This is a genomic window from Bacteroidia bacterium (genome assembly GCA_033391075.1).
Taxonomy (GTDB): domain Bacteria; phylum Bacteroidota; class Bacteroidia; order J057; family J057; genus JAWPMV01.
In genome coordinates, this window is the sequence record JAWPMV010000001.1 from 1,843,733 (window position 1) to 2,305,105 (window position 461,373).

The 461,373-nt window shown below is 41.7% G+C and carries 418 protein-coding genes and 1 tRNA gene (2 of these 419 only partly in view); 191 read left to right on the plus strand and 228 right to left on the minus strand.

Translation table 11 applies throughout. The features are described 5' to 3' along the window. On the minus strand, positions 1-570 hold the 5' portion of the coding sequence (locus R8P61_07355; protein ID MDW3646860.1) for a TetR family transcriptional regulator C-terminal domain-containing protein. 12 nt of this gene lie to the left of the window's left edge; only the first 570 of its 582 coding nucleotides appear in the window; it begins with the start codon at positions 568-570; its stop codon lies beyond the left edge, outside the window. A gap of 316 nt (positions 571-886) precedes the next feature. Here R8P61_07355 and R8P61_07360 point away from each other — a divergent pair, with 316 nt between their 5' ends. Then, entirely contained in the window at positions 887-2,140 is a 1,254-nt protein-coding gene (locus tag R8P61_07360; GenBank protein ID MDW3646861.1) for a hypothetical protein, read from the plus strand. A gap of 1 nt (position 2,141) precedes the next feature. On the opposite strand, the gene R8P61_07365 is transcribed toward R8P61_07360, so the two are convergent. Further along, the gene (locus R8P61_07365) at positions 2,142-2,654 is read right to left on the minus strand and encodes a hypothetical protein (GenBank protein MDW3646862.1); all 513 of its coding nucleotides are present in this window, start codon (positions 2,652-2,654) and stop codon (positions 2,142-2,144) included. Between the two features lie 256 nt (positions 2,655-2,910). Here R8P61_07365 and R8P61_07370 point away from each other — a divergent pair, with 256 nt between their 5' ends. Continuing rightward, positions 2,911-6,474, plus strand: a complete 3,564-nt coding sequence (locus R8P61_07370) for a CotH kinase family protein (GenBank protein MDW3646863.1) — start codon at positions 2,911-2,913, stop codon at positions 6,472-6,474. 10 nt (positions 6,475-6,484) lie between these two features. Here the strand turns inward: R8P61_07370 and R8P61_07375 are convergent, their stop codons facing one another. From R8P61_07375 to R8P61_07415, 9 genes are all read right to left on the minus strand, one after another. Continuing rightward, positions 6,485-7,012: a hypothetical protein gene (locus R8P61_07375; protein MDW3646864.1), complete on the minus strand. Its 528-nt coding sequence runs from the start codon at positions 7,010-7,012 to the stop codon at positions 6,485-6,487. Positions 7,013-7,014: 2 nt separating this feature from the next. Continuing rightward, the gene (locus R8P61_07380; GenBank protein MDW3646865.1) at positions 7,015-7,575 is read right to left on the minus strand and encodes an AAA family ATPase; all 561 of its coding nucleotides are present in this window, start codon (positions 7,573-7,575) and stop codon (positions 7,015-7,017) included. Positions 7,576-7,586: 11 nt separating this feature from the next. Next, positions 7,587-8,192 carry a peroxidase-related enzyme gene (locus R8P61_07385; protein ID MDW3646866.1) on the minus strand — a complete coding sequence of 202 codons (606 nt, stop codon included), beginning with the start codon at positions 8,190-8,192 and terminating at the stop codon, positions 7,587-7,589. Positions 8,193-8,259: 67 nt separating this feature from the next. Beyond that, positions 8,260-9,729, minus strand: coding sequence for a hypothetical protein (locus R8P61_07390; protein MDW3646867.1), 1,470 nt, complete (start codon positions 9,727-9,729; stop codon positions 8,260-8,262). A 99-nt stretch (positions 9,730-9,828) separates the two neighbouring features. Beyond that, a complete protein-coding gene (locus R8P61_07395; protein MDW3646868.1) occupies positions 9,829-10,503 on the minus strand; it encodes a hypothetical protein in 675 nt (224 codons plus the stop codon). A gap of 188 nt (positions 10,504-10,691) precedes the next feature. Beyond that, complete coding sequence (locus R8P61_07400; GenBank protein MDW3646869.1) at positions 10,692-11,657, minus strand: NAD(P)-dependent oxidoreductase; 966 nt, start codon at positions 11,655-11,657, stop codon at positions 10,692-10,694. A gap of 84 nt (positions 11,658-11,741) precedes the next feature. Then, positions 11,742-12,710 (minus strand): L-threonylcarbamoyladenylate synthase, encoded by a 969-nt coding sequence (locus R8P61_07405; GenBank protein ID MDW3646870.1) that lies wholly within the window; start codon positions 12,708-12,710, stop codon positions 11,742-11,744. A gap of 6 nt (positions 12,711-12,716) precedes the next feature. Continuing rightward, positions 12,717-13,388 (minus strand): ribose-5-phosphate isomerase RpiA, encoded by a 672-nt coding sequence (rpiA, locus tag R8P61_07410; GenBank protein MDW3646871.1) that lies wholly within the window; start codon positions 13,386-13,388, stop codon positions 12,717-12,719. A 125-nt stretch (positions 13,389-13,513) separates the two neighbouring features. Next, on the minus strand, positions 13,514-14,830 hold the full coding sequence (locus R8P61_07415; protein ID MDW3646872.1) for a deoxyribodipyrimidine photo-lyase: 1,317 nt from the start codon (positions 14,828-14,830) through the stop codon (positions 13,514-13,516). 102 nt (positions 14,831-14,932) lie between these two features. On the opposite strand from R8P61_07415, the gene R8P61_07420 reads away from it, so the two are divergent. Both R8P61_07420 and R8P61_07425 read left to right on the plus strand, forming a co-directional pair. Then, the gene (locus tag R8P61_07420) at positions 14,933-15,484 is read left to right on the plus strand and encodes a UbiX family flavin prenyltransferase (protein ID MDW3646873.1); all 552 of its coding nucleotides are present in this window, start codon (positions 14,933-14,935) and stop codon (positions 15,482-15,484) included. A gap of 358 nt (positions 15,485-15,842) precedes the next feature. Then, a complete protein-coding gene (locus R8P61_07425; protein ID MDW3646874.1) occupies positions 15,843-16,169 on the plus strand; it encodes a DUF3467 domain-containing protein in 327 nt (108 codons plus the stop codon). Positions 16,170-16,175: 6 nt separating this feature from the next. On the opposite strand, the gene R8P61_07430 is transcribed toward R8P61_07425, so the two are convergent. Beyond that, on the minus strand, positions 16,176-17,348 hold the full coding sequence (locus R8P61_07430) for a tetratricopeptide repeat protein (GenBank protein ID MDW3646875.1): 1,173 nt from the start codon (positions 17,346-17,348) through the stop codon (positions 16,176-16,178). A gap of 170 nt (positions 17,349-17,518) precedes the next feature. Between R8P61_07430 and R8P61_07435 the strand changes: the two genes are divergently transcribed. Both R8P61_07435 and R8P61_07440 read left to right on the plus strand, forming a co-directional pair. Next, on the plus strand, positions 17,519-19,852 hold the full coding sequence (locus R8P61_07435; GenBank protein ID MDW3646876.1) for a T9SS type A sorting domain-containing protein: 2,334 nt from the start codon (positions 17,519-17,521) through the stop codon (positions 19,850-19,852). A 596-nt stretch (positions 19,853-20,448) separates the two neighbouring features. Further along, on the plus strand, positions 20,449-20,643 hold the full coding sequence (locus R8P61_07440; GenBank protein ID MDW3646877.1) for a hypothetical protein: 195 nt from the start codon (positions 20,449-20,451) through the stop codon (positions 20,641-20,643). A gap of 172 nt (positions 20,644-20,815) precedes the next feature. On the opposite strand, the gene R8P61_07445 is transcribed toward R8P61_07440, so the two are convergent. Next, the gene (locus R8P61_07445; GenBank protein MDW3646878.1) at positions 20,816-21,130 is read right to left on the minus strand and encodes a YbjQ family protein; all 315 of its coding nucleotides are present in this window, start codon (positions 21,128-21,130) and stop codon (positions 20,816-20,818) included. Positions 21,131-21,317: 187 nt separating this feature from the next. Here R8P61_07445 and R8P61_07450 point away from each other — a divergent pair, with 187 nt between their 5' ends. Then, on the plus strand, positions 21,318-21,785 hold the full coding sequence (locus R8P61_07450) for a hypothetical protein (protein MDW3646879.1): 468 nt from the start codon (positions 21,318-21,320) through the stop codon (positions 21,783-21,785). A 99-nt stretch (positions 21,786-21,884) separates the two neighbouring features. On the opposite strand, the gene R8P61_07455 is transcribed toward R8P61_07450, so the two are convergent. The 7 genes from R8P61_07455 to R8P61_07485 all read right to left on the minus strand — a co-directional run bounded on the left by R8P61_07455 (position 21,885) and on the right by R8P61_07485 (position 29,008). After that, on the minus strand, positions 21,885-22,940 hold the full coding sequence (locus R8P61_07455) for a nucleoid-associated protein (GenBank protein ID MDW3646880.1): 1,056 nt from the start codon (positions 22,938-22,940) through the stop codon (positions 21,885-21,887). A gap of 100 nt (positions 22,941-23,040) precedes the next feature. After that, complete coding sequence (locus R8P61_07460; protein MDW3646881.1) at positions 23,041-23,772, minus strand: hypothetical protein; 732 nt, start codon at positions 23,770-23,772, stop codon at positions 23,041-23,043. 30 nt (positions 23,773-23,802) lie between these two features. Continuing rightward, the gene (locus R8P61_07465; protein ID MDW3646882.1) at positions 23,803-24,531 is read right to left on the minus strand and encodes a hypothetical protein; all 729 of its coding nucleotides are present in this window, start codon (positions 24,529-24,531) and stop codon (positions 23,803-23,805) included. Between the two features lie 27 nt (positions 24,532-24,558). Then, positions 24,559-25,287 (minus strand): hypothetical protein, encoded by a 729-nt coding sequence (locus R8P61_07470; protein ID MDW3646883.1) that lies wholly within the window; start codon positions 25,285-25,287, stop codon positions 24,559-24,561. A 19-nt stretch (positions 25,288-25,306) separates the two neighbouring features. Continuing rightward, the gene (locus tag R8P61_07475; GenBank protein ID MDW3646884.1) at positions 25,307-26,839 is read right to left on the minus strand and encodes an NAD(P)H-hydrate dehydratase; all 1,533 of its coding nucleotides are present in this window, start codon (positions 26,837-26,839) and stop codon (positions 25,307-25,309) included. A gap of 18 nt (positions 26,840-26,857) precedes the next feature. Next, positions 26,858-28,258, minus strand: a complete 1,401-nt coding sequence (locus R8P61_07480) for a TlpA disulfide reductase family protein (GenBank protein MDW3646885.1) — start codon at positions 28,256-28,258, stop codon at positions 26,858-26,860. A gap of 54 nt (positions 28,259-28,312) precedes the next feature. After that, the gene (locus R8P61_07485) at positions 28,313-29,008 is read right to left on the minus strand and encodes an NUDIX domain-containing protein (GenBank protein ID MDW3646886.1); all 696 of its coding nucleotides are present in this window, start codon (positions 29,006-29,008) and stop codon (positions 28,313-28,315) included. A 305-nt stretch (positions 29,009-29,313) separates the two neighbouring features. On the opposite strand from R8P61_07485, the gene xylA reads away from it, so the two are divergent. Together xylA and R8P61_07495 are read left to right on the plus strand one after the other, a co-directional pair. Next, complete coding sequence (gene xylA / locus R8P61_07490; protein ID MDW3646887.1) at positions 29,314-30,669, plus strand: xylose isomerase; 1,356 nt, start codon at positions 29,314-29,316, stop codon at positions 30,667-30,669. A 202-nt stretch (positions 30,670-30,871) separates the two neighbouring features. Continuing rightward, complete coding sequence (locus R8P61_07495; GenBank protein MDW3646888.1) at positions 30,872-33,049, plus strand: CocE/NonD family hydrolase; 2,178 nt, start codon at positions 30,872-30,874, stop codon at positions 33,047-33,049. Between the two features lies 1 nt (position 33,050). On the opposite strand, the gene R8P61_07500 is transcribed toward R8P61_07495, so the two are convergent. Then, complete coding sequence (locus R8P61_07500) at positions 33,051-33,677, minus strand: deoxynucleoside kinase (GenBank protein ID MDW3646889.1); 627 nt, start codon at positions 33,675-33,677, stop codon at positions 33,051-33,053. 179 nt (positions 33,678-33,856) lie between these two features. On the opposite strand from R8P61_07500, the gene R8P61_07505 reads away from it, so the two are divergent. Both R8P61_07505 and R8P61_07510 read left to right on the plus strand, forming a co-directional pair. Next, positions 33,857-35,194: a dihydroorotase gene (locus tag R8P61_07505; GenBank protein MDW3646890.1), complete on the plus strand. Its 1,338-nt coding sequence runs from the start codon at positions 33,857-33,859 to the stop codon at positions 35,192-35,194. Positions 35,195-35,266: 72 nt separating this feature from the next. Beyond that, the gene (locus R8P61_07510; GenBank protein ID MDW3646891.1) at positions 35,267-35,926 is read left to right on the plus strand and encodes a hypothetical protein; all 660 of its coding nucleotides are present in this window, start codon (positions 35,267-35,269) and stop codon (positions 35,924-35,926) included. A 124-nt stretch (positions 35,927-36,050) separates the two neighbouring features. Here the strand turns inward: R8P61_07510 and R8P61_07515 are convergent, their stop codons facing one another. The 6 genes from R8P61_07515 to rpmG all read right to left on the minus strand — a co-directional run bounded on the left by R8P61_07515 (position 36,051) and on the right by rpmG (position 43,247). Continuing rightward, entirely contained in the window at positions 36,051-36,842 is a 792-nt protein-coding gene (locus tag R8P61_07515) for a FecR family protein (GenBank protein ID MDW3646892.1), read from the minus strand. A gap of 130 nt (positions 36,843-36,972) precedes the next feature. Further along, positions 36,973-38,259: a DUF5723 family protein gene (locus tag R8P61_07520; GenBank protein ID MDW3646893.1), complete on the minus strand. Its 1,287-nt coding sequence runs from the start codon at positions 38,257-38,259 to the stop codon at positions 36,973-36,975. 6 nt (positions 38,260-38,265) lie between these two features. After that, entirely contained in the window at positions 38,266-40,383 is a 2,118-nt protein-coding gene (locus R8P61_07525; protein ID MDW3646894.1) for a hypothetical protein, read from the minus strand. A 45-nt stretch (positions 40,384-40,428) separates the two neighbouring features. After that, positions 40,429-42,714 carry a choice-of-anchor Q domain-containing protein gene (locus R8P61_07530; GenBank protein ID MDW3646895.1) on the minus strand — a complete coding sequence of 762 codons (2,286 nt, stop codon included), beginning with the start codon at positions 42,712-42,714 and terminating at the stop codon, positions 40,429-40,431. A 150-nt stretch (positions 42,715-42,864) separates the two neighbouring features. Then, positions 42,865-43,026: a DUF4295 domain-containing protein gene (locus R8P61_07535; GenBank protein ID MDW3646896.1), complete on the minus strand. Its 162-nt coding sequence runs from the start codon at positions 43,024-43,026 to the stop codon at positions 42,865-42,867. A gap of 35 nt (positions 43,027-43,061) precedes the next feature. Continuing rightward, on the minus strand, positions 43,062-43,247 hold the full coding sequence (rpmG, locus tag R8P61_07540; GenBank protein ID MDW3646897.1) for a 50S ribosomal protein L33: 186 nt from the start codon (positions 43,245-43,247) through the stop codon (positions 43,062-43,064). A gap of 241 nt (positions 43,248-43,488) precedes the next feature. Here rpmG and R8P61_07545 point away from each other — a divergent pair, with 241 nt between their 5' ends. Together R8P61_07545 and R8P61_07550 are read left to right on the plus strand one after the other, a co-directional pair. Then, the gene (locus R8P61_07545) at positions 43,489-44,055 is read left to right on the plus strand and encodes a hypothetical protein (GenBank protein MDW3646898.1); all 567 of its coding nucleotides are present in this window, start codon (positions 43,489-43,491) and stop codon (positions 44,053-44,055) included. 112 nt (positions 44,056-44,167) lie between these two features. Further along, entirely contained in the window at positions 44,168-44,659 is a 492-nt protein-coding gene (locus R8P61_07550) for a hypothetical protein (GenBank protein ID MDW3646899.1), read from the plus strand. On the opposite strand, the gene R8P61_07555 is transcribed toward R8P61_07550, so the two are convergent. Next, complete coding sequence (locus R8P61_07555; protein MDW3646900.1) at positions 44,656-45,159, minus strand: DUF6702 family protein; 504 nt, start codon at positions 45,157-45,159, stop codon at positions 44,656-44,658. The two genes, R8P61_07550 and R8P61_07555, sit on opposite strands and share 4 nt — an antisense overlap. A gap of 83 nt (positions 45,160-45,242) precedes the next feature. Between R8P61_07555 and R8P61_07560 the strand changes: the two genes are divergently transcribed. The 18 genes from R8P61_07560 to R8P61_07645 all read left to right on the plus strand — a co-directional run bounded on the left by R8P61_07560 (position 45,243) and on the right by R8P61_07645 (position 62,184). Beyond that, the gene (locus tag R8P61_07560) at positions 45,243-47,156 is read left to right on the plus strand and encodes an ATP-dependent DNA helicase RecQ (GenBank protein MDW3646901.1); all 1,914 of its coding nucleotides are present in this window, start codon (positions 45,243-45,245) and stop codon (positions 47,154-47,156) included. 214 nt (positions 47,157-47,370) lie between these two features. Beyond that, positions 47,371-47,790 (plus strand): YciI family protein, encoded by a 420-nt coding sequence (locus tag R8P61_07565; protein ID MDW3646902.1) that lies wholly within the window; start codon positions 47,371-47,373, stop codon positions 47,788-47,790. 66 nt (positions 47,791-47,856) lie between these two features. Next, the gene (locus tag R8P61_07570; GenBank protein MDW3646903.1) at positions 47,857-50,445 is read left to right on the plus strand and encodes a M14 family metallopeptidase; all 2,589 of its coding nucleotides are present in this window, start codon (positions 47,857-47,859) and stop codon (positions 50,443-50,445) included. Positions 50,446-50,590: 145 nt separating this feature from the next. Beyond that, positions 50,591-51,388 carry an alpha/beta fold hydrolase gene (locus tag R8P61_07575; protein MDW3646904.1) on the plus strand — a complete coding sequence of 266 codons (798 nt, stop codon included), beginning with the start codon at positions 50,591-50,593 and terminating at the stop codon, positions 51,386-51,388. A gap of 153 nt (positions 51,389-51,541) precedes the next feature. After that, positions 51,542-52,381 carry a M20/M25/M40 family metallo-hydrolase gene (locus R8P61_07580; protein ID MDW3646905.1) on the plus strand — a complete coding sequence of 280 codons (840 nt, stop codon included), beginning with the start codon at positions 51,542-51,544 and terminating at the stop codon, positions 52,379-52,381. Positions 52,382-52,411: 30 nt separating this feature from the next. Next, positions 52,412-53,143: a DNA alkylation repair protein gene (locus R8P61_07585; protein ID MDW3646906.1), complete on the plus strand. Its 732-nt coding sequence runs from the start codon at positions 52,412-52,414 to the stop codon at positions 53,141-53,143. Then, entirely contained in the window at positions 53,121-54,026 is a 906-nt protein-coding gene (locus tag R8P61_07590; protein MDW3646907.1) for a radical SAM protein, read from the plus strand. The genes R8P61_07585 and R8P61_07590 overlap by 23 nt, the downstream gene beginning before the upstream one ends. Next, entirely contained in the window at positions 54,023-54,892 is an 870-nt protein-coding gene (locus R8P61_07595) for an alpha/beta hydrolase (protein ID MDW3646908.1), read from the plus strand. The genes R8P61_07590 and R8P61_07595 overlap by 4 nt, the downstream gene beginning before the upstream one ends. Beyond that, entirely contained in the window at positions 54,889-55,305 is a 417-nt protein-coding gene (locus R8P61_07600; protein ID MDW3646909.1) for a VOC family protein, read from the plus strand. The genes R8P61_07595 and R8P61_07600 overlap by 4 nt, the downstream gene beginning before the upstream one ends. A gap of 3 nt (positions 55,306-55,308) precedes the next feature. Next, on the plus strand, positions 55,309-55,767 hold the full coding sequence (locus R8P61_07605) for a GNAT family N-acetyltransferase (GenBank protein MDW3646910.1): 459 nt from the start codon (positions 55,309-55,311) through the stop codon (positions 55,765-55,767). A gap of 59 nt (positions 55,768-55,826) precedes the next feature. After that, on the plus strand, positions 55,827-56,867 hold the full coding sequence (locus R8P61_07610) for a proline iminopeptidase-family hydrolase (GenBank protein MDW3646911.1): 1,041 nt from the start codon (positions 55,827-55,829) through the stop codon (positions 56,865-56,867). An 89-nt stretch (positions 56,868-56,956) separates the two neighbouring features. Further along, the gene (locus R8P61_07615) at positions 56,957-58,171 is read left to right on the plus strand and encodes a saccharopine dehydrogenase NADP-binding domain-containing protein (protein MDW3646912.1); all 1,215 of its coding nucleotides are present in this window, start codon (positions 56,957-56,959) and stop codon (positions 58,169-58,171) included. Positions 58,172-58,332: 161 nt separating this feature from the next. Next, a complete protein-coding gene (locus tag R8P61_07620; protein ID MDW3646913.1) occupies positions 58,333-58,770 on the plus strand; it encodes a hypothetical protein in 438 nt (145 codons plus the stop codon). Positions 58,771-58,836: 66 nt separating this feature from the next. Continuing rightward, on the plus strand, positions 58,837-59,325 hold the full coding sequence (locus R8P61_07625) for a hypothetical protein (GenBank protein ID MDW3646914.1): 489 nt from the start codon (positions 58,837-58,839) through the stop codon (positions 59,323-59,325). Between the two features lie 10 nt (positions 59,326-59,335). After that, the gene (locus R8P61_07630; GenBank protein ID MDW3646915.1) at positions 59,336-60,262 is read left to right on the plus strand and encodes a sugar phosphate isomerase/epimerase; all 927 of its coding nucleotides are present in this window, start codon (positions 59,336-59,338) and stop codon (positions 60,260-60,262) included. A gap of 6 nt (positions 60,263-60,268) precedes the next feature. After that, complete coding sequence (locus tag R8P61_07635; GenBank protein MDW3646916.1) at positions 60,269-60,685, plus strand: GNAT family N-acetyltransferase; 417 nt, start codon at positions 60,269-60,271, stop codon at positions 60,683-60,685. Next, on the plus strand, positions 60,682-61,617 hold the full coding sequence (locus tag R8P61_07640; protein ID MDW3646917.1) for a hypothetical protein: 936 nt from the start codon (positions 60,682-60,684) through the stop codon (positions 61,615-61,617). The genes R8P61_07635 and R8P61_07640 overlap by 4 nt, the downstream gene beginning before the upstream one ends. Further along, positions 61,618-62,184 carry a nucleotidyltransferase family protein gene (locus R8P61_07645; GenBank protein ID MDW3646918.1) on the plus strand — a complete coding sequence of 189 codons (567 nt, stop codon included), beginning with the start codon at positions 61,618-61,620 and terminating at the stop codon, positions 62,182-62,184. Here the strand turns inward: R8P61_07645 and R8P61_07650 are convergent. Further along, entirely contained in the window at positions 62,181-63,326 is a 1,146-nt protein-coding gene (locus R8P61_07650; GenBank protein ID MDW3646919.1) for a DUF2652 domain-containing protein, read from the minus strand. The genes R8P61_07645 and R8P61_07650 overlap by 4 nt on opposite strands. Positions 63,327-63,471: 145 nt before the next feature. Next, a complete protein-coding gene (locus R8P61_07655; protein ID MDW3646920.1) occupies positions 63,472-64,173 on the minus strand; it encodes a hypothetical protein in 702 nt (233 codons plus the stop codon). Positions 64,174-64,310: 137 nt separating this feature from the next. Here R8P61_07655 and R8P61_07660 point away from each other — a divergent pair, with 137 nt between their 5' ends. After that, positions 64,311-65,825: a serine hydrolase domain-containing protein gene (locus R8P61_07660; protein MDW3646921.1), complete on the plus strand. Its 1,515-nt coding sequence runs from the start codon at positions 64,311-64,313 to the stop codon at positions 65,823-65,825. Positions 65,826-66,042: 217 nt separating this feature from the next. Next, the gene (locus R8P61_07665) at positions 66,043-66,876 is read left to right on the plus strand and encodes an endonuclease/exonuclease/phosphatase family protein (GenBank protein MDW3646922.1); all 834 of its coding nucleotides are present in this window, start codon (positions 66,043-66,045) and stop codon (positions 66,874-66,876) included. A gap of 45 nt (positions 66,877-66,921) precedes the next feature. Here the strand turns inward: R8P61_07665 and R8P61_07670 are convergent, their stop codons facing one another. Both R8P61_07670 and R8P61_07675 read right to left on the minus strand, forming a co-directional pair. Beyond that, positions 66,922-67,137 carry a helix-turn-helix transcriptional regulator gene (locus R8P61_07670; GenBank protein MDW3646923.1) on the minus strand — a complete coding sequence of 72 codons (216 nt, stop codon included), beginning with the start codon at positions 67,135-67,137 and terminating at the stop codon, positions 66,922-66,924. Positions 67,138-67,139: 2 nt separating this feature from the next. Next, positions 67,140-67,775, minus strand: a complete 636-nt coding sequence (locus tag R8P61_07675; GenBank protein ID MDW3646924.1) for a DUF2975 domain-containing protein — start codon at positions 67,773-67,775, stop codon at positions 67,140-67,142. Between the two features lie 188 nt (positions 67,776-67,963). Between R8P61_07675 and R8P61_07680 the strand changes: the two genes are divergently transcribed. The 13 genes from R8P61_07680 to R8P61_07740 all read left to right on the plus strand — a co-directional run bounded on the left by R8P61_07680 (position 67,964) and on the right by R8P61_07740 (position 75,538). Then, the gene (locus R8P61_07680) at positions 67,964-68,491 is read left to right on the plus strand and encodes a GNAT family N-acetyltransferase (GenBank protein ID MDW3646925.1); all 528 of its coding nucleotides are present in this window, start codon (positions 67,964-67,966) and stop codon (positions 68,489-68,491) included. 72 nt (positions 68,492-68,563) lie between these two features. Further along, positions 68,564-68,752: a hypothetical protein gene (locus tag R8P61_07685; protein MDW3646926.1), complete on the plus strand. Its 189-nt coding sequence runs from the start codon at positions 68,564-68,566 to the stop codon at positions 68,750-68,752. A gap of 42 nt (positions 68,753-68,794) precedes the next feature. Then, positions 68,795-69,250, plus strand: coding sequence for a peptide-methionine (R)-S-oxide reductase MsrB (gene msrB / locus R8P61_07690; GenBank protein ID MDW3646927.1), 456 nt, complete (start codon positions 68,795-68,797; stop codon positions 69,248-69,250). A 130-nt stretch (positions 69,251-69,380) separates the two neighbouring features. After that, positions 69,381-70,286, plus strand: coding sequence for a homocysteine S-methyltransferase (mmuM, locus tag R8P61_07695; GenBank protein MDW3646928.1), 906 nt, complete (start codon positions 69,381-69,383; stop codon positions 70,284-70,286). A 47-nt stretch (positions 70,287-70,333) separates the two neighbouring features. Then, a complete protein-coding gene (locus R8P61_07700) occupies positions 70,334-70,840 on the plus strand; it encodes an O-acetyl-ADP-ribose deacetylase (GenBank protein ID MDW3646929.1) in 507 nt (168 codons plus the stop codon). After that, positions 70,837-71,676, plus strand: a complete 840-nt coding sequence (locus R8P61_07705) for an alpha/beta fold hydrolase (protein ID MDW3646930.1) — start codon at positions 70,837-70,839, stop codon at positions 71,674-71,676. The genes R8P61_07700 and R8P61_07705 overlap by 4 nt, the downstream gene beginning before the upstream one ends. Before the next feature lies 1 nt (position 71,677). Then, a complete protein-coding gene (locus R8P61_07710; GenBank protein ID MDW3646931.1) occupies positions 71,678-72,202 on the plus strand; it encodes a DNA topology modulation protein in 525 nt (174 codons plus the stop codon). Positions 72,203-72,215: 13 nt separating this feature from the next. Further along, the gene (locus R8P61_07715; GenBank protein MDW3646932.1) at positions 72,216-72,536 is read left to right on the plus strand and encodes an MmcQ/YjbR family DNA-binding protein; all 321 of its coding nucleotides are present in this window, start codon (positions 72,216-72,218) and stop codon (positions 72,534-72,536) included. Between the two features lie 68 nt (positions 72,537-72,604). Continuing rightward, positions 72,605-73,024 (plus strand): SRPBCC family protein, encoded by a 420-nt coding sequence (locus tag R8P61_07720; GenBank protein MDW3646933.1) that lies wholly within the window; start codon positions 72,605-72,607, stop codon positions 73,022-73,024. Between the two features lie 53 nt (positions 73,025-73,077). Next, positions 73,078-73,950: an RNA polymerase sigma factor gene (locus R8P61_07725; GenBank protein MDW3646934.1), complete on the plus strand. Its 873-nt coding sequence runs from the start codon at positions 73,078-73,080 to the stop codon at positions 73,948-73,950. Positions 73,951-73,980: 30 nt separating this feature from the next. Next, positions 73,981-74,442 (plus strand): nuclear transport factor 2 family protein, encoded by a 462-nt coding sequence (locus tag R8P61_07730; GenBank protein ID MDW3646935.1) that lies wholly within the window; start codon positions 73,981-73,983, stop codon positions 74,440-74,442. Between the two features lie 24 nt (positions 74,443-74,466). Continuing rightward, positions 74,467-74,967 (plus strand): DUF6265 family protein, encoded by a 501-nt coding sequence (locus R8P61_07735; GenBank protein MDW3646936.1) that lies wholly within the window; start codon positions 74,467-74,469, stop codon positions 74,965-74,967. A 136-nt stretch (positions 74,968-75,103) separates the two neighbouring features. Continuing rightward, positions 75,104-75,538, plus strand: coding sequence for an SRPBCC family protein (locus R8P61_07740; GenBank protein MDW3646937.1), 435 nt, complete (start codon positions 75,104-75,106; stop codon positions 75,536-75,538). A gap of 58 nt (positions 75,539-75,596) precedes the next feature. On the opposite strand, the gene R8P61_07745 is transcribed toward R8P61_07740, so the two are convergent. The 4 genes from R8P61_07745 to R8P61_07760 form a co-directional block, all read right to left on the minus strand. Beyond that, entirely contained in the window at positions 75,597-76,454 is an 858-nt protein-coding gene (locus tag R8P61_07745) for a PIG-L deacetylase family protein (protein MDW3646938.1), read from the minus strand. Between the two features lie 182 nt (positions 76,455-76,636). Beyond that, positions 76,637-77,107 (minus strand): YHS domain-containing (seleno)protein, encoded by a 471-nt coding sequence (locus tag R8P61_07750; GenBank protein ID MDW3646939.1) that lies wholly within the window; start codon positions 77,105-77,107, stop codon positions 76,637-76,639. A 21-nt stretch (positions 77,108-77,128) separates the two neighbouring features. Next, complete coding sequence (locus tag R8P61_07755) at positions 77,129-77,476, minus strand: hypothetical protein (GenBank protein ID MDW3646940.1); 348 nt, start codon at positions 77,474-77,476, stop codon at positions 77,129-77,131. Between the two features lie 83 nt (positions 77,477-77,559). Beyond that, positions 77,560-78,603, minus strand: a complete 1,044-nt coding sequence (locus R8P61_07760) for an AraC family transcriptional regulator (protein ID MDW3646941.1) — start codon at positions 78,601-78,603, stop codon at positions 77,560-77,562. Positions 78,604-78,731: 128 nt separating this feature from the next. Between R8P61_07760 and R8P61_07765 the strand changes: the two genes are divergently transcribed. The 13 genes from R8P61_07765 to R8P61_07825 all read left to right on the plus strand — a co-directional run bounded on the left by R8P61_07765 (position 78,732) and on the right by R8P61_07825 (position 92,175). Further along, positions 78,732-79,253, plus strand: coding sequence for a TlpA disulfide reductase family protein (locus R8P61_07765; GenBank protein ID MDW3646942.1), 522 nt, complete (start codon positions 78,732-78,734; stop codon positions 79,251-79,253). 163 nt (positions 79,254-79,416) lie between these two features. Next, positions 79,417-80,901, plus strand: a complete 1,485-nt coding sequence (locus R8P61_07770) for a serine hydrolase domain-containing protein (GenBank protein MDW3646943.1) — start codon at positions 79,417-79,419, stop codon at positions 80,899-80,901. A gap of 114 nt (positions 80,902-81,015) precedes the next feature. Next, positions 81,016-81,717: a class I SAM-dependent methyltransferase gene (locus R8P61_07775; GenBank protein ID MDW3646944.1), complete on the plus strand. Its 702-nt coding sequence runs from the start codon at positions 81,016-81,018 to the stop codon at positions 81,715-81,717. 65 nt (positions 81,718-81,782) lie between these two features. Next, entirely contained in the window at positions 81,783-83,441 is a 1,659-nt protein-coding gene (locus R8P61_07780; protein MDW3646945.1) for a serine hydrolase, read from the plus strand. A 356-nt stretch (positions 83,442-83,797) separates the two neighbouring features. Further along, on the plus strand, positions 83,798-84,844 hold the full coding sequence (locus tag R8P61_07785) for a YCF48-related protein (protein MDW3646946.1): 1,047 nt from the start codon (positions 83,798-83,800) through the stop codon (positions 84,842-84,844). 37 nt (positions 84,845-84,881) lie between these two features. Then, complete coding sequence (locus R8P61_07790; GenBank protein MDW3646947.1) at positions 84,882-85,619, plus strand: sulfotransferase domain-containing protein; 738 nt, start codon at positions 84,882-84,884, stop codon at positions 85,617-85,619. A gap of 10 nt (positions 85,620-85,629) precedes the next feature. Then, a complete protein-coding gene (locus R8P61_07795; protein ID MDW3646948.1) occupies positions 85,630-86,127 on the plus strand; it encodes a hypothetical protein in 498 nt (165 codons plus the stop codon). A gap of 8 nt (positions 86,128-86,135) precedes the next feature. Next, on the plus strand, positions 86,136-86,741 hold the full coding sequence (locus R8P61_07800; protein ID MDW3646949.1) for a class I SAM-dependent methyltransferase: 606 nt from the start codon (positions 86,136-86,138) through the stop codon (positions 86,739-86,741). A gap of 154 nt (positions 86,742-86,895) precedes the next feature. Next, positions 86,896-87,453, plus strand: a complete 558-nt coding sequence (locus R8P61_07805) for a 3'-5' exonuclease (GenBank protein MDW3646950.1) — start codon at positions 86,896-86,898, stop codon at positions 87,451-87,453. Positions 87,454-87,545: 92 nt separating this feature from the next. Beyond that, positions 87,546-90,671 (plus strand): histidine kinase, encoded by a 3,126-nt coding sequence (locus R8P61_07810; GenBank protein MDW3646951.1) that lies wholly within the window; start codon positions 87,546-87,548, stop codon positions 90,669-90,671. A 63-nt stretch (positions 90,672-90,734) separates the two neighbouring features. Next, positions 90,735-91,178, plus strand: a complete 444-nt coding sequence (locus R8P61_07815; GenBank protein ID MDW3646952.1) for a MarR family transcriptional regulator — start codon at positions 90,735-90,737, stop codon at positions 91,176-91,178. Between the two features lie 45 nt (positions 91,179-91,223). Further along, positions 91,224-91,721, plus strand: coding sequence for a DOMON domain-containing protein (locus R8P61_07820; protein ID MDW3646953.1), 498 nt, complete (start codon positions 91,224-91,226; stop codon positions 91,719-91,721). Positions 91,722-91,737: 16 nt separating this feature from the next. Continuing rightward, positions 91,738-92,175, plus strand: coding sequence for a nuclear transport factor 2 family protein (locus tag R8P61_07825; protein MDW3646954.1), 438 nt, complete (start codon positions 91,738-91,740; stop codon positions 92,173-92,175). A 66-nt stretch (positions 92,176-92,241) separates the two neighbouring features. Here R8P61_07825 and R8P61_07830 read toward each other — a convergent pair whose 3' ends face one another. Then, on the minus strand, positions 92,242-92,982 hold the full coding sequence (locus R8P61_07830; protein ID MDW3646955.1) for a hypothetical protein: 741 nt from the start codon (positions 92,980-92,982) through the stop codon (positions 92,242-92,244). Positions 92,983-93,211: 229 nt separating this feature from the next. On the opposite strand from R8P61_07830, the gene R8P61_07835 reads away from it, so the two are divergent. The 5 genes from R8P61_07835 to R8P61_07855 are packed head-to-tail and all read left to right on the plus strand — an operon-like array spanning position 93,212 to position 98,544. After that, positions 93,212-94,048 (plus strand): SDR family NAD(P)-dependent oxidoreductase, encoded by an 837-nt coding sequence (locus tag R8P61_07835; protein ID MDW3646956.1) that lies wholly within the window; start codon positions 93,212-93,214, stop codon positions 94,046-94,048. 50 nt (positions 94,049-94,098) lie between these two features. Continuing rightward, the gene (locus R8P61_07840) at positions 94,099-96,126 is read left to right on the plus strand and encodes a S9 family peptidase (protein ID MDW3646957.1); all 2,028 of its coding nucleotides are present in this window, start codon (positions 94,099-94,101) and stop codon (positions 96,124-96,126) included. 9 nt (positions 96,127-96,135) lie between these two features. Continuing rightward, positions 96,136-96,567, plus strand: coding sequence for a GNAT family N-acetyltransferase (locus R8P61_07845; protein MDW3646958.1), 432 nt, complete (start codon positions 96,136-96,138; stop codon positions 96,565-96,567). Positions 96,568-96,599: 32 nt separating this feature from the next. Next, positions 96,600-97,427: an alpha/beta hydrolase gene (locus tag R8P61_07850; GenBank protein MDW3646959.1), complete on the plus strand. Its 828-nt coding sequence runs from the start codon at positions 96,600-96,602 to the stop codon at positions 97,425-97,427. A 4-nt stretch (positions 97,428-97,431) separates the two neighbouring features. After that, positions 97,432-98,544, plus strand: a complete 1,113-nt coding sequence (locus R8P61_07855) for an aminotransferase class I/II-fold pyridoxal phosphate-dependent enzyme (GenBank protein ID MDW3646960.1) — start codon at positions 97,432-97,434, stop codon at positions 98,542-98,544. 165 nt (positions 98,545-98,709) lie between these two features. Here the strand turns inward: R8P61_07855 and R8P61_07860 are convergent, their stop codons facing one another. Continuing rightward, entirely contained in the window at positions 98,710-99,495 is a 786-nt protein-coding gene (locus R8P61_07860) for a sterol desaturase family protein (protein MDW3646961.1), read from the minus strand. A gap of 122 nt (positions 99,496-99,617) precedes the next feature. Next, complete coding sequence (locus R8P61_07865) at positions 99,618-100,763, minus strand: helix-turn-helix domain-containing protein (GenBank protein MDW3646962.1); 1,146 nt, start codon at positions 100,761-100,763, stop codon at positions 99,618-99,620. 167 nt (positions 100,764-100,930) lie between these two features. On the opposite strand from R8P61_07865, the gene R8P61_07870 reads away from it, so the two are divergent. From R8P61_07870 to R8P61_07920, 11 genes are all read left to right on the plus strand, one after another. Next, positions 100,931-101,524 (plus strand): DUF2867 domain-containing protein, encoded by a 594-nt coding sequence (locus R8P61_07870; protein MDW3646963.1) that lies wholly within the window; start codon positions 100,931-100,933, stop codon positions 101,522-101,524. Positions 101,525-101,658: 134 nt separating this feature from the next. Next, complete coding sequence (locus tag R8P61_07875; protein ID MDW3646964.1) at positions 101,659-103,647, plus strand: amidohydrolase family protein; 1,989 nt, start codon at positions 101,659-101,661, stop codon at positions 103,645-103,647. A gap of 4 nt (positions 103,648-103,651) precedes the next feature. After that, the gene (locus tag R8P61_07880) at positions 103,652-104,044 is read left to right on the plus strand and encodes a VOC family protein (GenBank protein ID MDW3646965.1); all 393 of its coding nucleotides are present in this window, start codon (positions 103,652-103,654) and stop codon (positions 104,042-104,044) included. Between the two features lie 201 nt (positions 104,045-104,245). Next, the gene (locus R8P61_07885) at positions 104,246-104,728 is read left to right on the plus strand and encodes a hypothetical protein (GenBank protein MDW3646966.1); all 483 of its coding nucleotides are present in this window, start codon (positions 104,246-104,248) and stop codon (positions 104,726-104,728) included. Between the two features lie 16 nt (positions 104,729-104,744). Further along, on the plus strand, positions 104,745-105,404 hold the full coding sequence (locus R8P61_07890; protein MDW3646967.1) for a VOC family protein: 660 nt from the start codon (positions 104,745-104,747) through the stop codon (positions 105,402-105,404). A 460-nt stretch (positions 105,405-105,864) separates the two neighbouring features. Then, complete coding sequence (locus tag R8P61_07895; protein ID MDW3646968.1) at positions 105,865-108,912, plus strand: TonB-dependent receptor; 3,048 nt, start codon at positions 105,865-105,867, stop codon at positions 108,910-108,912. 30 nt (positions 108,913-108,942) lie between these two features. Beyond that, complete coding sequence (locus R8P61_07900; GenBank protein ID MDW3646969.1) at positions 108,943-110,343, plus strand: RagB/SusD family nutrient uptake outer membrane protein; 1,401 nt, start codon at positions 108,943-108,945, stop codon at positions 110,341-110,343. A gap of 82 nt (positions 110,344-110,425) precedes the next feature. After that, positions 110,426-111,562 (plus strand): T9SS type A sorting domain-containing protein, encoded by a 1,137-nt coding sequence (locus R8P61_07905; GenBank protein ID MDW3646970.1) that lies wholly within the window; start codon positions 110,426-110,428, stop codon positions 111,560-111,562. A 2-nt stretch (positions 111,563-111,564) separates the two neighbouring features. Beyond that, positions 111,565-112,239: an alpha/beta hydrolase gene (locus R8P61_07910; GenBank protein ID MDW3646971.1), complete on the plus strand. Its 675-nt coding sequence runs from the start codon at positions 111,565-111,567 to the stop codon at positions 112,237-112,239. A 49-nt stretch (positions 112,240-112,288) separates the two neighbouring features. Further along, positions 112,289-113,776, plus strand: coding sequence for an amidohydrolase family protein (locus tag R8P61_07915; GenBank protein MDW3646972.1), 1,488 nt, complete (start codon positions 112,289-112,291; stop codon positions 113,774-113,776). A 3-nt stretch (positions 113,777-113,779) separates the two neighbouring features. Further along, a complete protein-coding gene (locus R8P61_07920; protein MDW3646973.1) occupies positions 113,780-114,208 on the plus strand; it encodes a GNAT family N-acetyltransferase in 429 nt (142 codons plus the stop codon). Positions 114,209-114,214: 6 nt separating this feature from the next. Here R8P61_07920 and R8P61_07925 read toward each other — a convergent pair whose 3' ends face one another. Next, on the minus strand, positions 114,215-115,081 hold the full coding sequence (locus tag R8P61_07925) for an AraC family transcriptional regulator (GenBank protein ID MDW3646974.1): 867 nt from the start codon (positions 115,079-115,081) through the stop codon (positions 114,215-114,217). Between the two features lie 132 nt (positions 115,082-115,213). On the opposite strand from R8P61_07925, the gene R8P61_07930 reads away from it, so the two are divergent. The 3 genes from R8P61_07930 (at position 115,214) to R8P61_07940 (ending at position 118,506) form a co-directional block, all read left to right on the plus strand. Beyond that, positions 115,214-116,140 (plus strand): dihydrodipicolinate synthase family protein, encoded by a 927-nt coding sequence (locus R8P61_07930; GenBank protein ID MDW3646975.1) that lies wholly within the window; start codon positions 115,214-115,216, stop codon positions 116,138-116,140. A 12-nt stretch (positions 116,141-116,152) separates the two neighbouring features. Then, positions 116,153-117,154 carry a 4-hydroxyproline epimerase gene (locus R8P61_07935; GenBank protein MDW3646976.1) on the plus strand — a complete coding sequence of 334 codons (1,002 nt, stop codon included), beginning with the start codon at positions 116,153-116,155 and terminating at the stop codon, positions 117,152-117,154. A 107-nt stretch (positions 117,155-117,261) separates the two neighbouring features. Next, complete coding sequence (locus R8P61_07940) at positions 117,262-118,506, plus strand: FAD-dependent oxidoreductase (GenBank protein ID MDW3646977.1); 1,245 nt, start codon at positions 117,262-117,264, stop codon at positions 118,504-118,506. On the opposite strand, the gene R8P61_07945 is transcribed toward R8P61_07940, so the two are convergent. Then, positions 118,503-119,342, minus strand: coding sequence for a methylated-DNA--[protein]-cysteine S-methyltransferase (locus tag R8P61_07945; GenBank protein MDW3646978.1), 840 nt, complete (start codon positions 119,340-119,342; stop codon positions 118,503-118,505). The genes R8P61_07940 and R8P61_07945 overlap by 4 nt on opposite strands. Positions 119,343-119,555: 213 nt before the next feature. On the opposite strand from R8P61_07945, the gene R8P61_07950 reads away from it, so the two are divergent. From R8P61_07950 to R8P61_07965, 4 genes are all read left to right on the plus strand, one after another. Then, positions 119,556-121,307 carry an amidohydrolase gene (locus R8P61_07950; protein ID MDW3646979.1) on the plus strand — a complete coding sequence of 584 codons (1,752 nt, stop codon included), beginning with the start codon at positions 119,556-119,558 and terminating at the stop codon, positions 121,305-121,307. A gap of 45 nt (positions 121,308-121,352) precedes the next feature. Beyond that, positions 121,353-121,886, plus strand: coding sequence for a hypothetical protein (locus R8P61_07955; protein MDW3646980.1), 534 nt, complete (start codon positions 121,353-121,355; stop codon positions 121,884-121,886). 76 nt (positions 121,887-121,962) lie between these two features. Then, positions 121,963-122,475 (plus strand): hypothetical protein, encoded by a 513-nt coding sequence (locus tag R8P61_07960; GenBank protein ID MDW3646981.1) that lies wholly within the window; start codon positions 121,963-121,965, stop codon positions 122,473-122,475. A gap of 20 nt (positions 122,476-122,495) precedes the next feature. Continuing rightward, positions 122,496-124,481, plus strand: coding sequence for a S9 family peptidase (locus tag R8P61_07965; GenBank protein ID MDW3646982.1), 1,986 nt, complete (start codon positions 122,496-122,498; stop codon positions 124,479-124,481). A gap of 71 nt (positions 124,482-124,552) precedes the next feature. On the opposite strand, the gene R8P61_07970 is transcribed toward R8P61_07965, so the two are convergent. The 4 genes from R8P61_07970 to R8P61_07985 all read right to left on the minus strand — a co-directional run bounded on the left by R8P61_07970 (position 124,553) and on the right by R8P61_07985 (position 129,464). Continuing rightward, positions 124,553-126,304, minus strand: coding sequence for a thiol-activated cytolysin family protein (locus R8P61_07970; protein ID MDW3646983.1), 1,752 nt, complete (start codon positions 126,302-126,304; stop codon positions 124,553-124,555). 203 nt (positions 126,305-126,507) lie between these two features. After that, positions 126,508-127,749, minus strand: a complete 1,242-nt coding sequence (locus tag R8P61_07975; GenBank protein MDW3646984.1) for a DUF6569 family protein — start codon at positions 127,747-127,749, stop codon at positions 126,508-126,510. Between the two features lie 100 nt (positions 127,750-127,849). Further along, positions 127,850-128,908 carry an ATP-grasp domain-containing protein gene (locus R8P61_07980; protein MDW3646985.1) on the minus strand — a complete coding sequence of 353 codons (1,059 nt, stop codon included), beginning with the start codon at positions 128,906-128,908 and terminating at the stop codon, positions 127,850-127,852. Beyond that, the gene (locus R8P61_07985) at positions 128,901-129,464 is read right to left on the minus strand and encodes a hypothetical protein (protein MDW3646986.1); all 564 of its coding nucleotides are present in this window, start codon (positions 129,462-129,464) and stop codon (positions 128,901-128,903) included. The genes R8P61_07980 and R8P61_07985 overlap by 8 nt, the downstream gene beginning before the upstream one ends. A gap of 143 nt (positions 129,465-129,607) precedes the next feature. On the opposite strand from R8P61_07985, the gene R8P61_07990 reads away from it, so the two are divergent. Beyond that, complete coding sequence (locus tag R8P61_07990) at positions 129,608-131,056, plus strand: amidohydrolase (GenBank protein ID MDW3646987.1); 1,449 nt, start codon at positions 129,608-129,610, stop codon at positions 131,054-131,056. A gap of 120 nt (positions 131,057-131,176) precedes the next feature. On the opposite strand, the gene R8P61_07995 is transcribed toward R8P61_07990, so the two are convergent. The 3 genes from R8P61_07995 to R8P61_08005 form a co-directional block, all read right to left on the minus strand. After that, positions 131,177-132,013: a cyanophycinase gene (locus R8P61_07995; protein ID MDW3646988.1), complete on the minus strand. Its 837-nt coding sequence runs from the start codon at positions 132,011-132,013 to the stop codon at positions 131,177-131,179. Between the two features lie 10 nt (positions 132,014-132,023). Next, positions 132,024-134,810 carry a DNA polymerase I gene (gene polA / locus R8P61_08000; GenBank protein ID MDW3646989.1) on the minus strand — a complete coding sequence of 929 codons (2,787 nt, stop codon included), beginning with the start codon at positions 134,808-134,810 and terminating at the stop codon, positions 132,024-132,026. 101 nt (positions 134,811-134,911) lie between these two features. Beyond that, entirely contained in the window at positions 134,912-136,081 is a 1,170-nt protein-coding gene (locus R8P61_08005) for a cyclic nucleotide-binding domain-containing protein (GenBank protein ID MDW3646990.1), read from the minus strand. A gap of 179 nt (positions 136,082-136,260) precedes the next feature. On the opposite strand from R8P61_08005, the gene R8P61_08010 reads away from it, so the two are divergent. From R8P61_08010 to R8P61_08035, 6 genes are all read left to right on the plus strand, one after another. Then, complete coding sequence (locus tag R8P61_08010) at positions 136,261-136,917, plus strand: histidine phosphatase family protein (GenBank protein MDW3646991.1); 657 nt, start codon at positions 136,261-136,263, stop codon at positions 136,915-136,917. Continuing rightward, positions 136,910-137,836, plus strand: coding sequence for a carbon-nitrogen hydrolase family protein (locus tag R8P61_08015; GenBank protein MDW3646992.1), 927 nt, complete (start codon positions 136,910-136,912; stop codon positions 137,834-137,836). The genes R8P61_08010 and R8P61_08015 overlap by 8 nt, the downstream gene beginning before the upstream one ends. Further along, entirely contained in the window at positions 137,829-138,371 is a 543-nt protein-coding gene (locus tag R8P61_08020) for a putative metal-dependent hydrolase (protein MDW3646993.1), read from the plus strand. The genes R8P61_08015 and R8P61_08020 overlap by 8 nt, the downstream gene beginning before the upstream one ends. A 9-nt stretch (positions 138,372-138,380) precedes the next feature. Beyond that, the gene (locus R8P61_08025; GenBank protein MDW3646994.1) at positions 138,381-138,758 is read left to right on the plus strand and encodes a VOC family protein; all 378 of its coding nucleotides are present in this window, start codon (positions 138,381-138,383) and stop codon (positions 138,756-138,758) included. A gap of 225 nt (positions 138,759-138,983) precedes the next feature. After that, entirely contained in the window at positions 138,984-140,051 is a 1,068-nt protein-coding gene (gene dinB, locus R8P61_08030; GenBank protein MDW3646995.1) for a DNA polymerase IV, read from the plus strand. Between the two features lie 122 nt (positions 140,052-140,173). Next, on the plus strand, positions 140,174-140,665 hold the full coding sequence (locus R8P61_08035) for a hypothetical protein (GenBank protein MDW3646996.1): 492 nt from the start codon (positions 140,174-140,176) through the stop codon (positions 140,663-140,665). Between the two features lie 63 nt (positions 140,666-140,728). On the opposite strand, the gene galK is transcribed toward R8P61_08035, so the two are convergent. From galK to uvrA, 6 genes are all read right to left on the minus strand, one after another. Beyond that, a complete protein-coding gene (gene galK, locus R8P61_08040) occupies positions 140,729-141,892 on the minus strand; it encodes a galactokinase (protein MDW3646997.1) in 1,164 nt (387 codons plus the stop codon). A 10-nt stretch (positions 141,893-141,902) separates the two neighbouring features. After that, positions 141,903-142,904: an ion channel gene (locus tag R8P61_08045; protein ID MDW3646998.1), complete on the minus strand. Its 1,002-nt coding sequence runs from the start codon at positions 142,902-142,904 to the stop codon at positions 141,903-141,905. A 137-nt stretch (positions 142,905-143,041) separates the two neighbouring features. Further along, positions 143,042-146,131, minus strand: a complete 3,090-nt coding sequence (locus R8P61_08050) for an ATP-binding protein (protein ID MDW3646999.1) — start codon at positions 146,129-146,131, stop codon at positions 143,042-143,044. Positions 146,132-146,208: 77 nt separating this feature from the next. Beyond that, positions 146,209-147,627 (minus strand): AAA family ATPase, encoded by a 1,419-nt coding sequence (locus R8P61_08055; GenBank protein ID MDW3647000.1) that lies wholly within the window; start codon positions 147,625-147,627, stop codon positions 146,209-146,211. 109 nt (positions 147,628-147,736) lie between these two features. Continuing rightward, positions 147,737-148,051: a hypothetical protein gene (locus R8P61_08060; protein MDW3647001.1), complete on the minus strand. Its 315-nt coding sequence runs from the start codon at positions 148,049-148,051 to the stop codon at positions 147,737-147,739. A gap of 258 nt (positions 148,052-148,309) precedes the next feature. Beyond that, the gene (gene uvrA, locus R8P61_08065; GenBank protein ID MDW3647002.1) at positions 148,310-151,069 is read right to left on the minus strand and encodes an excinuclease ABC subunit UvrA; all 2,760 of its coding nucleotides are present in this window, start codon (positions 151,067-151,069) and stop codon (positions 148,310-148,312) included. A 152-nt stretch (positions 151,070-151,221) separates the two neighbouring features. Between uvrA and R8P61_08070 the strand changes: the two genes are divergently transcribed. Continuing rightward, positions 151,222-151,833 (plus strand): sigma-70 family RNA polymerase sigma factor, encoded by a 612-nt coding sequence (locus tag R8P61_08070; GenBank protein MDW3647003.1) that lies wholly within the window; start codon positions 151,222-151,224, stop codon positions 151,831-151,833. Then, a complete protein-coding gene (locus R8P61_08075) occupies positions 151,811-152,323 on the plus strand; it encodes a hypothetical protein (protein ID MDW3647004.1) in 513 nt (170 codons plus the stop codon). The genes R8P61_08070 and R8P61_08075 overlap by 23 nt, the downstream gene beginning before the upstream one ends. Positions 152,324-152,337: 14 nt before the next feature. On the opposite strand, the gene R8P61_08080 is transcribed toward R8P61_08075, so the two are convergent. Continuing rightward, positions 152,338-152,988: a glycerol-3-phosphate acyltransferase gene (locus R8P61_08080; GenBank protein MDW3647005.1), complete on the minus strand. Its 651-nt coding sequence runs from the start codon at positions 152,986-152,988 to the stop codon at positions 152,338-152,340. Positions 152,989-153,033: 45 nt separating this feature from the next. Further along, a complete protein-coding gene (nuoD, locus tag R8P61_08085; GenBank protein MDW3647006.1) occupies positions 153,034-154,338 on the minus strand; it encodes an NADH dehydrogenase (quinone) subunit D in 1,305 nt (434 codons plus the stop codon). 441 nt (positions 154,339-154,779) lie between these two features. Here nuoD and nusB point away from each other — a divergent pair, with 441 nt between their 5' ends. From nusB to coaE, 5 genes are all read left to right on the plus strand, one after another. Further along, on the plus strand, positions 154,780-155,298 hold the full coding sequence (gene nusB / locus R8P61_08090) for a transcription antitermination factor NusB (GenBank protein MDW3647007.1): 519 nt from the start codon (positions 154,780-154,782) through the stop codon (positions 155,296-155,298). 107 nt (positions 155,299-155,405) lie between these two features. Next, on the plus strand, positions 155,406-155,972 hold the full coding sequence (locus tag R8P61_08095) for a DUF1573 domain-containing protein (GenBank protein ID MDW3647008.1): 567 nt from the start codon (positions 155,406-155,408) through the stop codon (positions 155,970-155,972). Between the two features lie 21 nt (positions 155,973-155,993). Then, positions 155,994-156,329: a preprotein translocase subunit YajC gene (gene yajC / locus R8P61_08100; protein MDW3647009.1), complete on the plus strand. Its 336-nt coding sequence runs from the start codon at positions 155,994-155,996 to the stop codon at positions 156,327-156,329. Positions 156,330-156,338: 9 nt separating this feature from the next. Further along, positions 156,339-157,328, plus strand: a complete 990-nt coding sequence (locus tag R8P61_08105; GenBank protein MDW3647010.1) for a YbbR-like domain-containing protein — start codon at positions 156,339-156,341, stop codon at positions 157,326-157,328. Further along, the gene (gene coaE / locus R8P61_08110; protein ID MDW3647011.1) at positions 157,325-157,924 is read left to right on the plus strand and encodes a dephospho-CoA kinase; all 600 of its coding nucleotides are present in this window, start codon (positions 157,325-157,327) and stop codon (positions 157,922-157,924) included. Before R8P61_08105 ends, coaE begins: the two co-directional genes overlap by 4 nt. Position 157,925: 1 nt before the next feature. Here the strand turns inward: coaE and R8P61_08115 are convergent, their stop codons facing one another. Both R8P61_08115 and R8P61_08120 read right to left on the minus strand, forming a co-directional pair. After that, the gene (locus R8P61_08115) at positions 157,926-159,167 is read right to left on the minus strand and encodes a hypothetical protein (protein MDW3647012.1); all 1,242 of its coding nucleotides are present in this window, start codon (positions 159,165-159,167) and stop codon (positions 157,926-157,928) included. A 327-nt stretch (positions 159,168-159,494) separates the two neighbouring features. Next, positions 159,495-160,745: an outer membrane protein transport protein gene (locus tag R8P61_08120; GenBank protein ID MDW3647013.1), complete on the minus strand. Its 1,251-nt coding sequence runs from the start codon at positions 160,743-160,745 to the stop codon at positions 159,495-159,497. A gap of 57 nt (positions 160,746-160,802) precedes the next feature. Here R8P61_08120 and R8P61_08125 point away from each other — a divergent pair, with 57 nt between their 5' ends. Beyond that, positions 160,803-161,582 carry a glycosyltransferase family 2 protein gene (locus R8P61_08125; protein ID MDW3647014.1) on the plus strand — a complete coding sequence of 260 codons (780 nt, stop codon included), beginning with the start codon at positions 160,803-160,805 and terminating at the stop codon, positions 161,580-161,582. Between the two features lie 49 nt (positions 161,583-161,631). After that, positions 161,632-163,302: a DUF3352 domain-containing protein gene (locus R8P61_08130; protein ID MDW3647015.1), complete on the plus strand. Its 1,671-nt coding sequence runs from the start codon at positions 161,632-161,634 to the stop codon at positions 163,300-163,302. A 65-nt stretch (positions 163,303-163,367) separates the two neighbouring features. On the opposite strand, the gene R8P61_08135 is transcribed toward R8P61_08130, so the two are convergent. The 4 genes from R8P61_08135 to rnhA all read right to left on the minus strand — a co-directional run bounded on the left by R8P61_08135 (position 163,368) and on the right by rnhA (position 168,287). Next, positions 163,368-163,895, minus strand: a complete 528-nt coding sequence (locus R8P61_08135; GenBank protein ID MDW3647016.1) for a hypothetical protein — start codon at positions 163,893-163,895, stop codon at positions 163,368-163,370. A gap of 140 nt (positions 163,896-164,035) precedes the next feature. Further along, positions 164,036-165,253, minus strand: a complete 1,218-nt coding sequence (locus R8P61_08140; GenBank protein ID MDW3647017.1) for a peptidoglycan DD-metalloendopeptidase family protein — start codon at positions 165,251-165,253, stop codon at positions 164,036-164,038. A gap of 122 nt (positions 165,254-165,375) precedes the next feature. Further along, positions 165,376-167,772 carry a choice-of-anchor B family protein gene (locus tag R8P61_08145; protein MDW3647018.1) on the minus strand — a complete coding sequence of 799 codons (2,397 nt, stop codon included), beginning with the start codon at positions 167,770-167,772 and terminating at the stop codon, positions 165,376-165,378. 56 nt (positions 167,773-167,828) lie between these two features. Beyond that, complete coding sequence (gene rnhA, locus R8P61_08150) at positions 167,829-168,287, minus strand: ribonuclease HI (protein ID MDW3647019.1); 459 nt, start codon at positions 168,285-168,287, stop codon at positions 167,829-167,831. A gap of 83 nt (positions 168,288-168,370) precedes the next feature. Between rnhA and R8P61_08155 the strand changes: the two genes are divergently transcribed. The 9 genes from R8P61_08155 (at position 168,371) to nhaD (ending at position 183,671) form a co-directional block, all read left to right on the plus strand. Continuing rightward, positions 168,371-169,294, plus strand: coding sequence for a septal ring lytic transglycosylase RlpA family protein (locus R8P61_08155; protein ID MDW3647020.1), 924 nt, complete (start codon positions 168,371-168,373; stop codon positions 169,292-169,294). Positions 169,295-169,317: 23 nt separating this feature from the next. Beyond that, a complete protein-coding gene (locus R8P61_08160; GenBank protein MDW3647021.1) occupies positions 169,318-170,886 on the plus strand; it encodes a hypothetical protein in 1,569 nt (522 codons plus the stop codon). 143 nt (positions 170,887-171,029) lie between these two features. Continuing rightward, on the plus strand, positions 171,030-172,829 hold the full coding sequence (locus R8P61_08165) for a CHAT domain-containing protein (GenBank protein MDW3647022.1): 1,800 nt from the start codon (positions 171,030-171,032) through the stop codon (positions 172,827-172,829). After that, positions 172,826-173,881, plus strand: coding sequence for an ATP-binding protein (locus tag R8P61_08170; protein MDW3647023.1), 1,056 nt, complete (start codon positions 172,826-172,828; stop codon positions 173,879-173,881). Before R8P61_08165 ends, R8P61_08170 begins: the two co-directional genes overlap by 4 nt. Continuing rightward, a complete protein-coding gene (locus R8P61_08175; protein ID MDW3647024.1) occupies positions 173,881-175,758 on the plus strand; it encodes a hypothetical protein in 1,878 nt (625 codons plus the stop codon). Before R8P61_08170 ends, R8P61_08175 begins: the two co-directional genes overlap by 1 nt. Before the next feature lie 2 nt (positions 175,759-175,760). Beyond that, a complete protein-coding gene (locus R8P61_08180) occupies positions 175,761-176,864 on the plus strand; it encodes a hypothetical protein (protein MDW3647025.1) in 1,104 nt (367 codons plus the stop codon). Between the two features lie 307 nt (positions 176,865-177,171). Continuing rightward, positions 177,172-178,074, plus strand: a complete 903-nt coding sequence (locus R8P61_08185; protein MDW3647026.1) for a hypothetical protein — start codon at positions 177,172-177,174, stop codon at positions 178,072-178,074. 118 nt (positions 178,075-178,192) lie between these two features. Further along, positions 178,193-182,188 carry a T9SS type A sorting domain-containing protein gene (locus R8P61_08190; GenBank protein ID MDW3647027.1) on the plus strand — a complete coding sequence of 1,332 codons (3,996 nt, stop codon included), beginning with the start codon at positions 178,193-178,195 and terminating at the stop codon, positions 182,186-182,188. A 112-nt stretch (positions 182,189-182,300) separates the two neighbouring features. Then, positions 182,301-183,671: a sodium:proton antiporter NhaD gene (gene nhaD / locus R8P61_08195; GenBank protein ID MDW3647028.1), complete on the plus strand. Its 1,371-nt coding sequence runs from the start codon at positions 182,301-182,303 to the stop codon at positions 183,669-183,671. 113 nt (positions 183,672-183,784) lie between these two features. Here nhaD and R8P61_08200 read toward each other — a convergent pair whose 3' ends face one another. From R8P61_08200 to R8P61_08215, 4 genes are all read right to left on the minus strand, one after another. After that, positions 183,785-185,221, minus strand: coding sequence for an alkaline phosphatase D family protein (locus R8P61_08200; protein ID MDW3647029.1), 1,437 nt, complete (start codon positions 185,219-185,221; stop codon positions 183,785-183,787). Between the two features lie 175 nt (positions 185,222-185,396). Beyond that, a complete protein-coding gene (gene eat, locus R8P61_08205) occupies positions 185,397-186,734 on the minus strand; it encodes an ethanolamine permease (protein ID MDW3647030.1) in 1,338 nt (445 codons plus the stop codon). A gap of 153 nt (positions 186,735-186,887) precedes the next feature. Next, on the minus strand, positions 186,888-187,427 hold the full coding sequence (locus R8P61_08210) for a GNAT family N-acetyltransferase (GenBank protein ID MDW3647031.1): 540 nt from the start codon (positions 187,425-187,427) through the stop codon (positions 186,888-186,890). Between the two features lie 3 nt (positions 187,428-187,430). Next, positions 187,431-189,200: a proline--tRNA ligase gene (locus R8P61_08215; protein MDW3647032.1), complete on the minus strand. Its 1,770-nt coding sequence runs from the start codon at positions 189,198-189,200 to the stop codon at positions 187,431-187,433. Positions 189,201-189,388: 188 nt separating this feature from the next. Between R8P61_08215 and R8P61_08220 the strand changes: the two genes are divergently transcribed. After that, positions 189,389-189,472 (plus strand) — tRNA-Leu (locus tag R8P61_08220). Between the two features lie 37 nt (positions 189,473-189,509). On the opposite strand, the gene R8P61_08225 is transcribed toward R8P61_08220, so the two are convergent. Both R8P61_08225 and R8P61_08230 read right to left on the minus strand, forming a co-directional pair. Continuing rightward, positions 189,510-190,508, minus strand: coding sequence for a formyltransferase family protein (locus R8P61_08225; GenBank protein MDW3647033.1), 999 nt, complete (start codon positions 190,506-190,508; stop codon positions 189,510-189,512). Beyond that, positions 190,495-191,211, minus strand: a complete 717-nt coding sequence (locus tag R8P61_08230) for a hypothetical protein (GenBank protein ID MDW3647034.1) — start codon at positions 191,209-191,211, stop codon at positions 190,495-190,497. The genes R8P61_08225 and R8P61_08230 overlap by 14 nt, the downstream gene beginning before the upstream one ends. Before the next feature lie 487 nt (positions 191,212-191,698). Between R8P61_08230 and R8P61_08235 the strand changes: the two genes are divergently transcribed. From R8P61_08235 to R8P61_08265, 7 genes are all read left to right on the plus strand, one after another. Further along, complete coding sequence (locus R8P61_08235; protein MDW3647035.1) at positions 191,699-192,742, plus strand: DUF2235 domain-containing protein; 1,044 nt, start codon at positions 191,699-191,701, stop codon at positions 192,740-192,742. A 191-nt stretch (positions 192,743-192,933) separates the two neighbouring features. Next, the gene (locus tag R8P61_08240; GenBank protein MDW3647036.1) at positions 192,934-194,136 is read left to right on the plus strand and encodes an acetyl-CoA C-acetyltransferase; all 1,203 of its coding nucleotides are present in this window, start codon (positions 192,934-192,936) and stop codon (positions 194,134-194,136) included. A gap of 24 nt (positions 194,137-194,160) precedes the next feature. Continuing rightward, on the plus strand, positions 194,161-196,311 hold the full coding sequence (locus R8P61_08245; protein ID MDW3647037.1) for a 3-hydroxyacyl-CoA dehydrogenase NAD-binding domain-containing protein: 2,151 nt from the start codon (positions 194,161-194,163) through the stop codon (positions 196,309-196,311). 97 nt (positions 196,312-196,408) lie between these two features. Further along, a complete protein-coding gene (locus R8P61_08250) occupies positions 196,409-197,299 on the plus strand; it encodes a MoxR family ATPase (GenBank protein MDW3647038.1) in 891 nt (296 codons plus the stop codon). Positions 197,300-197,390: 91 nt separating this feature from the next. After that, positions 197,391-198,722, plus strand: coding sequence for a hypothetical protein (locus R8P61_08255; protein MDW3647039.1), 1,332 nt, complete (start codon positions 197,391-197,393; stop codon positions 198,720-198,722). 8 nt (positions 198,723-198,730) lie between these two features. Beyond that, entirely contained in the window at positions 198,731-199,156 is a 426-nt protein-coding gene (locus R8P61_08260) for a thioesterase family protein (GenBank protein ID MDW3647040.1), read from the plus strand. 5 nt (positions 199,157-199,161) lie between these two features. Further along, positions 199,162-199,782, plus strand: coding sequence for a DsbA family oxidoreductase (locus R8P61_08265; protein MDW3647041.1), 621 nt, complete (start codon positions 199,162-199,164; stop codon positions 199,780-199,782). Here R8P61_08265 and R8P61_08270 read toward each other — a convergent pair whose 3' ends face one another. The 30 genes from R8P61_08270 to R8P61_08415 all read right to left on the minus strand — a co-directional run bounded on the left by R8P61_08270 (position 199,783) and on the right by R8P61_08415 (position 235,898). Continuing rightward, the gene (locus tag R8P61_08270; protein ID MDW3647042.1) at positions 199,783-200,505 is read right to left on the minus strand and encodes a hypothetical protein; all 723 of its coding nucleotides are present in this window, start codon (positions 200,503-200,505) and stop codon (positions 199,783-199,785) included. Between the two features lie 270 nt (positions 200,506-200,775). Next, positions 200,776-202,020: a transglycosylase SLT domain-containing protein gene (locus tag R8P61_08275; protein MDW3647043.1), complete on the minus strand. Its 1,245-nt coding sequence runs from the start codon at positions 202,018-202,020 to the stop codon at positions 200,776-200,778. A 168-nt stretch (positions 202,021-202,188) separates the two neighbouring features. Then, positions 202,189-203,142, minus strand: coding sequence for a transglycosylase SLT domain-containing protein (locus R8P61_08280; GenBank protein ID MDW3647044.1), 954 nt, complete (start codon positions 203,140-203,142; stop codon positions 202,189-202,191). A gap of 199 nt (positions 203,143-203,341) precedes the next feature. Then, entirely contained in the window at positions 203,342-204,385 is a 1,044-nt protein-coding gene (galE, locus tag R8P61_08285) for a UDP-glucose 4-epimerase GalE (protein ID MDW3647045.1), read from the minus strand. Positions 204,386-204,464: 79 nt separating this feature from the next. Continuing rightward, positions 204,465-205,220, minus strand: coding sequence for a glycosyltransferase family 2 protein (locus R8P61_08290; protein MDW3647046.1), 756 nt, complete (start codon positions 205,218-205,220; stop codon positions 204,465-204,467). A 3-nt stretch (positions 205,221-205,223) separates the two neighbouring features. After that, positions 205,224-208,007: a LamG-like jellyroll fold domain-containing protein gene (locus tag R8P61_08295; protein ID MDW3647047.1), complete on the minus strand. Its 2,784-nt coding sequence runs from the start codon at positions 208,005-208,007 to the stop codon at positions 205,224-205,226. Next, positions 207,991-209,859, minus strand: a complete 1,869-nt coding sequence (gene asnB, locus R8P61_08300; GenBank protein ID MDW3647048.1) for an asparagine synthase (glutamine-hydrolyzing) — start codon at positions 209,857-209,859, stop codon at positions 207,991-207,993. The genes R8P61_08295 and asnB overlap by 17 nt, the downstream gene beginning before the upstream one ends. Positions 209,860-209,868: 9 nt before the next feature. After that, positions 209,869-210,936 (minus strand): glycosyltransferase family 4 protein, encoded by a 1,068-nt coding sequence (locus tag R8P61_08305; GenBank protein MDW3647049.1) that lies wholly within the window; start codon positions 210,934-210,936, stop codon positions 209,869-209,871. After that, complete coding sequence (locus R8P61_08310) at positions 210,929-211,522, minus strand: WcaF family extracellular polysaccharide biosynthesis acetyltransferase (protein ID MDW3647050.1); 594 nt, start codon at positions 211,520-211,522, stop codon at positions 210,929-210,931. Before R8P61_08310 ends, R8P61_08305 begins: the two co-directional genes overlap by 8 nt. Beyond that, positions 211,515-212,669 (minus strand): glycosyltransferase, encoded by a 1,155-nt coding sequence (locus R8P61_08315; GenBank protein MDW3647051.1) that lies wholly within the window; start codon positions 212,667-212,669, stop codon positions 211,515-211,517. The genes R8P61_08310 and R8P61_08315 overlap by 8 nt, the downstream gene beginning before the upstream one ends. Next, positions 212,666-213,952, minus strand: coding sequence for an O-antigen ligase family protein (locus tag R8P61_08320; GenBank protein ID MDW3647052.1), 1,287 nt, complete (start codon positions 213,950-213,952; stop codon positions 212,666-212,668). Before R8P61_08320 ends, R8P61_08315 begins: the two co-directional genes overlap by 4 nt. A gap of 50 nt (positions 213,953-214,002) precedes the next feature. Then, entirely contained in the window at positions 214,003-214,722 is a 720-nt protein-coding gene (locus R8P61_08325) for a glycosyltransferase family 2 protein (protein MDW3647053.1), read from the minus strand. Between the two features lie 16 nt (positions 214,723-214,738). Then, entirely contained in the window at positions 214,739-215,902 is a 1,164-nt protein-coding gene (locus tag R8P61_08330; GenBank protein MDW3647054.1) for a glycosyltransferase family 4 protein, read from the minus strand. Continuing rightward, a complete protein-coding gene (locus tag R8P61_08335; protein ID MDW3647055.1) occupies positions 215,899-217,089 on the minus strand; it encodes a glycosyltransferase in 1,191 nt (396 codons plus the stop codon). The genes R8P61_08330 and R8P61_08335 overlap by 4 nt, the downstream gene beginning before the upstream one ends. 4 nt (positions 217,090-217,093) lie before the next feature. Next, positions 217,094-218,167 (minus strand): polysaccharide deacetylase family protein, encoded by a 1,074-nt coding sequence (locus R8P61_08340; protein MDW3647056.1) that lies wholly within the window; start codon positions 218,165-218,167, stop codon positions 217,094-217,096. Continuing rightward, positions 218,164-219,213 carry a Gfo/Idh/MocA family oxidoreductase gene (locus R8P61_08345; GenBank protein ID MDW3647057.1) on the minus strand — a complete coding sequence of 350 codons (1,050 nt, stop codon included), beginning with the start codon at positions 219,211-219,213 and terminating at the stop codon, positions 218,164-218,166. The genes R8P61_08340 and R8P61_08345 overlap by 4 nt, the downstream gene beginning before the upstream one ends. 5 nt (positions 219,214-219,218) lie before the next feature. Then, complete coding sequence (locus tag R8P61_08350; GenBank protein MDW3647058.1) at positions 219,219-220,364, minus strand: N-acetyl sugar amidotransferase; 1,146 nt, start codon at positions 220,362-220,364, stop codon at positions 219,219-219,221. A gap of 131 nt (positions 220,365-220,495) precedes the next feature. Then, a complete protein-coding gene (locus R8P61_08355) occupies positions 220,496-221,263 on the minus strand; it encodes an AglZ/HisF2 family acetamidino modification protein (protein MDW3647059.1) in 768 nt (255 codons plus the stop codon). After that, on the minus strand, positions 221,263-221,880 hold the full coding sequence (gene hisH, locus R8P61_08360; protein ID MDW3647060.1) for an imidazole glycerol phosphate synthase subunit HisH: 618 nt from the start codon (positions 221,878-221,880) through the stop codon (positions 221,263-221,265). The genes R8P61_08355 and hisH overlap by 1 nt, the downstream gene beginning before the upstream one ends. A gap of 6 nt (positions 221,881-221,886) precedes the next feature. Next, positions 221,887-223,356, minus strand: coding sequence for a polysaccharide biosynthesis C-terminal domain-containing protein (locus R8P61_08365; GenBank protein MDW3647061.1), 1,470 nt, complete (start codon positions 223,354-223,356; stop codon positions 221,887-221,889). A 26-nt stretch (positions 223,357-223,382) separates the two neighbouring features. Further along, positions 223,383-224,537, minus strand: a complete 1,155-nt coding sequence (locus R8P61_08370; protein ID MDW3647062.1) for a LegC family aminotransferase — start codon at positions 224,535-224,537, stop codon at positions 223,383-223,385. Then, complete coding sequence (locus R8P61_08375; protein ID MDW3647063.1) at positions 224,518-225,504, minus strand: NAD-dependent 4,6-dehydratase LegB; 987 nt, start codon at positions 225,502-225,504, stop codon at positions 224,518-224,520. Before R8P61_08375 ends, R8P61_08370 begins: the two co-directional genes overlap by 20 nt. Before the next feature lie 56 nt (positions 225,505-225,560). After that, on the minus strand, positions 225,561-226,610 hold the full coding sequence (locus R8P61_08380) for a nucleotidyltransferase family protein (protein ID MDW3647064.1): 1,050 nt from the start codon (positions 226,608-226,610) through the stop codon (positions 225,561-225,563). Continuing rightward, complete coding sequence (locus R8P61_08385) at positions 226,607-227,227, minus strand: acetyltransferase (protein MDW3647065.1); 621 nt, start codon at positions 227,225-227,227, stop codon at positions 226,607-226,609. The genes R8P61_08380 and R8P61_08385 overlap by 4 nt, the downstream gene beginning before the upstream one ends. Before the next feature lie 23 nt (positions 227,228-227,250). After that, positions 227,251-228,267 (minus strand): N-acetylneuraminate synthase, encoded by a 1,017-nt coding sequence (gene neuB, locus R8P61_08390; protein ID MDW3647066.1) that lies wholly within the window; start codon positions 228,265-228,267, stop codon positions 227,251-227,253. 32 nt (positions 228,268-228,299) lie between these two features. Then, the gene (locus R8P61_08395) at positions 228,300-231,308 is read right to left on the minus strand and encodes a T9SS type A sorting domain-containing protein (GenBank protein MDW3647067.1); all 3,009 of its coding nucleotides are present in this window, start codon (positions 231,306-231,308) and stop codon (positions 228,300-228,302) included. Between the two features lie 94 nt (positions 231,309-231,402). Beyond that, on the minus strand, positions 231,403-231,942 hold the full coding sequence (locus tag R8P61_08400) for an ArsR family transcriptional regulator (protein MDW3647068.1): 540 nt from the start codon (positions 231,940-231,942) through the stop codon (positions 231,403-231,405). Positions 231,943-232,013: 71 nt separating this feature from the next. Beyond that, positions 232,014-233,483 carry a pyridoxal-dependent decarboxylase gene (locus R8P61_08405; GenBank protein ID MDW3647069.1) on the minus strand — a complete coding sequence of 490 codons (1,470 nt, stop codon included), beginning with the start codon at positions 233,481-233,483 and terminating at the stop codon, positions 232,014-232,016. A 25-nt stretch (positions 233,484-233,508) separates the two neighbouring features. Then, complete coding sequence (locus R8P61_08410) at positions 233,509-234,792, minus strand: sterol desaturase family protein (GenBank protein MDW3647070.1); 1,284 nt, start codon at positions 234,790-234,792, stop codon at positions 233,509-233,511. Positions 234,793-234,827: 35 nt separating this feature from the next. Continuing rightward, positions 234,828-235,898, minus strand: a complete 1,071-nt coding sequence (locus R8P61_08415; GenBank protein ID MDW3647071.1) for a Gfo/Idh/MocA family oxidoreductase — start codon at positions 235,896-235,898, stop codon at positions 234,828-234,830. Between the two features lie 75 nt (positions 235,899-235,973). Here R8P61_08415 and R8P61_08420 point away from each other — a divergent pair, with 75 nt between their 5' ends. Both R8P61_08420 and R8P61_08425 read left to right on the plus strand, forming a co-directional pair. Beyond that, complete coding sequence (locus R8P61_08420) at positions 235,974-236,705, plus strand: DUF1080 domain-containing protein (protein ID MDW3647072.1); 732 nt, start codon at positions 235,974-235,976, stop codon at positions 236,703-236,705. 94 nt (positions 236,706-236,799) lie between these two features. Beyond that, positions 236,800-238,821 (plus strand): S9 family peptidase, encoded by a 2,022-nt coding sequence (locus tag R8P61_08425; GenBank protein MDW3647073.1) that lies wholly within the window; start codon positions 236,800-236,802, stop codon positions 238,819-238,821. Positions 238,822-238,855: 34 nt separating this feature from the next. Here R8P61_08425 and R8P61_08430 read toward each other — a convergent pair whose 3' ends face one another. Continuing rightward, positions 238,856-240,355 (minus strand): M20/M25/M40 family metallo-hydrolase, encoded by a 1,500-nt coding sequence (locus R8P61_08430; protein MDW3647074.1) that lies wholly within the window; start codon positions 240,353-240,355, stop codon positions 238,856-238,858. A 96-nt stretch (positions 240,356-240,451) separates the two neighbouring features. On the opposite strand from R8P61_08430, the gene R8P61_08435 reads away from it, so the two are divergent. The 7 genes from R8P61_08435 to R8P61_08465 all read left to right on the plus strand — a co-directional run bounded on the left by R8P61_08435 (position 240,452) and on the right by R8P61_08465 (position 249,730). Then, a complete protein-coding gene (locus tag R8P61_08435; GenBank protein MDW3647075.1) occupies positions 240,452-242,521 on the plus strand; it encodes a penicillin acylase family protein in 2,070 nt (689 codons plus the stop codon). A 128-nt stretch (positions 242,522-242,649) separates the two neighbouring features. Next, complete coding sequence (locus R8P61_08440; protein MDW3647076.1) at positions 242,650-243,117, plus strand: hypothetical protein; 468 nt, start codon at positions 242,650-242,652, stop codon at positions 243,115-243,117. 66 nt (positions 243,118-243,183) lie between these two features. Next, positions 243,184-244,089, plus strand: a complete 906-nt coding sequence (locus R8P61_08445; protein MDW3647077.1) for a carbon-nitrogen hydrolase family protein — start codon at positions 243,184-243,186, stop codon at positions 244,087-244,089. Positions 244,090-244,203: 114 nt separating this feature from the next. Continuing rightward, positions 244,204-245,130, plus strand: a complete 927-nt coding sequence (locus R8P61_08450; protein ID MDW3647078.1) for a fasciclin domain-containing protein — start codon at positions 244,204-244,206, stop codon at positions 245,128-245,130. A 13-nt stretch (positions 245,131-245,143) separates the two neighbouring features. Beyond that, positions 245,144-246,067, plus strand: coding sequence for a fasciclin domain-containing protein (locus R8P61_08455; GenBank protein ID MDW3647079.1), 924 nt, complete (start codon positions 245,144-245,146; stop codon positions 246,065-246,067). Between the two features lie 315 nt (positions 246,068-246,382). After that, complete coding sequence (locus R8P61_08460; GenBank protein ID MDW3647080.1) at positions 246,383-248,779, plus strand: gliding motility-associated C-terminal domain-containing protein; 2,397 nt, start codon at positions 246,383-246,385, stop codon at positions 248,777-248,779. Positions 248,780-248,800: 21 nt separating this feature from the next. Further along, positions 248,801-249,730, plus strand: coding sequence for a type IX secretion system membrane protein PorP/SprF (locus R8P61_08465; GenBank protein MDW3647081.1), 930 nt, complete (start codon positions 248,801-248,803; stop codon positions 249,728-249,730). Between the two features lie 2 nt (positions 249,731-249,732). Here R8P61_08465 and cysM read toward each other — a convergent pair whose 3' ends face one another. From cysM to R8P61_08495, 6 genes are all read right to left on the minus strand, one after another. Further along, positions 249,733-250,614 (minus strand): cysteine synthase CysM, encoded by an 882-nt coding sequence (cysM, locus tag R8P61_08470; GenBank protein MDW3647082.1) that lies wholly within the window; start codon positions 250,612-250,614, stop codon positions 249,733-249,735. A 1-nt stretch (position 250,615) separates the two neighbouring features. Then, a complete protein-coding gene (gene epsC, locus R8P61_08475; GenBank protein ID MDW3647083.1) occupies positions 250,616-251,437 on the minus strand; it encodes a serine O-acetyltransferase EpsC in 822 nt (273 codons plus the stop codon). Positions 251,438-251,529: 92 nt separating this feature from the next. Continuing rightward, positions 251,530-253,143 carry a patatin-like phospholipase family protein gene (locus R8P61_08480; GenBank protein MDW3647084.1) on the minus strand — a complete coding sequence of 538 codons (1,614 nt, stop codon included), beginning with the start codon at positions 253,141-253,143 and terminating at the stop codon, positions 251,530-251,532. Between the two features lie 43 nt (positions 253,144-253,186). Further along, positions 253,187-253,648 (minus strand): hypothetical protein, encoded by a 462-nt coding sequence (locus tag R8P61_08485; GenBank protein ID MDW3647085.1) that lies wholly within the window; start codon positions 253,646-253,648, stop codon positions 253,187-253,189. A 6-nt stretch (positions 253,649-253,654) separates the two neighbouring features. Next, positions 253,655-254,386, minus strand: a complete 732-nt coding sequence (locus R8P61_08490; protein MDW3647086.1) for a hypothetical protein — start codon at positions 254,384-254,386, stop codon at positions 253,655-253,657. A 21-nt stretch (positions 254,387-254,407) separates the two neighbouring features. Then, positions 254,408-255,046, minus strand: a complete 639-nt coding sequence (locus tag R8P61_08495; protein MDW3647087.1) for a DUF4291 domain-containing protein — start codon at positions 255,044-255,046, stop codon at positions 254,408-254,410. A gap of 124 nt (positions 255,047-255,170) precedes the next feature. On the opposite strand from R8P61_08495, the gene R8P61_08500 reads away from it, so the two are divergent. Further along, on the plus strand, positions 255,171-256,514 hold the full coding sequence (locus R8P61_08500) for a CotH kinase family protein (GenBank protein ID MDW3647088.1): 1,344 nt from the start codon (positions 255,171-255,173) through the stop codon (positions 256,512-256,514). On the opposite strand, the gene R8P61_08505 is transcribed toward R8P61_08500, so the two are convergent. The 9 genes from R8P61_08505 to R8P61_08545 all read right to left on the minus strand — a co-directional run bounded on the left by R8P61_08505 (position 256,515) and on the right by R8P61_08545 (position 264,531). After that, positions 256,515-257,414 carry a leucine-rich repeat domain-containing protein gene (locus R8P61_08505; protein MDW3647089.1) on the minus strand — a complete coding sequence of 300 codons (900 nt, stop codon included), beginning with the start codon at positions 257,412-257,414 and terminating at the stop codon, positions 256,515-256,517. A gap of 20 nt (positions 257,415-257,434) precedes the next feature. Further along, positions 257,435-258,121, minus strand: a complete 687-nt coding sequence (locus R8P61_08510; protein ID MDW3647090.1) for a VOC family protein — start codon at positions 258,119-258,121, stop codon at positions 257,435-257,437. Continuing rightward, the gene (locus tag R8P61_08515; GenBank protein ID MDW3647091.1) at positions 258,094-258,450 is read right to left on the minus strand and encodes a TIGR04076 family protein; all 357 of its coding nucleotides are present in this window, start codon (positions 258,448-258,450) and stop codon (positions 258,094-258,096) included. Before R8P61_08515 ends, R8P61_08510 begins: the two co-directional genes overlap by 28 nt. Before the next feature lie 6 nt (positions 258,451-258,456). Then, positions 258,457-259,860, minus strand: a complete 1,404-nt coding sequence (locus tag R8P61_08520; protein ID MDW3647092.1) for a Na+/H+ antiporter NhaC family protein — start codon at positions 259,858-259,860, stop codon at positions 258,457-258,459. A gap of 1 nt (position 259,861) precedes the next feature. Further along, on the minus strand, positions 259,862-260,905 hold the full coding sequence (locus tag R8P61_08525; GenBank protein MDW3647093.1) for an aldo/keto reductase: 1,044 nt from the start codon (positions 260,903-260,905) through the stop codon (positions 259,862-259,864). Positions 260,906-260,972: 67 nt separating this feature from the next. Continuing rightward, positions 260,973-261,623 carry a hypothetical protein gene (locus R8P61_08530; protein ID MDW3647094.1) on the minus strand — a complete coding sequence of 217 codons (651 nt, stop codon included), beginning with the start codon at positions 261,621-261,623 and terminating at the stop codon, positions 260,973-260,975. Positions 261,624-261,693: 70 nt separating this feature from the next. Further along, positions 261,694-262,155 (minus strand): hypothetical protein, encoded by a 462-nt coding sequence (locus tag R8P61_08535; protein ID MDW3647095.1) that lies wholly within the window; start codon positions 262,153-262,155, stop codon positions 261,694-261,696. 140 nt (positions 262,156-262,295) lie between these two features. Further along, positions 262,296-262,988: an HAD family hydrolase gene (locus R8P61_08540; GenBank protein ID MDW3647096.1), complete on the minus strand. Its 693-nt coding sequence runs from the start codon at positions 262,986-262,988 to the stop codon at positions 262,296-262,298. A gap of 175 nt (positions 262,989-263,163) precedes the next feature. Further along, entirely contained in the window at positions 263,164-264,531 is a 1,368-nt protein-coding gene (locus R8P61_08545; protein ID MDW3647097.1) for an SMP-30/gluconolactonase/LRE family protein, read from the minus strand. A 197-nt stretch (positions 264,532-264,728) separates the two neighbouring features. On the opposite strand from R8P61_08545, the gene R8P61_08550 reads away from it, so the two are divergent. Continuing rightward, entirely contained in the window at positions 264,729-265,010 is a 282-nt protein-coding gene (locus tag R8P61_08550; protein MDW3647098.1) for a hypothetical protein, read from the plus strand. Positions 265,011-265,223: 213 nt separating this feature from the next. Here R8P61_08550 and R8P61_08555 read toward each other — a convergent pair whose 3' ends face one another. Together R8P61_08555 and R8P61_08560 are read right to left on the minus strand one after the other, a co-directional pair. Beyond that, positions 265,224-266,279 carry a methylated-DNA--[protein]-cysteine S-methyltransferase gene (locus R8P61_08555; GenBank protein MDW3647099.1) on the minus strand — a complete coding sequence of 352 codons (1,056 nt, stop codon included), beginning with the start codon at positions 266,277-266,279 and terminating at the stop codon, positions 265,224-265,226. 89 nt (positions 266,280-266,368) lie between these two features. Continuing rightward, entirely contained in the window at positions 266,369-267,115 is a 747-nt protein-coding gene (locus R8P61_08560) for a class I SAM-dependent methyltransferase (protein ID MDW3647100.1), read from the minus strand. Positions 267,116-267,269: 154 nt separating this feature from the next. Here R8P61_08560 and R8P61_08565 point away from each other — a divergent pair, with 154 nt between their 5' ends. Continuing rightward, on the plus strand, positions 267,270-267,857 hold the full coding sequence (locus tag R8P61_08565; protein ID MDW3647101.1) for a hypothetical protein: 588 nt from the start codon (positions 267,270-267,272) through the stop codon (positions 267,855-267,857). On the opposite strand, the gene R8P61_08570 is transcribed toward R8P61_08565, so the two are convergent. From R8P61_08570 to R8P61_08835, 54 genes are all read right to left on the minus strand, one after another. Then, a complete protein-coding gene (locus R8P61_08570; protein ID MDW3647102.1) occupies positions 267,854-269,053 on the minus strand; it encodes a DUF3500 domain-containing protein in 1,200 nt (399 codons plus the stop codon). The two genes, R8P61_08565 and R8P61_08570, sit on opposite strands and share 4 nt — an antisense overlap. A gap of 17 nt (positions 269,054-269,070) precedes the next feature. After that, complete coding sequence (locus tag R8P61_08575; protein MDW3647103.1) at positions 269,071-269,412, minus strand: DUF6122 family protein; 342 nt, start codon at positions 269,410-269,412, stop codon at positions 269,071-269,073. Between the two features lie 35 nt (positions 269,413-269,447). After that, entirely contained in the window at positions 269,448-270,341 is an 894-nt protein-coding gene (locus R8P61_08580) for a hypothetical protein (GenBank protein ID MDW3647104.1), read from the minus strand. A gap of 163 nt (positions 270,342-270,504) precedes the next feature. Beyond that, positions 270,505-270,981, minus strand: coding sequence for a nuclear transport factor 2 family protein (locus R8P61_08585; GenBank protein MDW3647105.1), 477 nt, complete (start codon positions 270,979-270,981; stop codon positions 270,505-270,507). 72 nt (positions 270,982-271,053) lie between these two features. Beyond that, positions 271,054-271,449, minus strand: a complete 396-nt coding sequence (locus R8P61_08590; protein MDW3647106.1) for a DUF5367 family protein — start codon at positions 271,447-271,449, stop codon at positions 271,054-271,056. 78 nt (positions 271,450-271,527) lie between these two features. Further along, complete coding sequence (locus R8P61_08595) at positions 271,528-272,085, minus strand: TetR/AcrR family transcriptional regulator (protein MDW3647107.1); 558 nt, start codon at positions 272,083-272,085, stop codon at positions 271,528-271,530. Between the two features lie 366 nt (positions 272,086-272,451). After that, positions 272,452-272,811 carry a nuclear transport factor 2 family protein gene (locus R8P61_08600; protein ID MDW3647108.1) on the minus strand — a complete coding sequence of 120 codons (360 nt, stop codon included), beginning with the start codon at positions 272,809-272,811 and terminating at the stop codon, positions 272,452-272,454. Between the two features lie 10 nt (positions 272,812-272,821). Next, positions 272,822-273,406, minus strand: a complete 585-nt coding sequence (locus R8P61_08605) for a hypothetical protein (protein ID MDW3647109.1) — start codon at positions 273,404-273,406, stop codon at positions 272,822-272,824. A gap of 13 nt (positions 273,407-273,419) precedes the next feature. Beyond that, positions 273,420-273,917, minus strand: a complete 498-nt coding sequence (locus R8P61_08610) for a GNAT family N-acetyltransferase (GenBank protein MDW3647110.1) — start codon at positions 273,915-273,917, stop codon at positions 273,420-273,422. A 31-nt stretch (positions 273,918-273,948) separates the two neighbouring features. Then, positions 273,949-274,737 carry a DUF2059 domain-containing protein gene (locus R8P61_08615; GenBank protein MDW3647111.1) on the minus strand — a complete coding sequence of 263 codons (789 nt, stop codon included), beginning with the start codon at positions 274,735-274,737 and terminating at the stop codon, positions 273,949-273,951. 144 nt (positions 274,738-274,881) lie between these two features. Then, positions 274,882-275,337: an SRPBCC domain-containing protein gene (locus R8P61_08620; protein ID MDW3647112.1), complete on the minus strand. Its 456-nt coding sequence runs from the start codon at positions 275,335-275,337 to the stop codon at positions 274,882-274,884. Then, positions 275,330-275,659 (minus strand): metalloregulator ArsR/SmtB family transcription factor, encoded by a 330-nt coding sequence (locus R8P61_08625; protein MDW3647113.1) that lies wholly within the window; start codon positions 275,657-275,659, stop codon positions 275,330-275,332. Before R8P61_08625 ends, R8P61_08620 begins: the two co-directional genes overlap by 8 nt. Positions 275,660-275,764: 105 nt before the next feature. Further along, positions 275,765-278,191: a TonB-dependent receptor gene (locus R8P61_08630; GenBank protein ID MDW3647114.1), complete on the minus strand. Its 2,427-nt coding sequence runs from the start codon at positions 278,189-278,191 to the stop codon at positions 275,765-275,767. A gap of 33 nt (positions 278,192-278,224) precedes the next feature. After that, positions 278,225-279,193 (minus strand): cyclase family protein, encoded by a 969-nt coding sequence (locus tag R8P61_08635; protein MDW3647115.1) that lies wholly within the window; start codon positions 279,191-279,193, stop codon positions 278,225-278,227. 63 nt (positions 279,194-279,256) lie between these two features. Then, positions 279,257-280,918 carry an amidohydrolase gene (locus R8P61_08640; protein MDW3647116.1) on the minus strand — a complete coding sequence of 554 codons (1,662 nt, stop codon included), beginning with the start codon at positions 280,916-280,918 and terminating at the stop codon, positions 279,257-279,259. A gap of 63 nt (positions 280,919-280,981) precedes the next feature. Then, positions 280,982-281,521, minus strand: a complete 540-nt coding sequence (locus R8P61_08645) for a GNAT family N-acetyltransferase (GenBank protein MDW3647117.1) — start codon at positions 281,519-281,521, stop codon at positions 280,982-280,984. Next, a complete protein-coding gene (locus R8P61_08650; protein MDW3647118.1) occupies positions 281,496-282,083 on the minus strand; it encodes a cysteine hydrolase family protein in 588 nt (195 codons plus the stop codon). The genes R8P61_08645 and R8P61_08650 overlap by 26 nt, the downstream gene beginning before the upstream one ends. A 205-nt stretch (positions 282,084-282,288) precedes the next feature. After that, entirely contained in the window at positions 282,289-283,533 is a 1,245-nt protein-coding gene (locus tag R8P61_08655) for a hypothetical protein (GenBank protein MDW3647119.1), read from the minus strand. An 81-nt stretch (positions 283,534-283,614) separates the two neighbouring features. Continuing rightward, complete coding sequence (locus R8P61_08660) at positions 283,615-284,829, minus strand: serine hydrolase domain-containing protein (GenBank protein ID MDW3647120.1); 1,215 nt, start codon at positions 284,827-284,829, stop codon at positions 283,615-283,617. A 93-nt stretch (positions 284,830-284,922) separates the two neighbouring features. After that, positions 284,923-286,689 carry an arylsulfatase gene (locus R8P61_08665; GenBank protein MDW3647121.1) on the minus strand — a complete coding sequence of 589 codons (1,767 nt, stop codon included), beginning with the start codon at positions 286,687-286,689 and terminating at the stop codon, positions 284,923-284,925. A 281-nt stretch (positions 286,690-286,970) separates the two neighbouring features. Further along, positions 286,971-287,945, minus strand: coding sequence for a hypothetical protein (locus R8P61_08670; protein ID MDW3647122.1), 975 nt, complete (start codon positions 287,943-287,945; stop codon positions 286,971-286,973). A 103-nt stretch (positions 287,946-288,048) separates the two neighbouring features. Continuing rightward, complete coding sequence (locus R8P61_08675) at positions 288,049-288,609, minus strand: DUF4870 domain-containing protein (GenBank protein ID MDW3647123.1); 561 nt, start codon at positions 288,607-288,609, stop codon at positions 288,049-288,051. Between the two features lie 38 nt (positions 288,610-288,647). Next, complete coding sequence (locus R8P61_08680) at positions 288,648-289,556, minus strand: alpha/beta hydrolase (GenBank protein ID MDW3647124.1); 909 nt, start codon at positions 289,554-289,556, stop codon at positions 288,648-288,650. Between the two features lie 292 nt (positions 289,557-289,848). Beyond that, entirely contained in the window at positions 289,849-290,724 is an 876-nt protein-coding gene (locus R8P61_08685; protein MDW3647125.1) for an SDR family oxidoreductase, read from the minus strand. 133 nt (positions 290,725-290,857) lie between these two features. Beyond that, positions 290,858-291,769 carry an AraC family transcriptional regulator gene (locus R8P61_08690; GenBank protein MDW3647126.1) on the minus strand — a complete coding sequence of 304 codons (912 nt, stop codon included), beginning with the start codon at positions 291,767-291,769 and terminating at the stop codon, positions 290,858-290,860. Positions 291,770-292,067: 298 nt separating this feature from the next. Continuing rightward, positions 292,068-292,937: a DUF5694 domain-containing protein gene (locus tag R8P61_08695; GenBank protein MDW3647127.1), complete on the minus strand. Its 870-nt coding sequence runs from the start codon at positions 292,935-292,937 to the stop codon at positions 292,068-292,070. 69 nt (positions 292,938-293,006) lie between these two features. Beyond that, positions 293,007-294,437: a S41 family peptidase gene (locus tag R8P61_08700; protein MDW3647128.1), complete on the minus strand. Its 1,431-nt coding sequence runs from the start codon at positions 294,435-294,437 to the stop codon at positions 293,007-293,009. Between the two features lie 223 nt (positions 294,438-294,660). Beyond that, entirely contained in the window at positions 294,661-295,623 is a 963-nt protein-coding gene (locus R8P61_08705) for an amidohydrolase family protein (GenBank protein ID MDW3647129.1), read from the minus strand. Between the two features lie 126 nt (positions 295,624-295,749). Further along, positions 295,750-296,583 (minus strand): alpha/beta hydrolase, encoded by an 834-nt coding sequence (locus R8P61_08710; GenBank protein MDW3647130.1) that lies wholly within the window; start codon positions 296,581-296,583, stop codon positions 295,750-295,752. Between the two features lie 123 nt (positions 296,584-296,706). Further along, entirely contained in the window at positions 296,707-297,117 is a 411-nt protein-coding gene (locus R8P61_08715; GenBank protein ID MDW3647131.1) for a nucleoside 2-deoxyribosyltransferase, read from the minus strand. After that, positions 297,110-297,649 carry an RDD family protein gene (locus tag R8P61_08720; protein ID MDW3647132.1) on the minus strand — a complete coding sequence of 180 codons (540 nt, stop codon included), beginning with the start codon at positions 297,647-297,649 and terminating at the stop codon, positions 297,110-297,112. The genes R8P61_08715 and R8P61_08720 overlap by 8 nt, the downstream gene beginning before the upstream one ends. A gap of 4 nt (positions 297,650-297,653) precedes the next feature. Beyond that, positions 297,654-298,430 carry a prolyl oligopeptidase family serine peptidase gene (locus R8P61_08725; protein MDW3647133.1) on the minus strand — a complete coding sequence of 259 codons (777 nt, stop codon included), beginning with the start codon at positions 298,428-298,430 and terminating at the stop codon, positions 297,654-297,656. Between the two features lie 200 nt (positions 298,431-298,630). Next, entirely contained in the window at positions 298,631-299,041 is a 411-nt protein-coding gene (locus tag R8P61_08730; GenBank protein MDW3647134.1) for a hypothetical protein, read from the minus strand. Positions 299,042-299,104: 63 nt separating this feature from the next. Continuing rightward, positions 299,105-300,301: a hypothetical protein gene (locus R8P61_08735; GenBank protein ID MDW3647135.1), complete on the minus strand. Its 1,197-nt coding sequence runs from the start codon at positions 300,299-300,301 to the stop codon at positions 299,105-299,107. Between the two features lie 282 nt (positions 300,302-300,583). Beyond that, the gene (locus R8P61_08740; protein ID MDW3647136.1) at positions 300,584-301,381 is read right to left on the minus strand and encodes a hypothetical protein; all 798 of its coding nucleotides are present in this window, start codon (positions 301,379-301,381) and stop codon (positions 300,584-300,586) included. Between the two features lie 35 nt (positions 301,382-301,416). Further along, positions 301,417-301,866, minus strand: a complete 450-nt coding sequence (locus R8P61_08745; protein MDW3647137.1) for a hypothetical protein — start codon at positions 301,864-301,866, stop codon at positions 301,417-301,419. Between the two features lie 14 nt (positions 301,867-301,880). Continuing rightward, positions 301,881-302,939 (minus strand): hypothetical protein, encoded by a 1,059-nt coding sequence (locus R8P61_08750; GenBank protein ID MDW3647138.1) that lies wholly within the window; start codon positions 302,937-302,939, stop codon positions 301,881-301,883. Positions 302,940-302,971: 32 nt separating this feature from the next. Then, positions 302,972-303,880, minus strand: coding sequence for an NAD(P)/FAD-dependent oxidoreductase (locus tag R8P61_08755; GenBank protein ID MDW3647139.1), 909 nt, complete (start codon positions 303,878-303,880; stop codon positions 302,972-302,974). Between the two features lie 312 nt (positions 303,881-304,192). Further along, positions 304,193-305,620 carry a DASS family sodium-coupled anion symporter gene (locus R8P61_08760; protein ID MDW3647140.1) on the minus strand — a complete coding sequence of 476 codons (1,428 nt, stop codon included), beginning with the start codon at positions 305,618-305,620 and terminating at the stop codon, positions 304,193-304,195. A 22-nt stretch (positions 305,621-305,642) separates the two neighbouring features. After that, positions 305,643-306,128, minus strand: a complete 486-nt coding sequence (locus tag R8P61_08765) for a hypothetical protein (protein MDW3647141.1) — start codon at positions 306,126-306,128, stop codon at positions 305,643-305,645. A 77-nt stretch (positions 306,129-306,205) separates the two neighbouring features. Next, positions 306,206-306,607, minus strand: coding sequence for an OsmC family protein (locus tag R8P61_08770; GenBank protein ID MDW3647142.1), 402 nt, complete (start codon positions 306,605-306,607; stop codon positions 306,206-306,208). Positions 306,608-306,795: 188 nt separating this feature from the next. Continuing rightward, positions 306,796-308,889 (minus strand): DUF2306 domain-containing protein, encoded by a 2,094-nt coding sequence (locus R8P61_08775; GenBank protein MDW3647143.1) that lies wholly within the window; start codon positions 308,887-308,889, stop codon positions 306,796-306,798. Positions 308,890-309,032: 143 nt separating this feature from the next. Next, a complete protein-coding gene (locus tag R8P61_08780) occupies positions 309,033-309,779 on the minus strand; it encodes a LytTR family DNA-binding domain-containing protein (protein MDW3647144.1) in 747 nt (248 codons plus the stop codon). A gap of 178 nt (positions 309,780-309,957) precedes the next feature. Continuing rightward, a complete protein-coding gene (locus R8P61_08785) occupies positions 309,958-310,875 on the minus strand; it encodes an ADP-ribosylglycohydrolase family protein (protein MDW3647145.1) in 918 nt (305 codons plus the stop codon). A gap of 5 nt (positions 310,876-310,880) precedes the next feature. Beyond that, positions 310,881-311,507, minus strand: a complete 627-nt coding sequence (locus tag R8P61_08790; protein ID MDW3647146.1) for a M23 family metallopeptidase — start codon at positions 311,505-311,507, stop codon at positions 310,881-310,883. A gap of 167 nt (positions 311,508-311,674) precedes the next feature. Then, the gene (locus R8P61_08795) at positions 311,675-313,138 is read right to left on the minus strand and encodes a CotH kinase family protein (protein ID MDW3647147.1); all 1,464 of its coding nucleotides are present in this window, start codon (positions 313,136-313,138) and stop codon (positions 311,675-311,677) included. A gap of 121 nt (positions 313,139-313,259) precedes the next feature. After that, a complete protein-coding gene (locus tag R8P61_08800) occupies positions 313,260-313,898 on the minus strand; it encodes a YdeI/OmpD-associated family protein (GenBank protein ID MDW3647148.1) in 639 nt (212 codons plus the stop codon). Between the two features lie 42 nt (positions 313,899-313,940). After that, positions 313,941-314,852, minus strand: coding sequence for a DUF2911 domain-containing protein (locus tag R8P61_08805; GenBank protein MDW3647149.1), 912 nt, complete (start codon positions 314,850-314,852; stop codon positions 313,941-313,943). Between the two features lie 265 nt (positions 314,853-315,117). Further along, the gene (locus tag R8P61_08810; GenBank protein MDW3647150.1) at positions 315,118-315,519 is read right to left on the minus strand and encodes a hypothetical protein; all 402 of its coding nucleotides are present in this window, start codon (positions 315,517-315,519) and stop codon (positions 315,118-315,120) included. Between the two features lie 103 nt (positions 315,520-315,622). Beyond that, positions 315,623-316,465 (minus strand): AraC family transcriptional regulator, encoded by an 843-nt coding sequence (locus R8P61_08815; protein MDW3647151.1) that lies wholly within the window; start codon positions 316,463-316,465, stop codon positions 315,623-315,625. Positions 316,466-316,577: 112 nt separating this feature from the next. Next, a complete protein-coding gene (locus R8P61_08820) occupies positions 316,578-317,399 on the minus strand; it encodes a carbohydrate-binding family 9-like protein (protein MDW3647152.1) in 822 nt (273 codons plus the stop codon). Between the two features lie 66 nt (positions 317,400-317,465). Further along, a complete protein-coding gene (locus tag R8P61_08825; protein ID MDW3647153.1) occupies positions 317,466-317,813 on the minus strand; it encodes an HIT family protein in 348 nt (115 codons plus the stop codon). Between the two features lie 38 nt (positions 317,814-317,851). Beyond that, positions 317,852-318,394, minus strand: a complete 543-nt coding sequence (locus tag R8P61_08830; protein ID MDW3647154.1) for a dihydrofolate reductase family protein — start codon at positions 318,392-318,394, stop codon at positions 317,852-317,854. Positions 318,395-318,536: 142 nt separating this feature from the next. Next, complete coding sequence (locus R8P61_08835) at positions 318,537-319,352, minus strand: hypothetical protein (GenBank protein MDW3647155.1); 816 nt, start codon at positions 319,350-319,352, stop codon at positions 318,537-318,539. A 251-nt stretch (positions 319,353-319,603) separates the two neighbouring features. Here R8P61_08835 and R8P61_08840 point away from each other — a divergent pair, with 251 nt between their 5' ends. Beyond that, positions 319,604-320,368, plus strand: coding sequence for an SDR family NAD(P)-dependent oxidoreductase (locus R8P61_08840; GenBank protein ID MDW3647156.1), 765 nt, complete (start codon positions 319,604-319,606; stop codon positions 320,366-320,368). A gap of 82 nt (positions 320,369-320,450) precedes the next feature. Here R8P61_08840 and R8P61_08845 read toward each other — a convergent pair whose 3' ends face one another. The 3 genes from R8P61_08845 to R8P61_08855 all read right to left on the minus strand — a co-directional run bounded on the left by R8P61_08845 (position 320,451) and on the right by R8P61_08855 (position 324,382). Beyond that, on the minus strand, positions 320,451-321,017 hold the full coding sequence (locus R8P61_08845) for a hypothetical protein (GenBank protein ID MDW3647157.1): 567 nt from the start codon (positions 321,015-321,017) through the stop codon (positions 320,451-320,453). Positions 321,018-321,303: 286 nt separating this feature from the next. Next, complete coding sequence (locus R8P61_08850) at positions 321,304-322,923, minus strand: MBOAT family O-acyltransferase (GenBank protein MDW3647158.1); 1,620 nt, start codon at positions 322,921-322,923, stop codon at positions 321,304-321,306. Further along, on the minus strand, positions 322,892-324,382 hold the full coding sequence (locus R8P61_08855) for a LysM peptidoglycan-binding domain-containing protein (GenBank protein MDW3647159.1): 1,491 nt from the start codon (positions 324,380-324,382) through the stop codon (positions 322,892-322,894). The genes R8P61_08850 and R8P61_08855 overlap by 32 nt, the downstream gene beginning before the upstream one ends. Before the next feature lie 138 nt (positions 324,383-324,520). On the opposite strand from R8P61_08855, the gene R8P61_08860 reads away from it, so the two are divergent. The 3 genes from R8P61_08860 (at position 324,521) to R8P61_08870 (ending at position 327,946) form a co-directional block, all read left to right on the plus strand. Continuing rightward, the gene (locus R8P61_08860; protein ID MDW3647160.1) at positions 324,521-325,549 is read left to right on the plus strand and encodes a hypothetical protein; all 1,029 of its coding nucleotides are present in this window, start codon (positions 324,521-324,523) and stop codon (positions 325,547-325,549) included. Positions 325,550-325,876: 327 nt separating this feature from the next. Next, a complete protein-coding gene (locus tag R8P61_08865; protein MDW3647161.1) occupies positions 325,877-326,905 on the plus strand; it encodes a hypothetical protein in 1,029 nt (342 codons plus the stop codon). Between the two features lie 9 nt (positions 326,906-326,914). Further along, entirely contained in the window at positions 326,915-327,946 is a 1,032-nt protein-coding gene (locus tag R8P61_08870) for a T9SS type A sorting domain-containing protein (GenBank protein ID MDW3647162.1), read from the plus strand. A gap of 66 nt (positions 327,947-328,012) precedes the next feature. Here R8P61_08870 and R8P61_08875 read toward each other — a convergent pair whose 3' ends face one another. The 5 genes from R8P61_08875 to R8P61_08895 form a co-directional block, all read right to left on the minus strand. Beyond that, on the minus strand, positions 328,013-329,311 hold the full coding sequence (locus tag R8P61_08875; protein MDW3647163.1) for a pyruvate dehydrogenase complex dihydrolipoamide acetyltransferase: 1,299 nt from the start codon (positions 329,309-329,311) through the stop codon (positions 328,013-328,015). Between the two features lie 104 nt (positions 329,312-329,415). Next, positions 329,416-330,900 (minus strand): hypothetical protein, encoded by a 1,485-nt coding sequence (locus R8P61_08880; GenBank protein MDW3647164.1) that lies wholly within the window; start codon positions 330,898-330,900, stop codon positions 329,416-329,418. Continuing rightward, on the minus strand, positions 330,890-331,450 hold the full coding sequence (locus tag R8P61_08885) for an RNA polymerase sigma factor (protein MDW3647165.1): 561 nt from the start codon (positions 331,448-331,450) through the stop codon (positions 330,890-330,892). The genes R8P61_08880 and R8P61_08885 overlap by 11 nt, the downstream gene beginning before the upstream one ends. A gap of 155 nt (positions 331,451-331,605) precedes the next feature. Continuing rightward, positions 331,606-331,773 (minus strand): hypothetical protein, encoded by a 168-nt coding sequence (locus R8P61_08890; protein ID MDW3647166.1) that lies wholly within the window; start codon positions 331,771-331,773, stop codon positions 331,606-331,608. Positions 331,774-331,960: 187 nt separating this feature from the next. Beyond that, entirely contained in the window at positions 331,961-332,905 is a 945-nt protein-coding gene (locus R8P61_08895; GenBank protein MDW3647167.1) for a DUF3078 domain-containing protein, read from the minus strand. Between the two features lie 324 nt (positions 332,906-333,229). Here R8P61_08895 and R8P61_08900 point away from each other — a divergent pair, with 324 nt between their 5' ends. The 6 genes from R8P61_08900 (at position 333,230) to R8P61_08925 (ending at position 337,046) form a co-directional block, all read left to right on the plus strand. Beyond that, complete coding sequence (locus R8P61_08900) at positions 333,230-333,688, plus strand: NADH-quinone oxidoreductase subunit A (GenBank protein ID MDW3647168.1); 459 nt, start codon at positions 333,230-333,232, stop codon at positions 333,686-333,688. 31 nt (positions 333,689-333,719) lie between these two features. Beyond that, entirely contained in the window at positions 333,720-333,881 is a 162-nt protein-coding gene (locus tag R8P61_08905; protein MDW3647169.1) for a hypothetical protein, read from the plus strand. Further along, a complete protein-coding gene (nuoB, locus tag R8P61_08910) occupies positions 333,868-334,437 on the plus strand; it encodes an NADH-quinone oxidoreductase subunit NuoB (protein ID MDW3647170.1) in 570 nt (189 codons plus the stop codon). Before R8P61_08905 ends, nuoB begins: the two co-directional genes overlap by 14 nt. After that, positions 334,415-334,900 (plus strand): NADH-quinone oxidoreductase subunit C, encoded by a 486-nt coding sequence (locus R8P61_08915; protein MDW3647171.1) that lies wholly within the window; start codon positions 334,415-334,417, stop codon positions 334,898-334,900. Before nuoB ends, R8P61_08915 begins: the two co-directional genes overlap by 23 nt. Before the next feature lie 154 nt (positions 334,901-335,054). Then, positions 335,055-336,179, plus strand: coding sequence for an NADH-quinone oxidoreductase subunit D (locus R8P61_08920; GenBank protein MDW3647172.1), 1,125 nt, complete (start codon positions 335,055-335,057; stop codon positions 336,177-336,179). A 27-nt stretch (positions 336,180-336,206) separates the two neighbouring features. Continuing rightward, positions 336,207-337,046, plus strand: coding sequence for an SDR family NAD(P)-dependent oxidoreductase (locus R8P61_08925; protein ID MDW3647173.1), 840 nt, complete (start codon positions 336,207-336,209; stop codon positions 337,044-337,046). Positions 337,047-337,051: 5 nt separating this feature from the next. On the opposite strand, the gene R8P61_08930 is transcribed toward R8P61_08925, so the two are convergent. From R8P61_08930 to R8P61_08950, 5 genes are all read right to left on the minus strand, one after another. After that, positions 337,052-337,657: a TetR/AcrR family transcriptional regulator gene (locus tag R8P61_08930; GenBank protein ID MDW3647174.1), complete on the minus strand. Its 606-nt coding sequence runs from the start codon at positions 337,655-337,657 to the stop codon at positions 337,052-337,054. After that, on the minus strand, positions 337,654-338,082 hold the full coding sequence (locus R8P61_08935; protein ID MDW3647175.1) for a PaaI family thioesterase: 429 nt from the start codon (positions 338,080-338,082) through the stop codon (positions 337,654-337,656). Before R8P61_08935 ends, R8P61_08930 begins: the two co-directional genes overlap by 4 nt. Positions 338,083-338,238: 156 nt before the next feature. Continuing rightward, positions 338,239-339,252 (minus strand): NADP-dependent oxidoreductase, encoded by a 1,014-nt coding sequence (locus tag R8P61_08940; GenBank protein MDW3647176.1) that lies wholly within the window; start codon positions 339,250-339,252, stop codon positions 338,239-338,241. Positions 339,253-339,270: 18 nt separating this feature from the next. Further along, positions 339,271-340,020, minus strand: coding sequence for a glucose 1-dehydrogenase (locus tag R8P61_08945; GenBank protein MDW3647177.1), 750 nt, complete (start codon positions 340,018-340,020; stop codon positions 339,271-339,273). A 69-nt stretch (positions 340,021-340,089) separates the two neighbouring features. Next, positions 340,090-341,778 carry an AMP-binding protein gene (locus R8P61_08950; protein ID MDW3647178.1) on the minus strand — a complete coding sequence of 563 codons (1,689 nt, stop codon included), beginning with the start codon at positions 341,776-341,778 and terminating at the stop codon, positions 340,090-340,092. A 323-nt stretch (positions 341,779-342,101) separates the two neighbouring features. Between R8P61_08950 and R8P61_08955 the strand changes: the two genes are divergently transcribed. After that, positions 342,102-342,362, plus strand: coding sequence for an NfeD family protein (locus R8P61_08955; GenBank protein MDW3647179.1), 261 nt, complete (start codon positions 342,102-342,104; stop codon positions 342,360-342,362). A 66-nt stretch (positions 342,363-342,428) separates the two neighbouring features. Here the strand turns inward: R8P61_08955 and R8P61_08960 are convergent, their stop codons facing one another. Both R8P61_08960 and lepA read right to left on the minus strand, forming a co-directional pair. Then, positions 342,429-343,457 carry a cytochrome c peroxidase gene (locus R8P61_08960; protein MDW3647180.1) on the minus strand — a complete coding sequence of 343 codons (1,029 nt, stop codon included), beginning with the start codon at positions 343,455-343,457 and terminating at the stop codon, positions 342,429-342,431. Between the two features lie 13 nt (positions 343,458-343,470). Next, positions 343,471-345,258, minus strand: a complete 1,788-nt coding sequence (lepA, locus tag R8P61_08965) for a translation elongation factor 4 (GenBank protein MDW3647181.1) — start codon at positions 345,256-345,258, stop codon at positions 343,471-343,473. Positions 345,259-345,373: 115 nt separating this feature from the next. Here lepA and R8P61_08970 point away from each other — a divergent pair, with 115 nt between their 5' ends. Next, entirely contained in the window at positions 345,374-346,141 is a 768-nt protein-coding gene (locus tag R8P61_08970; GenBank protein MDW3647182.1) for a prolyl oligopeptidase family serine peptidase, read from the plus strand. Positions 346,142-346,240: 99 nt separating this feature from the next. Next, positions 346,241-346,690 carry a hypothetical protein gene (locus R8P61_08975; GenBank protein MDW3647183.1) on the plus strand — a complete coding sequence of 150 codons (450 nt, stop codon included), beginning with the start codon at positions 346,241-346,243 and terminating at the stop codon, positions 346,688-346,690. Positions 346,691-346,795: 105 nt separating this feature from the next. Here the strand turns inward: R8P61_08975 and R8P61_08980 are convergent, their stop codons facing one another. The 3 genes from R8P61_08980 to R8P61_08990 are packed head-to-tail and all read right to left on the minus strand — an operon-like array spanning position 346,796 to position 350,442. Then, positions 346,796-347,719, minus strand: coding sequence for a helical backbone metal receptor (locus R8P61_08980; GenBank protein ID MDW3647184.1), 924 nt, complete (start codon positions 347,717-347,719; stop codon positions 346,796-346,798). Positions 347,720-347,738: 19 nt separating this feature from the next. Continuing rightward, a complete protein-coding gene (locus R8P61_08985; GenBank protein ID MDW3647185.1) occupies positions 347,739-349,106 on the minus strand; it encodes a HAMP domain-containing sensor histidine kinase in 1,368 nt (455 codons plus the stop codon). Next, a complete protein-coding gene (locus R8P61_08990; GenBank protein ID MDW3647186.1) occupies positions 349,096-350,442 on the minus strand; it encodes a sigma-54 dependent transcriptional regulator in 1,347 nt (448 codons plus the stop codon). Before R8P61_08990 ends, R8P61_08985 begins: the two co-directional genes overlap by 11 nt. Positions 350,443-350,635: 193 nt before the next feature. On the opposite strand from R8P61_08990, the gene R8P61_08995 reads away from it, so the two are divergent. The 25 genes from R8P61_08995 to R8P61_09115 all read left to right on the plus strand — a co-directional run bounded on the left by R8P61_08995 (position 350,636) and on the right by R8P61_09115 (position 387,860). Beyond that, positions 350,636-351,886 (plus strand): efflux RND transporter periplasmic adaptor subunit, encoded by a 1,251-nt coding sequence (locus R8P61_08995; protein MDW3647187.1) that lies wholly within the window; start codon positions 350,636-350,638, stop codon positions 351,884-351,886. Between the two features lie 66 nt (positions 351,887-351,952). After that, the gene (locus tag R8P61_09000) at positions 351,953-352,630 is read left to right on the plus strand and encodes an ABC transporter ATP-binding protein (protein ID MDW3647188.1); all 678 of its coding nucleotides are present in this window, start codon (positions 351,953-351,955) and stop codon (positions 352,628-352,630) included. A 107-nt stretch (positions 352,631-352,737) separates the two neighbouring features. Further along, positions 352,738-352,911, plus strand: coding sequence for a hypothetical protein (locus R8P61_09005; protein MDW3647189.1), 174 nt, complete (start codon positions 352,738-352,740; stop codon positions 352,909-352,911). 6 nt (positions 352,912-352,917) lie between these two features. Beyond that, positions 352,918-355,290, plus strand: a complete 2,373-nt coding sequence (locus R8P61_09010; GenBank protein MDW3647190.1) for an FtsX-like permease family protein — start codon at positions 352,918-352,920, stop codon at positions 355,288-355,290. Between the two features lie 4 nt (positions 355,291-355,294). Next, positions 355,295-357,676, plus strand: coding sequence for an FtsX-like permease family protein (locus tag R8P61_09015; GenBank protein MDW3647191.1), 2,382 nt, complete (start codon positions 355,295-355,297; stop codon positions 357,674-357,676). A 51-nt stretch (positions 357,677-357,727) separates the two neighbouring features. Next, positions 357,728-360,145 (plus strand): ABC transporter permease, encoded by a 2,418-nt coding sequence (locus tag R8P61_09020; GenBank protein ID MDW3647192.1) that lies wholly within the window; start codon positions 357,728-357,730, stop codon positions 360,143-360,145. A gap of 12 nt (positions 360,146-360,157) precedes the next feature. Beyond that, entirely contained in the window at positions 360,158-362,593 is a 2,436-nt protein-coding gene (locus R8P61_09025) for an ABC transporter permease (protein MDW3647193.1), read from the plus strand. Positions 362,594-362,617: 24 nt separating this feature from the next. Next, a complete protein-coding gene (locus R8P61_09030; GenBank protein MDW3647194.1) occupies positions 362,618-365,035 on the plus strand; it encodes an FtsX-like permease family protein in 2,418 nt (805 codons plus the stop codon). 7 nt (positions 365,036-365,042) lie between these two features. Beyond that, positions 365,043-367,460, plus strand: coding sequence for an ABC transporter permease (locus R8P61_09035; GenBank protein ID MDW3647195.1), 2,418 nt, complete (start codon positions 365,043-365,045; stop codon positions 367,458-367,460). An 11-nt stretch (positions 367,461-367,471) separates the two neighbouring features. Then, entirely contained in the window at positions 367,472-369,856 is a 2,385-nt protein-coding gene (locus tag R8P61_09040; GenBank protein ID MDW3647196.1) for an FtsX-like permease family protein, read from the plus strand. A 35-nt stretch (positions 369,857-369,891) separates the two neighbouring features. Continuing rightward, positions 369,892-372,270 (plus strand): ABC transporter permease, encoded by a 2,379-nt coding sequence (locus tag R8P61_09045; protein MDW3647197.1) that lies wholly within the window; start codon positions 369,892-369,894, stop codon positions 372,268-372,270. A 9-nt stretch (positions 372,271-372,279) separates the two neighbouring features. Further along, a complete protein-coding gene (locus tag R8P61_09050) occupies positions 372,280-372,948 on the plus strand; it encodes an ABC transporter ATP-binding protein (protein ID MDW3647198.1) in 669 nt (222 codons plus the stop codon). A gap of 17 nt (positions 372,949-372,965) precedes the next feature. Beyond that, a complete protein-coding gene (locus R8P61_09055) occupies positions 372,966-374,390 on the plus strand; it encodes a TolC family protein (GenBank protein MDW3647199.1) in 1,425 nt (474 codons plus the stop codon). An 86-nt stretch (positions 374,391-374,476) separates the two neighbouring features. Beyond that, on the plus strand, positions 374,477-375,817 hold the full coding sequence (locus R8P61_09060; protein ID MDW3647200.1) for a M24 family metallopeptidase: 1,341 nt from the start codon (positions 374,477-374,479) through the stop codon (positions 375,815-375,817). A gap of 29 nt (positions 375,818-375,846) precedes the next feature. Beyond that, the gene (locus R8P61_09065) at positions 375,847-376,644 is read left to right on the plus strand and encodes a thioredoxin domain-containing protein (GenBank protein ID MDW3647201.1); all 798 of its coding nucleotides are present in this window, start codon (positions 375,847-375,849) and stop codon (positions 376,642-376,644) included. Positions 376,645-376,862: 218 nt separating this feature from the next. Next, positions 376,863-378,341, plus strand: a complete 1,479-nt coding sequence (locus R8P61_09070; protein MDW3647202.1) for a carboxypeptidase — start codon at positions 376,863-376,865, stop codon at positions 378,339-378,341. Between the two features lie 195 nt (positions 378,342-378,536). Further along, positions 378,537-379,310 carry a hypothetical protein gene (locus R8P61_09075; GenBank protein MDW3647203.1) on the plus strand — a complete coding sequence of 258 codons (774 nt, stop codon included), beginning with the start codon at positions 378,537-378,539 and terminating at the stop codon, positions 379,308-379,310. Positions 379,311-379,313: 3 nt separating this feature from the next. Then, on the plus strand, positions 379,314-379,766 hold the full coding sequence (locus R8P61_09080) for a hypothetical protein (GenBank protein MDW3647204.1): 453 nt from the start codon (positions 379,314-379,316) through the stop codon (positions 379,764-379,766). Beyond that, positions 379,744-380,781, plus strand: coding sequence for a histidine kinase (locus tag R8P61_09085; GenBank protein MDW3647205.1), 1,038 nt, complete (start codon positions 379,744-379,746; stop codon positions 380,779-380,781). Before R8P61_09080 ends, R8P61_09085 begins: the two co-directional genes overlap by 23 nt. A 6-nt stretch (positions 380,782-380,787) precedes the next feature. Further along, on the plus strand, positions 380,788-381,471 hold the full coding sequence (locus tag R8P61_09090) for a LytTR family DNA-binding domain-containing protein (protein ID MDW3647206.1): 684 nt from the start codon (positions 380,788-380,790) through the stop codon (positions 381,469-381,471). A 227-nt stretch (positions 381,472-381,698) separates the two neighbouring features. Beyond that, a complete protein-coding gene (locus tag R8P61_09095; protein MDW3647207.1) occupies positions 381,699-382,472 on the plus strand; it encodes a hypothetical protein in 774 nt (257 codons plus the stop codon). 256 nt (positions 382,473-382,728) lie between these two features. Next, on the plus strand, positions 382,729-383,253 hold the full coding sequence (locus tag R8P61_09100) for an RNA polymerase sigma-70 factor (protein MDW3647208.1): 525 nt from the start codon (positions 382,729-382,731) through the stop codon (positions 383,251-383,253). Positions 383,254-383,340: 87 nt separating this feature from the next. Further along, positions 383,341-384,291, plus strand: a complete 951-nt coding sequence (locus R8P61_09105; GenBank protein MDW3647209.1) for a FecR domain-containing protein — start codon at positions 383,341-383,343, stop codon at positions 384,289-384,291. Positions 384,292-384,351: 60 nt separating this feature from the next. Continuing rightward, entirely contained in the window at positions 384,352-387,000 is a 2,649-nt protein-coding gene (locus R8P61_09110) for a carboxypeptidase-like regulatory domain-containing protein (GenBank protein MDW3647210.1), read from the plus strand. A gap of 23 nt (positions 387,001-387,023) precedes the next feature. Further along, positions 387,024-387,860, plus strand: a complete 837-nt coding sequence (locus tag R8P61_09115; GenBank protein MDW3647211.1) for a hypothetical protein — start codon at positions 387,024-387,026, stop codon at positions 387,858-387,860. Here R8P61_09115 and R8P61_09120 read toward each other — a convergent pair whose 3' ends face one another. The 10 genes from R8P61_09120 to R8P61_09165 all read right to left on the minus strand — a co-directional run bounded on the left by R8P61_09120 (position 387,861) and on the right by R8P61_09165 (position 397,397). Beyond that, positions 387,861-389,117: a glycosyltransferase family 61 protein gene (locus tag R8P61_09120; protein ID MDW3647212.1), complete on the minus strand. Its 1,257-nt coding sequence runs from the start codon at positions 389,115-389,117 to the stop codon at positions 387,861-387,863. It lies immediately after the preceding gene. Positions 389,118-389,133: 16 nt separating this feature from the next. Further along, positions 389,134-389,988 carry a hypothetical protein gene (locus R8P61_09125; GenBank protein ID MDW3647213.1) on the minus strand — a complete coding sequence of 285 codons (855 nt, stop codon included), beginning with the start codon at positions 389,986-389,988 and terminating at the stop codon, positions 389,134-389,136. Further along, a complete protein-coding gene (locus tag R8P61_09130) occupies positions 389,985-391,211 on the minus strand; it encodes a glycosyltransferase (protein ID MDW3647214.1) in 1,227 nt (408 codons plus the stop codon). Before R8P61_09130 ends, R8P61_09125 begins: the two co-directional genes overlap by 4 nt. A 50-nt stretch (positions 391,212-391,261) precedes the next feature. Continuing rightward, a complete protein-coding gene (locus R8P61_09135; protein MDW3647215.1) occupies positions 391,262-392,161 on the minus strand; it encodes a glycosyltransferase family 2 protein in 900 nt (299 codons plus the stop codon). Positions 392,162-392,166: 5 nt separating this feature from the next. After that, complete coding sequence (locus R8P61_09140) at positions 392,167-392,745, minus strand: HAD family hydrolase (GenBank protein ID MDW3647216.1); 579 nt, start codon at positions 392,743-392,745, stop codon at positions 392,167-392,169. Beyond that, positions 392,726-393,424, minus strand: a complete 699-nt coding sequence (locus tag R8P61_09145) for a nucleotidyltransferase family protein (protein MDW3647217.1) — start codon at positions 393,422-393,424, stop codon at positions 392,726-392,728. Before R8P61_09145 ends, R8P61_09140 begins: the two co-directional genes overlap by 20 nt. A gap of 72 nt (positions 393,425-393,496) precedes the next feature. Beyond that, entirely contained in the window at positions 393,497-394,090 is a 594-nt protein-coding gene (locus R8P61_09150) for a D-sedoheptulose 7-phosphate isomerase (GenBank protein ID MDW3647218.1), read from the minus strand. 1 nt (position 394,091) lies between these two features. Next, complete coding sequence (locus R8P61_09155) at positions 394,092-395,120, minus strand: dehydrogenase (GenBank protein MDW3647219.1); 1,029 nt, start codon at positions 395,118-395,120, stop codon at positions 394,092-394,094. A 119-nt stretch (positions 395,121-395,239) separates the two neighbouring features. Then, positions 395,240-395,998: a WecB/TagA/CpsF family glycosyltransferase gene (locus tag R8P61_09160; protein MDW3647220.1), complete on the minus strand. Its 759-nt coding sequence runs from the start codon at positions 395,996-395,998 to the stop codon at positions 395,240-395,242. Between the two features lie 13 nt (positions 395,999-396,011). Beyond that, entirely contained in the window at positions 396,012-397,397 is a 1,386-nt protein-coding gene (locus R8P61_09165; protein ID MDW3647221.1) for an undecaprenyl-phosphate glucose phosphotransferase, read from the minus strand. A gap of 379 nt (positions 397,398-397,776) precedes the next feature. On the opposite strand from R8P61_09165, the gene nuoE reads away from it, so the two are divergent. From nuoE to thrA, 3 genes are all read left to right on the plus strand, one after another. Further along, complete coding sequence (gene nuoE / locus R8P61_09170) at positions 397,777-398,319, plus strand: NADH-quinone oxidoreductase subunit NuoE (protein MDW3647222.1); 543 nt, start codon at positions 397,777-397,779, stop codon at positions 398,317-398,319. Positions 398,320-398,324: 5 nt separating this feature from the next. Then, complete coding sequence (carA, locus tag R8P61_09175; GenBank protein ID MDW3647223.1) at positions 398,325-399,446, plus strand: glutamine-hydrolyzing carbamoyl-phosphate synthase small subunit; 1,122 nt, start codon at positions 398,325-398,327, stop codon at positions 399,444-399,446. Positions 399,447-399,574: 128 nt separating this feature from the next. Continuing rightward, positions 399,575-402,037, plus strand: a complete 2,463-nt coding sequence (gene thrA, locus R8P61_09180; protein ID MDW3647224.1) for a bifunctional aspartate kinase/homoserine dehydrogenase I — start codon at positions 399,575-399,577, stop codon at positions 402,035-402,037. On the opposite strand, the gene R8P61_09185 is transcribed toward thrA, so the two are convergent. Then, complete coding sequence (locus R8P61_09185; GenBank protein ID MDW3647225.1) at positions 402,034-402,525, minus strand: cytochrome c; 492 nt, start codon at positions 402,523-402,525, stop codon at positions 402,034-402,036. The two genes, thrA and R8P61_09185, sit on opposite strands and share 4 nt — an antisense overlap. Before the next feature lie 171 nt (positions 402,526-402,696). On the opposite strand from R8P61_09185, the gene R8P61_09190 reads away from it, so the two are divergent. Beyond that, entirely contained in the window at positions 402,697-404,058 is a 1,362-nt protein-coding gene (locus R8P61_09190; protein MDW3647226.1) for a TrpB-like pyridoxal phosphate-dependent enzyme, read from the plus strand. 194 nt (positions 404,059-404,252) lie between these two features. On the opposite strand, the gene R8P61_09195 is transcribed toward R8P61_09190, so the two are convergent. Genes R8P61_09195 through mqnE form a run of 5 tightly spaced genes read right to left on the minus strand, consistent with a single transcriptional unit; the run spans position 404,253 to position 407,777 of the window. After that, positions 404,253-405,026 (minus strand): menaquinone biosynthesis protein, encoded by a 774-nt coding sequence (locus R8P61_09195; GenBank protein MDW3647227.1) that lies wholly within the window; start codon positions 405,024-405,026, stop codon positions 404,253-404,255. A gap of 3 nt (positions 405,027-405,029) precedes the next feature. Then, positions 405,030-405,683, minus strand: a complete 654-nt coding sequence (locus R8P61_09200) for a histidine phosphatase family protein (GenBank protein ID MDW3647228.1) — start codon at positions 405,681-405,683, stop codon at positions 405,030-405,032. An 11-nt stretch (positions 405,684-405,694) separates the two neighbouring features. Continuing rightward, positions 405,695-406,135 carry a hypothetical protein gene (locus R8P61_09205; protein MDW3647229.1) on the minus strand — a complete coding sequence of 147 codons (441 nt, stop codon included), beginning with the start codon at positions 406,133-406,135 and terminating at the stop codon, positions 405,695-405,697. Continuing rightward, positions 406,125-406,622, minus strand: coding sequence for an SRPBCC family protein (locus tag R8P61_09210; GenBank protein MDW3647230.1), 498 nt, complete (start codon positions 406,620-406,622; stop codon positions 406,125-406,127). The genes R8P61_09205 and R8P61_09210 overlap by 11 nt, the downstream gene beginning before the upstream one ends. A 6-nt stretch (positions 406,623-406,628) precedes the next feature. Continuing rightward, positions 406,629-407,777, minus strand: coding sequence for an aminofutalosine synthase MqnE (gene mqnE / locus R8P61_09215; protein MDW3647231.1), 1,149 nt, complete (start codon positions 407,775-407,777; stop codon positions 406,629-406,631). 183 nt (positions 407,778-407,960) lie between these two features. Here mqnE and R8P61_09220 point away from each other — a divergent pair, with 183 nt between their 5' ends. Beyond that, a complete protein-coding gene (locus R8P61_09220; GenBank protein ID MDW3647232.1) occupies positions 407,961-409,952 on the plus strand; it encodes a mucoidy inhibitor MuiA family protein in 1,992 nt (663 codons plus the stop codon). A gap of 120 nt (positions 409,953-410,072) precedes the next feature. Here the strand turns inward: R8P61_09220 and R8P61_09225 are convergent, their stop codons facing one another. Beyond that, a complete protein-coding gene (locus R8P61_09225; GenBank protein ID MDW3647233.1) occupies positions 410,073-410,549 on the minus strand; it encodes a nucleoside deaminase in 477 nt (158 codons plus the stop codon). Positions 410,550-410,582: 33 nt separating this feature from the next. On the opposite strand from R8P61_09225, the gene R8P61_09230 reads away from it, so the two are divergent. Next, positions 410,583-412,184, plus strand: coding sequence for a S8 family serine peptidase (locus R8P61_09230; protein ID MDW3647234.1), 1,602 nt, complete (start codon positions 410,583-410,585; stop codon positions 412,182-412,184). Positions 412,185-412,224: 40 nt separating this feature from the next. On the opposite strand, the gene R8P61_09235 is transcribed toward R8P61_09230, so the two are convergent. Continuing rightward, positions 412,225-413,154 carry a neutral zinc metallopeptidase gene (locus tag R8P61_09235; GenBank protein MDW3647235.1) on the minus strand — a complete coding sequence of 310 codons (930 nt, stop codon included), beginning with the start codon at positions 413,152-413,154 and terminating at the stop codon, positions 412,225-412,227. Positions 413,155-413,672: 518 nt separating this feature from the next. Between R8P61_09235 and R8P61_09240 the strand changes: the two genes are divergently transcribed. Then, complete coding sequence (locus R8P61_09240) at positions 413,673-413,960, plus strand: GIY-YIG nuclease family protein (protein ID MDW3647236.1); 288 nt, start codon at positions 413,673-413,675, stop codon at positions 413,958-413,960. Between the two features lie 377 nt (positions 413,961-414,337). Here R8P61_09240 and R8P61_09245 read toward each other — a convergent pair whose 3' ends face one another. Both R8P61_09245 and R8P61_09250 read right to left on the minus strand, forming a co-directional pair. Further along, positions 414,338-415,696: a sigma-54 dependent transcriptional regulator gene (locus R8P61_09245; protein MDW3647237.1), complete on the minus strand. Its 1,359-nt coding sequence runs from the start codon at positions 415,694-415,696 to the stop codon at positions 414,338-414,340. Positions 415,697-415,831: 135 nt separating this feature from the next. Continuing rightward, positions 415,832-416,506: a hypothetical protein gene (locus R8P61_09250; GenBank protein ID MDW3647238.1), complete on the minus strand. Its 675-nt coding sequence runs from the start codon at positions 416,504-416,506 to the stop codon at positions 415,832-415,834. Positions 416,507-416,683: 177 nt separating this feature from the next. On the opposite strand from R8P61_09250, the gene R8P61_09255 reads away from it, so the two are divergent. The 4 genes from R8P61_09255 (at position 416,684) to R8P61_09270 (ending at position 421,577) form a co-directional block, all read left to right on the plus strand. Further along, positions 416,684-417,760, plus strand: coding sequence for a hypothetical protein (locus tag R8P61_09255; GenBank protein ID MDW3647239.1), 1,077 nt, complete (start codon positions 416,684-416,686; stop codon positions 417,758-417,760). A 128-nt stretch (positions 417,761-417,888) separates the two neighbouring features. Then, positions 417,889-418,314, plus strand: coding sequence for a hypothetical protein (locus R8P61_09260; GenBank protein MDW3647240.1), 426 nt, complete (start codon positions 417,889-417,891; stop codon positions 418,312-418,314). A gap of 7 nt (positions 418,315-418,321) precedes the next feature. After that, positions 418,322-420,226, plus strand: a complete 1,905-nt coding sequence (locus tag R8P61_09265; protein ID MDW3647241.1) for a T9SS type A sorting domain-containing protein — start codon at positions 418,322-418,324, stop codon at positions 420,224-420,226. Between the two features lie 85 nt (positions 420,227-420,311). Further along, positions 420,312-421,577 carry an MFS transporter gene (locus R8P61_09270; GenBank protein MDW3647242.1) on the plus strand — a complete coding sequence of 422 codons (1,266 nt, stop codon included), beginning with the start codon at positions 420,312-420,314 and terminating at the stop codon, positions 421,575-421,577. Between the two features lie 3 nt (positions 421,578-421,580). Here the strand turns inward: R8P61_09270 and prfA are convergent, their stop codons facing one another. From prfA to R8P61_09295, 5 genes are all read right to left on the minus strand, one after another. After that, entirely contained in the window at positions 421,581-422,651 is a 1,071-nt protein-coding gene (gene prfA, locus R8P61_09275; protein MDW3647243.1) for a peptide chain release factor 1, read from the minus strand. A 6-nt stretch (positions 422,652-422,657) separates the two neighbouring features. Then, positions 422,658-423,551 (minus strand): hypothetical protein, encoded by an 894-nt coding sequence (locus tag R8P61_09280; GenBank protein ID MDW3647244.1) that lies wholly within the window; start codon positions 423,549-423,551, stop codon positions 422,658-422,660. Between the two features lie 7 nt (positions 423,552-423,558). Next, the gene (locus R8P61_09285; protein ID MDW3647245.1) at positions 423,559-424,332 is read right to left on the minus strand and encodes a UDP-2,3-diacylglucosamine diphosphatase; all 774 of its coding nucleotides are present in this window, start codon (positions 424,330-424,332) and stop codon (positions 423,559-423,561) included. 11 nt (positions 424,333-424,343) lie between these two features. Next, entirely contained in the window at positions 424,344-426,347 is a 2,004-nt protein-coding gene (gene ftsH, locus R8P61_09290; GenBank protein ID MDW3647246.1) for an ATP-dependent zinc metalloprotease FtsH, read from the minus strand. Between the two features lie 258 nt (positions 426,348-426,605). After that, the gene (locus R8P61_09295) at positions 426,606-427,415 is read right to left on the minus strand and encodes a hypothetical protein (protein MDW3647247.1); all 810 of its coding nucleotides are present in this window, start codon (positions 427,413-427,415) and stop codon (positions 426,606-426,608) included. A 204-nt stretch (positions 427,416-427,619) separates the two neighbouring features. Between R8P61_09295 and R8P61_09300 the strand changes: the two genes are divergently transcribed. Together R8P61_09300 and R8P61_09305 are read left to right on the plus strand one after the other, a co-directional pair. Beyond that, positions 427,620-429,194, plus strand: a complete 1,575-nt coding sequence (locus R8P61_09300) for a Zn-dependent hydrolase (GenBank protein ID MDW3647248.1) — start codon at positions 427,620-427,622, stop codon at positions 429,192-429,194. Between the two features lie 6 nt (positions 429,195-429,200). Beyond that, positions 429,201-429,797, plus strand: a complete 597-nt coding sequence (locus R8P61_09305; GenBank protein MDW3647249.1) for a hypothetical protein — start codon at positions 429,201-429,203, stop codon at positions 429,795-429,797. 162 nt (positions 429,798-429,959) lie between these two features. Here R8P61_09305 and R8P61_09310 read toward each other — a convergent pair whose 3' ends face one another. Beyond that, positions 429,960-432,788 (minus strand): TonB-dependent receptor, encoded by a 2,829-nt coding sequence (locus R8P61_09310; protein ID MDW3647250.1) that lies wholly within the window; start codon positions 432,786-432,788, stop codon positions 429,960-429,962. A 77-nt stretch (positions 432,789-432,865) separates the two neighbouring features. Beyond that, complete coding sequence (gene era, locus R8P61_09315) at positions 432,866-433,750, minus strand: GTPase Era (protein MDW3647251.1); 885 nt, start codon at positions 433,748-433,750, stop codon at positions 432,866-432,868. 667 nt (positions 433,751-434,417) lie between these two features. Here era and R8P61_09320 point away from each other — a divergent pair. The 6 genes from R8P61_09320 to R8P61_09345 all read left to right on the plus strand — a co-directional run bounded on the left by R8P61_09320 (position 434,418) and on the right by R8P61_09345 (position 441,735). Further along, positions 434,418-434,840 (plus strand): group I intron-associated PD-(D/E)XK endonuclease, encoded by a 423-nt coding sequence (locus R8P61_09320; protein ID MDW3647252.1) that lies wholly within the window; start codon positions 434,418-434,420, stop codon positions 434,838-434,840. 61 nt (positions 434,841-434,901) lie between these two features. Beyond that, the gene (locus R8P61_09325; GenBank protein MDW3647253.1) at positions 434,902-436,056 is read left to right on the plus strand and encodes an agarase; all 1,155 of its coding nucleotides are present in this window, start codon (positions 434,902-434,904) and stop codon (positions 436,054-436,056) included. Between the two features lie 259 nt (positions 436,057-436,315). Then, entirely contained in the window at positions 436,316-438,196 is a 1,881-nt protein-coding gene (locus tag R8P61_09330; protein ID MDW3647254.1) for a von Willebrand factor type A domain-containing protein, read from the plus strand. A gap of 24 nt (positions 438,197-438,220) precedes the next feature. After that, positions 438,221-439,858 (plus strand): VWA domain-containing protein, encoded by a 1,638-nt coding sequence (locus R8P61_09335; GenBank protein MDW3647255.1) that lies wholly within the window; start codon positions 438,221-438,223, stop codon positions 439,856-439,858. Between the two features lie 132 nt (positions 439,859-439,990). Next, positions 439,991-440,887: an N-acetylmuramoyl-L-alanine amidase gene (locus R8P61_09340; protein ID MDW3647256.1), complete on the plus strand. Its 897-nt coding sequence runs from the start codon at positions 439,991-439,993 to the stop codon at positions 440,885-440,887. A gap of 296 nt (positions 440,888-441,183) precedes the next feature. Beyond that, positions 441,184-441,735, plus strand: a complete 552-nt coding sequence (locus R8P61_09345; protein ID MDW3647257.1) for a NifU family protein — start codon at positions 441,184-441,186, stop codon at positions 441,733-441,735. Here the strand turns inward: R8P61_09345 and R8P61_09350 are convergent. The 3 genes from R8P61_09350 to R8P61_09360 form a co-directional block, all read right to left on the minus strand. Beyond that, complete coding sequence (locus R8P61_09350) at positions 441,732-443,120, minus strand: DUF4230 domain-containing protein (GenBank protein ID MDW3647258.1); 1,389 nt, start codon at positions 443,118-443,120, stop codon at positions 441,732-441,734. The genes R8P61_09345 and R8P61_09350 overlap by 4 nt on opposite strands. Positions 443,121-443,126: 6 nt before the next feature. After that, positions 443,127-443,972, minus strand: coding sequence for a DUF4230 domain-containing protein (locus tag R8P61_09355; protein MDW3647259.1), 846 nt, complete (start codon positions 443,970-443,972; stop codon positions 443,127-443,129). Between the two features lie 120 nt (positions 443,973-444,092). Next, positions 444,093-445,085, minus strand: a complete 993-nt coding sequence (locus R8P61_09360; GenBank protein MDW3647260.1) for a type I phosphomannose isomerase catalytic subunit — start codon at positions 445,083-445,085, stop codon at positions 444,093-444,095. Positions 445,086-445,268: 183 nt separating this feature from the next. On the opposite strand from R8P61_09360, the gene R8P61_09365 reads away from it, so the two are divergent. Next, positions 445,269-446,021, plus strand: coding sequence for a class I SAM-dependent methyltransferase (locus R8P61_09365; protein MDW3647261.1), 753 nt, complete (start codon positions 445,269-445,271; stop codon positions 446,019-446,021). Here R8P61_09365 and R8P61_09370 read toward each other — a convergent pair whose 3' ends face one another. The 3 genes from R8P61_09370 to moaA form a co-directional block, all read right to left on the minus strand. Then, a complete protein-coding gene (locus R8P61_09370) occupies positions 446,022-447,311 on the minus strand; it encodes an amidohydrolase family protein (GenBank protein ID MDW3647262.1) in 1,290 nt (429 codons plus the stop codon). A 66-nt stretch (positions 447,312-447,377) separates the two neighbouring features. Further along, positions 447,378-448,175, minus strand: a complete 798-nt coding sequence (locus R8P61_09375; GenBank protein MDW3647263.1) for a TPM domain-containing protein — start codon at positions 448,173-448,175, stop codon at positions 447,378-447,380. A gap of 20 nt (positions 448,176-448,195) precedes the next feature. Next, complete coding sequence (moaA, locus tag R8P61_09380; protein MDW3647264.1) at positions 448,196-449,185, minus strand: GTP 3',8-cyclase MoaA; 990 nt, start codon at positions 449,183-449,185, stop codon at positions 448,196-448,198. A 67-nt stretch (positions 449,186-449,252) separates the two neighbouring features. On the opposite strand from moaA, the gene R8P61_09385 reads away from it, so the two are divergent. From R8P61_09385 to R8P61_09395, 3 genes are all read left to right on the plus strand, one after another. Next, entirely contained in the window at positions 449,253-450,536 is a 1,284-nt protein-coding gene (locus tag R8P61_09385; protein MDW3647265.1) for a two-component regulator propeller domain-containing protein, read from the plus strand. A 100-nt stretch (positions 450,537-450,636) separates the two neighbouring features. After that, positions 450,637-450,879, plus strand: coding sequence for a MoaD/ThiS family protein (locus R8P61_09390; protein MDW3647266.1), 243 nt, complete (start codon positions 450,637-450,639; stop codon positions 450,877-450,879). Between the two features lie 2 nt (positions 450,880-450,881). Then, entirely contained in the window at positions 450,882-451,304 is a 423-nt protein-coding gene (locus tag R8P61_09395; GenBank protein ID MDW3647267.1) for a molybdenum cofactor biosynthesis protein MoaE, read from the plus strand. Here R8P61_09395 and R8P61_09400 read toward each other — a convergent pair whose 3' ends face one another. From R8P61_09400 to R8P61_09425, 6 genes are all read right to left on the minus strand, one after another. Continuing rightward, positions 451,305-451,769 (minus strand): GNAT family N-acetyltransferase, encoded by a 465-nt coding sequence (locus R8P61_09400; GenBank protein MDW3647268.1) that lies wholly within the window; start codon positions 451,767-451,769, stop codon positions 451,305-451,307. Further along, complete coding sequence (locus R8P61_09405; GenBank protein ID MDW3647269.1) at positions 451,766-452,179, minus strand: DoxX family protein; 414 nt, start codon at positions 452,177-452,179, stop codon at positions 451,766-451,768. The genes R8P61_09400 and R8P61_09405 overlap by 4 nt, the downstream gene beginning before the upstream one ends. Positions 452,180-452,208: 29 nt before the next feature. Further along, positions 452,209-453,273, minus strand: a complete 1,065-nt coding sequence (locus R8P61_09410) for a hypothetical protein (GenBank protein ID MDW3647270.1) — start codon at positions 453,271-453,273, stop codon at positions 452,209-452,211. 77 nt (positions 453,274-453,350) lie between these two features. After that, complete coding sequence (locus R8P61_09415) at positions 453,351-454,529, minus strand: acetyl-CoA C-acyltransferase (protein MDW3647271.1); 1,179 nt, start codon at positions 454,527-454,529, stop codon at positions 453,351-453,353. A 53-nt stretch (positions 454,530-454,582) separates the two neighbouring features. After that, positions 454,583-455,572: a ketoacyl-ACP synthase III gene (locus tag R8P61_09420; GenBank protein MDW3647272.1), complete on the minus strand. Its 990-nt coding sequence runs from the start codon at positions 455,570-455,572 to the stop codon at positions 454,583-454,585. Positions 455,573-456,221: 649 nt separating this feature from the next. Then, positions 456,222-456,959 (minus strand): inorganic pyrophosphatase, encoded by a 738-nt coding sequence (locus R8P61_09425; GenBank protein MDW3647273.1) that lies wholly within the window; start codon positions 456,957-456,959, stop codon positions 456,222-456,224. Positions 456,960-457,178: 219 nt separating this feature from the next. On the opposite strand from R8P61_09425, the gene R8P61_09430 reads away from it, so the two are divergent. Beyond that, on the plus strand, positions 457,179-458,423 hold the full coding sequence (locus R8P61_09430) for a DUF1015 family protein (GenBank protein ID MDW3647274.1): 1,245 nt from the start codon (positions 457,179-457,181) through the stop codon (positions 458,421-458,423). 49 nt (positions 458,424-458,472) lie between these two features. Here the strand turns inward: R8P61_09430 and R8P61_09435 are convergent, their stop codons facing one another. Then, positions 458,473-459,285 (minus strand): 2OG-Fe(II) oxygenase, encoded by an 813-nt coding sequence (locus R8P61_09435; protein ID MDW3647275.1) that lies wholly within the window; start codon positions 459,283-459,285, stop codon positions 458,473-458,475. 615 nt (positions 459,286-459,900) lie between these two features. Here R8P61_09435 and R8P61_09440 point away from each other — a divergent pair. Both R8P61_09440 and R8P61_09445 read left to right on the plus strand, forming a co-directional pair. After that, the gene (locus R8P61_09440) at positions 459,901-461,076 is read left to right on the plus strand and encodes a glycoside hydrolase family 57 protein (GenBank protein MDW3647276.1); all 1,176 of its coding nucleotides are present in this window, start codon (positions 459,901-459,903) and stop codon (positions 461,074-461,076) included. Next, a protein-coding gene (locus R8P61_09445; protein MDW3647277.1) for a hypothetical protein crosses the window boundary here: on the plus strand, positions 461,077-461,373 show its 5' end (the start). 555 nt of this gene lie beyond the right edge of the window; only the first 297 of its 852 coding nucleotides appear in the window; its start codon is at positions 461,077-461,079; the stop codon falls past the right edge of the window.

Consider the following 461,373-nt stretch of genomic DNA (forward strand, 5'->3'; position numbering starts at 1 on the left):
CAGACCAAAGGTCAATTTCAGCCATTTGTTTAAATAAACGGGGTTTCTGTTGACTTTCATTCTTGTTAGTGCGCCAAAGAATCCACTGTGTAGATACTCTGCAAGTTCATAAGGATCCTGGTCTGTGCTGATTTCTTCTTTTTTCTGAGCTTCTTCAAGCACTGAGCCGATCACATTGACCAACTCCATAAACTTCTCATTTGTATGAGCAGATAGGCGATCATGTGTTCCCCCCAATTCGACTGACAAATTCCCGATTAAACATCCCTGGCTACAGCCTTCAGAAATGTTGTCCTGAATCATCTGTTTATACATGCCTTTGACGCGGGCTAGGGGAGAGGAAGACTTTTTCCCCAGCAAAGAGCTTATATACTTGATACTGTCCTGCGAGTATTGCTCGATTACCTGGACAGCAAAATCTTCTTTGCTTTCAAAGAAATTGTAAAAAGAACCTTTGGGGATCTTGCATGACTTGAGGATATCATTGATGCCCACATTATGATAGCCTTGCTTCCGAAAAAGCTGGCTTCCTGCCAGGACGATATCTTCTTTGTTATGTTTATATCCCATGATAAATTAGACCAGTCGGTTTAAATTTATATATACTAATACTCTAAAGCCAAATAAAGGTTCAGGTTTTTTTAATTTTTTTTTGAGATAAGAGATTAAATATTGAAAACCTCCTCCCTATATACATCTTCAGCTTCATTCTTTTTGAAACGTTAATGACTTTCCACTCAAGAAAAATTGTATGTGGTATATGAGAAAAAATGAAATTTTTGAAGCCTAAAAACAAGGGAAAACGAATATGTAGTCTTTTCATGAGCATTCGTCTAATAGATTTGTCTAGGCTTATGGTAAATTTGACCTTTACTCAAAAATTGCTATGAACCCCTTATTTAGTAGAGCTTGTAAAGCCTTCCTTTTTCTCTTCCTGTTTTGTATTACTTTCCTCCCTGATGCATCAGCTCAGGATCCTTCTGCTTTGAAAGTATTTCTGAACTGTTCCGTATGTGATAAAACCTATTTGCGAAGTGAACTGAATTATGTTGATCATGTTCGTGATCAGAGTTTGGCAAATGTCCAGATTTTCATCGTGAGAACAACAAATGGCAGTGGAGGACGGACTTATGAAATGGAATTTGAGGGTTTTGGGGAATTTGATGATATCCATCACAAACAGATTTTGGAAATCTTACCTAATGCTACCAGAGATGAAATTCGATCAGCCATGCGTAAGCGGATAGAAATAGGACTCCTTCTATATTTGCTACGAACGGATTTGTCAGAGGGAATAAGTGTAAAGGTAAAAGCTCCAGCGGGGGAAAGAATTTCTAGCAATCAAGATAAAGACCCCTGGAATTTCTGGATTTTTAGAGCTTATGGAGATTTCGATATAAATCAACAAAGTGTTCAAAGTCGTAGTTTCTGGCAGCTGGGCTTTCGTGCCGACAGAGTAACCGAAGAATTGCGGATACGAACAAATGGAGAGATAAGTAAACGGCGAAATAAATTCATTGTTGATGAGCAGGAAATTTTTAGTAGAAGAGATTTGAATTATTTCAATGGAAGTTTGGTCAAGAGCCTGTCAAACCATTGGTCGATGGGCGTCTTCAGTGGAGTCTCACACAATACCTATGATAATAGAGATTTCTCGACTTATATCATGCCGGCAATTGAATTCAGTTTTTTCCCCTATTCAGAAGTAATCAGAAAAGAGGTAACGGCTGCCTATCGAGTGGGCTATGTCTTCAATGATTACCTTGAGGAAACCATTTATATTAAAGACCAGGAGCATCTTTTCAGACAAACCCTGGCATTAACGGCCAGATTCAATCAGGATTGGGGAAGAGTCTGGTCTACCATAGAGGCCTCTAGCTTTATGCATGATTTTAGCAAAAGAAGCCTCGAAATGGATGGGAATATTTCTTTCCGGGTATTTCGGGGCTTGTCGGTACGAGTTTCAGCAGAATTCGAGCTGATCAATGACCAATTGTCATTGCCCAGAAGAGATGCTACGGTTGAAGAAATCCTCTTGCGGCAAAGACAATTAGCCACCAATTTTGACCTTGGGCTTGGACTGGGGATCAGTTATACCTTTGGATCTATGTTTAATAATGTCGTGAATACCAGATTGTAATCTAGTCGGAAGCTTTCTTATAGATTCCTTTGAATAGCTGACGTAATTGCTTTCCCTCTTCATCCAGGACCAACCAAAGCTGTATGACAGAACCATCTGCTTGTTGTTCCCAGCTGATTTGGTTGAAAGCCATCTGGCCATTGCTTTGCTTGCTAAGCGCATCTCGCATAACCATTTTTCCTTCGGAGAAATTCCCTTTAAGAACCAAAGGGTTTCCTCTATTGTCTACCCATAGCTGATTCCAACTATTGTCCTGCTGATTGTAATAATTGTAGCTGGTTCCTGTACTATTGGCAGAGGTCCAATTCTCCTGCAGTACACAGTGATTTTGCATGGACAAGATTTTGTTTTCACCAATCTTGTTTCCCGTGGTATCATATACCACCCAGTCTCCCATCCAGAAATCAAAGGCTTTTTGGGCTTCCGAACAACAATTGCAATCTGCCGGATCAGTTTGGCTAAACGAGAAGCTAATTATCAACTGAGAAAGTAAAAGAAGTAGAATCTTTTTCATAATGAGTCTTTGCTGTAGGTGTGATTATATGTTTAAAACGTCGGTACTTGGCGCAAGGAAGCCTATGATTTTTTATGATGACATAAAATATAACACTGTTAAGGGGAATTTTTCGACTCAATCCTGAGAATAAACTCCTATTTGCTGCCGGAAGGGATTGCAGATTTTCCTAAGCAAGATCCTTTTTTGTCCCAAGAATAAGCTCAGGATTTATGTATATTTAAGCACCTAAAAAATCGGAACTACTCCAATCTGTATGTTATTGTCTCGGATTCCGCGTATAAAAAGCGCATGCTTTTTCCTCCTTTTTACCCTATTATTTAGTCTGACTTTTGCTCAGGAAAATTCCTTTCCGGTGAGTATTCAAAGCAGTATTTCAGACCCTCTGGATGATGTTGAAGAAAATCAGGCAGGAGAGATTTATTCTACAAGCTCAGACCTGGAACTGGTCAACGATGGTGGAGAACAAACAGTGGGTCTTCGTTTCAATAACATCAATCTACCTCAAGGAGTTCAAATTGATCGGGCGTATATCCAGTTCTCTGTGGATGAAAGCAGCTCCTCTTTTTGTCAGGTAGAGTTACGGACAGAACAAATAGATAATGCAGCAGCTTTTGAGGAAATCAATCAGAATGTGACGAATCGGGATTTTAGTGGTGCTGCGGTTGTCTGGCAAATTTCTCCCTGGAATTCTGAATTTGAGCAAGGAGCTGCCCAGCGAAGCCCGGACCTAAAGGATATCATTCAGGAAATCGTCGATCGGTCCGGATGGCAGGGAGGAAATTCAATTGTAGTGGGAATTACAGGGAGTGGAACTCGAACTGCAATATCCTACAATCGAGATCCGGATTTTGCACCTGTACTGCACATTGAAGCGCAAATCCCCTTACCCAATACTCCCATCAATGATTTATATATCAATGAGCTGATGGCATCAAGTACCCGTGTACTGGATGATCAGGGAGAACCGGAAGATTGGGTAGAGATCTACAATGCCGGAAGTGAATCCCAAAACCTGGCAGGTTTATATTTGAGCGATGATCCTGCTGATTTGCAGAAATGGCGAATCCTGGCGCCAATAGAAATTCCTTCCGGAGGCTTTGGAATTTTGTGGCTGGATGGGGAAACAGAACAAGGAAATGATCATGGACCTTTTAAGCTGGATAAAGAAGGAGAAGACTTGATTCTTGTGCAGGTTTTGGATGATCAGGAAATTGTCCTGGATCAAATTGCTTTCCCTGAGCTTGAGCAAAATGTTTCTTACGGAAGAGAAACGGATGGAGGAGCAAGTTGGATAAAGTTCTCCGAATATAGTCCTAAAGAAAGCAATAATGGAAAGGGCCAATACCTGGCCGCAAAAGTCAGTTTTTCTCTGGATGGGGGGTTTTATGCCAATAGTGTAGATGTAAGCATGACTAGCAGTGATCCGGATACAGATATCTATTACACCCTGGATGGAAGCGAACCGGGAACTGGTGATATTCTTTATACGGGTACGATCAATATAGCCGAAACTCGTTTGCTACGCGCACGAGCATTTAAAACCGGATTTGCAGGTGGTGAAACAAAAGCTGAAACCTATTTTATCAATGAGAATCATAGTCTTGCAGTACTCGATATACAAACCGAACCTGAAAATCTCTTTGATAATGAAATAGGCATTTATGTGAGGGGCACAAATGGGATAGATGGCTTTTGTAATTTCGAACCCAGAAACTGGAACCGGTCCTGGGAGCGACCGATAAGGCTGAGTATGTATGAGTCAAATGGTACCCAGGCCTTTTCAGTAAATGCAGGAATTAAGATCGGAGGAGGTTGCTCCAGAGGGAGTAAAATGAAACCCTTGAATTTTTATTTCCGAAAAAATCTATATGGAGATGGGAAGGTAGAATATCCGGTTTTCCCTCAATTGGATGTTGAAGAATACAATCGCTTAAAAGTAAGGAATAGTGGGAATGATTTTGAGCAAATGGGATTCAGAGATGGGGCCATACAGAGTATGCTGTATAAAACCATCGATCTGGATATCATGGCATACAGGCCCGTGATTGCTTATATAAATGGAACGTATTGGGGTTTGTATGGCTTGAGAGAATTATACAATGAAGATTATATAGCTTCCCACCATGATGTTGACCCCGATAATCTAGATATCATTTCAAATCCCTATGCGGGAGGTGAGATACATGAAGGAGATCGAGTAGCCTTCGAGCAAATCCAAAATTACATTGATAATAATGACTTGAGCATTCCTGCAAACTATGAATTTGTAAAATCTCAGGTAGATATCAATGAATTTCTGAATTACCATATTGTTCAGATTTATCTGGCAAATTATGACTGGCCAGCGAATAACCTCAGGGTTTGGAGAGAAAGAAAAGCGGGAGCAAAATGGAGGTGGATGCTGTTCGATCTGGATGCCACAAGTGGATTTGCAGCCTGGAGCCAATCGACCGTTACCCACAATACCCTGGACTTTGCCACAACTACCAATGGAGATTGGTGGCCCAATGGCCCTCATAGTACCCTTTGGTTGAGAAAGTTGTTGGAGAATGAAGAATTCAGGAATGAGTTCGTTCAAAGAACCTCCACTTATGCTGAATTGGTTTTTAACACGGATAGGGTAAATCACATAACAGACAGTATTCAGGCAATGATTTCGCCTGAAATAGATCGTCATCAAGCCCGCTGGACCAATAACTACTGGGAATGGGGCTGGGGACAACCTGCAGGAGGAAGTAGACAAAGCTGGCAAGGATATATCCAGACTTTTAAAGAATTCTTCAGAAGAAGGCTATCTGTTATGCTCAGCCATACTCGATTTAAGTTTGGACTTAGCGGAGCGAGGAGCCTGCGCTTCAATCATACAAATAATAAAGGAGGCAAGGTCTTCCTCCACGATAATGAAACCGAAATTCCTCCACAATTTTCTTCTCAGTACTTTGTAGATATTCCCTTAAAAGTTAAGGCTGTGGCGAATCCCGGCTATGTCTTTTTGAAATGGGAGGAAACGGGCGACAGCAATCCCGAGATAGAATTCATGTCCGATGGCTATGAGACCCTGACTCCTGTTTTTGTCCCGCTGCAACCCAGTATTACGGAGATTCATTACAATCCAGAAGAAGGACAACAATATGAGTTTCTGGAGATTCACAATCCCGGTGATAATGAACTGGACCTGGGAGGCTATCGTTTTGAAGAAGGAATCGAATTCACCTTTCCTGAAAATACCCGCTTGGGTTCAGAGGAATTTTTGATTTTGGCTAAAGACAAAGGCTTATATGCTTCTATAGATTGCCAGGTCTTGCAATGGGATGCTGGCGAACTTGCCAATGAAGGAGAGATTCTGAGCCTAGCTATGCCTTCCGGGGAGATAATCGATCGAGTGATTTATTCTTCTGGTACTCCCTGGCCGGTTGAGGCAAATGGGGGAGGTTCGTCCTTGTCTTTAATAAAAGCCTACCTGGACAATTCTGTGGTAGAAAACTGGGAAGCTTATTTTGCACAAGGAGGAAGTCCCTGTGGGCAAAGTTCACCTGTTCTCAATGGGGGACTAGCTGATAATTTTAGTGTAAAGCTTTATCCCAATCCTGCCAAAGATGAACTGAATATAGAGTATTCAAGCATAAGTGTGGACCCTTTGAAAGTAGAAGTATTCAACCTGATGGGCCAAAAGGTAGCTGTTTACGAATTGGCACCCAGTCCATTTCAGAGGAAAGAAGTTATCTCTCTCTCCGACATAAGTCCGGGTACTTATGTCTTTTCTTTTGGGGATGAAAGCATGGGGCTGGAACAGAAAATGGTCATTGTTCAGGAGTAGGGGAGAAGCCTTAGGTAAATTCTATTTCATCTTTCACTTCCTGATGGATATTCCTTTGCTTGAAGATATAATACCAACCCATAAGTTTCCAGAAGGCTTTGGCGTACCAGGCCAGGGTATGATTCTGTAATTCTGCCGTTTCTCTGACTCTTGTCCTGTCAAAATCATCATAAAACTCCAGGCGAAAAAAGATGTCAATACCCAGATGCTTTTTCATGAAGATAAAAGTCTCGGCATCATCTTCCAGGCTACTATCACTTTTATCTACGATATCGGTAAACTTGATCGAAAGATCTATCAATACCTCTTCTTGTATTTCCAGGGTTTCTATTTCATAGGAACTGATAGATTCTCGGTCTCCAATCACGAGTTCCATTTTTTCTCCTTCTTCCAAATAGGGATTGTCTTCATCAGAATTGAGTACTACCTCATCCGAACTGTCTTTGAAGAAACGGATTAAATAGGCTTTCTGAAGAAAGTATTCATATACTTTGCTCAGATCCTGTTTGAAGTGATAGGTGTACTCGTAAAATACCATATTTATAATTGGAAATGCTGCGCTATCTGTTTTGCAGCTTCTTCGGGATTTAAGTCATTATTGTTGATTTTGAGATATTTTTTGCCTTCAAACTCTCCTTCATGGCTATTGAAACGATACTGCTCTTCATGTTTAAGCAATACCATTTCGCTTCTTTCTACATCTCTCTTGGAGGCTTTTTCAGCCAGCCTTAGTGGATGCCGATTTCTAATAAGCCGCGTATCAAGGTCTGCCTCCAGCTCTACATAAATCACATCAGCTCCCTTTTGTTCATAAATTTCAATAAAATCATCCAGGTAGGCTTTATCTGAAGGATCGTCCAGGGCCCATACAAAGGTGAAGACTACCCCTTTTAGATCACTTTCCGCAATTTCCCTTAGAATCATTTCACGTATGCCTTTATTCAAATTCTCAAAACCTCCTTCATCAAAGTCAAAGAAGTTTAGCACCAATTCAATGGACATGTGGTTATGAAAGAGTTTAAGCCCAGTTTTTTCCGCTAAAGCCTTTCCCACAGACATCTTTCCTACAGCAGGTGGTCCAAATAGAATTAAAAAAGTCATATTTTCTATGATTAGCTATGTCCCCAACTATTGGGATCGTCGCTGTTGTTTGGGGAAAGACCGATGATATCACCTTCTGTATTTACCCCAAGACCGACTACCATCCGATTGACATAATTGAAGTAGCTGACAACCTGGTTTATTTCCAGAATTTCTCCATCAGAAAATCCCGCTTGCCTCAATGCCTTTATATGGTCCTCTTTGATATCATAATGAGCAAGTGTCAACATCCGGGCATATTGGATGCCAGCCAGATCTTTAGCCGAAAAGGCTATATCCATCTGATCTTTCTTGACGGCTTGCATAATCTCCAAAGACCGTTGATCATCATCAATCAAGCGCTTCATGCCTATATAATGATGAGCGACACAATAATCGCACCTATTCAAATAACTCGTATAGACCCCCAGGGCTTCGAGATACCATTTGGGAAGGCTATTATTGCTATTGTGCAGGACGTTTTTGTACAAGGTCATATGTCCCAGCATACTATGAGGACGCAGGCTATGTACACTCAATACATTGTCAATATTATTGTTGGGTCCTTTAACCCGATCATACAATTTTTTTAAGGCTCCCTTAGCTTCTTCGTAAGGTATTTCTTCTATCCAGCTCATACTATTTATTGAGTGGACAAACTATTTAAAAATGATGAATAACGGTAATCCTTTTTCCAGCAAATACTCAACGGCTGAGAAATTTTTCTATTTTTTCCGGATCTGAAATAGATAGTATCGGAATGCCCCTTTTGGTATTATGCTTTAAGCCTTTAGGTATGCTGATCTTCAAGTCCAGGATTTCCCCTCTCACTATATACTTTTCAAAAGATGCCATTGCCTTGGGACCGAGGTATTTATTCAGGACATCTTTAAATAGATTATGATCAAATTTTGCATCATCAAGCCTATGGCATCTATCTAGGATTTCCCGCATGATATCATCCAGGCTTTTATCCTCATGGTTTTGCTTCATGAGGTTGTCCAGATGAAAGGCATAGATCATTCCTCTCCTATATGGCAATTTCTCATAATTTCTATCTGACCAGAACTTTTCATAGGTAATGCTATCATTTCTAGCTTCTCTGACCGGCGAGCCATAATGGGGGCGCAGGACTTCCTCATTCATGAGTTTTATGTATTCTTTTAGGCTAATAACTCCATTTCGGAGCATCAGCTTATAGGTATAATAGTCTGTAAAGCCTTCGCTAAACCAGTATTGCAATTCTTCATCCCGGTTTTCAATCTTGTGTCCGATCCAGTTGTGAAGTAGCTCGTGGAAATAGAGATACTTTACCCTCCAGAACTCTACATATTTATTATTGCTGACGAAAGTAGCAAAGGATTGACTCAAACCTGTACCTCCCAGAGAGTAGCCTCTTTTTTCATTTGTAGGGATCATGGTCACGGAAAACATACTGTCTGTATAATCCTGCCAGAAATCTTTATGGGAACGGATCGCAATATTGAGGACTTCATTTACCTTATCTTCTTCAAAGGGTATCCAATCTCCTCGCGTGACAAAATGGATGTCATTTCCATTGATTACACTGGTGTATCTCCGGAAGTCTCCTCCTACGAAAATGGAAGAACCTAATTCTGCCTGGGTAAGTTGTAGCCTCTGACATTTTTCTGTTCCAAAGCTATTGTGAATGAGGTATCCTTCAGGTACATTCCAATCGAAGATGAAATTTACTTCTGATGAATCGAAATCAAAGCTTCCATAGGGGTATATAAAAAGACGATTACCAAAGGTGTGAAAATAAGTTTCCTGAATGATAGGGCGATAGGTGTGATGATTCATGATTATTCCCCCTTTATCCTGAATGGATTTATAGGTAAAGGTGAACTTCTGATTGGGCTTATGCCGAATGAAGATCATATTGCTATCCGGCTTGGCTTCAATTTCGAGAGCAGGAGGAAAACTTTCCAGTCCTGTTAGCGTTCTGTACAGGCTGTCTTCACCCCAGCGATTGTCCTGAAAGTTTAGACGAACAATGCCTTGCTCATCGGCTTCAAGATCAAGAGATACGGATAAAGCATGCATCCCATCCTCTTCAGTGGGTTCAATGGTATAATGATAAGTGGTCTCTTTTTTTATTTCCTGGCATGATAAAAACAGGACCAGGAATAGTAGATAGCTTAGGGCCTTCTGCATGGATCGGTATGTGTTGCTTATCATACCCTTACGCGATCATGCCGTTTCTGTTGTGCCTTTCTGTAAAATGAAGGAGGAATTAAATAAAATTTAACAGATTTAGCCTCCTACAAAATGTCTGCACATGTCTTTGATCTTGTCGACGCTGATCTCCAGGGCTTGTTCTGACTTATAAAAAATACGGATTCTTGTTGCTATCCCCTTCATGGTATAAGAGGGGAATCTGTGTTCCATCCGCAGGATCAAACCGCCATCTGCTTCTGAACCATAGAATTGCCAATTGTACGCTATATGATCCTTATAGGTCTTGGGAGATATCTTGATCTCTTTACTTACCATATACTGATTCCACATCTGTTTGGACTTGTATTCTATGACCTTGCAGCTATGCTGCATAACCTCTTCATTTGTTTCATAGATGTTGAAATATATGATAGAGTCTGTTGGAACTCCATAATCCAGACAATTGTCTTCAAATCGTGAATTTGTCTGACTTAAAGCAGAATTTGTTTCACTTAGGTAATAATAGCTAATGGTATCTTCTGCAGAAAAGAAGCGACTCTGGTAATTGTCGAGGTCATAGCGGAAAACCCCTTTCTGAGGTTTTGCTGCTGATAGCGAATCCTTATCCAGTATATCGCTTTCGTAGCTATATTGATACTCGATCTCTCCCTGAAAATATGGGAAACTTTCCTCATAAGCTTTTTGCGTACAGGAAAATAGTTGGAGGACCAATAGTAGTTGCAGTACAGGAATGATTGCTTTGCCAGCCATGAAGAATTTACTTCTTTTGGTTCAAATATATTGCTTATTAGAGCCAGACGTCCAATTCTATGGTTTAGAAGGCAAGAATACTACCTAACTAGTCCAATTTATCTGCCGAATAGACCGGTGCATCGTAATAAATATATCTCCTTTAGCGATTTTATTATTTGATGAATAATTTAGCTGGAGGTCACAATCTATAACTTCACGGGCCAGAGAAACTCTTTGGTTTTCAGGAAATGTTCGATCTGTTGAACACTCTGCTCGGATTTTCTCTCAACTCCTTCTTCCGTATTAAAGGCATTGTGAGGGGTGCAGATTACGTTGCCATGCTTGGTCAGTTCGAGGGTAGCCTGCACACCAGGATTATCGCTGGAAGTTCCTTCTCGAAGTGCAACCCCCAGAGCTTTCTCTTCATAGTAAGCATCCAGTGCAACACCACCTAGGTGTCCTTCTTCAATCAATTTCAACAAAACAGGACTTGGAGAAAGTTCTCCTCTTGAAATGTTGATGAAAAGAGTGCCTTTTTTCGCCTTTTTCAGGAGATCATAGGTAAAGTAGCCTTCATTTTCCTGGCGTAGGTCCATCGCACAAACAATGATATCTGCCTGGCTGATTCCTTCCTCAACTTTTACATAAGTCTCATTGGGATATTTTACTTCAAGATCCACACAAAGAACCTTCATGCCCATACCATGACCTATATTCACGACTTGCCCTCCGATATTCCCTACTCCAACAACCAAAAGTGTCTTTCCTTCTGTCTCCTGACCTGTAATGCCATCTCTATGGAAAGTTTTGAATTGCTCTACTTGTTGGACAAACTTCCTTTGCAGCGCCAACCACATCAGCAAAGCCTGCTCAGCCACTGCTCTATGACAATAAAGGGGAAGATGACCACATGCCAATTCTTTCCCAGTCAATCTCATATAGGCTTTCAAATGGTCAAAACCAGTACTTCGAGAAAGAATCGCATCAAGACTATCCGCCCATTCAGCAGGAATACTGGATTGGGTACGAATACTAATGATGGGTGCGGGAGGAGTATCAGCGCCATATTCCTGAATAGTCTTCCAGGTAAATCCGGCTTTGATATGATCGGGGAGGTAGTGTTTTAGAGCAGCTTGTTCTTCTTCAAATGCTTCGTAGAAAAATACGTCCATGGGAAATTGTGTATGTGCTTAATATGATGCAATAAAGCAATCAGGAATGGTTTTACCTAACTCCCCGGAGGATTCTCTGCAAGATCAAAGGATTCTGGTCTCAGCGGCTCTCCGCAGACGATCATTGATCGCTTTTCCCAGACCGGTATCTGGCACTTCTTCTGCCAGGATTATTTGAAGCCCCATATTGTCTAGCTCACGCATAGTAGCAAAAAGTTCATGGGCCGCTTCATGAAGATCTCCGGTTATGGAAAGGGTTCTTTGGTTTTGTGCCGGAACTCCATCATACATTTTGCTGAAAGAAAGGACTCCGGTTTTGTTTGCGTTTATTCGAGGGATGGTAGTGGCTATATCACAAAGCAACAATTGAGTGTTAGGCGCATAGTGACTTTTGAGCATACCGGGTGCTTGAGGCTTTCTGCTAGCTACCAGTTTCATATTCAAGGGTCCGACGATAGATTCTATATCTTCCATAGGAGTTCCTCCAAATCTGTACACCTCGGCTTGGCCTAACTCATTAAAGCCAATGATGGTAGATTCTATGCCGATTGCGCTGGGGCCTCCATCAAGGATATAGGGTATTTTATCCCCCAATTGCTCTTGTACATGTCTAGCATTGGTGGGGCTTATATAGCCAAATGGATTTGCACTGGGAGCTGCCAGGGGAAATTCTATAGCAGAAAGCAATTCCAGGCTCATCGGATGATTAGGGATGCGGACAGCTACCAGAGGGCTGCCGGCTGTTACAAGATCAGGAATGATCTCATTTCTTTGAAGTAGCAAGGTAAGGGGCCCTGGCCATAAAGCATCGGCCAAATCAATGGCAACCTGTGGAATTTCCTTTACAAAATTCCTGATTTTATCCAGACTATTGGTATGTACGATAAGGGGATTAAAACTGGGCCGATCTTTCACTTCGAAAATTCGGCTGATCCCATGTACGTCATACGCATTACCTGCGAGTCCATATACGGTCTCTGTCGGGATTGCCACAACTTTTCCCGAAGCCAAAAGTACCGCAGCTCTATCTATGTCTCTTCCAATTTCCGCCATTTGGCATCACGATTTTTCCCACGTTTTTAAGGTGCCATCTGGCTGTGCCATGATGACTTTTGTTGCCATGTCTATAAATAGACCTGTTTCTACTACGCCTAAGAGTAATTTTAGTTGCTTGTCCAAAACTTTAGGGTCATCTATCAGACCAAAATCACAATCGAATATCAAATTGCCATTATCTGTTTTGAATAATTGACCCTCGATTTTGCGGATGTTCACCTTCCCTCCCAAAGCTTCAATTCTCCTTTGGGTTATTTCTGATCCAAAGGGTACTACTTCCACAGGCAAAGTGAAAGCCCCCAATTTCTCTACATATTTCCTGGGATCTGTGATGATGATCAACTCTTTGGAGATTGATGCCACAACTTTTTCTCTGTAAAGGGCTCCTCCACCTCCTTTGATCAATTGGAGGTCATCCGTAAATTCATCTGCTCCATCTATGGTCAAATCCAGCTTGTCCAGTTCTTTAAGGCCGACCAAAGGAATTCCTTCTGACCTGGCCAGATCTTCTGTCGCTTTTGAAGTAGCTGTAGCAAGGATCTCAAGCCCTCCTCTTACCATCTCTCCCACTTTTTTTACCATAAAATAAGCGGTAGATCCGGTTCCCAGACCTATTTTCATCCCGGATTGGATAAATTCAGTTGATTTTTCTCCTGCCAGCTGCTTTGGATTCATGTATCAGAATACGTTAGTCTTATGCGCTTTTTTCAAAGCGCGAATATAGCCAAAAGGAATGGCAATCCCAGTAGAATTCCTACCACTTTGACTTTTAAAACTTACTTGTGGAAAAAAAGCCAGAGTTAGGCTTTTGACTCTGCTCGTCCAAGGGCCATTTTGTAGGCATCCAGGCAACGTTCACGAGCGAATTTATGTTCCACCATAGGTTGAGGATAAAGAGGTGTTCCATACTCAGGAACCCATTTTCGGACATACTTTAGTTTGGGATCAAATTTTTTCATCTGGGATTCGGGATTGAAAATCCGAAAGTAGGGAGCTGCATCGGTTCCACAGCCGGCTGCCCATTGCCAACCTCCACTATTTGAAGCCAATTCGAAATCAAGGAGTTTCTCAGCAAAATAAGCTTCTCCCCATTGCCAGTTCAGAAGTAAATGCTTGGTCAGGAAACTGGCTACTACCATCCGCACTCGATTATGCATATGTCCTGTCGCATTAAGTTCGCGCATACCGGCATCTACCATCGGATATCCTGTTTTCCCTTCACACCACTTTTTAAAATCTTCTTCCTCCTTTCTCCAGGGAATAGCTGCATAGGTAGGACGAAAAGGTTGGTACACAACATGCGGGAAATTCCAGAGGATTTGACTGTAAAATTCTCGCCAGATGAGTTCATTGAGATAGGTGTCATTTAGCGCTTTTGCAACTCTTGCCAGCTTACGGATACTCATGGTCCCAAAACGAAGGTGAACCCCTATTCTAGTCGTTCCTTCTTCTGCCGGGAAGTTTCTTTTCTGATCATATACTTTTATGATTTCTTTATCCGGAATTTTTGGGGGAAAGCTAAGCCCACTGCTTTCAAATCCAATATCCGCCAAAGTAGGTAATTCAATTTTATGGCTTTTCCAGAAGTTTCCGAAATGAACTTCTGTGCCTACATCATTGAGTCTATCTTTGGTCAATTGAGACCTCCACATCCGGGAGTAGGGAGTAAAAACAGTATAAGGTTTATCTGACTTGCTGAGTACTTCATCTTTTTCAAAGATTACGTGATCCCTGAAGTCTTTAAAAGCTATGCCTCGTTCCGCCAGGAATTCGGAAATCTCTTTGTCTCTTTTGATGGCATAGGGTTCGTAATCTCTGTTGGTATAAACTTCGGCTACAGGATATTTTTCCAGCAATTCCTTCCAAACTTCCTCAATGCTTCCATGCATTACCACTAAACTGCTGCCCATCTTAAGCAAGGAAGCCTGGAGATCTTGCAAACACTCATGGATAAATTCTACGCGGCCATCGTTTTTGGGCAATTCATCCAGAATTTCAGGATCGAAAATGAAAATGGGTAAAACCGGATGACCAGAAGTAAGTGCATGAAAGAGCGCGCGATTATCATCTAATCTCAGATCCCTTCTAAACCAATGTATGCTCAGCTTTGTCGACATGAATGTGTAGTTTTTTTGTAAACTGTTAAGGGCTTTGATTTGTTAGGAATTAAAGCACTTATTATTCAGAGAGTTTATCAATCCCAATTTTGAAGATAGTTTATGAAGAAAAAGGTCGTACTGGCAATCACAGGAGCAAGTGGAAGTATTTATGCTAAACGGATGTTGGATCATCTGGAAAAAGAGTCCAATCTCGAATTAGGTATTGTTCTTTCTAAAAATGCCCCGGATGTGTGGAAACATGAATTGGGAGAAGATTTCGATAGCAATTTCCCTGTCTTCGAAAGGAGTAATTATATGGCACCTTTTGCTTCGGGTTCCGCTAAATATATGCACATGGCTATCGTTCCCTGTTCTATGGGTACGCTGGGACGCATAGCTTCCGGCTTTTCAGATGATTTGATTACCCGGGCTGCTGATGTGGTTTTGAAAGAAAGAAGGCAACTGATTTGTATGGTCAGAGATACCCCCCTCAATTTAATCCATATCAATAATATGAAAACAGTCACCGAAGCAGGAGGAATCATCCTGCCAGCCATCCCATCGTTTTATTCCAGGCCTAAGAGTCCTGAAGAAATAGTCGATACAGTGGTCCACCGTATATTAGACCTCATGGGTATAGATCCTAAGACCTATCGATGGGGAGAAGAGTAAAGCAGATGAATAATTAGAAGGACAAAAACCGAGTCATCAAGATCCTGATGGAGGACTCTCAATCCTGTGCTTAAATAAGGAGGCAAATGAAAAAGCCGAAGCCTAAGCTTCGGCATCATTGGAATAAATTGTCGTCGTATGTACTTCTTATTCTTAGTTAAGTAATGAATTCCAGAGTTTGGCCTGGGTAGATACGCAATACTTTTTGCCATGCACATTGAGGCTTAAGCCTCAATTATATTCCTTTTATTTAGTGAATAAACTCAAGGTAGGCGCTCTGCTTTCCAGCCTCTAACAGTATTGTATCACTTTCTGGAATTCTGGGATTTTAATTAAAATATCTTTGTAGTTTTGCCCTATGGACGATCAGCAAAACAAAGCCAACAAAGGACAACAAATCAATATTGAACTTTCCCAGGAAATGGCCCGGGGAGTTTATAGCAATCTTGCCGTAATTTCTCATTCCCACTCTGAATTTATCTTTGATTTCATTCAGGTATTATCCGGAACCCCCAAGGCTGAAGTCCGTTCACGAGTAATCATGACTCCTCAGAATGCCAAGCGTTTGATGATGGCACTAAAGGATAATATGGAGAAATTTGAGCGGGCTCAGGGAGAAATTACCATTCCTGAAAAAGAGATTCAGCTTCCTCCCAATTTTGGTGGCCCCACTGGCTACGCTTAAGACTAGTTATTTCAATCTTTTAAGTCTTGCGCGGACTTTTTCGCGGATATCTTTGTTCTCTTCCAGGTCCAAAGCTGTCTCGTAAGCGATTATTGCTTCTGCTAAGAAGTCCAGTTTTTCCTGACAGAGTCCCAAATGGTACATATTGGCGGGAAGATGAGGATCAGCCTCTACTTTCGCCAACTCTGCCATTTTCATACTTTTTTCAAAGTAGTCAGAAGCTGTTTCATAGTCGAGTTGCTGGCGCATTTTACAGAGTCCGAGATAATGATATACCCGCATCATCAGCAAAGAGGTGTATCGAGACTTGACACTCGTTACCTGATTCTGGTCGAAACCTGACTGGGCTTCAAAATTCCCTTCTATTTTCAATAAAATGCTTGATGCTTTCGAGTATTGATTCGAAAAGATGAGACTTCTTGCATAATCTGCTGCAAACCAGGTGTTGCGGGGATATTTTTTGCTTAGTCGAGCCTTGAGCTTCAAGGCTTCCTCAAAAGATTTCTTTTCCTCCAGATAAATATCACTGAGGTAAAACAAGGCCTCTATCTGTGTAAAATTCTGCGCATCAGAAGCTTTATGCAATTCTTCCAATCCCAACTTTTCATCCCCATCCGGAAAGAATACCATGAAAGGACGGACGTAGCTGTGATCTTCGGGATAAACTGCTGCATAATAATGATAGATTCCTGAGCTAAAGTAAAATTCTGGTGCCTTTGTTCGGAAATCAAAGCCTTGTTCCAGATACTTCAAAGCTTTTCTTCCATTGTTTGCTGCCTTCACCCATTCTCGCTGAAGAATATGTAATCGGGTTTTAAAGGCATAGCCCATGTATTGGAAAAAAGTGTATTCCAGGGCATGATTCTCTCTCTTCTCAAAAGCTTCATTGAGTTCGAGGGAAGTGTTTAATTGTTTGAGGATATACTCATGATAAGCAGGAGTAGTCGAAATATAACTCTGCCACCAGCGATTGAGTGCCAATAAGAAATAAGGACCTGGGTGATCCTCGTATTTGTCTTTAAGTCTGCTGAAAATTTGCTCCCCGGCTTCAAACTCCAGATTGTAAACTTTATCCAATCCTTTCTTGACCTCTCCTCTAAAATACTGATCCTCAAAGACCTGAGCAGGACTTTGAATCGAAAAAAGGAGGAGATATATATAAATAAGCAGCTGACGCATAGAAGCTTTTTATAGGTAAACGAAAATTTGAGGATTTATTCCAAAAAATGCGCAAAATTTTTACAAAAAGAGGCAGGATTCAACAGATGTTGGATTAGAAGAGGAAGCGGAACCTCAATTGATATGAATAGTGGTAAATTTTAATTCGTAAAAAATACGATTTATTAGATATGCTTCAGGCCCGAGAACCGAAACAGATTCGGCAGCTCCTAATCCTTTCTCTCATACTTTACCTGTTTTCGTCTCATGTAATGGGACAGAATACCAAACGCATTCTTGACCCGGAAACTACTAAGGGCGACAGAGCCTTTCTTTATCCAGATCGTCTCACTAAAAATGATACCTGGTCGCCCGAATTTTCCTATAGCCTTTCCGATAGCCTCAATCCGTCTCAACCAATTACCTATCTCCAGGGAATTTGTTGGACGGGCTCGGAATATTGGATTGGTATATGGGGAGGGAGTTATCAGGGCAGCATTTTCCGGGTCGATGCTCAGGGAAGGCGTATTGGTGGATTTAGTATCATAGGGGTAACGGGGATTACAGGTCTTACTCGTGCAGGAGATAAGGTTTATGTAGTAAATGAGAGCGATAAGATATATGAAATCCATAAAGACACTCGACAGCGACTTTCAACTATCACTATCAATGGAAATGCCCGTCCGACTTTTCTCACCTTTTCACCGGAAATTGACAATGGAAACGGAGGCTTTTTTGCAGGAAATTTTGAAATAAATTCTCCTCTGTATGAGATTTCCATGCAGGGCGAATTATTAAAGATCATTCCACCGGAAATACATCAGCAGCGAGTGATGACCGGGGCTGCATATGATACAGTCAGTGCAGGTGGTCCTTATCTCTGGGTTTTTAATCAGGAAGAACCGGGCAATCCATCGGAAGCAGTCATAACGCAGCTGGATGCTTCTAATGGACAGTATACCGGAATCTATAAAGACGTAACGGAGGACTATGGGGATCAATTTAGTGCAGGTGGAGGACTATTTATCTCAGAAAGTGTAGTCAATGGGAAATTGATTCTGGGAGGAGTTTTACAAAGCAGCCCTTCAGATTTCCTAGTTGGTTATGAACTCAATTTTCAAGTTCCCCGAATCGATGCCTCCATAAATAATGTAATCATCAATGAAGGGCTTACGCAAGTTCCCAGTCAGCATAGACCGGAATTCAGTTTCTCGGGAAGCCTGAGCAATAGAGGGATAGATACCCTGGATCAATTGCAAGTCAAACTAGAAATAAAAAGAGAGAATGAATCTGCCGTTCTATTTAGTGATCAGGTCAATTTGGACAAGCTGGCCTATCTATCTGAGGCAAATTTTGAACTCGGACCCTGGAATGGGACAGAAAGCGGCAAATTCATCATTGAAACTCAGGTTCTGACCGGCCAACAGCAAGATGAGTCTTTGGTTAATAATAGCTTCGTTCAGGAATTGGTGATAGGAGATTCTATCATGGCTCTGGATGATGGGAGAGATGCAGGCGTTTTGGGCTTAGGTTTTGGGGCGGAAAATAAAACCTATTTTGGGCAGGTTTTTCCGGCTAAGGAAGAGCTTTTCGACTACCTGACTTCCATTACTTTTAAACTAAGAAATCCCAGAGAAGGCGACCAGATTCAGGCTAGTGTATTCGATATAGATCCGGAAACAGATAGACCGATAGGCGTTCCAGTAGCTAGCACAATCACTTATCAGATTACCAAAATGGATGAGGATAGTGGGGTAGTGTTAAACTTACCTTTGGCTGATGGTCCCTATCCTATTTTTCCGGGTAAATTCTTTGTAGCAGTAAAAGAAGGAGAAAGGCCTTTATCTCTGGTGTATAGTGACAATATTTACAGAGTAGAGGAAAGATTTGTGCGAACAGATACAGTCATAGCCGGAACTCCTTTCAATGGAGACTGGGTAGAAATAGAAGAAATATATGCAGATCCGGTAAAGCCTGCACTGATGATCCGGCCCAACTTTGGCCCTTGTGTACCAACTTATATGACAGGAAACATAAGTGTAAGCGGAGATAGAGGTTCGGGAGATGGAACAGCTACGGTCGAAGTAGAAGGTGCAGGTGGTTCTTATAGCTATCTCTGGGATGATCCTTCTGCTCAGAGCGGAGCTACTGCAACAGGCCTTCTTAAAGATCAGGAGTATTCCGTTACCATCACAGATACTACAGGTTGTACCTTAACACTCAAGAGTGATCCCATCCCCAATTTGGTCAGCATAGACAATCTACCTGGAGCGGGTATTGTAAGTTTGAAAATTCACCCGAATCCGGCCTATGAGGATTTGATAGTAAACTTTGAATTAGATCGTCCGGATCAAGTGGAAGTAAATTTGCTTGATTTAAAAGGGCAGTATTTATTCAGGGATGAGAAGCCAGGGGCTTTCCAGTATCAAAGGAGGATTTACATAAAAGATTATGCGAAGGGGATTTATATTCTGGAAGTGAAGACTAGTAGGGGGAGTTTTAGGGAAAGGATTATGTTGAGGTAAATCGAAGATTTTTTTTGTGGTTTTTTAGGGCTTGTTTCCATCTTTTTTAGAAAAAGATGGAGTCAAAAATCGCAGCGCCAAGAACCATCCGCACAAGCCGCCCCTTTTCCCGATTGGCGCTGCCGGGCCTGCGCGCCTGGGAGTAGGGAAAGGTGTTTGGGTATTAGTGTATTAAGGTGTTAGCGATTGTTATTACCAGGTTACACTTCAACTCTAACACCCTAACACCCTAACACCCTAACACGCAAAAACTCCAATACGTTTTCCTCATGCGCGCCGGGGCCAGGCTGCTGCATCGGGTGCGGGGGCTGGACAGTGCGGCTGGTTTGCAGCAGCTTGATTTTTTGTTTCTTTTTCATCTAAGGAAAAAGAAAAAAGACTAATAAAAACACTTAAGCTTACAAAGCCGTTCCATAGTTCTAAGCAGTTTCGCCAGGAAAAATCTACAATTGGAACCAATTTCAACACGAATAGTAAATTTTTTTCCAACTTTACATCCAAATTGCGGTCTTTACGTAAAATGATTTGATGTTCAAGCTTTATAGCTAAAACATTTTTTGTAAATTGAAGATAATAACCGCTAAAGAGAGAATATTATGAAGTTCGACAAAAACTGGATACTGAAGAGTTACATGAAGCTTCCCCTTGCTGGTAAAGTGATCGTACCTTTCGCAGCTCTGTTTCTGATCAGTGCTTTGATCAAGTCTGTCAAAACCGCTCTGATGCTCGGACTTATTGGCCTGGCAGTATATGTGGTGCTAAAAGCAGTCGACAAAACAGGTTCGAAATAAGGAAGACTCTTCTTTTGAAACCCAAAACCCGCTTAGAAGTTTTTTCTGAGCGGGTTTCGCTTTTATCGAAGATAAGGTGAGTGTTAGGGTGTTTGAGTTTTAGTGTGTTAGCGAAATGAATTCCCATTCTAACACCCTAACACCCTATTACTCAAACACCCTAAAACGGTTACTACCTAAGTTTCACTGCCGTTCCATAAGCCAGAATCTCAGCGGTTCCCGCCATAATCATAGCTGTATTGAAACGTACATTTACCACTGCATCGGCACCTAGCCTTTCTGCATCAGCAATCATACGCCCAATAGCTTCTTCACGTGCCTGAGCTTGTAGTTTGGTGTATTCATTGATCTCTCCTCCGACGAGATTCTTTAATCCGGCAAATATATCTCTACCGACATTTCGGGCTCTAACCGTACTACCGCGCGCAACGCCCAAAGACTCGCTGATTTCTCTTCCGGGGACAGATTCGATGTTTGTAAGTATCATGGGAAAAATTTTGTGGTGAAAAGAAGTTCTATTAATAATGACTCCTTTAATTTTTTAAGGTCTAAAAATAGCCTGTAATAGCTAAAAATCAGGAAAAGCAGAAAAAATTAAAAATTTTTGTTCAGGATTTGTGAAATCTGAATGAAGAATGCGTCTTATTAGTAAGAACAGACACAGAAAAAGAAAAATGATGAAGTATTTGATATATCTCTTGTTGTTGTTACCCTTTTCCGCCCTTGCTCAGGATGCTGAGCCGGTCAGGAAAGAAGTTAAGCTCCTGGTAAAGCAGATGGGTGGTAAGGGGATTGTATATGGAAAATTTGTAGGATTCGCAGGAACTACTCCTAATGAATTCAAAGCTTTCCAACAATTCGTAAAGATTGCGGATAAAGAAGAGATTATGTTTTATTTGGATGATGATGACCCCACGATGCGTGCCTATGCTTTCTGGGCTTTGGCTGTGAGGTTTCCCAAAGAAGCAAGTTTTCAGTATAAAGAACTTAGTTCAGATGATACAGAGATTCAGACCATGATGGGAGGCTGTATTATCAATATAGATAAGGTGGGATCTTTTCGATCATCCATCCTCAAATCTCCCATGGCGGATCTTTTCAAAGAGGAAAGTATTTTGAAATTGCCCGGCTCGAACTTTTAGAAATATTGCAAAATCAATACGGCTTAGCACATCTTGAAAACGTTTCAGCACGACGCATGAAACACAAGTTTAAAAAAGGCGCCTTTCGAGGTGTCTTTTTTAGTCTTCCTCCTCATTGAAATAGATCTTGTAGAAATACATGCCCCTTTGCTCGTCATAGCCTCTTTCCATAAATTCTGCAGATTCGGCGGTATTGCGGGGATTGAGCTTGATCTCTATTTTATTATCCAGCTTGATGATGCTTTTAAATTCTTTCTTCATCTGCCGCACGGCATATTTTGAGATGGGGAATCCTTCTGAAGCAGGGGCAAAGCCGGTTTGTTCTTCGATATTCTGGAGGTAGTGGTCGAAAGCTTCCTTATGCTGCGGAAGTTCCATGGTGGTCTGTTTGAATTCCTCTACATCCAGCTCATCATTTTTGGAGAAATAATTCATGGAGCGATTGAGGAAGACCAATTGATCTTTACGGTCCTGATCCGAAGCCAGGATTTCATCGCAAAAATCCTTGGTGACATTCAAAAAAGTGGAAGTTTGATAGCTATTGTCCTGGATACGGGAAACCTGAAGGAAATCATCCATCCAGTAATGTGTATCCTCTGTACTTTTATCCACCATCATCAAACTAAAGCCATCATTCTCATAGGTTTTAAAAATCAGCACCCCTTTATCCAGTTTTTTGACAGGAACTCCTTGCTCGGCATGCATCTTTAATTGCTCTTCCTCTTCTTCAAATTTCAGATAGAGCTCTTTGTATTCAGATTTGAAGATCCCAATAGCTTCAAGGGGTTGACCATCAACCTCACATTCTCTAAAATGCGCTACATACAATTCTCCCCCCTTGATATGGGGATGAACGGAAATCTCATACAAATGCTGGAGGATAGGATAGCTCAATTCCAGAAACTTCTCTTTGTTTTGGGTGAAAAGTTCCTTCACATAGCGATTCATAGGGTTGAGAGAAAGATCTGAATCGTGGGTGAATTTGAAAAATTCCTCAGCTTTGAAAGGAGTCAGAAAATAATCCTGCAAGGTCAATTGCATCTCCTCATCGAGTTCAAAAAGTTCCTTTGAGGCTATGACTCCTTCATTGCGAACCTTGTTTCCAACTTTGTGTATGGCTAGTGTAGTAAGTCTGGCTTGTGTCAGGTCAAACATATCGCTTCCTCTGAATTAATTCTCTCAATTTTTTATTCGGATAGCGAAGATAGGAATTAGCCTAAATATTTAAGCACAAACTTATCCACTAGCTGTTGAATTACTTTTTTGATGGGCGATTCCACTTTTGAATGAGATTGATTCCAAAGAGATAGGAATATTCTCTGCCTTTTACCCCAAGAACTGCAGGACTTAAAGAACCAAATATTTCAAGCCCTAAATTCTGTCTATTTGAAAAGGAGTATCTCGCTCCTAATTCTATCCATCCAAAGGGAGTAAATTCCCAATCGGCAAAAGCTGATGAAATAAGAAATTCATCAGAAAGAGAGGGACCAATTTGAGTGCCCGGGCTTTCTAACAAAAATCGTTGCTGGAGGCGATCCTGTTGACCCAATTGATAGAATTGGAGCGCGAACCTAACTCCCCATCTGATCTCGAAGAGCGAACGATTGATTTGGTGGACAAATGAGGGATTAAGTTCGAGTTGATAGCTGCCATAATTTCTTTGATAGCTAATTTTTTCTACAAAATTTGCCTGCCTGAAAGCCAGGTATCTGGTTTTTTCGTAAAAAAAACGATTGTAACTAAGTCCGAACTCAAGTTGAATACTGGAAGAAGAATTTTTCAGATGCTGTCCAATTCCTGCCCCTATGACCAGACCTGGCCGTAAGCTTATGGAAGTAAATTGTTGGTCATTGAAGGGCTTACTTTCGGTAAGTGCTTTACTCGCATGACCCATGCTCCGGAGAGAATAAGTTAAATAGCGATAATTTTGGGAGTGTATGGCAGAGATACTAGTTGTAAGCAAGAGGAGAATGAGTAGTGATTTCATGGCCTTGAAGCTTGATGGCTAAAAACAGAATTACTCTTTTGATGGACGATTCCATTTTTGAATCAGAATGATACCAAAAAGATAGGAATACACATGGCCTTCCCCTCTAAAAACAGAGGGACTTAAAGAACCAAAAATTTCCAGCCCCAAATCCCGGGATTCATTGAGCCAGTATTTTGTTCCAAATTCAATCCAGTTAAATAGCTTCCCATTCCAATTGGCAAAGTCTTGTTGGAACCTAATATCTTCAGAAATGGGATTTCCTATTCTGTCGGGAGGAGTAAAGGCATTAGTTGTACTTATATAGTCCACCTCTCCATAACTGTAACTTTGCAGGCTCATTCTATATCCTAATCTTACTTCAAAGGGACTATTTCCTATTGGGTAGACAAAAGAAGGGCTTAACTCTAATTGAAAACTGCTGTATTTCCTTCGAATGCTCGTAAGGGAAATGGATTCATCTAGCTGGTTTAGCGCTGTAAGCAATTGATCATTGAAATGAAGATTATAGCTAAGGCTTATATCTGCCTGAAAGCGTATGGGAGTTTTATTCAAGTGGGTTCCCAGGCCAGCTCCAAGAGCCAGACCGGGCCTTAATTGTTCGAAGGAAATTTGTGCATTATTAAAGCGGTTTTCTTCAGGAAAAGCTCTGTTTGCCTGGCCCATACTTCGGACTGAGTAGCTGAGGTAGCGATAATTTTGTGCCTGAGCTGTAACGAAAGTACAGGCAACAAATAGCAAAAGTAGGTGAGATTTCATGGGGCTAAACTTGAGGAGTGAATCTAATTATTTTGTGTCAGGTCGATCCCATCGCTTTATCAAATGAATCCCGAATATGTAATCATACTCCCATGCTTCCCGACCCCAGATAGATGGGCTGATTCCCCCAAAAACCTCAAGTCCTATATCCTGATTTTTTGAGAACCAGTATTTTGCACCGAATTCCACCCAGCCAAAAATTTCATCACAACAATTATTAAAATTTCCAAATGAACTGAATCTGTCTTCAGTTTTTTCACCCAGGACATTGGGTTCTGGCAGCGAATAAAAAGTCTGAGTAAAGCCAGCTTGGCCAAATCTGGAAATGATGTATCCGGTTCGGAGGCCTAAACGAAGGTCAAGAGGCAATTTGGGAAAGGCGTAAATCACGGATGGACTTATCTCTAAAAGAACGCGCTTTTCACTCCTCTCGGATAGATTTACAGATATAGTCTCTGAATTAAAAGCTGCGGTATAAGAAGTAAGATTGTAGTCTAATGCATAATAACTCAGGGCAGCCCCAAATTGTAGAGAAAGCTTAGAATTAGGGACCTTTTTGCCTATACCTGCTCCTATAGAAAAGCCCGGCTTTATTTGTAAGTCTGTAACCTGATTTTGCCCCAGGAGACCCTGATCAGAGGAAAATTTGGCACCAGTTCCTTTACTTCTTAGGGAAATATCCAGGTATCTATAATTTTGCGATTGGGCTGTAGAGAATGCGAATGTTAGTAAGAGAATGAGTACAGGTGTTTTCATACTTGTGTATTTATGTAGGTTATGTGAAAAAGTCTAAATTTCGGGCGATATCACTAGCAAGCATGCCTTCCTGTCCTAGCTTCTCTGCAGCTTTATCTCCAGCTTTCCCATGCAAAAACACACCCATACAAGCCGCATATCTCCCTTCATAGCTTTGACTCAAAAGTGCACCAATGATCCCGGATAAGATGTCTCCAGAACCCGCCGTAGCCATACCCGGATTTCCATTGGTATTGACAAAACTATGCCCATCCGGACAGCCAATAATGGTGCCTGCGCCTTTAAGAACCAGATTACATCCAAATAGTTTTACAAATCCTTCCGCAATTTCCAATCGCTCATCAAGCATCTTCCTGCTTACTTCTTTGCCACTCATTTCCAGTAGCCGCTTCATCTCTCCGGGATGAGGAGTTAATACAGAATCCTCTGAGAAGCATTTGAATAGTTTGGGAAAGCGAGTCAATAGATTTAATCCATCTGCATCCAGAATATAAGGACAGCGAAGTTTTGGAAGTAATTCTTTAAAAAAAGCAGCAGTCTCTTCTTTCTGACCCATACCCGGCCCAATGACCAGGGCATCTTTCCCTTTGAGTATATCTTCCAAAGAACTCGCATCTTCCTCCACAAGTGTATCCTCCCGAGAACTTGCACGAAAGATGAGCTCTGGGGCCAATTGGTTGCATGCATGTCTGCAAGACTCCGGAGCAAAAACTGTAACCAGCCCAGCTCCGGCTTTAAGAGCAGCAAATCCCGCCAAAGCAATAGCACCAGCATATGCTTTACTTCCCCCTACCAATAATACATGGCCAAAGCTTCCTTTATGAGAATTCTCTGCCCTTTTTTGGTAATGAACTTTCAGCCATTCCTCTTCCAATAAGTAACGTTTGATTCCCAACTTCTCAATAACGGAAGGCCAAAGCCCGATATCAAAAACTTCGGTTTTTCCGCAATACTCAGCTGCCGGATAAACGAATTGACAAACTTTGGGCAATTGGAAAGTCAAGGTATATTCAGCCGGGATTGGGTCATTGATAATTTTTCCTGAGTCTGCACTAAGACCGCTAGGCAGATCAATGGCTACCGTATTCAGCTTTTTTTTGCGGAAAAAGCTAATCATCTCGGCAATTTTTCCACCTAGCGGCTTACTTAGCCCTGTCCCCAACAAACCATCCACCAGGATAGGATTATTCAATGTCTTAAGGCTGACTTGCATCTTCTTTTTGTCCTCCCAAAGCTCATACTCAATCGGCATTTCTGCGAGGATGTCGAAATTGATTTTTGCATCACCGATGTATCGGGAAGGATCATGGCTCAGGATCAATTTGAAGGTTCTGCCATTGAGGTATAAATGACGGGCGATTACCAAGACATCTCCGCCATTATTTCCCGGGCCTGCCAGTAGCACAAAGGCTCTGTTTTCGGGATAGGTGGAAAGGAGAAATTCGGTGCATTTTCGACCGGCTTCTTCCATGAGGATAATACCGGGATAATTGTGTTCTTCAATTTGAATCCGGTCGGCTTCCCGGATTTGCTCTGAATTTGCTAACAACATCCATACAAGTTCTGCAATTTATTTCAAAGCTGCTTCTATTTGCCTGATGACCAATTGAAAATTGCCGGGGCGAGGAGCATAGGCAGAAATGAGCTCTCCGCTTTTGGATATAAGTACATATCTGGGTATGCCACGTATTTGATAGGCCGAACGCAGGGCGGATTCCCATCCACCTGCAAAAAGATGTTTGCCCTTAGGACTCATTTGGTCCCGAGTGTTTTTCCAACGCTCCTCCTTTTCATCCATAGAAACATACAACATCTCAAAATCCTCTTGCTCAGAAAAATGTTCCTCCAAAGCCTGGCTACTGGCTGCTTCTTCCAAACAGGGTTTACACCAACTTGCCCAAAAATCTATATAGAGAACCTTTCCTTTAAAATCATCCAGTTTTAGCCATTTCCCATGCTCATTTTTCAGTTGAAAGTCAGGTGCTTGTGATCCGGCTGAGAGCTTCTCCTTTTTCTTCCTATAATTCTGGATAGTTTTCCAACTTTCACTTTTCCCATAGCTCAGTCTGAATTCTTCCCAGGAGTCAGCGATTTCTGGCAAACGTTCTGCATCTATAGCATCTGCCAAATAGGAAGCCCAAAGGATTTCCTCCACCTTTCCCTGGTACATTTCTTTGAGTTTCTCAATCTCTTCCCGTAGGCCAGGATTATCATTCCCTGCTTTTCTCAATTCAAAACGGACCCAATCTTTGAGAACTGCCCGATGAGTATTCAGATGCAAATAGCGATCTTCTTCAATAGGGATAGTGCCAAGCCCGCTCATAAATGTTAGGGGTAAAGGAGGCAGATCCATACTCCGAGATTTTATTTGGTAAAATCCATGATAATAGATCAGGTCCGAGCCTTTTTTAGCCCGAAACTCTTCCAATTTTTCTCCTACCAATTGCATATTGAGTTTTGCCTCTTTCATATAAGCCCTCATATGATCTACTTTCTCATTGTATATGCGGGAAACATAAATGGAAAAACTATCGGGATCATTTTGAGAGAAATAGCGGAAAAACTCTGCCATGGCGAGGGAGTCTTGAAAACGCAGGTAGTGATCCGCCAGAAAAGTATTTGCAAATGCAGCACTTCCCCTAAATCGAATACTTTTGTCAAAATTTGTCGCATCTAATTCTAGCTGCAATTCCTCCCCAGGCGACATAAATAGCATAGCCTTCTGATCTCCATGCCATAAGCGTAAATTTTTGGCCTCTGCTAAAGGAATTTTTACAGAAAATTTACCTTCCTCATCCAGAACTGCAGGAAAAGCAAGTGTAGATCTGTCCAGAAAATTTTGGGTATAAACCAGTTTTACATGGTCGTCTATTCTATGGCTGATTTGACCACTGATTCGGATAGAATCCTGGCTATGCAAAAGAAGAAAAGGGAGAAAGATGAGCAAGGAGCCAATGAAGCTTCTTTTCATAGATAAGCTTTACTAAGCTTAAATGTACGGAATTTGGAAGGCGGAATAAAAAGTTTAAACGTCAAAAATTAATCCCTTGTTTTGGAGATCATCGTAAATGCCTTTATCAAACTTGAATAGCCTTGCAGCTCTATGGGCTACATTTTCTTCCCACTCATCCAGTTTTACCAGCAAATTCATGCGCTGAATCTTTCTTCTGAAATTGGACTTGTCAAGTTCGATGCCGAGGATGGCTTCGTACAATTTCTGTAATTGTAAAAGGGTGAATTTTTCGGGTAGCAATTCAAATCCAATAGGACGATTTCGAACTTCCCGTCTCAATGTATAAATGGCTTCGTTCAAGATTTCCTGGTGATCAAAAGGAAGCTCAGGACAATCAGACAATAAAAACCATTCCGCAGCCGAGGCATCTTCTCCTGGAGTTAGGGTATAATTCCCCGGTTTCACCAAAGCATAGTACGATAGAGTTATCACACGCTTATCTGGATAGCGCTTCACTTCCCCAAATGCTCTTAGTTGTTTCAGGTAAAGATTTTCTATACCTGTCATCTCATTCAGGATGCGATTGGAGGCCTCATCTATTCCTTCTGAATACAAAATAAAACCCCCAGGAAGGGCCCATGAACCAAAATTAGGTTCAATAGCTCTTTTGATCAGAAGGATTTTTAAATCGTGACTTTCAGCTTCGAAACCAAACACAACACAGTCAATAGAAAGGGGTTCGATTTTATCCAGATGGCTATGGGACATATTGGGAATCTGATATTGATATGTGCAAATAATAGGAAAAAAAATGAATTCTTCAATTTTGTTGAAAAGGCATTAGCGGCAAGCCCCCATTATTTTCAGGCTGTAAGTACCTCTCTTTTCCAAGTTCATTTCCGGAAAACAAAGGGTCCCCGAGATTGAATTATAGTTGATTTATATGCGTTGGATAGAGTAAGTGAAACTTTTTTCGCCTAAATCCTTTGACTTCCGGAAAAAAGCCCGTAGCTTAGTGTCAGATTGACCATAAGGAAAATCTACTTCTCTGATTATTACTTACTCTAAGTCTCATGTCTAGCTCTACGAAAGTAAATCACCACAAAATTGTAACGGGTACAAAAGAATACTTTCCTTCCATATCCCGGATTCCTTTTGAAGGAAGAACTTCCAGCAATCCGTTGGCCTTTAAATTTTATGATGAAAACAGGGTAGTGGCAGGTAAAACGATGAAAGAGCATCTACGTTTTGCTGTTGCCTATTGGCATAGCTTCTGTAATGATGGAGGAGATCCCTTTGGTTCAGGGACGAAGGTTTATCCCTGGTTGGCAAGTGCTGATCCCATTCAGCAGGCCAAGGATAAAATGGATGCGGCCTTTGAGTTTATCACCAAAATGGGCATTCCTTATTACTGTTTCCATGATGTAGATTTGATTGATGAAGGAGACAGCCTGGAGGAATATCAAAGACGTATGGAGATCATCACGGATTATGCCCAGGCTAAGCAAACGGAATCCGGAGTTAAACTGCTTTGGGGAACGGCAAATTTATTTAGCCATCCGAGATATATGAATGGTGCCTCCACCAATCCTGATTTTCATGTCCTGACCTATGCTGCATTTCAGGTGAAAGCAGCTTTGGATGCGACTATCAAACTGGGAGGAGAAAACTATGTGTTTTGGGGAGGAAGAGAAGGTTATATGAGCCTTTTGAATACAGATATGAAACGTGAATTGGACCATTTAGCTCAATTCCTTCGTGCAGCCAGAGATTATGGTAGGGCCAATGGATTTGAGGGGACCTTTTTCATAGAACCTAAACCAGCTGAGCCCAGCAAGCATCAATACGATTTTGATACGGCAACCGTTCTTGGATTCTTGAGAGAATATGACTTGTGGGACGATTTCAGCATCAATATCGAAGTGAACCATGCTACCCTGGCAAATCATACGTTCGAACATGAACTAGCAGTAGCAGCCAGTGCAGGGAAACTGGGTTCCATAGATGCAAACCGCGGGGATTACCAAAATGGCTGGGATACAGATCAATTTCCAGTTGATATTTATGAACTCAGCCAGGCCATGTTGATTTTTCTGGAGTCAGGAGGATTGCAGGGAGGAGGAATAAACTTTGATGCAAAAACCAGAAGAAATTCCACAGATCTTGAAGATTTGTTTTATGCACACATAGGAGGAATGGATATAATGGCGAGGGCTTTACTTATTGCAAATGACATCCTCGAGCATTCAGATTATAAGAAATTGCGGGAAGAAAGATATGCCTCTTTTGATGCCGGAAAAGGGAAAGAGTTTGAACAAGGAAAGCTGGGACTTTCAGATCTTAGCAAGCTTGCTACTCAGTTAGGAGAGCCAACTTCCAGAAGTGGGAAGCAAGAGTTATTTGAGAATATTATCAATCAGTATATATAAAGAAAAGCTTAGATAAGAAACATGATTATGGCTCAAGTCCATAATGCATTAAGATGTAGTATTTAGTATCCAAATTTCCGTGATGGCTGTCTTAGGGCAGCCATTTTCCTTTTTATCTCTCAAATTTCTCTCTAAGTTGCATTATCCTTCATTCTGCTGATATACAGCCAACATTTTTTCCTAGTTTTCCGTTTTAACTGTCATGTATCAACCTCTGCAACAAACACTCCTCCCATTCCTTTTCCCTCTCTTATTGATTATAAGTCCGGGGCTTTTTGCACAAGCTCCACCTGACTCTATCGTTCAGGATAGTCTTGATAAAGAAGATGAAATAATCAGCAAGCCATTTCGGTACAAAGGTTTCTACAAAAAAGAAGATGCCTATATGGATACAAAGCGCATTTCGAAATACGTGGAAATGCGTGATGGGACTCGTATTGCAGTTGATATATTGATCCCTACAGAAGGTCCTGAGCAGGACTCATTCCCTGTCCTTCTTCAATTTACTCCCTACAATAGAGCCTATATGGTTCCCCGGATGGGACCAATAAAACATGCGATTTCCAGCATGGCTAAATTTGGATGGGGACCTGAATACGACCAAAGCAAAATCATCCCTTATGTTCGGTTTATGTTGAGAAGAGGGTATATAGTGGTTAATGCAGATATGCGGGGAACGGGAGCTTCTTTTGGTAGTCAAATGCCCATGGCGCCCATTCTGGCAAAAGATGGCAAGGACATGGTTGACTGGATTGCCGAACAGGAGTGGTGTGATGGAAATGTAGGCATGATGGGACCATCCTATTTAGGTTGGATTCAATTTATGACAGCTGCTGAAAAGCCAGAGGCTCTGAAGTGCATTATGCCAGAGGTCATGTTTTTCGATGCCTATTCTGCTGCAAATTGTATGGGAGGAATTCAGGCAAGCAGATTTCTGCAGTCCTTTAGTAACCTTCTGAAAAATTTAAATAGAAATAAGTATAAGCTTCGCAAAGGACAGGTGCCTGCATTGCCGGTAGAAGATGAGGATGGAGATGGGAAATTGGTGGATGAAAGACCTGTCAAGATGGATTCCCTGAGTCTTTTTACCAATGCGAGGATTAAGTATCCCGATGGGAAAAAGCGGGAGAATCATAGCTATATCCAGGCAATCAAGGATCATTATGACAATGTTCTGGTGGAGGATTTGGTGAAAAATGGAGCACGTTATTGGGATAGTGAGGGACCCAAAGGATATGAGGAATACTCTTATACACATGGAAGTCCCGGATATTATGCCGATAAGATCGCTGAAAGTGAGATTCCTATTTATCATTCCGGAGGCTGGTTTGATATCTTCTCCCGAGGTACCTTGAAAATGTACAGTACCCTTGCAGAGAGTAATCCTTCCAAATTGATGATTGGTCCTCGCTGGCATTTACCAAGTACTGGCAGGGGCTATAAAGAACACATGGGGTATGAGGCTCGCTATATGTATCAGCAGGCCATCGAGCAATTGCGTTTTTTCGATCATTACCTCAAAGGAGTAGAAAACGGAATTGAGGAGGAAGCTCCGATATTTATGTATGTGATGAATGGGAAGTGGAGGGAAGAATATGAATGGCCGATCGCGCGTAGAAGAGAAACTGCTTTTTATTTCCAGGATAATCATGGACTGGATAGCATGTCAACTTCTGAAGGCAAGGATCTTTATCAGGTAGATTTTGAGGCACGTTCTGATTATGGCAAAGACAGCCTGAGTCGATATACCATTACTTCCGGTATTCCTAAAGAAAGAATGGAGCGTACTGAGCTCGATAAGAAGTGTTGGACCTATGATACTCCTGCTCTGACTGAAGATACAGAAGTAAGTGGGCATCCAATTGTCCAGCTTTGGCTTTCTTCCAATCAGGACTATGGTGACATTTTTGTTTACCTCGAAGAAGTGGACTCCAGTGGAAGATCCTTTTATGTAAGCGAAGGGAAATTGAGAGCAGGCTGGCATAAAGAGCATGACCCCAACATTCAGAGCAATTACAAAATGGCTGTTAAACCTGTCCTTCCCTGGCATGGTTTTAAAGAAGACCAATATGAAGACAAGGCCCTGGCCAATGGAAAGATCATCGAGATGCGGCTGGATTTAACTCCTACTGCCTGGTTATTTAAAAAAGGCAGCAAGGTTCGTATTTCCATCGCAGGAGCTGATAGGGGAAATTTTGAGCCCAATCCCGGACTGTGTCCGGAAGGAAAGTGGGAGCATTGTCCAGAGACAAGTCTGAGCATTCACCGATCAGCCGAAATGCCTTCGCATATCCTATTGCCTATCATTCCCCCCAGGCCTGAGCCCGAGGAGGAAGAAGAAGAAAGCAAACCCAAAGAAGTAAGTGCTGGTGGAAACTAGGCTAACTTTTGACAATTAGCTCTTCTTCGATCTTTTGCACGACGAAATCAAAATCTTCTGTGTGGTTGACGTAGTCCAACTCATCAGTTTCGAGGATCAATAGTGGTCCTTCTCTATATGCACCTATCCACTCCTCATAATTTCTATTGAGGTTTTCCAAATATTTGATACTAATGGAGATCTCATAATCTCTTCCCCTTTTTGCAATTTGATCAACCAGGGTAGGGACTCCCGCTCGCAAATAGATGAGGAGGTCCGGAGCCTTGATCATATTACTCATCGATTTGAAGAGTGCAAGATAGGTTTGGTAATCCCGGGTTTCCAGCAAGCCGGATTCATTGAGGTTCTTGGCAAAAATAAAAGCGTCCTCATAAATGGTCCGATCCTGTATAATACTGATCGGACTATTTTGAATTTCGACTACCTGATTGAATCGGCTGTTGAGAAAAAAGATTTGTAGCGGAAAAGACCATTTGGCCATGTCCTGGTAAAAGTCGCTGAGGTAAGGATTATCATCCACAGCTTCCAGGTGAGGTTTCCAGGAATAATGTTGTGCAAGTTTCTGCACTAATGTGGTTTTTCCTACACCTATATTCCCAGCTATCGCAATATGTTGTGGCTCTTTCACAATAATATTTGTAGTATGTAGCTCTGTTTTAAGAAGATGTTATCCCTAAGGATAATCAATTACCCGCAAACACCATGATCATCCCTAATCGAGGACATCTTCACATGGAATTCACTAGGAATTAACATGAGGACGAATTTATATATTCTTAGTGAAATATGATGAGATAAGTTGAAGTAATGACAAGTTTATTGATCAAAAATGCGCTGATCGTAAATGAAGGAAAGATTAGCGAGTCAGATATCTACTGTGAAAATGGCCTGATACATACGATAGCAAAAGATATCAAGAAGGTTGCCGATAGAAAAATTGATGCAAAGGGGCTCTATTTGATCCCCGGTGTAATCGATGATCAGGTACATTTTCGGGAACCAGGCCTAACCCATAAAGCTGATTTACAAACGGAATCCAGAGCGGCTGTTGCTGGCGGGATTACGAGTTTTATGGAAATGCCCAATACCAAGCCCCAGACCCTGACACAGGAACTACTGGAGCAAAAGTATCAACGGGCAGCAGAAGTTTCCGCTGCGAACTACTCTTTCTTCATGGGAGCATCCAATGACAATTTGGATGAAGTGCTCAAAACCGATCCCTCGACTGTATGTGGAATCAAGGTATTTATGGGTTCCTCGACGGGGAATATGCTGGTTGATGATGCCGAAGTCCTGGAGAATATTTTCAAGAGTGCTCCGATACTCGTAGCCACGCATTGTGAAAAGGAGGAAATCATTCGGAGAAATCTAAAACTGTACAAAGAACAGTTTGGCGAAGATATCCCGGTGGCTGAGCATCCTTACATCCGCAGTGTGGAGGCCTGTTATCAATCTTCCAAACTTGCGGTTGAACTGGCTCAAAAGCATGATACGCGCCTACATATTCTTCATATTTCTACGGAGAAGGAACTGGAACTCTTCCGCAATGATATTCCTCTAAGTGCCAAGCAAATTACTGCTGAGGTTTGTATCCACCACCTGTGGTTTACAGAGGAATTTTACAAGGAAAAGGGAATGTTCATCAAATGGAACCCAGCTGTTAAGAAAGAAAGTGATCGTGAGGCCTTACGAGCTGCTCTCCTTGACGATCGCCTGGATATCATAGCTACAGACCATGCGCCCCACACCCTTGAGGAAAAGGACAATAACTACCTGAAAGCTCCATCGGGAGCACCTTTGGTACAACATGCCCTGGTTACAGTATTAGAAATGGTAGAGCAAGGTGTCCTGAGTATGGAGAAAGCCATTGAGAAAATGTGCCATGCACCTGCTGAATGTTTCCAGTTGGAAAAGCGAGGATATATTCGAGAAGGCTATTTTGCGGATTTGGTGTTGGTGGATCGAAACAATCCCTGGATCGTCAATCGCAAGAATGTCCTGTATAAGTGTGGTTGGTCTCCGCTTGAAGGAACCCAATTTAAATCCCGGGTGGTAAGAACCTTTGTAAATGCCGAGGAAGTATATGCAGAAGGAAAGTTTGACGATAGTATTCGTGGACAACGCTTGAGCTTCGAAAGAGAATAGCAAGAAAATAGGGCAAGGCTTTGTCTTTTTGCTGAATATTTTCGATCATTAGTTGAAACCGACCCTATTACTATGCGTTTCTACATTCTCCTTGGAGTATCCGGCTCCCTTTCGACCTCTATGGCCGAACAGCTCCTCTCGACCAGTAATGAGTTGTTTTTTGCTTCTCCTGATGAAAATATGGACTTAAGGAAGTTTGCGCGTATGCGTCAGCTCGCATTGAATTTCGAGCAGATGGATACAAAGGATGCGGTTAAGACACAGGCCTGGATAGAGAAGGTCTTGGATAAAATGGAAGAAGAAGATTGGAAGGAAGTAAGCCTGATTGTCATGACCGAAAAAGATAAATCGGGCATAAAATCCTCTCTCTTATCAGATTATTGTAATTCCTATCAAAGGATGGTGCAGCCTATGGATAAGGAAAAACGAATCCTCATCTGTGGAAGGCAGGAAGATCAGTCTGCGAAACCGGGTTCTGCTGTTGGAGGAAAGCATCATGATCAACTTCCTGGCCTGATTCGAGAACTAGCGCTTAGCCAAATTGGTCAAAAATTTCCCGTGAAATATAGTTCCATTCTGCTAAATGCCGAGCAGCAGGAATCGAATCGTGGCGGTAACTCGGCTCGTCAAACGCATTACTCTCCGGAGCTGCTAGCTTGTGAACTGGTAAAACTATTTCAGGCAGCTGATTTTGGTGAGGAGAAAGCTATTGTCTTAAAAGATTTAATCTAAAAGGTATCCATTGGAGAGCTATATGTGTTCTATCTAAAACACCAGAACACCTACCAAAAAACCCTCACCAATGGCGAGGGCTTTTTTATATTATAAGCACTTTCGTTCTAAATCGATTTCGGACTTATTCTAAGAGAGATATATCTGTATATAATTTCTCTGTATAGATACTATTGTCCTCATAGGCATAGATTACCCGGTGTCCGGCTTCAAGGTAAAGAGGAGTAGAATCTTCTCCTGATTTAAAGTTGATGGAACCACTTTCCACCAAAACCTCAACAATGCTAGGACTGCCGGTTTGACTCACTCTAAATCTTCCCGATTCTACTTCTAAAATAGACTCGGATACTTTGATAAAGAGGGGATGCCCTTGCTCATTGGCTTTAATATCAAAATCTGCTTCTCCTTTCAATTCGATTTTACGATTGAAGCCTCCGAAATGAGCAGGATAGCTGAGTTCACTATTTGCACGCAGGAATACCTGGCCGGCTTTAGGCAGTTCAAGTTGAAGGTCTTGATCCATGGGACTTTGAGCCATCAACAATTCAGGATTAGCTCTTTCCCAAACAGAATCGAATTTAGATTCAAAGAGGAAATAGATACAAGTCAAAAAGAGAAGTGTAGCAGCTACCCGTATGCCAAACATCACATATCCTTTTGGAAAGGGGTTAGGGGCAAAGTCATGAGGAACATATTCCTCAACTTCCTCTAGTCTGGATTCCCAGGGAGCGTTTTGGGGAAGAAGTTCCTTGACCTTTTCCTGATCTCCATTGGTCCAGGCGCGCGACAAACTATCGTACAATTCCTGATTGGATTCCTCGCTTTTCAGCCAGCTTTCAACTTGTTGTTTTTGGAGAGTAGATGCTTCACCGGATAGGTAAGCGATCAATGGATTCTTCTTACTTCTACGCGTCATACTAGGAGTCCTTTTAGGCATTAAACAGAAGCGGATATTTGGGTGCTTTTTTAGGTGCCTTTATTCAAAATAAGGAAAAGCACAAAAAGAAGCAAGATCGCTTCGTATATAATCTCCTAATTATCAGTAATTAATAGCGGAAGATGATTCCCGCTTGTAATCCCTGACCTCTTCCACTATCGGGAAGAAGGAGTCCTAAAAGTTTATCGGATTGTAAAAAAAGCTGTAAATCCTGCTCTTTATTCAGGCCTATATTTCCTGCCAACATCAGCCCCGCATCGATCCCCTCAAATCCTCCAAATGAAGCATGTATGCCACCTTTTAACCACTTATTGATATTGTGTTGAAATATGGTGTGGAACTGTAAACGATTGCTCATGGGCGAGTTTTGGAAGAAACCATATCGAAACAAAACCCCCAGGCTGCTACGGTTGGATAGCTGATAATTAAGGCCTATTTGAGCAAAGCCGGGAAGATAATTACTACTATTGACCTCCACGGTATCCGGGAAGAATAATCGCTCCAGACTGTCCGAACTAAAGATGCTGTTTTCCCCGGAAAAGTCGAGATTTCCAATGTCTTCTATCAACAATCCTTCATAGGTAGTATTTACGATATTCTGATTCTTTTCCACAGACCAGGATATAAAACCAAAATCAATCAATGAAGCCTGAGCCATGAGCTTCTCATTGATCTGATAACTGGCGCCAAGGTCTACTCCTGCCCCAAATCCTGCTGCTCCCTCTCCAGCCTTACGGTCCAGGTCAAAATTCGCCTGAACTTCTATAGCTGTTCCCAATTCCTCGGTAAAAAGAGAAAACTCCCGCAGGTCCAGGGATTGATAGTTATTCCCCAGCAGTAATTTTATTCTTCCTCCGTATGACCAATTTCCTTGCTTGCTGGCAGTTCCAAAAGAAAGCTCAGAATAGGATTGAATGCTCAAGAGAACATCTTCGCTGCTTATTCTCTGACCCGTATAGGCTGCATTCCCCAAAAGTATCAGGCCCATAATGTCTTTTCCACCAAAACCGGCATAGGCCAGACTTCTTTGACGAAAGCCCATACTATACGGCTTTTTCTTGATTCGGAAATTCACCAAAAGATCTCCCTGGGCCAAGATGTTGAAACGATTGTCATCACCCAAATCATCCAGAATATCAGCCTTTTCCCCTTCATCGAGGAAATCATCATTCAGCGGCCAATTTCCTAAACTCAAACTGGAGGACGCCAGGTCATATGCTCCCCCCAGACCAATGCTCAGATGCTTGAAGTCATCTGTAGCCAGGAAGGCCGGTTGCTGCCATTGACCCAAACTGATCTTGGGGCTGTTGCTAAGTTGAACCCCTGTTTGTGCTTCCAATTGGAAATGGAGGAGGAGGAAGCAGCAAAGGAGGAAAAAATATATAGACTTATTCATGTGGTTCTAGGGAATATTACTTTTAAACTGACCGACCAGGCTCACATTCAGGCTATAGTCAGCAAAGATTTTCACAGACTGGTTTATAGGATCGGTATCCAGTCGAAAGTTTATTTTCAATTTCTCTGCAGCGCCCAGGATATCTGTGAGTTCCTGAGCTGTATATTCTTTTTCAATGAGGGTATTGCCGGCCAGGGTTTCTTCTACATAACCTACCTCATTTATTCTTCCGGCTTCGATAACTTCTTCCTGCGCCAATACTGTGAGGACATTTTCTCCTTTATCCAACAAACTAATGCTGGCTATTGCCTCCATTGGAAATCGGTTCTCGATGACGATGCGAAGGATGCCTTGCGAAATTTGTTCAAGATCAAGGGTCTCAGGATTTAGCTCAACTTCATCCGAAAAAACCAGGCCTTCAACCGAAGCATGGAAGGGGACTGAAACTTCCACAAAGGATTCGATCTTGCTATTATCAGTTCCGAAGTCTAAAAATGTATTCTGAAATCCTTGTCGATTTACCTGTACATCTATATCGTAGATGAGTTTGTCCAGGAGGATATTGCTGAAATTTCGGACATTGCTGTTTTCAATCGTAAAATCCAATTGGGTACTGGCAACTCCATTGGTATCGGGCAACTGAGGACGATTGATCGGAAGTGGGCCTGCGAGTAATTCATCATTTCTCAATTCGGTGCTTGTCCCTCTTTCGCTATTGATCCCTTCCAATTTGTTGATGGTGAGATCAGTATTAACGCCCATAGAGTTTTCGATGATCAGGGAAATCTCAGGTTCTTCAAATCGAATATTTTCAAATTCAATATCCTTAAAGACATTAAGCTCATTCTCTCCCTGAAAACTCACTTTTCTATTACCCAGATAGCCTTCCACATATACCGGTTCGAGATCGGTCAGGGTAAATAGGACAAATACACTGTCCTGTTGATCAAGGGTAACCAGGGTGCCTGATTCGACCAGATTTATTTGAATGCCTTCAAGAATGGTATTATAGGTGGTTCCATTGGAAGTCAGATCGATGGTAAATCCCTCCAAAGGCTGCTCTACAATCAGGGTAGAAGGAGTAGTCGGGGTGGCTGGAGGAATCTTGATTTGAAGGCTGGGTTTTTCTCCCAGCTCATTGAAAGCTGATTCCAAAGCATAGGCAAAACTCACGGTATCTTCTACCGTGCTAATCGCATCGGCTTTAATCTTACCGGATTTTACTTTCACTTTACTGATTCGGATATCGGCAAATTCCTCATCAAATCGATAAATGGTTTCTCGAATAGTATCCAGTAAAGTTTGCTGGGGAAAGACCGCGGTAGCTGTTTCTGCTTTCAGGTTTTGTACTACCAGGGTTAATCGGATGAAATCATTGGTGTCAATGGGAACATTGGTGCCTGCGGCGATATCCACATTTATAAGCTCTCCCTCTAGTTGACTCTCGACTTCTTTGCCTGAGAGATCATAGCTTTCTGTAACACTCGTCCTGGCAGGAATTACTGCAAATGTATCTGATACGATAGGCGGTCCGGGCAGACTTTTATTTCGTACTTCCAGGCGTACATTTTGAATGTCAAGGGGAAGCTGATTTTCCATTTTTAAGAGCAACTCTCCTTCGGCTACTCGAGCAAATTGAAAGAAGTCTGAGGCATCTATGGGGATCACTCCGGAACTCAAGCCATTATTCGCAGGAAGACTGGGAATGGTCTGTCCATGAGCTGCCAGGATGATTTGTCCAATGATATTGCCTTGAGCTACAAGTCCTCTGGCAAGTTCAGCCAGGGTGATGGTCTGTGTGATAGTATCAGAACTCAGTTCCAGTTCGTCGAGCTTGAATCCAAACTCGGCTTCCAGATCGGGAAAATCCACCAGTTCCTGAAGATTGGCTTCTGATAACTTCTCGCGGAAAGCAAGGCTCCAAAGGTTTTCATCATTCTCCACGATATTGCTATCCTGAAGTACCTGATCCAGTGTTATTTCTGTTTTGGCCAATGGAAGGATCAGATCTGTATCCCAGTTCAGATCCGCCAGCGGATCCAGTTGACAAGCAGCCAGGCTAGCCAACGTAAGGACAGAAAAGAACGAAAGGAGCTTTGAGTTGAAACGATTAAAGTAATTCACAGACTATTTTTGTAATGAACGAAATTGAAGGTAAGGAATTGCCTTTTAGCGTAGGATCTGCAGGGGAATAGCTGCCGTAGCATCTTTACTCCTTAGTCTAAGTACATAGTAAGCGGGACTAAGGCTGCTTTCATCCACAAATACTTCCCCCTTTGCATCCAGTTTCAGCCTTTTGAGAGAAATGATTCTTCCTTGTAGGTCTCTTAGTTCGTACAGAAATTCCTGATTGGCTCCCTCTTTCCAGCTTAACGTAAAGTAACCTTTGTTTGGTTGGGGAAAGAGTAAGAGCGAAGCTGAAATGTCATGTGGGATTCCGGTAGCAGGATCGTATTCATAAGCTCCCAAATCAACGCTTCCATTGAAAATACGGACTTGTCCTCGTTGATCTGTTTGTGGGGCAAAGCTATTATCTCCTGCATCTATGGCAGGACTGCCACTTTGGAGTCGGAAACTATAAGAGGAACCTCCATAGTATTCGAATGGATCGAGTAGGGGATCTACAGCGAGGATGGTAACGCTATTGATGAGATTTAACCAATTGGCGCTATCCTCATTCTGAACGATATTGATTCCTTCATTAAAGAAATCTCCAAAAACATCATCTCCTTCGACCGCCTGATTATTGCTTACTATACTATTGGTCAGCATGAAGTCTGCTCCTGAGGCATTGTAGAGGGCTCCCCCACGGTTGCCGGCTCGATTGAGCGCAAAGCTGCAATGGAGAATATTTGCTGTAGCTCCATTGTCGAAGGCTCGATTGTCTATCGCGCCTCCATCCAGAAATTCTGCTTCATTTTCCGCAAAGCTACAATTGATGATATCCATTTCTGCCGGCCCCAAGTCTCCATAATTGGCGATGGCGCCTGCGCCTGAGGCTTTGTTCCAGCGAAAAGCTGAATTTTCAACCCTTAGCTTGCCTTTATTCATAATAGCTCCTCCTCCAAAACTAGAGGGATTGCCTTTTTCAAAATTCAGATCTTTCAACTGAACTTCTATGCCGGGATTTATATACAAAATTCGCAAACTGTCTCCACCATTTAGAAAAACAGGGTTTTGGGGATTTCCATAAATCACTTGATTCTGACTGATTTCAAGGGTAGAAGCCAGTCTGATTACGCCATTTACATTGCCAAGTCTAAGGGTATCCCCGGTACAAGCTAAGTCCAGGGCTTGCCTGAGCGAACCATAGCCATTGTCCTGAAGATTGCTGATCTGAAGATCCAGGCTTGCATTTCTTTCAAAGGAACCGATATCAGAAGTAGAAATCCTTGTTTGCCCTCTACTGTCAGTAAGGGGTGCTGCTGTATCATCGCCCGCATCTATGGCAGGGCTAGTACATCGCAGACTTACGGTAGGAAATATTCCGCCATTTAATCCAAAGGGCCCTAGCTCTGCATCAACATTAAATAAATCCGTGCCCGGACTACTTACTAGCACCAGGCTATTGGTCGTATCATCTATGAGATTATTGCCTTGACTACGCAGCGCTCCAAAGATATTGGGAATATCGATTCTCCCGATATTATCAGCTAGCAAGCTGTTTTTCAATTCCGCTGCTCCCGCCTGAGAAATATCAAGGCCTCCGCATCGACCTTCCACTTCATTAAAGGCTATGGTGCTGTTTTCGATGAGAATGCTGGCTTGCCCTCCCGCATCATTGACCAGATAAATAGCCCCTCCAGATATCTTCGCTTTGTTTTCAGCAAAGGTACTATTGCTAATTTCTACACGGGTTTCTCCACTTCCCCTGGCATCTGCATAAATAGCCCCTCCAAATTCAATAAAGCCCGGTATGGGTTGTATGGCCAGGTTTCGGTAGAAACTACAGTTCTCTACATAAAGTTTTACCCCTTGCAGCCCAAAAGCTGCATTGTCTATGGCTCCTCCTGAGGTCGCTATATTTTCATGAAAGAGGCAGTTTTTCACCCTCAATACTCCACTATTGCTAATTGCTCCTCCATAAGGGGGATCATAGCCCGTCGCATTTCCATTGTAGAATCGAAGGCCTTCAATGGAAACAGTATCAGCCTTTCCAATATTAAATAAGCGAGTGGAATCCTGGGTAGTTATGGCTAATTGATCAGCTCCTGGACCCAGAATCCATAGATTTTTTGTGATAAAAAGCTGAGAATCCAGAACAATTTCTCCGACGATGGAAAAATTTATCGTGTCCCCGCTTTGGGCAATAGAAACCGCTTCTCTCAGACTTCCCCCTCCAGAATCAGCATTCGAACTGACGGGGAAAGAAGTTGCCCACAACTGAGTGGGTAGAAAGGAAAAAAAGAAAATGAAGGGAATCAGGTAGAATCCGGCTGGAATATATTTACTCACACTAATCAGGTTTGAACGGCAAATCGTCTGCTTTACACAGCTTACGAATGAAAGAACGAAATTTAGGGGCAGATGCGTATGGGAAAAAGATAAAAAAATATCCGGCTTCTCTTTACAGAAAAGCCGGATCTATAATTTCTTGTGTAAAGACTATTTCTGGTCTTTCAGAAAGTCTTTTACCATATCACTGGGAACAATATCCTCTTTGTAGGTATAGGCTCCGGTTTCAGGATTTTTTACCGCACGGATTACTTTGGTGAATCCTTTACTTTTTGATCTGTCGCGGTATCCAGCTACTACTTTCTTTGCCATGGTATTATATCTTTATTTCCCAAAAAGGGGTTAAACTATTTAATCTCTTTGTGGATGGTGTACTTTTTCAGAATCGGATTGTACTTCTTCAACTCCAATCTTCCGGTTGTATTTTTCCGGTTTTTGGTAGTGATGTAGCGTGAAGTCCCTGGTTTTCCTGAGTCTTTGTGCTCTGTACACTCCAGGATTACTTGATGTCTATTTGCTTTACTCTTTGCCATTTTCTTTTTATTTCGGTCTGCAAAATTAAGAAAAAATCTTGCTAAGAAAAACACATCGGTATAAAAATTGAAAGAAAAGAGGCAGCTTTTACTACCAAATGTGGTCTCATTAAGCAAATCGTAGTTTTTCCACTTCCCAAATACTTTCAAAAATAAATTATTTATACGTAATTTTATCCGTGTTAAATCCAATTCAACGGAATGCCGTAAAGAGGGTAAGTGATCCTGGATTTGAGAAAATATGAAATACCTACTCAACTTTAGCTTGATTCTTTGTCTGCTCCTGTTCGCATCATGCGAGAAGGGGAATGTGGAATTGGATAATGCGGGGGATGAATTCCTCTTTGTAACCATAGACGAACTCAGACACGATATGCCTCCACGCAGCATGAAATTGCTGGAACTGGAAAAAGGAGCACACAAGATCGTGATCCAGGACAAGGACGGTAAAAATCTCGAAGAAGATACCTTTGATGTTCAAAAAGGAGGTCTGCTCAATGCAGCTCGTCATAGTTATATTATATGGACGGACCTGTATTGGGCCAGTTCTTATGAAAATTCGAAACTAAGAGAAACCAAACTTCAGGAAGAACCCCTGGAAATAGATGGGCAGGAATATATAGGAGAGTTTGAAAAGCTGGATGCAGACAAACTCTATCTTGAATCTGCATGGGATTATGGCTTGGGAGAAGAATTTCCCGCTAGCCTATGGGGCTTAGAGTTCGCCCAGGAAAAATGGAGCATCAAGCGCAAAATTTTTCGGGAGAAAGAATTGGCGGAAGCTTATATGAAGTTGGTTAAGAGATAGAAAGAAGTGTTTGTGTGTTAGCGTCTTTGAGTATTAGGGTATTTCATCTACCCCCGCTTACACCCTAAAACACTAACAGCCAAACACCATCAACGTTAATAACGTTATCCTCATGAGATCCGGATCAAAATCCTTTCCCACTCGAAATGGCATTTGCCAGATTTTCACGGATCGCATCGAATTCCATGGAGAGGGCTTGAGTGCTCGCCTTTCCAATTGGTTATATAAAAAAGGCTTTAAAAGAGTATCGATCCTCTATGCCTTACTCTTTTTTGTCTTTTTGCTGGCCCTGTTTATTTCCCTCTGGATCGTCAATTACTTTCTTGCATTCTTCTTTTTTGGAGCTTCAATGGTAGCCTTATTTGGGCTTTGGACCAATCGACAGGTATCCCTGACTCCTATGATCATAAGGAGAGATATTGTAGAAGTGAACTTTCAACAGGCGGTGGAGGGGAAAGCACGTGCAAGTATGGAAATCCTCTTTGAAGAAGAGGGGAAGAAGTTCAAAAAACTGGTTTCTCTCCCTAGTCTCATGCAAAATGGGGCTGCCGTTGCAAATTCTGCTTACTGGATATTGAGGGATGAAGGTCTGATTAAAGACTAGAAGTTGAGTACATCCTTGCTCCTCCCTTTAAACAATCGAAGACTTTTTTCTTTGCCCGCTACCTTTACGTGAACAATATTTTGCTGACCTTCTAATTCATCGATCAACAAGGTGTTATCAATAGAAAATTCGCTGGGGAAAGCTACATCTTGATATTCGATATAGGACCAAATGACATCATCTACTACTTCCTTTCCTAAAAAGCTTCCTTCAACTTTTTCTCCATTTATACGAATGTCAATATGCTTTCTCAGGTAATTGTCTATTATATCATCGGCTCCTGCTTTTTCATTTTCCAGGCCGATGTATAAATCTTTTGCTCCGGCAGCTTCAAGTGCAGTTTCCAGATCATCGACAAAAATCTTGCAAGCGATCTCAAGACTCTTACTTTCTGAATTATAACCGATTTGACTTACACTTACATAAAAAGGATGAACAAAGCCGCTCAGAAGGAAAAAGGGAATGATATATAAGTAAGGGATTCGCAGAATCTTTTTCATGCACAAAAATAGTTATTTAATTTCGCTCAGACAGGAACAATCGACATCCCTGTCTTTTAAGCAAACGATCTGTATCTTTTTTTATGACAAGTGCACTTGAAATCCTGAATCGCTACTGGGGCTTTGAAAAATTCCGCCCCTTGCAAGAGGAGATAATACATGAGGTGCTTGCCGGAAAAGATAGCCTGGCATTGCTTCCTACAGGTGGCGGAAAATCTATTTGTTTTCAGGTACCAGCTATGATGCAGGACGGACTTACCATTGTGATTTCGCCCTTGATTGCGCTGATGAAGGATCAGGTTGAAAATCTGAACAAAAGAGGAATTGCAGCCACCTATATCAATAGTAGTTTGGGCTATAATCAAATAGACCAGAAACTGCAGGGGGCTATGGATGGAACCTATAAATTTCTATACCTGGCACCCGAACGCATTCAGAGTGATATGTTCCGAGCTCGTTTGCCCCAAATGCCGGTAAAACTTCTGGTAGTAGATGAAGCCCATTGTATCAGTCAATGGGGCTATGATTTTCGACCTGCCTATCTGAAAATTGCCAGCATCCGGGAGATTCTGCCAAAGGTTCCGACTATAGCGCTCACAGCTTCTGCACCTCCGGAAGTGAAAAAAGATATCCTGGAGAAGCTGGAAATGAAAAAGCCTTCCATTTTCGCCCAAAGTTTTAAAAGAGAAAACCTCCGTTATTTTGTATTTGAGGAAGAAAATGTAGCTAAAAGAATCCTAAGTATCGCTCAGCGAACTCAGGGAACAGGGATCATCTATGCCCGGACCCGAAAATTAACAGAAGCTTTGGCACTCATGCTTCAAAAAGAAGGGATTACGGCTATGGCCTATCATGGGGGGATGAAAAACTCGGAAAGAAATGAGGTGCAGAATGCCTGGCTGGAAGATAGAGTTCGTATCATGGTTGCTACCAATGCCTTTGGGATGGGGATTGACAAAGCAGATGTTCGATTTGTAGTTCATTACAATTTGCCCTTCGATTTGGAAAGTTATTATCAGGAAGCGGGTAGGGGAGGAAGAGATGGAAAGACTGCCCTGGCAATTGTTTTCAATAATGCACCGGATTTAGGGGAAATACAGCGTTGGTCTGACAATAAATATCCCGATTGGAAAGAATTGAAATCTCATTATGCACTGCTATGCAACTATTTCCGCATTTCCAGAGAGGGCTTGTCAGATCAGAGCCAGGAATTCGATATGCGAGAACTGTCAAAGCATACGGAGCAGCCTGCCCTTTCGCTTTATAATTCTCTCAAAGTGCTGCATAATGAAGGCATACTTCATTTGAATGAGGATAGCGATGATTTTTCCTATGTTCATTTTCTGGCCCAACCGGAAGATGTCATCATTTACAAAAAACAGCATCCCAGCATCGCTCCGGTAATCGAATTTATGTTGCGTATGCTTGGAGGAGAAACCTATAGCCGAGAAGTTCGATTTCTCCTGGATAATTGGGGCCGGCAACTGGATTTGCCCCCTTTAGATTTGCATCACCTGCTTATGCGTCTGATGCAGCATCGTATTTTGATCTACACGCCTGCTACAGACAAACCCATCATCCGCTTTTTGAGTCCCCGACACAATCTTTCCAAACAGGAACTCAATTGGGATAAATACACCTTTCTCCAGAAACAAAATGCTCGGCGACTGAAAGAAATGAAGACCTATGTACAGCAGACAGAATTATGCAGGAGTCTTTTTATTCAGCAGTATTTTGGGGAAAAGGATCATCAGCCTTGCGGAAAATGTGATGTCTGCATAGGTCGGAATAAAACAAAGGTCAATGATAAAGAGTATCAGGCCATTCAGCAAGCGATTATGGATCGTTTGAAGGCCGAGCATACTAGTTATCGCGACCTCTTATTGGAAGTTAAAGAGGGCTCCCCAGCTCAAAGAGAAAAAGTACTAAGGTACCTCATGGATAAAGGTCTGGTTCAGGTAAATGAGAAAGGAATCCTTTCACTTTCTGCTGGATAAGCCCTGCTTTTCTGCCAAATCAGGCTTGGTATCTGCATAAAATGAATTTGGCCTCGAAAGATCGGGAGAGAGTGATTATCTTTCTGAAACCATTTGAAAAAATACCATGCTACTAAAGAATTATTTACCTCAGATTTCAAACCTTCTTGTATTCATTCTTATCAGTTCTATCCTAAGTTTTACCTCCTGCCAGTCTCCTGCGCCTAAAGAAAAAATGACTGAAAAAACAAAAGCCACTACCTCTACAGAAGGCTTTGATCAGGCATTAGCAGAAAAATATGGTGCGGATGAATATGGAATGAAGAAATATGTCATGGCCTTTTTGAAAAGAGGTCCCAATCGCGACCTGGATTCTCTAAAAGCAGCCGAATTACAAGCCGCCCATATGGCTAACATTGGTAAAATGGCAGAGGCTGGTAAACTCGTACTGGCAGGACCATTTTTTGGCAATGATGATCTGCGAGGGATCTACATTTTTGATGTCCCAAGCATTGAAGAAGCAAAGGCTTTAACCGAATCTGATCCCGCTATTCAGGCTGGGAGTCTGGTTATGGAACTCAAAGAGTGGTACGGTTCTGCTGCTGTCGTTGGTATCAATGATGTACACCCCAAATTATCGAAAACACCGATATAGAAGTTGATCTAGCCTTCTAGAACAAAACTATTGCCCAGCTCTATACCCTTATTAACATCACTTGAAATGAAAACTATTAAACTACTACTATTAGTCAGTATTTGTTTCTGCATTCGCCTGCAAGCTCAGGTACCTAGTCCCGAGGATCATTATGGATTTCAAATGGGGGCTGATTATAAATTGGCGGATTACAGTCAAATGCTGGAATACTACGATAAGCTTGAAGCAAGCTCAGATCGGATCAAAAAGATTGAGATTGGTAAAAGTGTTTTGGGGAAACCCATGCTGCTGCTCTTTATTTCCAGCAAGGAAAATCTGGCAAAACTGGATGAGTACAAAAGAATGAATGCCGGCATTGCTCGCGCAAGGATCGATCAGGAAACCGCTGTCCAATATTCCAAGGAAAGTAAGGCCATTATTTGGATCGATGGAGGGATGCATGCTAGTGAGGCTGCCCATGCCCAAATGACCTCAGAATTGGCCTGGAAGGTCGCTACGGAGGAGTCAGATGAAATGAAAAAAATTCGTGATGAGGTTATTTTTCTCCTTATGCCTGTGATGAATCCTGATGGCCTGGATATCATCGTGGATTGGTACAGAAAGAATCTTGGTTCTCCCTATGAAACTACCAGCCCTCCTTGGCTTTATCATCACTATGTAGGCCATGATAATAACCGGGATTGGTTCATGAATAATATGCCCGAGACCTATCATGTAAATGAGGTGCTCTACAATGAATGGTATCCCCAAATTGTCTACAATCAGCATCAGACGGGACCCAGTTGGACGCGCATATTTGTTCCTCCATTTTCTGATCCGGTAAATCCTCGGATACATCCGGGTATTACTACAGGAACTAATCTCATTGGCTCTGCTATGGCCAATCGCTTTGCCATGAAGAATATGTCCGGAGTGGTTTCTCAGTTTCAGTATAGTATGTGGTGGAATGGTGGGGGACGTACAGCACCCTATTTTCATAATATGATTGGTATCCTGACTGAAACCAGTCACAGGACTCCTACGCCTCGCTACTATCCTCCGGATTCTGTGCCTTCCATGATAGGTGGGCGTAGAGGAGGAGTACTCACCAATGGAACCAAAGTATTTTATCCCTATCCCTGGGAGGCAGGAGAATCCCATTTCAGACAAGCCGTCGATTATATGCTGACAGGCTCTATGGCGGTACTCGACTATGCAGCCGACCGCAAAGAAGAACTGCTTTACAATATGTACAAAATGGGCAGGGATGCGATAGATGCTGTAGTATTGGATGAATTTTATGCCTATGTGATTCCTACTCAGCAGTGGGACAATAGAGAAGCTGTGAATCTGGTGAATGTACTCCGTCAGGGAGGAGTAGAGGTGCATCAGGCAGAATCGGATTTTATGGTGGGAGAAAAAGCATATAAAAAAGGTGCTTTCATCGCTTTTGCTGGCCAGGCTTTTCGCCCTTTTCTTGAGGATTTGATGGAAAAACAAAATTACCCGGATAAAAGAGAATATCCCGGTGGCCCTCCTGTACCTCCTTATGATTTGGCAGGTTGGACCTTGCCATATCAGATGGGCGTGACAGTAGATAAGATTGATGAGAAATTTGAAGTGGAAAGCAAGGAAATCAGCGGACGTGCTGAATTGCCCAATGGTTCTCTTACAAAAGGAAGAAGAGGATATAGAATCAGTGGAAAAAATAATGCATCCTTCGAGGCAGTCAATCAAATTCTGGCTTCAGGCGGGAGTGTTTCTCGGGTAGTGGAAAGTGCTGGAGAGTTTAAAGCAGGAGATTTCATTTGCCAGGATAAGAATACGGATGTACGAGGATTGTCAGAATCCTTAGGCCTGGATTTTAAGGGCTTCACCGGAAAAATCAAGGTCAAAAGCCAGGAACTGAAAAAACCCAAAATTGGTCTGTATAAATCCTGGGTATCCAATATGGATGAAGGCTGGACACGCTGGCTTTTGACAGAATATCACTTTGATTGGGATACCCTGCATGATGCAGACATGAAGAATCGTGATCTTAGTGAATTTGATGCCATCCTTATTCCTCACCAAAGTCCTGCTAGAATTCTAAATGGACATCGTGAAGGCTATATGCCTGAAGCATACACAGGAGGAATGGGACTGGAAGGTTCACTCAATCTAAAGAAATTTGTAGATGCCGGTGGAACCCTGATTACCTTTGATGCTGCCAGTGATTTTGCCATCGATCAATTGGGACTTCCGCTGACAAATCCCGTTCGAAATGTGTCGGATCGTTCCTTCTTCATTCCTGGTTCTCTGATTCGAACCACTATCAATACAGAGCATCCTCTGGCCTGGGGGATGCAGAAAGAAGTAGCAGCTTCTTTCAATCGCTCCCGTGCCTTCCGTATCAATGTGAAGCCCGCTAAAGGCGAAGGAGGGAATGAAACCACCGTAGCCAAAGCTCCACGACCTGAGGTCGATATCGTAGCTCGATACGCCAAGGATAAACTCCTTATGAGTGGATGGGCCAATGGAGAGAAAAGATATATCGGCAATAAAGCCGCCATGGTTCAAGTCGCTTATGGTGAGGGTAATGTTATCCTATTTGGTTTCCGTCCTCAGTTCCGCGGACAGCCAAGAGCAACGTATAAATTGCTGTTTAATGCGATTTATTCCTCTGTGATGGAATAGGAGGTGCGCAGGTATTCTAGTGTTCTTGTGTTCATGGGGAATTTTCTTGAACACAAGAACACGTCTTTTCCAACCTTTCCCTTTCAAATAGGTCTATTTTTTGAGCTATCTTATAGCGGATGATCAAAAGCTTTTAGACAGTCCTATGAAAGGCCTTGTGGGTGTATTAGTATTTATTCTCTTTCTCTATCTGGCAATATGTGCAATTATGTATGTATTCCAGGAGCGCTTGCTTTTCTTTCCGGAAAAACTGGCCAAGAACTATGATTTCCATGGGACCTATTATTCAGATTTTGAGGAGCTTTTTATTCCGGTAGAAGAAGGAATAAGCATCAATGGACTCTTATTCAAAAGTCCAGAAGATAAAGGCCTGGTTTTTTTCCTTCATGGAAATGCAGGTGCACTTAATAGTTGGGGAACAGGAGCTGATTTATATTTGGATCAGGGCTATGATGTCTTTTACCTGGATTACAGAGGCTATGGAAAAAGTGAAGGAGAAATCAAGAGTGAGAAGCAATTTGTGGAGGATGCCCAGAAAGCCTATGATCTGATGAAAGAGCGCTATGCCGAAGATCAAATCATCCTTTCAGGTACTTCTATCGGATCCGGCATAGCAACCCAATTGGCTGCTCGCAATCATCCTAAGTATCTTGTGCTTACCTCTCCCTATCAGGGTTTGCAGGAACTGATTCAGGAAAAATATCCCTTTATCCCCTCTTTCCTCATCAAATACAAACTTCAAAGCCATAGCTATCTCTCTCAAATCAATTGCCCCATTTCCATTTTTCATGGAAAGCAAGACAAATTGATTCCTTCCAGGCATGGGGAAAAGCTGGCAGCCCTTGATAAAAAAGTTGAGCTGCATATCATCGATGGCTACGGCCACAACGATCTTCTGATCAGTCCCGAATATCAGCGTGAGATGCAAGGTATTTTAAACTAAACTTTCTTCTGCCAGAGTACACATACAGGCTTTCAAAGTTTGGACAGAAGCCGGGATGGAGCCATAGGCTAAAATCGAATAATTCAGGGATCCTTTACCTCTACTACTCAAACATAATTTTGACAGCTTTTGTACCATTTTTTTTGTAAAAAAATGGCAAAACTCCCCAAAAATATAAAGGAGATAATCGTGAGACTAATAGACATAATCGCCCAATTAGAAAAAATCAAAGACAGAGAAAGATATGACTGGATCATAAAATACCTCATGTCTCAGCAAATCAAACCCTCCATACATAGTTACAAAACAGGAAAAAATATTTTCATCAAATCTCGCAGCTATCCCTTCATCGGCATAGGTTCGCATTATGATACAGTACCTCTTACGCCTGGAGCCAATGACAATGCTTCTGCTATTGTGGTTTGCCTGGAACTCGCACAGCGATTAAAGAGGAATCCCCTCAAGAATCTGGGTTGTGAGATTTATTTTTTCGATGAAGAAGAAAAAGGCCTTCTGGGATCTATGGCCTGGATTGAAGAGAAAGGCCTCAAAGGCATGTTAGGATTTTTGAATATGGAAATGGTAGGAAGTGGCGATCAGTTTGCCATTTGGCCCGTTAGAGAGGAGAAACAGACACCATTATTGAGGACCTTTGAACAAAATGCGAAGAAGTTGGGAATTCCTACACATCGGATCGATCGAATTGTGATGAATACTGCCGATCACGAAAGTTTCAATATCGCCGGTATGGAAGATGCCTTTACTATATCCTGTATTTGCGAAAAGGACCTGGAAGTAGCATATCATTACTATCGAGCCCTGGAATTTGAGGTCTCTCATCAAACTCTCTACGAAATTATGTCTCAGGCTCCCATTTTCGAACACTATCATCAAGCCAGCGACCGAAGTGTAAATCTTTCCGAAACTAGTCTGCAAATGACAGTCGATGCCATTTGGGAAAGCCTCCAGGATATGGATGCAAATTATCGCTGATCACAAGCAGCTTTTCACTAACTTCAAATCATGAAGGTCATCAGTAGAAAACCCATAGTCCGGGCAGAAGTGGAAGCTTCCCTATTAGCCTATGAGTCTGGAGGTTTATCTTCATTGGTAAAGGAATTGGATGAAAGGCTTTTACAGCTTAAAGTCCGCTTCCCGTTATTGGAGTATGCATCTGAATTGCTATTTGAAGCCATAGAAGATGAGGTGCAAATCCCTTTTTGTGATAGAATTTCAGCTTTGGCGCGGGAAGGGGGAAATGTGGTTCTGGGAAAAATGCTGCAATTAAGATTGGAATTGCACTATCAGGAATCTCTGGAAAAAGCTGCATACTATATAGCAAGCGGTCGAGCCTGGTATGTGAGTGATTTGATAGGCGAAAGGGTATTTGGAGTGGCTTTGCTTAACTTCCCGGAAAGGAGTCTGAAAGCGATACATAAACTAGCGACTCATCCCAGTCATTGGGTCTTGCGCGCTTTAGGAGCAGGCAGTCATTATGCAGTTAAAAAAGGACTGGAAAAAGATTGGGCAGAAAAGCTGTTCCAATTTTTACTTACGCTCGCTGCTCACCAAGACCGGGAAGTAAGAAGAGGCATTGGCTGGGCGGCGAAGACAAGTGCGAGATTTCATCCGGAAATCATTGAGCTTTATAAGGAAAAAATTGAAGATCAGGCAAAAGTGGATAATTGGTTTCGGAGAAAAGTAAATATGGGACTGGAAAGAAACGCCTATTATGCCCAGAGAGATAGAGGTTAAATCTGTGCTCAACAAGAGCAAGAAGCGCGACAGCTGGTTTTTGAGTGATTATTCCTTCAATCCCTATAGCAGCTGTGCCTTCAACTGTTTGTACTGTTATATACGAGGAAGCAAATACGGTGAAAACCTGGAGACAAGCCTGGCTGTCAAAATAAATTCGATCGAAATCCTGGAAAAACAATTGGCCAGCAGAGCAAAAAAGGGGCAATATGGGTACATCGTACTTTCCTCTGCTACCGACCCTTATCTGAAACTTGAAAAAGAGTATAAACTTAGCCGCAAAGCTCTTGAACTCATCCATGCCTATCGCTTTCCTGTTCACATGATCACGAAGTCGGATCTCATCTTGAGGGATCTGGATATATTGGAGAAAATAGATCGCGATGCACATATACCGGAAGGCCTGCAAGCTCATATCAGAAATGGCTGTATCATCAGCTTTTCTTTCTCCTTCCTCAATGATGAATATGGAAAAATATTTGAACCCGGTGCTACCCCCAGCTCCCAAAGATTAAAGGCTTTGCAAGAAGTACTGTCCCAGGGCTTTCTGGCGGGAGTCAGTTTGATGCCTTTGCTACCTTTTATTTCCGATACAACAGAACATTTGGACCTTCTCTTTTCCACCTTCAAAGAAAGCAAAGTCCGCTATGTGCTTCCTGCAAGCACTACACTCTATGGAGAGGGAAAAGCTGATAGCAAAACCCTGATGATGCGAGCCATTCGCAAACATTTTCCTAAGCTCGAAAAAAGGTATTTAAAATATTTTTCTGATGGACCAGAAATGCCTGTTTATTATCGAAATGCATTTTACCAGAAAATGAAAGATATTTGTCAGGAGTATCAAATTCATGATGCCATTTTAAAAGCGTCTCGATTTTCATGAAAAAGTTGACTATCCTATTCATTTTTAGTCTTTTGATTGCGGCCTGTACTCCAGGTATTCCCGAGCGAATACAAGGGGCTGCTACTTTAGGTCCCAATTCAATAAACTATGAACTGAGTGGCAAAGGCAAAACTCTGGTGCTTATTCATGGTGGGGGAGTTGATTACCGCATGTGGGATCGACAGATAGATGCATGGGAAAATGAATTCCAGATTCTCCGATATGATATTCGGGGACATGGGGAATCCACTTTCGAAGATAATGGCCCTCCGGATGTAGAAGATCTCATTAGCCTAAGCAATGAACTGGGAATAGAAAAGTTTAGCCTCGCTGGATTGTCCCTGGGGGGCATTTTGGCAACCGATTTTACCCTGGCCTATCCCAATAAAGTCGAAAAACTGATTTTACTATCTCCAGGACTCAGTGGAGTACAAGAACAGGATACTACTTACCTGAAACCGCTTAAGGAAATGGTTCAGGCGCTTCAGGAAGGAAATAATGAGAAGGCCATTGAATCCATTGTAGATATGACCTTCAAAGGTAAAAGAAACGAAAGAGTAAAAGGCTTTGAGGAAGAACAGGATTATTTGAGAGAAACTTTTGCAAATTATATGGCTAGCCCCAATTCTGCTCGTCCTATTCAACTCATCAACCCGGCTCCTCTAAATCGACTTAGAGATATTCAATGTCCTACCTTGATTATAGAAGGAAAGCAGGACCTGGATTATATGGCGAAAAATGCACAAATTCTGCATGACTCCATTCCAAATTCATCCCTGATAGAGTTGCCAAATGCTGGCCATATGGTAAATGTAGAGGCAGAAGCAGAGGTCAATAATGCCATTCGTGATTTTCTGAAAAAATGAAACTCCCGGAAATAGATATACGCTTTTTGGACCATGTGGCAATTCGGGTAAAAGACCTGGAAGTATCAGCCAATTGGTATGAGCAAGTTTTAGGCTTGAAAAGAAAGGAAGTCCCGGAATGGCAGCCTTTTCCCATTTTCCTTTTAGCCGCTAAAACAGGAATAGCCTTATTTCCTGCCGAAGAGGAGGAACCCCTTTTGGATCAAACTTCTCGAAATGTAAAAATAGACCATTTTGCTTTTCAAATTCCCTATGAGAATTTTGCATCTGCTCAGAAAAGGTATGAAAAACTGGGGCTGGAGTATGAGGTACAGGATCACCATTATTTCCATTCTATCTATACACGAGATCCAGATGGACATAAAGTAGAGCTGACAGCTTTGGTGAAGGGAAAGGAGAACTTTTATTTATAAACTATGATCATCAATTTTAGAAAAGCCCAAAGGGAAGATGTCAAACACATTGTCGCAATGCTGGCCAATGATAAGCTGGGAAAACTCAGAGAGGATTATCGCGATCCTTTACCGGATACTTATTATCAAGCTTTTGAGGCAATTGATTCCGATTCCAATCAGGAATTGATGGTTGTCGAAAATACGGAATTGGAAGTGATCGGTACCTTGCAACTGAGTTTTATTCCCTATCTCACCTATCAGGGTGGCGTCAGGGCTCAAATCGAAGCCGTTCGTATCCGTGAGGATATGCGGGGAGGAGGAATAGGAGAAATGCTCTTTCGATGGGCCATAGATCGTGCACGAGAAAAAAGGGCACATGTTTTACAATTAACCACTGATAAAAAACGTCCGGAAGCCAAACGGTTTTATGAGAAATTGGGCTTTCAGGCATCTCATGAAGGGATGAAATTGCATTTTTAAGCAGTATTTTAACAAATTGATTTTCTCAGCTTCTCGTGAATAAACCCTAATGAAAGACTATGAGATCTACTACGGCTATTCTTACAGCATTCCTGCTGTTTCTTTTATCCTGTACAGAGCAAAAACAAAAGGCCTCGACTGTTGATTCCTATCTGGATTATACCGGCATGGAGGATCAGTTTACCGGAGGGATAAAAATGATTCCCATTCAAACTCCCGTTGGGGAGTTCAAGGTTTGGACCAAAAGGGTGGGTAATAATCCAAAAATGAAAGTGCTCCTTCTTCATGGTGGACCTGGAGCTACGCATGAGCTATGGACCTGTGTAGATGGCTATTTCCCAAATGAAGGAATTGAATATTACTATTACGATCAATTGGGCTCTTTCTATAGTGATCAACCAACGGATAGCAGTTTGTGGGAAATCGATCGTTTTGTAGAGGAAGTAGAGCAGGTTCGGAAAGCCCTGGGAATGAATAAAGATAACTTCTACATCATGGGGCAATCCTGGGGAGGTATCCTGGCTATGGAATATGCCTTCAAATACCAGGAAAACCTCAAAGGTCTGATTATTTCCAATATGGTGGCCAGTATCCCGGAGTACAATGCTTATGCGAAAGAAGTATTAGGCCCTCAGATGGACCCAAAAGTTTTTGCTGAAATATTGGAGATAGAAGAAAAAGAAGACTTCGCAAACCCTCGATATGCAGAACTTCTTTTCGAACATCACTACACCGAGCATGTATTGCGAATGCCGCTGGATGAATGGCCTGAAGCCATCAATCGAACTTTCGATCATTTAAATCCCGTTGTGTATATCTATATGCAGGGTTACAGCGAATTTGGAATTACAGGAAATGCTACTCTCAAAGACTGGGATAGAAAAGCAGATCTACCTCAAATTAGCGTGCCTACTTTAACCATCGGTGGAGCCTTTGATACTATGGACCCCAAACAAATGGAATGGATGGCTGGCGCTGTGAAAAATGGTCGTTATCTCCATTGCCCGAATGGCAGCCATCTATCCCAATATGATGATCAGAAAACCTATATGGAGGGTGTGATCAAATTTATCAAGGATGTGGATCGTGGGAAGATGTAGGTTCAAGTTAGCATATCAAGCCTAAGTACATTTCTAAACTTGATCCTTGAACTTTTGATAGAAAATATTAACAATTACTACTAGAACCAATGCAAGCAAAAGAATTTGAAGTTGTCATATTAGGAGCCTCTGGTTTCACCGGAAAACTGGTAGCCGAATACCTTCTCCAGAAATACGGCCTGGGAAAAGAACTGAAATGGGCCATAGCTGGAAGGAATGAAGAAAAACTCAAAGACATACGAAAGGAGCTGGGGAATGAAGAAATCCCAATCATTGTTGCAGATAGCCTGAATAAAGAGGCGGTTTATAGCCTCACAGCACGAACAAAGGTCTTGTGTACAACTGTAGGTCCCTATGCAAAGTTTGGAGACCTGGCAGTAGAAGCATGCATTGCCAGTGGAACTCATTATTGCGACCTAAGCGGGGAAGTTCAATGGATACGGAAAATGATTGACACCCATTATGAGGCTGCAAAAGCTGCAAAAGTGAAGATCACCAATTGTTGCGGCTTTGATTCTGTACCCTCGGATATGGGCGTATATTTTTTGCAGCAGGAAGCCAAAAAGAAATTTGGTGCCTATTGTAGCCAGATAAAAATGGGATTGAAAGCTGTGTCTGGAGGGATGAGCGGAGGAACCTATGCAAGCCTGAGCAATGTAATGGAGGAAGCTCAAAAAGATCCCAGCATCGGCAAGGTCCTGGTCAATCCCTATGGATTGAATCCTCAGGGAGAAATGAGTGGACCTGATCGGAAGGATCTAAGAGCAGTGAAATATGATGAAGATTTCAAAAGCTGGAAAAGCCCCTTTATCATGGCAGCTATCAATACCAAAATAGTCCGAAGGAGCCATGCACTTGCTGATTATCCTTACGGAAAAGATTTCCGTTATGATGAGTTTACCTTAACGGGTGATGGATTTGGAGGCAGAATGAAAGGCTTTGGCTCTGTGATTCCATTAGTTATCATGGGAGCTGCTAAACCCGGATCTTTCCTCAAAAAAATCGTAGATAATCGTCTCCCCAAACCTGGAGAGGGACCCAATAAAGAGCAGAGAGAAAATGGCTTCTTCAATTTTCGCATCATGGGGAAAACAGAAGATGGCCAGACCATAGTAGGAAAAGTAACAGGAGATCGTGATCCTGGCTATGGCTCTACCTCCAAAATGCTGGGAGAAGCTGCTGTTTGTCTGGCGAAAGATCAATTGCCTGAATCTTATGGAGTCATTACTCCTTCTATATCTATGGGAGATGCCTTTTTGAAACGCCTGACTGAGAATTCGGGATTGGGATTTCAAGTCTTATAAGACTTGAGTGTTCTGGTATTCTGGTATTCTCGGGTTCTTGAACATAGAATACTTTTGCCAAAAAAGTTAACAAAATCCTTAGGTTGTTAACTTTTTTGGTAAAAAACTATTATATTTAGTATTGATTACTATCATACAGAATACATACTAAGTAAAATATCATGACTGACACCACCACTACGAAAATCCCCATCTGGTTTTGGGTCGTTTCAGCCCTTGCTTTGCTCTGGAATTCTTTTGGAGCTATGGCCTATCTCGGTCAGGTGAGAGCGACTCCCGAAGTTCTTGCCAGCCTCCCGGAAGCCGAACGCTTACTCATCGAAAATAGACCCAGCTGGGTTACTGCGGCCTTTGCCATTGCCGTATGGACTGGCGTATTAGGATCTCTTTTCCTTTTGGTAAAGAAGGCATGGGCTACTCCCGTTTTTATGGTCTCCTTGGGAGCAGCTTTGCTACAAACTTTTTACAATTTCTTCCTCACGGATGCTATTGAATCAACGGGAGCTGGAGGGATTGGATTTGCCTTGACGATTATTTTGATTGGTTTTGGCCTGGTTTGGTTTTCCCGGAAATCCCAGACAGAAGGCTGGATATCCTGATTTGATGATTTGACATATACATACAATCACCCGGGTCGATTCGGCCTGGGTTTTTTATTCCCTGTTATGAAAAATATTAGCTACTATGCGCTTTTCGTTTTGCTGCTTTTTGCTTGTAAACAGGAGCGGAACGAATCCTTCGATGATGATGCCAGACTGAAGATAAAAGCCGAGGTGAAAGAAATGCTGCATGAATATCACAAAGCTATCTCTCAAGGCGGACTGAAAGCAGAATTTGCTTATCTGGATTCCAGCGATCAGTTCTTTTGGGTGCCCCCGGGATATCAGTCAGCCCTGGATTTTGATTCCGTAAAGAATATCCTTTTGCGAAATGACCTGGCTATGGAACAGGTCGATTTTCATTGGGAAGAACTGGAACTCTTTGTCTTATCCCCGAAAATTGTAAACTTCACAGGGATAGTCGGAGGTCAAATGTTGGATACAGCTGGTAATAATTCCCCTGTAAACATCATTGAATCCGGTACCTGTATCCAACGAGAAGATGGCTGGAAGCTACTTTGCGGTCAATCGGCTCTTTTATCAAATCCCTTTTAAGGATCTATTTATGGCTAAGCTCAATCGAAGAAAATTTATCCAGCAAGGAACAGCAGCTTCTGCTTCCCTTTTTCTGGCAGGAAGTACAATTGCCTGTTCAACAGAAAAATCCTCCACTCAAAAAGAAGAAAAAGAAATGATGGTTGAAGTTGCACCCATTGCGATTCAATTATGGACGATAAGAGAATTGATTGAAAAAGATGCAAAAGGAAGCATTATGAAACTGGGAGAAATCGGCTACCAGGCAGTTGAAACGGCCTTCTTCCCGGATCATATCTCTATTGCGCAGGGAGCAGACATGATAAAGGCAGCAGGTCTTAAGGTTTGCTCTGTGCATGTTGAAAAGCCGGAAGGAGATGAGAGGAAACGAATATTGGAAATGGCAGAAGCCTATGATTGTCAGTACATGATCTGGCATGGCTGGCCAGAAGAACCCAAATACAAATCTTTGGAGGGAATCCGGGAATTGGCAGATCAATTCAATGAAGGCAATGCCTTTTGTAAAGAAAATGGCTTGAAATTCGGCTTACACAATCACTGGTGGGAATTTGAACCAATGGAAGATGGAAGTCTGCCCTTTGTAAAGTTGAGAGAGTTGCTGGATGAGGATATATTCTTTGAGATTGACACCTATTGGGCGAAAGTGGCAGGGCAGAATCCAGCAAATATCGTTGGAGAGTTTGGGGAAAGAGCAGCCTTTCTCCATATCAAAGATGGGCCTGGCGTTTGGAATGAAGCCATGGATAAAGACGAACCAGATCCTATGGTTGCAGTAGGGCAGGGGGCTCAAAATTTCCCCGAAATCGTAAAGGCCGCCAAAGGAAATACAAAGTGGATGATCGTGGAATTAGACAATTGCGCTACGGACATGATGACTGCAGTTGAAGAGAGTTATGCCTATCTCACCCAAAATAATCTGGCAAAAGGAAATGTATAAGTTGGATTGAATAAATTGGAAATTCGTAAGATCGATGCAGAAGATTGCTGGCCGATAAGGCAAAAAGTCATGTGGCCGGATCGAAGCCTTGAATATGTGAAACTCGAACATGATGAGAAAGGCTTACACTTTGGCCTCTTTGAACAAGAAAGACTTATTTCAATTATTTCTTTATTCATTGATGGAGATAGCGCACAATTTCGAAAATTTGCCACCCTGGAAGAGGAGCAAGGCAAAGGATACGGAAGCAAACTGCTGGTTTTTCTCCTGGAAGAAGTCGAGAAATATCCTGTAAACAACATTTTCTGCAATGCACGTATTGAGCGAAGCGCTTATTACGAAAAATTTGGTTTGAAAAAGACAAAGGATATGTTTGAGCGAGGCGGGCGAAAGTACGTAATCATGGAAAAAGAACTCAGATGAAAAGCTTGCACATCCTGAATGGAGATTCGACCCTCAGGCTCTTTGAAAAAAGTGGCTTGCAAGGGGAGGCGATCGTGTGGCGGGAGATCATGTGTGAAGGACCAACGCTAACCAATGTTCATAACCCGGATTTCTGGGAATTGAGGAAGTCCTTTCTTCAAAACTATTCTCCTAAAGCACATGAGAAATACTATCCTAAGCTCTATGAGGAATTCTATCATCTCAAAGTTGAAAATTGGGAGGAAATCACTCTTTGGTTTGAGTACGATCTTTTTTGCCAGCTCAATATGTTGGCTGTCTTGACTTTATTGGCTGGCAAAGAGGTGGGGAGCTACCCCAAACTTTCTCTGATCTGTGTAGGGAAGGAGGGTGAAGAAAAAAAAATGAAAGGCCTGGGAGAATTCCCGGCTGAAGAGTACCCCGATCTTTTCAAGAAAAGACGTACACTTTCATCCCATGATCTGGAGTTTGCCCGGGAAGTCTGGAAGCTGTATAGTTCGGGTAAACAACAAGCTATCATTAGCTTTCTGGCAATCCATTCGAATCCTGCTTTTCCCTATATACTTCCCGCTATGAAGGCACACTTGCAACGTTATCCTCAAAAGATACATGGGCTAAATGAAATCGAAGCCTTTGTTCTCGAAAGTCTGAATCAGGAAGCCCAAAGTATGCATCAATTGGTGGGGAGATTATTGAGGAGAGAGAACTATTACGGCTTTGGAGATTTACAATATGTTGAGATGGTAGAAGAACTTTCTCCTCTTTACACTCAATTCGGGGGAAAACTGGAACTGAATGAAAAAGGCCAATCGATTGCCCAGGCCCAGGAAAGTTTTATGCCTTTTAGGAAAAGAAATCCTCAGTATGGACAAAATCAACTCTCTGATTATTACTGGGAAGCTGATGAGATACTTGAAAATGACGGGGAATAGATGTTGGTAGAAAACCTAAAGTCTATAATCAAATCAGATCAATGGATGATGGATCGCCTGGAAGCCCTGCTTTACTTTCAGATAGAGGATGCATGGATAGGAGCTGGATTCATTCGCAATCGAATATGGGATCATTTCCATGCATTCCCTCCAAATGATCAACTCAATGACATAGATGTCATTTATTTTGATGCGAGCATTTTAGCACCAGAAAAGGAGGCTGAAATGGAAGCTTATCTGCGATCAAAATATCCCCATGATAATTGGTCCGTAAAAAACCAGGCACGTATGCACCTCAAGCATGGACATCAAGCTTACAGTAGTTGTGAAGAAGCTTTAAGTCATTGGGTGGAGACACCGACTTGTGTGGCGGCAAAGCTTTGGCCTGATAAGAATAGCTTAGAAATCCTGGCTCCTCATGGGGTGCATGATTTGATGGAGTTAAAGGTCAGACCAAATCCCACTTATGGACCCAATAAAGCAGCAGTATACAACCAAAGAATCAGGCAAAAAAAATGGGCCACTATGTGGCCCAAATTAGATATTCAGTTTATGTCATCTGCTTAGCCGACGGCCAGCATTGTATCTGCATTTTCTTCTCCTTTAGATCCCTTCAATTTTAGCGCTGGATTTTCCTTTGCCACCTCTTTGAGGTTGATGAGCAGTTCTTTCATACTCTTTTTGAGTTTACTTCTGATAAAAGGAGATATTAGCCTGCCCAGGATGTTTTTGGGTTTGAGATGGGCCTCAAAACGGACATTGGTTTTGCCCTCTTCTGATTCTTCGAGGATAAAATAATTGGTCGCATCCTTCATAAAAGGAACTTCGACGGTTTTTTCTCCATATACCCATTTCCCTTCCCCAAAATCACTTTTCACTGTTTCAAATTCGATAAATTGTCCATTGAGTATGCAAGAGTGCTTGCTACCTACCCGGTTCATTTTACCTTCATCATACTCCAGTTTGTCGAGGTCTTTACTATAGGTCAAGCGATAATCAAAATTGCTGATAAGTTCGAAAATCTCCTGACGAGGGCTATCGATATCTGTTTCCAGTACCAGGGGATTATCTGTCTGGTCTTCCAGCAGGATTTCCGGAGGATCGGCGATATAGCCTTTCAAAGGTTTAAGACTCAAATAGGAGAAGTCAACCTTGCCGGCATCCTTATACGTATAGCTATCAATAATAGGGGGAAGTTCTTCATCAATGGCATCTCCTTTATCCAATCCCCAGGCTTTGTATACCTCTTCAGAGATTAGGGCATAATCATCGATGGGAACATTGTTCTTCATCAGACGATGGGCCAGGATGATGTCTTTGCCAAAGGGTTTTTGACTGTCTTTGACAGAGATGAAATTGAATTCTCCGCCATGAACGATAAATTTCAGGGTCAGGTTCATCGCATTGCTGCAAGAACCACAGTTACAAATCCTTCTCTTCTCGTAGAGTCTGAGATGATTGTGGAAGAGGATAAACATTTTTCGGATTTGCTTGATTAAAGCATCCGGTCCGGGTAAATCCTGATGTTTGTAGTAAAAGAGGGCATCTCCCTCAATTTCGGCCAGGGTCATATCAATTTCGTTCGCATCGATCAATATTTCCAGCAGTTCAGCAATAATATGCTGACTATGCTCAAGTTCCGTTTGATTTACGAAATCGGTAAAACCACTAATGTCAGGTAAAAATATAAGCGATTTAGATGAAGGCATTTAAATGATTTAACAATAAATAAATGGTGCCTATAGATTGTCCGCCTAAATATGTGTGTACATCTATATACGGAATTTCTTTTGCCTAGTTTGATCTTTGGACTTTTATTAAGCAATAATCAAAAAGGAATTCCCATAAACAAGTCTAGGTGTCCTTTTCCGGGACATAATTGGGTTGCTCGAGATTCAGAACTGCTCCTTTATAAATATTCCAGGAACTCATAGCCATCAAGACATGGCCGATATCGATATGATTGAACCATTTGCTGACGGCCCATTGATTGATAAAGATGAGGGCTCCTAAAGCGGACCAGAGAACAGCATAAAGAAACTGCAAACTTCCTTTGTGCCCTGTCCGGAAATAGACATACATCTGAAAACTAGCCATCACCACTAGCAGACCATAAGCTGAGTGTCCGACTACAAAGTAAAAATTGAGGGTCCAGACAGAAATAATCATGAAGAGGATCAGTTCGAAGATATTCAGCCAGGTGAAAAAATCGCCTAAGCCTTTTCGGATTAAAGGTTTGGCATAAAGGATACAAGCACGTTCACCAAAAGCAATGGCAAACATACTCATGAACCAGCCGGGAATTTTCCACTCTATACTTAAGGCATATACAAAGCTATGGCCGATCAAGCCTCCCCAGAAAGTAGCCAGACCCATAAGCAGGAAAAAGGCCCGATAGAAAAAGTGGATACGGTTCCTGATTTCCATGCGCATCAGCTCCCAATAGGCATAAAAGCAAACGGCACTCACCAGCACGTCTGTAATCATCGTAACCGGTTCGTCGATGCGTATATTGAAAATCTCTATGCTGGGATTTTTATGAATGCCAGGATTCATGGGGAAAAGAATTAATGCGTGTTTTAGTGTTATAGTTTGGTAGTGGAAGAATTTAAAAAAACTACAACCCCCTAACACTAAAACACTTCCTCAAATTTACACAGTCTTCGTATCTTTCTCCTAAATACATTCATGCTATGAAACGATTACTGCTAGTCTCCACATTTCTGCTGATTTGCTTCTTTACATTTTCTCAGGATCATTCCCTCAAAATAAAAGAACTGGATGCCTATATAGAGACCAGTCGTCAGGATTGGAAAATCCCGGGCATTGCAGTAGCTGTGGTAAAAGATGGAGAACTTTTACTGGCGAAAGGCTATGGGGAGCGTGAAATAGGCTCTGGGAAGGCAGTAAATGCCCAAACCATCTATAATATCGGTTCGACTACCAAAGCCATTACAGCGGTCGCTATGGCGATATTGGTGGAAGATGCCAAGCTGAAATGGGATGATAAAGTGATTGATCATATGCCGGAATTTCAGCTGTATGATCCATATACCACCCGAGATATGAGGGTTCGTGATCTTTTTTCTCACAATCTTGGACTCCCCAATGCAGATTACCTCTGGGCTAATACCTATATGCGGCCAGCAGAAATCCTCTATCGGATGAGGTATCTGGAACCTGCCTATTCCTTAAGAGCTGGTTATACCTATCAAAATATCATGTATCTGGCTGCAGGAGAATTGGTCGCAAAAGTCAGTGGGCAAAGCTGGGCTGATTTTATTACGGAGCACATTTTTAAGCCTCTGGGAATGAATAATACCTATGCAACCAAAGCCAGAAGTCAGCAAGAAGAAAATCGGTCCATCGCTCACCATTATAAATTCAGGACAAGTGAAATCATTCCCATTCAGGATTTTAATGCCGATTCGATAGCAGCAGCAGGAGCCATTTGGTCTAGCATAGAGGATATGGCTAAATGGGTACAATGCATGTTGAATAAAGGGGAATATGATGGGGGCAAAATATTACGAGAACATAGCTGGGCCGAATTATTCAAGCCACATGCGCTCATTCCCCGAAATCAATTTTATCCTACCACCCGACTAACGCAACCTAAATGGACCTCTTATGCGCTGGGCTGGTTTCAGCATGACTATCAGGGAAGAGCGATTGATTTTCATACAGGAAGTTTGCCGGGTACTATGGCGATGATTGGACTTATGCATAAAGAAGGCATCGGTTACTATTTTCTGGGAAATCTGGATCATGCCGAGTTGCGCCATGCCCTGATGTACAAAGTATTTGATACCTTTTTAGAGGAGGATGCGGATGGTAGAGATTGGAGTCAGGCGATGATAGAACTTTATGATCCAGTTTCAAGGAAAAAGCTTTCTCCAGGAGAAAGTGAGGAAAAAGAATTTAGTCCGAAATATAAACCCGCCAGATATACGGGCCTTTTTGGTTCAGATTTATGGGGAAAAGTTCGAGCAACTTTGAAAGAAGGGGAGCTGTATTTTCAATTCGATGAGAAGCCTTTACAAAAGATGGAATCCCTGGGAGGCCATGTCTTTAATCTTCTCTCAGAAGAAGCATGGAGGGGGCCACAACGGATGCATTATCAGGTGGATGTCTTTGGGGAGATCATTTCTCTGAAAATAGGACCCTATGAATTTAAAAAAGGCAAGGCGATAGATTTTAGGAAGTAAAACCTATCCATCTGGATGTCTTCTTCTTCGAACAGATTCTCTAGTTTGAGGGGAGGCTTGAATTGAAGCATTTCTGGAAAGTTGCTGGTGAAGGCAGTAAGAAATTTCTGGAATGCAAGCTGATTTGGATATACTCAAGGAATTTGAAAATATTATTACGATTTTCTTACTGAAATTAATAGGAGATTGATAAACGAGCTATATAAACCTACTGAAGATGTCTAAACTAATCTTTCTCGTAATTCTAGTTCTCATGGGACTCCAATCTCATGCACAAGAGCTAGGGTTCATGACCTATAACCTCCGCTATGACAATCCCAATGATGGAGAGAATCGCTGGGACCTGCGCAAAGAATTTCTTCGAGATCAGCTGAAATTCTTTGAACCTGATGTCATGGGTATACAAGAAGGCCTCAAGCATCAATTGGACTATCTGAATATAGAATTGGATGCTTATACCTATATAGGTGTGGGGAGAGATGATGGAAAAGAAAAAGGAGAGTACACCGCTATTTTTTATAAAGAAGATGAGCTAGGGCTTATCAAAGAATCTACTTTCTGGTTATCAGAAAATCCGGAGGAGATATCTGTAGGATGGGATGCGGCTTTGGAAAGAATTTGTACCTATGCCTTATTTGAGGAAAAGGCAAGTGGGAAGAAATTCTATGTATTCAATACGCATTTCGATCACAGGGGAGAAAAGGCCCGCAGAAAAAGTGCCCAATTGATCCTGAAGCAAATCAAAGCCCTGAACGTAGAAAATTTTCCCGTTGTTTTGATGGGAGATTTGAATCTGACTCCAGATACAAAAGCGATCAAAAGCATAGCGAACAAGCTTGACGATAGCCGGCATGCTGCCAGGATTGCCTTTGGTCCCGATGCAACTTTTACAGGCTTTGATTTCTCCAAAGCCCCCCAGAGAAGAATAGATTATATCTTCACTTCTCCTGCTAATATGGAGGTGAAGAAATATGCCGTATTGACTGATTCAAGGGATCAGAAATATCCCTCGGATCACTTTCCGGTCTATATAAAAGTCCAACTGAAATAAGGAGTGACGCTGCTTGCTATAGGAAGGATATCCTAAGAGGACATCTCAGCTTACCTTCTCATGCTCAAAGTCCAGAATATCTCCCGGTTTGCAATCCAGGGCTTCACAAATGGCATTGAGGGTAGAAAAACGAATGGCTCTCACATGCCCTTTTTTGAGCAGGGATAAGTTCTTCATGGAAATATTCACTTTCTCAGAAAGCTCAGTAAGGCTCATTTTGCGCTTTGCCAGTTCTACGTCCAGACGTACAATGATTGCCATGTTTATACCGTTTGCGATTCGAGTTCCTGTAATTCTTTTCCTTTATTGAAAACCTCAGCCAGAGCGAGAAATATTAACCCCATAAATACAGCACTGTATTTGATTTCCCATAGAGAGGGATAGGCTATTGTTGTTCCATTTATTAACTCAAATTTGTCATGAAAATAGACACAAGAGAATAGTATGATCAGGTATTCATAAAAACCCAGACTAACGGCCAGGAACCCTATTTTTCTAATACGAGCTGGGTTTTTAGACGAAAAAGACTCCCCATCTTTAAAACTTTTGAAGATTTTACCGAGAAAAAATAGGATAAAAAAATAGAAACTCAAATATATGCCGGCATGTATATACCCCAGACTTTGAGACCAGCTTCTCTCCTTTACCAGGATCTCCAGATTTGCTTTTTTGACTTCTATGTACTGAACCTGAAAGTTTTCATCCAGGCTATGGGGTTTATAGTAAGAAGAAGGATTCTCAAGCTGTACCGGAACCTCAAAAAAAGCAGTAAAATTCTCAGGTAATTGTCCTGTGAAAGCAAGGAGAGCAATGAATAAGACATAGGGAATGACTAGGCCAAAGAACCCCATGCCTAAATTGGAGCTGTAATAAAGAAAGTTTGGCAGAGACTTTTTCATAAGGGTCTCGATAATAGCGTAAATTATTTTACGATAAAAGTAAAATATATTACGATAATTTCAAAACCTCTCTTTGTATTAGCACCTTCTCTCGGCTAATCACTTGCACGAAAGAGCCGAAATGAGCAAATTAGGAATTGCTGATTTATCTGGCTTATCAAGCGCCAGATACAGAGGATATCTATACTATGATCACTTACAGAACCGCCACCAAAGAGGATGCTCGTCGTATAGCTCAATTGCATGCATTGAGCTGGCAGCAGAATTATAAGGGGATTTTGAATGATCAGTATTTGGATCAGGAGGTCCGCAATGATCGAATGAAAGTTTGGGATAAACGCCTGAACGAACCTCGGGAAAATCAGCATATCATTCTGGCTTTTGATGAAAATATTCTCTGCGGATTTGCCTGTGCCTATGCAGACAAAGATCCTAAATGGGGAGCCTTATTGGATAATCTTCACATCTTTGGCGATTGGAAAGGAAAGGGGATAGGTGCTGAGCTCATGAGACAATCAGCTGCATGGGTGCATCAAAGAAATCCTGATTCCAATTACTACCTTTGGGTGCTGGAGAAAAATGAGGGCGCTACCCGCTTTTATAAGCGTTTGGGAGGCGAAATCGTAGAGACAACCCTCGATGATATGCCAGGAGGAGGTCAGGCAAGTATACACCGCATTGTCTGGACAGATCTGCAGCCTTTACTCAAGAAATAGTAGGGGCAAAGTATCAGCTATCCGACAACAATTTCCTGACCCTTGTATTATATTATAGGAAAAGAAGTTGAGATGAGAAAGATAAGTGTAGAAACCTATAATCATGCTCCTGATCAATATGAATTGAGGAAGGGAAGTAGTGAAGGTGCTCCTTTATGTCCCTATGGGAATTCCTACCAATGGATCGGATTTGATAAGAATAAGGGCGAATATGTCCGCTTTACAAAGAGACTTTTTAAACGATTGGTAAATGCTCAATAAGTAGCTTTGCCCAAAAGATGTACACTAAATCAATTGATAAATATGCTTAAATGGACCGATGTAATTCGTTTTGCTAAAAAAGGCAATCCCACTCCAGACAGAACCGTGAGAAAGAGCGAGGAGGAATGGAAAGCACAATTGACCCCTGATCAGTATACCATTACTCGATTGAAGGGAACAGAACGTGCGTTCAGTTCGGAGATGTGTGGCCTTTTTGAACCTGGTATTTATGCCTGTGTTTGTTGTGAAACGGAACTCTTCGATTCGGCAGAGAAATTTGAATCGGGTACGGGATGGCCCTCGTTTACCCAACCGCTAAAAGAGAATGCCGTTGCCTATCACGCAGATTTTACCCACGGCATGTACCGAATCGAAACCACCTGCAATACCTGTGAAGCTCATTTAGGACATGTCTTTCCTGACGGTCCCGGAGAAGGAGGATTGCGCTATTGTATGAATGCCGTCGCTTTGCAGAAAGTAGAGAAGGTGGAAGGATAATAAAGAGGTGTTATAGTGTTGTAGTGTTTTAGTTGGAGAGGTTAAGTTAGGCACTACAACACTACAACACTACAACACTACAACACTACAACACTACAACACTACAACACTACAACACATCTCCAATATTTTGCAAATATCCCTCCCATCCCCCCTCCTCCTCGACGCGGGTCTCGCCAGCCTGCTAGAAAGCAAAGGCCACAATCTGGATCATCCGCTCTGGTCTGCTTTTCTTCTGAAAGAAAATCCACAGGCCATTTTTGAAGCCCATTTGGAACATCTGCATGCAGGGGCTCAGATAATTACAACCGCTTCTTATCAGGCTTCTCTCCCCGGATTTAAAGAAATAGGAATAGACAGACGGGAAGCCAATAAGCTTTTACAGCTCTCTGTTCAATTGGCTGTAGAGGCCCGGGATACCTTTCTCCAGAAACAGAATACAGACATTTGGATAGCAGCAAGCTTGGGACCCTATGGAGCTTATTTGGCAGATGGTTCCGAGTATAGAGGAAATTATGGAATTAGTCGAAAAGACTTAACAAGCTTCCATCGAGAAAGAGTAGAAGCTATGATGGAGACAGAAGCGGATATATTTGCTTGTGAAACCCTGCCTTCCCTGGAGGAGGCATTAGTTCTAGCCGAACTTATGCAGGAGTACAGGAAGGCGGCCTGGATATCTTTTTCTTGTCAGGATGGGGAAAGGACAAATGAAGGGCAAAAACTCCTGACATGTGCAGAGGCATTGGAGAGTTTCGAGGAAATATTTGCTATAGGAGTAAATTGTAGCCCACCCCAATATGTTCTCTCTCTCATACAGGAACTCAAAAAATCCCAAACAAAAAAGCAGATCATCGTATATCCTAATTCGGGAGAACTCTACCATCCGGAAGATAAGACCTGGTCAGGAAAAAGTAATCTCAAGACTTGTGCTTCCTGGGCCAGTACCTGGATAGAGGCAGGTGCCGACATAATAGGCGGCTGTTGTAGAATGCTCCCGGCCCATCTCAATGAAATGAAAATAGCGCTCAAGGAATGAGGCCATGGGACTCTTTTCCTATTTTTATTTTATTAATTAGCACAAACATGAAAATTGAATGTATCAAAGCTGATATTACCACCATTGTGGTTGATGCCATTGTGAACGCGGCAAATACCTCGCTTATCGGAGGCGGTGGAGTGGATGGAGCTATTCATAGAAAGGGGGGAAAAGCGATTCTGGATGATTGCATCAAAATTCGTCAAAGACAAGGCGGCTGTAAGCCAGGAGAAGCTGTAATTACTACAGCAGGAAATCTTCCGGCTCAATTTGTCATTCATACGGTAGGTCCAGTGTGGCAGGGGGGAAAAAAGGCAGAATCTGACAAGCTTGGTAATTGTTACATCAATTCCTTGCAACTTGCGGAAGAACATGCTTTGAAGAGCCTGGCTTTTCCCAACATAAGTACAGGCATCTATCGCTATCCTAAAGAGGCCGCTGCAAAAGTAGCGATCGAATCGGTGTCCAATTATCAAACAGAATCCCTTGAAAAGGTGATTTTTGTCTGTTTTGATCAAGAAAATTTCGATATATACCATAACTTATTAAAATGAAACTCTTGCCTTCCGGAATTGAGTCCAAATTTGTCCAGGTAAAAGACCTGAATCTCCACTATCTGGAAGCAGGCGAAGGAGAAGTCCTTCTACTGTTACATGGATGGCCAACCTCTTCCTGGTTGTATCGGGATCTTATGCCGAAACTGTCGGAGAATAATCGAGTTATTGCCCTGGATCTTCCCGGTTTTGGTTTGTCAGATAAAAGGATAGAAGATTCCTTTAGTTTCAATTACTATCTCAGGCATATTGATGGATTTCTTGAAGCGCTCTCTATTGACAAAATCAGCCTTACGGTTCATGATTTAGGCGGACCAATCGGGATGCTTTGGGCAGTTAGAAATCAGGAGCGACTGCAAAAGTTGGTCCTGCTCAATACCCTGGTATTTCCGGAAATGTCCTGGATGGTCAAGCTATTTGGCTTGGCAACGGTCATGCCTTTGGTCAATACCTGGCTAGCAGGACCTGCAGGGATTCGATTTTCAATGCGCTTTGGGGTGCAGCAGAAAGAAAAATTAACGCCTGAAGTTCTGAAGCCTTATCAGGAACCATTTGTAGATCGGAAGGATCGAAAAGTTTTATTGAAAGCGATTCAGCGGATGAGCCCAAAAGGATTCAAAGAGATTGCTCAAAAACTTCCCGAACTCAAACATCCAGTCCGATTGATCTATGGAGAAAATGATCGTATTCTGCCAGATGTAGCTCAAACTATGGCTCGGGTGAAAGAAATTCTCCCTCAATCGGAAATGAGTTCTATCCCAAATTGTGGACACTTTCTACAAGAAGAAGTGGCTGAAGAGATTGCCGATGAGATGCTGAAATTTATGAAAGCCTAAGATGAAAAGGGTGATGATCATCGGTTCGGGAGGAGCAGGAAAAAGTACGTTGGCCATGAAAATGGAAGAAATTACGAGACTTCCTTTAACCCATTTGGATAAAGTCTTTTGGCAATCCAATTGGCAAGAGCCTGATAAGAAGTGGTGGAGTAAAAAAGTGGAGGAATTAGCAGAGAAAGAAAGTTGGATACTGGATGGGAACTATGGAGGAACGATGGATATCCGATTGGAACGGGCAGATACCGTGATTTTTATGGATTATCCCTCCTGGCTCAAGGTTTGGCGGGTACTTAAGCGATTTTGGATGCATAGGAATAAAAATCGACCCGATATGCCCGATGATTGCCCGGAGCAAATTGACTGGCCATTTGTCCAATACGTCGCAAACTATAACAAAAGTCGCAAGCCGGGCATAATGAAGAAACTGGCCAATCTACGAGCTGACCAAAAGGCCATCATCCTGAGAAATGATAAAGATACCCAGGCATTTATTCACTCTTTAACAGAAGTATATGCTAAGTCCTGAACAGGTACGAAACATGGCAATAAGATTTGAGGAAGTAAAAGAGGAAGGCCATTTTGAAAAAACTTCCTTTCGTATCCGAAAGAAGATTTTTGCCACCATGGATGAAAAAGATATGCATGTGGTACTTAAGCTTAACGATATCGACCAATCGGTCTTTGTGGATTATGATGATTCCATTTTTCCGCTTCCCGGTGCATGGGGGAAAAAGGGTTGGACGAAAGTGAATTTGAAAACTGTGAGGGAGGATCTCTTCCAAGATGCCCTGACGACAGCTTACCGTACCGTAGCACCTAAAAAGCTGGCAGATAAATACAAACCTAAAGAAGAAGAATAAAAATTCCCTTTCCACTGTAACACTCCCTCCCAAGCAGTGTCTAAGTTCCAAATCCTAAAAAATCAGATATGGAACAAGTACAGCAAAAGAACTTCGAAATTGTAAGCATCGGGATAAAGGCTCATCCTGATGAAGTTTTTGATTATGTAGCCAATGGGAAGAACTTACCTGAATGGACCGACTTCTTCAAGGAGGCAGATAATAGCTCAGCCATTATTGTTACTTCTCAGGGAGAATTGAAAGTAGCTATGGAAACTGTCCTGAATAAAGAGTTAGGAGTAATCGATACCATTATAGAGATGCCGGATGGTACAAAGAATTATTCCTGGTCCCGGGTTAGTGGAAATAAGCATGGAAGAGAATCAGTCTTTAGTTTTACCCTTATAGCTCCTCCTTTACCTCCAGATGCTTTGGATAAATTTCTGGCCAAGCAAAAGTCTCAATTAGAGGAGGAATTGCGGAGCTTGAAATCAATTCTTGAAAATTAAGTTATCCTTCGGGGGCAGAGAATAGGCTGCCCCTGATTTTCACTTTCAGACATATGAAATTTTACGAAGCCAACATACAGGAATCGGATCAGGAATTGATAGCTGCCAGTTTGGAAGGAGACCAAATCGCGCTGGAAAAGCTCATCAAAAAACACCAGGCATGGGTCTATAATATTGCCTGGAATATGGCAGATAATCCGGAAGCTGCAGCTGATATTACCCAGGAAGTCCTGATCCGAATGATTACCAAACTATCGACCTTCAAACAAGAGAGCCAATTTCGGACCTGGCTATATCGGATGCTCAAAAATTACTTCCTTAACACCAAAAGAGATAAATATGAGCAAAATACCCTGGCTTTTGAAGATTTTGCAGCAGGTCTAAATGGAATCCGGGATGAAAAGTTGAGCGATTACACGTTTGAGGTAGAGGAGAAATTGTTGGTGAAAGAGGCCAAAATGGGCTGTATGAAGGCCATGTTGCTTTGTCTCAAACCGGAACAGAGGATGATCTATATTTTGGGTGAGTTATTTGAGTTTCCCGATAGGCTGGGAGGTGAGATCATGGAAATCAGCCGAGCAAACTTTCGCATAAAACTTCATCGGGCTCGCAAACAACTTTATACCTTTATGGATGGCCAATGTGGCTTAATCAACAGAAAGAATCCCTGTCGGTGTGCGAAGAAGACGATGGGTTTTATAAAGAAAGGCTATGTCAATCCTGATAAGCTTTTATTTGAGCAAGAAAGGGTAAATCGGATTGAGGCCCTTGTCCCGCAGAAAACCAAAGACCTGGAAAAAGAAGGAATGCCCGCCTATCAGAAAATATTTCAGGAGCATCCTTTCTTAAAAGGACCCGAGTTTCTAGAGGAAGTAAAAGCCTTGCTTCGCTCCAAAGGCATAGGTGGAACCTTTAACCTGAATTGAGTCCTGAAAATATATCCGCATCTTTGGAACATGAATGTTTATATCAATATTTTTCTCATCTCTCTCTCTTTGATTTCCTGTCAGTCGGCAGAAAGGGAACTATCTGCCCTTTCGAATACAGAAAAAGAAATCCTGAATCTGCGAAAAGCTTCTAATGAAGCCATTCAAAAAGGGGATCTTGAGGCAATTTCTTCCTTTTGGGTAAAGGACATCCTGATTAGTACGGGTGCAGGAACCCTTTTGGCAGGAAGTGAGGAAGTAAAAGCTTATCTCGCAGCTGTTTATGAAAAGACTCCGGATATCGTTTTTGTACGTATGCCCTATGAATTGAAGGAGAATAGGCAGACACAGATGGCCTGGGAAGAAGGAGAATGGAAAGGCTACCTCAAAACAAATCCGGATGAGATTCTGGCATCCGGAAAATATGCTGCAGCCTGGTCTAAAATTGGCGAGGATTGGAAAATTAAATCACAATTGTTTGTGGGACTTTGAGTATTATTGAGGAAACAAACACTTATGAAAAAGATTCTATTTATCCTTGGATTCTCCCTCCTTTTCTTTCCTGCATTTTCCCAAAATGCCAACACCCTCCAGCTTGAAGAAGGGATGAGTTCCCCTCCTGCCAATTTATTGGACTATGACTGGATAGCCGGCTCCTGGAAAGGAAAAGCCTTTGGTGGAACTGTCGAAGAAGTCTGGACCCATGCTTCTGGGGGCTCTATGATGGGAAGTTTCAAATTGGTCGTAAATGGAGAAGTTGGTTTTTACGAATTGATGACCCTTACACAAGAAGGAGAAACCATTCACATGAGACTCAAGCATTTCCATGGCAACCTGAAAGGTTGGGAAGAGAAAGATGAAACCGTTGATTTTCCCTTGGTCAAGGCTGAAAAAGACAAGCTCTATTTCAGTGGGCTTACCTTTGAAAAAATCAGCGATAAAGAAATCAATGTGTATGTACTGATTGGAGGGGACGATGGAGCTGAGGAAGCCAAATTTAGCTATACAAAAGAATAAGCAGATGTTTTGTGGTTGGGACAGATGGTAATCTGCCCCAGTTGATAAAAAAATTGGCAATACTAATTTTATTTGTATTTATTTTAATATTTTTAGTATATTAGTTATCCTTATTTTAAACCAAAGCATACACCACATGAAATACACACTAGAAATTCTAATCGACCGATCCCGAGACCAGGTGATTGAACTTTTCGACAATCCCGACAACATGAAGCACTGGCAAGAGGGCTTTGTGAGTATGACCCATATGAGTGGAACTGCAGGAGAGATTGGAGCCAAGTCAAAGTTGTTTTACAAAATGGGCAAGCGTGAAGTCGAAATGGTAGAGACAATTACCAAAAGAGATATGCCCAGGGAGTTCACCGCTACTTACGAAACTCCTACGGTCTGGAATGAAGTCAGCAATCACTTTGAAAAGGTAGGAGGGAGGCAAACCAAATGGATTTCCCATGTTGATTTCAAATTCCGGGGCTTTATGAAATTGATGGCTTTTTTTCTGCCGGGTGCATTCAAAAAACAGTCCTTCAAATTTATGCAGGACTTCAAAACATTTGCAGAAGCTCAATAAAAAATAAGCCCGCCCTCATAGGGCGGGCTTTCTTGATATGCTACATTCGACTCTGTACTTAACTCACTGATTTTAGTTGCTGTTCACTCGGAGCTTGAAGGGCAGACATCACTTCTATGCCTTCGAATAAATCATTTTCTTTTGCTCTGCCTCCATTTACGGTAGAGAAAACCCTATAGAATTGTTGTTCGCCCCATAATGACATATGATCACTTTGGCTGATGATATTTTCATCGTACATCTCCATTTGTGTCCGATGACATTGTATGGCATTCCAGGTCTGCTTCCAGTATGCACGGGCATCTATATAGGTGCTGATGTACCATGCTGGAAAAGCGCTAACTTCCCGTATTTCTTCATCTACCCGAGAGGTCAATTTTTTCAAACTCTCCTGGTATAAATCCCATTTTTTCTGAGTCCATGCCAGGTAGTATAATTTGGAAACCGTATGTGGGCGATAAGCAGCTGTCAGGAAAGTTGGATCAGCGGCTTTCTGTATTGCAGCTGTTGTGAATTGTGAAATGGCTACATGATCCGGATGCCCATAAGCTCCATCCGGCCCGAAAGTAACAACTACTTGAGGTTGAAGCCTGCGGATATGCATAGCAATACGCGAGATGATTTCCTGAGGATCGCTTTTATCCAGATCACCATCCAGATAATTGAGGAAGGAAACTTCTGTCATCTGCAATTCCCGGGCTGCATTCCTGAGTTCTTGTTCACGAACTTTTCCTACGATGTCAATGCCAGGCTTTCCGCCATTTACTCCAAATCTGCCCCTTTCCCCACGAGTTGCCATCAGAAGATAAGTCTCTACTCCTTCAGCTGCATATTTTGCTAGTGCGCCCCCCATCATCAAAGATTCATCATCAGGGTGGGCAAAAACGGCCATCAATTTTTTTCCATCGGACTTCATAATCTGTGTTTTATGTGTTTGTTTATTGTATGTCTCAAATCTATGAACTCGACTTCATATCTGTTTGGGTAGATGATTCTCTGGTAGGAGATTATTAGTAATCGGGACCTTCTGGCTAGTTGAGTAAAATAAAGAAGCGGGAGCTTCTTATAAGAAACTCCCGCTAAACAAGGATTGTTGACTTAATGAGTGGATTGGAGCTTTTTCCAATTCTTGTTTGCTGAAGCCTTAAGTTTGGCTTCATCATTTTTCCATAGTTCCAATGCATCTACTTCCATGCTATAGAGAAAGAGATACAATTTCCCATCCTGAACCAGGAATTTATTGGGATCTGTTCTGAATTTGGCTCCTACTCCGATTCCAGTCGCGCACCAACCTCCAAACTCTGGGAGATAGTTTCCAGGATTCTTGTCAAAACTTGTCTTTTGGTCAGCACTAGTGAAATAATAAGCGATGCCATCATGCTCACTTTTGAAGTTCTTGGAACCTCTCTGTGCCAATCCCAGGTCTACATAGGAAACCGGACTATAACCTGCTAAGGCTATTTTACTGTCATCAACATTGTACTGTGTTTTGTAATCCTGCGCCTGTATGCTAAGGCTGCTAGCGAGAATCAAAGCGATTCCCAGGATAATGCTTTTATAAACATTCATTATTTGAAAAATTAAGGGTGATTAATGTTGGAAATATTGTTCTTCGACCACTTTGCCGTCTTTCCAGTTTCGGCGAATGATCTCATGCCAATCAACTTCGCTTCCATCTTTCATTTCAAAATTGAAGTGAAATTCAGACATGGATACATCTTCTCCACTCACGGAGTTGATATGTTTGATTCCTTTTACAGCAGCGATTGAGTTGACAAATCCCGTCATTTTCTCAATCATTTCTGCTTTGTTTTGGGTTTTGCTTCCGTCTACTTCATGTGTCTTTACGGTATTGCCAAAGAATTTTTCTACGGCTTCGACGATTTGGCCCTGAGCCACCATTCCGTCGAGTTCTGATAAGAGGTTTACAACTTGCATCTGTATTTGATTTAAAGGTCTTGTTAAATAATTACCTTACAAATCTCGGCCTTTGAGGGAGGCAAACAGCTACAAGAAATTCGCTAATACTTGGACTTTTTTTGTTGAAAGGCAGTGGGGGGCATGCCCGCATATTTTTTGAAGAAAGAAGAGAAATGATTGGCTTCTTCAAATCCCAGGGCATAGGCTACTTCTTTTACCGGCAACTCCATCAACATCAATTTGGCGCTTCTGATCAATTCTGTACGGATCAATTGACCCACGCTCATATTGAGCTTCTCTTTTACCTTACGGGATAAAGCCTTGATGCTGATCGCCTGTTTGTCAGCATAAAAGGCGGTAAGATGTTGTTCCTTGTGATGGTTTCTGATGAGTTCTAATAAATCTTCTATGAAGTGATCTCTTTGATCGGGGGAGAAATGCTGGCGAAATTCTCCCGGACTGAGTTGGGTTTTTTGTTTAAAGAAGCGATTGAAATAGGCGGGATCTCTAAAACCCATGTCATAAGCAATTTCTTTAATGGGTTTATCTGTAAAGGCTACATCCTTCTGACTTTCCAGCAGAAGTTTGTTTTGACTGAGGTTTTTTAGGCTGAGTCCCAGGCGGGATTTAAAGATTCGATGAAGCTGGTATCGATCAGTAGGGATAGAACTCAGGATTTGATCGATCTTGAGATGTTCATGAAAGTGCTCATCGACAATATCCTTTACATCAAATATGATGGAGTACTCTTCTCTTTTTGCATTAAATGGATTTTGCCAGTACCATTGTTCGGTTGAAAGATCCAGGATATTGAAGGGATCACCTCCCAGCAGGTTTTGCAATATCTCTGAATTTTCCTGTTCAAAGTCAATGTATCCCAAGGAGATCAGATGTTTGAAGAGTACCCTGAATTCTCGGGATTGAGAAACAGAATTTTGGGGGAAATCCAGTTTGGCAACTTCATATTCTCCAGGAAGAAATTTTATCCATTGCCCCGGGGAAAGAAAGATGAGTTTATTCTCAAAATCTGTATAGTTCTTGAAATCAACTTCAATGATCCCTCTTCCAGATTTAATCCAAATCAGAACATGCGCATCAAAAAAGATGGCTTCATTTATTTTGGGATGGAAGATTTGCAGATTCATAATCCTTCCTCCAAATGTTCAGAAAAAGAAAGGAAAATTCAAATGAGAATGGAAGAATCCTGTTAGCAGATCCCTTTGCCCCTATATTTCGTATATTGAACACGGATTGAAAAAATCGCAAGTAGTATATGATTATTAGACCAGCCTTAGGATTCTTTCTCATTTCCCTTATGATCTTTGCTACCTCTTTTCTCCTGCCTAAAGTGGAGGAAAGAAAAGTTGCCCTGGAAAATAATTGGGAGATTATGCGACCTGATTCAGTTGTTAAAGACTTTCAGGATGTGATTGCCGGATTCAAAGGGAAAGTTGTTTATGTTGATTTTTGGGCAAGCTGGTGCGGCCCCTGTATGCAGGACTTTCGGATGGCAGCCCCAGTCAAAGAAGCCTATATGGATGAAGACATTGTCTTCCTTTATATTTCACTGGATGAATCCCTTCATTCATGGGCAAGAGCTAATCAAAGACTTCAGCTTGATAAGAACAGCTTTGTCGTTCCCGATTTATATTCCTCTGCTATCGTCAGCAACTTTCGCGTAACTACCATCCCTCGTTATCTCATTTATGATAAAAATGGGAATATGGTAAAAGATAATGCCCCTCCTCCCGGAAGTTCCATGGGGATACGCTTGATTGATAAATATCTCAAATAATCGAGTCTAATTTATTGCCTTTATAATGCTTCTCATAAGGAGAGAGCATGATCCCTTATACCAGGATTCTTCTTCTTCTCTACAACCTTTCCTAAATCTATTAGTCTTTATAACAAAGAGACACTTCGAAGCACTATCACGAAAACTAGACATCAAACACAGAATGAAACAAGTCATACAGGCTATCTTTCTCTTTATTATATCCAGTCTTTCCTGCACACAAATGCAAAAAGTCTCCGGACAGCAAAGCGAACAGTTTTCTAAAGAGATCAAAGAACTTCAGCAATATTTTCACATCCCCGGAATGGCAGCGATTGTCATAGAAGATGGAGAAATCATCACAGAAGAATATTTGGGTTTAGCAGATGTAGAAAAGGATATCGCGATGGACGCTGAGACGGCAATTCCTATGGCCTCATTAACCAAAATATTCTCTGCCTCCCTTATTCATCAATTGGCTGAGGAAGGCAAACTCTCTCTGGATGATCCCATAAATATGTACCTGGATGAACATCCATTTTCTGAGGATATCAGCATTGCACACGTACTTTCTCATACCTCACAGGGAAATCCTGGCGAGCAATTTTATTATAGTTATCGCTTTGGAGCCCTAACAGCCGTTATCGAAAAAGCATCAGGAAAGAGCTATGAGGATGTCTTTCAGGAGAGAATTCTGAATCATTTAAGAATGGAAAACAGCATTCCTCATTTGTCCGAAGCCTATGTAAAAGAAAAAAAGCTCAAAGTTGCGAAGCCTTACGCATGGGAAGGGGAGATTCAAGCAGGAAGATTTGAGTATGGCTTCTCTAGTTCAGCTGGCCTGTTATCGACCTTAAGGGATATGGCTAGGTTTGACAAAGCACTCAATGAGAATAGCCTGATTTCGGCTCATGCAAAGTCTGAGCTATTTCGACCTTTATCTCCTCATCTGCCTTATGCCAAAGGGATATTTAAGAGCAAGATGCTGGATGAAGAAATCTACTGGGGCTATGGCCAATACGATCATTTTTCCAGTCTGTATATCAAGCTTCCCAAACGGAAGCTTTCTTTGATTATGGCGGCCAACAATAACCTCATGAGTGATCCAGCTCGACTCATTTATGGGGACTTGTCTTATTCTCTTTTTGCCCAAAGCTTTTTGAAGAATTTTGTTTTGGATAAAGGAGAGATGAATCTTTTGGAGGATGCTTCTAGTCTGGAAAAACTTTCAATGGAAAAGAGTAGCGACTTTTACCGGGATAAATTGCTGGCCCAGGCAGTCGCAGAAAGTTTTCTCGCTCGCTATGAAGTGGAGCATTTTCAAAGAAGTGTCGATATCCTGAGCAAAGTATTTGATATGTACCCGGAGGTGGAAAGCTATGCGGACCTGACATTGCTCCACAATCTATCCTTTCTCAAAACCCTTGATTTTCATTTAGAGCTGGGAGGATTTGACAAGTTTGATGAACAATTGGAGAAAATCGGGAAGATGATTTTGCATAAAGACAAGGCTAATCCTTATGCCAATGTGTATATGGGAGGTTATTTTGATATGAAAGGAGAAGTAGAGAAGGCCAGGACCCATTATAAGTCAATTCTAGAGGCTGATAACTTTTCTTCCTTCTGGTATACAAATGAAGCAAAGAACTGGCTGGAAGCCCATCCCTAAACCCTATTAGATTTTCGGCGTACATAGGATCACACCTCAATCATTTAGCACAGAATAGCATCACGCACAGGGTCTATCTAAATCGACTCCCTGTATTGTATTATTATTTATTTTATGTTCGTAGAAAGTTCAGAAATGTATGACCTTATCTATAGTTTTAAGGACTATCAGAAAGAGTCAGAAGAAATAGCACAACTTATCCATCGTAGAAAACCAGCAGCCCAAAAAGTACTTGATGTCGCTTGCGGAACCGCAGAGCACCATAAATACCTGGGAGATAAATTCTCCATCACTGGCCTAGACATCAATCCCGGATTCATCAAAATAGCCAAACGAAAGATACCGGATGGAGAATATTATATCGGAGATATGCGGGAATTTGAGTTGGAGCAAACATTCGATGTGATCCTCTGTTTGTTTAGCTCAATAGGCTATGTAAAAGATTTTGAAGAGCTCGTTGCAACTTTGAAAAGCTTCAGGAGTCATTTATCGGAGGAAGGCTTGCTGATCGTTGAGCCCTGGGTCACTCCGGAGAATTGGTATGAAGGAAAGGTCCATATGCTGACCTATGAGAGTGAAGGAGTGAAGATTTGTCGGATGAATAAAAGTGAAACAGAAGACAGGCATTCTGTTCTCAATTTCCACTACCTCATTGGAACAACCAAAGAAGGGGTTCGGCATTTTGAGGAAAGACATGAGCTGATTCTGTTAAGCATAAACAAAATGAAAGAAGCATTTGCTCTTGCTGGACTTTCTGTTGAGCACGATCCTGAAGGATTGATCGGCAGAGGTATGTATTATGCAAAAGCTGTCTAGAAAAACTAAGCCTGAATTCATATTGAATTCAGGCTTACTTATATTAAATAAAAACATTACCACACATGCAGATTACTACCGTCTTATTTAGAGCAGTATTAAGTCTTATCTTCTGTTCTTCTCTTTTCATCGCCTATGCCCAAAATGGAAGTGCAGAATATGACGCACTTCTCAAGGAGGCCTTTCCTGCTGAAGGCCCGGGAGCAACTGCCCTGGTAGCAAAAAATGGAAAGATCATTTATCAAAATGCAGTAGGGATGGCGGACTTGGAATTAGGGGTTAAAATGAAGCCCGGTAATGTATTTGAGATTGGATCTGTTACCAAGCAATTTACTTCAGTTAGCATCCTGATGTTGATGGAAGAAGGGAAACTTTCGATCGATGATGAAATCACAAAATTCATCCCCGATTATCCTACCCATGGACATAAGATCACAATCCACCATTTACTCAATCACACTTCCGGTATAAAAAGCTATACCAATATGGAGGCTTTTTCTGATGTCTGGAGGAAAGACTATAGTCCCGAAGATTTGATCAGCGAGTTCAAATTTAAACCCATGGAATTTGCTCCGGGAGATGCCTGGAACTATAACAATTCCGGTTACTTTTTGCTCGGATACATCATTGAGAAGGTTTCCGGGATGACTTATGCAGAATTTATAGATCAGAAAATCTTCCAGCCTTTGGGTATGGAAAATAGCTACTATGGAAGTATGCCGAAAATCATCAAAAATCGAGCGAAAGGGTATCAAAGAAATGGAGAGGATTACGTCAATGCGGAGTATTTGAGTTTGACTATTCCCTATGCTGCAGGTTCGATTATGTCTACTGTTGAGGACCTTAACAAATGGCAAATAGCTCTCAAAGTAGGTAAACTTATCAAAAAAGAAAGCCTGGACTTGGCCTATACAAATACCAAACTCAACAATGGCGATCCCACTAACTATGGATACGGTTGGGGAAATAATGAAATCTTTGGTAGTACAACTGTTGAGCATGGAGGAGGCATATTTGGTTATTTAACCAATGGAATCTACTTGCCAGAGGAAGATGTATATGTAGCTGTTTTTTCCAATTGTAATTGCAATGATCCCAGCGAGGTTTCTACTCGTATGGCTGCTCTTGCCATAGGTAAGCCTTATCCCTCAAAAGAAAAGGCGATGAAAATGAAGGAAGCAGATATGCAAAAACTCGTAGGGATGTATGAGTATGAAAATGGAGTCAAGAGGAATATTATTTTTGAAGACGGCCAACTCTATAGTGTTAGAAATGGGAATCGCTCTGAAATTTATCCCACAAGTAAAGAAAGCTGGTTTTTTAACCAGAGTACTGCCAGCTATAGATTTACCTATGATGCTAATGGTGAGCCCGCAACGGTTTACTTTGAAGATCGAATCAATTCCTCCAAAGGAAAAAGGGTTTCCAAAGAAATTGTAACAAAAAGGGAAATTGAAGTAGCAGAAAGTATCCTTAGGCAGTATGTTGGAACCTACGAGATACAAAAAGGGTTTAATTTAGTGGTGACTTTGGAAGATGGTAATCTGATGACGCAGGCTACTGGTCAAGCTAAATTTCAGCTTTTTCCAGAAACGGAGACCAAATTCTTCGTCAAAGCATTTGAGGCAGCAGTGGAATTCAAAAAATCAGATGCAGGTAAAGTTGATTCTGCAGTTCTTTATCAAGGAGGGCAGGAGACTAAGATAATACGAATAAACGACTAGGAATGAAGGGCAAGGAAGTGGAAAGGGAGAATTGAAAGTGAATTTTCACTAATAATCCTTTCTGTTCAATTCTTTTCAACAGCCGCTATTATTGCGAAGCTGTATGATAGACGAAGCAATCTCTATAATAGCTGTTTGAAGTCAAAGAGATTGTTTCACTTCCATCGCAATGATGTGCTTTTTCATCATAAGAATTTTTCTCCCATATAGCTTAATTACGAGCCCCATTCGAAAGAGTGGGGCTTTCTCTTTAAAGCTAAAAACAAAGCTTGCTTTGACAAGTTTTGTAAATACGATCTGCAAGCCAGATATTGCGAGTTAAAATAAAACTCGCCTTGTAAAGCTCAAGCTCACATATGTGCATTCGAATCTCGCTTTTACTACTACTAAGTTTAGTTTTTTCTTGTAAGGAAACTTCGCTTGAAAAAAGCTTTCAAATAAAGACACCCACCTTTGATACTTTCCCTATCAATGCCAGTGTACGTGCCATAGAAGTGGTCGATGAACTCAATATGTGGTTCGCGGCTGGGGAGGGTATGTTTGGATATACAGAGGATGGAGGAAATAGCTGGACCCAGGATAGTATCAAAATAGGAGACAAACCCCTGGAATTTCGTGCAATCGCCATTACAGAGGAGGCAGTTTTTTTGCTTAGCACAGGAAGCCCTGCCTATTTACTACGTTCAGAAAACAAAGGCCAAAGTTGGGAAGAGGTATATAAGGAGGAACTTCCCGGCACCTATTATAATTCGCTGAAATTTTGGGATAAAATGGAAGGTATAGCGGTTGGTGATCCTACTGAGTCTTGTTTGTCTGTAATCATTACCCGAGATGGAGGCAAGACCTGGAAGAAGGTTAGCTGTGAAAGCCTTCCTCAGGCAGCAGAAGGAGAGGCAGGCTTTGCTGCCAGTAATACGAATATTGCTCTCCGGGGAGATCATGTCTGGCTGGCAACCGGAGGCGCAAAAGCTCGGATTATTCACAGTGCTGATAAAGGGCGAAGCTGGGAGGTCTACGACACCCCCATCATTCAGGGCGGTCAAATGACGGGAATTTTTTCCGTTGATTTTTTAGATGAAAAAAATGGGATCATTTTTGGAGGAGACTGGGAAAAACAGGATGCCCAACAAAAAACCAAAGCGATAACAAATGATGGAGGGAAAACCTGGCGCCTTGTGAGCAATGGAGATACACCAGGATTTCGTTCCTGTGTGCAATATGTTCCCGGGAGTTCCGGTAAAGGCATTCTAGCCGTTGGGAGCCCTGGTATTTCCTATTCAATGGATGCCGGAGAGAGTTGGGTAAATCTCAATGATGAAGGCTTCTACACGATCCGCATTGCTGATTCGGGTAAAGCTGCCTGGTTAGCTGGAAAAAATCGCATCATGAAGATGAGTTGGTAGGCGAATATTCGCTAAATTTTCTGCTAACTTAGAAAGTATGAGTTCACATCCCAGGCATGTCCTGATCCTCGGTTGTGGAAGGAGCGGTACCTCCATTTTTGGAGAATTTTTCGACCACCTTCCCATGTACCAATACCTTAGCGAACCTGACTTTGATGAACTATCTGCTTTGGACCAAAGCAGCCCAATAGCTATCAAAGTTCCACGAAGGAGCAAATTTCATGCTCCTGACAAAGGCTTATCCATTTCGGTCGAGAAGCTTTTCGAACTTTTTCCTGAAAACCTTCAGATTTACTGGCAGCTCAGACACCCCCTCGATACCATAGCTTCCCTCAAAGTCGGAATTTCTAAAAATTGGGGGCATCATCCTCGTCCCCATGATTGGGAAGCATGGATGGATGAAAGCCTGATAAAGAAATGTGCCTATCATTGGGCCTATATCAATCGCTTTGGCTTTGAGCACCTAAAGGACATTGCCAAAATCAAGCGTTTCGAGGACATGTTGTCTGAGCCCATGAATTTTGCTCTGAATATTTGTGAAGAGATTGGAGTAGATGTAGATAGTGCTAATTCAGAAATCAACTCATGGGCAGAAAGGATTCAAAACAAAAACAATGATAAGTTCGTAGAAGCGGTAACCTCTCAAGCTTATTCTACCAAAGATCATTCAGTCAGGGTAAACAGATGGAAAGAAAATCTATCTGAGGAAGATGTTGCAATGTGTCGGCCCTTTATAACTGAGCTGGCAAGCAAATTTTCATATACATTACCCTAAAGGAAAACACATGAAAATAAAAGCCTTCGCAGCCCTATTTTTATTCATATTAACTTCTGTCCATCTTCAAAGCCAGAGCCCGAAAAAGTACAGGACTTATCACAATGAGCGTTTTGGGTTTTGCCTGGAAGTTCCATTTCAAATCTTTGAAGCACAACGGCCACCTGAAAATGGAGATGGTTTGAGGTTCTTATCTCATTGGGGAGAGAGTTTATTACTTAGCTATGGAGGACATAGTTTGGGAATGAGTCTGAAAGAGCACATGGAATTTAGCCTGGAGGCTGGTGATTTCAGGGATCGAAAAAGAGAGCTTAGCTATCAACGGATTGCAGATGATTTTTTTATTTTGAGTGGCTATGTAGGAGAGAAAATCTTTTACCGAAGAACCTACCTGGAAAATAAGATCTTCAAAACCCTCTACCTGGAATATCCAAAAACTCAGAAAGAGAGATACGATAAGATAATTTCCCATATGGTGAAAACCTTCCCTTATTGCCCTTCAAACTGAAATTATACATGAACCTGCAAAAAGATTTTGGAAACATCGATATTTACCTTTTCGACCAATTATTGAAAGGGAGGATACAAAAGAACCATAAGATTCTGGATGCAGGTTGTGGAGGCGGTCGAAATTCTTACTTCTTTCTAAAAGAGGGCTTTGAGCTTTATGGAGTGGACCAAAATCCCTTGGCAATTGAGGGGATTCGAGAAATGGCAAAACTTATTTCTCCGGGCTATCCTGAAAAGAGATTCGAAACTGCCGAATTGAGTCAACTTCCTTTTAAGGATGAAAGTTTTGATTGGATCATCTGCAATGCGGTCCTTCATTTTGCCAATGATCATGCGCACTTTGAGCGTATGATGCTCGAACTGTGGAGAGTGCTAAAACGGGGGGCTATATTTTTTGCAAGATTGGCTTCAGATATAGGATTTGAAGGGAAATACAAGGATTTGGGGAATGGCAGATATTTTCTGCCGGATGAAAGTGAGCGTTATGCGGTGAGTGAACAACAACTATTGGATTACACACAGAAACTAAATGCTGAGCTAATCGAAAGAATCAAGACAACCAATGTGCAAAACCTAAGGGCCATGACTACCTGGGTACTAAAGAAAAATTAGGAGAAAGTTCAAGATTACCTCTCAACCTAAATAGCAAGTATAAACGGCTGATTGATATCGGATGCAAATATGCTGAGATAGCGAAAGCATGCTTGATCAAAGATCGAAACCCGCCAAATTAAATTTAGCATCAAAGAAGAAATACATATAAACCATGAAATACATAATTCTAGACCTGGAAGCGAGCTGCTGGAAGAAAAAAGAGAAAGGTCAAATAAATGAAATCATTGAGATCGGTGCCATCGCTATCAATGAAGAGGGAGAAAAACTCGGAGAATTTGCGGAATTTATTAAGCCTAAGATACATCCCATTCTCTCAGACTTTTGTAAGGAATTGACCAGCATTACACAGGCTGAAATTGATTCGGCCAAAAACTTTCCGGAAGTAATAGCTTCTTTTTGGGAGTGGATAGGGCTAAATGAAAATTCCTATTTCTTATGCTCCTGGGGCTTTTATGATAAAACTCAGTTTGGGAAAGATTGCAAACTCCATGAGCTCGATAGGAGTTGGCTTGAACCGCATATTAGTGTCAAACATCAATACGCCAAAATAAAGGCTTTGCATAAAGCATGTGGCATGGCCCGGGCTCTTGATCTGGAAGGAATGAAGCTTGAGGGCAGACATCACAGAGGAATAGATGATGCCAGAAACATCAGCCGCATATTCATAAAATATTTGACTGATTGGGACTTCTCGATGAAGCAAAGTTGATTTTCTTCGAAATTGACTACCTTTAAATAAGAAAAGCCAACACCTGGAAAAGCTATAATTCTTTTCAGGAGGATAATCTGCAAAGGCAGCCTGTGAAAGAAACCTTCAACATATTCTGCACCATTTTTTTTCTGCAGCTAGGCTGCTATTCAGTTTTTGCTCAGCACCCTGCTGAAGAAGGCTATGTAAGTCCTATTACCGAGGTGTTTGGTCATAAAATTGGCGGATATTATGACATCAAGGAAGATTGGAATGGCTTTATCTGGATGGCTACCAATAATGGCCTGCTGAGAATTGATGGGAGTCGAGCCCGAGTTTTTAGTCGTTCAAAAACAGACTCCACCTTAACCCATAAAATTGTTTATCACATCCTGGTAGATGAAGAAAATAAACTGCTTTGGTTGGCGACGGCTATGGGGCTAACTCGATTTGATCCTGCTACCGAAAAGAGCAAGCATTATCAGGCTGTGTATGAAAATCCAAATAGTCTGGCTGATAATATCGTGCGGCATGTGTACAAAGACTCTGAAGGAGATATTTGGGCTGGCTGTTTCAACCATGGCTTGAGTAGATATCGGGCAGAAAGTGATGATTTCGAAAACTTCTATTTTGAGGTTCCCGAAATAGATTCTCTCCAAAACCTTTATCCCAATGTAAATGAAAGTCGAATCAATTCTTTTAAAGAAATAAAAGAAGATACCAGGGACCCCGACTTGCTGTGGTTATCTACTCCTCAGGGAATAGTGAGCTTTCGAAAAAGTAGCAAAGAATTTCAGTGGCAATTTCTGAAGAGTGAAGACCCCCAGGCGAATTACTTGATGAAATCTTCCACAGATTTTCTGCAAATAGGAGGAAAAATCCTGATAGGAACTCACTCGGAGGGCTTCATGTTTGATATTGAAAAAAAGACTGTGCACCCGTTGGACCTCGGACCAGATAATACATTGAATTACATCGTAGAAATCAATGAACATCCAGATGGATTTTTACAATTGACCTACGTTCAGGGCCTGGTCTATTTTGATCCACATAAAGAGCAGCTTATTAATAAGTGGGAAGATATACCCAGGCAGGGCAAATACTACGGCATTCGATTGATAGATTCTCAAGGAAGAATTTGGCTAAATTCTTCCAGGGTAAGCGCTATTTTTGATCCAATAAAGCAAATATCCGAAGACTACAATCTGCCTGCAGGTGTACAGGGAAATCCCCAGGTATTCAAAAAAATAGGGAATGGCCGTATCGCGATGCTATTTGGCAAAAACAGGACCTGCTATATTTTTGACACAAATAAAAGGAGCTGGCAAAGGATCAGAATGTCTGGATCTGGCCTTGACCTGGAAAATGTCATTTGGAATGATCTCATTAGCTATAGAAATCATGAGCTTTTATTGCTTTCAGAGGAAAAAGTCTTTCGCTTAAACTTGCAAAATGGCAACCTGAAAGAACTTAAGGTAGATCTGGATCATAGCTATCCCGGCTTTACCAAAGCCCTACTGGATAAGAAAGGGAGACTTTGGCTGGCTACCCGTCGAGTTGGATTGCTCAGGCAAGATCGACCCGGTACTAAAATGCATCATTATGTGAACGAGCTGAATTCGGAATTCTCTTCTTCCCTATATACCTGGATTACAGATTTATTGGAGGATCGAGCGGGAAATGTTTGGATTCGCCTGGCCCGGAGCTATGCAATCTATGAAACCCAAAAAGACAGGTTTCGGGTTTTTTCTCATTATAAAACACCTGAAAAGACCTTCCGATATATTCGCAATTTCAGTGAAGACCCAACCGGGGATGTTTGGGTAGCGAGTGAAGATACCGGCCTGGGTAGAACAGATGCAATGCAGGTAGAGAAAGGCATCGTCCAAAAACTTTCGGTTCGTGATGGGCTTTTTAGTGATGAAATCAAACAAATATCCTTTGATCAGGAAGCCAATTTATGGATGCTAACGGAAAATGGCTTGAGCCGCTTCCATAGTAAAAATCCCAATGTTTGGAATTATCCCTGGGATAGAGGAATTCCCAAATCAGATTTTATCCTCACCCTGGAGGATGGGAGCCTGGCTTTGGCAAGGAGTGATGGAGGAATTAGCCTCATCAATCCAATCAATATAATCGAACAAAAGAATATCCCATATCCTTATATCACTTCGGTGATTGCTGCAGATCAGGTTCAATATGAAGCAGGAAATAGAATTGACTTGAAGGAGATTGAAATAGAAGAGGGGAGAGATTATCTGTCGATTGCATTTTCTGCTATTGGTTATTCAAATCCTAAAGAATTTGCCTACAAATTGAAAGGGGTTGATACAGATTGGGTTCTGACTCGGGAATTTCGCAGTACCTCTTATTCCAATCTTTCTCCCAAATCCTATACCTTCTACCTGAAAAGCAGACTGGTTGGAGGAGAGTGGAGTGAAGAAGTTTCCGTAAATATATACCTGGTTCCCAAATGGTTTGAGACTTTATGGTTTAAAATAATCGCGGCTTTACTGATCCTGATGATTGCCTATAGTGTATACCGCTGGCGATTGGAGGATGTGAGAAACCAGGAGCGGATAAAAGCAGACTTCCAGCAGAGGATCAATGATGTAGAAATGCAATCTCTGCGGTCTCAAATGAATCCCCATTTCCTTTTCAACTCCCTGAACTCTATCCAGCTTTACATCATCAAAAATAAGCCGGAAAAGGCAGTCGAATATCTCGGTAATTTCTCCCGCCTGATGCGACTCATTCTGAGTAATAGTCGATCTAAAACCATAACCCTCAAACAAGAATTAGAGTCTCTCCAACTTTATATGGAACTGGAAAACCTGCGTTTCTCTGATATGTTTGAATTCCATATTTATGTAGAAAAGGAGGTTCGCATCAATGATTTCGAGTTGCCTCCAATGTTGCTTCAACCCTTTGTGGAAAATGCGATCTGGCATGGACTCCAGCCTAAGGAGGGCAAAGGAGAGATCAATATTCATATTTCTCTGGAAGAGGAATATCTGGTCTGTGAGATTCAGGACAACGGAATTGGTAGGGAGGCTTCTGCTCGTCTAAAAGGAAGACCCAAAAAGCAACATAAATCAATGGGAATGAAGATCACGGCAGATAGATTAGAAATGATCAACCACGCTCAATATGGACAGGCAAGTATGGAGATTGAAGACCTCTACCATGCCAATGGAGAGGCTGCTGGTACCAAAGTCATTGTGAGAGTTCCCATTTAACTCGAGTGAAAATTTTTATTGTTTCGAAACTTTGTTAAATTAGTTGACGTATCAACTATATATATGTCAAGAATAGACGACAAAAACCTGGATGATGTCTACCTTTTTCATTTAGAAAAAGCTTATAAACTCTTCAAAAAGTACAAGAAGAACTTTTTCAAGGATGAAGGAGTCGACCTGACCAGCGATCAGTGGATAGTCTTAAAGCGGATCAGTGATGAAGAGGGGATAAGCCAAAAGGAAATTGCCGATAAAAGCTTTAAAGAGCCAGCCTCTGTTACCCGGATTCTGGACATCCTGCAAGGCAAAGGATTGATCTACCGCAAAGAAGCTAAAGAAGATCGCAGAGCCTATGGACTTTTTCTGACGGATGAAGGCCTGACATTGGTAAAAAAACTGATCCCGAAGGCCAAAAAGGCGAGAGCATTCGGTGTCCAGGGCTTAAGCGAGGAAGAAGTGCTAAATCTCAATAAATACTTGAAAAAAATCTGCGAGAACTTTGCCTAAAAATTTATCCAAATAATTGATATATCAATAATATAGATATCAACTATGAAAGAAACTTTATTCATAATCAGTTTATGTATGTACTTACTACCCGGCCATAACATACCTCTTCAAAAAGTTGAAAAAAATGGGATGCTCGTGAGTTGGGAAGAAAAAGGAGAATACCTGGAGTTTGAAGTCTCTGCACCCTCGCAAGGTTGGTTGGCTGTAGGTTTTAATGAAGAAGAGGGTCTGGCAGGTACTCACCTTATCATGGCGGCTGTCCGCGGAAAATCTGTTCACTTGAGTGATCGCTTTATCCTGAAAGCGGGAGACCACAGGGCACTGTCTGAATTGGGAGTAGGAGAAAAACTAGAACTAATCAGTGGAGAGGAAAATGCTTCTGGTAGTAGAGTATCCTTTCGTATCCCCAAACTTTCTCAAGACGACTACCATAAAAATCTCCTTCCTGCTAGCTCATTTCACATGCTCATGGCTTATTCCCGGGAAGATGATTTTACGCATCATAGCATGATGCGAACCTCTGTAAAAATTACCATTTAACCATAAACAAAATTCGATGAAAAGAATGATCATTTCATTAAGCTTTATTGCCTTCGTATTCTTCGCTTTTGGATCTGTACTTAGCGAGAATGACTCAGAAAAAATTCATGCAGCCGTAAAGGAATTTGTCAAAAGTGCAGATAAACAGGACGTAAATAGCATGGACAAAATCATGCACAAAGAATTTCGAACAGTTGCCAATCAACTCTTTGGAGCTCCAGAGGTATCGGTGATCAACAAATCAAGCTATTTGGCCATGATGAAAGAAGGAAAGCTGGGAGGAGATAGCCGAAAAGTGAAGATTGAAGAGATTGAAGTGATTGGAAAGAATGCGGTAGTGAAAGCTACTTTCACCGGAAAGAAGCTCATTTTCCAAACCTTTGTCCAGTTGGTGAAAGGACCAGATGGAGAATGGAAGGTAATCAGTGATATGCCCGTAATACAAAAAGTATAGGCAATCATTTGATAAAAGTGCGAAGCCGGAATGAGCTGGATTGGCTTTCCCGGCTTCGTTTTTTTATCAGAAACTGGTAGAAATTCTTGCCTGTATCCAAAATTGCTGACCTTCCTCTCTATCTTCAACTTCGTCAGCCTGACTATCCAGCAAAACCTTTCTATATAAGTCCGCATTAATTCCCAGGCTTAGGCGACTTGGGAAATTGGCACTAAAAGAGCCATCTGTCAAAGCACCTACGTACAAATGATTGTGATTGAGGTTAATCGATTCTCCGATTTTAGCATCCTCTCCAAAAGTATTAGGAGTATCTCCGGTATCATCATTAGCTCCAAGCGGAGAGTTTATAGCTACCCCCAATCGATACCCAATTTTGGGCGCAAAGCTCAATCTATCATTAAAATATCCCGGGTAAGCAGAAAAGTCTAATCCTGCATAAGCTTGTCCCGCATCCTGTTGAGGATCACTTTGCACAAATGCATGCGCTCCTAATCCCAGTCCCAGGCTGTTTTGAAAGTCATTGTCCAGATTTAAATAATTAAGTCCGGCCGAAAGCTTATAGGCTTTGAGATCTTTGGATACCTGAACCTCTGCCTGCCAATCCAAAACTGCATTTCCCATGCTCGGATTGAAATTTCGATAGTTATATCCGATACCTATTCGAGGATTGTCCTCTAAGCCAAAACTGAGGCTTATTGTATGCAAACCCTGATCGGTAATGCCATAATAGGATTGAGCCTTAAGGAGAGAGGGAGCGATAAAAAACAGGAGTAAAAGCAAGTAGGTGAAGAAAGTGGCCTTTTTCATAGGAAATTCAATGAACCTCATTTCGAATTATAATAATATACAAAAATCGTAGGAAAGCCTGCTTCCCTGATGCTTAGTACCTAAGCATGCAATTCCGCAGGAAATGCTAGCTAATATTGCTTTGAAGGAGAATAAATGAGATTCTCAATTTTTAGCGCGAAAAAAAGCCTAAATCATTTTAGATTGCAGAGGTCATTCTTAGTGGTAAATCTCGATTACATCCATTCACATGAACCCAGACAAAAAAATTGCCCTAATTGCAGGAGCGAGTCGTGGTGCAGGGAAAGGGATCGCCCTTTCGTTGGCTCATACTTTTACCGACCTCATATTGCTTGGCCGCTCTTCCAGAAAAGACATCTCCCCACATCCTCTGGGGACTATTGAAGACACAGCTGATGCAATAAAGGAAATGGGGGGAAATGCCATATCGGTAAAATGTGATTGTTCAGATGCCAATCAAGTCTCAGAAGTGCTAATGAAAGTGAGAGAAAAGTTTGGGAAACTGGATTTACTGGTCAATTCTGCCTGGGGAGGAAATGACATGAAGACCAAGTTCGGGAGCATAGAAGATACGGTTGAAGAGAATTGGCATTATATGTTCAAAAAGGGAGTTTGGAATTATCTCCTGCTTTCATCCAAAGCTATACCACTACTTGAAAAAGGAAATAGTCCCCTGATCACCAATGTTTCTTTTTGGGACGATGATAAATATCTGGGAAGCTTTTTTTATGATTTGGCAAAACATAGTATGAATCGGATGGCGCTGGGATTGGGACATGAATTAAAGGAGAAAGGCATTTCGGTAATCTCTTTATCGCCAGGATATATGAAGACGGAAAAGGTCCTGGCTGCATTGGAAGCACAGCCGGAATTGGCAGAGAAGTTTGGCTTACCTACGGAAAGTACCGCTTACATTGGGGAAGCCGTTAAAGCCCTGTATCTGGATGAGAATAAATTGGATAAAAGTGGGCAAACGCTTCGGGTGGCAGACCTGGCTAAGGAATATGAATTTTATGATGAAGATGGAAGCCAACCGGGTCCATTCCTCATGCCAGAGGCTTTTTAAGCAGAAATTTTTCCTAACTTCAGTTCCCAGAAAACATTTAAGCTGAAAACATGAATCGCATCCTAATTCTACTAGCTAGCATTCTCATTCTTTTTTCGATGAAAACACAGGCTCAGAAACGTGCCATGACAGCAGATGACCTGCTGGATATGGTACAACTAGGAGGGGCAAAAATATCCCCTGATGGATCTCGAATTATTTATACCAAATCCACCCTGGACTGGAAAGGCAATAAGCGAGAGAGTCATATCCACAGCATTGATCCTGATGGAAAAGACGATTACAAATTCCTGGGAGGAAAGAGTAATAGTGATATCAAATTTTCACCGGATGGCAAATACATAAGCCTGAGAAGGGCGGTAGAGAAGAAGTCTCAAATCTTTCTCATGCGAACGAGTGGGGGAGAAGCGATTCAGTTTAGCAAACATGCGAGTGGTATCCGTTCCTATAAGTGGGCGCCGGATTCAAAGAGCATCATTTTTAGTTCAAATAAAGAAAAGACAAAGGAAGCCCAGAAAGAAAAGAAAGATGGCTATGATCATGTAGTAGTTGATGAAGGTCCCAATGGACAAAGAGCTGCTGAATGGGTACATCTGTTTAGTATAGATATTGAGAGCAAAAAAGAAAAAGCCCTTCTCAAAGAAGATCGCCTGATCGGGCAGTTTGAGATAAGTCCTGACGGAAAACAAATAGCTTTTACCTCCCGCTTTGAGAACCGAAGAAATCAGGGCAATAAATCCGAAATCTATTTGTATAGCCTGGCTGATTCTTCTGTGAAAAAATTGACCGATAATAATGCTCCTGAAGGAAATATTGCCTGGTCGCCGGATGGTCAACAGATCAGTTTCATGACTGGAGACACCAAAGAATGGGAACTCAAAAATGCCAAAATCTGGAGCCTGGACCTGGCTTCGAATCGAATCTTTAATCTATCTGGAAACTTTGAAGGAAACATACGTGGCTATTACTGGAGTCCGGATAGTAAGAGTATCTATTTTACAGGGCTGCAGAAAACCAATTCTCATGTTTTTAAACTGGATCCACGTTCCCGCGAATTCATTCAAATCAGCAAAGGAGAAGGCATGTGGCGGATCATGGATGTAGATAAGGAAAGAAATTCGATTCTGCTTTCCTATCAGAATGCTCAAACTCCTCCTGATCTTTACTATTCAAGAGTGCTTGACTTTCACCCGAGAAAACTCACCCATCTCAACCCCTGGATAAAAAAGGATATCCAATTGGCTGAAATGGAAGTTATGCAGTGGAATTCCAAAGACGGTACAGAGATCGAAGGAGTCCTGTATAAGCCTGCGGAAATGAAAGAGGGCGAGAAAGCGCCCTTCCTGTTACATATTCATGGAGGACCTGCCGGAGTGTTTACCAATTCCTTCAGTCCTCGCTATCATATATATGCAGCGCTTGGTTATGTTCAACTTGCACCCAATGTGAGAGGAAGTAGCGGATATACAGATGAATTGCTCAGAGGAAATATGAATGACATTGGGGGAGGAGATTATGAAGATTTGATGACTGGGGTTGATAAATTGATCGCTGATGGATTGGTAGATGAGACTAAAATGGCGGTACGCGGATGGAGTTATGGGGGGATTTTAGGAGGAACGGTGGTAACCAAAACCAGTAGGTTCAAAGCAGCATCACTAGGAGCAATGGTATCAGACTGGACTTCTGAATATGGAATCGGATTTAACTATGATGTCAAGCTTTGGTATATCGGAGGAACCCCCTGGTCCAATCCGGAAGGATATAGAAATAAATCTGCGCTTTCCCATGTTTCCAAAGTGAGTACTCCCGTAATTCTTTTTCATGGAGAAAGAGACTTTACCGATACGGAGGCCCAAAGTATGATGTTTTTTGCTGCACTTAAAGACCTGGGCAAAGAGGTTCGTTATCTGAAATTTCCTAGAGAACCTCATGGCTTCAGAGAGCCGCGTCATGTCCGTACCCTTTATGTGGAGGAAATCAAATGGATTCAGAAACACACCCTGGGCGAAGATTGGAAACCCTGGAAGCGGAAGAAAGAAAAGAAAGAAGAGAGTAAGGAAAAGAAATCTGAATAAGAGCCGAAGATGTCAATTGAGGTGGACCGCATCGAGCATCTCGATGATAAATTGCTTGAGGAACTCTTCTCCAAATCGTCTGACTTTAAAGGAGCTTTTGAGGCAGAATTTTTTCAGTCCAAAGATCGGATTTTCCTCCTGGCGAGAATGGAGAACAAGAGCTGCGGTTTCCTCTTTGCCTACCTGCTTCCTGATCCCCGCAAAGGAAAAAAGAAATGTTTTCTGTATTCACTGGATACCTTTGAAGAATATCGTAGAAAAGGAGTAGCTAAAAAACTCATGGAAGCCCTGACTCAAATAGCCCGAGAGGAAAAATGTAAGTCTATTTTCCTCCTTACGGCCCATGATAATTTCCCTGCCCAGGCTTTGTATGAATCCGGAGGAGCGGAGAAGAATACAGGAGAAATTCTGTATGTTTATGAATTGGGAAAGTCCGATTAAAATATTTGGACTAAATGACCTAGCGAAAAGCAATGAAAAAACTACTACTATGGAGTCTGAGCTTCCTATGGCTCGGCATTCTTCCCGCCCAAAACACGGCTTACGGCTTCGAAGAAAATATTCCCTATTACGACGAAAGTGCCAGACAATCGGATGCTTATCTGGCAGAGCGTTGTGTATTGGATATTTACTATCCTAAAGATCAAAAAGGTTTTGCTACCATTGTGTGGTTTCATGGAGGAGGCCTCAAAGCGGGTGAAAAGCATATTGATGACTATCTCAAAGACAAAGGTGTCGCTATTGTAGCCGTCAATTATCGCTTCTTTCCCAAGATCAAAGCACCGACATATATCGAAGATGCAGCTGCTTCGGTTGCATGGACCCTGAAGCAAATTGAAAGCTATGGAGGAGATCCCGATTTGGTCTTCGTCTCCGGGCATTCTGCCGGAGGTTATCTGGCGAGCATGTTGGGACTGGATAAATCCTATCTGGCTAAGCATGGAATAGATGCGGATAAGCTTGCAGGATTGATTCCTTTTAGTGGACATACGATTACGCATTTTACGGTACGTGAAGAAATGGGAATCAAGGGAACTCAGCCCATCATCGATAGATATGCACCTCTCTATCATGTACGCTCGGATGCTCCCCCTTTGATCCTGATTACGGGAGACCGGGAATTGGAACTTTTAGGGAGGTATGAGGAAAATGCCTATATGATGCGCATGATGAAAATTGCCGGACACAAGCGGACTATTTTACACGAACTGGATGGATATGGACATAATATGGTACATCCCGCTTATCCGCTTCTGATCAAATATGTGAAGGAATTGAGTAAAGAGATAAAAGGAAAATAAGCTTATGAAGATCGCAGATTTTAAGCTGGAGCGTTACTTTGCCAAGTATGAGTTTAGTGCCAAATACCTGCTTTCCAGTTCGGACTGTGATGGCTTTGGAATGGCGGAAATTCTGGATCAGGCGAATGGGGAAGAAAAAGCCTTATGGGATGACTTGAAATTGGGGTATACGGAATCGGAAGGGCATCCCTTACTCAAAGAGTGTATAGCGAGTTTGTACCAGAATATTCGGCCCGAACAAGTATTGGTGTCTTCACCGGGTGAAGCAAATTTCATCCTGATGAATACACTTCTGGAAAGAGGCGACCATGTCATCTGTATGAGGCCTGCCTATCAGAGTTTGTATCAAGTCGTAAAATCTCTGGAGGTAGAATTGTCTTATTGGGGGGCCGATCCCCAAAGCTGGATCTATGATCCAGGGGATCTCCAGGATTTGGTACAGCCAAATACCAAACTCATCATTGTCAATTTTCCTCACAATCCTACAGGCGCTTTCCCGAAAATGGATGAGTGGGAGGCAATTATCGACATTGCACGTAAACAAGGGGCTTATCTGTATGCTGATGAAATGTATCGTTTGCTCATTCATAAACAGACGGAAGAAATCCCAGCTGCTTGTGATAGGTACGAAAAGGCGATTAGTTTATGGGGCATGGCCAAGAGTTTTGGAATGGCTGGTTTAAGAATAGGTTGGTTAGCCTCTCAAGACAAATCTGTGCTTAAAAAAGTGCTATCCTTCAAAGACTATCTAAGTATCTGTAATAGCGCGACCAGTGAAATCCTCTCCATCATTGCGCTCAGGCATAAAGAACATTTCCTCCAGATAAATCTGGATAAAATTCAAGCAAACATTCAGCACTTTCACCATTTTCAACAGAATCATGATGATCTGATTTCCTTTGTTCCTCCCAGGGCAGGCTCAACCGCTTTCGCCCAACTTCACCTAAATGAAAGTAGCCTGGAATTTAGCGAAAGACTGGTGCAGGAAACGGGAATCATGGCCCTTCCTGCTGAGATGTTTGAATTTGGCGAGAAACACATTCGCGTAGGTTTTGGGAGAAAGAATTTTGCAGAAATTCTGGAGGTCTTGGGTAGTTATCTGAGTGATAATTATTAGAGATAAGAAATGGGAGAAGTACAATTCCCTGTTTTTTCTGACCCGCTGATTAAGCCTTTAATATTCAGAAATTAGGTAGTGAGGATATGAAGGGCTGTGTGACATAATAAAGGGCAGCCGAAGCTGCCCCCAGTTGATTTATAAATCAATAACATTATACCCAAATTAAACAGCTACGGGTGCTTCCTGCTTCTTCTCAGGAGCCGTAGTCTCTTCATAAGTCTTATCATAATCATTCCTCACAGTACCCATCCATCTGTCCCAGGTCAGGAAATATAAACCGTAATTCCCTCTGAACCTTTTGTGATGAAGATTATGAGCGACAGAAGTATTGATAAACCTTCCTATCCAGGTTTTGTGGAAATTTTTGGGATAGATTTCAAAACCGAGATGTCCGTACACATTGTACATAATTTGGAACAAGAGAAATGAACCAATCGCATAGCGGTGTAGCGGCAATCCAAAAGCAAGAATCGGAATGATCATAGCTTCAAGAAAGGCTTCAAAAGGATGGAAAGCATAAGCTGTCCAGGGAGAGGGATTGGTAGATTTATGATGGACCAGATGTACGTGTTTGAAAAGCTGTGGCATATGCATCATTCGGTGCATCCAGTAGAAATAGGTGTCATGAATGAAGAACATATAGACCCAGGTGAAAATATAGTAGACCATCCCATATTCTTCGATTTCCTTATAGGTGTTTACATATTCCCCTAAAAAGCGAAAAGTAGTCAGGGCCACCGTAGCAAATATGGTAACCGAGATAATTGAATACATGATGTCTCTGCCATAATCACTGAGTTTCGGCATTTTCTTTTGCACCTTCCTGTACCAAAGCGGCTTTCTCAAGATGACGTAAAAGAGGACAAATACGATACTGGCGTAAAAGAAATAATCATACAAAGCTCCTGTAGCTTCTCTCCACCAATATTCCAAAGCAGACATGTTCATGGATAAAGTTTAATTGTGTTGTTGTAAAAGAAGATGTCTTAATATCCATAGCTCTCCTAATGTAAGCGTCTGAATGCATAACATATGAGAGAATCGGACGCATAAAATAAGTCCGAGTTCCTTTAGTTGAGGTGTTTGGACCCCTTTTTCTCTTCTATGAGCAACCTTTTATATGCGGTAGGCGTATTTCCTGTCATTTTTTTGAAAACCGCATTGAAGGTAGATTTTGATTTGAAGCCGGCCTCAAGACCGATACCCAAAATGCTGAAGTGATCAAAATTGGGATCTGCCAAATTCCTCTTCACTTCTTCCACCCGATAGTCATTGATAAATTCGAAGAAATTCTTTCCTTCCTTTTGGTTGATGATCTGAGAAAGATATCCATTGCTAAGTTTCATCTTGGCAGCTAACAAAGTCATGCTTATATCAGGATTCTTGAATAATTTCTCTTCTGCAATCAGGCTGAGAAGCTTCTGATAATGCTCATCTGTTTTTTGGGAAAGTTCGGGTACTGAATTAAGGGTTTTGCCTTCCTCACTCAAAATTTCATTATTCTCAAAAATGTCCCGACGGCTATACATGGCATATCCCAACCAGTAGGAAATAAATGCTTGTCCGAGAAAGAGGGGATAATAATACTTCCTGCTTTCAGCTCCATAACCGGATACAAAAGGAATAAACCAACAAGCCCATAGCAAAAGACTCACGATCATTGTATTCTTGAGCCAACTTAAACTCTGACTTTCGATATTGGCATAATTCTCTACCAGGCTCGCTTCATATCGATTTAGCTTACGGATAACCAACATGAGAACAACGAAAGTGGCAAACATGGATCCAGCTTCGAAAAGAGAATTACAAACCCAAAGGACACGATTTTCCTTGCCCAGAAGGGGAGAGTCTGCGAGATAAAGCCAAAGGAGAAATAGCTGAAAGAGTAGCTGTATAAGGGCCGGAATCAATAAGAGGTATTCTTTCTTACTAAACCTATACTCAGGTTTTGTAAGGTATTGAATATAGTAGTAGAGGCTAAAAGGAATCAGGAAAAGGAGATAAATGGGAAGAAATTCCAGGATAGGGTATGCTTCTCCGATTGGGAGCTCCTTGAGCGCATTGACCAAATTGGGCATAGAAAGCGTGCAAATCAGAATCGCGAGGAACTGATTGCTCTTTTTATTGAATTGTTTGTTCGTGAGGAATACCAGCGCCAGGAGAAAGCCCTGTATGCTGCCAAGTATTACGATCAGGTTTAAGATAGAGAAATTCAAGGCCCAAATGTTCTGAGCTTAAATTAAGATTTCTCTATGTTTTTCGCATCATGGCTACATAAAAAAGTAGATTTGAGATTAGGGTTGAGATTGTAATTTCAGAAATTACTGAAACTTTGATTTGGCTAATCCGTAAGAGAAATAGCTATTCACCTTAACCACTTCACATGCAAATCAAAGAATCCGAACACTTAAAACATGACTGGATTTCCCATGAACTTCTCAAAGATTTCGAAATAGAGGATGTATGGCGATTTCCGGTTGAACTAAAGAACGAACATCAGTTAAGTAATTTTCAAGCGGTCATGAAATCGGCCATGGAAGATTTGGAAAGCAAAGGTCCGGCAGGCATTTTATTTAAAATCAGATTTTTTCTGGGCGAGCTTTTTGGCTGGGATAAAGAGATGATGGAAAAGGAGCTTCTCAAGAAAGGTAGCCTGAGAGAAAGGTATGCTTCAAATTATAAATTGTCAGGCACTGATCTTCCCGAGCCCGGTGATGCTGAGTTTACGCCCGTCTACCATGAAGAAAATGAATCTTTGTCTGAAATTGAAAATGCTACCGTTCATGCTGCTCTTCATTTAGGACGAGTACCTTTGAATGAGAAAATCTATACCGTTCAGATGGCCGTCTATGTAAAGCCTAAAGGTTCTTTTGGACGAATTTATATGGCCTTGATAAAGCCTTTCAGACATAGTATTGTCTACCCGGCTTTTATGAAAATGATTAGAAAGCGCTGGGAGAGATACCTGGCGACCTAAAGCATATTTGGTGAGATGATTTGATATACCGGCAAGCAATTGAGCTTAGCCGGTTTTTTTGTGGGAAGCTCTCTTTATTTCAGAACTACGAAAAGACGGATATAAATTCTATTTTTGGATATACTACTAATGCTATGAAAAATATACTCCCCATACTCTGTCTTCTCTTTTTAATAAGTTCTTGTGATTTCGGTCCGAAAAAGCAGGAAGTAAAACTGGATTACAATATTTACTTTGGTGATCGTCTTGCTGGAAAGCAGGAGATATGGAAAGACGAACAGGGGTTTCAACGATACGTTTTTGAGTTTAATGACAGAGGCCGTGGTCCCAGGTATGAGGAGAAGATTAAAGTAGACGAAAATGGGATTAAAATTTTCCATGAGATCATAGGGCATAACTATCTCAAAGACACGGTTTATGAAGTCTTTGATGTGAAGGAAGGAAAAGCCAGTTGGGAAAGTGGCTCAGAAGATGGAAGTATGAATTTCAGTGGAGAAGCTCACTATGCAAATATGGATGGGTCAATAGGAGCTTATGAAGTTCTGGTAAATGCCCTCAGCAATGCAAGCGATCAAAGTATGCCACTATTGCCAAGTGGACAAGCCAAACTCAGCAGCCTCACAAGCTATACAATTGGCAATAGAGAATTGAGTCTGGCAGAAATAAATGGATTTTCCTTCACCCCTTCCTATTACTGGATGGATGAAAATATGCGATTCTTTGCCACGGTTTCATCCTGGTTTACTTGTATCAGAGTAGGAGAGGAGGGGATGAAAGAAGAATTGCAAAAAATTCAGGAAGAAAAAGAAGCCGGCTACTTAAAAGGATTGGCCAGTGAGTTGACAGTAAAACCAGAGAAAGGGATTCTCATAGAAAATGTAAAACTTTTTGATGCCAATTCGGGACAGTTGATTCCCAATAAGAACGTGATCATAGAAGGAAACAAGATCACACAAATCAGCAATTACGGAGGAGCGACTCCCAAGGATCTGGAGGTGATTTCGGGAGATGAACTGACCCTTTTCCCGGGCATGTTTGATATGCATACCCATATCAGCAATACCGATGGCATTATGCACCTCGCAGCAGGAGTTACTTCTGTTCGGGATATGGCCAACTCTTTCGATCTGCCAGATTTGAAGGCAGAGTTTGAATCCAATGAACTGATCGGACCTCGCATAGTAGTGATGGCTGGATTTGTAGACCAGGCCGGACCTTATGCCGGACCTACAGGAAAAATCGTGGAGAGCCTGGAAGAAGGCTTAGAGGGCATTCAATTTTATAAAGACAGAGGCTATCAACAAATCAAACTTTACAGTTCTATTGATCCTGCCTGGGTAAAAGAACTGACAAAAAAAGCCCATGAGTTGGGATTGCGGATAAGCGGGCATATTCCCGCTTTTATGACAGCTGAGCAAGCCGTAAGAGATGGCTATGATGAAATCCAGCATGTCAATATGCTTGCCTTGAATTTCTTATCTGACACCATTGATACGCGTACCCCTTTACGGTTCTCCATGATTGCAGAAAATACGCATGCACTGGATACAGAAGGTACTGAGTTTAAAAACTTTGTAAAGCTTCTGATGGATAAGAATATCGTTGTTGATCCAACGGTTTCTATTTTTGAAGGCATGCTCACCACCAAATCTGGAGAACCCGATCCTTCTTTCGAAGTCATCCTCGATCGCCTCCCGGTGCAGGTAAAAAGAGGATACTATAGTGGAGGACTTCCCATTCCTGAAGGTAAAGATGCCCAATACAAGGCTTCCTATCAGAAACTTCTGGATATCGTGAGGGAGTTATTCTACAATAATGTGACAATCGTTCCCGGTACGGATGCCATGGCCGGATTTGGCTTGCATAGGGAATTGGAGAACTATGTACGGGCTGGAATTCCTGAATGGGAGGTGATGAGGATTGCCACCATTGTATCTGCTGAGGTTTGCGGAAAAAAAGAGGAACTAGGATCAATCGAAGAAGGGAAAATGGCAGATATGTTCCTGATTGATGGAAATCCCCTTGAAAATATATCTGATATCAGAAAAGTAGTCCTAACCATCAAAGACGGCTTGATTTATAAACCCGATCAACTCTATAAAAGCATTGGAGTAAAACCATAATTTCATGAAGCAAAATATCATCAACCTTTCCTTTGTAGTCAGAGAGTATGAAGAGGCTTTAGATTTTTTTACCCGGGTCCTCAACTTTGATGTTCTGGAAGACTTTGCTCAGCCAGAACAAAACAAGCGATGGATACGAGTAGCCCCTAAAGGTAGTACAGGACCTGCCCTGGTCCTGGGTAGGGCAAAGAATGAGGCTGAAAAAGCTGCGATAGGAAATCAAACTGGGGGAAGGGTATTTTTATTCTTGCATACCGATGATTTTTGGAGGGATTATAATGATCTTAGATCAAAAGGAGTAGAGTTTGTTCGGGATGCTAAAGAAGAAGCATATGGGACTGTAGCGGTATTTAAGGACCTATATGGCAATCTCTGGGACTTGATTGAACACAAATAGAATTCGGTTTTAGATTAAATACGAAATACTGGATATTTTCCATTATTTATTTTTGGGATATTAATCGTTTACGTATCTTTATAGTTGAACGCGCCCACCTTATTTTCTTAAGAATACTTAATCACGGTATAATTTATACTGGGAAACCTGTATTGATTGAATTTTAGCAGATCATTACTTTCCTAGTCCAATTCAAGGTCCATGGGCATTTTCGATAAAATTAAAAAGGTAAAGAACTTTATTGGGGGAGGTGGAGCTACACTTCAGCTTATTCCTGAGAAGACGGTATTTCGTGCATCTGAGGAAATAAAGATAAAAGTCATTTGCCATGTAAAAGATCTGGACCTAAATATTCAATCTGTATATCTTAAAGTAAAAGCCCTGGAAGAGGTTGTAATACAGCATGTTGAACGTGCTCATTCCCGGAAAGAGGAATCAGAGACGAGAAAAAATGACCTGAGAAGTTCGCATCAAACCTTTAGTACTCAGATTCAATTGGCCGCTGGACAAATTTTAAAAGCTAAGCAGATGTATGAATGGGAAGCTTCTTTTAAAATCCCTCCTCATCTCAACGGGACCTATCGCGGCTATAATGCCAAACATGAATGGAGCATTTTTGTGGGCCTTGAGCTTACGGGTAATGATCCTGATTCAGGTTGGATGAATATTGAGATCAGTAAATAGTTTCTTAATTTCTGGAGTGAAAATCCAAAAACTCCGTTTATACGCTAGCCAGCTACCTTCCCTTTATAAATTCTATCAGCAAACCCTCGGATTTAAGGAGGTTCTTCTGACCAATAATGTACTTCACATACAGGCTGGAAAAACTGAGCTTATTTTTGAAAAGCATCCCACAGGCTTTATCTATCATTTCGCCTTTCTCATTCCTCATGAAGGCATAGCTTCAGCAATCGACTATCTAAAAGAAAGGGGAATAGATGTACTCCTTTACAAGGGAGAAGAAGTCATAGATTTTGGAACAGGTAAAGCCATATATTTCCACGATCCCGCGGGCAATATAGTTGAGTTTATCGATCGTCCTGATTTGCAATTCCTGAAAGAGGGGAAATTCTCTATGGATCATATCCTCAGAGTGAATGAAATCGGGATGCCGGTAGATGATCCACTTTCTGTTTCACATGAGTTGAGAAACGCGTATAAGATCGATATAATTCAGCCTGAAATTTTGGGAGACAATTTTTGTTGGATAGGTGATTATGAAGGAGTTTTTATTGTGGTAAAACGAGAAAGGCATTGGTTGCCAACCACCATCCCTTCAATTATTAATGATTTCGAGCTTGAATTTGTGGAAGGGGAAAATTCTTATTCCTTTAGATTTGAAAAGGGTCAAATACTATGATTAGGAAGAGATAGCTAGGTTTTATGATCTTATTAAATAATCCTTATATTTGAAAAATGTCCTTGAATTAGGAAATTTAGGTTTGTATTCTCGATATAATTTAAATAATACTAATCTTCGGACAACGCCTTTCAAAAAATCGGCGTTTAAAGGTTGATCGATTGTAAATCGGTCGGAATTCACTCCTGCAACTATCCGTACTTGAAGATATTCGAAGACGAAATCGTTTTTTGAAGTACTGGAATACCCACTATTAAGGTAGCACTGTAAAGACAGCTTAAATGTTTAGGCTGATCTAATGCTATATTTTCTTTTATAAACTATCCCACCTCGCAAAGCCATAGACTATCAATTCCGCATAACGTCTATCGTTCTTTTTAAAATGTAAGTCACTTTACTAATCCAAATTACTATGTACACAACTACGTTACGTCTAAGTAGGCATTTGGTAATACTTCTAATGAGTATTCTCTTATGCTCTAACGCTTGGGCTCAATTTACAGCTACTGGTACAGTAAATACCGAAGGAGATGAACCCCTGGTTGGGGCCTCGGTATTGCTTAAAGGAAGCACGCTAGGAGCTATTACAGGAGCAGACGGCTCTTTTTCAATCAAAGTCCCAGGAAATTCGGGCACGCTAGTAGTAAGTTTTGTAGGTTATAAAACCACAGAATTTGAAGTTACAAGTTCTAATCCCAATATCGAGATTAAGCTGGGAGAAGAAGTCACCACAGTAGATGAAGTGATCATCGTTGGATATGGTCAGGAAAAAAGAGGCTCAAATACAGGAGCCGTTTCTACTGTAAGCTCAGAAGTCCTGGAGCAAGTACCTCTGGGCTCTTTTGAACAAACCTTACAAGGGAATGTCGCTGGTGTTCAGTCCATCATGAGTAATGGACAACCCGGAGCGAATGTAAACATCCTCATTCGCGGGCAGGGTTCTATTTCTGCCTCAAGTGATCCCCTTTTCGTTATCGATGGTATTCCAGTTGCTTCTGGCAATTTGACTGTCTCTGCAGAGACCAGCAACCCGCTTGCAACAATGAACCCCAATGACATTGAGTCAGTAACGGTTCTTAAAGATGCTGCTGCAACGGCTATTTATGGTTCTCGTGGTGCTAATGGTGTGATCCTTATCACAACCAAAAGCGGAACTCCGGGTAAAGCCAAAGTAGAATTCCGTACCCAAATCGGAGTTAATGACTGGGCCATTGCTGAGAAAAACAGACTTCGTGGTCTGACAGCTGAAGAGTACACCCATCTGTACATTGAAGGATATCAAAACCGTAGTGGAGAAGATATCGAAACCATCAAAGCTCGTTTTGATGGACAGTTTCCCGATCCTCAAACCGGATTGCCTGCAGTAGACATCATTCCTGATGGGAGTGGAGGATATTCTTTAGGAGACATTCGTGTGGATACTCGTTGGTTGGATGAACTTTCTCGTAAAGGTCTCAACCAAAGTTATGACCTGAGTGTAAGCGGAGGTAGTAGCAATATGACCTACTTCGTTTCCGGTTCTTATTTTGGTCAGGAAGCTCCGATTATTGGTTCGGACCTGGAAAGACTTTCTTCTCGCGCAAATGTGGCAATTCAGGTAAGTCCAAAATTCAAGATTACAAACAACCTGAATATCTCTCGCACAACCCAAAATGGGATGAACGATGCGACACGTTGGGCCAACCCTCTTTACAATGGATATCTAATGGCTCCTGTGGTTCCAATTAGAGATGCAGAAGGATTGTACTATGATGGTCACAAAGGATTCTTTATGGGAGGAAACAATCCGGTAGGGAGTTTAGCCGAAGATGGAGACGATGTACAAACCTGGGCAATGACCCGTATTCTTGATAATGTTTCTCTGAGTTATGAGATCGTTGATGGATTGCAACTCCGTTCTGCATGGGCATTTGACCTGCTTAGTTACAATGAATTCTATTTCAGAAATGGAAGATATGGAGATGGCCGTAACCTCAATGGTTTGGGAACAGAGTCTAACAGGAATATCCTGAACTGGATTGGAACTCAAACCTTGAATTATTCGAAGTCATTCGATGGAGTTCACAATGTAACTTTGTTAGGAGGATATGAATCTCAAAAATCTTCTACCCGTTCAGTCATTACTACAGGTAATGATTTTGCTCACCCTTCTTTGAGAACTCTCGCAAGTGCGGCTGAGCCAAACAGTATTTCAAGTACCCTTACAGAATTTGCATTCACCTCTATATTCGCCAGAGCGAATTATAATTATGCAGAGAAATACTTTGTTTCTGGTTCTATTCGTAATGATGGTTCCTCTAGATTTGGTGCCAATCAACGTTTCGGTACCTTCTGGTCTGTAGGAGTTGCCTGGCGTTTGGATCAGGAAGCATTCTTACAAGCCAATAGTTTCATTAATGCCTTAAAATTGAGAGCCAGTTACGGAGTATTGGGTAATGCAGGAATTGGTAACTACGAACATATCGGTACGATCAATTTCAGTGGAATTGATTATGATGGAAATCCAGGTGGAGCACCCGGACAGATCGGTAATCCTGATTTGACCTGGGAAAAAAGTACTACCGTCAATGTAGGCCTTGACTTTGCAATCCTGAATAACCGTTTGGATGGTACGATTGAGTATTTCAATAGAGGATCAGATGCCCTGCTTCTTGATGTGCCGATTTCCAGAACGACCGGTTTTGCTTCTAAAACTCAAAACTTTGGTTCACTTGAAAACAAAGGATTAGAGATTACTGTAAATGCAAATATCATCAACGGACGTGATTTCAAATGGAGTTTGGGTGGGAACATCACCTTCATCCAAAACCTGATCACCAAACTGGATGAAGAATTCATTGCAGGTACCAAGCTTCGTCGCGAAGGGGAAGACTATCAGTCCTTTTTCCTTGCGGAATGGGCAGGGGTAGATCCTGAGAATGGTGATCCTCTTTGGTATACGGATTCAAGTATGACAGCTACCACCAATAATTTTGCTGATGCTGAAAGATTCCTGTCTGACAAAACAGCAACTCCTTCAAATTTTGGTGGGTTCAATACTCGCTTGTCCTGGAAAGGATTGAGCCTGAGCTTGCAATTCTCTCATGCATGGGATCAGTGGTTGTATGATGCAACTGCATGGGTAATCCAGGGAGATGGCCGCTTCACTCCTCGTAGTCAGACCAATCTTGTATTGGATCGCTGGCAGCAGTCAGGAGATGTTACGGATGTACCTAAATTCTCATGGGGTAATGGTAGTGGATCAAACTCTAGAAACACCACACGTTGGTTGCATGATGGAACCTTTATCCGCCTGCGTAACTTCACCCTGGCATACAATCTTCCACAAGGCATCTTGAATAGTGCCAAGATTAGATCTGCAAGAGTGTATGTAAGAGGGGTAAATACCTTTACCTGGACAAGAGAAGATAATCTGTATATCGATCCGGAGGCTGCTTTTAGTGGAGTTATCAACTCACCAGTTCCTAACCTGAAAACCATTTCAGTAGGTATTGACCTCGGATTTTAATTCTTCGCTTGATTCTTAAATAAAATGAATATGAAAAAGTTAGTATCAATTCTATATATAGGTATCTGCTTCTTCGCATTTTCTTGTAGCGAAGAATTTCTAGACCTGAAACCAAATGAGGCACTTCCCATCGAAGATGCGATTACCAGCCTCAATGACCTTGAATCTGCTGCCATAGGTATGTATGATGGCTTGCAAAGTGCCAACCACTATGGTCGCTATTTTGTCCTGGTTCCTGATGTAATGTCAGATGATGTAAAACAAAATGCCAGTGCCAACCGCGCCAAGGAGTATGCTGAATATGGAGCATTCCCGGATCATTTTTTGACTCAAAATGTTTGGGCGAGAATTTACAATACCATCCTTCGCGCCAATATCCTGATCAATTCTGATCTGGAAGTTGGAGCAACTGTGCAGGAAGAAAAAAATAACCTGCAGGGTGAAGCTTATGCAATACGTGCTTTGTGTCATTTTGACCTGGTGAGAATGTATGGACAGCACTATGGATTTTCGGCTGGTAATGACCATCCCGGAGTTCCTGTTGTATTGGAGTTTGATGAAGCTGCAGAGCCTTCCAGAAATACGGTAGCTCAGGTGTATGAGCAAATCCTGGCTGATTTGTCAACTGCTGCAAGCTTGATTGGATCTGATTTTGATTCAGGTCGTTTCAATCAGCTTTCTGTAAAAGCGCTTCAAGCTCGTGTAAATCTTTACATGGGTAATTGGGCGACAGCGGAAGGACTTGCCAGTGAAGTGATAAATGACGGAACTGTAAGCCTGACCAGCAATGGAGACTATGTCGCCACCTGGGAGGGAGGTTCTTCTCCTGATGTTGTCTTTGAAGTGAAAGTAAATTCTGCTGATAACAATGGGTCAGATGCTTTAGGGCGTATGTATATCCAGGATGGATATGGAGACTACCTTCCTTCAGCTGACATTGTAGATCTTATTCCTGCAGGGGATGTTAGAGAACTCCTGTATGCGGATGATGCTGCAAATCTGGGGGGAATTTATGGAACCATTCGAGTGAATAAATGGCCCAGCCAGGCAGGTGATGATAACACACCTGTAATTCGCCTGTCGGAATTGTACATGATTAGAGCAGAGGCCCGCTTTATGCTAAGCAATGAAGATGGAGCCAGAGCTGATGTTGATGCGATTCGCCAAAGAGGCTTACCTACTGCTGAAGCTGTAACAGCTACAGGAGCAGATTTGATGGCTGAGATTGAAAAAGAGAAACGCATTGAGTTGGCTTATGAAGGCCATAGACTTTGGGATTTGATGAGATGGCAAAGAGGAGTTGCACGTACGGATTGTACGGCTCCAGCTGCAGTTTGTAACATCGCTTATCCTAATGATCGCTTCATTCTGCCTATTCCTCAGAATGAAATGGATGCCAATCCTAATATGAGCCAAAATATAGGCTACTAGGCATCTGGAAATATATGAAAGGCTGCCCAACTTGGGCAGCCTTTTTTCTTCAAAACCTGTTTTCTCTAAGCTCAATACTGCTATGAAAAAAGTTTTACTCCTTTTTCTTTTATACCTTCTGCTTACCCCCGCTTTTACCCAAAATCAGGCAAATGAGTTCTGCGGTACTATAGAGTCTAAAGATCCTACTTTCGATCCCATCGCCTACCAAAAATTTCTGGAGAAGAAAAAAGGAGAAGTTGCTGAGAAGAATATCATCAACTTACCATTGGCAATCAGGATTGTGAGGCGTTCGGACGGAACAGGAGGATTGCCGGAAGCAGAAATTGATGAGATTATGGATTCGCTCAATGTCCGTTTTGCCAATTCAAATTTTCAATTCTTTCAGTGTGGTGATCCCCAATTTGTGGATGTAAATGTATTTTATGATTTCGACCGGGACCTTTATGCCGACAGTCTGGTTACCTACAATATTCCGGATGTCATCAATGTATATTTCATCAGTAAAATCATCAATGGCGCAAGCTTTCTTTGTGGCTACGCAAGTTTTCCCTGGAACAATCAGGAATATGTAGTAGTGAAAAATGATTGTGCGATGAATGGAAGTACCCTGGCACATGAGATCGGCCATTACCTGGGACTTTATCATACACACACCACGATCAATGGAGTTGAGTATGCAGATGGGTCAAATTGCATTTTCGCCGGAGATGAACTTTGTGGAACTCCTGCTGATCCAACCCTGGGATCAGGCAATGTAGATATCAATTGCCTTTATACAGGAACTTCCAAAGATGGCAATGGAGACTCCTATACTCCGGACCCGACCAATATTATGTCCTATTCTCGCAAAGCTTGTCGTACCTATTTTTCCCCGGATCAGTTTACTCGTATGGAGTTTTATTATGATCGCTTCCGAAATAATCTTGCTTGTCAATCTGCTACGGGTATAGCGAATGAAACTTTCCTTTCAGATTTAGAACTGTATCCCAATCCTGCTTCCTCTTTTCTCAAGCTTAGCTTTGAAACTCCTTCCCCTGCCTTTTATGAACTTAAGGTTTTCGATTTATTAGCCCATGAACTTTATAGCAATGAAATAAAAGGAAATGGTGGATATGTGGAAGCAAGCATTCCCCTGGACTACTTATCGTCCGGGATTTACTACCTTAGTATCGTGCAGGATGGAAAAAGAGAGATTCACAAATTTGTAAAAGAATAAAGATGAAGATTAGCCTGGGCCTTCTTCCGGGATTGGGCTTTACAAAGGAAATATTTTCTCGTCTGAAAATACAGGCAGAGGAGCTATTCTATTTAGAATGGATAGAGCCTGAAGTAAATGAATCGCTTGATTCTTATGCCCTTCGTATGGGAAGTGATCTGAAAAGAGCAAAATACCCATTGGTATTGTTAGGACATTCCTTTGGAGGAATGATGGCTTCAGAGGTTTCTCGGCAATATGAAGCTCAGCTTATAATTTTGATCTCGAGCGTTAAAAATAGAGAAGAAATTCCTTTCAGGTTTAAATCCATTGCACCTTTAGGCTTGCATCGTCTTTTTACCAAAGAACTCAGCTTAAAAAGCCTTCCATATTGGGGGGAAAGATTTGGATACAAAAAAGGGGAGGAGCAGGAATTATTTAGAAAAATGGTCTCCCGGCAAACGAACTCCTACCTGCAATGGGCATTGAAAAATCTCTCTCTCTGGGACCGGAATATCTCCAGGGAAGTTCCTTATTTCCATTTTCACGGAGACCATGACAAGACTTTCCCCGTCCAACATATAAAGCCTCCTTTTACCCTGATCGAAAAAGGAAGCCATATGATGGTTTATAACCAGGCCTGGAAATTGAGCCAGCTGATAAATACTTCTCTCGAAACAGTTTTTAATCCCGCTTAAATCTGCGAACCAGCTTTGTCTGCAGGATTAGCACACAAAACAAAAACGAATGAAACTCCAACTCTCTCTCTTTTTTTCTCTATTTCTATGTAGCTTTTTTGCTTGTACAGAGTCGGCCCCACCGGATTCAACCTTTATAAAAAATGTATTGATTGTTGATGGGACTGGAGCCAAAGCCTATAAAGGAGCATTGAGAATTTCCGGCCAGAGAATTTATGAAATTGGAGATTTGTCTGAGAAATCCGGAGAGGATATTATTGATGGTCAAGGCAAAGTTTTGGCGCCGGGATTTATCGATACCCATAGCCACCATGATCTCAGTAGTATGACAGATTATATGGCTGCAATGAGTCAGGGAGTTAGTACCATAGTTGTGGGACAGGATGGATTCTCCAAATACCCGATTAAGGATTTTTTCCAAAAAGTAACAGATAAGCCAGGGACCTTAAATATCGCTTCTTATATCGGCCATAATACCCTCAGAGGAAAAGTGCTGGGAGAAAAGTACCAACGAAAAGCTAGCACAGCAGAAGTAGAGGAAATGAGAAAACTTTTGTTGGAAGAGATGGCATCTGGAGCATTGGGACTGTCAAGTGGGCTTGAATATGATCCGGGCATTTATTCTGATAAAAGTGAGGTGATCAGTTTGGCGAAAGAACTAAAGGCCTTAAATGGTCGCTATATCAGCCATATGCGGAGTGAAGATATGAAGCTGGAAGAGGCGATTGAAGAAATCATAGATATCGGGAAGCAAGCGGGAATTCCTGTACAAATCTCACATTTCAAATTAGCCAGGAAAAGCCTTTGGGGCAAAGCAGGAGAAATGCTCGCAAGATTGGACCAGGTCAGAGCTGAGGGAATAGAAATCACAGCTGATGTCTATCCTTATGAATATTGGCAATCAACCATGACGGTTCTTTTTCCTAAAAGGGATTTTGACAATATCGCTTCAGCCCGCCACGCCTTGACTGAACTTACCAGCCCCGAAGGGATGATCATCGCTGAATTTGAAGCCGAGAAATCATATGAAGGAAAAACCCTGGCTGAAATCGCAAAAAAGAGGGGAGAGGATCCGGCGGTAACTTATATGAAGTTGATTGATATGTCTCAAAAAACACCAGGAGAAAGTATCATTGCCAGATCAATGACAGAGGCAGATATTTATACCCTCTTGAATTGGCCACATGCAAATCTTTGTTCGGATGGTTCGCCTACCGGGCATCCCAGAGGTTGGGGATCTTTTCCTCGATATTTCTCAAATGCTCAGGATATTCCCATTGAAAAACGAATAGAAAAAATGACCTCTTTGGCAGCTAAACATATAGGCATAGCGGATAGAGGCATCCTGGAGAAGGGTGCCTATGCAGATTTGGTTTTGTTGGACCCGGACGAACTGAAAGACAAAGCAACTTTCAAAGAGACAGGCCTGAAATCACAAGGGGTCTTGTCAGTTTGGGTAAATGGCACAAAAGTGTATGACGGAGAATCGGCGACTGAAGCCCGGCCCGGTAAATTGATCAAGCGTAAAGGATTTTGACCAATGGCAGCAGACATTCTTATTCACAATGATAAAAGTCGAATCGATATAGATTATGTATTTCATTACCTGCACCATATTTCTTATTGGGCGAAAGGCAGACCCAGAAGCCTGATTGAGCGGGGAATTGAAAATTCTTTCTGTTTTATAGTTGAAAAAAATGGGAAACAGATCGGATTTGCTCGTGTAATCTCAGATTTTGCCACTTTTGGCTATTTAGCTGATGTATTTATAGATGAAAATCAAAGAGGCTATGGGTATGGGAAACTATTGATCGAACACATTTTGGAGCATCCCCAACTCAAGTACCTAAAAAGGTGGATGTTGCTTACCGGAGATGCTCATGGCTTATATAAACAATATGGCTTTAACCCTCCAGCTAAACCAGAGATTGTAATGGAGAAAGTTCGCAAAGACTATGTCGAATCGTAGTACATACTAATAGGAATGATCATGTTTTCTATAAGCCGATGGAGTCATTTTTTTGACTTTCAGGAATTGACGATTAAAATGAGAGAGGTTCTGAAAGCCGGTTTCAAAAGATACCTGGGCGATACTCAGGTCCGCCTTTCTTAATAGAGAACAAGCATGTTCAATGCGTAATTCATTTAAATACTGGATATAGGTTTTGCGGGTATGTAGCTTAAAATACCTGCAAAATTGAGAAACACTTAAATTTGCTTCTCTGGCTACTTCCTCCAGTTTTATTTCCTTGTCCAGATGCTGAATAGAAAATTGCATAACCTTCTGCATGCGTTCATCTCTTCTGCTTTCCAAGTCAGCGTCATAGTATTGACTATTGATAAATTCCTGCTCCCGAAAGTTCATCATAAATCTTAGCATACTTAATAAATCTATCAAGAGCCCAAGTCCCTGTTTTTCTGGAAAGCTAGAAAGTTGCTCAAAAAGTATGGCTTTTTCCTTACCCGTAAACATGATGCCTCGCTTGGCCTTTTTTAGGTAACTATCAACTTGCTTCAACTCAGGCAATGCAAAGAACTCCTTCCCAAAAGATTCTCGCCCAAAGAAAACGGATATAGAACAAACCCCTGTCTCAAGTTCAGTCAAGGAATTCCTACTATTTTTTAAAAGATGGGGTGTATTAGATCCCAGCATAAATACATCTCCCGCTTGAAAAGGAGTTGAACTATTTCCGGCAAATAAGATCCCTTCGCCTTTATGTATAGCCGTGATTTGCCATTCAGGATGTTGGTGCAAACGCTCATAAAAATTCCGGGCCTCGTCTTTTTGCACGTGAAAGGAGGTGTCCTGGGTTTTGGGAATACTAAACTGGACCGGTTTCATAAGAAATAGTACTATTTAATGTGTTTTGGTTGGTATGATGAGCAAAATTAGCAAAATAGTATCAGTATTTGCGAAAATCTATCAACAGGAAGTGCGCGAAGACTGCTAATTTTGAGACTCTAACCTAAACCTATGAAAAAAGTAAGCTGGAACGGGGTCTACCCCGCATTAACTACCGCCTTCCACGAAAATGGAGATCTCGATCTGGATACCTTTGCTATGAATGTCAATGCCCAATTAGAAGCGGGAGTTGATGGGATAGTTATCGGAGGATCTTTAGGAGAAAGTAGTACCCTCACGCATGAAGATCGTTTGGAAATCCTCCAGATGTGTCTGGATAAATTCGGCGATCGTACGGATGTAATTCTGAATATTGCAGAAGGCTCTACCCGGGCCGCTATCAGCCTCGCTCAAAAAGCAGAAGCTGCAGGAGCCCATGGCCTTATGGTCTTGCCTCCCATGATGTATAAACCTACAGATGATGAGGTAAAAGAATTTTTCGAAGAGGTTGCCAAGAGTACCAGCCTTCCGATGATGCTCTACAATAATCCGGTGGATTATAAGATTGAAATAACGTTGGACATTTTTGAACAATTGGCCTATCTCGACAATATCACCGCAGTAAAAGAGAGTACCCGTGATCTCTCCAATGTAACCCGATTCAAAAATCGCTTTGGCGATAGATTTAAAGTCTTGTGTGGAGTAGATACAATTGCGATGGAAGCGCTCTTGATGGGTGCAGATGGATGGGTAGCGGGTCTGGTTGATGCCTTTCCTGCAGAAACGGTTGCCATTTATCGTTTGGTGAAAGCTGGAAGGATAAAAGAAGCCCTGGAAATTCATCGTTGGTTCCTGCCTATTCTGGAATTGGACATCAATCCTCAACTGGTACAGAATATTAAACTTGCTGAAGTCTATACGGGCATAGGTACAGAGCACGTAAGAGCACCGAGAAAACCATTGAGGGGTGCTGAGAGGGCTAGGGTCATCAAGATTATAGAAGATGGCTTAAAAAGCAGACCTCAGCTTCCTGATTATTTGAGTCTGGCGGTTCATTAGGAGAGAAGATTTATGAGAAAGACCTTTTTCTGCGTAGATGCTCATACCTGTGGCAATCCAGTCCGCCTGGTTGCCGGAGGAGGACCCCAGCTTGAGGGAAGCAATATGATGGAGCGCAGGCTTCATTTCCTCAAAGAATTTGACTGGATTAGAAAGGGACTTATGTTTGAGCCCCGAGGGCACGACATGATGTCGGGAAGTATTCTCTATCCGCCCAGTGATCCTGCAAATGATATCGGCATACTTTTTATCGAAACCAGCGGCTGCCTACCAATGTGCGGGCATGGAACCATAGGTACAGTAACCATCGCTTTAGAGGAAGGATTGGTGCAGCCTAAAGTTCCCGGGAAATTGAAGTTAGAAACTCCTGCCGGCTTGGTTAAAGTAGTCTATACAGAAAAAAATGGGAAGATTTCCTCCGTTCGACTAACCAATATCCCCTCTTTTCTTTATAAAGAGAATTTGACAGTCGATTGTCCTGATCTGGGAGAATTGGTGTTGGATGTAGCTTATGGAGGAAACTTCTATGCTATTGTAGATCCACAAGAATCCTTCTCAGGGATTGAAGACTATACGGCAGGTGATCTTATTAGGTGGAGCCCGATAATAAGAGAACGTCTAAACCAGAAATACGAATTCCAGCATCCGCTTTATCCGGAAATCAAGGGCCTCAGCCACTTGCTCTGGACCGGTAAAACCTTGAGTCCGGAGGCGGATGCCAGGAATGCCGTATTCTATGGCGATAAAGCCATCGATCGTTCTCCTTGCGGTACGGGCACCTCTGCTCGTATGGCTCAATGGGCCGCCAAAGGCAAACTCAAAAAAGGAGATCGTTTCGTTCACGAAAGTTTCATCGGTTCTACCTTCATCGGAAGGGTAGAAGAGGAGACCAGCTGTGGAGAATATCCGGCCATCATTCCCAGTATAGAAGGCTGGGCCAAAATCACGGGCTACAACAACATCATCATAGATGATGAAGACGATCCTTATGCCCATGGCTTTCAAGTGATTTAAGGAAATTCTATTTAGCTCAATCAAATTATTCTGTGCCAGAGCAACTGGAATTTTTGCTTCTTTTTCATTTTGGGAAAAGAAGAAACCTCAAAAAATAAAAAGAGCAAATGCATATTCATATCGTTGGCGGCGGCATCATCGGCCTATGCTCTGCCTGGTATCTGAAAAAAGCCGGATGTGAAGTAACAATCATTGACCGAAGTGATCTTTCGGATGGTACCTCTCATGGAAATGCGGGTATGATTGTTCCCAGTCATTTTGTGCCACTCGCAGCGCCGGGAGTGATCGCACAGGGAATCAAATGGATGTTTCAGGAGAAAAGCCCATTTTACATCCGTCCTCGCCTCAATCTGGAATTGGGTCAATGGCTCTGGCATTTTTATCGTTCCTGTAGCAAAGAAAAAGTACAGGCAGCTATGCCCATTCTCTTTCAGTTCAATGAATGGAGCAAGGAACTATATAAAGCTTTTTCAGAAGAGGAGGGCTTTGATTTTTCTTATGAGGAAAAAGGGCTGCTCATGTTGTACAAGACAGCTAAAGCGGAAGAAGAAGAAGGGGAACTTGCAGAGCAGGCTCATAAACTCGGCATTGAGGCCGAGATCATCTCCCAATCCGGATTACAGGAACTTGAACCGGGTATCCGGATTGATGCACGTGGAGGGATACTCTTTCCCGGAGATGCCCATCTCTACCCAAATCAATTTATTGCTCGCTTGATTGCTGCTTTGAAAAAAGAAGGAGTGAAATTTAAAACAGGGCAAACAGTCTCTGACTTTAATTATTCAAATGATAAAATCACCCAAATTCGCCTGGATTCAGGCGAAGATTTGGAAGTAGATCAGCTTTTACTTTGCTCGGGAAGTTGGACTGCTCGTATCCTCAAAAAACTGGGGCAAAAGATGCTTTTGCAAGATGGTAGAGGCTATTCATTTACCCTCAAAGATCCAGCTTTGCGACCCGGTATTCCCACCATCCTTACAGAAGCCAAAGTAGCGGTAACTCCCATGGGCAAAGACCTGCGTATAGGAGGCTCTTTAGAACTCAGCAATCTGTCCACCAAAATCAATCCGAAACGACTTGCGGGGATTTATGAAAGTATGCCCAGATATTATCCCGATCTTTCCTTCGAAAGTCCTGACTTAGGAGAAGTTTGGCAGGGATATAGACCTTGCACACCAGATGGTATGCCTTATATTGATAAATCAAATCAAATAGAAAACCTGGCAATAGCGACAGGTCACGGTATGATGGGAATGAGTCTGGGACCAGCCACGGGCAAACTGCTGAGTGAAATTATGACCAGGCAAAAGCCGAGCATTGAAACCCGGCTTTTCTCTTTGAATAGATTCTAGTTATGTTGTTGGGCCATTTCCCAGCCAATCAGAGCTTTCTTTCTATCACTACCCCAGCGATATTCCCCGAGTTTGCCTTCTTTGCGTATCACTCGATGACAGGGAATTAGATAGGCAATAGGATTCCTGCCCACAGCCGTTCCTACAGCCCGGACTGCTTTGGGATTCGCAATTTGTTCTGCTAAATCTCCATAGGTTGTAAGCTGCCCGCTGGGAATATTTAGGAGAGCTTCCCAGACTTTCAGTTGAAAGTTCGTTCCCTGAACAAATAGACTTAATTCCCCTTGTTTATTTCGGTGGAAAATTTGGTCAACAATGTGGAGGGTTTCCTCCAGGCTTTCAACCAAAGAGGCTAATGCCCACTTCTCTTTGAATTGCTGAACTTCCTGTTCTTTTGTTTCCTCGGAAAGAAAAGCCAGTGCACAAACTCCTCGGTCGGTTTTAGCAATCAGACAATCTCCAAATGGGGTGGAATGAATACCATAATAAATGATAAGACCTTTGCCCATATTTCGGTATTCGGCAGGTGTCATCGCTTCGATTTTTACAAAGAGATCATAGACCCGCGATTGAGAAGATAAGCCCGCCAAGTCTGCCGCCTGGTCTATACTTTTAACCTCATGGATCTTCTCCCTCAAAAAATCAATGGAGAGAAATTGCATGAATTTTTTAGGACTAACGCCAGCCCATGCACTAAACATCTTTTGAAAGTGGTCTGGGGAAAGGTGAACCTTGTCGGCAATTTCATCCAAACTGGGTCTCTCCTTGAAGTTCTCCGCGATGTATTTGATCGATTGCTCAATCCTTTGGTAATCTATTTGTGCTTGTTCCATCATTATTTTTTCTCAAAACTAGGAGAGTTAGCTGCTGTTTTCAACCTGATTCTTGTGCTGTTGAAGCAAATTGAAGAGAGCTCTGCTGTTCTTGTGTTCAAGTATTCATGAAAATATCCATTAGAACACAAGAACACAAGAACACTTTGACACCCCAAAAATATCTCTACCTTTATCCTCAGAAACATCGGACTACTCAATTCGCAATTTTCTAGCATGAAACGGATTATATTTCTTCTGGGACTCCTTCTATTTTTTGCCTTCAGTTATCTGTACCTGATCCAGGATTTCTCAAAAACAAAAAGTAACCTTATCTACAATGGAATCATCCTCACCATGGAGGCTGTTCATCCATCTGTGGAGGCTATTTTTGTGGAAGATGGCATCATCCAGGCTGTAGGGAAATATGATGAACTAAAGGATCTGGCTGATGAGGATACGGAAGTGCTGGACCTGGATGGGAATACCCTGATGCCGGGATTTATTGATAGCCATACGCATGCGGTTGGCAGTAGTTTTCTCCATTCCATGATAGACTTGAGCGGCTTTAAACACAACCGTCCGGAGGAAGTCTGGACCCATTTGGAATCAGAAGTAAAGAATTTTGATAAGGGAGAATGGATTGTGTGTAAAGGCCTCGATCCGGTTTTGGTAAAAGGATTGATCCCTCCTCATATTTCCTATCTGGATTCTATTGCTCCTGACAATCCTTTATTTATTATTTCCCAAAGCCTCCATTCCCAATGGGCAAACAGCCTGGCATTTCAAGAAGTAGGAATTGATGAAAATAGTCCGGATCCCTCAGCGAGTAGCTATTATGAAAAAGACGAAGCGGGGAAGCTCACAGGATTTATAGCTGAACAAGAAGCATTCTATCCTTTTCGCCTGAAATTGGTAGAAGCAGGAAGAGAGCAATTGGTGAAATCAATAGTCCAAGTCATGGATCAATATGCAGCTTATGGAAATACTACGATAGCCACTCTGGGGATGAGTACCAATGATCCCAATGCCTTTCGCCTATACGAACATCTTTCCTCTGAAAAGCCGGGCCTCCTCAACCAGGTACTGGTTAAGTTCGGTATGCTTCCCGAACGGAAAGCTGGGGTGAGACATTTTGCCTATATCCGGAAAGATGCCATCAATCTTCTGCCTTCCAGTCCTGAAAATGGGGATGATTTTTTTAAAGTATTGGGCGTAAAATTTTGGTATGATGGCTCGCCCTATACAGGTTCGATGTATGTAGAAGAACCCTATCTGGTTTCTCCACTTACAAAAGAAGGATTTCTGATTCCGGATGGATGGAGAGGGGAAGCCTTGATTGAGCATGATAGCCTGGAACATTGGGTGAAAAAATACCAGTCGGAAGGTTGGCAAATAGCGATTCATGCCCAGGGAGATTTAGCCATTCGAGAAATTTTGGAAGTCCTGGAGAAAAATCCTGCAGGGAAAGACAAAAGGACCCGACTGGAACATTGCATATTGCTGGCTGAGTCGAGCATACCCAAAATGAAAGAATTAGGGATTACTCCCAATTTCCACATCAATCATCTCTACTACTATGGACAGGCGCTGAGGGATGAGATCATTGGGCCAGAAAGAGCTGAAAAACTATTGCCTATAAAAACCGCAGCTAATGCAGGTCTCGCTTATGCTATGCATGCCGATAAACCCATGTTTGAAAGTGATCCGATAAGCCTTATGTCCACCGCAATCCAAAGGCAAACCCGGCAAGGAGATACCCTGGGATTTGATCAGGCTTTGAGTATAGAGGAAAGTTTGAGAGCAATGACGATAAACGCTGCCTGGCAACTCCAAATGGAAGATAAGATTGGATCTATTAAAGCAGGCAAGTATGCTGATTTTGTAGTTCTGGATCAAAATCCTCTGCAAACTAGTCCGGAGAATTTCAGAGATATCTCTATCTTACAAACAATTGTAAACGGTAATACTGTTTATAAAAATGAATAGCGCCTCAATATTAAAGTAGTCCAACATACTTTAATCAGATAACCCATGAAAAAACTTAGCTTAGTCTTTCTTTGCCTGATTCTATCTACCGCAAGCTTCACCCAATCCAAGAAAGCTAAAAAACTCTACGACAAAGCCTATAAAGCTGCTCAGGATGGCTATGCGATTGAAGCCTCCGTGCATTTGACTGACGCCATTGTACTCTACAAAGACTATGCAGAAGCATATGAACTGAGAGCCCTCTGCTTCCTCGCGATGAACAGAGAGAGTCAAGCTGCCAAGGATTTTGAGAAAGCAGCTGAAATAAATCCCAAAATGATGCGGTCTTTAGCTAATCTGATTGATATTAATCGGAAGGCTGAAAATTGGGAAAAGGTTGCTAAATATGCCGCCGTCATTTATGAACATCATGCCTATAATGGCTGTCGGGCGATGTATGAGTGGGGAGATGCATTAGAAAAAATGGGGAATATTGAACTAGCCAAAGAGAAGTACAAAACGTTTTTAGGCATGGATTGCAAGGAGATGAAAAATGAAAGCATGAAAGTAGAGCAATCCCTTCGCTTGTTACGAAATTAGAGAATTTTTATTCCTCCTTTTTGAAGTTTACCTTTGGAGAACCCCCATTTTTTGTCAACCTAAATACTGACTTGAAATGAAGAAGTTTTTTCTCTTTTTGCTTACTGTTCTATTTCTCTCAGGCAGTAAGTTGCATGCGCAGAACTACAAAACATCTCTTGGGCTTCGCATAGGTCCTTACTATGGAGTTACCCTCAAGCATTTTACCCGCAATGTCCGGGCGCTGGAATTTATCCTCGTGACCCGAAGGGGAGGAGTAGGACTAACTGGTTTATATGAGATTCATACACGGGCGTTTGGCCTGGATCGACTTCAGGCATATGGCGGAATTGGGGGGCATGTGAATATCTTCGATCGCTACGATTCCAATTTTTGGGATTGGGATGATGACCGGGATAGAGATGGAATAAATTTGGGAAATGACCAATTGCTCAATATTGGCCTGGATATGGTTTTGGGCCTTGAGTACACCATTAAAGAATTGCCTTTCAATGTCGGCATTGATTGGAAACCTGCCATCAACCTAATTGGGGACTATGGTTTATCTTCAGATCAATTCGCCATATCTTTTAGATTTGTATTTCGCTAAGTCAAGATTATAAGCCTCTTATGATGTCTATTTATCGCTACTTATTACTACTGGGCTTTTTGGGTCTGGTTCAGCTTTCTTTTACCCAAAAAAGGGCCCTGAAGATTGATGATTATTTCTCTTTCCAACAAGTTCAATCTCCCCTGATCAGTCCGGATGGAAAATGGGTGGCATGGTTACAGCGGGAAATTATGTTTAAGGAGGAAAAGTCAGAAACTAGTCTTTGGATGAAATCCCTGGAAGGCGGTGAGCCGATCCGGATGACAGCTAAAGGAAGTAGCGTCAGTCAACATCGCTGGAGCCCGGATGGAAAATATCTCAGTTTCATGGCAAATAGAAATGAGAGTAAAAGCCAGGTCTGGGTTTTAAACAGACAAGGGGGAGAAGCCCAGCAACTGACCAAAGTGAAGCAAGGAATCGGAGGATATGAATGGTCGCCGGATGGCAAACAATTGTTGCTGAGTATTCGGGAAGAGCCCAAAAAAGAGAAAAAGGAAAAAGATGCCAAGAAGGAAAGTCCCAAGCCCTGGGTAATAGACCGACTTCAATTCAAAAGAGACTATACTGGATATCTGGATACATTACATACTCATTTGTTTGTTCAAACAGTCGGAGATACAGGGCTTACGCAATTGACCCTGGGAGATTTTGATGCAGGCCAGGCAAGTTGGAGTCCGGATGGGAGCAAGGTTGTTTTTGTAAGTAATCGGACCGATAATCCAGATGCAAATTCCAATACGGATATCTGGATGGTATCCATAGATAAACCGGCTGAGTTAAGCCAACTCACGCAAAATCCAGGATCTGATTATTCACCTGCCTGGAGTCCTGATGGTAAATCCATCGCCTATATTACTTCTACTCAACCTGAGATCATTTGGTATGCTACCAATCATTTAGCCATGCTGTCTTTGGAAGGAAAGAAAAGCAAAGTGCTGACTTCAAAGCTGGATCGAAACATTTCTCGGCCCAAATTTTCTTCAGATGGAACTACTATTTATTTCAATTTAGAAGACAGTGGAGAATCTCAGCTTGCCCGTATGTCATTGAAGAATGGGAAAATAGAGCGTTTGGTGAAAGGCAATGACATTCTCAGAGGCTATGATCTGCATACTTCAGGAAATATCGCGATGGCAGTAAGTCGATCCGATTTGCCGGGAGAGGTATTTCTCTACCGTCAGACGGGTATTCAACAATTGACTGAGGTAAACAAAGAGATTTTGGATTCTTTACACTTGGCCTCTGTTGAATCGATCACATTTAAAAGCAATGACGGAACTGATATTGAAGGATTCTTTTATAAGCCTTTCGGTTTTGAAAATGGGAAGAAATATCCGACCCTTCTACGCATACATGGAGGACCAGTATCTCAATATACTTCTGCCTTTAATTTCGAAGCTCAGCTTTTTGCTGCTCAGGGTTATCTGGTGATCATGACCAATCCTCGGGGCTCTTCGGGCTACGGACAGGATTTTTCTATGGCCATTTTTCAGGATTGGGGAAAGAAAGACTATGAGGATGTCATGGCAGGAGTGGATTATGCCATCACACAAGGATGGGCCGATGAGAATAAATTGGGCGTAGGGGGCTGGTCCTATGGGGGAATCCTGACAAACTATGTCATTACACAAACTACACGTTTCCATGCCGCAATTTCAGGTGCAAGTGAGGTCTTATATGTAGCAAACTATGGGCATGATCATTATCAGCTACAGTGGGAAAAGGAATTTGGGCTTCCCTGGGAGAACCGGGAACTTTGGGAAAAGATCTCTCCATTCAACTACCTGACCAGGGTAAAAACGCCTACCTTGATTATGGGAGGAGAACATGATTGGAATGTACCCATTCTGAATTCAGAGCAAATGTATCAGGCGTTAAAAAGATTGGGAGTTCAAACCCAATTGGTGGTCTATCCCAATGAACATCACGGAATACGTCGGCCCAGTTTTATAAAGGATAGGTATCAAAGATATCTGGATTGGTATGCAAAATACCTCAATCCATAGAAAATAAGGGTCAGGCAATTTGCCTGACCCTTGAACTTAACACAAATGCTTGCTAATCAATCGACAAAATTCTAATTCAATCTGAGTTCAGCGACCTCTATTTTCATGATGTTGACATTGCTATCATGAGCACCTAAGGACAGACCTTTAATAACGGCTACTTTATCCCCATAATCTTCTGTCAATTTATAGGACTGTTCATAGCCTCCTTGGGTGCCGATAAAAGTTTCTTTTTCTGTTCCGTATTTGAATTGGCAATCAATTTCATCCAGGCTTATTTCCCGGTAAGAGAATCGTGCTCGATTTATGTTGTTGTTTGAAGCTCTTAAAGCAATCCCGGTGATCACTGCATTTCCGGGTGCTTCAAAGTTTATTTCCCCATCCCCATCAGCACTTCCACTGGCTTTGATGACTCTCTTTGCTCCTAAAGTTCCATCAGGATTTTGCTTCTTCACAATGAGGTGTAAAATGCGAATCGTACTGTTTTTAATGCCGGGTGAATTATGCATACTTGCACGCATACCTACGAGTACTTCATCTTCTCTCATGGATGGTACGCTTCTTTCAATGTTTCCAGAACCCTTTTGGACCGTTCGTTCATTGAACTTGTCTACCCTGGTTTCTATATCGCAGTTTTCTCCTTTATGAAAACAATCGCAAGAGGGTGCAACTATGGGTACACAGTTTTCGATGGTGAATTTCGTAGCTACTTCATTCTTGACAATTTTGTCTTCTAATACCGTACGAACTACATAAGACAAGGGAGCACCGGTTCGAATATCTCCCGCTGAAGCCAAAAAGTTTGTGATCTCTGCTACGTTTGTGGTTACCGCTTGAATCAGTTGGTTGGCATCTCCTCCCAGTGCAAATACCTTGACTCGCAGGTTCTCAAGATCACTAATGATTTTGGTGCTTCCGCCCCCACAATTTCCTCTAAAACAGGCATTAGCTGATGCTTCGATCACTGCTGAGGATTCCGTAGATTCAATCAGCAAAGCAAATTGTCTCCCTACGTTTATCGAACTTACATAGGTAAGCGGATTGAGGGGGCCTACTACTCTTTGAAGGTCTTCAGCCTGCACATCCGGATGGAAGAATTCACTAAGGCTGGAGGGGCGATCAAAGAGGACGCTGAAATAGGTTTGGTCCAGGAGAACTACAAAGCGATTGAATTGCTTCTCCAAATCCGTACTAAAGGCCAAAGATGCCTTTACAAGCCCCAGCGAATTTGAGGAAGCCTGAAAAGCCAATTCCAATTCTTGTTCTGACTTTACTTCCTGTATGCTGAAATTGAATCGGGCAGGTACGATTCCGGAATTGTCCTGCAAGATGTCATTAACGGTTTCAAAGTAGTTGGAAGGTGAATATTCATCCATGCTTCCGGAGACTGTATTGGATCCATTGAACAAGGAAAGGGAAATTCTTCCGGGGCCCCGTCTTAGGGGGACTCTATCCGGAGTAGCTTTCTTGAGTGAATTCCCAGCAAGTAAATTTCCCGCGATGATTACATCTGCGTTTGGATCAAAGTTGACAAACTTATCGGGGGCTAGGGTCGCATCCACTTCGGAGCGTGTGCAACTAAATACCACCCCGTCTACTTCTTCATCAAAGTCCGTACTGCTTGTGTCATTTTTAGTTACGGGATCGTTTATTCGACCTCCATTTTCAAGTATGTCGCGGATGAGTGCTTCTGAAAGTTCGCCGGATACTTGAGGTTCAATTCTATCTCCTTCACAGGAGAATAAGCCAAAAGATAGCAAGAGCAAAAGGGCCAGGGAAAATGAGTTGCTTGTTCGTGTGATTTTCTCAAAAAATAGGTTCATGTCTGTGTTTGTGAAATGTTAATTGATTTGATGAACCCAAGTTGAGAAATCAGCAAATGCGAAACATCCACCCAAGGAGGGATATCAAAATATCACCCCTTAGGGGGAGAAGCTGTAGTAGGTTATGGGGATTTTTGCTTAAAGGATAAAAAAAGAAACACGAATCCCCTCTGTGAAGAGGGGATCATGTTTCGCATTGTGCATCAAGGTCGCTGTCGAGTTGTATCTATGAGGGAAGTATCTATGGGAATTCTTCTATTTCTCAAGCGGTTCAGAACTTCTGGTGGAGGCATGCTTGTCGCTTGCTGGATTCTGAGTTGATTGGGAAGAATGGGAGCTGCCTCAGCTTTTCTCATATAATTTCTATGTACCCAATTTTTCTGCTTTTTGTCCTCAGTTGAAAACAGGATATAGCGATATTCATTTTCCGTAGTTTCAAACTGGGTAGAAGGATTGATCTGCTTTTTTTCAGTCTTTAGCTCAGAAGTATGAGTTGCACTTATAAAGGCATCTACTTCTTCTTTCTTAATAGCTGTAAATGCGAGGCTAGTATCAATTTTGGATATGGCTTCAACAATGACTGACTCCAGAAGTTTATCCCAAAGTTGGCTAAATAGGATATGGCTATTGTAAATATCGATTCCATAAATCTCTCCATTGATCGCATATGCATAGCCCAGAGCCTTTGGGTGTTTTTTCAATAAGTCTTTGTATAAAGCTTTTTGTTCCTTTCGTAAGCTATCCAGTTCTTTATTGTCCAAAGCCAGTTCCAGACTAGAGGAAGAAAGCCCATCTGCTACTTCTACGATCTCTCCCTTTTTCTCCGAAATTTTTTTGCTCAGTTCTTCTTTCTGGTAAGCGACACTTTGCCAGACACTACTTTGGTTCTTCTCGTATTTTGCAGCCAGTCTGAGTTCCCGGGAGGAAAGCATGCGTTTATTTTCTGAGAAATTGTCGGTTGATTCATTCCCCCTTTTCCTCCAACGTCCCTGCTCCACACAAAAACTGGCCAAAGGCATATCTTTTACATGTGGTGGAACAATCAGGTCATAGGCCAGGGTTCTATCCTGTTTTCCTCCTTTTACTATATCACCGGAATGAATGAAAATGTGTTTATCACTTTTGTTGGTGATGCTGAGTTCATTGACTTGCCCGGTTTCTTTGACTTCGACCTGATTGTTTTTCATGGCTTCCCCCAAACTCAGATATTCCGGAAGTTTGCCTTCCTCTTCTCCCAGAATAAGGAAGATTTGTAGATTGTCAGAAGTGAAGCTTTCGGTAATTTGAAAAGCCTGCTCTCCAGCAGGTAGATAAGAAGAAACGGGATCTGAATAGATATGAGCTTCTTCTTCCTTGCTAAAATTCGATAAGGGAATCGAACAAGCTTGAAATAGAAAAACTAAACAAAGAAGGCATGTGCTGTAGGAGAAAATACGTGTGTTCATGTTTTTTCCTTAAAGATCAGGGGATCAAAAAGGAAAAGCTATCCAGACTTGATGAAGAGGAAGCCTGACTACTTGAAATAGCTACATGAATCCATTTGGCTTATTTCCAGGCCTGCCGCAAAATATTCAGGAGAAGGTCTTTATATGTCCAACCCATAGAGCGTGCTGCAATCATAACCAGACTATCCTGGTTTTTTCGATGGGTTCTCGATGCTCCGGTCATATTGGGTTTAAAATTGACATCAAAGATGAAGTATTTCCCCTGAGCATTCTGGCGTGCATCCAGCCTAATAGGCGCCCTTATATCCAGCACTTTCCCTACCTGACTAGCTTCTTTCAAAATTTGCTTGAGGCTAGGCTCTTCAAGTGCTTCATTTTCAATGGCGTAGCTATTGTGGCTTACAGGAACGATCCCGCTATAGGGAGCTATCCCTTTGATATGATTTTCTCTTTTAACCGGAGGAAGGCTCCATGCTTCTTTTTTCTCTACTTCCTTTCCCCCAATCACATAAATCCCCGCAGGCATAACAGCCATGGTGATTTCCTGACCCGGAAGAAATGATTCTACCATTAACTTATTCCCAAAACGTTTTGAATCGAGGAGTTTGAGGGATTCTCTAATAAACTCATTTCTATTTTCTACGACCTTTACTCCCTTGCTTCCTCTTCCTCTGATTGGTTTTATTACTAAAGGGAAAGCTGGCTTTTCTTTTACATCCAGGGTATCCTTCTCAAAAATCAGGGAACGGGAAATGGGTATCCCCGATTCATGTAGAAGTTCATTGGTCAGGTATTTATCATCATGCTTGCCCACGAGTTCCGGGACCTGGCCGATCCAGAAGCTATTGCCTTTCATAAAGGCTTCGGCCGGATGACCCCCGTAGAGAAGTGTGTTCAACCAAAAATGAGTGGCTCCTTTATCTATGGCTTCTTGTATTCCTGCTGCTGTATCCGGAAACACCCAGTCATAATCGGAATTTTCCTTTGCTTTATCGACTGGGCAAATAATCTCAATTTCATCTTTTAGCCCAAAGGCAATATCGGCTCCACTATCACTATATCCTCCATGTTTCATAGGTTTCAAAATTCCATCAAAAACAGGAGGCTTGTGTGCCTGGTAAAGGATCGCTAGTTTGATCATAGGGAGGGACTTACTCATCAAGGGCCTTTTTTTCTTCGCCCATCAAGTCACGGTAGGTGTTGTAGTCATTTAATAAATACACCATGGCTCCTTCTGAAGTAACTTCTATATCAAAAACTCCTTTGTGTTGGAGTTCCTGTAGCTTGGCCTTTGCCTGATCTATGGTGATATCTGCATTGATACAAAGTACACCCGGGATTAATCTGCCTTTTGCTTTGACTGCTGCAGAGATAACCTCGGCATCAGAAAGGAGTTTTTTCTCTTTCTGAGCAGGGATGGAGAAATTTGAAGAAGTATTGGGAAGGTTTTTAAAGAGATCCGGATGCTTGACCTTGTAATAAGAAGTATAATTGTTGCTATTGTCGTACTTCATCTTTAGGATTCCCTTGGTCATCATGGCCTGTAATTTTCTACTTGCCTGCATATGACTCAATGGGGTATGGGTGGAAAGAGAGGCTGTAGTGATTTTATTGTCATTTTGCAATGCCATAATGATGACGTCTTGCTCACTTACAGATCGGTAAATTTCTCGCTGCTTTTTGAAATATTCCTTGGTAGATTTCCAGATGCCCATGTGTGTTTCTATTATAGCTCAATATATATACAACGAACAGGAATTTCCTGAGGTTACATATCCTCCTTCCAGAATCTCAATATAAATAATTCCTATCTTACTATCCCTTTTTGTATAACTAAGAAAGACAAAACCTAGGATCTATGAAACAATCTATCTACTATCTACTTTTCTTATCACTTTTTTTCGGAAGTCTTCAGGCGCAACTGAGCCCAGAGAAATCGGCCATGATTACTGACCTGGAAAAGAATCAATCAAAATATGTATCTGTAGCAGAAAAAATCTGGAGCCATGCTGAGCTTGGATTTTTGGAGGACGAAAGTTCAGCCCTTCTTCAAAAAACGCTAAAAAAAGCAGGCTTTAGTATAAAGGCTGATGTTGCAGGAATGCCGACTGCTTTTATTGCCGAATATGGAAGTGGAAAACCCATCATTGCAATGTTGGCGGAGTATGATGCCTTGCCCGATATGTCGCAGAAGGCTGTTCCCATGAAAGTGAAATCACCGAATGGAAGCGCCGGTCATGCATGTGGGCACCATTTATTTGGAGCTGGTTCTATAGCTGCAGCAATTACGGTCAAGAATTGGTTAAAAGAGACAAAAACTCCCGGAACGATCCGTTTGTATGGAACTCCTGCGGAAGAAGGAGGTGGAGGAAAAGTCTTCATGGTCCGTTCAGGATTGTTTGATGATGTTGATGCTGTACTTTCCTGGCATCCGGGAAATGAAAACTCTGCTGATGCGGGTTCCTCTCTTGCAGCGATCAGTGCTCGCTTTAGATTTAAGGGAGTGGCTGCTCATGCTGCCGGAGCTCCCTGGATGGGGCGAAGTGCATTGGATGGAGTAGAGGCCATGAATTATATGGTCAATATGATGCGGGAGCATGTAAAGCCGGAATCCCGAATCCATTATGCCATTCTGAATGGTGCTAAAGCAGCGAATATTGTTCCTGCGGAGGCTGAAGCTTCTTATATCATCCGTCATCCTGATATGCGTGAAGTAAGACAGCTGTTCGCTCGGGTTGTAAAGGCATCTGAAGCTGCGGCTATGGGGACAGAAACCGAAGTAAGCCATGAAATCATCATCGGATATTTCAATAAACTTCCTAATCAGGTTTTAGGCGAAGCCATGCATAAAAACCTTCAATTAGTTGGGGGAGTGAGCTATGATGCAAAGGAAAAAGACTTTGCTGCCAAATTGATGGACACCTATGATTCCAGGGACCTTATGCCTGAGTCCGCTGAAAAGGTAAAAGAATTTGAAGTAATTGAAATTGGTCGTGGTGGTAGTACAGATGTTGGGGATATCAGTTGGGTAAGACCTACTACAGGCATGAGGGCTGCAACCTGGGCTCCGGGAACTAGTGCCCATAGTTGGCAGGCAGTTGCCGCAGGAGGCATGAGCATTGGCCACAAAGGCATGATGGTCGCAGCCAAAACCCTGAGTTTGACAGCCTTTGATTTATTCAATAATCCCGAGCTACTCGAAAAAGCAAATGAAGAATTGCTAAGAAGAAGGGGAGCGGATTTTAAATATGAATCATTGCTGGGAGATAGAGAACCTCCATTGGATTATAGGAAGGGGCAGGAGTAATTGCCAAAGGCAATTTTACGTGTTCTTGTGTTCAGCTGTTCACGTATTCTTGTGCTCTTCTAATTGAATATTCCAGAACACGAGAACACTTGAACACCAGAACACTTGATTAGCCACCGGCTAATCAATAACCTCTCTCTTCTTCAAATCATACCGATCTCCCTCTTTCAGAAAATAAAATTGAGCTTCTTTTTTGGGAAGCTCTTTTTGGTCAAAGCCCTCTCTTGAATAAAAGTTCTGATCATACATCAGCACATAGCTGGCACCCAGAACTTCAAATTCATCAGCTTGCACGACGATGGCGGTATTCTCATCTATGCCGATTCCCAATAGTTCGGGTTTGGCTTTAAGGATGGTGAAAAGATCGAATTGGCGATTGCGGGCAAGCACGTGCTGATCGATGGCTACATTTTTGAGAAAGCCAAAGCCTTCTTCATGATCGCCCATCATAATTTGATTGTTTTTAGTATCGCCTCGGGCCAGGTAAGAACCCTGGATGGTCGCACCTGCGGAAGAGCCTCCGATTACGCCGCCTTTATTCAAAACTTCCCAAAAGAGTATTTCGGCTTCCGTGTCTGCATAAGCATCTACCAATCTCCATTGGCGACCTCCGCTAAACCACACGCCTTTGGCTTCTCTCAGTGGGCTTAAAAATTCTTCAGAATTTACGACCTCTTTATCTGTCGAATGGAGGACAGTCACATTTGTTGCGCCTCTGTCCCGGAGCAAGTCCCCTCGGGAATCCGGATAAGAAGCTGCACCTCCAGCTGTAGGGATAAGCACCATAGGGGCATCCTTTCCACCCGCCAATTCAATGAACTTATCAATGATTTTTGGGGAAAGACGTCCTCCTCCTACAATCAAAAGTGATCCCTTCTCTGGACCAACTTCTGGCTTTTGGGCGCAGGAGTGAAAAAACAGGCAAACAAGGATGCTTAGGCAGAGCAAGTATTTCATGAGATCAATATTAATGGGCTTGTAACCAATTATCTCCCGTACCAATTTCAACTTCCATGGGTACATCCAGATTTACTGCATTGACCATTTTGTCCATGATAAGGGCTTTCATTTCCTCTACTTCAGATTTATGAACATCAAATACCAATTCATCATGCACCTGCAGGAGCATTTTCGATTTGAGGCTTGACTTGGAAAGGGCATCGTAGAGATTGATCATCGCAATTTTGATGATGTCAGCTGCTGTTCCCTGGATGGGTGAATTGATAGCATTCCTTTCGGCAAATCCCCTGACAGTCGCATTTCTGGAATTGATGTCAGCCAGGTACCGACGCCTCCCAAAGAGGGTTTCTACATAGCCCTTTTCTCTGGCTTTTTCTACACATTCGTCCATATAGGCTTTCACTCGGTCATATTGTTCGAAATATGTCTCAATGATTTCCTTGGCTTCAGTCCGCTTGATTCCCATTCTTTGACTCAGGCCAAAAGCAGAAATTCCGTAGATGATTCCAAAGTTGACCGTCTTTGCTGCCGATCTTTGCCCTGGAGTTACTTCTTCTGGTGTTACCCCAAATACCCTCGCTGCAGTTGCTCGGTGGATATCCAGTTTCTGCTGAAAGGCTTCCATCATATTCTTATCCTGACTCATAGCGGCCATGATCCTCAGTTCTACCTGAGAGTAGTCAGCGGCCATCAGGATGTGATCTTCATCTCTTGGGATAAATCCTTTTCGTACCTCTCTGCCATCAGCCGTACGAATGGGTATGTTTTGAAGGTTGGGATTGGTGGAGGCTAATCTTCCGGTCACTGCCACGGATTGGCTAAAGGTCGTATGGACCCGACCTGTTTTGGGATTGATTAGTTTGGGTAAAGCATCCACATAGGTGGATTTCAATTTCTTTACTCCCCGATAGGCAAGGATTCGATCCGGTAGTTCATGGGTCATAGCCAGACTACTCAAGACCTGCTCATTGGTAACATACTGCCCGGTCTTGGTTTTCTTTTGCTTGGCTCCTTTGCCTAATTCCAGTTTGTCAAAGAGTATTTCTCCCAATTGCTTGGGGGAGTTGATATTAAATTCAAGCCCTGCAAGGGTATAAATATCTTTTTCCAGGGTAACCAGCCTTCCGGCCAATTCTTCGGAATAATCATCCAGGGCTTTCTTATCAATTTTAATTCCTTCAAATTCCATAGCAGCCAGAACAGGCATCAAAGGCTGCTCAATGTCATTGAAGATATTGCTTTCTTTTACTTCAGGTGCAAGCTTCTCCTTTAATCGAAAAGTGATATCTGCATCTTCAGAAGCATAATCCACCAACCTCTCTACTTCCACGTCTCTCATGGATTTTTGTTTGACTCCTTTCTTTCCAATCAAAGTCGTAATTGAGACGGGAGTATAGTTGAGGTATTCTTCTGAAAGCGCATCCATGCTATGTTTCCCACTCGGATTGATCACATAGTGAGCCAGCATGGTATCAAACATAGGACCGCCCAATTCAATGCCATAATTCTTCAGCACCAGAATATCATATTTCAGATTTTGGCCTATTTTCAGAATAGAATCACTTAACAGGATTTCCTGAAATTCGCCTAAAACCTCTTTAACCTGATCTTCTGACCAATCCTCTGGAAAATGCTGGTAGTAGCCTTCGCTGGATTTGGTACTCAGGGCCAAACCCACAATTTCCACATTCATTGCATCCAGCCCGGTGGTTTCCGTATCAAAACAAACTTCTCCCACTTTTTTGATCTTGTCGATCAATTTTTTTCTATCCTCCGCACTTTTCAATTCTATGTAGTCAGCCTTGCTGGTATCAATAGTCTCCATATTCCCTTTGCCAAAATCAGAAGGCAAAGTGGGACCATCCCCAACCTGATTCCCAAAGAGGTCTTCCTGCACGGCTACTTTGACTGGATTGAATTTGCTGGTCAGGAAGCGTTGGGTGGTAGTTCTAAACTCTAGTTCGCCCATCAATTCCATCAGACCGTCCAGTTCACAGTGCTCAACTTCCAATTGTTTGGTGGTCCACTCAAAAGGAACATCCAGTTTGATGGTCGCCAATTCTTTCGACATCAACCCTTGTTCTGCATTTTCTCTTAAGGAAGCAGCTACTGCTTTCTTTGTGATATTGTCAACATTGGCAATGATATTTTCTACCGAGCCATATTCAGACAAGAGAGCTACCGCAGTTTTATCTCCTACCTTGGGAACCCCAGGGATATTATCTACTGCATCTCCCTTTAGCCCCAGAAAATCAATGATCTGTGAAGGAGGAATACCAAAAGATTCTTTGATTTCTTCTATTCCCATGACTTCAAACCCTCCGCCTCTCGAACGTGGCCGATAGAGAAAAACATTGTCTTTCACCAATTGAGCATAATCCTTATCCGGGGTTACCATATAAACATCATACTCATTGGCATCCACCTGGGCACTGATAGTTCCGATGAGGTCATCTGCTTCATAGCCATCCATAAACAAGGCCGGGATATTCAAGACATCCAACAATTTGTAAGCATAAGGAATGGCCTTGCTCAAATCTTCGGGCATAGCTTCTCTTTGAGCTTTATAAGGCTCATAGGCTATATGTCTGAAAGTAGGAGCTTTGGTATCAAACACCACGGCAAGATGCGAGGGGTCTTCTTTATTCACGATTTCCAGCAGGGTATTACAAAAGCCAAACATGGCTGAGGTATTCATGCCTGTGGAGGTAATTCGGGGATTACGGATGAAAGCAAAGTGGGCCCGATAAAGCAGGGCCATCGCATCTAAAAGGAAGAGTTTGTTTTTTGCCATTGAGGTATTGTTGGGACCTTTCAAGCAAAGCTAGCAATTAAAAGCAGGAAGGAAAAATAGGCATAGGGGATATCCAACATCTGCTCAATATTGAAGGATTTTTATTCTAATCCTCCCATAATAAAAGCGACATAAATCCCGATAATAATATGGGATATACTCACCCCTAGTAGAGATTTTTGCCGGGCATACATGATTCCCCAAAAAATACTGGGAAGTATGACCGCTAAGGCAAAATAAGTATTGAGATGAAGGTGAGTGGTGCTAAATAAAAGGGTAGTAATAAGAATCGCCTTGGCATCTACGTGTTTTCCTTTTAAAAAGCGACTGAGAGAGCTTTGGGTCAGACCTCTGGCCAAGAATTCCTGTACGGGAGCAAAAACACAGTATAAGAGTGTAGTCAAAATTGCGGTCGTTGTATCAACGCCCATATAGCCTGGCAAGGAAATGATAGGCTGTCCGGCATAAATGTCAACAAATTGAACCAAGAGATATTTTAGAAAAGTAGCTAAGAGGATAAATCCACCAGTCCAAAGTAGTGCTTCCGGAACTTGCCTTTTCCAATCACCGAAATTGAACCCATAATCCTTGAGGGTATACTCGGAATTTCGAAGTCCAATTCCCACCACAATCAGCATTAAAACCAATAAGCTTACTGTTAAATAAGTCTTCGCGGCAAAATTGTCGATCCATTCTGCTCCGCTGCGAATAGCAAAGGCATAAAGGCTTACAAAGAATACGATGGTTACGAAGAAGGTACCAAACTCTATTTGCTCTTTGGCAGTTTCCAACTGCCGCTTTGCTTCTCCAACAATTTTCTGATCAGATTTTTCCTGTATTTGTCGTTGTAGGGAAATGTAATTGTGGAGAATTTTATTGGAAATAGAATTTAATCCTCCTTCACTTACTTTCTGCAAACTATCACGATCCAACCAGGCAAGTAAGCTATCCTGACTAGCCCTGGCTGCTGCTGATCTCGGTTGATTGCTAAATGTTGATATGCCTCCAAAAGATTGGCCGCATTGCATTGTACTCAGAACAAAACCTTCCTCTTTACAAATCTCAATTTCCCCATACTGAATGATAAATATGCCATTCCCTTCATCGCCTTCCTTGAAAAGTATTTCTCCTTTCTCAAGGAATTTCTTTTCTATCAGGGGCTTAAGTCGATTTACTTCCTCATCCGTCAATTGAGAAAAAATATGGGCATCCTTCCAGTGACAGGAAGCCATAATTGAAGTTGTTTCTTTCTCGGATGAAGGCTGTAGCATAAGTTTCGTTCGTCCAAATTACAAATAAGGTAATTTACTTTTACGTAAATGTTAAATCATGGACAAATCTCTCTCTACATAAAGCCAGCAATTTCTCAGGATTAAATTGCCTCGATCCTTCTCATTCACTTTCTTTGTTTCCGAAATCTTCCACGCTATTAATCCAATTTGCTTCTTTTATGCTAAGTTTCTTTATCGTAAGACATGCCGAAAGTGTAGGTAATGTCAATCATCACCTTGTTGGCGGCCGTTCCAATCATTTTCCCCTAACCGAAAGAGGAAGGAAACAGGCGCACTCTCTGGGTAAACGTTTTCATGGGGAAGCCCGCCATTTTGATGAGGTATATGCTTCTGTAGCACTAAGAGCTCAGGAAACAGCTCAGATATCTACTTCTTATTTGAGTATACCCCAGAAAAAAATAATCCTGACAGATGATATCGTTGAAATATCTCAGGGAGATTGGGAAGGTCAGGTCAGGAAAGAAGTCTATAATGAAGAGATGAGGGCGAAGTTGCTGGCTGATAATTATAATTTTAAAGCTCCGGGAGGAGAATCACAAAGGGAAGTTGAGGAAAGAATGGAAGCCTGGTTCAATCAGCGGATAAATGAATGGGATGGCGAAACAAATAAGTCGATCGGTGTTTATTCACATGGTTTTGCCATTAAAAGTTACCTGCGAAGAGTAATGGGGGCTGACTATTTGATGACCTTGCGTACGGTTATTCATAATACTTCTATAACTGTTCTGCAGTATAATAAAAGAGGCTTCCTTCTGGAAAGGGTGAATGATCATCAGCATATCATAGGAAACGATTTTGTTGGACATTATGGATAAGGTAAAAGTAGCCATTGTACAGGCCAAACCGGTGTATCTGAATTTGAAAGCCAGTTTGGAGAAAGTTGAAAGCTTCGCAAAAAAGGCTTCAAAAGAAGGAGCGAAACTGATTGTTTTTGGGGAAACCTGGTTGCCGGGCTATCCCGCCTGGTTAGACTTTTGCCCGCAAATGGGCTTTTGGGATCATGAACCTACTAAAGAAGTATTCGCCAAAACCTTTGAGAATAGCCTGGAAGTTCCGGGCCCTGCCACGGATCAGTTGGGGAAAATAGCCAGGGAACTTGAAGTGTCAATCGTGATCGGGGTTAATGAAAAAGTGAAAACAGCTACTTGTTATAATACCTTATTGATTTTTGGCCCGGATGGAGAACTGCGAAACCACCATCGCAAACTCATGCCAACCTATACCGAAAAGCTTATGCACAATCGGGGAGATGCTGCTGGATTGAAAACAGTTGACCTGCCCTTTGGCAAGTTGGGAGGATTGATCTGTTGGGAGCACTGGATGCCGCACAACAGGCAAGCCTTGCATGATATGGGCGAGCATATCCACATTGCCCTTTGGCCCAAAGTACATGAGATGCACCAGGTTGCCAGTCGTCAGTATGCCTTTGAAGGGAGATGTTTTGTGTTGGCAGCAGGTCAATTATTACAGGCGAAAGATATTCCTGCAGAACTTGAATTGCCGGAACATTTAAAAAACGAGCCTGAACAATATGTATTAAATGGAGGAAGCTGTATTATAGGCCCCAATGGCTTTTATATAGAGGAACCTCTTTGGGATAAGGAAAGCCTTATATTTGCAGAACTCGATTTGAGAGAAACCATAAAAGAGAAAATGAACCTGGATGTTTCCGGCCATTATTCAAGACCGGATATATTCAATTTTACTGTAAATCGCGAACGAAAAAATGACTGACCAGGAATTAGAGAAACTACGCTACCCAATTGGACGCTTCAGCTCCCCCACACAATTAAGTCCTGAAGAGAGAGAAGAAAAGAGAAGTTCAATACGTCTATTCCCTGCTCGCCTCAGAACCGCTTCTGAAGGCCTGAATGATGAGCAATTAGACACCCCTTATAGACCCGGAGGATGGACCATAAGACAAGTTATCCATCATGTGGTTGACAGCCACTTAAATTCTTATGTACGTTTTCGCTGGACGCTCACAGAAGATGAGCCCGTAATCAAGGCTTATGATGAGAAAGCCTGGGCCTTATTGCCCGATGCTAAATCTGCCCCGGTATCTATTTCTTTAGACCTATTACACCATCTTCATATCCGTTGGATGCTTTTGTTAGATGCAATGGGAAAAGAAGATTACGAAAAACGACTGCAACACCCAGTGAGTGGATATTTGACCCTGGATGAAATGCTGGCTCTTTACGCCTGGCATTGTGATCATCATCTGGCTCATGTTACAGAATTGAAAAAAAGAGAAGGCTGGGCATAAAAGAAAATTATGAATCTCAACCAGGTCACGGTTCCTACGCAAGACGTAGAAAGGTCCATCGACTTCTACCAGAAGTTGGGTTTAGAGCTAATTGTAAAATCTCCTCATTATGCACGCTTTCTATGTCAGGATGGAGATTCGACTTTCTCTATTCATTTGCAGGAAAAACTCCCTTCAGGAGAAGGCGTTTCTGTCTACTTCGAAAGTGAAAATCTGGATGATGAGGTGGAACGTCTGATTACAGCAGGCATCGAATTTGAACACAAAGCCAAGGATCAAAGTTGGTTGTGGAGGGAAGCCCGACTGAAAGACCCGGATGGGAATCGGATTATCCTCTATTATGCTGGGGTGAATCGGAAAGATCCGCCCTGGAGGATTGAGGAATAAACCAGCATTGTCATTGCGAACGAAGTGAAGCAATCCCCTTGACTACGAATGACTATTTAAATCAAGTAGATTGCTTCGCCGGATATCCCGACTCGCAATGACAATTCTGTTTTAGGCATGTAGATGCTTTTTGTATTTGCCCCAAATCTTACGCAAAGAAGCTAAATCCTGATTTCTTCCGTATTATGCATACAAGGAATACAAAAACAGGCATTCCTCGCTTATATGCACCGTAAGATCATTCATATAGATATGGATGCATTTTATGCATCAGTGGAGCAAAGGGACGATCCTGAGCTCAGGGGAAAGCCTGTCGCGGTAGGCTGGGGGAGTAAACGCGGAGTTGTAGCTGCAGCGAGTTATGAAGCCAGGAAATATGGCGTCCGCTCAGCTTTGCCTTCTATGACTGCAAAACGGCTTTGTCCGGAACTCATCTTTGTCCGACCTCGTTTCGATGTATATAAAAAAGTCTCAAATCAGATTCGCGAAATATTTTTTGAATATACAGACCTGGTTGAACCTCTTTCCCTGGATGAAGCCTACCTGGATGTAACCCATAATAAAAAAGGCCTGGATTCTGCAACAAAAATCGCCCGGGAAATTCGTGCACGTATTCTCGAAACCACAGATCTGACAGCCTCTGCCGGGATCAGTATCAATAAATTTCTGGCTAAAGTAGCCTCGGATATCAATAAACCGAATGGAATAACCCTCATCCCCCCGGATCGTGCCGAAACATTTCTTGAAAAACTTCCCATTGAAAAGTTCTTTGGAATTGGGAAAAAGACGGCAGAGAAGATGAAGAAAATGGGCCTTCGAACAGGAGCAGATCTAAAAGGCTGGTCAGAACTGGAGTTGGCCCTTAAATTTGGGAAAATGGGCAGGCACTATTATAAAATCGTAAGGGCCCGGGATGAAAGACAGGTCAAGCCGGATCGTTTGAGGAAATCTGTAGGGATAGAAAATACTTTTTCAGATGACCTTGAAACGGCGGAAGAAATGCTAGTTGAATTACAGAAGCTGACCGAAAAGCTCTGTGGTCGACTGCATCGGATTACGACCAAAACCAGGACCATCACCCTCAAGATCAAGTACCACGACTTTGAATTAAAGACCCGCAGCAAATCTCAAAACTCCTTTCTTGATCAGGAAGAAGACATATTTCCTATCGTTGAACATCTCCTTTTTCATCCGGAACTTCCTGTAAAAGCTGTCCGTCTTTTAGGCGTTTATGCCTCAAACCTTGACAATTTGCTAGATGACACCCCCCGTCAACTGACACTTGAGTTCTAAATGCTGCCAATCTGTCAATTGGTACTCCCTTTGTGCTTCCTGTGCCAAAACCCTTGTACATACTTCTCGTATTTATAAGGGTATGTGAGAATCCAATGTTGTAACACTGAATTGAAAAAATTATGGAACTTAGTACCTACAACGGAAATCTTAGCCCGGAAGGAAGAGAAGATTTGGCGGAGAAACTGGATGGCTTATTGCTGGATTATCAGCAGTATCACCAAAATGTAAGAAAGATCCATTGGGACCCTAAACTCAGGCCCTTTCTGGATTTTAGCGATAAACTGGACATTCTATACAATGTCAGCAATCACAATACCAATGTTCTGGCTGAAGAGATCATGAATCTGGGCTTTTCTCCCAGTGAATCAGGCAGTGCACTGGCAGTTGTAAAGTCGCGTATACATCCTATGCCCAGACCTGAAAACCTGGAGCAATCGATCTTTGCCATCATCCAGATGAGTAAGGAATTATTGTCAACTGTGGATGAGGTTTTCTACACTGCTGCTTCCTATGAGGAAGAGCATAGCATGTTCCTGATGAAAACCCTGGCTCAGCAATTGAAGTTTACCATTTGGGTATTTTCAAGTATCAGATCGGCGGTGAGTAATTAGGGGACGTATTCTGGTGTTCTTGTGTTCATGAATTTCCAAGGAGAATACTAGGACACCAGAACACTATAACACCTCTTCAACCTTCTCCACCCCATTCTCAATATTGACTTCAATAATCTCCGGCTTCAGGCCGGTTTTCTTTTTATATGCCGCAGCAATTTCTCCTGCAATCTCCAAGGCCTTATCCTTTTTGATAAGATTCAGGGTGCAGCCTCCAAAACCTCCGCCCATCATGCGGGCGCCAATAACTTCATGATGTTTCTTTGCCAAAGAAACCAGGAGATCCAGCTCTGGACAGCTGACTTCATACTCGATAGATAATCCCTGATGGGTTTCAAACAGGAGTTGACCGAGCTTTTTGATATTGCCATCATTGAGGGCTTTGCCAGCATCTTTTACCCGGGAAATTTCGTCTACCACATAGCGGGAGCGCATCCTTTGTTCTGGAGAGAAATCACGCTTGTACTTAGCCAGGGTTTCTTTGTCAAGATCACGATAAGTCTTGATATGTGGTTCTCCTGCTTGTACAATGGCAAAGGCCCTTTCAGAAGCTTCTCGTCTCCGATTATAGGCACCATCAACCAGGGCATGTTCTACATTGGAGTTTATCAGGATCAATTGATAATCTCCCAGCTCTGCCGGAAAATAGCTGTGTGAAATTTCATTGCAGTCTAACATGATTACCTGATCTTTTTTGCCAAAAGTAACGGCATATTGATCCATGATTCCGCACTTTATACCGACGGCATGTTCGGCTGCTTGTCCGGTAAGCACGATATCTTTTTTGCTAAGACCGAGCTCCTGCATTTCATTTAGAGCAGTCAAAAATCCACAACAAAGAGCAGCCGATGAAGATAGGCCTGCACCGATAGGAAGGTCGGAGGAAAAAGCACAATGAACGGCAGAGATCTCTTTACCCCTTTTGCTTAATTGATCCAAAAGGGCTTCAAAATATTTGGCCCAGCTGGGAAGGTCGTTTCCTGCCTTTAGTTCAACCCCTGTATCATAATCCAGGGAATAGATATAACTATTTTCCTTTTCAGAAGCTGATACCCCAAAATACATGCTCTTATCTATAGCTGCCGGCATCACGAATCCATCATTATAATCCAGATGTTCACCGATCAAATTTATGCGACCGGGAGCGCGGTAAAAATTTATCTCTTTACTATTTTCTTTGGAAGAAAAGTAGGCCTGAATTCTGCTCAGGATTTCTTGATTAGGCATGGATAGCGTTTTAATAGGTATTCAAAGGGGCGTCCTGACAGTCGCTGATCTTATCAATCTCAACGACAAAAGTACCGGATTCATCTTCGTGAAAGTTTTTAATAAACTTCTTCCCCCACAGAAGTTCATCATGGTCATAAGAAACCCGGGAATGTACGCTTTGGGAAAAAGTATCATCAAATCCTTTCACAATAACCATAAACTCAGCATTCATATTCTCCAGATCCTTAGGAGTCTTTTTATACAAGGGGCTTTCTTTGGTAATGGGATGAACAACGGTCCAGGTTAAGGGAAAGAGGGTAACTTTATCTCTTTCCAATTCCAGGGGAAAGAAAACCTGCTTGGACTCCCCATCTGTTTCTACATGCCCCATCATCACCACCTGAACTTCCAGCTCCATCAATTGGTTTTTTCGTTTGTTCACCATTTTAAACATAAAGCCATTGATATCCTGATAGGGCGCAATAACTGCTTTTTCTGAGTAGGAAATCTTGGCGGTAGGCCTGGAAAATCTCCCATAGAGGACACCTGTTACTACTGCAAAGCCCATGAGGCCAATCATGGCTTCAAAGGTTGCCAACAAATGGGCAATATTGCTGAGCGGACTTATGGTTCCGTAGCCTACTGTAGTAAAGGTTTGGGCGGAAAAATAGAAGGCATAAGCAAAGCGATCGAAGAAAGATCCAAATACATGATCCGGTACACTCAGGTTCTCAATTCCTATAGCCATATAGGCAAAGGCGAAGAGCATATTGGTGATGATGTAGGCACTGGTGATGAGAAAAAGAAATCTTCCCCAACTCATAGTCAGTAATTCCTGAAACACATTGATTGCATCCAGGCCGCCTCCGGTCTTCCTTACATTAATCAGGCCGTCCTTACCAATCAGACGGGTATGTTTATTCCCCAGTTTGCTACCCAGTCCCAGGTCCTGGTATTCACGCTCCTGACCTGCCTGACTGGGCTCTTCTGAAGCCGACATGGAAAGTTTTTTCTCCTCTTGCTCACTCATGGGTTCAAAATTTTGACAAATATACACTAAGTCAAAAACATATTTCGACCCCTTTCTCCGAGATAATTATATCTATAGCAAGAGAATAAGAAATTTACCTACATGAATGCTGAATCCCTCAAAGGATAGAAAGGCAATTAGATCAGTTCCAGCCTTTTTGATATGGTAAACTGAAAGTCTGTTCCTGCTCCCTCGACTGAATCTATCCAGATGCTTCCCCCATGAAGTTCTACAATCCGTTTACATTTAGCCAGACCGATGCCACTACCTGGATACTCTGTACTGTGTAGCCTTTGGAAGAGGTCGAAGATTTTGGGTTGATATTCTTCTTTAATTCCTATGCCATTGTCTTTTACAGAAAGGATCCAGAAGTCCGGACTGTCTTTATATGAGATGATAACCTGAGGTGCATCAGACTCATTAAATTTTATGGCATTTTCGATGAGGTTCTGAAATAGAATTTTCCACTGGGCTGGCACTCCAATAAAATTTGGAAAGGCTTCGAAATGAATTTCAGCATTCCGCTCCTCAATCACACTCATGAGGGATTTTTTCAATTCAGCCAGAATATCTCCGAGATTGAAAGATTCAAACTCCAGGCTTTCACGTCCCAATCGTGAGTAATCGAGCAGGTGATTGATCATTTCATACATTCCCTTCGAACTCTCGACGGCGAAGTTCATGGCTTTCTCCTCATCTTTATCCAGACCGGTTCCCAGCTTTCGTTTGAGCAATTGCAAATGCCCGATCACCGTTCTTAGGGGAGTTTTGAGGTCATGGGAGGCTACATAGGCAAACTGTTTCAAGTCCTGATTGCTTCTATGTAGTTCTTCTATTTTCAAGTTCAACTCATAGGTTTTTTCCTCTACCGTATCCTCTAGTATGATCCTTTGCCTTTCACTATAAAGGTAGCGGATCAAGCCCAGACCCAAAGCCGCGAAGGTGAAAATAAGCAAGCCCAGAAACCACCAGGTTTCGTAGAATTGTGGAGCTACTTCAAAGTTGAATTCAAGTGGTTCCTCTGTTTCCAGCCCATCTCTACTTATGGCCTTTATCCTGACTGTATATTTACCTGTTTTTAAGGATTCAAAGCGCAAGGGATTGCTATTGATAGGCATCCAATCCGTTTCATTTAGCCTATATTCAAAACTGAGTTTCCCTCTGTTTCTGAATGAAATGCCAGTGAAATAAATGGATATATTATTCTCTTCATTGGAGAGCAGGAGATTGTTTTCCGGGAATTCTATCTCTTTGCCATTTCTGGATATGCCGGTTATGTAAACGGGAGGTTTGTAAAATTCTTCCTGAATTTTACTTTTATCAAGGATGCTCAGACCTTTTTCGCCTGCAATCCAAATATGGCCTCCAAATTCATAGACATCCCGAAGCTTGGCTGTATGTAATCCATCATTGGTATCAAACCATTTTACTTCGAATTGATCCTTTTCAAAATCATAGGTATTGATTCTCCCCAATCCAGTCTGTGTCGCAATCCACAGTTCTCCACTTTTTTCATCATAGTACAAATCATTGCAAACCAGACCTTCCATGCCATCTTCTTCATTGATGGAACTTAGTTCCTCACCTTTTAGGGCAAGCAGGCCACTCCCATTTGTCGCTACCCATAAAATACTATCAGGACTACTAAGCAAATCAAAGGTCCTGGCTTTTAAAGAATTTTGTCCATTAGGATAGCTAAAGTTTTCTTCTCCCAGAATTCGATACAATCCATTAGGCCAAACTCCCCAAATGATCCCGCTAACATCCTCAAGGGTCATTTGAGTGCCTTCTTTACTGTTGATTAGGTTGATTCCTATTTCTTTCTTTTCGAGGAAAGCATCCGCCTGTCCCGGATCACGTAATTTTAGCAATTCCCCTACATCCAGTCTTATAGTTTTTTCACGGTCATAGGTGAGCAAGAGGCCTCCATTTTTGGCTTTGCTCATGCTGCTAGGGTCAAACAAACCGTATAACTCCGACCAACTTTCGTTTTGGTAGGAGAGAAATCTATCTTCCGTTTGTACCAGGATGCTTTTTGGGGAAAGGCAGAGCAAGTCTTTGATTTCTTCTGAAGGATCGAGCTCCAGGGTGGGAAGTTGATTGATAATGAATCTTCCACTTAGGCTGGAAACCTCATAGACCTGTTTTTTATCTGCAATGAAAAAATCTCCGCCGATATTTCCATCCATATCCACTACCTCTATTTCCTCCAGAAACTGATTCTTGCTTAGGTTGTGACTCAGTTTTAACTGAGTTTTTCTCATTTCAATCGCATTCTTTGACAGGAGAAATAGGCCTTCCTCGGAACTTGAGAACCAAAGGTCGCCTTCTATGTCCTGCATGATATGATTGATCCCGCTTCCCCGAAAAAGTTGTTCCGTATTTTTATTCTGATCTATTCTGAGGATTCCTTCCGTTTCATGTGCCAACCATAAATCCCCATCCTGATCTTCAAAAATTTGGGTCAATTCTCCCATATTGAAATTAGCGGGAAAGTCTTCAAAGAAAATTTCATCTTCTCCTCTTGGATTAAAGCGAATCAAACCTTTGGGACTGCTATAGAGAATGTCCTTGTTTTGACGGAGTAGGATTTGGGAATTGTATCGAGCCAGTTTCGGGAGGTGATCGAAGGGGTATTGAGCCTTGATTTCCTCTCCCTGAACAATGATGAGTTGACTTCCATATCGGACATAGACTTCATTGTTCGAATTGACAAACAGGAGACGTGGCAAAGTGCCCAGCTTTTCAGCCTTGATTCGAACTTCTCCTTGCTTACCGTTTTTATCCAAATAACTTAAAAGGACGGAAGTGCTAAACCAAATTCTGCCTTCCTGATCTTCAAGTATATCTATGACTCTGTCATCCTTGATAAATTCCAGGGAGTCTAAAGGCGTAATAAAGTTATTGCCATTGAAAACGGAGAGCTCTCTGCGGGTAGGAATCCAGATCCTGGATTGGGAATCTATAAAGACTTTACGGATATCATTTCTCGCGATTCCATCTTCTACCGTAAAGTTTTGAAAGTCATAACCATCATATCTACAAAGTCCCGAACGAGTGGCAGACCAAATAAAACCCTGCTTGTCTTGTACACTAAAATAAACCTCATTATTACTTAAACCATCCGCTTCTGTGATGTGTTGAAAATTGCCTAATCTCTCCTGACCCTGAAGGAAAAGAGGATATAACAAGAGCCAAAGCAGACATTGTCGGATTAGGTAGTTCATTAAGCTATAGGGCGTCCGGGTTTTCTTTCTAGTGTGTAATTTTTAAGCTTTGTTAAATATTTGCTTGAAAGTAGCGATTAATCCTGATTAAAGGGACAATTTAACAAAAAAACTCGCGATTCTGCACGAGTAAAAACCGTATAGGTCCATCGGGTGTAAGCGGCCAGGTTTTGCCCGTAATCCGGTTCGAAGCCAATGATGGCATTTTCCCATTGTCCCCCTTGAGATTTATGTCCGGTAATAGCGTATCCATATTTTACCTGGAGGGCATTTACATAGGGATCTGTCCGCATCATAGCTACCGCCTGAGTTTTGGGTAAGGCAGCATATTCATTGGCCCGATCATATTGGATTTGCCTCATCAGGCCCGGGTCGATCTGAGCCTGCTTTTCTGTAAGCAGATTCAGAACCACCTTGCACTCAACCCGCATAGGTTCTCCTTTGACATCAATGAATTCTAATTCTACATCCATCCAACTCAGGCCATACCTTTCTTCCAGAGATTCAGGATAAACCTCTCTCACTGTACACATTTCTCCATTTGCGATAAAAGGCAAACGCTTTTGATCTCCCCAGGCGTAATTATTTTTTACCACCATGAGAACATCAGAGGAAATGAGTTTATCCTCATAGCCCCACATTTGGTGTCTGATCGCCTGGTTGATTTTGGTCGCCTGATAGTTGGAATAGGTAATAAATACTACACGATCCAGGTTGCCTTCCTGGAAATACCCCATATAGATTTCTATACCCTCATAGGCATTTTCCAGTATTTGAACTTCTCTGCCAGGTTGAAGCTGGAGGCTCATATAATCCCCCGATAAATAAGCATCTCGAATCAAAACGGCATTCTCCAGCACTTCAGAATCTACCAATTGCCTTTTCACCTCTGTAAGGTGTGCATGGGTAAGTTCGAGGAATGAAGCAGCATGTAAACTTTTTGGTTCTAGGCCGGGGGATTCCTTATGTCCTATGGGAGGGAGCTGAACAGGGTCTCCAACCAGGATGAGTTTTCTGCTTTCATCTCCCTGAAATACGAAGGTCAGCAAATCTCTTAATAGGGAATTGGAGCTGGTTTCATCTCCCTGGTCGCCAATCATTGAGGCCTCATCCACGATATAGACCGTTCGATTAGGGGCTTTATTTTCCTTTAAAGAAAAATACAGATTCCCCATGGCGTTTTCTTTGGGGCTATATATATGGTGATGAATGGTATAGGCAAGTCTTTTGGTCCTTCGACTGATTACTTTGGCAGCTCTTCCAGTAGGTGCCAGCAATATCACCTTGAAGCCCATTTTCCTCATGAACTCCGAGAAGATATTGATGAGAAAAGTTTTTCCTGTACCAGCAGATCCAGTCAGGAGAAAGCTACTACGGTTCTCATTGGAATTGAAAAAATGCAGGAAGTCTCTAAGGGCATCTTGCTGATCGCCACTTAGTTCGATGTCATCCCTTCCCAGGATATCTCGTATGATTTTTTCTCTTAAATCTTCCAAATCCCTCTTTTTTTGGGATTCAAAGGTAGGCTTTATTTAAAAGAGGTAAAAAAAAGGCCGTTTGATAAATTCAAACGGCCTTTTTTTTAAATTTTTATCCTTTGAGGTTTCATGCAAGAATCCTCACTTCCTTAACCTGACAGAAAAAACCATCATTTACTTCACAGAAATAAGTTCCGGGTTCCAGGTTCTTAACGGTAAATTCCAGTCTGTCATTTTCCCTGCCAATTCCCTGGTCATCATGTAAAATGGTTTGACCTTTGTCATTGGTCATGCGGATGATCGATGCTTCAGGAGCGCGAGAAACCAATTCTACGCGAACCCCTTCAGGTTGATCTGCATTTGGGTTGACTGTAAATCCAATGGACGTGCGGTAATTACGAGAGCTGTTTCGGTTGGGTACACGTTTTTCTACGGATATCATTTGCCGGGTTTTTGCTTAGCTTTTCTTAGTAGGTAGTATAAATATACCAGGTGTTTCATTTATGATTGGCAAAAACCACGCCATCAGACAAAAGATTGGCGTGATTTGTCAAAAAAGCTGTCGCGATTGGTAAAGTGTTTCTGTTGAGAAATAATTAATCGACTGGAATAATCGTCCGAAAGAATATAAAATAACTGTATTCAGTCTATAAATATTCACTTCTTAATTGCTTCTGTTGTATAATTGACAAATTGAGTCTTAAGAAAGTTTTTCTGCCAAGAAACGGGCAGTATGTGATTCTTTGACGGATAATATGCCTTCTGGTGGACCTTGATACACGATATTACCCCCTTTGTCTCCACCTTCGGGACCTATGTCAATAATCCAGTCTGCACATTTTATAACGTCTGTGTTATGTTCGATTACGATGATGGTGTTTCCTTTTTCTACCAATTCGTTCATCGCAGCCAGTAGTTTCTTGATATCATCGAAATGTAAGCCGGTCGTAGGCTCATCAAAGATGAATAAGGCATCTTTATACTGATTCCCCTGGGCCAAAAATGACGCTAATTTTATACGTTGGGCTTCTCCACCAGAAAGGGTACTTGTACTTTGACCCATCCTGAGGTATCCCAAACCGACCCGATTCAGAATTTCAAGCTTTACATGAATCTTGGGTTCTTCAGAAAAGAATTCCATAGCCTCTCCGATAGTCATATTCAATACTTCATCAATATTCTTTCCTTTATAAGCAATTTCCAGAATATGACGTTTGAATCTTTTACCCTGGCAAGAATCACAGAGGAGCTTGACATCCGGCAAGAATTGCATTTCGACCGTAACATATCCTTCTCCCTGACAGGTATCACAACGCCCACCATCTATATTAAAGGAAAAACTACCGGGTTTGATTCCTTTTAATTTAGAAAGCGGTTGTTTAGCAAAAAGTTCCCGAATATGGTCATAGGCTTTGAGATAGGTAACGGGATTGGAGCGGGCTGATCTACCCACAGGCCTTTGGTCCACCATCTCTACCTTCTTGATCTGGTTGATTTCTCCTCCCAGTTTTTTCAGATATCCTCCCTTATCCCCAAACTCTCCAAGATGCTTACGAACAGCAGGGAAGAGTATCTTCTCGATCAGGGTCGATTTGCCTGAGCCAGAAACGCCCGTCACTACAGTAAGGGCATGAAGGGGAAACTCTATGTCCGCACCTTTTATATTATGCATACGTGCTCCTTCCAGCGAAATCATTCCTCCGCTCTTTCTTCTCTGAGGAGGAATAGGAACTTCATCTTTGCCGGAAAGGTAATTTCCTGTAAGGGTATCCGCTTTGAGCATAGTTTTGAAATCACCATTATAGACGATCTCTCCTCCCAACTCACCTGCGCCTGGTCCCAGATCAATCAACTGATCGGCTTTGCGCATAATCCCTTCATCATGTTCAACTACCACTACGGTATTGCCCTGATTTCGCAGGGATTCCAGGACATTGATTAGTTTCTCTGTATCTCTCGGGTGTAAGCCAATGCTTGGTTCATCCAGGATGTACATAGATCCTACGAGGCCACCTCCGAGGGAAGTCGCCAATCGAATTCTTTGCATCTCTCCTCCTGATAGGGTATTGATCTTTCTATTAAGGTGTAGATAGGAAACTCCCACCTTATTTAAATAGCCTAGCCTTTGATTGATCTCTCGCATCAATCTATCAGCGATCTTGCTATCTCTTTCATCAAACTCAAGTGTGGATATGGTTCTTTCCAGTTCATCCAACTGCATAAATAGTAAATCCCCAATAGAGTAGGGGCCAACCTTTACATAGGCAGCATCTTTTCTTACTCTGCTTCCCTTACACTCGGGGCAGCTGGTATATCCTCTGTAACGGGCCAGCATAACCCGATACTGGATTTTGTGCGTTTTTGATTTCAGGAATTCGAAGAAAGCTCTGATTCCTTTTACTTTACCAAAGCCTTCCCAGAGCATTTCTTTTTCTTTCTCAGTCAGGTCATAGTAAGCTCTGTGAACCGGGAAATCATTGGCAAAGGCGGGAACCAACCAGTCATCCTGGTATTGACTCATGACTTCGCCACGCCAGGGGGCGACAGCACCTTCAAATACAGAGAGACTTTTGTCCGGGATCACCAAATCTTCATCTATTCCCAGGATTCTTCCAAAGCCTTCACATTCGCTACAGGCCCCATAAGGATTGTTAAAACTAAAGAAATTGACAGAGGGCAATTCAAACTCCATCCCATCTGCTTCAAACTTTTCTGAGAATCTTTTAGGCTTTTCCTCATTCACCTGAATGATGGCTTCTCCCAGACCTTCCTGATAAGCGGTTTGAACACTATCGCCCAGTCTCCCTCTTATATTATATAGGTCTTCTTTTTTAAGAATGGTTCTATCGATGAGTAAGGTAAAGGTCTTATGATTCGGAAGTTTTTCCTTTTCGAGTTCTTCCTCAATAAATTTCACTTCTCCATCTTCCCAGATTCGGGTAAAACCTTTTTGCAAAGTCAGGGCTAATTCTGCAGCATAGCCTTTACTTCTGACCTTGATTTGGGCCAAAACATAGACTTTTGCTCCCTCTTCTTTCTCCAAAATATAGTCTACAACATCACTGACTGAGTCGCGGGTGACTAATTTTCCAGACAGGGGACTATACGTTTTTCCGACTCTAGCAAATAAAAGCTTCAGAAAATCGTATACTTCTGTGACGGTTCCTACCGTAGATCGGGGATTGGAGGTATTTACCTTCTGTTGGATGGCCATTGCAGGAGCAATGCCCTGAATATAATCCACCTCCGGTTTCTCCATTCTTTCCAAAAACTGCCTTGCATAGGAGCTGAGGCTCTCTACGTAGCGTCTTTGACCTTCTGCGTAAAGGGTATCAAATGCAAGGCTTGACTTGCCAGAGCCGCTTACTCCTGTAACTACTACCAACTTATTTCTGGCAATTTTTACAGAAACATTCTTCAAATTGTTAACTCTGGCATTCTTTATGTGGATATATTCCATGTTGGAAAAATAAATCTTTACTTAACCGAGTTGCAAGTTACTCAAACAAACTGAACCATGTGTAATCCCCCCTGGCACATTTTCAGTCTTGAAACATCACATTATTCTACCCTATATGATGAACATGTACGTGACTCATAAAAACCAATGTAATGCACAAGGCGCTAATTAAGAAGACTCAAGACCGTGAACTTATCAAAGGCTTCATGGCTGGCAAGGATCATTATTTTGATGAATTGCTATCACGTTACAAGAGCAAAATTTTCACCACCATTTATTTGATCGTCAAGGACAGATCCATAGCTGAGGATTTGTTTCAGGATGTGATGATAAAAGTTGTGAGAATGATTCGCTCTGGAAAGTACAACGAAGAGGGGAAATTTTTACCATGGGTTGTACGAATTGCTCGTAACCTTGCGATCGACCACTTCCGTAAGGTTCAAAGGAATCCTATCCAAAGGGAAAGCGAAGATTTTGATATCTTTAACTCTGTTACGCGTGCAGAAGTAAGTTCCGAAGAAAAAATAATAAGGGAGGAAAATGCACGTTATGTTAGAAAGCTGATTCAACAGCTACCCGATAAGCAGCGGGAGGTTCTGATAATGCGGAGTTATGCAGACCTGAGCTTCAAAGAAATTGCTGCTTTGACGGATGTAAGTATCAATACAGCTTTAGGGCGTATGAGGTATGCACTGTTGAATCTGAAAAAGTTAGCAAACGAGTCAGGTTTACCCCAAGGATATGAAGAGAAACTTCACCGATGACGAAATAATCTTATTTCTATATGATGAGATGGATGCTGAGGACAGCAAAGCTTTCCTCGATGCACTCTGCACAGATGAAGATCTATGGCAACGCTATGAGCATTTTCAGGAAGTTGTAGAAGAGCTATCCGATCTCAAGTATGAACCTTCCAAGCTCTCTGTAGAGAAAGTCAGATCTTTTGTATACAATGGAGAGGTACCCGAAGGTCCCGTCCTGGAAGAAGTTGTTGCACCTGCCAAGCCAGCTTCCCTTTCCACCGGCAAGCTCTTATCTGTATCTGTCAATTTAAATGCGGTAGTATTAATGGCTGTTCTGCTGTTTGTATCTGTCGCGGTAACAGGAACCTTTTTACAGCTGAAAAGGGGACTGCCTGAAAGACAAGCGGCTACCGCTCTGCTTCAGGAAGATGCCAGTCATTTTCAATGGGATGATTCCTATTTAGATGATAGAATTGATCGGATCAGAGAAAAAGTAAAAGGGCTTAAGTAAATAGCGCCTCCAAATCAAAATCCAATTGTTGACACGCGATGATCGTCCCCGTATTTGAGGATGCGGAGAAGATTATGTCTATGCGTCAACATCAGCATGCCTGAGAAGAAGAAACTAAATACCAGGGTGGGTAAATAATAGAATTCTTCAAAACCGGCTTTGCTCAATAACACAAATACAGGCAAGGAAATAGCTCCAGCTACATATCCAAGGTTGGGATATCTGAACATGCCTACAATCAAGGCTGTAATCAGAACCAGTATAATGCTGGCTAAAGGATTGATCGCAATCAATACCCCTATGCTGGCATGAAAACCCTTTCCTCCTCTTAAACCCGCAAAAATAGGGAAGATATGCCCGATAATGGCTGCAAGGCCAAAGCACATCTTGAGTATGGGTAACTCAAAGTCTGAAAATATACCGTATTGATTGTGGAAAAAGTAGGCCAGATTGGCTGCAGCGAAACCTTTGGCTATATCAATAAAGCGAACGAGGTAGGCTGATTTCTTTCCAAGGACCCGGCTTACATTTAGATGAGATGCTGTTCCGCTACCATGCTCTCTGATATCGATTCCATAATAGAGTTTACTCAACCAGATGCTGGTCGGAATAGACCCAATTAGGTAAGCGAGTAGCGTGCAGTACAGGATTTGCAAGTAATCCATATATCCGGGAATCAACAATAATCATACAAATATAGGGAAATGCGACTATTTGTCACATTCACCCATCACCGGATCAATAGATCCAATGAGTACAACCGTATCGGCGATCATACTACCCTCCATCAGGTACTCCAGAGATTGTAGATTGGAGAAAGAAGGAGAATTTATTTTGCATCGCCAGGGAGATCCGGTTCCATCCGACTTCAAATGAAAACCTAATTCGCCTTTAGGAGCTTCTATTCCATGATATACTTCTGCTCCTTCCGGAGGGATAACTCCAACATCCGTCATCATAAAGTCATGAATCATACCTTCCATTGAGTAATAGATCTCATCTTTGGAAGCATAGGTATGTTTGGCATTGTCAGCACGAATATCTCCTGCTGGCAATTTGTCAATCAGTTGATCCAGTATTCGGATACTTTGGGCCATTTCATCCATTCGTACCAGATACCTTGCCAGGCAATCTCCTTCCTCACGGATCGCAATGTCAAACTCCAATTCATCATACACCAAATAAGGCTCGAATACCCGGAGGTCATGCGGAACTCCTGAAGCCCTCAATACAGGACCCGTCAAGCCCATTTGAATCGCTTTTTCTTTAGAGATGACCCCAACGCCTCTGTTTCTATTTAGCCATATACCATTATTAGCTAAAAGTTTCTTCCATCCTGCCAGTTCCTTGCGGAAATTGGCTTTCCACTTCTTGATCGCATCGATCGTTTTTTGGTCTATATCAAATTGAACGCCTCCGATGCGGCAATGACTCACTGTAAAGCGAACCCCTGCAAATTTATCGAAGATGTCGTAAAGGTTTTCTCTTTCTCTGAATGTCCACATGAACATGGAGATCGCACCTGCATCCATAACCATGGTTCCCATCCACAACAAGTGAGCAGAGATTCTGGCCAATTCACATCCTATAGTTCGGATATATTGGGCCCTTCTGGGAACTTCTATTCCCACCAATTTCTCTACAGCCAGACAAAATGCTGTATTGTTAGAATAAGGAGACATATAGTCCATGCGATCTGTATAAGGCATGAACTCCTGATAGGTCTTATTCTCAGCAAGCTTTTCTATCCCTCTATGTAAATATCCAATGTCTGTTACTGCTCGGGTAATGGTTTCGCCATCCACTTCCAGAACTACACGGAGTACTCCATGCGTAGCAGGGTGCTGTGGTCCAAGATTGATGATCATTTTTGTACCCAAGGGATCATTTTCAACCTCTACACTGGTGTGTTTATCTTCCAGTCTTTTGTAGACAGCGTCTTGATGTTTAGGGAAAAATGCAGGAGTAACTTTGTCTCTTATGGATTGAGGAGTAGGAAATACTTCGTTGCTCATGATAAGAATTAACGGGTGTCAGGATTTCCAATAGAAGTCCTTATGTATATAATTGAAGAGGAAATTAACAATAATTAGGGGGAATTATCAAAATATCCGAAATCATATTCACTTTTGACAGAGGCTTAAATATGTGCGGGATTAACTTTCGGCCTATCTATCGGGTTTAAAATGCAGAAATAGCTAAGAAAGAGAGAAAAATTCAGGTCTATTTCAATAAAATGGATAATTGGCCTGATGTTTGGTTTTGCATAATTGTTTCCGCGTCAAAAAAGTGCGTGAAAAGAGAAAAAAGCTTCGGGAATTATATATATTTTCGTGTGAATAGCATTTTTTTCGTAAACAATCCGTACTTTTGTTTACAAGATTGTAGACACGACCCAGAAACAAAACGTACTACAGTTCATTTACTTAGTTTAAATACCAGCTACTTTAGTCCAGATGATAACTAGAAGGCAAATAAGAGCAAAAGTCATGCAGGCAGTCTATGCATGTCTCACCTCAGGACAGGACGAACAGCATGTTTTTGATCTGCTGTTAAAAGATATCGAGAAGGAAGTTGGGGAGATTGAGAAGAAAAAACGTCTCACAGGTGATACCCGCCTGCTGAATGCCCTCTATTACGAATCCATGAAGAACAGTGAGCTTTATGACTCTTATATAAAGCGCAAAGCTGAAAACTGGGAACTAGAAAGAATTGCCCGTCTGGATCGTATCCTTATGCATATGGCCATCTGCGAAATGCTCAATTTCGAAGAGATCCCAGTAAAAGTTACCATCAATGAGTACCTGGAATTAGCCAAGACCTATTCCACCCCAAAAAGCAGCAAGTTTATCAATGGTATCCTCGACAGTCTATATAATGACTTCCGGGAAACAGGTAAGATTGTGAAAAGAGGAAGAGGATTGATAGATCACTCTACTTCAAAAAATTCCCCGGTTGAGAAAACCAGTAACTGATTTTTCCTGTACATAAGAGTAATGAACAATTGGAATAAGCGATGGCCTTCCCTATATGGCTATTTTTATTCCTTTTCCTTATTTATCTTTGTAGCCAAATAGAAAAAATGAAAAGAGTTGATATTTTCTTCCTTGCATCAATTTTTTGCTTCCTCATGATCTCTTGTGGAGAAGGAGGGCAAAAGGAGCAGGATGCTAATCAGGCAAGACTCGATAATAATGCAGAGAGCAATGCACTCAATCTTGAAGGAGGATCCTCTTCTTTATTGACTGATGAAGGCTCGACTCCCAATGCTCCAAGACTTCCTCAGTTTCAGGAAAAAGCGCAGTCTTTAGCAAAGACCAGCGTAGTTTTTGAGCAAGATCTTTATGATTTTGGAAGTGTAACGGAAGGAACGCCTGTAAACTATCAATTCAAATTCAAGAATACTGGAGAAAATCCCCTTCATATTACCAAAGTAAAACCCTCTTGTGGTTGTACTACCCCTAAATTTTCAGAGGAGCCAATTGCTCCCGGAGAAGAAGGCTTTATCGATGTGAGTTTTGATAGCCAGGGAAGACCTGGAATTCAATCAAAAACCATCACCGTAACTGGAAATTTTGAAGGGAAACTAACCCGACTACTAAAACTTAAAGGAGAAGTAGAGCGTGCAGAAAGCAGCTCCTCCGAATAAACGAAACCTATTCAGGCTCACATGCAATTACTTACTATTTTTTTACTAGACAGTGCCGCAGGTGCAGAACAGCCAACTGGGCTGGGATTTGAAAACATGATCTTTTTTGCAGGGATCATTGCCATTTTCTATTTCTTCATGATTCGTCCTCAGCAAAAGAGATCCAAGGAAGAACGTGTTTTTAGAGAAGGCCTTTCAAAAGGTGATAAAGTCTTGACCATTGGTGGGATTCATGGTACCATAGAAAGCCTGGATGATACCAGTGCTTTGGTCAAAGTTGATACAAATACCAAGCTTCGCTTTGATAAGACAGCTCTGAGAGCTGCTCCGAGTCCCTCGGACAAAAGCAAGAAATAAGCTCCCGTTTTGAATCTTCGCATCCGACAACTCATCCGCTTCCTGCTCTCTCCTGAGACTCGACCTCAGAGAAACAATCGCGGACTGGTCTTTCTGTTTGCATTTTTGAGTGCTTCAGCTTTATGGTTGATCGTTACCCTCAATGAGGAATACGAAACCAGTTTGAGGTATACAGTAAAATTGCCAGAAAACGTAAAACTGGGTCCCGAAGAAGCCCCCAGCATTCGTATTGATGCCATAGGCTCCGGAATCGATCTCATGATGGCAAAATTGAGAAGCAGAAAGGATACCTTGAGCTTTGAGTTTACAGAAGATGAAATCCGCGAAGGCTACCTCATGGTGAAAAGACATGAGGATCATGTCAAAAATAGCCTGAAGGGAGTTCAGATTGCTGGACTAAAACCAGAAAAGCTGTATTTCAATTATCTGACGGAATTTACCAATAAAGTTCCCCTGACCTTTGCTACAAAACTCAATTTGGCTCCTGCCTATCAATTGGAAGAAGAACCTAATCTTAGTCAGGATTCTGTTCTGCTTCGGGGGCCTAAGGAAGTCATAGATACAATCAAATTCTGGAAGACTGCCGGTAGAATTGATCAACAGATTACGACTGCTGCCAGTTTTGATATTCCAGTCCTCGATACCCTTGAAGGGATCAATGTCTTTCCTAAAACAGTATCCGTAGAGGTAAAACCCATTAAATACACGGAGATCAAACTCAATATCCCTATTGAGATTATTGACCTTCCTTCGGACCTGGACATTCGCCTTTCTCATAATGCTGTTGACTATACTTGTCTCGTTCCCATGGATCAATACAGTAAGGTTGAACGGGAGATGAAAGCACTAAAGATTAATATCCCTTTTTCAGAACTAGAGGAAGATATTCCGAGTTTTATACCGGAAGCGGCTTTGCCTGGCTCTTTAAAACTTATTCGGAAAGTGCCTATGGAAGTTGGCTTTGTCATTATCTACCCTTCATCCCGTGTAAGTCCGTGAGTAAACTGTTGAAAATAGGAATCACAGGTGGGATAGGAAGCGGCAAAAGTTATATCTGTCGCATTTTTGAAAGCCTGGGCTATAAGATTTACTATGCCGATCAGCAGGCAAAATCCCTGATGTATACAGATGCTCAATTGGTGGCTGAGGTAAAAGACCTATTGGGGGAAAGGGCCTATACGTCTGATGAGAAATTGGATCGAGCTTATGTCGGAGGAATCGTCTTCAATGATCCGGATAAACTCAAAGAACTAAATGCCCTCGTTCATCCTGCGGTAGGTCGAGATTTTTACAGATGGTATGCTGAGATATCTGAGGATTATCCTCATTCATTTGTCTTGAAGGAAGCCGCGATCATGTATGAATCGGGTTCTTATAAAGATGCTGATGCAGTTATTACAGTATATGCACCTAAGTCAGTGCGTCTGGAAAGGGTACTGAGTCGGGAAAGTATTTCTGAGGAAGCCGTTTTGGCGAGGATGGCTCAACAATGGCCTGAGTCAGAAAAAATGAAACGAGCGGATTTTACCATTATCAATGATGGCAAACATCATTTGCTTCCACAGATTCGAGAAATTATAAGAAAGTACAGCTAGATCAGGGGAAAACTACGCCAGAGTAACTGATCACATTGACAGGGGAAATAATAGCCCCAAAGTCTTCCATTCCATTTATCGCTTTGACAAATTCATTGGTCAGTAAGGCATTTCCTCTGGGAGTGAGGTATAGTCCATCCAGGGAAAAGAACCCGCCAGAAAGGTATTCTGTACTGATATCGAGTCCATCTTCTATTAGACCGATCGTAAGGCCTTGCACTAGCACATCTACCCGAGCAATAGCTACTCTATCCTCTGGATAGGTATTATTCAGGTCCATTACCAAAGAATCGATCCCGACATTATATTCACTGATTACTTCCTTCAATTCTCTAACCTCATCACTATCCAGCACCAGAGCTTCGGGTATCGGACTCTCATTAGAGAGGCCATACTGATTACCTGAAGGAGTTTGTTGGCCTATCAGATAAGAAGTCGGGAGAAGTATCCTGTCCGTTTCACGAGCCGTTCTAATGCTTCCTGTACGGGTTTGTATATAAACAGACCTTGTCGTGATATTGCAATTTGTTTGGTCTCTCCAAAGCGGGCCTATGCTTGTGAAAAAAGGAAACTCGCTGATATCTGGTATCTTTCCAACTACTCCCCGTGTTATATCCGGATTGGCCAAAAATGCTGTACGCAAAAGTTTAGCATATACATTGATGAAGTCAGCACTTGGGATCAAGGGGAAATTGGGATCAGCTCCTCCGCGCATGGCATAGTCCAGAAGATCCCGGCTTCCTAGATATAAGGTAAAGAAGGTCAGCGAACTTTTTTCAATAAGATCCAGATAGGATTCAGTAGAATCTTGCCTTAGCAATTGGAAAAAGGCATTATTGAGTTGTGGATTTTCAACCCCTGAAAGTCTAAGTCTGGGGACACTTAGGTTATTGACTTCTGTATTGTCAAAATTTTCTTCCCAATTACTTTCTGCTTCAATCCCTATTAGTACAGGTTCAATTTCCTGATCCGTACAAACGGGGATTCGTACTTCTTCCAACTGATAATAACCCGAACCATTTCCTTCCAGAAGTTCCGTTCGGAAATCTGCAATGAAGGTTGCCTGGTTGAACTGATTGACGAGAAGTTCGGGAAAACTACTTAGCTGTCCTGCAGAATGCAGGCCAATATTACTGTTGGGATCGAAGATATCGGTATTGCCGAATCCAGCACTATATCCATCTCCTATGGCAACGTAATTATCAAGCCTTAGCACACCCGTCTGTGCGGTGGGTGCTACCAAATTTTGCTTACAAGCTCCCCAAAATAAAGAGCTAAGTAAAATAAGGCACAAAATGATGCTTGAGTAAAAATTTCTCATTCAATAATATCTCCGTTTCCTCTTGTGTGTATAACTAACGATTCGAATCTGAAATTCGCACCGCAAAACAATTAAATTCTTCTGGTTTCTCAAATCTATTTTAACATCTATTGCCCAAATATTTAATGATACTTAAACAAAAAGGCTCACTTGTTAAAAAGCTGTCAAGAAAACCAGCGCTCTTTCACTAATAATATCGAATATGTATTGCAAAGCGTTTGCCATCCTTTCAGAAATAATTCAATTTTTTTAGAAAAGGTAGCCTATGCCTATGCCAAGACTGGAAGTCGTAGATAAATATTTGCCAGCAAAGCCCGCTTCAATGAAGGAGGAAGTTCTTTCTCCGGTAAAATCATAGGTATAAGAAATATCTACATTGAATTTCTGTAAAACCCGATAGCCCAGACCCAGGCTGAAACCAATCCGATCAGCATCCGGAAATTCAGGAGTAACATATTGACTGGGTACGGGAGAACCATCGTAATAAATTCCTCCTCTTAGCAAGAATGACTCACTAAGGGCGTATTCCCCTCCTAATCGGAGGCTTACACTGTTTGTATAGTTGCGAGTTGGGAAGCTGCTTACAAGATCAGGATCCTCCAATACCAGATCGAGGCTATCAAATACCTGCCATCCGGTAAAAATGAGGTCGATTGCAAATTGGGTTCTTTCGTCGGGTTTATAGCCCAGGCCTATTGATAAAACCCGGGGGAGGGTAAATTCTGTTCGAAAATTTTGATCTGGAAAAGCTTCTTCCAGGGAAGGGGGAACTGTAAATTGGGTAAGGCCCTCTTCAATTTCGATATTCATGGCGGTGCGATAACTGACTCCCAGACTTACTTCTTTGGTTGCCTGGGCAAACAGGCCAATATTGAAACCCTGAGCAATGCCCGATCCTGTAAACTGGACAGAACCTTCGCCAATATCTGTATTAAAGGCCTTTCTGCTTAGTAAATTGACTATGCCGTAGGTAAAACCTGCTCCGATACCGATATTTTCTGAGAGTTGGTAGCTAATGGTCGGCTGGAGGAAAAAGGTATTCATGGAAAATTCTCTCGAGATATTCTTTCCAAGCCAGTCATCTGCCCATTTTACTGTTCCTCCAAAGGGGTTATTCAGGCTTACCCCAAAACTGAAATTCTCAAAGGCAGTTCCTTCCTTTCCATTAAAACCTGCATAGAGGTAAATCGGTGTGATTACAAATCTTTCTGTTGAATCAAGATAATCACTGGGGGGCGCTTCTAAAAAGATGGTTCTTGGTGCCAATACATTGCTACCCAGCATGACGCCTCCCTGATAATTGAGTGCAAGTGCACCAGGATTGAAAAACACACTGCTTGCATCCAGAGCGAGTCCTACTCCCGCATTCGCCATCCCTGTTTGTCTTTGTCCCTGATAATTGATCTGTAATCCTCCAGCATACATAAAATAAGGGGAGAATAGGAGGCCAAAAAGAATAGGAACAGATTTCTTAATCAAGAGCAAATAATGGCTTAACATGTGAATTTTGCGTCTAGTTTGAAATATCAGTAATTTGCCCGCCAGTTACAAATACCTATGGTTAGGGGAAAAAAAGTTGTCGTAGTGATGCCGGCATATAATGCCGAAAAGACCCTGGAAGTTACCTTTCAGGAGATACCGCAAGATCTTGTGGATGAAGTTATTCTTGTTGATGATAAAAGCAGTGACCAAACTGCTAAGAAAGCAGAAGAACTTGGAATACAAAAGGTAATAATTCATCCCCGAAATCGAGGATATGGGGGCAATCAGAAAACCTGCTATCAGGCGGCACTTGAGTCTGGAGCAGATGTGGTAGTGATGCTACATCCCGATTACCAGTATACTCCCAAACTGCTGGAAGCTATGATCTATCCCATTGCAAATGGGTTATTTCCGGTAATGTTGGGTTCCCGAATTTTAGGTACAGGAGCTTTGAAGGGAGGAATGCCGATGTATAAATACATTGCTAATCGATTCCTGACAGCCTTTCAAAATATCCTGATGGGGCAAAAATTAGCAGAGTACCATACCGGATACCGGGCTTTCTCCAAAGAAATCCTCAACTCCCTGCCATTAGAAGAAAATAGCGATGACTTTGTATTTGATAATGAAATGCTGGGGCAGATTGCCTATGCAGGCTTTATCATAGGAGAAGTAACTTGTCCTACCAAATATTTCAAAGACGCTTCTTCCATCAATTTCAAGCGGAGTGTAAAATACGGATTAGGAGTATTGCGGGTATCGATTTTGTTTAGACTCAATCGCTGGGGATTGGTGAAATCGAAGATTTTCGACCTCGAAAATGGAGAAAAACTTCCTCAGGCTTTACACGCCTAGGCATTTTCCCCGTATATTATAGACACACACCCGAATTAATGCTAGACTCATGAAGCGCGCGCTCAGAATCTTACTGCTCCTGATATTGCTGGCTCTTGCTGCGGTGGGAGGATATTTCTTTATAGAAACCGACAATACCCAGGAAGAACTCTTCGCTTTTGTCCCAACGGATTTTATTTATGCCATCGAATCAAATGAACCGGTAAAAGACTGGCAGAATTTGAGTAAAACCGAGATTTGGCAATTCCTGAAGGGAAGCCCCTATTTCGCTGAAGTAAGTGAGAATGCAGACTATCTGGATTCCTTACTCAATGCAAATTCTACCCTGGTCGATTTTGTGGAATTGGGAAATATGGTCATCTCTTCTCATATGATTTCTCGTCAGGACTATGATTTTGTGATCCTGGTAGATTTGCTGGGGAAAGGTCGGAAACTTACTAAGCTGGATCCGGTTATGGTTAAGCTCTTTGAAAGCCTGGAATACCAGGTGAGTAAAGAGAATTACATAAATAATCCCATCTATAATCTCTATGATACCAAGACCAAAGAGACCTTGTCGATTTCGGTAGTGGCCAATGTAATGATCGCTTCTTACACCAAAAACCTGGTGAAGAAAGCCATCATGCAGTCCGGAAATCCCAGTATCACTACGAATCAGGATTTCTTTACAGTACGAGAGAATACGGACCGGGATGATCTCTATACCATGTACCTCAATTATAGCAATTTCAATAGCTTTATTGGGGCCTTTACAACCGAAATCCCGGAATTGATGGCTGACTTTCAGGAAGTTCTGGCCTTTTCCGGTTTTGACCTTCATTTAGATGATGAGTCTGCAGAATTTGAAGGCTATACCAAACAGCTGGATTCTGCTCAATCTTACCTCAATGTTTATAAAGAAGTAGGGCAGGGGAGAATCAATGCTCATAAAGTCTTGCCTGCTACAACTGCTATGTATAGCAGCATTGGCTTCGATGATTTTTCGGAATTGTATCGCCGTTATGTTGATTATTCTTCCGCTACCGATCCGGAGGCATATGAAGAAATGCAGAAGAATATCCGTAGAGTAGAGAAGCTGTTGAAAATCAATTTTGAGGAAGATTTTTTTTCCTGGATGACTGAAGAAGTCTCAACGGCTGTGGTTCCGGTTCCGGATAGAAATAATCAATACAGTTACTTGGCTTTGATGCATTTTGATGATTATGAACTGGCAAAGGAAAAGCTGGAATACCTCATGAAGCAGGTAAAAAAGAGAACTCCGGTCAAATTCAAGGTTCATGAGTACCGAGGCTATGAAATTAATTATCTCGCCTTAAAAGGCTTCTTTAAACTGTTCTTCAAACGGCTGTTTTCTCGTATAGAGCAGCCTCACTTTACTGTCATAGATGAATATGTGGTATTCTCCAATGATACAACTTCCTTGCAGTATGTGATACAGTCTTATCTGGAGCAAAATACCCTTGATGAGAATGATAACTTCCAGGTATTCTGGGACAATTTCGAAAGCAAGGCCAATATTCATACCTATTTGCAGACAGAGCCTCTCTTCAATTTTGTTAAAAGTAATCTGGATTATGAAGCGCGAAAGGATATTGAGGAAGATAAGCCCTATGTCATGAGTTTCCCTCAATTGGGTTTCCAGATGTATCCGGGCGAAGGCATGTACAAGACTTATATGTATGGAGAACACAAATCTGTGCAAGAGGAAGAAATTCCCTAAAACATATAGAAAGAATACATTAAGAAAAGGCTACAATCCTGGATTGTAGCCTTTTCTTATTTTGTTCATTCCTTTATGCTGATCTGATCTTCAAACAGATCGATCTCATAGTAATAATCTTGTTTCGAAATCATGGGGCCAAATTTCCGACTGACCGAGGTAAAGGTCAGGGTTTTGCTTTTGGCATGTTCGATAATAAAGAGTTTGATAACCCGACTGTCAGTAATAACTGTATGGCAGGTAACATTCTCATTGTTTATTTCTTTGATTTCCTCTGAGCCGGTAACCTGCATATATTCCAGGCATTTTCTCTCGACATTCTTCGCCGATTTTTTGTCTGAATAATTGCGGGTTACAGAAGTAGCGTATAGTTGGCCTTTTTCAAAGACATACTCTACATGCTTATCTTCTTCAAGAACAGCACGCAGGCTACTCATTTTTTGATCTTCTATGATGTCACTGACATAGTCTCTGGAATTCAAAAAATCCCGGACTTCAGCCTTGCTTTGACCGAATGGAATGAATAAATGATTCTGGCTATAAGCCTGGTAAAAGAAGAGCAAGGAAATAATGAGACAGTATAGATGTTTCATGAGCACTTGCTAATTGGTCTGAATTTGCAAGAGAAACACAATGTCTGGCAGGCTTACATGCTTGCCATTTCCTATTGAATGACAAAAATAAGGCCCATGCCTTTAGAATAAAAATGAAAGCGACTCTTTTCGGGAAATACTTAGTAGGATGATAAGAGCTGCTTATCCAGAGCTGAAAGGGGAATACGTGCTAAACGTAAGATCAAATTTTCCTTGAATAATTCAAAATCTTTACGCTCGCTTTCCTCTATGGTGTTGTCTTCCTCTTCTAAAGAAAGCTCTGATCGGTCTACACTCTTGTTTTTACGGAGAAAGTTTAAGGTGATTTTATTTTCACCTACATAACCAATTAAATCTCCTTGCTTGATTCGATTTCCTTTTTTGAGGCCCTTGGCAAGTCTGGCAAGCTGGCCGTATTGAGTGGAATAGGGATAGGTATGTCTTATGCTTAATTGATAAGCAGAATTTTTTCGAATTTTTGTGATCACGCCACCACCCAGGGCATAAACCGGACTGCCTGCCGGAGCTTCGTACTTTGCTTCTTTTTGATCGGATTTTAGTCCTTTGCTCCCTTTTTTGAAATTATAACGAACGGGTGCTTGAAGGAAAGTGGTTTTTACATTGTTGCCGTGCTGATCGAAGTAGGAAAAATCATTTCCTTCTCCAAAACGGAAGGCATAATAATCTTCTCCATCATGATGGAACTGCGCTGCAAGAATTTGGGTAATCCCCAGCGAGGCATCATCTACATATTCTTCTTTATAGATTACTTTGAAATAGTCGCCTTTTTCCAAATGAAAAAGATCTACTGACCAGGCAAAGACATCTTCCAGCATTCGGGCCAGTTGCTGATCCATCTTTTGCTCAGTGATGGTCTCATAGAGAGAATTTTGGATCACTCCTGCCAATTCCTTTTCCTCTGCATCCGTTTTATTTCTACCCTCATATATCTTGACGCTGTCTCTGAGGTCAAAAACGACATAATCGGCTGGATTCTTTTCATATATAAAATAGTCTACCTGCTGATCCTCATTTTTCAGCAGAGTAAAGGCATTACCTGCACGCATTCTTCTTACGTCAAAGATATGCTCGGACTTTTTGGCCAGTTTATCTATGGTTTCAGGCGCCACATTATGGGCACTAAGAATATCCGTGAGGAATTGATTTTCTTCAAAATTTGCTTGAACAATGGTACGAGAATCCATCTCAATCCCATATTGATTTTGGGACATCCTTTTGAGGCTGGGAGCCGGTAGTCTACCTATGCTGGCTTTGGGATCATTTTTTTGTGGAGAGTCGCAAGCTGATACCAGAAAGAGGAAGCATAATGAGAGCAGGAAGGAGCCAGTTCTTATCACTAATTTAATTATTTTTTCTTTGGAAATTTTGATTTGCTTAAAAGGCACTTAAAGGTAGAAAAAATTATCCACACCTAAAAGATAAAATGTGGATAAGTTTGAGAAAATCAAGCAATACTGCTTTATTTCAATATTTTCTTTGAAGCAATCCTACGTCCGCTTTTCAAAATTTGTGCCAGATACAAACCCGATGGCCAGGGGAATTCAAACTGGTATTGTTCTCTTCCTTCGTTTAATTTTTGTTCATAAATCTTTCTTCCCTGGATATCGCGAATTTCGAAGCTAAGCTCTCCTCTTGCATCCGCTTGAATCTCAGAAATATCTATAAAGAGCTGCTCGCTAACCGGGTTGGGATACAACTTGAAAGAAATGGAAGGTAATTCCGGGTCGATAGGAGTGGTATTACTTTCGACTACCCTGAATCCATCGAGTCCAGCTTCAACTGCATCCTGATTATCATCTTCGAAATCCTGGGTATAAAGCAAGAATTTGACAGCTGTATTCTGCAGGTCGAAATACTTTTGGAAAAAGAATCGACTCTCTTCTGTCCAGGTGGTATCAAAGGGACCAGTATAGCGCTTGATTTCTATAGTATCTATCCCATCAGTTATGGAGGCAGAGAGAAAGTCATTGCCCGGCTGATTTCTTGTACCTTGTCTCAGGGACCAATTGACAAACCAGTAATGATAATTGATAACGGGTTCATTGTATTCACTCAAATCCATCCAGGGAGAACTCAGCAGGACATAACCATTATCAACGTCATAGCCAAAAGCCCCGTCATCCTGATTATCAGTTACGAAAGCCTGATCTCCGATATCTGTATCCAGATCAAATTCGGGCGCATAAATGTTCCCGTTTCTATAGGTTCCATCCGGCTCAGCGATTTCCCAATCACCTTTGGAAGCTGTGCTGCTTGTTTCCCATCCAAAATCAAGGGAAAAGTCATCATAAAAACCTTTCTCCAGAAAAAAAGTGATGCTGGTATCATTTTCAGATGGCTCAATAAATGCCTCTTGTGTGATATAGCCCCATTTGCCAACTATGAGTTGATAGGGATTGATCACAAGTCTTGACTCTTGCAATAGACCATTGGGATCTGTCAGATAATTGAACTTCGTTTGACTTCCGTCTGCAATGGCCAGGACTTTCGCTTCGGGGATCAGATTTCCACTTTCCAGTTCCCTCACTTCCACGGTGAGATTTATTCTGTTTAGGGAGATAAGGTCAACATCCCTGATTGTTAATACCCCATTGCTTAAGGCCACGCTTATTGTGTCCGCTTCATAGCCAAATTTTGAAAAGGCGACTTCATAGGTTCCACTTAGCCCAATACCAGTAGCATAGCTACCGTCATCCTGACTTCTGTCTTGTATCTCTTCTCCAATAATTTCGATCTCAACATCATCCAGTACAACTCCACTAACCAAATCTCTTACGGTGCCTTCCAGATAACAGCCCCTTACATAGGTAGGAGAAAGAACAAACAATCCGTTTTCAATATCTGAAGCCAAAATGAGTCCTGAAGGCAGGAAGGGATAAGCTCCCCAACTTCCATTAAATCCGCCATTGGCGAGGGTATCAGAAGTGTCATAATAGCCCACTTCGATCAGGTTATTGGGACGACTGGCATCCGCAATATGTATCCCATCTCGATAATAAGAACTGATGAGGTAATCATTGCGCACATGAACATTATGAGGAGCAGCCGAACCCCCACTTAAGGAGGAGCGAATGCGATCGATTTCTTCTATCTTCCCCGGATCAGAAACATCCCATGCCCGTACATATGCTCCGCCGTACTCATCTGTTGTAAAGACCACATTGGAGGCATCATTCAACCAGGTATTGTGGGTGAAAGCCCCCTGGTAGCCGGTTTGGCCAATTAATTCAGGTTGAGATTTGTCAGACAGGTCTACAATGCTGAGTCTCCGATCTGATATCTCTGCAGTATAGGCAATGCTATTTCTTACGTAAACATCATGCACGTATCTCAGGGTATATGCTCCCCTGAAAATGGGATTCCAGGGGTCTGTGGTCAAATCGAAGATGACCATTCCTCCATTAAAATTATCCGTACCCGTTACATAAAGATATCCTTCATCCACATAGAGATTATGTGCTGTGTTGATGGAAGCCAGCATGGTATCTTTGTAAGTTACTTCTCCCGGCAAATTGCTCAGGTCAATGATCCGAATTCCATCTCCGGTTTCATTGCTCACAAAGGCAAAATTATCGTGGGTTTTTAAGTCTCTCCAGGCAGATCGTACTCCCGGGAGGAAGTCTCGCTCTACAGGATTGGAAGGGTCAGAGAGATCGACTATGGAGACGCCATTCCTTAGCCCGACAAGCGCATACTCATTTCCTGTATCATCAACGTATCCCCAGATGTCATTGAGTTTCTCTGTATAGTTGATCTGAGAAACAAAACTCAGGTTTTGATTAGCTGCTTGTGAGAGTGCGTGAATGTAGACGATTAACCATAGACCAAGGAAAATGAATGTCTTTTTCAATGGCATGTTGTAATCAGGCTTTTATTTAGGTGTAACGGAATGTAGAACTCCCTAAGGCGAAATTAGTTCTTACTGAGTTCGTAAGCTTCATCTATATGATCCGGTGCTTGTTTTGCAGCTGTTGTTGCCAAGAGATCGCAGCGTTCATTTTCCGGTATGCCTGCATGTCCTTTAACCCATTGTAGGCTTACCCTGTGTTTACGATAAACCCTAAGAAATCGAATCCAGAGATCAGGATTCTTTTTGTCCTTGAATCCCTTTTTTTCCCAGTTAAAAAGCCAACCCTGCGTAACAGCCTGTTGCACATATTTTGAATCTGTATAAATCAATACTTCAACCCCATCTTTCTTAAGCGCTTCCAGTGCTACAATTACTGCCAACAATTCCATACGATTATTGGTTGTTTTTCGAAAACCCTGTGCAATTTCTTTCCTGTGTTTGCCATATTTCATGACTACTCCAAATCCTCCGGGACCGGGATTTCCAAGGGCTGCACCGTCTGTATAAACAATTACTTTCATTATTTTGCAAGATAGGCATTTTATTTGTTCTGGTATGTTTAGGAAATGAAACATCAAATCGGTAAAACCTACTATCTAGAGATATGAAAAACTCATCAAACACAGTAAAAACAGCATTTTTCCTATTGAATGCAGTAGCATTCCTGTTCATTCTTTCTGCTTCAACTCCCGTCTATGGTCAAAATCAGACCGGAATAGGTACCTATTATGCGGATAAATATCACGGTCGTAAGACTGCGAGTGGTGAAATTTATGATAAATATGATTTCACAGCTGCACATCAGACTCTGCCTTTTGGTACCTGGGTGCGTGTGACTCGTTTAGACAATGGTCGGGTGGTAAATGTGAAGGTCAATGATAGAGGTCCCTGGACAAAAGGGCGAATAATAGATCTGTCCCGAGCAGCTGCAGAGTCTTTGGATATGATAAGAAGTGGAGAAGTTAGGGTAAGGGTTGAAGTGATTTCCGGGAACGAGAATTCAGGGGATATAGTAATAGAAGATATTCCTCCCAAACCAGAAGCAAATCCGAATAGAGACCTCAATTCTCTACCTTTAGTTGACTATAACGGAAAACCGGCCAACGGAAATAGCCGATATACCGTAATAGAGGAAGAAGATTTGGCAGATTATAGAGAAGAGTCAAGAGAATATAGAGAAGAAGCGAGGGAAGAAATTCCTGAAATTGAAGAGGAAGTGGTGAATCCTGATATTGCAAAATACACCCCCCAGCTTTTTAGCTTCAAGGCCTTTAAGGCACAGGCAGAAGGATTTGGGGTACAAGTGGGAGCTTTCTTTAATTTTTATAGATTGCTGGAAGCTTTGGATGATTTGAAGAGAAAGGGAATTGAAGACACATTGGTACAAAGCAGCAGTAAGGACGGAAAGTCGATGTTCAGGATTATTGTGGGGCCTTATGCAAATAGAGCAGATGCGAATTTAGCGAGAAAGAACCTAGCTAAGAAAAAGTACAAAGGAATCACCGTTAACCTCGCTGAGCTATATTGATAACGAGAACGAAGATGTTATAGATGAAGCTAACTCACGCTTATTTCATTCTGATTTTAACCTTGCCTGCTTGCCTATTGGGTCAGGGCTCCGACTTCATCATGGGGGATCTGAACCAGGTTACGGGAACAAGAATTGTAGAGCCGGAAAAGAAATTTCCTGTTCACTCTGCAGTTCAGGTTTACAGTGATGGAACTTACTTGAGTGTAGCTATAAAAGTCATCGATCCCAGTATAAATAATGACCCGAATCCTGCTTATGCAGATCGGGTCGATGTTTGGCTCGCCTTACCGGAATTTGCCTTTCCCAAAAGCTATCAATATGGCTTTCACCCTCGACTGTTATCTGCACCAGCAGTAAGAGAAAGAGGTATGGATACAGGTGTTAACCGACTCTTTAGTCTAAATGAAGAATCTGCTGCGAATCTGACAGCCAGAGGTTTTACCCGGAATTTCAATTATCCCGACCGGGAGGAAATTCGTGATAAAAATCTCAATCTCCCATATCCCGGAAGTTTCCGAGAGGTACTTATGCCCTTTGGCATCACGCAATTCAGTTTCTTTAGAGACGGGCGTGATCCAATTCATGCAAATGAATATGTCTTACGTGATTTGGAGGATCACCTGGGACGCAAACTTTCGCCCCTGACAGATGGAGTCCGTTATACCTCAGACCCTACAGAAAGGGAAGATGGGTATATCATCAACATTGAATTTTCTATTGAGGCTTTTGGCTTTGTCATCTTACCGGAGATGCAAGGAATCAACCTGATGGTTGATGTGGTAAATGCCAATCCCGGGCAAAGAGGGAGAATCGTAAACTCTACCGCAAATACACGTAGCATTCATCCCCTCAACTTCCAGTACGTATCTTTCCAAAGGCCTATAAAGACTAATTATACAGATCTCTCGGATGAAGTTTTTACAGAGAATGATTTCTACCCTCTCATGTGGTACAGTGAAAATGATTGGGAAGGATTTGGGATAGATGTAGATGGTCTGGTCATGGAAAATGGCCAATTGAGTGAGGACCTTCTGGAGGTCAAAGTCTATGAGCAAAGCTTGCTCTTCGAAAATTTTGAATTTGAAGGCTATGAAATAGACTTGATCAAAACCAATCTTGACTTTGTCAATCGAGTCGGAGTTGAAAAAGACATCATTAGAGCCAATGGCCAAAATATCATTGCCGAAAAAGTCCGAAGAAATAACAGAGGATTGAAAGCTGAGATTGAGGACCGATGGTTCCTATTTGAAGACGGTACCCTCGGCTTGATTTATGAAGAAAGCATTCCCCGCCACTCCTTCGGCTGGGGAAATTGCGGAAGCTGCCGAATAGAAACTATCAATATCACCCGCATATCTGAGGCGGCCGTTTGGGACATCCTGGAAATCGAACAGGAAGAAGGATCGAATGGCTATTGCCAAATCAAAGATTTAAGCTACCAAAACTTCTATGTATCCAATTTTGACTGGGTAGATGAAGGAAGTCGATTGATCCTGAGACTCAAACACAGAAGCACGCGTGAGAAAAAACGTGTTGAAGTCAGCTGGGATGAATACGGTACCTCATTGGAGGTGAAAGAGCTGGAGTAGCGGCCTTTTCCAATACTATTAGAAGGGAACAAAAATGTGCAGGGCGTTTTTGTTCTGCAATCCTAATATTTGGTATTTCTGAATATTTTTAATATACTGGTTATAACTCCTGTCAATAATTTTTTCTTTTCAAGTTGTAGTTCATGGCCCGCAAACCCGTGGTGTTCTTGTCATTTGCAAATGACGAGGATGCATACCTTTCTAATATTGAGTTAGAGGAGGATCAAATTTACCAGAAACTTCAGGATGTCCACGATAATGGATTTATCGAAATCTATAATCGTGGCAGGTCGAGTATTGAGGATATCTTTTTTCAATTCACTCGCTTCAGAGATCGAATTATAATCTTCCATTATGGAGGACATGCCACAGGTACCCACCTTCAACTACAAAATCAGGATGCCAATGCTAAAGGCCTAGCCAAACTTATGGGCCAACAGAATGAGCTGAAATTGGTATTTCTAAACGGCTGTTCCACTTTATCTCAGGTAAAGGCACTGCAAGACGCTGGAGTTAAGGCCATTATAGCGACCTCTGTTCCCATCAAGGATAATAAAGCTCGAATATTTGCGGTTCAATTTTACGATAGTCTGGCAAATGGAGCAAGTCTAGAACAAGCATTCAATGATGCTGTTTCTAAATTGGAAACCATAGAATTGTCAAAAACGGACGAGATCAAAATTCATCGGGCGATTGACCTTTCCTTCCTGAAAAAAGGGGAAGAAGAAGATGAGATACCCTGGGGACTATTTGTAAAAAATGATAAAATCCTTAAATGGACATTACCCAGTACTAATAAGACCATTTATTCTGATCCTTGGGTAGGGGTGAAAATAGAGAGCCAGGAAGTAAATAAACACATTGTTTTACCAGTCTTTGAAGCCATCTCAGAAGTTAACCCTGTTTTTGAGGAACAACTGAGTTTTTACCGTATTTCTAAAAATCAGGCGACAATTGATTTACTATTTCGCCAGATGATGGATACGATTATTAAGCATTTTCCCTGGCCGATTGGGATAAAATTGCGGACCTTATTCAGCAACCATGACTCCATGATCCGTAAATCTCGTGAAAGGTTAGAACAATTGATCAGCACCTACATTAGGCTTAGCAAGTTTTTCCTCTTTTCTCTCCTCTCTCAACTTTGGGACGAGCTACATAAAGCAGAAGGTTTTGACATTCCGGAAAACTATTTTGATGAGCTTTCAGACTTTTTGGGAATGGATTTGAATGGAGCACTGAATTTTAGTTATGCTGGTTTCCTGGGAAGAATTACGCGGGTTTTCGATGAAAATCAGGTTACGCCCTTTATCGAACAATTAGAAGGCCTACACTTACGACTTGAGAAAGAAGATGGAATTGCTAAAGCATATTTATACTTCGAAGAAGTCCGGACCGCCATTTTATCCGGGAACCTTGAAGGGGGGGATCTGGCTCAATTATGTGATAAAGCAGAATATAGTTTAGGAGAATTGCTAAGCTTTTCGGCTTTTCTGGTTGATTACAAATTGGTTTCGATAAAAGATATTGGTGTCTCCAAACAAAGGAGATCTCTACCACTTTTCAAACATCAAATGGGTGTATTGGCAGGGGTTGCAATTGAGGTAATGGAAGGTTCTCCCAAAGATTACAGCAAATTTACTGACAGCCATTCCATTCTTTTGGTAAAGGGGATAGACCAGGTAGATAAATACGTGAACCTTTCTCCTTTTCTTATGGATGAAAATGCTTATAAGAGCCTCAATGCTCCCAAAATCTACATGTACATGTTTAATCGGGAATTTGAGGAGATCTATTATGAGCATGTAGATAATGACACAGTATTTATCAATCCTCAAAGTGCTGGTAAAAAACTGGAGATGAAGTCAAATGAACATGAAAATCCTTCTTTAGTAGAAGAACTCAGACTTTTCCGAAAAGATCTATTAAAGCAGATAAGATGAGCAATCCGCAGAGTCCATTTAAGTTTTTGGATGCATATGGGAAAGATGAAATGCATTCCTTTTTTGGTAGGGACCAGGAAATTGAAGCTTTGTATTCGCTGGTTTTTCAAGGGAAATTGATTCTCTTGTATGGAGCCAGTGGAGTAGGTAAAACCAGCCTGATTCAGTGCGGTCTTGCCAATAAATTTCACCCCACCCAATGGCAGGAGCTCTTTATCAGGCGCAGGGATAATATCAACGGATCTATACGAGAAGTTGTGAATAAGGCGATTGGTGAAAGTAATCCAAAAGGTCAGACTGAAATACCAGAAGATTTGCACGATTCTCTTCATCTGCTCTACCTCTACAATTTTAAACCTATTTACCTCATCTTCGACCAATTTGAAGAGCTCTTCATATTTGGAACAGAAGAAGAGCAGATACAATTCTTTGAATTTGTAAAAAAGATTCTTTCTTCGGAACTCTCTTGCAAAATTCTTCTTTCTATGCGGGAAGAATACCTTGCTCATCTTTCCGAATTCGAAAAAATAGTCCCCAGTATTTTTGACCACAGATTTCGTGTGGAACGGATGAACCGGAAAAATCTTTCTGAGGTGATTCAAAAAACAGCAGACTTATACGAAATAGAGATTCCCAAAGCCGAATCCGTTATCGATCAGATGCTGGAAAACCTTAGCGATAAAAGAGGAGTGGATTTGACGAATCTTCAGGTGTATATGGACCGCCTGTATCGGGAAGATCAGAAAAGAGAATCATTTCGAAGAGAAGGCCCCAGGTTTGACAAGCAACTTATCAATTCTGTGGGAGAACTTAAAGATGTAATGGGTTCATTCCTTGAGGAACAGTTGGGCATATTAGAATCTGACTTAGGCAAAAAGGATATCCCCTTAGATATACTTTTTTCTCTGGTCTCGGACGAAGCCACAAAGCGAAGCATTGAGATCGATGATATTAAAGAATCTTTGTACAGAAGGAAAAATATAAGCGCAGAAGATATCGACTACTGCATCCAACGATTTTTTGAGTTAAGAATCTTCAAAGAGGTTAACTGATGAAAGTAGAACTTGCTCATGATTCACTGGCCTTAAAAATTTATGATAAGGTTTCTGCGGATGAAAAGACCCTGCGTAAAGTGGAAAAATTCATCTCAGATAGCTATGCCTATTATAAGTCTCGAGGAGCACTTTTGACTAAGGAGGATTTTGAATATATAAATCCCTATCTCGAAAAGATTGATATTTCCCGGGATGAGCATGACTTTATTTTGAAAAGCCGCAGGTCTCTGAGGAGGAAAAGGAATGCACTTATCATGCTGATCTCAGCTATCTTTTTTATAGTCAGTGCAACTGCTGTTTATGCTTTGGTACAAAAAAACAATGCAGAAAACAGTAAAGAACTTGCTATCCAAAACGAAATAAAAGCGAAGGAGAATGAAAAAAGAGCAGAAGCTAAGGCTGTAGAAGCATTGGAGGAAAAGGCCCGGGCCCTGAAGCAAAAGAACCGAGCAGACTCCCTACGTGGCATTGCAGAGATTGAGAAAAAGAATGCACAAACAAATTTGGCAAGGGCAAAACTAGCAGAACAAAAGGCTATAGATAGTACCAGAGCAGCCATAATTGCACGAGCAGATGCAGATAGTGCTCGTGCCGATGAATATGTTGCCAAACTAGCAGCACAGAAAGCATTGAGGGCAGCGCAGGAAGAAAAGAATAAGGCGGATATCGCTTACAAAAGAACCTTAATCCAATACCTGGCAGCTAAGTCTCTTCAAATAAAGGATACGACTTTAAAGGCTTTGCTTGCATTGCAAGCGTATACGTTTTTGAAAGATGTCCAACCCAATTACCATGATCCTTCGGTTTATACGGGTCTATATCAGGCCTCAAAAAGCCTGCTTGGTCCCGAATTCAATGAATTCATAGATAAATCAAAAGCTCATAAAGGAGCTGTACGGTCCATGCTTTTTAATAAAGATGGCAAAATCCTGTACTCTACAGGAAGTGATGGTTCTGTTTTAGAATGGAAACTAAAAGAATTAGGAGAAACGGTCGCGCCAGAAATACTTGATAAGGATGCGGCTGTGAATCGATCCATGAGTCCTGATAAAACCCAAATTATGGTGAGTCGGGGACCAGGCCCCAAAGTAGAGATCAATAAGAGCGGAACTGCCAAGTGGACGCCTGACCTGACTAATCCGGAAATTATTGATCTTGGCCTGGATAGCACACAGTATTTAGCGGGTAATTCTCCTGAAATTAGTTTCTTCAGCCTACAGGGGACCAATCGCTTGTTCTTTATTAAAGAGAACAGTTTGCCAAAGGGACACTTTCTCAGAAATAGCCGGGAATGGTTGCTCGGACTCAACTACAAATCTGAACTTTTGCTCTGGAACCTGGAAGAAGAAACTTTTTCAGAAATTCCATCACAGGATTCTCTAGGTAGCCAAATTTTTTCCCTGGCTTTAAACATGAAGGGAGAAACCCTTGCAGTCGGAGACGAAAAAGGCACTGTCTGGATTTGGCAAATACAAGAAGGCGATGATGCAAATTCCTTGAAAAGAAGAGGAATAGAGCTAAGTGGGCACAAAGCACGGGTCAGCGATCTTGAATTTAATATTAATAATCAATTGGCTTCTTCCAGTTATGATGGAAGCATTCAGGTATGGGATTTAAGTTCCAGTGATTTTCAAGGTAAGTTACCCTTGATTCTGAGCGACCATGACAATTGGATCATGGATATTGTCTTTTCTCCAAATGGCCAAGAATTGATCTCTGGAAGTAGAGAAGGCGAAATAAAAAGATGGCCCATAGAGCTTCAGAAGTTATCAGAATTAATAGGCGAGCGTTTGGAAAGAGAGTTGACTGCCGAAGAATGGAAATTATACATTGGTAGTGAAATCTCACAAACTAAGAATTCTCAAATCAATTAGCCATGAAAAACTTAATTGATTATAAGTCCAGGATTATTTCAGCTATTACTGTAATTCTCTTGTGGGTTTTTCACACTGGCACAATGCATAGCCAAAACTGCAATTCGCAACTTGAGCGAGCGGAAAGACTTTTTCAGCAAGGTTATCCTATACAAGCAGCTCACATACTGGAACCTTGTATAGATCGCTTAAACGATGAAAACATTGTAAGAGGTCTCAGGCTGTTAACCATTATTTATTTACTTGAAGACAAGTCAAGAGCAGATACAAGTTTTCAGAAGTTACTGGATATAGATCCTGAATTTAGATTGGATCGCTACAAAGGAACAGATCCCCCCGAGTTGATTTATCTGTATGATAATTTTAGGACACGGCCCGTTCTTTTTGTAGGAGCAACAGCTGGTGGAGGGAATAGTTACTTTTTATCTCAACAGACTTATTCAGTAGATAATGCCCTTTTATCCAATAAGGAGTATAATCCAGAAAACATCTTATACCTGGGGTTACAAATTAGTAAACCTCTATTGCATCGAAATCTTCGATGGGGAATAGGATTCTTTTATTCACAGGCTAATTATAGTCTGGAGCATTCCCAAAAACTTCTGGGAGATGCTGAACAAAGAGATGTATTTAAATTGGAGTTCACAGAAAAGCAGCGCCTATTATCTATTCCAGTATTTCTTGATTATAACTTTGATACCTGGAGTGAGAACAACTACGATCGCAAAACCTGGATACCACATTTATTTGTGGGAGTGTCAGGTATTCTTGTCCAAAGCGCAGAAATTTTTAACATCAGTAGATCAAATCAGCTGGGAGGCATAGAAAACGGGCTGGAAAATTCGGACCTCAATCCTCAACGTTCTGACTGGAATTCCGAAATCTTTCTGGGTTTTGGGCTAAAACGAAAAATCCGGAGAAACTACTTTGCCGTCGATTTAAGGTATGGTAGATGGTTGCAAAATTCCGTCACTCCCAACAATAGATATGGTAATCAGGAGCTTGTGTTTCGATATGGACATGTGGATGATGACTTCACTTTTCAAAGCTTGAGCCTAATGTTTTCTTACGAAAGAGCTATCTATTCACACAAGAGAATCAAATAATATGCGAACAGTTTTTCTATATAGTCTGGCTATTTTGGGCATTTTTTATGCTTCTTGTGAAGAAGTCAGAAAGCTTGGGCCAAATCCTGAGGAGGTATTCGTGAAATATTATGGGGGAGGGTATGATCAATCTGCAGTGGATTTAGAAATCGAAGAAAATGGGTTTGTCATTCTGGGTAATACGAGGCTTAATAGTCTCTCAGAAACCCCAGAACCTATTCTGATTTGGACCGATAAAGGAGGAAATGAGCTTACTAGTCGAAAACTTGCTTCTCCCTTAGCTGTCGATTTCGTTTTGTCCTCTGCCTTGAGAGTAAAAGATGATAATTACTTTATCGCCGGGACTGCATACAAAGGAGATGATAGGGATGTTTGGGTTTCCGTCCAAAATCGAGAAGGTAACCCTACTCTGGCAAACGACTTTATTTTCGGTACGGATGATTACCTTGAGGAGGCAGCCGATGTACTCATATTAGAGGACAATTCATTTCTTATCCTAGGCTCAACAACTAATATTGATGAAAATAAATGGAAGGGAGTTGTTGATGCAAATGACTCTACAGATATACTTTTACTTAAAGTAAATAGTCAAGGTAACTTGCTTTGGAGGAAGAGACTTGGATATGGAGGAAAAGATGTGGGTGTTAAAATTGAAAAAATGGAGAATGGAAATTTTGCCATTCTTGGGAATAGTAAAATAGGGACGGATTTTGAAATCTTCATTGCACTGTTAAATCCAGATGGAAATGTGTATAACACTAGAAATCTAAAGCCCGGACGGCAAAACAAAGCCTTGGGACTAGATTATAAAAATGGACTTCTTTCCCTCAGTGGTTCTGCAGATGGAGTTGCATACCTGGAAAGCCTGGATCAAAGCTTAAATACACAGTCAGAATTTTCAGCCAATAGCATTTTTTCTACTGAAATATCTTCAGAAATAAATTCGGTTATATCAACAGAAGAAGGAACCTTATTGATAACTGCTACCTGGAGTAAGGAGAACAGAGAAAAAGATGCTTCAGTTTTGTTGCTTGGTGCAAATGGGAAAAAAATTTGGCAGGACCCACTTTTTTTTGGTTCTGAAGAAGATGATCAAAGTGTGATGGCTCTTCCTCTGGATCAAGATAAATATTTGCTGTTGGGAAATTTTAAATTCGGCTCAAATACTATGATGGGATTACTGAAAATTTCAGAGATAGGACTTAAATAAAGGGGCTTACTCAGATTAATTCTTTTGTTTTTAATTGTATTTCATGAAAGCTTGTACAATCCTAATCATATTCGTTCTATTCTCTCACCAGACTTTTGGTCAAGGAAGCAAATTATTTGTGGACTCCGCGCAAGTAAACATTGTAGGAGATGGTCTGAGTTGGTCTACTGCCTATGTTGATCTTGAATCAGCATTAGATTCAGCCAAGCCAGGGGATAGTATATTCGTAGCATCAGGTGTCTATAGAAATCCAACTAATTCGAGGGATGAATATTATGAATTAAAGGATTCCCTTGTAATCATGGGAGGCTTTGTAGGATTAGGACATCCTCCATTGGATAGCTTACAGCTTGATACGATAGAGACTGTGTTAAGTGCAGATATAGGTGTAGAGAATGATCCTTTTGATAATACTTATCAACTCTTTCGAGCTACTGCAATTACTCATGTTGAATTTCATAGAATTACTTTTACCGATGCAAATGCTGATTTATCTGGGACCCCAAATAATTTTGATAGGGGAGGTGCTTTTTTTCTGAAAAAAAGCTCAATAACATTCCGGAATTGTCGATTTGTTAAAAATAGATCGAGTTTATTTGGAGGAGCAATTTTTGCTGATGATGCAAGTAGTCTATTTTTTGAATCCTGTGATTTTGCTGAAAACATCGCCGCTCCTGGAGTAAACTCAATTAGAAACAGATCCAGAGGTGGTGCCATTTACACAAATTCCAGCTCTTTAGACCTAAAGCAATGTCGTTTCTTAAGGAACAGGACAGATGAGTTGGGAGGCGCAATAACGGCATTAACGAACAGTATATTAACATTAGATGCCTGTGAATTTATTGATAATAAGGTTGAAGCGGCTTTAAATCAGCTGGCAATTCCCCAGGGAGGTGCTATCTGTAGTTTTGGTTCCATATATAAAATTTCTGATTGCATCTTCAGGAATAATGCATCGGTAGGGACCGATGCTAGGGCTGGAGCATTCCGAGACGGTACATCTTTCCAATCTTTTGTAGAGAATTCTACATTTGAAAATAATAGTGCTGAGCGAGGAGGAGCGATTTATTATGGTATTAGTAATCCAATTTTAAAAAATAGTCTGATCAAGGATAATACAGCTGCATTAGGGGGAGGAATATTTTTTGAGACAAGTGATCCTGAATTGGATAGTTGTATTCTGCTCTCAAATTCTAGCACTCAGCAAGGAGGAGGGGTTTATATAGAAAGTAGCAGTCCTTCATTTAGCAAAAGTGTATTTTTCGGTAACACTACAACACAAAACGGGGGAGGAATCTACATGAAAGCTGGCAGCAATCCCTCAATCAACCGAACTGTATTTGCAGAAAACCAGGCAAGTTTAAGTGGGGGTGGAGTTTATTGTCTTAATGGGTCTAATCCCAAAATAGTAAAGTCTTTATTTATAGATAATCTTGCAAGAAATGGAGGAGGAGCGTTTTTTGAAGTCTCTTGCGATCCGGAAGTAAATTTTAATCTATTTCAACACAATATTGCTGCTCAAAATGGAGGGGCTATATATAGTCAATCGGGAAATAGTAATCCCCGAATAATGGCAAGTTCATTTATCAATAATCGTGCAGAAGGAACATCAAGTGGTGGAATAGGGGGAGCTGTTTACAATGGCCTTCAGAGTATCATGCTATTTCAAAACTCTACGTTATATAGAAATCATGCTAAACTAAAAGGAGGGGGACTTTTTAGCGAGAATGAATTGGATATTTACCATAGTACTATCAGTAATAATACAATAGATGTTAGCACAGAGGGACAACAATTATTCTTGGATGGAAATACTCGTATTAAAAATACGATTGTAGCTGAGATTGAGGCAGACAGTTTAAGAGATATTGCATTGGAAAATGGAGCAAATTTAACTTCTCAAGGATATAATTTTTTTCGGGATTCTATTCCTCAATTGCATGAGACAGATATTATCAATTACAATCAGTCAATATTTGCACAAAATATGGCTCTTTCTAATAATGGTATTCCTATAGGTATAGACCTTGATACTTTTGACCTTATGCAGCCTCTACCTAGCTTGGCCATAAAAGCGGATGGAATAATCGTTAATAACGGTGAACCGATTACCGAAAACACAATAGATTTTGATACTCGTGGATATTCTCGAGTGATTGGAGGAAGAGAGTTTGAAAGAATTGATATTGGTGCGTATGAAGTCCAACATCTATTTTCCATGAACCCTGTCTCCGAATTCTGTTCCTCAGATACAAGGTTTTTGGAATTGAAAGATATTGTAATCTGGGACAGTACAGGGGGAGCCTTGAGAATTGGGGATTCAATGTATTATCAGATAGCTATCCCGCAGGGCATGGAAATTGATATTAGCAATGGGGAAGTTGAATCCTCACTGCCAAGCTTCATTCCTCGAAACCTAAATTTCGAAAATGGAATACTCAGTTTTTTCTTTGATAAATCATATGCGGATTCCATTCATGAAATCCGTATTTCTGGTCTGACTGCTAGGTCTACAAATACCAATAGAGATTCCCTGTTATTTATTTCATCTACTGTCCTTCAGGATGAATTGGATCAAACAAATCCCTTATCTCATATTATTATCGGATCCTTCCCCACATATAAAATCAATACTGATTTTCCCTATGATGAAAACTTTGAAAATGGACCAAGTATTTGGCTGAGCTCAGATCAACGGGAAGGCTGGTCTCTTCAAATTCCAAATGGGAATGTCATTGATACTGCGTATTCAGGAACAAATGCTTGGACACTTAAATTAGATTCTACAGAAAATTATTTCGCAAATAAAGATGTTTTCCTTATCAGCGAATGCCTGGATTTATCAGAATTAGAAAAACCGATGATTGAAGCTGCAGTTTGGACTGACACAGAAGAAGGATTTGATGGAGTTGTCCTTGAATACTCAATCGATGCAGGAAAAAACTGGAATGTCTTAGGTGAAAAAGAAACAGGTGTAAATTGGTACAATTCAAATAATATCATTGCTATTCCTGGAGACCAACCATCAGGTGAATTATTGGGCTGGACAGGAAAAAGTAGCACATGGATTTCTATTGCTAATAGAATGGATCAATTGCCATTGGATAATTTACTCCGTTTTAGATTTGCTTTTTCCAGCGTTGGATTGATTGATCAAAGTCAGGAAAAAAATGGCTTTGCAATAGATGATATTTTTATTGGGGAAAGAAGCCGAAATGTCCTACTTGAGGACTTTGGAGATCCGAATGAGTTACAAGATATGGAAGATTTTCTATCAGACATGGATAAAGAGGTCTTTCAAATAAGGTATGAGCTGAAAAGCAGTGAATTTGATGCCTCAGAAGCAGGACCTCGTACACGAGCGCTTTTCTATGGCATAGATCAGCCGGGACCGATTGTCTATGGAGGAAATGGCTTTTTAGGATCAGCTGGTGAAATGGACCAGGAAAGTTTTGATGCAGAATTACTTGAACACGCTCTATTCACAATTTCCATCGATTCAACTTTGTTCGAACCCATCCAAATAAAGGCACTTAAATCAACTGAAAATGAAATTCTGGTTTATGCGGCCATTGTAGAGCTGCTAAAAGAAAAATGGATGTTTCGGAAATTTCTGCCGGATCCAGCTGGCATCTCTTTTATGGGATGGCAGGCAGAGGAAAGCAAATCTTTGGTGCTCAATTGGGACACAGAAGATTTTCCTGCACCCAATATTGTTAATGAGTATGACAGCTTACGACTACTGGTATTTGTTCAGGATTTATCCAGCAAAAAAGTATTTCAGGCTGCCATGTCTCCGGTATGGGAATCTCTGATAAAAAGGTCTGATGTAGAAAAACGAGGAAATTTAGCTGAAGATATACAAGGGGATTTGAAGATGTATCCCAATCCAACCAATGGGAGATTGTTTTTGGAAATTCCTGAGGATTTGGAAAAACCCTTCAATTTTAAGTTGTACAATAGTTTTGGACAAGTCATTTATCAAGACGAATTGCCAGAAAATTCCCGAATAATTCAATTGGACCTTAGCCATATTTCGAAAGGATTATACCATGCAATCCTTAGCCATAAGGGAATAATTCAGCAAAGGAAAAAGATCTTTTTTATCCATTAAGCAGAATTGAAATTTGATAAGTTCTTATTCTTTTTTACGCAAAAGAATTTTCCCTTTACATAAATAGACTATATTTGCCTCCTATACTTACTAAAAGCTAAACTCGAACTACATGTTTTTCGCAATTATCGCATGCTTTGTACTGGGCTATCTCGTCATAGTATTTGAGCATCCGCTTAAATTGGACAAAACAGTGCCAGCCCTCATCATGGGTGCAATGTGCTGGGCGCTGCTCTCCACCGGTTTTTATAACGCCATTCTCGAAGTCATCGATTCTCATGGACACATCTTCTCCTTTCTGGGAGAAATGAGCCATGAAGAAGCCGAAGAAGGCTTTATCAATACCCTTCTTCATCATCTTGGGAAAACCGCAGAAATTCTGGTCTTCCTGATTGGTGCCATGACGATTGTGGAGATTATCGATTTGCACAGGGGATTCGAAGTACTGAAGAGCTATGTAAAGACTAAAAAGAAAAAGAACCTTCTATGGATTCTTGGTGTTTTGGCCTTTATCCTCTCAGCTATCATCGACAATCTTACGGCAACGATCGTATTAGTTACCCTCCTGAGAAAACTATTCACAAGTAGAGAGGATCGTATCTGGTTTGCCAGTATGGTTGTTATTGCAGCCAATGCAGGTGGAGCCTGGTCTCCTATCGGGGATGTGACGACTACCATGCTTTGGATCGGTAAAAAGGTAAGTACTTTTGGCCTGATCGAATGGTTGGTGATCCCTTCTATTGTTTGTTTTGTGGTTCCTTTCTTTGTGGCAGGATTCCTCAAACCTTTCCAGGGAGAGATTGCTCCTAAAAAACAAAAAGATACAGAAGAAGCCCAGTCCCTGTTGAGTAGCAGAACTATGCTGTTCTTAGGACTCGGAGCCATTGTTTTTGTTCCCATTTTCAAAACGGTAACGCATCTTCCTCCCTATGTGGGTATGATGCTCAGTTTGGGAGTCGTATGGCTGGTTTCTGAATATATACATCCTGAAGAGGATTTCACTGCGGAAAGAAGGGCTCAATACTCAGCTCACAAGGCATTGTCCAGAATTGAGATGTCCTCAATTTTATTTTTCCTCGGGATCCTTATGGCTGTTGCCGCTCTGGAAAGTTTGGTAGCTGGAGGTGTAGGAACCCTCAGATATGTTGCAGAGTCTATTGAGACAGCTATTCCGAACCAGGATATAGTGGTAATACTTTTAGGTATTTGTTCAGCAATCATTGATAATGTACCGCTCGTTGCTGCCTCTATGGGTATGTACACCGATGTTATGGATGCCAAAATCTGGCACTTCATTGCTTTCGCAGCAGGAACAGGTGGAAGTATGTTGATTATTGGTTCTGCGGCAGGTGTTGCAGCAATGGGAATGGAGAAGATTGACTTTATCTGGTACTTGAAGAAGATAGCCTGGTTGGCCTTTATCGGATTCTTTGCAGGATGTATGACCTTCCTGGCTATGTACAGTCTTTTGGGAGGTGCATAGGAAGTAAGAACAAGGATTGGAGAAATCAGAAGTGATTTTCTGCTTCTCTTCTCTAAGAAAATAGAAAAGGGGCCCGAATTTTCGAGCCCCTTTTTGCTATTATAGGTTTGCTTTTACTCGAGCTTTTGGAGCTTCACTCCTCCTGACAGGACTTCAAAGGCAACAGAGGGCTTCATCTTCTTCGTCCTTTCCCGGTTAGTCTCGACAAAATGAAAACGGGCTTTGGCTTTCTCCTGACTTAGTTCCAGCATCAAATAGCCGTGGTCCCGCATATTGGTGAATTTCAAATGGGGATTTAGCTCGGAGTTCACAATATTGCTTTCGTGTAGCTTGATGGCAGCTAGTGGTATATCTCTTTCGTCTGAATTGGCAGAGTTCACACTCATGGCTCCAAATTCTACGGCAAATGCTCCATTCGAATTTGCAGGGTCGTACGACTTGGGTTTATTGGTCGCTTCTATGGCCCAACTGGTATGGGTATCTCCCGTTAAAAAGACTACATTTTCAATCTTATTATCCTGAATAATTCGAGCTACTTTTTCCTGTTCAACCGGATAGCCATCCCATCCATCCATATTTAGCCTAAAGGTTTCATAACCCCAATCCAGATAAGAATAAATCACCTGATTACCGATCAATTTCCATTTGGCTGTGGAGGCTTTCAGATTTTCTTCAAACCATTGCAATTGCTCTTTCCCAAGCATACTCATTTCCTCCATATCCCTTCGTGGATCACTGGTACTATCTGCTTGCTGAGTACGTCCGGCCAATCTTTCATCCAACATCAATAAATCCGCAAGGCCTCCAAAGGAGAATTTTCGATAATGGGTTTCACTTTCTCTAATCGGCAACCATTCATAATAGACTTGTTTGGCGATAGCTTTCCGATCTTCATAAGAACCTTCGTCTTCCTGATGGTTTTGCGCACCGTCTTTATAGGAATTATTGGTGATCTCATGATCGTCCCAAATGGCAATAAAGGGATGAGCTGCATGAACCGCCTGTAGATCCGGATCGAGACGATATTGTGCATAACGATCCCGATAATCCTGCATGCTTACAATTTCATGCGCGGGAATATTGATCCTGCCGATAGTAGTATCTCCATACCTTCCAGGGCCATATTCATAAATGTAATCTCCCAAATGCAAGACAGCATCCAGGCCTTTTTCTTCTGCAATACGAGCATAGGCATTGAAATAACCCCATTCGTAATTGCTGCAGCTTACTACAGCCATTTTAAGGGCTTCTGCATCTGTACTAGCTGTTTTGGTATGGCCGGTTGGAGAAGTACTCCTTAATGCGGAAAAGCGATAGTAATACTCCTTGCCAGCTTCTAATCCTTCAACATCTACTTTGACAGTATAGTCTCTTTCTGGTCCGGTTTCAAACACTCCTTTATTTGCCGTTTGTAAAAATTCAGCATCCTCTGCAATCTCCCAGCTTACTTCAACTTTGGGTAACTGAGTTTCAGGAGTTAACCTTGTCCAGATAATGACCCGATCAGGAAGGGGATCACCGGAAGCAACTCCATGATAAAATGGTTTCATAGATACATCCTGAAGAGAAGTAGTATTTTCTTTCAAAGGCGGATATTCAACTTTCGGTTTACACTCAAAAAGAGAAAGCTTAGCCCGAAAATTACAGCAAGATATTTCATGTCTTTTTGCTAAAGTATGTGATGGATATTTGAGGGAGAATAGGCTGGCGAAAATTCATCAAAACTTAATTTTTGCTTCTTATCAAAAACCAGTATGCACCATATGAAATCCCCATAATCAGGAAAAAAATCAGAGCGAGATTCAAGTTGTAAATCGTAATGGCCAAGAGTGCAACTGAGGCTATTATGAGTGCAAGCGCTGGGAAAATAGGATATAAAGGGACTTTGAAAGGGCGATCGAGATCAACCTCCTTTTTCCTTAAAGCAAAAAGGGAAAGCATAGAGATAATATAGAGTACTAAAGCACCAAAACAGGCAATGGTAATGATTTCTCCGGTTTTTCCCGTAAGCAGGGCGATGATACCAATCAGCATATTCAGTAGCAGTGCATTGGCGGGAGTTTGAGTTTTGGGATTTACTTTGCCCAAAGCCGGAGGGGCATATCCGACGCGACCAAATTCAAAGCTTGCTCTACCTGCTGCCAGGATGATACCATGGAAAGAAGCTACCAGACCAAACAGGCCAATGATGATGATACTCTTATAGATCCAGTGATTTTCTCCTATCACCTGTGCGATGGCTAAAGGAAGGGGAGCATCTGAAGTAGTTGTCGAACCCGCTTCATAAACCACTGGTTCCCATCCTCCCACACCAACTGAAGCAGAGAACGTAAGGATACAAAGGATGACCAGGGTTAGTATTGCAGAGCCAAAACCGATGAGGACATTTCTTTGAGGATTGATGGTTTCCTCTGCTACATTGGCGACTCCTTCTATAGCGAGATAAAACCAGATAGCAAAGGGAATGGCTGCAAAAATACCTCCCATACCATTAGGGAAAGCATTGTGGCTGAGGTTTTCCCATTTGACTTCCGGTAGAGTCGTGCCTGCGAAAAGTAGCAAACCGGCAACAGCAATGATGGTGATGAATAGTTCAAATTTTGCTGCAGCTTCTACGCCTGAGATATTAAGTCCTGTAAAAATGAAATAGGCTAAAATCGCTACCCAGGGGAGCTCATACCCTCCAATAGCTAAACTGGGTACCTCAAAGAAGAGTTCGACATAGGCTCCAATGGCAAATGCTATGGCTGGGGGAGCGAAAATGAATTCAATATTTTGGGCCATTCCTCCAATGAAGCCCCAATCTTTTCCTAATGCTCGGGTCGCATAATCAAACGCTCCTCCTGCTTTGGGAATGGCGCAGGCCAGTTCTGTATAGCTGAAGGTAAAGGTGATATACATGAGAGTGATGAAAACTGTGGCTATGGCCAATCCGCCACTTCCTCCTACGGGAAGCCCCAGATTCCATCCGAAATACATGCCTGAGATTACGTAGCCTACTCCGAGTCCCCATAAAGTAACAGGACCCAGGCTACGCTTGAGTTCTTGTGTAGTAGAGTTCATGGATTAAATATAAGATTATTTCCATGAGAGTCTGGGGCAGGTAGAATTAAACTACAAACTGCATTGTCATTGTGAGCTCAAACCTTGAGCGAAACAATTCCCTTGAATCTAGATTGCTATTGTTAGCCAAGGGGATTGCTTGTTGGTGTTTGGCTAATCAATCAACAGACCCATGGCATAGGAATCAGAAAATTTCCCATCCAGAAATAAGGATCTCCGGATGGTACCTTCTATTTCAAAGCCGAATTTTTTGTAAAGAGCAATAGCAGAGGGATTATCGGTCAATACTTCCAGATTGATTTTGCGAATGATAGGATTTGCTTTCGCCCAATCAATCATCGCTTTCATCAGCAAACTACCGATCCCGTAGCCCCAGTATTTCTTCTGAACGGTGATCCCAAAAGTGCCTATATGTTGCATGCGGGCTTTTGCTCCAGCATTTACATTCAAAATCCCCGCTATTTCTCCCTCGATTTCTGCAATAAGAAAAATACGGTTCAAAGCCCGTCGATGATTTTCAATAATGGCTTCTTCTTCTTCGACTGTTTTGCTGAATTCGCCTCCTCCAAAGGTCAGGAAATCACTTTCGCCCCCGACCTGATTGACGTAAGTGATCAGGGAAGCGGCGTCGGATTTTCGCGCTTCCCTGATTTCTACGATTTCACCGGATGATAAGCTTATGCTATGTTTCATGATTTATTCCTCTTCCGGGCGCATGCGTTCTTCCAATCTGACATTAAGTTCCAGTATACGCTTTTGTACTTCTGCAACAATCTGATCTTTGGGAATCAAATCTCCTTTACCTTCTCCTCGTCTCATTTTCAATTCGAATGCTCCCTCTTTCAAGGATCGCTTGGAAGCTGTCAGCCTGATGGGAATGCCAATCAATTCTGCATCCCTGAATTTAACGCCGGCCGAAGCAGATTTACTATCTCTATTGTCATAGATTACTTCTATGCCTTCTGCCCGTAGGTCACGGTATAATTCTTCTGCAGCTTTAGCTACTTCCTCATTGTCCAAAAGCCCAACTATGATTACTTCATAAGGGGCGATGCTGATAGGCAGGTAAAGGCCCTGTTCATCATTGTATTCTTCAGCCAGGCAGGCAAGCATTCGCCCAATTCCTATACCATATGAACCCATGAATATGGGCTTTGATTTGCCATCAATATCATTGTAAAAGGCTCCCATAGCTGAGGTATAGCGCGTGCCCAATTGGAAGATATTTCCAATTTCAATTCCTCGGACAGAAATGAGTTTCTGATCTCCTTCGGAAATAGGGCAGGGGGCACCTTCATAAGCTGATACGATGTCTCCAATAGAATCCGCTTTGTAATCCCTGCCGTAACAAGAATTCAGATAATGAAAATTGAGCTCATTTGCTCCGGTAACCAAATTATTGCTATTAGCAATCCAGTCATCCACGATCACAAGAGCTTTATCCCGATCTATACCAATAGGAGAGGCATAACCCGGAACTGCCTTCACCGCATGAATCTCCTCTGTCGTTGCAGTTCTCATATTTTTTACTCCCAGTATATTCTGAATTTTGTTGGGATTGGCTTCCATATCTCCTCTAACTACCGCCATGATAAGCTTATCTTCTTCTTGCACATTCCCATAAAAGAAAACAATTTTGGCTGTATCCTCTTCTTTTACTCCAAGAAATTCTGCGAGATCTGCAATGCTTGATTTTTCCGGAGTGAGTACCTTTTCTATTTCTTTAGGCAGCTCCTTTTTATAGGTTTTCCGAAAGGCAGCAACTTCCTTATTGGCCATATATCCACTTTGCTCGCAAATAAAAATGGTGTCCTCTCCAATAGGTGTCAGGTACATATATTCATGAGCCTTTCTTCCCCCCATTATTCCTGTATCACTCAAAATGGCCACAGAGGGCAAACCCGCTCTTCTAAAGATTCTGAAATAGGCTTCGTAATGAGCAGCGTATTGCTCCTGAAGTCCTTGCATATCTCTATCCAAAGAATAACTGTCCTTCATGGTAAATTCCCGAACCCGAATCAAACCTCCTCTGGATCGGACTTCATCCCTGAACTTGGTATATATCTGATACACCATTTTGGGCAATTGCTTATAGGTTTCGATTTCTTTGCTGGCTAAAGTTGCGACTACTTCTTCATGCGTCATTGCCAGGACCATGTCACGATCTCCCCGATCTTTAAATCGAACCATGGATTCGTCTATGTCATACCAGCGTCCTGTTTTCTGCCAGATCTCTGCCGGGTGCACAATCGGCATCACAATTTCGTCTCCACCAATCGCATCCATTTCCTCTCGAATAATGGCTTCGATTTTTCTCATACTTTTTTGGCCGAAATGCAGATAGCTGAAAATACCGGAGGCCAATTGCCTCACGTATCCAGCCCTGAGCAGTAAATTGTGGGAGACCACATCCGCCTCTCTCTGATCATCACGGAGGGTCCTTCCAAATAGGTTGCTGAATTTCATGAATAAAAAAATTGCTTTTCAAGGCTTAAATATGCCCTGAAAAGGATAATTAGATAAAATTTTGAGAGGTGAAACACAAAGAAAAGCAATTAATCTTAATTACCTAACAATTTTCCTTGCTAAAGATAATTTCAGCATATACCTTTGCTGAACTTTTGTGAAAAAGTACACGTTATTTGTGTTTTAAAGCCCAGGTGGCGGAATTGGTAGACGCGATGGTCTCAAACACCATTGGGGTTAAACCCGTGTCGGTTCGAGTCCGACCCTGGGTACTGGCTTAAGATCCCTGTAGATAATTATCTGCAGGGATCATTCATTTTCATAGATATCGAAGCCGCCAAATGCATTGCGGGGAAAAACCTTTTTTTCTTCTAATCCCTGATTCAATATTTCTCCTTTCTCAGGACTAGCTTTTCCTTCAAATTCATGCACCAGTAAAAGTCCTCCATAGCATTTGACCAGGAACTTTCCATTGGGAAATACTTCCAGAATTTTCCCGGAGGTCTCCTGACTGTAGCCAAAATCCTGATGATCGAATACATTGGCGCGTAGGATTCGGATTTTATTTCCATTCAGAAAAGTATAGGCTCCATTAAAAGGAGGGGCCACTGCACGAATAAAACGTTCGATTTGGTACACATCCTCTCCCCATTCTATCAGGCTATCGGTTTCTGTACGTTTGGGATAATAAGATGCAGGAATGTCTGGCTGTTTTTCCAGGCTGAAATTGCCACTGATGAGACGATCCATATTCTTGAGGATAAGATGCTTCATCGAAAGGGTATTTTTGAAGTGCATCGTTTCGCCCGTATCGTATTCATTGATGCTAAATTTGTAGCTATCCAGTACCGAACCTGAATCTACTCCTGCATCATACATGAACAGATTAGTGTAGAACATCTTTTTACCTTCTATGATGGACCAGTTCATGGGAGAACGCCCTCTTCCCAAGGGTAAATTCATGGCGCTTCCATGCATGCCAAAAGCTCCTGTACTGAAAGTCTTGAGGATGTTTTCAGGAATGAGTCTTTGCCAACCGACCACAAAGGCAATATCGATCTTCCTTTCTGCCAGAAAAGAATGGTCCTCCTCTGATTTGAGGCTGTATTTTTTTGCCTGATAAAAATCGATGCCCTGAGATGCTGCATAGGCTTGCAAATCCTGGTAGTCGGCCACTTTCATATGCTGGCCTTTCTCTCTGTCAATACTTATCAGGCAATCTACGGAATACTTCTCCTGTAAGGCTTCCAGGATAAATTGTGTGGTAGATTTACAGCCAAATACTGCAATCTTTTTAGTCGAGTTCATTCGCGATCTGGATGAATGGCAAACAGTTGTCGGAGTAATGCTTTTTCAGCTCGTCCTTTTTTACCTGATAATAAGATTTGAGTTTGTTGAAATTGTCTTGCCCTTCGATGACCCACCAGATAGGATGAATGAGAACATGCAGGCTTTTGCTGAGCTTGAATGCTTCTGAATTAAAAGGATGACCAAAGCGCCATAAACCGGTAGAATCTGAGAAGTAATCGAAATCCTTGAAGTATTTCTGCATATAGGTATGCTCAACTCCACTGAATTTTTGGTCAAATTTCAGGAAAAACTCATTGGGTCGATGCAGGGAGATTATATCAATCTTCGTTTGAAAAAGTGTTTCAAAAATAGCCTTCTCCTGCTCAAAACCCTGCTCAAAATCCTTATAGATGGTCGGGTCAAAATGAATAGAGATCGTATGCCCCAATTCCTTTATTTCCAGAATACGTTCCATATTCTGTTTGGAAAGAGGATTGTAACTGTCATTGGAAAGAAGGAAGAAATAGGTAGAAGCTATATCCAGCTTATGTTCAATTCGGGCCAAATCCAAAGCCGCCTGACAATCAAAATCGATGTCGTGCCGCATTACGATTTGTTTATATGGCTTGTTTAGCTGCTGGAAGTTTACAAATTCGTATTGCTTATCCAGAAATTGCTCCAGAAAGTCCTGATAATTTTCCAGATGGTTATTTGAATACATGTTTGGGTTGTCTGATTTAGATAACTGAGCTTTCAACGCAAATTTATCGAGAATATGATAGTATCTGAAGGGGTGGAAATCAATTTCCTGCTTCTTTAAAGGATCCAACCATTATTCAGTAGGCAAATTGGGATATAAAATCTGATTTTACGAAAGAAAAATCAGACGATTCTCTAAGGATTCTTTCATACTTCTTTTGGAAGTTGATGAAACAGAGATTGAATTGTTAGGGTTCTCCGTAGTAAAGAATCCCCAAAAACAGGAGTGCTGGAATGAGAGGAGAAGGTTTAATTTTAGGAGAAGAAAGTTAGAAGCTGAGCGAGGATGTTACTCGCTTTCATTATAAATCATGTAAAATTTTCCCCTTCAGGTATATGAAATTCGGATTATCTTATGGAAAAATATACCAATTTGTTGAATAAATTTCGCTTAATGTGTTTATTTTGAAGAGATTAAGCTAAATAAAACTAACCCAGACGTACTCAATATGCGCAATACATTCAAACCAGATTTCAGAGTCAATACCAGGACACTGCCCCGCAGATTGATTTTTTGCTTCGACGGTACCTGGAATGATCCTTCCGATGCCTATGAAAAGGGATCTGATGTAACCAATATTTTTAAGACCTATGAAGCCGCTGTTGATGATGATCAACAGAAGAAGTTTTATTATGAAGGAGTAGGGACAGGCGGAGAGTTTGACAAATATTTGGGAGGTCTTACAGGCAAAGGGGCTGATCGAATCAAGAATGAAGCCTTCATCGATTTGGTACATAACTTCAAACCCGGAGATAGAATCTTTATCACAGGATTTAGTCGAGGAGCAGCAATCGCTCGTATGTTTGCCCAACTCATCCACAAAGAAGGTATACCCGAGGAATTGAGATTTACCAATAAGAAAAGAAAGTTTAAAACCAAAGGGAATGTCATTGCCCGTCCCAAAGTTGAGATGATGGGGATTTATGATACCGTTGCTTCTTTTGGTCTTCCTAGTGATATCGCTGGTATTCCATTTCAGCAAATCAACCTGTTCAAAAACTTCGACATCAGCAGCACCACCCAAAAGGTTGTCCATTTGCTCGCAGTCCATGAGGGGCGTAATACCTTTAAGCCGACTCTTTGTAATCATAGGGAAGGAGTTGAGGAAATTTGGTTTCCCGGCGTTCATGCAGATGTAGGGGGAGGATATGCAGATAGAGGAATTTCTGATATTGCCCTGGACTATATGCTCAATAGTTTTAAGGATTTGGGAGTGAAATTCCAGACTGAAAAGCTGAAAGAGGTAAAGCCCAATCTTACCGGCAATATTCATGACAAAGTGAAGGAAGAATATGCTTTGAAATTGGTCCATCGTGAAATCGAAGTTTGGGAGAAGGGCAAAACGAGTTCACTTCCTCCTAAAGTTCATCAAAGTGTTTGGGACAGGATCAAAAGATTTGGAGAGAATGTACCTTCCCATGTTAAAAAAGTTGAAACTAACTTTCTCGCTGTAGGAGAATCGCCCAATGTCTCCACGGCAAATATGAGTTAAGCATAAACATAAGAAAAGCAATGAACCCGGATAATCCGCTTGAGATTATCCGGGTTTAATTATTGTCTTTGTTTAATCTATTAGTCTTTTATATTAAACATGTTTAACAAAACGAGCAGTTTATTTATCTACCTTTAATTTCGACCGCCCAAGGTCATTTCATTTCTAACATATTCAACACTACTCGATATATGGAAGCTTATATTTATGATGCCATTCGTACGGTACGTGGCAAAGGCAATAGAAAAGGTGCGTTAATCGGATTTACGCCAACTTATTTGGCTACTAGTCTGCTTACTGAGCTTAAAGAAAAGCATGATCTTGACACCGAATTGGTCGAAGATGTCATTCTGGGATGTGTAACTCAGGTGATGGATCAGGGAGCAAATATTGCTAAAACTGCTGCCCAACAATCTGGCTATGGGGATCATCTTTGTGGAGTTAGTTTGAACCGCTTTTGTGGTTCCGGTTTAGAAGCGATCAATCAGGCTGCAGCTTCAGTAAGAGCGGGCTTTTCTGATCTGTTGGTTGCTGGTGGAGTCGAAAGTATGTCACGTGTGAAAATGGGTTCTGATGGAGGAGCTTTATTGATGGATCCTGCGGTTGCATTGCCCGGTCATGCTATTCCTCAGGGAATCTCTGCGGATCTGATTGCCAGTAAATATGGTTTTAATAGAAATGATGTAGATGAATTTGCCTATATCTCTCAAATGAGAGCTACCGAAGCAGAAAAAGCCGGCAGATTTACCTCTAGAATTCCGATTAGAGACATCAATCATGTAACGGTTCTGGATACGGATGAAAATATTCGTCCTCAGACTACGGTAGAAGCTTTAGGAACACTTAAGCCTTCTTTTGAAATGATGGGCCAAATGGCTGGCTTTGATGCGGTAGCGATAGATAGGTATCCGGAAATTGAGCGAATCAATCACGTGCACCATGCCGGAAACTCTTCGGCTATTGTAGATGGTGCGGCAGTCGCACTTATCGGAAATAAAGAAGCGGGAGCTAAAATTGGATTAAAGCCTCGTGCCCGTATCAGAGCAGCAGCAGTATATGGAACTGATCCGACGATGATGTTGGTGGGACCTGCTCCTGCAAGTCGCAAGGCTCTCAAGCAGGCTGGAATGAATAAAGAGGATATCGACCTTTTTGAGGTAAATGAAGCCTTCGCGGTTGTACCCATGCGTTTTATGCAAGATTTGGGTGTTTCGCATGATAAGGTAAATGTAAATGGCGGAGCGATTGCACTTGGACACCCACTGGGAGCTACTGGATGTATGCTCATGGGTACCTTGATTGACGAATTGGAACGTCAGGACAAATCAACCGGCCTCGTAACCCTTTGCATTGGTGGAGGAATGGGAATCGCAACAATTATTGAAAGGGTTTAATTTATCTCAAAATTTAGCTAAAACATGTCAACTACAGCTGTAAAAAACGACGTATTATCATATAGTGTTGATTCGGATGGAATAGCAACCATTACCATTGATATGGTAAACCATCCGACCAATTTATTCTCAGAAGATTTTTTCAATGCTTACCTTCCGGTTGCTCGCCAGGCGATTGCTGATGCGGGAGTAAAAGGAGTCATCGTAACCTCTGCACAACGCATGTTCATGGCAGGAGGAGACCTCCGAGTATTGGGAAAAGAAGTAACGGATGCTGATGCTTTTTTCAAAGGCATGATGCAGGTTCATACCGGATTTCGTGAATTAGAAACCGGAGGCAAACCTTTTGTTGCTGCCATCAATGGTAATTGTTTGGGGGGAGGAATGGAACTTGCCTTAACTTGCCACCATAGAATTGCTTTGAATAGTTCCCGTACAAAACTGGGATTTCCTGAAGTAAAAGTTGGCCTTCTACCTGGAGGCGGTGGAACGGCAAAGGCTCCTTATCTCATGGGGTTGCAAAATGGTTTACTTTACTTACAAAAAGGTACAGAAGCTCGCCCTCCCAAAGCTTTAAAAGATAAATTGATAGATGCCCTTGCAGAAACGCCAGAAGAAATGAAGGCTGCTGCCAGGCAATGGATTCTGGATAATCCCAATCCCGTCCAGCCCTGGGATAATAAGAAACATCGGATTCCTGGTGGAGGAATAATGACTCCAGGTGGTGTGCAAGTGATGATGGGAGGAATCGGGAACCTACGTAAAATCACCCACGGTAACTATCCCAATGCTCAACATATCATGAGTGTTGTATATGAAGGTATGCAAGTGCCTATCGATCGTGCCCTGGAAATCGAAGCTCGTTATTTCACCAAATGTGTGATGAGTCCTGAAGCCAAGAACATGATCCGTACCGGATTCTTTGCCATACAGGAAGCGAGTAAGGGAAAAGCAAAACCTAAGGGATATGAAAAATTCCAGGTAGGTAAGCTGGGCATCCTTGGAGCGGGAATGATGGGAGCAGGTATAGCCTTTGTTTCTGCGAAAGTAGGAATGGATGTTGTATTGAAAGATGTGACAGCAGAAGGAGCTGAGAAAGGCAAAGATTATTCCAGAGCCCTTCTGAAAAAACGCATCAGCAGAGGCTTTATGAGCCAGGAAAAAGCAGATGCCTTATTAGAGAAGATTGAAACCACCGCTGATCCCTCTGCTGTAGAAGGAAGCGATTTGATTATAGAAGCAGTATTTGAAAATGTAGACTTGAAGGCCAGGGTGACGAAGGAATCCGAGTCTGTTTTGGCTGATGACAAGATTTACGCTTCAAATACTTCTACCATTCCGATTAGTTTGTTAGCAGACGCTTCGGAAAGACCTGAGAATTTCATTGGGATCCACTTCTTCTCTCCGGTTGACAAAATGCCATTGGTAGAGATCATCAAAGGGGCAAAGACAAATGATCGTACGGTTGCAGCAGCTATCGATTATGTAACTGCCATCAAAAAAGTACCGATTGTTGTGAATGATTCCCGAGGATTCTTCACTTCTCGTTGTTTTGGCTCTTTTACTTCTGAAGGAGTTTATCTCCTGGAAGAAGGAGTTCCTGCTGCAATGATTGAAAACATTGCCCGCACCAAAGGGATGCCCGTAGGACCCCTGGCAGTAAGTGATGAAGTAAGCCTAACACTTGGATTGCATGTCATGGAAAGTGATCCACGTCTGAAAGACAATGAAGACTTGCAACGCAACTATCGCATCACAAAAATGCTGGTAGAAGAACATGGCAGAAAAGGAAAGAAAGAGGGAGCAGGCTTCTATGAGTATCCAGAAGATGGGAAGAAATTTCTCTGGCCTGAGCTAAGCAAAATATTTACCTCCAATATAGATACCCTCGACAAAGAAACCATCGGAAAGCGTATCCTGCATCGTCAGGCGCTTGAAAGCTACCGTTGCTATGACGAAGGAGTATTGATGACTACCAAAGATGGAGACATCGGATCTGTTTTGGGTTGGGGATTCCCGATCTACACAGGCGGAGCCTTATCCTATATTGATTATGTAGGCGTACAGCAATTCGTCGCAGACTGTGATGACTTCACTCAGCGCTTTGGTGCGAGATGGACAGTTCCTGATAGCTTGAGAAAGCTTGCTGAGACAGGAGGGAAGATTAATCAGTAAAAGAAAGGTGTTAGTGTGTTAGATTGTGAGTGTGTTAGGGTGAAATCCTAAACGCTAATACTCTAACACACTAACACCCAAATACATAAAACATTTTATGGCCAACACTAGCATTTGGACTGGTTCAGAAAAATACCTTTGCGACATGGAACTGGCGCAGGCATTTCATATGTCTCGCGTTTTGGGGATGCCCTTACTGATTGAAGGCGAACCTGGAACCGGGAAGACAGAATTGCCGATTCAATTTGCCAATGATCTTGAATTAGAACTGCACGTATACCCTGTAGGATCTAAAAGTTCTGTGGAGCAGTTTGTCGCAAAATTCGATCACGTAAAGTACCTAAGAGATTCTCAAGTTGAAGTGCTCAATGCCAGTCGGGAAGAAAAAGGCCTGGAAGGTTTGAGTACAAGTGGTAGAAATACCGAGCATTTGGAGGATTATGTGATGAAAGGGCCCGGAGCTTTGTCCTTTGCTTCAAAAAATGCAGTTCTCCTCATTGATGAGATCGACAAAGCCCCTCGTGAATTCCCCAATGACCTTTTGTATGCCTTGAGTCATAGAAAATTTGTCATGCCAGAATCAGGAGAGGTGATTGAAGCGAATGAAGATGATATGCCTGCCATCGTGATTACCAGTAATCGCGAACAGGAATTACCTACGGCTTTCAAAGGAAGATGTATCTATCATTACATCACTTTCCCGGAGCCAGCAATGATGCAAAAGATTGTAAGCAAGCATTTCCCGGATGCCGATCAGGATTTGGTAAATCGCTGCATGAATATCTTCTATCAATTGAGAAGAGCTGGTATGGAAAGAGCTCCATCTACTCGAGAATTATTAAATTGGCTCAAATACCTTCAATCTATTGATAAGGACCTGGCAATGGAAAGGCTGGATAAAAAAGAAGGCCTGGGTGTTTTGGTAAAAACCGAAAAAGACCTCGAAAAAGCCAAAGCCATGGTGCTTGAATTTGGGAAGAAAGAGTAAGAAAGAAAAGCGTATTGGCGTGCTGGTGTATTGGAGTCAGAATCTAGATAAACTACAACACACCAACACTCACCAACTCTAACACGTTCATATGTTCCAATCCCTCCCACATCATTTTCGCGAGCATAAGCTCAATGCAGATGTAAGAACTTTACTCCTGCTGAGGAAAGCTATGGACAAAGGATTGGTAAGAACACTGGGAGATCTCTATTTGACTTTACGTAGTATGGTGGCCAAAGATCCTAAGGATTATGGTCCCTTTACGGTGGCATTCTATGAATATTTTCTGGCCATCGATATAAAGCATGGGGAAAGTCTGGAAAGTGCTGTGATTCGTTCTGAGAGTTTCAAACAGTGGAGGAAAATGATCCTGGATGAGGAGAAGCCAGAGGAAGAGCCTGATGTAAAGGAAATGTTGAATCGCTATCTGGATGAAGTTCATCTTAGCAGCTTTGATATTCAAAAAATCTTATCTGGTGAGGAGATTTTCAGGAAATCTGATGCCAGTCGCCCAGATTTGAATCCAGATGATAATTCAGCTCCGCCAGATAGTATAGATACTATGGCCGATTACCAAAATATCTCCATGGAAGATATGATGAAGCGCTTGGAGGAAATTTCAAAGAGGCAGAGAGGAAAGCATCGCGGAGGGAGTCATTGGATCGGGACGAATGGGCGCTCTGCTTTCGGAAATAATGGAGCCGCTTTGGGAGGAATCAGAGTAGGGGGTAGTGGAGGATCCAAAGGGGCACGCGCAGTTATTGGGGATAAGCGTTTTTATCCGGTTGATAAAGAAAAGACCCTGACCGATGATGGAATTGATGTCGCACTCGCCGCGCTGAAAGGAATAGAAGAGGAATCATCTGAAGAATACCTGGACATTCCCATAACCATAAAAGAAGGCCTCAAACAAGGAGGAATCTTTCTTCCCTATATCAAAGAAAAGATCACTCCTAAAATACAGGTAGCTCTTTTTATTGACAATGGAGGGATGTCGATGCTTCCTTATGTACGTCTGGTCAATAAGCTTTTTTCGAAAATGAAAAAACGCTTTGCCCATGATCTCAAAACTTATTACTATCACAATACGCTTTATAAAGGGGCTTATACTGATGAAAGAAGGCGAAAATTTGAGAGCATGGACAAAATCTGTAGTCTCGATAAAAACTATAGTGTTTTCATTATCGGAGATGCGGATATGGCTCCTTATGAATTGAGCACTACCAGTCGTGAAAGCTGGCAAAAACTCAAGGATAGATTCGAACGGATCATTTGGCTCAATCCCATGAATGAAAAATACTGGTATGCCTCGGATACCATACCGATTTTGAAACAGATAATTCCTATGGAACCTTTGAGCCCTAAAGGAATTGAAAAAGCGGTTGAAGAAATGAACCGTAAAAGGAAGTACTCCAAGATCTAATTTTCCAGATGTCAAATCTCATCCTTACCTATCAGGGAGCTGTTCAAAGTTGGGAACTGGACTCCAATGATCATATGAACGTGATGTTCTACATCAATAAGTTCGAATTGGCCGGTAGAAATCTTGGACATGAAACCGGAATGCACAATGACTTTCTCAAAAAGAATAATTGGGGAGTAGCTGTGGTGGAGCAAAATATCCAGTACATGCAGGAAGTTCTGGAAGACGAACTGATTCGGATTGAATCTGGCATTAGCCGTATAGGGAATAAGTCCTTTTCTGCTATTCATAAAATGATTTCTCGTGATCGGAATGAAGTAGTAAGTATCATGAAAATCAGTTTGGTCTTGCTTGATAAAACGGCTCGGAAATCAGTCCCTATTCCTGAGGAGTTCAAAGAAAATATGAAAGCTCTTTTAGTTGAAGCTTCCTGAATTCTATGCCTAAGAAAATAAAAATAGACCTGATCATGGATGTGATCTGTCCCTGGTGTTACCTGGGACATGCGCATTTGAAAAAGGCTATGGCTGAACGGGCAGGCGAGTATCCCTTTGAGGTTTCCTTCAAACCCTTTCTCCTCTATCCTCATATACCAGAAACCGGCATAGCCAAACAGGATTTTAAGACCCATCGGCGTCCGGGAATGGGGCGATTACTTTTGCAAGAGGCTGAGTCTGTAGGCCTTGAAATAGATTATAAGAAGATCGACCTCATCCCCAATTCTTTGGAGGCCCATAGATTCTTGTATTTGCTCCCTGATTATGAAGAGCAGCTGGCCTTCGGAGAAAGGATTTTCGAAGCCTATTTCTCTCTCGGACAGGATGTGGGCGATAAAGAGGTGCTTCTGGATCTTGCCTTGGAATCTGGTATCAATACTCATAGTATCGGCAAGTTCCATACGACTACAGAGGGTGCTCAGGAAGTAGAAGAACTGATCCAGCAGTATCGGGAAGAAGGCATAAGTGCTGTTCCCGGATTTCGCTTCAATGATGAACATCTGATTCAGGGAGTCCAGCAAAGCTCTGCTTTCATCCGCTACTTTGATCGATTGCAGAAATAACTAGTCATTGGCAAAAAAAGATCGCCTGTCGTCAAAGAGTATTTTCAGGGTACTAGGAGCATGCAAAACAGATTCAAAGCCTTTTTCCTGCCAGAGAATTTCTCCCGCTAATTCCATTACTTTCCACTTTCTGAGGGGATTATCCAGATCCTGGGCTAAAGCCATAAGAGCTACAGCTGCATCATAGCGATCGAGGGTCTGGCTTCTGCGTATTCTTCTGCCATAAATTCCTAAAGGATTCAGACCTCGTTTATCTTCTTCAGAAATATAATGACTGATCAATTGTTTACGATCCGGATGTGGCAATATGGGAGTCAACATAGCATCCAAATGGTTCAGGCTGATGGGGTTCTTCCCTTTTTTCGCTTGTTTGAATTTTAAGCCCCATTCCTCCATATGATGCAGCTTTAGGGTTTCTATATGGGAAAATAATTCAATTACAAAACCTTCGAGCTCATGGGCAAAGAAATCCTTGCTACGCCCAATTTCAGGCTTTAAGGCTCCATTTTGGCAGACTTGTCGGAATACAAAGCTTCTTAACTTAAGCTTTTTGTTTTCCCAGAGGATGGCTACACCCCCATTAATAGAATCTTTAGACTGGATACCGGATTCGATGGGTAAGATAGCGCAGTGAAATTCGGTTTCTCCCTGCTTGCAGCTATCGATAATCTTACCGCCTTTTTCTTCAACAAGGTTTTGGAAGTGGAAGAGAAATTCAACCATAATACGTGCATTGTTTGTGTTGGAAATTGCGCGTCTTCCTGTAAGTAGATATCGTATGCCTTAAAGTAAATAAATTTATGTGCAGATAAAATTTATTAATTGGATTAAATGGTGGGGAGAAGAAAGTTTTGCCAGCTAATTCGATGAAAAGAAGACTAAGCTTTGACTATGAGGGGATTGTAAGAAGAATATGCCCCATTTTCAACATGGGAATTGATGATTTAAGAATGTTGGGTTAGAAGTCTTTTTGTTTTCGGAAGAAAATCGAATTTACTCCATTTCCTCTGGATCACTAAAAAGGAGAGAGTCTGCTTCAAAGCTGAGATTTAAGGGAGCGGGTGCTTTTTGAGTACTATCTGGCTTATTTTCGGTAAACTTAACCTGACTATCTATAGGTTCAGGATTATAGAATAAAGTGTCCTGGCAAACCGTATCTGGTAGACTGGCCATAAGCTGGTCCAACTCGAGGAAAGAAGCTAAAGCAACCTGAGAATAATTTTGGGAAGCATTTTTGAAGCCTTTGTATTCGGTTCTCCATACACGAGTCATCAAATCCATACCTCCTTGCTTAGGCGCAATTTTTTCCAAAACTCCATCTACGTTTCCTGCTCCTGCATGATAAGAATGGAGTACCAAAAGGCGGAACCACAACTCATCCTCTCTGAAGGGGATGTTTCGCTTTCTCAGCATCCATCTAGTTTGAGGGATACAACGCCTGGCTAATAACTTGGCTGCGGCTCTTGCGGCTTTACTGAGGTCTTCACGCTCATCTATGCTATCGTTCACCACCAATCCATATTCCTCCGCGACTCCTTTCATCAATTGGAAGGAACCATAAGCTCCTACCGGAGAATATTGAAGTGCTGCAGGGCTTTCGATCAGCAGGATTGCCTGAGCATACCAGGGATCGACATTCATCCCTTTGAAAATATGAAGCGCTTTGCCAATATGTGGAAGGACCTTCTGGAAATCATAATAATGATTCTTACCCGGAGTGATGTATATCTGGGTGTTCATTGGAAGGTCATTCGCTACAATAATGCTGTCTTTATAGTAGTTCTTGAGACCCTCAGATTTCTTATCCCAGGCTCTTAAACTGATTTTATCCAACAACCTTCTACTCTGTGCGATATTTACAATGGCAGAGTCTCTTCCCATTTGCATGATCTTTCTCCAAAACACGGGTTGACTCAGGGTATCCCATTGTTGGGCATACAAAAGAGAGTCCCAAATGATATGCATGCAGGAAAGGTCTACAGGAAAAACCTCAAAACTATAAGAAACCTGGGTGGTATCCCAAACTTCTTCCAGCCTTGCAATCGTTATATCTGCTAGACTATCATTGTCAAAAAGAGAAAATTCAATATGGTTTGGAAAAGGGTATTCGTCTGGGAAAGAAGCAGCCATAGCACGGAAGTCAGGCCGTTGAGTGGATGTCAACGCCTTCAGGGAGATGACCAATACGAGAACAAGGAGGACTCCCAGGCCAGCCAGAATGCTAGGTTTTACTTTCAAGACGATCAGATAAACTAAGAATACAGATTCCCCAATCTGATTAGCTTAAAAGTACAATATCGGGGCCAAAAAAAATCTGCATTTCTCGCCTTCCGTTTAAAGTGAAGGTTCAAGCAGCTTTGTTGGAGGATCAACGGAAAAGCGTAATTTATGTAGCACAGAAGGGTTTTAGCGAATAGGGGGACAGAGGACATTACATTCCCTGCGAATAATTTCCTCTAATTCTAACAAGGAGGCCAATGCCACTTGCGAATAATTTTGTGATGCATTGCGAAAATATCTATTCCGGGTTTGCCAAAGAGATTGAATCAGAGCCATTCCTCCTTTACGAGGGCGAATAAGTCTAAGCGCAGATCTCACGTTTCCAGAACCGGCGTGATAGACGTGCAGGACCATCAAGCGAAACCAAAGATCGTCTTCTTTGAAACTCAGTCGGTAGGAACGGAGAATATCTTTGGTCTCGGGTATGCACACCTTTTTGATAAATCTTGCAGCGGCGCGGGCGGATTTCTCAAAGTCCTCTCTTTCGTCCACTTCTCGATTAACTTTCAAGCCCATTTGTCGACCCACTCCAGGCATCAATTGAAAATGTCCCACGGCTCCCGTAGGCGATTTTCTGAGCTGGCCCGGACTTTCTATCAAAAGAATGCTTTGGGCAAACCAGGGATCTGTGCCTTCTGCCTGAAAGTGTCGAATACCTGCATCAATACTCGGAAGAACTTCTCTCAACTTATAGAAATCACTTTTGCCATAGGTAACATATAGTCGAGTGTTGGAGGGTAGCTCACAAATTTGCAGGATCGAATCCTTGAAGCTTCTTTTCAAGGGATCTTCAAGGGTATCATAATAAGCCGTTTGAAAAGTATTCAACACATTGCGGGTATCAGCGATATTCAGCACGCTATACTCGGGAGGTAGATTCATCACTTTGCGCCAAAAACGCACCTGGGCCAAAGTGTCCCATCTCTCTCGATGTAAATCCTTATCAAGAATCACACGTTGTACGCTGCTATCATTGATTCTGACAATCTCAATAATCTCCTCAGAAAAACTATCCTGGGAGAAAGCAGAGGCTAATGATACGACAAGAAGAAGGAGTGATCCGAAAAGGTAACGCAACATCAATCTTTAGAGCTTTAGGTTTGTATCCGTAATTTACAATAAATTATTATTACGATACATAAAAAATATAAATTTGAAATACCCGAACGTTTGTACTTTAAAACTAGCAAATAAAAAGCAAATCCGATGAAGCTATGTAAGTTCCTTCATCGGATTGAAAAATATACAATTAAGTAATTTCCGTTTTTGTATTAGAAAATCAGGATTTTGATGCCAATCTTGATTCGTTCAGATGAGTCTGCCATTTCCATGCAGTAGCCATCATTTCATCAATCCCATATTTTGGAACCCAACCGAGGCGCTCTTTGGCCAGACTACTATCAGAGTAAATCTTCTCAACATCTCCCGGTCTGCGGGGACCTACTTCAAAATTCACTTTCACCCCTGTTACATTTTGGAAAGCATGGATCGCTTCGAGAACAGAAACCCCTTCTCCTGAACCGAGATTGTAGCGCTCATAAGCTTCTTCATTTTTATCCTTAAGAAGGTAATCCATAGCCTGTAAATGCGCAATAGCGATATCTACTACATGAATATAATCGCGTATGCATGAACCATCGCGGGTATCATAATCTCCGCCGAATACTGTGATTTTGGGAAGTATTCCAGAAGCGGATTGAGTAATTACAGGAACGAGATTGCTCGGGCGATTGATTGGATCTTCCCCTATCAAACCAGATTCGTGAGCTCCAACTGGATTGAAATATCTAAGCGCAATTCCTTTTACCGAATCGGCCGCTTTTATAAAATCCTGGATGATGCGCTCTCCATAAAGTTTGGTGCAGCCATAAGGAGAGGGTGCTTCAGTGGTTGGAGTTTTTTCTGTCACCGGGATGTCAGAAATATCTCCATAAACTGTACAGGAGGAGGAAAAGATAAAATTAGAAACCTCATACTTTTCACAACAATGAAGCATATTCAGAAGGGAGTCAAAGTTGTTGCGATAATAGAGTAGGGGTTTTGCAACAGATTCTCCTACTGCCTTTAAAGCTGCAAAGTGGATCACACCTACGATATCTGTGTGCTTTTCAAATATGTTTTCAACTTCCGTGAGATTGCAAAGGTCTACTGAATAATTCAGCATTCTTTTTCCTGTGATTTCTTCTATTCTGTCCAAAGTTGTCAGAGAAGAATTCATTTGATTGTCTATCGAAATAACGTCGTATTTACCCTGATTGATGATTTCGATTGCAGTATGAGAGCCTATGTATCCGGTTCCTCCGGTAATGAGAATAGCTGGCATAGAAAAATGTTGTGTTATATTATTCTGTACGACAAAATTAGGGCAATGATCAATGAGTTTATAGCCGAAACAGTGCCAATTATAACGGCTTTTTCAGCAATTGAAACACTTTAGTAAAATACTTGCTGTAAATCTTTCCATAGTGGGTATTAATCCCATGCATTTTACAAGATCTCAGCATTTCTTTATTAATGGTTAGGGTACTTTTGATTCCCTGCGTACTACTTCCACCCGTTCTCATCTTGACCAGGGTTTCAGGAATATAGGTGTAGGGAAGTTTCTCTTTGTGAAAGAGTCTTAGCATCAGATCAAAATCTGCGCAAATCTCAAAACTGGTATCGAAATTCCCATATTGCTCATATACTTCCTTTCGTAGAAAGAAAGTAGGATGCGGAGGCATCATGCCTTTCGCCCACCAATTGTCCTTATAATTATTTGCCTGATAATACCTGACTACCTTATCCAGGTCTTCATCATGTACGTACACCAGGTCTCCAAAACTCATTTTTATTGAAGGATCTTCAAAAGCCCTTGCGACCCGACTGAGAATATTACTTCTGGGGTAAAGATCATCTGCGTTCAGAATTCCTACGACTTCCCCTTTTGCGAGGGCAATTCCTTTATTCATGGCATCATAGAGGCCTTCATCGCTCTCAGAAATCAAATGGGCCAGACCAGACTTATATTCTTCAAGAATAGATAAGGTCTTGTCAGTGGAAGCACCATCAATGATGATATGCTCAATATCCGGATGATCCTGTTTGGCTACGGAATCCAGACAATCTCTCAGGTAATCCTGTGCATTGTAGCAGACGGTAATGATGCTGATCTTCATGGGCTAATTTCTTACCAAAATAAATTTATCGATCTCTACATTTGGGTCGGACTGGATCAGACTCAACATATGATCCTGATTATCTAAGTCCTTTATTTTTGTCGAAAGGTTATACCATTTCCAGTCCTTTGAACTTATACCTTTTAGTTCTCCCATATCCGCTCCATCGACTACCACGCCTATCCGCCCCCCAGAGGCTTTTCTATTTCTTGCTCTTACTCTCAGGCTATAATTGTTGCGTTTATTCCTGCCTTGAAAATGATATTTACTACAAGCGCCTTTTTCGGTTGCTTTGAGGTAGGTATCAAACTTGCTGAAATCAGTTGAAGATTGTGTCTCCGATTTGATTTCCTGGCCCATACTATAATCATAGACTTCTGCTTCAAAGTGAAAATCCTGGCTCCACCAGGCCGGATGTCCTGTTTCATGCCAGCTATCCAATTGATAAATGATGGGCCCAGATTGAGTGCTCAAATCAAGTACATAAACACTTCCTTGTCTTCGGGCAGTTAGGCTGAGTTTATTGCCTTCAAGATTGATTTCTACCTTTGCCTGATCAGGGACATTGCCTTTAATATTTGATTGGGGCTGAATCGTGAGGGCGATTACATATTTCTTCCCTTCCGCAGATTTTCTGGCAGTAGCCAGAATACGAGGGTCAGCAACTTCCAAGCTAATAATGGGACTATTTTCCCCATCTCTTAGTACTGAGCCTTTTCTTAGGATTCCTTCATAATAACTGCTGACGGCTTGCGCATAAGAAGGCATCACCGCTTGCCAGGCATAATTTCGAGGGTCGGCAAAAGGTTTTTTGACATTGAAAAAGCCCGTATAGAAAAACTCAGCTCCAATAGGACCCAGGCATTTCAAGAGGCCTAACCATTGACTAGGACGGACATTCTGCTCGGGATTTTCTGACCATCCGGCGGCAATGAATGGAGAGAATAAATTATCCCCAGCTGCAATTTCTACTTTCCGACTATCTTCTATCCAGGACCAGCCTCTCCATGCACCTCTTACCTTATTCCAGTTAGAGGGCCAGCGAACATAAAAATCCGGGGTGGAATAATATTGTCCATTTATTTTTGTGCCGATTTTCCTGGCAGTTTTCCATGCAAATCGATCCTGAGGTCCTCCATCAACGCCATACCAGGTGAATTCGGTATTTTTCAAAGCCGGAATCTTGAGAAATTCCTTACTGTAAGCCCTTCTTAATCTGTTCTTTTGAATGGCTTGATACTCATCCCAATCTTTGACTTTCGATTTCTCTTTGTCGCGTACTATCCGAGGGTCTTTTTTCAGGGTTTCCTCAGGGTAGGGTAAAAAAGGAACTTCTCCATTTTCATTGATCAGGTTTATCGGGCGCCTAAGTTGTGCCAGTAAATTTTTTATGTATAAAGCTTGAAGCTGTCCATCACTCCTTACGTAACTGTCAGGTGTAATAGGAGAGAGGGAATATTCTTTGCTCCCAGTTTTTCCTGCCCGATTCAATTGAACTTTGGAAGCGTTTTTTACGGCATACTGTGGATTGGTCTGATATATACGAGGAGAACTTTCATTTATAGAAAGGTCCTTCGGAATTACTTGTGCCCATAAGGTAATCAGGCTAAGTGGAATATCAGGATACTTATTAGCCAGCTTTATAAGCTCGCGGGTATAGGGACTTAAATTTCCATTTTGATCTTTTCTTGCATTCCTTGAGCCATATAATGTTAGGGAATAGTTCCAATTGACAGAAAGCTCTTCCTGGATTTTCGCACTGTATAGATAGGCTGAGTTTCTGTCTAAATATTCTGTAAAGGCTCCTCCAAAAAAATCCAATGCCATCCAATTAACCAAAGGCTTGAGTCTATGTGTCTTTTTATATCGGGGAAGGGGATAATTCTGCAATTGTTTGTAGGCCAAATCCCTTACCCTCGGATGGGAGGGGGCAAATTCTCGTTTATCACGTACTTCCCTGCTTTCTACTTTTTCCGGAGTGGCGATATTGATATCCCTTACTGATGTAAGTCGAAAGGAGTAATGTCTATTATTCTTTATTTCCGAGTAGTGTTGCCTGATCAGGGCTCCCGGTAGGCTTCTCTTGTAAAGGGCAATTTCATCTATGCCCCCTTTATAATAGATATTATAATTGTCAAATTGAGTGAAGAGTAGGGTATTACTATTACAATTTCCACCACCACACAAGATGCCTTTGGGAGCATCTGTTACCCTCATTCCTTCCAAAAGTTCTCCGTCGACCCAGACTTCCTTGATCCCATTTTGTACCTGATATTGGAAAACGAAATGGTGCCAATTCCCATCCATATAATAATCCAGGCTCTTTTTCCCTACACCATCCAGCTTTAGGGCAAGATTATGTGCTTCTACTATGCCACTTTTGTTATTGGTTAGGGTGCTGAAATTTATATTTGGGTAACTCATAGAAATGGATACTTTTCGATTGTTAAAAAAGAAAAGAATCTGTGATCTGCTGAGATCAGATTGATCAGGTTTTAACCAAAACTCTATGCTGAATTCTTTTTTGACATCAAAGGGTATAGCATACATGCCTTTGCTTTCTTCGCCAAACTGAAAGTAGTTTCCTAATAAGGCTCCCTCTTTTTCTACTTCATGGTCAAGTTTATTGGTCCAGGGCCTGTTCAATTGTCGATCTTTGAAGACCTCTTTGGTGTCAAAGGTCCAATAATAGGCAGGACTAAAATCCTGGGCTTTTAATCCCCAACTAAAAAGTAAAGGAATTAAAGCAAGAGAAAGAACGCTATGTTTTTTAATATTCAATTTCATTTTTTTCTAACCATACATTCAACATCACGAGCATCCATATTTTCATCCAGTGTTCTCTTTTGCCTCCTGCAAGGAACCTATTCCATTTATCCAGAAGATACTCTCCTTCTATAAATTTCTTGCTTGCAAGAGACTGGATATGTTTCTCACAGAAATCCTTCATCGATTCCCGTATCCAGAGCGCCCAGGGAAATACGAATCCCATTTTAGGACGATGAACTACTTCTCCAGGTAACAGCTTCCCAAGAGATTCGACCAAAAGCTTTTTAGGATAGTCAGGTTCTTTGAGTCTATCCGGAACTGCCAGGGCATATTCTACCAATTCATGATCAAAGAAAGGAACCCTCACTTCCAGCGAACTTGCCATACTCATTTGATCTGTATCTCTCAATAACACATTCTGGGTATAGGTCATCATTTCCCCTACAGAAACCTGGCTAAAGAGAGGCATAGATTCTACTTTTTGTAATCCTGGATCTTTCAGGAGGCTAGCCAGAGTAGATTGAGCTATGTCAGAGTTTTTCAGTATCCCATTGATTTCCTTGTCGTCATGAATTTTTCGGAAAATCGGGTATAGCTCCGAAAAGTCAGGTTTCTCTATCGCCAGGATTTCTTGTAAACGTGCACTCTTATGGCTATTGTAGAGGCTGCTGATTCCGGCACCTATCCCAGAACGTATCATATGAGGAACTGCATACATCCCCATTTTTTTCAACTTCTGGTAACGTTTAAATACCGGATATCCTGCAAAGAGTTCATCTCCTCCTAATCCTGATAGAGCAACTGTAAAGCCTTCATTTTTGGTGGCTTTGGAAACCACATAGCTATTTAAGCCATCCCCACTCGGATGATCCATTGCGTCTAATGCCTCCGGTAATTCTGTGAGGAAATCTTCCGGTTTTAATTTGATGGGATGATGTTCTGTCTTGAATTTCTTTGCTATGAGAGTTGCATAATAGGACTCATCATACTGCTTTTCATCAAAAACAATCGAAAAGGTATGGATGGCTTGTTCACTACTTTCCGCCAATAGGCCAACAACTGCACTCGAATCAATGCCACCAGATAAAAAAGCGCCTAAAGGAACATCAGCAATTTTTCTTCTGGAAACAGCTTCTCTTAACCTTTGATGAAGCTCTTCTTTTACCTCTTCCCGATCGATATTTTCTGCAAGCTTTCTGTTTTTTGCCAAATCCCAGTATTGTTCCAACCTGAGTTCCTTATGCTTCCAAATACCAAAACTGGCAGCTGGGAGCATATACACATCTTTTAACAGGGTGTTGGGGGAATTGACAGAATAGTATTTTAGGTATTCCGGAAGGGCCTGGTGATTGAGAACTGCTGGTACCATACCAGAAGCCAATAAACTTCTGATTTCAGAGGCAAATATGAGTTGATTATCCTGAATGCTGTAGTAAATAGGTTTTATCCCCATCCGATCTCTGGCGATAAAAAGTTCCTGCTCGACCTGATCCCAAATAGCAAAGGCAAACATGCCATTCATTTTTTTCAAACAATCAGGACCCCAGGTAGCATAGGCAGCCAGGATAACATCCGTATCACTTTGACTTTGGGTTTCCGATAAATTCAGTTCTGCACGAATCTCCTGATAGTTGTACACTTCACCATTATAGATAATGGTATAGCGTCCACTTTTGTCATGCATGGGCTGGGTGGCAGCATCACTCAGGTCTATGATAGATAACCTTCTGTGTCCAAGTGCAATCCCTTTTTCTACAAAATGCCCTCCTGCATCCGGACCTCGATGCTGCATACGCGCTGTCATCTGTTCCAAAACAGTGATAGAGGCAGTTTCCAGAAGATCGCAAGTATATCCGGCTATTCCGCACATAAAATTAAGTTAGGCTATAACACTTAAAAGGGTTTCAGACCAGGTGTCTGGACTAATCTGTTTACTTATTTCAAAACTCTTTTCGGACATTTGATTCAATTCATCATCGCTATGAAGGATGATTTTTCGGAGTGCATCTTTGATCTCTGCGCTCTTATGTTTTCCGTAGAGATATCCATTCTGTCCATCCTTCAGAAATGCCGTTACTGCCCCACTTCGAAGTGAACTTATCAAGGGAAGGCCTGCACCAGCAAATTCGTGTAGTACTACCCCCCAGGGATCATCTGTACTAGGAAAAACGAAACAACCACTTTCTGCAGCCAGTTCGGGCAATTTTTCTGGTTGAATAAAGTCCAAAAACTTTACGGCTTCCTTTCCTTCCAATCGTTCACGCATAGGACCACTGCCAGCCAGGGTCAGGCTCCAGTCGTGTTGCATCTCTTCTTTTAGCTGGCTAAAGGCTTCGATGAGTATATCCAGGCCTTTGTGCTCAACAAAGCGACCAACGTACAGGAAATTATGCGGGTATGTTTTTTGTTTTTTGTCTCGGTAGGTATGATAAGCTTGCTGGAAAGGTGTAAGGTCTGCAGAATAAAATCCACGAAGGATATTCTCATTTGCAAATCCTAATTTCTGGGCAAATTTATACTGAGGATCTCCCGGAACCCATATATGAGTAAAGAAAGGCTTTAAATAAAAAGGACTGGCCAATCGGGCCAATTGCTGTCGAGCATTGCCTTTCCACCGATTGTCCATACCGGCTATGACGATTTTTCCGTCCCTTTTGATCCGCTTTGCTAAAGCTTTGTATTCTGGATCCATCCAGCCGATGGTGAATACTAATTCGGGCTCAAGGCTTTTATAGAGTTCGAATAAATCTTCTTCACTAAAATCATCTTTGGAATACAGGTGAACACCTTTATATTCACGAAAAGCAAAAGGTGCTACCGGATTTATGGGCCAGTGTACGATATGGACTTCATAGCCGTGCTTGAGATGTAAATGTTCAGCACATGCCAGAAAATAGGCAGCCATCTCAGAATAATAGAGCAATATATTTCCCGGTGATCTATCCATGTTTTTCTTCAATGCTTCTTTTACGAACGGCCTGAGCAGGATTTCCCTGATAAATGGTCCAGGCATTCAAATCTGAGTTTGCAACGGAGCCAACGCTTAGTATGCTGTGAGAATAACATTTTACTCCCGGGCAAACGGTAGCCTGGGCCCCAATCCATGCACCTTCTTCCAGTTCAATTTCTCCCAGCATCAGATCGAAACTAGCTTTTTTATAATTATGATTACCGGTTAGTAGCATAGCGCCTTGAGATAGGCAGCTATGCGCGCCAATTTTCACTTCAGCCAGATTGTCGATCCAGACTTTTTCTCCAATCCATGCATAGTCTCCAATTTCCAGTTTCCAGGGGTATTTGATGTTTACGGCAGGTTTAATAATTACGCCTCTTCCAACTTTTGCCCCAAACAAGCGGAGAAAAAAGACCTTTAGCCCAGAGATGGGATTCAGGGGATTGATGAAGAAAACGACATTTACCATGTACCAAAGGCTGCGCAGGAAGATATTCTTTCCTGTATCAAACCAGGAGTTATCATAGGTGTCCAGTCGGGTGCTATGTGATTGTTTTTTATCCAGCATTATCTCATACATGTTGAAATAAGTGTCTATATCGTTCTTTCGTCTTCGAATCAGCCAGGTAATTCTTCCCATATAACCAACTGGATTTTGACCAGCTATCCCAATTTTCCTGATCCATTTGGGTTAAATTTTCGATTACTTCTTTATACTTATCAGTGTCTGATAGAGGAATATCCCAGCCCACCTTTTTGGATTCCAGATTGCGCCAGGGAGTTTGATCGCTGATCAAAACCGGACAGGCAGATAATATTGCTTCAAAAATGGCATGTCCAAAGTTTTCTCCATGAGTAGGTAAAACAAAGAGGTGATAGTTTTCCAATTGCTTCATTACCTCTTCATGGGGAAAAACTCCCAGATACTCCATGTTCAGGTTTTCTTCCAGTTCATTTGCTAGTTTCTGACAATGCTCCCAATATGCAGCATCCTCTATAGGGCCTATGATATCCAAATCGAGGCGTGCTCTTGTTCCCCTCAGAATTTCCAGGAAGAAATCCAGATTTTTTTTGGGACTGATCCGCGAAAAGAAAATAGCTTTGAGGAATCCTTTATCTTTCTTCCTTGTTACTCTTTCCTTTAGGTGGGAGTGTGGAAGATTTTCAATGATAGAGATGGGTGTTTTAGGATTAAAGTATTTGACTATATCTTTTTGCTCCTGTTCATCCGTTGCTTGAAAATATAGTTGTTTACTTAGCCCCAAGATTTTCAAAGCAGCCAGATATAACTTTTTCTTGCTGGACTTATATTGTAAGGCTCCTGCATGAAGCATACCTCTGGGAGCGAGAATCCATTTTGTTTGTGCCGCGCTACTTTTTCTGGCCAGGAGAGGGAAAAAGCAGAATGAAGTAGAGAATAGATTGTTCAGGTAAACAAAATCGGGATTGATCTGACTAATTTCTTTTCTCCAGAAACTCAAGCTCAGATTGTCTGGGCTCACATATTTTACTTTTATACCCGTATCAAAATCAATCCATGAATTGGTTTGAATGTTATCATAGGATTGGTAATCTCCAAAGTCCCGATCCCCGGTTATAATGTAGATATCATACTGATCTCGCATCCCGTATGAAAAATTTACACAAGAGCGGATCGGCCCACCCGCTTTATATCCCGGGGCAAACCAGTCAATGGATATCAATATGCGCTTTCGCCCTTGACTCATAGCTTTGGTTTGAGGTTTTTGTAGGATATTAAAAAGGATAAAATGACAAAGAAAAAGAAAGTGAATGCATTGAGCGATGAATTCAACCAACTTTCAAAATTTGCAGAGATCAGGACTACGATGATAAAGGGAAAGGCGAACTTCTTTACTTTAACCTTTCGGAAAAGAGCGATCAGGAATATCACGAATGGAATAGAACCTAAAATACCATTATTCATCAGGAAGGTTAGATAGGAATTGTGCATTCCTCCCTGGTGCTCAGTTGATACAAGGAATTCTCTCAACTGATAAAAGAAGTATTCTTCGTAGCCGAAACCTCTTCCTATCCAAAGATTATTTTGTATCTCCGTTAAGCCCAATCCCCAGGCCAGGAATCGGCCCGTTCCGGTTTTTAAAGACTCTACTCGAAGAAATTCTTCCAAACCTACCAAGCCTACCAGGGTTTCCAGGGGAACCGCCGTAAATATGAATACTATAATGGGCAAGCCGAAGAACCAGAAAAAATTCCGTCTCAGTTTTCCTCCTTTGTAAATGAGGTAAAGGGCAAAAAATAAGGAAGTTGTCCCTAAGGCCGTTCGTGATTCAGATAATATGATGGAAAAAAATCCTAGTCCAATTAAGACAAAAGCTGCTCTTTTCTTTTCGGGAAAACGGTTGAACATCATGACCGCAAATGGGATCATCATGGTAGAAAATGTTCCCAATCCATTGGGGTTTCCAAAAAAGCCTCTGTAGCGGCCATTTAGAAAAGCCCAGTTTGGACTCACTACCAAAAACAATAGGCCGAGGATATATACCAGTATAGCCAGGTAGAGGAAATTGTTGAGCAACTGATGGCGAGCTTTTTTAAAATAATGAGGAACAAAACTCAGACAGATAACCAAAAGGAAAAAATAGGAGATAGCTTTAGAAAAGGCGATTCCTTTTACAGGACTCAGAGCGACTCCTATCATTGCTACCAAAAAGAAGGGAATGCTAATGAGAAGGAGTCTATTAAAGGCATACCTGCCTCTGGCTATATCATAAACAGTTTTTACAAAAAGCAGAGAAATAGCCACATAACGCATCCCTTTAAAAGGCAGGAAAAAGTATAGCCTACTATCACCCAGAATCAAGGTGAAGGCAAACATCAGAAGCATCCAGTTATTCCTTTCTCGGATTGCCCAGACAAGCATGATGCCTGCCAGTACTACACTTCCGAGTACCGGATGTATGTTTCCCAGTAGCATCAAAATGAGGCAACTGGATAACACAGGTGCGTTATGGGTTAAAAACTGTTTCACCTTGCTAGGTATCCTTGGATACCTGTGTTTTGTTTATGTCAGGGGGAGTGTTAGCGTCCCCAGAATCCGTATTTAAAGATACAGTAAATGGCTCTGAATCCGTCTTTCCAGCCTATCTTCTTCCCTTCATCATAGGTCCTTCCATAGTAGGAAATACCCACTTCATAGATCCTTATGCCAGACACTCTGGAAATCTTTGCGGTTACTTCCGGCTCAAATCCAAAGCGTTTTTCTTTGAGTTTCAGGCCCTTCAAAATTTCACTTCTGAAAAGCTTGTAACAAGTCTCCATGTCTGTCAGATTGAGATTGGTGGCAGCATTGGAAAGAAAGGTCAGAAACTTATTTCCGATTGAATGCCAGAAAAAGAGAATACGATGAGGCTTTCCTCCCATAAAGCGAGAGCCGTAAACCACATCTGCTACGTTTCTCAACATGGGTTTGAGCAAGAGGTTATATTCATGCGGGTCGTATTCAAGGTCTGCATCCTGAATGATGGAATACTCTCCACTGGCTTCTTTGATGCCGCTATGAAGGGCGGCACCCTTGCCCATGTTTTTTTCATGCTTGAAGTATCTGATATTCAGATCTGCATGCTTTTTCTGATACTCAAAGATCTTTTCTTCCGTCTTGTCACTCGAACAATCATTTACGATCAGAATTTCCTTTTGGAGACCTTCAATGAGCTCTACCTCACGAATCCTATCCAGGATATTGTGGATGGTGGCCTCTTCATTGTAGGCGGGAATAATGATCGAAAGTGTCTGAGACATTGGGTAATCTTAGGAATTAGCTAACAGCTAGCGAATTACTACTAATTTTTTCAATTTTATTTAATGTTTGATTAATTATTTCCGGCCACATGAAGTCTGATTTTATCTTTTCAATCGAATTGTTCTTTTTCTGAAGGAGAGTTTGTTCATCCATTGCCAGGACTTCTTCCATGGCGTCGCGAATTCCTTTCTCATCGGCCGGTAGAATTAGCCTGCCATTTTCTTCAGAAACCATGGCTGAAACAGCTCCCACATCACTGCTTATAATATAAAGGCCAGAAGCCATAGCTTCCAGGATCACATTAGGCATACCTTCTGAATAACTGGGGCAGACCAGTACATCAGAGGACCGTAAGATTTCTTTGATCTTTTGGCTACCAAAAATCTTTCCATGAAAGATAAAAGCATCTCCTTTGGGTTGTAGATGTTCTGGTATTGGGCCAATAAAATGAAATTCGAACCTTTGGGAGTCGGGGTAATTATTTAGGACCTTAAACAATTCTTCTATTCCTTTCCTGCGTTCATACCTGCCCAGAAAAACAAAACGCTTCGGGCTTGAGACAGATGTTCTTTCTTTGGCTATCCAACTTTCTTCTATTCCACTGGGAAATTCAAGAATTCTCTCTTTTTCAATGCCAAGTGATTCTATTATCTTACTAATACCTCCTCCATAAGAGAATACATAATCCGCATGCAGGCTGTTCCATCTTATCGGTCTTCTCAACATATAGTGTTGAAGTTTTACCTTCCAATTGGGAGCCAACTGATACATTTCATATCCGTGAAATTTAACTCCGCAAGGCGCAACCCTTAGTCCTTTGGCCTTCTCTTCCAGTAATTTCCAGCCTGCAAATCCTTTGATATATATAAAATCTGCATCCAGGGACCTCATTTTGAATTCTTTGTAAACTGCTTTGGAATAGGCATAGGAAGCCCTCACATAATGTCCGGGTAATCCGGAGCTACTCGGCCAGGGGATGACGAATGATCTGAGTTTAGTCTTTTCTTCTTCGGTAAATACTGACAATGCTTCGATGTCCTTACTCAACTCCCAATGGGTATGGTAGAGATCAACTTCAATTCCTTTTTGCAAGAAGAATTTGCAGAGATAATAGCTGTGTCTCTGCATTCCTCCCATTACATAGGGATATATTCCATCTGTCAGTAAGGCGATTTTCATAACTTATTCTCCAAAACAGGAGCTCCCGTATCCTTTTGGCCTTTTTTTGCAGGCTTTAGGTGTGTTGATATTTTCTCTGTGATATTGCCAAATATAGCTTCCCAGGTAAAGGATTGTTTAACTTTCTCATAAATAGCATCCCCATATTCCTGTATGCAGGAAGGATTTTCAACAATGTAATCCAGCTTTTCTGCAAGGGCAGTTGAAGAGGTGTTTTCGAAAAAGAGGATTTCTGAATCTGAAAAATTATTTACCAGGTTTTCAAGTTCGGGGCAAACGACCAAATGCTTGACTGCGGCATATTCATACAACTTCATAAAGGAGAAATAATGCTCTCCGCCAGAAATAACTCCCAGATGATACTGAGCTATTTGATCTGGTAATTCATGTCGAGCAACCGGACCATGATAGGTGTAGCTGACTTCTTCGGTCAAGCTTTTAAGCGCCTCTTCAAATTCGTATCCAATGAAATGAAAGTGTAGCGAACTAGCATGCTTCATCTGAGAAAGGGCTTCTGCCAGGATATCAAATCGGTGATGAGGCATAAGCTTGGCCACTACACAACAGTGAATTTTATCTTTTATTTCATGCTTGCGTGATTCAAATTTTAGCATTGTGTCTAGCGGAATGCCATTTTGTATCACTTCCCAGTTCTGATTTTTTAGTTTGAGAAATTGATTTTGATTCCCTACAAAGAAAGCTCGATGGGTCCTGTTGTATGCCCATTCTTCCAGCCATTTCGCAATAGGGTTGAACCAGGAGTAATAGTATTGTTTCATCTCCCGAAAAAAGACCCAATTGACTTCATAAAAGTGAGGAATGCCTAAGATACGACTGGCTATGATTCCATTGTAATTCAGATATTCAGCACGTTCATAAACAAAGTCCGGCCGTTTTTCTTTCAGGGCTTTATAATATTGTCGGAAATGGAGATGATTTTTAATGAGCTTTTTCAGATCTCTAAGAATCCCAACCGGGCCACTTTTCCCAAATCGAACCTGTTGAGCTTTTTGCGACTTTTGTTCGCTTGAGTCAGTTTGTTCATATACTTCTCCCGTAGCAAGGATTTCTATATCAAAGGATTTTTTCAGGTATCTAAGACCTGTATTAATGTGTTCAGAAGGACCTGAATTGGGCCTCAGCATTTGTTGATCCGGGATGATATAATATCCAAAGGTTTTACTCATTTAGCTAGCTTGCATGTTTATATAGGTGGTCGTCCAATAATCCTTCCATCTGTTGGTCGTAACCTTTTGCCTGCCACCAATCCAGGTATTCTTTGTGTGTGGGCATCCAGGCACCCAGAGATTGGCTGTATTCTATTATCTCTCTAAAGAACTTACCCATTTCTCCCTGCATATAATTGTTGTGCCAAAGGAAGGTACATACCCCATTTACTTCCTTAATTCGCTCTATGATCAATTTGCAGAGAGCAAGAGAATAGTGGTATTTGCTTTTCTTTTTCAGAAAAAGAGCTACATCCATAATCACGAGCGGAAAAATGAAGAGTTTGCTTCTTTCTCCTACTTTTTTACGCAGTCGAAAAGGGTAACACATCCCATTTCGAAAACCTACTTCCCGTGAAAATCCGAGACTGGCATCATAGCGAAAGTTTAAGTTCTCGAGAATTTCCCAGGTATGAGGAATTTCTAAATTGAGGAAATGGCTACGATATCCGATAAGGACTTTTTTTGTGATGCTTTCCAGTTTGTTTTTCTCTTCCTGCATTTTTTGCTCATCTGCATAAGCATCATGCCCTCCATGCAATCCGATTTCGTGTCCAGCTGCTTGTATTTTAGCTATTTCATCTTCTACCTGCTCGATACGATAATTAAAATCCCTCTCAGGAGATTCGAGCGCAAGGAAATAAAAACTCGAGCTTAGCTTGTATTCATTTAGGAGTTCCAGCGTATGCTCGATTCTCCAGGACTCATTGATCTTTCTATTGCTGATAGACCTAAAATGATAGTTTGCCTTAGGTCGATTACCGGAAAGTAAGCCCACGCTTCCCCAAAATAGATTGCCTTTCAAACTATTATGGTTATAGAGCAGGTCAATGTCGTGGCTCACACACATGGCGAAAGTTTTCCCCTCCGGATATTCTGGGCGAAAACCCTGCTTGTGTAGAAATTCTGAAACTTCAGCGAAATAATAACTTTTAGAATCCTGCGAGGATATCTTTTTATTCTTCTTTGGTATAATGGGTTTTTGCTGGAATTCGTATTCCAGATTTAAAAGTTTATATAGCTGATCCGTTTTAATCATTTACTCGCTGCCAGAATAGCCTTTGCTTCATTGCGAATTTGATAAATCCGCTCTATTATTTCTACCACTTTCAAACCTTCCAATGCATTGGTACTAATGCTCGTTTCTCCTCTTAGCGTTTTGATTACATTTTCGACCACATATATATGATTAGCAGCTGAACCTTTGTAGTATCCATAGTCATTGGGGGGATTTGCTGGTGGTAATTCCGGCATATCGTAATCCTTTATATTACAAAACTCAACTTCATTCATGTATTGTCCTCCGACTTTTACCGATCCATTTTCTGCAACTATGGTAAGGCTACTTTCGAGGTTTGAGTGAAAAACTGCGGTTGAGTAATTAATGCAGCCCATTCCCCCTTTCATGAAGCGGAAATTTACCATTCCACTGTCCTCAAAATCTGTAGAATGTAGATGGGAAAAATCACTGAATTTCCCCTCGATATCCGTAATATCTCCAAATAACCAAAAGAGAATATCTATAAAGTGAGAGAACTGGGTAAAGAGCGTACCCCCGTCCATATCTTCAGTACCTTTCCATCCTCCAGGTTTATAATATCTGTCATCCCGATTCCAGTAGCAATTGGTTTGCACCATATAAATTTTGCCAAGAATTCCTTTTTCTATAATGTCTTTCAACCATACAGATGGGGGAGAATAGCGGTTTTGCATAACGCAGAAAACCTGTTTGGACATTTGCAGGGCTTTAAATATGATTGACTCGCAACCTGCTTTGGTCAAGGCCATGGGTTTTTCGATAACCACATGCTTTGAAGATTCCAATACCTTGAGCGCATGGATCTCATGCAGCCCATTAGGAGTTGCAACCGTAACAACATCCAGGTCTGGTTCTGCCTTCAACATTTCATCGATATCGTGATAGTAGTTTCCATGAAACTCCTCCAGATTCGCATCTTTTTTATCTTTGATATCGCATACAGCCTTAACTTCCGCATAAGGATTGTTCCGGATCATCAAGGCATGTCGCTTGCCAATGTGGCCGTGTCCTACAATTCCGAACTTGAGTATTTTATTTTCTAACATGGTGCTTAATATCTTCTGATATTTTTAATCAGGGGTCTCAGAAATTTTAAGAAAGGATATTGTTCAAAAAAGGATTTGGTATGTCCGTATGCCTTGTGTGGAATAGGAGGCATTTTCATCAATTCATCAAATTCTTTTTCGGTGAATTTCAATTTCTTCAACACAAACTCTTTGTCCTCCTCCAGAAGATCAGGATCATAAATAGGTAATTTAAGTTCTTCCAGAGCTTCTTCTTTGGTCAGTTGACCTGAGCAGATAAGGCTGGAAAGGTGTGCCTTTCTTTTGTCTACCTTGAATTTGGTCGGGAGAATATAGCCTTGATAAAATCGGGTGAAAATGGATTCATAATGTTTGCCTCCATAATCTCTCCATTCCAATTCTTCTATGATGGTCTTCTTCGCATCATCTTTATCATAAGGCATGTAATTAAGAATCTGGATGGTTTCAACCTGCTTGATATTGAGGTAATACAAGCGCTGGAAATAGCCTAAATGAGGATAAGATTTTATGGGACGTGTGCCGAAGCGTTTTTGGATATCCTTAATATTTGTAAAGTCCTTGTATATCCAGGGAGAAGGCAAAATCGCCTCTGTAGCGATATTATTGCCACTCAACATATACTTGATCTTGTTTTTTGAAGCCAATTTGATGAGAGCAGCGTAAATGGCATGATCAGTTAGCGCTTCAATATCGATCACAGATGCTTTGAAAAAAGCAACCTGCATATCTCTGAATTCTTCCCAGTCAATGACATAGGTGTAAAGATCTATTCCCAGTTTGCTGACAACATTTTCTATGTTTTTGACAGCTAATTCAGAATTCCAGCCATTATCGAAGTGAACGGCTAAGGGGCGAAGTCCCATTTTATGGGCCTGATAAGCCAGGTATGTACTGTCAACCCCGCCACTTAGACCGATTAGACAATCATAATCTTTTCCCTTTCCTGAAGCTTTTATTTTGCTAATAATTGCTTCTCTTTCGCTTTTTGCTGGATCCCCCTGACTGAAATCATATTTAGGGAGCGCATCATACATATTGCAGTAACTGCAAACGCCCTGCTCATCAAAGCTCATTCCTGGATCATCATGAGTGTCAAGGATACATCGGGAGCATTGACGTGCCTGTGTTACCGGCTTTTCTATGGTAGTCATTGGGGTGGTTATGAATGTGTTATCTTAGTAAAATTACAGATAATGAAAGGGAAAAATAAGTAAAAAAGCCTGATCCATTACATAAGTTGAAAATATCGGATTAGCTCGATCTTCCCACTTTCCATCAAAAGCTATATTTGTTCAAATACTTCTTTTTTTAAGTCTTTTTGGGAAGGGTAATTGATCAGCACAGCTCTATGCTTTCCCTGAAACACAAATAAGCTCCCTGCTGCACAAGCCGAAGAACCCGCCTGGATCGCTTCCCGGAAATTGCTCACACCATTGGCACCCCCACAAGCAATGAGGGGAACTTCTATTTCTTTGGCTATTTTTTCAACAAGTGTAAGGTCATAGCCTTTTTGGGTACCGTCCAGATCTACAGAGTTGAGAAAAATTTCTCCTGCTCCCAATTGAACAGCCTCTTTCGCAAAATCCAGAGGGTCTCTCTTTGTGTTCTTGCCTTTGCTATGCTGATAGACTTTATAAGAACCAAAGAGGTTCTTTTTTACATCTATCGAAACCACTACTGCCTGACTCCCAAATTGTCGAGCAGCCTCTGTGATCAGACCTGGATTATTAAATGCACTTTGATTGAGTACAATTTTTTCTATCCCATTGAACAAGAGTTCTTTGATCTGTTCTATGCGAGTAATTCCTCCTCCATATGCCAAAGGGATAAAGGCTTCACTGGCAATTTCCTTAATCTTGTCCAGATCCGGTTCTCGACCTTCTTTGCTTGCATCTATATCAAGGATTACAATTTCATCGACCTCCTTTTCATTGAAGATCTTTACTGCATTGATCGGATCTCCTACATATTTGAAGTCCTTAAATTTTACACTTTTTACCAGCCCACCATTTTTCAAAAGTAAAACCGGTATTACCCTAACTCTTCTCATCAGTAATTATTTGCAAAGTTTGTCAATAGTTTCAGGCCAAATTTGTGGCTCTTTTCCGGATGAAATTGTACACCTACTACATTTTCATTTTCTACGCCTGCAATGAAGTCATATCCATATTTCGATCTCAACAATACATCTTTTTCCTCTTCGCATTTCATATGGTAAGTATGGACAAAATAAAAGCGAGGCTCCTTGAACATATCTTCAAATAGCTTGCTTTCCTTCTGGGTCTCCACCTCATTCCATCCCATATGAGGTATTTTAAGGCCAGCATCCATCTTTTCTTCCCGGAATTTTATGGTTTTCCCCTTAATCCACCCCAATCCTGGCAATTCTCCTTCTTCACTGCCTTCAGTCAGTAATTGCGCACCCAGACAGATACCCAATACAGGAATTTTATCTTCCTGAACCCGTTTATTTAACGTTTCAAAATAAGGGGCACTGCTCAATTGGGCCATGCCATAATCAAAAGCCCCCACACCCGGAAGAATCAATTTCTCAGCCTCTTGGATTTCCTCATCGGTAGAGGAAATCCGAGATTTTACACCCGCTTTTTTGAGCATGTTTTTGATTGAGCCCAGATTTCCAACTCCGTAGTTTATGATGGTTATCATGTATATCTAGCTTTGATTTTTTTCTGTTTCCTCTTCGTTTAATTTTTGTCTTGGATCAAAGGATTGAATCAGTTCTTTATTTTTCAGGATCCAAAGTACAGTAACTCCAAGAATAAAAAGGCTTATGCCTACTTTATACAGCCAATATATATCTTTGAGAATATAGACGATGACTGTGGAAATAATGATCCCGAACAACCAATGGAAAGGGAAGTAATTGAGATCTCCCATTTGTCGATACTCTTTGATGAAAAAGCCTGCCATTCCCATAAACAAAAAACCGATAAATGTGGTAATTGCTGCAGCTTCTATCCCATATATGGGAATGAAGATGATATTTAGCACAATGTTTAGTACACCCGCACTAAAGGAAATTAGCCAAATCCGATGGGCTTTCTCATAGTAAAAGAGTTTCACGGCAAAGCCCGCGTAAAGGGGCCGATAATTGAAACCCATGATCATGATGATAGCAAGAGAATAGGCCTCCTGAAGGTCTGGATTGTTAATAAGGATACTGAAGATTTCCTTGAACCAAAGACAGACCAAAAAACTGAAGATCATCATTGTCCCTTGCCAGATAAAGATTAAGTCACGACTTAATCTGAAGGCATCCTTTCTCTTAAGTCCTTGTAAAAACTCAAAAATAACTGGATTGATGGCCATACCCGTTCCATCTACAAAGGCATTGAAGTAATTCCCAAAATTTCCTGCCAGGTTGAAGATTCCTATTTTTTGAATGTTTACCTGATAAAGATCCATCACAATTCTATCAGATGAGGTCAAAAGATAAGAGCCATAATAATAGGGAATCATGGGAAAGGCTACTTTCATTTTTGCCTTAATCAATCTCCATTTAAAATTGAAAATGGGAAGCAATTTTAATTTGTAATAGAGAAAGTAGCTAAAGAACAAAAAGGAGAGGATACTTCCGATGAACCTACTCCAGAACCAGCCCATATAACCCATTTTCTCAAAGGTGATTAACCAAAGATTTATAGCAATGGTAATGAATCCGACCACGATCATCTGAAAGGCAATGGGGCCAGGTTTTTGAGCTACCTGTTGATGTAGAATCCCATATTCTGTAGTTGCATTTAGGAAAGCACTGGGTATGGTATGCATCAAAACGATGGCCCATCTGTTTTCTACAGCTTCTTCTGGCACAACCCAATAAATGATCAAACCCATGAGAAATGCATAGAATAAAGACCATAATGAGATAAAGCCATGCATTTGCCGCCAAAGCCATTTATACTGTTTTCTGTAATGAAAAAAAGCATTTGAGAGAACGATCTTGGTCCCCAATAAATGGATAGCAGACAGTGCAGCCAAATAGGAATAGATTATACCCGCTACTCCATAATCCAGACGAGTCAAGTCTTGAGTTATAATAGGAAGTATAAGGATGTTGGCCACCTGTGGAATTTGAGGAGCCAATCCATAAACTGCGCTATTTGAGAGAATCTTTTTTATCAAGCTTTTCTATCCTAAACTCATTCGCCTCACTTGATGCATGATTTTATGAGTTGTGCAACATATCGAACTTCTTCTTCCTTCAAAGAACTGGAGCTGGGTAAGCTCAAACATTCTGAATGAACCTTTGCAGAAATATCTTCTGATTGGATATAAGGCAAATGTCCAAACATTGGGAGTTGGTTCATCGGCACCCAAAGCGGCCTGGTTTGAACCTTGTTATCGAGGAGTTTTTTGATCAGGTTTTCCTGATGACTACTTCTAATGGTGAATAACCAATTATTGACTTCGACTTCTGGATGGATGTTTTGAAAAGAAATCTCTTCCAACCCAGAAAGTTCCTGCCGATAGATATCGGCATTCCTTGTCCGAACTGCTTTAAATTCATCCAATTGCTCCATCTGTGCAAGGCCCATAGCTGCCAGGATATTGACCAGTCTATAATTGTAGCCTATCTCATCATGTACATAGGCAAATGGGTCTGCTTTTGCCTGGGTGGTGAGATGTTTGGCACGTTGGGCCTTTTCTTCATCTGAAGTAACAATCATACCTCCCCCTCCGGTCGTAATGATCTTATTTCCATTAAAACTAAAACAGCCCAGTTCTCCGAAAGTACCTGCATGTTGGCCTTTATAGCGGCTGCCTAAAGCTTCGGTAGAATCTTCAATCATGACAAGTCCATAGCGTCTGGAAATTTCTAGCAGTTTGTCCATCTCAGCCATATTTCCCAGGACATGGACAGGCATGATTGCCTTTATTCTCTTTCCATCTTTTTTGTAGATCCTTCCGCTTGCTCCTTCTTCCGTTTGCTCGCTCAGAAATTCTTCCAATAAGTTCAAATCCAGCTGCCAACTTCCTTCCTCAATGTCTATGAAGAGAGGATTGGCTCCCGCATAGGCCACAGAGTTTGCACTGGCTATAAAGGTGATATTGGGTACGATGACATAATCATCCCTTTCGACCCCTGCCAGAAGCAAGCAAATATGGAGAGCGGCTGTACCATTTACTGTCGCAATGGCATAGGGAGCTCCACTATAGCTAGCTATGGATTCCTCGAAAGCAGTTACATAAGAACCTACAGAGGAAACCCAATTTGTGTCCAGGCATTCCTTGATATAGGTCCATTCATTTCCGCCCAGGGTAGGAATGGATAAAGGAATGGGCTCAGATATTATAGATTTCATGTTTATAGGTGCTTAGGTTATCTTTTTCTGCAAACCATTTGATGGTTTCTTTAATACCGGCTGTCAGGTCAAACATAGGTTCCCAGTCGGTGAGTGCTTTGATTTTTGCATTTGCTCCCAAAAGTCGCCGAACCTCACTTTTTCCCGGCCTCATTCTCGCTGGATCCTGGATGATTTTTGCGGAAGGATTGATCTGATTGATCATATTCATGGCCAGTTCCCCTATACTGATTTCATCCTGTGTAGCGATATTGATTTCTTCTCCTATGCAGTTTTCTGACCGGGCAATGGCTTCAAATCCTCTTACGGTATCTTTTACAAATACCAGGTCTCGCGTAGGGCTAAGATCACCCAACTTAATTTCCTCCATTCCATTTAGTAATTGGGTAATAATCGTTGGGATTACCGCTCGAGCCGATTGGCGAGGACCATAGGTATTGAAAGGTCTTACAATGCTTACAGGTAATTCAAATGAGCGATAAAAAGATTCTGCTATTCGATCGGCGCCTATTTTTGTGGCACTATACGGAGATTGCCCCTGGAAAGGGTGTTTTTCATCTATAGGGACGTATTGAGCAGTTCCATAAACTTCTGAGGTGGAGGTAACCAGAACTCTTTCCGTTCCCAGCATTTTGGCTGCCTGTAGGATATTGAGTGTGCCTTTTATATTTACATCTACATAACTGTCTGGAGAATGATAGCTATAAGGAATGGCGATCAAAGCTGCGAGATGAAATACAATATCAACATCTTCCATGGCTACTCTCACCCCATTTGGGTCTCTTACATCTCCTGCAAAAAACTCTATCTGATCTCTTTTCTCCTTAGGCAGACTATCCAGCCAGCCATTGCTGCCAAATGAATTGTAAAGAACAAATGCCTTTACCTGATAGCCTGATTCGATTAGATGTTCGACCAGGTGGCTACCGATGAATCCGTCTGCTCCAGTTACCAGTACTTTTTTCATTGTCTTTTTGTTGAGTAAGATTTAATAATGGGTGCTATTTGTGGTGGAAAGCCGAATTAAAATTTGATTTTAGTAACGTCCTCCTGGGCTTTTTTGAAATCTTCAGGCTTACCTATGTCAAGCCAATACCCCAGAATCGGATAATGGGTCACTTTTTTGCCTGACTGTATCAGGGATTCAATCAAATCTGTGGCATTGTAGAAAGTCTCCTTGGGAATAGACTCTGTAAATGAGCGTTTCATCAGGTAAATACCTGCATTTGAATAATAGGTATAAGTGGGCTTCTCTTTGAATGAAACAATGCGATCATTTTGAGATTCGAGCACAGCATATGGAACATTCACTTCATAGGGAGTAGTTGCGATTGTAAGGTCTGCATCAGACTCCATGAATGATCTGAAAAAATCTTCATAGTCTATATTGGTCAGGAGATCGGAATTCATCACCAGAACATAGGGATTCTCAAATGCATCGATCTTACTGATTGCCCCTAGAGTTCCCAGAGGTTGGGTCTCTTTGACATATTGAAAATTTATCCCTCTCTCAGATCCATCTCCAAAATATCGGAGGATTTGGTCTCCCAGATATTTGACGGTGATGTAAATATTGTCAATCCCATATCGGGATAACTGATCTGTATTGTATTCAATAATGGGTTTATCATTTACTTTAAGAAGAGGCTTTGGAGTCTCATCCGTCAGAGGCTGAAGTCTGGAACCTCTTCCGCCGGCCATAATGACTGCGTCTATAGGTAGAACACTTCTCTTTACCGAAAAGTCAATAATTCTTGAGATACGCTTTTCTTTATCCAGCATAGGAAGCAGACTTACCTTCCCATTTTTTGCACTCTCTACATCATTCAGGTCAAATTCACACTTTTTGAGGTACCTGAAATTCTTGTTCATAAATTGCTCTACCGGCGCATTTAGGTCAAATCCTTTTAAAAGTGCTCTTCGGATATCACCATCCGTCAGCGTACCTTCCATTTTTCCGTCTTCACTTGTAATAAAGAGCGTCAGAGATCCATTGGGAATTTCATTGATCCGTTCCAGAGCATCTCTCATACTCTGGGTGGTGATAATGGTGTTTTCTTTATAAGAATTCATAGGGCATGTTGTGGGTTTCCGATAACGATAGAATTGTCTTTGATGGGCTTGACGACAACGGTGCCAGCCCCGATGATCACGTTTTTTCCTATGGTAATTCCTGGTTTTACAACAGCATTTGCTCCCACAAGAGTTCCTGAACCAATTGTGACATTGCCGCAGAGAGTTGCACCGGGAGCGATATGTGCAAATTCTCCAATTTGGCATTCATGTTCAATGGTGGAGGAAGTATTACATATTACTCCATCCCTAATTTTTACTAAAGAACTGATATTTGAATTTGGGGCGATCATTACTCCATTTCCCAGCTCTGCAGTTCTTGCTACCCAGGCTGTAGGATGGATGATGTTGACCGGATCTCCCCAGATATCCTTCATTTTTTCACTTAGCTTTTTGCGGACTGCATTTTCTCCAATCGATACAAAGAAATCTGTAAAAGCCGGAAGGCTTCTTTTATCAATAGAATCATCTGTACCCAGGTAAGGCAGTTTAAAAGGGTTAAGGTCCTTTCTGTTTAATTCATAATAGCCAAGGATACTTCTTTGCATATCGTAAAGAATCTCACACGCCACAAATGCATGTCCTGAATATCCAAAAAGGGCTACTTGTTTAGGCATATTTATTAGACAGTTTTGCTTGTTTATGAAAAATCCTGAATGGCAAGTTTATGTCCACTTTTCAAAGGATGCCTCAATTCTTTTCCTAATAAATCCTCGAGCTTCATAGGAGAAATTCCATCACCCGGTCTGAGCATGATAAGATCTTCAGCGGTCAATGACGTGCCTGCTGGAAGGTCGTGTTTCAGATGTATACTTTTCCTGACTATAGTGATATTCTTCTTTTCTGAAGGAGAAGGTTTCTTCTCTTTTTCTCCCAATGCCAATTCAATATTGCGGATCATGCTAATCATCTGATTTAACTCATCGGGCTCCAGGGAGGCCTTGTGATCTGGGCCCTGCATATTCCTATCAAGGGTAAAATGTTTTTCTATACAAGTGGCACCCATTGCTACCGCTGCTACCGGTACCTCTATCCCCAGGGTGTGATCAGAATAGCCTACTTTGATTCCGAAGGTTTCCTGAATCTGATACATTGCTCTTAAATGAACATCCTTCATGGGAGTTGGATACTCCGTATTGCAGTGTAAAACCCAAAGTTTTTCTCTTGATGCTCCATGAGCCAAAAGGATCTCTATTGCTGCACCTACTTCTTCAAGGGTTGACATACCCGTCGAAATGACAGTTGGTTCTTGCTGAAATGCAATTTTTCGTAGATACGGGAGATTGGTAATCTCCCCGGAGGGTATTTTCCATAATCCCAAATCCAGTTCAGCCAATAAGTCAATGCTGTCGAGGTCAAAAGCAGTTGAAAGAAACTTAATTCCCAGTCTATCGGCCTCCTCCATGAGGATATGATGAGCATCTACATCCAGCTCAAGCTTTTTGAGCATCTCAAATTGACCGGATGATTCTCCTATATTCTTGACCTGGTATTCAGCTTGTTTGGCTTTCTTGCTTACTATTTTCTCAGCCTTAAATGTCTGAAACTTCACATAATCCGCCCCTGCCATAGCAGCAGCTGCTATCAACTCTTTAGCAAGATTCAGGTCGCCATTATGGTTTACACCAGCTTCAGCGATAATTAAGGTGGGTTGCATGTTTGTCCGGTTAATGAGCCTTAAACTGATAACTATTGAATTGAGATCTTTTTAAATAGACTTCCCTCACTACTTTCTACTTGAAGTATGTAAATTCCGGGAGGGTAAGGGGAAATATCAAATTGAATTTTTGGATTCTGGAGGCCTGGATTCCAACTCCGCTTATGGATCAATCTCCCATTTAAATCTCGCAGATGGACCTGGAGTTCCTTCTGAATTGGATGCTTCACTTCAACAGAAAATAGATCGAAAGCTGGATTGGGATAAATGGATAATTGTGTTCCCAAAATATCTTCTTCAATGCCTACGGGATACTGAAGAACGACAATACATTTCTCTGCCGTATCTGATCCACAGTTGTTCTGGAGATCTGTGGTTATCAAACGTACACAATAGGTCCCGGTATCTGCATAGGTATGCGAGGGACTAATGGCTGTACTGCTATTGCCATCACCAAATTCCCACAAATAGGAACCAAAGCTAGATTGATTCACAAAGGTTGCCCTTCTGCTTACTCCTCCTATTACAGTATCAGGAATGGAGAATTCTGATTCGGGTAAAGGAGTGATCAATACGCCTATGGTATCTTTTGCAGTACAATTATTAGAATTACTTACTTCAACGCTATATAGCCCACTAGAGGTGATGGTTATTTGCTGACTGCTTTCTCCGGTACTCCATAGATAGGATAAACCAGGATTCCCTGCATCAAGCAATAGGGATTCACAGACAGATTGATCACTTCCGAGATTTACTGTGGGGAACGTATCAAAACCAGTAATATTAATGGTATCTGTCAGGACACATCCTCTGGGTTCCTGGACAGAAACAGAATATATACCTGGAGTCGAGATGGTAATTGTTGGGCTAGTGGCACCTGTATTCCAATTAAATAAGGAAGCTGCACCATAATTGGTAGTCAATATATCTCCACATAATACCCCATCTGCTGGTAATCCTGCATCCTGGGGGGTTTCCACAAAGGTCGAATCCGTTACAATACAATTTGCCCCATCATCGGCAGTCAACACATACATGCCTGTTTGGTTAATCGGTATGGAAGAAGCCTGAGAGTTTGTATTCCATAAATAGTTAGTAGCAAATACCCCAGGATCTAAAATGAAATCGGTACAAGAGTAAATAGAATCCTGCATGTTTAAGGGAACATTCACATTCACGGTAACATTCCTAATGGGACTCCTGCAACTTGTGGTGTATGGTACCACCTCAAGATCATATAAATAATTGTATTGATTGGTTGCTGTATTTGTGAGGGAAGAAGAAGCGGGTATCCTTGCAATGCCTTCTAACACAAAGGGGAACTTTGGTTCAGGAAGATCGTTTCTGAAAATATTACCCCCTACACGGTTTTGAACTTCAAGTGTATATCCGTTCCCTTTCGGAAGGAAAATATTGACAGTCAATACTTCTTTTGAATAGGGGGGGACCAGGAATTGCGGATACCTTCCAATTTCGACTCTGTTAGAATCTAATACTACGATCTCAAAGGAAAAATTTTGGGTAGAAATGGGGAATACTGCCAGGCTACGAATTAGAACATCTTGTAGGGCATCAAACTTTATCCCTCGGGTATCAAATCCATCATTTCTAACCGCAGTGGAGATTGAAAGATCTTCTGGGCCTAATTGGAAGGATTTACTATTGACATTTTCAATACTTAAGCGAAAAGTATCTTCAATGAAACGGCTATAATCAGGGGCTACTTCCAAGAGCCCACCACTTTCACCTCTCCAAAAAACATAAGAAGGAGTAGGAACGATATCGCCAGATAAAACCACTTCCTGCGGGCCACATACAGTTGTATCCATGAGCAGGGACGGATCAGGTACATCCAGGACGAATACAGCGATTTCATCTGTATCTATACAGTTCCCAATATTGGCAATTACGGTGAATGTATCTGTTTCAACGACTGTTACCGTGGGATTTGTACTTCCATCCTGCCAGAGATAACTGGCTCCTGCGTTTGTTGCATCCAATACAAGTGGACCTCCAACTCCTTGGCATAAAATGGTATCATTCCCCAGATTTATTTCAGGGGTTGGCAAGACACTAACTTCAGCTTGCCCCCTTGCACCGGGACAACTTGGGATTTCTACTTCCCAATCAAAGAAATAATAAAGCCTATTATTGGGAAAAGGAGTAAATGAAGATTTAACCTCAAATGCTCCGGGGATGGTATAGGGAAAAGCAGGAACTGTAGAAAAACTGATAGCCAGTGAGCCTGCACCACTAAAATTATGGGCAGTAATGGTATAATCTTCTCCTTTGGGAAACTCCATACCAATTGGAATCCGCGTTTTCACGAAAGCTGTGGGTATAGTAACAGACTTACTCATCAAAAGATCTCCATCACTATCGTGCACCCTGAGCTCAAAAGTAACCGGGCCATCTGCATAAGTATGGATTGCATTAACTTTTGCGGCAGTTTCTACTTTAAATCTTTGTCCATTTCCAATAGACCTCAAGTATCTTATAGTCCCAAAAGTTGTATCTACCAAACCAACCCTATCCGATACATAATGAAAATACTCTGGATAAATATTGGTGGTAACATCAGGGCTAAGTGTAAAGGTACTCCCAGACCCTATCGGATTTCCTCCTGTGCTGCTGTCATACCAAACAGTCCCATCTCCTAAATCCGGTATACTCACAGTTAATTCTTCTCCTAAACAAATACTCGTATCATTAAGCACAGGGGTAGGTAAATTACTCAGGATACTTACTCCGATACTATCTCTGCTAGTTCCGCTTCCATCCGTTACATCTACCCAATAAATTCCGCTTGTGCTGACTGTGATACTTTGGCTGCTTTCGCCAGTGCTCCAATTGAAGCTAGCTCCGGCATTCCCAGCATCTAATACAATCGAGTTGCCACAACTTATGGTATCTGCCCCAAGATCTACAATAGGAGCAAATCCGTAAGAATGAAGAGGAAATAATAATGATAGAGCTAAACAGCCTAGTATATGCAAGGCTTTTTCGGTGAGTTTCTTGGAATATGGAAGCAGTAGATGCATGAGAATTTTCTTGATAAAATAAGGTTCCTACTTGTGCTTTTCTATGTAGTATAAATGGGATTATTAGATGTGTTAGATTTTACCAAAGATGGGACTAGTCCTTTCCTCTTTCCCATAGCAATAGAGGTGCGGGTTGATAGAGTTCTAATTTGTCTGGTCCAAACTCATCGCTATCATAACATACATATCGTATCTTTCTCTGAATCAAAGGTTCCGCTTTCTCTATCAAATCGATGAGGTAATTCTTCTCTATTTCGCCTACAAAAACCAGGTCTATAATTTCGCTATTCAATCCTTGAGAAAATTTGCCTACCAGGTAAACCTGTTGGAGATTTCCTAATTGCTTGACTATGTGTTCGACAATATGATCTATGCCCACATACTTGCGGATAATGTTGTGAACTTCCTTGAATAAAGGATGCTTGATATTGGCACTGAAAAATTTCTTGTTGCCTTCCAGCTCAGAATAAAGCATTCCGGCTTCCTCAAATCGATTCAATTCAAGCCTTATGGCATTGGTAGATTCATTGAATTCCTGAGCAAGACTCCGTAAATACGTTCGATTATTGCTGTTCAAAAAGAATTTGAGCAATAACTTGATTCGGGTCTTGGATGATATAAGGGTCTCAATCATTACTATAAATGAGTAACAAATTTACTCATTTTTGATTGATCTGAAAATGCATGTAAGGATTTGGGATAAAATTAATCTGCTTTATCCTGTGCCAATAAGCTTTGTCTTTGAGTCTCAAGGATATCAAAGAATAGTTTCACTTCTTCCAGATGGGTTCTGAAATGTAAGATCGTAAGGCGGAGGTAAATTTTTCCGTCAATTTTAGTAGAAGAAATGAAAATTCTGCCATCTTCCAGTATGGCCTTGATGAGATTTTGGTTAAAAGCATTTGTATCCTCAACAGGAGCCAGACTTCTAAACAGGATGACTGTTAGTTGAGGGTGCAAAGGAAGTTCTATGCCCTCCATTTGCTGAAATCTATGAAAGGCATATTGGGTGAGCAGGAGTTTTTCTCTTAAGGCTGCCTTGAAACTATCTACACCAAAGAGTTGAAGGGGAAGCCAGACGCGGAGACCTCGGAAATGTCGTGTCAGTTCCGGGGAAAGGTCAGAAGGAGAATATTCGATGTCATCTTCTATCAGGTCCTGCAAATAGGCTGCATCAGAGGCAAAAGTGTTCAAGAGTTTCTTACCTTCTCGAACAACGACCATTCCTGTTCCCCAGGGCATAAAGAGTCCTTTGTGAGGATCTATGACCATAGAATCTGTTCTGGATAGGCCAGGATATTTCTGTTTGAACTCTTCCAAAAGCATAAAAAAACCACCATAAGCAGCATCTGCATGAAACCAGAGCCCATATTTCTCCGATATGTCTGCAAGTTTATCCAAGGGGTCAACTGCTCCAACATCAGTAGTTCCCATAGATCCAATCAGGATGGCAGGTTTTAAGCCCTTGGCCAAATCTTCCTGAATCAAAGCTTCTAATTCTCCGGGAATCATCCGGAAATCTTCATCCATAGGAACCTTGCGATAGATCGCCTCTTTCATCCCGATTACCTTCAATGCTTTCTCCAGGGCATGATGGGTTTGTTGGCTAAGGTAAATAACCGTCTGAGGGATATCCCGAGAAGAGATCTTCAGATGTTCCCGAGCGGTATGCATGGCTATGAGGCCCGCATATGATCCTCCTGAACTCAGATTTCCCTGGCAGATTTTTGGATCATAGCCAATCATTTCACCTACCCATCTGATGAGGATGTTTTCTATTCGCACAGCACCAGGTGCCACATAAAATGCTCCTGAATAATAGTTGCAAATAGCGGCAATTAAGTCAGCTAATCCGGATGGGAATAACCCGCCTCCGGGTATATATGCCATATGACCTCCGGAGGAAGCTTTCAATCCTTTTTCATCCAGTTCTTCATGGATGAGCTGCAGGACTTCTTCCAGTTCTATACCTTTATCAGGGGGGGTATAATCGAGTACTTTTTTTGCTTGATCTGGACCCAGCCAAAACATTTTACGGCCTTTGATATTTTGTAAAAACATCAGAACATGCTCAAGACCTGCCTGTCCCCAGGCTGATCGTTGTTCATGATCCGGGTCCAGTTGCCGGGATATTTTTTCATAATGGGCGATCTGTCGCAGGAGATCTACACTCATATCAGAAAGTAGGATCAGATTTAGGCTAGTGATTAGAAACAAGTACCTGACCCAATTCTTCTTTTTGGGCGATTTCTTTTCGATGAAAATATAGAGCACCTAATGCAGAGGCTGCAAAATAGCATGCGACAGCCACTGTAGCCGGAAAGAAAATATCATTTAATCCAAACCAATCCCCTCTAAAGAGAATCCATCCAAATCCAAAGAAGCCTCTGATACTTTCCACCCAAACAGCATATTTATCTCTATCCATCAGAGCAGTATATCCATATATACTCACAAAAATCAACGTACCATATACAGGAATATTGATCTCAACTCCCTGTGAAACCTGATACAGCATAAAATAGAGGAGGAGATTGGCTACAACTAAATGCATCCAGGACCAATTGACCAAAGCTTTGGAAGCTTTTGAATCATACTTTTCATAATTGTACACATCCTCAATCTTAAAGACCGGGTATTTTTCTTTGACATCTTCGGGTCTCCATCCTAAAGGCATGAACCAAATCCTCAGTTTATCCCACCAGCTACTGGCTCGCCAGGCATCTTTCATGAGTAGCCAGACATGCATAAAATTGATCTTGAAAGGATTCCAGGTTGCCATAGGCCGAGTTATTCCATACACTGGCGGTACATCATCCAGTTCTTCCTGAAAGGTGCCAAACACCCGATCCCAAATACAAAAAATAGCACTTAGATTTTTATCCAGGTAAATAGGATTGATCGCATGATGCACCCTGTGTTGGGAAGGAGTAACAATGATATATTCCAGAATGCCCAATTTGCCAATGTGGCGGGTATGGTACCAGAACTGTAGGAACAAATGCAAAGGAGCGATAATACCTATAACTTTAGAGGGAATGCCCAAAATGGCTGCAGGTATCAGGAAAATGGCTCCGAAAGTTACCAGATTGGAAATGGTTTGCCTTAACGCACAGGGCAAATTGAACTCTTCGCTGCTATGGTGAATAGCATGTTGGTTCCAGAAAATATTTACGGAATGATTGAGTCTATGCGACCAGTAACTGGCGAAATCCATGGCTACAAAAGCGATAGCATACAATTGCCAGCTTTCCCCTATTTGTATTACAGCCATTCTTTCCAGGAAAAAAGGATAGCTGATAAGGGCAACGGCCAATCCCAAAGAATCCTTGATGGTATTGGTCATACCCGAACTCAAGCTGGAAATGGTATCCATAGCTTTGACAGTCTTCTTATCCTTCCATTTATCATAAATGGCTTCAATCAGGATAAGTAAGACAAAGCCAGGGATGGCAAATAATAAAGCGGTAGCGTAAGCCTGCATAGCAATAAAATGGGTATTAGATGCAAAGGATGAATTTACAAATATACAGTTTTGCCAGTTTTAAAGGATTCATCAGCTGCCAAAACTATTCGCAAACTATTGATCGCATCATCCAGGTGTTGTGTCAAATCAATATCTTCTCTAATAGCTTTTAGGAAATAAGCTTGTTCTAAATCGCATAAACCCTGATGATCCGGCTCATCCTTCGTACTTACAACTTCATCCTTTTTTGCGAAATTTCCGTTTTCATCGGTTGCAGAATGATGGACAAGCAGGGCATTTGTTTTGGAATGAGAGTCTACATCATCCGAACCTTCATCTCCGATGCCTTTATCCATAATGCTTACGCTTCCTTTTGGACCAACAACATCTTTCACAAAAAAGGCTGTTTCACTCATCATCGGACCCCAGCCTGCTTCATACCAGCCCACAGAGCCATCTTCAAATTTAACCTGCAAATGACCATAGTTATACATTCCGGGAACTAGCTCATCTGAAAGCCTGGCACCTATACCATTAACCATGACTGGTTTTGATTTGGTCATCAGACACATGACATCTACATAGTGCACACCACAGTCAACTATGGGAGACATGGTCTGCATGAGGCTTTTGTGTGTTTCCCAGGTACTTCCGTGGCTCTGTTGATTGAGATTCATACGCATAACCAGGGGTTTCCCCAGCTCTTGTGCAAGTTCGATGAATTTCTCCCAGGCCGGATGTACCCGCAGGATATATCCAATGACCATTTTTTTGCCATGTTTGAGAACCATGCGCTTGATTTCTTCGCATTCTTCAACGGTATTGGCCAAAGGTTTTTCTACGAAAATATGGCAATCAGCTTCCAGAGCCTTCTTCACATAGGCTGCATGGGTATCCGGATAAGTATTTATAGAAACGGCATCCGGTTTTGTTGTTGCTAAGGCTTCCTCATATGAAGAAAAGGTAGGATAGCCTCCCAATTCCTTAGAAAGTCTTTCTTTACTTTCTCCACGGCTTACCAAACCGACGATTTCAAATTCAGGCATTTTGTGGTAGGCTCTCGCATGTGAGGCTCCCATATTGCCACATCCAACTACGAGGATTTTTACAGGGGCTGTTGACATTGGTTTTATTTCTGTTTTCTGAAAAAAATACGATATTGAGGTTTAAGGACTAAAGCTACGAAAATACCTCTCGCGATGAAACTACACTACTCAATCGGCGTAATGCTGATCTTTTCCCTATATAGTTGCGAATCAAAAGTAGAGCAGGAAAATCAGGATAAGCCTGCAGAAAATCAGGCCTATAGCCTTACCGAAGCTGAAAAGGCTGCGGGTTGGGAATTGATGTTTGATGGAAAAACAACAGAGGGATGGCATAGCTATTTGGAAGAAGGAGTTCAGGGATGGAAAGTGGTGGATGGTGCTTTGAGAACGGAAGGAGGAAATAGCGATTTGGTAAGTGATGCTTTATACGAAAATTTTGAACTGGAGCTGGAATGGAAGATAGATGAAAAAGGAAATAGTGGGATCATTTATCTGGTGGATGAAAAGCAGGAAAATAAGGCGACCTCTGTAAGCGGCCCTGAATATCAGATTATAGACAATGAAAATTATCCCAGTCCTTTAAACGAAACCCAGCTAAGCGGGGCCAATTATGCCCTGCATCCTCCCCTGATTTCGGCTAGTAATCCGGCAGGTGATTATAATCATGCTCGCCTGAGTGTGCTCAATGGAGAAGTTGAACACTGGCTAAATGGGAAAAAAGTAGTAGCCTATACTTTGTGGACCCCAGAATGGGAAGCCATTGTGGATACAACCAAGTTTGGAAAAGTACCTACCTATGGTCGAACAAAAAAAGGAAGAATTGCCTTTCAGGATCATGGAGATGGAGTGAGCTTTCGAAATATTAGAATTCGGAATAGAGATTAGAGTTTTATTTCAGAAATATAGAATTCCTATTTACCTACATTCACAGGATGATTTCCTAAGTGAATGCATAGCTTTTACCTAAGCAAGATTAAACATGAACAAACTATTCACACTAAGCATCCTGATTCTATCTTTTGCCTGCATGTCGAGCATGTATGGACAGGGAGTGAATTCAGATGACGTATTTAATCTGGAATATGCCAGTGATCCTCAAATTAGTCCTGATGGCAAACAAGTGGTTTACAGTCGGAGATCCCTGGATATTATGAAGGACAATACGCGTTCTTCTTTATGGATTATCAATGCTGATGGATCTGCTCATCGTCCTCTCGCAGAAGCTCCTTCCCGTTTGGCGCGCTGGTCCCCGGATGGAAAGAAACTCATCTATATTTCTGCTGAAGGAGATGGCGCACAAATCTATCTTCGTTGGATGGACTCGGGGATAACCACGCCCATCAGTTATGTACAGAATTCTCCTTTCAATATACGTTGGTCTCCGGATGGCAATTGGATTGCATTCAATATGTTTGTTCCCGGTCAGGCGGAAATGCCTATTCCTTTACCTAAAAAGCCGGAAGGAGCCGAATGGGCAAAACCTCCGGTCTATATAGATGACGTTACCTACCGGAGTGATGGGGGAGGATTCAATCCTGCAGGTTTCGCACATGTCTTTATCCTTCCTGCAGATGGAGGAACGGCCCGACAGCTTACGGAAGGGGATAATAATTTTTTCGGTGCGGTAAGTTGGACGAAAGATGGGAAATCCCTCATCCTTTCTGCCAATATCCACGAAGATAAAGACTATGAACCTGCCAATTCAGAGCTCTACAAACTGGATATCGCCAGCGGAAAAATGTCTGCCCTAACAGATCGACTGGGCCCCGATTCCAATCCCAAAGTTTCTCCAGATGGTAAAATGATAGCCTATACGGGGAATGATGAGAAATACCTGGGATATCAGCTCAACCAATTATATGTCATGGACAGTGATGGAAGAAATAAAAAGCTGATTTCCGGAGATTTTGACCGGGATGTAATGAATCCTCAATGGGATAGTGAAAGCAAGGGCTTTTATTTTCAGTATGATGACGAAGGAATTACCTATGTCGCTCATATGAAAATGAATGGAAAAGTGAGAAAAATGGCTTCGAAAGTTGGGGGAACTACTTTGGGCCGTCCCTATGCAAGCGGATCATACAGCATTTCCTCAGAAGGAACTTTCGCCTATACTATCAACAGCCCGACGCGTCCGGCAGATGTAGCCATAGGGATGGATGGAGTAGAAGAAGTAACTCAAATCACTAACTTAAATGAAGATCTCTTCGGGCACAAAGAGGTTCCGGGTGCAGAGAGCATTTGGTGGAAGTCTTCTTATGATGACAGAAAAATACAAGGTTGGGTAGTTCGTCCTCCGGATTTTGACCCCAATAAGAAGTACCCGCTATTATTAGAGATACACGGCGGACCATTTACCAATTACGGTGAGCGCTTTTCAGCGGAAGTACAACTCTATGCCTCTGCTGGCTATGTGGTGCTTTACACAAATCCCAGAGGAAGTACCAGTTACGGACAAGAATTCGGAAACCTCATTCATCACAACTATCCGAGCAATGACTATGATGACCTTATGTCAGGAGTTGATGCAGTGATAGAAAAAGGATTTATCGATGAAGATCACCTCTATGTAACCGGAGGTAGTGGAGGGGGAGTCCTTACTGCATGGATCGTGGGACATACCGATCGTTTTAGAGCGGCTGTTGTGGCCAAGCCCGTGATCAACTGGACGAGCTTTGCTCTGGTGGCAGATAATCCTGCCTTTTTCTCTAAATATTGGTTTGGTGGATTTCCCTGGGAAAAGCAGGAGAATTTCTGGCAGCGCTCACCCCTGGCTCATGTAGGCAATGTTTCCACTCCTACTATGGTTCTTTGTGGGGAATCCGACCTCCGTACGCCTATATCCGAATCAGAACAGTTCTACACTGCTCTCAAACTCAGGAAGATTGAAACAGCTCTGGTACGCATACCGGGAGCCTATCACGGCATAGCAGCTCGACCGAGCAATCTGATCACGAAAGTGAATGCTATTTTATACTGGTTTGATAAATACAAAGATTAATCGAAAAAGCCCCGAAGATTCTTCGGGGCTTTTTTTAAAATCGATTGACCAGTATTGACAAGAAGGTTCGAATCCCATACGGAATTTGCGCCAATTTCAAGTTCTCATTGGGACTGTGCTGATTATTATCTGCATTTACCATGGGTAAAATGATAGCAGGAATCTGCAATTCATTGATGAAGGGGGAAATGGGAACTGTTCCTCCCATGATTCTCACTTTTACCGGGGGACGATTGTGAGTCGCAGTCATCAGCTTGTCTAGCCAGTTTGCAAAGTCTTCGCTCATATCTGTTCGGAAGGGCAGGCTAGCTCCTCCGGAATTGAGTTGGCAGATTTTGGGATAAATGCTTCTTTCCTCTGCAGTCGGGGGAGCAGTTGTTAAGTAATAACCTTGCTCTCTGATATGATCTTTTAGTGCCTGAATCAGCTTTTTGGGATCACTTTCCGGTACCAAACGAATGTCGATAGCTGCTGTGGCCTGATCTGGAACGATAGTTCTTGCTTTATCTCCTACCCAGGCTGCTTCTATGCCTCTGACATTTAAGCTGGGATATTGTAAAGACTCCTGGTAATTCATGCCTACCTTTTCTGCTTCTGCTATCCCCAGTTTTTTGAAAATTGCTTCCTCATCGTCAGGAACTGCAGCCAGGATCTTTTTGGTTTCTTCATCCAGCTCAATACCATCGTAATATCCTTTTACAACTACTCTTCCAAACTCATCTTTCATACTTGAGAGAAGCTTGGAAATTCTGAAAACGGGATTAGGAGCATAGTTTCCATAGTGGCCACTATGTTGAGGCTTTGAGGGACCAAATACAGTGAGATCCACACGGGTGATTCCTCTACATCCAAAAATCATTGTAGGTTGTCCTGAGAGATGCATAGGGCCATCATGTATCATGAGGAAATCAGCTTTTAGCTTGTCTTTGTATTGCTTAACAGCTGCTGCCAAAGGGCGACTTCCTTTTTCTTCTTCTGAATCTAGCAGGACTTTGATGTTCCAACGGATAACTGCATCACTATTCATCAACATATCCATGGCATGCAAGAACATTACAATCGGCCCTTTGTCATCAGCGGCAGATCGTCCAAACATTCGCCAATCCGGATTGAAGCCTTCAATATTTGACCAATCCATGGCTTCCCATTCCCCCGCATCATTTTCCGCTTTTAAAACCACTTCATAAGGACTGTCCTGATTCCATTTGGAGGGATCAACCGCCTGGCCGTCCAAATGCATATAGAATAGCAGGGTTTTCGCATTGGCCATTTTGGGGAGCTCAGCGAAGAAAAGAGGCTCATTGCTGGTTTCCAACAATTCCGTTTTGAATCCTCGTTTAGAAAACTCCCTATCCAACCATTCAATATTTTTCATGATATCCTCGTGATTGAGGGCATCATTAGGGATTGCTACAAAATTTTTGAGGTCCTTCGCAGCCTTTATACTTTGATTCAGGATTGCTTTTTCTATCACCTGAGCAGAAAGACTTTGGAAAAGGAATAAAAACAATAGGACAGAAAGGTAGTTTTTCATTTTTTTGGATATTGTAATCCTTCAAAAATAGGATAAGTTCCTGTGAATCATAGGAACGATCTGAATTTTCATTTATTCAATTGACTTACGGCTACTATGCAAAAAATTATTTCAGGCCTGCTACTACTTTGTTTTAGTGCATCAGCAGCCTTTACCCAGATCAATCCAGAGAACATTGAAATCATCCGTGATAAGTGGGGAGTGCCTCACATTTATGCGCCTACTGATGTGGAGGTAGCATATGGTTTGGCCTGGGCAACTGCGGAAGATGATTTCAAAACCGTGCAGGAACAATTGTTGCCGATAAAGGGCCTCATGGGATCAGTGCAAGGGAAAGATGGCGCAATAGCAGATATTCTGGTTCAAATGCTGGAGATCGATAGCCTGGTGGAAGCTCGCTATGATTCAGATCTCAGCCCTCAGTTTAAAAAAGTCGCGGAAGCTTATGTCGCGGGAGCTAATGCTTATGCAAGAGCATATCCTGAAGAAGTTCTGCATAAAGATTTATTCCCGGTTACGGCAAAAGATTTAGTTGCCGGTCATGTCTTGGGAGCCGGATTATTGACCAGTATCCAAAGCCCTTTTACCAAGGTTCTTAGTGGAAGCATAACAAATGATGAGATCCCCAGAGGATCAAATGCCTTTGCCATCAGTCGAAGAAAGTCAAAGGAAGACCAGACCTATTTGGCAATCAATAGCCACCAACCCTTAGAAGGCCCCGCTTCCTGGTATGAAATTCATTTGGTCAGTGAGGAAGGGACTAATATACTGGGAGCAACTTTTGCAGGTGGAGTAGCTGTATTTCATGGGGCGAATGAACACCTGGGTTGGGCACATACGGTAAATCATCCGGATTTTAATGATGTCTTTAAACTGACTATGCATCCGGATAAAAAGGACACCTATAAATTTGATGGAGAATGGTTGAAGCTTGAGAAAAAGAAAGCAAAGACGAAGGTTAAATTAGGTCCGATAAAAATCAGCGTAAGCAGAGCCTATTACATCAGTAAATATGGATTGACCCTGGAAAATGACAATGGTTTTTATGCCATAGCTGTTGCTGCAAATCGAAACATCAAACAGGCAGAACAATGGTATTGGATGAATAAAGCTACTAATCTGGAAGAATTCCGTAAAGCCCTGGATTTGCAAGGCATACCGGGAACCAATATCGTTTATGCCGATAAAGAGGACAATATCTTTTATGTGAGTAATTCTCGTTTGCCTAAAAGAAATCCCAATTACGACTGGACCAAGGTGCTTCCTGGCGATACTTCAGCTACCCTGTGGTCGGATGAATATTATCCATTAGATAGCTTGCCTCTATATTTGAATCCGGAATCAGGATACGTTTATAATACCAATCATTCCCCTTTTTATGCGACCGGAGATAAAGACAATCTGAAACCAACTGATGTAAATAAAACCCTGGGACATCCTCATGTGAATAATAATCGTAGTCTTCGATTCAAAGAGTTGATCGATCAATATGATAAACTTGATTATGAGGATTTCAAACGGATCAAGTATGATCAATTTTATGGAGATAAATTGTACGACAATCGTATCGTCAATTTGCATGGATTGATGGAAGTAGATGCTAGTAAATATCCAGATCTGACTGAGACCCTAAAGGTCTTTCATAATTGGGATCATAAAACAGATACTACCTCAGAAGGAGCAAGTATTTTCATCCTGGCCATCCGCAAATTAACTTCCCTCATGCGGGCTCGAAATGCCTACAAGAATTGGGGGAAAGGAAATGAGGAGGAATTTGTGGCAGCCCTGCGTTTTGCGAGAGATCATCTGCTGGAGCATTTTGGTACGGTAAAAGTTCCTTTCGGCAAATTGCAACGACATGTACGGGGAAATGTAAGCCTGGCCATAGGGGGCGGCCCGGAAATCCTGGCAGCTATGTATTCGGGCCCCTGGGAAAACGGACGATATAGAAGCCGAGCTGGCGATTCATATATCTCTTTGGTTCGATTTACTGAGGAGGGGGTATTACTGGAAACGGTAAATGCCTATGGTGCTTCGGCTAAGGAATCCAGCCCACATTACACAGATCAGATGCAGATGTTTGTCAGACATGAGAGAAAAACGATGACATTAGACATAGACAAAGTCCGTAAAGAGGCAGAACGCATTTATCATCCCCGGAAATAGGGCGTTGGATTTTTGGAAAAAAGAGAGCGGGATTTATGTTTGAGGACTTGTATATAACGTTTTTTCGTAATAAGTGTTTTGCCTAGTTTTGTTTCATATTCTTTACAAAACCAAATTGCAAAATGATAATGAAACGTTTTAAGTTCTCCCTTTTTCTTCTCGCATTAGTTGCTTGTTTAAGTTGTGAAAGCGATTTAAAGGTGAATCCTGCTGATGCTTTGGAAAGTATAGATGAATCTATGCTAGAGCCAGTGGATATCTCATTTGATGAAATAGAAGGTACGGGTTTGGAGCGTTTTCTGACGGAAGGAGAATCCTGTGATAAACTGGCGCGCATCAGGAAACTAAGAAGAGAGGGAGAATGTCGATTTATGATCGAGCTGCGCTCAGGAAAATTTGTAAATCCGATCAATCCTCATGATTTGGTAGATCTTATGAAAAATGGGCGATTTTTGAGAGTGAGCCTGGAAAGAGCTGAAGAAGGTCCTTGCGATAGGGGAATCCCTGCCTATGTATATTGTGCAAGTAGCCTGAATATTAGCAGAGATTTACCATCCTATGAAGATATTAAGATAGAAAGGGGAGATGGAAACTAGGATTTCATTTCCTATTTTGAAATAAAACATAATTGTAATTTAGGGGCTTAATGCCCCTATTTTTTTATGAAAAATTTAAGAGTCGCATTGGTACAAGATGCTCCCATTTTATTTGAGCTGGATAAAAGTCTGGATAAAGTAGAATCTCTTAGTAAAGCCGCAGCAGCTAAAGGAGCAAAGCTTATACTATTCCCTGAGGCTTTTATTGGCGGTTATCCCAGAGGCTTATCCTTTGGTACGCGTATCGGAAGCAGGAGCCCTGAAGGTCGGGATGAATGGATGGAGTACTGGCAAGCCTGTCCCCGTATGGATGATCGTCTGCTTTCCTTTTTGGGAGGGATAGCCAAAAGCCATAATGCCTACCTTGGGATGGGACTAGTAGAAAAAGGAGAAGCCGGGAGCAGCTTATATTGTAGTTTTCTCGTCTTTAGTCCTGAAGGAGTTCTACTCAAGCATCATAGAAAGATCAAGCCTACAGGAACGGAGCGTTTGATTTGGGGAGAAGGAGATGGGAGCAGCATTAAGAGTTTTCCAACTTCTTATGGCAATATGGGCGCTTTGATTTGTTGGGAGAATTATATGCCGCTGGCAAGAGCTGCTTTGTACGAAGGGGCTATGGACATTCATTTGGCACCAACTGCTGATAGCAGAGATAGCTGGAAGTCAAGTATGATTCATATAGCCCTGGAAGGACGTTGTTTTGTCTTGAGTTGCAATCAATTTGTGAAGAAAGAAATGTATCCTGAACGATTTATGGAAGAATTGGAAGATGAATCCGAGATTATGTGCAGAGGAGGCTCAATGGTCATTTCTCCTTTGGGGGAAATCTTAGCCGGTCCCTTGTACGATGAAGCCGGGATACTTGTGGCTGATTTGGATTTGGATCTCATTCCCAAATCGCGCCTGGATTTTGAAGCAAACGGTCATTATTCGCGTCCGGATATCTTTTATTTTAAAAATACCCGCAGCTAAGTCGGGAAAGAAAACCTAAGCTTGTTACATCTATGATTGAAGTATTAGATTTCTTTAATTTGTAGCCGAAAATTCTAAACCTAAAAGCCTTATATGCTTAAAATAAATAGCTTTATGGGAATCCTTCTAAGGATTCTATTCTCCCTTTTACTCCTGAGTTTTATTGCATGTGAAGAGGAGCCCGATCCGGGACCAACGATGTATGACTCAATAGCTGCTTTGCCAAATACCACGAGTTTTATTGCAGCTATCGATCGCCTGGAATTTGACGATGATTTTCGTTCCGGTCAGGCGATAACAGTATTTGTGCCTACGGATGCTGCTTTTGATAGTTACCTTAGCCAGAACAACTTTGCCAGTCTAAATGATGTACCCCTGGATGATCTCCGGAATCTTCTACGGTATCATATCTTGCCGGTTGCGATTGAATTGCCAGCTTTGGGAAATGGATATTATCTCACAGCTTCTAGTGTCGGTGGTACAACTAATTTGCTGGCTATACTGGTTGAAAATCCCGGTACCAAAGCTCGACTAAATAAAAATATACAGGTGGTTAATCAAGACCTTGCCGCTCGTGGAGGCTTTTACAATATCATCGATGAAGTCCTCAATTTACCAACCATTCTCAGCATTTTGAGGCAGAATGATGCATTCGAAGAATTTGCCAACGGTATATTCCGTGCTGAGGGTTTGGCAGATTCTTTGGAAAATAATGGACTATATACCTTGTTGGTTACAGCAAATACCAATGTGGAAAATGCCCTAGACGATCGCTACGGTCTTACCAATATTCTCGATCTTCCTGATATGACCCTGGACAGCCTTATGAGATATCATATAATTAAGGGAAATCAACGTACGGAAGACTTGTTAAATGCGAGTGATTTTATATATGAAACTTTATTAGAAGATGTGAAAGTGGAAATATCAGGTGTAGATGTCATCAGGGTTGATGGAGAAGCAGATTTGATTCTGGCAGATATTCAAACGACCAATGGGGTTGTACATATCAGCAATGCCCTGCTGGATTTCCGTAGATGATTATATACGACCTATGAGATTGTTGAAATATAAATGGATCCTGATAGCTTCTTTTTTATTGGGATTAAATGGATGTCTTGAGACAGAAATTCAAGAAACACTCTTTGACTCCATGCAGGAAGATGAGCGGCTATCGACTTTTCTGGAGGCTATGCAGCTTGCCGGATATGACAATGCCTTGAAGAATGGGAACCCCATTACTGTTTTTGCTCCAACAAATGAAGCCTTTCAGGCTTATTTTAGGGCAAGTAATATCAGTGGGCTAGGGGATATTCCTGTAGAAGAACTCCGAGACTTGATGTTATATCATGTTTTAGGAGCATCAACGACTATGGCAAGCCTTGGGACAAAATATTACCTGACTCCTTCACCTGCTGGACCTGAAAACAGAGTGGTGGCTATTTATGTAAAGAATGAAGATGGCACGCATACAATCAATTCAACTACCAGGGTATTGGAGAAGGATATGGGTTCTTTCGGTGGCTTTTACAATGTTATAGATGAGGTTTTGAGAATCCCCAATGTTTACAATATTCTGGAAGATAATGAGGATTTTTCTGCTCTTCTTTCCGGAGTAAATGCTGTGCCTGAACTGGCAGCTAAATTTAGGGATGAGGATTTGTATACCTTTTTTGCCATAAGTAATGAGGATCTGGAGGCATCCTTAATGACTACCTACAATGTCAGTGAGCTAAGTTCTTTGGAGGAAAGCCTGAGAAACGACCTTCTTAGATCCCATGTTGTAGATAGTTTCTATACAGGTCAGGAATTGTTGGATCCTTTCCTGGGAGAACTGAATACCTTGCGGGAGGGATACACCATAAGTCCTCAAAACTCTTCTATAATTGTATTGAATGACAGTTCTGAGATTGTCATAGGAAATATTCAGACCACCAATGGGGTCATCCATGTCGTGAATAGATTATTGCCTCAATAAATCCGATCCGACTCGGAGCAATAAATTGCACATATCAACGTAATATAAATAGCTCTATCCCAGGATAGAGCTATTTACTTACTACTACCAGCCTACTCTTCTTTTTTGCTAAGCTTCCTTGCATGTAATTTACGTTCTACCATTTGGCTTAAAATCCTACAGGTGAATAAATTGGCTAAATGAGGTTAGAAATATGACAGCTCATACACAAAAGAGCTATTAGCTCTAGCTAAGCTCGTATTTTGCAGACTATTGGATTACCGTTTTTAATGATAGGGATAGAAAGAACGAGGAGAATTGCTCCAAGTACGTTGTATGAAACATCTACTTCCCGGCTTTCTACAGAAAACCTTGCGTCTGGGACTGTTTATAGTTCTTAATTCCGCTTTTCTGTACGTTAAAGCCCAAACAACAGTCTTCACAGAAGACTTTTCCCAATGGACTGCTCAAAGTCCCAGTTTACCCCAAGGTTGGGTACTGGGTGCTGCATCCTGTAATTTGGGTCCTTCCTGCTTCTGGTCACAACCTTCAAATTTCCCCCCTTCAACACATCCGGATGCTTTTGGATGCGATGGAAGTGGTATTTATGCCCTAGGACATAGTTCCGGATTGGGTATGGGAGATAGAGCGAGTATGATTTCGCCCTCCATAGACCTTGGGGGTAATACAAATGCCTCTCAAGTAAAGTTAAATCTCTGTGTCATAAATCCCTCTTCCAATGGATTAGGAACAGATCAATTAGAGATTCTCTTCTCAACAGATGGCGGTCAAAACTGGCAAAGTCAATTGTTAGATGGGAATGTTTACCCTAATTGGACACAGCTTAGTTTGGATATACCCCTCAATATGTGGGTGAATAATTTTCGAATTAGGATTGATGCTATTGGAGGAAGCGATCTGGTGGATATGGGAGTAGATGAGTTGGAAGTTGTCCAATATTTGCCCACTTGCAATTCCGGCCCTTCTACTGTAAACTCAAGCATTACAGGACAGGTATGTAAGAACCATGAGGTAGATATTACTCTTTTGACTACAAATGATAGCAGTGGAGGAGAATATTCCTACATTCTTACAGATGCATTGGACATAATTTTAGGGGTACTTCCTGCTACACAGGTTGACCTCAATTTCCTGCCGCCAAATGATTATCGAATTTATGGTATTTCTTATACAGGTAACCTAACGGCTACTACCGGATTACCGGTTCAAACGGCTACCGCCAGTGTTTGTCATAACTTATCTTCAAATTTCGAGCGCTTTTTTGTTACAGAATTAAGCCTCAACTGGCAGCTTAGTGATTATCAAGGCTTTGAGGTAAGTATAGCTGGTGGGCAGGATGGTAGAATTGAAATATTGCCTCCCACTGGCAGCAACTATAGTTACAGCTGGGCACATGATCCTAATCTGAGTGGACCAGTAGCTGACCAACTTAGTACTGGAACCTATCTAGTGCTGGTAAGTGATCAAAACTCGGGCTGTACCGATGAGCTTAATATCATTCTAAATTCTCCTTCTCCTCTGATAGGGACATTGGAGATTACGACTGATTATAATGGTTGGCCAGTAAGTTGTTTTGATTCGAATGATGGTTCCTTAAAAGCAAGTATACGTGGAGGAGTCAGGCCGTATAGATATGCCTGGCAAGGGACTCCTGGCTTTGGAGATAGTGTTCTCAATAATATCCCTGCAGGTTCTTATGCATTGAATGTCATTGATGATAATGGTGCCTTGATTCGCCTTCAAAGGGATTTGATTGGGCCAGAAGAAATTGAACTTCAAAATGGCAGACAAGTATTTGTCTGCGAAGGAGGCACTTCTCAGGAAGTAAGCCTGAATATTAGCGGAGGAACAGGACTTTATACCTATCTCTGGTCTAATGGTTCTACAGATTCGACCATTAATAATCTTTCGCCCGGACAAATATCTATTCTGATAACAGATGAAAATACTTGTTCCAATTCCTTCGAACTCGAAGTGATAGAAGCATCAGACTTGATCATAGATCCTATAGTTATGGGGCCTCAATGTCCCAAACAAAATACAGGATCTATTCTCCTTTTCCCTTCAGGCGGAATAGCTCCCTATAGTTTTAACTGGTCTAATGGATCTATGGATGAAGACCAGCTCAATTTGGCAGCTGGAAGCTATACAGTAACTATCCAGGATTCTTTAGGCTGTATTCTGGATGAAGGTTTTGAATTGAATGATCCTGCTCCTTTAGATTATAGACTGGACCTGATTCCCGATAATGGCAGAGGAAGTGGTGCCGCTAAAATAGTAGTAGAAGGAGGAATGGGACCTTACCTATACGAATGGAGTACAGGAGATACCGGAGAGGAAGTATTCAACCTCAGAGGCGGAGCCTATTCGGTTACTATAACAGATGCTTCGGGTTGTTCGCAATTGATAGCTTTTGAAATAGAATTGCCTCAGCGTCCGGATTGTCTCGACATTCATATGGGATTTTCTCCTAATGGAGATGGTTACAATGATCAATTTGTTATTCCTTGTCTGGATTTTTTCCCCGACAACGAAATTCAAATTCTCAACCGCTGGGGCCAGGAACTATTTTATCAGGTAGGCTATGATAACAGTTGGGAAGGGACTTCCAATGGGAAAGCCCTGGCTGAAGGAACCTATTTTTACATCGTACACATCAACTCTGCCGAAGGAAGAAGCACCTATAAGGGCAGTGTTTCCATCATAAAATAATAGCAGGCAAGACAAATACTTATGAAAAAACTTTTATGCTTCATTTTTAGCTTGCTTCTGATTCTTCCCGCATTTAGCCAGGAAGAACCTCTTTACTCCCAATACAAAAGCAATGCTTTCGTATTAAACCCGGCGGTTGCAGGCACACGTATGCAACAGGAAGTCAGAATCAATTATCGCCTTCAGTGGAGAAATTTTCCTGGAGCTCCCAGAACGGCTACGGTCAGCTATACCGGTCGTTTTGACAATAAAAACTCCATAGGAGTTATGGCCTTCTCGGATGCCCTGGGACCCAGCCTGAGAAATGGCGCCCAACTCGCATATGCCTACCGCCTGCCTCTGGGGTATGGAGGATCAATGGGACAAAATATGCTCTCATTTGGTATGGGGCTCAAATACATTCAACAAAGTTTCCGTGTGGAAAGGGTTACTTTTCAAGATCAGGCAGATCCTGCAATTGCTGCCGCTATGGGGAACCTGAATTTGGCGGATCTTTCCTTTGGAGCCCTATATTATAATGACAATCTCTGGTTAGGCTTTTCAGCGCCTAATTTAATTCAGGGAAATCTCAGTGCTGTTGGAAACGACCCAAGCACCCGAGCCAATATCTCTCGTTTATATACCTACTATTTCCTTTTTGGAGGTTATCGATTTAAGTATGATAACTTGACAGTCGAGCCTTCAGTTCTGGTGAAAAGAGCAGATGCCACTCCCTATCAAATAGAGGGAACAATCCGTTTTTATCTCATGGATGAGAAATTGATAGTGGGCGGTTCTTACAGAACCGATTGGCTGGCAAGTCTCATGTTTGGTATGCGCGTGAAGAATATGGAATTCCTGTATAGCTCAGATTTCATGACACGTGCCCAGCCCGGCAATGTATTTGGAGCTTCCCATGAATTTACCCTGGGACTCGATTTACAAGGTTGGAAAGACTACTACGGAGAATAGACTTATTCCTCAAATAATTCTGAACTCAAATAACGGTCGCCTCTATCACAGGTGATGCAAACCACTACGCCTTTTTCGAGGCCTTTGGCTACTTCGACAGCAGCATGTAAAGCCCCTCCGCTACTCATGCCTCCCATGATACTTTCCTCTTTGGCCATCCTTCTTGTCATGGAAATGGCCTGATCTCGACTGACATCAACGATCCTGTCGACACGTTTGGGCTCATATATTTTTGGCAAAAACTCAGGCGACCATCTTCTAATACCGGGAATACGAGAACCTTCCGTAGGCTGAGTTCCTACAATCTGGATCTGGCTGTTTTGCTCCTTGAGGAAACGAGACACCCCCATAATTGTCCCGGTAGTACCCATGGCAGATACAAAATGAGTAATACTTCCTTCGGTATCCCTCCATATTTCCGGACCGGTCGTTCGGTAATGCATTTTATAATTGTCAGGATTGGCAAATTGGTTGAGCATGAAATACTTACCACTGTCAGCCATTTCCTGAGCCAATTCTCTTGAGTATTCTATCGTTCGTTCGGAAGGGGTCAACAGAACTTCAGCGCCATAGGCTCTCATGGTTTTTACGCGTTCCGGAGTAGCGCCATCGGGCATGATCAGCGTCATATTTACGCCCAATCTTTGGGCGATCATGGCTAAGGCGATACCGGTATTTCCACTGGTTGCTTCAACCAGTTTTGAACCCGGCTCAATCTCCTTTCTATCCATGGCTCCCTTGATCATGCCATAGGCGGCTCTATCCTTTACACTTCCTCCGGGATTTTGGCCTTCCAGCTTACAAAAGATCTTCACATTGGGATTAGGGTTGATCTTTTCCACTTGGACCAAAGGAGTATTTCCAATCAATCTTTCCAGGTTCATTTTATTCTTTATTAAACATTAGGGTTTCGTTTTCCTTTTGTAAAGTTGCTTTATAGTAAATCTTGCTATGCGGAGCTACACTTCGGGTAATCCAGGTATTTCCTCCAATAATGCTATGATGTCCAATATGAGTTTCTCCCCCCAGTACAGTTGCACCAGCATAAAGAACTACATGGTCTTCAATCGTAGGATGACGTTTACTGCTCGCATCTTCTTTCGCAACACTTAAGGCACCTAAGGTTACACCCTGGTAAATTTTCACATCATTACCGATCTGAGTTGTCTCTCCGATGACAACTCCGGTTCCATGATCTATGCAGAATCTTCGACCAATCTTGGCTCCGGGATGTATGTCAATACCTGTTTTGGAATGAGCATGTTCGGTGATCATCCGGGGTATGAGTTTTATGCCCATTTCATGCAATTCATGCGCGATTCGATAAGCCGCAATCGCATAAAATCCGGGATAAGATTTAACAACCTCACTCTCACTTTTTGCTGCTGGATCTCCTTCAAACATTGCTTTCTTATCCTCCAACAGACTTTCATAAATAGCAGGAAGTTTATGGAAGAATGCTTCTGCCTTATTTTCTGTATGGATGTTTTCCCGATTCGGATACATAAAAAGAATCTCATACAACTCCTCTTTCAAATTGATCAGGAAAAATTCCAATTCTTCCTGACTTTCAAAAATACGAGAGGAGGTATTGGGAAAAAGAGCCCCAAGTACATTGTCAAAAAAGTCAGCGAGCTTTTGTGGGCTGGGACATTGAGGACATTGCTGGTGAGATTTGTATAGGCGGGAAATAAAAGAAGATTCCATGCAAAAGGAGTATGTTATAAGGACAACTATAGGGATACGCCATTGTTAGCCAAACAGTTTGCCTTAATCGAAAATTTCCACCATAGAGGGCCTTAGCTACTTTTTAATTTTTCAATAAGCCAATAGGGGTTTTTCTGGAAACGTTCCCAATCTTCCTTCATGTTTAGTTCCAGTTTTTCGAGCTCAATTTTCTCTTCTTCAGGAAGCTCTTTCCAAACCTTATATTTGAGATTTTTTTTCAGATTTTCAATATAAGTGAAGAGGTTAAAACACATACTAAGTTGCCCACATGCGATGAGTTTATCCAGCACTCTATTTTCCTTTTCTTTTTGGGAGAACCACAAGGAAGTTGGCATTTGATTGGCTTCGTGGACGATTTCATTTATTTGCAAGGAAAGTGCGATATCTTTTTTCTCAAAAAGGGTATAAATGTAGTTGGGGCAAACTCTGTAAAACCAGTCCGAGTCTCTATCGAACAAACTGCTCAATTGTAATTGTCTGATGCGTCTCATAAACACATCTGTGACCATTTTTAAGGAACTTGTAGCCCTCAATTCTAATAAATAAATGAGTACATAAATGGGCGTTTTCATGAGGACTTTTAAGTCTTTACGCATTCCCATTGCATCTGCGTCCCCAAAACTTCGTGCCATCAATCCCCTGAATTTCGTTCGTAAGAAAAAGAATAAGGCAAACCAACCCAGACTAAGAGGGAGCAAACTGGATAGCAATATTGTTAACCAGCGAGGAGGACTAAAAAAGATGAAAGAGAAGGTGATAGAAATAAGTAAGAAGGCAAATAAAAAGTTGACATTTCGAAGGTTTATGAGATCCTTAAATTTATTGAGATGGAGTTCAGGAACTTTGTAGGGTTTCATCTTTTTCTCCGAAACATCCGAGACGATGAATGTTCCTATAAATGCCTTTCCTTTATTTTTTCTACTGTATCTGTCTTCCGCCAATTTCACTCCTTCGATCCCTTGATTGTCAATAATACCTCCATCCATAATGGCTGTAGTAGGATACTCCAGTTCATCATGAATTTTTGAACTCCAAGACTTACTCAACTCACTATCAGGTCCGGATGAAAAATCCCGGGGCATAATCATCGGCTCAAAACCACCGGGAAAGCAGCTGGAAGCCGCTACAGCATCAGCCAATCGAATGTTCTTGGCGACCTCCATAGGAAGAGATAAAAAGGCATTGCCAAATCTCCCTTCACCTAGCTCTTCCTGTAAGCGAAATTGATTGCCCGTTGTGAACTCTGATGATCCAAAGATGCAATCCTGCAGATGACTATTTTTATTATTGTTTAATTGTTCGAAAGTAGCTTCTTCGAAAAAGTGCTCATGGTAAACTTCGGCAAATGCATTGATTAAGTCTCTTGTTTTTTGTCCGTTTTGCCAGGATTTTGATCTATTTAATTTCTTCAGTGCCAATTCGGCTAATTCATCTTTCTCCAATAAACCATGTAGTTTTCCAAAGAAGCTTTCAAAACTTTCTCCTTTTGCTGCCGAAAGGGCGTACATAGCTCCCGTTATGGTGCCTCCGGATATAGTAGATAAGATGCTTACTTTTTGCAATAGGTTGGAGTTTTTATACTCTCTTTCTTTGAGATAGGAAAGACTTCCAAGGTGGAAGCAACTTGCTCGATAACCTCCCCCTGATAAAGAGATAGCTATATTTTCAAAAGGTGTGGGAATCATGTTTAGGCTTGTTTTCAGTAGCTTGAGTTATTTTTTATTTCTGTCATTCTCTTTGAGAAGAATGAGATTTTAATCGTGTTAATATTTCAATACCATCTTTCCCTATCTTATCTAAAGGTACACTTTGAACTTGCTCCTGGGGATCTCTGTATGAAATTCTCGCAAAATTGGTCTTGATTTCAATTAATTCAATTCGTTCTAGCGGAATCCACATGCTGATTCCCATATCTTTCTTGAGGTAATTATAGACGAAATAAAAAACTAGCAGGAAACAAGCCATAACAGTAATGCTTTGGCCTGTTAATCCCATATCGAACAAGAAGAAACAAAAGGGGAAAACCATAGATCCCAAAAAAAGGAAAGGATGTTTTTTCTTGCCTACTTTTTTGCCGAATGGCATTTCTTTGAGGGTTCTCAACTCACTACCGTTTCCCGTATTAGTGAAATACATATTCTCCGCGTCGACGTTCAGGTATCCATATTCGTATTCAAACCAGCTTTTCATGATGTGCTATTTATCTTTAAGTCTCGTGTTGATTTCCTTGCCTAACTCCTTGGCATTTTTGATGAAAAACTCCAGAAGAGGAACATAGTTCTGATAGTTCAAAATAGATTGGTAGGTCATCTTATTCTTAAGGATTTTATCTTCCATAAGGTAGGCAAAATATGCTTCATTATGCCAGTCATTCTTGCCAAAAACCTCATGAAACCAGGGATAATTGTCTTGCCAATCAATGAGATTTCTTTCCAGATTATTACTCAATAAGTCAAAAGCAATTTTCTGAGATTCAATATTTCCTGCATAGAAGTCCATGATTTTATTCAATAAAGTATCTTCCTGAACCACGCTGCTTTCGCTGTATTTTCTGAGTAAATTATAGCCTCGGGTGTCCATGGCAAAGGGTTGGATGGAACTCAAAACTGTGAGGCATCTATCACAGCCCGCCAACTCCTCTTTGCTGACTGTACCATCGATTATCTTTTGTAGCGTATCCTTTATGGCCAGGTGATAGTTAATGATTTTGCGGGCCTCAAGGGTATCTGATTCCAGTTCTGTTAAAATAAGACTAAGGTCGCTTTCCAGAGTGTTCTCCTGTTTCCGCTCTTCATTGCATTTGTTTAGAGAAAGCCCCAAAAGTATACCGATGATCACAAGTGTTATCTCACCTGAGGCATACAGAAAATAGCCTCCTATATTTTTCTTCCTAAATGTATCTTTTCTCACTTTTCTAAAAAGTTTCATACCAGAATAAATGAATGTGGCTTAGGAAAGTCCCAGTTTTTGATTGATAATAGGATTTTTTGACAAAAATGTCCCTTCATCGGGGATTTGCAATTCATCTAGCTTTTTATGCTTTATTATTTCCTTTTGCTCTTTCACAAAAGGCGTCATATCCACTATTTTTTCTATCATCTCCGTACCAAAGGCTTTTAGTATTTTTCCTTTTAAGCCCAATTGTATGGCTCTTCTTTCAACTTTATTTCCATAAATATCATGATCCGGATCCCATTGAAGGCGTACTTCATGCAGGGCCAGAGCTGTTTTCCATTTGTCTACTGAACCATAGATATCTGATTGAAAAGAACTGTAAACAGCCTCCTGTAGGATGTGTTCGAAATCATGCTTTTTTATCCATATCCCAAGGACGCATTCCTGATTTTCTTTGTGCGCCCACCCACACCTAAACATCATCCATAAAAAATTGGGTTTAATCCAGGACATCCGATTGTAACTAAAAGCATTGCCACCTAATTCTTGATGTTCCAGGGCCCAATCGGCTATCTTGTGATTATAAGCCTGGTAAAATAAAAGTTGATCCTGATTCTCCTGAATGAGTATGTGTTTTCCCGTTTTGGGTACATTTTCGAGATAATCATGATACTTGATTTTTCTAAATTCCATGGTTTTTATAGTGCTAAATACTTTCTCTTTTATCTAACTGCTTGAGGCCGTAATTTGAGAAGAGGAAATATCGTAAAATTGTCCCATGTTGTCTCGTTATACTCTCATATTTTTTAGCCTTTGCATGATTAGCAGTTTTTTTGCCTGTGAAGAAGCGCTAGATCCTGTCAATCCTCCTCCTCCGGTAGAAGAATATCAAGTACCTCAACTTAGCCCAACAGGTGATGAAAAGTTTATGAATGCTGATTCCGATATCATATTTGATCAGAATCAGCTACATACCTTTGAATTGACCCTTCCGGCCTCTTCTTTGTCAAAAATTGATGCGAATCCCACTGCGGAAGAATATGTGGAAGGGAGTCTTACATTCGATGGGGAAGTTATTAGTCCAGTTGGAATTCGGTATAAAGGTTCTGTGGGCGCATTTGTTGGCTGTGTTTCGGGAACTGATTGGGCGAATCCTTCCGGTTATAAAACCTGCACCAAACTTTCGATGAAGGTGAAGATCAATTGGCAAGGGGCAGACTATAAATTTTACGGATTAAAGAAGTTGCAATTTCACTCTCAAAACCTGGATGATTCCAAAATGCGAGAGCGACTTGCATATAGCCTTTTTCAGGAGATGGGGGTTTCGGCGCCAAGATCCGTACATGCTCGCTTGATCATAAATGGTACTTATGTGGGACTCTTTGCCTTGACTGAGCAAATCGATGGGCGCTTTACCCGCTATAACTATGAGGAAGGAAAAGGGAATCTATATAAAGAAATCTGGCCGCTGAGAGCCAATGGGCTTCCCTATAATGAATCCGATTACCTGGCCAGTCTGAAAACAAATGAAGATGAAAATCCTTCTGCAGCAATTATTCGAAGCTTTGCAGAAGAAATTGCAGCTGCGGATTCTTCCACTCGTCAGGCAGTCATACGAAAATGGATGTTTGTACCCGAAATCATTGCCTATGCCGTGGTAGATCGAACCATCAGAGTTGATGATGGGGCCTTTCACTGGTATTGCGGTGGCGGCTGTAGCAATCACAATTATTTTTGGTATGAGGAGCCCGATAAGCAAAAACTCCATCTCGTTCCCTGGGATATGGACAATACCTTTGAGAATATTGTTACAAATCGCAATCCAGTAACTCCGATTGCAGATGCTTGGGGAGAAACGCGAAACGACTGTCAACCTTTTCCCTTTGGTAACTTTAATATTACCCAAAGATCAGCTGCCTGCGATAAAGTAACGGCAGCCTGGGCGAGCTTTGAACAAGAATATGAGGATTTATTGGTTCAGTTTAAAAATGGGCCTCTTTCCGAAGCCAATACAGATGCCAAATTGGATGCCTGGGCAGCCCAAATTCGAGCCGCTACAGAAGAAGCTGCTTCTTTGCATATGGATGCCGTTAGTGTAAGTGCCTGGGAAAGAGCGATTGAGGATCTGAAATTCGGATTGAGAGTTGCGCGCAGTCGTTGATTAATCTAAATCTATATCTAAATCAAAATCCGTATGTAATCTGCAATGAGGCAGAAATACCCGTAAAGCGTTTACATCCGTTTCATCAATCTTCGTCCCTCCTAAATAGAAATCCTGTAGATTCTTAAGTTTTTGAATCTCTGGAGGGAAGGCATGTAGTTCACCCATACATATTTCCAGCATTTCCAGGCTTTCCAAACCGCCAATTCCTGCCGGAAGATCTTCCAGAATCAAGCCATCCAGACGCAGCCTTTTGAGCTTTTTCAGGCTAGAAATTCCTTCGGGCAGGTGCCGAAAATTGTTTCTACTCAGTTTTAAATAGCTGAGCTGATCAAGTTGAGCAATCTCTTCGGGTATTTCTTGAATCGCATTCATGCTCAAATCCAGGTAGGTCAGATTTGTCAGTTCCAGGATTTCTTTGGGGAAAATTTGGAAGCGATTTCCATCCAGTTTCAGAGATTCCAGGCCTTTCAATTGAGCGAAACTTTTCGGCAGTTCTGTCAAGCCGGCAATGCTGTCAAATTTGCTCGGATGTGTAGAACCTTCAAATATTTTGGAAAAATATTCTTCCATGTCAGGCTCAGAAAGATTAGAGGCTTGTAAACTCTTCAAGGCCTGTAAATCCCCAATATTTTCAGCTAAAGACTCCAGAGGCATATTCGAAAGATCCAGGTAAAGCAATTTTACCAGCCTTCCAAATGAGGAAGGAAGTTTTCGAATATCATGGTTTTTGAGGGTAATTGATCGAAGTTTACTAAGGTCGCCCAATTGCTCTACCGGAAATTCTTTAAATAATTGATTGGGGTTCTCCCCAAAACCATATTGAAGATTTATATGAAGCGGATCGTTTGTCGTTATCCCCTGAATTACTTCACGAAGGTAGTCTGGGCTTTTATTCATAAATCTCTATAGGATTAATATCAATAATGAATTATCAATGGGAGACTCTTAAAGACCATTTGTTTCTTTTGTCTGTTTTGATCAAAAACCAAACGCAAGTCGATTTTTTGGGAAGAGTAAAAGGAGAGCTGATCCTCGTACTCAAAGGCTGAAACAAAAGGAGTATTCAATCCAACTTCAGGAATTCCAAAGCTGGCTTCCGTTAAGCTTACGATTCCGTTTGTATGATTCCGCGGTTCATCGACCTTTTTCAGTTTTCCTTTGAAGGGTAAACGAAAAGTCCAGGGCAAATATTCGCTTCCAATATGAGGGAGAAAATCTATGGGCATGCCCCCCGGAAAATAAATAGGCTGATAGGGGAGAGCTTGGCTAAAAAGTGAATCACTTTTGCGAGTATTTAACAGACAGACCCCCAAAGGAGAATGCGCATTTTTTTCAAATTGTGATCGCTCCCAAAGCCGGGTGTTTCGGGTTCGGGCATCTTGTATTTCCCATTCATTTACCACCCATAAAATCTCCAGGAAAAAGTTCTCAAAATAAAATTTGCGATTGCGTGTGCCTTGACCCGGATGGGTGCGACTACTCCCTTCTACAAAGCCCATTTCCACTAACTCATTGGCTTCTTCTCCTTTATTTCTGGAGAATATAAAAATGTGGTCTATTTCCACGAATAGGTTCTTTATTCTTTGTCCTGTATTTCTTCCCATTTAATTGGGCTCACTTCATCATGATCCCACACCCGACTATCTGCTCTGTCTATCCTCATGATCAGTTTGCAGGCTGGATCAGGGCAAATGATTCGTGCATCTGTTTCCATCCAATCTGCCGGATGATTTTTCCGCTGTTTGGCAGGTAATAGGGGAATGCTTGCCTGAAGGGCATAAAGACAAAAATCTTTGTTATTGGGGAGAGATATTTTCCCTCCTTTCATATAAAAACAATCTCCCACAGACATCTTACAGGTACAATTTCCGGAAATACTTTCTACAGATACTTTGAGATCGTATAATTCAAACTGATCGGGCCTTAGCTCCATGTTTTTTTATTTGGAAAGAAGTTCATCTTTTTTTCTCCCCCAGCCAAATAGGACCAGGATCAGGACCAAAAATAGTAAAGCCCATGCGAGAAAATTATGCAAACCTGTTTCTAGTGCATTGACCGCTGGGATACCAAAATCCTGTCCACTATTGCTGGTATTTGCCATAAGGATAACCGGGATAAAATAGGGGAGGAGGAAAGGAAAAACACAAACAACCATGCTGAGGATATTTGACCTTCTGACAGCACTTATTCCCAATTTCTCTCCACTTTCCTTGCTAAACTCTGCCAGCATCAGAATGGCAACTATGCTATGGGTGGTCAGGAGCACGGCAGCTGTAGAGGTGGCAGCAATCCATCTTTCACCTGCAGCTGCACTATTACTTTTTGAGGAGGCAAAACGGACCAGATTATCCAGGAGTCCACTGGCTTTAAGACTCCCCACCAAACCCATCAACAAAATCGTAAAGAAACTGATTCCTACGGCCCGATTGATTCCGTCGATAACAAAACTTTTGGCTCCAAAGTTTTCCAAGTCCAGGCTAAATACCTGATCCGGCTTGAGCAAGCCCAACAGGAGGGCCAATACGACGGCAAACAAGAGTCCCATTAATAATCCTTCAAGCAAATGCTTTCCTTTTAGGAAGAGGTAAATGATCAAGGCGGGGACCAATAACATCGGAAGTGCTTCAGGGCTACCGCTAAGCTCTGTGTTTAGACCATTATTGGGACTAGCGCCTAAATTTGCTGAAATATAGAACGCAATTAAGGCAAGTATAAATACAGGAATCATATATTTGATTCGGCTTTTAACCACCTTTCCAATTTCCGCCTCCTGACTCAAACTACTGGCAATGGTAGTATCTGAAATGGGAGCGATGAAGTCTCCGAATGTAGCTCCAGCTAAGATGGCCCCGGCGAGGCTGGGTAAGTGAGCGCCCAATAGACCTCCGGAAGGATATAAAAGAGGTCCACAAATGAGGATAGTTGCAAAGCTTGATCCGGTAGAAAGAGACACAATGCAGCAGATGATAAAACTGGCCACTACAAAACCTATTCCTCCTAATTGAAATCCTTTAGCCATCCATATCAGGGCCTCAACAAAGCCCGTGAGAGACATGAGTACTCCTATAATAGAAGCCAGCATCCAGGCAGTGATCATAATCATCACCATTTTATCTGACATCCCCTCAAGAACTTTTTGCGAGAATAGGGATTTATCTTTAGCCAATAATAAACCGATCCCCAGAGCCAGGATAAGTATGGGCCAAAATCCCTTTTCATCTGGTGCTCCTGATAGGGCAATCGCGATTACCCCACTTACAAAAACTATAAAAGGAATCAAGGCAGCAATGGCTCCACCATAAAATTCCAGTTTAGCTGTTTGCCTAGTAGTAGTGTCCTGCATCTTATTCCTCGTTTAGGTTGTATTTCATGATCCTGCCATGTTTTCCCTCTTTATCTCTTTCCAATTCATATACAGGACCTTTGGGACCCTGAGAAGCCTGGACCATTTTTTCAATTTTGGCCAAATCAGTCCTATCAAGCTCGAAACCAGAGAATTGTTCGTATTTGTGTAAATGGTTACGATTGCGTGCGCCTACTATCAGGGCTGCGACTCCTTCTTTTTGCAATATGTATTTTCCTGCAACAGCTGCGATATCCACCTCATACTTATCGGCAATTTCTCTTAAACACTTGAGGGTTTGCTGGAAATACTCATAACTGCCAAATTCCTCTATGATGAGGCGATATTTTGTCAGGGATCTGTTTTCCATAGGACCTTTAGGATCAGGGGCTCCCAGATAGCGATCACTCAAAAAACCTCCTGCAAGTGAACCATAACATAAATAGGGAATGTTATGGGATTTTCTAATAGCTTCCATATCCCATTCCGGGCGATGATCAAAAACCGAATATTGCAATTGATTGCTCAGGACAGAAACACCTGCATCCAGAATTTCCTGTACGCGCTTTCCATCAAAATTTGTCAAACCTATGTAGCGAATTTTTCCGGCCTTCTGAAGAGCTTTGAGATGTAAGGCTGTTTCTACATAGCCAGGTGCCTCATAGGTCCACCAGGCGAATTGTACCAGGTCCAGGCGTTCTACTCCCAGCCGCAGCAGGGAGCGATCTATAATAGCTTCGGTATCCTCCTTTTTGAGTTTCCAGAGTTTATCGTAATCCGGAACGTATTTGGTATGGATTTGTATAGAAGGAAGTTCTTTGGACTGAAAAGCAGCTTTGTGTTTTTTTTTGAATGCTCCAATAAGCTCTTCAACTCCTGTATAGATGTCCGCACAATCAAAGGTGGTGATCCCTGCTTGAACAAAGGCATGCATATCTTCTATTGCCTTTTCAGGATCAATATTCCCGTGACCGCCAGCCAGGTGCCAACCGCCCTTGATAATGCGTGAAATGCTATACTCAGAATTGAAGCTATATCTTTCCATCTTTCAGTTTAAATGAAACGGAAAGATAAGTGAAAATCAGCATCAAATGGGGTTCCGTGCTGGGAAATTACTCTTCTGAAGCTTTTTTTCTTGGACCTACCGGAACAGCAAATTCTGAGTCTTCAATTTTCATCGGCATGATCTCCTTGAAAATAAGTTCAGTAAATTCTTCTTCTGTATCTACAACACTTTTTAAGGGCAGACATCCGGTTTTCTCTACAAAAAAACTCCAAAAACCACTTTCATGGACTTTGTAGTCTTCCGAATCCAGGCGATAGTCAGGATGGTAGTAATAATCAATGCTACCATTTCTAGTTTTGAGTTGAAGTAAATGACAGCTAATGCCATTTATCTCCTCGGCATTTTCTATGATTTCATAAGAAAGCAGGCTATCCTCCTGTTCAGAAGATAAAGTCCATAAGACAAATTTATTACCCAGATACTGAGTATACATGGTATCATTTCCCAGGTAGGCCTGGCGAAATTTGAACTTGCCGTTCATGTCATTTTTGTACTTCTCCCTTTTTACGGTGTAAAGTTGTTCATCCCCAATAAAAAGCTTTACCATAGCTTCATTGAGTTCTCCGGTTTTGTCTACAAATTTTAGAGAATAGTTAATTTTTCCTTCAAAGGGCTCTTTTGCATCCTGGGCGCTAAGAGGAAAATACACTTGGAAGAATAGGATAAGGGAAATCGAAATTCGAATAATTGTGTTCATGGTTAACATTTTGTGTGAAAGATGGCTGCAAAGATAAATGCTCTCTTGAAAAAATCAAGGAGAATTCGATTTATTCAGGCCTGGGATAAGTTGCTTCTCGAACCAGGACCAGGGGGGCATCAAGGTCAATAATGCTGTCAAACATGATTTTATTTGCATTGATTCTGCCACTACCGACATTGGATTGGAAAGCCCCTGAATTTTTATCAGTTGAAAGGAATTCGATAAGGTGTTTTTCCTGAATATCTGCTTCAGCATCCGGTCCATCCAAAAACTCTGCGGGTGGAAGCATTCCCTGATACTGCGTCAAAGATCCTTTCAATCCTTTTTCTCCTTCTTCCATAAATAGAAGCCAGGCACCATCATGTGCCGTTTTTACATAATAACCAAGGAGCTCATCCTCTAGCTTAAAGGCTGGAGGCTGATTACTTTTAGCTAAAGCCGAGGAGGTCTGTGCCTGAGATTCTGTCGGAGAATTTTGACAAGAAATAAGGAAGAATAGAGCAAGAAGAAGCAAGGTTAAATACTTCATCTTTATATCATGTAATCGCTGATATACAAGATATTACAGTCGAAGCAAATTCGCAAGCGAAGTAGGCTTTATTCAGTTATTTTTGCGGGAAATGAAAAATTCCGAATACTGAATTTTCCCAAAAATCCTCCCTTTCAGTTTTATTGGGGGATGTGCTGAAGGACCTCTTGAATATTTTCCATTTGACGGAAATGAGGGTGATCGATTTTTACCTCTACTTTTTCATGTTCCCAGGTGGTGTGGTAAGGTACATGGAAACCATGTCCGCCGATGTTCAGGATAGGAATGATATCGGATTTCAAGGAATTGCCAATCATGAGGAAATTTTCGGGATTGATGTCAAGGTGTTTAATGATGCGGCTGTATTCTGCTTCATGTTTTTCCGAAACAATTTCTGTGTGGTGGAAAAAATGAGCCAGGCCTGACTTTTCCAACTTCCGTTCCTGGTCCAGCAGATCTCCTTTGGTTGCCATGATGATGCGATATTTCCCCCTCAATTTCTCCAATACTTCCGGAACCCCATCAATGACCTCAACGGGAGCATCCAGCAACTCTTTGCCAATATCAAGAATTCGGGAGATCACTTCCATTCCTATCTTTCCCTGAGAAATATCAATGGCTGTTTCAACCATGGAAAGCATAAAAGATTTTACACCATAGCCATATCTGGGAAGGTTGGCAATTTCAATTTTGAGCAGTTCACGGGAAACTGTGTGTTGAGGCAGAAAATCTTCCAGCAATTCAGCGAATTTCTTTTCAGTTGCCTGGAATAAAGGCTCATTGATCCAAAGGGTATCATCTGCATCAAAAGCAATTACTTTGAGTTTTTCCATAATCTTCAGGAATCGAATGTTGGGCCTTGAAGTTAAGGAAGATCGAACTGGAAATACCAGATGAAAGGGGCTTATTCTTTCATTTTTTCAATTACAGCCTTGATTCCTGCGGACATTTTTTGAAGTTCTTCAAGAAGCTACCCTTGCAGGGAAAGGGAAATTGCCATAGGGCAATTTACTCTACTATATCTATCTCCCAAATAATTCCGGGGGTAGTGTATTGGGTGTGAGAGGGAGTAACATCCGTGCACCCGCTAATGTAGAGTTTCTTGCTATCCGCGCTAAATGCAAGTCCGAGAGGTCTATTCAGATTGGCTGTACGTACACCACCTCTGGGAATCCCCCGATTTCCAGAACCCGCAAAGACTTCTACCTCTCCAGTTAAACTGACTTTGTATATACGATCACTGCTCATGCCAGCCACGTAGAGAAAACCTTCATGAAAGATGATATAGCCCATCCACATTTTATAAGGAAGGACATATCCTTCCGGTCTGGATACAGGAATAGTCGCTAATATAGACACTGTACCATCTGCGCTAACTTTGGATATTTCTCCATTTTCATGGTTGTGACTGACATAGAGATTCCCTTCTGTATCGGCCGTGATTCCTCTTGGGCTTTTCCCCACGAAGGCGAATTGACTGCTAACTCCATCCGAATCAATCTTAACCACATTTCCAGCTTCCTGGTCTGCGACGAATATGTTTTTATTAGGATCTACATAAATACCGTCGGGTTGAAAAAGGGGATAATCATTGGCTATGAGGGTATCGAAAACACCTGCTGGACTTCTTCTTAGGATACGGGCATTGAGGATGTCGGACTGGTAGAGATTGTATTCTGAGTCGAAGGCATTTCCAGCTAATACCTGATATTCTGTGCTTTCTTCTATAAAACTGCCATCGTCTGTGATACGATACAAACGATAAGTAGTGTCCGAATTTTCGGATACATGACGTTGTATATTATAATCTCCCATCCATAACTGTCCACTCGGCCCCATGAGTAAACTTCCAGCACCTATTTCCTGCTCACGGGTATGATCGATCAATAGATTATTGACAGTCAATTGAAAATCCTGTTCACTTATAGCCAGGGTGTTCTCAGAGATACGGCTATCCTCCGCAACCGTCAGGATAGCAAATCGGTAACTTTCGTTTGCATTGATGATATCCCCATCAACATCTTTGCTTTGGGCAGTAAGTTCTTTGCCTTTTACGGGATAGGTTTCATCCGTTTGAATGAGTGTATATCTTTCAGATGCCATAGCACCGGCGATTTCCAGGCCAAAATTTGCTACTCTATTTGATTTGAGTGCGAAGAGTCTGTATTCAGCTATATTTTGTAGATCCAGCTGTTTATTGAAATTGACTTCTATATCGGAGGCGTCACCTACATTTCCATTGTCCATGACAATAATTTCGCTTACCGGACCAAAGTCAATTGGTTCGGGAACTTCACCTTCACAGGAAATGAAAATTAGGGGAGAAATGAATAGTAGAAGTAGGAGTAATTGGGGAGCGTGTTTGACAGACGACATGTGTTAAGGTTAGATGGCTTTCGAGGAAAGATAGGATGATCTTTCGCCAAAAGTAACGCGGGAAAATCTTGTGAGGTTGTCGGAGTCGTTCAAAAAAAAGAAATATGCCCTGTTTTTAGAAATATTGAAATAGTTCTTCCGAAACAGATTAGCGATGAGTTTTGCTCGTTATAGTTTAAAACAGAAGATAGGTAGACATGCGATTTAAGAAAAGCGAACACAAAGTCCTGGTACAGCTCATCGAAGAAAAAGGCCTGGAAACTAAGAGCTTTTTTTTTAGCAAGAAAAGAGGAGTATTGCATGTCCAGCATCCAGATAAAAAAGAAGCGTTTACTTTCCACCGAAAAAATAGTAGCAGACTAAATGCTAATAAACAATGGGAAGATCATGAGGCTTACTTTTTCAATTTGCCTCATAAAGGAGCGAAGGAAATTAGCTGGGAAGAAGTCTGCGAGGCTTTTTCTCTTTGGCTTCCTTGATTAAGATTTGAGATGGTTTGAGATGGTTTGGGATGTTTTCCTACCTTCTTTAGAAAAAGCTGAAGCCAAAAATCGCAGAACCCAAAGCTATTCACACAAGCTGCACCTTTTCCCAATGGGCTCGGCAGGACCTACCCACTTGAGTACATTAATGACAAACTCATTTCCCCAATAAGTCAACACCTTTTTCTCAGCGCATCTGAAAGACCTGAATTAAGAAGAGTGTTTTTGCTCGTGATCCAGCAGCCATTGTTTCCGGGCCAATCCTCCTCCATATCCCCTGAGTTTACCATCCTTGCCAATGATTCTGTGACAAGGTATAACGATGGCTATTCGGTTGTTTCCATTTGCGGAAGCTACTGCCCGGGTCGAATTAGGGCGACCCATTCTTGCGGCCAATTCCTGATAAGAAGAGGTCTGGCCATAGGGCAATTTGATGAGGTTCTTCCAAACCGATTGCTGGAAATCTGTACCCGGACTATCGAGGGGAAAGTTGAAGCTTGTTCTCTGGCCAGCGAAATATTGCTCGATTTGTTTTCGAGCCTCTTTGATGTGTTCATTTTCCCCATGAATAATCCGTGCCTGCAGCAGCCTTTGTAAATCCTTGAATTCTGTTTCCAGCATTTTGCGGTCTACAAATTCGAGTAGGCAGACTCCCTTTTCGGTCGCACAGACAAACATAGGGCCTAGAGGACTTTCTATTCTGCTAATCAGAATTCTTTGCCCGCTAGCAGTTTTGCTCGGAGCTTTACCCATCAATTTCTTATAGGTATAACTAAATCCACTTAGGGATTCATAACCTGAATCGAAAGCTGTGTGAGTGGCATTCTTTCCACTCTTTAGTTCCAGAAATGCCTCATTGATGCGGTACATGCGCTGGTAATTCTGGAAAGTAATTCCATAATTCCCCTTGAACCATCTTCTCAATTTCTCTGGACTTATGCCTGCATCTCTGAGTTGCTGATCAGAAATCTTCTCTTTGGGATTGTCTTTTACCATACGGATGGCTGTCTGTATATCCGTTGGCATAGGAAGGGCATTTTCCGTCGGATGACAGATTTTGCAGGGACGAAATCCATTGTCGAGGGCATCTTTTACTTCTGAGTAGAAAATGACATTCTCTTTTTTTGGTTTTCTTGCCCGACAGGTAGCAATACAAAAAACGGAAGTGGTTTTTACCCCGACATAGAAAATGCCTACAAAGGTACTGTCCCGGTTCACCAAGGCTTCGTAATAGCTATCAATTTGCTTCTGTTCCGAAATATGCATGGGATTCCTGATTTTTTACGAAGATAGCAAGGGGAAAAGGCCTGCTGCAACCGAAAAATTGACAGGTATTTTTTTTCTGTGTAGGTGGCTTAAAGATTGATGCCGATGAGTAAAGGAATCTGCCAGCGGAAGCTTCGTTTTTTCTCTGAAGCTCCCCATGCATGCAATAATTCTGTACGGATTTTAAGTAAAGGATTTCTGCCCCTGACTTCTTTGTATCTTTGCACCGCTGAAAAGGATTCCAGCAAGCCCAATAGGTCTTCAAAATTCCCCTCTTTTTCCATGCTGAAATTAGGAGAAGGAATTTCGGGAAAAGGGAAAGGAATCGTTGTGTAAGAACGGTTTACGAACTCATTTTCCTCCTTCCAGAAACCTTTAAGGATTTCGTCATGGAAGTTCTGAATCAGGCTGTCCAATTCTTCACTTATGCCAGGAAGTCCATAGCTCCAGGCAGCGATCAATCCTCCTTTTTTCAGAATTCTTTCTGCTTCCGGATAAAAGCGCTCAAAATCAAACCAATGTAAAGCTTGTGCAATGCAAAGTAGATCAATGGATTGATCTAATAAATCACTTTCCTCTGCGCTTGCCAATCTGTAGGTGATCTGAGGATGTGCTCTTGCCTGTTCAATTTGGGATTGGCTGGGATCTGTAGCTATGACCTTATGGAAATGAGCAGATAGTCCCTGTGCAGCCTGGCCATTTCCCGTTCCGCAATCCCAGGCGAGTTCCTTCTTTTCGCAAAGTCCAGCCAGGTAGCTAAAAAGCTCGTCCGGGTAGTTTGGTCGGAACTTTTGGTAAATCGATGCATGCCGGGAAAAATGGTCTTTAAACTTCATGAAATCTGGGATGCAAGCATTAACTGAACAAAACAAAGCTAGAAAAGCTAGTATTTCATGCTAAAGATCGTCTTTTTGCTTGCAGGTTGTAAGCTATTTGTTTTAAAGTTTTTCTCCGATATAATTGTAGATTAAATTTCTATTGATACGAACTATGTTACACAGACGATCCAGAAAACTATTTAAGGGTATTTCCATAGGAATTCTACTAGTGGAATTTGTCTCTATCTTGCTGGCCATTTACCTGGGTAACCTGGCCTCGGATTGGAGCAAGGAGTCAAGTGAGCGTGATGCTGCTTCAAAATCTCTGAATCTTATTTGTAAGGAGTTGAACAAAAACCATGAGGAGCTTCAATACTATAGGAAATATTACAATCGAATGCTTTTTCTACTTGATAGTATCGAAAGCATCGGAGAATTCGAGAAATTCCATGAATTAAAGGAATACCAAAGCATTAATCCTCCCGGCATTTATACATTTGCCTATGATATAGCTGAAAGCAGTGGGAGGCTGGGCAATGTAGCGCATGAAAAAGCTGTCGCCATCGCTCGGATTTATATGTCTTTGAAAGGGCTCAACAGGATAATTGAAGAAATCCAGGTTATAGTCTTAAAAGGAGAACTGAATAGCCCAAGGGCCTGGCGAAGTAGCCTTAACTTTTTAAAGCAGCCTATCGATCTCTTTTATCGCGATTATCCTATGCTGGAATCTTATAAGGTCTGTACAGGTTCGAGTGACTAATGATGATGATCCTCTAAATGCTGCCTTAACAAATCCTTCCCATAATCATTTCCATTGGGGGTTCGAACAACGGTATGAATGTGGTTTCGTGTAGGCCCTTTTTTGTCCGTCGGAGCTCCAACAGCTCTTTGGTGATCAAATTCAATCAGGACCACCGGGCTATGAATTCTATAATAAAAAACTGCTTCCTCATCTGTAGCTCCTACCCAAGCGAACCAGGTTTGATCCCAATGCGCTTCTATTTCTTCCATTTTTACCCGATTATGACCTGCTCGCATATTGCTAATGTATTGGAAGGCAAGGTTGAGTAAAGCTGATTTATGCTCATCAGATAGTTTAGATGCTTTCAGTCCTTCATAATCCAGGGTGATATTGTCTTTGGCAAATTCTCCCTGATTATTATTACGTGTTTTTTCTGGGGAAATAGTAGCTTCTTTTTGAAGTTCGGGAGGAAGGGATTGCATAAATGCCAGGCCAATATTTTGCTCATCCTGAAAGAGGGTATTGCCCTTGTATTTTCCTGTGGTGGTGATAATAGGTTCTCCGCCCATAAAGGTGGGAGTCATAACGACCTGATCGCCAAGAATGAAATAATTGATGATGAGGTGGTGTCCATCCAATTGCCAGCCCCAGGGCTCTGTTTCTGAAGGAGTCCCCATAAAGGTGAAGAAATACAATTCTTCATCGAAGAAATCCTCATTGTTGTTTAGCTCGCGCAAGGTCTGATCTGTTTTCATGATATCCTTGCTCAATTGCAAGCCTTTGGCACTCAAAGATTCCTGCATGAGTTTGAAAGCTGCCGATTTCTGATCCGCATCCATGTCTTTTAAACTTACTCCCTGTCTTTCATAAATGCCATTGTCGACATTGGACCACATTCTCCACTCTATATCGTCAATCTCAAACTGAATTTCTTCTCGCATCTCATCACCCAGGCTATTGAGTAAGGCTTCTGCTGCCTGTTTAATAGGCGCTGTACTTACTCCTGTAGATTGGATAGGGAACATACCTATTTCCTTTCCCGTGGAGGTCTCCACTCCTCTAAAGGCTTCTGCCAGGGCTTTGTCTTCAATGTCTTTGAAGAATTTTTTGCCCATATACTGGAAGAAAGCATCTTTGCCAAGCCAATAGCCCAGGCCAGCTAAAACGAGTAAAATCAATAGGGCTATTCCAATTTTTTTAAGGATAGTAGTCATGGAATCTTCTTAAGTTTCTAAGGATTAATATACCACATCCAGAGACAATCCTGGTAATCGGTCAACATATGGTATAAAAGGCCCAGGGCTAGAATTCTGCTTTTGGGAAAGAAAAAGAGGATGAGATATAAGCCAATAGCCCATTCAGTATGCAAGGGATGAAAGCCGATACTACATCGGTCCGGGGAAAATACGGGTTCTGCCAGGAAATGATCCAGATCTACCAACATCGTGGCCAACATGATGAGCCAGGCTTTTTTCCACTGATCCCGGAAAAATATGTAAGCAATCAGGCCGGGAACCAGAAAATGTTGTCCGTAATGACTGATGCTTTGAAAGAGATCCAGGTAATTAGTCATGGGCGTCTTTAGCGCTTGGGCCCATGAAGATAAGGCTAGTTTAATTGATGTCCCAAAAACCAGGGCCAAAGGATATCGACTGCCACGACTCCTCTTGGGTTGTTGCCTCCATTTGGGTAAACATGTGCCATTTCCTTTACCATCATGAATTTGTATTCTGAAGCTTGGGAAGATTGCGGGCTAGTAAAAGTCATCAGGTTCCAAAGGGGAATATTGGGGTTTTCCGTGTAATCTGTTTGCAGGCCCAGCATTTCGCACATAGTTGTCAAGGAAGACCAGAGGAAAGAATGGGCTTCGATATCTGGGCCGCTAAGAGGGAGCTCTTCATTGCTTCCAATTTTCTCCAAAATTTTGGGATCCATACTTCCGGATATATTAAAAACCGGCATAATTCGGTTGCCACTGATGGGAAATGAAACAGGAATCCCTACTCCTCCGCTGACATTGGCTGCTGCGAAAGTATCTCCCATTCGAGGAACTATCTCACTTTTAACAAAGCCACTTCCATTTGAAAAGCCGGAAATATAAAGTCGCCTTTCATCCAGCTTGAAGCTTAGCTTCAGCCTGCGTACCAATTCCTCAAAGAAAGGGATGTCATCTTTGACGCTTTCTCCTGCAGCTAACTCTGATTCCAAGCCCCTTGATCCCCATTTTGTAGAGTTTCGACCATCTGCCAGGCGATATTCCATAGCCGTGGGAAAGACAGTGATAAAACCTTCTGCTTCTCCTTTCTCTTTCCAGCCGGAAATATTGTGAAATTTTGTTCCGTTGCCTCCGCTACCATGAAGCATAAAGACTACAGGACTTGCAATGTCTTCCTGATAGGATGCGGGTACATGGATTATGAAGTTCCGTTCATAGCCATCGATCATGAGCAGGTATTCATTCTTCCCTTGCTGCCAGCTAAGGATATCCGGATCAGTTTCCATGCCTACAGGAGCCTCCTCACAAGCTATGGGAAGGAAGGAGAATAAAAGTAAAAGCGATAGAAATGTCTTTAAATAAGAGCTGTTTATAAAAAGCATGGCAATGGCTGGGTTTATTTACCCTTTAGTTGCCAAAGCCCGCTACTTCGTAACAAAAAGTCAGGTCTTATTTGATTCTTCCATCGTGAAAAGCAGCTCTTTTCCAGTTCTCTCCTTCTTTGATCCAGACATTTGTTATTCGATAAGCTACCTGGCTTGTATCTGAGCCCAGGCGACTTTTTACGCTAATCCTCCCACTTAAAATACCTGTATTTCCTAGGATTTGTATCTGTTCCTGATCCAATCCATATTCCAATAATTCCATTTCTCCAGAATCTAAATCAGCTTTTCTTTGACCTATATATTCAAGCCAGGTTTCCTTGCCAATAGCTTCATAATAACTATTGCTGTGCTGATAGTTCTCAGTAATCATACTTCTTAATCGCGAGGTGTCTGCTTTAGCAAAAGCCTGGTTGAATTCCTCTATGGCTTCCTGAAGTTCGGACCTGAGCTCTTCCGGAGTAGCTTGTGCTTGCTTGCTCTCTTTGCAGGAAAGGAGGCATAAGAGAATGCTTGTGGATAGTGTAAGTGCGATTGTTTTCATGCCCCAATCTTACTTAATCTTTTTCAATTGAACCTGGGATTGGAAAGAATTATAGGATAGCTGGTCGAAAGATTAGTTGGCTAATTCTTTTCGATTTTTACTGTGGAGGAAGGTGAGGAGCAATCCGATTCCTCCGGCCCACAAAATCCAGGCTGCACCATGCAGGGCAATTTCGACGGATTCATGATAGATCCATTGGAACCAGGTCAAGGCGATTCCATCCAAAAAAATGGCTGAGGAGGTCATGATGACCAGAGGTTCCAGCATTTGCGATAGTGATAACTTACTCGCCAACATGCTTAGGTATATGGCCAGATAGGTAATCGGAATAGCTAGAATAAACATGAATAGGCTTAGCGGATTATCCTCTGTAAAAACCAGCTCTCCGAGAAATTTTACCATCATGGCTCCTGCAAACCAATAAAGGAAACCGAGGATAACGAATAGGGGAATTTGAGATTTTTTCATTGCGTATCAATTCTTGTTTTGAGGCAAGTTGATAAGCATGGGAGAAAATTTTTAGACGAAAGCGTCCAATGAGATAATTTAAAGCTTTTTGATTCCGCTTATGGTAGATTTGATTTGCTGGAAATATTGGCTAAGCCAGCTTTTATTGAGGGTTTCTTCGTTTATCTGGAGATAGAAATTCTCCAGGGCCAACTCAAACATATTTTTTGCCAAATGGAGGTTCCCCTCCAAGCCTAAATCATTGGCCCAGACTTCTAAGAGTGCTTCTCCTACTTCTTCATTGGCTTTTTCGAAACAGGCTTTATAGCTGGGATTGTCTCGATGGAAGCGCAATTGTCGATTGAACAAAAGGTCCTCTTTTACGCCAATCAATACATCAATAAGTTCCGGATCTATAGTCTTGCAGGATTTTTCCAATTCTGCTATTTCGGCGGATTGTTTCAGGTGATGGTCGAGTAGAAATTCCGTAAAGACTTCAAGGTCAGCAAAATGATGGTAAAAGGAAGATTTACTTTTGTTTACCCTACGTGCAATGACTTCCACTTTTAGTCCCTGAGGTCCTTCTTTTGCAAAAAGAGAATAGCCCGCTTTGATCCAGGGCAGAAGAAGGTCTTTTTTTGTGGAGGATGGGATCATGCTGTGATAAGGGATTTGTTATAGTTTAAAGTTACGATAATTTATTCTTCGAGGATTTTTTTGAATGTTTTGAGGGCTTGTTTCCATCTTTTTTAGAAAAAGATGGAGTCAAAAATCGCAGAGTCCAGAACCAGCCCACAAGCCGCCCCTTTTCCCGATGGGCTCTGCAGGGCCAGCGCGCTTGGGTAGGGAAAAGTGTTTGGGTATTTTTGTGTTAGGGTGCCAGGGTGCGGGGGCCGGGTTGCGGGAGGCTTTGCAGTAGCTTGATTTTTTGCGATGCCTGTCCCGAATAATCTATGAGGGATCTTTCTAAGGAAAAGAGAGAAGGCAATTTCTCTTCTCAACAAGAATCCAAAAAGACAATTTTTAGAGATCCTTGAGTTTCCGATCCTCCCGAATCTCACCCGGAATATTATAGTAAGCCACAATTTCCTGTATCAAGCCCTCTTTCACATAATGCCATTCACTTACTTCCAGACGGAAATCTTCTTGTACGGCTGTATAGCGAACACAGCCATGACGCTCTCCATAAATTTCATCGTGAATCTCAAATCGATGGTTGAGGAATTTATCTTTATTGGCCGCTACCAAATCTACATAAGCGGTTTTTCCTTTTATGATTCCATAAGGGCTTGTATGGGTGAAGGTATCTGAAATAGGCAGCGCCTGGAATTCTCCTTTCTCCCAGGCTTCAAACCAGCGCTTTATGAGGTCTCGGGCATTCATAAGATTGGTATTATTCTTTCATGTTGATTCTTTTGATCGTGCCATTTATGGGCGATACAGACACTTCTTTTTTCCCTTCTCTCACATAAAAAATAAAGCTACTGTTTTGCCCAATCACATGCACTTTCTCTGTCTCATTATCCAGAAAACTGATTTCGTCCAGCATTTTCAATTCTGCAGCTTTCATTTTATCAGCCGTCTTTATGCCTTTACCGACTCCTGTTCCCAGCAAGAGGGAAGCAACCATCAAAGCAATCAAGGGCATCTCTCGAGGGATCAAAGGTGCTTCTGCATATATATTATCCCTTTTTTCCACATTAAAGATTCTACTATACCATTTTTTACTTCTATGCTTTTTGTGAAAAGAAGGCTGAATAGCTACCCAGTAGGTTATAAAAAGGAAGATTAAAAAAAGGACGTACTCCTGGCTGAGATAAGCGATAGGGCTTAAGAGAACATCCATGACATCAGAATAACGGATGATGTTAATTCCCATAAATCCATAGTAAATAGAATCTCTGACTATACCCAGAATCAACAGGTATAAATACCCAAAGGATAGATAATCTTGTATTCTTAATTCTGATTTCTCCATAAGACTAGAAGGCTTATTTTTCTATGAAAAAAAATAACTGATTTCCCCGATCCACTCCCTGTTTCATTCCATTTTTAGCCAGAACTTTTGCGGATGCTTCATTATCCGGACGGCAGGTCGCATAGATTTGATCGAAATTGGCTTTCTCCAAAGCAAACTTCAGCACAGCTTCTACTGCTTCCGTAGTGATGCCTTGATTCCAATAGGCTTCCCCCAACCAAAAAGCAATTTGTGCCATCTTTTCTCCTTCTTTGTGGAGGCTGATTTCTCCGATGAGTTCTTCGCTTTCTTTCTGGATGATGGCGAATACGAATCTTTTATTCTGCTTAAACCCTTGTACCACATAACTGATTCTAAAAACTGCTTGTGGCTCCTCATAGGGATATGGGATATTGGGAATGCGATCCGCTATTTTTTTGTTATTGGCATGTTTGAGTAAAGCCGGTATATCCTCGATATCGATCTTTCTCAAGATGAGTCGTGGGCTATATAGGGTAGGGAAGTAGTCCATGATTTATGATCCAAAAAGAGCTGGGCAAATACTACTCATTCAACTTAGTCATCTCTCCTAATAAGTAGAAATTACCGTCTTTAAATCGGCTTAAATATTTGAAATTATTATTATTTACCTCAATAATGCTCACCTGGATAATTTTAGACCCATCGGTATCTTCTGGATCAATGAGGAGATATTGACTGTTTGACTGCCAGACTATCTGCATATTCAGGCTTTGACCATTTGCTTTTTCTATTTGCTTATTGCCTACGCGCAGTACTTCCGTTCGGATTGTTTTTTGTTCGCCATCTTCTTCAATTTCGGTGAAATATTCAAAGCTGCCTTCCCGGAATTTGCTGCAGTCTTCTTTTGTTGGTGAGTTGAATAAAAGCTCCTGAACCCTGTAAAGGCGATTGATTATTTTCTCTCCGAATTCTTCCCCCCATTTCTCTACACTCTTACTTCCTTCTTCCAGAATGATTGGATTTATCCTTTTCATTTTTTGTCCAACTTCACTATTCAAAAAGGCATTGACTTCATCGATTTCTTCTTCCGTAAAATATTCTTTATAGAATGGGATTATGATACTGATTAGGTCTTCATATGCCTCATCCAGTATGACCGTTTCGTGTTTCTTCCAAAACTTATCAGGAACTTGTTTTCTTTGAATTTCCTTCATTTCAAAGAGCGCCTTTTGAAATAGGAAGTCATAAGTTGTCCGGGTGTCGGATAATTCCAACATCAAACGGATTTTTTGCTCAAAATTATCTTCCTGGGCAGCTAGAGAAGAAAAGACTAATATTAAAGAAAAAAGGCAACAGCTAATTGATTTCATGTTTATGCTTAATAGGTTCATCTTTTAATCCTGGTAACCCAAATATATTCCAAATTGTGGATAATGGATAGTGTGCAAAGCCAGAATTAAAAAAGCGGCGAAATAATCGCCGCTTTTTTGTTATGTCACTGCTCGTTTTTTTGTCTAAACCTTTTCTTTCAAATACTCACTTAGATTATCAAACACAGAACCCCATCCCTTATAAAAGCCCATCTCTTCCTGCTGTTTGCAGTATTCCTCCGTCTCATGAATCACATGAAAGGTGAAATTTGTTTTGTCTCCAGCTTCTTCAAATATGGATTGCAATTCAACACCCTCGGTCATAGGCTTGAAATCAGCAGAGCTATGAATGCGTTTCAATTCTTCGATCAGGGAATAGATCCCTTCGGTAATAAATTCCGCTCCATTAGGCATGGTCATAGAATATCTCCATTGCCCACCAAGCTCAAAATTGTGCTCAATGATATTGACCTTCATGCCTTTGGGACCCCACCAGTGTGCGATGTGCTCGGGCTTAGTCCAGGCTTCCCAAACCAGCTTGATGGGAGCATTGAAAGTTCTTGTTAAGGTTAAGGTGCGATTCTCTAATTCCTTACTCATCTGTATCTTGTTTTGATTGTAATTTGTTTAAATATTCTTCGAAAGCATCTAGTTTTTCCTCCCATAGCTTACGGTAAGGTTCGACCCAATCATAGACCGGGGCCAGTTCTTTGGGCTGGATTTGGCAATATCTTTCTCTTCCTACCTTTCTGATCGCAATGATCCCGCATTCGTTCAGGATTTTGATATGCTTGGAAATAGCAGGCCGACTTATTTCAAAATTCTGAGCTACGGCATTTACCGTCAGAGATTCAGAAGAAAGTAATCCGATGATATCTCTACGTACCGGATCGGCTATAGCTTGAAAAACATCTCGTCTCATAGTTATATGTAACTGATCGGTTACTAATTTACATGTAACTGTTCGGTTACGCAAGGGAAATTGAATATTTTTTAGAAAAAAGGGGAGGAGAGAGGGTAAAATGGATTAGAACTTATAGCGAATTCCTAGCCTAATTACCTGAGTTTCATAATAGTTTTGGTATAAATTGGTAAAACCGTCCCCTTTAAGTTCTTGCCGAATTCCGAATTGGTTGAATAGGTCGTTTGCTGAAATTGTAATTTCTCCTTTCTGATTCCAAAGAGATTTTTTGATCCCGAAATCCAGAGAAGCTCGCGACAATTGCCGCCCTTGAGGGATATTGAAGGGGGCATAATACAAATAAGCTATTTGTATCTGCCAGTCTTCTGATAATTGGAATTGGTTCTGGAATTTTATGTCCCAGGTAGTACTCTGGGTTTTATCGATACTAAAGGGTCTTATGTAGGGAAATAGTAATTCCCCTGTAAAGGCATTTATGGTGTTCTGGTAAAGGTTGAAGCTCCCGCTAAATTTCCAGACTTCAGAGAATTGATGTGAAAAGAGGAATTCCAGTCCGGCTTGATTTCCACTCCCTACATTCTGATAAATGCGATTGACAATGTCATATTGTACGCTACTTGTATCTATGCTGTATACACGTGTGAAGGGATTGTCGATGATTCGATAATAAGTTGAGAAAAATGCGGAACCCTTTTCCCAACTATAGCGATAAGCCAGTTCAAAGTTTTGAGTGAACTGAGGCCTTAAATAGGGATTGCCGACTTTGAGCAATTCGGGATCATCGTATTTAGGGAAAACCCTTAATTCTGGCTCTCCAGGTCGATCTACCCGTCTGTTATAAAACAGAGAAAGTCCATGTCTGGGGTGAGGCTTTAGCGTAAATCGAATATTGGGATATAGTTCGAAATACTGGTAAGCATCATTTTGATCATAATAAATATTGACAGGATCTAATTCGTAAAAGACATAGGTTTGCTCAGCCCGTATTCCGGATTCAATTTCATAGCGAGGCTTTTCCCAGATATAATTCAAATAAGCAGCAAAAATACTTTCGCCCCAGGAAGAGTTGTCGCCGAGCTCGGGGTAAATAATAGAGGATTCTCCCTGTCCTATTTCGTAGGTAATAGGGATACGGCGAACTTGAATTCTACTTCCTCCTTCCAATCTGCCACTCTTGAGAGGTTTGGTATAGTTTAGCTGAAAAAGTCCGGTATGTTCAATGGCAATGATATGGGTAGTATCCTGGCCTATGCGAATAGAAGAACTATCTGTTAAGAAGTAGGCTTCATCTTCAATTCCTCTTGTGTATTGTAAGCTGCTCGAGATTTTATGCCCTGCTTGAGGGAAACTATGCTCATAAGCTGATCGGAAATTCAGGTAACCGGTCGTTTCTCGTTCGGACCAATGCCAATATCGATTACGGACATCGGTGTTCAGATTGATATAGGGTACCTGGGCTGTATCTATATGATTTTCATAATCAACTATGGCAGAAAAACTTAAGAGATTTCGTTGATCCAGTTGCCAATCAAGGCCTCCATTGACTATGTATTGGGTTTGGGTTCGATTTTCTGGTACCTGAGAAATAATGACTCTGCCATCCTCATAAGTCCGGGTATTAAATTCATTGTTCGGCAATTTTTTCTGGCGAAGAATTTCCCCTCGAATAAAGGCCCTCCATTTGGGCTGTGAATAATTGAGGCTTATGCTGGGAATATATTTGGGATTGAGAGAAAATCGACCTAATTCTGTCGGAAGACTTTCTTTTCGAGTGCTTATTTCTCCCAGGCCATAAGTAAAACCAACTTCTCCTGTCAGGCCTTCCTTTTTTTCTTTTTTGTATATAATATTGATGATTCCAGCCATTCCTGCTGCGTCATACTTAGCAGACGGATTATTTATAATCTCTATTCGATCGATGTTTGCCGCAGGAATGTTATCCAGTCCTTGTTGTTGACCAAAACCCGTCAAACTTGACTGCTGTCCATCTATGAGAATAGATACCTGATCACTTCCTCGAAGGGCAACTTTTCCTTCAGCATCCACAGTTATTCCAGGCAAAGTCCTCATGGCATCCAGGACAGAGCCTCCAGCTTGAGAAATATTTTCATCCAGATCAAAGCTTTTCCGATCGAGGGAAGTTGAAACACTGGCTATTTCCCCCTCAATGAGTACTTCGGAAAGCCGACTTTCTGAGGGCAAAAGTTGTATTTTCCCCAAATCATAATATCGATTTAGGCGTCCGATTAGGATGTCTTGCTGGAATGCCTGATATCCAATGTGAGTAATTCTAATAAGGAAACTGCCTGGCTTTATTCCTGTGATGCTTGCCCTACCGCTGGAGTCCGATAATCTCCCTGCTAATAGACTACTATCAGCTAAGCTAATAAGTCGAATACTTGCGCTTGTTATGGTGTTCTGAGTCTTCCCATCAAGAACTTGTAAGGAAAGGGTGGCGCTTTCTTGTGCCTGTAAGCTTAGCGATAAACAACTAAAGATCAGCAGGCTTAAAAAGATGTGTTGGTAGTTCAATGTAGCTAGTGTTTAATTTTAAATGGCATTGCCTTAAAATATAGCAATCGGGTTTAAAGGTGAGCCTGTCCCTCCTTCAATTCTTAACGGAGCAGCAGTAAAAAGAAATGCCCAACGATTTTGCTTTTTTGCCTCCATAAGAAGGTCCTCCAAATTGAGATTGTCCAGGATAGGAGTTCCCATACTATGCAGCACCAAAAGGTGAACGGGATGGCTTTGGCCTTCCACACCAGAGGGAAAAAGATCGCTGGCTCCATCCGAACCCAAAACTGCGATATCTCTTTCTCTCAACCAGCTAACTGCAGAGGCATGCAGGCCTGCTGCATTTTCACTATACTTCCAGGGGCCTCTCTGTTTTTCGCAGGCAAGCTTTCCGGTTCGAATCAAGAGTATATCTCCACTTTCAACTTTTATACCTGATTTCTTTTCCCATGCATCCAAATCAGAAGCGAGAATGGGTGTGCCGGGTTCCAAATAGTCCAGCTCTTTTAACCAGGGAATATCAACCAATATTCCCCTACTAAAAATCCCTTCCGACATTTGCTGAATGCCCAGTTTCTCAGCCCCATTCGCTTTTCTACTATCCGCAGGAAATCCATTGTACAATAGTTCGTCTCCAGCTATATGGCATAAAGCATCGATATGGGAATGGGCATAGCCATGGTAATTTATGGTATAGGTATCTCCTGCCCATTGGCCAGAGGTGCCCAATTGATGGATAAGCGGATCGCCATTATTTATGTTTTCTTCTTTTGAGAGAGGGTAGGCCAGGGAAACGGATACGCCTTCTTGTACCAAAGCGGCTGCAGCTACTTTTTTCTCAGCCGTGATGAGATTTAAACTTCCTTTCTGATCCTCTTTGCCCCATCGTCCCCAATTGGAAACTTCTTTTTGCCATGTTTTGAGTTGATCCCTTGAGACTTTTTCTGGCTTATTTTGGGGTAAAGCCGAAAGGGGGAAAAAGAATAATAGAAGGATAAAAGTAAGGACTGTATACTTCATAATGTATCTGTTAGGCTTTGTCCTATATAAGTTAACTAGAAAAATTGATCCGGAGTATTAGGTCTAGTCGGTCAATTCAAATACTTTTTTCCCTCCTACATAGGTTTGTAGCACCTGAACATCTTTGATTTTTCCCGGATCAATTTGAAAGAGGTCTTCACTCAGGACGACAAAATCTGCCAGTTTCCCTACTTCAAGGCTTCCTTTAATATCTTCCTCAAAGGAAGCAAAGGCTGCATCTATGGTATAGGCTTTTAAGGCTGCTTCCAAACTGATTTTTTGTTCAACTACCCAACCATCGGGATTTGCTCCATCCAGGGTTTGTCTTAAAAGGGCAGCATGAATGCCTTTGAGAGGAGAGGCAGGTGCTACTGCCCAATCACTGCCAAAAGTAAGTCTTGCTCCTGATTGAAGGAGGGATTGAAAGGCATAGGTCGTTTTGATCCTTTCCGGACCAATATAGGTTTCTGCCCACCTGCCATCATCAATGGCGTGATAAGGCTGCATACTTGCGATTACGCCTAATTCCCGAAACCTCTGTATATCTTCAAGAGCGATATGCTGGGCATGCTCGATTCTAAATCTACGATCCTTTGTTCCATTCTCCCGGGCCACCTGTTCAAAAATATTGAGCAAAACATGATTGGCTTTATCTCCAATGGCATGAACCATGACATGCAGATTGGCTTTGTCTGCCCCGGATATCCACTCGTATAATTCCTCTTCGGAATTGATGAAAAATCCTTTGTCATCCGCTTTGTCTGTATAGGCTTCATGAAAGGCAGCAGTATGAGAGCCCAGAGATCCATCCACAAAACCCTTTAAACTTCCACTTTTTATCCATTCGTCTTTTTGCAGCTTTCCAGCTTGCAGACTTTCCCAATCCTTCAAGGGAGTAGCCGCATAAATCCGGAGGTTTAACTTGCCTGATTCCTGAAATTTTTGTGCTGTTGCATAGCTTTCAAAATCCTCGAAAAGTGCATCCACATCATGTACACTTGCCACTCCATTCGAAAGGAAATATGCCATGGCAGCATCGAAGGCAATATCTTTTTCTTCCTCAGACATAGGAGGAATTTTATCCATGACCAAATTCATGGCATTATCCTTTAAGATGCCAGTAAGTTCTCCATCTTTATCTCTTCCTATACTTCCCCCAGCTACCTCTTTTGTGTGTTTATCCAGACCTGCAAATTTCAGGGCTGCCGTATTTGCTAAAGCCATATGCCAGTCCAGTCTGAATAGCAGAACCGGAGTGTTGGGAGTCCTTGCATCTATCCAGTCTCTATGGGGAAGCTCACCTCCCCAAAGGGTATGATCCCAATTTCCTTCCAAAATCCATTGTCCCTCTGGGATACTTTCGGCAAAATCACCCACTCTTTTGCTAAACTCTTCAGGAGAATCTGCATCGCGCAAATCCACACTTAATAAGCTTCTACCGCCTGTCATCAAATGAACATGACTATCAATGAAAGCCGGCATGAGAAACTTACCTGCAAGATCGATTTTCTGACTTTTCGAGGATAAATATTTCAGGATTGTTTCTTCTTTTCCTATAGCCAGAATTTTCCCGTTAGAGATTGCTAGTGAATTTGCAGAAGGATTTTGCTTATCAGCAGTCCAGATATTGGCTCCTGTAATGATTAAATCTGCTGATGGTTCTTGTTCGCAGGAGATAGAAATAAGGCTACTGATGAATATAAAGTAGTAGTAGAAAGTTCTCATCTGGGTCTTGAGTTAAGCATAGGCTAAATTTCAAGATTGCATTAATTTGAGCAAGAATGCAATTCAAGACCTAGTTTTCCTATAGGATTCCTTTATGACGCTATAGACTTCCGCATCCGAAATTTGGTCGCGGATTTGAAATCCATTCGGGACCAGGTACATATGCTCATAGGGAAGTTTTTGGGCAACTTTTTTGCTAGCAGGATTCTCCGCAGAGGGTATGATGCGTATCTGTTCCAATCCGACTTCTTCAAAACCATACTCAAGCAGAAAAAAGCTGGCTTGAGTAGCAATACCAAAACCAGTGGCTGAAGTCCTAACCCAATAAGCGATATTGGCTACTTTATTTTTCAGATCTAATTGCTCCAAAGCGCATCCGCCCAAAACCTGATCTTCTTCCGGATTCAGGATGATAAATTCACAGCCTTTTTGCTCCTTCCAGATGTTCGGAATCATTTCTTTTATCCATTTCTCAGTATCCTGGCGGGAATAATGTTCGTGAGCCCAGGGAAACCAAACTGAGAGTTCAGCAAGGGACTCTTTTACGGCTTCATAAAAAAGGGGAATATCCGTATCCTTATATTTTCTTATCCGAATTTCCATTTTGTTTCAGAGGGGAAAGCGAAGCGAGAATTTCGGCACTACTTTTAACTTCAATTGATCCTTGAGTTGGGAGCATGTTTTGCCAGACCCAATTGTAATGATCAATAACTTGTTTTGCACTGAGATTAGGCCTTTGCCCTGTAGTATGCCCATCCGAAACTACGGTGATATGATAGTCTTTGATCAGGGCAGATTGTATGCTGGATGCTACGCAAAAATCGGTCGCACAACCCGTGATGTATAAAGTATTGATTCCCTTATTTTCTAGTTGCTGGCGGAGACTTGAGTGATAAAAGACGTCATTGGCGGTTTTGTCTATCCGAAGATCAGTACCCTTAATCTGAATCTCATCCAGGATTTCCCAATCCCAATTCCCCTTTTCAAATTCTCCACTCCCTGTACCGTCATGCTGAATATGGATAACTGGCCCACCTAATTGACGAAAATGAGCGGCCAGCTCATTGATTCTTATTACCGTCCCTTCCGTATCAAAGGGAGGAGTTTCAGGGACAAAAGAACCTTTTTGCATATCGATGATCAGAAGGGCGGCTTGAGGATTCATATCAGCTTAGCTTAAGTACTGCACAAATCTAGAGATAAACAGCTACTAATGCTGTCATTGTGAGTTGGAACCTCCGGCGAAACAATCCCTTTGGCTACAAAAGATTATTTGGTTTTAAGGAGATTGATTCGCCTGTATTACAGGCTCTCAATGAAAGCGGTGCTGATAGTGTATTCGCAATGGCAGTTTTGTTGGAGATTAATCTTTACTTAAATCCAAATAAGAGTGGAAACAAAAAGGTAACTACGATGGTCCAGATGCTATAATAGGGCAAAAATGAGGTGATGGATTTCTTGACAGCTTCCAGACCTTCTTTTTCTTTTAAGCCTTTGAATAGATAATAAGCAACTATGCAAAGATTGCTCAGCATAAGCAGGTTTCCTCCCAAAACAGCCATTCGGTTAGGGGTAATTCCCCATTCAGCGATTCTAAATAAAATGGCTGAAAGCGCAATCCCATTTACGATAATAGTAACACCGGAAAGAGCTGTCAACATGATATGGGGAAAAGGGCTTTCTACGTCTTCTTCTGTTTCAATGATAGAGAACAGGATAATCGCCATAACTCCGATGAGCATGATATTGAAGACGATGAGGAAGTCTCTATCCGTATAAGGATCCTGGCCTGAGTAAATAATTGCTATGAGATATATCACTAGCGTAATCAGAACCAAGGGCGTAAATACCTTGGCGATTACCGGGGAAACCTTATTGACCAATTGAGGATTGGTTTGAACGAGGTAGGTCGCAACAATGGGGGCAGCGGCCAGCCCCCAAACGACGATATATTCTCCAAAAACCTTTTCAATATTGACATTAATAAGGTTGAAAAGACCTACACTTATTCCCGTCAGGATCATTCCCGAAATAAGAATCAAGGTAGTCATGACAATCAGATCTCCATTATATCGGAGGTAGTCCAGGCGTTTTTGATAATCCTTTAGTCCATCTCCCAGAAATGAAAAGCCCAGAATCGCCCACAGGAAAAGGGGCAAGTGGATAGCAGCCAGAATAAAAGTATGGCTCTCATTTTCATTGGGAAGTAGATTTATGTACAAGAGGGCGACGAAAAAGGCTCCTCCTATGGGAAGAATTTTTCGTACATCCAGCTTTTGCTTCCAACTGAAATAGGCTGCCAGAAATGGAAAGACAATAAAGGAGATGTTTCTGCTAAAGAAATTTTCCTCTGAAATTCCTGCTAAAGTCGGAATCTTGGCAACCAGGCCTGCAAGAAGGGCTGCAAAAACAACAAAGCTAAGTTCATTTCGTGTACCCCAGGAAATCTCCTCATCCTCATAATTCAATCGCTCATACCATACTCGAGCGGTTTCATTGCCTCCTATTTCGGGATAAAGTGCATTGAACTCTCGCTTGAATGTGGATTTATTCCCTCTGTAAAGCCGTTCCAGCTCATGGGGATTGTTGATTTGTTCCAGAATATTGTCTCGCATGGATCGCTCGGTTTAGTAGATTCAGAAAGCTTTGAATCGATCAAAGAATTGTGAGCAAGCGCGAAAATGAAGACTGGAATACTAGGCTGCTTGTCTACTGCTGATTTTTCGGACAATAAAGCGGACAAAAAATACCAGTCCTGTAAGTAGCAATATAGCGAATAAAGCGAGTATTGCATAGATTTTCCCATCAATGGGCCCAGTTAACATATGTAAAAAAAGATCAGCGCCCAGCTTTTCTCCATACTCTGAATTGGTAAATAGAACAATTCCCCAATCCTTTTCTACATCCATGACAAAGAAGGCATTGAAACCATAATTATTGCCACCATGTGAATAGAAATTGCCAATAGGCAGAATGGGCTTAAAAAATCCAAGGGTATATTTTACCTCAATTCCATCGAAATCCCCTACATCAGAATGGTTCTTAAAGAGTTCTTCATAGGAGGCTTCGGTCAGGATTTCTTTATTCATAAGGGAGATCATCCATTTAGAGAAGTCCAGAGATTCTGAGTGGATGGAAGCGGGAGCTACAAATTGATAGCGAGTGAGGCTATCGACATCTTGCTCCGGACTGATCCATTGGCCATCCTCATCATAAGGCTCAGCTTTATGAGTTTTTGCGAATTCATCCTGTATAAATACCGTATGCTCCAGCCCCATCGGTTGAGCAATCAGGCGCTGGAAGTTGGCTTCCAGCCCTTCCCAATCTGTTTGGTCTATATGTTTGAGGACCTTGGCGAGGTATTGATAGCCTTCACCTGAATAGGAATAATCTGTACCGGGATCAAATTGAATAAAAAGCTCTCCCTTTTCGTAATCCGTACGCCAATTGGGGAAACCGGAGCGATGGCTAAGAACCATGCGAGCCGTGATCTTTTTGTAGCGCTCATCATGCGCGATATCCGGATAGGGCATATATTCATAAAGCGGCCTATCCAGATCGAGTTTGCCGGCTTCCACATAGGTCATAACGAAATGGGCGAAAACAGATTTAGATAAGGAGGCTGCTTCGAATATGGTTTTTTCTGTTACCGGAATGCCTTTTTCCCTATTAGCATATCCAAAGACATTATTGTGAACCACTTTCCCTTCATTGATAAAGGCTACTGTCAGGCCTGGCATATCATATTCCTCCATTTTATCTGTAAGGAATTTATCCAGACTTTCTACAGAAACATCAAATCCGAGGAAGCTGTCAACTTTTTGATCCTGACTGCCTGAACAGGAAAGAAGAAAAAGAAAAATAGGAGAAATCAATAGTAGCCCTAAGGGCTTAGTTTTGTGCGTGTGCATGACGATAAGATTAGGTCCAGGTAAAAGTCTGCTAAAAGCAGCTTTATACATGGACGCTTTAAATCAGAATTTGGTTGCAAAGCAGATCGGGAATCATGCTTCTATTTTTCTCCCCAATTTATAGAACACAATAACTCCCAGCAGGATAAGAATACCTATGATCCAGGGCATACTTTTCTGCTTAACATTATCTATAAATTTTCTTTTGATTTCACCTGTTTGGCTATAGCCTTCCGGCATTTCCAATACGCCATATTCTTCACAGTATTCTCGGTAGTATTCCATCATTTCCTCAAAAAGCTCCGGCATTTTTTGGGAAAGGTCCTGTGTCTCACCAGGATCTGAAGAAATATCATACATATACCATTTGTTATCTCCGTAAATAGGCCCATTCCTCACAATTTTCATATTCCCTTTAAATAATGCAGCATTTCCCGCAACTTCTACCGCCACATATTCATCTTCTTCATGAATCCTTTCCTGCGTATTCTGGATAAGGGGATAGAGACTTTTTCCATCGAAATAGTTTTGGGGATAAGAAGCTCCGACGATATCCAGAATTGTGGGAACAACATCTGTAACAAAACTGAAGGCGGATTTTGTTTTGCGAAAAGCCAGGCCTGCTCCAGAGACAATCAAGGGCACCCGAAGGCCTCCTTCTCCTGCATAGAATTTGAAATAAGCACTTGGGGAAGCAGCTGCACTGGCGAATTCCGGACCAATGAAATTCCAGGAACCTCTCTGTCCAAGATTGTCATATTCTCTATCATAACCCGCCCATTGAAGCCATAAATCCATGCCAGCAACCAAAGAAGGATCGCTTCCTTCTGGCCCATTGTCCGAACTCACAAGAAAAACGGTATTATTTAACTTTCCCTGCTCTTCCAGATAGTCCATTAAGCGCCCAATATGAAAGTCCATGGCCTCGATCATGGCAGCATTTACGGCCATGGCCTTGGCTTTGAGTTGCTTTTCTTCTTCTGTCTGACTTTCCCAACTATTTAAAAAGGGTAACATTTCTCCCAATTGTACGCTTGAATCGATGATGCCCAATTCTATAGCTTTCTCATATCTTTCTTGCCTGATCACATCCCAGCCCTTATCATATACTCCATCATAATTCGCTATAAATTCTTTGGGAGCCTGTACAGGAATATGAATGGCCTGGAAAGCGAGATAGGAAAAGAAAGGAGATGCTTTATCTTCTTCTTCGTCGATAAAGGAAATTAATTTGTCTACCAGAGTTCGGGAGGAATAAAAATCCTCTGGCAGGTCTATCTCTTTTCCATCCTGGTACCAGGGAGGTTTGGATTGAGTAGGTAAATAGGCTTTGTGTTCGTAATTATCTGCTCCTGATGCATCCAGAATATAGCTTCTATCGAATCCTCTTTTTGTCGGGAGCGTATTTGGGGAATGTCCCATATGCCATTTTCCACTTACATAGGTATTGTAGCCTTCTGCCTTCAATAAAGTACCCAGGGTTTTAACCGTATCGTTTAGAATTCCCTCATATCCGACTTCATTTATTTGCTCAGGAGGAAGGAAGAGGGGAAGATTTGGTACTCCCGTTTTATGACTATCCATGCCTGTCAACAGCATAGCACGAGAAGGGGCACAAGAGGGGGAAGTGTGGTGATTAAAAAAACGGATTCCAGAATGAGCTAATTGATCGAGGTGGGGCGTGGAGGCTTCTCCTCCATAGCTTCCTAAGTCCATCAGGGACATATCGTCTACCAAAATCAGGATAACATTTGGTTTCTGAATAGGATCAGATTGGGCGAAAAGGATAGAATTGGGAATATAATATAGGATGATCAATGCGATGCATTGAGCTTTGAGGTAGTAGTGAGTAGTGCTCATATTCAGATTTATCCGTCAAAAATGGGAAGGATACCAGGCATGTCTGACTTTTTATAAGAACTAAAAATACGAATTTGAGGGGCAAGTTCAAGTATGGGCTAGTTTGCATCAAAATAGCAGCCTGTAAAATAGCTATTTCTAATAAAAGCGGATTTTTGAAAAGAGAGTTCATTCCAATCAGCTGGGCCCTACGATTTTTGACTTCCCTTTTTCCTGAAAATAAGGGAAATACAACTCCATTGAAACTTCAACATTTTCATAAAACCCTCATTTATAGAATACTAAAATGGAAGGACGAGGAATTCTTCTTTTTGGCAATCCAAAATGAGTTTACTATCCAGAAAGGCTTTATTCCCCAACCATCCTCCTATATCTGAAAAAGGGGCTAATACCCCTTGCACAGGCGTATACATATCTATATAACTGACCCTTCCTAAGGCTAGTTTTGTTCCTCCTATTTCCATTTGCAGTGAAGTCTCTTTATGACAAATGGGAATACTATTTCCCCAGGAATTGGTTTCGTAGCGGATGAGAGGACTTTCATCCCGGGAATAATCTTCAAATCTTCCTTTGCTGGTAATAAGGCCAAAGGCACTGCTTCCAGAGTCATAGAATAAATCATGCTTTTTCCCATCCAGAATAGCTGGTAGCATCATTCTTCTTCCAGCAAAATTAAAATCCTCAAATGGAAGACTCGCATCCATTTCTTCCGGCCGATTCAGGTAAATATCTATCTGTCCATTTTTGAAATCGATGATGCTGACCTTTTGATCCATGATATCTGCTCCCAAGGTGCCTAGTTTTATTGGGCTTAAGCTATCATCGGGCTCAAAATTCCTCCCATAATTCTCAAAAACAGGAAAACTATCAGCTGAAAGAATCCCATTGCCAATTAAGATATTAAAATCGAGCAAGAAGCCTTTTGCTTCCTGCCATTCGAATCCTTGTTTCTTGAGGGAGTTGAGGGGGCGACGATAGAGCAAAGAATGGGGAGAACCTGTATCCCATTGGAGGTAAAACCTTTGTGAAATCCCCTTCAGGCGAACGGGCACCTTTATAAGGTCATGGGCTTCCACTAAATCCCCATATTTTCCAGCGGCAAAATGAAAATCAAAAGAAATACTGTCTTTATCCCATTTGACATAATTAGGTTTTTCATGGAACCACATCGAATTGAAATACTGGATGCCGATACCTGTAAGGATCGAAAGCAGCGTAATGAGAATCAACAAGCCTATAAGGATCTTCTTCCACATAAGAGGAATAATAAAGGATGAGAAAATGAAGGATGGCCTGCAAGGAAACAAGCTTCATTCATATATGCCTTATTTTCATGCCGCCATTTTTACGACAATTTGCCTAGATGAGTCTTAGCGGCAGATTCAGGAAATCATATTCTTCTTTTTGTATGTGCAAAGCAGTTTTGAAAATGAAGAAAAGATTGAAGGCAATTCCCAGGAAAAGAAAGATAAGGATAAGGGGAGTGGAGAGACTGAGCCCAAGATTTATGAATGGAGCTAATGAAAGGGACAGAAATAGGCAAAGGGTCCAGATGATCTGATAATTCAGAATCTTGCGTCCTGCCTGATCGACTTCTGCTATGTCTTTATTTCTTTTCCAGATGAATAAGGGGACCAGAATATTGCTAAGAGGTAAAATGAAGAAGCATAAGCCAGAAAGATTGATCAGGCTGATGATTTGTTTAGGAGAATCCTTTTTCTGATCCTTTTCTGAATAGAATGCTTTTAATTGGAGCCTATCTAATTCAAAACTTTCAGCTAAAGCACCTAAGCTATGCCCCTTGGGAGCACGATCTTCTTTTTCAAGTCTTTGGATGGTTCTCAGAGAAAGCCCGCTCTTATCGGAGAGCATTTGTTGAGTCATTCCCTGTTTTTTTCGAAGAGACTTAATAGGATTCATGTGCTAGCTGTTAAATTTTGAGGAAGTGGCCATTTTGCCTATGCATAAGTTCTTATGATTTCCTCCATTTTTTGGATGGCCGGACCATAGGTTTCTATGCCATGCCCTACACCTGTAAAAACTTCTGTTCCTTTGAGATTGGGCAAATATTTACGGGCATTTTTGAGCGAATTATTATAGGGGAAAAGTAAATCCGCATCTCCTTCAAATACATAGGTATCCGGCTTTACTTCCTGAAGCTCTTTTCCCATAAAATAAGGCTTTTGCGTTTTGTCTTTGTATTGTTTGATGGCAAAGACCTCATAGTCAATGACCAGCTTCATAGCTTTTTCACTCAATACATGCTCTGGAGCTTGAAAGACCAGTTTCTCCAGGAAAAGTTGGACGTTTTTTCGGCTGGTTTTGAAAACTGGCAGGAGGTTGTAGTAAAGGTTAGTCCAGCCTAATGAAAATGGACTCAATCCTGCTGAATTGAACAAAAAAATGGATTGTATCCTTTCTGGTGCTACTATGCCTATTTTCATGGCGACTTCTCCCCCAAAAGAAGCGCCTGCCAGAAAGACCTTGTCTAATTCCAATTGATCCAGAATCTCTTTTCCCCATTTTCCATAATCGAGGCTTTTAATATTGGGACTATTGCCCTTACTAAAATTGGGTAATCCATTGGTTTCAACAAGAATGAGGCGGAAAGCATCGCGTAAAGTTTTGAGTTTGTTGTCCAGGTCCCAGAAAAGGACAGTGGTACGAGCTCCGGGAAAGAGGATCAAAGTCGGTAGATCTTGTCGTTCAAGATTGTGGGTCCAGATATGTGTTTCACCTAAAGAGCTTATAAGCTTAAGAGAATGATAGGTATAGCCATTTATTTCCTCCAACTGCTTACCCCAGTTCTTAAGATATGTGAAGTCTTTTTCAGGATTTTTAAAGAATGATTTTCTATGGATTTTCACAACTGAAAATTATGCAAGCTGAAACCTAATTCCAATTAGCAAAGAGATGATACTATCAATAAATATACTTAAGAAAAGCCAGCCCTTACGAAAATCATGAAGCAATCTGCTCGAACACTCCTAAGATTTTTATTCAAGGAGATTGATTCCGACTCTCATTAAAAGCTTTATCTCAGCTGTATCAGATCTTGTTCATCTGTTCTTATTAGACTAAGGGGGAAAGCCTGAGTTAATTCGACTTTCCCCCTTGTTTATAATTCTGATCGTTGATCGCTTTTGTAGTAATCAGGAACTAGGCTTTATTTAAACTCAGCATGTTTTCGATTCCATTTCCCTGATAGATGGCTCGTGTGGTTTTATCCAGGCTTTCATTATAAGCTTCAATGGGTTCCCTTAGAGCCATGAAATCCACGACTGTTCTAAAGGGTTTTTTTCCAAAGGGAAGTTCCAGCAAATCGACTACTGCATCTGCCACTCGCTGAGGTCTTTGCATAGGACTGCTTTCCATATATTGATGAAAGGCTTTGATGGAGGCAGTTGGGGCATGTACCATTTCGCCATAGCCTTTGGCTCGTTCCGGATCACTGGGTTCTATCATAGCACCCATGAAGGTAGTAGGGAAACCTCCGGGCTCAATGATGCAATTTTCAATACCGAATGGGGAGAGTTCTGCTCGATAGCCTTCCACCATAGATTCAAGGGCGTATTTGGAAGAAGAATACATCGCAAGGAAGGGGACGGTAACTCTACCTATGCAACTGGAAGTATGCAATATCGTTCCTTTTCCTTGTTTGCGGAAATGAGGCAGGACTGCTCGCATCAATCTTTGGACACCGAATACATTTACTTCGTATACACGCTTCATGTCTTCGACGCTGAAAAGTTCCTGAATGCCATTGGAACCTATGCCCGCATTATTGAAAACGATATCCAGGCCTCCCAGCAATTCCAGGGCCTTGGCAATACCGGCATTTACACTGGCATCATCTGTAACATCCATTTCCACCAGCTGGATTCCTGCTGCCCTCAATTCTGCAGAGATATCTGCATTTTTTCCACTTGTGGAACGCATAGTACCTACTAGCTGGTAGCCTTTGCTCTGAAGACTTTTACATGTTAGAGAACCGAAAGCTCCGCTGGCCCCTGTTATTAAAATTTTCTTACTCATGTCTTTGAATTATTTTTTATTTGATTGCTATAATTCAAAGCTCAAGCTTTTGAAGTGGGCAGGATAGCACAAATCAGGGAAGCTATAACACAAATCGCGGGAAATAGAGAAAAGTATGTTATTTCAAGAATTTCTAGTTGTTTGCCTGTCGGTATTCAAGGGGAGTCATCCCCATTTTTTTCTTGAATAGCCTGCCGAAATAATGGGGATAGTTGAATCCTAAAATATAGGCGATTCCACTAACCGAATCCTCAGAACTCAATAGAAGATCTTTGGCTTTATCGAGAAGAAAATCATTGATGTGATTTTTGGCTGATCTTCCGGTTTCTTTGGCGAGCAGATCACTCAGGTAGGATGGCGATAAATTGCATTGATCGGCCAGGTATTGGATGCTGGGTTGTCCGATCTCTGTCAGTTTATCCTCATGATAATATTGTTGTAGAAGACTTTCTACTTTGGCAACCACATCATGGTTTTGTGCGGCTCGGGTCAGGAATTGCCTTTCGTAGAAGCGGACAGAATAGTTGAGCATCAACTCGATATTTGATACCAAAACCTGTTGGCTGTGGTGATCTATCCGCTCATTGATCTCGTTTCGGATCATGTCTATGCAATTGATAAGAATTTCTTCTTCCTTGTCAGACAAATGCAGGGCTTCATGGATTTCATAATTAAAAAAGTTATAGCTATCCATTTTTCCGGCAAGGCTGGTGTTTCGAATCAGGTCCGGATGAAAATAGAGCAACCAGCCATTTACTTCCCCTAATTCCTGGGTTTTGGTGACCGTAAAGACTTGTTTAGGAGCGGAAAAGAGGAGCGCGCCTTCAGTGAAGTCCAAATGAGTTCTGCCATAATCCAGGCCGCAATTTGAATCCTTCAGCGCAATGCAATACAGATCTGAGCTAAAGCTCGTTCCAATATCTTCTTCTCTATGGACCAGTTTTGAGGTGTCTATGACCGTTATAAGGGGATGTGGAGGCTTGCCCAAATTCAAGGATTCATGGACATTTGCTATAGTCTTCTGTTTGATGAGTGGCTTGGCCATATTGTTGATTTTTACAAAAATCCGCTTTAATCATAAAAAGCTATAACACAAATCCCTGATTTTTCCTTTATGCGATATTAACTCAATTTCTATCCATTTTCCAGCAGGGCCTAGTGTCTGCCCAGGTTATATAGTTTACTACTGGAATGCCAGTTTCCAGCCTTTCACCTTTATAGCATTTTTTCAGGAAATTTCTCTTAAGAATATTTGCAGATCATTGATTTAACCATCCAAACTTAGTCAGACTCGGGTATTCATATTATTCCTTGTAGAGAGAATTGAAATGCAGAGGTAGCACTTACTTCAAGTATTTCCAACTGGACACTAAGTTGAAATCAGGCGTGGCCTCATACATTTGATCCAGGGCCCATTTGTGATTGTCTCCAACAATGATGAGCAGTCGATCTCCTGTTTTCGCAAGCTTTAATGTATTGGCGAGCATTCGCAGATTTCGCCTATACCATCTTCCCAACCAGTCCGGACCCACCCAATTCTTTTGGATACCTACACGCAATTCGAGCATATGCATACGCTGGGCATTGATCTTTTGTTTTTCCGGGGAATTCAGGATTGCGATATGATCTTTCGGACTTTGGTCTTTGAGGAATTTCTGATTGCTACTAAAATTGCTTTGTAATGGCTCCATAAATTTATCGTAGAAACCCGCATCCTGCTCTTCTGCATATTGTAAAAATAAGTCAAAAGAAAAAGGATCGTCCTCTGTGCTAAATTCTTCCAGTGATCCTATATGCTCGGTTTGATCGTCAAAAAGGTAGAGACTATCGTGTCCCATTTCTCGGGCAAGACGAAAGCCCAATTGATAGACCTCATTGTTTTTATCTGATAGATCTAAGGAATCTTTGAGATAGAGTTGATAGGCCTTGTTTACTTCTTCCATGCGATGGGGTTCCCATTCAAGGACTATTTTAGTTGCAGGATATGCCGTTAATTGTTCTACCAAAGCTTTGATACTTGCCTGCTCCTCTTCACCTAAAACCTCTCGCCCAAAATGAAAAGTCCCCAGAACCATTACCTCTGCAATAGCGAGAGAATCATAGTTTTTTAAAGAATGTGCTGCCTCCTCCAATGGGGTCATACTAACTTTTTGCTGAACTTCCTGGCAAGCGAAAGAGGATAAAAAAATAAATAGGAAGTGGATAGGCTTCATAGATAAGCTAATTGTGTGTGAATGTTAGGTAGACGAAATCGGCCGAAATAAAGATGCATAGTCTCCGCTCTACTCATTTTCCTTACTCATTTGACCAATTGCTTTTATAGCTTCGAGATGTCCTCGGAATACGTTTTCTTTCTTAAATACCTCCATCGGAATATCAACGGCCACTCCATTGGCTTCAAAGTATTCACCTGCAGGATTTAGGAGCTTTTGATTGGAAATCGTAACATAATAATCATGGATAGATTTCCCCAGCATACCCGAAAGAATGCCCAGACTGGGGGTACCGACTATTTGTACATTGGGAAGGGCATCCATCATCATGGCAAAGCCTTCTGCTGCACTTCTGCTGATGTCCGTGCTTAGGAGATACACATCTTTTGTATAGCGGGCCGTTTTTGAAGGATAAATTCGGACTTGATCTTCTGTATGATAGCTTCCATCATAAAAGACCTGAGAATCATAAGCTTTGTGTATTTCCTCTGTAAAAAATGAAGCAATTGTCAAGGCAGAGGCATCATAGCCTCCGAAATTGAAACTGATATCGATGATCATTGCTCTGGTATCCTGAAGAGAATCAATGATGATCTTCATGTGTTTTCGGATGGAGTCTATTTGCTGCATTCGGCTAAATTCCCTTCCCAAAAATCCTGCAAAAGAATGAATGTGTAGGTAGCCAATATTATCCTGCGTTTTTCCCCATTCCAATTTGCCATTCAAAACCTTCTTCCCTTTCCCCAGCAAAATAGAATCGGCTATGAGTCGGTAATTATTGCTGAAGAAATGATTGAAGTATTGATTCAACTCCTTTATTTCATTTTGTTCTTCGAATGTCTCTTGTACGATTAATGCGGAAGGCGTTACACGATACTGAAGGCTTTGACCTTCTGTATTTATGATTTTGGTGTGTTGATCTTTGCAAGCTGTTGCAATCGCACCCATGTATTGAAAGAGCTTGCTATCATCAGCCTTCAGACTGTCAGAATAGCTTGAAAAGAGTTTGTCCCAATCCAGCTCTCTTCTTTGCTGAAAGGCGTAATTTTCTTCCATAGTCTCTCGGTACAAGGCAAACTGGTCCTTGGGTGTTAATTGGACCATTTCAGAAAAAGTAAGGCAGGGACTAGGAAGGGACTCTATCCGAATGAAATCTTTTTTCGTCTGTAGGTTTTCAGTTCCTTCCCCATAATCCGTCAGGTAAAGTTGTAGGGTGTCATGGAGCAACCTGAAACTGCTTTGGGAGTTGAGCAGGCCTTCCAGGTAATCGTTTTTTTCTTTATAGCAGAAAGATTGCGTATAGCTGTAAAGGAGGAGACTATCTTCTCTTGCTTCCAGGAGATACCCATTGCCGATGGATTTCCACAAACCAAGAATTTCAGGGTTTGTCTTTCCCCGCTCTAGCATATAACAGCTAGCTAATGGCTGATAGCTAGATTGTTCTGAGTTTGTGCAAGCTGAGAAGAGGAAACATGCCAAAAGTAGTTTCGTGATATTCATGATGGATGGATTTTGTGGCAGAATCTTTATCTAAAGATCGGTCGAAATCCCATTTAGATGCATGAGGTCATCTAAGGTAAGCTGGCTTTCATTCCCATCTGCCAAATACTCTATCAAGACATCCTTTTATTCGGCCAAGTCTTCATTTTTTTCTGGCTATCCATCAATCGGAAATTTTTATGAGAAGGCTTGAATAAAGCCTTTTGTATCCTAACGGCCTTTCCTAAAGGGCCTTATGTTGGGCAATTTCTTCAGCTGAAAGTTCCAGGAAGCTAGCTGCATTATTATAAAAGATATCCTCCTTTTGTTCTAAACTCAGGAAGTCAGCAGAATTAACGGCTTCTATGGCTTCTTCGATTGTGCCTGGCCATTCCATTTGGTCTGAACCAAACATGATTCTTTTACCAAAACCAGCCTGAACCAATCCTTTCAAGAAGTGGTGAAATTCAGCTTTTGGTAAAGCCCAACTTATTACCCCTAGATCTACATAAACCTGGAGATGTGCATACATCAAGGCCTTCATATCCTCCAGATAGGGCCAGCCCGAATGCATAATGTAGATTTTCATGCTGGGCCGTTTCAGTAATATTTCTTCCAGAGCCAGAGGTTTTACCTGATTAGCTCTTGTCTTGGGATAGGCAAAATAGGCTCCTCCCGGAGGCCCTCCTGGATACATATGGTAAGCAATGGGAATTTGCAGTTCTTCTGCCAGGTCAAAATAGGGCCTTATTCCTTCATCCGTTGGTAGGAGCCCTTGATAATTGGGAGCTACCTCTCCGATAATATCCAATTGGCCCTTAGCGTGTATTTCTCTAAGTTCCTCAATGGGAAAACTTTGCCCTTTTCCACTCAAAATCAAATCGGGAGCAGCTTCTTTCCAATCTTCAGCATACTGTGAAACAAAGGCTTTGACAATCTTGTGCTTTTCAAAGATAGCAAAGCATTCTTCTTTATGTGCTTCGAGAGAAGCAGAGGCTTTATAAGACTTTCCGGTTAGAGGATTGGGAGGCATATCCTGGCCAAATAAAGGGCTGGGATTCTTAAAAGCATGCAAATGCATATCAATAATAGGCCCTGCATAGTTTTTTGATTCTGTGTCCTGCTTTTCCTGTTCAGCACTTAGGCTACAAGAACTCAAAATACTGCCAAACAAGATGCAAAGAATTAGAATAGCGTGTGTGCGCATGAATTTCATGTTTAAGGCTAAATCTCAGACTGTCAATTAAGTACAGAGATAGTTAAGATCAGGATTTTTTATTCAATAATAAAATCCTTTCCTATACCCTTACGAAATTCAAACTGGATTTACATTTCAGAATGATGCCTGGCTGTCGAGAATTTTGAATAGGATAGCATTCAGTTTTTCCGGCTGATCAATGGCAATAAAGTGGCCACATTTTTCAATATAGTGTCGGGGAACTTCCGGATTTTCTTCACTTAGCTTCTTGATGTGCGCATAGCAGAGAGGGTCTTGAGCAGCTATGATTAAATGCTTTTCAGCTTCGAGCTTTTTGAATTTGTGAGACAGGCCACTTACCTCATTTTTCTTTCTGTTTCCCAATGGCTCAGTGAGGGTTCTTCGTTTGATCGCGCTTTCTACCTGGAGAAAAGGAGCACAAATTTCATCAATCTTTTCCTTTAAGCCGGATCTCCCACTTTTTGTATTGGTTTTGAGTACCTGACGTATGCCAAAAGGACTCACAAAAATATCTCTGAGTAGGGGAGTATGCAGGATAAATTCACTGCTTGCATCCAGGGGAGTCTTCATGGGATAAACAACTGTATTGAGCAGGATGAGCCGTTTTACTTTTTCCGGGTTTTCATCTGCCCATAAAATAGCTGCAGGACCTCCAATATCATGTGCTACCAAATTGATCTTTTCTTCTGGGGCCAGAATTTCGGCCATCAATTGACTCAGGATTTCCTTTTTGTGGGTAAAGGTATATTGATAATCACTGGGTTTGTCGGAGTTTCCAAAACCTGGCCAGTCTATCCGTATGCATTGGTAGTTATCTTTTAAAGCGACTACCTGATCGCTCCAAAGCTGTGCATTTGTGGGCCAACCATGTAAAAAGAGTATAGATTCTCCCTTACCTTCCACATAGTATGTGAGCCTATGGCCCTTGAAATTAAGTGTGTGTGCCATAGCTTTATGTACGGAAAATTTGCAAGAAGGCTGACTTAAATTCCAAACATTTCAATTCCTGTAAAAATATTTAGAGTAGATTTGCTTTCTCTTTTATTTATGCCTGAATCTCTTCCCATTTTTCTAAGACCTAAACAGGAAATCTAATTGTTGCTTAAGGTCTTTTGGATTTTGATAGACAATCTGATACGTTGAGCTGCCTGCTACTGTAGTAGAAGGTTCACTTAATTCCTGCCTCAGATATAATACAGGAATTCCTTTTGCGTGAGCATAACCCACTTCAACTCCTACTCCTATAGCTTTTTTGCTTAATTCGGCGATTAATAGATCAGATCGGTCAATTTCCCGAAAGGCTGTTTGCATCATTTCCTTCTCCTGCTCCTTGCTAAAGTGGTAATGGTCCACAAAAATAAAAACCTCTATTCCTGTTTCCTTCAGGATAGATTGAATATGCCCTAGTTCTTCTTCCAACTTTGGTCGGTTTGAAAGACTAATGGCTAGATATGCTCTTTTTATAGAAAGAAAATTATTCATAGAAATGAACATGTGTATTGAGCCATTTATCATACAAACTTTGCTGCTTTTGATTCAGGCTAATACTCAGAAAATAGACCAGGAATAAAAGGATACCTAAAATGGATAGGATTCTGATTTGAGGATCCTCCGCAAAATACATGGGTTCAGGGAATATGATTCCTAGATGAGCTATTTCCCAGGGGAGTAGTTTCAGGAGGGTTCTTGATAAAGCTTTAGCAAAACTGAGTTTCTTACCATTTTCTAGCTGAGTTACTGCCAATTTCATCCATTTTTTTCCCAGGCTCCCTTTTTTAGTTGAACTGTCTTGAAATGCAAAGTAAAGCCAAACAGGAAGGGAAATACTCAAGAGAACATATATTTCCATATTCCAGGCATCTTGAAACCAGTCTTTATCTATGCCTATATATCCTCTAATTTTGACCAGAATAAGTTGCTGGATAAATAGCATGACTATGGCGAATGCGATAATGCAATCTATCCAATAGGCCAGACTTCGTTTCAGTAAGTAAACTAGTTTTGATTTATCCATGAGTTTATTTCAGCTGATCAAGAATAAAATCCAGTAGCTGTTGAGGGTCTTTCAGGGAGTGTGGGTGGTGGCCGACCCCTTCTTTTAGAATAAGCACAATATTTCCTCCTGCAGCCCGAATACGTTTAGCCAGCAAAGCAGTGTTTTCTTCATAGGGAACAACTTTGTCAGCCAGTCCGCAAACATGAATCAAGGGGATCTTCGCTTTGACAATAGGTGAATAATTATCAATGGGATTTCCTCTGAAGTCCTTTACGGTATTTTCATCCAATCCATAAGCCTGCAGACATTTCTCCCACTCTGCTTGACTACCTGGACCCTCATACAAACCTCCTGGCCAACTCTTGATATCACAAACCGGAGCATCTGCATAAATACAAGCGACTCTTTTCCGATTCCTGGCAGCCCAATTGTATACAATCAAGCCTCCTCGACTCATTCCTTCCAGTACAACTTTCTTTTTGAGTTTATATTTTTTCCGGATAAAGCGGTAAAAGTCATTCCAGAGCTGAACGGCTTCCTCATTACCAAAAAGACCAGCGACATCTACATAAACAAGATGAAAGCCTTTATCCAGGAGCGCTTTGTCCAATTGAGGCTCATGGCCCCAAAAGCGGGCTCTCCAAATCCATTGCCCATTCATTTCCGTCTTTGGGGAAACAACTTTGGCTTCATGGCCCTTGAAATCAAATTCTTCGACCTCATATTCCGAGAAAGTCTGGGCTTGTATAGCAAAATGAGACAGGAAGAAGAGCATGCTGAGGAGGAGTTTTACGGGCATGAGAAATAGAGGATTGATTGTTCAGTAGTCAAGGAGATTGCTTAGCTGTAGAATCCGGTTCACAATGAGCGCTTTGTTACGGGTGTATTCTTATTATTATCTTACCCATTTCTAAAATAGGTATAATAAAAAACAAGGACCAAGCCTTGGAGAATTGAAATTAGTCTCTGCACCATGCTATTTTAAGCTAGAGCATCTACTCAAATATTTTTCGCCTGTGAAAGCCGTTTTATGATCTTTCGTTTTCGTCTTTCCGTAAACAATTTCACCCAGTAGGTCAGGATGATGTCATAGCCTCCAGAAGCTGTTTTTTCTTCAGGGCTTAGGATCGTAATTCCTGTAGCAACTCTGGAATTTTTCTCATTCCAGCTTCGAATGTGATCGAAATATTCTGTTTTGCTTCCTTCACGGCTCGCGGCGCTTCCCGTAATAAAGAGGACTTTCTTCCCTTTAAGTTCATATCCCCCTAAATCTTCCTGCAGGTATTGCTGCAAATAGTTGGCTTCCTCTCTATTCAAATAAGCAGACTTGTCCATACCACAAGCATCCAGGCTTTGGGAAAAACCTATTGTACTAAAGATCAATAAGAGAGAGAAAAGTATGTATTTCATGTTGAGCATTTAAGCTGGGTCCCTTTTGTAGAGATACCGATGAATTTAGATGGATAAGCAGCTTCAATAATGGGTAAAATACTCCTGATATGCTCCTGCTCTCAGTTTTTTATTAAATGCATTCCCCAGCTTACGAATGATTTCTATACTTCCCTTTTCATCTTCATCCAATAAGGAGGTCGAAAGATATACGGTATTTACATTGTCAAGAAAACTTATCTCAATTCTATTATCTCCTAATTTTAAGTCGTATTCTTCTTTTTCGCCGTAATAAGATTTTACGAAAGTTGAATCGTCGAGAGTGAGGTAGTCTTTGCAAAAGTCGGCAAACACTCCCAGAAATTCATATGTAACCGGTGAGAGAGAATATGCATCTGAACTACTAAAATCTCCTTCCCAATAGGGTAGTTTGTCCCAGTGCCTTTTTTCCAAATTTAAATTGCGATCGCTTTCTTCCTTCCATTCGAAATAGGTGGTTAGCCAATTTGCGGGAGGATGGTGCGGTTCATGGAGCCGAGTTTCATTTCTGTCGAAAGGGAGCAGTTTTGCTTCCCTTTTTGGGTAATTATAAACCAGAAGGGCATATTGATAAAAACCTCTGTATTTGCTGCTCATAAAAACCAATTGTTCTTTGTCAGGAGAAGAACCTATTAGTCTTCCCGGAGAAAACTCATCTATATACAAGGCATTTTGATCAAAGGGAGTGATACTTAAATCCCCAAGTGCCAGAACAAATTTTTTATTGATTAGAAGTCTTGTACCTCCGCTTAGCTCCCAATCTTTATCTGTATCATCCGATGCATAAATTTCCTGCTTCTCGCTGGGGTGCCCATCTTCACTGTCTATCCATTGCCAGCTGGCAAAATCTGATTTTTCTTCTTCTATGGTTTGCAAATGGTAGCCATTATTATCAGCTGTAAGCAAATAAACGCTTCTATTCCCCACTAATAAAGCCGGTTTGGGGGTTCCAGGGAGAGGGTGGACTTTCCAGATACCTGCCAAACCTGATTGGGATTCCCGTCCGTCCGGGAAGGGTATCAATTGCTCATTATAATAAATCTGATAATGGGTTCGGGAATCATCGGTTCTTCTTGCGGTATTAATATCGAATCGACTTTTGTAAACATGGGTCCTTTTAATGGTAAAAGGTGGGTACTCAATACTTTCGCTTTTGTTGCGACCTATACAGCCAAATAGCTGAAGAATTCCAGAAAAAATCATAAGGTAAAAGAGTGCCTTTGGGGGTGTCTTAGGTTTCATAGCTCATTCCAATCAGATCATTTAATATGTGAAAAAAATGGCAAATGTCCTTTTGCGGATAGTTATTCTTTCCTCAGGACCGAAGGATGGATTGAGCCAATCGTCCTGGTTTATGTGGCAGTGAATGCCGGAAGTATGGGTGAGAATGTGTTTGAGTCTGATTCGGGATCGGCTATGAGTTGGGTCTCTTCCCGTTAAACAATTTTCTCTTTGCAGGAGAAAACAGATAAAAGGAGACAGATAGGGAGTAGTTTTATTAGATAATTCATATCGAAATCTTTATCAGGATTCACTTTCCGGATTGGCTTCTCTTTTCCGCCATTTTAGTTGATCGAAAAACAAGCTTCCAATTTCTTCATTTTCTAATGCTTTCTTCCACAAGAGCTGAAATTCTTCCTTTGTCGCTTTGTGATAGAAAGGTAAGCCTTCCTTTTTTATTTGAGCAATGATGTCCTGGGCTTCCTCTTGCCATTCCTCCGGATATCGGGATACATATTTAGGTAAATAAGTAGCAAGCATATAGCTAACTAGAAAATTGCGGCTTTTCTGGAATTCTCGCATGAGAATATTAAGGATCTTATAAATTTCTTCTTCCTGGCCGATTGCTCTCTCCCGAACGTACTTTTCATAGGATTTTTCATCCTCTATGGCAAAAGACCAGTATAGATGAAAGTTCCAGTACAAAGAATCTATGGCCTTTATCTTTCTATAAAGATCCTTCCCTTTGATCAACTTGATGATATCCTCCATAAAGGCCTGGGGGCCTTTCATTTGTTTTGAAATGATGAAAAACAATCGATTGAAACTTGGATCCCGGTGGCGAATTCCTGCATCGAAAACAGGCTCGTAAAGCTCATGAGGAATCTCTTCTTTATAGAGTTTGAGGAAGTCCATCACAAAGTACTTTTTGCTACTATCTTCATCCTGCTTGAGGATAGAAATCATATCCTGGATCTTATTCCGACTTAAAGGGCTGTGAGCATCTACCAATTGCTGAAATTCCGATACATCCCTTTGGTAAAAGGGATCGAAGGTGCAATTGAGCTTTTTATATGCCAGGTAGAGTTTTTCCAGATTCATAGAAATAGATCTTTTCTCGATTTGGCAATAAATGACTAGACCCGAGCAATTATTATTTTTAAACTGCTAGCCAATTTTGCTTTCAAAACCTTTATCTCATGTTCACTGAGCATTCGTTCTATGTCCCAAACCTCCAGATAATATTTCCCAAATGCACAGGGAAATTCCCATAGCAGTTCGTTTAGGTTGATGAGTTTCTTGCAACAAGGAGAAGGATAATCCAAGTTTACGAAGTCTTCTTTATAAGAACTATCGACTGTCTCAGCAAACCATTCGATCTCCAAAACGGATGAACATAAAGGACAAGAGGGTTCTGATATGTTGTGTCCCTGGTCTATGAAGATGATCTTTTCTGATATTCTTTCTTCGATCTGTTTGCCTTTTCTGAACCTTGTTTTGAGGTAGTTTAAGGCACTTGATCTTGCATTCTCGGGCGGAATAAAGAGGGGGTTGGAAGGGGTAATTCTGAGAATAGAGGTAGACATGTTTTCAGATGGTTTTAAGCAGATACAATTTCGATAATTTCAATCTTCTTTCCTTCCTTTTCCCTACAAAACTTTTTACTTCCAGGGATTCTTCTCTCAAGGTACATTTCTGCTTCATGAGCTAAAGTTTTGCCTGAATCGATATCCAAGACATAAGTGCCTTTTGCAAGAGAACTTATGAGCAGTCGCTGTTTGAAAAAGTAGAGCCTGCAATCCGGACTAGCTCCCTGGTATTCATTTCTGGAGAAGCCTTCAAAGGAAATCTTTTTCTCGGCTGTAAACTGATGAATATTATAAAGGATAATATGGCCTGCATTCGTCTTATATCCCTCTTCCACTGATTCTTTTTTATCGAATCCTTCTTCTCTGGGATCGTATAGATATGCAATTCTGCTATCATCCACCCAACACAAAGCACGATCCCAATAATAACTCATGATACAAAGATTGGCTGGACTGCCAAGTTCTGACTGATTTTTGTTTTCCCTTAGCCAGGGATTTAATTCTATAAATCTGAGATAGGATGCCGGACCCCAAAGCCAGCCGCTACTAAGCAAGCTTTTGCCTTTGGGGCAAAGATGAAGCTCACCGTAAAAGTAATCCAGGTAATGGGGCTGTTCGTATTGGGTATTATTCCTTTCTGTAAGCAAGCGTCGTGAGTCCAGCTCTGTTATATCTATTTTGTTCCAATCTGTTGCATGAATGAGATATTGCTTGCCTTCTTTTTCGAAAAAAAGGAGGGGAAATCCTGAATGCTCGACCTGATAGTCCTGTCGATTGAGTTCCATTACTTTTAGAGAAGTGGCAAGATCCAGAACAAGGCCGTACTGACCGTAGGTATTGCTTATGCTTAGGTATTGCTCATTGGGGGAAAGCTGGACTTGAATTTCTTTTTTCCAATCGATTTTTGAATCGGGGATTTCCCATCTTTCAATTGGCACTGCATTTTTAAACAGGATAAGGGAAGCTTGTTTTGTGATGCCATATATAATTCCTTCCTTTTTAGCTGAAAAAAGGAAGGATAGGAGATCTTCTTCTATAGCAAGAATAAGTTGTGTTTTCGTGAATTTCATGATTGTGCGTTGAATGCTTCGGTCTTGTATTTTTAGGTAAATTCTGTTTCGACCAGGACTTTATTCAGGTAGGCTCCTGCAAAATTTCCACTGGCCACTGCCTGGGCAACTGAGCGAAGGGGAGTTGAATTGTCACCACAGGCGAAAATACCTTCTACGCTGCTTTCCTGAAATTCGTTCACTTTTATGTGCCCATGCTCTGTCAGTTCACAGCCTAAAATTTCTACCAGCTTTGATTGGCGAAAAGGAATACTGGCATAAACTGCATCGAAAGTCTGCCTTGTCCCATCAGCAAAAAGTACTTCCTTTAGGTATCCATGTTTATGTTTGATCTCAAGTATTCCTTTTTCCAGCAGTTCTATTTGATGCTTCTCAAGAATTTGTGATTGTTCTGGAGAAAAGCTGCTTTTTCCATTTGGCAGGATACTGACTTGATCGGTGAGATTACGGATGAGGGAGACCATATGAAAAGCTTTGTCTCCATTGCTCATGAGGCCTGTTTTTTTGCCTCTGAATTCGTAGCCATGGCAATAAGGGCAATGGATAACTGAAATCCCCCAACAGGCCGAAAAGCCTTTGATTTCCGGTATGAGGTCTTGAATTCCTGTTGCCAGGATCAACTTTTTTCCGATATAGCTATCTCCATTCCCCAACTTCACTTCAAAGCCAGCATCGATTTTTTCCCCTTCCTGAACCAGACCCTCGATGAGTTGAACATCTGGATAAGCAAGTACTTGTTCTTTGGAGACAGCGCTTATTTCTGATGGAGTTTTGCCATCCTGAGTGAGAAAGTTATGAGAATGAGGTGTTTGCTGATTACAAGGCTTTCCACTATCAATCAATAAAGTCTTTCGCAGAGACCTCCCTAAAGCCATAGCGGCAGAAAGTCCTGCATAACTGCCTCCTATAATGATGACTTCGTATTTTTCTGTAGTGCTCATGATAAATGTCTTAGGTGATTGTTCAGGGGTAAAATTAGTAATAAATCCCCCAAATGCAACATTGTTGCATTTGGGGGATTTAAGACTTTCTGAGAATGGAAGAGGGGAGAAGAATCTTATTGGCTCAAGCTCAAGCTTTGGAAATCACCGGCTTTCTCCGGTTAAATTTATCTTCCTTGATGCACTGCACAAGAAATTCTCGCTTTACTTGTGGTTTTCATAATGTGCTTATTTAACGGTAAAAACTTCTTGGATTAATGCAGTAGGAATCAGAAATACAATGCAGAAAATCGAATTCAGAGATTTAATATTTTACCACCATCCGAGAACTTTCCACCACATCATCCCTATCCCCAACCAGATACCAATATGTACCAGAGAAATCAGAAAGCCGATCCTGAACCACCTTTGTGAACTTTCATATCCCAGGCCATAGTATATGATGACAGGTCCGGAGGAATAATTGGTCATACATCCACATAGACAAGAGAAATAGGCAAAAAGAGGAATGGCAAGCATAGGCTCAGCACCAGCAGCCAAACATACCGCAAAAAAAGGAGCAACCATAGCAGCTATATGCCCACTCAGCATGGAGAAAGCATACATGGAATAAAAATAGATAAGACTGAGCAGGATTAATATAGAAATGCCGGAATACGCACTTACCAACAATTGGGATTGATCGACGAACCATTGGATGAAGCCATACTGACTAAGCATGCTGGCCATGGTTAATAAGCCTCCCAGCCAGAAAAGGGTATCCCAGGCTTTTTCGTTGCGAATGACATCTTCCCAGCTCTGGGTATTGCTCAATAACAAGATGGCCACTCCCATCCAGGCAATTAAGGTCGTAGAAAGCCCATGCAAAAACTGAGTTCCCCAAAGCAGCAGCAATCCCATCAACACAAACATCATGATTCTTTCTTTCCTTTGCATTGGACCTTTTTCTGCCAATTGCTTTTCCGCGCTTTCCTGGGCTTTTTGACTCTCATCTACAGCAGGAGGCGCAAAGTAATAAATCAACAAAGGCAAAAGCAGTAAGGAAACTATGCCGGGAACGATGCTTCCCAGCAACCAGGTCCCCCAGCCAAAATCCTTTCCGAAAACATCCTTAGCAGCTTTGGATACCAGGGGATTGGCTGCCATGCCGGTCATGTACATAGAAGCTGCGATCAGGTTGGCATGGCTTCCCACAAGACTCAGGTAACGCCCGGCTAATATGGGTTTAGTACTTCCATCTTCTATGGAGTGAGCCAAAGAATCCACAATGGGAGCATGGATGCCTCCGCCCCGAGCAGTGTTGGAAGGGATGACTGAGGCCAACAAAAATTCAGAGCCACAAATTGCATAGGCAATTCCTTTCATGGATTTGCCGAGTTTGCTGACCAGAAACAAAGCGATTCGATTCCCAAAACCTGTTTTCAGTACTGCATCGGCGACCATGAATGCTGCAATCACCAGCCAGACTGTAGTATCTGAAAAACCGGAAAGGGATTCTTTCAAACTAATCGTTTCTGTTCCCACCAAAACGAGCAGTCCCATTAGCACTGACATTCCCAGGGGATAAGGCCTGAGGATGAAGCTCATAATAACGGCTATGAATATTGAGAAAATATGCCAGGCTTTAGCTTCCAATTCTACATAGCTATCCATTCCCCAAAGACCTGCTCCCACAAGTATGCAGAGCAAAAGTTTTACTCCATTGGATAGCTGGGGAGTTGAGGAAGTCTCTTGGTTCACCTGGGATATGCTAATCTAGGGCTTAGGGTTTGGCTTGAAATTGAAGGGCAACCATTTTAGTTCCTTCGAAAAGAGGTGCATCCGGCACATTGATACCATCTCCAAAATCAAAGACCTTGTTTTGATTGACGTCCCAATGAAGCATCAGGATGTAGTTTTCTTGTGGAACGGGTATGTCTTCAACCGTTATGGAAACATTTTTATTCTTCCCATGCTTCACATAGGTTGCTCCTACATAAACGGTTCCATGAGGCTTACCATCCTTAAAGGGGTGCATGACCAACCATCCATTTCCTTCAATGACAATTTCTTTGAAGGTAAAGGTCGATCCTTCCTGTGTAAAGCCATCAGAAATGATATAGCTGTTTTCCCCATTGCCCATAGTAATCTGATCTCTGGGAGGAATTTTGGGTTCTTTGGGGGTATATTTTAAGCCAGGATTGCATCCACTCAGGAAGAAGCTAGCTATGATGAGTAGCTTTGCAGATAATAGTAGTCGGTAGTTCATGTATGCTAAATATTAGAATTCCTAATAGAGCTAATATAGGTCTTCTTTAGGAGCTTTTGAAAAGCTTGAAAGAGGCTTTAGCCCAATACCTGTACCTCGGCACCTTTTAGCAAGGTATTTACAGAGAGACAGCCTTTTTCTGCAATGCGTATAAGTTTGGGAAATTCGGCTTCATCGCTGCAGGAAGTATAGGAAACTCTTAGTTCTATGCGGCTAAAGCTTTTGCGAGCATCTTCGCTTAAGTCGGCTTGTATCCCGACCGATAATCCTTCAATTTCTATCGATCTGGCTTGAGCTGCAGCGAATAGATTACTGCAAAAACAACCGCCTACACCTATCAATAAATATTGACCTCCCATTAGTCCTTGTCCGCCTCCCCCTTTTGATTCTGGACGGTCAACAATGATGGAAAATTGATCATGCTCCAGTTTCATGGAAGTGGAGGCGTGTTGGGTTAATTGAAGGGATACGCTGGCCATGGGATTAAATTTGAAAGTATAGGAAATGAGAATATAATTAAACAGAAGGAAGAAGAAACAAAAAATGAAGAAGGATAGCTTTTTTTGTAATTCGAGCGTAGCAAAATCCTGAGTAAAATAAAACATAAAAAAGAAATGCCTATACGAAAGATTGATTTCGCATAGGCATTAGCTAGTTTTTAGGCTTTTTAAATTCCGACTGCTTTCAGGCGAATAAGTGCTTGCTCAGTTACCTTATTATTAGGATGAAATGTTAAGGATTTTTCGTAGGCAGCTATTGCTTCCTTTGTTCTACCCAATTTTTCCAAACAGCTCCCGTAATAATCCAGGCTACGATGGGTGTAAAAGCCCTGGATATATAGTTCAAGGTTTAACTCAAAAAACTTGATGGCATCCTCACATTTCCCATCTTCCGTCAGTTGGAGTCCATATTCATTGATCAAGCGCTCTGAAATGGCGTATTCTGAGTCTCCTTGATATTCCTCTCGAATAAAGGAAATGATTTCATCGGATGACTTTTCTTCTGCCAGGCTAGCAATACTTTTTCTATTGAGCATGAGATTTCTCAATATCCACCAATAGCGCCAGGAAGGAGTTGAGCTGCGCTCCGAAATACCTGCATAGCCGAGAAAGTCCAGGGTCGTTTTATGGGCAATTACAATTTTCTTTTTGGGAATAACGGTGATGTACTGCCCTCCGAACCCACTGGCTGTATAGGCTCCTTCAAAATCCGGATTGTCATACATGCGTTCAAACAGCCACCACATATACCCATAGGATTCCTGCAAAGGGCTGGAAGGATCTCTTCTATAGCGAGCAGAAACAGTATCTGCAGGAGTTACTGTCTGAGTAATTTTCTTGATCCATGCTTTGGGGATGAGCTGTTTCCCTTCCCAATTGCCTTCCTGTAGCATCAACTGACCTATTTTTGCCATGTCTCGGGTAGAAAGGTGCATATGATAAGCCGAATAGCGAGACTTTTTCTCATTGACGGTTCTTTTCTGGTTTCTGATATTCCAGTCCTGAAAGCCCAAAGGAATGGCCAATTGTTCTTCCAGTTCTTCATAAACACTTTTTCCCGTTTGCTGCTCCAGGATATATCCTGCTGCATTGAAATCCCAATTGTTGTAGAGGTAATATTCCCCTGCTTTTACACTTCCTCTTGTCTTCACATTATCCGTATCATAGCCTCCATTTGCTGGAAGATGAAATACCCCTGAACGAGCCGTGATGAGATGATCTACACGTGCTTCTTTTTCAATATCCAGCAAACCATCATCCTCATCCAAACCCAGTTCTCCAATGGTCTTTTGTAAATCGATGGTCCCATTTTTTACATGCTTTCCATAGAGCATGGCGAGGATACTTTTTCGGCAGGAAGCCAGGTAACTGATTTCGCTTACATCCCCATATTCATAAACCACCTTCCCATCTTCCAATACAAGCATGCTGGTAGTCTCCGCTTCCTTTTTCAGGTAGGTATCAATTTCGTCCAGTTTTTCCTGACTAAAAGTGGATTTGTCCAAAGTTTTCGCATACTCAAAAGCAGTCCCTTTATAAGCAGGCTTTTTGTAAAACCAGGTCTGGGGACTCATGCAGGAAATCATGGCCGAAAGACCTCCGAAAGCAAGCAAGCCGATCATAACTCTTTTTATGTGAAACCGATGGTAAAATGAGATAAGCTCTTCCTTTTTGTGAATGATGAGGTAGGCGACCAGCATATTCGGCAACCAACTTAGCCAGGCGACGATTTGATAAGCTTCTATGAAATTCCCATAAATGAGGATAAGAATAGGCAACCATAGTCTTAAGGTAACAGCTCCGAAAGTACCTGCATAGCTATAGATCATCAATTGTCTGTGGGCTTCGACTTTAGCTTTTTTGATCTTCAGAAAAGACATAAAGGTGATGATGGTCCAGAGAACTGCTCCAATAGAAAATCCCAGTTGAGGAGACAGTCCACCCGATGCATAAAAAGCAATGTATAATCCAAAGGGACCACTGATCAGAACCGAAGCCACATAGAGTTTCCCGATATTACGGTGAAGCTTCTTATACTTGTTTCGTAACTTCTTACTGAACTGAAGCCAACCCACGAGCAGGGCTATTCCTCCAAAGCCAATATGAGCAAAAAAGGAAAGCTTATAGAAATGACTGCTTAATAATTCGGCAGATTTGGAGAGCCACAGTAAAATGGGTTCATCTGCGAAAAAATAAGGGACGGGATAGAAACTGAAGAAGACACAGAGACTCCCAAAAATGATCCAGGCAATTTTTTTCATGTGAATTTCTTTTTGATTGATGGAGGCAAAATACTCGCTCTGATCAGCAAAAAAATATACATGGGGGAATAAGGTATGAAGGCCCTCTTTTTAGGTGAATTTATGGGGAGTAGGTACGAAAAGGGCCTTTTTAGGGATAAAAATTAGAGGCTTAGGAGGCGATCTTTGTAGTTTTTCGAGACGGGGAGCTCGATTTGAGTAAGGGAAACGGTACTGGAATCTACCCAGGATTTGAAGTGCTCAGGATTGATGAGATGAGAGCGATGAATTTGTATGAGAAAAGGAAATTCCGCCTGCAGCTTTTTGAGGGAAGTCCTAATGAGTTTGGTTTTTAAGTCTTCCTGTTCCAGAAAATATATCTCCACATAGTTCTGAGCATTGGAAATGCAGATCAATTCGGATTGCTTTATTTTCAGGAAGTCTAGTTTGTTTTCTCCTTTGAGGATGATGTGTTCTTTTTCTTCCTCATTGGGAATGAGCTTTAGGATATAAAGCCTGGCAATAAAAATCAGGGGGGTAATAATGAGGAAGAGATTAAAGATGATTTCAATCAAAAATTCATCGAAATCATAGATCCCTTTTATCAAGCTACTTCTGTAAAGGTAAAAGGTAGAGATGCTGTAGAAGATGAAAAAGGCAACATAGACTCCGGTTTCGAGGTAGCCATTCCAGGACTTGATCCTGGTATAAACCAGGTTTTGAATCCATGCGGTAAAGATGTAGCAAAGAAAGGCCAGGAAGCTAAATCCCACGCTCACATTGATCCAGATTTGCTGATTCATTTGCCCATGTTCATAGGGACGGGTAAACCAGGCAAACAAAAATCCCCAAACCCCCAGCAAGAGACCAATCAGGAGATGAAGTTTAAAGGATGGATTCAATTTGTTCATGGATGAGTCTCGGATGAAAAATCAGTCTTTTTTCCTGTATCGCCTGGGATTTATCTTCGACTAAGATAAAAATTTTTCTGCATCAAGGAATCTGAGAATTTGGATGCATTAAAGACAGTTCCTTAGGGAAAAGGATGGAAACAAATCCCATTTTTTCAAGGAAAACTTGATGGGCCTATCAGTTTTGCATTTGTCCTTTCCAGGAGGAAAGGCCTGCTTGTATTTCTGCGTAGCCATCCAATGATTTAATCTGTGTTAACATCTGCGGAGGTAAGTTGCTCAGACCTAAGGCTGAACCAGCTAGCTGACCCATGATGGAAGCATTCGTATCTGTATCTCCTCCGGTATCAATGATTTCAAGAATTGCTTGTTCAAAGCCTATTTTCTGAGACTTCACAAAAGCAAATAATGCCAGGGGTACTGATTCAACTACATAACCGCTGCTTCCAAACTCGGCGGCAAGGGTAGAAATTGTGGTAGTAGGACTTATTTCTGAAAATGTCAGGATTTTATCCCGGACAAGACTGTCTGGAAGTTGCCTGCTAATTTCCTTTAGAAAATTATCGAAGCTATCGAGGGTATTTTTCAGGATGCTTTGAATACCTAGAACTATCGCCAGACTTCCTACATAGGCTTCCTCATTGTGATGGGTAATTCTGCTAATATCCCTGACCAACTGTCGATCCACTTCTTTCATCCCAAAAGCCAGGGGGGCAATCCGCATAGCACTTCCATTTCCAGCAGCTTGTTCGCCTTTCTTCCCAACCAGGTACCAATGGCCGCCGTTTCGAATTCCCTGAATGGCTTGTAGGGTCGCAGAACCCAATCCTCTCAGTTTTCCTGTTTCGTAGAAGTAAACAAACTTATTCGCTATAGCTTCCGGATCAATCTTGCCTGATTCTAATATGGCTGCCAGCGTGGCAAGGGTTAATTGGGTATCATCGCTGAAAAAATATCTTCTTTCTTCTTTTTGTTCTCCCCAAACAAAGAGGTTTTCTGAAGGCTTAAGTTTTTCGGCAAATTCAAACTGCCCTCCATAGGCATCTCCAATCGCGCCTCCGAGTATACATCCTGCGAATTGATCATAATTTCTCATCTTAACTAAGGAATGAGGCGATGTTTCTCGATGAATTTTGTAGGATCAAGATAGCCCTTTGTATCTGAACTATATCCTCCTCCAATCGGCATATCAAGGGAATCTCTAATCTCCAAATGTAAATGAGCCAGGTAGGCTCCGTGGGCATTACCTATGGTTGCAATTTTTTCGCCCATCTTCACGGCCTGGTTTTCCTTTACCAAAATCGTATCACAATGGGCATAGATGGATTCTACAAATTTCGCTTCTCCTCCTTCTAGTAAATGGACCAATCGTACCACATTTCCCCAACCGCCTCCAAGATCCTTTGCAAATACCACATATCCATGTGAGATGGCATAGATAGGATCACCTAAATCAGAATCTCCTCCGGTTACAGCATTCCAGTCATCTCCCAGATGATTGTTATCCTGAAAACCCTGAGCATTGTAATAGCCTTTTGCATCTGGCTTGCCCACCGGATAATCGAAAGCGATTGATTTGAATTGGGGATGTTGATGGAAGAATTCTATCAGACTGGAATCCGATTCTTCCCTTTGTTCTGCTTGTGAATCCACCGATTGGGAAGGCGAATTTTCTTTACAGAAAACTAGCACAGGGAAGAGCAGAAGAAGTCGTAAAAGTGTTTTCATGATTCAAAGAAAATGGATATAGCGATCCAGGTATTCCTGTAATAAACGCATTCCAGCCTTCAGAGTTTATCAGGATCAAGCTGAAAATGAAAATTGAGCTGATAATGCCTGATCTGATCCTGCTGTATATTCAAGCTGGCTAATTTTCGAAAAGCTCCCACGAACTCTTAAAAACTCCCGATCTCCATATCCATCCAATTGGTTCTGAATTCGATGTATTCTCTGAGACCTGTGATGCTGTTGTCATAATCCACATCCAGGCCTGCATCCCAGATAGCGTAATTGCGTCCGATTGCACCATTATCCTTTAGCAAGTTGGCCGTTTCCTCTATGCTATTTAGTAAGTTGGTATTGGAAAAAGAACCTGCACGGAGTTCCTGCCAACGACTTTTAACCAAAGCTTTGAACTGAGGATCCTCCATCAAGCGTGGCCACCAAAAAGGCACCATCCAGGCATCCTGATTCACGTAGGTATTGTATTCATACACCCATCCATCCCAGGGCACACGATCTCCAGTCCCATAGCCAATGTTTAGGTCCCAGATGGGTCCCATGGCCAATTTGCCCCCTCGATCTTTTTGAAGATAGGTACTCAAGCGGTAGGCATCTATATTTCGGGTGAGTTCAGTGAGCAAGAGGTACTCCACAAAAGTATTTAACTCAATGTAATCCGTATAGGTCCTTTCACTGCTGGAAAAGTCATCGGTCAATAAGGCTTTTTCGAAATCATGAATATAGCCTGAGATGTATTCTTTTTGTTCCTGGCTAATATTTTCAGCTTTGGGATATTCGTAGAGGAAATAGGTCTCCAGGTATTGATTGGAATGGTAGGGGCCGTCATAAGGGTCGAAAGTGATGGAATCCCCATTGATGTCAAAGCTGGAGCGGAAGCTGTTTTGTGCCGTGTAGCGAGCATCATCATCCCAATTGGAGAGGTAGTATTCCAGGGGTTGTCCGAGGGTTTGATCGCCACCAGATGTTTTATCAATCTTCAGGATATATCCGCCTGTCTGATCGATATCCATAGGGTCCTGTTTTGAAACATCAATCCGGTCTCCATCTCGTTTCAGTTTTTCAGCAAAAACATAAACGCCCTGGTATTCTCCATTGAGTTCGAGTTCCACAAATTGGGTACGACTGGCATATCGCCCAATACTTCTGGACCAGGTATAGCCGATATAATGATACATAAGACTTCGGTCGAAAATGTAGCCCCCCTGTTCATTGACTACATGCCCCAATAGAACCCAATCTTCTTCTTCCGGCATACCAAAAAAACTGACATTCACATCGTTTCCAGCTTCGTCCCAGCTCTCTATGCCGTAAGACTTTTTATCGGATATTCGAAAAGAAGTCGAACCCCTAAATTCGATGCCGATAGTTTGTGTCTGGAGTTTATCTCCCTCAATATAGATGGATAATTTTGCAGGCACTTTGGGTTCATTCACTATACTTGTACCCTCCGTATCAATGACCACATAAGGAAGTTTACTCTCACCGATTTCAACTGCGGGGGTAAATCCATCGGAAAAACCTGATCCAGGTGGCTCTGGCTCTGGTTCTTCTTCGCATGCTGGGAGGATGAAAAAAATACTTATCAGGAGGGAGAGGACTACTTGATGCTTGAACATGTATGGCTTCTTATTAGCTTGGGTAAATCTGGGTATATGTTCTGTAGGTAAAGATATATTTGTTTCGGATAAATTTCATCCCAAAATTATCTCCTGAAATTAATGGTAAAGGAGAATGCACTCATTTTTTAGCGGAACGGTATTTATCATGTAATCCAATTCCATTGAGGATCATGGGTACACATTTTTCAATGCGTGAGATTCGGGTTTTGGATTGTTTGGCCTGGGAAATGTGGAGGATATAGCCTCTTTGGCGTCCGGGACTAAGGTCTTCAAAGGCTGCTTTCAAAACGGCATCTTCTTCAAGAATGGACAGAAGTTCCTCGGGCATGGGTTCAGGATTGGACTTAAAGCTAACTTTCAGTCCCGCTTTTTCAATTTCAATTGCTTCAAAAATGCAGGCTTTGAGGTAATCTTTAATTGCCTCTATTTCATTTAGCTGTTTAAATCTGAATAGTCGGACGGCTTGAGAATTTTTACCCGGCTTCTCCAGAAGCTTCTTTTCATCTGACAATAAGGAACCCTTGAAAAAACTCAGGCAACAAGAGTCTTTGAAGGCAGCTATCATCAATACATTTTTGCCTTGAAAGGTATAGCATGCTGCTCCCCATTTTCTCTCTTCTGTCAATCCACAATCCAGTACTATTTGCCTTAAGTAAGTAAGTTCCCGTGGCCAATTATGAACCTTACAATCTTCTGTGCCGCCAAGGGGACATCGACCACAGCCTTCCTGGAAATATAGGTCTACTTCGGGATTCATTTTTTAATCGGATATTCTAAACCAAAAGATACAGAATCCTTCTTACTTCTCCTTCCAAAGTTGATAGCTAGTATCGATGCCTTCAGACTCATTCTTTTTGTTATAGAATTCTCCTTGGCTTAAATTTTTAAGCTTTTCAACATAAGCCAAAGCATCTGCATACTTTTCCTCATGGGCAAGGATTTGAGCTTTTATCCAATATAAATGCCCTTCTACATAGCTTCTGGGATAAAATTGTTCGTTCCACTCCTCGTTCGCAAGCATGATCTTTTCTGCTTTGTCTATCCAAATTCTCGCCTTGGGAAGTTCTTCTTCTATTTCGACCAGATGTTCTGCGCCTTGTAAATAGGGAATCCACTTGATATAATCCGGCTGTTTCTCTGCTCGGGATTCAATTTCCTGTTCGAATGCCGCTAAATAATTTGTCTCAAAGGCTACTTCGATTTCCATGAATTCCCAGGCAAGGAGGATACTTCCAAATTTGAATCCCGTTTGACTAATAGTGTAGCTCAGGAATTCTGTTTTGAAAGGAGATGTACGTCCCCTTATCTCTAATCGTAAGGCATCTTCTGCAGGATCATAAGAGAACGCGCCCCATTGTCGGGAAACTTTATTTAAAATGGCGGTCCAACTGTCATTCTCCCGAGGAATCAGAAAGAAGGCATAGCTACCACTGTCCAGCTTGGTCCCATTGATGATGACTGGAGAACCAAAACGAATGCTGGTGGCATAATTAGCTCCCGCTCTCCAAACTTCTCCATAAGGAACCAGGCCTCCCCATATTTGTCTATCCTTGACGGCTGGACTTCCATATCTGATCTCGACTTCTGTATAGCCGATCTTTTGATAGATCATTTTATCCGGACTCTGCCTGGGGATGATGCCGATTTGGTATTGGGCGAATAGGGTTTGTATAGAAAGGCTGAGAAGGAGGGGAAGGTATGTTTTTTTCATGTTGAAATCTGGCTAGTAGCAATCCTTGGCTAGTAGATTGTTCGAGTTATTTGTTAGGATAAAATGTTAGGTAAATTTCCATAAGACTTTCTCCTTATCCTCTCATCCAAATGTGTCCATCTTAATCTGTGAGAATTTGAAAGTAAGGCCCATCATTTTGAAAGGCAACTTCCCAACAGAGCCCCAGCTTTTTTGCCTGCCTTCTTAAATAGAAATAGCCTCATCATTTTTACGATGAGGCTAATCCTATGTTTAGGCAAATGCCTTATTCTCTCAATTGAAAAAGCATATCCGAAATCTCTATTTCCGGAGGCCCTTGAAGCTCATATGCTACAGGAATGGTCTTGGCGAGTTCTGTGCCTTTAAAGGCCATCATCGATTCTTTGGAATCCCAAATATAAATGCCTGCATAAGCTCCTTCTCCGCCTCTACGAACGTAAAACTTTTGAACCAGGCCTGGGATGGCTCGGAATTTTTCAGCACGTGTTTGCGCTCGGTCAATTAATTCATTTTCGGCCAGGGGAGATTGGATTTTAATTATTTGTACGATCATTTCTTTATTTTTTGAAGTTTTGTCAGGGGTCCCGTAAAAGTTAGCTGCTCCCAATAGAAGTGGGACTATGGCTGACAGAATAATAAGTTGAAAAACAGATGATTTTACTTTCATGACATTGATGGTTAATGGTTTGTTATTGTATCAACATCACAAAGAAAGGAAGAAGCGAGACTCGAGCTGTTACGCTAATCGTTCAATAAGTTTAGCTAGTGGTTCAACTTTGCAACTGATAAGCTTTTGGAGGAATTCCGAAATGTTTTTTGAACTCATTGCTAAAGGAAGAGAGGTTTTCATACCCTAGTTCAAAGTAAATTTCTGAGGGCCTTTTGTTGACCTTTAAGAGCTGCTTTGCCTTATTCATTCTTTCTGCAATCAAATACTTTTTAGGAGAAGTTTTATAGAGCTCTTTGAATCTTCTTTTGAAAGTGGAAAGGCTCATATTGCAAAGAAAGGCCAATTCTACCGTATTCAGGTTTTTGAATTTATGGCTCTGAACTACTTGCGAAAGGGAAAAATGTTTCTCCTTGGCAATAGAAAGAGCCAAAAAGCCTTTGGTTTTCTGTGGATACTTTTCCAGTAAATACAGAAGTAGTTCTTCCATTTTTGCCAGACGAAAATGCTTCTTGGAGAAATTCTCTTCCAACAATTTCATCGAACGTTGAAAGTTAAGTAGATATTCGTCCTTTGGGAAGGTGATGATTGCAGATTGATCTATGGGTAAATCGGTCAATTCCACATTAAATTTCGCCAGAAACTCGCTCAAGTATGCATTAGAGAAAAACAAAAGCAAACTTTCAAATTCCTTCTTCAAAGTCACTCGCTCATTCATAAGCATATTGCCCGAAGGGACCAGACCGATTTGTTCATCGTTCATGGAAAATCGCTCACGATCATTGATGATCTCTTTCACGCCTTTTAGCATGAAGCAGAACATATTTTGGGTATAGTGAAGTTTGAGTTTTATTTGATCGGGACCTTTTTCTCTTAAATAGAAGAAAATGTTTAGGTCATCAATATCCTCTCCTAATAGGGCGTTAGGTATTTGTAAACCATTCATGTAAAGTATTGCTAAAAGGTACGTTTTCGGAAATAGGGCTTAGATAGATTCATCCAAGATAATCAAAAATACCCAATCGAATATTTTGTTGACAGAAGGGGATGAATACTGCTTAGCTATCTTTTTTCTCATCCACAAACTCAATTCTACTCCATTTCTCTGGCAAATGGGTATCGTAAATGCCATGACTACTTAATACCCATGCGGGATGAGGTTGGACTTCCTTGCCCCCAATCATCAACTTCTGAAAGCGGCCTAGAAACATCTTCCAGATATCACCGGGAGTAGGAGGGAGGCTCCGACCATTGGCCAATAACTCCAGACTTTTCCAGGGTATACCTATTTCCAAAGACCAGCCTTTGTCAATATCACGATGGTCATTTATGGTCCCTTCAACTTGCACCGCCGTTTCCAAATTCGGCATATCATAATTGGTAAAAGCCCAGCGTATGCCTCTGGGATGGGTTCCTTTCCAAAATGAGGCTCCACTGCGATCATAATCTCCCCCAAAGGTATAGGCCTGATCCTGATGTACGTCAAATTGAGGGATGTCAAACTTTGATCCCTTTTTGTAAGCATCCTTCCAGATGAAAAATACCTCATAAATGGTATTGGCAGCATTTACTTCCAACTCATAATAACAATCTCCACCATCGATAAAGACTTCCAGGTCATTCTCCAGAAAAATAATACTGTCTCTTTCTGTGAGTTTGGCTTCTATAAAAGGTTCCTCAGCTTTGAAGGCAAGGTAAAGATGACTGTCATTCCATAAGATAGCAGTGCGTGTGTCATACATGCCCGGATCAGCCGTAACCATATCGACAAATCGCTTGCTCCAGACCGCTTCTTTCCATATGGGCTTTTCCACATCTCCATCTATTTTAATGGATCTGTCAATCATTTTTGCCTGTAAATCAGATTGAGGTTTATTCATATTGGTGGGGTAATGAGGAATTTTTTTAACAAAGAAGCTTAATACTAAGGATTGAAGCTCCTTAAATCAATGCATAGCTTCTCCTTGCTCATTTCTGAGCCGCTTTCCCTGATGTACATACCAATGCAAATGCTTGCTACTTTGGTAATCGCCTACATTGGAGGATATTCGACAGCCCCCATATTTCTCTTCAAATAGCCTTGTTACAAATTGCATAGCAGCAAATAAATCTCGATTCAATTCAGCTTCATTGGGATAAGAGGAAAGGGATTCGATATGGGCTTTTGGAATAATGACCACGTGGCGTTCGAAATAGGGTTTTGTATGATGAAATGCCATCACGAGATCTGTCTCAAAGATAATGTCAACTTTGAGCTTTCCGGGTATGATTTGCTGGCAATAAATATCTTCCATAAAGACAAATGAGAGGTTAAAAGCTGATCTGATTTGGCTTAGCTTCTTTTTCGCTTATAGGAATTCTGCACAATCTGTTTTAAAAAAACTTTGGACTCGATATGCTCCCATGCTAATGGTTTCGGTAAATCTCCAAATAAAGGGAATCCTCCTCCCAATAATATTGGGATGGTGGTGATTCTCAATTCATCAATCAAATCTTCACTCAGAAAATTTTGCACGGTCCTCCCTCCATCAATGTATAATTTGTGGTAGCCTAGTTCATGGATTTTACCGAGAATTTCCTGAGGACTTCCCGCTAGAATGCTTACTTTTTCTTTTAAGCCTTCTGGCACTTCCTTTAGTGAATTGCTCAGGACAAAGACAGGCTTACTGTATGGCCATTCTCCTCCAAATCCACAAACTACATCAAAGGTAGTACGGCCCATGACGATGGCATCTATTTCAGCTATCAAGTCATTGTAACCCATGTCATGCTGATCAGGGTTGGGGATAGCATGAAGCCAGTCCAACTCACCTTGCTTGTCAGCAATGTAGCCGTCCAGACTTTTAGCGATAAAAACGATATTCTTTTTCTTCATGTAATTGTATTTATCTCTATTTGATAGCTTAAATCTAAGTTGGATTTCTGATTTTTCTTATGCTCTATTTCGCCTAAAATTTTCAGCTGACAAATTCAAGAGATAAAATTTGGCTAACTAGGCCAGATGCAAGATTGAGCGCTTAGTCAGCTGCTTTTATTTTTTCTTTAAGGTAGAGCAAATCTCCCGGATGCAGCTCAAGTTCGGAATACACTTCTTTCAGTTTATCATAGATCGCCTGGCTAATCGAAACCTTCTCTTGAAGAAGCTGATTTTCAATTCCAAGCAGGGCATCTATGGACTTGTTTTCTGTTAAAATTTTTTCACTAGCAGTAAAGGCTAAAGTTGGATACTGACCCTTCAAAAATTTAAGTAGATCCCTAATTATCCCTAAAGCCTTTATGTTCTTGTCCGTTGAAAATTTCCTTTTTTGATTAATAATCGATCCATATTTGAATAGATCATGAAAGTTATCGCTAATCACTTCAGATCGTTTGATTAGTTCTTTTTTAGATTCTCCCAGATCATGAATGATTAATCTGACCTTTGGCTTCTTTTTATTGCTGACAAACAAAGATTCCAGCGTGCTTTCTTCATCAAGGGCGATAGGGATATAGTATTTGCGGTCAAATACTCCTTTTTTAATTAAGTCTATTCCGGGATAGAAATTAGTCGCCTCCTTTTCTATTTCCCTTAAATCATAGAATCTGATTCTCATAAGTGGCAGGTCTTCCTTTTTGATATCCTGGAGGAAAGGCTGACCAAAATCACTAGGAACTCCTATCTCCAATCCCGCTATAGGATAGCTTAGTAGAAGATCTTTATACCAGGTCGGAATTCTGTTTTCTACATATTTGCTGATAGAATTGAAGTCCTGGGTTTTTGTTAGCCTCCCGGTATCGATATCCTTTTTAAACTTTTCAAAAAAACCTTCGATATATTGATTTTTCCTTGACATGCTTGAGCCTATCTAGCATAAACTCCGAAGGCTAGCAGCTAGCTCTTAGGAGGGCGTTTATTTTTTAGAGGTATATGGCCTTTGCAATATAGCCTTCATATCTACTTTATCTTCATTTTATTTCCCTGGGATAAAATCAATCTTCTCTCTTCCTGATCTCTTAAGATTCTTCCTTGCAAATGCTACATTTGTCAGCAGGCCTATTGGGAACTCCTTTTTTCTGACTGGTACAAAATTCATAAATCGAAAGCATGGAATTATTCAAACTCACTGGAAAAGTAGCATTAATAACGGGTGGTAATGGAGGCATAGGTTTGGCCTATGCCAAAGGACTAGTAAAAGCCGGCGCAAAAGTCGCTATTTGGGGAAGGAATGAGAGGAAAAATAAAGAAGCGCTTGAAGAACTTAAATCTTTGGGAGGAGAAGTTGCTGCCTTTGTTTGTGACGTTACAAATACTGAGGAAGTAGATACTGCTTTTGAGGCTACTATGGCTCACTTCAAGCAGGTAGATATCTGCTTTGCCAATGCAGGTGCAGGAGGGCCGCGTGGGATGTTGCATCAGATTGACTATAAAGATTGGCAGGGAATTCTGGACCTGAATCTGAATGCTGTGGTACATATTTACCGCAAAGTGATTCCTCAATTATTGGAAAGAAATGCGCCCGGCAAGCTCATCGTTACCTCTTCGGTAGCAGCTTTGCTTGGGATGGGTTTTGCCTCCGGCTATGCAACAACAAAGGCTGCTGTAGGCGGCTTGACGCGCGCGCTGGCAATAGAACTCGGGCGCAACAATATTCAGGTAAATGCCATTTTGCCCGGCTATGTTGAAACCGATATGTCCGTGAAAACTCCCCAGGCTTTCAAAGATTCAGTTTTGAGGCGTTCTGCTTCGGGTAAGTTTGGTACCCTCGAACAAATGGAAGGAATTGCCGTCTTTCTGGCTTCTCCGGCCAGTGATTTTATGACGGGACAAAGCATTGTACTGGACGGCGGACATACCATCAATCCGATTTAAAGCCTATTTGTTCTAATAAAAGAGGGATGCATAACAAGCCTGAACTTAGCATTATGCATCCCTGCTTTGAAGCTCTGGCTATTTATTTTTTCGAATTGTCTAGCAACCTATAAGCAACAGTAATCGCGACTGCATTGGAATTAAATCCGGCGAAAATCCCTAAAGATGGGTCTACATTTTCTCCGCTGGAAAACCTTAGGCTTACAGAAGGTATAGTCTCAGCGCTTAGATAAAATACCTCAGAAAAATTGTATTGAAAACCCAATACATAGCCCAAACCTCCCTGAACCACGAATATGGTATTATCTGCTACAACGCTTAGTGCCAGATTTGCAAAAGGTTCTGGACCCCGATAAAAATTTAGTTTCTCATTGATGGCTTTTCTTCTTTCTGAACCCATCGCGATACCAAGTGCCAGATTACCTACATTCTCGTCGGCGATATTTGCGAAAGAAATATTTGCGACACCCAATCTAATCCGAGAATATTTATTGGGCTCTTTTTCTTTTTTATAAATGAAATCGAAGTTTTGCAGACCGGTCATTCGAATGCCTAATTCTTTGGTTTGCCCCTGACTACTCAAAGCCAGGCCGATAAGAAGAAAAAAGAAGAAAAGTGTTTTGGGTAAATAGGTGTTAATGTTCATCATGTGTTGAGTTAATTGTGTTTAATGATTTGCTAAATGCCTTCATGGAACTTAGCATAAAATAAATCCTGCATCCTTAAGGCAAAGCTTAAAGACACCTTATGCTTTTTAGTCTTATGATGGGTGGTGAGTATGTGAAGAGAGCGTAAGATAGGCACTTTTGGTTTCAGGCCTATCATGAAGAATTCATAAGGTTAACTTTCAATGAAGCTAATCTGTTTGAAGGGGGGAAATAAATAGTAAATGGTTGTATACTTACCCCATTTATTTGCTTCAAAAAGAAGATTTCCTAAAACTGGAAGTAGATAAATTGCTGGGGAGTGTCAAGCCCACTTTGGACGATAAATACCAGCCAGATAAAGATAGCAATGACACCAGCTTTAACCAGAAAGTGAGACTTGATAAAGTAGGTCTCTACAAAATTATCGATATCATCCGGGATAAAGTGGAGGAGATATCCCATGATCATCAGGAGGAATACGCTTTGCTTCTGAGAAAGGACTTCCCCCACAATTTCACCCCCGAAGTTGAGGTAGATATTTTCAATCATGTCCCAGGCGAGTTCAAAGGATTCTGCCCGGAAGAAGATCCAGCAAAAGCAGACAAAATGGAAGGTGAATATCACGCTTAACAAATGGACTACTACACTGAGCAATAGAGAAAACCAACCTTGCATAAACCATCGGGCCTGAACCAGGAAGTTAGCTACTTTATTATCGCTATTCTGGCCCTCTTCACTCAACATGAATTCATCAAGCTTATCCAGCCCTTTAGATAGCTTTCGTCGAACCCACTGCTTGGCATGTTTGAGCATACGGTCGATTGCAAGTGCAACTCCATGCAGGGCTCCCCAAACCACAAATCGCCAGGAAGCACCATGCCAAAGTCCTCCCAACAACATAGTGATCAGCAGGTTGATATACGTCCTGAATTTGCCTCGCCTGTTTCCTCCCATTGAGATGTAGAGATAATCTCTCAACCAGGAAGAAAGACTGATATGCCACCTTCGCCAAAATTCCTGTATGCTCCCGGATTGATAGGGAGAATTGAAGTTGATAGGAAGTCGAAATCCAAGTAAAAGCCCGATTCCTATGGCCATGTCTGAATACCCAGAAAAATCACAATATATCTGCAAGGCAAAGCCATAGACAGCCATTAGGTTTTCGAAGCCTGTATGCAGGGTCGGTACCTCGAAAATGCCATCTACGAAATTGGTGCCAATGTAATCTGATATGACCGCTTTCTTGAAAAGGCCACTACAAATCAGAAGAAAAGCTCTCCCGAGATCTTCTGCACTGATCTCAATATTATTGCGGATTTGCGGGAGGAATTGAGCCGCCCGAACGATAGGACCTGCTACCAATTGCGGGAAGAAACTCACAAAGAATCCAAAATCCAGGATATTGTCCACAGGTTCCAGCTTGCGACGATAGATATCTATCGTATAGCTCATGGTCTGGAAGGTGAAAAAGGATATACCTACCGGAAGAATAATATCGAGATTGGAGAGGGGCGTAGCAAAGATTCCGTTAACGGTATCGATGAAGAAATTGGTGTACTTGAATATCGCCAGTATGCCCAGATTGACTACGATGCTGATGATGAGATAAATACGTGCTTTTTTTCTATCTGTCTCTCGATGGATCAGAAAGCCGAGGTAGTAATCAACCAGGGTAGAAAATATGAGGAGGAGGAAATAAAGTCCGCTTGATTTATAGTAGAAAAAGAGGGAGAAAAGGAAAACCCAGGCAGTCCTCATGGGTTTGCGGCCCAAAAGCAGCAGGTACACCCCCATGAATAAAAGAAATAAGAGGAGAAATTGTCCGGTATGGAAGAGCAAGGGTTGATCCGGATCGTAAATAAATAGTTGAGCAATATTATCTGGACTCAGCCAATCGAAAATCCTCATAGCCTTTCATCAACGCCCTAAATAATAGTTTACCTTGTAATTCATAGCCCGCCTTCGTCAAGTGTAAGTAGTCTTCCTGTGCCAAATATGCATCTTTCCATTGACGTATGGAACCACTTCCCCCCATTATTTCAAAAAAATCCCAGCAAGCCAATTCATTTGCCAGCGAATAGGAGAGGAGAATGTTCTTGCTTCGCCTCACATTGGGATTTTCTTCTCGCCCTGATCGCAAGGCTTCGGGAGGGGTAGTGAATAGAATATCTGTATAGGGAATCTGCTGTTCTAAATCTGAGATAAACTCATCAATTTCATCAAAAAAGCGGTTGGCATTGAAGCCCCGATTTACGCTTTCATTTGTACCTAAAGAAATGATAATCAGATCGGGATTCAAGGCTCGAACCTGTCTCCAGAAATTACCAGAGCGATTGAAATGCTTGAATTCAGCTCCATTCACTCCGATCATATGGTAAAGGATACCTTTTTTATGGGTGTTTTCCAGTACCATTCCATAAAGGACACTTTGACTTTGCAAAGACGTACTTTTTCTTCCTCTTAAATAAACTTCCTGCCCGGCTTCTTCCCAATTGACCTGGTGTAGGGTGTTCATCAGGGAACGATCAGAAATCGGGAGCAAATAACCGCTTCCATTGTTTTGGATTCGTTTTCTGGGTACTGCCTTTCTGCTTCCTTTGGAGACTTTCAATTTTTGCCCCGCATAGATTACACTTGATTCCAATCCATTCAACTCTTTGAGCTCCCGAATTGTCAGGCCATATTTTTTGGCTACCCGGGTTAGATTATCGCCACTTTCTATGATATGATATTCTGCATCCGTATTTACTACAGGAGGTGCAACATATATCGGAGAATTTCCGGTAAATGAAGTTGGACTGATTTGTAAGTCGAAATTGATAGGACCCTGTTCTGCAAAAAGGGTTACCTGGTTGAAAGAATAATCCAGTTCATATGGATTTTCGCCCAAACGGATACGCAACTCAAAATTGGGGCTTTGGGAACGTATGCCCATGCCACTCACTCCTGTTCGAAGATCCTGAGGAACGCTGCGTGAATTTCTACGACTTTCCCAGCGAATATTGCTACGGGCAGTAATATCCTTGGGACCATTGGTCTTGGCAACATTATATGGAAAGATCAGGCCTCTTCCTGCTGATCCGAATCTCTTTTGTAATTCCATTCGAACGATACCCGAAAACCAGTCTGCCTGGATATGGGAATCCCCTATATGGACAATGTTGAGTTGTTTTTTTTCGCCTGATTCGAGCTGAGATAGTTGGCGGTAAAACTGACGTAATCCTTTTAGATTATTGTCAATTTCATTTATCTCTTCTTTGATAAATGGGTAGCTGCTGCCTCGGTAAAAGGTATCCTGCGCCTGTATAATTGCACATAGATTAAAGAACACAAAAGCAATACAAACGCTGGGGAGCTTATGAAGCATGGAAATTCTCGCTTAGGCCAACAAAATTACAAAAATAGTACCAGTAAGCAGCTAGAGTAAATCTTCTCTTATTTATTTTCTGACATAGAGAATACCCTGCTTTTTTACGCTTTTTTCCCTTTTTATGTACCTTGTACTATGGCCAGAATAAATGAAAAGAAAATTCCCTTTAGTATAGATCGGGGATTGCGGAGATACCTCAAGAATTATTTGCGGGAAATGAGTCTTCCTATCCAGTATTCTGACCTTTCTCGATACAGTGAAGGGATCACCCTTTATGATAAATACGGAAATGATACCCTCTGGATTTCTCTCCTGTATAGCCAGGATGATCTCAATCATATCAATGAAAGTCTAAAGCAGATATATGCCATTCTGAAAGCAAATGGAGATATGTCTGTAATGCAGCACCTGTATGTTGATCGTATAGACCTTTGCCTGTATGGAAATACCAATCCTTTTCGGGTACGTGTGGTGAATAAAATCAATGACAACTTTGATTATTTCTACATCAAACATGCAGATGCTTCGCGCATATATGGCCTGGAATTAGAACATTTACTTTCTCCTAATCATATGAGTTATGTAGTAGATGGAGATACTTTGATTGAGGAACATATCGCAGGTATACCAGGAGAGGAATTTATCCAAAACTATCTCAATACCGGCCGGGTTGAAAATGAGATTCGTTTGGCCAAAGAATTTGTCAAATTCAATGAACGTTGTTTTGTGCGTTTGTTGGGCGATATGCATTCCAGCAATTATGTTATCGAAATCATGCCTGATTTTGAGGACATTCATTACCGCATTCGAGCCATAGACTTCGACCAACAATCATATGAACCTCGCAAAAGTATCTATATGCCTCAGTATTTTAAGCAGAATATGGGCATCATAGATGTAGGATTGAGGCATATGACTCCTACTACTGTACGCCAATACCAGAAAGAAGAGAGATCCATGATCTCGAGCAGGATTCGTTATTCAATTCGGCAGGTAAGAGATCTGATGAAATATATGGTAAAAAGTGAATTGGCTCCGCAAGAGTACGTGGAGGGATTAGGGAAGGAGTTGGCCGAGCACTACAAAATTGACAAATTTAATACAGGGAGAACCATGGGAGATCTGGTTAAGCTGAGTCTGGAACTTCTGGTGGAGAATAATTAGCATAGGGTGTAGATCCCTCCAAGATTTTTCTACTAATTATCAATATATCCTTTGATTCGATTAATAATTGAGTAATTTCAATTTGTAAGGCTAAGAAGCAGCTGATACACAACTGTAATTAGCCTTTACTCACCTCTCTTCTCTGAAAAGGTTTGGTCCCTATAAAATCTTTCCAGATACCCTATTTAGCAGTCTGCATGAAGCTCTGAAAAGAGCCAGGATTCCTTTTGCCAAAAGCCAGGGAAAAGGTCTTGGCTTTCATTGTCCATTTTTGGGGCATAGAGCTGTTTCCAGGCTTTATTCCGTACTTATTTAACACATTTTAACATGAAACCGACCTTATTAAGCATTTTAATTCTTTTCCTATTTAGTGTGAGTCAGGCCAATATATTAAGGGTTGACAATACGCCGGGAAGTAGTGCTCCTTATTCTGACCTTACTACTGCCCATGCAGTAGCATTGGATGGAGATACTTTGTACATCGAAGGATCAAATACCTCCTATGGCAATTTGATACTAAACAAACGACTGGTAATCCTTGGGCCTGGATATTACCTGGATCAAAACCCAAATACCCCTGTCAGTTTATCCGCCATTGTTGCTATTTTTACCCTGGAAAGAAGCGATCCTAATGATCCTACTTCCGGTTCTTATCAAAGTGAAATACGGGGGCTGAGTTTTACAGCTACTTCGAATTCAGGAATTAGAATTGAAAGTAGTGAAATCACCATTGCAAATTGCCTGATTCGATCAGATATAGCACTACAGTCATTCGACATCAATGGCATCCATGTATCGCAATGTTATTTCCAGGGAGAAGGCATAGATGCTTCTTCCAATAATCCAGGCTTTAACGGAGTTGTTTTTATTAACAACATTGTGGAAGGTAACTTTTTGATTCCTGACAATTCAACGGGAACCATCAACCACAATTTGTTTCTGGGGGATCGTTTTGAAGTCTTGAGTTTTGCAGGAGAACTTCGATCCAATATCGCTACATCAACCAACACAAGCAATTTTGCAGTTAGCTCCTCCGGCTCGGGTCAAATTTCCCATAACACGGCGGCCAATGGTCAATTCGGGACGATTGATGACAATAACATTTCAGCAGCAAATGTATTGTTTGTGGGTTTGACCGGAAATAGCCAGGATGGACAGTATCAATTGGCTGCTGGTGCTACGGCAGTATTGGGAAATGCTCATGACGCTACAGATCGAGGACCATTTGGGGGAAATAGAGCTTACAGTTTGTCTGGACTTTCTGACATCCCCAGAATCATTTCGCTTGAAGTACCTCCTACTGGATCAGCTTCAGAAACCTTTACCATCCGTGTGAAAGCCCGTGCAGGAAATTAATCTATAGCCATGAGAAAAATTAAGATGCTAAAATTTTGCACAGGCTTTGTTCTACTTATTACAATGCTTCTTTCAGGAAGTAATTGTTTCGGGCAAAACCAGATCACGCGCGCAGAATGGTTTGTGGATCTGGATCCTGGATTTAATATGGCAAATCAGGTCTCAAGCCTTACGCCTGGCCTGGAAGTAGATGTGAATCTAAATCTGGATTTGAGTAATTATACTCCTGGACTTCATACCTTTTATGTTCGGATGTTGGACAATGCGGGGAGCTGGTCCCATACGCTTTCCCAAAATTTCTATGTATTAAGTAGAGATAGCTCTGAAGATTTGTCTTCCCTTGAATGGTTCTGGGATATCGATCCTGGATTCGGGCAGGGAAATCCGGTTCCTAATGTTTCCGGTGATACGCTGGATAGCAGTTGGGCGATAAATTTGGATACACTAGCTCCGGGAATCCATAATTTGTATGTGAGGGTTCAGGACGAAGAGGGCCTATGGAGCCAAAGCCTGAATGCGAGTAGTTGTATAATCGCTGAACCAGAAGCCCTGATAGATAGGTTCACTTATTATTATCAAGATTCTCTGGGGAGTTCAGATACCATCCTGTATAGTCTTATGCAGGCACAGTCTTATGTTGATATCTCTTTTGAGCCGGATACTTCAAGTTTGATGGGTAACAGGACTTATCAATTGTGCATCAATGCCATACGAACGGATGGCGTGATGAGTTTTGATGCTTGCCAGAGCTTTTCCTGGAGCTCCTCGGTTGGAATAGACCGGGGAAGTTTGACCTCTCTGGTAAAGCTCTACCCGAATCCTGCTTCCGGATTTATTTCTTTGGAACTACCAGGAAGGAGAAGCGGGAAGATGAAAGTCAGTTTAATTGATATGCGGGGCAAATACCTGATGGAGAAAGTATTTGATAGAACGGCAAGTCATCTTCAAAGACTCGAACTTCCTGAATTAGTTCCCGCTGTATATTTTTTAAGTATCGAGATGGGACAGCAAGTCGGGATAAAGAAAATACTTGTAAAGTAGAAGCTTATGCAAAAAGAAAGGGCCAGAAATATTTCTGGCCCTTTTTTATGTTATTCTTATCCATTTTTATATCAGGATTCTCACCGGATCTTCCAGCAATTGTCTGAACGTAACCAGGAATTGAGAACCAACCATTCCGTCAACCACACGGTGATCACAGGAAAGGGTAACTTTCATCATATGAGCAGGAACAATCTCTCCGTCTTTTACAATCGGCTTCTGGATAATGGCTGAAACGGCCATGATGCAGGAGTTGGGAGGATTGATGATGGCGGTAAATTCTTCTATGCCCATCATGCCCAGATTAGAAATACTGAAGGTATTTCCTTCCCAATCAGCTGGCTGAAGTTTACGGTCTCTGGCTTTTTTGGCGAGATCTTTGGCTTCAGCAGATATGCTGGCCAGTCCTTTTTGATCTGCAAAGCGGATCACAGGTACAATCAGGCCTTCATCAACAGCTACAGCCATTCCTACATGGATATGCTGATTGTAGCGGATGCTATCGCCATTCCAACCTGCATTTACAGCGGGATGCTGTCTAAGCGCAGTTGCTGCAGCTTTGATCACCAGGTCATTGAAAGATATTTTAACCGGTGCAACTTCATTCAGGGACTTTCTTGCTGCTACTGCCTTATCCATGTTGATTTCCATGGTAAGGTAGAAGTGAGGTGCAGTAAACTTGCTTTCTCCCAGTCTACGCGCAATGGTTTTACGCATTTGAGAAAGAGGTTTATCCTCAGAGCTCTCTACACCGCTTACTGCCATAGGTACAAATGTACTGGATCCATTGGCAGATGCTGCGGGAAGTGGAGCTTCCTTATAGTTCTCAATATCACGTTTGATGATACGACCCCCTTCGCCAGTACCCTGAACTCGTTGTATGTCTATTCCTTTTTCTTTGGCCATAGCTTTGGCCAGAGGTGAAGCTTTAAGTCTACCATCAGTTGAGGAACTTTCCTCAACTACAGCAGGAGCAGCAGCTATTACAGGGGCGCTAACTTTTACTTCTTTAACAGGCTCTGGACTTGGAGCGGGAGCCTCAGCCTTTGGTTCCTCTGCGGGAGGAGCGCTTTCTGCGGCAGGAGCAGCATTTTTAGCTTCCTCAATCAGAGCAGCTACATCTTCTCCTTTTTCTCCAATGATCACCAGTAATTCGCCAACAGGAATCCCCTTTCCTTCTTCAATACCGACATGCAGTACGGTACCATCAAAGAAAGATTCGACATCCATGGTCGCCTTATCGGTTTCCACTTCGGCCAGCAGATCACCATTGCCAACCGTATCTCCTACTTTTACATGCCATGCTGCGATAACTCCTTCTGTCATGGTATCGCTCAAGCGAGGCATTTTGATAACTTCAGCCATTGAAAATTATTTGCTTAGTTTTTGAGTGGCTAAAATTAGAGATAAGTTTCGAAATGTAAAACGGCTTTGAAAAAAATCGATCAATATTATAGTAATACCTGCCTTTAATTAGAGAATTTGAATCCTAAACGGAATCCTACGTAGTACGGAATCTCATTTATCTCTCTTTGTTGCTCTTTATAAACCGGACTTCCCTGAAATTTTATCTGGGGACCGAAGAAAATAGCATGTCTATCTGAAAGATGACGAGAAAAGTTGAAACCAGCCTGATAGGTCAAATGGAAAGGATGATACTGGATCAATCCGGGTACATCACTAGAGATGGTATTGGAGAATGCGTTCTCTGTTGTTCCTCTTGAAGCAGTAAAGTCATAGAAGTTTGCACTTTGGGTGATAGACTTTGAATAAGCCCTTGCCGCATAAACCGACGCTCCTCCATAAACTTCTAGCGAAGATCTACCTCTGTCCAGGATTCGGTAGTTCACTTGTAAGGGAATTCCGAATTGATGGTAGCGGTATTGAGTATTTCTACTTGAAAGGGGCGAATTGAAGCGAGAAGTTGGCAAAGAACTGCTATTATCAAGAATATTGAGGTTGTAGGTGCCCAGTGAGAAAAGTCCATATTCAACTCCTCCCTGAAGGCTCAATCTTTTATTGAGTTTCCATTCGGCCAAAATACCGAGACTGATACTTTCTTCAGGAATCACTACTTGTAGATTGCCGGGTGCATTCAATCCTTCATATTGATATCCAGCAGGCTGATCAGAATTGCTTGGAGCCAGGAAGAGATCTTCATTGGCCAGACTATTTCCAAGATTTAGGTCTCTGTATCCTTTGTGAAAATCGGTATATGCCAATAAGGACCACCTTTTGGACTTGGAAGCTCTCTGGCTTTGAAGAGTCATCGGATAGTTGAACGGAGACTTTAAAATCTCTGGTACATCCGCCAAAGGATCCAGATGGGTGATTTTGAGATCCATGCCGTTGTCTTCCTCAATTTCCTTGTATAAAGAAACTGAAGAAGGCTCCGACAGGCCTTGTGATTCCGGCTGAGCCGTGTTAGCGTGCTGTGGGACTGTATGTATAAGTTTTTCATTCAAGTCAGCATCGAGGGCCTTAGATCTGAATACAGAAGGCTTCTTAGCGACTGAAGAATAGGTGGCAGTTGTAGATTTAGGGGGATTTGTTTGTGAAGGATTAGATGGATGACTTGTTGGAGAGGGACGCTTTGTTTCCTGACTTGATTTTGGTTCCGGGATAACTATAGTAGAATTTTCCGCTTTTTCAATAGAACTGCTTTCAATAGTTGAATGGGTTTCAACTAAGGGTTTGACAACAGGGGCAGGACTTTCTACCTGAACCTCCGCCAATTGTTGCTTGGGACTATTTACAGAGCTGTAATTCCAGAAACCCCAAAGCATACCTATGCTACCCAACAATAAAGCAAGGAGCAAGAGCCAGAACCCTAAGCCTCTTTTATCGTTGCCCGCTACCTGGGCCTCGATATTATTCCAAAGCTCGGGGCTGGGTGGAATAGTTGCCTGCGACAACTTTTCCCTCAACTTTTTCTCAAATAGTTCAGATGGCATCCTTGTAAATATTTGTTTCCATATAAGCTTCACTGATTCTTTGTTTTAAAAGTGCACGCGCACGGGCATATTGCGAACGGGAAGTACTTTCTGATATTTTGAGTTTCTTACCAATCTCCGCATGTGAATAACCTTCTATTGCGTACATATTGAATACCAAACGGTATCCGCTGGGCAAGGCCTGGATGATCTTAAACAAGAATTCCAATTCCAGCATGTCCAGCGCGTTCTCATTTACCTCCTTGGTCCCTGCTTCTTTTATTTCCAACTCCTTATATCGGTGCTTCTCTCTCCTTACATGGTCAATAGCTGTATTGACACAAACCCTGCGAATCCATGCCTCGAGTGAACCTGTTTCCTGATATTTGTGAAGGTTTTGAAAAATTTTGACAAAGGCATCTTGCAAAATGTCCTCTGCCTCAGCTGTTTTTTGTGCATATCTGTTGCATACAGCCAGCATCCTGGGCGCATAGTATTCATACAGGGCCTTCTGTGCGGAGGCCTTGCCTGAAATACAATCTTGAATCATCCCAGAATCCGGATGTGGCATGAGATATTATTTAACAGCTAAACGCAGCTTCTTTTTAATTCGCTGCATCAAATTTCCAGAAAATAAAAAAATGCCACCAATAAGGGTGGCATTTTTCTTCAAAAAACCAGAGAAGATTTATACAAAGCCGTCTGAGCGGCGGATTTCCATCTCTACTAAGGCAGTACAGAAATGCTTTTCTCCATATCAATCGCTACTTCTGTAGTCGCTGTTTTGTCAAGGTCAGCATTAAGATTTGCAATGGTCAAAACGCCTCCTAAAAGTGCAAGGGCTAATAAGGCCGCTCCTGCTATGTTCTTTATATTTCTATTTCGCTTTTTCATAATGTTTGTTTTGGTTACACTATTAATACGCCTTAAGACCTAAAAAAGTAACTATAAAAGCATCGCCTTTAGCAAGCGTGTTGCCTGAAATGCTAAACGTGTCTGAAAAAGCTCATGAATTGGAGAAAGGTAAAAAAAATGCCCTGAATAAGCATCCAGGGCATAAACGTCCATATAAAGAATATGATTATTTCGAGCTAATGTTGTAGGTCAAGCCTACAACGTAATAGGTTTGTAGAGGACTTTCTCCTCCCAAATCTCTTCCTCCAGCTTCAGCTGCAAGGGCTTCCTGCTTGTTGCCCCTTAAGCCTAATTCAGCACCTACGCCAAATCCATTGGCTACATTAAATGCTACACTATTGATCCAGGTCCAGTTCGATAGATCTGAAGATTTGTAGCTTTGGAAGGTAGAAAAGTTGGACTTCCAGTCAACCTTTCCTCCTAATTTGGCAGTGTAATCTGCAACGATCTTTGCTCCCAATGAAGATTGAAAGTCAAATGCCTGATTAGAGAATACAAAGTTGTAGTTCAAGGGATGAATAACAATGACCAGATTGGACATTGGGGTCCAGGTAGCACCTACACCAAAGTCCAGGTAACCAGGATTGTTAAAATTACTTACGATAGTAGAACGATACTCACCCAAAGCGGAAGCTGCCAATTTTTCATTGAACTTGTATCCGTACAAAGAACTAATGTTGATCGCATCAGAAGTTGACTGAAGCGTATCAGAGTCATTAGGATTGTCTTTGTCATCAACACTCAACCAACCCATATTGATATTGCCAGAATTTCTCCAGAAAGATTTCTCAGTGAAATAGTTAGCAAATCCATTTAATCCGATTCCGATATTTGTGGAAGTGATATTGGGTTGTGCGCGGGAAAGCCAGTCATTGAATCCATTGAATCCCAGACCAAATACTCCAAATGCTCCATTTTCCCAACGAGGGAATTTTACAAGTTGAGCTTCAATTCCAGCAATTTCTCCATTAAGGGCATCAATTTGACCTTGAAGTGTTGCTACCTCTGCCTGCTTTTCAGCTTTTTGAGTATTCAGCTCTTCATCAGTCTGGCCAAAGGCGAAAAGGGTACATGAAAGGATGATTCCTAAAAGTAAAAGACTTCTTTTCATTGTAGTTTAATTAGTTGAAATCGGGCGCAAATATATTTCATTGCACGCATAAAAAATCTTTAGGCTTAAATTTATTCTAGTTTTTTCTGCTTTATCAATTCTGTATTCTCTCTGAAAAGCTCTTTGAGAACAGGAAAAATGACTATTTTTACCTTAGAATTATTTCGCATGAATACTTAGCCTGAATATTCGTGTTTTGGACATGGATATCCGTGAAAGGTCACAGCTTTTGTGCGAAAATAGTTTTTTCGAGCTTCTTCAATATTCCAATAACCAAAATATTTAGCCTAATGTTTGGTTTTGGGCTGGTGAAATTAAAAGAAATTGACTGAATTTGCTAAAATACTGCTCTTCCTGATTGCTGCCTGCATCTTTGTAGGAATAGGCTATATGGCCAATTTCCTTTTGGCTCCCAATAGACCCAATCCAGAGAAAAACAGCAGTTATGAGTGTGGAGAAGAAGCATTGGATCAGGGGGCAATTCAATTCAATCTCCGCTTTTACATCATTGGACTTATATTCCTCATATTTGAGGTGGAAATCTTATTTCTCTTTCCCTGGGCGACGGTTTTTGCGGAGAAAGAGTTGATCGAAGCCAATTCTTCCTGGGGCTGGTTTGCTCTGGCGGAGGCCTTGCTATTTGTCGCCGTTCTGGCATTGGGATTAGCTTATGTATGGCGAAAAGGAGGATTGGAATGGGTGAAAACGGAGGCTGTGCCTTTGAATAGAGAAATAGGCCTTCCGGAAATTCAGTATGAAAAAGTAAATCAAAAGTATAGCTGAAAAGCTGTATTATTATAATAGAAAAAGAATTATGCCCGGAATTTGGGAAATACTGATCATTGGAATTGTGGTAGCGACCATAGTCGTTCCTTATTTCAAGAAAAAGAAAGAAGCCGAACGCATCGCCGAAAACAAAAAGCGTCCCCGCTATAAGGCTCCTGATGCAAGAGAGGTTGATTATGAAGAAGAATGAGGCGCAAACATGGGAGGGATATGATCCTGCAGCTGGTAAAAGTGGTCAGGGAAATATCATCATCACCCGGGTAGAGGATTTGCTTAATTGGGCAAGGCTTTCTTCTCTCTGGCCTATGGGTTTTGGCCTGGCCTGTTGCGCGATCGAAATGATGGCTAGTAATGCCAGCCACTATGACCTCGACCGATTGGGGGTTTTCCCCCGACCTTCTCCCCGCCAATCTGATGTAATGATCGTTGCAGGTACGGTTACTTTTAAAATGGCCGACCGAATCAAGCGCTTATATGAACAAATGCCTGAACCCCGATATGTGATATCTATGGGTTCCTGTTCAAATTGTGGAGGACCTTATTGGGAGCATGGATACCATGTGGTAAAAGGCGTGGATAGAATTATTCCGGTAGATGTGTATGTTCCTGGTTGTCCCCCGAGGCCTGAAGCCCTGATTGGTGGAATCCTTAAATTGCAGGAGAAGATCAGAGGCGAAAAGTATTTCCAGACAGAAAAACCTCAGGAAATTCCAACGAATATTCATGGAAGTAGCAAAAATAGTTGAGCTTTTAGCAGGCAAGTTCCCGACGGCCATTTTGGAACAAGAACTGGAGGTAAAGCAGCCTTTTTTAGTGCTGGAAGCCAAACAACTACCTGAATTTTGTGAATTCTGCTTGAAAGATGAAAGATTATATTTTGATTTTCTTCATTGTATCAGTGGGGTAGATTTGGGAGAATCGAGCGGTAAACTAGAGCTCGTATACCATTTGAGCTCTTTGATCCATGAGCATCAAATAGTACTAAAAGTTCGCATGGAGCGTGAAAATCCTGCTCCCATTCCTTCTGTTTCTGCTATATGGAGAGCGGCCGATTGGCATGAAAGAGAGGCCTTTGACCTGCTGGGTATTCCATTTTCTGATCATCCGGATCTAAGACGAATTTTATTGCCCGATGATTGGGAAGGAAATCCTCTGAGAAAGGATTATGTAGAGGCGGAAAAGTATAGGGATATTAAAATAAAATATTAATGTTTTCTCGCGTTCTCGTTTTCTTGTTGAGTCTATATAATACCTGGAACAGGGAAACACCAGAACACCCAATTCAAACTACAACACTTTAACACTACAACACATTAAAACTCCTCCCACATCCGGCTTAAAGCGGAAGCTCAGCTCCGAAGAGATGCTCATCAACATTGGGCCTCAGCATCCCTCAACACATGGGGTTTTGCGTCTGGAGGTGGTGACAGATGGAGAGATAGTGAAAGAAGTGATCCCACATCTGGGCTATCTGCATAGATGTTTTGAAAAGCATGCCGAGGCTTTGACCTATCCTCAGATTCTGCCCTACACAGATCGCATGGATTACCTTTCTTCCATGAATAATAATCATGCGCTGGTAATGGGAGTAGAGCGGATGATGGGAATTGAAAATGAGATCCCTAAAAGAATTGAATACATACGCGTGCTCGTTTGTGAGTTGAATCGCATCGCCTCTCATATGATTGCACTCGGAACCTATGGACTTGATATCGGAGCATTTACGCCCTTTCTCTGGACCTTTAGAGATCGGGAGCATATCATGAATCTGCTCGAATGGGCAAGTGGTTCTCGTATGCTTTACAATTATATCTGGGTAGGAGGCTTATTTTTCGATTTGCCTTTGGGCTTTGAGGAAAGATGTGCCGAATTTGTCCAGTACTTTCGCCCAAAAATGGATGAGCTCAACCGACTCATTACAGAAAATGAGATTTTCATTCGAAGAACTGCCAATGTGGGCGTATTACCTCTTTCTCTAGCGGTCAACTATGGCTGTTCTGGTCCTATGTTGAGAGGGTCTGGATTGAAATGGGATTTGAGGAAAGTTGATGCCTATTCCGTATATGGAGAACTTGACTTTGAGATTGCTGTAGGGAAAGGAGAAATGGGAAGTCTGGGAGATTGCTGGGATCGTTTTAAAGTCAGGGTGGATGAAGTAGAAGAGTCCCTGAAGATCATTTCTCAATGTCTTGAAAAGCTCAAGAAAAAATATGCGCGAAGCCCTGATTTTGATCCCAGAGCTTTCTGTCCTCCCAAAGCCAGACCTAAGGCCCAGGAATATTATGTGCGCGCAGAAAACCCTCGTGGAGAATTAGGCTTTTATTTTGTTGCAGACGGGAAAAAAGACATTCCTTACAGATGTAAAGCCCGTACTCCCAGTTTTTGCAATTTGAGTGTGTTGTCCGAATTGTCAAAAGGAGTGATGATTGCCGACTTGGTTGCGATTATTGGCAGTATTGATATTGTACTTGGTGAGGTTGATCGTTAACTTGGGAAAACTAAATTCTACTACTACATGCATCCTTTTAATGATAAAGTCGCCGTTGTTACAGGCGCATCCTCCGGAATCGGTAAAGCACTGGCTCAGGCATTTGCCAAATACGGTTGCCATGTTGCGATCGCAGACATTCGCCCTCAAGAATTAGAAGAAACACGTGCCAGTCTTGAGCAATATGGAAAGACTTATAAAGCCTACACCCTCGATGTATCCAATAAAGATGCGATCTATGCTTTTGCGGATCAGGTGGCAGCAGACTTTCCTTCGGTTGATATTGTGATCAATAATGCCGGAGTATCACTTACAACTCCTATGGCTCAGGCCAAAATGGAAGATTTTCACTGGTTGATGGATATCAATTTCTGGGGAATGGTATATGGCTGTCAGGCCTTTCTCCCTCATTTGCTAAAGCAAAAAGAAGCCTGGTTAAGCAATGTATCCAGTATATTCGGAATGATCGGTGTGCCATCTCAAGGGACCTATTGTGCCAGTAAGTTTGCCATCCGCGGCTATACGGAAAGCCTTCGTCAGGAATTCAAGCGAAGCAAATTGAAAGTATCTGCCATTCATCCTGGAGGAGTAAAGACCAATATTGTGAGATGGGGAAAAGTGGAATCTTCTTATGCCGATGAAGAGCGACAAAAAAGTATGATAGCCGGTTTTGATAAAGTGGCAAAGACCACCCCTGAAAAAGCAGCTGAAATCATCATTAAAGGCATGGCTAAAGGCAAGAAGCGAATTCTGGTTGGAGGGGATGCCTGGTTCCTGGATAAAATGGCGAGATTATTTCCTCAAGGCTATGATGCCATCGTAGGAAGAGAGTTTCAAAAGGTGGATGACTTTGAGGCGGGAAGCTGAAGATTTTAGCTAGGACTACTTCTGAATTTCCTGAATTCTTCCCTTCCTTTCTGGGTGCAAATGCCTCTCAGATAAGGCCAGATGATGTTAGAGAAAAGGGCTTCATTTCCCTGGGTATAAAAGGCCTCGTCTTCCAGCATACTTTTTAGTAGAATGGTGATCGTACGAGAGGCGATTTCCGTATCTACATGGGCCACAAATATGCCTTCATTGATGCCTTGAACCAACAACTCCTGTGTCCTGTGTTTTCCAAAAGCTTCATCATTGTCCCAAAGCTCTGGAAAGTATTTGGCGATGTCGTTAAAGAAATTTGGATTTACCCGATTGAAGGCCTCAACGGAACGGCGATAAAATTTGATCAGGGTTTCCGCTATGTTCTGGGCATTTTCTTTCAGGCTATTATATTCCAGCTGAGAGTCGTTTTTATAGAGGTCAAAACATTCACGTACCAGTCCTGTCTTGTCTCCGAAAATATTGTAGAGGGTTTTGCTCGAAATATTGAGCGTCTGAGTGATCTGGCCAACAGTTACACTCCGGATTCCATATTTCAAAAAGAGCTTCAAAGAGCCCCGTATATAAATATTTTTCTTTTCTACGCTTTCCCCAATCATTTTTCTGATCTATAAACACTAAAAACCGCACGACCCTCAGCAACTAGTTTTTCACCATTCTCCTGCCAGGCTTGCATTTTTACAGAGATAACACGATTCCCATTTTTTACAAGCTCTCCCGTAACGGTGAGATCTGTAGGGCCAGCTCCTCTTAAATAATCAATCCGTAAATCGATGGTTGAGACTTTCTCTTTAGGTGATTTCAGGGTACCCATTGCGACTATTCCGCCAGCAGAATCCATAGCGGTAGCTATCACGCCTCCATGCCATCGTCGGGTTCTCGGATCTCCAATTACTTCTTCCCGAAAAGGAATCAAGAGTTTTGAAAATCCTTCGCGGTATTCCAATAATTGAAGATTGAGAAATTTATGAAATGGAATTACCTCTTCTGTGATTTGCTTCAGTACGTCGTCAGAAACTAGCATGCAGATTCCCTTACTATCAAATTTGAAAATGCAGGATGAAATTCAGTCCAAAGCTATGGAAAATATTTCGATTTCCAAATTTTCCTTTGGGTGGTAGATATAAAAAAAATCCGGGAAGAAGCTTCCCGGATTTTTTATCTTTTGAACAATTATGGTTTACTCATCGGCAACTTTGAGGACGAGTTTCCCCATTTTTTTTCCATCAAAAAGTCTCATGAGGGTAGTGGGGAAATTTTCCAATCCTTCTACGATATACTCTTTGTTTTTGAGTTTGCCTTCTGCCATCCATCCGGCCATTTCTCTAGCTGCTTTTCCGTAATTAGCAACATTGTCAAATACAACGATTCCTTCCATTCGGGCTCTGTTTACCAATAGGGAAAGGTAATTACTTGGGCCTTTTACAGGGCTAGTATTGTTGTATTGAGAAATCGCGCCACAAATGACTATGCGGGCTTTCATATTTATGCGGGTCAAAACTGTATCCAGAATTTCTCCACCTACATTATCAAAATATACATCTACTCCCTGAGGGCAGGTTCTTTTGATAGCAGATCTCAGGTGCTCATCCTGGTTTTTGTAATCAATACAATCATCAAAGCCCAATTCTTCTATGACATAGCGGCACTTTTCAGGTCCTCCTGCTATACCAACGGTTCTACAGCCTTTGATTTTGGCAATTTGGCCTACGACAGATCCTACCGCTCCTGCAGCACCAGATACGAGAACAGTTTCTCCTTCTTTGGGTTGCCCGGTATCCAGGATACCAAAATAGGCCGTCATTCCTGGCATCCCCAATACGGATAAATAGGTAGGTAGGGGAGCAAAGCTTGTATCTACTTTTACCAGATCTTTGGCTTTGGCAATATGGTACTCCTGTACCCCTCCGCCTCCGGTTACATATTGTCCTTTTGCAAAGCCATCGGCTTTGGAGTCTACGACAATTCCGGCAGTACCTGCACGCATGACTTCTCCGATTTGTACCGGACGGATGTAGGATTTTCCTTCATTCAACCAACCCCGCATAGCAGGATCCAATGAGATGTAGAGGATTTTAACCAAAACTTCTCCGTCTTCGAGCTCGCGAAGCGGCTGCTCTTCAAAATTAAAGGTCTTTTCATCGGCAAATCCGATGGGTCTTTGGGCGAGGGTAAAGGCTTTGCTTTTCAGCATGATGTTGCGAATTTAGATTTATATAGTTAGACCTCCGTCAGCGGTAAAGATGCTTCCGGTTATGAAGGCGCCCGAATCGCTTGCCAGCAAAGTTGCCAGACCTGCAATATCCTTGGGTTGACCGTCGTATTTGATGGCTTGTTGAGACATGATCATTTTATAGATCTGCTCATTTTCAAGCATAGTTTTACTCAATTTTGTTTTGATGAAACCGGGGCAAATGGCATTTACCCGTATTCCGTCCGTTCCCCATTCCTGTGCGAATACTTTCGTCAGCATAATCAAAGCCGCTTTAGAAACACTATAAACGCCCAATCCCTGACTAGGACTTTGGCCTTCAACACTGGAGATATTTATAATAGAACCTCCTCCGCGAACTTTCATATGGGGATGTACCTGACGGCTGAGTTCGAAGGGACCTTTGAGGTTGACATCAAAGGTCTTGTCATATTGCCAATCCATGATACTCAGGACAGGTCCAAAGTGTAGACTGGTACCCGCATTGTTTACCAGAATATCTATCCCTCCATATTCTGCTATTACTTCTTCTACAAAGCCCGGGATCTCTTCTACTTTTCCTACATTACAGGCGAGGCCTACCGCTTCCAGTCCTTCTGATCGAAATCTTGCAGCTACCTCATCAACTGCTTCTTGCTTTCGGCTGCTGATAACAACTTTTGCCCCTGCTTTAGCGAGATCATAGGCGATTGCCTCTCCGATTCCTTTACTAGCACCGGTTACTATCGCGACTTTTCCTTTAAGGTCCATGTAATTTCAATTTTGGAGATGAAATTCGAAATAAAGGAAAAGCCCTGCCTTTTTCATTAAACAGGTATATTATTCCCAGATCACAGGATTCTCCCCTTCATTGTACCACTCTTCCATGCGGACTTTGTATCGGGCATCCATAACATTACGCTTGACCTTAAGGGTAGGGGTCATAAGGCCATTTTCAACCGTCCAAAGGTCTGCCGTAATCACCAACTTGTTGATCTTTTCGTAGTCAGCTACCGAATCGTTCACTGCTATGAGGGTATCTGTCAAACTTTCTTCTACCTCTGCCTTGTCCATATGTCGAGCACCTTCAGAGAGATTGACAAGGGCGAAAGGCTGGGGGAGTCCATAGCCAACTACGCAAACCTGTTCGATCAGTGTATTTGAAGCAAACATGCGCTCCATGGGCACAGGAATGACATATTCTGCTTTAGAAGTCTTGAACATATCTTTTACTCTACCCGTGATTTTTATGTAGCCTTCTGGAGTGATTTCAGCCATATCTCCCGTATGTAGCCATCCATCTTTTATGACAGCAGCAGTTGCTTCCGGATTTTTGTAGTATCCATCCATCACCCAGTCAGCTTTCATCAAAAGTTCCTGAGTTTCAGGATCAACCTTAAGTTCACAGCCTGGATAAGGTTTCCCTACAGTTCCTACACGTATGGCTTCTCTGGGATTGATTGTACAGACGGCACTGTTTTCTGTCATGCCATATCCTTCGCTGATTTTGATGCCTACTTTTTTGAACCATTCTATGGTTGAGGCTGAAATAGGGGCGGCTCCAGAAATCAACCATTCAGCTCTATCCAATCCCAAGCCTTTCTGAATTTTTCTTTTTACGAGACCGGAGACGATCGGAATTTTGAGGAGCTTGTCAAGTTTCTCTTGTGGCATTTTATCCAAAATACCCATCTGGAATTTGGTCCAGATTCGGGGAACGGCCAGAAAAACCGAAGGTCTTGCATGCTGAAGGTTAGCAGCAAAGGTGTCCAGGGATTCTACAAAATAAATGGTGCCACCCGTAAGGAAGCTGCCATTTTCCACCAATGCTCTTTCCGCTACATGATTCAAAGGCAGGTAGGAAAAGAAAGTAGGATCTTTGAGTTGATCAAATTTTGTGAGTTCCAGGGTAGGTTTATTGCCGGCGCAGTTAGTGTAGTATTTTTGCATGACCCCTTTGGGGGTTCCGGTTGTTCCAGAAGTATATACGATGGTTTCCAGATCGTCCATATTTGGTTTGTGATCTTCAGCTGCTGGCTCATATTTATCCAAGAGATCTTGCCACTTTTCAAATTTCTCAGCAGTAGAGATGGGGAAGGAAATACATCTGACATTGTCGGGTACTCCATTGTAAACCGCATGGGTATCATCCAACTTCCCTACAAAGAGAACCCGGGATTCACTATGCTCCAGGAGCTGCCTCAGCTGATCTGCATTCAGGTTTGGATAAAATGGAACTGAGACATGTCCACTCATTTTGATGGCCAGGTCACAAATGATCCATCTTGCACAGTTTTTAGATACCAGGCCTATTTTGCTATGAGGCGGAAGATCCATATCTCTGAGTGCTGCAGCGATACGTCTTGCTTCATTTCCTACCTGGGCCCAGGTGAAATCATGCCATTGGCCATTGAGGGGCTGACGTAGATAGACGGCGTTGGGCTTGATTTTTTCCCATTTATAGAATAACTCCAGTGAGGTGAGTAGGTCCTCGGAAACGGCCTGGGGATTTGTAGTAGCCTGATTCATAATATTTTAATAGGTCTTTGTTTAATCTGCGCTGAAATTATAGATAATTCTTAAATAAACATATCTATGTGTAACTAATTTCGAGTGAATTCGTTTTTTAAAGGGCAGAATAATACATCAGCTTTTGACACGCATGAAGCAGTATTCATTACATATTTGGACATTATTGGCGGAGAACGTCAAGCACTCAGGCTTTGAAGAACCCGAACCGGAAGATCGAATCCTTCAATCGAACAACCGGATTCTACTCTGAAAAGCCTTGTCTAAACTGACGGGGCTTTTTTGATTAAGAAAAGAATCTAAACACCAAATAAACACAACCTATGAATTTGATTAAGTCCCTAATGAAAGGTCTGTTTAACAGGCCTGACGATGAACCTCCTGATGAAAATACTTTTAGTAAAAAGTACCTCTCAGTGATCGGAAAGACGGGTAAGACCCTGACAAATTTGGGATTGACCGGACTTGTGGAAATTGATGGAAAGGAGTTTGAGGCTGAAAGCAAATCCGGATTCCTGAAAAATGACATACCCGTCAGGATTGTAGGTAAACATATGTCATGGTTATTGGTTGAAGCCATATAGACCCAGACATAAAGACATAAGCCTTTTTATTTAATTATAAGTCCGCCAATTCAGCCTTGGCGGGCTTTACTTTTTAGGAGGGGCAAACTGAGGGTTTTGTAAAAAGCTGCTATCAGTCAGGCTGTGCATAAAGGCGAGAAGGTCTGCTTTGTCCTCTTCGCTCATCCTTCTTCTGCGGACAAACATATGTTTATTGGGATGATCTTCGCCTCCTTTTTCATAAAAGTCTATGACTTCTCTTAAGGTGGCGATGCTTCCATCATGCATATAAGGATAGGTAAGCGCGATGTTTCTCAAAGTTGGGACTTTGAATTTTCCCACGTCCTTCTCATCCAGGCTAATGAGTACTCTACCCCGATCTTTATATTCTTTGTACAGACCTACGTTTTCAAAGAGGTAATTGGTGAGCAAATGTCCGGAATGGCAATTGGCACATCCCCATTTCCCCATAAAGCCTTCAAATCCTCTTTTAGCCGATGTGCTGAGGGCCGTAGGATCTCCTTGCAGGAAGCGATCATAGGCAGAATTTCCACTAATCAGGCTTCTTTCAAATGCGGCAATGGATCGGGTCAGGCTAAAGAGATCCATCTTTCGTCCATAAGCCTCCTGAGCCAAAGAATCATAATAGCTATCTCCTGCTAGTCTGGTGATAAGCTCTCGGGCATTGAAGCCCAATTCACTATCCGAACAGATCGGACCAATCATTTGCATCTCGAGACTCGGGCTGCCTCCTTCTGCAAAGAAATAAGGATGGTATCCAATATTTGCCAGGGTCGGAACATTGCGATTCCCTTTTTTGCCATTGATTCCAATACTGATGGGATTGTGATCGCTAAAGGCTGCCGTTTGCAGATGACAACTTGCACAGGAAAGGCTGCTATCCAGGGATAAAGCTGTTTCATAGAACAGCCTTCTCCCCAACTCAATGCGTTTTTCCGTCAATTCATTGCCTTCTGGAGAAATGAGCTCCGGAAAGTGGGTTGGCAGATTCAGACTAAAAGGTTCGGGATTGGCCTGCTGTGATTTTTCAGCAGTACAATTAAAGAGGAGTACTATTGCTCCCATGACAAAACCGAAAGTGAATTTTCGGCGCATATTTAGGTTTTGCTTAATCCAGTTTCAAGACCGCGTGGAAAGCACTTTGCGGAACTTCAACGGACCCTACCTGACGCATACGTTTTTTACCAGCCTTCTGTTTTTCCAGCAGTTTACGTTTACGTGAGATATCACCACCATAACACTTGGCCGTTACATCCTTTCTCAAGGCTTTTACGGTCTCTCTGGCAATGATCTTGGCACCGATGGCTGCCTGAATCGCTACCTCATATTGCTGACGAGGAATAAGCTCCTTGAGCTTGCGGCAAATGGACTTGCCAAATTCAAAGGCTTTATCGCGGTGAATCAATGCACTCAAAGCATCAACCTGATCTCCATTAAGCAGTATATCCAGTTTTACCAGTTTGGAGGGCTGGAATCCCATGAGTTCGTAATCAAAGGATGCATATCCCCGGGATATGGTTTTGAGTTTGTCGAAGAAATCAAAAACAACTTCGCCCAGGGGCAATTCAAATCCAATCTCTACACGGTCGGTAGTCAGATAAACCTGGTTCACGAATTTTCCTCTCTTTTCTATACAGAGTTCCATGACCTTACCAATGTAATCTGCTTTGGTAATGATCTGGGCTTTGATAAAGGGTTCTTCGAGATGTTTGATCCGTGTCAAAGGAGGGAGATCAGAAGGACTATTGATCTCAACTACTGCTTCATCGGTCATCACGGCTTTAAATCCAACGTTTGGAACAGTTGTAATAACTGTCATATTGAATTCACGCTCCAGTCTTTCCTGAATGATCTCCATATGGAGCATGCCCAGGAATCCCGCACGGAATCCATAGCCCAAAGCGGCAGAAGTTTCTGGCTGATATATCAAAGAAGCATCATTGAGCTTCAATTTTTCCAAAGAATCCCTCAATTCTTCAAAGTCATCTGTATCGACGGGATAAATCCCTGCGAATACCATCGGTTTTACTTCCTGAAAACCCTGCACTGCAGATTCAGCAGCATTCTCTTTCAGGGTGATCGTATCACCTACCTTAACCTCCGTCAGATTTTTGATTCCGGCAACCATATATCCCACACTGCCAGTCTCAATCCGTTTCATCGGACTTTGCTTCAGCTGTAACACCCCGACCTCATCCACTTCATATTCTGCCTGGGTAGCCATGAATTGAATCAAATCCTTTTTGGCTATGCTTCCATCAAAAACCCGGAAGTAAACAATAGTACCTCTATAAGGATTGAAGACTGAGTCAAATACCAGCGCTTTCAAAGGAGCATCCGGATTTCCCTTTGGTGGAGGAATTACGTCCACAATTCGATTCAGGATGTCATCGATCCCGATTCCGTTTTTTGCACTTGCATGCACAATATCTTCCAAATCACAACCGATCAGGTCAATGATTTCATCACTTACTTCATCTATTCTTGCGCTAGGTAAGTCAATTTTATTGAGAACCGGAATGATCTCCAGATCGTGTTCCAGTGCCAAATAAAGATTAGAAATGGTTTGTGCCTCGATTCCCTGAGCTGCATCTACTACCAAAAGGGCTCCTTCACATGAAGAAATGGCTCGGGAAACCTCATAAGAAAAGTCTACGTGTCCGGGCGTATCAATCAGATTCAGCGTATAGTCTTTGCCTTCTTTCTTATAATACATCTGAATCGCATGGCTTTTGATGGTAATTCCTTTCTCCCGCTCGAGGTCCATGCTATCCAATACCTGATTCTGCATTTGCCGCTCTGTGAGGGTTGATGTAGACTCCAACATCCTGTCCGCCAGGGTACTTTTACCGTGGTCGATGTGAGCAATGATGCAGAAATTGCGAATGTGATCCATATAGAAAAATAAGGGTCGCTGAAAAAATGAATGCAAAAATATTAAATATTCTTCAGATACGGGGATAATTTTCAGGATTTTCGTATCATTCTTATTCAATAATCGCACCCAAATTATGCGCAAATATTTAAGTATTTTCCTCCTCCTCATGTTTAGCGGCCTTTTTTTACAGGCTCAGCTATACGAAGCTTTCAAGGCAGAGTCTTATAAAGATACCAAAGGAAATGAACTATTGTATCGTTTTATGCAACCTGATGAGCTTGATAAGGGCGAAAAATACCCTTTGATTATTTTTTTACATGGGGCAGGGGAAAGGGGAGATAATAATCGGGCGCAATTGGTGCATGTGATGAAAAGGTTTGTAAATAGAGATATGCGGGCAAAATATCCAACTTTTATTCTGGCTCCTCAATGTCCTAAGGATAAAGGCTGGGCAAATCTTGAAAGAGGGAGGAATTTGTCGATGAAAGAAAATCCCACGGATGAAGCTCGTATGGTGATGGAGCTTTTGGATGAAATGTTGGAGAAATATCCCATCGATCCAGAGCGAGTCTATATTGGGGGGCTTTCTATGGGAGGATTTGGAACCTGGGATTTGCTAGCCCGACATCCCGAACGCTTTGCTGCAGCTTTTCCCATTTGTGGTGGTGGAGATGTAAAACAAGCAGACAAATATGTGGACATTCCGATCTGGTGTTTTCATGGGGCTGATGATGGAGTAGTTCCTGCCGAACTTTCGCGAAAGATGATACAGGCAATCAGAGAAAAAGGAGGCAATCCCATTTATACAGAATTTGAAGGTAGAGGACATGATTCCTGGAACCCCGCTTTTGATCAAAATCCTTTTGTATACGATTGGTTATTCTCCCAAAGAAAAAAGTAGTTTTCTGTCTATTGATTCCTTGCAGATAGTTACGTTTTACTTCCCAGGACATACCAAAGGGAAATAAACAAACAGTATCACCTACAAAATTTATTGGAAATGAAACTCAAAACTATCCTCATCGCTTCCCTTACTTTTTTACTCACGGCTTTGAGTACTACTTCTCAGGCTCAGCTTAATGATACCTTACTTTATTTCAAAGCCGAACCCAGATTTGAAATGGGAGAAAATGTGAAACTTCCACAGGCTCAACTAAACCAGGCTTTTATATTCACACCTGCTTCAAAGCGTGTATTTGTCCATATTTCTGCAGCTACAGCAAAGAAAATTTCCGTCCCGAAAAAAGTTAGAGTTAGTAGAGGCCCCGTTACCCTGAAAAGAAATGGTGTCTGTTATACTTTCTCTTGTGATAAAAGCAATTGCTCGGATTGTAAAATGTATTGGTACGATCGAAATGGGGATGGGAAAGTTCAACCCCGAAGAGAACTCAGATGCTTTTGTGCACCTAAGAAAATGTGTAAAATTCGTGTAAGACGAAGTAAGTGTTAGAAGCCAAAAGAGCTTAGCAAGTGTTATGGTGTTGTAGTTGAGTTGGGTAGTTCTGATCGATGATCAACCTGGCAAACTACAAAACCATAACACTACAACACTTTCCTACTCCACAAAAACCTCTCGTTTCAAGCGATTATGCAGGATCTGTGTTAGCTCCATCAGGCCTTCTAATATCCTCGGGCCGGGGCGGTACAAAATCTCCGGATCAATGACATAAACCTGTTTCAAGGCATCTGCAGGTGTATTATAAAGGGCAGGATACTGAACGAGAAGATTTGCATAAAATTGATCATTGGTAGAGGGAATGATGAGAAATTCGGCTTGCTTTTCCAGCGCCTGCATTTCTGTAGGGTGGACGAAAGCAGAATCAATCCCCGCATAAACATTCTTAGCTCCGGATTTACTCAAAATTTCTCCAAGTATCCCTTTATCGCCAACTATTTCCAAAGGCTGATTACCCACCAACATCATGGTTCCGTACTGGACCTGATTTTGGGTAGAATCTACAATCCTCGCTTCCAAAGCTGCCAGAGAATCTGCCACAAAATTGGCTCTTTCTTCTGCTCCTGTTATTTCTCCCAGGTCTTTGATCCGATCATAAATATCTGCCAGACTTCGGTACGATTGTACATAGATTTCCAGGCCTTCTCTCCTTAATAAATCAATCTGCTCTCGGGTAAAACTTTCATCTGTAGTAAAAACCAAATCCGGTTGGAGGTCCAGTAAAAAATTAACATCTAAAACCGGACTCAGGCTCACCTCATCTATTTCTGAAACCCCGTAAGGGTAATTACAGGCTTCGGATCTCCCTACCAATTTGTCTTCAGCTCCAATTGCATAGATCATCTCCGTGATATTGGGCGCCAGAGATACTAAACGCCGGGCAGGTCTCTTTAGTGTTATTTCGGTTCCCTGATCATCGGTAAACGTTCGACTAATCAAAGGGGCGGATTCTATTGCCTTTCGCCTGCTATCGCTACAGGATATTAATAGAGTCAGGCCTAAAAAGATATAAATTGGCTTCATAAATTTCTGCTCATTATGGCTAAAAAAGGAGACTAATCACTGTTCCTTTTCCTTCCCGGGTATTGAGTTGTATCCTTCCTTTATGCATGAGCATAATTTGTTTACAAAGACTGAGCCCAATACCACTCCCATTTTTCTTGGTGCTAAAAAAAGGAATGAAAATCTTATCTACAATTTCTTCCGGAATTCCATTGCCATTATCTGCTACTTTGATGATGGTTTTTCCATGGGTATTCTTTTCCACGAGGATTTTTACTTTGGGCTCTTCAACATCTTTACAGGCTTCAATAGCATTTAGCAATAAATTGATCAGGACCTGCTCGATTAGATAAGCATCTATTTCGACCTTTAAGTCCGGATTGTCAATTTCCAGTTCAAGGTCCACATTCTTTTTGTCCAGAGAGGGTTGTAAAAGATTGCAAATGTTTTCTAATAAAGGATAGATCGGTACAAGCTTGAGGTTAGGCTCACCAATTTTATTGAGTCCCCGATAGGTTTTCGCAAATTTCATCAATCCCTCACTCCGACTTCTGATACTCTCTATGCTCAACTTGAGGTCCTCCATCTCTAAAGGATGTTCCTCTGAATCTTCCAGAGCCAGGCGAATTTTTTGTCGTAAGGTTCCAGCCAGCGAGGAAATAGGTGCAATTGAGTTCATGATTTCATGGGTCATCACACTGAGTAGCTTTTTCCAGGCTTCGGATTCATTTTGGTTAAGCGGATCATCTATATTCTGAATAACAATCAGTTTGAAAGCTTCCTCTTTTACTTGGAAATTGCTGCTGGAAATCATGATTTTTATCATGCTCTCTCCATTGTCAATAGAGATGATATTGCCCTGCGAATGATTGCCTTTGAAGATTTTTTGATAGAGTTCAGGTTTGCGCTCTGCGATGAATTGAATCCATTTGAGGGAAGGAACATTGAGGGTCTTTTTAAAGGCTTCATTGATCCAAAGTACATTACCATTTTCCGTATCATAGGCTATTATTCCCGTTTCGATCAATTCCAGGATTTTCTGTAAATAAAGATGTTGAGCTTCTTTTTCGGCATTTATTTGGAGAAAGGTATCATTAACTTTATTGAAACCTTTGCGGAGTTCTCGTATATCCTGGGCTCCCGATTTTTCATTGAAATAGCGGGAAAAATCCCGGTATTTGATTGACTCAAAAAAATCATCCATTTCCCCAAAACGCCTGATTGTAAAGCGGAGAAAATTCTTGGTACTAAAGAAGCAGATACCACTTAGCGGTACCAGAACCAATAAGGAAATGGAAAGATTGTCCTGGAAATCCAGCCAGCTAATGGCAAAGGCCAGGGCAAGCAGTGATAAGAATAGGATCAATACCCTTAGCACCAAACTGAGCTTGTATTTTCTATAGGCCATGTTTATTCAATCTGCGGTACAGCGCGGTTCGGGTTATTCCCAATTCTTTGGCGGATTTGGAAATATTCCCATTATTCTTTTCGATCACTTTGAGGATCGTATTTCTTTCTACAGCATCCAGATTTAACTCATCACTTTCTGTAGAGGATTTGGGACTTTCTATGGGTGAGAAAACCAGATCTGAGTCTGTCAAACTATCGCCTTCAACCATAATGACTGCTCGCTCTAATACATATTGAAGTTCCCGCACATTACCCGGAAAGTGATATGATTTGAGTTTCTTTATAAAGCTTTCTTCCAGGTTGAGACTCGGTTTAAGGTATTTCTCTGTATAAACTTCGATGAAATGACGAGCAAGTAAGAGAATGTCTTTCCCCCTTTCTCTGAGGGGAGGGATAAGAATATCTACGGTATTGATTCGATAGTAAAGGTCTTTGCGAAAGTTCTCTTCTCTTGACAGAAATTCCATGCCTACATTGGTGGCACAGATCAAGCGGATATCTACGGGGATAGGAGTATTGGAGCCTAAAGGAATGATCTCGCGATTTTGTAGAACTGAAAGCAATTTGGCTTGTTGTTGTAGACTGATATTCCCAATCTCATCAAGAAAGAGCGTCCCGGAATTTGCTGCTTCAAATCTCCCTTTTCTGTCCTCTCTTGCATCGGTAAATGCTCCTTTTTTATGCCCAAATAATTCACTTTCAAATAAGCTGGGCGTTAGAGCGCCCACATCAACTTTTACGAATGGCTGATCTTTGCGCAAAGAATTCTCATGCAAGGCTCGCGCGATCAGGTCTTTCCCGGTACCATTTTCTCCAAGGATAAGGATGTTGGCATCAGTAGGCGCAATTTTTCTCAGCTTGAAAAAGACATCCTTCATCAAATCACTTTCCCCCAGCAATTGAACCTGATTTGCCTGTGGTTTCCATTTTTCTTTTTTATCAGATTTCTTTTTGGACAGTATCTCCTTGATCGAATCTACCAGCTTTTCATTTTCCCAGGGTTTGACAAAAAAATCAGAAGCTCCTTCTTTCAGGGATTTAATGGCAAGATCCATATCTCCATAGGCGGTAATAAGAACGACATCCACTTCAGCGTCAATTCCCTTGATTGTATTTAACCAATAGATTCCTTCATTACCCGTATTGATCATCCGGTTGAAATTCATATCCAGGATAATCAGGTCAAACTTTTTACTCTTGAGAATGGAGATGAGTTTATTGGGATTTTTTTCTGTAACAACCTCTTTTACCTGGGATTTGAACAACATGCTCATGGCCGTAAGCACATCTTCATCATCATCAATAACCAATAAGTTGCAGTTCTTTAGTAGCATATTTTAACTGTGTTGTTAGACCAAATTACAATAATCCTGATATTTAGCCTGCACTGAAATTGCCCACATCCGAACAGTAATTGTATCAAAAGCGAACACCTTTGTAAGGTAGCTGAAAATCAAATGACTGAAAATCAAATACTTGTACTAATGGCACAGTTGTGAAGGGCTTAAAATGAATAAATAATCCACTATGGACATACCTATTAAAAAGAAAAGATTTACAGTCGGAAGGATCGCCACCATATTTGGGGGAGTTCTTTTACTGGCTTTTATCATCTATACCTTAAATCTTTCCGGAAATAATTCTCGTCTGAATGTTGATTCAGAATTCCTCATGATCAGTGATATCACAGAAGGAAGTTTTCAGGAAAAGATAGCCGTAAGCGGAATCGTACTTCCCATTACTACTATCTATCTGGATGCTCTGGAAGGAGGAAGAGTGGAAGAGTTATTTGTGGAAGACGGCACAATCATGAAAAAGGGAGAACCTATTCTCCGCCTTTCCAATACGGATTTGGAACTTAGCCTGATCAATCAGGAAACGGCTGTATATAATTTGCTTACCCAAATGCAAATCTCACAGAATGCGGCCCGCCAAAACACCATCAATCGTCTCAATCAAATGACGGATGTGGAAAATGCCCTGATTGAGGCTGAGAGAGTTTTCGAACTCAATACCAAATTATTTGAGGAGAAAGCCATCGGAAGCCAGGAGTTTGAAGAATCCAGAAATAATTTCAACTACCAGAAGCAGCGAATGGATTTGGCCAGGGAAATCTTGAAAGAAGACTCCATTTCGAGCCGCCAGGAGATCGCTCAGTCTAAAAACTCTTATGCAAGGACCCAAAGTGCGCTGGCTTTGATGCGGAAGAAGGTAGGAGACCTGGTAGTAAGGGCTCCGGTCGAAGGTCAATTGACCTCTTTGGATGCCGAAATCGGTCAATCCAAAGTCAAAGGAGAACGTTTGGGACAAATTGATGTCCTGAGCGGATTTAAAGTACGGGTGGATGTAGACGAGCATTATATCTCTCGCATCTATGCAGGACAGGAAGGAACCTTCACTTTTAGTGGAAAGGAATATCGACTCATCATCAAAAAAGTCTATACACAGGTTACTAACGGGCGCTTCCAGGTCGATATGCTTTTCGACAAGGAAGTCCCGGAAGGTATCCGCCGAGGACAATCCCTTCAAATTCGTTTGGCTTTGAGTGCAGAGAAAGAAGCTGTTTTGCTTCCAAAAGGAGCCTTTTTCCAGAAAACTGGTGGCAACTGGGTCTTCAAATTGACAGAAGATGGAAAGATGGCTTATCGTGCAGATATCCAATTGGGGAGCCAGAATACAGAGTTTTTTGAAATTCTTGAAGGTTTGCAGCCGGGAGACAAAGTAATCACTTCCAGCTATGCCAATTATGGAGACAAAGAAGAACTGGTTCTAAAATAAAAAAGATCAATGCAGGCGGGAAAGGCCCGCACTAGTCTGATAAATCAAAACACTAACACTAAAATCATGATAAAAGTTACCGATCTGGAAAAATATTATAAAACGGATGAACTCCAGACGATCGCCCTTAATAAGCTAACCTTTGAAGTTGAAAAAGGAGAATTTGTAGCCGTCATGGGTCCATCCGGATGTGGAAAATCTACCCTGCTCAATGTATTGGGTATGCTGGATGATTCTGATGGAGGCAGCTTCATTTTCAATGGAGAAGAAGTGAGCAATTACAATGAGCGCAAGAGAGCCTATATCCGAAAACACCACATTGGATTTGTTTTCCAAAGCTTTAACCTCATTGACCAACTTTCTGTCTACGAAAATGTGGAACTCCCGCTGATTTACACGGGCGTAAAGAAATCCGAGCGCAAAAAGCGTGTACATGAGTTGCTGGAGAAAATGGAGATCATGCATAGAAGGAAGCACTTTCCTCAGCAGCTTTCCGGAGGTCAACAACAAAGGGTGGCTGTCGCAAGAGCAGTGATCAATAATCCTAACCTCATTCTGGCGGATGAGCCAACGGGAAACCTGGATAGTAGCAATGGAAATGAAGTGATGGATTTGCTTACGGATCTGAATCGCCAGGGCGCTACCATTATCATGGTTACCCATAGTGAACATGACGCCAAGTTCTCTCACCGCATTATCCGTATGCTGGATGGACAAAAGGTAACTGAAAACAGCCTCGTTTAAATCTATTCGAGTCGTCCGCACAAAACACATCCCATTATATCGTTCAACACGCTAGCATTTTCAGGAATGCATACCCTTCCTGTTTGCTGCATAAGGCTTTGGTAAGTATGCTATTATTCAGAATAAAATGGTTGGAGAGCTTTGAGTATGAGTACCTCATCTCAGGCTGGGAGTTAGCATTAGTAGCATCTGCTGCCTTCCTTATTGTCATGCTTGGTTTTCGGTTTCATCCCTTCAAGGCTTCGCTTTTCAATCCTCTTGAAAGGCTCAAAACAGACTAAAAGATTATGCTACAGAGTTATTTCAAATTAGCGATCCGAAACCTGATCCAAAACAAGACCTATTCTTTGATCAATGTGGTAGGACTATCTATCTCATTAGCGGTCTTTTTTCTCATGTTTCTTTGGGTAAAGGATGAGTATAGCACAGACCAATTCCACGAAAAAGGAGATCGTCTCTATCGAGTCAAACGGACCGTTCCTCTGGAAAATAATGTGCTGGATGTTATCAATGGAGTCAGTTTCCCACTCCTAAATGCAGCTGTTGAAGAATTGCCAGAAGTTGAAGCCTATATAACTCTGGGCCAAAGCTTTGAAGATAATCTTCGCATCGGAGATGAAGATTTTCGTGCTCAGGGTACCTTTACCAATGCTGATTTCTTTGAGAGTTTTTCCTATCCCGTCCTTATCGGGGATATCAAACAATTGGATGAAAAAAGAGAATCTATAGCGATTTCGGAAAATCTGGCTGAACGCATTTTTGGTCAAAAATGGCGGGAGAAAGCTTTAGGAGAGGTGATAAGTATTCTGGATAATGGAGATTTTAGTGTGGAAGCAGTCTATGCAGATTTCCCTTCCAATTCTTCTCTTCAGAATGATTTTTACTACAGTTTTTTCAATTACCTCGACAAAAATGAGTGGATGGAAGAGTGGGGAAACAATGGCATGTTTGGAGCTCTTCGTTTGGTAGAAGGTGCTAATCCAACAAGGGTGGGTGAAAAACTGCAAGCCATCTTTCAAGCCAATATTTCCGGAGATGAGAAAGAAGGTTGTTTGCTGCAAAAATATGGAGATCACTATCTCTATGGTCAGTTTGATGAAAGGGCTCAGATAAGTGGAGGTAGAATAGAATATGTTCAAACTTTTTCCCTCGCAGCTTTACTCTTACTCATCATTTCCTCAATCAATTTTGTAAACCTGGCTACCGTAATCGCTACAAAAAGAGCGCGTGAAGTTGGAGTAAGAAAAGTACTGGGTGCTCATAAGAAAACGCTTGTCGGGCAATTCATGACAGAGGCTGCCATCATAACCTTGATTTCTGTGGTATTAGCCCTGCTGTTTGCACGTTTACTACTTCCGGAGGTAAATGAGCTTTCTGATAAGCTGCTTAGCATGGATGTACGGCAACCCATATTTGTGATAGGCATCTTGCTGATCTATTTCCTGACGACTTTGCTAACGGGAGCCTATCCATCCTTTATCATGTCTTCTTTCCGCCCGATCAATGTGCTCAAATCCAAGAGTAATAGTTCCGGGATAGGCTCTTCGGTAAGGAAAGGATTGGTAATCATCCAATTTGCTTTATCGCTCATGCTCATCCTTGGAGCAGTCGTGGTACAAAATCAGATTCAATACATCCACAGCAAAAACCTGGGAATCAGCAAAGACAACATGATTTCTATTCATCAGGATGAATCTCTGACAAAAAAATATAGCGCTCTCAAACAAAAACTCGAAAATTCTATGGGAATTGAAGGAGTGAGTTTGGTGGGACCTTCGCCTTTGAATATAGTTACATCAACCAGCGGCGTATCATGGCCTGGTAAACGGCTGGACCAGGAACACATCGAATTTAGCATGGTGTGGACCGCCCAGAATTTTCCAGAGGTTTTTGATATCCCCCTGGTCGCGGGAAGCTACTACAGAGAAGGACAAAAAATTGATACTACCTACATCGTTCTTAACGAGACAGCTATTTCAATTATGGGTATAGAGGAACCCATAGGAAAAACTATCCAGTGGTGGGGAGCTCCTCGTGAAATTGCAGGAGTTGTGAAAGATTTTCATAATCGTTCCATGCATGATAAGATTGCTCCTACCGCTTTCTTACTTGAACAAGATGATGCCGGTTGGATGTATGTAAAGGCCCATGAAGGAGAAATGCCTATAGCACTTAATAGCGTTCAGGCTGCTTTTAAAGAAATTCTTCCTGATTTGCCCTTGCACTATGACTTTCTTTTGGACCAATACAAAGAAATGTATGCAGCTGAAATGTTGACAGCCAGGCTCGCCAATTATTTCGCAATCATATCCATTTTTATCTCCTGCCTGGGGCTATTCGGACTTATAAGTTTCATCGGACAGGAAAGAACCAAGGAAATAAGCATACGAAAAGTACTCGGTGCCAGCGTCGCTTCTATTGTGGCCCTTTTATCCAAAGACTTTATCAAACTAATCGCGATCGCCATCCTCATCGCCTTTCCTTTAGGATGGATCTTTATGAACAAATGGTTGGAGAGTTTTGAGTACCAACTTCCCATTTCTATTTGGGTATTCACTTCTGTGGCAATTGCTGCACTCCTAATCGCCATGCTTACCATCAGTTTTCAAACCTTCAAGGCTGCGCTTTCAAATCCAGTGGATAGCCTAAAAACGGAATAAAATTATGCTACAGAATTATTTCAAAATAGCCTGGAGAAATATTGTCGCGAATAAAGGATTCTCCGCGATAAATGTAGGAGGTCTTTCAGTGGGAATGGCTGTGACTATCCTCATTGGTCTCTGGATCTTCTCAGAGTTATCTTTTAACAAAAACTTTGAGAACTATGATAGAATTGTTCAGGTATGGCAGCACAACAACTACAATGGCTTGATCGGTTCCCAGGTGTCTAACCCCGCAGCTATGGGGGAAGCTATTCGCAGTGAATATGGCGATCATTTCGAACATGTATTGCAGGCCTCGTGGAACAATAATCGTGCTTTGGCATATGGGGACAAACTCTTCTTTGAATCTGGAAATTACTTTGAATCCGGGGTGACAGAAATGTTGAGCCTGGATATGGTTTGGGGAGGAAGAAATGGATTGGATGAAGTAAATTCTATCCTGTTATCTGAATCTGTAGCTGAGGTTTTCTTTGGAGAGGAAAATCCTGTAGGGAAGATTATTCGCCTGGATAATAAAGTCGATCTCTCTGTTGGTGGAGTGTATAAAGACCTGCCAGAGACCTCTACTTTTTATACCATGAAATTCATATTGCCATGGAAATTATACTTGAGTCAAAACCCCTGGATTGAGAAAATGGAAAATCCCTGGGGAAGCAATTTTACCCAGACTTTTGCTCAGTTGACAGAGCAGGCAGATGTAGCATATGTTTCTACTCTTCTCAAGGATATCAAGCTAAATCGTGTTTCAGAAGGAGGAAAGAAATTCAAGCCTGAGGTATTCTTGCTACCCATGTCCAGATGGCATCTCTATTCCAATTTCGAAAATGGCATAAATACAGGTGGGCGTATCGACAATGTATACCTGTTTGGAATAATAGGGATCTTCGTGCTGCTTCTTGCCTGTATCAATTTTATGAATTTGAGTACAGCTCGTTCAGAAAAAAGGGCAAAAGAAGTAGGCATCCGAAAAGCAATTGGCTCTTTGAGAATCCAACTGGTGAGTCAGTTTTTTAGTGAGTCTATCCTGATCAGTTTTATCGCTTTTCTTTTCTCCATAATTCTGGTAATCCTCATCTTGCCCTATTTCAATTTACTGGCAGATTCAAAGATTAGTATCCTCTGGACAAATCCCTACTTTTGGTTATTAGGTATCCTTTTTAGTTTCCTAACAGGTATCCTGGCAGGGGTTTATCCTGCACTTTATCTGTCCTCTTTTAATCCGGTTACTGTATTGAAGGGAGCTATCAAAACAGGTAAAACCAGAGCTATACCTCGCAAAATCCTGGTTGTTTCTCAATTTGCCATTTCCATCACCCTTATTATTGGAACCTTTATCGTCTATCAGCAAATCAAACATGCTCAAAATAGACCGCTAGGCTACCAAAAAGATGGACTCATAACTGTAGGAACCAATCCTGAAACGCATAAACACCTGGAGGTCATTCGTAACAGCTTGATAAATGCAGGAGCAATTGTAGAGATGACAGAAGCCCAGAGTCCTATTACTGCTGTTTGGAATACCAATGGAGGCATTGAATGGGAAGGGAAAGACCCTGACTTTGCAGTTGATTTTCCCAATAATTCGGTGAATTATGAATATGGGAAAACCATTGGATGGAATATCATTGAGGGGAGAGATTTTTCCAGAGACTTTGGGATGGATTCACTTGCATTCATCGTGAATAAGTCGGCGGCAGATTTTATGGGAATGGAAGATCCCATAGGCAAACAACTTCGCTGGAATGATAAAGCTTATACGATAATCGGTATGGTTGAAGATATGCTAATTCAATCTCCGTATAAGCCTGTCAGACCTTCCCTGTTTCATCTTTCTACAGAAGAGGAAAATGTGTTCATCCTCAAATTGCATCCGGAAAAGAACCCGCTTGAGTCCTTACAAAAAATAGAAAAGGTTTTCCTTTCCCATAATCCGGCTATCCCTTTTGATGCTGAATTTGTAGATGAAGAATTCGCCAAGAAATTTGGCAATGAAAGAAGAATTGCAAGCCTCGCTGCATTTTTCACTGCCCTTGCCATATTCATTTCCTGCCTGGGTCTCTTTGGATTGGCTTCCTATGTCGCGGAGCAAAGAACCAAGGAAATTGGTATTCGAAAAGTTCTGGGAGCTAGTGTCCCTCGTTTGTGGCAACTCTTGTCAAAAGACTTTATTGGACTTGTGCTGATCGCCTGTTTCATCGCTGTTCCCCTTGCATACTATTTCATGCATGAGTGGCTACATAAGTATGACTACCATACCTCCATTTCCTGGTGGGTATTCCTGATTGCCTGTCTCGGCGCCTTAAGTATAACTCTCTTGACTGTGAGTTATCAGGCGATCAAAGCTGCAACGGCTAATCCTATTCAATCCTTGCGAGCAGAATAGAAGAAAAGTTCAAAATGACTGATTCAATACTCCTAATTCACAGCTAACGTCATGTTACAAAATTATATCAAAATGGCCTGGAGGAACCTTATCAAGAATAAGGGCTATACCTTCATCAATGTATTTGGCCTGACGATAGGTCTTGCAGGCTGTCTATTAATCGGACTCTTTGTACAGGATGAACTATCCTATGATAAAAAGCATCCGGATGCTGAGAGAAGTTACCGAGTATATGCTGAGAGAAATGGAGCAGGCGGAGAAGCAAGTTGGGCCGGGACCTCTCCGGCAATTTCGCCTAGTCTCAAACATGAATTCCCGGAAGTTGAGCAGACGCTGAGAATGTTCAACATAAGATCAAAACAACTATTCAAATACGGAGAGATCAGTGCTTTGGAAGAAAATGGATTTTTTGCAGAGCCTTCAATCTTTGAAATCTTCCATTTACCTCTACGCTATGGAGATCCCAAAACGGCCCTTGAAGGTACAAATAGCTTAGTCATCAGCTATCCCTTGGCGCAGAAGTACTTCAGAGATAAAGATCCTGTAGGCGAAACCCTGAGCATAAACGGGAACATCCATAAAGTATCGGCTGTGCTCGAGCCTCTAGGGGATCATTTTCATCTGGATATAAATTTCCTGAGCTCTTTTGCAGGGATTTTGTCAAGTGTACCTAAGGAAAGAATGGAAAGCTGGGTGTGGCAGGATTTTTCAAATTATGTGAAGTTATACCCTCAAACAGATATTCCTCAATTTGTTGATAAGCTCGGGACCTATGTAGAGAAACATGCCCATCCGGAAACGGAAAAAATGGGATTTACCTATTACCTCAATTTGCAGAAGCTGGAAGACATACATCTGCATTCTTCGAGCTTTAGAAACGATCCTGCCCAAAAAGGAAATTACCAATATGTACTGGGATTATCTTTGATAGGCTTATTTCTATTATTCATTGCCTGTACAAACTTCATCAACATAAGTACGGCTCAGGCTTTCCGTCGGTCGCAGGAAGTAGGTGTCAGAAAGGTAATTGGAGCATTGCGAAGCCAATTGGCACTACAGTTTATGGGCGAAGCCATATTCATCGTGGCCATCTCCATGTTGTTTGCTGCCCAAATCACTCATTTTTTTATTCCTGAGCTCAATGAATTTACCGGTAAAAACCTGAGCTTTGACTGGTACCAAAGTCCCCTGATCATGTTGATGATGTTGGGGATAATTCTGGCTACCGGGATTTTTTCAGGAGCCTATCCCGCTTTGATCATCTCAGGCTTTCGTCCAATCGCAGCTTTAAAAGGGATAAAAATGCTCCCGAGAGGTCGTGTTCAATCTTTGAGAAAGAGCTTGCTGACCTTACAGTATAGCTTGTCCACTTTGCTGATTATAACCACCATTATTGTATTCCAGCAATTTGATTTCCTGGGGAAAAAGGATCTGGGTTTCGAGCAGGAACAATTGCTTCATTTTCCTATGAGGGGAAGCATGTTCAATGATTTTGAAAGCACAAAAGCTGAATTCCTAAGAGTGCCAGGTATAACTTCAGCAAGTAGCTGCTTCGGAATTCCCGGAGATATTGTATCAGGTGATAATATCAGGATACCCGGTGAGAATCCAAGAAACCTTTCAGCCCGAATATTTTGTGTTGATCATGATTATGTCAAAACCCTGGGCCTGGAAATTCTTGCGGGTAGAGATTTTTCCAAAGAGATAAGAACCGATGTTGAAGAAGCATTTCTTATAAATGAGACGGCCATGCTAAACCTGGGATTGGGAAGCAGCCCGGAAGAAGCTATAGGCAAAGCACTGGAATGGGATAAGTGGAATGAAAGAGGTGAGGTTAAAAAAGGAAGAGTGGTTGGCGTAGTAAAGGACTTTCATTATACAAGTCTTCATGAGGAAGTTCAAAGTACAGTTTTACATATCTATCCGGGAGCCTATTGGAAAATGGCCCTTCGAATAAATACAGAAGAACTTAGCCAGGTCATAGCCTCTGTTAAGCAAAGCTGGGACAGTTTTGAGACCGGCTATCCTATAGACTACCAATTCGTTGAGGAAGGATTTGGAGCCATGTACGAACAAGAAAGAAAGCTGAACAGCCTTCTGTGGATATTTTCAGTATTAGCCATAACTATTTCATGTATCGGTGCCTTTGGACTGGCCAGTTATTCGGCAGAACAAAGACGCAAAGAAATAAGCATACGCAAAGTGCTGGGAGCTTCAACCAGCAGCATAATAACTCTACTCTCTAAAGATTTTCTCAAGCTCGTGATGATTTCATTGATCATCGCAACTCCATTAGCCTGGTATTCCATGATTAGCTGGTTGGAAAGTTTTGCCTATCGCATAGACATCCAGTGGTGGATTTTCTTACTCGCAGGCTTCGCTTCCCTACTGTTTACTTTAATCACCATTAGCTTTCAAAGCATAAAAGCTGCGAACGCAAAGCCCGTTACAAGTTTAAAAACTGAATAAAAGCACATAATCATGTTCCAAAACTATATAAAAATCGCCTGGAGAAACCTTAGCAGAAATAAGGGATTTACCTTCATCAATATTCTTGGACTTAGTATAGGAGTTGCTGCTTGTATATTGATTTCTGTATACATCAACCACGAAAGTACCTATGACAGTCAGGTACCCAATGCATCCAATGTATATCGTCTGACCAATAATTTTTCAATTGATGGTAGGATGGAGTATGGGATTCACTTCTCAGCCATTATGGCACCCACTCTTGTTGCTGATTTTCCGGAGGTAGAAAATTCCGGTAGACTCATGGACAATGGGCTCTTTTATGGAGCCGGGAGCAATGAGATTCAGTTTGGGGATGACCCTATGCAATTTCACGAAGAGGGCTTTTCCTATGCAGATCAGTCTATGGTCGATATCATGGGCATTCAGATGATCTATGGAAATGCTGCGACAGCCCTTGCTGAGCCTAAGACGATCGTGATCTCTGAGAAGATGTCGCAGAAATATTTCCAGAATGAAAATCCTGTAGGGAAGGTAATGTTCCTCAATGGAGATAAAGAGGATCCCTTCACTATATCCGGGGTTATGGAAAATTTTGCCAGTAATTCTCATTTGGACTATGAATTCCTCATAACCCTGACTGAGGTAGAGTTTAGTCCAGGGGAACAAACTCGCTGGCTTCAGAGCAATTATTTCACCTATGCGGTTTTAAAAGAGGGCACAGATCCGGATGAATTCGGAGATAAATTGGCAAGCCATATTATCCTGACCTATTTGAAACCCGCCATGAAAGAAGGAGGCTTTGCGATGTATGAGACGATAGAAGATAGTTCGGGTATAGCTTTGCAGGCGTTAACGGATATCAATTTGCGTTCGGGCCAGATTTCTTTTGAAGCCAGCTCCAGAAATGACATCAAAATCATTTGGATCTTCGGGATTGTAGCCATATTTATTCTGGTTATTGCCAGCATCAATTTCGTCAATCTATCAACTGCAAAATCTATCAATCGCGCCAAGGAAGTAGGTATGCGGAAAGTGATAGGAGCTGTGCGTGGGCATTTGATTGGTCAATTCCTGATGGAATCGGTAATAATTACTCTCTTCGCCTTCCTGGTCGGAGGCATATTATCTGTACTCTTATTGCCCTACTTCCACCAAATGTCAGGCATTGATCTGGTGATCCCCTGGTCAAATCCTCTATTTATTCCCGGCTTACTTGTAGCGGCAATAGTTATCGGGATAATGGCCGGACTTTATCCTGCCTTTTACCTATCCAAATTTAATCCTGTATCTGTCTTAAAGGGGAGAATGCATGCCAATGCAAAATCCGGGGGACTCAGGAGCAGTCTGGTTGTGATTCAGTTTGCCATCTCCATCATCCTGATTGTAAGCACTCTGATTGTAAATAAGCAAATGGACTTCATCCTCAATTCAAAGATTGGATTTGAGAAAGAACAAGTGATCCAATTGTATGGAACCAATATGCTGGAAGATCAGGTCAGTACCTTCAAAAAGGAATTGGAAGAAATGCCTGGGGTAAGCAGTGTGAGTGTTAGTGATTACCTGCCCATAGAAGGAACCAAACGAAATGGGAACTCCTTTGTCAATGAAGGAAGAGATAATATCGATCCAACCGTTCCGGGACAAGCCTGGATCATTGATGAAGATTATTTGGGAACCCTGGGAATGACCCTAAAGGAGGGAAGAAATTTTAACAAAGAAATGACCACAGATGATGATGCCGTTATCATCAATGAAGAAATGGTAAGCCGTCTTTTCCTGGAAGAACCCATAGGAAAGAAGATTTCTCGCTACGGAAGACTTTACGAGATCATAGGGGTAGTGGAGGATTTCAATTTCAATACCATGGAAGAAAAAGTACAGCCTTTGTGTTTCTTCCGGGGGATTAGTCCTTCTATTATTTCGGTGAAAGTACAGGCAGATGAAGTTTCCGGTATCATCGCAAATATGGATGCGAAATGGTCCCGGTTTATGCCCAATCTTTCCTTCCGCTATGAGTTTATGGACCAGTCTTTTGCCCAAATGTATGAAGGCGTAGGACAGATTCGATCCATCTTTACCAGTTTTGCTATACTCGCCATTTTCGTAGCCTGTCTGGGCCTCTTTGCCCTCTCAGCCTATATGGTCGAACAAAGAAATAAGGAGATGAGTATCCGGAAGGTGCTGGGTGCTTCTGTCGAAAATATTTTCCAGCTTCTCACGAAGAATTTCCTCGCCCTGATCATCATATCCCTCATTCTGGCAATTCCTTTATCCTACTACCTGATGAATGGATGGCTGCAAGATTACGAATATAAGATCGATATCAATTGGAGTGTATTTGCGATTGCAGGAGGTATGGCGCTGGCCATCGCTTTGCTCACCGTAAGTTTCCATGCTATAAAATCAGCCCTGGTAAATCCTATCGAACATTTAAGAGGTGAATAATTGAACTCCCCAAAGCCTGAAATTATGATGTTAAATTATTTCAAATTAGCCTGGAGGAATATTAAATCAGATACCTTCTTTTCTGGACTTAATATTCTTGGTCTGGGTCTGGGCCTTGCCATTAGCCTATTGATTGTTCAATACCTTCGAGGAGAATGGTACGTAGACAAACATCACGAATCCTATGAGGATATCTACAGAGTCAATACAACTTTTGACTTTGGGGAAAGCAAAGACACCTATGCTACAGGTCCAAGTCCTTTAGCTAATAAGCTTCTGACTGATTATCCGGAAGTAAGTCAGGCCTGTCGCTTATTTCCCCCTCCCGGCATCAATAAATACCTGCTGAAAAAAGGAGAATTAACCTTCTTTGAAGAAAAAGGGATTTATGCTGATAGCAGTTTTTTCCAAATCTTCAACTATCCCTTTCTTGAGGGAAATCCAACTACTGCCCTTGCTAAACCCAATGACATAGTTATTTCCAAAGGCCTGGCAGAAAAACTTTTCAGAAAAGAAACTGCTTTAGGCAAAACAGTAGTAATCAATACCACTTTTGGAGATATGAACTGCCTGATAAGTGGAGTGATCGATACAAAAAAATATCGCTCGCACATTGATTTCAAACTCTTCATTAACATGGAAAGCGGAGTAATTGGCAATCGATTTGCAAACCTGGATGAGTGGGCGGGGAACAATATGTATTTCACCTATTTGAAGTTCCTCCCAACTACAGATCCCGCTAACTTTGAAGAGAAATTTCCTGCTCTGGTTGAGGCAACGGCTGGTGAAAGGTTACGAACACTGGGATTTAGCAAAGCGCACTCTTTGCTGGCACTTAAAGATATCTATTTAAGCTCAGAGGTAAAGGCAAATATAGGACCCCGAGGCAATAAAAGCTTCTTCTATATTTTCGCTGCTATTGGCTTTTTTATCCTGCTCATTGCCTGCATCAATTTTATGAATTTGGCTACGGCTAAAAGCAGTCTTCGTGCAACTGAAGTCGCTGTAAAAAAAGCCATCGGTGCTACCCGACTGGAATTAGCTTTGCAATTTTTTACGGAGACAATTCTTTACGTTTCTCTCTCTCTGGTAGTGGCTGCACTTTTCATTTATTTCGGGCAAAACTACCTAGCTAGCAATCTGGGAATAGTGTTCTCTTTCGATTCCTGGTTTGATGGGCAAATCCTTGGATGGACCTTCCTGATTTTGGCGCTTTGTACCTGTCTTGCAGGCAGCTATCCTGCTTTAATGTTGTCTTCATTTAGTCCTGCCAGCATTTTCCATGGAAAACTGGGAAATAATTTTTCAGCGGCTCAGTTAAGACGGGTCCTGGTAGTCGTCCAGTTTGTGATTTCAATTATGCTTATTCAGGGGATACTGGTCATAAAACAACAAATGCAGTATATCCAGAATGAAGACCTGGGCTATAGCAAAAGTGAGAAAATTGTATTGCCACTTAGTACGAGTATTGCATCTCAAAAGGCTTATACATTGAAACAAGAGTTGGAAAAAATTCCGGCTATTGGCGAAGCTGGACTGAGTAGTACACATCCGGGACTCAGAAGCATTGAAGATATGTTGGTCTATGGGGAAGAGAAATCAAGAGAAGAAAATATACACGTAGGCCTTAATTGGGCAGATCGGCATTTTATGTCTACGATGGGATTTGAAATGCTGAAAGGGAGGAATTTTAGAGAAAAAGATTCTCTCGCTACTATTATCACAGAGGGAGCTTTAGGAGCACTTGGATACAATCTTGAGAATGCCTTGAATAAAAAGATTCGATGGAATTGGAATGGAACAGAAAATAGCCGAGAGATTGTAGGGATAATTAAAGATTTTCATTCGGAATCATTGAAAAATCCGGTACAGCCTCAAGTTTTTTTGCCAACAAGTCCAGGTTCTCAGGCATACCTGATTGCAAGTATCAGGACCGAAAATATTCAACAAAGTATCTCTCAGGTTCAGGATGCATGGGGATTGGTAAATGAAGCAGATCCCTTTGAATTCTATTTCCTAAATGAGCGAGTTCAACATGCCTATGAATCAGAAGTTCATATGTCATCGCTGATTACGGTATTCACTGTTCTTGCGATCTTGATTTCCTGTTTGGGTTTGCTGGGCTTATCGGCCTTTGCAGCAGACAGGAGGAAAAAGGAAATAGGGGTAAGGAAAGTTTTGGGAGCAAGCGTAGCTTCTATTGTTCAATTGCTTTCCAGAGAATTCCTGGTACTGATCTGTATTGCGGTATGCATCGCTAGCCCGATTGCCTGGTATTTCTCTGCTGAATGGCTGGGCACCTTTACCTATAGAATTGAAATGCCCTGGCAGGTATATGTATGGGCAGGCCTTATTGCTCTGTTGATTTGCCTTGCAACTGTTAGCATCCAATCCATCAGAGCGGCACAAGCCAATCCTGTTCACAGCTTAAAAACTGAATAAGTTAGTCATGATTCAAAATTATTTTAAAATAGCCTGGAGGAACCTGAATAAAAACAAGAGTTTCACCCTCATCAACTTATTGGGTCTTTCAACCGCTTTTGCGATTACCTTATTGATCATTCAATATGTCAGGTATGAGCTATCCTACGAAAGTGTGCATGAAAATGCAGATAGAATCGTTCGACTGACCATGGACTATCTTGATGGCGAATCCGTTACGACTCAGGACTGTGAAACCAATCCTCCGACCGGACCATTGGCTAAAGCGGAGCTTGCACAGGTAGTTGATTATACACGGGCATATCCAATTGGCGAGCCAACGCTGAATGTGAAAATTGCTGAACAGCAATATGTCCTGGAAAAGGTCTTTGCGGTTGATCCTGCCTTTTTTAGCATGTTTTCCTATCCCTTCATTCATGGATCGGACCATCAGATATTTGAACAGGCGGGAGAGGCGGTTATTTCTGAAACTGCTGCCCTGAGATTATTCAACAAAACAGATGTTGTTGGCGAAGTGATAGAGGTGCCCGGACATAAAAAGTTATTCAACATAGTCGGGGTTGCGGAAAATAGTCCATCCAATACGCATCTCAAGTTTGAAATGGTTTTTTCCTATCCAAGTATGCTCACTGAGCCGGCGATAAATGGAGAAGTGCGAGACAATTGGGATGGGAATAATACATTGACTTATCTCCTGCTGGCATCCAATACCGATTATGAGGATTTTACCAAATCATTGGCTGCGCTCAGTGATAAACTGATAGCAGAGAAAAAGCTGCAGAAAGAACGTATCATCGGTCAGAAGATCTCTGATATTCACCTTTATTCTCATAAGACTTTTGAAACGGAACCTAATGGAGATGCCAATAGCGTTTTCTTTTTACTTGGAGTTGCCTTTCTGGTCATTATCAGTGCTTTTGTAAACTATGTCAATCTTGCTACTTCAAAAGCCCTGGATCGCGCAAAAGAAGTAGGGCTTAGGAAGGTGGTAGGAGCCACAAAAGGGCAATTGAAAATTCAGTTTCTAATTGAAGCTCTGCTCCTCAATCTCTTTGCTGGCCTATTGGCGGTATTCTTTATTTTTCTTTTGTATAAAAAGTTCCTGGAAGTTGCTTCTCTCCCTGAGGATTATGCCCTCATGAACGATAGCTGGTTCTGGATGTCTTTGGGATCACTGGTTTTATTGAGTGTTTTATTATCAGGTGCCTATCCAGCTTTTGCACTTTCCTCTTTCCGACCAGCATCCGTTTTGAAAGGAAGTTTTGCTCATTCTTCGCAAGGGGCCTTCCTACGGAAATCACTGGTAGTATTCCAGTTTGCTATTACCGTCATTTTATTGGTGCAGGCATTTACCGTAAATCAGCAGATGAACTTTATGCGCAACATCGACCTCGGAGTTGACATACAGCAGACCCTGGTCGTACGTGCTCCAGCTGAAGGGGAATTGCAGAAAAATTATTCCGTTTTCAAAGAGCAATTGCTAAATCGTAGCAAAGTAGATGCAGTTGCCCTTTCAGAAACGGTACCTGGCGAACCTACCAGTCAGTTTAGCACTTCAACGGGTATCAACCTGGCCGAAAAGATAGAAGAGCACGATTACAATTTTTATATCAATGCGATAGATGCGGACTACATTCCTTTGATGGGAATGGAAATAGTGGCCGGCCAGAACTTTCGGCCAACTACCCAATCTGATAAATTTGAACTCATCGTTAATGAAGAAGCCATCAGACTTTGGGGAATTACAGATGCCAAGGAGGCGATTGGGAAAATAATCAAAATGTATGGTCGGAGATGGACCCTAATAGGAGTTATCAAGGATTATCATCAGGAAACTGCAAAATCTGCCCAAATTCCAATCATTCACCGATTCAATAACAACAGATTCAATCAATATGCCAGTGTACAGTTTAGCTCGGGAAATCCAAGAGAACAAATCGCAGATATAGAAGCGGTCTACAAAGCAAATTTTCCCGGATCACCCTTTACCTATTTCTTTCAGGATGCGAAGTATGAAGAGTTGTATAAAGCAGATGATCGATTTCAGAAGGTTTTTGGAGTCTTAACAGCTTTTGCCATCCTGATTGCCTGTATAGGATTGTTTGGACTGGCTTCCTTTACCATAGTAAAAAGGACCAAAGAAATCGGTATCAGAAAAGTTATAGGCGCAAGCACTTCTAATGTTTTGCTCTTGCTCTCCAAAGACTTTATTAAAACCGTTTTACTCTCAATGGCTATTGGTATTCCCATTACCTATTTCATCATAAAAAGCTGGTTGGAGAACTTCGCCAATCGCATTGAAATTGATGCCTGGTTGTTCCTCCTGCCTGCCATCATGATCCTGGGATTGGTATTCCTTTCTATAAGTGTAAAGACGCTTAAAACAGCTTTGGCTAATCCTGTACTTTCCTTAAGAGATGAATAAGTGCTAATATCATGATTAGAAATTATTTCAAAATCGCCTGGAGAAACCTTGTTCGCCACAAGACTTATTCTCTTATCAATATCGGGGGATTATCCCTGGGAATGGCCGTATTCCTCTTGATCAGTCTGTGGGTGTGGGATGAACTTTCGTACAATACTTCTTTCGAAAATTATTCCTCCATTGCCCAGCTATATCAAAACCGGACCTTCAATGGAGAAACAGATACTTACCGCATTGTTCCTCAGCCGATCAGCAAAGAGTTATCAGAAAACTATCCTGACTTTGTAGGTGCTGTTCTTGCAGTAGAGAATGAAAATATCATAGCTCATGGGGATAAGATCATCAAGGGAGATGGAATGTCTGTCGAGTTTGGCTTCCCGGCAATGTTTAGCATGAATTTTTTGAAAGGTGATCAACAAAGCCTGAGAGAGATAAATTCTGTTTTGCTTTCACAAAGCTTTGCAGAGGCTTTATTTGGAGACATAGAGCCTATGGGTAAACTCCTGAGAATAGATAATGAAGCAGATTTACTGGTAAGTGGTATCTATGAGGATTTTCCTGCGAATAGTGAATTTGATGATATTTCTTTCCTCAATACCTTTGAGTTTTACCGGAGTATAGATGCACTTGCAAGGGAAAGTGAGCATAGTTGGGGGAGCAATGATTTTCTCTGTTTTGTTCAAAAAGAGGAGGGAGTTGAATGGGGAGAAGTACAAGCAAAATTTAAGGGTCTTTTATTTGATAAGGTAGACGAAAGTGAGCATAGCTCTAATCCTGAATTGATCATTCAGCCCATGGAAAACTGGCATTTGCATGACAGTTTTAGCAATGGGAAGAATACAGGAGGAGCTATTGATTTGGTATGGTTATTTGCCTGGATTGGCATCATTGTCCTCCTGCTTGCTTCTATCAATTTCATGAACCTCAGTACAGCTCGGAGTGAGACAAGGGCAAGAGAAGTTGGAGTCAGAAAGGCGATAGGATCTCTTAAAGCTCAATTGGTTTCTCAATTCCTGTCGGAGTCCTTTCTGACGGTGGCATTAGCGGCTTGTTTTGCGATGGGGATTGTACTACTTACTTTGCCCTGGTTCAATGATTTGACAGATAAAAGCCTGTCTATACCATTCGAAAACCCGATATTCTGGAGCCTTAGTCTTAGCTTTATTGTGGCTACCAGTATGCTGGCAGGTCTTTATCCGGCATTCTTCTTATCAGCCATAAGTCCGGTAAATGCACTCAAAGGAAATTACCGGCCCCGAAAAATCAGTGCCTTGCCCCGAAAAAGTCTGGTCCTCCTACAATTTACAGCTTCCATCATTTTGAGTATCGGAACCCTGATCGTCTATGATCATATCCAATACATCAAAGATCGACCTATAGGCTATGATTCGGATGGACTTCTGGCCATTTATAAAAACACCCCTGATCTGCAGGCACTCGATTATGAAGTCTTGCGAAGCGATTTGATGGATACTGGTGCGGTGGATAATATGGCTGAGTCTTCTAATTCGATCACCTCTGGAGGAGCTTTACAATCAGGCTTTAGTTGGGATGGAATGGATGCTGAAACCAATCTCTTGATCAATGTTACCGATATCACCCATGATTATGGAGAAACTGTAGGCTTCGATTTTATCGAGGGCCGCAATTTCTCTCGGGAATTTGGCCTGGATCAGGAGGGCGTCATTCTGAATAAAACGGCTGCAGATATGATAGGGAAAGATAAATTGTTAGGAGAAATCATACGAAGAGATTATGGAGCTACATTCAAGGTGCTGGGAGTAATTAAAGATATCATCAATGAGTCTCCCTTTGAAGCTCCTTTGCCCAGTATGTATTTCCTCAATTATGGCAACCGAAATGTGATAAATATTCGAATCAAATCAGAACTTCCGGCTTCACAGGCTCTGGCAAGTATAGCGGAAGTCATGAAGCAACACAATCCTGCGGCGCCTTTTGATTTCAGATTTGTTGACAAGGATTTTGCCCGGAAGTATGCCTACGAAGAGATGATTGGTCAATTGGCATTCATTTTTGCCATGCTGGCCATTGTGATATCTGTACTCGGGCTCTTTGGGCTTTCTTCCTTTATGGTCCTACAAAGAAGTCGGGAGATAGGCATACGCCGAATCCTGGGAGCTTCTGTATTCAACTTGTGGACCCTCTTAACCAAAGATTATTCTCTGCTGGTCTTATTGGCTTTGGCAATTGCCAGCCCTTTAGCCTGGCAGATTATGGATGCCTGGATACAGAACTACAATTTCCATCAGGAAATCAGCATCTGGGTATTTGTGATGGCCGGAATTGGGGCAATCAGTCTTTCGCTCATCACCGTAAGCTATCAATCTATACGGGCGGCCATGCAGAAGCCGGTCAATAACCTGAAAACAGAATAAGCCTTTTGATAAATCATTGATTTTAAAAATAAATTATGATTCAAAATTATTTCAAAATCGCCTGGAGAAACCTACTCCGTTACAAAGGTCATGCATTTATAAACATTGGAGGCTTATCCCTGGGATTTGCCTGTAGTATACTGATATATCTTTTTGTTCAGCATAATCTGCAGTACGATAACTTTCACCTCAATTCTGATCGGATATACCGGGTGGTTACAGAGGAACATAGAGACGATATAGACTTCGAAGCCAGTGTGCCTCCCGGATTTGCCCATGCATTTCGTACGGAGTATGATTATGCCGAAAAGGTAGCCAAACAGGCCCTTTGGGACAATGAATTGATCAGTTTCTCAGACAAGAAAAAGTTGAAGGAAGATGTGGCCTTCGTAGAAACGGAGTTTTTTGAAATTCTCAACTTTCCCCTTACGCATGGAGGAGTTGCGGATCTTTCTGAACCCAACACGGCCGTGATTACGGAAAATATGGCCAAAAAATTCTATGGGGATTATGACCCGGTAGGCAAGACCTTTCAACTAGGCGGGAAAACCCTTTTTCTAGTAGTGGGAGTGCTAAAAGATATTCCTAAAACGAGTCTCATAAATACGGAGATATTTTTAGCCTATTCCAGCATAAAGGATTACTCCCAATTTCTGGCAAATGAAAACGGTTGGGGAGGAATCAGTTCCAATCTGGAGGTATTTACTTTGCTTCGCCCCAATCAATCCGTTCCAGCTATCGAAAAGGAGATTCAGAGCTTTGTAAAAAAATACCGACCCCGTTCCAAGAATGTCCACCACTACAAATTGCAGGCGCTGGCTGATATACACTTTGACCCCCGGTATTCAGGGGGAATCAGTCCCAATATGCTATGGATATTTGGTTTGATCGGATTCTTCCTGCTGCTGATGGCGAGCATCAACTTCATCAATATCTCTACAGCCCAATCGGTAAACCGCTCCCGTGAAGTAGGAATACGTAAGGTGCTAGGAGGACTTCGGGTCCATTTGTTCTGGCAGTTTATGATCGAAACCTTCCTGATTTGCATGGCTTCTCTTTTAATCGGGATAAGTCTCAGCGTATTGGCCTTGCCTTATTTCAATGAACTCTTTGAGCTGGAGTTGAGTATCTCGGCCATTGGGAATCTTCAGTTTTTCGGATTTGCTTTCGCTTTACTAGTAGGAATCTCGCTTTTAGCAGGGACTTACCCCGGATTTCTCTTGGCTAGAATAGCTCCTGTACTTGCCTTGAAATCCAAATTGAACCCCAAAGATGCCGGTGGATTCAGTACGCGCAAAGTGCTGGTGTCTGTTCAGTTCATCATTTCGATTATCCTGATCATTGGTACCCTGGTTATCAATAAGCAGATGAAGTATGCCATCAATTCGGATCTGGGTTTCGAAAGAAACGGGATCTTACGGGTAGCCTTGCCGGACACAGTGAATGAAATTCGCTTAAAAAGCTTAAAAGATCGCCTGGAAAACTACACCCCAATCGAGCAAGTAAGTGCATGTTTTGGCTCTCCGGGAGCTTCAGATAATAGATGGGGAACCAGCCTTGTTTACAATAATAATCCTGAGACCGAGGAATTTCAGATCCAGGTGAAAATCGGAGATGTGGATTACCTCGATATTTTCGGATTGAAATTGGTGGCGGGAAGAAACTTCTTCACCAGAGACAGTATAGACGAGTTTGTGGTAAACGAAAAACTGGCAGAGAAACTAGGGCTAAATTCAGTCGAGGAGCTTCTGGGGAAAAGCCTGGAAGTCTCAGGAGGATTTATCAAAGGGAATATTGTAGGGGTTGTCGAGAACTTTCATGACCAGGATTTTCATGAAGATATCAGTCCGGTCTTTATCACTTCCAGGCATGATAGCTATTCCGAATTGGCCATTAAAATGAATCTGAAAAATACCCAGGCGGCGATCGAACACATTGAGAATGAATGGTCCGAGGCATTCCCAGATCATTTATTCGAATATGAGTTTCTAAGCGAACGGGTAGAAAATCTCTACGAAAGCGAACAGCAGATTCTTTCCCTAAGTACGGTTTTTTCCAGCCTTGCCATCTTGATTGGATGCCTGGGGATTTATGGCATGATCCTTTTTTATGTAGGCCAAAGGACCAAAGAAATTGGCATTCGCAAAGTGCTGGGAAGCAGCACCTTCAATATCCTGGTATTGCTGACTGAAGACTTTTTCAAACTGCTTGCCTGGGCTGCCCTGATTGCCAGCCCCATTGCCTGGTACTTCATGCATCTTTGGCTCCAGAATTACAATTTTCAAACAGATCTTAGCTGGTGGGTCTTTGCCTTGGCCATCGGCATGATCATGACCATTACGATTCTTACCATTTCTTTCCAGGCAATTAAAGCAGCAAGAGCTAAGCCTGTGCAAAGTTTACGTACCGAATAAACAAACACTATGTTGTTAGAAATAAGAAATGTCTCAAAATGGGTGAAATCAGGAGGAATGCGAACCTTTCTTCTTGAGGACATAAACCTAAATGTAGAAGAAGGAGAATTTATCTCCATCATGGGACCCTCCGGTTCAGGTAAAACTACCCTCCTGAATGTGATCGGGATGCTGGATGAGTTTGATTATGGAGAGTATAGTTTCCTCAATCAACCCGTCCATAAACTGAAATCCAAAGCTCGTGCGAGGCTTTATAAGGAATACATTGGCTTTGTCTTTCAGGCCTATCATTTGATCGATGAGTTGACGGTGTATGAAAATATAGAGGCGCCATTATTATATAAGAAATTGAGCTCTTCCGAGCGAAAAGCAAAAGTAGCCGAAACCCTCGATCGATTCAATATCGTTGCTAAGTCCAAGCTCTTTCCAGAGCAACTTAGTGGAGGCCAACAGCAATTGGTCGGGATCGCTCGTGCCCTCATTTCGTCTCCAAGGCTGATTCTTGCAGACGAACCCACCGGTAACCTAAATTCGACTCAGGGAGACGAAATCATGGAACTATTCAAAAAACTCAATGAAGATGGAGTAACCATCATTCAGGTAACCCATTCTGAGAAGAATGCTGAATATGGCTCCCGAATTGTGAGTCTTTTGGACGGAAAAAACCTTAGCAATTGATCTTTCAATAGAAACTTATGTATAGCAAATTTTTAAGCATACTCGCTATTTGTCTGATTCTTTCGGTGAAAGGATATTCGCAAACGAATACCAGGGAAAGCTATGACCTGACTTCATGTGTTGCGATAGCTTTAGAGAACAATCTCGATCTGAAAAGATCCGGGATTCAGGCTGAATCAGCAAATCTGGCCTTGCGTCAGTCAAAAAATAACCTCCTGCCCAATCTCAACGCAAATTACAATTTAGGGATAAACAATGGTAGGAGTATCAACCCTTCAACCAATGACTTTATCAATGAGCGACTCACATTTTCTAATGTCGGATTGGGAGGAGAAGCAACCCTCTTTAATGCCTTTCGCCTGAAAAACAGCATCAAACAGAACCAGTACAATTTGGGAGCTGCAGAGATGGAAATGGAGGAGGTTAGGCAAAACCTGATTCTGAATGTGACCTTGAGTTATATCCAAATTCTAACTGCGAGAGATCAATTGAGATTGGCTGAAGCTCGTTTGGAGACTACAGCTGGTCAAGTGGACAGATTGCGTGCTAATTTTAAGGAAGGAGAAGGGAATCCTGCTGATTTTACCGATATGCAGGGACAATTTAGCATGGATGAAATGGCCGTGCTTTCCGCTAAAAATAACCTGAATGAGGCCATACTCAATCTTTTTGTCTCTATGGGAATAGAGGCTTCTCCGGAAGCCGATTTCGCAGATATAAGCGGAAATTTAGAGGAAGAAAAATATCTCCTGTCTGCCAATGCGGTCTACCAGGATGCCCTGACGAATTTGCCGGCTTTTAAAGCTCGTCAATTGAGAATTGAAGAAGCAAATAGTGCCATTAAAGTGGCTCGGGCAGATTTCTTTCCGGAGGTCTCTCTCTTTGGACAAATTGGGAGTAACTTTTCCAGCGTAAGTAGGGCTTTTTTTGATGCGGGAACAGAGGTAAAAGAAACCGGGGATTTTGTAAATGTAAACAACCAATCGATTCCTGTTTTTACCAATGAGACCAATTTTCGTCAGGAAAAAATCGCCTACCTCGATCAACTCAATAATAATCGAAACTCAGTTGTGGGAGTCGCGCTAAGTATTCCACTTTTTAATAGATTTCAAGCTAAAAACCGCATCTCTCAACGCAAACTGGAATTGAGGCAATCGACCATTGATCTTCAGAATAGTAAGCTGCAGTTTAAGCAAGCAGTTGAGGATGCGCATTTTAAAATGGAAAATGCTTTCTCTCGCTATCAAATCCTGAAACGACAATTGGAGGCCTATGAAAGTTCTTTCCGTATCAATGAGATACGTTTTAACAATGGAGTATCCAATATCGTCCAGTACCTGACTAGTAAAAATAACCTCGATACTGCCCGTCTGAATCTCTCCAATGCAAAATTTGAATACATACTGCGAGTGAGAATCCTGGAATACTATCGCGGCCTTTAATACCAGATAAACAAAGGAGAATTATCTGCATCTATATATTCTATTTTCTGGAAAAGCAGTAGATTTAAGGTTCATTTAGGAACTCTATGAAAAAACTACTGCTGATAGCACTATCAATCTCCTTTATTCCGCTTTCTGCCCAAATGCCCAAAATCCTTGACCTCAAGGAAAGGGGAGAAGTACGCGATGAATGGCTTCAAGGGCGAATAGAAACTGTTTTGCCTGGGATAATGAGAAGGGAAGGCATCGATATGTGGGTGCTGCTTTCGCGTGAATACAATGAGGATCCCGTTCTCAAAACCATGCTTCCCTCCAATTGGTTGTCGGCCCGAAGAACAACCATGCTCATCATTTATGACAATGGGGAGAAGCTGGAAACTTTGGCTTGTGCACGCTATGATGTGGGCGAGGTCTTCAAAAAAGCCTGGGATAAAGAAAGTCAGCCGGATCAATGGGCCAGACTTAGCGAAATTATCGAAGAACGTAATCCCAATAAGGTCGCGATCAATAAAAGTGAACACTTTGCTTTAGCAGATGGGATTTCAGCTTTCCACTATGAAAAATTTATGGAAAGTCTCTCTGAGAAATATAAAAAGCGGGTTGTATCTGGTGAAAAGCTGGCCATAGGTTGGTTAGAAACTCGTTCACACGCAGAAATGATCGTCTATAAGCAAATCGTGGCTATTGCCCATGAAATTATCGCTGAGGGCTTTTCTGAGCAGGTGATTCAACCAGGCGTTACAACTACCCAGGATGTAGTTTGGTGGTACAGAGATCGAATCAGATCATTGGGCCTGGTTACCTGGTTTCATCCTTCTGTAGATGTACAAAGAGCTGATCCGGAAAATTTCGATCATTTGCGGACTTTCTCCAGAAGACCCGATAAGCAAATCATTCTGCCCGGTGATCTCATCCATGTGGATTTTGGGATTACCTATTTAGGATTAAATACCGATACGCAGCAAAATGCCTATGTGCTGAAAGCTGGAGAAACCGAAGCTCCTGCTTATTTGGTAAAAGCCCATAAAAAGGCCCTCCGTCTGATGGATATTCTGACCGACAACTTCGATACCGGAAAAACCGGAAATGAACTTTTGTTAGCATCCAGAAATCAGGCCATTTCGGAAGGAATAAAGCCCAGCATTTATACACATCCAATTGGCTACCATGGTCATGCTGCCGGGCCCACCATTGGACTTTGGGATCAGCAAGGAGGAGTAGCTTTCAGAGGTGATTATCCTGTATATCCCAATACCTGCTATTCAATCGAGTTGAATGCTGGAATTTTTCTGGAAGAATGGAAGAAAGAGATTCGTATGATGATGGAAGAAGATGCTTGTTATGATGGCGAATCTGTCGGCTATATCAATGGACGCCAAACCGAACTTTTCCTCATTCCCCGCCCTCGAAAACATCTGGGCAAGTAAGGGGTTGATACAGGAGAAATTAGCTAAATATGAAACTGGATACCTTTCAAAAAAACGTCATTGATAAAAGCCAGGAAGAAGCTGTTCTGGTATTGTACTGGGGGACCTGGTGCGGAACCTGCCATGTGGTAAGACAGATGCTGGAAGAGATGGAGACCAAAGCGGAGATCGATTGTCAGTATGTGTCTGTAGATGTAGGCCAATCCCCGGAAATCATAGAAAGTACAGGGGTTAATCGAGTGCCTCGCATCCATTTATACCACAAAGGACAGGTATTGGCAGACTCTGCAGGAACGGGATCTCCTTTTTTCATGAAAAAGTGGCTCAAAGCCCATATACCTGATCCTCGCCAGGAGGAATTGATGGAAATCCAGAAGGATAAGAGGGATTTTCCCAATGCGGAGAAAGAAGTCGGAATAGAAACTCTCCTGAAGCAGCACCCGGATTTTGATGATGCAAAAATTGCCCTTGCCTGGCATCAGGTTTTGTTTCAGCCGGAAAAAAGCCTGGACCTGATCAAGCATGTGGTATTGGGACATAAGCATTGGATAGAAGCGGATGACATTCGCGCCCTGGCAAAGCTATCGAGTATTTCAGAGGAGGAAGAAGGAGAATTGGAGAAAGAATTGATACAATGCAAAGGTGCCTTACAATTGAAACAGCAGGAAGCTGCGGTCAATCATTTGGTAGCTGCTTTTAAGTTGAAGCTTAAACATAGAAATGATTTATTGAGGGAATTGGCAATTGCATTTATTCATGTTTTTGGCAAGGATCATCCCTGGATCAAAGCGCATGAAAAGCCTTTTTCCATTATGGCGAGGCTGTAAGTTATGAGAAACTGCCGGTCGAGTTGTCATTGCGAGCCTGTAATACAGGCGAAACAATCTCCTTGACTCAAAAAGGCATTAGGATTCAAGAGGATTGCTTTGCTCAAAATTTGAGCTCGCAATGAGAAGTACTTGTAGATCTAAATACTACTAATCCAAACGCTCAAGTCAAAAAATATATAATCTAAGAGAAACCAAACATTTTAAACTATTACTCTATGAACCGTCTATACGCGCTTTTATGTGTGCTATTATTCTCGATCTCAGCCCTGTTCGGACAAGAACGAATGTTGGAGGCCGAATCTACGGTTGTTACCAAGCACAAAACTGTAATCAAAGGAACAGCAATCAATTACACGGCTACGACAGGTACCCAGCCCGTCTGGAATGATGAAGGAAAAGCTGTGGCTTCTTTGTTCTTTACCTATTATACCCGTGATGGTATTTCTGACCGCTCAAAAAGACCCCTCGTAATATCTTTCAATGGAGGACCGGGATCGGCTTCTGTTTGGATGCATATTGCCTATACAGGGCCTATGATTCTCAAGATTGATGATGAGGGATATCCTGTTCAGCCATATGGGGTAAAGCAAAATCCCCATTCGATTCTGGATGTAGCAGATATCGTATATGTCAATCCTGTCAATACCGGTTATTCACGGATTCTGGATAAGGAAACCAAAAAGACGACCTTTTTTGGAGTAAATGCGGATATCAAATATCTGGCGGATTGGATCAATACCTTTGTTACCAGAAATGAGCGCTGGACTTCTCCCAAGTATTTGATTGGCGAAAGTTATGGTACCACCAGAGTATCAGGTCTGGCCCTTGAACTTCAAAACAGACAATGGATGTACCTGAATGGAGTTATCCTGGTTTCTCCTACTCGTCTGGGGATCGAAAGAGATGGGCCTGTAATCGCAGCCAATCGTCTGCCTTATTTTGCAGCTACTGCCTGGTACCACAATATGCTACCAGCTGATTTGCAGTCAAAAGACCTGAATGAAGTGTTGAATGAGGCCGAAGGCTATGCCATTGACAAGCTCATACCTGCAATAGCAAAAGGAGGTTTTGTAGGAGATGAAGACAGAAACTATGTAGCTAAGCAGTTTGCCCGATACTCAGGCCTTTCAGAGAAAGTCATTCTCCAACATAATCTGGACGTACCTACCAGCTTTTTCTGGAAAGAACTGCTGAGAGATAAAGGATTTACAGTTGGTCGTCTGGATTCACGTTATAAAGGCATCGACAGAAAAGGGGCAGGGGACAGGCCGGATTACAATTCTGAGCTGACCAGTTGGTTGCATTCCTTTACCCCAGCTATCAACTATTACCTTAGAGAAAAACTCAATTACAAGACCGACATCAAATACAATATGTTCGGACCGGTAAGACCCTGGGACAGAGGCGGGGATCAAACAGGTGAAAACTTGCGTCAGGCTATGGCTCAGAACCCTTACTTAAAAGTGATGATTCAATCGGGTTATTATGATGGAGCGACTTCTTATTTTGATGCAAAATATACCATGTGGCAATTGGACCCAAGTGGCAGGATGAAAGAACGCCTTAGATTTGAGGGATATAGAAGTGGGCATATGATGTATCTGAGAGCAGAGGATTTGGCTTCTTCTAATGATCACATCCGTGATTTTATTTTGAAGAGCCTACCGGGAGAAGGAGTACCAGCGAAGTACTAAGTAAAAACAAAATAGAAATGCTAACGGCATATTTCCCCAGATGGGAGATATGCCGATTTCTTTTATCAAAGACTTTGCGCTTTTGGTCAAATCACAAACTCTTATACTTTCCCCACAAAGTTCCAGCCTTTCCCCACATCTAGTTGTTGGAGTGATGCATATCTCATTATTTGAGGAATAATCAATTAAATAACTATGCAACACAAAACTTTAATTTGCTGCCTGTTAATCATTTTGCCTGGCCTCTTGATAGGACAGGAGCTCAAAGAGATTAAATCAGAATCGGAAATGCTTGCTAATCCTGATAAGTATCCGGTCAGCATTTACCTCAAACTAGGCCTTCCTTTTGGAGCTATGGCTTTGAATACAGGAAATTCTAATATTCGTCAACAGCTTGAGGCTGCAGCAATAGAGCTTTCAAGAACTCGGGCTTATAGCTTGTTTGAAATCGGTTTACGGTATAAGCGCATCTATGTTGATCTGGGGGTAGATATTCCGGTCTATGAGTTGACTTTTTTTGATCGGCCAGTAAGAAGTTTTACCGTTGATTCCTATCAGACGGCTGGCTGGGGAAATGTGGGCGTATCAATCTTACAAAACAGAAATACTGCACTTTTGCTCAGACTGGGGATCGGTGAATTTGAAGCTGCTCATGAAATTACTTCATTTGGAAATACAGATCAGCTGGACTTTGATCAATTATTCCCGGATGCATCTTCACCTAAGACGACCCTAATATTTAACCGGAACACCTTTATAGATATAGGCCTGGAAATGTGGAGAGGGATAGCGAAAAGCTCCACGAGTTCGGGAGAAACCCTTCGAATAGGATACAGACGTGGTCTGAAAGCCAGTAGATGGGAAGCTTCAGGAAGGAGATCTATCAATGCTCCCCTGGATCGAATGGGTGAAATTTATTTTCAATTTGGGTTTAGTATTGGATACAACTTTCCCCAAAAATATCAATAAGTCATGAAGCGGATTACAGGAATAAATCGGCCCATGCTTTATCGCCTTCTGATAAGTTTTCTTTCTCTACTTTTGATCGGAGCCCAATCGAATTTAACACAGGAAGCTTATGCTACCTTAAGGATCTACAAAAAAGCCTATACGAGTTCGGGTTTTGGGATAAAAATCAATGATCAACTGGTGGTCAGAAACCTGAAAAATCGAAGCTGGTTTGAAGTAGAGGTACCCGTAGGAAAATTGGCTATAGAAACTATTTCAGAAGTTCGTTATCCAACCGTTAAGCGAAAATCATTTTCTTTGGAGGTTGAAGCAGGAAAACTATATTACCTGGAAGCCATCGTCGATTATGAATTTTGGGTAAGCAGTATGTATTTGGTATTACGAGAGGCAGAGCGTGCAGAAAAAGATATGAAAAGATGCAAGCAAAGAGAATATGAACTCAAAAAAGTGGAATAATTGGACTCCCTGGCTTTTTGCCACCCTGACGCTTTGTCTGGGTGGCTTTTGGGGATTTCAACTCCATGAAAGCCTTACCCTGCAATATGCAGGTGAGTGGGATCAATTAGGGGGATTTGTGCGTTGGCTTTTGGGCTATGTGGTCATCCTGCTGGGATTGATGTTATTGGCTTGGCTAAACTTTAGAGGTCCCTATCAGTGGTGGGGACTAAACGAAGAAAACAAATGGATCTATCGAAGTTGGGCTTTGCTTTTGTACTTTTTTCTCTACCTCTTTTTGCAGTGGACTACGGGAATGGAAGTTGATCTGGTAGAGGAAAATCTTTTGGTCGCTTTGTTGGCATTTATATTTGTCATGGGTTTCACCTTTGTCGCAGGTTTGGTAAGAAGTCGAAATCAGCAGGCGAAACTTTTGCAGGAACAAACAGCCGCGGAATTGCAAGCACTACGTTCTCAACTCAATCCTCATTTCCTCTTCAATGCCTTGAATACCCTATACAGTCGTGCAGTTCCTCTGGAAGATGAAAGCCTGGCTGAAGGCATTGAGGAACTCTCCGGAATATTACGATTTACCCTACAGCAATCCCAAAAAGATTATGTCAGTATAGAAGAGGAGCTGACTTTCTTGAAAAGATATATTGGCCTGCAACAAGCTCGCATGGCCAATCCCGAAAACATACATATTGATATTCGATGGGATCAAAGTGAAGCCCAAATTCCCCCGCTACTCTTGCTTCCATTCGTCGAGAACCTCTTTAAATATGGCATTTCCCCTCAGAGTGAAATACCCGCAAAGCTCAGTTTATCCATAGAAGAAGGATTTCTGGATTTCTTAAGTCAAAACCCTATTTATCCTGTTCAACAAAGAGGAACAGGTAAGGGCATCGAGCAAGTGAAAAGACGTCTTGCCCTACAATATCCCGATCAACACCAACTATCTATCCAACAATCAGACGAGCAATTTGAGCTGCGACTTCAATTAACTTTAGCTCCTAAAGCCGTCCCTGCCAGCTAATATACCATGATACTACAAGCTATAGCCATAGACGACGAACCTTCAGCCCTCAAAGTGTTGGAAGCACATGCAGAGAAAATTCCTTTTCTCAATCTTAAGCAAAGTTTTCTGAATCCAACTGAGGGCCTGGCATATCTCCAAAGTCATAGAGTTGATGTGGTTTTTTTGGACGTACAAATGCCGGATTTGATGGGAACTGAATTGGCAAAACTTCTTCGGGATATAGATGTGCAGCTCATATTTGTGACTGCTTATGCGGATTATGCGGTTCAGGGATTTCAGTTACGTGCGCTGGACTATTTACTCAAGCCTGTTTCTTTGCCCCGTTTTCTGGAAGCCTGCAATCGGGCTTTGCAAGGGCAGCAAAAACGTCTGAATCAATCTCCCAGCCTATTTATCAAAGATGGCTATGATTGGGTGAAGGTTGACCTGGATGCTCTCTTATACATTCGTTCTGATACCAATCTCCTGTTCTTTCATCAAACAGAGAAAACGGTCAGTACGCGAATGACGATTTCAAAAGCCCTGGATATGCTGCCGAAAGGAGCCTTCGTGAGGGTGCATAAATCCTATATCGTAGCCATTCATGCGATTCGGAAAATCGAACGTCATCAATTGACCGTTGGGCAGGATCAAATCCCTTTGGCTAGCAGTTATAAGGAGGAAGTTCAGCGATTGTTGTTGGGATAATTGTAACGATATTTACCGTCCAATAGTAAAGAATAGCATCCTTTAAGCCAATCAAATGCCCCGACTCTGGTGGCGATTAATTTATTTTTTCTACAATCTTTTTCATAAGAATAGGGGTAATGACCTAAACCTCCGACTGATGATTGTAAGCCTATCCGATAATAGGTATCAAGGGCTAGGAAAATCATTCCACACTCAAAAAAATCATCTAATCAAAGCAACATCACATGAACAGGTCATTCTTCAAACAGGCGATATGGGTACTCTTGAGTTTCTCCTTATTCTTAAGTTGTGAGTCTGAAGTACCGGATGGAATATTTTTCCTGAACACAGAAGCAGTTCCAGGCCTTTCCCCTCTCCACGGGGTGGATAATAAATTCTTCGGATGCGAAAGCCCACTTTATCCGGCTGATACCTCTGCCAGGTACTGTGCGATCATGCGAGGGGAAACCTTTCGGCTCTCTGACTCAGCGAAATACTGGCTTCCTCAATATGCTTTTGACATTGGCAAAGTATTCACCTATATAAATGAAAATGGTGATAAACTTGATCTGAAGTTGACGGATAAGAAACACCTATTGGTTGATAGGGTTATTACCAAAAATACAGATCCTTGTGATTCCTTTATGGGCAAATGGATAGGGACTTGTAATGAGGTTGAATTATTCTATGTACTTCTCGAAACTGAGTCTAAGGATGTATCGATGTATGTAGAAGTAGGCACCACCCAATTGGGAAATAGCGACACCACCTACGCTCCTATGGGACAAATATGGTTGTCGCCTCTGCATATGGAAAATCCAATTAGTCAATGGATTTGGCCGGAGGAACTGGACGAAACCAATTTCATTTATCAGCTCTTTACCCTGGACGAGGAGCTTACTTTATTGGGGCAGACATTTAATAATGTGCTAAACCGAAATGACTGGTATTATTCCAGGGAAACAGGTCTGGTCGCGTTTCGGGATGAAAATGAAGTCTTTTGGGTGTTACAGGAGTAAGCTAACTCTGTATCGCAGGCCAGCTTCAAATGTTCTAATAAATCGAATGATCTAAACATAGAATTAACCGCTTATTGTATTTTCTTATGTATGAATAGATTTATTAGTATATATTAAATTTAATATCCGCAAGATTTGAGAAGTTTCGCAACTTCTCAATTTTGCTTTTCTCATTTTCTGCTATGTTTTTTGGACTGCTACTTAGCATTTAAGGAAACATACATCTGAATATCCCTGGAGTGCAGATTGAATGTACATGTCTGATTTCCCGAAAGAAATATTCTACCAAAACTATGGACCTCTCTGTAACTATGCAGCAGCTATAGTTAAGGATTCCGCTGTGGCAGAAGATATTGTGCAAAACCTCTTCATCCAGCTATGGCAAAAATCCAGTTTTCAGAAAGTGAAACAGATAGAAGGTTTTTTATTAAGGGCTACTAAATTCAAGTGCATAGACTATCTGAGAAGCAATCAGAAAACCCGCTTGATTTCTCTGGAATCATATATGGCCGAAGCTTCTGTTGGACCAAGCCCCTTTGAAATACAAGAAAAAGACATTGAACCCTTGTTCCACTATTTTGCTGCCAAGCTCCCGCCTAAAACTCAGGAGGTGTTTTTAAAGAGCAGAAACGGAATGAGTTATCGGGAGATTGCTGAAGATCTGGATATTTCGATTAAAACTGTCGAAAATCAAATGGGTAGAGCCCTCAAACATATGCGTAGCATGCTAAAGGAACAGAATCTGCTCACTTTGCTTCTATTTCTTCAATCAGTCTTTTAAGGGAAGAGTGGGAAACTGATTTTTTCTTTGTGAATAGGGGTATTGCTTAGACTTACCGACTTATAAATAGACAGCTTTATTATTTAGATGGAAAACGACATATACGACATACTCCTCAAGCATTTTAAACAAGAGACAACTGCAGAAGAGGAAAAACAGCTAGATAAATTCCGGCAGGAAAACTCCTTTGAATATGAACAGATGAGAAAGCTCTGGTTTTCAGATTCTGAAATTAAGTTGTATGATTTTGATACCGATGCAGCATGGGAAAATGTTAAGAAAAAGGCACTATCTCAGCAAGGGAAACGGCAGCTGTTATTTAGCCGAAAATGGTTTGCCGCTGCTGCAGTAATTCTCTTGTTATTTCTGGGATATTGGGTCCTCAAAGATAGCATTCAGAGCCCTCAATCCAGGATGATCAGCCATAAAGCAGAAGAAGGGGAAGGGGTTGATTTAATTGTGTTAGAGGATAGCACTAAAATTTGGTTGAATGAAGGAGCTGTTTTACGTTACCCTCAAAAATTTAATGAACATGAGCGTAGGATAAGCTTGTCAGGAGAAGCCTTTTTTGAAGTAGAAAAGGACCTTAATCGTCCCTTTATTATACAAACTGCTCTATCCGAAACTCGGGTATTGGGCACTTCATTTAACATTAAAAGCAGGGATGAATTTTGTCTGGTAAGTGTAACTGAAGGTAGGGTAGAAGTTAGTAATTCCTCAGATCAGAAAGCGATTCTGATTGCGGGAGAAGTTGCTCGGCTACAAGGAAAAGAACTTGATACTTATGCGAATGCAAATCCTAATTACCTCTCCTGGAAAACAGGTGTTTTTCATTTTGAGGAAAGCACTTTAAGGCAAATGGTAGAAGATCTTAACAGCTTTTACAGAAATCAAATACTGTGGGAGGGAAGCACAGAGTATAATTGCAATATCACTGCAGATTTCGAAAATCAAAGCCTTGAAGATATTATAAGCATGATTGAGCTTAGCTGTGAATTAGATATAAAAATGGAAGATGGGACTTACCTCATTCCTTAATAAATCAATAAAGCCTGAGAATAAAGCTATTGTCCCAAGATGATCAGATCTATTTGTCTAATGCTATTTATAAGTCTTTCTGCCTATGGTTATTCCCAGGACCGATTGAGTGAGACTCCTATTAGCATTAGTCTGGACAATAAAAGCCTGAAAGAGGTATTTAAGCTCATAGAGAAGCAGACAGATATTGGATTTGTATACAGTAATAATCCGGAACTAGAAAAGAAAGTTAGTGGAGAATTTCACAATATGAGTCTAGCTTCTTTTCTGGAAAAATGTTTTGAAGGGACAGATTTAAGCTTTAAAGAAATTGGGGGAAAGATCACCATATATAGAAAGGGAAGAAGTAGCAGGAATTCCAATTCTTCAGGCAAGAAGCACAACAATAAATTCACCCTTTCAGGTTATGTTTATGATAAATCTACAGGCGAGGCTCTGATAGGGTGCTCGATCTACGATAAAGAAGGTAAAATTGGGACGATTACAAATGAATATGGTTTTTATTCCCTTAGTCTCGCTCAAGGAAGTATTCAACTCGCAGTTTCCTATTTTGGGTATGAACAAACAGAAGTCCCGCTGACCCTGAATGATGATCAGCAGGTGAATTTTGAGTTGGCCCAGACTGATTTTGACCTGGATGAAATATTAGTTGAAGCTCAGCAAGCTACTTCCAGGCGTAAAGGAATATCAGCTACTCAACTTAGCCCACAACTTATTGCTCGTTTGCCTTCATTTTTGGGAGAACCCGATTTACAGAAAAATTTACTCACTTTGCCAGGCGTAAGCTCCATTGCAGCAGGAAGTAGTGGATTCAATGTTCGGGGAGGGCGTGTGGATCAAAATCTGGTCTTGGTAGATGAAGCTCCTTTGTACAACAGCTCCCATCTTTTGGGCCTACTTTCGGTAGTTGATAATAATGCAGTCAAAGAGGTCAATTTTTTCCGTTCCGGCATTCCTGCCAAATATGGAGGTCGGGTTTCTTCAATTTTAGATATTCGCCTAAAGGAGGGTAATAGCCGTTCCTTTAATGGCTCCGCATCCATTAATCCATTTTTTGCAAAACTCAACCTGGATATTCCTCTTGTAGAAGATCGTTTAAATCTGGTTGTTTCTGCCAGACAGTCTTATGCTGCTTTGATCAATCTATTTGTAAGGCAGGAAGAAACGAAGTTGACCCCAGGATTTAGCGATGGCTCCTTGAAATTAAATTATCGAGTAGGGAAGAAGGATAAATTATTTTTCTCTTTCTATGCGGGCAATGATTTTATTAAGTCCGAAGAAACTAACAAGCAAGGCAGCAGACCTATCCGAAAAGCTATGTGGGGGAATCTGCTTGCAAACCTCCGATGGAATCATCTATTCTCTAATAAGGTCTTTGCCAACCTCAGTTTGATCTATAGTGATTTCAATTTCGAGATGAAGGGTATAAATGGGAACTTTTCCAGATCGATCTATCCCGTAATCACCACTGCACAGGTAAGGGGACAGGAAATAAAATACGACCTTTCCTTTTATCCTCGGGCTTCTTTTTCAGTTTATGCAGGAATAGGAGCCCAAAATAATCTGTATACGCGTTTATCAGAAGTGGAAGAAGCAGGATTTATCTCTCCTGAACCCAACGATAATGCCCTGGAATATTATGCGTATGTTGATACAGAGAGCAGACTCGCAAAAGGGCTAAGTCTGCGCGCCGGTCTCCGTTTTTCAGGCATATGGAACTATGGCCCGAATTTCATCAATCGATATGAAACGGGATTACCGCCCTCTGTCAATACGATCATTGGAACTGAGCTCATTGCTGCCGGAAAAACTCTGGCCCACTTTCAAAACCCTGAACCCAGGCTTTCCCTTGGCTATCAATTATCGGAAAACTTCAACCTAAGTCTGGCTTATGACTACCTGGTGCAATACAGACATTTGCTCTCAAATACGATAGGAGTTGCGCCTTATGACGTTTGGGTGCCTGCCAGCAATTATTTGCCTCCAACTAAAGCACATCAGTATAGCTTGGGTGTTCGTACAAACTGGAAAGGATTCCAGCTTGGGACAGAGATTTACTTCAAGCAAATGAAAAACCTTCTGGAATTCCGCAGAAATGCCCGCTTGCTTTTTGTAGGTAAAGAGGAGACGGAATTGCTTCCCGCTGAATTAAATGCCTATGGTATGGAGTTGAGTTTGGAGAAAAAGCAGGGAAACTTTCAGGCTTATGCAAATTATACCTGGTCTCGGTCCTGGGTGCGAACTTTATCAGAATGGGAAAATATCCAGATAAATAAAGGAAGGCATTATCCTTCAAATTACGATCGCCCTCACAATGCCAGTCTTGTGCTTTCTTATGCTATTAGCTCCAGACTAAGTAGCTCCGCAAACTTCATATGGCAATCTGGAAGGCCCCTGACCATTCCGGAAGGACGGATTGGAAGCCTGATTCTTTACGGGGATAGAAATGCAGGGAGATTACCGCCAAACCATCGCCTGGATGTATCTCTGTCTATTAGCCCTAAACCTCAGGCAAATCAAAAAGTAAAAAGTACTTGGGTAATCTCCGTTTTGAATGTTTATGCCCGTAGAAACATCCTTACCTATTTCATTGATCAGGAATTGAAGCCAGCTGATCAGATTTCAGAAACCTTTTTCAATTATAAATTGAAACAAATGTCTTTGGTGCCCGGCATCATTCCTTCCTTTTCCTACAAACTTCATTTTTAAGTATTTACCCAAGACTTTTATTGATGAATGCATTTATTAAATATTCCTTTTTATTATTCCTCTGCATCTTACTGTCGGCTTGCATAGAGGAAGTTGATCGAGAATTTGACTTCAAGGAAAAGACCTTCATCATTGGGTATATAGGGACACAGTTGGAGCCTGTGTCGGTGAAAATTTTGCAATCGGTACCTATAGATTCCGAAGGGGAAGATTATAAACTTGTGCCTTCTGCCGAAGTCTTCGTTTTGGAAGAAGGACCAGATCAGCAAATAAGCATAGATACACTTGCATATGATCAGGAAAAAGAGGCTTTTCTAGGAATTGATCCTTTTGTTGCCCAGGAAAATCATAGCTATTGGCTGGAAGTTGATTTAGGGGAAGGGAGGCTGAAAAGTAGCAGCTTACTGAGCCTCGATCCTGAGCCAAGGCTGAAAATAGAAGTGGATTCTGTTGAGTTAGATAACTCCCTTTACTTAGGACTTAGAATTGCAGATGCGAAGGCCTATAATTATGTGATTGGGATGCATGATAAAGATCAGGGAGTAGATTTTTTTAAAGCCATCAATTTCGCCGAGTTTCATGATAAAAAGCTCAGAACCAGTGCAGAATTGCTGCTCTATTTCCAAAAAAGGATAGGAGCAAATGAGGGCCTCTACATCTTGCAGTTGCCGGAAGAAGCATCTGGCTTTTTTCGAGAATGGAACCAATTATACGAAGGTCTTATCACCAATAATTTGTTTACCGTCTTTTTTAGTGTCGCTCCAGAAAATCTGAGTTCAGGTTTCCGGGACCCAAACGGAGACATTGCTGAAGATGTCATGGGTATTTTCTTCCCCTGCAATTCATGGAAATTTAATTGATCAAAGAATAGCCTTTATCGCTTTTTCCAGCTTATCGGTATCGACCGTGATATCGGCCATATTCATCGCGAGATCAACGCCTTCCTTTGGAGCTTTCCCTTTCCCTATAAAATAGGAATAATCGATCTCCATCGTATTACAAAGCGCGTAGAAACAGGCATTGACGTATTGGGGATGGTAAAATTCCAATACCTGAGTTCCCGGCTCGCAATATACCAGTCCGGATAATCCTGCTCCATGTGGTGTAAGAATCACTTTTGCCTGATTAAAGAGGGCCACTTGCTCCAGATAGCTCATCTTTTCCAGGGTATATTTCTGGAAGCCATATTTCTCAGCTACTTTGACAATAGCGTCCTCATTGAGCACTTTCCGCGCGGGAGCATTAGCCCGGCTGATATACACTTTCTCAGAAGTATCAGCAGGAAGTTCAGCTTTCAGGGGAATGAATTTCTCTCGCAAATATTCGCAAATCCATCGGGTCGGATTTCCTACTCCTGCAGGAGTAGAGGGAACGATCAATTCGTCGGCTTTCAAATGCTGGTAGGTCTGTGTATCGACCAATTTTTCTTCCGGAATCCCCAAAGCTGCCAGGGTATCCTTCATGAAGCGACTCTTGCTGCTATTGATGATAATCGCGTCTGCATCATCCAAAGACATACCTGCGCGTTCTAATGAGGCCAATTTCGGAAGCAAATCATAGATCCAGTGATAAAACTGCTCTCCTTTCATAGTTACCAAAGAGATCGCTCTGCCCTGGATGTGATGAAGATTGGGAAGTTTAAACTGGCTGAATATGCTGTGCTCCCTTGGATTGGGATTGAATTCATCAGAAATGGGAATGAGCACATGATCATTTTCTGTGATATGAGCTGTAGAGTTTACGTGGCCCATATTGTTGTGCTTTACCCATACCCGACCATTTCGCAAAAAAGAAACGCTGGCATCCGGAGAATCCTTGCGGTATTCTTTTTCGATAATCCAGTGAACTTTATCCTCTATGGTTTGTGGTTTTTTTCGAATCAGGGCTTCTGATTCGGCGACAATCGTATATTCTCCTGCCCCGGGATCTTTCAAGCTATTGGCCCATTCTTCCAGGGTGAAATACAAGCCTTTGGGAGGCCCCAATTTCTCCGAACTCATGGGCAAAGCCCTCAATGGCAAAAGCATCAGGCTTTTCGATTGCTTCTTGAGCTTGCGAAAAGAGCGTTGGTAGGGCTTTACATAAGGCCTCAATGCCTCTTTTAATGCTTGTTTCATGAGGGCTTCCCGGCCTTTAATTTAAATAAGACTCGTATCCGTTGTCGTGGAGGTATTGAAGTACCTCTTCTGAATTTTCGATGAAACTGTCCAAAGATTTTGGAGTTACCTTGCGTAATTGAGTTTCCGGTACTTCGAAATTGATTCCAAGGAATCCGGAAAGCTTCTGAAAGGTGTCTGGATGAGATTCTGGCTTGGCCAAATCATCTTCATAGGAAAGCTTGAGGTGTGGAATGTTTTCCAACAAGCGAGCTTCAACCTGCGCCTGATCTTCCAAAGCATCCATCCACTTTTGCAATTCGGAAATCTCAACGGGCATTTTCTTGCCTTTATTCTTGACCCCTGCTTGCGCATTGCTATGAAACTGGTTCTTGTAGCGCGCATACAGATTAGACATGCCTTGTCGGAAGATATTATGACGTCTCAGGTATATGATCTTGTAGCCATTATCGACCAATTTCTCCAGATACTCTTTCTTTTCTTCCTCTGTATCCAGGCCTAAACTCAATCCTAAATGATAGGTAAGGCATTTGAAACCGTAAACGGATTTATTGCCCAGGATAGAACGGAAACGGAGGTAAAGAAAGGGAAACATGACCTTTCTGTGATAAATCTCATTATCACAAAAAATATTGCTGTTGGAATTCAGGAGATTGACCAATAGTGTACTGCCTGATCTTCCGGTTCCAAAGATCACGAATTTGCCTTTCGGCTTACTTCTTTTGCGTAAGGGATATGATAAATAGGTAAAGAGCTCGAACAGGTACCCAAAGTTCTTGTTCAGGATAGCTGATTGCTTTAAGCGATACTTCAGCTGGTCCAGTACTTGTTCCTGAGGGCTCATACCTGGTGATCTACTAATTGATGTCATGAATGTTGCTTCTCTACTACACTGTCAAGTGAAAGTATGTTCTCTTTGATATTTTGTAATTGCGTTTTCCAGGAAAATAGCTCCGCAGTCAATTTACGGCTATTGTCTCTCAGTTTTTCCCATGTGCTTTGATCTTCCAGAAGCTTCGCAGAATATTCTACAAAGTCCTTCATGCTATGGGTATGGTATAGGTGCGTGCCATTTTCGACAGGCATTCCTTCTGAGCCAATAGGAGTTGTAACCACAGGAATTCCTCTGAACATAGCGTTCATTACCTTTAATTTTACTCCACTACCAAAGCGAAGAGGCGTTAGGAAAACCCTGCATTTACCATAGTAATCCTCCAGATCATCTACGAAGCCTGTCATGATTACATCTGGAAATTTATCTGCCAGAGCTACAATACGCGCATCGGGCTTACCGCCAACGATGTAAAACTTGGCATTGGGTTTTTTTGCTTTCAAAGCTTCCCATCCTTCTTCCAGGAACCAGATAAGACCATCTACATTGGCTTCCCATCCCAGAGAACCGATATAAAGCAAAGATTCTTCGGTATTATCCCATTCGAGGTCGGGCCATTCCAGCATAAAGTCTTCTCCACAAGGAATGATTTTCTCGATGTGACTATTTCCATTGGTCAAATCTGAAAGAATCTCCTGGTCATTGGGATTTGCCAGCACCATATTGGCTCTTTGGCAAAAATCTTTTTCCTGTTTTTTGATACGTTTGGACTCCAGATAGGTAACCAGCTTTTTCAGCGGATTAGGACTTACCTCTGAGTATCTTTCCCACATTACGAATTCAGCATTGTGCTCATGCATAATGGTTTTCGCCTTCACATTTTCCGGGATGTATTGAAACATCTCATAGTGATCGACAAAAACATAATCGTAATCGTCATTGGCTAGCCATGCATGGATGACTTCTTCCAATTCTTTGTGGTAGTTTCTTACGAAATTGATAGGTACACCTTGCATATAGCTTTTGGCTACTGTGCCTACCGTTCTTTCAACATTGAGCTCGAAACTAAAATATTTGTCAAGTTTTACTTTCGAGAGAAATTCCTGCTCATAGCTAGGATCTTCCCATTTCAACACGGTGACCATAGAGGTATCAAAGTGTTGGTTTAGAAAGTTGATGAAATTCCATGAGGTACTAGTACCACCACCCACAGGTGGGTAGGGGAGTTGCGAGGTAATGAAAAGTAATTTTTTCTGTTCCATTATTTATTTTTTCCTTGCTGATCGTCAAAATTGCGCACACGATCTATCCTTCAGTGGGCTTGCGCCTGTATTTTTTTGGTTCCGGTAAACATATCTTTAAGACTGAGCATTACCATATCCAGGTAGGGTTTGATCCAGAGAGCAAACCACAGAATGCCTCCATGTCTTTTGACAAAGAAGTACCAGTCTTTCTTTATATACCCTTTGATTGAATGAAAATCCTTGATCCTTTCTGAAAAGGATAGGGAAGGAGAGGCCCATCTTTCTGCGGTAGGGTTTGCTTCGCACTCTGCAACATATCCTGGCGCCAACCAGATACTACATCCCAATTTCCCGGCCCTTAATCCATAATCCGGATCTCCCCATCTATGTGTATAGAAGGGTTCTATATTTCCTACTCTGTCAGAAACTGATCTGGGTATGAGTACGCAGTTGCCAGTGTTGCTCGTACATTTTCGAGGTTCCTTTCCTGGCATGACTGCTTCCATTTTCAGGGTCCAACGACTTAGCCTTTTAAAGCCTCCGTATGAGAACTCCTTACTAACCGGATCTACCGTCCCTCCCAAAATAATACTCTTGGGTTCTTTTTTGGCACTTACCTCCGCATGTGTGTCCAGCAATTTGTCCAAAGCATTTGGATAGAGGAAGGTGTCATCATTTAACCAGAGATAGTAATCCAGATTATGCTGAAGGGCTTTCCCAAAAGCCAAATTCATACCTCCATTCCAGTACAAGGAACCCGTACCCTCAAAAACATGAACTCCCGGAAAGTTTTCCTTTACGGCAGCAGCTGTTCCATCCGGACTATTGTCATCTGTAAGGAAAACTTCCAGACTAACCCTGCCGGACTGTATTGCCTCCTGCTTATAGAGCTTTTCTAAACATGCCAGGGTCTTATTTCTCCGATTAAAGCAGGTTAAAACTGCTCCGATGCGCACGTGATCTTTCATATTTGTTAAGCCTCTTGCTTAGCCTCCGTTTCTAATAGTTTTGCAAATTCTAATAAAGAATGTGTTTGGGTATCGATGATCGTTTTGTGTTCCTCTTTGATTTCCTTATCCGATAGCCAAACGCTGTATATTCCTGCATTTTTTCCAAACTCCATGTCAGAGATCGAGTCTCCGATAATCAAGGACTTCTCAAAGTCTATTTCCGGATACATTTTTTTAGCTTCAAAAGCCATGCCCGGTTTTGGTTTCCTCCATTCTCTGTGATCCTCTTCCGCCAAATCCGGACAATAAAAAATCTGATCTATCCGTCCTCCCTGCGATTCAATTTCTTTTCTCATTCGCTCGTGAATGTCCTCGACATCCTCATTTGTCATCAATTTCCGACCTACTCCCCTTTGATTGGTAACAATGACGATCCTTCCAAACATCTTGTTGAAGATTTGCATCGCCTCGAAAACGCCGGGCAGAAAGATGAATTCTCCCCAATGTTTTACGTAGTCATTGTCTCTTTTTACGTTGATCACTCCATCTCTATCGAGAAAGAGGGTCCAGCTGTTGTCAATCTTAAAGGACGGCAAGGTCATGTTTTGATTTTTCGTAATCTTCCGGAATTCCTATGTCAATGAAGTAAGAATCGAATCCTGTGCCATAAAAGGCTTCTTCATCATAAAATTTCTCCAAAATATCTGTTTCAAAAGAGAACTTCTGTGGCAATTCTTCCTCCATCAGAAGACTTTTTCGGAACAAATACACCCCTCCATTGATCAAACCCTCAGCCATATATTTCTTCTCTTCAAATCCCATGATTCGACCATCATTTCCTATTTTGACGGTTCCATACCGCTCAAAGTCTTTCATTTCTTTTAAAGCCATGCCCAGAGTGGCAGAACTTTCCGCAAAAAAGCCGTAGAACTTCTCTAAATCTACCTGAAAAAAAGTATCTCCATTGATGGCCAGTACTTCTTCTCCTTCGACCAGATTGCAGGCAAGCTTGATTGCGCCCCCCGTTCCCAGTGCTTCTTCTTCAATCGAATATTTTATGGACATTCCTTTATAGGATTCTCCAAAATAATCGAAAATCACCTCTCTTTTGTATCCAACGGCTAGGATACAACTCTCTACGCCCTGCTCCGCAAGGTCATCCAGCAAGTAGGCCAGGAAAGGCCTTCCATTTATATCCGCCATAGGTTTAGGAACGTCAGATACAACTGATCTGAGTCTGGTTCCCTTTCCTCCGGCTAGTACTATTGCTTCTTTAATCATTTAAAAGATGTGTTGTGGTGTTAAGGTGTTGTAGTGTTAGGGTTTGAATTATCTAACCTGCGCACAATAACACTATAACACTTGCGCACTTTCCTTAGTAAACAAAGCTTCTTCTACCAACTGACAAATGATATGCCCGAGTAACATATGACACTCCTGGATACGAGGCGTATCTGTAGAAGGCATATTGAGGAGCATATCGCAATGATCTTTCATGTTGCCGCCTGTCTCACCGGTCATGGCGATGATATGCATGCCATTTTCTTTTCCCTGCTTAAAGGCTTCAATTACATTTTTAGAATTGCCAGAAGTTGACATGCCGATCAGTACATCTCCCTGACGACCTTTGGCTTTGATCAAACGGCTGTAGATCTGATCATATGAATAATCATTGGCTACTGCTGTTACATAAGAAGTGTTTACGTGCAAAGCCTCTGAAAAAAGAGGATCTCTGTCAAAGTAGAATCTTCCGGAAAATTCTGCTGCCAAGTGCTGCGCATCGGCTGCACTTCCGCCATTTCCACAAAAGAGGACTTTTTTGTCTGCACGAAAAGCTTCAACGATGATATCGCTTACTTCCTGTACTTTCTGCAATAAGGCTTCATCAGCCAACACAGCTTCTTTTGCCTTGATAGAGCTTTGTATTAATTCTTGTATTTGGTTCATTCTATTTTATTGTCCAGGTGGTGAGACCTGATTTGCTAAACTTAATTGGATAAACTTCTCCGCCCATTTCACGGAGTTTGTCAGAAACGCAATAGCGGGTATTGCCCGGGCAGAAGAAGGTCATAAAACCCCCACCACCTGCACCGGAAATCTTTCCTCCGGTAGCACCTACTTTTCTCGCCTCTGCATAGATTTCGTCAATGATGGGATTGCTGATTCCTGCAGCCATCTCTTTCTTAAACTTCCATCCATACTCCAGCAAATCACCGATTCTGGAAAGCTCTCCTCTCAGAAGTGCCTCCTTCATCATGTATGATTGCTTTTTGAGCTCATGCATGGCCTCAATGGATTTGCCTTTTTTCTTGGTCACACTTTCTTGCTGAGCTTCGATAATAGACGAAGAAAGTCGGCTGGTCCCTGTATAATAGGTGATGATATTGAATTCCAGTTCGAGGATGTATCGATTTCTGATCCTCAGCGGATTTACAATCACCTTGTCATCTTTGTAGAACTCCATGAAGTTGAAGCCTCCAAAGGTAGCTGCATACTGGTCCTGCTTTCCTCCGGCAAAGCCGAGATCAACCCGCTCAATATCATGGGCCAAATGGGCAATGTCATATTCCCCTAAAGGCAATTTCAACCACTCAGTAAAGGCACCTACAATAGCTACCACCAAAGTTGAAGAAGATCCCAAACCTGATCCGGGAGGGGCATCAACATAGGTCTTTAACTCAAAAGACAGAGGTGCATTGTGATTGAAATCTTTTACGATCCTGTTATAAACTCCCCGCAAAAGGTCCAGTTCCCCATTGATGGGTAAACGGGCCAGGCTGTCCATTTCAAATCGCTCTTTTTTGTCCATGGCATGCAAGACGATTTTTCCGTCCTTTCGAGGAATAATACTCGCATAGGCATATTTGTCTATGGTTGCATTTAGGATGGAGCCTCCAAATTCATCAGAATAAGGACTCACATCTGTTCCACCGCCGGCCAGTCCAATTCGCAAGGGAGCTTTACTACGAATGATCATAAGGTTAATTTACCTATCTGTAAGGTTAAGAACAGATCGATTTTTCGAAGTTCTTAACAAAGTTTCTTTTAAGATTAATGATTGAAAAAGAACGATTAGTACTTTATTGATTACAAAGGCTATGCCCAAGGGTTTTGATATTTTCCGATTTTCTGTTTGAAAATGAGAACGAAATAGGGCATGTCATCAATGATATATCTTTTGAACATCCGTTTGGGCTCCTGGGCCATTCTATATGCCCATTCCATGCCTACTTTGGTGATCCACTTGGGAGATCGTTTTACATTGCCTGCCTGGAAGTCTATGGTAGCTCCTATGGCAAAGAAGATGTCTATGCCAGGCATACGATTCTTATGTTTGATTATCCATTTTTCCTGCTTGGGGGCTCCTACGCCAACGGCTAGTACGCTAGCACCTGAATCATTGACCATCTGGATAATGCGATCACATTCATCTCGATCGTGTTCAAATCCAAAAGGGGGAGAATAACCACCGATTACTACCTGATTTCCCGCTTTGGAATTTATATTTTCCTCTGCCTGCTTGCAGGATTCCTCAGTGCCTCCCAGCAGGAATACCTTTATTTGATCTGTATTGTCTTTGTGGTATTGGCAAAAGGAAGGAAAGAAATCCGAGCCTGCAATTTGCTCTTTGATGGGATTATCAGATACCCATTTTGAAGTGGCCTGAATAATACGGCTATCACAAACCAGATAATCTGCTTTTGAATATACCTCGTAAAATTCACGGTCTTTCTGGAGTTTCATCAAATGGTCCACATTAGGTGTGAAAACCACTCCGGATTTCAAATCCTCCAGCAATTCTTTGAAGCTAAGGTTGTCCAACGTTACGTTGAGGATGTTTGTGTTATTCCCCATTGTTTCTTGTTTCCTAATATGCATTCTCTTCGCCTCTTACTGCATTCCAAACGGTAAGGAAAATGATCTTTATATCTAATAGAATGCTCCAATTCTCAATGTACCATGTATCATATTCAACTCGCTTTTTCATCATGGACGGATCAGTAGTTTCTCCTCTGAATCCATTGACCTGTGCATGACCGGTAATACCGGGCGTGATAAAGTGGCGGAACAAATACTTATTGATGATTTGAGAATATTCGTCTGTATGTTTCAACATATGTGGGCGAGGCCCAACTACTGACATATCTCCTGTCAGTACATTTATAAATTGTGGGAATTCGTCCAGGCTGGTCTTTCTGAGAAAAGCTCCAACTTTGGTGATTCGTTTATCTCCTTTGGTTGCCTGTACAGAATCTGAGTCCTTATTGACAGCCATTGTGCGGAATTTCCAGCACAAGAATTCTTTATTGTTCTTTCCGGACCTGAGTTGTTTAAAGAAGACCGGTCCGCTGGATTCCATTTTGATCAGTATAGCCACAATGGGCATCAGGATCGGAAATACAAACAGAATCACTCCCAAAGAAAAGGCCACATCAAAAGCTCGTTTCAATGACTGATTGAAAACGGTTCTCAAAGGTTCTTTCCGTAAAGAGAGGATAGGAATATGTCCAAAGAAATCCACATTGATCTGTTTCCTTTTGAGGACATTGAAATCCGTCACCATTCGGAAATAGATGAAATTATCATCCGCAAAATCCGATAGCTCCTCTATCATTTCTTCCGAAATCAAAGGCAGAGACATATAGATCTCATTTATCTGCTCTCGCAAACAGAAACTCTTTATATCTTCTATTTCATCCCGCACCAATGCTTCCACTTCTTTCTGGCTGAGAGAGGGATCCAGATTGTTGAGGAATCTATAAACAGTTGTATTCTTTGAATTGAAGAAATTGTATAATTCGTTGATGGAAGGGTCATTTCCTACAACGGCAATCTTGCGAATGGTGTAGGTCATGCTGTTGTAATAGCGGTAGGCTACTAAAAGCAAAGCCCTGAAACAAATGATTGCAGGAATACTGGTAAGATAGGTGTAAGCCAAAAATTCCCGAGAAAGAATGTGGGACTTTGTGCCTACAATATAGGTCATAACAATGAAGACCTGCAGAAAGACAGTAGAAAATAAACTTTGTAAAAAAGCATTAATGCTGAGAAGCTTTCTTGTCTCGTATGCATTTGTAAATAGAGAAGCCCCTACCCAAGCCAGAATAAAGGTGTAGAAGAAATAAATATAATCAGTGATGATAGGCTCGGTCAGATCACCCTTGAGGTAATAGGCAAGGCGACAAGAGAGATTGATGATTACAAACTCTGTTATCAATACAAATACCTTGAAGAAAAATCTATTGCTACCCATGTTTTTTTTATCCAGATAAATAAAGTCTGTTTTCTCCTATGTTTTGATGCAATAATTAGCCCAAAAGTTACATATGTTTTAACGGGAAAAATATTTATCACCTGGAAGGCTTACGCACATGTTTGCTTTGTTGTCAATTTGGTATCCGATTATCCCCAAGTAAAGCTTGATGTTGGTTTGCTTGTGCAGACGAACTATTTAATATCCCGAATAGTCGAAACAAATATAGGACTTGCAATCACTAATAAATGAGGATTCAGACCAGTGGCTATGAAACACTCTTGAAAGGTAATTTTCCCCGTATGAATAGGGCTTTGTTAAATTAAGTCAGAATCATTTGAAGAATTGGGCGAAAGTAAGCTATATTTGCAAGCAGATTATGGACAAGAACGACTACATCTTCACGCAAGAGGAAATCGCTGAGATCCAGAAGCACGTGGCGAAGTATCCCGATAGAAAATCGGCGGTCATGCCAGCCCTCTGGATCGCGCAGGAGAAGTTCGGATGGCTCTCCCTTGAAGCGATTAAACTGGTGGCTACTACAATTGACATTCCCTATGCCCATGTATATGGAGTAGCTTCATTCTACACCATGTATTTCAAAAAGCCGGTTCCCAAACATCTGATAGAGGTTTGTACCTGTTTTTCCTGCCATGAAGTAGGAGGCCCTGAAATGCTGAGCTATGTGAAAGAGAAAATTGGAGCAGATGAAAAAGGCTTTGGCAAAGACGGGAAAATTTGGGCAAGAGCAGCTGAATGTCTGGGGGCTTGTGATACTGCGCCTATGTGCCAGGTAAGCAATAAGCACTATCGCCATCACCTCACTAAGGAAAAAGTTGATACATTAATTGCTCAACTTGAAAAAGACGAAAATCTTAGCTACGAAAAAATACCGTTAAACGATCAATCTATACTAGATTAATTTCTATGAAGTATATCCAAAAAACACCAGCCTATCTCTTATTAGAAGATGGGCTTTTTTTTGAAGGAACAGCCATCGGCAAAATTGGAACCACCACAGGAGAGATGTGTTTCAATACCAGTATGACAGGATACCAGGAGGTCTTTACAGATCCTTCTTATTATGGTCAAATCCTTATTGAAACTCATACCCATATTGGTAACTATGGCGTTCATGGATCTGAGTATGAAAGTAACTCAGCCAAAATTTCCGGTCTGATCGTGAGAAATTTTTCTCAAATTTTCTCCAGAAATGATGCAGTAGAATCTCTGCACTCTTTCCTGAATCATAATAATATTGTCGGCATCGGAAATATTGATACCCGTTTGCTGGTAACTCATATTCGGGATAAGGGAGCTATGAATGCCATCATTTCCTCAGAAGTTTCAGACCGCAAAGAGTTGACAAAACTTCTCAAAAAATGTCCTCCCATGGAAGGTCTGGAACTGTCTTCGAAAGTAAGTACCGTTCAGCCCTACTTCCACGGAAGTCCCTCAGCCAAGTATAGAGTAGCTGTTTTGGACGTTGGGATCAAAACAAATATTCTTGACCACCTGGCAGCCAGAGACTGTTACCTCAAAGTCTTTCCTGCAAATGCCGATTTTGAGGAGCTGACCAGCTTTGATCCTCACGGATTCTTTATCTCGAACGGGCCTGGTGATCCTGCAGCTATGCCTTATGCTGTAGATACGGTAAAAAAGATCCTCGATGCAGATCTGCCCCTCTTTGGGATTTGTTTGGGACATCAGATCATTTCCCTCGCATGTGGGGTGAGTACCTATAAAATGCACAATGGGCATAGAGGTGCCAATCATCCGGTCAAAAACCTGATTACGGGTAAATGTGAAATTACCTCTCAAAATCATGGATTTTGTGTAGATGCAAAAGAGATTGAGAATTCACCTCTTCTGGTAATTACCCATAAAAACCTGAATGATGGTACCATAGAAGGTGTCCGAGTACGGAATAAGAAAGCCTTCTCTGTGCAATTTCACCCGGAAGCTTCACCCGGACCACACGATAGCCACTATCTCTTTGACGAATTTATCGAATTGATTGAGTCAGACAGAGTACAGACACTGGCCTGATCGTTATTTACTTCTTGATTTTTAGTTGCTTATTATTTTTTTAAAAAAATAAGCCTAGATTTGCCATTCTTTCAAAATTCATCCAAATAAAAATTGAATTCTGAAAGAATGGCCATTAATTTATGCTCATGAAAATTTTAAAATTTGGGGGCTCATCTGTTGCAAGTGCAGAAAGAATAGACAATGTTGCCCGTATCATCCAGTCTTATGTCGCAAGAGGAGAGAAATTTGCCGTAGTAGTTTCTGCTATGGGTGGGATGACGGATTTGTTGATTGAAATGAGCGAGATTGCTGCTTCGGGCAGTATGGAGTACAAAGAGAAACTCGAGTATTTCTCCGGAAAACATAGAGAAGTTGTAAATAATCTGATCAAAGATTATAAAGGCTATGAGGCCATTCTGCAAGAGATTATAGAAGGACAGCTTGAGCTGGGTAATTTGCTCTACGGTCTTTATCTGACCCGAGATTTGACCCCTCGTACACTTGATTATATTCAGAGTTTTGGAGAAAGGTCATGTGCATTTATGCTCAGTGAGGTGCTGAATAGCTATGGCACTGCTGCTAAGTTCGTAAATGCCCGATTGCTGGTAAAAACAGATCATAACTATGGGGCTGCGAAAGTTTCTTTCCCTGAAACTACTCGTAATATTCAACAGCATTTTGTTGATAATCCCAACAAAGTGTCCATTATTACCGGCTTTATTGCTTCTACAGAAGATGGGATAACTACTACTTTGGGGCGAGGCGGATCTGATTATACAGCTGCGATATTTGGTTCGGCTGTAGATGCGGAGGAAATCCAGATTTGGACAGATGTGGATGGCGTCCTTACGGCTGATCCCCGTAAGGTGTCTCAGGCTTTTCCTGTGGCAACTATGAGTTATGAGGAAGCTCTGGAAATGTCCCATTTTGGGGCCAAAGTCATTTATCCTCCGACTATCCTTCCTGCTTTAGAAAAAAGAATTCCGATTCGAATCAAAAATAGTTTTAATCCGGATGCGGATGGAACCCTGATTAGCAATAATCCTGATCCATATGAGACCACAGTTAAAGGAATCACTTCTATAAGTGATATTTCCTTGCTGACTCTGGAAGGAGGAGGAATATTTAGTGCCTCTGCTATGGCTGCCAGACTATTCAATGTCCTGGCTATTAATAAAATCAACTCTATCCTGATTACGCAGGGCTCTTCTCAACATTCTATTTCATTCGCCATAAAACCGGGGAAGAAAGTCCTGGCAAAAAAGGTGATAGAAAAGGAATTTGAACTTGAGATTGCGGCTAAACTGGTTAAGCCGGTTCGCATAGTAGATGATTTGGCGGTTATCGCAGCGATAGGAGATAATATGAAATCCCGTCCGGGAATTTCAGGCAAGCTCTTCCAGGCTTTGGGTAAAAATGGAATCAATGTGATCGTAACGGCTCAGGGATCCTCTGAACGGAACATCTCTGTGGTTATTAAAAAGGAAGATGAGGCCAAAGCTCTGGTGGCAGTTCATGACGTATTCTTCCTCTCAAAATTTTACACCCTCAATCTCTTTTTTGTCGGTGTAGGTTTGATTGGGGGAGAACTTATCTCACAGATCAAGCAACAAGCAGCCTACCTAAGAGAACATCTTTATGTAGAGGTTAGAATCGTAGGAATGGCCAATACCAAGCGGATGCTCTTTAATCCAGCTGGAATCTCTCTGGATAATTGGGAAGAGGAGCTGCATGCATCTGAAACGGTCTCAAATCTGAGAAACTTTGTGGACAGGATGAAGGAGATGAACCTGGCCAATAGTGTTTTTGTGGATAATACTGCCCTGGACGACATCAGACTCGTTTATCCGGAAATCCTCGCATCTTCTATCTCAATCTCTACGCCTAATAAGGTGGCTGTTTCAAGTTCTTACGAATCTTACCAGCAATTGAAGAAGATTGCGGACGAACATAGTGTGAAATTCTTTTATGAAGCTAATGTAGGAGCAGGACTACCCGTATTGACTACGCTTACAGACCTTATCAATAGCGGAGATAGAATTCTGAAAATCGAAGGGGTTCTCAGTGGCTCTCTATCCTTCATTTTCAATTCATTCAATGGCGAAAGACCCTTTAGCGATATTGTTAAGGAAGCAGGGGAAAGAGGCTATACTGAGCCTGATCCGCGTATAGATTTGAGTGGAAAGGATGTTGCAAGGAAATTGTTGATCCTTGCCAGAGAATCAGGCTTTAAAATGGAGTTTGATGACATTGAGGTAGAAAATATTCTCCCTCAGGCTTGCCTGGATGCAAAGGATGTTGATGCCTTTATGGTAGAACTGGAAAAAGCCAATGATCATTTCGCAGCCATACAAAAAGCTGCGGCCGATGAAGGCAAGGTGCTGAGATTTATAGCTACCCTTGAAAATGGGAAGGCCTTTATTTCTCTGCAAAGTATGGACGAAAGCAATCCTTTCTACAACCTTTCCGGCAGTGATAATATGATAGTCTTTACCACCCAACGCTACAAAGACAGACCCCTTGTGATCAAAGGGCCAGGAGCTGGAGCCGAAGTTACAGCTGCAGGTGTCTTTGCAGAGATTTTACGGGTAGGATACTATCTTTCCTAATTCCCAAAGCATTCGGGACTGAGGTAAAATAAAATATCATCCAATTGCTGATCCGAGAACCCTGGAAAAGCATTCATAGCAGCTTTATTATTGGCTTCCCATAAGGCGATGGCCCGGGGATCTTTATCATCAAAGATCATTCGTGGGCTATTGCTGATCCAGCGTTTTAACCAGTCTTTATCGGAAGCATTGTATTTACCACATAAATCTCCAAGCTTTGGGCCAATAGACTGTCTATTGAGCGTATGACAAGTGGTACAATTGCTTTCAAAAATCTGCTTTCCGTTTCTCCAGGAGATAGCAAGTTGCTCATCTTCGAATACAATTCCACTTCCACCTTTTTCGGGCGAAGTGGCATGCTGTGAAGTTTCCTGAGGTGCAGAGATTTGATTTAGGAGTTCATCTTTAAGGAGGGTAAATCCTGTAAGACAAAGAATGAGAATAATGGCCTGCAGGCCGAATAACAAGGGGAGTATATAATTCTTCATGGTTTTAGATTGAAGTACATTTTATATACGTATTTATCCGCCTACCGTTAACCAAAAAAATCAAAATCTGCCTGCATTTATTGTCCTTTTCTCAAGCCCATTCCTTCGGAAAATCCCTATATTTAAAAGAAGCATATTTTTCGACTAACACTACTAAAACCCAAGCCTTACATGAAAAACCGAAAAATCACCTTGAGTGAAAAGGAGATCCCGGACAAATGGTACAACATCATTGCCGACATGCCCAACAAACCTCTCCCGCCCTTACATCCCGGAACCAAAGAACCCATCGGTCCGGATGCATTGGCGCCCCTTTTTCCTATGGAGCTTATCAAACAGGAAGTAACAGCTGAAAAATGGGTGGATATCCCGGATGAGGTGAGAAATATTTACTCAATGTGGCGTCCAACTCCTTTGTATCGAGCCTACAATCTTGAAAAGGTTCTGGATACACCTGCCAAGATCTACTACAAATATGAAGGAGTAAGTCCTTCCGGTTCTCACAAACCCAATACGGCTGTTCCTCAGGCTTACTATAATAAGCAGGAAGGGATCAAGCGTATTACCACAGAAACCGGAGCCGGACAGTGGGGGAGTGCCCTCGCTTTTGCCTGCAACATCTTTGATATGGAATGTGAGGTATATATGGTAAAGCTTTCCTACCATCACAAACCCTATCGAAAGATCATGATGAATACCTGGGGCGCCAAAGTCTTCCCTTCGCCTTCAGAAGCAACAGAAGCAGGGCGTAAGGTCCTGGCCGCAGATCCGAATACAACAGGTTCTTTAGGAATAGCGATATCTGAGGCAGTGGAAAGAGCAGCCTCTAATGAGGACACCAAATACGCTTTGGGCAGTGTGTTGAACCATGTAAAACTGCATCAAACGATTATCGGGCAAGAAGCTGTCAAGCAAATGGAAAAAGCCGGAGATATGCCGGACATTGTGATTGCTCCCTTTGGTGGAGGCTCCAATTTTGCAGGCCTGGCCTTTCCCTTCCTGCGTTTAAACCTGGAAGGGGGACACAACATCCGCTGCATAGCCAGCGAACCTACTTCCTGTCCCAAGTTGACAAGAGGGGTTTTCCGCTACGACTTTGGTGATACGGTGGGCATGACTCCTCTATTGCCCATGTACACCCTGGGACATAATTTCGTGCCTGCACCTATACATGCAGGAGGATTGCGCTACCATGGAGCAGGAGTGATCGTAAGTCAATTGTTGAAAGACAAATTGATTGAGGCTGTGGCTCATGATAATATTGAGGTATTTGAAGCTGGGGTAACCTTCGCCAAAGCTGAAGGAATAGTAGCAGCACCTGAAGCCACTCATGGTATTGCTACTGCAATAGCTGAAGCGAAGAAGTGTAAAGAGGAAGGAGTTTCCCGAACGATCTTATTCAACCTTTGTGGACATGGCAATTTTGACATGAAAGCCTATGAGGATTATTTTGCTGGAAAGATTGTGAGGCATGAATTGACCACTGAAGATATTGAAAGATCATTAGCTGAGTTGGATACCCCAACGATTTAGATAAAAAAGGCGATGAGGGAATCATCGCCTTTTTTTAAGATATATTTTGATTTATGTTGTTTTAGCGCAGCTGTCACCCTAACCAGCGTGGAAGGGTCCCAATCTCTTGACTATAAATCGTCAATTTCACCTTCAACTACTTGTTTTTGACTCATCTTTGAGTTCCCTCGAGGGTGCTAAGGATGACAAAGTTATTACACTAACTGCAATTCCGGCTGAGGCAAATCCAACAATAACTGGTAGTACAAATCCAAAGCCTTGTGCTTGCCAGCATCGAATTGAAAATCGATGTAGTGCGAGAGATACTTATGCGCAAATTCAGGATCCAATTTATATTCAGGAGCCCATTTGGCTGCACTCCTGGGAGCTTGTTCCACTCCAAAACGCATGGCATCATTCAATTGACGAAGTTGCTCTGAAGTAAAAGCTTCTGGCAGATAGGCCCAAACAGCAAAGGCAAAGGGCAGGCCCGTCATGTCTTTCCAGGCCTGAGCCAAATCATAGGCATAGGCATATTGATCTTTGATCCGAATAGCTTTGTCTCCAATCACTACACCACCGGCACTTCCTTTGATTTTATCAAAGTGCTTGAATTCAGGCTTATGATACTTGACCTCTTTCTTCCAATGATGCTTCATCAAGATTTGCAAAAGCCCATTGGAACTACGGGAATGTCTGTCAAGGTAAATCGTATCCAATTCCTCCAAAGGTTTCTGAGAGAAAAGAAATACGGAAGCAACTTCTCCATCTGCACCTATACAATAGTTGGGCATGATGGATATATTTTTGAATTGAGCCAGAGCACCTACCGGAAGCAAAGCCATTTGGCATTTGCCCTGATGCAGATGTGTGGCGCAATCTACCGGGGGAAGTAAATGAAAACGTATCTCACGATCCTTTATACAGGCTTCAAAGCCATCCATAAAGGGACGAGTATTAATATAAGAAACCAATGCAATATCTATCATATATCAGGAGGGTTTATGTGAAGCTGATATGCTTTTTAGGGGAGTTTCAGGTAAATGACTGTATTTGTCCTGAAAAACCAGTTCTTTACGCATATCAGGATGTATTCTGACCAATGTAAGGGCTGTATTCTTATGGGGAAATTCTTCCATTCTTTCGAAGCCATATGCCAGAAACTGACTAAGGATGATTCGCAATTGACGCCCATGGGAACAAAGTAGAATTTGCCCCTTTGAATGAATCCTTGGAAGTTCCTCGAAAAATGTTCTCGCTCGATCCCAGGCAATCCTTGGGGTTTCTGCTCCTTCGACAGTTATATCGACATTACCAGTTTTCCATTTGCCGATTGTTTCAAAGAAATGGGCCCGCTGCTCGGGACTAGGCTTTAATCCTTCATGAACGCCCCAGCTAAATTCATTTAAGGCTTCTGTTGTATGAAATTCATATCCCTGACTTTTCCAGGGAGCAAGGGTTTGATGGGTTCTTTTGAGCTTGCTTGCATATATCCTGTCAAACTTCATATGCTGATAAGCCTCGAAGAAATGCTGCGCTTGCTTACGGCCATTTTCATTCAAGTCAGAATCAACTCCTGAACCCTGAACAATTCCTTGTCGGTTATAATCGGTTTCTCCGTGTCGTAAGAAGTATAGATCAAGCATAATTATTTTGGCTATGATTGGATGATGTTGGATTTCAGGCCTAGATCTTCTCGAAAAATGCCCGGATGCTGTTGAAATATTTGATAGAGGATCCAGCTGAAGCCTGGAATCCAGATTATGTCATTAAATAGATTGGACCAGAGGAATTCTGGATTCAGGACTCCTTGCCAGATGTAAAAAAGTGCGCCTAGAGGACCTAGCAGCTTTCCAATAAGACCTACCAGAATCAGTGGCCAATACCTCTTGGGATCAACAGAACAGAAATAATAGGCAATGCCATAAACACCTACCAGCATTCCAATGCAACGTATCATGAGCAGGCTAAAATCAGTCGCCTCCGAACCGAAAAGCATGAGGTGAGGAAAAATCGAAATCGCAGCTCCCCAAATGAGGTTGTAGATGGCTGCCAGTAACATGATCCTTTTGCTAATATGTAGGTGTTTATCCTGCATTATTTGCCTTGTCGATCTCTAAAATTTCTTTCCATAACTCTGATTCTGCATAGCGTTTTATGATCAGATTTCTTTGGTAGAGGAAATTGTGCATATAGCGTTTGAGAAATAATATATCTGCTATTTTGCCTAATATTCCCAGTGGAGACCGATAGCTAAAGCGATCTCGAACCAAAGTTCCAGTTTGAGTTGTGGTGAAAAAATGTTCGTGTTTAAAGGATTCGAAAGCACCCGCTTGCATCTCGTCGCAGAAGTAATCCGGATATTTCAGCGCAGTGATTTTGGATGTCAACTGCTGCCAAATTCCCAGATGTTTAGCTCGCCAGCTCACACTTTCCCCCAATTCTATCAATCCCTCAGTTCTTCCTGCCACTGCTCTTTCTCCTGTATGAGAAGCTGTAATTTGGTGGAGGTCTATACTGCGAGAGAGGTCAAATACCCGTTCGATCGGTGCTGATATTTCCAGACTATGTTCGAGGATGGGCATCTCTTTTTATTGAACGATAAGCTCGGGATCGCTAAAGTCGTTAACGATTCCGTAGAGGGTATCCCGCTCGATGGGTTCTTTTCCAGCCCTTCGAATCATGTCAACCAATTCTCCGGTGCTTAAAGAAGGGTTTTGATCTTCTGCACCCGCCATAGAGTAGATTTTGGTCGTATCATCTATGGTCCCATCCAGATCATTAACTCCATATGAAAGGGAAAGCTGTGCAGTCTTCTTACCGATCATAGGCCAGTAGGCTTTCACATGATCAAAGTTGTCCAGATAAATCCTGCCTAAAGCATAATTACGCAAATCTTCCAGAACAGAAACCTCATCTAAATGACTAAGCTGATTATTCTGATTTCTGAATTTCAGGGGAATAAAAGTTTGAAAACCTCCCGTTATATCTTGTAGCTCCCTCAACCTCCTCATATGATCAACCCGATGGGCATGATTCTCTACATGGCCATAAAGCATAGTCGCATTAGAGCGATGTCCCAATTCGTGAAGAATTTGGTGCATCTCCAACCATTCTGCAGAACTACACTTTCCTCCTGCTATCTCTTTTCGAATTTCCTTATCAAAAATCTCAGCTCCGCCTCCTGGCATAGAATCCAAACCCGCATCTACCATGGCTTGCATCCCTTCCCGATAAGAAACTTTCGCCTTTTTAAAGATATAGTGATACTCAACAGGGGTGAGTGCTTTGATATGCAATTCGGGCCTGTGGGCTTTGATGGCTTTATATAAATCAAGGTAAAATTGATAATTGTATTGAGGCAAAACTCCTCCTACAATATGCACCTCGGTTACCGGCTGATCATCATAAGCTTTGACCTGATCCAGAATTTCATCCATGCTAAACTCCCATCCTTCTTCTCGTTTTTTGATTAGCCGAGAATAAGAACAGAAGGTACAGGTATAAATACAGACATTAGTAGGCTCGACATGAAAATTGCGATTGAAATAGGTCTTTTTGCCATGTCGCTCTGTACGTATGTGATTGGCCAACATACCCACAAAAGAGAGCTCTGGTTTTGTATACAAATAAAGTGCGTCCTCGTCCGAGATACGCACTTTGTTCAATACCTTTTCGGCAATTTCTTTTTCTCGTCTTTCGACCTTGTTATTGCTGCTGAGATAGCTGAGAAGATTCATAGTATTTGTTTCTGAAACAAACTTACAATAATTTCTGAAACTTTTGTAAGTTATTTTACGGTAGCCCTTTTATTTGGTTGTGCGAGAGATTAAATATAGTCTTTATTCTATATAAAAGAACAGATTATTTCCTGCTTTTTGTGGAATTGCCCTTGGTACTCAGTCTCTAGAGAAAACATAATCATGAGACCATACGCACTGATTCTATTACTGCTTACACAGAGTCTTTTCGCACAAGATATTAAAGATACTGAACTTGAAACTAAGATCAAGGGAGTAACCGTCTTCCTGGAAGGAGCCCAAATTTCGCGCGAAGGCAAGATCCAATTACAAAAAGGCAAAAGCATTTTAGTTGTTAAAGATCTTTCTCCTTATCTGGACGAAAAGAGTTTGGAAGTGAAAGGGGAGGGGGACTTTACCATCCTTTCTGTCAATCACAAATTCAACTACCTCAATGAGAAGAAAGCCAATGAAGAGATTGATAATCTCCGGGACCGGGCAGATTCTCTCAATTTGGAAATAGCCTACAAAAATGCTGAACTGGAAGTCCTGGCTGAAAAGATAAAACTATTGGATGCTAACAAAAGCCTTGGACATAAAGATACAGGGGCAAACTTAAATCAATTAAGAGAAGCCGTTCAATATTATGAGCAGGAAATCAGCCAGATAAAAAGAAGAGAAATTCAAATCAAACAAGAGATACTCGGCATAGATAAAGAGTTTGTGAAGTTGGAGAAAGAGCTCAAGGTATTGAATGAAGAACCGGACATGCCCAGTTCAGAAATTGAAATTACAGTTGCGGCTGAGGCTAAAACTGAAGGCAGCTTCTTTCTAAAATACCTGGTAAGTAATGCCGGTTGGTACCCTAAATATGATGTACGGGTAGAAAGTGTAGAAAAGCCTGTTCAGCTGACCTATAAAGCAGAGGTGTTTCAGCAATGCGGAGAAGACTGGGAACAGGTCAAGCTCAGGTTTTCCAATGTCAATCCCAATAAAAGTGGCCTGGCTCCTTTGCTGAAATCCTGGAAACTTACCTACGAGCGTTATACCAGTCCTAGTGATTTGGCTTTATGGAAATCGAGTGATGGAAATGTAAGAGGAACCGTATTGGGGCCTGATGGAGAACCCTTAGAAGGGGCTTCTATTCTTGTAAAAGGAACTACAACAGGTATGTTCACCAATTCTGAAGGAGATTTTAGTCTGGTCATACCAAATGGAGCAAAAACGCTGGTTGTTACCTATGTGGGCTACCGAAAACAGGAAATTCCAATTGATAAGGATTACCTTCCTGTTTCCATGGCGAGGTCTGATCTCACACTTGATGAGGTAGTGGTAACTGGTTTAGGAGTAAAGAAAGAGAAAAAAGCCATTGGTTATAGTGTTTCTACTATTGGTAGCTCTGAACTGGGCCCTGCGAATCAGGCAGGCTATGGTGGAGGAGGATCCTATGAAGGAAAATTATTTGATTTTGGAAAGCGGAAAAGATTCAGAGCGATACGGGCTCAGGATTTTGAAAAAGAAGAAGAAAGAAGAAGCAAACCTCTTGCTACCTCGGTTATCGAAAATCAAACCAGCGTAGAATTTGAAGTAAAAGTTCCCTATACCATTAAATCTGATGGAGAAAAGCGAAGCATCGATTTGCAAACCCTTCCCATAGATGTCATCTATGAATATAAGGCCATTCCCAAACTGGATAAAGATGCTTTCTTATTGGCAAGGCTCATCAATTGGGATCAAAAGCAATTGTTGGTGGGAGAAGCAAATTTGTATATGGAAGGGACTTTTGTAGGAAGAAGTATACTGGAAGCCAATGTACTATCTGATACCCTGGATCTATCTCTGGGACGAGATAAAAGTATCGTCATTGGGAGAGAGGAAATCAAGGATTATAAAAAGCGTCGTTCCATTGGCAATTCTCAAATCGAAACCAGAGCGTTCAAGGTCATAGTGAAGAACAAACGTTCAGAAACAATAAACCTCAGTTTGTATGACCAAATCCCCGTTTCCATGCTCAATCAGATCGATGTAAAAGCAAAAAATATCAGCGGAGCAAAGTACGATGAGGATACGGGAGAACTGGTATGGGAGATAAGTTTGGAGCCCTTGGAACAAAAAGAATTCATTCTGGAGTATGAAGTAAAATATCCCAAACGGGAAAGAGTGTATTTAGAATAAGCAATCCTTCAACAGCACATTCATGTTTTAACAAGCTCAACGAGAGGCCGCTACGGCGGTCTCTTTCTTTTTGTGTAATTACACAATTACATTATACAGTATTTGGAATATCGGAAAAATCTAATGAAGATTCGGATCTCCGTTTATTTTCCACTGATGAAAGGCTTCTATGGCTTCTCTCTGCAAAATCTGTACCATGGGAATTTGCCGTTCTTCAATCCCTTTTCCCATTTCTTCGTAAATAAAGGCATCGTCAAAACCAATGGAAGCAGCATCCTTCCGTGTATTGGCAAAGAATACAGCCTGGGGACGTGCCCAATAGATCGCCCCTAAGCACATCGGACAGGGTTCGCAACTACAATAAAGTTCACAATCTGTCAATTGATAGCTGCCGAGTTCTTTGCAGGCTTTTCTAATGGCCACAATTTCAGCATGTGCGGTAGGGTCAAAGCTACTGCTGACCTCATTAGTAGCGAGAGATATGATATTATTATCCTTTACCACCACTGCCCCAAATGGCCCTCCGATTCCAGAACCTACATTTTGCAGGGATAGTCTGATAGCTTCCCGCATAAATGTAATTTGCATTTCGTTCATAGTTCGTTATACTGTTTCTCTTTGATTATTGATATGAATCAGCGACCCATTCTCCTTCTTCTTTTATTCATTGGAAGTTCTCTGTCTACTGAGGCTCAGGATCTTTACTATATATATTTCACAGACAAAGATACTTCTCAAGCCTTCAATCCCCATGCGTATTTTGATGAGCGAGCGATTGAGAGAAGGCTGAGGCATGAACTTCCACTTTATGATGAAAAGGACCTTCCGATAAATACCCTTTATACTGATAAAATAGATACGGAAGTCGAATTAGTTCGACATCAACTCCGTTGGTTCAATGCCATTTCCGTTGAGGCCTGGCCCGACCAAATCGAAAAAATCAAAAGCTTTCCTTTTGTAAAAAGAATTGAAGCCTTTACTCAACATACTCGCATTGCTGCCTGGGAAGAAATTGCAAACGAAAAGCTGGATACCTTGCTTGCACTTGGAAAGGCACAAACCAATTTTAAAGAACTGGAGGAACATGGACTAACGGGAAAAGGGGCTCGGATTGCGATCTTCGACACAGGCTTTAAACGTGCGAATGAGCATGAAGCTTTTGAGCACCTTCGAAAGGATAAACAAATTGTTCAGACCTATGACTTTTACGAAGGGAAAGAGGATGTCTATCACCATGATGATCATGGCACACAGGTTTTGAGTTGCATAGGAGGGATATATGAGGGAAAACAGTTGGGGGCAGCCAAAGATGCTGAATTTCTGCTAGCACGTACAGAACATAAATCGAAAGAGAAAGCCATTGAGGAAGATCACTGGTTGGCGGCTGCAGAATGGGCTGACAAGCATGGAGCTGATATTATCAATTCTTCTTTAACCTATACTTCCAAACGCTATGAATATGAAGATATGGATGGAAAGAAGACCCTGGTCAGTCGTGCGGCCAAAACAGCTACAGACAAAGGAATACTCGTAGTTGTTTCGATGGGAAATGATGGAGGAAACAAATGGAAATACTTAGGAGCGCCTGCAGATGTGGCTGAGGTCCTTTCAGTAGGAGCCTCTATGCCCTTTATGCCAGCTCGCTTGAAATTCTCCTCTTTTGGTCCCAATGCATCGGGTGTTAGCAAACCGGATATTTCTGCTCCGGGTTATGTGGTAGTAGCCAATGGAAAAGGAAAGTATGCAGAAGCAGCAGGGACTTCTTTTTCAGCGCCCCTTATTTGTGGATTCGCCGCATGTTTGATGCAAAAGAATCCTGCAGCAAAGAGAAAGGAAATTTTTGAACAAGTGAGGCAGTCAGGGCACTATTTTCCTTATTATGATTATGAATTGGGCTATGGGGTGGTGAATGCTTCCAAACTTTTTACGCAGGATAGTTTGATTCAAAATACTTTTAGTGTTCAGCAAAGTTCAGATTCTGTCTTTGTGGCTTTCAATCCTGAATTGATGAAGGATAGCCTGGATTTTCCCAATGGTCGGATGCTTTATGTACACCTGGAAGATAAAGAAGCTAAGCTTAGTGCTTCATTTCAGCTTCCTGTAGAGAACAAAGCTCGCTATTTTTTCTATCAAAGAGATCCCGAATTTGAAGGGATTATGCGTATATGGTTTGCGGGTTATTTATGGGAAGAAAAGATAGAACAACTACAAAATGAAAGATCCCGCCCATAGAGGACAGGATCTTTAGTTTTTCCTTGGTGATAGTGGGGTTTTATAGCACCCGTGCATTAAAGGTATCGCCCTGAGTAGGATCTCCGGTTTGATATCCTTTTCTAAACCATCTCATTCGTTGCTCGGAAGTACCATGTGTGAAGGATTCCGGCACAACATATCCCTGAGACTGTTTCTGCAAACGGTCATCCCCAATTGCATTAGCCGCCCGTAAGGCTTCTTCGATATCTCCATCTTCGAGGAGACCTTTTCCTTGTACTTTATTCGCCCAGACTCCTGAATAAAAGTCTGCTTGAAGTTCAAGCTTTACTGATAGTTGGTTCTGTACGGCCTGAGAAACTCTTCCTCTTTGGCTATCTACATAGCGAGTTGCACCCAGGAGATATTGAACATGGTGGGCAACTTCATGAGCTACTACATAGGCCATTGCAAAGTCTCCGGGAGCCCCAAATTTGTTTTTCAAATCCTGATAAAAACTCAAATCAATATAGAGTTTTTGATCTCCAGGACAGTAAAAGGGTCCGGTTGCAGCACTGGCATATCCACATGCTGATCGGGTAGAACCACTAAACAATACCAGTTTAGGCTTTTGATATCTTTTGTTGACATATTTGGGAAATAATTCATCCCAAACGTCTTCTGTTTCCTTAAGTACAACAGAAACGAATTGTGCCAGCTCATCATCAGGATTTCCTTGCGTGGCTGTTTCTGCTGAACGTGTATTTTGATTGGGGCTAACGGCAGCACTTTGAGAGCTACTGGACCACCAAAAATAAAGAGCTACTGCACCCAATATAAGGAGGGTACCCATGCCCATTTTCTTCTTTCTTCCAAAAAGTAAACCCAGGAGAATAACGATGATGTTACCACCTCCGCCTCCCATACTGGGTCTGAATCCACCGCCTCCGCCGCCGCTATGTCCGCGACGATCTTCTACATTAGAACTACCTTGTCTGCCTTTCCAGCGCATAGTTTTTTGTGTTTATGAGTTTTTAGGGTAAAAATTTCCAGCGTTCTCAGGCTATAGGGCTTCAATATACATAGATAATATGAAATTGGATTTAAGAGAAACGACAAAATTAGGATGTGGCTCTGAGAAGAATGTCACTTTGAGCGCCATAAATTCAGCGAAGCAATCTCCTTCGCTCCAGGGGATTATTTGTTTCAAGGGGATTGCTTCACTTCGTTTCCAATGACAAATAGAATTTGACATCCGAACACAAGCTGTCATTGCGAGCCCAAACTTTGGGCGAAGCAATCTCCTTCGCTCCAGGGGATTATTTGTTTCAAGGAGATTGCTTCACTTCGTTCGCAATGACAAATAGAATTTGACATCCAGGTACAAGCTGTCATTGCGAGCCCAAACTTTGGGCGAAGCAATCTCCTTCGCTCCAGGGGATTATTTGTTTCAAGGAGATTGCTTCACTTCGTTCGCAATGACAAATTGTTTGTATTTTTAGGTGGGTTATACTCCTTCTTTTTACAGCAATGAATACTTATTATATCTATATACTGACCAATGATTTAAATACTGTTTTATACACTGGAGTTACCAATGATCTCATTAGAAGAATATCAGAACATAAAAACAAGCTTAATCCTAAAAGCTTTTCTGCTAAGTATAACCTAAATAAGCTAGTCTATTTTGAATCATTCCACAGCGTTAATGATGCCATTGCTAGTGAAAAACAGATAAAGGCTGGATCGAGGAGAAAGAAAGTAATTCTGGTCGAGTCAATGAATCCGGTTTGGAAGGATTTATATTTCGATTTATAAAGAGTCCATAAAGATTGCTTCACTTCGTTCGCACTGACAAATAGAATTTGACATCCGAACACAAGCTGTCATTGCGAGTCCAAACTTTGGGCGAAGCAATCTCCTTCGCTTAAGAGGATTATTTGATTCAAGGGGATTGCTTCACTTCGTTCGCTCTGACAAATAGTATTTGACATCCAAACGCAAGCTGTCATTGCGAGTCCAAACTTTGGGCGAAGCAATCTCCTTCGCTCCAGGGGATTATTTGTTTCAAGGAGATTGCTTCACTTCGTTCGCAATGACAAACTGTATCTATTTTCCTCGGGACTAGCCTGACGAAAATAGAAAGGGCGACAAGTACACTTGTCGCCCAATTTGGCCTCGCATCTTTTTGCCGCCTATGCGTCTCTTTTTATCCCGAATTTCTCCATTTTATTATAGAGGTGGCTTCTTTGGATGTCAAGAACTTCGGCCGTTTTAGAAATATTCCAATTATTTTGTTCCAGTTTACGAACGATAAATTCCTTTTCAACATGGTCTTTGAAATTTTGGAATTTGTCATGATTGTCGTACATGGTAGCACTTTTATTATTCCTTTTTTGAGGAACAGCATAGTCAAGTACGTCCTGCTCATCAATAGTTCCGTTTGAAAGGATGGATAGTCTTTCAATAACGTTATGGAGCTCACGCACATTTCCGGTCCATTGCAGGGCCTGGAGCTGAGTCATTGCACCTGGAGTAATGCTTAGGTCCGGAATACTATGTTCTTCGCTAATTTCTTTGACGAATTGAGAAACTATGAGTGGGATATCATCTCTTCTATCCTTGAGTGCAGGTACGTGAACCAGAATAACACTCAAACGATGATACAAGTCCTCGCGGAAATTTCCCTTATCAATCTCACTCAGCAGATCTTTATTGGTTGCTGAAACGATGCGCACATCAACAGATATTTGTTTATCTGATCCAATACGTGTGATTTTGTTTTCCTGTAGGGCACGCAATACTTTCGCCTGAGCAGAAAGGCTCATATCCCCGATCTCATCCAGGAACAAAGTTCCACCATTCGCTTGCTCGAATTTGCCAATTCGCTGCTTATATGCACCTGTAAATGATCCCTTTTCATGGCCAAACAATTCACTCTCGATCAGTTCTGATGGAATAGCTGCACAGTTTACCTCTACAATAGGAGCAGTATTTCTACGGCTTTTCTCATGTATCCATCTTGCCACCAGTTCTTTACCGGTACCATTGCTTCCTGTTACCAAAACCCGTGCATCCGTAGTAGCCACTCGATTGATGGTCTCCTGGATCTTTTGCATAACAGGAGATTCACCTATGATATCCCTTACTTTCGTTACTTTTCTTCTTAATTTTTTGGTTTCAACAACCAACTCAGATTTGTCGAGGGCATTTCTTACAGTGAGTAATAGACGATTGAGGTCTGGCGGTTTTTCCAGGAAGTCATAGGCTCCCTTTTTAGTGGCATCTACCGCTGTTTCTATATCTCCATGACCGGAGATCATGATAAAAGGCACATCGCCTTTTGATTCCATACTCTTCTCAAGGACTTCCATTCCATTCATATTGGGCATCTTGATATCACAGATAACCGCATCATAACTGTTTTTCAGAATCTTAGCTAGTCCTTCTTCTCCATCAGCTGCTGTGTCAATCTTATAATCTTCATATTCGAGGATCTCCTGCAAGGTCATTCGGATTCCTTCCTCGTCGTCTATGATTAATATTTTGGCCATAAGGGTTGTATTGTTATGAGTACAATTATATTTCAAATTGTATCAAAAAGCAAACATTGTATAATATTTTATACAAAAAAGTTCGGGCGGACGATGCTTTTTGCATGTCCGCCCGAAAAATATGGCTTATATTTCTTAGAAGAAGTATCCCAGATCCAATGAAATGTATCGAATCTTGATGATTTCATCATTCATGAAATTGTCTCTATTATTGACATTGGTGAGGCCCTGATGATAGATAATTCCAAAATTGATGGTACCTACCCGGTCTATAATTTTTTCACCTCCTATTCCAAATATAAAGGTAAAAGCAAGTGGATTGATGTATTTGGTATTCTTACTTACCCCACTGTCAACCGTTCCATCCGGAAAAGGATTGACTCCACTAAATTCATTTTTATATCCTGCGCGAATATCGGCAGAAAGACCAAATTGACCATTGATAAAAAGGCCATTTCCCAATTCATTGGAACGTCCTTTCAGTGCCAGAGGAATCTCAACGGTAGTAACGCTTACATCCTGAGTAGCCATTACCCCATCTACCATATCTTCACGTTTAAATCCTTTGCGCACAATATGAACCCCACTTTTGATACCGTAGTTGTCAGTGATTCCATAATGAGTATTGAGTCCATATGAAAGTCCCACGACCGTAGAGGTCTCAAGACCAGCGGGGGTATTTCCATTTTCATCTGTAATAGATGCAAAGGAAAAAATGGGGCTAAATCTAAGGCCTAAGCTAAATCCTTGCTGTGCAAAGCTTGCAGCATAACTCCCTAAGATCATGAGAAGTAAAAGCGTACGTTTCATGTTTTGGATAAAATTTCTTTTGGTGATTATTTCACGGCATCAAAACTAACCGTAAAAGCTTGAAAATCCTAGCAGGCAATATCCCCTTATAAGGATAGAAAATAGCGTAATTGACGAGGATAATTCCTCTTTATTGCCTATGCTTGCGATTAGAAAATGAGACAAAAGTCACCCCAAATGACAAAATTTAATATTGCAATCCTCTGTTTGTTGAGCAGTTTCTTCTTTTTGACAACTGCTTGTGAGGAAGAAAAAGATGCCGATATCGCCAGCATTAAACTCAAGATGGATTTTAAACGCCTGGATCAGCAAATGTATCAGGCTGCCCAATTTTTACAGGAAAATGAGAGTATTGAAGCCGAAGAATTTCTAAATAAGTTTTTCGAAGAGGATAAAGACTTTTTCCGTCAATATCTGGGCATGACTGCGGCCGATATGGAACGAGCTGGGGTTCCTGTAGAAAAAACAGACAGCCTTATTGGTAGCCAGTTGAAGGACTTTCTTTCTGATTCAATTATGTATGATTTGCTAGAGGAAATCCAGGAGGTATTCCCGGCTGATATGGTTTTGCTTGATCCTATTTCAGCTCCCATAAAAAGACTGAAAAAGTATTTTCCGGATACACAGATTCCCGCAATCAGAACCCATGCAAATGGGTATATGCCCGGTTCTGATTTAAGAGGAGCTGATCAATTGGTTTCTGTACCTGGATATTATAGTCTGGGCTTGCATTACTTTCTCGGAAAGGATTTTCCCTATTATCCCGAAAATATATATGCCTATCAAAGGAGGAGATTCAACCTGGAGCATATGGATGTAGTGGTTGCAAAAGCCATCGCAGATGAGTTTGTCGCTCCCAGAAATCCAGCTACTAAACGTTCGCTTCTCGATGGAATGGTGCATGCTGGAATAAAACAATATTTCATCCACCAACTACTTCCTTATACGCCCGACTCTTTACTCCTTTACTATAACCGTCAGCAGATGGATTGGGCGCGTTTGTTCGAAGAAGAAAACTACAGCTTTCTTCTGGATAAACTCTTTGATTCTGATTTTAAATTTCAACGCAATTTTCTGGCCGACAAACCTTACACTACTGAGCTTTCGGATGAATCTGCTCCCCGCATTGGCGAGTATATGGGTTGGAGAATCGTAGATAGTTATATGAAAAACAATCCGGAAATGAGCCTGGCAGAACTTTGTGAGAAGACAGATTATGAAGGAATCTTCCGGAAAGCAGGCTATAAACCCTGATGAATTTCCCCACTGATTAATGTTCCCCGAGCTGTAATATATAGGTGTTTTCTGAAATAGAAATTTCTACTTATTGAAGTAGATTGGAGTTCCAAATATGATCCTTATAGCAGATCCATATGAGCTCCATGAAAAATGAAAACGTCCAGCAGCAACGCTACCGTTACGGATTTAAAGTAATTGCCAGCTCGCTCGGTATAATTCTCTCTGCACTACTTATGATAAAAGTTTATCCGGGAAAGGTCGATTATGAATGGCCTTCGCATGTGCGAATAGAGGAGAAAAAAAGCTCAAATAGTAAGGATACATATAGCAAAGAGATTGGGAAATTGCTGCAAAAACGAGACAGCCTTGTCCGGGCAAAGGTTTCAGATAGTTCTGCGGAATATAAAAGAGTCAAAAAAGCAATAGATCTCTATCACTCCTTGAAAGACTACAAATCTAAACTGAGTTTGAAATCCTTCAAGGATGCCGAGTGGAGATTGGAAGTCGAAGAAAAAGTTGAGTTGCTGGAAAAGCAGACGCATAAACTAAATAAAAACATACTGGAATAAGGGTTCTATGAGTAGAAATTTACTTCTTCTTTTCTCCCTTCTTCTAATCCTGAATCACAGCTGGGCTCAATGTCCTTCTGGCCTGGAATCAATATATCTGGAAGAATTTGAACAGGGATTCCCTGAAAACTGGAGCTTTGAAAGTGGCAGTGAGGGAGCGAAATGGGAATTTGGCCTTGGAGGATTTGGGAACTTCAGAAACCCTGGTGAAAATCAGTGGATATATATCAATGATCAGGAAGCTGATGAAGTAGGGGAAGCCTCCTTTACTACGGAAGAGTTTGACTTGTCTGCCTATCGTTCTGAAGCAGAGCTTTCCTTTGACCTCAATTTCCAGGAATTTGACAAGCATGGTAAAATGCAGCTGGAAATGTACAGCAGGGGAAACTGGATACTCCTTTTTGAAAGAGAAGAGGATCTGGAAGGGAAGGTAATTATTGATATTTCTGAATTGATTGGAACGGCAAATAGATTTCGTTTTAGCTATGATGATGAGGGTGTATGGGGTTGGGGAATGGGCATAGACAATTTTAGCATAGATGGGAGAAGTGCGGTCTGTGGAAATGCGATCTGTGAGCCTGGAGAAAACCCTGATAACTGTCCGGGAGATTGTCCGGCAAAAGAGGAGAAAGCCGATAGTTGGATAAATTCTACTGAAAATATAGTGGGGGAATCTGTTCGCTACTCAAATTTTTCCGGCAATGATATCTGCGATGATTGTTCTCAGAAAATCAACTTGAATTTTAGTTTCGATTTTTATGGAAAGGAGTACCAGAGTCTGTACATAAACTCTAATGGAAACGTCAGCTTTGAAGAGGACCATGTGGACTATGTCCCCCAGGCATTTTGCCTAAAGGGTCCCCGAATGATAGCTCCCTTTTTTAGTGATATTGATTTAAGTAAAGGCGGTAGAATAAATTTTTATCTGGCAGAGAATGAAAACTATCTGATCATCAATTGGCAGGAGGTTGCTTATTTTGGATGTGAGAGACCTTGTGAGAAAAAAAATAGCTTTCAACTTATTCTTACGGACGGAGAGCTCAGGAAAATCGGGAATACCATTCTTCCTTTTGGTACTAATGTGATCTTTACCTATGGAGATATGCAGTGGACCGGAGGAAAAGCATCCGGTGGAATAGAGGGCTTTGGAGGGAGTCCAGCTACTGTAGGCGTAAACTCGGGAGAAGCTGGACTTTGTGATGGCTATGGAACCTTTGACCGTAGCGGATATTTTTATTGGGGAAACCAGATCGATCAAAGCTGTCCTGCCAATGGACTTGACCACCTCGATAATTTGTCACTTTTCTTTGATGCCTCTTCCGGCAAACAAGCTAGTTACGCTGGCATAAGTGAACTAGCAGCTGAGCGAACAGATGATTATGTCCACTTGAGTTGGTTTGTAGATTGTTTGAAAGAAGGCGGCTACTTCGAAATTGAACGTTCACTCGATTCTGTGAACTTTGATATCATAGATCTTTTGCCCATTGAGACACAAAGCTATCAGGAAGGACAAATCCTTTTTTCATATCAGGATGAGACTGCCGAAGCTGGACCTCTGCTTTATCGGGTAAAATACTATGGGAATGATTCTCAGGAGGATATAGATAGTGTCGGTGTCTTGTTTAGTACTTCAACTCTTTTAAGGGAGGCGAATCCGTCCTTTGAGGTACTATCTTATGGCCCAAATCCATTTATTGACTTGCTGAATGTTGAACTTAAGCTGGCCGAGGCAGGAAGCATTAGTTATCAACTTATAGATATGAGTGGACGCTTGCTAAAAGCCGGAAAAATCGACGGTATAGCCGGAAATAACAGCTTTCAACTACAGACATCCAGACTGAGTTCAGGTATGTATAATCTCTTTATCAGAAATACAAAATTTAAACAACACTTGCGTCTTGTTAAAGCTTGATATTTTTGTCCACTAAATATTTCAATAATTTAATATGTTTAGCAATCTTTGTATGCGCTTGGTAGGCTAATACTATAGGGATTATATGACCACAGGAACACAGGGTGGGAAGAATTCGATACTCACCATTTTTTTTACCGTATTTCTCGATCTATTGGGGGTTACCCTGATTATTCCTATACTCGCGCCTCTTCTTATAGACTCGAATGATCTCCTGGGTCCCGAATATAGCTATGAATTTCGAACCCGAATCATGGGTTTTTTGATAGCTGTTTTTTCTGTCTGTCAATTTATTTCTTCTCCTTTTCTGGGATCTCTTTCCGATAAATATGGGCGAAAACCTGTATTGTTTTTTAGCTTGTTTGTGACCTTTTTTGGTTACCTGATATTTGCTTCCGGTGTTATTTATAATCAATTGACCCTGCTATTTCTGGGTAGAGCTATGTCCGGGATTGCTGCTGGAAATATTTCTGTCATTTTCTCCGCAATAGCTGATGTGAGCAATCATGAAGAGAAGGCGCGGAACTTTGGGGTAGTGGGGATTGCATTTGGTCTGGGCTTTATTATCGGACCTGTGTTGGGCGGTTTATTGGCAGATCCTGAAATTGTAAGTTGGTTTAGCTTTGTAACACCCTTTTTCTTTGCGGCTTTATTAGTCTGTATAAATCTGATTCTGGTATGGTTCAATTTCCCGGAAACGCTGGCTGAACCCAATAAGGAAGCCAGGGTTTCTCTGCTCGCAGGTTTTCAAAATTCTGCCAAAGCATTTAAGCATCCACAACTGAGAAACATCTTTCTGGTAGTCTTCCTTTTTACCTTTGGCTTTGCCTTCTTTACCCAATTCTTTCAGGTCTTCCTAATCAAGAAGTTTACCTATAATCAATCAGATATAGGCCTCTTGTTTGGATTCATTGGGATAAATATAGCCCTGACTCAGGGTATTCTGGTTCGCTTTCTTTCCAAAAGATTTAGTCCGGCTCAGGTAACCGTAGTGTCTATGCTTCTGCTGGTTTTCGCTTTCATTATACTCCTGATACCCGATACCAGTTTAGGATTATATATGGTTATTCCTGGTGTAGCCTTATCTCAGGGATTGGCTTCACCGAACCTTTCAGCGATCATTTCCAATAGTGTGAGTGCTGATAAGCAGGGAGAAACTTTAGGCATGCAACAATCCATGCAATCCCTTGCACAGGCAGTTCCGCCTATCATTTCAGGCTATGCGATAAGTTTTGCACTGGAATTTCCTATTTGGATGGCAGCTATATCCACCTTTGCTGCCTGGGGATTTTTTATGATTATCTACCGGGCAGTTAGGAAAAAGGAACAAAAAATAACGAAGGAAGAATAGGACCTATTCAGATCCCGCTTTCAACTTTTCAGCATTTTCAGCGATTCTCAAGGCTTCAATGATCTCATTGATTTCCCCATCGAGAATGGCGGATAAATTGTAAAGGGTAAGTCCAATCCGGTGATCGGTTACCCTTCCCTGTGGGAAATTGTAGGTACGGATCTTTTCACTACGATCCCCACTACCTACCATAGACCTGCGAAGGCTGTCTTCTTCAGCCTTTCTTTTATCCATTTCCAGTTTGTAAACCCTTGCCCGAAGAATTTTCATGGCTTTCTCCAGGTTTTTTATCTGGGATTTCCCATCCTGCATTGAAACCCTGATCCCAGTAGGGGTGTGGGTGAGTTTAACTGCAGAGTAAGTGGTGTTTACGGACTGTCCACCAGGACCAGAGGCATTGGTGTATTCTTTGATGATATCACTATCCTTAAGCTCAAGGTCGAATTCTTCGACCTCTGGCATGATCGCGACAGTTGCTGCAGAGGTATGCACACGACCCTGAGATTCAGTTTTAGGAACGCGCTGGACCCGATGTACGCCTGCTTCAAATTTCATGATCCCATAGGCATCAGCTCCGCTGACATTGGCTACGGCTTCCTTAATGCCGCCTTGTGAGCCTTCTGTCATGCTTTCAACTTCAAATCTCAACTTCGACCTGTCGCAGAACCTTTGGTACATACGGAATAAATCACCAGCAAATAAGGCCGCTTCATCTCCTCCTGTACCAGCACTGATCTCGAGGACAACATTTTTAGAATCATTGGGGTCTTTGGGAATGAGGAGAATTTTGAGTTCTTCTTCTATGGTTCCTTTCCTCTCTTCCAATTCACTCAATTCCTCCTTAGCCATCTCTTTCAGCTCAGGATCAGACTCTGTACTCATGATCTCCTTCGAGTTATCAATATTACTCAGGACATCTTTGTACTCATTGGTTTTTTTTACGATCTCATCCAGTTGCTTATACTCAATGTTGAGGGCTTTATAGCGCCTCATATCTTTCATTACTTCCGGATCGATGATCTCTTGTTTAACCTCTTCGAATCTTTGGCTAATCTGTTCTAACTTATCTAACATGGCAGGTCATTCCTTAATCGGGTACAAATGTACCTCATTTTCCGACAACAAATAAATAAATTCTCTTCCGATATACAGATCGCGAAGGCTAAATTTATGGGTAGGCCGATATTGTTTTTTTTCGCGGGAAAGGGAGTTGATGATGGCAAGTTCTGACTTATTCCAAAGAATGAGAAGAGATTCATGGATGTGAAACTTTTCCCAATTAAACTCTTCTGGTAGCTCTTCGTCTTTCAGATAGACCCCAAACATATCAAAAACACTAATGCGCTGGTTTTCGACATCTCCTATGTAAACTCGATTTTGAGGGCTTAGTTGTATATCCTCCGGCTCGTAGAGCGAACCCCTCCCATAATCCAGGCCTCCAAAGACGGATTCGATCTTCCCAAAAGTATTGATCTTGTAGACCTTGTTATTGAATTTATTCAAAACAAAGGTTTCCCCTGCTGAACTAATGTCAAAACTATAGGGTTCAAATTCATCCGGAATATCGATGCTACCGCTGCTACTTATCGCATAAAAGTCGCTGGACTCTACAACTTTGAGTTCTTTATCCAGTAAAACGATTTTTCTCCCCAGATCATCCAGCAAATAAAAGTCTTGTCGATTTTTTACCGCGAGTTTTTTGGGATGAAGAAAACCATCATCCCGGGTACTGATGCCTCCCACAACGATTGAAGAATCGTAGTGCGTAGATTTTAGATATTTATACAGAAATCCCTTTCGGCTATCCAATAAAAAGATGTTGCCTTCTGCATCAACTTCTATCTGACTGGCATTTGGAATATCAGTTATAACATGAAAGGCAGCTTCTTTTTGACCCAATTTATCCCACTGAGCATATCCCCCAGAAAGACCAAGGAAAAAGCTGAGCAGAAATACACATAAGGTCTTAGACATGCAGCGGCTATTGTTTCATCGGGAAAACATCCAGGTGTTCCCCCTTCGGATGTACGCAAAAATAGGAGAAATATTGGATCCAATCTCCCAGAATCACGATACGTTTATTCTCTTCGAGCTCCTGATCTATCAAGGCATGACGATGGCCATAGATAAAAATATCGAGCTCTGGACGGCTTTTCAAGAGTTCTCGGGTATGGGCGAATAGGAATTCTTTCTCTCCTAAAAGCTCAACTTCATGACCGCTAAGATTATCATAATTGTGATCCCCTCCCTGGCTGGAGGTGAACTGTGCGAGGCCAATACCAAAATTGGGATGGAGTCGGGAAAAAAGCCATTTACTCAAAGGATTCGTAAAAACTTTCTTCATCATTTTGTAGCCATGGTCTCCTGGACCTAGGCCATCCCCATGAGCCATGTAATATTTTTTGCCGTAATACTCTTTTTCCAGCGGCTTATTATAAATCCTGGCTCCAATTTCTTTCTCCAGATAGTCTTTGTACCAAAGGTCGTGATTCCCGCTAAAAATGTGGAGCTTGATTCCTGCATCAGAAAATTCTGCCAATTTCCCCAGGACCCGCACAAAACCTTTGGGAACTGCTTTTTTGTATTCAAACCAAAAGTCAAATACATCTCCCAGCAGGTAAAGCTCAGCAGCTTTATCCTTGATACTTTCCAGCCATTTTACGAAATGTTTTTCTCGGACGAGGCTCCTGGCTTGATCAGGAGCACCCAGGTGCAAATCTGAAGCAAAATAGATGTGATCCCTAATCGGTGCCAAGGCAACTTAGCTTATCCTACTTCTACTTCTGAATTGTCGTCAGACGAGTTGTCTTGCTCTTCGAGTACCGCAGCATTGCTGGTAGCATCTTTGAGGGCATCGGTATCTGAACTGAAGTAATCTTCTTCATCTTCAAAAGGCCTTTTCCCAATCAAACGAACTACATCTTCTTTAAAAATCACCTCTTTCGCCAAAAGCTCTTGAGCGATGGCTTCCAGATCACTCCGCTTTTTGTTGAGCAGTGCGATGGTTTCTTTATAAGCCTTATCAATAATCTTTTTCACTTCTTCATCGATGATACGAGAAGTAGCTTCAGAATAGGGCTTGGTGAAGTTGTACTCAGCGCTGTCTTTGAATGATACCTGTCCTACTTTGGAGTTCATTCCATAGCGAGTAACGATAGCATAAGCGCTGTCGGTAATCCGCTCCAGATCATTTTGAGCTCCGGTAGAAACTTCTCCGAAAACAATTTCTTCAGCAGCTCTTCCGCCGAGAGCCGTACACATGAAATCAACGAGTTGATTGTAGGTATACAAGTATTGTTCTTTGGGAAGGTACTGAGCATAGCCCAGAGCAGCCAAGCCACGTGGAACAATAGATACTTTCACCAGCGGTGAAGCATGCTCCAGGTGCCAGGCAGTAACGGCATGACCTGCTTCGTGGTAAGCAACGATTCTTTTTTCACGGGGAGAAATGATTTTATTCTTTTTCTCCAAACCTCCGATCACACGGTCAACCGCATCCTGGAAGTCGTCCATTTCAACCGCTTTCTTATTCTTTCTCGCAGCAATCAGGGCAGCTTCATTACAAACATTCATAATGTCTGCTCCTACAAAACCGGGAGTCTGTGAGGCTAATTTATGAGAATCCACGCTATCTGCGAGGGTCAGTTTCTTCAGGTGAACATTGAAGATGGCTTCACGACCTTTGATATCCGGACGATCCACTCCAATCTGACGATCGAAACGACCGGCTCTTAGCAAGGCTGGGTCCAATACATCAGGTCTGTTGGTAGCAGCCATCAGGATAACTCCAGTATCACTCCCAAATCCATCCATTTCTACCAGCAACTGGTTGAGGGTATTTTCGCGTTCATCATTTCCTCCTGTAACATTCATTCTCCCTCTGCTTCGGCCTACTGCATCAATCTCATCAATGAATATGATACAAGGGGCTTTCTCTTTCGCCTGCTTAAACAAATCTCTTACCCTTGCAGCTCCTACTCCCACAAACATCTCTACAAAGTCAGATCCACTCAATGAGAAGAAAGGTACTTTTGCTTCTCCGGCAACGGCTTTCGCCAACAAAGTTTTACCTGTTCCGGGAGGGCCTACCAATAAAACACCTTTGGGAATATGACCGCCCAGTTTGGTAAACTTCTGAGGATTTTTGAGAAATTCTACTACCTCCTGTACTTCTTCTTTCGCCTCTTCCAGTCCCGCAACATCATCGAAGGTAACGTTTACTTTATTTTCTTTGTCGTAAAGACTAGCTCTACTTTTTCCAATGTTAAAGATTTGGCCACCAGCTCCACCAGCTCCCACACGGCGCATAAAGAAAAAATACAGGGCTACAATGATACCAATAGGAATAAGGAAGTTAATCACACTAGTCCAGTCGGTACGTTCCTGATATTTGGCTTTAAGATCGTATTGGGCTATTTCTTTGGAGAAGGTTTCTTTATCCGGACGACTCATGAAGAAATGAGGTCCTCTGCTATTAAGTCCTTTGTATTCCTGACGTTCGCTTTTCAGTCGTTCGACTGCATCTTTCGTCAGGAAAATATGGACCTGTTTTTCATTAATAATCTGGAGTTCTTCGATATACCCATCTTCGGCAAATTTTCTAAACTCTCTGTTATCTATTTCTCCACTAGCACCTGTACCATTGATCAAGAGGGTCCCAATTACAAGAAACCCTAGTACAGCCACATAGATCCAATAAATGTTATTATTGGGTTTCGGTGCTTTGTTTGGATAATTATTATTATCGGAATTATTCTGATTTTCGCTCATATTGACTCTATCTGGTCATTCTTATATCATATCTGCTCCGGTTCGTCGAGCTTTATTATATAATCCTATTTTTGGGAAATTGTTCTCTTCTTTATGCGGTATTGTACAAATCCAATTCCTTAAGGCAAATTACTGCCATTTTTTCAGGATGTAAAGGATATTAGCGACAAATACCCGACAATAATACGATCTAAATGCCTTTATGTTAAATAAAGCTGATTAATTAGGACTTTTTGTCGCTTTAGCTGCTTTCAATGCCTATTCAATTTGAAAATTTATCAATTTCATTCGCTTGATCCAGAATTTCTCCGGCACGGCATATTGACGGTAATTGTTTAGCTCTTTTTGGAAATTTCTGTCCCATTCTGAATTGAATTTCACAGGATTAGCGGGATTGCTACCACTTAGCCCTACTGCATCATCGCCCCTAAGCTCCGGACGACCCAATTCTCCCGTTTCCCAACCTATACTGAAGCCTTTACTATTTTGATCGGCATAAACTTCTTTTTCGGAAAATACTGCCTCCAGGGGTATAGCAGCCTCATATATCATACTCCCAGCCTCATCAAAAACCAATTTGACATTGATGGCATCCGGATTATTGGTCTTTCCCCAGGTCCTGCTGTCTTTGCCATAGAAATTGAGCAATTCCATACTGACTAGCTTCTCCGCGATCTCATTTTTTTGATCCTGAACAGCTTCCAGTACTTCTCTGAATCGCATAGGATCACTTAAAATCTCTCTTTGCTTATATCCGGTTGGATAGTGAATGCCTTTGTTCTTCTTTTTCTTGCCTTTTTCATCTATCCAAAGGGTCATTCCTGTCAGCAGAATATGACTCTGCCATTTCAAATCATAGACCTCCAGACAGACATAAAGTTTTCCCTGCCCATGCGAAAAAGCCAGGGCATATATACTGTCCTCTGCCATCTGTAAAACCGGCCAGTTCTCCTGGAGTCCATCAATCAAAAACTCTCCTTCCTGATTCTGGGCTTCATATTGCTGGGATTTAAGGCTGCTAGCGCCGAGGATGGAAAGGAGGAAAATCAATAGAAATGGCTTCTTCATAGTATTAAGACGGAAATAAGTACGGAAAGGTATCAGAAAAGCAGAATTTAACAATATTTTATAAGTCCGTATTGAGGAATAATTTAAAAGCTTGTACTTTGGGAGATGAACCAAATTATAACATCTATGCCTAAACAATTTTATACAATCTTTTTGCTGGCGAGCTGTATCCTGCTGTTTGCCTGTGAAGAGAAAAAAGAAGAAATGAAGGAAGAAAGTACAACTTCCATAGCCGAAGAAAGGCTTAAAATTTATGCTCCGGTCAAACTGACGACGGACATGGATCAATTGAGTGAATCGGATAAAAAGGTAATTCCCATTTTGATTGAGGTCGCCAAAATCATGGATGACCTTTTCTATCAGGAAGCCTATCCGCAAGAGTTAAGAGTGGATAATGCAACTTTGAGTGAAGCAGAAAAAGCTTTTATCAAAATCAATTACGGACCCTGGGATCGCCTCAACAATAATGAAGCTTTTATAGCAGGAATAGGGGAGAAGCCCAAAGGTGCTGGTTTCTATCCTCTGGATATGAGTGAAGAAGAATTTAAGGCCATGGAGGCAGAGGATAAATCCAGCCTTTATACCCTGATCAGAAGAGATGAGGCCGGGGAACTGATTACTGTTCCCTATCATGTGGCTTTTAAAGAAGAAGTCTCAAGAGCTAGTGAATTGTTGAGAAAAGCCGCTGAACTTGCCGATAATGAATCCTTCAAAAAATACCTGAATCTGAGAGCAGATGCTCTTCTCAATGATGATTATACAGCAAGCGATATTGCCTGGATGGATTTGGAAGGAAATAGTATCGATTTTATTGTTGGCCCTATTGAGAATTACGAAGATCAATTGAATGGAGCTAAAGCAGCTCATGAGGCCTATATTTTGGTAAAGGATAAAGAATGGTCCAAAAGGCTGGAGAAGTATGCTGCATTTATGCAGGAACTTCAGGAGGGGCTGCCGGGAGAGGATAAATATAAAGCCGAGAAACCGGGAAGCAATGCTCAATTGAATGCCTATGATGTGGTGTACTATGCCGGTGATTGCAATTCAGGAAGCAAGACCATTGCCGTTAACCTTCCCAATGATGAGGAAATTCAAATCAGCAAAGGAACTCGTCGTTCTCAGTTGAAAAATGCGATGCGCGCAAAATTTGACCAGATCCTTGTTCCTATTTCAGATATGTTGATTGCTGAGGACCAAAGAAAGCATATTACCTTTGATGCCTTTTTTGGGAATACTATGTTTCATGAGGTAGCACATGGATTAGGGATTAAAAATACCATCAATGGGAAAGGAACAGTTCGTAAGGCCCTGGGAGCTACAGCTTCTGCTTTAGAAGAAGGGAAAGCGGATATTCTGGGGCTGTATATGGTTACCCAATTATTTGAGAAAGGGGAGATTGATGAAGGCGTTTTAGAAGATAATTACGTAACTTTTTTAGCAGGAATCTTTCGCTCGGTAAGATTTGGTGCCAGTAGTGCACATGGAAAAGCCAATATGGTCCGCTTCAATTTCTTCAAAGAAATGGGCGCTTTCAATAGAGATGAGGCAAGTGGAACCTATTCGGTAGATATGGAAAAAATGAGAGAAGCTATGAATGCTCTTTCTACCCTTATTCTGAAACTACAAGGAGATGGAGATAAAGAAGGTGTGAGTAACCTACTGGATGAAAAAGGCGTTATTGGAAGTCAGTTACAAGCGGATTTGGATCGCCTTGGAGATGCGGGAATTCCGGTCGACATTGTATTTGAACAGGGCGTAGATGTCCTGGGATTAAAATAAATTGAAATGAAATATTTCCTCTTCATACTCTTGTCTGTACCTGCTTTTGCCTATGCTGCCGGAATAGCAGGCAATTATGAAGAGGAAATTATTTTAGCCCTTAGCCTTTGTTCTGTTTTTCTCATTTTTGGTCTGTTGATCCAGTGGATGGACAAAAAGATCAAAGGAAATCCTCGCTATGTATTAGGAGCTCCGGACTTTGTAGACCCTATTCCGGATTTTGAAGCGACTGGTTTTCAATTAAGGGCCGATCATTTTTCGGAGAATCCAGAGGAATTTGATCTTATCTGGTGCCTTTTTGATTCTAAAAATGAGGTTCAGGGAGAAATCAGATTTATGGGGAATTATGGAGAAGGGGCATTTGTCCAAATGGCATTCAATATTGTTCCCGAATATTCATCAAGAGAGGAACTGCTTCCCTTGATAGAAAATTGTCTCACCTACATCTGGACCCATTGGGAACAGAAGGAAATAGAAAAAATCAAAGCCTTCATTTCAGAAGATGATCTGATCGGAGAAGCTTTATTAGAAGCCCTGGGATTTGAAGAGATGGAGGTCGAAGGTGAAATCATAGAATTTGAAATAAAAAGGCCAGCTAATTAAAGCTGGCTTTTTATCTATGCTGCAGGCGATAACAATCGCCTGACAGGAATAACATTATGAGTGTACTGGGAATGATGGAACAAATCCCCCTTGATTTTATCGAAACTGCAGTTGCTATCAATCAACTCCTGCGAAATACATGATCCAGGTGCAGAGAATTGCTTAAAATCTGGACCTTCTTCTTTCTTCCTGCTTTACTTCGCCTTCTTTAAACTTTCGCATATTATAGGTGAAAGTTAGCATCACATAGCGTTGCAAAACGATGGTTGATAAATCTTCAATATAGAAATCATTGACAGTTCGCTGCACACTGATGTTCTGTCTAAGGAGATCAAATACATTGAGCATCAATTCTCCTCTATTATTCTTTAAGAACTTTCTCCCGATACTTCCTCCCCACAACCAATAATCCTGATCGAAATCATCACTCAAGCCTCTGTAGAGTTGGTGATTTAATTGACTTCTGAACACAAAACCGCCTCCAAATATCAAATTCAGCTTGGCCATGCTATTTTGGTTAAAATACCGATTGTTTTGTGTTTCCTGTATGGAATTGATGGCATTGTTTACACTGCTTCGGCTGGAAATGGTAAAGTCAACATTCTCGCTGAAATTACTTGCCAGCACAAGCCCTACTCCCAGATTGGTGTTACGGGTTTCATTGAGCGCATCATTGATTAAGCTAGGTATTCTGGAATAATCTCCGGAAAGATTAATATTCAAATTTGATTTGAGAAAAGGGACGGGTTTGCCATAGGTCAGAAAGCTTCGGACACTATAGTTTCCATCCAGATTGACAGGTATAGTCAATTGACTTCCTCTTTGAATTTCGATTCCGCTTATGGTGGTATTTCTATTGGGAATAAAGGTGCTATTCCCAATATAATTTTGCGCCATATTTCCATTCACCATAAAATAAAAGACTGATCCTTTAGCCGTATTGGTCGAATTGTAGCGGAACATCAGCATATGAGAATAGGTCTGCTTCAGGTCCGGATTTCCTATACTCAACTGCAAAGGATTGCTATTGTCCAGTACCTCCTGCAATTGATTCATGGAAGGAGGATTGGTGGAGGCCCGATAAATAAACCGCAACTGTTTTTGCTGAGAAAGTCTATAGCGCATAAAAATAGAAGGCAATACACTAAAGAAGTTCTTGTCTATATCTGTGGGGAAAGGAAATACCTGTTGATTGTCCAGAATAGCATATTGAGCATTCACCCGACCATTGATCATAAAATCCCGACCCTTACGTAGCATGATGCCTGGTCCTGCTTCATGTGCTGTATAGGTATTGGTGAAAGTATTGGACAAAAGTGAATCCAATCGGCTATAGGAATTTGTGCTTTCGCTATAATTATTGGTCAGGGTTTCCGAATCATTCCATTGAGGAGAATAGGCATAACGGAACTGAAACATGCCGATTCGACCGATAGGTTCTGTATAAGTTACATTGGCAGAAATGTTCCAATTGTTTGAGTTGAGACTGGATACCTGATCAACGGTATCCAGGGAAACCGGTTCGGTGAAATAGTTCAGTCCTGAAAATAGATTATTATCTCCTTCGCTGCTTTTATAACCGGTTCGGGCCATGACTGAAAGAGTTCTACCTCTTTTCTCAAAGCGGTGTCGAAAGAGAATAAAGCTGTTTACATCCAAAGCCTTAAGGTCTGAGGAAAAATCTGTAAAGGATTGATTCAAGAGATTATCTTCCAAACTGGTGCTTCCCAGGGTGTTTTCACTTCCATCATTGAGTTGAAAGGTAAATCTGGGACGAATCAAGAGAGAGGTTCTGTCATTAAATTTATAATCAATTCGTGCATTGAAGCGGTGATTGATGTTGGTGCTTTCCGTGTCCGAATCTTCTCTATATACCTGACCTGAATCCTGATCGAGGATATACAATTGGGAAAGTAACTGATCAGAAGTATTGTCTGCCTGATTGAAAAAATAGCTTCCGCTGATTTTGAGCTTTTTGCCGATCTCATCGCTATAATTGAGACCTACAGCAGTGGTATTGGAAATTCCGTTTTGCTGTCCCACCAGAAAATCACCGGCACTTCCTCCTCCAAAACCTCCGCCTCGACTTCCGCCACCGCGACCTCCTCTTCCACCGCCTCTTCTTCCTCTACCTCCTGATGCACTGGTGATTCCTAATAAATCTTCTGAGGCGAAATTCTGTTGATTGATATTATTGCTTTGTCCGAGGATACTTAGGCGTTGGTCCGTATTGAACATATTGTAGTTTCCTCCCGCCTTATAACGTTCCTGATCTCCGTAGCCGCCGTAGAATCGACCGAACTCCCCATTACGCATATTAATACGGGTAACAATATTGATGGTCTTGGTGGTCTGTCCGTCGTCTATACCGGTAAATTGTGATTGATCACTTTGTTGGTCAAAAACCTGGATTTTATCTACGATCTCTGCCGGCAAGTTTTTCAAAGCAGCTGAGGGATCATTGCCAAAAAAGACCCGCCCATCTACCAGTACTTGCTGAACATTTTCTCCCTGTGCCTTCACCTGCCCATTTTCCAGGGTAACGCCTGGCATCTTGGTAACCAAATCTTCTGCAGTTGCATCCGGATTGGTTTTGAAAGCTCCTGCATTGAATTCGGTGGTATCTCCTTTTTGGATAGCCGGGGTTACGTCACGTTCAATAGCCACCTCATCCATATTGTAGCTTTTGGTCAGCTTGATGGGAGGGAGCTTTTGGGGAACGGGCGTGATTTCCACTTGCTGGCTATGCTCGACTGAACCAAACATTTCTATGCTCAGGGTATAACTGCCGGAAGGCGTAGTGACAAAGCGGAAACTTCCTTTTTCATCGGTCAATACCCCTTCTTCATGCTCAGCACTTTTGAGTAAAACCTTGGCCCCTAAAACGGGCTGATCAGAGGCATTTATAACTGTCCCTCTCAAGGTCGGTGCCTGAGCAAAAGCCAGAGAGGTGATGCTTAATAAAAGGATTATAGGGAGAAGTCTTTTCATTTGTTTCGATTGTTGTGTATGTGCCGTTTAGACAGAAGGCAATCGAAAATTATTCCCCAACAAAAATGAGACTATGCTTAATAGCCAAAATCTCCCAGATGGAAATCGCTGTTTTTCCAGCCTGAGGATACTTTAACGTAGAGTTTGAGAAAAACCTTTTGTCCCAGAAATTTTTCAATATCCTTTCTGGCAAGTGATCCAATCAGTTTCAGCATACTTCCCCCTTTGCCTATGACAATTCCTTTCTGGGTTTTCCTTTCGACATGGATGGTTGCATGGATACGCGTTAGATTATCTTCTTCTTCAAACTCTTCTATAACTACTTCTGTGCTATATGGAATTTCATCCTTGAGCCTTTCAAACAACTTCTCTCGGATCATCTCTGCGACGAAGAACCTTTCGGGTCTATCCGACACCTGATCTTTATCAAAAAAGGGAGGGCCTTTCGGAAGGTATTTTATAATCAGGGATTTTAGTAAATCTACATTCATCCCATTCAGGGCTGAAACCGGGACGGCTTCTTCAAATTTAACTTTAGCCGCCAATTCCTGCATACGTGCAAAAGCTACATCCTGCTTCACTGCATCCACTTTGTTCAGCACCAGCATTTTGGGGATTTCAGTTTTCTCTGCCAGTTTGATCAGGTCCTCTTCCGGGAAACTTTCATCTACCGCAATCAGGAGAATAATCAGATCGGCATCTTCGAGGGCATTGCCTACAAAACCCATCATGCGTTGCTGAAGGGCATATTTAGGTCGAATCAATCCAGGCGTATCTGAATATACTACCTGGTAATCTTCGCCGCTATCAATCCCGAAAATACGGTGCCGGGTCGTCTGAGCCTTAGCAGTAGTAATGCTCAGCTTTCGACCCAGAATACGATTTAGTAGGGTGGACTTGCCGGCATTGGGCTTGCCAATGATGGATACAAATCCTGATTTATGATTTTCCGGGATATTCAAATGAGTTTTGATTAAGTGTGCGGCAAAAATAAGAAAATGTATTCTAGTGTTCTAAGGATTGGAAAGTGTTTTAGTGTTATGGTGTTATAGTGCGGTAGTTCGTGTTCAAAGGATAGCTACTTTACCTCAGCACTACAACACTAAAACACATCTTTCAACTTCCCCTTAATAAATTCCTAATTTTATTTGTATATAAAATTTAAAACCTTTATCTATGCACTCCCGTAGAGAAAACGGTTGTTAAGAAAGTTATTTACATAAAATATATTGCGGGGTGGAGCAGTTGGTAGCTCGTCGGGCTCAAGTAAGGAAATTGTACTGAAATGCTAAGCCACACTTAGGATTTCGCAAAGGTACAACTTGCAAGGGCTGCATAGTCAGAAATGATTATGTGAATTCTGTCAAATTCGGGGAAGGCTGTAGTGTGCTAATCCCGAGCCAAGCTTCTCAGAGTATCGAGAAGAAGGTGTAGAGACTTGACGGCAGATATCCTCCTCCGAAAGGAAAGGATAAAGAGAAAGTCCAGCCTACAAATCTGCGTGAGCAGAGCAGTGAAAACTGTAGATAGGAAGCATAACCCGAAGGTCACTGGTTCGAGTCCAGTCCCCGCTACTAAGCAAAAGTCCTTATTTCATTTGAAATAAGGACTTTTTGTATTTTGTGACCCATGAAAAACACAAAACTCAAAGGCGACATCGCCGAGCAGAGGCTTATTCTTGAAGCTTTGAAAAGAGGTTGGGGCGTTTCTATACCTCTTGGCGATCGGCTCCCTTATGATCTCATTCTTGATATTAATTCCACACTCCTAAAAATACAGATCAAATCTGCCTGGTTTGATCAGGTCAAAGGGAATTATGTAATTGATGTTCGAAGGAGTCTTACAAATCAAAGAACGATTATCCATCGTCCTTATTCATTACAAGATTTTGACTTTGCGATCATTTACCTGGATGAAATAGACATATTTTATATTCTTCCCACAAAGGCTTTTTTGTCTTATAAAAGTGAAATCCATTTTGTCGAAGCTGAGAAAAGGCAAAGAAAGCCTCAATCAGCAAAATATAGGGAAGCCTGGCATTTGTTAATGTGAGCATGCATTCTCATCTTCTTTCTTTGTAATTTTAAGTAGACTACTACTTAAAATTGAATTCGTGAAACGTCGATCCTTCCTCAACTCTACGCTATCAGCAAGCGCCTTAATCCTGAGTTTTCCCATCATCAGTTGCTCCGAAGAAATTCAGGCCCAAAATACTTCAAGCAACTTCTTCACCCTCCATAACCGCAAAGACCGCTGGTGGCTCATGACTCCCGAAGGCAAGCCTTTCTTTTCCATCGGCCTCAACCACATCGATCCGGCCAGTATGCGCTATCCGGAAAATATCCATCTGTGGAGGGAGAAATATGAGGGCAAGACAACCAAATGGCTCAAAGAATCCGTGGCCAAAAATCTACAAGAATGGGGCTTCAATACCATCGGCTGGGAACAGGAAGTTACCGTTCGGCAGTGGCGACATTCTCGATCCTTTACCTATGAAGAATACCAGGCGCTGAATATGCCTTACTGCCATATGCTGCCTTTTACAGAATTTCACCAATGGGAACAACATACCAGCCATTTTGATTTCTTCGATCCGGAATGGGAAGAATGGTGCGATTATGTAGCTCGATCTCATTGCGCCGAATTGAGTGAAGATCCCAAACTGATTGGCTATTTCTACAGTGATTGCCCAACCTGGATCCACAACCGACCTCACAATAAATGGAGAGGACCCTTATTTGATCCGGAAAAACTGGATTCAGAAGCGGGTAGAAAAGAGCTAACAGCAATGGCTAGCAAATATTATAAAACTATCTATGAAGCCATCCGACGCTATGACAAAAATCACCTCATTTTTGGCGATCGTTACGAAGCCAATGCACCCATAGCAGATGAAGTAATAAATGCTGCTTTGCCCTATGTCGATGTACTTTCTTTTCAGGACTTTCGCGATCCGGTTAAGCATCTTAAGGAATGGCATACAAAAACTGGCAAACCCGTCCTACTCGCGGATGCTGCTAAAATGAAATGGCAGACGGTAAAAGGAGAGTTTAGCCGAAACAATGGGAAATGGTATGCAGAAACACTTGCTCAGTTATTCGAAAATCCCGGCTGTATCGGTTTTCATTTGTGTGGAGCGTATCAGAGAAATAAAGCACGCCGTTATGGTTTGCTGGATGAGCAGGAAAGGCCTGATGGAGAAAATGTCGCCCTTATGAAGGAAGCGAATGAGAAGATCCTGCAATTGGTGAAAGAGAGTCCTCAGTGAGGATAAGTATACACTACAAAGTGTTTTTGTAGCCGCTTGAACCCTTCCCCTCAATCCCCGTTTCCCTTATTTTGAAAATAATGGAAATAACCCGCATAGTCATTTCAATTAGTGGCAGGAGGGCGCATTTCCATTAATCGAGCATTAAGGGAAATGGAGATATTGGCGAAAGGGTTCAAAGGGGCATTTTGAGAATTTTTGTGGAAAGGCAACCAACTTCTAGTCTTTAGGACATACAACAAATTCTAATGCTATAAACATGAAAACAAAGATTCTATTTCTAGCCTCCTTTCTACTTACAACACTTTTTTCAACGCCTCAACTTTTTGCCCAACGTATAATTACGGGTAAAGTAGTCCAGGCAGACAATGGAGAGCCCTTGGTAGGAGCAGCTGTCCTGCTAAAGGGTACTACTATAGGCACATTTACCGATCAGTTGGGCAAATTTAGTTTGGAGGCACCAGCAACTGCCAAAATTCTCGAAGTTTCCTATGTCGGTTTTAAAAAGACAGAAGTTAAACTCAATAAGCAGAATGACTACCTGATCAAAATGGTAGTTGAAAGTATGCATCTGGATGAAGTAGTAATTTCGGGACAAGTCGCAGGAGTTCAAGTCAGAGGAAATCGCAAGCTAAAACTATTCGAGAAAAGAAGATTCCCCAGAAAAAAGCGTCAGGATGTGGATACCTCAGATGATTGGGGGATGGATTATGAGGACGAAAGCTATGCCGAAATCAAAGAAAATGAGTTTCAAACGGTTGAGTCAGAAGCCCTAAGCACCTTCTCCATTGATGTAGACAAGGCCTCCTATGCCAATGTTCGTCGCTTTCTTAATGATGGAGCTTTGCCCCCCAAAGATGCCGTACGTATCGAAGAACTCATCAATTATTTTGACTACGCCTATGCCGAACCCAAAGGAGATTCACCTATCGGCATTCAGACTGAGTTGAGTACTTGTCCCTGGAATGAAAAGAATCAACTCTTTCGTATAGGACTCAAAGGAAAATCTCTCAATATAGAAGAAGCCCCTAAAAGCAATCTGGTTTTTCTATTGGATGTATCGGGTTCTATGAATAGTGAGGATAAACTTCCTTTGCTCAAAAAGTCCTTCTCTTTGCTGGTTGATAATATGAGGGCGGAAGATCGAGTAGCCATCGTTGTCTATGCAGGGAGCAGCGGAGTGGTTTTGCCTTCAACTTCTGGAAAGAATAAAGAAAAGATTCTGGCTTCTCTGGATAGATTGAGTGCGGGTGGTTCTACAGCTGGAGGACAAGGCTTGCGAAAAGCCTATGATATTGCCGAAAAGTATTTCATCAAAAACGGGAATAACCGCATCATCCTGGCTACAGATGGAGACTTCAATGTAGGCGAAAGCAGCGATGATGCCATGCAAAAGCTGATCGAAAAGCAAAGAGATAAAGGGATCTTTCTCAGTGTGCTGGGCTTTGGAACAGGAAATCTGAAGGACTCCAAAATGGAACGAATCGCTGACCATGGAAATGGGAATTATGCCTACATCGACAATCTCCTGGAAGCTAAGAAGGTATTGGTAAATGAAATGAGCGGAACCCTCTACACCATAGCCAAGGATGTCAAATTGCAGATTGAATTCAATCCTCTTTATGTGCAATCTTATCGCCTCATCGGTTATGAGAATCGCATGCTCGAAAAAGAAGATTTCAATGATGACACCAAAGATGCGGGCGAAATGGGAGCCGGACATACGGTAACGGCACTTTATGAGATCGTACCTACCAATAATGCAGAAAAAGTCGTCGCATCTGTCGATCCTTTAAAATACCAAAGCCTGAATCCCACAGAAACTTCCCGAACTTCCGGAGAAATCCTCACCGTCAAGTTCCGCTACAAGGAACCCAAAGGCAAAAAGAGCCTGCTGATCAATTATCCCGTTCCAAATTCTTTAACTGAATTTGAGCAAAGCTCTGATGATTTTCGCTTTTCTGCTTCTGTAGCAAATTTTGGAATGCTGCTTCGCCAATCAAAAAAGGCTAAGAAATCCAGCTGGCAGGATGTGATTGAGATGGCAAAGGCTTCAAAAGGAAGCGATGAAAATGGGTACCGGGCCGAATTAATTAGATTAGTAGAACTGGCAGAATTATTGGCTAAAAAATCTAAATAAATCATACCACAAAATCACAATCAGATGATACAAAGAAAAAGTCTTCTCATAGGATTCCTCTTAGTACTTTTTGCTTTTCAATCCTGTAGCAGAAAAACCGGACATCATGGCGAATTGACAGGCGTCCAAGATGCTGCTATGAAGCCCGCTCCCAGTGATGGATATGCTGACGAAGGATGGGAAATGTATGCCCCTGAGGATAATTGGGATGAAGAGAAGCCTGATCCTTTCGGAAATGAAAGCTATGATGAAATTGTAGAGAATGAATTTCGTCTGGTCAAAGATCAGCCACTAAGCACCTTTTCTGTAGATGTGGACAGGGCTTCTTATGCGAATATTCGCCGTATGCTGAATTTCGATCAACTTCCTCCGGCTAATGCGGTTCGAATTGAAGAAATGATTAATTATTTCAATTATTCCTATCCTGATCCTATGGACGATGCTCCTATCGCTCTCTATTCTGAGCTTAGCGACTGTCCCTGGAATCCAGCCCATAAACTGGCAAGGATTGCCTTGAAGGGAAAATCCCTGGACCTGAAAGAAGCCCCAAAATCAAATTTGGTCTTCCTTCTGGATGTATCAGGTTCTATGAGCGATTATGACAAATTGCCTCTATTGAAAAAATCATTAAAACTATTGGTAAACAACATGAGGGAAGAAGATCGGGTAGCCATCGTGGTCTATGCCAGTGCTTCAGGTTTGGTCTTAGGCTCTACCAGTGCCAGGAAGAAAGATAAAATCATCGCGGCCCTTGAAAAACTGGATGCGGGAGGTTCGACAGCTGGAGGAGAAGGATTGCGTCTGGCCTATAAAGTGGCGGAAGAAAACTTTATCAAAAATGGAAACAACCGAGTGATCCTTGCAACGGATGGAGACTTCAATGTAGGGGAAAGTAGTGATGAGGCTATGGTGAAGTTGATTGAAGAGAAACGGGAGTCAGGTATTTTTATTTCTGTCTTAGGTTTCGGAAGAGGCAATCTCAAAGACAGTAAAATGGAGAAGATTGCTGATAAGGGCAATGGGAACTATGCATATATCGACAATTTGCTGGAAGCAAAAAAAGTATTGGTTAAAGAAATGGGAGGAACCCTGTTTACCATTGCGAAAGATGTGAAATTGCAAGTAGAGTTTAATCCTACGCATGTTACATCCTATCGCCTCATTGGGTACGAAAATCGTTTGCTAAAAAACGAAGACTTCAATGACGATAAAAAAGATGCAGGTGAAATGGGAGCCGGTCATAGCGTAACGGCTCTGTATGAACTTATTCCTGCTGGTACAGAAACAGATGTTACAGCTTCTATTGATCCCTTAAAATACCAGGAAACCAACAAGACTTCGGCAGCCAATTCCTATGAATTGATGCAGGTGAAATTTCGCTACAAAGAACCAGATGGCGATACCAGTAAGCTTATAAGCCAGGCGGTTTTAAATGGGCATGAAAACTGGAATGGGGCATCTCAAGATTTTCGTTTTGCAGCTTGTGTTGCTCACTTTGGTTTGATTTTGAGAAACTCTCAGTATATGAAAGCCGGGAATTATGAGTCCCTGATAAAGGAATCGAAATCAGCCAAAGGAGAGGATGATGAAGGATACCGCGCTGAGTTCATTCAACTGCTCGAAAAAGCAGCTTTGATAAGTCCTGATGAAAAGGCTGAATAGGTGGACGAATAAATCCGAGAACAGCAGAATAATAAAGGCTTCTGAAAGCTGGCTTTCGATTTCGGTCGGAGCCAGCTTTTATGCTAAGTCGGATTTTTGTTTATCTTTGATCATTCAGCTAATCGTAACATTATGTGGGAACTCATCAAATCTTTTTTTCAACAACTTTTTGGTACCTCTGAGCCGATCATAGAAGACGCTTCTGACCTGGGGGAAGAACCAATTGTCATTTCTGAAGAACAACCTTCAGAAGCAGAAATGGCAGAACGTATGCGGAGCCGGGGATTGGGCGGAAGAGGAAGTCGTAGTATAGTCGTTGGAGAGGTGATTGATGCAGACGGTGATGCAGGAAGCGATAATATAGTTACGATCAGCAATCCCCGCTTTATGTGGCTTCTGGATAATGGCCATGGGGAATTACAAAATGGAAAACGTTCGCCTTTTTTCGCTGATGGGACTCGCTTTGAGGAATGGGAATTCAATAGAGTAGTGGTGCGGAAAATGGTTGAGAAATTGGAGCAGGCAGGGGTTCAGTTTAAGAACCTCGTTCCTGAAGATAAAATTGGTTCCTTTCTCTCCGAAAGAGTTGGCCGAGCCAATGCCGCTAAATCCGAACTGGGACTGCCCCGTATATTCGTTTCTATCCATGCCAATGCTCTGGGAATGAATGAGTGGAGGAATGGAGCTAAAGGAATAGAAACCTGGCATTATCCCGGCAATACAACGGGCGAAAAGTTGGCTTCCGTCTTTCAGGACGAAATCATGAAAGCTCTGCCGGGTTGGGTAGATCGTGGTATTAAAAGCCACCAAAGAGGTAGTCGTAAAATTTTCTATGTATTGAGAAATACAGCTATGCCAGCAGTTCTCACAGAAAATGGTTTTTATACCGATGAAAATGAAGCAGCCTTATTGATGAAGGATGAAATTCGTCAGGCGATAGCCGATGCGCATGTAAATGCCATTCTGAAAGTAGAACAAGATGGCTATGATAATATTCCGGTTTATAAGCCGCGGATGATTATTGGCTAAATAATCGTAAGCAAATTGTGTCATCTCGAGCGCAGTCAAGGGACTTCATTTATTCTACCATTTATTTTCCAAATCCGTATAAGAGGAGTAAAGGATAAGGGGTGATAGGTAGACCATTTGAAAGCATATTTCCCTACCTGCTATTTTCTTTGTTTCGGCATCTCTTATACCTCTTGAACACCAAGCAGTTCGTCCTTAAATTAGCCTACTTGAACAAAAGATCGTAACTTGCGTTTTAGTACATTTGGATATATAAGGATATCCATTCCCCATTCAAAATCTCAGACATCAAGCTCATGATATATACAGAAATCACCCCCAATCCCTCTTCCCTGAAATTTGTGGTAGATCGCCATCTTATCAAAAATGGCAATAGCGCAGATTGTCCTACTGTGGAAGAAACGGAAAACGTACCCGTTGCAAAGAAACTCTTTGATTTCAAGTTTGTAGAACGTGTATTCGTTGGGGCTAACTTTATCACTATCACAAAAGACGCAGCTTTCCAGTGGGAAGAGATTATCCCCATTGTAAAGGATTTCCTCAAAGCTTTCTTTGAAAGTGGTCAGGAAGCGGTTACAGGCCCTTATACCGAAGCTCCTGTACAAGAAGAAATAGACGAAAGTGATGTAACGCAAAGAATCAAAGCCCTGCTAGCTAGCCATGTTAGGCCTGCAGTTGCTTCAGATGGGGGAGACATCATTTATGATGACTTTGTAGATGGTATTCTAAAGTTGCGTTTGCAAGGAAGTTGCTCCGGTTGCCCTTCATCAACTCTTACGTTGAAAAATGGAATCGAAGGACTCATGACTCGCATGATTCCTGAAGTTAAGTCTGTAGAGGCTATCTAATTATTTCCTGAACTCGGTACCGCTTGCGTATCTGAAATCGATCGACTATTGATCGAACGGGTTTTCTGTGCATCTTCTTTCAGCAGAATGTCCAGAGAATCACTCAGGTTTTTCAATTCTGTACTATCCGGACCGCTGAATTCCTCAATCGGACTACTTGCACTTTCTGCTTCAGCAAAGCCTACATTGAATCCGGTAGATTTGCCGACATCTCTGATATAGTCGTGAGCCATGCGATTGGTTTCGTCTAATATGCCAGATTCAATTGCTTTTTTTCTGACACGTGATTCTGTTTCTATGATGGCATCTTTGAGTTGCTGGTAGACTTCGAAATAAAGACCTTCCTCTGCGGAGGAAAATAGCCCATTCTTTTTCTTCCCGGCCAGAAATCTCTTGGTATTGGACATGCGAATGTACACAGAGTCTGTAATAGCTTGTGGCATTTGGGTAACGGCCAGAGAATCTCTGCCTATGGTTTCAAATTGCATTTCCTGTAGATTTACCATACCAGTCACTTCCGCTGAAACTACTACCAGCAATTTGGGCAATGGATCTCCTTCCAATTTCTCTAATTCTGCCCTGGCTTCCAGGAGGTCTTCTTCTTCTTTCTCCAGCTCACCCCTCAATTTCAAGACCTTCTGAGCTGCATCCTGAAAATTATTCTCAGCCTTTCGTTTTACATCTTTCAAGTCTTTCCGCAATACTTTAGATTGCCTGGACATCTGCTGGAAAACCTTCTTTTTGCTATCTCGCAATTCTTTGAATCGTTTTGCCTTGAGGTCCATGACCTTCATGATGTCTTCCTGCAATTCTTTTTGACGTTGCTTCATGAATCTTCGGTCTCGGTTCCTCGTTCCCGGGCCCGGTTCATTCAGGCGATATTCCTGAATCATCTTGCGAATCCTGCCCTCAAAAAGCCCTTGTCTCTGAGGACTCATTTTCATCAACTTTTTGAAGTTGCCAACATCAAATTTGTCTAAAGAATCACTCAAGGCGAGTAAATCATCCTCTATTCGGATCAAGGTCGTATCTATGGCTTCATGTGACTCGATGGCCCTTTCCATTTTTATTTTCAAACTGTCTCGAATCAATTCTGCGAAAATCACTGAGCGTTTGGCTTCTTCTACTTTGTCCTCGGCTTTATTGACCAGTTTTTGTAAACGATCAGAGGTGCCAATGGCTACAATTTCTTCATAGAAATAGGAGACCAGGCGAAGGTTCTCGACGTATTCGATTTTTTGGAACAAGGAAGTAACCTGTATCTGTTCATCGGTCTTATTGAAAAAGCGGTTCTTGATCAAAAAGAAAATGACGATGACCAGGGCAAAGGTGAGTATGTTTCGAAATCCCACCCAGCGGAAAAATGTGATGATGCTAGTTATCATAATAGACTAGGGTAGGAGGTTCTTACTTTTTCTCAGGAGGCGAAACAAATTCAATTTATACTTTTCCCGTTCTGAGGGTTCAGCTGTATTGATCAATTTCTCATAGATGAAATTGACACTGTCTGTTACCATGATGTTCGGGTTCTCTTCAAATTCCACCCGATAGCCCAGATTGTTGACCATATTTCTGATGTAGTCCTCTGCTTTATCCTGGGTATCATCCAGGATTCCATTGATGATGGCTCTGTTTCTAATGTCTGCCCTTGCGCTATCTATGGCAGAACGAATGCGATCATAGGCGGACAAATAATTGGTTTTTCGATCCAGGTTCTCTTTGAATTTTTGCCAGAAGGAACGTTGGAAGGTGTATTCTTTGGTGTTTTTGAGGCTGATAAGAGTTTGGGAAATCTCGGAAGGAGGAAGCATTACTTTGATCAGGCTGTCTTCTTCGACGGTAAATTTCAGTTTGGAGAGGTCAATAAAGCCATTAACCTCAGCTGGAGCGACCATCAAAAACTGCAATTTTGGATCATTATTACCTTTTGCCGGTTTTGTAATCGGAATAATGGTTTCATAATGGTGCTTGACCAGCTGGAGCTCTTTGATCCGCTTGATCGCTTCTACCTTTGAATAGGCAGGATCTACTTTCTTTTCCTTCCAGATCAGAGGTCTTAAGAGGAAGAAGGCAGCGATAAGTACCCCTACGACGATTACCCCAATGATTGCAGTACTCCAAATATCATCATCGTCATCTTGCGAATTAGATAAGAGATTCTTGATTTGTTGGAGCAGTTTGGTTTGTTGTTCACTGGCAGGGTCCAAAGACCTCGAATTGCCCGGCTTTTTTGCCATAGTAAAATTCTTTGTGGAACATAATATACATATTCAGGTATATTATTCTACCATCAAAGGCAAAAAAGCGGCTTTCATGCGTTTAAACGGAAAGATTTGTCGGTTTACCTGAGAGAATGCTTAAGCATTTTCCTTAGGTACATATGCTTCCAAAAGCTTAAATTCTCCTTTTGGGTGAAGTTCCAGGTAATTGATGCTTGCAGGAATAAGACTAGCATCACCCAGTTTCATCTCCATTTTTCCTCCAGGATAATTCAATTCCAATTCTCCACCAACACAAACGAGGATAACGAAGGAATCCAGATCTGAATAATCCCGAGCTATGGATTGGGTACAATGTAACCTTTGGGTAGAGAAATAAGGCGAAGTGACAATAGTATCCGCTGAATTTTCTTTGGCTTCGTACTCGGTTTTATATTGGGGATAAAAATTGTAGTCAATGGCATCAAGGGCCTGTTCTACATGCAATTCTCTTTTGTTTCCCTCTGCATCTACCCGATCAAAATCATAAATGCGATAGGTGATGTCTGAAGTTTGCTGAATTTCTGCGAGTAATAATCCTTTCCCTATCGTATGAACCCGTCCTGCGGGTAAGTAGAATACATCATCTGCATCAACTTCCTCCTGGTTGAGGATTTCTGTTAATCTACCACTTTCAAAATATTCGACATAGGTATTCTTATCCAATTCTCTATTGAATCCCGCAATCAATTTGGAACCCGGGTCTGCTTGAAAGATATACCACATCTCACTTTTGCCAAAAGAATCGTGGCGTTGACGAGCCAGGGCATCATCGGGATGAACCTGAATTGAAAGATCTGCATTTGCATCAATAAATTTTACCAAGAGCGGGAACTCATTGCCAAATTTCTCATATACCCTTTCTCCCATCAACTTCCCTTTATAAGTCTCGATCAAACTTCTCAGGCTTTCACCCGCAAGTTTTCCTTCTTTTACAATGGAAACATTGCCTTTGACTCCGGATATCTCCCAGGTCTCCCCACAATTGGGTAAGGGGCTGAAGTCTTTACCTAATATTGTACGGATTTTTTCACCGCCCCAGAGCTTGTCTTTAAATATGGTCTCAAAAGTGAGAGGATATAATTCTTGCATCTACATCAATATTCTGCGCAAATATATATTTCAGTCCGCATTCTTTTCCTACATTTTTTCTGTTTGTCTTAAATATCGTCCGAATGGAGGAAATGACTTCATATTCTGCCAATGGGAAAAAGCCTTGAAGCATATATACAAGGGCTTCAATTATTTTATATATTTGAGCATAGCTTTTTCCCTATGGACAGCACACACTGGAAGCGTCTAAACGGCGTTTACCATCTTTCTGAATCCCCCTACGACTTTGAAACTCCTTATATCCGGTATCGGAAAAAGGAGAGTTATGTCCTTTCGGATGCAGAAGTAAGTGAATTGCCCAAAACTTTCCTGTATAATCTGCATAGAAAAGAATGGGAGTTGAGAAGTAAATCTGTGAAAAGACTCTATAACTATCTCAAAAAGAAAGGTGGCAGGGTACGTATTCTGGATTTAGGTTGTGGAAATGGATGGATTACCCATAAGATCGCTCAATTGGAAGGGGTTGAGGTCTACGGCCTCGATATCAATTTATTTGAATTGGAGCAGGCAGCTCGAGTTTTTCCCGCGGAGAATTTGAAGTTTTGTTATGGGAATGTATATGAACCCATATTTGAGGATGGAAGTTTTGATTATGTAATCATAGGCGATTCGATTCCTTATTTTTCCAATTTACAGCAATTGATAAACAGATGCAGAAGTTTGCTGAAAGGTGGAGGGGAAGTTCACATTTTCGATAGTTCCATACATACTGAAAATCAGATCGAAGAGGCTAAAGAGCAGAAAGAATTGTATTTCGAAAAACTGGCCTGCTCAGAAATGATGGAATTTTATCACTTTCATATCAAACAGGATTTTTCCCATTATGACTATGAATACCTCTATAGTTATGGTTTTTTCAAGCGACTCCTGAGAAAGAAAGATTCTCCTTATCCCTGGATCAAGATTGTGAACTGATCAATTGATCAATTCCCCTTTATCCATGATTACTTTCCCTTCCTGAATCACATACTGAAGTTTTTTTATCTGTGAGATATCTTCCCAGGCTTTGCCTGAGGAAATGAGGATGTCTGCCAGTTTCCCTTCTTCAATACTTCCCAATCTATCATCTACTTTTATGGCAATAGCTGCGCCGAGGCTAGCTGCTTTAATTACTTCGGATGCAGGTATTCCCGCTTCTACAAGAAGCTCCATTTCTCTCTGGATACTTTTCCCAAAACTTTGGTAGGCTTTATTATCCGTAGCTAATCCAATGGATACGCCAGCTTCATAGAGGCGTTTTACATTCTCAATCTGTTGATTTAATAGCTTTTCCTCCTCTTCCAGGGAAGAAAGCATAGGTAGATAGCTTACTTCCTGAGCCTTAAGCAGCTGTACAAGGCTTGTATCCAGTTTTGCCAGGCTCCCTCCTTCTATGAGTTTTGCTCCTGCATTGACAGCAGTTTTCAATTCCTCATTATTGCCGGTCAGAACACTTGCCCAGATATTTCTTTCATCAGCTTTTTTAAGTGCTGCTTCTAATATTCCGGCTTCCATGATAGGATACTTTCCCCCAAAGCTTTTAAAAACAAGCTTAAAACCATCCACTTCAAGATTGTTCAGTTCTTCAACTGCCTCCTGGAGTTCATTGGGGCCGGTTAAACTTCTGACTCCATTCTCCAACATAAACTCATTTCCCTGATATTCAGAAGCAAGGGGATAAGCTCCCTCTATGCTGAGCATAAGTCCGGCAGCATATATGCGAGGGCCAGCAAGTTTCCCACTAGCCAATTGTTCTCTCAAAACGAGGATATTCTGTGGAGCATCTCCTACAGAACGAATACTCGTGATACCAGCTCGATGAAAATTCTTTCGCACTTCTGGTCTTTGTCGGGTAAAGGAAAAGAATTGTTGGAAGGAAGAAAGTTCCCGGTCTTCCCCACTTGCCCGATAAAACTGAACCCCTAAATCCATAAATGCAGGCATAATATACATCCCCTCAGCATCTATCAGCCAGGCATCTTCCGGTGCTTCACAATCACTTCCGATACAGCTGATGCTCTCAGCCCGAATGAGGATATTGGTTTTGATTTCAGCTTCATTGAGGCCACTAAAGAGGGTGCCATTTTTGATAAATACACTTTTGTATTCAATCTCCTCATGCGCATACATGCCACTGGTGAAACTAAAATAAAGGAAAGCCGAACTCAGGCTCACCAATAGGATGATTGCGATCAGTACTTTTCTTAACAAGGAAGAATTATTCATAGAAGCGGCTTTGGATCGTCCGCAAAATTAGGAATAAATTTCAAGGCAGGAAGAAAGCGACATAATTTATTGAATGCCGAGGAGCTGGAGTTGAAGCGGTTCCAAATCCGCGACACGAGCGTAGATTTGAGGAGCTTCATCTGCATAGATGATGGCGTTTACCATTTCTACCATATAATTGGAGAAAATTAGAAAAGTTTCTCCTTCATAATCATTGGGCTTTAATTCAATAAAAAGGTCCGGATGAAACTGGATTTCAATTGGGACACTATTGTAGCCTCGGGTTAAACCTTTGGATTTAAAGCTAACAATCTTCCCTACTGAATTCGGTAAATCCTTTGTTAAGGATCCGAAGTCTGGATAGGAAACTTCCCACTTATGAATCTTGGCCGCATCATGGAGAGCCTGAAAGCCAAGTTCAAAGGCTTCAAAATGTTGATCTTTTGCCAGAAAAGGTATCATTTCCTGAAGAATGTCATTTGCATCTACGACAGGAATGTCCCATTCCAGGCCATAATTAACTTCTACCTTTGCCTGTCTATCTTGTTTGGATAATAAAATGGTAGCACCATTATTGAGACCCGCTTTTCCAGCCTTGAATTCGGTAGATGCCTGAATCCCCAATTGCTGAATACTCTGTTCTGATTCCAGCTTTTCGACCGTATATAATCCCAGTTCCAGTCCACTACTATCCGCATAGGCCTGAAGGAGTTTCTCCAATTGCTTTTTTTCTGAATTTTTGAGGATGCTAGCTTTATCCAGCACTCGCTTATCAGAAATGCTTTGCTCAGAAGTACGAGTATCTGAGGCACAGCTTTGAAACAAGAGCAGAATGAGGATGATGATACTTGGGAGTTTATTCATGGGTATTCTAAATGGGCTATCTATCCACCTATGCTTGACATGGACTCATGTACCTTACCGCTTTTTGAGCGTTTGGCCTGGGCTTCGAATCCATCTTTCGCCCTCTTTTGAAATAAGTCAAGGAAAGTATCCCTGATCTTTTCATTGGGAGAGCCATCTCTTAGCATTTCTATCATATTAAATACGCCCTCATCATAGAGGCAGGTTTTGATCTCTCCTTTGGGAGTAATGCGTATTCTATTGCAAGATCCACAGAAGGTACGACTAAATGCAGGTATGACACCTATACTACCAGCGAATCCCGGAATTTGATAATTGAAAGAAGTACTATTAGGCCCGTCATCCAATTTATTTAATTCGGGGAATTCTGTTTTTATATGTTCAAGAATTCTTTTGTGATTCCATTTTAGTCCACTTCCATCTCTACCAGTTCCATTGAAAGGCATTTCTTCAATAAAGCGAATACCGACCTTATTCTTCTCTGTAAATCGGGCAAAAGGCAGGATGTCTTCTGTGTTTTTTCCTTCCATCACCACCGCATTGACTTTGGTTTTTATACCAGCGTCTAGTAAAGCATACAGGCAGTCCAGAACTTTGGGATGCTCGTTCCTTCGTGTGATGGTAAAAAATCGTTCAGGATCAAGGGTATCCATGCTTAAATTCACGGAATCAATTCTGATCTTTTTTAAGAGCGGAAGGTATCGTTTAGTTAATACTCCATTGGTTGTAATGTGAATCGATTCAATACCTTCGGTTTCTCTTAATTTTTCCAGGAATTCTGACAGGCCTTTTCTGACAAATGGCTCTCCACCGGTAATGCGGACTTTTGAAATACCCATGCTTGCCAAAATTTCGACTAGCCTAAGCATTTCCTCATAGGTTAGCAATTCTGCACGTGGTACATATTCTATTCCCTCAGCCGGCATACAATAAAAGCAACGCAAGTTGCACCTGTCTGTTACCGCGAGCCTCACATAGTTGAGTAATCTTCCGTGATTATCTAACAGCATATCTGCAAGATAAAAAATCAAAGGCATTATTCTTGTAAAAATTAGAGCGGTAAGTTCTAATTAATACATGAGGCGAAGATTTATACTCTATCTATCTGCCTTGCTCATTCTGTTACCTGCTTCTGTTCTCGCCCAAACACCTTTCTGGGACGTTTTTGACACCCAAAACACAGTATTGCCTTCCAATCAGATCCAGGATCTGAGTTTCGATGTACATGGAGACCTTTGGGTTGCCACTACACAGGGATTGGCCCGCCGCAATGATAGCAGCTGGGACCTGGGACCTAGCCTGACAGGCATAGGATTGGATTCGGACTATGTGAGTGAAGTGGCCTATTATGATGGCGATAATGCCATGTGGATCGGCACCCAACTCTATGGTTTATTCAGGCTCGATTCCGGAAACTGGATACAACAAGGACCTGTTTTCAGCGGGACCAATGATATCTTTTCTGATCCGGAGGATGGCTCGATATGGGTGGCTAGCGAAAGTGGCCTAAGGCACTACAATGGAAGTGTTTGGAACGTTTATAATGATAGTACTTCTCGCTTTCCCAGCGAGAAAGTCAAGGCTGTCAAGAAAGATGCCTTCGGGCAAATCTGGGTGGGTACCCATCCATTTGGAAATTATCCAGGTGGTCTTGCCTGGTTTGATGGGAACAACTGGTTCACCGTGAATCGTTCCGATGGTTTGCCAAATTCATTTATCAATGATTTTGTCTTTGATGTAAGTGGCAATCTTTGGATCGCGAGTGATGGTGGGGTGTTCAAGCGAACGCTCAATAATAATTGGCAGACCTTTACTCCCAATAATACGGCTCTACCTAATATCAAGGCTAATACGATTACCATCGATAGCCAGGGTAATATTTGGGTCGGAACCGAAGGAGGCATAGGAGTCAATACGCCAAAAGGCTGGACAAATTTCCTCTCTGCAAATTCTGGTTTGCCCGATGATCGGATCAGAGATATCCTCATTGATCCACAGGATGGTACTGCCTGGATTGCAACTGAAAACGGAGTGGCTCACTTTGATCGGGTTATAGCTACTTCAACTTCAATAGCTCCCTCCCTGGAAGAAATGGGACATAGCCTAAACGGCCCTTATCCAAATCCTGTAATCAATCAGGACATGATCTATGCGAGTCTTGAGCTATCCAGCTCGGAGAAGTTGAGCATAGACTTGTATGACTGGCAGGGAAAAAAGGTCTATAGTTGGGCAAATAAAGCCTATCCGGCTGGCGTACATAATTTTGAATTTCCTTTGTCAAGTAGTATTGCAAAGGGCTTGTATCTCTTCTCTATAAAGGCAGGAGATGCGCATACAATGAGGAAAATTTTCCTCCAATAGTCATAATAATTCAATCATTAGGCCTCCTGATACAATTTTGTATTAGGGGGCTTTTTTCTTGGATAAAACTGCTAAATTTGAGAATAATAAAATCGATAGGATGAAAATAAATCTGGTGGCTTTTGGTATTACGAAAGATATACTGGGAGCAAGAGAAGTAGAATATAGCTGGGAAGGTGCCCAAACTGTTGGAGGCTTATTAAAGGATTTGGGCGAAAAATATCCTCAACTCGTTGACTTGACAAGTCTGAAGGTGGCTGTGAACAATGAATATGCGGATAATACTAAAGAAATAACGGAAAAAGACGAGGTGGTGCTAATCCCACCGGTAAGTGGAGGATGAGTATGAATTTACCCCTGATACATATTAGTGAAAAGCCACTTGAGCTGGAGAAAATTACTCAAATGGTGACGGATGATGGCTGCGGAGCCATAGATATTTTTGTAGGAACAGTTCGGAATCAGACCAAAGGAAAGCCGGTGTTGAAACTGGACTTTGAAGCTTATGAAAAAATGGCGATATCCGAAATGGCTAAATTGGCGGAGGAAGCTTCAGAAAGGTGGCCGGTAAAGAAAATGGCTATTCATCACCGAGTAGGAACCTTAGGCATAGGTGAAACGGCTGTAATCATTGCAGTTTCTACTCCCCATAGAAATGCTTCTTTTGAAGCCTGCAAATTTGTAATTGATACCTTAAAGCAAACCGTTCCCATCTGGAAGAAAGAGATTTTTGAAGATGGAGAAGTCTGGGTTGCTGCTCACCCCTGATTATAATTTTTGTTCGAAAAAGCGGATTCCGGGAGTAGGATTCTGGTTATATCTTTCTATTTCGTAAAATCCCATTTGGGCATAAAGGCGATGTGCTGCTTTCATGCGTGGATGCGTATCCAGCCTCATGCGCTGGTAGCCATTCCTTTTTGCCTCCGCGATTAGAAGCTCAACCAATTTTTTCCCTATCCCTCTTTTCCTAAAATCATCCAGGACAAACATGCGTTTCATTTCGCAGATTCCTTCTCCAATTTTTTGATAAGCGATCATCCCGGCTGGCTGTCCTTCTTCCTCTGCCAAAAACAGGGCGCCATCAGGAGGGCCATACTTCCCTGGCAATTCATCCAGTTCTTTTTGAAAATCACCAAGAGCTGCATCGTGATTTCTCCACAATCCGTAGCTGATAAAAAGCGATCGAATTGCTTCCAGTTCTTCCTTTGTTTTTACAGAAACAATTCGCGTCATCCAGCAGCAATATCAGAAAATAGTACGATTGCAATCAGAACAAAAGAGGCATAGGATATCAGAGTTGCGGCTCCTTCATAATCTTTGGCCACTCTTTGTCCAAAAAACAGCATAACCAGACTTAAGCCAGCCAGTTGAGCTCCTACCATAGCAAAATCTGTTGAGCCATCAACGATTAGCATGACTAAACCAATGCCGGATACGATACCTGTCAGCAATTCCAGAAAAGTGATGATTCCTAGATTAGCCGGGACCATATTTTTGAGGGGACTATTTTTGAAATGATCCTGTAACCAGGATAGATTCCCTTTCCAGTCGACAAGTTTATCTATGCCTGATTGTAGAAAAAGTATGGCTAAAAATGCAGCCGCAATCATCCGGGCGGATGGTATAGCTTGTAGTAATTCCATGTTATTATCCTTATTGTTCTGGCTCGAAATTAGCCAGAAATGATTTCATAATCTATTTCTTCCTGTTGGTTAGCCGCATTTTTCTTTTTCCAGCTAAAGAGAAAGCGAATAAAGAAGAAAGAGAATAAGATGCTCAGGATAGCAAGTACAATAAGAGCGGCCGTACTTAATACAGGATAGGAAAGGGCTTTGAATGCCTGCTGAGAAACGAATGCCTGGTTTTCCTGATCTTCCAGTTCTTTACTATAAAGAAAGACAGGTACAGAAAAATCAAAATCTGCCAGGGCTTCCAACCAGCCATTAGCAGCTATGCTTTCCAGGCTGGATAAATGAATTTCCTGACAAACATCATGGGCCAGTCTAAGGTCTCTGGACAAGCTTTCCCAATCCAGGGCCTCTTGAGACATCAAACCTTCAAAGGACTGGCTGGAAGTACTTCCCAGTCCAACTCTTTGAGCTCTTGCTCCATAATCCAGGATACTTGCAGGATAGACATAAGGGGTATTGGTATGGCAAAGAGGAATGATTCTATCCGTTTCTACATTGAGGATTTGCCCCATATATTGAAGGGCCTTGGCTTCTTCAGGCTTTTCATCCAGACTAAAAGGCAGGACATAACTTTCGAGTACATAGCCATCTCTATGAACAGCCGTCTTGAATTCCTGAAAAAGAGGTAAGGCCAATTGCAATTCCTCTTGTTCAAATAGATTGAGATATGCATTCCATGCGCTCAACATGGGTTGCTCTGCCCATTTTTGCAACTCTTCGGGAGCTGGCCTGAGGTCAACTCCTATTCCTGCCCACTGTAAGCCATGGCTATCAGACCAGCTTTTGAAACTTTGATAGCGTTTGAGCAGGCTGGATACATTATCTATTCGAAAGGTATATGACTGGGCTTTTGGGGCCCTTATCCAGGCAAAGACAGGAATGCCGGCTTCATTCAACAAACGGATATTTGCTGCCCTTTCGTCTGAGAAGTCATCTATACCAATTCTGAGTTCTGCGCCCATTTCCAGCAGAATCTCTTTGATCTGAGGTCGAGAAATAAGGCTTTGAAAAGTGGCTGGATCAGAATCGGAAAAGAAGGAAAGCAAGGGGCGTGCGATAACACCTTGCTTTCCAAATAAAAACAATGATATAAAAAGTAATATGAATAAGCGCTTTAGGCTCATTATGCTTTTTCAAGTACTATAGAAGAGGCTCCTCCTCCTCCATTACAAATAGCTGCACATCCTATGCTGGCATCGTTTTGTTGTAAAACCCCATTTAAGGTTGTGACAATGCGTGCGCCGGATGCACCTAGGGGATGTCCCAAAGAGACAGCTCCTCCGTGAATATTAACTTTTTCTCTGTCAATGTCCAATACTTTATTAAAGGCTAATGTAACAACAGAAAAAGCTTCATTAACTTCAAAGTAATCTACATCTTTCAGGCTCATGCCTGCCATTTTCAAGGCTTTTGGGGCGGCCAAGGTAGGAGCTGTAGTAAACCATGCAGGCTCTTGTGCAGCATCAGCAAAGGATACAATTCTTGCCAAAGGCTTTAATCCCAATTCTTTCATCTTCTTCTCGCTAACGAGAACGAGGGCACTGGCGCCATCATTGATCGTAGAAGCATTGGCTGCTGTTACAGTCCCGTCTTTTGTGAATGCCGGACGAAGAGAAGGAATCTTTTCAAAGCGAACCTTTTTATATTCTTCATCTTCTTTGATCTCCAGCGGATCCCCTTTCCTTTGAGGAACCATGACGGAAACAATCTCTCCTGCAAATTTACCACTTTCAGTAGCTTCCGCTGATCTTTCATAAGAAGATATAGCAAAGCTATCCTGCTCTTCACGACTGATGTTGTATTTTTCAGCAGTTCTATCTGCATAGATACCCATGGCATGCTGATCATAGGGATCCATGAGTCCATCTTTCGCTAAACCATCAATCAGGCTGGCGTCTCCATATTTGTACCCAAAGCGAGCTTTTGGAACGTAGTAAGGAACCATTGACATATTTTCCATTCCTCCCGCTACCATGATATCTGCTCCGCCCATCTTGATGCTTTGAGCGGCCAACATAATAGACTTTGCCCCGGAAGAACATACTTTATTGACCGTAGTACAAGGTACTTCATAGCCAATCCCGGCAGCCAAAGCAGCCTGCCTAGCAGGTGCCTGTCCTAAATTTGCAGAACAAACATTGCCCATAAAAACTTCTTCCACCTGGGAAGCATTAACCTGAGCTTTTTCCAAAGCTCCTTTTATCGCTGCGGCTCCTAATTTGGTAGCATCTACATTGGCAAACATTCCACCAAAGCTTCCTATTGGAGTTCTGACCGCAGAGACGATATAAACTTCATTCATATATATTATTGCTTAAAATATTCAGCTCTGCAAATTACGCTTAATTCTGCAATTCAAAAACGGAAAGCTACGCTTCCAAAACTTAGTCCGCTCCCTGATCCTATCATCATAACCAGATCATTTTTTTGAATTAATCCCTTCTCCATCGCCGAGTTGAAGGTAATTGGTATACAGGCAGAACCTGTATATGCATAATATTCCATTGAAGTGTGAGCGCGATCGTGTGGGACCTTGAGATTGTCAAGGGTTTGTCGGATGCTATTTATATTGATTTGGGTGAGAATATATTGTTTGACTTCCATTGGGCTGAAGTCAAATCTCTTTCCCAGATTTCTTGCCATGGTTGTCCATACCTGAGGGTTGAGCTCTGGAGGAAATCGATAATTAATCCTCAATTTGTCTTCCCCTTTCTGAATGCTCTCTGGGGTGATGGGATGTTTGGTCCCTCCTCCATAGATACCCATGCCGTCATAGTATTGACCCAGGGTAATCAGTTCACTGCCAAGGTAACCAGCTGAGCCTCCCTCCTCTGACCCCAAAATAATAGCACCCGCCCCATCTGCAAAGAGGGTGACGGTTTTCTTATTGGTCTGATCCAGGTACTTGGAGATTGCATAGGCGCCGACGACCATGACATGATTGTATCGCTTATCAGTCATGATATACTTAGCCGCAACATCTAGTCCGGTAATAAAACCTGCGCATGCGGCATTCAGGTCAAAGGTACCTGCATGTCCTGCCTGTAAACGATATTGAAGTACAGATGCGGTAGAAGGGGTAAGGTATTCAGGAGTATCAGTCGCGACGATAATGAGGTCCAAATCTTTGGCTTGCAAACCCGCTCTGTCCAGAGCTTGATTAGCCGCATGAATACAAAGGTCTATGGTGGACTCATCTTCAGCACACCATCTTCTTTCCTTGATCTGTAAATTACCACAAAGCCAGGTGCTAACATCTTCCCCAAGGCTTTCATCAAAATAGCTATTGGGAAGGACCCGTGAAGGGACATAGGCTCCTGACGATCTTATCACCGCATTACGCATGAATACCGCTTTGTCAATCCTAAAAATACCCCGAAGAGCTGTTTGCTCATCGAGTACCTAAAATACAAAAATTATAGTAACCTGAAATGTAACAGGAAAGACTATTTTGAAAAGATTCTTGTTTTCGATATTTTGAATAAAAGGAGACGATGTTACTACTAATTTTATTTTCCATAGGTCTAATTGCAATCATAGCATGGGCTGCTAGTTCTACAAATAATTCAACAAGTACGAAGCCTTTGTCAAAACCGGACGTAAATCCTTCAGATAGAAAACAAGGGTCTAAAGAGTTTACTCGATGGGATGGAAAAAGCCCCCTTGGAGGGGTATCAAATAAAGGCTACAATACATCAAATAATATACCTAGAGGTTGGCGCAGAGAGACAAGTACTACCACAACGGATAAACATACCTTTACTACTACCAGGTATTACGACGAGAAGGGAAGACTCATGAAAACTGAAACAGATAAAATTTAACTATCTGTTAAGCTCGATTCAATAGGGCATTATCTTTTTACCTCAAAACTCTCCAAAGAATCTTGAGTAAGGATAAAAATTCAATTTTAATACTTTAAACTTAGAGAAGCCTACGGTTTTGGTCTTTAGTATGGTTTAGTATTAAGGAAAAGACCGTCAGAAGCTTCATTTTATATTTCCCCTTCTTCTGAAAGGGCTTCCTGCCAGCTCTGGCCAAAATTGATCATGCGGAGAGTGGCGACTGAAAGTTTGTTTTCCAGATTACCAAACTTCAATCGATAATCCTTCATGCTTCGGTTGATAATTTCGAGAGCTTCCTCCCTGCCATAGACATCTGTAATCTCACATTTCTTCTCATCTGCACCGGGCATTTGCTTATATGTGAGGAAATAATGCTCAAGTCTTCTTACAATTGAACTCGGACAATCAAGAATATCTTTCCATTCTTCATAAACTTCATCTCCTTTCAGAATTGCAATGATCTTATCATCGGCTTCTCCGCCATCAATCATTCTAAACCCACCAATAGGAATGGCCGGGACAAGGATGTCGCCATGGGTAATGTCTCGTTCTGTCAATACACATATATCCAGAGGATCTCCATCTCCAACGATATTTTTCCTTCCACTTTTTTCCATACAATAAGTAGCTACCTCATCTCCACAATAAGTCTGCGGAATAAATCCATAAAGCGCTGGAACAATATTGGAGAATTTTTGAGGCCTGTCAACTTTCAGGTATCCGGTTGCTTTGTCAACTTCATACTTTACCGTGTCAGTAGGTACAACCTCTATAAAAGAGGTAACAAGTTCCGGAGCTTCCGGACCTATCTGAACCCCATGCCAGGGATGAGATTTATACCGCAAGCCAATCAACTCCCAAATTCTCGTTAATGAATTTTGTCCCATTTTTTCTGTCTTTTGTTTATGCTATCTACGTTAAAATATAATTACTTTCTATTCGAAAAGAGCTCAGTTTAGACCTGTTATCTTTATACATAATACATGCCTAATTCTGATTTGGTTTGTTTTTTTCTGCCTAAAAAAGCTATTTCGCGGGCAGAAAAGATCCTCCAGAAGCAAATCTGAAGAACCCGAGATTCATTTTCCTAATTCAACGCTAAAAATATGGCAATTATTAAAGCATTTGCTGGATTTCGCCCAAAAGCTGAAAAAGCCAAAAATGTGGCATCCAGGCCCTATGATGTTCTCAATTCTCAAGAAGCTAGAGAAGAGGTAAAAGGAAATCCGGATTCCTTTCTGTATGTGGTAAAACCGGAAATTGATTTACCAGAAGATATCAATCCTTACGACGACAAGGTGTATGAAAAAGGAAGGGATAATTTTACTCGTTTGGTAGATTCCGGGGCTTTCTTTCAGGATGGAGAGGACTGCCTCTATATTTACCGACAGGAAATGAACGGGAAGTTCCAGTCAGGCATACTGGCTGCCGCTGCTGTTTCAGATTACCTGGATGGAGTCATCAAAAAACATGAATTGACCCGCCCGGTAAAGGAAGAGGACAGGAAAAAGCATGTGCGGGTATCCGGAATGAATGCCGAACCCGTATTCTTTGCTTATCCTGCAGTGAAAGAACTGGATGAACTGGTGGCTGAGATTCAAAAAAATGAGCCGGAATACGATTTTGTTGCAGATGATGGATTCGGACATACTTTATGGGTGGTAAATGATCCGGCTCAAATTCAGGAAATCATTAGCTTGTTTGAGGAAAAGGTTCCCTATACTTATGTGGCGGACGGTCATCACCGAACTGCTGCTGCTGCTTTAGTTGGAGCTGATTTGCAAGCAGAAAATTCTCAGCATACAGGAAAAGAGGCCTATAACTATTTTATGGCGGTTCATTTTCCGGATGATCAGCTGACAATTATTGATTATAATCGAGTTGTTAAGGATTTAAATGGTCTTGAGAAAGCTGATTTTATTGAGAAAATCCAGGAACATTTTGAGGTAAAAGAAGAATCTGCGCAGTATAAGCCTGATCAACTCCATGAGCTCAGTATGTATCTGGGCAATAATTGGTATTCTTTGAAAGCCCATGAGGATACCTATGATGATAGTGATCCTATTGGAGTGCTGGATGTAACTATTTTATCCAAATATATCCTGGAACCAATTCTCGGAATCAAAGATCTACGCAGAGATAAGAGAATTGACTTTGTAGGAGGAATTCGAGGCTTGGGAGAATTGGAAAGAAGAGTTGATAATGGCGAAATGAAATTGGCATTTGCCTTATATCCGGTGTCTATGCAACAATTGATTGATATAGCAGATTCCGGAAATATAATGCCTCCCAAGACCACCTGGTTTGAGCCCAAACTCAGGAGTGGGCTGGTTGTTCATAAGTTTCTCTAGAAAGTTGAATATGAAAAAGAGGCATCGCAAAAAAGCGATGCCTCTTTTTTTAAATCCAATAGGTCAGGGCTTCATTCTCTCCATAGTATCCGACAAAGCATGACATAGCCATACGTATGTCCCCATTACAGGGATGTACGGTATGTACTTTTGGAGATTGAAACAGGATCAGTTCCCCTTCTTCGGGTTTTATTTTGACACTTTTTCCGGGCAATTTATCCCGATCAATAAAATCATGGGTATGATTTCGGAAGTCTTCAAATTCCTGATCACTGAGTTGTACGTCCCATAATTCTAACTCACCTCCTTCATGAGGAGTTTTCAGGTAAATGTTAGCAGCCAATTGGGTCTTCATACTTAAGGCCCGGCTACTTTTTGGGGCTTCCCGTCTCAAAATATCCTGATGTGGAGGAAGGGTGTTCTCCATATCTCCCCGGAACATACGGATGGTTCCGGGTTGCATTTTCATTCCATGAATTCTTTCTATATGGGCTCCCTTTGGCCAGACTTCTTCAAGATTCAGGTGAAAAAGATCTAGCGGAGAAAGAAAAGGACTGCAAATGCTACGAATCTCATGTGCGGCAGAAATTGCCTGTACATGATACTTGCCTCTTTGTCTGGGATTGCCGGTGGTTTCGAAAAAACTCATGCCGGTTCGGAATATTCCCAGTTCCTTGGCGATAGAATAATGATCAAAGCCTGCTGCTTTTATGATCTTTCGTGAGAGTTTGGAAGATTCTTCTGCCGATATGTATTGCTTAATTCTTATTGCCAGGATGTCGCCCCTGAAAAGCGAATTAAGGTCTTCACGGTACAAAGAATCTCTCTTCAGAATCGGTGATACCGAAGTTAAGATGCTCATTTGTTTGGGTATTTGGTAGGTTTAGCGATTACGTAAACGGTGTTTTAGGGCATATCAGATTTCGATTTGTAAGTGAAACAGTTAGATAGATAGATTGAATAAACGTGCGTATAATTTATTAAAGTATAGATGTCCGAATCCGTATTGTATGGTTGTGTGTCAAGGAACAAATGGCTTCTGGTCTTGAAATAAGTAAGGGGGAGATACGGCTAATAGAATATGATCGCGTATGAGCGATAATTTCAGCTGCAAAGAACGATATGTGAGCCGCTTTCTTTTAGAAAGAAAGCCAATACAGCTATTCTATGCACTTTGGGTGTGAATAGCATAAATCCTTAACCTAAAATAAGGATTTTTGTTGGTAATGTTTACGATTTCGTTAATTTTTTGTTGACTATCTATTAATTTTCATGAAAAAAATGGGATTTGTAAATCTATTTTATTGTAAATCATTCAGTTGCGTGAAATAATATTAATTGGATATTTGATATCTATGCTGGCAGGCTAGTCTGAAAATTTCACTTTCTTAGCTTCTGTTTAGAGAAGAATCAATTTCTCCAACTGAAAGATTTTCTGCGATTTTTGATCTCGCAAGCTTTTTATAACTTAGCTAATATGGCGAAGATCTGTTTTTACTTTCAACTACATCAACCCTTAAGAATTAGGCCTTTCAGCGTTTTCGAAATAGGTACGCATACTCCTTATTTTGACCAGGCTGAAAACCGCAGGATTCTTGAAGCAGTAAGCCGAAATTCCTATCAACCGTTTCTAAGAATTCTGGAGGATCTGGCAAATGATGAGGAAACGGGATTTAAGGCTGCTTTTTCTCTCAGTGGGATGATTATTGAACAATTGGAGGCCTGGCAAGCAGATGTGATAGAGCGTTTCAAAAATTTGGCGAAATCAGGGGCTGCAGAGTTTTTGGCAGAAACCTATTATCACTCCCTGGCATTTGAATTCAGTCGAGAAGAATTTCAGCGCCAGATCAATATGCATGCGGAGAAAATTCTGGATCTATTTGGCCAAGAACCACAGGTTTTTCGTAATACAGAGCTTCTTTTTCACAATCCCATGGCTTACTTTCTCAAACAGGCTGGTTATAAAGGCCAAATTGTAGAGGGTGCAGCTCAGTTGATGCAAGGCAAAAGTTCTAACCAACTTTATCATGCGATGCATCTGCCTGATTATCCTTTGATCACGCGCAATTTCTCCCTTTCTGACGACCTGGGCTTTCGGTTCTCAGACAAAGACTGGGAGCTCTTTCCCTTGACCGTAACTGATTTTGCTGATTTGATTGATCAGCAGGATGGTAAACATATCTGTATAGCACTGGACTTTGAAAGTTTTGGAGAACATCAATCTGCAGAAACAGGAATTTTTGATTTCTTCTCAGCTTTGCCCAAAGAACTGAAAGCCCGAGGCCATGAGTTTGTTTTTCCTTCAGAACTCATCCAAAGTGAAACCCCTCAGGCTCCCCTTGATGCTTATCATCCGGTTTCCTGGGCTGACCAGGAGAAAGACGATTCAGCCTGGATGGGAAACCCTCGCCAGAAAGAAGCCCTGAGAAAAGTATACGAACTTGAAGGAATTGTGAAAGAAAGCAAGGACCCGGCACTCATTCAAACCTGGTCCTATCTTCAATGCTCCGATCATTTTTATTATATGGCAGATAAAGGAGGGAGTGATCAGGAAGTGCATCAGCATTTCAATCCCTTCGAGTCAGAGCAAAAAGCATATATGCACTTCATGAATCTGATTGCCGATTTTCAAATAAGTTTGAGAAAGTTATAAATGAAGGATTCCCCGGTTTTTTTACTTGCGGAAAGCGGTGCCAGTAAGACTGCCTGGCGATTGTGTCATGGAAATCAGGTGGCTCAAGAGTTTGAAAGTATGGGGCTGAATCCAAGTGCTGTAAAGGAAAAAGAACTGCTACGTGCACTGGATAGGAGTTTATTGCAACTTAAAGGAACTATTCCTCATGCGATCTATTTTTATGGAGCTGGATTGAAGTATCAGGAGAATATTGAGCTCTTAGCAGGCAGTTTAACGCATTTTTTCCCAAATGCTTTAGTAGAGATACAGGATGAT

What these genes read in the sequence shown, in the direction of transcription:
- R8P61_08200 (MDW3647029.1), bottom strand. Translation starts at nt 185,221, where the DNA reads ATGAAACCATTTTATCATGGAGTTGCTTCCGGTGATCCCCTTCCTGAT.
- R8P61_07905 (MDW3646970.1), top strand. Translation starts at nt 110,426, where the DNA reads ATGAAAAAAGTTTTACTCCTTTTTCTTTTATACCTTCTGCTTACCCCC.
- R8P61_09360 (MDW3647260.1), bottom strand. Translation starts at nt 445,085, where the DNA reads ATGCAAGAATTATATCCTCTCACTTTTGAGACCATATTTAAAGACAAG.
- R8P61_08345 (MDW3647057.1), bottom strand. Translation starts at nt 219,213, where the DNA reads ATGTTAGAAAATAAAATACTCAAGTTCGGAATTGTAGGACACGGCCAC.
- R8P61_07455 (MDW3646880.1), bottom strand. Translation starts at nt 22,940, where the DNA reads ATGTTTGACCTGACACAAGCCAGACTTACTACACTAGCCATACACAAA.
- R8P61_08660 (MDW3647120.1), bottom strand. Translation starts at nt 284,829, where the DNA reads ATGCACACGCACAAAACTAAGCCCTTAGGGCTACTATTGATTTCTCCT.
- R8P61_07620 (MDW3646913.1), top strand. Translation starts at nt 58,333, where the DNA reads ATGACTGACACCACCACTACGAAAATCCCCATCTGGTTTTGGGTCGTT.
- R8P61_08600 (MDW3647108.1), bottom strand. Translation starts at nt 272,811, where the DNA reads ATGAATGCCCGAGACCTCATAAAGCGCTGGTTTGAAGCCTGGGAGAAA.
- R8P61_08125 (MDW3647014.1), top strand. Translation starts at nt 160,803, where the DNA reads ATGGTTAGGGGAAAAAAAGTTGTCGTAGTGATGCCGGCATATAATGCC.
- R8P61_07615 (MDW3646912.1), top strand. Translation starts at nt 56,957, where the DNA reads ATGCAAGCAAAAGAATTTGAAGTTGTCATATTAGGAGCCTCTGGTTTC.
- R8P61_07585 (MDW3646906.1), top strand. Translation starts at nt 52,412, where the DNA reads ATGAAGGTCATCAGTAGAAAACCCATAGTCCGGGCAGAAGTGGAAGCT.
- R8P61_07655 (MDW3646920.1), bottom strand. Translation starts at nt 64,173, where the DNA reads ATGAATCCTGGCATTCATAAAAATCCCAGCATAGAGATTTTCAATATA.
- R8P61_08370 (MDW3647062.1), bottom strand. Translation starts at nt 224,537, where the DNA reads ATGAAATCTATAATATCTGAGCCCATTCCTTTATCCATTCCTACCCTG.
- R8P61_09250 (MDW3647238.1), bottom strand. Translation starts at nt 416,506, where the DNA reads ATGAAACGTACGCTTTTACTTCTCATGATCTTAGGGAGTTATGCTGCA.
- R8P61_08920 (MDW3647172.1), top strand. Translation starts at nt 335,055, where the DNA reads ATGCTCATCAACATTGGGCCTCAGCATCCCTCAACACATGGGGTTTTG.
- R8P61_09145 (MDW3647217.1), bottom strand. Translation starts at nt 393,424, where the DNA reads ATGATTAAAGAAGCAATAGTACTAGCCGGAGGAAAGGGAACCAGACTC.
- R8P61_08330 (MDW3647054.1), bottom strand. Translation starts at nt 215,902, where the DNA reads ATGAAAATCGCCTTACTGACAGATGGAATATATCCCTATGTAATGGGA.
- R8P61_07855 (MDW3646960.1), top strand. Translation starts at nt 97,432, where the DNA reads ATGAAGATCGCAGATTTTAAGCTGGAGCGTTACTTTGCCAAGTATGAG.
- R8P61_08120 (MDW3647013.1), bottom strand. Translation starts at nt 160,745, where the DNA reads ATGTTAAGCCATTATTTGCTCTTGATTAAGAAATCTGTTCCTATTCTT.
- R8P61_08410 (MDW3647070.1), bottom strand. Translation starts at nt 234,792, where the DNA reads ATGCAGGCTTACGCTACCGCTTTATTATTTGCCATCCCTGGCTTTGTC.
- R8P61_09200 (MDW3647228.1), bottom strand. Translation starts at nt 405,683, where the DNA reads ATGCTTGATCTATACTTCTTACGACACGGAGAAACCGATTATAACCGA.
- R8P61_07380 (MDW3646865.1), bottom strand. Translation starts at nt 7,575, where the DNA reads ATGACTTTTTTAATTCTATTTGGACCACCTGCTGTAGGAAAGATGTCT.
- R8P61_09435 (MDW3647275.1), bottom strand. Translation starts at nt 459,285, where the DNA reads ATGAGCATCTTAACTTCGGTATCACCGATTCTGAAGAGAGATTCTTTG.
- R8P61_08280 (MDW3647044.1), bottom strand. Translation starts at nt 203,142, where the DNA reads ATGTTGCGTTACCTTTTCGGATCACTCCTTCTTCTTGTCGTATCATTA.
- R8P61_09010 (MDW3647190.1), top strand. Translation starts at nt 352,918, where the DNA reads ATGCTACAGAGTTATTTCAAATTAGCGATCCGAAACCTGATCCAAAAC.
- R8P61_09000 (MDW3647188.1), top strand. Translation starts at nt 351,953, where the DNA reads ATGATAAAAGTTACCGATCTGGAAAAATATTATAAAACGGATGAACTC.
- polA (MDW3646989.1), bottom strand. Translation starts at nt 134,810, where the DNA reads ATGGCAAAAAACAAACTCTTCCTTTTAGATGCGATGGCCCTGCTTTAT.
- R8P61_08755 (MDW3647139.1), bottom strand. Translation starts at nt 303,880, where the DNA reads ATGAGCACTACAGAAAAATACGAAGTCATCATTATAGGAGGCAGTTAT.
- R8P61_07750 (MDW3646939.1), bottom strand. Translation starts at nt 77,107, where the DNA reads ATGAATGTTTATAAAAGCATTATCCTGGGAATCGCTTTGATTCTCGCT.
- R8P61_08645 (MDW3647117.1), bottom strand. Translation starts at nt 281,521, where the DNA reads ATGGAAATTCGGATAAGAAAATATAAGGATACGGATATTCCCCTTTTT.
- R8P61_08430 (MDW3647074.1), bottom strand. Translation starts at nt 240,355, where the DNA reads ATGAAAAACTACCTTTCTGTCCTATTGTTTTTATTCCTTTTCCAAAGT.
- R8P61_08730 (MDW3647134.1), bottom strand. Translation starts at nt 299,041, where the DNA reads ATGAAATACATACTTTTCTCTCTCTTATTGATCTTTAGTACAATAGGT.
- msrB (MDW3646927.1), top strand. Translation starts at nt 68,795, where the DNA reads ATGCTTAAATGGACCGATGTAATTCGTTTTGCTAAAAAAGGCAATCCC.
- R8P61_07590 (MDW3646907.1), top strand. Translation starts at nt 53,121, where the DNA reads ATGCCCAGAGAGATAGAGGTTAAATCTGTGCTCAACAAGAGCAAGAAG.
- R8P61_07895 (MDW3646968.1), top strand. Translation starts at nt 105,865, where the DNA reads ATGAGTATTCTCTTATGCTCTAACGCTTGGGCTCAATTTACAGCTACT.
- R8P61_09195 (MDW3647227.1), bottom strand. Translation starts at nt 405,026, where the DNA reads ATGATAGATATTGCATTGGTTTCTTATATTAATACTCGTCCCTTTATG.
- R8P61_08270 (MDW3647042.1), bottom strand. Translation starts at nt 200,505, where the DNA reads ATGGTTGAATTTCTCTTCCACTTCCAAAACCTTGTTGAAGAAAAAGGC.
- R8P61_07760 (MDW3646941.1), bottom strand. Translation starts at nt 78,603, where the DNA reads ATGAATCTGCAAATCTTCCATCCCAAAATAAATGAAGCCATCTTTTTT.
- R8P61_07875 (MDW3646964.1), top strand. Translation starts at nt 101,659, where the DNA reads ATGAAAAATATACTCCCCATACTCTGTCTTCTCTTTTTAATAAGTTCT.
- R8P61_08670 (MDW3647122.1), bottom strand. Translation starts at nt 287,945, where the DNA reads ATGTGGAAGAAGATCCTTATAGGCTTGTTGATTCTCATTACGCTGCTT.
- R8P61_08570 (MDW3647102.1), bottom strand. Translation starts at nt 269,053, where the DNA reads ATGACTACTATCCTTAAAAAAATTGGAATAGCCCTATTGATTTTACTC.
- nuoB (MDW3647170.1), top strand. Translation starts at nt 333,868, where the DNA reads ATGAAGAAGAATGAGGCGCAAACATGGGAGGGATATGATCCTGCAGCT.
- R8P61_09425 (MDW3647273.1), bottom strand. Translation starts at nt 456,959, where the DNA reads ATGGGACAAAATTCATTAACGAGAATTTGGGAGTTGATTGGCTTGCGG.
- R8P61_08310 (MDW3647050.1), bottom strand. Translation starts at nt 211,522, where the DNA reads ATGTATGAGATAATGCTGGATAAAAAACAATCACATAGCACCCGACTG.
- R8P61_07740 (MDW3646937.1), top strand. Translation starts at nt 75,104, where the DNA reads ATGAAATACACACTAGAAATTCTAATCGACCGATCCCGAGACCAGGTG.
- R8P61_08895 (MDW3647167.1), bottom strand. Translation starts at nt 332,905, where the DNA reads ATGAAAAGAAGTCTTTTACTTTTAGGAATCATCCTTTCATGTACCCTT.
- R8P61_09355 (MDW3647259.1), bottom strand. Translation starts at nt 443,972, where the DNA reads ATGGCAAAAAAGCCGGGCAATTCGAGGTCTTTGGACCCTGCCAGTGAA.
- R8P61_08565 (MDW3647101.1), top strand. Translation starts at nt 267,270, where the DNA reads ATGTTACACAGACGATCCAGAAAACTATTTAAGGGTATTTCCATAGGA.
- R8P61_08860 (MDW3647160.1), top strand. Translation starts at nt 324,521, where the DNA reads ATGGCCAGAATAAATGAAAAGAAAATTCCCTTTAGTATAGATCGGGGA.
- R8P61_08500 (MDW3647088.1), top strand. Translation starts at nt 255,171, where the DNA reads ATGATTAGCAGTTTTTTTGCCTGTGAAGAAGCGCTAGATCCTGTCAAT.
- R8P61_08720 (MDW3647132.1), bottom strand. Translation starts at nt 297,649, where the DNA reads ATGGATAAATCAAAACTAGTTTACTTACTGAAACGAAGTCTGGCCTAT.
- R8P61_07545 (MDW3646898.1), top strand. Translation starts at nt 43,489, where the DNA reads ATGAAATACCTACTCAACTTTAGCTTGATTCTTTGTCTGCTCCTGTTC.
- R8P61_07435 (MDW3646876.1), top strand. Translation starts at nt 17,519, where the DNA reads ATGCTTCAGGCCCGAGAACCGAAACAGATTCGGCAGCTCCTAATCCTT.
- R8P61_09060 (MDW3647200.1), top strand. Translation starts at nt 374,477, where the DNA reads ATGAAAAAACTACTGCTGATAGCACTATCAATCTCCTTTATTCCGCTT.
- R8P61_09135 (MDW3647215.1), bottom strand. Translation starts at nt 392,161, where the DNA reads ATGAAAGATCACGTGCGCATCGGAGCAGTTTTAACCTGCTTTAATCGG.
- R8P61_08655 (MDW3647119.1), bottom strand. Translation starts at nt 283,533, where the DNA reads ATGCGAGACAATATTCTGGAACAAATCAACAATCCCCATGAGCTGGAA.
- R8P61_08835 (MDW3647155.1), bottom strand. Translation starts at nt 319,352, where the DNA reads ATGTCAAGGAAAAATCAATATATCGAAGGTTTTTTTGAAAAGTTTAAA.
- R8P61_07605 (MDW3646910.1), top strand. Translation starts at nt 55,309, where the DNA reads ATGATCATCAATTTTAGAAAAGCCCAAAGGGAAGATGTCAAACACATT.
- R8P61_09370 (MDW3647262.1), bottom strand. Translation starts at nt 447,311, where the DNA reads ATGAATAATTCTTCCTTGTTAAGAAAAGTACTGATCGCAATCATCCTA.
- R8P61_08230 (MDW3647034.1), bottom strand. Translation starts at nt 191,211, where the DNA reads ATGTATTCAAATAACCATCTGGAAAATTATCAGGACTTTCTGGAGCAA.
- R8P61_08385 (MDW3647065.1), bottom strand. Translation starts at nt 227,227, where the DNA reads ATGCCTAAACAAGTAGCCCTTTTTGGATATTCAGGACATGCATTTGTG.
- R8P61_09030 (MDW3647194.1), top strand. Translation starts at nt 362,618, where the DNA reads ATGATGTTAAATTATTTCAAATTAGCCTGGAGGAATATTAAATCAGAT.
- asnB (MDW3647048.1), bottom strand. Translation starts at nt 209,859, where the DNA reads ATGTGCGGAATAGCCGGATATACTTGCGATCTTCTGGAAACTGCCTCT.
- R8P61_09335 (MDW3647255.1), top strand. Translation starts at nt 438,221, where the DNA reads ATGATACAAAGAAAAAGTCTTCTCATAGGATTCCTCTTAGTACTTTTT.
- R8P61_08935 (MDW3647175.1), bottom strand. Translation starts at nt 338,082, where the DNA reads ATGCTAGTTTCTGACGACGTACTGAAGCAAATCACAGAAGAGGTAATT.
- R8P61_09205 (MDW3647229.1), bottom strand. Translation starts at nt 406,135, where the DNA reads ATGCAGGATAAACACCTACATATTAGCAAAAGGATCATGTTACTGGCA.
- R8P61_08930 (MDW3647174.1), bottom strand. Translation starts at nt 337,657, where the DNA reads ATGATTGGGGAAAGCGTAGAAAAGAAAAATATTTATATACGGGGCTCT.
- R8P61_07735 (MDW3646936.1), top strand. Translation starts at nt 74,467, where the DNA reads ATGAAAAAGATTCTATTTATCCTTGGATTCTCCCTCCTTTTCTTTCCT.
- R8P61_07975 (MDW3646984.1), bottom strand. Translation starts at nt 127,749, where the DNA reads ATGAACACACGTATTTTCTCCTACAGCACATGCCTTCTTTGTTTAGTT.
- R8P61_09395 (MDW3647267.1), top strand. Translation starts at nt 450,882, where the DNA reads ATGAATTTACCCCTGATACATATTAGTGAAAAGCCACTTGAGCTGGAG.
- R8P61_07970 (MDW3646983.1), bottom strand. Translation starts at nt 126,304, where the DNA reads ATGAACCTATTTTTTGAGAAAATCACACGAACAAGCAACTCATTTTCC.
- R8P61_08540 (MDW3647096.1), bottom strand. Translation starts at nt 262,988, where the DNA reads ATGGAAAAACTCAAAGTAATTGCTTTTGATGCAGATGATACCCTTTGG.
- R8P61_07560 (MDW3646901.1), top strand. Translation starts at nt 45,243, where the DNA reads ATGACAAGTGCACTTGAAATCCTGAATCGCTACTGGGGCTTTGAAAAA.
- R8P61_08775 (MDW3647143.1), bottom strand. Translation starts at nt 308,889, where the DNA reads ATGAAAAAAATTGCCTGGATCATTTTTGGGAGTCTCTGTGTCTTCTTC.
- mqnE (MDW3647231.1), bottom strand. Translation starts at nt 407,777, where the DNA reads ATGAATCTTCTCAGCTATCTCAGCAGCAATAACAAGGTCGAAAGACGA.
- R8P61_08080 (MDW3647005.1), bottom strand. Translation starts at nt 152,988, where the DNA reads ATGGATTACTTGCAAATCCTGTACTGCACGCTACTCGCTTACCTAATT.
- R8P61_08780 (MDW3647144.1), bottom strand. Translation starts at nt 309,779, where the DNA reads ATGAACAAATTGAATCCATCCTTTAAACTTCATCTCCTGATTGGTCTC.
- R8P61_07780 (MDW3646945.1), top strand. Translation starts at nt 81,783, where the DNA reads ATGCAGATTACTACCGTCTTATTTAGAGCAGTATTAAGTCTTATCTTC.
- R8P61_08855 (MDW3647159.1), bottom strand. Translation starts at nt 324,382, where the DNA reads ATGCTTCATAAGCTCCCCAGCGTTTGTATTGCTTTTGTGTTCTTTAAT.
- R8P61_08715 (MDW3647131.1), bottom strand. Translation starts at nt 297,117, where the DNA reads ATGAATAATTTTCTTTCTATAAAAAGAGCATATCTAGCCATTAGTCTT.
- R8P61_08170 (MDW3647023.1), top strand. Translation starts at nt 172,826, where the DNA reads ATGAGCAATCCGCAGAGTCCATTTAAGTTTTTGGATGCATATGGGAAA.
- R8P61_08240 (MDW3647036.1), top strand. Translation starts at nt 192,934, where the DNA reads ATGGAAGCTTATATTTATGATGCCATTCGTACGGTACGTGGCAAAGGC.
- R8P61_09295 (MDW3647247.1), bottom strand. Translation starts at nt 427,415, where the DNA reads ATGAAGAAGCCATTTCTATTGATTTTCCTCCTTTCCATCCTCGGCGCT.
- R8P61_08705 (MDW3647129.1), bottom strand. Translation starts at nt 295,623, where the DNA reads ATGCGCACACACGCTATTCTAATTCTTTGCATCTTGTTTGGCAGTATT.
- R8P61_08690 (MDW3647126.1), bottom strand. Translation starts at nt 291,769, where the DNA reads ATGGCCAAGCCACTCATCAAACAGAAGACTATAGCAAATGTCCATGAA.
- R8P61_07420 (MDW3646873.1), top strand. Translation starts at nt 14,933, where the DNA reads ATGAAGAAAAAGGTCGTACTGGCAATCACAGGAGCAAGTGGAAGTATT.
- R8P61_08875 (MDW3647163.1), bottom strand. Translation starts at nt 329,311, where the DNA reads ATGGCTGAAGTTATCAAAATGCCTCGCTTGAGCGATACCATGACAGAA.
- R8P61_08785 (MDW3647145.1), bottom strand. Translation starts at nt 310,875, where the DNA reads ATGAGAAATTATGATCAATTCGCAGGATGTATACTCGGAGGCGCGATT.
- R8P61_09260 (MDW3647240.1), top strand. Translation starts at nt 417,889, where the DNA reads ATGAAAAATGAAAACGTCCAGCAGCAACGCTACCGTTACGGATTTAAA.
- R8P61_09045 (MDW3647197.1), top strand. Translation starts at nt 369,892, where the DNA reads ATGATTCAAAATTATTTCAAAATCGCCTGGAGAAACCTACTCCGTTAC.
- R8P61_08890 (MDW3647166.1), bottom strand. Translation starts at nt 331,773, where the DNA reads ATGAAAAAGCGAAATAGAAATATAAAGAACATAGCAGGAGCGGCCTTA.
- R8P61_08700 (MDW3647128.1), bottom strand. Translation starts at nt 294,437, where the DNA reads ATGAATATCACGAAACTACTTTTGGCATGTTTCCTCTTCTCAGCTTGC.
- R8P61_08995 (MDW3647187.1), top strand. Translation starts at nt 350,636, where the DNA reads ATGGACATACCTATTAAAAAGAAAAGATTTACAGTCGGAAGGATCGCC.
- R8P61_08750 (MDW3647138.1), bottom strand. Translation starts at nt 302,939, where the DNA reads ATGAAATTCACGAAAACACAACTTATTCTTGCTATAGAAGAAGATCTC.
- galK (MDW3646997.1), bottom strand. Translation starts at nt 141,892, where the DNA reads ATGCCTAATCAAGAAATCCTGAGCAGAATTCAGGCCTACTTTTCTTCC.
- R8P61_08975 (MDW3647183.1), top strand. Translation starts at nt 346,241, where the DNA reads ATGAAACTCAAAACTATCCTCATCGCTTCCCTTACTTTTTTACTCACG.
- R8P61_07495 (MDW3646888.1), top strand. Translation starts at nt 30,872, where the DNA reads ATGTATCAACCTCTGCAACAAACACTCCTCCCATTCCTTTTCCCTCTC.
- epsC (MDW3647083.1), bottom strand. Translation starts at nt 251,437, where the DNA reads ATGGAATCTTCTTTTATTTCCCGCCTATACAAATCTCACCAGCAATGT.
- R8P61_09085 (MDW3647205.1), top strand. Translation starts at nt 379,744, where the DNA reads ATGAACTCAAAAAAGTGGAATAATTGGACTCCCTGGCTTTTTGCCACC.
- R8P61_08525 (MDW3647093.1), bottom strand. Translation starts at nt 260,905, where the DNA reads ATGGAAAGATATAGCTTCAATTCTGAGTATAGCATTTCACGCATTATC.
- R8P61_09005 (MDW3647189.1), top strand. Translation starts at nt 352,738, where the DNA reads ATGCTATTATTCAGAATAAAATGGTTGGAGAGCTTTGAGTATGAGTAC.
- R8P61_08095 (MDW3647008.1), top strand. Translation starts at nt 155,406, where the DNA reads ATGAAAAGAGTTGATATTTTCTTCCTTGCATCAATTTTTTGCTTCCTC.
- R8P61_09225 (MDW3647233.1), bottom strand. Translation starts at nt 410,549, where the DNA reads ATGAACGAAATGCAAATTACATTTATGCGGGAAGCTATCAGACTATCC.
- R8P61_07645 (MDW3646918.1), top strand. Translation starts at nt 61,618, where the DNA reads ATGTTGGTAGAAAACCTAAAGTCTATAATCAAATCAGATCAATGGATG.
- R8P61_09015 (MDW3647191.1), top strand. Translation starts at nt 355,295, where the DNA reads ATGCTACAGAATTATTTCAAAATAGCCTGGAGAAATATTGTCGCGAAT.
- nusB (MDW3647007.1), top strand. Translation starts at nt 154,780, where the DNA reads ATGATAACTAGAAGGCAAATAAGAGCAAAAGTCATGCAGGCAGTCTAT.
- R8P61_08635 (MDW3647115.1), bottom strand. Translation starts at nt 279,193, where the DNA reads ATGAAGTATACAGTCCTTACTTTTATCCTTCTATTATTCTTTTTCCCC.
- R8P61_08260 (MDW3647040.1), top strand. Translation starts at nt 198,731, where the DNA reads ATGTCAAATCTCATCCTTACCTATCAGGGAGCTGTTCAAAGTTGGGAA.
- xylA (MDW3646887.1), top strand. Translation starts at nt 29,314, where the DNA reads ATGTCTAGCTCTACGAAAGTAAATCACCACAAAATTGTAACGGGTACA.
- R8P61_09160 (MDW3647220.1), bottom strand. Translation starts at nt 395,998, where the DNA reads ATGGGGAATAACACAAACATCCTCAACGTAACGTTGGACAACCTTAGC.
- R8P61_08650 (MDW3647118.1), bottom strand. Translation starts at nt 282,083, where the DNA reads ATGAATCCTCAAGCCGCCCTTCTGATCATCGATATGCAAAAAGGTTCT.
- R8P61_07365 (MDW3646862.1), bottom strand. Translation starts at nt 2,654, where the DNA reads ATGAAAAAGATTCTACTTCTTTTACTTTCTCAGTTGATAATTAGCTTC.
- R8P61_07485 (MDW3646886.1), bottom strand. Translation starts at nt 29,008, where the DNA reads ATGTCCCATAGCCATCTGGATAAAATCGAACCCCTTTCTATTGACTGT.
- R8P61_07845 (MDW3646958.1), top strand. Translation starts at nt 96,136, where the DNA reads ATGTCAATTGAGGTGGACCGCATCGAGCATCTCGATGATAAATTGCTT.
- R8P61_08165 (MDW3647022.1), top strand. Translation starts at nt 171,030, where the DNA reads ATGGCCCGCAAACCCGTGGTGTTCTTGTCATTTGCAAATGACGAGGAT.
- R8P61_09270 (MDW3647242.1), top strand. Translation starts at nt 420,312, where the DNA reads ATGACCACAGGAACACAGGGTGGGAAGAATTCGATACTCACCATTTTT.
- nuoE (MDW3647222.1), top strand. Translation starts at nt 397,777, where the DNA reads ATGGACAAGAACGACTACATCTTCACGCAAGAGGAAATCGCTGAGATC.
- R8P61_09280 (MDW3647244.1), bottom strand. Translation starts at nt 423,551, where the DNA reads ATGTCTAAGACCTTATGTGTATTTCTGCTCAGCTTTTTCCTTGGTCTT.
- R8P61_07470 (MDW3646883.1), bottom strand. Translation starts at nt 25,287, where the DNA reads ATGAAAACACCTGTACTCATTCTCTTACTAACATTCGCATTCTCTACA.
- R8P61_07670 (MDW3646923.1), bottom strand. Translation starts at nt 67,137, where the DNA reads ATGGCAATCATTGTACGTCTGGACGTAGAACTGGCAAAGCGCAAAATG.
- R8P61_07935 (MDW3646976.1), top strand. Translation starts at nt 116,153, where the DNA reads ATGAGAAAGACCTTTTTCTGCGTAGATGCTCATACCTGTGGCAATCCA.
- R8P61_07955 (MDW3646980.1), top strand. Translation starts at nt 121,353, where the DNA reads ATGAAAAAACTTAGCTTAGTCTTTCTTTGCCTGATTCTATCTACCGCA.
- R8P61_07770 (MDW3646943.1), top strand. Translation starts at nt 79,417, where the DNA reads ATGAAACAAGTCATACAGGCTATCTTTCTCTTTATTATATCCAGTCTT.
- R8P61_08590 (MDW3647106.1), bottom strand. Translation starts at nt 271,449, where the DNA reads ATGAAAAAATCTCAAATTCCCCTATTCGTTATCCTCGGTTTCCTTTAT.
- R8P61_08015 (MDW3646992.1), top strand. Translation starts at nt 136,910, where the DNA reads ATGGATAAGGTAAAAGTAGCCATTGTACAGGCCAAACCGGTGTATCTG.
- R8P61_07465 (MDW3646882.1), bottom strand. Translation starts at nt 24,531, where the DNA reads ATGAAATCTCACCTACTTTTGCTATTTGTTGCCTGTACTTTCGTTACA.
- uvrA (MDW3647002.1), bottom strand. Translation starts at nt 151,069, where the DNA reads ATGGAATATATCCACATAAAGAATGCCAGAGTTAACAATTTGAAGAAT.
- R8P61_09035 (MDW3647195.1), top strand. Translation starts at nt 365,043, where the DNA reads ATGATTCAAAATTATTTTAAAATAGCCTGGAGGAACCTGAATAAAAAC.
- R8P61_07785 (MDW3646946.1), top strand. Translation starts at nt 83,798, where the DNA reads ATGTGCATTCGAATCTCGCTTTTACTACTACTAAGTTTAGTTTTTTCT.
- R8P61_09025 (MDW3647193.1), top strand. Translation starts at nt 360,158, where the DNA reads ATGTTCCAAAACTATATAAAAATCGCCTGGAGAAACCTTAGCAGAAAT.
- R8P61_09375 (MDW3647263.1), bottom strand. Translation starts at nt 448,175, where the DNA reads ATGAATAAACTCCCAAGTATCATCATCCTCATTCTGCTCTTGTTTCAA.
- R8P61_08395 (MDW3647067.1), bottom strand. Translation starts at nt 231,308, where the DNA reads ATGCATCTACTGCTTCCATATTCCAAGAAACTCACCGAAAAAGCCTTG.
- R8P61_08025 (MDW3646994.1), top strand. Translation starts at nt 138,381, where the DNA reads ATGAATCTCAACCAGGTCACGGTTCCTACGCAAGACGTAGAAAGGTCC.
- R8P61_08675 (MDW3647123.1), bottom strand. Translation starts at nt 288,609, where the DNA reads ATGAATCCTATTAAGTCTCTTCGAAAAAAACAGGGAATGACTCAACAA.
- R8P61_09155 (MDW3647219.1), bottom strand. Translation starts at nt 395,120, where the DNA reads ATGATCATTCGTAGTAAAGCTCCCTTGCGAATTGGACTGGCCGGCGGT.
- R8P61_07800 (MDW3646949.1), top strand. Translation starts at nt 86,136, where the DNA reads ATGAACCTGCAAAAAGATTTTGGAAACATCGATATTTACCTTTTCGAC.
- R8P61_08810 (MDW3647150.1), bottom strand. Translation starts at nt 315,519, where the DNA reads ATGAAAGTAAAATCATCTGTTTTTCAACTTATTATTCTGTCAGCCATA.
- R8P61_08035 (MDW3646996.1), top strand. Translation starts at nt 140,174, where the DNA reads ATGGAACTTAGTACCTACAACGGAAATCTTAGCCCGGAAGGAAGAGAA.
- R8P61_08550 (MDW3647098.1), top strand. Translation starts at nt 264,729, where the DNA reads ATGCGATTTAAGAAAAGCGAACACAAAGTCCTGGTACAGCTCATCGAA.
- lepA (MDW3647181.1), bottom strand. Translation starts at nt 345,258, where the DNA reads ATGGATCACATTCGCAATTTCTGCATCATTGCTCACATCGACCACGGT.
- R8P61_07805 (MDW3646950.1), top strand. Translation starts at nt 86,896, where the DNA reads ATGAAATACATAATTCTAGACCTGGAAGCGAGCTGCTGGAAGAAAAAA.
- R8P61_08950 (MDW3647178.1), bottom strand. Translation starts at nt 341,778, where the DNA reads ATGAATCAGGCTACTACAAATCCCCAGGCCGTTTCCGAGGACCTACTC.
- R8P61_07510 (MDW3646891.1), top strand. Translation starts at nt 35,267, where the DNA reads ATGCGTTTCTACATTCTCCTTGGAGTATCCGGCTCCCTTTCGACCTCT.
- R8P61_08610 (MDW3647110.1), bottom strand. Translation starts at nt 273,917, where the DNA reads ATGGACTACTTCCCTACCCTATATAGCCCACGACTCATCTTGAGAAAG.
- R8P61_07480 (MDW3646885.1), bottom strand. Translation starts at nt 28,258, where the DNA reads ATGAAAAGAAGCTTCATTGGCTCCTTGCTCATCTTTCTCCCTTTTCTT.
- R8P61_08980 (MDW3647184.1), bottom strand. Translation starts at nt 347,719, where the DNA reads ATGAAGCCAATTTATATCTTTTTAGGCCTGACTCTATTAATATCCTGT.
- R8P61_09385 (MDW3647265.1), top strand. Translation starts at nt 449,253, where the DNA reads ATGAGGCGAAGATTTATACTCTATCTATCTGCCTTGCTCATTCTGTTA.
- R8P61_07360 (MDW3646861.1), top strand. Translation starts at nt 887, where the DNA reads ATGAACCCCTTATTTAGTAGAGCTTGTAAAGCCTTCCTTTTTCTCTTC.
- rnhA (MDW3647019.1), bottom strand. Translation starts at nt 168,287, where the DNA reads ATGAAAGTAATTGTTTATACAGACGGTGCAGCCCTTGGAAATCCCGGT.
- R8P61_08620 (MDW3647112.1), bottom strand. Translation starts at nt 275,337, where the DNA reads ATGAGTAAGGAATTAGAGAATCGCACCTTAACCTTAACAAGAACTTTC.
- R8P61_08305 (MDW3647049.1), bottom strand. Translation starts at nt 210,936, where the DNA reads ATGGATAGATCACCGGGAAATATATTGCTCTATTATTCTGAGATGGCT.
- R8P61_08480 (MDW3647084.1), bottom strand. Translation starts at nt 253,143, where the DNA reads ATGATTCCCACACCTTTTGAAAATATAGCTATCTCTTTATCAGGGGGA.
- R8P61_08990 (MDW3647186.1), bottom strand. Translation starts at nt 350,442, where the DNA reads ATGCTACTAAAGAACTGCAACTTATTGGTTATTGATGATGATGAAGAT.
- R8P61_07570 (MDW3646903.1), top strand. Translation starts at nt 47,857, where the DNA reads ATGAAAACTATTAAACTACTACTATTAGTCAGTATTTGTTTCTGCATT.
- R8P61_09235 (MDW3647235.1), bottom strand. Translation starts at nt 413,154, where the DNA reads ATGCGCTGGAAAGGCAGACAAGGTAGTTCTAATGTAGAAGATCGTCGC.
- R8P61_08075 (MDW3647004.1), top strand. Translation starts at nt 151,811, where the DNA reads ATGAAGAGAAACTTCACCGATGACGAAATAATCTTATTTCTATATGAT.
- R8P61_07775 (MDW3646944.1), top strand. Translation starts at nt 81,016, where the DNA reads ATGTTCGTAGAAAGTTCAGAAATGTATGACCTTATCTATAGTTTTAAG.
- R8P61_08450 (MDW3647078.1), top strand. Translation starts at nt 244,204, where the DNA reads ATGGGAATCCTTCTAAGGATTCTATTCTCCCTTTTACTCCTGAGTTTT.
- R8P61_07400 (MDW3646869.1), bottom strand. Translation starts at nt 11,657, where the DNA reads ATGGACGTATTTTTCTACGAAGCATTTGAAGAAGAACAAGCTGCTCTA.
- R8P61_08255 (MDW3647039.1), top strand. Translation starts at nt 197,391, where the DNA reads ATGTTCCAATCCCTCCCACATCATTTTCGCGAGCATAAGCTCAATGCA.
- dinB (MDW3646995.1), top strand. Translation starts at nt 138,984, where the DNA reads ATGCACCGTAAGATCATTCATATAGATATGGATGCATTTTATGCATCA.
- R8P61_09120 (MDW3647212.1), bottom strand. Translation starts at nt 389,117, where the DNA reads ATGAAACAAGCATTAAAAGAGGCATTGAGGCCTTATGTAAAGCCCTAC.
- R8P61_09130 (MDW3647214.1), bottom strand. Translation starts at nt 391,211, where the DNA reads ATGGAACAGAAAAAATTACTTTTCATTACCTCGCAACTCCCCTACCCA.
- R8P61_07445 (MDW3646878.1), bottom strand. Translation starts at nt 21,130, where the DNA reads ATGATACTTACAAACATCGAATCTGTCCCCGGAAGAGAAATCAGCGAG.
- R8P61_09245 (MDW3647237.1), bottom strand. Translation starts at nt 415,696, where the DNA reads ATGGCCAAAATATTAATCATAGACGACGAGGAAGGAATCCGAATGACC.
- R8P61_08665 (MDW3647121.1), bottom strand. Translation starts at nt 286,689, where the DNA reads ATGAGCACTACTCACTACTACCTCAAAGCTCAATGCATCGCATTGATC.
- R8P61_07680 (MDW3646925.1), top strand. Translation starts at nt 67,964, where the DNA reads ATGATCACTTACAGAACCGCCACCAAAGAGGATGCTCGTCGTATAGCT.
- R8P61_09240 (MDW3647236.1), top strand. Translation starts at nt 413,673, where the DNA reads ATGAATACTTATTATATCTATATACTGACCAATGATTTAAATACTGTT.
- R8P61_07705 (MDW3646930.1), top strand. Translation starts at nt 70,837, where the DNA reads ATGAAACTCTTGCCTTCCGGAATTGAGTCCAAATTTGTCCAGGTAAAA.
- R8P61_07885 (MDW3646966.1), top strand. Translation starts at nt 104,246, where the DNA reads ATGGGCATTTTCGATAAAATTAAAAAGGTAAAGAACTTTATTGGGGGA.
- R8P61_09305 (MDW3647249.1), top strand. Translation starts at nt 429,201, where the DNA reads ATGAAATATTTCCTCTTCATACTCTTGTCTGTACCTGCTTTTGCCTAT.
- ftsH (MDW3647246.1), bottom strand. Translation starts at nt 426,347, where the DNA reads ATGAGCGAAAATCAGAATAATTCCGATAATAATAATTATCCAAACAAA.
- R8P61_08425 (MDW3647073.1), top strand. Translation starts at nt 236,800, where the DNA reads ATGAACAAACTATTCACACTAAGCATCCTGATTCTATCTTTTGCCTGC.
- R8P61_07840 (MDW3646957.1), top strand. Translation starts at nt 94,099, where the DNA reads ATGAATCGCATCCTAATTCTACTAGCTAGCATTCTCATTCTTTTTTCG.
- R8P61_08460 (MDW3647080.1), top strand. Translation starts at nt 246,383, where the DNA reads ATGAAACATCTACTTCCCGGCTTTCTACAGAAAACCTTGCGTCTGGGA.
- R8P61_07535 (MDW3646896.1), bottom strand. Translation starts at nt 43,026, where the DNA reads ATGGCAAAGAAAGTAGTAGCTGGATACCGCGACAGATCAAAAAGTAAA.
- galE (MDW3647045.1), bottom strand. Translation starts at nt 204,385, where the DNA reads ATGCCAGCTATTCTCATTACCGGAGGAACCGGATACATAGGCTCTCAT.
- R8P61_07460 (MDW3646881.1), bottom strand. Translation starts at nt 23,772, where the DNA reads ATGAAATCACTACTCATTCTCCTCTTGCTTACAACTAGTATCTCTGCC.
- R8P61_09415 (MDW3647271.1), bottom strand. Translation starts at nt 454,529, where the DNA reads ATGAATGAAGTTTATATCGTCTCTGCGGTCAGAACTCCAATAGGAAGC.
- R8P61_07715 (MDW3646932.1), top strand. Translation starts at nt 72,216, where the DNA reads ATGGCAATAAGATTTGAGGAAGTAAAAGAGGAAGGCCATTTTGAAAAA.
- R8P61_08175 (MDW3647024.1), top strand. Translation starts at nt 173,881, where the DNA reads ATGAAAGTAGAACTTGCTCATGATTCACTGGCCTTAAAAATTTATGAT.
- R8P61_07700 (MDW3646929.1), top strand. Translation starts at nt 70,334, where the DNA reads ATGAAAATTGAATGTATCAAAGCTGATATTACCACCATTGTGGTTGAT.
- R8P61_07375 (MDW3646864.1), bottom strand. Translation starts at nt 7,012, where the DNA reads ATGGTATTTTACGAGTACACCTATCACTTCAAACAGGATCTGAGCAAA.
- R8P61_09020 (MDW3647192.1), top strand. Translation starts at nt 357,728, where the DNA reads ATGTTACAAAATTATATCAAAATGGCCTGGAGGAACCTTATCAAGAAT.
- R8P61_07765 (MDW3646942.1), top strand. Translation starts at nt 78,732, where the DNA reads ATGATTATTAGACCAGCCTTAGGATTCTTTCTCATTTCCCTTATGATC.
- R8P61_08685 (MDW3647125.1), bottom strand. Translation starts at nt 290,724, where the DNA reads ATGAGTAAGAAAATTTTAATAACAGGGGCCAGCGGAGCTTTCGGTTCT.
- R8P61_07650 (MDW3646919.1), bottom strand. Translation starts at nt 63,326, where the DNA reads ATGCCTTCATCTAAATCGCTTATATTTTTACCTGACATTAGTGGTTTT.
- R8P61_08295 (MDW3647047.1), bottom strand. Translation starts at nt 208,007, where the DNA reads ATGAAATTGAATATTAAAAAACATAGCGTTCTTTCTCTTGCTTTAATT.
- R8P61_08005 (MDW3646990.1), bottom strand. Translation starts at nt 136,081, where the DNA reads ATGCTACAGCCTTCATCCGAGAAAGAAACAACTTCAATTATGGCTTCC.
- R8P61_08375 (MDW3647063.1), bottom strand. Translation starts at nt 225,504, where the DNA reads ATGAAAAAAGTACTGGTAACTGGAGCAGACGGATTCATCGGTAGCCAC.
- R8P61_08145 (MDW3647018.1), bottom strand. Translation starts at nt 167,772, where the DNA reads ATGCCATTGAAAAAGACATTCATTTTCCTTGGTCTATGGTTAATCGTC.
- R8P61_07880 (MDW3646965.1), top strand. Translation starts at nt 103,652, where the DNA reads ATGAAGCAAAATATCATCAACCTTTCCTTTGTAGTCAGAGAGTATGAA.
- R8P61_08825 (MDW3647153.1), bottom strand. Translation starts at nt 317,813, where the DNA reads ATGGAAGATATTTATTGCCAGCAAATCATACCCGGAAAGCTCAAAGTT.
- R8P61_09350 (MDW3647258.1), bottom strand. Translation starts at nt 443,120, where the DNA reads ATGATAACTAGCATCATCACATTTTTCCGCTGGGTGGGATTTCGAAAC.
- R8P61_08970 (MDW3647182.1), top strand. Translation starts at nt 345,374, where the DNA reads ATGCGCAAATATTTAAGTATTTTCCTCCTCCTCATGTTTAGCGGCCTT.
- R8P61_07815 (MDW3646952.1), top strand. Translation starts at nt 90,735, where the DNA reads ATGTCAAGAATAGACGACAAAAACCTGGATGATGTCTACCTTTTTCAT.
- R8P61_08340 (MDW3647056.1), bottom strand. Translation starts at nt 218,167, where the DNA reads ATGATTAAAACGGATCAGCTATATAAACTTTTAAATCTGGAATACGAA.
- R8P61_09110 (MDW3647210.1), top strand. Translation starts at nt 384,352, where the DNA reads ATGCTATTTATAAGTCTTTCTGCCTATGGTTATTCCCAGGACCGATTG.
- R8P61_08770 (MDW3647142.1), bottom strand. Translation starts at nt 306,607, where the DNA reads ATGGCCAGCGTATCCCTTCAATTAACCCAACACGCCTCCACTTCCATG.
- R8P61_09230 (MDW3647234.1), top strand. Translation starts at nt 410,583, where the DNA reads ATGAATCAGCGACCCATTCTCCTTCTTCTTTTATTCATTGGAAGTTCT.
- R8P61_08790 (MDW3647146.1), bottom strand. Translation starts at nt 311,507, where the DNA reads ATGAAAACACTTTTACGACTTCTTCTGCTCTTCCCTGTGCTAGTTTTC.
- R8P61_09140 (MDW3647216.1), bottom strand. Translation starts at nt 392,745, where the DNA reads ATGACCTTGCCGTCCTTTAAGATTGACAACAGCTGGACCCTCTTTCTC.
- R8P61_07950 (MDW3646979.1), top strand. Translation starts at nt 119,556, where the DNA reads ATGAAACGGATTATATTTCTTCTGGGACTCCTTCTATTTTTTGCCTTC.
- R8P61_08485 (MDW3647085.1), bottom strand. Translation starts at nt 253,648, where the DNA reads ATGAAAAGCTGGTTTGAATACGAATATGGATACCTGAACGTCGACGCG.
- R8P61_07980 (MDW3646985.1), bottom strand. Translation starts at nt 128,908, where the DNA reads ATGAGTAAGTCCCTCCCTATGATCAAACTAGCGATCCTTTACCAGGCA.
- R8P61_08605 (MDW3647109.1), bottom strand. Translation starts at nt 273,406, where the DNA reads ATGGAGAAATCAGAATTAAGAATACAAGATTATCTATCCTTTGGGTAT.
- R8P61_07610 (MDW3646911.1), top strand. Translation starts at nt 55,827, where the DNA reads ATGAGATCTACTACGGCTATTCTTACAGCATTCCTGCTGTTTCTTTTA.
- R8P61_08135 (MDW3647016.1), bottom strand. Translation starts at nt 163,895, where the DNA reads ATGAAACATCTATACTGTCTCATTATTTCCTTGCTCTTCTTTTACCAG.
- R8P61_07940 (MDW3646977.1), top strand. Translation starts at nt 117,262, where the DNA reads ATGCATATTCATATCGTTGGCGGCGGCATCATCGGCCTATGCTCTGCC.
- R8P61_08445 (MDW3647077.1), top strand. Translation starts at nt 243,184, where the DNA reads ATGAAAAATTTAAGAGTCGCATTGGTACAAGATGCTCCCATTTTATTT.
- R8P61_08955 (MDW3647179.1), top strand. Translation starts at nt 342,102, where the DNA reads ATGAATTTGATTAAGTCCCTAATGAAAGGTCTGTTTAACAGGCCTGAC.
- R8P61_08805 (MDW3647149.1), bottom strand. Translation starts at nt 314,852, where the DNA reads ATGAAAAAAACATACCTTCCCCTCCTTCTCAGCCTTTCTATACAAACC.
- R8P61_07475 (MDW3646884.1), bottom strand. Translation starts at nt 26,839, where the DNA reads ATGTTGTTAGCAAATTCAGAGCAAATCCGGGAAGCCGACCGGATTCAA.
- rpmG (MDW3646897.1), bottom strand. Translation starts at nt 43,247, where the DNA reads ATGGCAAAGAGTAAAGCAAATAGACATCAAGTAATCCTGGAGTGTACA.
- R8P61_08045 (MDW3646998.1), bottom strand. Translation starts at nt 142,904, where the DNA reads ATGAGTGAGCAAGAGGAGAAAAAACTTTCCATGTCGGCTTCAGAAGAG.
- R8P61_08180 (MDW3647025.1), top strand. Translation starts at nt 175,761, where the DNA reads ATGAAAAACTTAATTGATTATAAGTCCAGGATTATTTCAGCTATTACT.
- R8P61_07945 (MDW3646978.1), bottom strand. Translation starts at nt 119,342, where the DNA reads ATGATGGAACAAGCACAAATAGATTACCAAAGGATTGAGCAATCGATC.
- R8P61_09300 (MDW3647248.1), top strand. Translation starts at nt 427,620, where the DNA reads ATGAAGGAAGAAAGTACAACTTCCATAGCCGAAGAAAGGCTTAAAATT.
- R8P61_08465 (MDW3647081.1), top strand. Translation starts at nt 248,801, where the DNA reads ATGAAAAAACTTTTATGCTTCATTTTTAGCTTGCTTCTGATTCTTCCC.
- R8P61_08350 (MDW3647058.1), bottom strand. Translation starts at nt 220,364, where the DNA reads ATGACTACCATAGAAAAGCCGGTAACACAGGCACGTCAATGCTCCCGA.
- nhaD (MDW3647028.1), top strand. Translation starts at nt 182,301, where the DNA reads ATGTTTTTCGCAATTATCGCATGCTTTGTACTGGGCTATCTCGTCATA.
- R8P61_07385 (MDW3646866.1), bottom strand. Translation starts at nt 8,192, where the DNA reads ATGAGCTGGATAGAAGAAATACCTTACGAAGAAGCTAAGGGAGCCTTA.
- R8P61_07795 (MDW3646948.1), top strand. Translation starts at nt 85,630, where the DNA reads ATGAAAATAAAAGCCTTCGCAGCCCTATTTTTATTCATATTAACTTCT.
- R8P61_07755 (MDW3646940.1), bottom strand. Translation starts at nt 77,476, where the DNA reads ATGCAAGTTGTAAACCTCTTATCAGAACTCGACGGAATGGTGGCTCAG.
- R8P61_07835 (MDW3646956.1), top strand. Translation starts at nt 93,212, where the DNA reads ATGAACCCAGACAAAAAAATTGCCCTAATTGCAGGAGCGAGTCGTGGT.
- yajC (MDW3647009.1), top strand. Translation starts at nt 155,994, where the DNA reads ATGCAATTACTTACTATTTTTTTACTAGACAGTGCCGCAGGTGCAGAA.
- R8P61_09330 (MDW3647254.1), top strand. Translation starts at nt 436,316, where the DNA reads ATGAAAACAAAGATTCTATTTCTAGCCTCCTTTCTACTTACAACACTT.
- R8P61_07790 (MDW3646947.1), top strand. Translation starts at nt 84,882, where the DNA reads ATGAGTTCACATCCCAGGCATGTCCTGATCCTCGGTTGTGGAAGGAGC.
- R8P61_08215 (MDW3647032.1), bottom strand. Translation starts at nt 189,200, where the DNA reads ATGAAATTCAGCAACCTATTTGGAAGGACCCTCCGTGATGATCAGAGA.
- moaA (MDW3647264.1), bottom strand. Translation starts at nt 449,185, where the DNA reads ATGCTGTTAGATAATCACGGAAGATTACTCAACTATGTGAGGCTCGCG.
- R8P61_07450 (MDW3646879.1), top strand. Translation starts at nt 21,318, where the DNA reads ATGATGAAGTATTTGATATATCTCTTGTTGTTGTTACCCTTTTCCGCC.
- R8P61_08940 (MDW3647176.1), bottom strand. Translation starts at nt 339,252, where the DNA reads ATGCTGAAAAGCAAAGCCTTTACCCTCGCCCAAAGACCCATCGGATTT.
- R8P61_07415 (MDW3646872.1), bottom strand. Translation starts at nt 14,830, where the DNA reads ATGTCGACAAAGCTGAGCATACATTGGTTTAGAAGGGATCTGAGATTA.
- R8P61_07820 (MDW3646953.1), top strand. Translation starts at nt 91,224, where the DNA reads ATGAAAGAAACTTTATTCATAATCAGTTTATGTATGTACTTACTACCC.
- R8P61_09255 (MDW3647239.1), top strand. Translation starts at nt 416,684, where the DNA reads ATGACAAAATTTAATATTGCAATCCTCTGTTTGTTGAGCAGTTTCTTC.
- R8P61_08160 (MDW3647021.1), top strand. Translation starts at nt 169,318, where the DNA reads ATGAAGCTAACTCACGCTTATTTCATTCTGATTTTAACCTTGCCTGCT.
- R8P61_08870 (MDW3647162.1), top strand. Translation starts at nt 326,915, where the DNA reads ATGAGAAAAATTAAGATGCTAAAATTTTGCACAGGCTTTGTTCTACTT.
- R8P61_08490 (MDW3647086.1), bottom strand. Translation starts at nt 254,386, where the DNA reads ATGAAACTTTTTAGAAAAGTGAGAAAAGATACATTTAGGAAGAAAAAT.
- R8P61_09405 (MDW3647269.1), bottom strand. Translation starts at nt 452,179, where the DNA reads ATGGAATTACTACAAGCTATACCATCCGCCCGGATGATTGCGGCTGCA.
- R8P61_07720 (MDW3646933.1), top strand. Translation starts at nt 72,605, where the DNA reads ATGGAACAAGTACAGCAAAAGAACTTCGAAATTGTAAGCATCGGGATA.
- R8P61_07960 (MDW3646981.1), top strand. Translation starts at nt 121,963, where the DNA reads ATGAAGAAGTTTTTTCTCTTTTTGCTTACTGTTCTATTTCTCTCAGGC.
- R8P61_08290 (MDW3647046.1), bottom strand. Translation starts at nt 205,220, where the DNA reads ATGAAGATCAGCATCATTACCGTCTGCTACAATGCACAGGATTACCTG.
- R8P61_08960 (MDW3647180.1), bottom strand. Translation starts at nt 343,457, where the DNA reads ATGCGCCGAAAATTCACTTTCGGTTTTGTCATGGGAGCAATAGTACTC.
- R8P61_09050 (MDW3647198.1), top strand. Translation starts at nt 372,280, where the DNA reads ATGTTGTTAGAAATAAGAAATGTCTCAAAATGGGTGAAATCAGGAGGA.
- R8P61_08695 (MDW3647127.1), bottom strand. Translation starts at nt 292,937, where the DNA reads ATGAAGCCTATCCACTTCCTATTTATTTTTTTATCCTCTTTCGCTTGC.
- R8P61_08765 (MDW3647141.1), bottom strand. Translation starts at nt 306,128, where the DNA reads ATGAACTACCGACTACTATTATCTGCAAAGCTACTCATCATAGCTAGC.
- cysM (MDW3647082.1), bottom strand. Translation starts at nt 250,614, where the DNA reads ATGAACCTGGAAAGATTGATTGGAAATACTCCTTTGGTCCAAGTGGAA.
- R8P61_08840 (MDW3647156.1), top strand. Translation starts at nt 319,604, where the DNA reads ATGGAATTATTCAAACTCACTGGAAAAGTAGCATTAATAACGGGTGGT.
- R8P61_07555 (MDW3646900.1), bottom strand. Translation starts at nt 45,159, where the DNA reads ATGAAAAAGATTCTGCGAATCCCTTACTTATATATCATTCCCTTTTTC.
- hisH (MDW3647060.1), bottom strand. Translation starts at nt 221,880, where the DNA reads ATGATAACCATCATAAACTACGGAGTTGGAAATCTGGGCTCAATCAAA.
- R8P61_07625 (MDW3646914.1), top strand. Translation starts at nt 58,837, where the DNA reads ATGAAAAATATTAGCTACTATGCGCTTTTCGTTTTGCTGCTTTTTGCT.
- R8P61_08735 (MDW3647135.1), bottom strand. Translation starts at nt 300,301, where the DNA reads ATGAAACCTAAGACACCCCCAAAGGCACTCTTTTACCTTATGATTTTT.
- R8P61_08010 (MDW3646991.1), top strand. Translation starts at nt 136,261, where the DNA reads ATGCTAAGTTTCTTTATCGTAAGACATGCCGAAAGTGTAGGTAATGTC.
- R8P61_07745 (MDW3646938.1), bottom strand. Translation starts at nt 76,454, where the DNA reads ATGAAGTCCGATGGAAAAAAATTGATGGCCGTTTTTGCCCACCCTGAT.
- R8P61_07520 (MDW3646893.1), bottom strand. Translation starts at nt 38,259, where the DNA reads ATGAATAAGTCTATATATTTTTTCCTCCTTTGCTGCTTCCTCCTCCTC.
- R8P61_07930 (MDW3646975.1), top strand. Translation starts at nt 115,214, where the DNA reads ATGAAAAAAGTAAGCTGGAACGGGGTCTACCCCGCATTAACTACCGCC.
- R8P61_07405 (MDW3646870.1), bottom strand. Translation starts at nt 12,710, where the DNA reads ATGGCGGAAATTGGAAGAGACATAGATAGAGCTGCGGTACTTTTGGCT.
- R8P61_07390 (MDW3646867.1), bottom strand. Translation starts at nt 9,729, where the DNA reads ATGCAGAAGGCCCTAAGCTATCTACTATTCCTGGTCCTGTTTTTATCA.
- R8P61_08745 (MDW3647137.1), bottom strand. Translation starts at nt 301,866, where the DNA reads ATGTCTACCTCTATTCTCAGAATTACCCCTTCCAACCCCCTCTTTATT.
- R8P61_09340 (MDW3647256.1), top strand. Translation starts at nt 439,991, where the DNA reads ATGTGGGAACTCATCAAATCTTTTTTTCAACAACTTTTTGGTACCTCT.
- R8P61_08580 (MDW3647104.1), bottom strand. Translation starts at nt 270,341, where the DNA reads ATGGAAACTGATCCGGATATCCTTAGCTGGCAGCAAGGGAAGAATGAA.
- R8P61_08830 (MDW3647154.1), bottom strand. Translation starts at nt 318,394, where the DNA reads ATGAAGAAAAAGAATATCGTTTTTATCGCTAAAAGTCTGGACGGCTAC.
- R8P61_08515 (MDW3647091.1), bottom strand. Translation starts at nt 258,450, where the DNA reads ATGGAGCTAAGGCCCGATCAGTTTGAATTATACGATCTCAAAGTATCT.
- R8P61_07550 (MDW3646899.1), top strand. Translation starts at nt 44,168, where the DNA reads ATGAGATCCGGATCAAAATCCTTTCCCACTCGAAATGGCATTTGCCAG.
- prfA (MDW3647243.1), bottom strand. Translation starts at nt 422,651, where the DNA reads ATGTTAGATAAGTTAGAACAGATTAGCCAAAGATTCGAAGAGGTTAAA.
- R8P61_08415 (MDW3647071.1), bottom strand. Translation starts at nt 235,898, where the DNA reads ATGTCAACAGCCCCTGTAAAAATCCTCGTAGTTGGATGTGGCAATATG.
- R8P61_08505 (MDW3647089.1), bottom strand. Translation starts at nt 257,414, where the DNA reads ATGAATAAAAGCCCAGACTACCTTCGTGAAGTAATTCAGGGGATAACG.
- R8P61_09420 (MDW3647272.1), bottom strand. Translation starts at nt 455,572, where the DNA reads ATGCGTAATGCGGTGATAAGATCGTCAGGAGCCTATGTCCCTTCACGG.
- R8P61_09075 (MDW3647203.1), top strand. Translation starts at nt 378,537, where the DNA reads ATGCAACACAAAACTTTAATTTGCTGCCTGTTAATCATTTTGCCTGGC.
- R8P61_08585 (MDW3647105.1), bottom strand. Translation starts at nt 270,981, where the DNA reads ATGAAAACAATCGCACTTACACTATCCACAAGCATTCTCTTATGCCTC.
- R8P61_08250 (MDW3647038.1), top strand. Translation starts at nt 196,409, where the DNA reads ATGGCCAACACTAGCATTTGGACTGGTTCAGAAAAATACCTTTGCGAC.
- R8P61_09310 (MDW3647250.1), bottom strand. Translation starts at nt 432,788, where the DNA reads ATGAAAAGACTTCTCCCTATAATCCTTTTATTAAGCATCACCTCTCTG.
- R8P61_08880 (MDW3647164.1), bottom strand. Translation starts at nt 330,900, where the DNA reads ATGCCATCTGAACTATTTGAGAAAAAGTTGAGGGAAAAGTTGTCGCAG.
- R8P61_09125 (MDW3647213.1), bottom strand. Translation starts at nt 389,988, where the DNA reads ATGACATCAATTAGTAGATCACCAGGTATGAGCCCTCAGGAACAAGTA.
- R8P61_08420 (MDW3647072.1), top strand. Translation starts at nt 235,974, where the DNA reads ATGAAACTACACTACTCAATCGGCGTAATGCTGATCTTTTCCCTATAT.
- R8P61_07925 (MDW3646974.1), bottom strand. Translation starts at nt 115,081, where the DNA reads ATGAAACCGGTCCAGTTTAGTATTCCCAAAACCCAGGACACCTCCTTT.
- R8P61_09095 (MDW3647207.1), top strand. Translation starts at nt 381,699, where the DNA reads ATGAACAGGTCATTCTTCAAACAGGCGATATGGGTACTCTTGAGTTTC.
- R8P61_07915 (MDW3646972.1), top strand. Translation starts at nt 112,289, where the DNA reads ATGAAACTCCAACTCTCTCTCTTTTTTTCTCTATTTCTATGTAGCTTT.
- R8P61_08155 (MDW3647020.1), top strand. Translation starts at nt 168,371, where the DNA reads ATGAAAAACTCATCAAACACAGTAAAAACAGCATTTTTCCTATTGAAT.
- R8P61_08210 (MDW3647031.1), bottom strand. Translation starts at nt 187,427, where the DNA reads ATGAAACATAGCATAAGCTTATCATCCGGTGAAATCGTAGAAATCAGG.
- R8P61_09390 (MDW3647266.1), top strand. Translation starts at nt 450,637, where the DNA reads ATGAAAATAAATCTGGTGGCTTTTGGTATTACGAAAGATATACTGGGA.
- R8P61_08070 (MDW3647003.1), top strand. Translation starts at nt 151,222, where the DNA reads ATGCACAAGGCGCTAATTAAGAAGACTCAAGACCGTGAACTTATCAAA.
- R8P61_09345 (MDW3647257.1), top strand. Translation starts at nt 441,184, where the DNA reads ATGATATATACAGAAATCACCCCCAATCCCTCTTCCCTGAAATTTGTG.
- R8P61_09440 (MDW3647276.1), top strand. Translation starts at nt 459,901, where the DNA reads ATGGCGAAGATCTGTTTTTACTTTCAACTACATCAACCCTTAAGAATT.
- R8P61_07850 (MDW3646959.1), top strand. Translation starts at nt 96,600, where the DNA reads ATGAAAAAACTACTACTATGGAGTCTGAGCTTCCTATGGCTCGGCATT.
- R8P61_07640 (MDW3646917.1), top strand. Translation starts at nt 60,682, where the DNA reads ATGAAAAGCTTGCACATCCTGAATGGAGATTCGACCCTCAGGCTCTTT.
- R8P61_08545 (MDW3647097.1), bottom strand. Translation starts at nt 264,531, where the DNA reads ATGTCGTCTGTCAAACACGCTCCCCAATTACTCCTACTTCTACTATTC.
- R8P61_08235 (MDW3647035.1), top strand. Translation starts at nt 191,699, where the DNA reads ATGCGCAATACATTCAAACCAGATTTCAGAGTCAATACCAGGACACTG.
- R8P61_08575 (MDW3647103.1), bottom strand. Translation starts at nt 269,412, where the DNA reads ATGACTAATTACCTGGATCTCTTTCAAAGCATCAGTCATTACGGACAA.
- R8P61_09165 (MDW3647221.1), bottom strand. Translation starts at nt 397,397, where the DNA reads ATGGGTAGCAATAGATTTTTCTTCAAGGTATTTGTATTGATAACAGAG.
- R8P61_09040 (MDW3647196.1), top strand. Translation starts at nt 367,472, where the DNA reads ATGATTAGAAATTATTTCAAAATCGCCTGGAGAAACCTTGTTCGCCAC.
- R8P61_08740 (MDW3647136.1), bottom strand. Translation starts at nt 301,381, where the DNA reads ATGAATCTGGAAAAACTCTACCTGGCATATAAAAAGCTCAATTGCACC.
- R8P61_09070 (MDW3647202.1), top strand. Translation starts at nt 376,863, where the DNA reads ATGAACCGTCTATACGCGCTTTTATGTGTGCTATTATTCTCGATCTCA.
- R8P61_09365 (MDW3647261.1), top strand. Translation starts at nt 445,269, where the DNA reads ATGGACAGCACACACTGGAAGCGTCTAAACGGCGTTTACCATCTTTCT.
- R8P61_09220 (MDW3647232.1), top strand. Translation starts at nt 407,961, where the DNA reads ATGAGACCATACGCACTGATTCTATTACTGCTTACACAGAGTCTTTTC.
- R8P61_07995 (MDW3646988.1), bottom strand. Translation starts at nt 132,013, where the DNA reads ATGAAATACTTGCTCTGCCTAAGCATCCTTGTTTGCCTGTTTTTTCAC.
- R8P61_07425 (MDW3646874.1), top strand. Translation starts at nt 15,843, where the DNA reads ATGGACGATCAGCAAAACAAAGCCAACAAAGGACAACAAATCAATATT.
- R8P61_07575 (MDW3646904.1), top strand. Translation starts at nt 50,591, where the DNA reads ATGAAAGGCCTTGTGGGTGTATTAGTATTTATTCTCTTTCTCTATCTG.
- R8P61_08905 (MDW3647169.1), top strand. Translation starts at nt 333,720, where the DNA reads ATGCCCGGAATTTGGGAAATACTGATCATTGGAATTGTGGTAGCGACC.
- R8P61_08455 (MDW3647079.1), top strand. Translation starts at nt 245,144, where the DNA reads ATGAGATTGTTGAAATATAAATGGATCCTGATAGCTTCTTTTTTATTG.
- R8P61_07675 (MDW3646924.1), bottom strand. Translation starts at nt 67,775, where the DNA reads ATGAAAAAGTCTCTGCCAAACTTTCTTTATTACAGCTCCAATTTAGGC.
- R8P61_08820 (MDW3647152.1), bottom strand. Translation starts at nt 317,399, where the DNA reads ATGAATAAACCTCAATCTGATTTACAGGCAAAAATGATTGACAGATCC.
- R8P61_08060 (MDW3647001.1), bottom strand. Translation starts at nt 148,051, where the DNA reads ATGATATCCGTAGAAAAACGTGTACCCAACCGAAACAGCTCTCGTAAT.
- R8P61_08850 (MDW3647158.1), bottom strand. Translation starts at nt 322,923, where the DNA reads ATGAGGATTTTCGATTGGCTGAGTCCAGATAATATTGCTCAACTATTT.
- R8P61_07595 (MDW3646908.1), top strand. Translation starts at nt 54,023, where the DNA reads ATGAAAAAGTTGACTATCCTATTCATTTTTAGTCTTTTGATTGCGGCC.
- R8P61_07580 (MDW3646905.1), top strand. Translation starts at nt 51,542, where the DNA reads ATGGCAAAACTCCCCAAAAATATAAAGGAGATAATCGTGAGACTAATA.
- R8P61_08355 (MDW3647059.1), bottom strand. Translation starts at nt 221,263, where the DNA reads ATGAGAAGAGTTAGGGTAATACCGGTTTTACTTTTGAAAAATGGTGGG.
- R8P61_07965 (MDW3646982.1), top strand. Translation starts at nt 122,496, where the DNA reads ATGATGTCTATTTATCGCTACTTATTACTACTGGGCTTTTTGGGTCTG.
- R8P61_08335 (MDW3647055.1), bottom strand. Translation starts at nt 217,089, where the DNA reads ATGAGTAAAACCTTTGGATATTATATCATCCCGGATCAACAAATGCTG.
- R8P61_07830 (MDW3646955.1), bottom strand. Translation starts at nt 92,982, where the DNA reads ATGAAAAAGGCCACTTTCTTCACCTACTTGCTTTTACTCCTGTTTTTT.
- R8P61_07725 (MDW3646934.1), top strand. Translation starts at nt 73,078, where the DNA reads ATGAAATTTTACGAAGCCAACATACAGGAATCGGATCAGGAATTGATA.
- R8P61_07900 (MDW3646969.1), top strand. Translation starts at nt 108,943, where the DNA reads ATGAAAAAGTTAGTATCAATTCTATATATAGGTATCTGCTTCTTCGCA.
- R8P61_08795 (MDW3647147.1), bottom strand. Translation starts at nt 313,138, where the DNA reads ATGTTCAAGCATCAAGTAGTCCTCTCCCTCCTGATAAGTATTTTTTTC.
- R8P61_09400 (MDW3647268.1), bottom strand. Translation starts at nt 451,769, where the DNA reads ATGACGCGAATTGTTTCTGTAAAAACAAAGGAAGAACTGGAAGCAATT.
- R8P61_09185 (MDW3647225.1), bottom strand. Translation starts at nt 402,525, where the DNA reads ATGAAGAATTATATACTCCCCTTGTTATTCGGCCTGCAGGCCATTATT.
- R8P61_09055 (MDW3647199.1), top strand. Translation starts at nt 372,966, where the DNA reads ATGTATAGCAAATTTTTAAGCATACTCGCTATTTGTCTGATTCTTTCG.
- eat (MDW3647030.1), bottom strand. Translation starts at nt 186,734, where the DNA reads ATGAACTCTACTACACAAGAACTCAAGCGTAGCCTGGGTCCTGTTACT.
- R8P61_08405 (MDW3647069.1), bottom strand. Translation starts at nt 233,483, where the DNA reads ATGAGTGTAGATCTCCTGCGACAGATCGCCCATTATGAAAAAATATCC.
- thrA (MDW3647224.1), top strand. Translation starts at nt 399,575, where the DNA reads ATGAAAATTTTAAAATTTGGGGGCTCATCTGTTGCAAGTGCAGAAAGA.
- R8P61_08625 (MDW3647113.1), bottom strand. Translation starts at nt 275,659, where the DNA reads ATGAGACGAGATGTTTTTCAAGCTATAGCCGATCCGGTACGTAGAGAT.
- nuoD (MDW3647006.1), bottom strand. Translation starts at nt 154,338, where the DNA reads ATGAGCAACGAAGTATTTCCTACTCCTCAATCCATAAGAGACAAAGTT.
- R8P61_08495 (MDW3647087.1), bottom strand. Translation starts at nt 255,046, where the DNA reads ATGGAATTTAGAAAAATCAAGTATCATGATTATCTCGAAAATGTACCC.
- R8P61_07870 (MDW3646963.1), top strand. Translation starts at nt 100,931, where the DNA reads ATGCAAATCAAAGAATCCGAACACTTAAAACATGACTGGATTTCCCAT.
- R8P61_08245 (MDW3647037.1), top strand. Translation starts at nt 194,161, where the DNA reads ATGTCAACTACAGCTGTAAAAAACGACGTATTATCATATAGTGTTGAT.
- R8P61_08050 (MDW3646999.1), bottom strand. Translation starts at nt 146,131, where the DNA reads ATGAACTACCTAATCCGACAATGTCTGCTTTGGCTCTTGTTATATCCT.
- R8P61_08865 (MDW3647161.1), top strand. Translation starts at nt 325,877, where the DNA reads ATGAAACCGACCTTATTAAGCATTTTAATTCTTTTCCTATTTAGTGTG.
- R8P61_08440 (MDW3647076.1), top strand. Translation starts at nt 242,650, where the DNA reads ATGAAACGTTTTAAGTTCTCCCTTTTTCTTCTCGCATTAGTTGCTTGT.
- R8P61_07395 (MDW3646868.1), bottom strand. Translation starts at nt 10,503, where the DNA reads ATGGCTGGCAAAGCAATCATTCCTGTACTGCAACTACTATTGGTCCTC.
- R8P61_08510 (MDW3647090.1), bottom strand. Translation starts at nt 258,121, where the DNA reads ATGGGAAGAAATACAGGACAAAGAATAAAGAACCTATTCGTGGAAATA.
- R8P61_08555 (MDW3647099.1), bottom strand. Translation starts at nt 266,279, where the DNA reads ATGCATATTTCGGAACAGAAGCAAATTGATAGCTATTACGAAGCCTTG.
- R8P61_07430 (MDW3646875.1), bottom strand. Translation starts at nt 17,348, where the DNA reads ATGCGTCAGCTGCTTATTTATATATATCTCCTCCTTTTTTCGATTCAA.
- R8P61_08800 (MDW3647148.1), bottom strand. Translation starts at nt 313,898, where the DNA reads ATGAATCCCGAAGTAGACCTATATTTCCAGGAAGGCTGTGGTCGATGT.
- R8P61_07440 (MDW3646877.1), top strand. Translation starts at nt 20,449, where the DNA reads ATGAAGTTCGACAAAAACTGGATACTGAAGAGTTACATGAAGCTTCCC.
- R8P61_07985 (MDW3646986.1), bottom strand. Translation starts at nt 129,464, where the DNA reads ATGGGCATCTGGAAATCTACCAAGGAATATTTCAAAAAGCAGCGAGAA.
- R8P61_07685 (MDW3646926.1), top strand. Translation starts at nt 68,564, where the DNA reads ATGAGAAAGATAAGTGTAGAAACCTATAATCATGCTCCTGATCAATAT.
- R8P61_08845 (MDW3647157.1), bottom strand. Translation starts at nt 321,017, where the DNA reads ATGATGAACATTAACACCTATTTACCCAAAACACTTTTCTTCTTTTTT.
- R8P61_07730 (MDW3646935.1), top strand. Translation starts at nt 73,981, where the DNA reads ATGAATGTTTATATCAATATTTTTCTCATCTCTCTCTCTTTGATTTCC.
- R8P61_08530 (MDW3647094.1), bottom strand. Translation starts at nt 261,623, where the DNA reads ATGAACACAATTATTCGAATTTCGATTTCCCTTATCCTATTCTTCCAA.
- R8P61_07920 (MDW3646973.1), top strand. Translation starts at nt 113,780, where the DNA reads ATGGCAGCAGACATTCTTATTCACAATGATAAAAGTCGAATCGATATA.
- R8P61_08640 (MDW3647116.1), bottom strand. Translation starts at nt 280,918, where the DNA reads ATGAGAACTTTCTACTACTACTTTATATTCATCAGTAGCCTTATTTCT.
- R8P61_08315 (MDW3647051.1), bottom strand. Translation starts at nt 212,669, where the DNA reads ATGAGTCAAGGGCGAAAGCGCATATTGATATCCATTGACTGGTTTGCC.
- R8P61_08560 (MDW3647100.1), bottom strand. Translation starts at nt 267,115, where the DNA reads ATGAAGTTTAAAGACCATTTTTCCCGGCATGCATCGATTTACCAAAAG.
- R8P61_08225 (MDW3647033.1), bottom strand. Translation starts at nt 190,508, where the DNA reads ATGAACTCGACTAAAAAGATTGCAGTATTTGGCTGTAAATCTACCACA.
- R8P61_09115 (MDW3647211.1), top strand. Translation starts at nt 387,024, where the DNA reads ATGAATGCATTTATTAAATATTCCTTTTTATTATTCCTCTGCATCTTA.
- R8P61_08725 (MDW3647133.1), bottom strand. Translation starts at nt 298,430, where the DNA reads ATGCCCGTAAAACTCCTCCTCAGCATGCTCTTCTTCCTGTCTCATTTT.
- R8P61_08325 (MDW3647053.1), bottom strand. Translation starts at nt 214,722, where the DNA reads ATGTCTCAGACACTTTCGATCATTATTCCCGCCTACAATGAAGAGGCC.
- R8P61_07600 (MDW3646909.1), top strand. Translation starts at nt 54,889, where the DNA reads ATGAAACTCCCGGAAATAGATATACGCTTTTTGGACCATGTGGCAATT.
- R8P61_08400 (MDW3647068.1), bottom strand. Translation starts at nt 231,942, where the DNA reads ATGATTGAGACCCTTATATCATCCAAGACCCGAATCAAGTTATTGCTC.
- R8P61_08710 (MDW3647130.1), bottom strand. Translation starts at nt 296,583, where the DNA reads ATGGCACACACACTTAATTTCAAGGGCCATAGGCTCACATACTATGTG.
- R8P61_09210 (MDW3647230.1), bottom strand. Translation starts at nt 406,622, where the DNA reads ATGCCCATCCTCGAACATAGTCTGGAAATATCAGCACCGATCGAACGG.
- R8P61_08815 (MDW3647151.1), bottom strand. Translation starts at nt 316,465, where the DNA reads ATGAATGGTTTACAAATACCTAACGCCCTATTAGGAGAGGATATTGAT.
- R8P61_07825 (MDW3646954.1), top strand. Translation starts at nt 91,738, where the DNA reads ATGAAAAGAATGATCATTTCATTAAGCTTTATTGCCTTCGTATTCTTC.
- R8P61_09065 (MDW3647201.1), top strand. Translation starts at nt 375,847, where the DNA reads ATGAAACTGGATACCTTTCAAAAAAACGTCATTGATAAAAGCCAGGAA.
- R8P61_07860 (MDW3646961.1), bottom strand. Translation starts at nt 99,495, where the DNA reads ATGAACATGTCTGCTTTGGAATATTGGTGGAGAGAAGCTACAGGAGCT.
- R8P61_07660 (MDW3646921.1), top strand. Translation starts at nt 64,311, where the DNA reads ATGAAACGATTACTGCTAGTCTCCACATTTCTGCTGATTTGCTTCTTT.
- R8P61_07910 (MDW3646971.1), top strand. Translation starts at nt 111,565, where the DNA reads ATGAAGATTAGCCTGGGCCTTCTTCCGGGATTGGGCTTTACAAAGGAA.
- R8P61_08915 (MDW3647171.1), top strand. Translation starts at nt 334,415, where the DNA reads ATGGAAGTAGCAAAAATAGTTGAGCTTTTAGCAGGCAAGTTCCCGACG.
- R8P61_07565 (MDW3646902.1), top strand. Translation starts at nt 47,371, where the DNA reads ATGACTGAAAAAACAAAAGCCACTACCTCTACAGAAGGCTTTGATCAG.
- R8P61_09100 (MDW3647208.1), top strand. Translation starts at nt 382,729, where the DNA reads ATGTCTGATTTCCCGAAAGAAATATTCTACCAAAACTATGGACCTCTC.
- R8P61_08985 (MDW3647185.1), bottom strand. Translation starts at nt 349,106, where the DNA reads ATGGCCTATAGAAAATACAAGCTCAGTTTGGTGCTAAGGGTATTGATC.
- R8P61_09150 (MDW3647218.1), bottom strand. Translation starts at nt 394,090, where the DNA reads ATGAACCAAATACAAGAATTAATACAAAGCTCTATCAAGGCAAAAGAA.
- R8P61_08265 (MDW3647041.1), top strand. Translation starts at nt 199,162, where the DNA reads ATGCCTAAGAAAATAAAAATAGACCTGATCATGGATGTGATCTGTCCC.
- R8P61_09105 (MDW3647209.1), top strand. Translation starts at nt 383,341, where the DNA reads ATGGAAAACGACATATACGACATACTCCTCAAGCATTTTAAACAAGAG.
- R8P61_07370 (MDW3646863.1), top strand. Translation starts at nt 2,911, where the DNA reads ATGTTATTGTCTCGGATTCCGCGTATAAAAAGCGCATGCTTTTTCCTC.
- R8P61_09430 (MDW3647274.1), top strand. Translation starts at nt 457,179, where the DNA reads ATGGCAATTATTAAAGCATTTGCTGGATTTCGCCCAAAAGCTGAAAAA.
- neuB (MDW3647066.1), bottom strand. Translation starts at nt 228,267, where the DNA reads ATGCAACCCACCTTAATTATCGCTGAAGCTGGTGTAAACCATAATGGC.
- R8P61_07515 (MDW3646892.1), bottom strand. Translation starts at nt 36,842, where the DNA reads ATGACGCGTAGAAGTAAGAAGAATCCATTGATCGCTTACCTATCCGGT.
- R8P61_09265 (MDW3647241.1), top strand. Translation starts at nt 418,322, where the DNA reads ATGAGTAGAAATTTACTTCTTCTTTTCTCCCTTCTTCTAATCCTGAAT.
- rpiA (MDW3646871.1), bottom strand. Translation starts at nt 13,388, where the DNA reads ATGAATCCAAAGCAGCTGGCAGGAGAAAAATCAACTGAATTTATCCAA.
- R8P61_08885 (MDW3647165.1), bottom strand. Translation starts at nt 331,450, where the DNA reads ATGCCACATCCGGATTCTGGGATGATTCAAGATTGTATTTCAGGCAAG.
- R8P61_07990 (MDW3646987.1), top strand. Translation starts at nt 129,608, where the DNA reads ATGAAACAATCTATCTACTATCTACTTTTCTTATCACTTTTTTTCGGA.
- R8P61_08615 (MDW3647111.1), bottom strand. Translation starts at nt 274,737, where the DNA reads ATGAAATCAATTAGCTGTTGCCTTTTTTCTTTAATATTAGTCTTTTCT.
- R8P61_07630 (MDW3646915.1), top strand. Translation starts at nt 59,336, where the DNA reads ATGGCTAAGCTCAATCGAAGAAAATTTATCCAGCAAGGAACAGCAGCT.
- R8P61_08535 (MDW3647095.1), bottom strand. Translation starts at nt 262,155, where the DNA reads ATGAAGTATTTAACCTTGCTTCTTCTTGCTCTATTCTTCCTTATTTCT.
- R8P61_09090 (MDW3647206.1), top strand. Translation starts at nt 380,788, where the DNA reads ATGATACTACAAGCTATAGCCATAGACGACGAACCTTCAGCCCTCAAA.
- carA (MDW3647223.1), top strand. Translation starts at nt 398,325, where the DNA reads ATGAAGTATATCCAAAAAACACCAGCCTATCTCTTATTAGAAGATGGG.
- R8P61_08130 (MDW3647015.1), top strand. Translation starts at nt 161,632, where the DNA reads ATGAAGCGCGCGCTCAGAATCTTACTGCTCCTGATATTGCTGGCTCTT.
- R8P61_08945 (MDW3647177.1), bottom strand. Translation starts at nt 340,020, where the DNA reads ATGGACCTTAAAGGAAAAGTCGCGATAGTAACCGGTGCTAGTAAAGGA.
- R8P61_08020 (MDW3646993.1), top strand. Translation starts at nt 137,829, where the DNA reads ATGACTGACCAGGAATTAGAGAAACTACGCTACCCAATTGGACGCTTC.
- R8P61_07505 (MDW3646890.1), top strand. Translation starts at nt 33,857, where the DNA reads ATGACAAGTTTATTGATCAAAAATGCGCTGATCGTAAATGAAGGAAAG.
- R8P61_08595 (MDW3647107.1), bottom strand. Translation starts at nt 272,085, where the DNA reads ATGATCCCATCCTCCACAAAAAAAGACCTTCTTCTGCCCTGGATCAAA.
- R8P61_08520 (MDW3647092.1), bottom strand. Translation starts at nt 259,860, where the DNA reads ATGCAGGACACTACTACTAGGCAAACAGCTAAACTGGAATTTTATGGT.
- R8P61_09080 (MDW3647204.1), top strand. Translation starts at nt 379,314, where the DNA reads ATGAAGCGGATTACAGGAATAAATCGGCCCATGCTTTATCGCCTTCTG.
- R8P61_07665 (MDW3646922.1), top strand. Translation starts at nt 66,043, where the DNA reads ATGTCTAAACTAATCTTTCTCGTAATTCTAGTTCTCATGGGACTCCAA.
- R8P61_09320 (MDW3647252.1), top strand. Translation starts at nt 434,418, where the DNA reads ATGAAAAACACAAAACTCAAAGGCGACATCGCCGAGCAGAGGCTTATT.
- R8P61_08435 (MDW3647075.1), top strand. Translation starts at nt 240,452, where the DNA reads ATGCAAAAAATTATTTCAGGCCTGCTACTACTTTGTTTTAGTGCATCA.
- R8P61_09190 (MDW3647226.1), top strand. Translation starts at nt 402,697, where the DNA reads ATGAAAAACCGAAAAATCACCTTGAGTGAAAAGGAGATCCCGGACAAA.
- R8P61_08925 (MDW3647173.1), top strand. Translation starts at nt 336,207, where the DNA reads ATGCATCCTTTTAATGATAAAGTCGCCGTTGTTACAGGCGCATCCTCC.
- R8P61_07710 (MDW3646931.1), top strand. Translation starts at nt 71,678, where the DNA reads ATGAAAAGGGTGATGATCATCGGTTCGGGAGGAGCAGGAAAAAGTACG.
- R8P61_08380 (MDW3647064.1), bottom strand. Translation starts at nt 226,610, where the DNA reads ATGAATTCTTATAAAGAAAACACCATTATCACCACCCAGAGTATGAGA.